The organism is Halopseudomonas pelagia (assembly GCF_009497895.1).
In the GTDB taxonomy this organism is placed as follows: Bacteria; Pseudomonadota; Gammaproteobacteria; order Pseudomonadales; family Pseudomonadaceae; genus Halopseudomonas; species Halopseudomonas pelagia_A.
This window is the reverse complement of sequence record NZ_CP033116.1, coordinates 1,660,785-2,122,157: the sequence shown is the minus strand read 5'-3', so window position 1 is coordinate 2,122,157 and position 461,373 is coordinate 1,660,785. Positions and strand designations below refer to the sequence as shown.

At 56.6% G+C, this 461,373-nt stretch carries 422 protein-coding genes, 5 tRNA genes, 1 other RNA gene and 6 pseudogenes (2 of these 434 running past the window's edge); 197 read left to right on the top strand and 237 right to left on the bottom strand.

What is annotated here, in order from left to right:
- Both EAO82_RS10035 and EAO82_RS10030 read right to left on the bottom strand, forming a co-directional pair.
- Window positions 1–775, bottom strand: partial view of an SDR family oxidoreductase gene (locus EAO82_RS10035; RefSeq protein ID WP_096347553.1) — the 5' portion only. Its footprint begins 239 nt before the window's first position; only the first 775 of its 1,014 coding nucleotides appear in the window; the start codon lies at window positions 773–775; its stop codon lies off the left edge, out of view.
- A gap of 196 nt (window positions 776–971) precedes the next feature.
- On the bottom strand, window positions 972–1,169 hold the full coding sequence (locus EAO82_RS10030) for a hypothetical protein (protein ID WP_096347554.1): 198 nt from the start codon (window positions 1,167–1,169) through the stop codon (window positions 972–974).
- Between the two features lie 221 nt (window positions 1,170–1,390).
- Here EAO82_RS10030 and EAO82_RS10025 point away from each other — a divergent pair, with 221 nt between their 5' ends.
- From EAO82_RS10025 to EAO82_RS10015, 3 genes are read left to right on the top strand one after another with little or no spacing between them, the layout of a single operon-like run.
- Window positions 1,391–1,972 (top strand): PAAR domain-containing protein, encoded by a 582-nt coding sequence (locus EAO82_RS10025; protein ID WP_096347555.1) that lies wholly within the window; start codon window positions 1,391–1,393, stop codon window positions 1,970–1,972.
- The gene (locus tag EAO82_RS10020) at window positions 1,973–2,545 is read left to right on the top strand and encodes a T6SS effector amidase Tae4 family protein (RefSeq protein WP_096347556.1); all 573 of its coding nucleotides are present in this window, start codon (window positions 1,973–1,975) and stop codon (window positions 2,543–2,545) included.
- Window positions 2,545–2,955 (top strand): hypothetical protein, encoded by a 411-nt coding sequence (locus tag EAO82_RS10015; protein ID WP_096347557.1) that lies wholly within the window; start codon window positions 2,545–2,547, stop codon window positions 2,953–2,955. Before EAO82_RS10020 ends, EAO82_RS10015 begins: the two co-directional genes overlap by 1 nt.
- 54 nt (window positions 2,956–3,009) lie before the next feature.
- On the opposite strand, the gene tenA is transcribed toward EAO82_RS10015, so the two are convergent.
- On the bottom strand, window positions 3,010–3,678 hold the full coding sequence (gene tenA / locus EAO82_RS10010; RefSeq protein WP_096347558.1) for a thiaminase II: 669 nt from the start codon (window positions 3,676–3,678) through the stop codon (window positions 3,010–3,012).
- A 186-nt stretch (window positions 3,679–3,864) separates the two neighbouring features.
- Between tenA and EAO82_RS10005 the strand changes: the two genes are divergently transcribed.
- From EAO82_RS10005 to EAO82_RS09970, 8 genes are all read left to right on the top strand, one after another.
- On the top strand, window positions 3,865–4,725 hold the full coding sequence (locus EAO82_RS10005) for a carboxylate/amino acid/amine transporter (protein ID WP_096347559.1): 861 nt from the start codon (window positions 3,865–3,867) through the stop codon (window positions 4,723–4,725).
- 153 nt (window positions 4,726–4,878) lie between these two features.
- A complete protein-coding gene (locus EAO82_RS10000; protein ID WP_174958821.1) occupies window positions 4,879–5,775 on the top strand; it encodes a LysR family transcriptional regulator in 897 nt (298 codons plus the stop codon).
- 3 nt (window positions 5,776–5,778) lie between these two features.
- Window positions 5,779–6,681, top strand: a complete 903-nt coding sequence (locus EAO82_RS09995; RefSeq protein WP_096347561.1) for a LysR family transcriptional regulator — start codon at window positions 5,779–5,781, stop codon at window positions 6,679–6,681.
- A gap of 178 nt (window positions 6,682–6,859) precedes the next feature.
- Window positions 6,860–7,492 carry a glutathione S-transferase family protein gene (locus EAO82_RS09990; protein ID WP_096347562.1) on the top strand — a complete coding sequence of 211 codons (633 nt, stop codon included), beginning with the start codon at window positions 6,860–6,862 and terminating at the stop codon, window positions 7,490–7,492.
- 26 nt (window positions 7,493–7,518) lie between these two features.
- Window positions 7,519–9,576 carry a pyridoxamine 5'-phosphate oxidase family protein gene (locus EAO82_RS09985; protein WP_096347563.1) on the top strand — a complete coding sequence of 686 codons (2,058 nt, stop codon included), beginning with the start codon at window positions 7,519–7,521 and terminating at the stop codon, window positions 9,574–9,576.
- 14 nt (window positions 9,577–9,590) lie between these two features.
- On the top strand, window positions 9,591–10,067 hold the full coding sequence (locus tag EAO82_RS09980) for a DUF1348 family protein (protein ID WP_096347564.1): 477 nt from the start codon (window positions 9,591–9,593) through the stop codon (window positions 10,065–10,067).
- 150 nt (window positions 10,068–10,217) lie between these two features.
- Window positions 10,218–11,045: an ammonia-dependent NAD(+) synthetase gene (gene nadE / locus EAO82_RS09975; protein ID WP_096347565.1), complete on the top strand. Its 828-nt coding sequence runs from the start codon at window positions 10,218–10,220 to the stop codon at window positions 11,043–11,045.
- Between the two features lie 43 nt (window positions 11,046–11,088).
- Window positions 11,089–11,934 (top strand): substrate-binding periplasmic protein, encoded by an 846-nt coding sequence (locus tag EAO82_RS09970; protein ID WP_231703321.1) that lies wholly within the window; start codon window positions 11,089–11,091, stop codon window positions 11,932–11,934.
- On the opposite strand, the gene EAO82_RS09965 is transcribed toward EAO82_RS09970, so the two are convergent.
- From EAO82_RS09965 to EAO82_RS09955, 3 genes are all read right to left on the bottom strand, one after another.
- Window positions 11,935–12,240 (bottom strand): ribbon-helix-helix domain-containing protein, encoded by a 306-nt coding sequence (locus EAO82_RS09965; protein ID WP_096347567.1) that lies wholly within the window; start codon window positions 12,238–12,240, stop codon window positions 11,935–11,937.
- A 30-nt stretch (window positions 12,241–12,270) separates the two neighbouring features.
- The gene (locus EAO82_RS09960) at window positions 12,271–12,852 is read right to left on the bottom strand and encodes a DJ-1/PfpI family protein (RefSeq protein WP_096347568.1); all 582 of its coding nucleotides are present in this window, start codon (window positions 12,850–12,852) and stop codon (window positions 12,271–12,273) included.
- 74 nt (window positions 12,853–12,926) lie between these two features.
- Complete coding sequence (locus tag EAO82_RS09955; protein WP_096347569.1) at window positions 12,927–13,805, bottom strand: endo alpha-1,4 polygalactosaminidase; 879 nt, start codon at window positions 13,803–13,805, stop codon at window positions 12,927–12,929.
- 402 nt (window positions 13,806–14,207) lie between these two features.
- Here EAO82_RS09955 and EAO82_RS09950 point away from each other — a divergent pair, with 402 nt between their 5' ends.
- Window positions 14,208–16,544 (top strand): TonB-dependent receptor, encoded by a 2,337-nt coding sequence (locus EAO82_RS09950; RefSeq protein WP_174958818.1) that lies wholly within the window; start codon window positions 14,208–14,210, stop codon window positions 16,542–16,544.
- 9 nt (window positions 16,545–16,553) lie between these two features.
- Window positions 16,554–17,234, top strand: coding sequence for a Fe2+-dependent dioxygenase (locus EAO82_RS09945; protein ID WP_096347570.1), 681 nt, complete (start codon window positions 16,554–16,556; stop codon window positions 17,232–17,234).
- Between the two features lie 15 nt (window positions 17,235–17,249).
- Here the strand turns inward: EAO82_RS09945 and EAO82_RS09940 are convergent, their stop codons facing one another.
- On the bottom strand, window positions 17,250–18,086 hold the full coding sequence (locus tag EAO82_RS09940) for a substrate-binding periplasmic protein (RefSeq protein WP_096347571.1): 837 nt from the start codon (window positions 18,084–18,086) through the stop codon (window positions 17,250–17,252).
- A 256-nt stretch (window positions 18,087–18,342) separates the two neighbouring features.
- On the opposite strand from EAO82_RS09940, the gene EAO82_RS09935 reads away from it, so the two are divergent.
- Complete coding sequence (locus tag EAO82_RS09935; RefSeq protein WP_096347572.1) at window positions 18,343–18,921, top strand: TIGR00730 family Rossman fold protein; 579 nt, start codon at window positions 18,343–18,345, stop codon at window positions 18,919–18,921.
- A 3-nt stretch (window positions 18,922–18,924) separates the two neighbouring features.
- Here the strand turns inward: EAO82_RS09935 and EAO82_RS09930 are convergent, their stop codons facing one another.
- From EAO82_RS09930 to EAO82_RS09910, 5 genes are all read right to left on the bottom strand, one after another.
- Window positions 18,925–21,123: an OsmC domain/YcaO domain-containing protein gene (locus tag EAO82_RS09930; protein WP_096347573.1), complete on the bottom strand. Its 2,199-nt coding sequence runs from the start codon at window positions 21,121–21,123 to the stop codon at window positions 18,925–18,927.
- A gap of 125 nt (window positions 21,124–21,248) precedes the next feature.
- Complete coding sequence (locus EAO82_RS09925) at window positions 21,249–21,680, bottom strand: DNA methylase (RefSeq protein ID WP_096347574.1); 432 nt, start codon at window positions 21,678–21,680, stop codon at window positions 21,249–21,251.
- Window positions 21,681–21,922: 242 nt separating this feature from the next.
- Window positions 21,923–22,216, bottom strand: coding sequence for a hypothetical protein (locus EAO82_RS09920; RefSeq protein ID WP_096347575.1), 294 nt, complete (start codon window positions 22,214–22,216; stop codon window positions 21,923–21,925).
- A 15-nt stretch (window positions 22,217–22,231) separates the two neighbouring features.
- Entirely contained in the window at window positions 22,232–23,332 is a 1,101-nt protein-coding gene (locus tag EAO82_RS09915) for a DMT family transporter (RefSeq protein ID WP_096347576.1), read from the bottom strand.
- Window positions 23,329–24,699: a flavin-containing monooxygenase gene (locus EAO82_RS09910; RefSeq protein WP_096347577.1), complete on the bottom strand. Its 1,371-nt coding sequence runs from the start codon at window positions 24,697–24,699 to the stop codon at window positions 23,329–23,331. The genes EAO82_RS09915 and EAO82_RS09910 overlap by 4 nt, the downstream gene beginning before the upstream one ends.
- Window positions 24,700–25,121: 422 nt before the next feature.
- Between EAO82_RS09910 and EAO82_RS09905 the strand changes: the two genes are divergently transcribed.
- Complete coding sequence (locus EAO82_RS09905; protein ID WP_096347579.1) at window positions 25,122–26,555, top strand: sensor domain-containing diguanylate cyclase; 1,434 nt, start codon at window positions 25,122–25,124, stop codon at window positions 26,553–26,555.
- Here EAO82_RS09905 and EAO82_RS09900 read toward each other — a convergent pair.
- Window positions 26,500–27,405, bottom strand: coding sequence for a LysR substrate-binding domain-containing protein (locus EAO82_RS09900; RefSeq protein WP_096347580.1), 906 nt, complete (start codon window positions 27,403–27,405; stop codon window positions 26,500–26,502). The genes EAO82_RS09905 and EAO82_RS09900 overlap by 56 nt on opposite strands.
- Before the next feature lie 119 nt (window positions 27,406–27,524).
- On the opposite strand from EAO82_RS09900, the gene EAO82_RS09895 reads away from it, so the two are divergent.
- Complete coding sequence (locus tag EAO82_RS09895) at window positions 27,525–28,226, top strand: FMN-dependent NADH-azoreductase (RefSeq protein ID WP_096347581.1); 702 nt, start codon at window positions 27,525–27,527, stop codon at window positions 28,224–28,226.
- A 94-nt stretch (window positions 28,227–28,320) separates the two neighbouring features.
- On the opposite strand, the gene EAO82_RS09890 is transcribed toward EAO82_RS09895, so the two are convergent.
- The gene (locus tag EAO82_RS09890; protein ID WP_096347582.1) at window positions 28,321–28,551 is read right to left on the bottom strand and encodes a hypothetical protein; all 231 of its coding nucleotides are present in this window, start codon (window positions 28,549–28,551) and stop codon (window positions 28,321–28,323) included.
- Between the two features lie 429 nt (window positions 28,552–28,980).
- On the opposite strand from EAO82_RS09890, the gene EAO82_RS09885 reads away from it, so the two are divergent.
- Window positions 28,981–29,403, top strand: a complete 423-nt coding sequence (locus tag EAO82_RS09885; protein ID WP_096347583.1) for an Sbal_3080 family lipoprotein — start codon at window positions 28,981–28,983, stop codon at window positions 29,401–29,403.
- Window positions 29,404–29,541: 138 nt separating this feature from the next.
- Here the strand turns inward: EAO82_RS09885 and EAO82_RS09880 are convergent, their stop codons facing one another.
- Window positions 29,542–29,928, bottom strand: coding sequence for a hypothetical protein (locus EAO82_RS09880; protein ID WP_153274284.1), 387 nt, complete (start codon window positions 29,926–29,928; stop codon window positions 29,542–29,544).
- Window positions 29,929–29,963: 35 nt separating this feature from the next.
- Window positions 29,964–30,788, bottom strand: coding sequence for an NYN domain-containing protein (locus EAO82_RS09875; RefSeq protein WP_096347585.1), 825 nt, complete (start codon window positions 30,786–30,788; stop codon window positions 29,964–29,966).
- A gap of 187 nt (window positions 30,789–30,975) precedes the next feature.
- Between EAO82_RS09875 and EAO82_RS09870 the strand changes: the two genes are divergently transcribed.
- The 5 genes from EAO82_RS09870 to EAO82_RS09850 all read left to right on the top strand — a co-directional run bounded on the left by EAO82_RS09870 (window position 30,976) and on the right by EAO82_RS09850 (window position 36,042).
- Entirely contained in the window at window positions 30,976–31,722 is a 747-nt protein-coding gene (locus EAO82_RS09870; RefSeq protein WP_143520359.1) for a MauE/DoxX family redox-associated membrane protein, read from the top strand.
- A 106-nt stretch (window positions 31,723–31,828) separates the two neighbouring features.
- On the top strand, window positions 31,829–32,635 hold the full coding sequence (locus tag EAO82_RS09865) for an enoyl-CoA hydratase-related protein (protein WP_096347587.1): 807 nt from the start codon (window positions 31,829–31,831) through the stop codon (window positions 32,633–32,635).
- 129 nt (window positions 32,636–32,764) lie between these two features.
- The gene (locus EAO82_RS09860; RefSeq protein ID WP_096347588.1) at window positions 32,765–33,607 is read left to right on the top strand and encodes an AraC family transcriptional regulator; all 843 of its coding nucleotides are present in this window, start codon (window positions 32,765–32,767) and stop codon (window positions 33,605–33,607) included.
- Window positions 33,608–33,654: 47 nt separating this feature from the next.
- Window positions 33,655–34,242 carry a LysE family translocator gene (locus tag EAO82_RS09855; RefSeq protein ID WP_096347589.1) on the top strand — a complete coding sequence of 196 codons (588 nt, stop codon included), beginning with the start codon at window positions 33,655–33,657 and terminating at the stop codon, window positions 34,240–34,242.
- A 117-nt stretch (window positions 34,243–34,359) separates the two neighbouring features.
- Complete coding sequence (locus EAO82_RS09850; RefSeq protein ID WP_096347590.1) at window positions 34,360–36,042, top strand: methyl-accepting chemotaxis protein; 1,683 nt, start codon at window positions 34,360–34,362, stop codon at window positions 36,040–36,042.
- A gap of 104 nt (window positions 36,043–36,146) precedes the next feature.
- Here EAO82_RS09850 and EAO82_RS09845 read toward each other — a convergent pair whose 3' ends face one another.
- The 4 genes from EAO82_RS09845 to EAO82_RS09830 are packed head-to-tail and all read right to left on the bottom strand — an operon-like array spanning window position 36,147 to window position 40,902.
- The gene (locus EAO82_RS09845) at window positions 36,147–37,169 is read right to left on the bottom strand and encodes a hypothetical protein (protein ID WP_096347591.1); all 1,023 of its coding nucleotides are present in this window, start codon (window positions 37,167–37,169) and stop codon (window positions 36,147–36,149) included.
- Window positions 37,170–37,173: 4 nt separating this feature from the next.
- On the bottom strand, window positions 37,174–37,419 hold the full coding sequence (locus EAO82_RS09840; RefSeq protein WP_096347592.1) for an acyl carrier protein: 246 nt from the start codon (window positions 37,417–37,419) through the stop codon (window positions 37,174–37,176).
- Window positions 37,416–39,341 (bottom strand): HAD-IIIC family phosphatase, encoded by a 1,926-nt coding sequence (locus EAO82_RS09835; protein ID WP_096347593.1) that lies wholly within the window; start codon window positions 39,339–39,341, stop codon window positions 37,416–37,418. The genes EAO82_RS09840 and EAO82_RS09835 overlap by 4 nt, the downstream gene beginning before the upstream one ends.
- Window positions 39,342–39,363: 22 nt before the next feature.
- A complete protein-coding gene (locus EAO82_RS09830) occupies window positions 39,364–40,902 on the bottom strand; it encodes an MBOAT family O-acyltransferase (RefSeq protein ID WP_096347594.1) in 1,539 nt (512 codons plus the stop codon).
- 312 nt (window positions 40,903–41,214) lie between these two features.
- Here EAO82_RS09830 and EAO82_RS09825 point away from each other — a divergent pair, with 312 nt between their 5' ends.
- Window positions 41,215–41,583: a hypothetical protein gene (locus EAO82_RS09825; RefSeq protein ID WP_096347595.1), complete on the top strand. Its 369-nt coding sequence runs from the start codon at window positions 41,215–41,217 to the stop codon at window positions 41,581–41,583.
- A 43-nt stretch (window positions 41,584–41,626) separates the two neighbouring features.
- On the opposite strand, the gene EAO82_RS09820 is transcribed toward EAO82_RS09825, so the two are convergent.
- On the bottom strand, window positions 41,627–41,887 hold the full coding sequence (locus EAO82_RS09820; protein ID WP_096347596.1) for a TIGR03643 family protein: 261 nt from the start codon (window positions 41,885–41,887) through the stop codon (window positions 41,627–41,629).
- Window positions 41,888–42,125: 238 nt separating this feature from the next.
- On the opposite strand from EAO82_RS09820, the gene EAO82_RS09815 reads away from it, so the two are divergent.
- Complete coding sequence (locus EAO82_RS09815) at window positions 42,126–42,869, top strand: siderophore-interacting protein (RefSeq protein ID WP_096347597.1); 744 nt, start codon at window positions 42,126–42,128, stop codon at window positions 42,867–42,869.
- A gap of 55 nt (window positions 42,870–42,924) precedes the next feature.
- Here the strand turns inward: EAO82_RS09815 and EAO82_RS09810 are convergent, their stop codons facing one another.
- Window positions 42,925–45,000, bottom strand: coding sequence for a putative bifunctional diguanylate cyclase/phosphodiesterase (locus EAO82_RS09810; RefSeq protein WP_096347598.1), 2,076 nt, complete (start codon window positions 44,998–45,000; stop codon window positions 42,925–42,927).
- A 498-nt stretch (window positions 45,001–45,498) separates the two neighbouring features.
- On the opposite strand from EAO82_RS09810, the gene EAO82_RS09805 reads away from it, so the two are divergent.
- From EAO82_RS09805 to EAO82_RS09785, 5 genes are all read left to right on the top strand, one after another.
- The gene (locus EAO82_RS09805) at window positions 45,499–47,214 is read left to right on the top strand and encodes a diguanylate cyclase (protein WP_096347599.1); all 1,716 of its coding nucleotides are present in this window, start codon (window positions 45,499–45,501) and stop codon (window positions 47,212–47,214) included.
- Between the two features lie 112 nt (window positions 47,215–47,326).
- Window positions 47,327–49,498 carry a sulfatase-like hydrolase/transferase gene (locus EAO82_RS09800; protein WP_218838655.1) on the top strand — a complete coding sequence of 724 codons (2,172 nt, stop codon included), beginning with the start codon at window positions 47,327–47,329 and terminating at the stop codon, window positions 49,496–49,498.
- A 58-nt stretch (window positions 49,499–49,556) separates the two neighbouring features.
- Window positions 49,557–51,842 (top strand): tetratricopeptide repeat protein, encoded by a 2,286-nt coding sequence (locus tag EAO82_RS09795; protein ID WP_231703320.1) that lies wholly within the window; start codon window positions 49,557–49,559, stop codon window positions 51,840–51,842.
- 121 nt (window positions 51,843–51,963) lie between these two features.
- Window positions 51,964–52,587, top strand: a complete 624-nt coding sequence (locus tag EAO82_RS09790; protein WP_096347600.1) for a pyridoxamine 5'-phosphate oxidase family protein — start codon at window positions 51,964–51,966, stop codon at window positions 52,585–52,587.
- 236 nt (window positions 52,588–52,823) lie between these two features.
- Complete coding sequence (locus EAO82_RS09785; RefSeq protein ID WP_096347645.1) at window positions 52,824–53,282, top strand: hemerythrin domain-containing protein; 459 nt, start codon at window positions 52,824–52,826, stop codon at window positions 53,280–53,282.
- Between the two features lie 127 nt (window positions 53,283–53,409).
- Here the strand turns inward: EAO82_RS09785 and EAO82_RS09780 are convergent, their stop codons facing one another.
- Entirely contained in the window at window positions 53,410–53,850 is a 441-nt protein-coding gene (locus EAO82_RS09780) for a PACE efflux transporter (RefSeq protein WP_096347601.1), read from the bottom strand.
- 110 nt (window positions 53,851–53,960) lie between these two features.
- Here EAO82_RS09780 and EAO82_RS09775 point away from each other — a divergent pair, with 110 nt between their 5' ends.
- Entirely contained in the window at window positions 53,961–54,845 is an 885-nt protein-coding gene (locus tag EAO82_RS09775) for a LysR family transcriptional regulator (protein WP_096347602.1), read from the top strand.
- A gap of 240 nt (window positions 54,846–55,085) precedes the next feature.
- On the opposite strand, the gene EAO82_RS09770 is transcribed toward EAO82_RS09775, so the two are convergent.
- Window positions 55,086–55,391 (bottom strand): hypothetical protein, encoded by a 306-nt coding sequence (locus tag EAO82_RS09770; RefSeq protein ID WP_096347603.1) that lies wholly within the window; start codon window positions 55,389–55,391, stop codon window positions 55,086–55,088.
- Window positions 55,392–55,669: 278 nt separating this feature from the next.
- On the opposite strand from EAO82_RS09770, the gene EAO82_RS09765 reads away from it, so the two are divergent.
- The 4 genes from EAO82_RS09765 (at window position 55,670) to EAO82_RS09750 (ending at window position 60,430) form a co-directional block, all read left to right on the top strand.
- A complete protein-coding gene (locus EAO82_RS09765; RefSeq protein WP_096347646.1) occupies window positions 55,670–56,983 on the top strand; it encodes a methyl-accepting chemotaxis protein in 1,314 nt (437 codons plus the stop codon).
- 162 nt (window positions 56,984–57,145) lie between these two features.
- Window positions 57,146–58,276 carry a sensor histidine kinase gene (locus tag EAO82_RS09760; protein ID WP_096347604.1) on the top strand — a complete coding sequence of 377 codons (1,131 nt, stop codon included), beginning with the start codon at window positions 57,146–57,148 and terminating at the stop codon, window positions 58,274–58,276.
- A 73-nt stretch (window positions 58,277–58,349) separates the two neighbouring features.
- Complete coding sequence (locus tag EAO82_RS09755) at window positions 58,350–59,234, top strand: SdiA-regulated domain-containing protein (protein ID WP_096347605.1); 885 nt, start codon at window positions 58,350–58,352, stop codon at window positions 59,232–59,234.
- Between the two features lie 179 nt (window positions 59,235–59,413).
- A complete protein-coding gene (locus EAO82_RS09750; protein ID WP_096347606.1) occupies window positions 59,414–60,430 on the top strand; it encodes a DUF2235 domain-containing protein in 1,017 nt (338 codons plus the stop codon).
- Between the two features lie 20 nt (window positions 60,431–60,450).
- Here the strand turns inward: EAO82_RS09750 and EAO82_RS09745 are convergent, their stop codons facing one another.
- Window positions 60,451–62,394, bottom strand: coding sequence for a PAS domain-containing sensor histidine kinase (locus tag EAO82_RS09745; RefSeq protein ID WP_096347607.1), 1,944 nt, complete (start codon window positions 62,392–62,394; stop codon window positions 60,451–60,453).
- A gap of 365 nt (window positions 62,395–62,759) precedes the next feature.
- Here EAO82_RS09745 and EAO82_RS09740 point away from each other — a divergent pair, with 365 nt between their 5' ends.
- Window positions 62,760–64,517, top strand: a complete 1,758-nt coding sequence (locus tag EAO82_RS09740; protein WP_096347608.1) for a putative bifunctional diguanylate cyclase/phosphodiesterase — start codon at window positions 62,760–62,762, stop codon at window positions 64,515–64,517.
- Window positions 64,518–64,538: 21 nt separating this feature from the next.
- Here EAO82_RS09740 and EAO82_RS09735 read toward each other — a convergent pair whose 3' ends face one another.
- Both EAO82_RS09735 and EAO82_RS21115 read right to left on the bottom strand, forming a co-directional pair.
- Window positions 64,539–65,648 (bottom strand): 3-deoxy-7-phosphoheptulonate synthase, encoded by a 1,110-nt coding sequence (locus tag EAO82_RS09735; protein ID WP_096347609.1) that lies wholly within the window; start codon window positions 65,646–65,648, stop codon window positions 64,539–64,541.
- A 264-nt stretch (window positions 65,649–65,912) separates the two neighbouring features.
- Entirely contained in the window at window positions 65,913–66,041 is a 129-nt protein-coding gene (locus tag EAO82_RS21115) for a hypothetical protein (protein WP_321540968.1), read from the bottom strand.
- 139 nt (window positions 66,042–66,180) lie between these two features.
- On the opposite strand from EAO82_RS21115, the gene EAO82_RS09730 reads away from it, so the two are divergent.
- The 3 genes from EAO82_RS09730 (at window position 66,181) to EAO82_RS09720 (ending at window position 70,937) form a co-directional block, all read left to right on the top strand.
- Window positions 66,181–66,573, top strand: coding sequence for a hypothetical protein (locus EAO82_RS09730; RefSeq protein WP_096347610.1), 393 nt, complete (start codon window positions 66,181–66,183; stop codon window positions 66,571–66,573).
- 58 nt (window positions 66,574–66,631) lie between these two features.
- On the top strand, window positions 66,632–69,154 hold the full coding sequence (gene secD, locus EAO82_RS09725) for a protein translocase subunit SecD (RefSeq protein WP_096347611.1): 2,523 nt from the start codon (window positions 66,632–66,634) through the stop codon (window positions 69,152–69,154).
- Between the two features lie 61 nt (window positions 69,155–69,215).
- Entirely contained in the window at window positions 69,216–70,937 is a 1,722-nt protein-coding gene (locus tag EAO82_RS09720) for a potassium/proton antiporter (protein WP_096347612.1), read from the top strand.
- Between the two features lie 14 nt (window positions 70,938–70,951).
- On the opposite strand, the gene EAO82_RS09715 is transcribed toward EAO82_RS09720, so the two are convergent.
- From EAO82_RS09715 to EAO82_RS09695, 5 genes are all read right to left on the bottom strand, one after another.
- Entirely contained in the window at window positions 70,952–72,826 is a 1,875-nt protein-coding gene (locus EAO82_RS09715) for a putative bifunctional diguanylate cyclase/phosphodiesterase (RefSeq protein ID WP_096347613.1), read from the bottom strand.
- A 307-nt stretch (window positions 72,827–73,133) separates the two neighbouring features.
- Window positions 73,134–73,526 (bottom strand): DUF2892 domain-containing protein, encoded by a 393-nt coding sequence (locus tag EAO82_RS09710; RefSeq protein WP_096347614.1) that lies wholly within the window; start codon window positions 73,524–73,526, stop codon window positions 73,134–73,136.
- 104 nt (window positions 73,527–73,630) lie between these two features.
- Window positions 73,631–76,468, bottom strand: coding sequence for a PAS domain-containing protein (locus EAO82_RS09705; protein WP_218838656.1), 2,838 nt, complete (start codon window positions 76,466–76,468; stop codon window positions 73,631–73,633).
- A gap of 160 nt (window positions 76,469–76,628) precedes the next feature.
- Window positions 76,629–77,999 carry a nucleotide 5'-monophosphate nucleosidase PpnN gene (ppnN, locus tag EAO82_RS09700; RefSeq protein WP_153274283.1) on the bottom strand — a complete coding sequence of 457 codons (1,371 nt, stop codon included), beginning with the start codon at window positions 77,997–77,999 and terminating at the stop codon, window positions 76,629–76,631.
- A gap of 59 nt (window positions 78,000–78,058) precedes the next feature.
- Window positions 78,059–78,676, bottom strand: coding sequence for a TIGR04211 family SH3 domain-containing protein (locus EAO82_RS09695; protein WP_096347615.1), 618 nt, complete (start codon window positions 78,674–78,676; stop codon window positions 78,059–78,061).
- Between the two features lie 470 nt (window positions 78,677–79,146).
- On the opposite strand from EAO82_RS09695, the gene EAO82_RS09690 reads away from it, so the two are divergent.
- Window positions 79,147–79,434: a hypothetical protein gene (locus EAO82_RS09690; RefSeq protein WP_096347616.1), complete on the top strand. Its 288-nt coding sequence runs from the start codon at window positions 79,147–79,149 to the stop codon at window positions 79,432–79,434.
- 82 nt (window positions 79,435–79,516) lie between these two features.
- Here the strand turns inward: EAO82_RS09690 and EAO82_RS09685 are convergent, their stop codons facing one another.
- From EAO82_RS09685 to EAO82_RS09655, 7 genes are all read right to left on the bottom strand, one after another.
- Window positions 79,517–80,053, bottom strand: coding sequence for a type 1 glutamine amidotransferase domain-containing protein (locus EAO82_RS09685; RefSeq protein WP_096347617.1), 537 nt, complete (start codon window positions 80,051–80,053; stop codon window positions 79,517–79,519).
- Between the two features lie 111 nt (window positions 80,054–80,164).
- On the bottom strand, window positions 80,165–80,863 hold the full coding sequence (locus EAO82_RS09680; RefSeq protein WP_096347618.1) for a glycosyltransferase: 699 nt from the start codon (window positions 80,861–80,863) through the stop codon (window positions 80,165–80,167).
- Window positions 80,860–81,459 carry a methyltransferase domain-containing protein gene (locus EAO82_RS09675; RefSeq protein ID WP_096347619.1) on the bottom strand — a complete coding sequence of 200 codons (600 nt, stop codon included), beginning with the start codon at window positions 81,457–81,459 and terminating at the stop codon, window positions 80,860–80,862. The genes EAO82_RS09680 and EAO82_RS09675 overlap by 4 nt, the downstream gene beginning before the upstream one ends.
- Window positions 81,460–81,469: 10 nt before the next feature.
- Window positions 81,470–82,294 (bottom strand): PIG-L deacetylase family protein, encoded by an 825-nt coding sequence (locus EAO82_RS09670; RefSeq protein ID WP_096347620.1) that lies wholly within the window; start codon window positions 82,292–82,294, stop codon window positions 81,470–81,472.
- 6 nt (window positions 82,295–82,300) lie between these two features.
- The gene (locus tag EAO82_RS09665) at window positions 82,301–83,332 is read right to left on the bottom strand and encodes an acyl-CoA dehydrogenase (protein ID WP_096347621.1); all 1,032 of its coding nucleotides are present in this window, start codon (window positions 83,330–83,332) and stop codon (window positions 82,301–82,303) included.
- Window positions 83,333–83,404: 72 nt separating this feature from the next.
- Entirely contained in the window at window positions 83,405–84,169 is a 765-nt protein-coding gene (locus tag EAO82_RS09660; protein WP_096347622.1) for a WecB/TagA/CpsF family glycosyltransferase, read from the bottom strand.
- 124 nt (window positions 84,170–84,293) lie between these two features.
- Window positions 84,294–84,614: a hypothetical protein gene (locus EAO82_RS09655; RefSeq protein WP_096347623.1), complete on the bottom strand. Its 321-nt coding sequence runs from the start codon at window positions 84,612–84,614 to the stop codon at window positions 84,294–84,296.
- Window positions 84,615–84,711: 97 nt separating this feature from the next.
- Between EAO82_RS09655 and EAO82_RS09650 the strand changes: the two genes are divergently transcribed.
- The gene (locus EAO82_RS09650) at window positions 84,712–85,326 is read left to right on the top strand and encodes a flavin reductase family protein (RefSeq protein WP_096347624.1); all 615 of its coding nucleotides are present in this window, start codon (window positions 84,712–84,714) and stop codon (window positions 85,324–85,326) included.
- A 32-nt stretch (window positions 85,327–85,358) separates the two neighbouring features.
- Here EAO82_RS09650 and EAO82_RS09645 read toward each other — a convergent pair whose 3' ends face one another.
- Window positions 85,359–86,096, bottom strand: coding sequence for a molecular chaperone DnaJ (locus EAO82_RS09645; protein ID WP_096347625.1), 738 nt, complete (start codon window positions 86,094–86,096; stop codon window positions 85,359–85,361).
- Between the two features lie 55 nt (window positions 86,097–86,151).
- Entirely contained in the window at window positions 86,152–86,904 is a 753-nt protein-coding gene (locus EAO82_RS09640; RefSeq protein ID WP_218838657.1) for a hypothetical protein, read from the bottom strand.
- Window positions 86,905–87,117: 213 nt separating this feature from the next.
- Here EAO82_RS09640 and EAO82_RS09635 point away from each other — a divergent pair, with 213 nt between their 5' ends.
- A complete protein-coding gene (locus EAO82_RS09635; protein WP_096347627.1) occupies window positions 87,118–87,399 on the top strand; it encodes a peptidylprolyl isomerase in 282 nt (93 codons plus the stop codon).
- Window positions 87,400–87,464: 65 nt separating this feature from the next.
- On the opposite strand, the gene EAO82_RS09630 is transcribed toward EAO82_RS09635, so the two are convergent.
- The 3 genes from EAO82_RS09630 to EAO82_RS09620 all read right to left on the bottom strand — a co-directional run bounded on the left by EAO82_RS09630 (window position 87,465) and on the right by EAO82_RS09620 (window position 89,590).
- Complete coding sequence (locus EAO82_RS09630; RefSeq protein ID WP_096347628.1) at window positions 87,465–88,355, bottom strand: EamA family transporter; 891 nt, start codon at window positions 88,353–88,355, stop codon at window positions 87,465–87,467.
- A gap of 189 nt (window positions 88,356–88,544) precedes the next feature.
- Window positions 88,545–88,736 carry a CsbD family protein gene (locus EAO82_RS09625; RefSeq protein WP_096347629.1) on the bottom strand — a complete coding sequence of 64 codons (192 nt, stop codon included), beginning with the start codon at window positions 88,734–88,736 and terminating at the stop codon, window positions 88,545–88,547.
- An 86-nt stretch (window positions 88,737–88,822) separates the two neighbouring features.
- Complete coding sequence (locus tag EAO82_RS09620; protein ID WP_231703319.1) at window positions 88,823–89,590, bottom strand: CAP domain-containing protein; 768 nt, start codon at window positions 89,588–89,590, stop codon at window positions 88,823–88,825.
- A gap of 312 nt (window positions 89,591–89,902) precedes the next feature.
- On the opposite strand from EAO82_RS09620, the gene EAO82_RS09615 reads away from it, so the two are divergent.
- From EAO82_RS09615 to EAO82_RS09605, 3 genes are all read left to right on the top strand, one after another.
- On the top strand, window positions 89,903–90,133 hold the full coding sequence (locus EAO82_RS09615) for a hypothetical protein (RefSeq protein WP_096347631.1): 231 nt from the start codon (window positions 89,903–89,905) through the stop codon (window positions 90,131–90,133).
- 107 nt (window positions 90,134–90,240) lie between these two features.
- Window positions 90,241–90,576 carry a GNAT family N-acetyltransferase gene (locus tag EAO82_RS09610; protein WP_096347632.1) on the top strand — a complete coding sequence of 112 codons (336 nt, stop codon included), beginning with the start codon at window positions 90,241–90,243 and terminating at the stop codon, window positions 90,574–90,576.
- 235 nt (window positions 90,577–90,811) lie between these two features.
- A complete protein-coding gene (locus EAO82_RS09605; RefSeq protein ID WP_174958811.1) occupies window positions 90,812–91,516 on the top strand; it encodes a TorF family putative porin in 705 nt (234 codons plus the stop codon).
- Window positions 91,517–91,649: 133 nt separating this feature from the next.
- On the opposite strand, the gene dcd is transcribed toward EAO82_RS09605, so the two are convergent.
- Both dcd and apbC read right to left on the bottom strand, forming a co-directional pair.
- On the bottom strand, window positions 91,650–92,216 hold the full coding sequence (dcd, locus tag EAO82_RS09600; RefSeq protein WP_022963707.1) for a dCTP deaminase: 567 nt from the start codon (window positions 92,214–92,216) through the stop codon (window positions 91,650–91,652).
- Window positions 92,217–92,298: 82 nt separating this feature from the next.
- On the bottom strand, window positions 92,299–93,393 hold the full coding sequence (gene apbC / locus EAO82_RS09595) for an iron-sulfur cluster carrier protein ApbC (protein WP_096347634.1): 1,095 nt from the start codon (window positions 93,391–93,393) through the stop codon (window positions 92,299–92,301).
- 176 nt (window positions 93,394–93,569) lie between these two features.
- Here apbC and EAO82_RS09590 point away from each other — a divergent pair.
- A tRNA-Sec gene (locus EAO82_RS09590) sits at window positions 93,570–93,664 on the top strand.
- Between the two features lie 48 nt (window positions 93,665–93,712).
- Here EAO82_RS09590 and dctP read toward each other — a convergent pair.
- A complete protein-coding gene (gene dctP, locus EAO82_RS09585) occupies window positions 93,713–94,867 on the bottom strand; it encodes a TRAP transporter substrate-binding protein DctP (protein ID WP_096347635.1) in 1,155 nt (384 codons plus the stop codon).
- A gap of 158 nt (window positions 94,868–95,025) precedes the next feature.
- Between dctP and EAO82_RS09580 the strand changes: the two genes are divergently transcribed.
- The 5 genes from EAO82_RS09580 to EAO82_RS09560 all read left to right on the top strand — a co-directional run bounded on the left by EAO82_RS09580 (window position 95,026) and on the right by EAO82_RS09560 (window position 100,032).
- Window positions 95,026–95,619 carry a TRAP transporter small permease gene (locus tag EAO82_RS09580; RefSeq protein ID WP_096347636.1) on the top strand — a complete coding sequence of 198 codons (594 nt, stop codon included), beginning with the start codon at window positions 95,026–95,028 and terminating at the stop codon, window positions 95,617–95,619.
- Window positions 95,620–95,637: 18 nt separating this feature from the next.
- Window positions 95,638–96,921 (top strand): TRAP transporter large permease, encoded by a 1,284-nt coding sequence (locus EAO82_RS09575; protein WP_096347637.1) that lies wholly within the window; start codon window positions 95,638–95,640, stop codon window positions 96,919–96,921.
- Window positions 96,922–97,058: 137 nt separating this feature from the next.
- A complete protein-coding gene (locus EAO82_RS09570; RefSeq protein WP_096347638.1) occupies window positions 97,059–98,651 on the top strand; it encodes a methyl-accepting chemotaxis protein in 1,593 nt (530 codons plus the stop codon).
- Window positions 98,652–98,699: 48 nt separating this feature from the next.
- Window positions 98,700–99,850 (top strand): IS3 family transposase gene (locus EAO82_RS09565; protein WP_153274282.1). Its coding sequence is split into 2 segments (ribosomal slippage): window positions 98,700–98,937 and window positions 98,937–99,850, totalling 1,152 coding nucleotides; the frame shifts between segments, so codons are not numbered across the junction.
- Window positions 99,851–99,867: 17 nt separating this feature from the next.
- Window positions 99,868–100,032: a hypothetical protein gene (locus EAO82_RS09560; RefSeq protein ID WP_153274281.1), complete on the top strand. Its 165-nt coding sequence runs from the start codon at window positions 99,868–99,870 to the stop codon at window positions 100,030–100,032.
- 12 nt (window positions 100,033–100,044) lie between these two features.
- Here EAO82_RS09560 and EAO82_RS09555 read toward each other — a convergent pair whose 3' ends face one another.
- The gene (locus EAO82_RS09555) at window positions 100,045–100,689 is read right to left on the bottom strand and encodes an alpha/beta fold hydrolase (protein WP_096348531.1); all 645 of its coding nucleotides are present in this window, start codon (window positions 100,687–100,689) and stop codon (window positions 100,045–100,047) included.
- Between the two features lie 395 nt (window positions 100,690–101,084).
- Here EAO82_RS09555 and ccoN point away from each other — a divergent pair, with 395 nt between their 5' ends.
- From ccoN to EAO82_RS09485, 14 genes are all read left to right on the top strand, one after another.
- Window positions 101,085–102,527: a cytochrome-c oxidase, cbb3-type subunit I gene (gene ccoN / locus EAO82_RS09550; RefSeq protein ID WP_096348530.1), complete on the top strand. Its 1,443-nt coding sequence runs from the start codon at window positions 101,085–101,087 to the stop codon at window positions 102,525–102,527.
- Window positions 102,527–103,138 carry a cytochrome-c oxidase, cbb3-type subunit II gene (ccoO, locus tag EAO82_RS09545; RefSeq protein WP_096348529.1) on the top strand — a complete coding sequence of 204 codons (612 nt, stop codon included), beginning with the start codon at window positions 102,527–102,529 and terminating at the stop codon, window positions 103,136–103,138. The genes ccoN and ccoO overlap by 1 nt, the downstream gene beginning before the upstream one ends.
- A gap of 6 nt (window positions 103,139–103,144) precedes the next feature.
- Window positions 103,145–103,336: a cbb3-type cytochrome oxidase subunit 3 gene (locus tag EAO82_RS09540; protein WP_096348528.1), complete on the top strand. Its 192-nt coding sequence runs from the start codon at window positions 103,145–103,147 to the stop codon at window positions 103,334–103,336.
- Window positions 103,333–104,235, top strand: coding sequence for a cytochrome-c oxidase, cbb3-type subunit III (gene ccoP, locus EAO82_RS09535; RefSeq protein ID WP_096348527.1), 903 nt, complete (start codon window positions 103,333–103,335; stop codon window positions 104,233–104,235). The genes EAO82_RS09540 and ccoP overlap by 4 nt, the downstream gene beginning before the upstream one ends.
- Before the next feature lie 137 nt (window positions 104,236–104,372).
- On the top strand, window positions 104,373–105,788 hold the full coding sequence (gene ccoG, locus EAO82_RS09530; RefSeq protein ID WP_096348526.1) for a cytochrome c oxidase accessory protein CcoG: 1,416 nt from the start codon (window positions 104,373–104,375) through the stop codon (window positions 105,786–105,788).
- Between the two features lie 4 nt (window positions 105,789–105,792).
- On the top strand, window positions 105,793–106,308 hold the full coding sequence (locus EAO82_RS09525) for a FixH family protein (protein WP_096348525.1): 516 nt from the start codon (window positions 105,793–105,795) through the stop codon (window positions 106,306–106,308).
- Between the two features lie 2 nt (window positions 106,309–106,310).
- Window positions 106,311–108,791: a heavy metal translocating P-type ATPase gene (locus EAO82_RS09520; RefSeq protein WP_096348524.1), complete on the top strand. Its 2,481-nt coding sequence runs from the start codon at window positions 106,311–106,313 to the stop codon at window positions 108,789–108,791.
- The gene (ccoS, locus tag EAO82_RS09515) at window positions 108,788–109,036 is read left to right on the top strand and encodes a cbb3-type cytochrome oxidase assembly protein CcoS (protein WP_096348523.1); all 249 of its coding nucleotides are present in this window, start codon (window positions 108,788–108,790) and stop codon (window positions 109,034–109,036) included. The genes EAO82_RS09520 and ccoS overlap by 4 nt, the downstream gene beginning before the upstream one ends.
- Window positions 109,033–109,782, top strand: a complete 750-nt coding sequence (locus EAO82_RS09510) for a sulfite exporter TauE/SafE family protein (RefSeq protein WP_096348522.1) — start codon at window positions 109,033–109,035, stop codon at window positions 109,780–109,782. Before ccoS ends, EAO82_RS09510 begins: the two co-directional genes overlap by 4 nt.
- A gap of 91 nt (window positions 109,783–109,873) precedes the next feature.
- Window positions 109,874–110,608, top strand: a complete 735-nt coding sequence (fnr, locus tag EAO82_RS09505; protein WP_096348521.1) for a fumarate/nitrate reduction transcriptional regulator Fnr — start codon at window positions 109,874–109,876, stop codon at window positions 110,606–110,608.
- 23 nt (window positions 110,609–110,631) lie between these two features.
- Window positions 110,632–111,177 (top strand): adenine phosphoribosyltransferase, encoded by a 546-nt coding sequence (locus EAO82_RS09500; protein WP_096348520.1) that lies wholly within the window; start codon window positions 110,632–110,634, stop codon window positions 111,175–111,177.
- 63 nt (window positions 111,178–111,240) lie between these two features.
- Window positions 111,241–112,116 (top strand): ion transporter, encoded by an 876-nt coding sequence (locus tag EAO82_RS09495; RefSeq protein ID WP_096348519.1) that lies wholly within the window; start codon window positions 111,241–111,243, stop codon window positions 112,114–112,116.
- Window positions 112,106–113,299: an MFS transporter gene (locus EAO82_RS09490; RefSeq protein ID WP_174958808.1), complete on the top strand. Its 1,194-nt coding sequence runs from the start codon at window positions 112,106–112,108 to the stop codon at window positions 113,297–113,299. Before EAO82_RS09495 ends, EAO82_RS09490 begins: the two co-directional genes overlap by 11 nt.
- Window positions 113,300–113,434: 135 nt before the next feature.
- Window positions 113,435–114,076, top strand: coding sequence for a response regulator (locus tag EAO82_RS09485; RefSeq protein ID WP_096348517.1), 642 nt, complete (start codon window positions 113,435–113,437; stop codon window positions 114,074–114,076).
- Here the strand turns inward: EAO82_RS09485 and EAO82_RS09480 are convergent.
- Window positions 114,073–115,851: an ATP-binding protein gene (locus EAO82_RS09480; RefSeq protein ID WP_174958805.1), complete on the bottom strand. Its 1,779-nt coding sequence runs from the start codon at window positions 115,849–115,851 to the stop codon at window positions 114,073–114,075. The two genes, EAO82_RS09485 and EAO82_RS09480, sit on opposite strands and share 4 nt — an antisense overlap.
- A gap of 167 nt (window positions 115,852–116,018) precedes the next feature.
- Here EAO82_RS09480 and EAO82_RS09475 point away from each other — a divergent pair, with 167 nt between their 5' ends.
- From EAO82_RS09475 to glpK, 4 genes are all read left to right on the top strand, one after another.
- Window positions 116,019–116,603, top strand: coding sequence for a hypothetical protein (locus EAO82_RS09475; RefSeq protein WP_231703318.1), 585 nt, complete (start codon window positions 116,019–116,021; stop codon window positions 116,601–116,603).
- 143 nt (window positions 116,604–116,746) lie between these two features.
- The gene (locus EAO82_RS09470) at window positions 116,747–117,784 is read left to right on the top strand and encodes an NADP-dependent oxidoreductase (RefSeq protein WP_096348515.1); all 1,038 of its coding nucleotides are present in this window, start codon (window positions 116,747–116,749) and stop codon (window positions 117,782–117,784) included.
- Window positions 117,785–117,846: 62 nt separating this feature from the next.
- Window positions 117,847–118,332, top strand: coding sequence for a Cys-tRNA(Pro) deacylase (gene ybaK, locus EAO82_RS09465; protein ID WP_096348514.1), 486 nt, complete (start codon window positions 117,847–117,849; stop codon window positions 118,330–118,332).
- Between the two features lie 35 nt (window positions 118,333–118,367).
- Window positions 118,368–119,858, top strand: coding sequence for a glycerol kinase GlpK (gene glpK, locus EAO82_RS09460; RefSeq protein ID WP_096348513.1), 1,491 nt, complete (start codon window positions 118,368–118,370; stop codon window positions 119,856–119,858).
- 50 nt (window positions 119,859–119,908) lie between these two features.
- Here glpK and EAO82_RS09455 read toward each other — a convergent pair whose 3' ends face one another.
- Together EAO82_RS09455 and EAO82_RS09450 are read right to left on the bottom strand one after the other, a co-directional pair.
- Window positions 119,909–121,057, bottom strand: coding sequence for an AI-2E family transporter (locus EAO82_RS09455; RefSeq protein ID WP_096348512.1), 1,149 nt, complete (start codon window positions 121,055–121,057; stop codon window positions 119,909–119,911).
- 225 nt (window positions 121,058–121,282) lie between these two features.
- Entirely contained in the window at window positions 121,283–121,915 is a 633-nt protein-coding gene (locus EAO82_RS09450; protein WP_096348511.1) for a response regulator transcription factor, read from the bottom strand.
- Between the two features lie 203 nt (window positions 121,916–122,118).
- Between EAO82_RS09450 and EAO82_RS09445 the strand changes: the two genes are divergently transcribed.
- The gene (locus EAO82_RS09445; RefSeq protein ID WP_410402963.1) at window positions 122,119–123,060 is read left to right on the top strand and encodes an endonuclease; all 942 of its coding nucleotides are present in this window, start codon (window positions 122,119–122,121) and stop codon (window positions 123,058–123,060) included.
- A 75-nt stretch (window positions 123,061–123,135) separates the two neighbouring features.
- On the opposite strand, the gene EAO82_RS09440 is transcribed toward EAO82_RS09445, so the two are convergent.
- A complete protein-coding gene (locus tag EAO82_RS09440) occupies window positions 123,136–123,327 on the bottom strand; it encodes a CsbD family protein (protein ID WP_149331191.1) in 192 nt (63 codons plus the stop codon).
- 601 nt (window positions 123,328–123,928) lie between these two features.
- On the opposite strand from EAO82_RS09440, the gene tssI reads away from it, so the two are divergent.
- The 3 genes from tssI to EAO82_RS09425 all read left to right on the top strand — a co-directional run bounded on the left by tssI (window position 123,929) and on the right by EAO82_RS09425 (window position 129,434).
- Complete coding sequence (gene tssI, locus EAO82_RS09435; protein WP_096347367.1) at window positions 123,929–126,022, top strand: type VI secretion system tip protein TssI/VgrG; 2,094 nt, start codon at window positions 123,929–123,931, stop codon at window positions 126,020–126,022.
- Window positions 126,023–126,027: 5 nt separating this feature from the next.
- The gene (locus EAO82_RS09430; protein WP_231703316.1) at window positions 126,028–126,870 is read left to right on the top strand and encodes a DUF4123 domain-containing protein; all 843 of its coding nucleotides are present in this window, start codon (window positions 126,028–126,030) and stop codon (window positions 126,868–126,870) included.
- 665 nt (window positions 126,871–127,535) lie between these two features.
- Window positions 127,536–129,434, top strand: a complete 1,899-nt coding sequence (locus EAO82_RS09425) for a LysM domain-containing protein (protein ID WP_231703349.1) — start codon at window positions 127,536–127,538, stop codon at window positions 129,432–129,434.
- A gap of 30 nt (window positions 129,435–129,464) precedes the next feature.
- Here the strand turns inward: EAO82_RS09425 and EAO82_RS09420 are convergent, their stop codons facing one another.
- From EAO82_RS09420 to EAO82_RS09325, 20 genes are all read right to left on the bottom strand, one after another.
- Entirely contained in the window at window positions 129,465–130,457 is a 993-nt protein-coding gene (locus tag EAO82_RS09420) for a formylglycine-generating enzyme family protein (protein WP_096347364.1), read from the bottom strand.
- Window positions 130,458–130,698: 241 nt separating this feature from the next.
- Window positions 130,699–131,535 (bottom strand): PhzF family phenazine biosynthesis protein, encoded by an 837-nt coding sequence (locus EAO82_RS09415; RefSeq protein ID WP_096347363.1) that lies wholly within the window; start codon window positions 131,533–131,535, stop codon window positions 130,699–130,701.
- Between the two features lie 154 nt (window positions 131,536–131,689).
- Entirely contained in the window at window positions 131,690–133,696 is a 2,007-nt protein-coding gene (locus EAO82_RS09410; RefSeq protein WP_096347362.1) for a methyl-accepting chemotaxis protein, read from the bottom strand.
- 211 nt (window positions 133,697–133,907) lie between these two features.
- Window positions 133,908–134,948, bottom strand: coding sequence for a serine hydrolase domain-containing protein (locus tag EAO82_RS09405; RefSeq protein ID WP_231703315.1), 1,041 nt, complete (start codon window positions 134,946–134,948; stop codon window positions 133,908–133,910).
- A 196-nt stretch (window positions 134,949–135,144) separates the two neighbouring features.
- Entirely contained in the window at window positions 135,145–135,849 is a 705-nt protein-coding gene (locus EAO82_RS09400) for a hypothetical protein (RefSeq protein WP_153274279.1), read from the bottom strand.
- 14 nt (window positions 135,850–135,863) lie between these two features.
- Window positions 135,864–136,055 carry a 2-hydroxymuconate tautomerase gene (locus EAO82_RS09395; RefSeq protein WP_096347360.1) on the bottom strand — a complete coding sequence of 64 codons (192 nt, stop codon included), beginning with the start codon at window positions 136,053–136,055 and terminating at the stop codon, window positions 135,864–135,866.
- A 10-nt stretch (window positions 136,056–136,065) separates the two neighbouring features.
- A complete protein-coding gene (gene dmpH / locus EAO82_RS09390; RefSeq protein WP_096347359.1) occupies window positions 136,066–136,869 on the bottom strand; it encodes a 2-oxo-3-hexenedioate decarboxylase in 804 nt (267 codons plus the stop codon).
- The gene (gene dmpG, locus EAO82_RS09385) at window positions 136,866–137,903 is read right to left on the bottom strand and encodes a 4-hydroxy-2-oxovalerate aldolase (protein ID WP_096347358.1); all 1,038 of its coding nucleotides are present in this window, start codon (window positions 137,901–137,903) and stop codon (window positions 136,866–136,868) included. Before dmpG ends, dmpH begins: the two co-directional genes overlap by 4 nt.
- A 13-nt stretch (window positions 137,904–137,916) precedes the next feature.
- Window positions 137,917–138,855: an acetaldehyde dehydrogenase (acetylating) gene (locus EAO82_RS09380; RefSeq protein WP_096344651.1), complete on the bottom strand. Its 939-nt coding sequence runs from the start codon at window positions 138,853–138,855 to the stop codon at window positions 137,917–137,919.
- 54 nt (window positions 138,856–138,909) lie between these two features.
- Entirely contained in the window at window positions 138,910–139,695 is a 786-nt protein-coding gene (gene dmpE, locus EAO82_RS09375; protein WP_149331181.1) for a 2-oxopent-4-enoate hydratase, read from the bottom strand.
- 2 nt (window positions 139,696–139,697) lie between these two features.
- Window positions 139,698–140,564 (bottom strand): alpha/beta fold hydrolase, encoded by an 867-nt coding sequence (locus EAO82_RS09370; protein ID WP_096346405.1) that lies wholly within the window; start codon window positions 140,562–140,564, stop codon window positions 139,698–139,700.
- A 7-nt stretch (window positions 140,565–140,571) separates the two neighbouring features.
- Window positions 140,572–142,032 carry a 2-hydroxymuconic semialdehyde dehydrogenase gene (locus EAO82_RS09365; protein WP_096346406.1) on the bottom strand — a complete coding sequence of 487 codons (1,461 nt, stop codon included), beginning with the start codon at window positions 142,030–142,032 and terminating at the stop codon, window positions 140,572–140,574.
- 31 nt (window positions 142,033–142,063) lie between these two features.
- Window positions 142,064–142,984 (bottom strand): catechol 2,3-dioxygenase, encoded by a 921-nt coding sequence (locus EAO82_RS09360; RefSeq protein WP_096346407.1) that lies wholly within the window; start codon window positions 142,982–142,984, stop codon window positions 142,064–142,066.
- Window positions 142,985–142,994: 10 nt separating this feature from the next.
- Complete coding sequence (locus EAO82_RS09355) at window positions 142,995–143,315, bottom strand: 2Fe-2S iron-sulfur cluster-binding protein (protein ID WP_096346408.1); 321 nt, start codon at window positions 143,313–143,315, stop codon at window positions 142,995–142,997.
- Window positions 143,316–143,431: 116 nt separating this feature from the next.
- On the bottom strand, window positions 143,432–144,493 hold the full coding sequence (locus EAO82_RS09350; protein WP_096346409.1) for an NADH:ubiquinone reductase (Na(+)-transporting) subunit F: 1,062 nt from the start codon (window positions 144,491–144,493) through the stop codon (window positions 143,432–143,434).
- 10 nt (window positions 144,494–144,503) lie between these two features.
- The gene (locus EAO82_RS09345; RefSeq protein ID WP_096346410.1) at window positions 144,504–144,863 is read right to left on the bottom strand and encodes a phenol hydroxylase subunit P4; all 360 of its coding nucleotides are present in this window, start codon (window positions 144,861–144,863) and stop codon (window positions 144,504–144,506) included.
- A 75-nt stretch (window positions 144,864–144,938) separates the two neighbouring features.
- On the bottom strand, window positions 144,939–146,486 hold the full coding sequence (locus tag EAO82_RS09340) for an aromatic/alkene/methane monooxygenase hydroxylase/oxygenase subunit alpha (RefSeq protein WP_096346411.1): 1,548 nt from the start codon (window positions 146,484–146,486) through the stop codon (window positions 144,939–144,941).
- An 11-nt stretch (window positions 146,487–146,497) separates the two neighbouring features.
- Window positions 146,498–146,770 carry an MmoB/DmpM family protein gene (locus EAO82_RS09335; protein ID WP_096346412.1) on the bottom strand — a complete coding sequence of 91 codons (273 nt, stop codon included), beginning with the start codon at window positions 146,768–146,770 and terminating at the stop codon, window positions 146,498–146,500.
- Complete coding sequence (locus EAO82_RS09330) at window positions 146,767–147,768, bottom strand: aromatic/alkene monooxygenase hydroxylase subunit beta (protein ID WP_096346413.1); 1,002 nt, start codon at window positions 147,766–147,768, stop codon at window positions 146,767–146,769. Before EAO82_RS09330 ends, EAO82_RS09335 begins: the two co-directional genes overlap by 4 nt.
- A 47-nt stretch (window positions 147,769–147,815) precedes the next feature.
- Window positions 147,816–148,067, bottom strand: coding sequence for a phenol hydroxylase subunit (locus EAO82_RS09325; protein ID WP_096346414.1), 252 nt, complete (start codon window positions 148,065–148,067; stop codon window positions 147,816–147,818).
- A 368-nt stretch (window positions 148,068–148,435) separates the two neighbouring features.
- Here EAO82_RS09325 and EAO82_RS09320 point away from each other — a divergent pair, with 368 nt between their 5' ends.
- From EAO82_RS09320 to EAO82_RS09290, 7 genes are all read left to right on the top strand, one after another.
- On the top strand, window positions 148,436–150,145 hold the full coding sequence (locus tag EAO82_RS09320; RefSeq protein WP_096346415.1) for a sigma-54-dependent Fis family transcriptional regulator: 1,710 nt from the start codon (window positions 148,436–148,438) through the stop codon (window positions 150,143–150,145).
- A gap of 287 nt (window positions 150,146–150,432) precedes the next feature.
- Window positions 150,433–151,434: a sialidase family protein gene (locus tag EAO82_RS09315; RefSeq protein WP_096346416.1), complete on the top strand. Its 1,002-nt coding sequence runs from the start codon at window positions 150,433–150,435 to the stop codon at window positions 151,432–151,434.
- A gap of 10 nt (window positions 151,435–151,444) precedes the next feature.
- Entirely contained in the window at window positions 151,445–153,898 is a 2,454-nt protein-coding gene (locus tag EAO82_RS09310) for an efflux RND transporter permease subunit (RefSeq protein WP_096346417.1), read from the top strand.
- Window positions 153,899–153,945: 47 nt separating this feature from the next.
- The gene (locus tag EAO82_RS09305) at window positions 153,946–155,826 is read left to right on the top strand and encodes a DUF1302 family protein (protein ID WP_096346418.1); all 1,881 of its coding nucleotides are present in this window, start codon (window positions 153,946–153,948) and stop codon (window positions 155,824–155,826) included.
- Window positions 155,827–155,841: 15 nt separating this feature from the next.
- Entirely contained in the window at window positions 155,842–157,170 is a 1,329-nt protein-coding gene (locus EAO82_RS09300; RefSeq protein WP_096346419.1) for a DUF1329 domain-containing protein, read from the top strand.
- Window positions 157,171–157,845: 675 nt separating this feature from the next.
- Window positions 157,846–158,031: a helix-turn-helix transcriptional regulator gene (locus EAO82_RS09295; protein WP_096346420.1), complete on the top strand. Its 186-nt coding sequence runs from the start codon at window positions 157,846–157,848 to the stop codon at window positions 158,029–158,031.
- 820 nt (window positions 158,032–158,851) lie between these two features.
- On the top strand, window positions 158,852–159,682 hold the full coding sequence (locus EAO82_RS09290) for an oxidoreductase (protein ID WP_096346421.1): 831 nt from the start codon (window positions 158,852–158,854) through the stop codon (window positions 159,680–159,682).
- Between the two features lie 22 nt (window positions 159,683–159,704).
- Here EAO82_RS09290 and folE read toward each other — a convergent pair whose 3' ends face one another.
- From folE to EAO82_RS09210, 16 genes are all read right to left on the bottom strand, one after another.
- Window positions 159,705–160,259, bottom strand: coding sequence for a GTP cyclohydrolase I FolE (folE, locus tag EAO82_RS09285; protein WP_410402930.1), 555 nt, complete (start codon window positions 160,257–160,259; stop codon window positions 159,705–159,707).
- An 18-nt stretch (window positions 160,260–160,277) separates the two neighbouring features.
- Window positions 160,278–160,985 carry a dihydromonapterin reductase gene (gene folM, locus EAO82_RS09280; RefSeq protein ID WP_096346423.1) on the bottom strand — a complete coding sequence of 236 codons (708 nt, stop codon included), beginning with the start codon at window positions 160,983–160,985 and terminating at the stop codon, window positions 160,278–160,280.
- A gap of 20 nt (window positions 160,986–161,005) precedes the next feature.
- Window positions 161,006–161,875, bottom strand: a complete 870-nt coding sequence (locus tag EAO82_RS09275; protein ID WP_231703314.1) for a cache domain-containing protein — start codon at window positions 161,873–161,875, stop codon at window positions 161,006–161,008.
- Window positions 161,876–161,929: 54 nt separating this feature from the next.
- Window positions 161,930–163,054, bottom strand: a complete 1,125-nt coding sequence (locus EAO82_RS09270) for an acyl-CoA dehydrogenase family protein (protein ID WP_096346425.1) — start codon at window positions 163,052–163,054, stop codon at window positions 161,930–161,932.
- A 25-nt stretch (window positions 163,055–163,079) separates the two neighbouring features.
- A complete protein-coding gene (locus EAO82_RS09265; RefSeq protein WP_096346426.1) occupies window positions 163,080–163,880 on the bottom strand; it encodes a crotonase/enoyl-CoA hydratase family protein in 801 nt (266 codons plus the stop codon).
- A complete protein-coding gene (locus EAO82_RS09260) occupies window positions 163,880–164,938 on the bottom strand; it encodes an acyl-CoA dehydrogenase family protein (protein ID WP_096346427.1) in 1,059 nt (352 codons plus the stop codon). The genes EAO82_RS09265 and EAO82_RS09260 overlap by 1 nt, the downstream gene beginning before the upstream one ends.
- The gene (locus EAO82_RS09255) at window positions 164,938–166,089 is read right to left on the bottom strand and encodes an acyl-CoA dehydrogenase family protein (RefSeq protein ID WP_096346428.1); all 1,152 of its coding nucleotides are present in this window, start codon (window positions 166,087–166,089) and stop codon (window positions 164,938–164,940) included. The genes EAO82_RS09260 and EAO82_RS09255 overlap by 1 nt, the downstream gene beginning before the upstream one ends.
- A gap of 108 nt (window positions 166,090–166,197) precedes the next feature.
- Complete coding sequence (locus EAO82_RS09250) at window positions 166,198–167,505, bottom strand: amidohydrolase family protein (RefSeq protein WP_096346429.1); 1,308 nt, start codon at window positions 167,503–167,505, stop codon at window positions 166,198–166,200.
- A 228-nt stretch (window positions 167,506–167,733) separates the two neighbouring features.
- The gene (locus EAO82_RS09245) at window positions 167,734–169,008 is read right to left on the bottom strand and encodes a cytochrome P450 (RefSeq protein ID WP_096346430.1); all 1,275 of its coding nucleotides are present in this window, start codon (window positions 169,006–169,008) and stop codon (window positions 167,734–167,736) included.
- A 120-nt stretch (window positions 169,009–169,128) separates the two neighbouring features.
- Window positions 169,129–169,680 carry a glutathione peroxidase gene (locus EAO82_RS09240; protein ID WP_096346431.1) on the bottom strand — a complete coding sequence of 184 codons (552 nt, stop codon included), beginning with the start codon at window positions 169,678–169,680 and terminating at the stop codon, window positions 169,129–169,131.
- Window position 169,681: 1 nt separating this feature from the next.
- A complete protein-coding gene (locus tag EAO82_RS09235) occupies window positions 169,682–170,191 on the bottom strand; it encodes a carboxymuconolactone decarboxylase family protein (RefSeq protein ID WP_096346432.1) in 510 nt (169 codons plus the stop codon).
- A gap of 5 nt (window positions 170,192–170,196) precedes the next feature.
- Window positions 170,197–171,372, bottom strand: coding sequence for a thiolase family protein (locus tag EAO82_RS09230; protein WP_096346433.1), 1,176 nt, complete (start codon window positions 171,370–171,372; stop codon window positions 170,197–170,199).
- Window positions 171,369–172,274, bottom strand: a complete 906-nt coding sequence (locus EAO82_RS09225) for a 3-hydroxyacyl-CoA dehydrogenase (RefSeq protein ID WP_096346434.1) — start codon at window positions 172,272–172,274, stop codon at window positions 171,369–171,371. The genes EAO82_RS09230 and EAO82_RS09225 overlap by 4 nt, the downstream gene beginning before the upstream one ends.
- Window positions 172,275–172,287: 13 nt before the next feature.
- Complete coding sequence (locus tag EAO82_RS09220; protein ID WP_096346435.1) at window positions 172,288–173,139, bottom strand: fumarylacetoacetate hydrolase family protein; 852 nt, start codon at window positions 173,137–173,139, stop codon at window positions 172,288–172,290.
- Window positions 173,139–174,215 carry an amidohydrolase family protein gene (locus EAO82_RS09215; RefSeq protein WP_096346436.1) on the bottom strand — a complete coding sequence of 359 codons (1,077 nt, stop codon included), beginning with the start codon at window positions 174,213–174,215 and terminating at the stop codon, window positions 173,139–173,141. The genes EAO82_RS09220 and EAO82_RS09215 overlap by 1 nt, the downstream gene beginning before the upstream one ends.
- A gap of 384 nt (window positions 174,216–174,599) precedes the next feature.
- On the bottom strand, window positions 174,600–175,325 hold the full coding sequence (locus EAO82_RS09210) for a TetR/AcrR family transcriptional regulator (RefSeq protein ID WP_096346437.1): 726 nt from the start codon (window positions 175,323–175,325) through the stop codon (window positions 174,600–174,602).
- A 180-nt stretch (window positions 175,326–175,505) separates the two neighbouring features.
- Here EAO82_RS09210 and EAO82_RS09205 point away from each other — a divergent pair, with 180 nt between their 5' ends.
- Window positions 175,506–177,137: an ATP-dependent acyl-CoA ligase gene (locus tag EAO82_RS09205; protein ID WP_096346438.1), complete on the top strand. Its 1,632-nt coding sequence runs from the start codon at window positions 175,506–175,508 to the stop codon at window positions 177,135–177,137.
- Between the two features lie 71 nt (window positions 177,138–177,208).
- Here EAO82_RS09205 and EAO82_RS09200 read toward each other — a convergent pair whose 3' ends face one another.
- Entirely contained in the window at window positions 177,209–178,009 is an 801-nt protein-coding gene (locus tag EAO82_RS09200; RefSeq protein WP_096346439.1) for an SDR family NAD(P)-dependent oxidoreductase, read from the bottom strand.
- Between the two features lie 105 nt (window positions 178,010–178,114).
- Here EAO82_RS09200 and EAO82_RS09195 point away from each other — a divergent pair, with 105 nt between their 5' ends.
- Entirely contained in the window at window positions 178,115–178,867 is a 753-nt protein-coding gene (locus EAO82_RS09195; RefSeq protein ID WP_096346440.1) for a DUF2889 domain-containing protein, read from the top strand.
- A gap of 98 nt (window positions 178,868–178,965) precedes the next feature.
- On the opposite strand, the gene EAO82_RS09190 is transcribed toward EAO82_RS09195, so the two are convergent.
- From EAO82_RS09190 to EAO82_RS09175, 4 genes are all read right to left on the bottom strand, one after another.
- A complete protein-coding gene (locus EAO82_RS09190; RefSeq protein ID WP_096346441.1) occupies window positions 178,966–179,526 on the bottom strand; it encodes an aromatic-ring-hydroxylating dioxygenase subunit beta in 561 nt (186 codons plus the stop codon).
- 34 nt (window positions 179,527–179,560) lie between these two features.
- Window positions 179,561–180,964: an aromatic ring-hydroxylating dioxygenase subunit alpha gene (locus EAO82_RS09185; RefSeq protein WP_096346442.1), complete on the bottom strand. Its 1,404-nt coding sequence runs from the start codon at window positions 180,962–180,964 to the stop codon at window positions 179,561–179,563.
- A gap of 165 nt (window positions 180,965–181,129) precedes the next feature.
- On the bottom strand, window positions 181,130–182,128 hold the full coding sequence (locus EAO82_RS09180; protein WP_096346443.1) for a fumarylacetoacetate hydrolase family protein: 999 nt from the start codon (window positions 182,126–182,128) through the stop codon (window positions 181,130–181,132).
- A gap of 28 nt (window positions 182,129–182,156) precedes the next feature.
- The gene (locus EAO82_RS09175; protein WP_096346444.1) at window positions 182,157–182,858 is read right to left on the bottom strand and encodes an SDR family NAD(P)-dependent oxidoreductase; all 702 of its coding nucleotides are present in this window, start codon (window positions 182,856–182,858) and stop codon (window positions 182,157–182,159) included.
- Window positions 182,859–182,991: 133 nt separating this feature from the next.
- Between EAO82_RS09175 and EAO82_RS09170 the strand changes: the two genes are divergently transcribed.
- Entirely contained in the window at window positions 182,992–183,387 is a 396-nt protein-coding gene (locus EAO82_RS09170) for a Zn-ribbon domain-containing OB-fold protein (protein WP_096346445.1), read from the top strand.
- A gap of 2 nt (window positions 183,388–183,389) precedes the next feature.
- Window positions 183,390–184,580, top strand: coding sequence for a thiolase family protein (locus EAO82_RS09165; RefSeq protein WP_096346446.1), 1,191 nt, complete (start codon window positions 183,390–183,392; stop codon window positions 184,578–184,580).
- 3 nt (window positions 184,581–184,583) lie between these two features.
- Here EAO82_RS09165 and EAO82_RS09160 read toward each other — a convergent pair whose 3' ends face one another.
- The 10 genes from EAO82_RS09160 to EAO82_RS09115 form a co-directional block, all read right to left on the bottom strand.
- A complete protein-coding gene (locus tag EAO82_RS09160; RefSeq protein WP_096346447.1) occupies window positions 184,584–185,378 on the bottom strand; it encodes an IclR family transcriptional regulator in 795 nt (264 codons plus the stop codon).
- Between the two features lie 110 nt (window positions 185,379–185,488).
- Entirely contained in the window at window positions 185,489–187,078 is a 1,590-nt protein-coding gene (locus EAO82_RS09155) for an MFS transporter (RefSeq protein WP_096346448.1), read from the bottom strand.
- A gap of 33 nt (window positions 187,079–187,111) precedes the next feature.
- Window positions 187,112–187,996, bottom strand: coding sequence for a fumarylacetoacetate hydrolase family protein (locus EAO82_RS09150; protein WP_096346449.1), 885 nt, complete (start codon window positions 187,994–187,996; stop codon window positions 187,112–187,114).
- Between the two features lie 2 nt (window positions 187,997–187,998).
- The gene (locus EAO82_RS09145; RefSeq protein WP_096346450.1) at window positions 187,999–188,940 is read right to left on the bottom strand and encodes a VOC family protein; all 942 of its coding nucleotides are present in this window, start codon (window positions 188,938–188,940) and stop codon (window positions 187,999–188,001) included.
- Between the two features lie 37 nt (window positions 188,941–188,977).
- Window positions 188,978–189,736 (bottom strand): SDR family NAD(P)-dependent oxidoreductase, encoded by a 759-nt coding sequence (locus tag EAO82_RS09140; protein ID WP_096346451.1) that lies wholly within the window; start codon window positions 189,734–189,736, stop codon window positions 188,978–188,980.
- 50 nt (window positions 189,737–189,786) lie between these two features.
- Window positions 189,787–190,008 (bottom strand): ferredoxin, encoded by a 222-nt coding sequence (locus EAO82_RS09135; RefSeq protein WP_096346452.1) that lies wholly within the window; start codon window positions 190,006–190,008, stop codon window positions 189,787–189,789.
- A gap of 236 nt (window positions 190,009–190,244) precedes the next feature.
- Entirely contained in the window at window positions 190,245–191,222 is a 978-nt protein-coding gene (locus tag EAO82_RS09130; RefSeq protein ID WP_143520305.1) for an alpha/beta hydrolase domain-containing protein, read from the bottom strand.
- The gene (locus tag EAO82_RS21110) at window positions 191,161–191,706 is read right to left on the bottom strand and encodes an alpha/beta hydrolase domain-containing protein (RefSeq protein ID WP_096346454.1); all 546 of its coding nucleotides are present in this window, start codon (window positions 191,704–191,706) and stop codon (window positions 191,161–191,163) included. Before EAO82_RS21110 ends, EAO82_RS09130 begins: the two co-directional genes overlap by 62 nt.
- A 99-nt stretch (window positions 191,707–191,805) precedes the next feature.
- The gene (locus tag EAO82_RS09120) at window positions 191,806–193,296 is read right to left on the bottom strand and encodes an aldehyde dehydrogenase family protein (protein ID WP_096346455.1); all 1,491 of its coding nucleotides are present in this window, start codon (window positions 193,294–193,296) and stop codon (window positions 191,806–191,808) included.
- The gene (locus EAO82_RS09115; RefSeq protein ID WP_174958803.1) at window positions 193,293–194,915 is read right to left on the bottom strand and encodes a GMC family oxidoreductase; all 1,623 of its coding nucleotides are present in this window, start codon (window positions 194,913–194,915) and stop codon (window positions 193,293–193,295) included. The genes EAO82_RS09120 and EAO82_RS09115 overlap by 4 nt, the downstream gene beginning before the upstream one ends.
- Before the next feature lie 308 nt (window positions 194,916–195,223).
- On the opposite strand from EAO82_RS09115, the gene EAO82_RS09110 reads away from it, so the two are divergent.
- Window positions 195,224–195,853 (top strand): TetR/AcrR family transcriptional regulator, encoded by a 630-nt coding sequence (locus tag EAO82_RS09110; protein ID WP_096346456.1) that lies wholly within the window; start codon window positions 195,224–195,226, stop codon window positions 195,851–195,853.
- Window positions 195,854–195,862: 9 nt separating this feature from the next.
- Here the strand turns inward: EAO82_RS09110 and EAO82_RS09105 are convergent, their stop codons facing one another.
- Window positions 195,863–196,627: a hypothetical protein gene (locus tag EAO82_RS09105; RefSeq protein ID WP_096346457.1), complete on the bottom strand. Its 765-nt coding sequence runs from the start codon at window positions 196,625–196,627 to the stop codon at window positions 195,863–195,865.
- Window positions 196,628–196,657: 30 nt separating this feature from the next.
- On the bottom strand, window positions 196,658–198,307 hold the full coding sequence (locus EAO82_RS09100) for a methyl-accepting chemotaxis protein (protein ID WP_096346458.1): 1,650 nt from the start codon (window positions 198,305–198,307) through the stop codon (window positions 196,658–196,660).
- A 197-nt stretch (window positions 198,308–198,504) separates the two neighbouring features.
- Between EAO82_RS09100 and EAO82_RS09095 the strand changes: the two genes are divergently transcribed.
- From EAO82_RS09095 to EAO82_RS09060, 8 genes are all read left to right on the top strand, one after another.
- Window positions 198,505–199,782, top strand: a complete 1,278-nt coding sequence (locus tag EAO82_RS09095) for an MFS transporter (RefSeq protein WP_096346459.1) — start codon at window positions 198,505–198,507, stop codon at window positions 199,780–199,782.
- 23 nt (window positions 199,783–199,805) lie between these two features.
- Entirely contained in the window at window positions 199,806–200,126 is a 321-nt protein-coding gene (locus EAO82_RS09090) for a 2Fe-2S iron-sulfur cluster-binding protein (protein WP_096346460.1), read from the top strand.
- Between the two features lie 16 nt (window positions 200,127–200,142).
- Window positions 200,143–201,378 (top strand): NAD(P)/FAD-dependent oxidoreductase, encoded by a 1,236-nt coding sequence (locus EAO82_RS09085; protein WP_096346461.1) that lies wholly within the window; start codon window positions 200,143–200,145, stop codon window positions 201,376–201,378.
- 122 nt (window positions 201,379–201,500) lie between these two features.
- A complete protein-coding gene (locus tag EAO82_RS09080; RefSeq protein ID WP_096346462.1) occupies window positions 201,501–202,721 on the top strand; it encodes a multidrug effflux MFS transporter in 1,221 nt (406 codons plus the stop codon).
- A gap of 390 nt (window positions 202,722–203,111) precedes the next feature.
- On the top strand, window positions 203,112–204,476 hold the full coding sequence (locus EAO82_RS09075) for a DUF1329 domain-containing protein (protein ID WP_096346463.1): 1,365 nt from the start codon (window positions 203,112–203,114) through the stop codon (window positions 204,474–204,476).
- A 39-nt stretch (window positions 204,477–204,515) separates the two neighbouring features.
- Window positions 204,516–205,547 carry a hypothetical protein gene (locus EAO82_RS09070; RefSeq protein WP_096346464.1) on the top strand — a complete coding sequence of 344 codons (1,032 nt, stop codon included), beginning with the start codon at window positions 204,516–204,518 and terminating at the stop codon, window positions 205,545–205,547.
- 67 nt (window positions 205,548–205,614) lie between these two features.
- Window positions 205,615–206,403, top strand: coding sequence for an SDR family NAD(P)-dependent oxidoreductase (locus EAO82_RS09065; RefSeq protein ID WP_096346465.1), 789 nt, complete (start codon window positions 205,615–205,617; stop codon window positions 206,401–206,403).
- Window positions 206,404–206,473: 70 nt separating this feature from the next.
- Window positions 206,474–207,757 (top strand): MFS transporter, encoded by a 1,284-nt coding sequence (locus EAO82_RS09060; protein ID WP_096346466.1) that lies wholly within the window; start codon window positions 206,474–206,476, stop codon window positions 207,755–207,757.
- Here the strand turns inward: EAO82_RS09060 and EAO82_RS09055 are convergent.
- From EAO82_RS09055 to EAO82_RS09040, 4 genes are all read right to left on the bottom strand, one after another.
- Window positions 207,739–208,557 carry an FkbM family methyltransferase gene (locus tag EAO82_RS09055; RefSeq protein ID WP_096346467.1) on the bottom strand — a complete coding sequence of 273 codons (819 nt, stop codon included), beginning with the start codon at window positions 208,555–208,557 and terminating at the stop codon, window positions 207,739–207,741. The two genes, EAO82_RS09060 and EAO82_RS09055, sit on opposite strands and share 19 nt — an antisense overlap.
- 181 nt (window positions 208,558–208,738) lie before the next feature.
- On the bottom strand, window positions 208,739–209,092 hold the full coding sequence (locus EAO82_RS09050) for a hypothetical protein (protein ID WP_096346468.1): 354 nt from the start codon (window positions 209,090–209,092) through the stop codon (window positions 208,739–208,741).
- Between the two features lie 36 nt (window positions 209,093–209,128).
- Complete coding sequence (locus EAO82_RS09045; RefSeq protein WP_096346469.1) at window positions 209,129–210,406, bottom strand: cytochrome P450; 1,278 nt, start codon at window positions 210,404–210,406, stop codon at window positions 209,129–209,131.
- A 43-nt stretch (window positions 210,407–210,449) separates the two neighbouring features.
- Window positions 210,450–212,039, bottom strand: coding sequence for a phytoene desaturase family protein (locus tag EAO82_RS09040; protein ID WP_096346470.1), 1,590 nt, complete (start codon window positions 212,037–212,039; stop codon window positions 210,450–210,452).
- A 526-nt stretch (window positions 212,040–212,565) separates the two neighbouring features.
- Here EAO82_RS09040 and EAO82_RS09035 point away from each other — a divergent pair.
- From EAO82_RS09035 to EAO82_RS08995, 9 genes are all read left to right on the top strand, one after another.
- Window positions 212,566–213,924 carry a DUF1329 domain-containing protein gene (locus tag EAO82_RS09035; RefSeq protein ID WP_096346471.1) on the top strand — a complete coding sequence of 453 codons (1,359 nt, stop codon included), beginning with the start codon at window positions 212,566–212,568 and terminating at the stop codon, window positions 213,922–213,924.
- A gap of 75 nt (window positions 213,925–213,999) precedes the next feature.
- Window positions 214,000–214,908, top strand: coding sequence for an alpha/beta hydrolase (locus tag EAO82_RS09030; RefSeq protein ID WP_096346472.1), 909 nt, complete (start codon window positions 214,000–214,002; stop codon window positions 214,906–214,908).
- A gap of 199 nt (window positions 214,909–215,107) precedes the next feature.
- On the top strand, window positions 215,108–216,769 hold the full coding sequence (locus EAO82_RS09025; protein WP_096346473.1) for a DUF1302 domain-containing protein: 1,662 nt from the start codon (window positions 215,108–215,110) through the stop codon (window positions 216,767–216,769).
- Between the two features lie 42 nt (window positions 216,770–216,811).
- The gene (locus tag EAO82_RS09020) at window positions 216,812–218,161 is read left to right on the top strand and encodes a DUF1329 domain-containing protein (protein ID WP_096346474.1); all 1,350 of its coding nucleotides are present in this window, start codon (window positions 216,812–216,814) and stop codon (window positions 218,159–218,161) included.
- Between the two features lie 30 nt (window positions 218,162–218,191).
- Entirely contained in the window at window positions 218,192–218,989 is a 798-nt protein-coding gene (locus EAO82_RS09015) for an SDR family NAD(P)-dependent oxidoreductase (protein WP_096346475.1), read from the top strand.
- Window positions 218,990–219,026: 37 nt separating this feature from the next.
- Window positions 219,027–219,473 (top strand): nuclear transport factor 2 family protein, encoded by a 447-nt coding sequence (locus tag EAO82_RS09010; RefSeq protein ID WP_096346476.1) that lies wholly within the window; start codon window positions 219,027–219,029, stop codon window positions 219,471–219,473.
- 61 nt (window positions 219,474–219,534) lie between these two features.
- On the top strand, window positions 219,535–220,905 hold the full coding sequence (locus EAO82_RS09005) for a phosphotransferase family protein (protein WP_096346477.1): 1,371 nt from the start codon (window positions 219,535–219,537) through the stop codon (window positions 220,903–220,905).
- Window positions 220,902–221,780, top strand: a complete 879-nt coding sequence (locus EAO82_RS09000; RefSeq protein ID WP_096346478.1) for an SDR family NAD(P)-dependent oxidoreductase — start codon at window positions 220,902–220,904, stop codon at window positions 221,778–221,780. The genes EAO82_RS09005 and EAO82_RS09000 overlap by 4 nt, the downstream gene beginning before the upstream one ends.
- Before the next feature lie 44 nt (window positions 221,781–221,824).
- The gene (locus tag EAO82_RS08995; protein WP_096346479.1) at window positions 221,825–223,081 is read left to right on the top strand and encodes an MFS transporter; all 1,257 of its coding nucleotides are present in this window, start codon (window positions 221,825–221,827) and stop codon (window positions 223,079–223,081) included.
- An 8-nt stretch (window positions 223,082–223,089) separates the two neighbouring features.
- Here EAO82_RS08995 and EAO82_RS08990 read toward each other — a convergent pair whose 3' ends face one another.
- A complete protein-coding gene (locus tag EAO82_RS08990; protein WP_096346480.1) occupies window positions 223,090–223,986 on the bottom strand; it encodes a helix-turn-helix transcriptional regulator in 897 nt (298 codons plus the stop codon).
- A 309-nt stretch (window positions 223,987–224,295) separates the two neighbouring features.
- Here EAO82_RS08990 and EAO82_RS08985 point away from each other — a divergent pair, with 309 nt between their 5' ends.
- Complete coding sequence (locus EAO82_RS08985) at window positions 224,296–224,703, top strand: VOC family protein (RefSeq protein WP_096346481.1); 408 nt, start codon at window positions 224,296–224,298, stop codon at window positions 224,701–224,703.
- Between the two features lie 2 nt (window positions 224,704–224,705).
- Here EAO82_RS08985 and EAO82_RS08980 read toward each other — a convergent pair whose 3' ends face one another.
- On the bottom strand, window positions 224,706–225,485 hold the full coding sequence (locus tag EAO82_RS08980) for an SDR family oxidoreductase (RefSeq protein WP_096346482.1): 780 nt from the start codon (window positions 225,483–225,485) through the stop codon (window positions 224,706–224,708).
- Window positions 225,486–225,639: 154 nt separating this feature from the next.
- Between EAO82_RS08980 and EAO82_RS08975 the strand changes: the two genes are divergently transcribed.
- Entirely contained in the window at window positions 225,640–226,275 is a 636-nt protein-coding gene (locus tag EAO82_RS08975) for a TetR/AcrR family transcriptional regulator (RefSeq protein WP_096346483.1), read from the top strand.
- Window positions 226,276–226,328: 53 nt separating this feature from the next.
- Here EAO82_RS08975 and EAO82_RS08970 read toward each other — a convergent pair whose 3' ends face one another.
- The 7 genes from EAO82_RS08970 to EAO82_RS08940 form a co-directional block, all read right to left on the bottom strand.
- The gene (locus EAO82_RS08970) at window positions 226,329–227,159 is read right to left on the bottom strand and encodes an SDR family NAD(P)-dependent oxidoreductase (protein WP_096346484.1); all 831 of its coding nucleotides are present in this window, start codon (window positions 227,157–227,159) and stop codon (window positions 226,329–226,331) included.
- Window positions 227,160–227,196: 37 nt separating this feature from the next.
- Complete coding sequence (locus tag EAO82_RS08965; protein WP_096346485.1) at window positions 227,197–228,009, bottom strand: enoyl-CoA hydratase/isomerase family protein; 813 nt, start codon at window positions 228,007–228,009, stop codon at window positions 227,197–227,199.
- A gap of 1 nt (window position 228,010) precedes the next feature.
- Window positions 228,011–228,976, bottom strand: coding sequence for a lactoylglutathione lyase (locus EAO82_RS08960; RefSeq protein ID WP_096346486.1), 966 nt, complete (start codon window positions 228,974–228,976; stop codon window positions 228,011–228,013).
- Between the two features lie 70 nt (window positions 228,977–229,046).
- Window positions 229,047–231,557: an efflux RND transporter permease subunit gene (locus EAO82_RS08955; protein WP_096346487.1), complete on the bottom strand. Its 2,511-nt coding sequence runs from the start codon at window positions 231,555–231,557 to the stop codon at window positions 229,047–229,049.
- Between the two features lie 320 nt (window positions 231,558–231,877).
- Window positions 231,878–233,038, bottom strand: coding sequence for a WD40/YVTN/BNR-like repeat-containing protein (locus tag EAO82_RS08950; RefSeq protein WP_231703313.1), 1,161 nt, complete (start codon window positions 233,036–233,038; stop codon window positions 231,878–231,880).
- Window positions 233,039–233,158: 120 nt separating this feature from the next.
- The gene (locus EAO82_RS08945) at window positions 233,159–234,526 is read right to left on the bottom strand and encodes a DUF1329 domain-containing protein (RefSeq protein WP_153274278.1); all 1,368 of its coding nucleotides are present in this window, start codon (window positions 234,524–234,526) and stop codon (window positions 233,159–233,161) included.
- A 23-nt stretch (window positions 234,527–234,549) separates the two neighbouring features.
- Entirely contained in the window at window positions 234,550–236,220 is a 1,671-nt protein-coding gene (locus tag EAO82_RS08940; RefSeq protein ID WP_096346490.1) for a DUF1302 domain-containing protein, read from the bottom strand.
- Between the two features lie 444 nt (window positions 236,221–236,664).
- On the opposite strand from EAO82_RS08940, the gene EAO82_RS08935 reads away from it, so the two are divergent.
- Window positions 236,665–237,516: an SDR family oxidoreductase gene (locus tag EAO82_RS08935; RefSeq protein ID WP_096346491.1), complete on the top strand. Its 852-nt coding sequence runs from the start codon at window positions 236,665–236,667 to the stop codon at window positions 237,514–237,516.
- Between the two features lie 49 nt (window positions 237,517–237,565).
- Here EAO82_RS08935 and EAO82_RS08930 read toward each other — a convergent pair whose 3' ends face one another.
- Entirely contained in the window at window positions 237,566–238,474 is a 909-nt protein-coding gene (locus EAO82_RS08930; RefSeq protein WP_096346492.1) for a LysR family transcriptional regulator, read from the bottom strand.
- 131 nt (window positions 238,475–238,605) lie between these two features.
- On the opposite strand from EAO82_RS08930, the gene EAO82_RS08925 reads away from it, so the two are divergent.
- From EAO82_RS08925 to EAO82_RS08880, 10 genes are all read left to right on the top strand, one after another.
- Window positions 238,606–242,169, top strand: coding sequence for an indolepyruvate ferredoxin oxidoreductase family protein (locus tag EAO82_RS08925; RefSeq protein WP_096346493.1), 3,564 nt, complete (start codon window positions 238,606–238,608; stop codon window positions 242,167–242,169).
- 25 nt (window positions 242,170–242,194) lie between these two features.
- Window positions 242,195–243,376 carry an isovaleryl-CoA dehydrogenase gene (locus tag EAO82_RS08920; protein WP_096346494.1) on the top strand — a complete coding sequence of 394 codons (1,182 nt, stop codon included), beginning with the start codon at window positions 242,195–242,197 and terminating at the stop codon, window positions 243,374–243,376.
- A 61-nt stretch (window positions 243,377–243,437) separates the two neighbouring features.
- The gene (locus EAO82_RS08915; RefSeq protein ID WP_096346495.1) at window positions 243,438–245,045 is read left to right on the top strand and encodes a carboxyl transferase domain-containing protein; all 1,608 of its coding nucleotides are present in this window, start codon (window positions 243,438–243,440) and stop codon (window positions 245,043–245,045) included.
- A 59-nt stretch (window positions 245,046–245,104) separates the two neighbouring features.
- Window positions 245,105–245,899, top strand: coding sequence for a gamma-carboxygeranoyl-CoA hydratase (locus EAO82_RS08910; protein ID WP_096346496.1), 795 nt, complete (start codon window positions 245,105–245,107; stop codon window positions 245,897–245,899).
- A gap of 54 nt (window positions 245,900–245,953) precedes the next feature.
- On the top strand, window positions 245,954–247,909 hold the full coding sequence (locus EAO82_RS08905; RefSeq protein WP_096346497.1) for an acetyl/propionyl/methylcrotonyl-CoA carboxylase subunit alpha: 1,956 nt from the start codon (window positions 245,954–245,956) through the stop codon (window positions 247,907–247,909).
- The gene (locus EAO82_RS08900; RefSeq protein ID WP_096346498.1) at window positions 247,906–248,811 is read left to right on the top strand and encodes a hydroxymethylglutaryl-CoA lyase; all 906 of its coding nucleotides are present in this window, start codon (window positions 247,906–247,908) and stop codon (window positions 248,809–248,811) included. Before EAO82_RS08905 ends, EAO82_RS08900 begins: the two co-directional genes overlap by 4 nt.
- Window positions 248,812–248,850: 39 nt before the next feature.
- On the top strand, window positions 248,851–249,549 hold the full coding sequence (locus EAO82_RS08895; protein ID WP_096346499.1) for a CoA transferase subunit A: 699 nt from the start codon (window positions 248,851–248,853) through the stop codon (window positions 249,547–249,549).
- A 2-nt stretch (window positions 249,550–249,551) separates the two neighbouring features.
- Window positions 249,552–250,202, top strand: coding sequence for a CoA transferase subunit B (locus EAO82_RS08890; protein WP_096346500.1), 651 nt, complete (start codon window positions 249,552–249,554; stop codon window positions 250,200–250,202).
- Between the two features lie 126 nt (window positions 250,203–250,328).
- Window positions 250,329–251,510, top strand: coding sequence for an acetyl-CoA C-acetyltransferase (locus EAO82_RS08885; protein WP_096346501.1), 1,182 nt, complete (start codon window positions 250,329–250,331; stop codon window positions 251,508–251,510).
- A gap of 292 nt (window positions 251,511–251,802) precedes the next feature.
- A complete protein-coding gene (locus EAO82_RS08880; RefSeq protein WP_074779724.1) occupies window positions 251,803–252,729 on the top strand; it encodes a zinc-binding alcohol dehydrogenase family protein in 927 nt (308 codons plus the stop codon).
- A 100-nt stretch (window positions 252,730–252,829) separates the two neighbouring features.
- Here the strand turns inward: EAO82_RS08880 and EAO82_RS08875 are convergent, their stop codons facing one another.
- Entirely contained in the window at window positions 252,830–253,153 is a 324-nt protein-coding gene (locus EAO82_RS08875) for a 2Fe-2S iron-sulfur cluster-binding protein (RefSeq protein WP_090274929.1), read from the bottom strand.
- 199 nt (window positions 253,154–253,352) lie between these two features.
- On the opposite strand from EAO82_RS08875, the gene EAO82_RS08870 reads away from it, so the two are divergent.
- The 3 genes from EAO82_RS08870 to EAO82_RS08860 all read left to right on the top strand — a co-directional run bounded on the left by EAO82_RS08870 (window position 253,353) and on the right by EAO82_RS08860 (window position 255,801).
- Complete coding sequence (locus EAO82_RS08870) at window positions 253,353–254,294, top strand: Rieske 2Fe-2S domain-containing protein (RefSeq protein WP_096346502.1); 942 nt, start codon at window positions 253,353–253,355, stop codon at window positions 254,292–254,294.
- A gap of 21 nt (window positions 254,295–254,315) precedes the next feature.
- Window positions 254,316–255,353 carry an aromatic ring-hydroxylating dioxygenase subunit alpha gene (locus EAO82_RS08865; protein WP_074779731.1) on the top strand — a complete coding sequence of 346 codons (1,038 nt, stop codon included), beginning with the start codon at window positions 254,316–254,318 and terminating at the stop codon, window positions 255,351–255,353.
- A gap of 73 nt (window positions 255,354–255,426) precedes the next feature.
- A complete protein-coding gene (locus tag EAO82_RS08860) occupies window positions 255,427–255,801 on the top strand; it encodes a VOC family protein (RefSeq protein ID WP_096346503.1) in 375 nt (124 codons plus the stop codon).
- A gap of 152 nt (window positions 255,802–255,953) precedes the next feature.
- Here EAO82_RS08860 and EAO82_RS08855 read toward each other — a convergent pair whose 3' ends face one another.
- Window positions 255,954–258,290, bottom strand: coding sequence for an FdhF/YdeP family oxidoreductase (locus EAO82_RS08855; RefSeq protein ID WP_096346508.1), 2,337 nt, complete (start codon window positions 258,288–258,290; stop codon window positions 255,954–255,956).
- 192 nt (window positions 258,291–258,482) lie between these two features.
- On the opposite strand from EAO82_RS08855, the gene EAO82_RS08850 reads away from it, so the two are divergent.
- The 4 genes from EAO82_RS08850 to EAO82_RS08835 all read left to right on the top strand — a co-directional run bounded on the left by EAO82_RS08850 (window position 258,483) and on the right by EAO82_RS08835 (window position 262,685).
- Window positions 258,483–259,409 carry a zinc-binding alcohol dehydrogenase family protein gene (locus tag EAO82_RS08850; RefSeq protein WP_096346504.1) on the top strand — a complete coding sequence of 309 codons (927 nt, stop codon included), beginning with the start codon at window positions 258,483–258,485 and terminating at the stop codon, window positions 259,407–259,409.
- A gap of 201 nt (window positions 259,410–259,610) precedes the next feature.
- Window positions 259,611–260,255 (top strand): TetR/AcrR family transcriptional regulator, encoded by a 645-nt coding sequence (locus EAO82_RS08845; protein WP_096346505.1) that lies wholly within the window; start codon window positions 259,611–259,613, stop codon window positions 260,253–260,255.
- An 84-nt stretch (window positions 260,256–260,339) separates the two neighbouring features.
- A protein-coding gene (locus EAO82_RS08840) for an IS3 family transposase (protein WP_096348146.1) occupies window positions 260,340–261,427 on the top strand; the annotation gives its coding sequence in 2 pieces (ribosomal slippage) (window positions 260,340–260,595 and window positions 260,595–261,427; 1,089 coding nt in all).
- A 95-nt stretch (window positions 261,428–261,522) separates the two neighbouring features.
- Window positions 261,523–262,685 (top strand): IS3 family transposase gene (locus EAO82_RS08835; RefSeq protein WP_153274277.1). Its coding sequence is split into 2 segments (ribosomal slippage): window positions 261,523–261,778 and window positions 261,778–262,685, totalling 1,164 coding nucleotides; the frame shifts between segments, so codons are not numbered across the junction.
- Between the two features lie 508 nt (window positions 262,686–263,193).
- Here the strand turns inward: EAO82_RS08835 and EAO82_RS08830 are convergent.
- Window positions 263,194–264,729, bottom strand: a complete 1,536-nt coding sequence (locus EAO82_RS08830; RefSeq protein WP_096346542.1) for a phospholipase D family protein — start codon at window positions 264,727–264,729, stop codon at window positions 263,194–263,196.
- A gap of 548 nt (window positions 264,730–265,277) precedes the next feature.
- Between EAO82_RS08830 and EAO82_RS08825 the strand changes: the two genes are divergently transcribed.
- The 8 genes and pseudogenes from EAO82_RS08825 to EAO82_RS08790 all read left to right on the top strand — a co-directional run.
- Window positions 265,278–266,249, top strand: coding sequence for a lipid A deacylase LpxR family protein (locus tag EAO82_RS08825; protein WP_096346541.1), 972 nt, complete (start codon window positions 265,278–265,280; stop codon window positions 266,247–266,249).
- 129 nt (window positions 266,250–266,378) lie between these two features.
- Window positions 266,379–267,077 carry a MipA/OmpV family protein gene (locus tag EAO82_RS08820; protein WP_218838600.1) on the top strand — a complete coding sequence of 233 codons (699 nt, stop codon included), beginning with the start codon at window positions 266,379–266,381 and terminating at the stop codon, window positions 267,075–267,077.
- A 46-nt stretch (window positions 267,078–267,123) separates the two neighbouring features.
- Window positions 267,124–267,591, top strand: a complete 468-nt coding sequence (locus tag EAO82_RS08815; protein ID WP_096346539.1) for a GbsR/MarR family transcriptional regulator — start codon at window positions 267,124–267,126, stop codon at window positions 267,589–267,591.
- 239 nt (window positions 267,592–267,830) lie between these two features.
- Window positions 267,831–269,060 (top strand): efflux RND transporter periplasmic adaptor subunit, encoded by a 1,230-nt coding sequence (locus EAO82_RS08810; protein ID WP_096346538.1) that lies wholly within the window; start codon window positions 267,831–267,833, stop codon window positions 269,058–269,060.
- A complete protein-coding gene (locus EAO82_RS08805; RefSeq protein ID WP_096346537.1) occupies window positions 269,057–272,230 on the top strand; it encodes a multidrug efflux RND transporter permease subunit in 3,174 nt (1,057 codons plus the stop codon). Before EAO82_RS08810 ends, EAO82_RS08805 begins: the two co-directional genes overlap by 4 nt.
- Window positions 272,223–273,632 carry an efflux transporter outer membrane subunit gene (locus EAO82_RS08800; protein WP_096346536.1) on the top strand — a complete coding sequence of 470 codons (1,410 nt, stop codon included), beginning with the start codon at window positions 272,223–272,225 and terminating at the stop codon, window positions 273,630–273,632. Before EAO82_RS08805 ends, EAO82_RS08800 begins: the two co-directional genes overlap by 8 nt.
- Before the next feature lie 171 nt (window positions 273,633–273,803).
- Window positions 273,804–274,433, top strand: coding sequence for a paraquat-inducible protein A (locus EAO82_RS08795; RefSeq protein ID WP_096346535.1), 630 nt, complete (start codon window positions 273,804–273,806; stop codon window positions 274,431–274,433).
- Window positions 274,430–274,972, top strand: a pseudogene (locus EAO82_RS08790) (paraquat-inducible protein A); the annotation flags it as partial. The gene EAO82_RS08795 and the pseudogene EAO82_RS08790, both read left to right, overlap by 4 nt.
- Window positions 274,973–275,011: 39 nt before the next feature.
- Here the strand turns inward: EAO82_RS08790 and EAO82_RS08785 are convergent.
- A protein-coding gene (locus tag EAO82_RS08785) for an IS3 family transposase (protein WP_096346509.1) occupies window positions 275,012–276,099 on the bottom strand; the annotation gives its coding sequence in 2 pieces (ribosomal slippage) (window positions 275,012–275,844 and window positions 275,844–276,099; 1,089 coding nt in all).
- 63 nt (window positions 276,100–276,162) lie between these two features.
- Here EAO82_RS08785 and EAO82_RS08780 point away from each other — a divergent pair.
- From EAO82_RS08780 to EAO82_RS08770, 3 genes and pseudogenes are all read left to right on the top strand, one after another.
- Window positions 276,163–276,249, top strand: a pseudogene (locus tag EAO82_RS08780) (paraquat-inducible membrane protein A); the annotation flags it as partial.
- Window positions 276,239–277,918, top strand: coding sequence for an intermembrane transport protein PqiB (locus EAO82_RS08775; RefSeq protein ID WP_096346756.1), 1,680 nt, complete (start codon window positions 276,239–276,241; stop codon window positions 277,916–277,918). The pseudogene EAO82_RS08780 and the gene EAO82_RS08775, both read left to right, overlap by 11 nt.
- Window positions 277,919–277,920: 2 nt before the next feature.
- Window positions 277,921–278,541: a membrane integrity-associated transporter subunit PqiC gene (locus EAO82_RS08770; protein ID WP_096346757.1), complete on the top strand. Its 621-nt coding sequence runs from the start codon at window positions 277,921–277,923 to the stop codon at window positions 278,539–278,541.
- Window positions 278,542–278,866: 325 nt separating this feature from the next.
- Here the strand turns inward: EAO82_RS08770 and EAO82_RS08765 are convergent.
- A protein-coding gene (locus tag EAO82_RS08765; RefSeq protein WP_096348146.1) for an IS3 family transposase occupies window positions 278,867–279,954 on the bottom strand; the annotation gives its coding sequence in 2 pieces (ribosomal slippage) (window positions 278,867–279,699 and window positions 279,699–279,954; 1,089 coding nt in all).
- A 662-nt stretch (window positions 279,955–280,616) separates the two neighbouring features.
- On the opposite strand from EAO82_RS08765, the gene EAO82_RS08760 reads away from it, so the two are divergent.
- Window positions 280,617–281,429 (top strand): AraC family transcriptional regulator, encoded by an 813-nt coding sequence (locus EAO82_RS08760; protein ID WP_096344941.1) that lies wholly within the window; start codon window positions 280,617–280,619, stop codon window positions 281,427–281,429.
- Here the strand turns inward: EAO82_RS08760 and EAO82_RS08755 are convergent.
- Both EAO82_RS08755 and EAO82_RS08750 read right to left on the bottom strand, forming a co-directional pair.
- Window positions 281,408–282,040 carry a LysE family translocator gene (locus EAO82_RS08755; protein WP_096344942.1) on the bottom strand — a complete coding sequence of 211 codons (633 nt, stop codon included), beginning with the start codon at window positions 282,038–282,040 and terminating at the stop codon, window positions 281,408–281,410. The two genes, EAO82_RS08760 and EAO82_RS08755, sit on opposite strands and share 22 nt — an antisense overlap.
- On the bottom strand, window positions 282,041–283,339 hold the full coding sequence (locus EAO82_RS08750; RefSeq protein WP_143520260.1) for a hypothetical protein: 1,299 nt from the start codon (window positions 283,337–283,339) through the stop codon (window positions 282,041–282,043). It lies immediately after the preceding gene.
- 243 nt (window positions 283,340–283,582) lie between these two features.
- On the opposite strand from EAO82_RS08750, the gene EAO82_RS21165 reads away from it, so the two are divergent.
- The 3 genes and pseudogenes from EAO82_RS21165 to EAO82_RS08740 all read left to right on the top strand — a co-directional run bounded on the left by EAO82_RS21165 (window position 283,583) and on the right by EAO82_RS08740 (window position 285,209).
- Entirely contained in the window at window positions 283,583–283,672 is a 90-nt protein-coding gene (locus EAO82_RS21165; RefSeq protein ID WP_410402915.1) for a transposase, read from the top strand.
- 9 nt (window positions 283,673–283,681) lie between these two features.
- Window positions 283,682–284,029: pseudogene (locus EAO82_RS08745) on the top strand (IS3 family transposase); the annotation flags it as partial.
- A gap of 141 nt (window positions 284,030–284,170) precedes the next feature.
- A pseudogene (locus EAO82_RS08740) lies at window positions 284,171–285,209 on the top strand (IS256 family transposase).
- Between the two features lie 252 nt (window positions 285,210–285,461).
- Here the strand turns inward: EAO82_RS08740 and EAO82_RS08735 are convergent.
- From EAO82_RS08735 to EAO82_RS08715, 5 genes are all read right to left on the bottom strand, one after another.
- On the bottom strand, window positions 285,462–285,785 hold the full coding sequence (locus EAO82_RS08735) for a hypothetical protein (RefSeq protein ID WP_096344945.1): 324 nt from the start codon (window positions 285,783–285,785) through the stop codon (window positions 285,462–285,464).
- Window positions 285,786–285,850: 65 nt separating this feature from the next.
- Complete coding sequence (locus EAO82_RS08730; RefSeq protein ID WP_096344946.1) at window positions 285,851–287,170, bottom strand: hypothetical protein; 1,320 nt, start codon at window positions 287,168–287,170, stop codon at window positions 285,851–285,853.
- 34 nt (window positions 287,171–287,204) lie between these two features.
- Window positions 287,205–287,939, bottom strand: a complete 735-nt coding sequence (locus EAO82_RS08725) for a metallophosphoesterase (RefSeq protein ID WP_096344947.1) — start codon at window positions 287,937–287,939, stop codon at window positions 287,205–287,207.
- A gap of 53 nt (window positions 287,940–287,992) precedes the next feature.
- A complete protein-coding gene (locus EAO82_RS08720) occupies window positions 287,993–288,868 on the bottom strand; it encodes a site-specific integrase (protein WP_096344948.1) in 876 nt (291 codons plus the stop codon).
- A 511-nt stretch (window positions 288,869–289,379) separates the two neighbouring features.
- Complete coding sequence (locus EAO82_RS08715; protein ID WP_096344949.1) at window positions 289,380–289,739, bottom strand: hypothetical protein; 360 nt, start codon at window positions 289,737–289,739, stop codon at window positions 289,380–289,382.
- Between the two features lie 89 nt (window positions 289,740–289,828).
- Here EAO82_RS08715 and EAO82_RS08710 point away from each other — a divergent pair, with 89 nt between their 5' ends.
- Window positions 289,829–290,086: a multiprotein-bridging factor 1 family protein gene (locus EAO82_RS08710; protein ID WP_096344950.1), complete on the top strand. Its 258-nt coding sequence runs from the start codon at window positions 289,829–289,831 to the stop codon at window positions 290,084–290,086.
- A gap of 7 nt (window positions 290,087–290,093) precedes the next feature.
- Here the strand turns inward: EAO82_RS08710 and EAO82_RS08705 are convergent, their stop codons facing one another.
- The gene (locus EAO82_RS08705; protein ID WP_143520261.1) at window positions 290,094–290,549 is read right to left on the bottom strand and encodes a hypothetical protein; all 456 of its coding nucleotides are present in this window, start codon (window positions 290,547–290,549) and stop codon (window positions 290,094–290,096) included.
- Between the two features lie 1,034 nt (window positions 290,550–291,583).
- A complete protein-coding gene (locus EAO82_RS08700; protein WP_231703312.1) occupies window positions 291,584–292,537 on the bottom strand; it encodes a LysR family transcriptional regulator in 954 nt (317 codons plus the stop codon).
- Window positions 292,538–292,642: 105 nt separating this feature from the next.
- On the opposite strand from EAO82_RS08700, the gene EAO82_RS08695 reads away from it, so the two are divergent.
- Genes EAO82_RS08695 through EAO82_RS08685 form a run of 3 tightly spaced genes read left to right on the top strand, consistent with a single transcriptional unit; the run spans window position 292,643 to window position 295,556 of the window.
- Complete coding sequence (locus EAO82_RS08695; protein ID WP_096344953.1) at window positions 292,643–293,866, top strand: argininosuccinate synthase-related protein; 1,224 nt, start codon at window positions 292,643–292,645, stop codon at window positions 293,864–293,866.
- 9 nt (window positions 293,867–293,875) lie between these two features.
- Window positions 293,876–294,637, top strand: coding sequence for a 2OG-Fe dioxygenase family protein (locus tag EAO82_RS08690; RefSeq protein ID WP_096344954.1), 762 nt, complete (start codon window positions 293,876–293,878; stop codon window positions 294,635–294,637).
- Complete coding sequence (locus tag EAO82_RS08685; protein WP_231703311.1) at window positions 294,630–295,556, top strand: DMT family transporter; 927 nt, start codon at window positions 294,630–294,632, stop codon at window positions 295,554–295,556. The genes EAO82_RS08690 and EAO82_RS08685 overlap by 8 nt, the downstream gene beginning before the upstream one ends.
- Window positions 295,557–296,036: 480 nt before the next feature.
- Here EAO82_RS08685 and istB read toward each other — a convergent pair whose 3' ends face one another.
- From istB to EAO82_RS08670, 3 genes and pseudogenes are all read right to left on the bottom strand, one after another.
- Window positions 296,037–296,792, bottom strand: a complete 756-nt coding sequence (istB, locus tag EAO82_RS08680) for an IS21-like element helper ATPase IstB (RefSeq protein WP_123891502.1) — start codon at window positions 296,790–296,792, stop codon at window positions 296,037–296,039.
- 14 nt (window positions 296,793–296,806) lie between these two features.
- A pseudogene (gene istA, locus EAO82_RS08675) lies at window positions 296,807–298,000 on the bottom strand (IS21 family transposase); the annotation flags it as partial.
- A gap of 18 nt (window positions 298,001–298,018) precedes the next feature.
- A protein-coding gene (locus EAO82_RS08670) for an IS3 family transposase (RefSeq protein ID WP_096345893.1) occupies window positions 298,019–299,169 on the bottom strand; the annotation gives its coding sequence in 2 pieces (ribosomal slippage) (window positions 298,019–298,926 and window positions 298,926–299,169; 1,152 coding nt in all).
- Between the two features lie 180 nt (window positions 299,170–299,349).
- On the opposite strand from EAO82_RS08670, the pseudogene EAO82_RS08665 reads away from it, so the two are divergent.
- A pseudogene (locus EAO82_RS08665) lies at window positions 299,350–299,610 on the top strand (integrase); the annotation flags it as partial.
- Window positions 299,611–299,813: 203 nt separating this feature from the next.
- On the opposite strand, the gene EAO82_RS08660 reads toward EAO82_RS08665, so the two are convergent.
- The 5 genes from EAO82_RS08660 to mobA all read right to left on the bottom strand — a co-directional run bounded on the left by EAO82_RS08660 (window position 299,814) and on the right by mobA (window position 304,050).
- Window positions 299,814–301,244: an IS1182 family transposase gene (locus EAO82_RS08660; protein ID WP_096344619.1), complete on the bottom strand. Its 1,431-nt coding sequence runs from the start codon at window positions 301,242–301,244 to the stop codon at window positions 299,814–299,816.
- A gap of 310 nt (window positions 301,245–301,554) precedes the next feature.
- Window positions 301,555–301,713, bottom strand: coding sequence for a hypothetical protein (locus EAO82_RS20800; protein ID WP_174958799.1), 159 nt, complete (start codon window positions 301,711–301,713; stop codon window positions 301,555–301,557).
- Window positions 301,714–301,908: 195 nt separating this feature from the next.
- The gene (locus tag EAO82_RS08655; RefSeq protein WP_096346287.1) at window positions 301,909–303,141 is read right to left on the bottom strand and encodes a tyrosine-type recombinase/integrase; all 1,233 of its coding nucleotides are present in this window, start codon (window positions 303,139–303,141) and stop codon (window positions 301,909–301,911) included.
- 168 nt (window positions 303,142–303,309) lie between these two features.
- Window positions 303,310–303,386: transfer RNA gene (locus EAO82_RS08650), tRNA-Pro, on the bottom strand.
- Window positions 303,387–303,471: 85 nt separating this feature from the next.
- Window positions 303,472–304,050, bottom strand: coding sequence for a molybdenum cofactor guanylyltransferase MobA (mobA, locus tag EAO82_RS08645; RefSeq protein WP_096346035.1), 579 nt, complete (start codon window positions 304,048–304,050; stop codon window positions 303,472–303,474).
- 72 nt (window positions 304,051–304,122) lie between these two features.
- On the opposite strand from mobA, the gene moaB reads away from it, so the two are divergent.
- Both moaB and glp read left to right on the top strand, forming a co-directional pair.
- On the top strand, window positions 304,123–304,671 hold the full coding sequence (gene moaB / locus EAO82_RS08640) for a molybdenum cofactor biosynthesis protein B (protein ID WP_096346036.1): 549 nt from the start codon (window positions 304,123–304,125) through the stop codon (window positions 304,669–304,671).
- A complete protein-coding gene (gene glp / locus EAO82_RS08635; RefSeq protein ID WP_096346037.1) occupies window positions 304,668–305,873 on the top strand; it encodes a gephyrin-like molybdotransferase Glp in 1,206 nt (401 codons plus the stop codon). Before moaB ends, glp begins: the two co-directional genes overlap by 4 nt.
- 52 nt (window positions 305,874–305,925) lie before the next feature.
- On the opposite strand, the gene grxD is transcribed toward glp, so the two are convergent.
- Together grxD and EAO82_RS08625 are read right to left on the bottom strand one after the other, a co-directional pair.
- On the bottom strand, window positions 305,926–306,243 hold the full coding sequence (gene grxD / locus EAO82_RS08630) for a Grx4 family monothiol glutaredoxin (RefSeq protein ID WP_096346038.1): 318 nt from the start codon (window positions 306,241–306,243) through the stop codon (window positions 305,926–305,928).
- A gap of 90 nt (window positions 306,244–306,333) precedes the next feature.
- Window positions 306,334–308,427, bottom strand: a complete 2,094-nt coding sequence (locus EAO82_RS08625; protein ID WP_096346039.1) for a molybdopterin oxidoreductase family protein — start codon at window positions 308,425–308,427, stop codon at window positions 306,334–306,336.
- 293 nt (window positions 308,428–308,720) lie between these two features.
- Between EAO82_RS08625 and argF the strand changes: the two genes are divergently transcribed.
- Both argF and EAO82_RS08615 read left to right on the top strand, forming a co-directional pair.
- Window positions 308,721–309,626, top strand: a complete 906-nt coding sequence (argF, locus tag EAO82_RS08620; RefSeq protein WP_096346041.1) for an ornithine carbamoyltransferase — start codon at window positions 308,721–308,723, stop codon at window positions 309,624–309,626.
- 43 nt (window positions 309,627–309,669) lie between these two features.
- Window positions 309,670–310,794 carry an ABC transporter ATP-binding protein gene (locus EAO82_RS08615; RefSeq protein ID WP_096346042.1) on the top strand — a complete coding sequence of 375 codons (1,125 nt, stop codon included), beginning with the start codon at window positions 309,670–309,672 and terminating at the stop codon, window positions 310,792–310,794.
- Window positions 310,795–310,881: 87 nt separating this feature from the next.
- Here EAO82_RS08615 and EAO82_RS08610 read toward each other — a convergent pair whose 3' ends face one another.
- Window positions 310,882–312,135 (bottom strand): serine hydrolase domain-containing protein, encoded by a 1,254-nt coding sequence (locus tag EAO82_RS08610; protein ID WP_096346043.1) that lies wholly within the window; start codon window positions 312,133–312,135, stop codon window positions 310,882–310,884.
- Window positions 312,136–312,336: 201 nt separating this feature from the next.
- Here EAO82_RS08610 and msrB point away from each other — a divergent pair, with 201 nt between their 5' ends.
- The 4 genes from msrB (at window position 312,337) to EAO82_RS20795 (ending at window position 314,340) form a co-directional block, all read left to right on the top strand.
- Window positions 312,337–312,852: a peptide-methionine (R)-S-oxide reductase MsrB gene (gene msrB / locus EAO82_RS08605; protein ID WP_096346044.1), complete on the top strand. Its 516-nt coding sequence runs from the start codon at window positions 312,337–312,339 to the stop codon at window positions 312,850–312,852.
- A complete protein-coding gene (msrA, locus tag EAO82_RS08600) occupies window positions 312,849–313,457 on the top strand; it encodes a peptide-methionine (S)-S-oxide reductase MsrA (RefSeq protein WP_096346045.1) in 609 nt (202 codons plus the stop codon). The genes msrB and msrA overlap by 4 nt, the downstream gene beginning before the upstream one ends.
- A gap of 101 nt (window positions 313,458–313,558) precedes the next feature.
- The gene (locus EAO82_RS08595; RefSeq protein WP_096346046.1) at window positions 313,559–314,038 is read left to right on the top strand and encodes a peptidylprolyl isomerase; all 480 of its coding nucleotides are present in this window, start codon (window positions 313,559–313,561) and stop codon (window positions 314,036–314,038) included.
- A gap of 125 nt (window positions 314,039–314,163) precedes the next feature.
- Entirely contained in the window at window positions 314,164–314,340 is a 177-nt protein-coding gene (locus tag EAO82_RS20795; RefSeq protein ID WP_096346047.1) for a hypothetical protein, read from the top strand.
- Window positions 314,341–314,408: 68 nt separating this feature from the next.
- Here EAO82_RS20795 and EAO82_RS08590 read toward each other — a convergent pair whose 3' ends face one another.
- From EAO82_RS08590 to EAO82_RS08575, 4 genes are all read right to left on the bottom strand, one after another.
- The gene (locus EAO82_RS08590) at window positions 314,409–314,927 is read right to left on the bottom strand and encodes a GDYXXLXY domain-containing protein (protein WP_096346048.1); all 519 of its coding nucleotides are present in this window, start codon (window positions 314,925–314,927) and stop codon (window positions 314,409–314,411) included.
- A complete protein-coding gene (locus EAO82_RS08585) occupies window positions 314,924–315,985 on the bottom strand; it encodes a DUF4401 domain-containing protein (RefSeq protein ID WP_096346049.1) in 1,062 nt (353 codons plus the stop codon). Before EAO82_RS08585 ends, EAO82_RS08590 begins: the two co-directional genes overlap by 4 nt.
- A complete protein-coding gene (locus EAO82_RS08580; RefSeq protein ID WP_096346050.1) occupies window positions 315,985–316,956 on the bottom strand; it encodes a DUF2157 domain-containing protein in 972 nt (323 codons plus the stop codon). Before EAO82_RS08580 ends, EAO82_RS08585 begins: the two co-directional genes overlap by 1 nt.
- Window positions 316,957–317,076: 120 nt before the next feature.
- A complete protein-coding gene (locus EAO82_RS08575; RefSeq protein ID WP_096346051.1) occupies window positions 317,077–318,513 on the bottom strand; it encodes an MFS transporter in 1,437 nt (478 codons plus the stop codon).
- 341 nt (window positions 318,514–318,854) lie between these two features.
- Here EAO82_RS08575 and EAO82_RS08570 point away from each other — a divergent pair, with 341 nt between their 5' ends.
- The 4 genes from EAO82_RS08570 (at window position 318,855) to EAO82_RS08555 (ending at window position 322,700) form a co-directional block, all read left to right on the top strand.
- A complete protein-coding gene (locus EAO82_RS08570) occupies window positions 318,855–320,054 on the top strand; it encodes a YbfB/YjiJ family MFS transporter (protein WP_174958796.1) in 1,200 nt (399 codons plus the stop codon).
- A gap of 59 nt (window positions 320,055–320,113) precedes the next feature.
- On the top strand, window positions 320,114–320,542 hold the full coding sequence (locus tag EAO82_RS08565; protein ID WP_096346052.1) for an anti-virulence regulator CigR family protein: 429 nt from the start codon (window positions 320,114–320,116) through the stop codon (window positions 320,540–320,542).
- Window positions 320,543–320,790: 248 nt separating this feature from the next.
- On the top strand, window positions 320,791–321,570 hold the full coding sequence (locus EAO82_RS08560) for a DUF6279 family lipoprotein (RefSeq protein ID WP_143520294.1): 780 nt from the start codon (window positions 320,791–320,793) through the stop codon (window positions 321,568–321,570).
- 74 nt (window positions 321,571–321,644) lie between these two features.
- Window positions 321,645–322,700, top strand: a complete 1,056-nt coding sequence (locus tag EAO82_RS08555) for an NAD(P)-dependent alcohol dehydrogenase (protein ID WP_096346054.1) — start codon at window positions 321,645–321,647, stop codon at window positions 322,698–322,700.
- Window positions 322,701–322,704: 4 nt separating this feature from the next.
- Here EAO82_RS08555 and pyrF read toward each other — a convergent pair whose 3' ends face one another.
- From pyrF to mtnA, 12 genes are all read right to left on the bottom strand, one after another.
- On the bottom strand, window positions 322,705–323,412 hold the full coding sequence (pyrF, locus tag EAO82_RS08550; protein WP_096346055.1) for an orotidine-5'-phosphate decarboxylase: 708 nt from the start codon (window positions 323,410–323,412) through the stop codon (window positions 322,705–322,707).
- Between the two features lie 38 nt (window positions 323,413–323,450).
- Window positions 323,451–324,629, bottom strand: coding sequence for a lipopolysaccharide assembly protein LapB (gene lapB / locus EAO82_RS08545; protein WP_096346056.1), 1,179 nt, complete (start codon window positions 324,627–324,629; stop codon window positions 323,451–323,453).
- Between the two features lie 5 nt (window positions 324,630–324,634).
- Entirely contained in the window at window positions 324,635–324,934 is a 300-nt protein-coding gene (locus EAO82_RS08540; RefSeq protein ID WP_174958793.1) for a lipopolysaccharide assembly protein LapA domain-containing protein, read from the bottom strand.
- 68 nt (window positions 324,935–325,002) lie between these two features.
- Entirely contained in the window at window positions 325,003–325,296 is a 294-nt protein-coding gene (gene ihfB, locus EAO82_RS08535; RefSeq protein ID WP_096346058.1) for an integration host factor subunit beta, read from the bottom strand.
- Between the two features lie 149 nt (window positions 325,297–325,445).
- The gene (gene rpsA / locus EAO82_RS08530; protein WP_022961938.1) at window positions 325,446–327,128 is read right to left on the bottom strand and encodes a 30S ribosomal protein S1; all 1,683 of its coding nucleotides are present in this window, start codon (window positions 327,126–327,128) and stop codon (window positions 325,446–325,448) included.
- Window positions 327,129–327,285: 157 nt separating this feature from the next.
- On the bottom strand, window positions 327,286–327,978 hold the full coding sequence (gene cmk, locus EAO82_RS08525) for a (d)CMP kinase (protein ID WP_096346059.1): 693 nt from the start codon (window positions 327,976–327,978) through the stop codon (window positions 327,286–327,288).
- Complete coding sequence (locus EAO82_RS08520; protein ID WP_096346060.1) at window positions 327,975–330,218, bottom strand: bifunctional prephenate dehydrogenase/3-phosphoshikimate 1-carboxyvinyltransferase; 2,244 nt, start codon at window positions 330,216–330,218, stop codon at window positions 327,975–327,977. Before EAO82_RS08520 ends, cmk begins: the two co-directional genes overlap by 4 nt.
- On the bottom strand, window positions 330,215–331,342 hold the full coding sequence (gene hisC / locus EAO82_RS08515; protein WP_096346061.1) for a histidinol-phosphate transaminase: 1,128 nt from the start codon (window positions 331,340–331,342) through the stop codon (window positions 330,215–330,217). Before hisC ends, EAO82_RS08520 begins: the two co-directional genes overlap by 4 nt.
- Before the next feature lie 80 nt (window positions 331,343–331,422).
- Window positions 331,423–332,520, bottom strand: a complete 1,098-nt coding sequence (pheA, locus tag EAO82_RS08510; protein ID WP_096346289.1) for a prephenate dehydratase — start codon at window positions 332,518–332,520, stop codon at window positions 331,423–331,425.
- Window positions 332,521–332,525: 5 nt separating this feature from the next.
- Window positions 332,526–333,611, bottom strand: coding sequence for a 3-phosphoserine/phosphohydroxythreonine transaminase (gene serC / locus EAO82_RS08505; RefSeq protein WP_096346062.1), 1,086 nt, complete (start codon window positions 333,609–333,611; stop codon window positions 332,526–332,528).
- A gap of 9 nt (window positions 333,612–333,620) precedes the next feature.
- Complete coding sequence (gene gyrA / locus EAO82_RS08500; RefSeq protein ID WP_096346063.1) at window positions 333,621–336,266, bottom strand: DNA gyrase subunit A; 2,646 nt, start codon at window positions 336,264–336,266, stop codon at window positions 333,621–333,623.
- 246 nt (window positions 336,267–336,512) lie between these two features.
- Complete coding sequence (gene mtnA / locus EAO82_RS08495; protein ID WP_096346064.1) at window positions 336,513–337,592, bottom strand: S-methyl-5-thioribose-1-phosphate isomerase; 1,080 nt, start codon at window positions 337,590–337,592, stop codon at window positions 336,513–336,515.
- Window positions 337,593–337,719: 127 nt separating this feature from the next.
- Here mtnA and EAO82_RS08490 point away from each other — a divergent pair, with 127 nt between their 5' ends.
- The 5 genes from EAO82_RS08490 to EAO82_RS08470 all read left to right on the top strand — a co-directional run bounded on the left by EAO82_RS08490 (window position 337,720) and on the right by EAO82_RS08470 (window position 342,289).
- A complete protein-coding gene (locus tag EAO82_RS08490; RefSeq protein ID WP_096346065.1) occupies window positions 337,720–339,063 on the top strand; it encodes a TRZ/ATZ family hydrolase in 1,344 nt (447 codons plus the stop codon).
- The gene (gene ubiG, locus EAO82_RS08485; RefSeq protein WP_096346066.1) at window positions 339,053–339,754 is read left to right on the top strand and encodes a bifunctional 2-polyprenyl-6-hydroxyphenol methylase/3-demethylubiquinol 3-O-methyltransferase UbiG; all 702 of its coding nucleotides are present in this window, start codon (window positions 339,053–339,055) and stop codon (window positions 339,752–339,754) included. The genes EAO82_RS08490 and ubiG overlap by 11 nt, the downstream gene beginning before the upstream one ends.
- A 4-nt stretch (window positions 339,755–339,758) precedes the next feature.
- Window positions 339,759–340,439, top strand: coding sequence for an HAD family hydrolase (locus EAO82_RS08480; protein ID WP_096346067.1), 681 nt, complete (start codon window positions 339,759–339,761; stop codon window positions 340,437–340,439).
- Complete coding sequence (locus EAO82_RS08475) at window positions 340,432–341,172, top strand: YciK family oxidoreductase (RefSeq protein ID WP_096346068.1); 741 nt, start codon at window positions 340,432–340,434, stop codon at window positions 341,170–341,172. Before EAO82_RS08480 ends, EAO82_RS08475 begins: the two co-directional genes overlap by 8 nt.
- A gap of 181 nt (window positions 341,173–341,353) precedes the next feature.
- The gene (locus EAO82_RS08470) at window positions 341,354–342,289 is read left to right on the top strand and encodes a GGDEF domain-containing protein (RefSeq protein ID WP_096346069.1); all 936 of its coding nucleotides are present in this window, start codon (window positions 341,354–341,356) and stop codon (window positions 342,287–342,289) included.
- 26 nt (window positions 342,290–342,315) lie between these two features.
- On the opposite strand, the gene rluB is transcribed toward EAO82_RS08470, so the two are convergent.
- The 6 genes from rluB to EAO82_RS08440 all read right to left on the bottom strand — a co-directional run bounded on the left by rluB (window position 342,316) and on the right by EAO82_RS08440 (window position 347,789).
- Complete coding sequence (rluB, locus tag EAO82_RS08465; RefSeq protein ID WP_096346070.1) at window positions 342,316–343,212, bottom strand: 23S rRNA pseudouridine(2605) synthase RluB; 897 nt, start codon at window positions 343,210–343,212, stop codon at window positions 342,316–342,318.
- An 86-nt stretch (window positions 343,213–343,298) separates the two neighbouring features.
- Window positions 343,299–344,084 carry an SMC-Scp complex subunit ScpB gene (scpB, locus tag EAO82_RS08460; protein ID WP_096346071.1) on the bottom strand — a complete coding sequence of 262 codons (786 nt, stop codon included), beginning with the start codon at window positions 344,082–344,084 and terminating at the stop codon, window positions 343,299–343,301.
- Entirely contained in the window at window positions 344,059–344,868 is an 810-nt protein-coding gene (locus EAO82_RS08455) for a segregation and condensation protein A (protein WP_096346290.1), read from the bottom strand. Before EAO82_RS08455 ends, scpB begins: the two co-directional genes overlap by 26 nt.
- Window positions 344,869–344,966: 98 nt before the next feature.
- Window positions 344,967–346,184, bottom strand: a complete 1,218-nt coding sequence (locus EAO82_RS08450) for a tryptophan--tRNA ligase (protein WP_096346072.1) — start codon at window positions 346,182–346,184, stop codon at window positions 344,967–344,969.
- Window positions 346,185–346,265: 81 nt separating this feature from the next.
- Window positions 346,266–346,904 carry an L-threonylcarbamoyladenylate synthase gene (locus tag EAO82_RS08445; protein WP_096346073.1) on the bottom strand — a complete coding sequence of 213 codons (639 nt, stop codon included), beginning with the start codon at window positions 346,902–346,904 and terminating at the stop codon, window positions 346,266–346,268.
- A 30-nt stretch (window positions 346,905–346,934) separates the two neighbouring features.
- On the bottom strand, window positions 346,935–347,789 hold the full coding sequence (locus EAO82_RS08440; RefSeq protein WP_096346074.1) for a PHP domain-containing protein: 855 nt from the start codon (window positions 347,787–347,789) through the stop codon (window positions 346,935–346,937).
- A 150-nt stretch (window positions 347,790–347,939) separates the two neighbouring features.
- Here EAO82_RS08440 and EAO82_RS08435 point away from each other — a divergent pair, with 150 nt between their 5' ends.
- The 5 genes from EAO82_RS08435 to EAO82_RS08415 all read left to right on the top strand — a co-directional run bounded on the left by EAO82_RS08435 (window position 347,940) and on the right by EAO82_RS08415 (window position 351,165).
- Complete coding sequence (locus EAO82_RS08435; RefSeq protein WP_096346075.1) at window positions 347,940–348,242, top strand: YciI family protein; 303 nt, start codon at window positions 347,940–347,942, stop codon at window positions 348,240–348,242.
- Window positions 348,243–348,256: 14 nt separating this feature from the next.
- Window positions 348,257–348,661 carry a hypothetical protein gene (locus EAO82_RS08430; protein ID WP_096346076.1) on the top strand — a complete coding sequence of 135 codons (405 nt, stop codon included), beginning with the start codon at window positions 348,257–348,259 and terminating at the stop codon, window positions 348,659–348,661.
- Window positions 348,658–349,338, top strand: a complete 681-nt coding sequence (locus tag EAO82_RS08425; protein WP_096346077.1) for a response regulator transcription factor — start codon at window positions 348,658–348,660, stop codon at window positions 349,336–349,338. The genes EAO82_RS08430 and EAO82_RS08425 overlap by 4 nt, the downstream gene beginning before the upstream one ends.
- Before the next feature lie 148 nt (window positions 349,339–349,486).
- Complete coding sequence (locus EAO82_RS08420) at window positions 349,487–349,840, top strand: hypothetical protein (RefSeq protein ID WP_096346078.1); 354 nt, start codon at window positions 349,487–349,489, stop codon at window positions 349,838–349,840.
- A 5-nt stretch (window positions 349,841–349,845) separates the two neighbouring features.
- Complete coding sequence (locus EAO82_RS08415; protein WP_096346079.1) at window positions 349,846–351,165, top strand: ATP-binding protein; 1,320 nt, start codon at window positions 349,846–349,848, stop codon at window positions 351,163–351,165.
- Here EAO82_RS08415 and EAO82_RS08410 read toward each other — a convergent pair.
- Both EAO82_RS08410 and EAO82_RS08405 read right to left on the bottom strand, forming a co-directional pair.
- On the bottom strand, window positions 351,144–351,707 hold the full coding sequence (locus tag EAO82_RS08410) for a nitroreductase (RefSeq protein ID WP_096346080.1): 564 nt from the start codon (window positions 351,705–351,707) through the stop codon (window positions 351,144–351,146). The two genes, EAO82_RS08415 and EAO82_RS08410, sit on opposite strands and share 22 nt — an antisense overlap.
- Complete coding sequence (locus EAO82_RS08405) at window positions 351,707–352,744, bottom strand: AraC family transcriptional regulator (protein WP_096346081.1); 1,038 nt, start codon at window positions 352,742–352,744, stop codon at window positions 351,707–351,709. The genes EAO82_RS08410 and EAO82_RS08405 overlap by 1 nt, the downstream gene beginning before the upstream one ends.
- 242 nt (window positions 352,745–352,986) lie before the next feature.
- Here EAO82_RS08405 and EAO82_RS08400 point away from each other — a divergent pair, with 242 nt between their 5' ends.
- The 3 genes from EAO82_RS08400 to EAO82_RS08390 all read left to right on the top strand — a co-directional run bounded on the left by EAO82_RS08400 (window position 352,987) and on the right by EAO82_RS08390 (window position 355,615).
- Window positions 352,987–353,322 carry an Mpo1-like protein gene (locus EAO82_RS08400; protein WP_096346082.1) on the top strand — a complete coding sequence of 112 codons (336 nt, stop codon included), beginning with the start codon at window positions 352,987–352,989 and terminating at the stop codon, window positions 353,320–353,322.
- 106 nt (window positions 353,323–353,428) lie between these two features.
- Window positions 353,429–354,028, top strand: a complete 600-nt coding sequence (locus EAO82_RS08395; RefSeq protein ID WP_096346083.1) for an HD domain-containing protein — start codon at window positions 353,429–353,431, stop codon at window positions 354,026–354,028.
- A gap of 207 nt (window positions 354,029–354,235) precedes the next feature.
- Window positions 354,236–355,615 (top strand): adenylate/guanylate cyclase domain-containing protein, encoded by a 1,380-nt coding sequence (locus EAO82_RS08390; RefSeq protein ID WP_096346084.1) that lies wholly within the window; start codon window positions 354,236–354,238, stop codon window positions 355,613–355,615.
- Here EAO82_RS08390 and EAO82_RS08385 read toward each other — a convergent pair.
- Window positions 355,612–356,424: a UDP-2,3-diacylglucosamine diphosphatase gene (locus tag EAO82_RS08385; protein WP_096346085.1), complete on the bottom strand. Its 813-nt coding sequence runs from the start codon at window positions 356,422–356,424 to the stop codon at window positions 355,612–355,614. The genes EAO82_RS08390 and EAO82_RS08385 overlap by 4 nt on opposite strands.
- 187 nt (window positions 356,425–356,611) lie before the next feature.
- Here EAO82_RS08385 and EAO82_RS08380 point away from each other — a divergent pair, with 187 nt between their 5' ends.
- Window positions 356,612–358,792, top strand: coding sequence for a patatin-like phospholipase family protein (locus EAO82_RS08380; protein WP_096346086.1), 2,181 nt, complete (start codon window positions 356,612–356,614; stop codon window positions 358,790–358,792).
- A gap of 25 nt (window positions 358,793–358,817) precedes the next feature.
- On the opposite strand, the gene recQ is transcribed toward EAO82_RS08380, so the two are convergent.
- On the bottom strand, window positions 358,818–360,947 hold the full coding sequence (gene recQ / locus EAO82_RS08375; RefSeq protein WP_096346087.1) for a DNA helicase RecQ: 2,130 nt from the start codon (window positions 360,945–360,947) through the stop codon (window positions 358,818–358,820).
- A 159-nt stretch (window positions 360,948–361,106) separates the two neighbouring features.
- Between recQ and EAO82_RS08370 the strand changes: the two genes are divergently transcribed.
- On the top strand, window positions 361,107–361,694 hold the full coding sequence (locus EAO82_RS08370) for a YecA family protein (protein WP_096346088.1): 588 nt from the start codon (window positions 361,107–361,109) through the stop codon (window positions 361,692–361,694).
- 84 nt (window positions 361,695–361,778) lie between these two features.
- Here EAO82_RS08370 and EAO82_RS08365 read toward each other — a convergent pair whose 3' ends face one another.
- The 5 genes from EAO82_RS08365 to EAO82_RS08345 all read right to left on the bottom strand — a co-directional run bounded on the left by EAO82_RS08365 (window position 361,779) and on the right by EAO82_RS08345 (window position 364,716).
- Window positions 361,779–362,105, bottom strand: a complete 327-nt coding sequence (locus tag EAO82_RS08365; RefSeq protein WP_096346089.1) for a DUF6122 family protein — start codon at window positions 362,103–362,105, stop codon at window positions 361,779–361,781.
- Window positions 362,099–362,740: a DsbA family protein gene (locus tag EAO82_RS08360; protein WP_096346090.1), complete on the bottom strand. Its 642-nt coding sequence runs from the start codon at window positions 362,738–362,740 to the stop codon at window positions 362,099–362,101. The genes EAO82_RS08365 and EAO82_RS08360 overlap by 7 nt, the downstream gene beginning before the upstream one ends.
- Before the next feature lie 13 nt (window positions 362,741–362,753).
- Window positions 362,754–363,707 carry a rhodanese-related sulfurtransferase gene (locus EAO82_RS08355; RefSeq protein ID WP_096346091.1) on the bottom strand — a complete coding sequence of 318 codons (954 nt, stop codon included), beginning with the start codon at window positions 363,705–363,707 and terminating at the stop codon, window positions 362,754–362,756.
- Window positions 363,708–363,790: 83 nt separating this feature from the next.
- Window positions 363,791–364,117, bottom strand: coding sequence for a BolA family protein (locus EAO82_RS08350; RefSeq protein WP_096346092.1), 327 nt, complete (start codon window positions 364,115–364,117; stop codon window positions 363,791–363,793).
- 62 nt (window positions 364,118–364,179) lie between these two features.
- The gene (locus EAO82_RS08345) at window positions 364,180–364,716 is read right to left on the bottom strand and encodes a DUF2059 domain-containing protein (RefSeq protein ID WP_096346093.1); all 537 of its coding nucleotides are present in this window, start codon (window positions 364,714–364,716) and stop codon (window positions 364,180–364,182) included.
- An 85-nt stretch (window positions 364,717–364,801) separates the two neighbouring features.
- Between EAO82_RS08345 and fumC the strand changes: the two genes are divergently transcribed.
- A complete protein-coding gene (gene fumC, locus EAO82_RS08340; RefSeq protein WP_096346094.1) occupies window positions 364,802–366,193 on the top strand; it encodes a class II fumarate hydratase in 1,392 nt (463 codons plus the stop codon).
- Window positions 366,194–366,287: 94 nt separating this feature from the next.
- Here fumC and EAO82_RS08335 read toward each other — a convergent pair whose 3' ends face one another.
- Window positions 366,288–367,268 carry a DMT family transporter gene (locus tag EAO82_RS08335; RefSeq protein WP_096346095.1) on the bottom strand — a complete coding sequence of 327 codons (981 nt, stop codon included), beginning with the start codon at window positions 367,266–367,268 and terminating at the stop codon, window positions 366,288–366,290.
- Between the two features lie 277 nt (window positions 367,269–367,545).
- Complete coding sequence (locus tag EAO82_RS08330; RefSeq protein ID WP_096346096.1) at window positions 367,546–368,493, bottom strand: HPP family protein; 948 nt, start codon at window positions 368,491–368,493, stop codon at window positions 367,546–367,548.
- Between the two features lie 117 nt (window positions 368,494–368,610).
- Here EAO82_RS08330 and EAO82_RS08325 point away from each other — a divergent pair, with 117 nt between their 5' ends.
- Window positions 368,611–368,946 (top strand): 4a-hydroxytetrahydrobiopterin dehydratase, encoded by a 336-nt coding sequence (locus EAO82_RS08325; protein WP_096346097.1) that lies wholly within the window; start codon window positions 368,611–368,613, stop codon window positions 368,944–368,946.
- 2 nt (window positions 368,947–368,948) lie between these two features.
- Here EAO82_RS08325 and EAO82_RS08320 read toward each other — a convergent pair whose 3' ends face one another.
- Entirely contained in the window at window positions 368,949–371,093 is a 2,145-nt protein-coding gene (locus EAO82_RS08320; RefSeq protein ID WP_096346098.1) for a 3-hydroxyacyl-CoA dehydrogenase NAD-binding domain-containing protein, read from the bottom strand.
- A 22-nt stretch (window positions 371,094–371,115) separates the two neighbouring features.
- The gene (locus EAO82_RS08315; protein WP_096346099.1) at window positions 371,116–372,321 is read right to left on the bottom strand and encodes an acetyl-CoA C-acetyltransferase; all 1,206 of its coding nucleotides are present in this window, start codon (window positions 372,319–372,321) and stop codon (window positions 371,116–371,118) included.
- A gap of 590 nt (window positions 372,322–372,911) precedes the next feature.
- On the opposite strand from EAO82_RS08315, the gene mnmC reads away from it, so the two are divergent.
- A complete protein-coding gene (mnmC, locus tag EAO82_RS08310) occupies window positions 372,912–374,900 on the top strand; it encodes a bifunctional tRNA (5-methylaminomethyl-2-thiouridine)(34)-methyltransferase MnmD/FAD-dependent 5-carboxymethylaminomethyl-2-thiouridine(34) oxidoreductase MnmC (RefSeq protein WP_096346100.1) in 1,989 nt (662 codons plus the stop codon).
- Between the two features lie 114 nt (window positions 374,901–375,014).
- Window positions 375,015–377,783, top strand: a complete 2,769-nt coding sequence (locus EAO82_RS08305) for a hybrid sensor histidine kinase/response regulator (RefSeq protein ID WP_096346101.1) — start codon at window positions 375,015–375,017, stop codon at window positions 377,781–377,783.
- Here EAO82_RS08305 and EAO82_RS08300 read toward each other — a convergent pair.
- Window positions 377,761–378,519 (bottom strand): sulfite exporter TauE/SafE family protein, encoded by a 759-nt coding sequence (locus tag EAO82_RS08300; RefSeq protein WP_096346102.1) that lies wholly within the window; start codon window positions 378,517–378,519, stop codon window positions 377,761–377,763. The genes EAO82_RS08305 and EAO82_RS08300 overlap by 23 nt on opposite strands.
- 71 nt (window positions 378,520–378,590) lie before the next feature.
- Between EAO82_RS08300 and EAO82_RS08295 the strand changes: the two genes are divergently transcribed.
- Window positions 378,591–378,818 carry a YheU family protein gene (locus EAO82_RS08295; RefSeq protein WP_096346103.1) on the top strand — a complete coding sequence of 76 codons (228 nt, stop codon included), beginning with the start codon at window positions 378,591–378,593 and terminating at the stop codon, window positions 378,816–378,818.
- Between the two features lie 44 nt (window positions 378,819–378,862).
- Here EAO82_RS08295 and EAO82_RS08290 read toward each other — a convergent pair whose 3' ends face one another.
- On the bottom strand, window positions 378,863–380,194 hold the full coding sequence (locus EAO82_RS08290; RefSeq protein ID WP_096346104.1) for a serine hydrolase domain-containing protein: 1,332 nt from the start codon (window positions 380,192–380,194) through the stop codon (window positions 378,863–378,865).
- Window positions 380,195–380,308: 114 nt separating this feature from the next.
- Window positions 380,309–381,043 carry a substrate-binding periplasmic protein gene (locus EAO82_RS08285; protein WP_096346105.1) on the bottom strand — a complete coding sequence of 245 codons (735 nt, stop codon included), beginning with the start codon at window positions 381,041–381,043 and terminating at the stop codon, window positions 380,309–380,311.
- Between the two features lie 216 nt (window positions 381,044–381,259).
- Here EAO82_RS08285 and EAO82_RS08280 point away from each other — a divergent pair, with 216 nt between their 5' ends.
- Window positions 381,260–381,529: a hypothetical protein gene (locus tag EAO82_RS08280; protein ID WP_096346106.1), complete on the top strand. Its 270-nt coding sequence runs from the start codon at window positions 381,260–381,262 to the stop codon at window positions 381,527–381,529.
- A gap of 102 nt (window positions 381,530–381,631) precedes the next feature.
- Window positions 381,632–382,501, top strand: coding sequence for a pirin family protein (locus EAO82_RS08275; RefSeq protein ID WP_096346107.1), 870 nt, complete (start codon window positions 381,632–381,634; stop codon window positions 382,499–382,501).
- A 24-nt stretch (window positions 382,502–382,525) separates the two neighbouring features.
- Here EAO82_RS08275 and recR read toward each other — a convergent pair whose 3' ends face one another.
- The 4 genes from recR to ffs all read right to left on the bottom strand — a co-directional run bounded on the left by recR (window position 382,526) and on the right by ffs (window position 385,838).
- Complete coding sequence (gene recR / locus EAO82_RS08270; RefSeq protein ID WP_096346108.1) at window positions 382,526–383,140, bottom strand: recombination mediator RecR; 615 nt, start codon at window positions 383,138–383,140, stop codon at window positions 382,526–382,528.
- A 29-nt stretch (window positions 383,141–383,169) separates the two neighbouring features.
- Window positions 383,170–383,496 carry a YbaB/EbfC family nucleoid-associated protein gene (locus EAO82_RS08265; protein WP_096346109.1) on the bottom strand — a complete coding sequence of 109 codons (327 nt, stop codon included), beginning with the start codon at window positions 383,494–383,496 and terminating at the stop codon, window positions 383,170–383,172.
- Between the two features lie 36 nt (window positions 383,497–383,532).
- The gene (gene dnaX, locus EAO82_RS08260; RefSeq protein ID WP_096346110.1) at window positions 383,533–385,608 is read right to left on the bottom strand and encodes a DNA polymerase III subunit gamma/tau; all 2,076 of its coding nucleotides are present in this window, start codon (window positions 385,606–385,608) and stop codon (window positions 383,533–383,535) included.
- Window positions 385,609–385,741: 133 nt separating this feature from the next.
- Window positions 385,742–385,838, bottom strand: an RNA gene (ffs, locus tag EAO82_RS08255) — signal recognition particle sRNA small type.
- Between the two features lie 212 nt (window positions 385,839–386,050).
- Between ffs and EAO82_RS08250 the strand changes: the two genes are divergently transcribed.
- Window positions 386,051–387,109, top strand: a complete 1,059-nt coding sequence (locus tag EAO82_RS08250; protein WP_096346111.1) for a YbhN family protein — start codon at window positions 386,051–386,053, stop codon at window positions 387,107–387,109.
- Window positions 387,109–389,319, top strand: a complete 2,211-nt coding sequence (locus EAO82_RS08245; protein WP_218838586.1) for a glycosyltransferase — start codon at window positions 387,109–387,111, stop codon at window positions 389,317–389,319. Before EAO82_RS08250 ends, EAO82_RS08245 begins: the two co-directional genes overlap by 1 nt.
- Window positions 389,320–389,424: 105 nt before the next feature.
- Here EAO82_RS08245 and EAO82_RS08240 read toward each other — a convergent pair whose 3' ends face one another.
- The 4 genes from EAO82_RS08240 to EAO82_RS08225 all read right to left on the bottom strand — a co-directional run bounded on the left by EAO82_RS08240 (window position 389,425) and on the right by EAO82_RS08225 (window position 391,855).
- Window positions 389,425–389,637: a DUF1328 domain-containing protein gene (locus EAO82_RS08240; protein ID WP_096346113.1), complete on the bottom strand. Its 213-nt coding sequence runs from the start codon at window positions 389,635–389,637 to the stop codon at window positions 389,425–389,427.
- A gap of 128 nt (window positions 389,638–389,765) precedes the next feature.
- Window positions 389,766–389,996: a hypothetical protein gene (locus EAO82_RS08235; protein ID WP_096346114.1), complete on the bottom strand. Its 231-nt coding sequence runs from the start codon at window positions 389,994–389,996 to the stop codon at window positions 389,766–389,768.
- 273 nt (window positions 389,997–390,269) lie between these two features.
- Window positions 390,270–391,193 carry an AEC family transporter gene (locus EAO82_RS08230; RefSeq protein WP_096346115.1) on the bottom strand — a complete coding sequence of 308 codons (924 nt, stop codon included), beginning with the start codon at window positions 391,191–391,193 and terminating at the stop codon, window positions 390,270–390,272.
- Window positions 391,193–391,855: a thiopurine S-methyltransferase gene (locus tag EAO82_RS08225; protein ID WP_096346116.1), complete on the bottom strand. Its 663-nt coding sequence runs from the start codon at window positions 391,853–391,855 to the stop codon at window positions 391,193–391,195. Before EAO82_RS08225 ends, EAO82_RS08230 begins: the two co-directional genes overlap by 1 nt.
- A gap of 112 nt (window positions 391,856–391,967) precedes the next feature.
- Here EAO82_RS08225 and EAO82_RS08220 point away from each other — a divergent pair, with 112 nt between their 5' ends.
- From EAO82_RS08220 to cueR, 3 genes are all read left to right on the top strand, one after another.
- Window positions 391,968–393,716 carry a potassium/proton antiporter gene (locus EAO82_RS08220; RefSeq protein ID WP_096346117.1) on the top strand — a complete coding sequence of 583 codons (1,749 nt, stop codon included), beginning with the start codon at window positions 391,968–391,970 and terminating at the stop codon, window positions 393,714–393,716.
- A 91-nt stretch (window positions 393,717–393,807) separates the two neighbouring features.
- Window positions 393,808–396,225, top strand: a complete 2,418-nt coding sequence (locus EAO82_RS08215; protein ID WP_096346118.1) for a heavy metal translocating P-type ATPase — start codon at window positions 393,808–393,810, stop codon at window positions 396,223–396,225.
- Complete coding sequence (gene cueR / locus EAO82_RS08210) at window positions 396,222–396,620, top strand: Cu(I)-responsive transcriptional regulator (protein ID WP_096346119.1); 399 nt, start codon at window positions 396,222–396,224, stop codon at window positions 396,618–396,620. The genes EAO82_RS08215 and cueR overlap by 4 nt, the downstream gene beginning before the upstream one ends.
- A gap of 9 nt (window positions 396,621–396,629) precedes the next feature.
- Here the strand turns inward: cueR and flgL are convergent, their stop codons facing one another.
- From flgL to EAO82_RS08145, 13 genes are all read right to left on the bottom strand, one after another.
- Window positions 396,630–397,979: a flagellar hook-associated protein FlgL gene (flgL, locus tag EAO82_RS08205; protein ID WP_096346120.1), complete on the bottom strand. Its 1,350-nt coding sequence runs from the start codon at window positions 397,977–397,979 to the stop codon at window positions 396,630–396,632.
- Window positions 397,980–397,992: 13 nt separating this feature from the next.
- Window positions 397,993–400,053, bottom strand: a complete 2,061-nt coding sequence (gene flgK, locus EAO82_RS08200) for a flagellar hook-associated protein FlgK (RefSeq protein WP_096346121.1) — start codon at window positions 400,051–400,053, stop codon at window positions 397,993–397,995.
- A gap of 2 nt (window positions 400,054–400,055) precedes the next feature.
- The gene (flgJ, locus tag EAO82_RS08195) at window positions 400,056–401,273 is read right to left on the bottom strand and encodes a flagellar assembly peptidoglycan hydrolase FlgJ (protein ID WP_096346122.1); all 1,218 of its coding nucleotides are present in this window, start codon (window positions 401,271–401,273) and stop codon (window positions 400,056–400,058) included.
- A gap of 14 nt (window positions 401,274–401,287) precedes the next feature.
- Window positions 401,288–402,388, bottom strand: a complete 1,101-nt coding sequence (locus tag EAO82_RS08190; protein ID WP_096346123.1) for a flagellar basal body P-ring protein FlgI — start codon at window positions 402,386–402,388, stop codon at window positions 401,288–401,290.
- Between the two features lie 11 nt (window positions 402,389–402,399).
- A complete protein-coding gene (gene flgH, locus EAO82_RS08185; RefSeq protein WP_096346124.1) occupies window positions 402,400–403,077 on the bottom strand; it encodes a flagellar basal body L-ring protein FlgH in 678 nt (225 codons plus the stop codon).
- Between the two features lie 15 nt (window positions 403,078–403,092).
- Window positions 403,093–403,878, bottom strand: a complete 786-nt coding sequence (flgG, locus tag EAO82_RS08180) for a flagellar basal-body rod protein FlgG (RefSeq protein ID WP_096346125.1) — start codon at window positions 403,876–403,878, stop codon at window positions 403,093–403,095.
- 55 nt (window positions 403,879–403,933) lie between these two features.
- Complete coding sequence (gene flgF, locus EAO82_RS08175) at window positions 403,934–404,674, bottom strand: flagellar basal-body rod protein FlgF (RefSeq protein WP_096346126.1); 741 nt, start codon at window positions 404,672–404,674, stop codon at window positions 403,934–403,936.
- A gap of 203 nt (window positions 404,675–404,877) precedes the next feature.
- Window positions 404,878–406,323, bottom strand: a complete 1,446-nt coding sequence (locus EAO82_RS08170) for a flagellar hook protein FlgE (protein WP_096346127.1) — start codon at window positions 406,321–406,323, stop codon at window positions 404,878–404,880.
- 34 nt (window positions 406,324–406,357) lie between these two features.
- Window positions 406,358–407,044, bottom strand: a complete 687-nt coding sequence (gene flgD, locus EAO82_RS08165) for a flagellar hook assembly protein FlgD (protein WP_096346128.1) — start codon at window positions 407,042–407,044, stop codon at window positions 406,358–406,360.
- Between the two features lie 16 nt (window positions 407,045–407,060).
- The gene (gene flgC / locus EAO82_RS08160; protein WP_096346129.1) at window positions 407,061–407,513 is read right to left on the bottom strand and encodes a flagellar basal body rod protein FlgC; all 453 of its coding nucleotides are present in this window, start codon (window positions 407,511–407,513) and stop codon (window positions 407,061–407,063) included.
- Window positions 407,514–407,516: 3 nt separating this feature from the next.
- Window positions 407,517–407,921 carry a flagellar basal body rod protein FlgB gene (flgB, locus tag EAO82_RS08155; RefSeq protein ID WP_096346130.1) on the bottom strand — a complete coding sequence of 135 codons (405 nt, stop codon included), beginning with the start codon at window positions 407,919–407,921 and terminating at the stop codon, window positions 407,517–407,519.
- Between the two features lie 250 nt (window positions 407,922–408,171).
- Window positions 408,172–408,999, bottom strand: a complete 828-nt coding sequence (locus tag EAO82_RS08150; RefSeq protein ID WP_096346131.1) for a CheR family methyltransferase — start codon at window positions 408,997–408,999, stop codon at window positions 408,172–408,174.
- Window positions 409,000–409,059: 60 nt separating this feature from the next.
- Entirely contained in the window at window positions 409,060–409,989 is a 930-nt protein-coding gene (locus EAO82_RS08145; protein WP_096346132.1) for a chemotaxis protein CheV, read from the bottom strand.
- Window positions 409,990–410,106: 117 nt separating this feature from the next.
- Between EAO82_RS08145 and flgA the strand changes: the two genes are divergently transcribed.
- From flgA to EAO82_RS08120, 5 genes are all read left to right on the top strand, one after another.
- Window positions 410,107–410,817: a flagellar basal body P-ring formation chaperone FlgA gene (gene flgA / locus EAO82_RS08140; protein WP_096346133.1), complete on the top strand. Its 711-nt coding sequence runs from the start codon at window positions 410,107–410,109 to the stop codon at window positions 410,815–410,817.
- Between the two features lie 31 nt (window positions 410,818–410,848).
- Window positions 410,849–411,013, top strand: coding sequence for a hypothetical protein (locus EAO82_RS08135; RefSeq protein WP_153274275.1), 165 nt, complete (start codon window positions 410,849–410,851; stop codon window positions 411,011–411,013).
- 10 nt (window positions 411,014–411,023) lie between these two features.
- Complete coding sequence (flgM, locus tag EAO82_RS08130) at window positions 411,024–411,335, top strand: flagellar biosynthesis anti-sigma factor FlgM (protein ID WP_096346134.1); 312 nt, start codon at window positions 411,024–411,026, stop codon at window positions 411,333–411,335.
- Between the two features lie 50 nt (window positions 411,336–411,385).
- On the top strand, window positions 411,386–411,847 hold the full coding sequence (locus tag EAO82_RS08125; RefSeq protein WP_096346135.1) for a flagella synthesis protein FlgN: 462 nt from the start codon (window positions 411,386–411,388) through the stop codon (window positions 411,845–411,847).
- A gap of 83 nt (window positions 411,848–411,930) precedes the next feature.
- A complete protein-coding gene (locus tag EAO82_RS08120) occupies window positions 411,931–412,680 on the top strand; it encodes a flagellar brake protein (protein ID WP_096346136.1) in 750 nt (249 codons plus the stop codon).
- 48 nt (window positions 412,681–412,728) lie between these two features.
- Here the strand turns inward: EAO82_RS08120 and EAO82_RS08115 are convergent, their stop codons facing one another.
- The 3 genes from EAO82_RS08115 to EAO82_RS08105 form a co-directional block, all read right to left on the bottom strand.
- Window positions 412,729–414,045, bottom strand: a complete 1,317-nt coding sequence (locus EAO82_RS08115; RefSeq protein WP_096346137.1) for an MFS transporter — start codon at window positions 414,043–414,045, stop codon at window positions 412,729–412,731.
- Window positions 414,046–414,338: 293 nt separating this feature from the next.
- Complete coding sequence (locus EAO82_RS08110) at window positions 414,339–414,701, bottom strand: DUF2237 family protein (protein ID WP_096346138.1); 363 nt, start codon at window positions 414,699–414,701, stop codon at window positions 414,339–414,341.
- Between the two features lie 323 nt (window positions 414,702–415,024).
- Complete coding sequence (locus EAO82_RS08105; RefSeq protein WP_096346139.1) at window positions 415,025–416,101, bottom strand: GGDEF domain-containing protein; 1,077 nt, start codon at window positions 416,099–416,101, stop codon at window positions 415,025–415,027.
- A gap of 277 nt (window positions 416,102–416,378) precedes the next feature.
- On the opposite strand from EAO82_RS08105, the gene EAO82_RS08100 reads away from it, so the two are divergent.
- A complete protein-coding gene (locus EAO82_RS08100; protein ID WP_096346140.1) occupies window positions 416,379–416,831 on the top strand; it encodes a GNAT family N-acetyltransferase in 453 nt (150 codons plus the stop codon).
- 75 nt (window positions 416,832–416,906) lie between these two features.
- Here the strand turns inward: EAO82_RS08100 and EAO82_RS08095 are convergent, their stop codons facing one another.
- The 7 genes from EAO82_RS08095 to EAO82_RS08065 form a co-directional block, all read right to left on the bottom strand.
- Window positions 416,907–417,683: an amino acid ABC transporter ATP-binding protein gene (locus EAO82_RS08095; protein WP_096346141.1), complete on the bottom strand. Its 777-nt coding sequence runs from the start codon at window positions 417,681–417,683 to the stop codon at window positions 416,907–416,909.
- Between the two features lie 11 nt (window positions 417,684–417,694).
- On the bottom strand, window positions 417,695–418,792 hold the full coding sequence (locus EAO82_RS08090; RefSeq protein ID WP_096346142.1) for an amino acid ABC transporter permease: 1,098 nt from the start codon (window positions 418,790–418,792) through the stop codon (window positions 417,695–417,697).
- An 8-nt stretch (window positions 418,793–418,800) separates the two neighbouring features.
- Entirely contained in the window at window positions 418,801–419,985 is a 1,185-nt protein-coding gene (locus EAO82_RS08085; RefSeq protein ID WP_096346143.1) for an amino acid ABC transporter permease, read from the bottom strand.
- Between the two features lie 101 nt (window positions 419,986–420,086).
- Window positions 420,087–421,115, bottom strand: coding sequence for an amino acid ABC transporter substrate-binding protein (locus EAO82_RS08080; protein ID WP_096346144.1), 1,029 nt, complete (start codon window positions 421,113–421,115; stop codon window positions 420,087–420,089).
- Window positions 421,116–421,500: 385 nt separating this feature from the next.
- Window positions 421,501–423,825 (bottom strand): FdhF/YdeP family oxidoreductase, encoded by a 2,325-nt coding sequence (locus EAO82_RS08075; RefSeq protein ID WP_096346145.1) that lies wholly within the window; start codon window positions 423,823–423,825, stop codon window positions 421,501–421,503.
- Window positions 423,822–424,682 carry a formate dehydrogenase accessory sulfurtransferase FdhD gene (gene fdhD / locus EAO82_RS08070; protein ID WP_096346146.1) on the bottom strand — a complete coding sequence of 287 codons (861 nt, stop codon included), beginning with the start codon at window positions 424,680–424,682 and terminating at the stop codon, window positions 423,822–423,824. The genes EAO82_RS08075 and fdhD overlap by 4 nt, the downstream gene beginning before the upstream one ends.
- A 114-nt stretch (window positions 424,683–424,796) precedes the next feature.
- Window positions 424,797–424,875: transfer RNA gene (locus EAO82_RS08065), tRNA-Arg, on the bottom strand.
- 346 nt (window positions 424,876–425,221) lie between these two features.
- Here EAO82_RS08065 and EAO82_RS08060 point away from each other — a divergent pair.
- Window positions 425,222–425,548 carry an Arc family DNA-binding protein gene (locus tag EAO82_RS08060; protein WP_096346147.1) on the top strand — a complete coding sequence of 109 codons (327 nt, stop codon included), beginning with the start codon at window positions 425,222–425,224 and terminating at the stop codon, window positions 425,546–425,548.
- A gap of 85 nt (window positions 425,549–425,633) precedes the next feature.
- Here EAO82_RS08060 and EAO82_RS08055 read toward each other — a convergent pair whose 3' ends face one another.
- From EAO82_RS08055 to EAO82_RS07970, 19 genes are all read right to left on the bottom strand, one after another.
- Complete coding sequence (locus EAO82_RS08055; protein ID WP_096346148.1) at window positions 425,634–426,770, bottom strand: sodium ion-translocating decarboxylase subunit beta; 1,137 nt, start codon at window positions 426,768–426,770, stop codon at window positions 425,634–425,636.
- A gap of 11 nt (window positions 426,771–426,781) precedes the next feature.
- Window positions 426,782–428,566: a sodium-extruding oxaloacetate decarboxylase subunit alpha gene (gene oadA / locus EAO82_RS08050; RefSeq protein ID WP_096346149.1), complete on the bottom strand. Its 1,785-nt coding sequence runs from the start codon at window positions 428,564–428,566 to the stop codon at window positions 426,782–426,784.
- A gap of 49 nt (window positions 428,567–428,615) precedes the next feature.
- Window positions 428,616–428,864 (bottom strand): OadG family protein, encoded by a 249-nt coding sequence (locus EAO82_RS08045; protein ID WP_096346150.1) that lies wholly within the window; start codon window positions 428,862–428,864, stop codon window positions 428,616–428,618.
- 179 nt (window positions 428,865–429,043) lie between these two features.
- Window positions 429,044–430,468 carry a magnesium transporter gene (mgtE, locus tag EAO82_RS08040; protein WP_096346151.1) on the bottom strand — a complete coding sequence of 475 codons (1,425 nt, stop codon included), beginning with the start codon at window positions 430,466–430,468 and terminating at the stop codon, window positions 429,044–429,046.
- A 189-nt stretch (window positions 430,469–430,657) separates the two neighbouring features.
- Window positions 430,658–430,734, bottom strand: a tRNA-Arg gene (locus EAO82_RS08035).
- A gap of 109 nt (window positions 430,735–430,843) precedes the next feature.
- Window positions 430,844–430,934, bottom strand: a tRNA-Ser gene (locus EAO82_RS08030).
- A 60-nt stretch (window positions 430,935–430,994) separates the two neighbouring features.
- The gene (gene csrA / locus EAO82_RS08025) at window positions 430,995–431,180 is read right to left on the bottom strand and encodes a carbon storage regulator CsrA (protein ID WP_022963267.1); all 186 of its coding nucleotides are present in this window, start codon (window positions 431,178–431,180) and stop codon (window positions 430,995–430,997) included.
- Between the two features lie 225 nt (window positions 431,181–431,405).
- Complete coding sequence (locus EAO82_RS08020) at window positions 431,406–432,647, bottom strand: aspartate kinase (RefSeq protein ID WP_096346152.1); 1,242 nt, start codon at window positions 432,645–432,647, stop codon at window positions 431,406–431,408.
- 77 nt (window positions 432,648–432,724) lie between these two features.
- Window positions 432,725–435,346, bottom strand: coding sequence for an alanine--tRNA ligase (gene alaS / locus EAO82_RS08015; protein ID WP_096346153.1), 2,622 nt, complete (start codon window positions 435,344–435,346; stop codon window positions 432,725–432,727).
- Window positions 435,347–435,472: 126 nt separating this feature from the next.
- Window positions 435,473–435,976, bottom strand: coding sequence for a glutathione peroxidase (locus EAO82_RS08010; RefSeq protein ID WP_231703347.1), 504 nt, complete (start codon window positions 435,974–435,976; stop codon window positions 435,473–435,475).
- Between the two features lie 123 nt (window positions 435,977–436,099).
- Complete coding sequence (gene astA, locus EAO82_RS08005) at window positions 436,100–437,146, bottom strand: arginine N-succinyltransferase (protein ID WP_096346155.1); 1,047 nt, start codon at window positions 437,144–437,146, stop codon at window positions 436,100–436,102.
- Window position 437,147: 1 nt separating this feature from the next.
- Window positions 437,148–438,167, bottom strand: coding sequence for an arginine N-succinyltransferase (locus tag EAO82_RS08000; protein WP_096346156.1), 1,020 nt, complete (start codon window positions 438,165–438,167; stop codon window positions 437,148–437,150).
- A 19-nt stretch (window positions 438,168–438,186) separates the two neighbouring features.
- The gene (locus EAO82_RS07995) at window positions 438,187–439,401 is read right to left on the bottom strand and encodes an aspartate aminotransferase family protein (protein ID WP_096346157.1); all 1,215 of its coding nucleotides are present in this window, start codon (window positions 439,399–439,401) and stop codon (window positions 438,187–438,189) included.
- Between the two features lie 89 nt (window positions 439,402–439,490).
- Window positions 439,491–440,486: a GlxA family transcriptional regulator gene (locus EAO82_RS07990; protein ID WP_096346291.1), complete on the bottom strand. Its 996-nt coding sequence runs from the start codon at window positions 440,484–440,486 to the stop codon at window positions 439,491–439,493.
- A gap of 207 nt (window positions 440,487–440,693) precedes the next feature.
- Window positions 440,694–441,878, bottom strand: a complete 1,185-nt coding sequence (locus EAO82_RS07985) for a thiolase family protein (RefSeq protein ID WP_096346158.1) — start codon at window positions 441,876–441,878, stop codon at window positions 440,694–440,696.
- A gap of 138 nt (window positions 441,879–442,016) precedes the next feature.
- Window positions 442,017–442,847: an SDR family oxidoreductase gene (locus tag EAO82_RS07980; protein ID WP_231703310.1), complete on the bottom strand. Its 831-nt coding sequence runs from the start codon at window positions 442,845–442,847 to the stop codon at window positions 442,017–442,019.
- A gap of 159 nt (window positions 442,848–443,006) precedes the next feature.
- Complete coding sequence (locus EAO82_RS07975; protein ID WP_231703309.1) at window positions 443,007–443,636, bottom strand: tRNA-uridine aminocarboxypropyltransferase; 630 nt, start codon at window positions 443,634–443,636, stop codon at window positions 443,007–443,009.
- Between the two features lie 170 nt (window positions 443,637–443,806).
- A complete protein-coding gene (gene ccoM, locus EAO82_RS21105; protein WP_321540967.1) occupies window positions 443,807–443,938 on the bottom strand; it encodes a cytochrome c oxidase subunit CcoM in 132 nt (43 codons plus the stop codon).
- 105 nt (window positions 443,939–444,043) lie between these two features.
- On the bottom strand, window positions 444,044–444,232 hold the full coding sequence (locus EAO82_RS07970; RefSeq protein ID WP_096346160.1) for a hypothetical protein: 189 nt from the start codon (window positions 444,230–444,232) through the stop codon (window positions 444,044–444,046).
- 584 nt (window positions 444,233–444,816) lie between these two features.
- On the opposite strand from EAO82_RS07970, the gene rapA reads away from it, so the two are divergent.
- Window positions 444,817–447,657 carry an RNA polymerase-associated protein RapA gene (rapA, locus tag EAO82_RS07965; protein WP_096346162.1) on the top strand — a complete coding sequence of 947 codons (2,841 nt, stop codon included), beginning with the start codon at window positions 444,817–444,819 and terminating at the stop codon, window positions 447,655–447,657.
- Here the strand turns inward: rapA and EAO82_RS07960 are convergent.
- Together EAO82_RS07960 and EAO82_RS07955 are read right to left on the bottom strand one after the other, a co-directional pair.
- Window positions 447,654–448,847, bottom strand: coding sequence for a patatin-like phospholipase family protein (locus tag EAO82_RS07960; RefSeq protein ID WP_096346163.1), 1,194 nt, complete (start codon window positions 448,845–448,847; stop codon window positions 447,654–447,656). The genes rapA and EAO82_RS07960 overlap by 4 nt on opposite strands.
- The gene (locus tag EAO82_RS07955; protein WP_096346164.1) at window positions 448,844–449,797 is read right to left on the bottom strand and encodes a lipid A biosynthesis lauroyl acyltransferase; all 954 of its coding nucleotides are present in this window, start codon (window positions 449,795–449,797) and stop codon (window positions 448,844–448,846) included. Before EAO82_RS07955 ends, EAO82_RS07960 begins: the two co-directional genes overlap by 4 nt.
- Before the next feature lie 125 nt (window positions 449,798–449,922).
- On the opposite strand from EAO82_RS07955, the gene minC reads away from it, so the two are divergent.
- The 5 genes from minC to EAO82_RS07930 all read left to right on the top strand — a co-directional run bounded on the left by minC (window position 449,923) and on the right by EAO82_RS07930 (window position 453,924).
- On the top strand, window positions 449,923–450,672 hold the full coding sequence (gene minC, locus EAO82_RS07950; RefSeq protein ID WP_096346165.1) for a septum site-determining protein MinC: 750 nt from the start codon (window positions 449,923–449,925) through the stop codon (window positions 450,670–450,672).
- Window positions 450,673–450,832: 160 nt separating this feature from the next.
- Window positions 450,833–451,642, top strand: a complete 810-nt coding sequence (gene minD / locus EAO82_RS07945; RefSeq protein WP_096346166.1) for a septum site-determining protein MinD — start codon at window positions 450,833–450,835, stop codon at window positions 451,640–451,642.
- Window positions 451,642–451,902 (top strand): cell division topological specificity factor MinE, encoded by a 261-nt coding sequence (gene minE, locus EAO82_RS07940; RefSeq protein ID WP_096346167.1) that lies wholly within the window; start codon window positions 451,642–451,644, stop codon window positions 451,900–451,902. The genes minD and minE overlap by 1 nt, the downstream gene beginning before the upstream one ends.
- Window positions 451,903–451,966: 64 nt before the next feature.
- Entirely contained in the window at window positions 451,967–452,602 is a 636-nt protein-coding gene (locus EAO82_RS07935) for an RluA family pseudouridine synthase (protein WP_096346168.1), read from the top strand.
- Between the two features lie 26 nt (window positions 452,603–452,628).
- Window positions 452,629–453,924: a M18 family aminopeptidase gene (locus EAO82_RS07930; RefSeq protein WP_096346169.1), complete on the top strand. Its 1,296-nt coding sequence runs from the start codon at window positions 452,629–452,631 to the stop codon at window positions 453,922–453,924.
- 60 nt (window positions 453,925–453,984) lie between these two features.
- On the opposite strand, the gene EAO82_RS07925 is transcribed toward EAO82_RS07930, so the two are convergent.
- Window positions 453,985–454,935, bottom strand: a complete 951-nt coding sequence (locus EAO82_RS07925; protein WP_096346170.1) for an NAD(P)H-quinone oxidoreductase — start codon at window positions 454,933–454,935, stop codon at window positions 453,985–453,987.
- Between the two features lie 108 nt (window positions 454,936–455,043).
- Here EAO82_RS07925 and EAO82_RS07920 point away from each other — a divergent pair, with 108 nt between their 5' ends.
- Window positions 455,044–457,140 carry a carboxy terminal-processing peptidase gene (locus tag EAO82_RS07920; RefSeq protein ID WP_096346171.1) on the top strand — a complete coding sequence of 699 codons (2,097 nt, stop codon included), beginning with the start codon at window positions 455,044–455,046 and terminating at the stop codon, window positions 457,138–457,140.
- Between the two features lie 510 nt (window positions 457,141–457,650).
- On the opposite strand, the gene EAO82_RS07915 is transcribed toward EAO82_RS07920, so the two are convergent.
- Window positions 457,651–458,346: an FKBP-type peptidyl-prolyl cis-trans isomerase gene (locus EAO82_RS07915; RefSeq protein ID WP_096346172.1), complete on the bottom strand. Its 696-nt coding sequence runs from the start codon at window positions 458,344–458,346 to the stop codon at window positions 457,651–457,653.
- 246 nt (window positions 458,347–458,592) lie between these two features.
- Here EAO82_RS07915 and EAO82_RS07910 point away from each other — a divergent pair, with 246 nt between their 5' ends.
- Window positions 458,593–459,009, top strand: coding sequence for a hypothetical protein (locus EAO82_RS07910; RefSeq protein WP_096346173.1), 417 nt, complete (start codon window positions 458,593–458,595; stop codon window positions 459,007–459,009).
- Between the two features lie 11 nt (window positions 459,010–459,020).
- Here EAO82_RS07910 and EAO82_RS07905 read toward each other — a convergent pair whose 3' ends face one another.
- The gene (locus tag EAO82_RS07905) at window positions 459,021–459,521 is read right to left on the bottom strand and encodes a CinA family protein (RefSeq protein ID WP_096346174.1); all 501 of its coding nucleotides are present in this window, start codon (window positions 459,519–459,521) and stop codon (window positions 459,021–459,023) included.
- Between the two features lie 255 nt (window positions 459,522–459,776).
- Between EAO82_RS07905 and glgA the strand changes: the two genes are divergently transcribed.
- Together glgA and treZ are read left to right on the top strand one after the other, a co-directional pair.
- Entirely contained in the window at window positions 459,777–461,351 is a 1,575-nt protein-coding gene (gene glgA, locus EAO82_RS07900) for a glycogen synthase GlgA (RefSeq protein ID WP_096346175.1), read from the top strand.
- Window positions 461,348–461,373, top strand: partial view of a malto-oligosyltrehalose trehalohydrolase gene (gene treZ, locus EAO82_RS07895; RefSeq protein WP_231703308.1) — the 5' portion only. The gene runs 1,753 nt beyond the window's last position; 26 of the gene's 1,779 nt are visible here — the first part of the coding sequence; its start codon is at window positions 461,348–461,350; its stop codon lies beyond the right edge, outside the window. Before glgA ends, treZ begins: the two co-directional genes overlap by 4 nt.

The window sequence follows — 461,373 nt, the reverse complement described above, 5'->3', positions numbered from 1 at the left end:
TCACCGAAGGAACCAGATCCCACGCTAACATCGAGATCCGCCCGGTTTCACCGACAGTGATCTGACGCACATACTTTTGCGCAGCGGTGAGTATGGCCTCGGCGACCAGCTCGGGGTCGTAGAGCGGGGGCATTATCTTGCCGCGGTCTTCCATGTAGCTGCGGCCATGGTCAGAAATCGGCGTGGCAATGCCGGAAGGCATGACGACGGTGACCTTCACCGGTGCCTTCTCATGCAACAACTCCATGCGCAACACGTCAGAATAGGCTTTTACCGCAGCTTTACTGGCTGAATAGGCGCCCAGTATCGGGACGGGCATCTCTGCGTTGATGGAGGCGATATTGATGATGGATCCACCGTTATCACGCGTCTTGAAATGCTTCTGGGCAATCCGTGACCCGTAAACCACGCCCCAGTAATTGGTCTGAAATATCTGCTGATGGTCTTCGATTGGTAGATCTTGCAGCTCGGAGAACACCACAACACCTGCATTGTTTACCCAGGTATCGAAGCCACCGAATTCCTCGACAGCCTTGTCGGCGATCTTCTGAACGTCCTGCTCTTCTCCTACGTCGGCCACCACGTATGCGGCCTTGCCGCCAGATTGGCTGATTTCAAAACAGAGATTTTTCAGTTCATCCTCGTTGCGTGCAGCCAGAACCAATCTGGCGCCATAGCGTGCGGCCCGCTGGGCGGTAGCCAGTCCAATACCTGAAGTGGCACCGGTGATGACCATGGTCTGTGCTTGAAGTGGTTTATAACGATGTTTGTTCATAGCTTGTCCTCCTGCTTGTATGCCCCATTTCCAATATCAAATGGATGCCTGGCGTCATGAGGAATATGTAATTGCCACAGGCTCTTAATTTTTGTCAGGACAACTAGGGGGGAGTTCAACCTAAAGCACCGCTTGAATTTGCGTATGAACACATCGAGGAACGGTGGCCGCACGGGGACGAGGCGGAAGAAAAACTTTATCTGCTATTGGCGAAAATGAGCCAGCCGATAATAGCGGCTATGGGCGTGAGGAGTACTACACAGCCCACCACTACAGCACAACCCCAGGCATAACCGCTCTCCCCTTTGAAGCTGCCGCCATTTAGAACACCCAGCACGCAAACGCCGATACGGTGAGCTAATGCGTTTATTAAAAAATCGAAGATGAAGTCCATTTGATCTTCCGGCCTCTCGAATTGACCATTCCAGGACGCATTTTAGCTATGCCATCTTACAAGCTCGGCAACTGGCATACACCCCTGCGCCTTTGGCAATTAGAATCTGTGACCTGCCCAGCAAAGCTACCAGCCTGGAATTGACGTATCCGCATTAGCAATTAAGCTCCTTTGCCACGCGTTATCAGGTCGAGAAATGTAAACAGGGGGAGTCAGACGTCATGCTTGGAATTGGTATAGGGTCAAAGACCTCCACTGGCGGGGAAGTAATCGAAGGTAATGAGGGCGTCGTATTTGACGGCCTGGTCGCCAGTTTAGTGGGTCATAAAGCCACCTGCCCAGCATGCAAGAAAGGCATTGGTGAAATCATCGCAGTCGGCGGTAGAACGGTACAGCTACCCGCAGGACCGGCGGCTCGGACTGGCGACTATGTGGCCTGCGGTTGTCCGCCGGGGTCCAATACGTTACTGGCACAGGGCAGCATTAGCCTCAGTAACATTCACTCAGGCTCCCCTTTTTCTGCTCCCAACCTTGGCGGCGGCGTTAAGCCAGCTGACAAGTCGGTCGATCGTTTGTACTTCTTTTATGGGGAGGGAAAAACTCCGCTTGCTGATAGCTCTCGGTTCTACACTGATTTGAATCTACACGCTGATACCTCCGGCTATTCGCCGGGTGATCTGATAGAGATTACCGTTGCAGGAATTACTGACACATCCGTCAGTGGACGCGTAAGCGAAGACGGCTCGGTATTCATACCGGGGGTCTTTACTTCAAGGTCCGTACCCCTGCAAGGAGACATCTGAATGACAAACACCTTGACTGCCTCCGCCGGCAATACCTCAACCAGCGTCGAGGTCAAAAGACCTCGCTTTGAGGATCTGTGGAATGCCTATGCTGAGGTTGGGAAAATGGACTTCCAGGCGGTCTACGATCTGGTGGGTGATAATGTTGCCGAGCTACGTCGCAGCAACCCGAATGATTACACTAATGCTTGTGCGCTACGTAAGAGTAGGGCTTTCAATTACGGTGGTTATCAGGTGCCCACGGGGACCATTACGCCTCGCACCAACATCTACCGTGTACGTGGCGGCGACGGCTTGCCCTACATATTGCGGGTCACGGGTGTAGTCGATTTTGTCAGGCACAATTGGGGAACGCCGGATAAAACCCTAACCCCCGACCAGTCAGCCACGCTAAACGGGCTCAAGGGACTGATCGTGGTAGAGGTGCAGGGCTGGGGCGATGCTACGGGTCATGTAACGCTCTGGGATGGAAGCTTTACCGGCGACGGCTCCGATTACCAGAACCCTAACGGCAGCGCCTACCGCAACCCCGGCGTTTCACCCGTGCGCATCCTCTATTGGGAACTCAAATAATGAAAGCCTTGCTATTGGCCACACTTCTGATGAGCGGCTGTGCGACCAACTTGGCTGACACCGCTACCGAAGATGCCCGGCAGTCTCTGAAAAACTATGGCCTTACCCGCTGCCTGCTGGAGGCCCTGCCCGAAGAGCAGTCTGTTCTGCGTGAGGATCTGGCCAGCGCCAGCCGCGCCTACCATTTCATGGGAAAAGGCGCGCATCAGATCCTGCAGGATGAAGACACGATGGACATCCTGCACGACCCCTATCTGGATACGCGCAATTTCGTTCTAAATCGCTACGCCGCTGATGGCTCACCTATGAAGTCCGGCAACGGCAACAGCGCCTTTCATGCCTGTTTGGCGATATACAATTCGGCCGAATTTGATCAGTTTGTTCATACTCAGGACGCTTACCTGCCCTGAGCACTTCGTAATCTTCCTCCTCCTTTTCCATGACCCCCTCCATGCAACCTATCGCTACTGGCGAAGCTCCAGCCCCATGGCCCAGAAATCAATTTCCAGCCGGGTGGCGTCGCTGAAGATCCGCGCCAGGCGCTCGAAGCGTCTAGGGGTTACGTCTGCCAGTTCCCGGTTCAGCCAGTCGATCTCGGCATGCATCGCCACCTGAAACTCGGCGCTCTCGTACATCCCAATCCAGGCATCATAGGGATTCTGCTCACCGCGCAGCGTTTGCGCCCGGGTGTTGAGCCAGTTGGCGATTTCACCGTAACCGACCAGGCAGGGTGCCAACGCCACGTGCAGGTCGAGCAGGTCTCCGCGGTTGCCAGTGTCGAGCACATAGCGGGTGTATGCCAGTGTTGCGCGCGCTTCCGGCAAGGCCTGCAATTCCTGCTCACTGATGCCCCACTCCTCGCAGTACTGAATGTGCAGGCCCAGTTCCAGATCGACGATCGCCGAAAGCCCTGCCTTGGCGTGCCGCAGATCGTCCAGCGTGGTGCTCTTGTATGCCGCCAGAGCAAAGGCGCGGGCAAACTGGATTAGAAACAGATAGTCCTGCTTGAGATAGTGACGGAACGACTCCGGCGCCAGCCTGCCCTCGCCCAATTGAATAACAAAATCATGCTGAATATAGGCATCCCATTCATGCTGACAGTGTTGTTTGAGGTGCTCGAAGGTATAGGGCATCTACTTTATCTCGCTGTTTTTGATAGATAATCTGCAACAAAAGGCACCATAGCATAGCCAACGCACACCTGGTTGCGCAGACGCGGCGAACATGAGGCCTGCGCCCATTTTCAAAAAAAGCTACACAACGCGCGTGGCCGATTTGCCGGCGAGCCGTTATGGTTGCGCTCCTGTAATGGAGGCGACATGACCTATCTGCTCTTCGTCACGGTGCTCTGGGCCGTGTCCTTCAATCTGATCGGTGCCCATCTGGCCGGACAGGTGGATCCCTACTTTTCAGTGCTGACCCGCGTTCTGCTGGCCGGCCTGGTGTTTCTGCCGCTGACACGCTGGCGCGGCGTCGATCCCCGATTTATCGGCGGGGTCACGCTGGTGGGGTCGTTGCAATTTGGCGTGACGTACATTTGCCTGTACCTGAGCTTCAATCTGCTGAGCGTGGCGGAAGTGCTGCTGTTCACGGTGCTGACGCCGCTGCACGTGACGCTGATTGACGATGCGCTGCGGCGGCGATTCAATCCCTGGGCACTTGTGGCCGCGGGGGTTGCCGTGCTGGGCGCGGGGGTCATACGATTCGACGGGATTTCTGCTGGTTTTCTTGGCGGCTTTCTATTGATGCAACTGGCCAACTTCACCTTCGCAAGCGGGCAGATCGGTTACAAGCACCTGACCCAGCACTTTCCGTCGGAGATCCCGCTATATCGACGCTTCGGTTACTTCTTCCTCGGCGCGCTGCTGGTGGTGTTGCCTGCGTGGCTGCTGTTCGGCGATCCCGAGCAGTTACCAACCACGTCTACGCAATGGGGCGTGCTGCTATGGATGGGGGTGCTTGCCACGGCGGTCGGACAGTTCTGCTGGAACAAGGGCGCAACCCTGGTATCCGCCGGCACACTCGCGGTGATGAACAATCTGTCCGTACCAGTGGGTTTGCTGCTCAATCTGGTGGTCTGGCGCACTGACACCGCTCTACTGCCGCTTTCGATCGGCGGCAGCCTGATCATTCTAGCGCTGTGGATCAGTAAGCGGGGGGCGCGCACACGTCCCACTTGAGCTCGCCTCAAGTGATCGTCAGCAGCAACCTATATCGCTCGTTAGTTCAGCCAAACCACCGGGACAAGTAGCGCATCCCTATCCAACGCCGCTACGCTGTGTGCTACCAATCAGGTTCCAGGCAAGGCGGTAACTGTGGACAGGTTTCAGGAAATGAAAGTACTGCTGGCCGTGGCGGAGGCGAAAAGCTTTGCCGGGGGTGCCAAGCTGATGGGCATGTCGCCGCCGAGCGTGACGCGCGTGATTGCCGGCCTGGAGAAACGCCTGGGTACGGTGCTGCTCGCACGCAGCACGCGCACCTTGCGCCTGACCGAAGCCGGGCGGCGCTATGTGGAAGACTGCAAGCGCATCCTGCTGGAGTTGGACGAAGCCGAAGAGCTGGCCACCGGCAGCAGCATCCGAGCCCGGGGTAATCTCACGGTGACGGCGCCGGTGATGTTCGGCGAGCTGTATCTGATTCCGCAGATTACCGAGTACCTGGCTGCGCATCCGCAGGTGGCTATCAACGCCCTGCTGGTGGATCGACTGGTAAACATGGTCGACGAGGGCGTGGATGTGGCCATACGCATCGGTCACTTGCCAGACACCGGCCTGCAGGCGATCAAGGTCGGGCATATCCGCCCGGTGATTTGCGCTGCCCCGGCCTTTCTCGAGGAATTTGGTCGGCCGAAAGCACCTAAGGACGTATTGACTGCGCCTATTGTGATGTCCTCTGCCAGCAGCCTTCTCACCGACTGGCAGTTCAACCTGCCAACCGGCACCACTTCCCTGCACCCCAAGCCGCGTTTGTTGGTGAGTTCCAACCGGGCGGCGATCAATGCGGCGCGCTTGGGGTGGGGGCTGACACGGGTTTTGTCTTATCAGGTGGCCGAGCTGGTAGCCAAGGGCGAGCTGGAGATTATTCTCGATACCTATGAAGCAGCGGCGTTGCCGGTGCACATTCTCTATCAGGGTGGCGGGCGGGTTCCGGCTAAAGTACGTACTTTTGTCGACTTTTGTGCCGAACGGTTTTTGCAGGAGCCGGCGCTGCAGAGGGCTGGGAGACTCTAGCGTATGAGCCATTACCGTCAGATGCAGGTGTTCGAAGCCGTGGCGCAAGCCGGGAGCCTTGCCGCGGCAGCGCGCCAGCTAGAGCTCTCGACCGTGACCGTTATGCGCAGCATCGCTGAATTGGAAGCACGCCTGAACAACACCCTGCTGCTGCGCGGCCCGCGCGGCGTCGAACTTAGCCCTGCGGGCGAGCTGTTTGCTGCCAGTTGCGAGCAGATACTAGAGCATACGGCCGCTGCCGAACGCTCCGCCGCCGGCCTGCATGCGCGCCCAGCCGGGCAATTGAACGTGGCACTGCCGATGCTGATGGATCAGCAGATCTTGACGCCCATCGCCCTCGACTATCTTGCAGCGTTTCCCGACGTGTACTTGCACACCCGCGCCAGCGAAGGTCTGCCAAAACTGCTTGAGGACAATATTGATGTTGCGCTGGTGGTGGGCCATTTGCCGGACTCCTCGGAGTTCGCCATGGCGGTGGGGACGGTGCAGCCGATCGTCTGCGGCTCACCCGCTTACCTGGCTAAGTGGGGGCGCCCGCAGACGCTCGAGGACCTTAAAGCCCATCGCAGCGTGCTGACCACCGCCTCTGGCGAGGAAAGTGAGTGGCGCTTTTGTTCAGAGCGCTCCACGCGTGTGGTGAAACCGGCGCCGGTGCTGACCTGCACCACCCAGCGCGCCGCCATTAAAGCCGCAACCCTGGGGCTGGGGCTGATTCGCTGTATGAGTTATGAGGCGCATGATGAGCTGCAGAGCGGTTTGCTGGAGCCGGTACTGGGCAGCTTTGCGATCCAGGGCATACCAGCACAGTTGATCTACCGTGATGGTCGCCGGGCGGCGGCGCGAGTGCGTACTTTTATCGACTTTGCCACGCCCAGGCTGCGCGCGCACCCCGCCTTTCTAAGCTAACGCTACACGGCTGAAACGCCAACACCCTGCCCCACTCTTTCAGAAAACGAAATTATGCATTGCTCTGCATGGTGATTCTGCTCAGCCGCGAGTGGGTGCAGCATGTACTTCCCAGCGCAAGTAGCCCAAGCCGGTTTGATCTGCGCTGACCTCCTTAACCAGATGCGGAGCCACGATCATGTCTCAACCAGCTATCAAACTCTATCGCCACCCCCTGTCCGGCCACGCCCATCGCGTCCAGTTGATGCTTTCATTGCTGAAGCTGCCCATGGAACCGGTGGATCTCGACATGGCCAATGGGGCGCACAAAAAACCTGAATTCCTCGCCATTAACCCTTTTGGGCAAGTGCCGGTTATCGATGACAACGGCACCATTCTCAGCGACTCCAATGCCATTCTGGTGTACCTGGTGAAGAAGTACGACGGCGGCGGCAGTTGGATGTCTGACGAGCCTGTCGCGGCGGCGCGCATCCAGCGCTGGCTCTCGGTGGCGGCCGGCCCGGTTGCCTACGGCCCGGCCTCTGCGCGCCTGGTCACCGTATTCGGCGCTCAATTGAATGCCGCCGAGGCTATCACCCGCTCCCACGTGCTGCTCAAAGTGATGAACAGCGAGTTGGCCAATTCGCCGTTCCTGACAGGCGATACAGCCACCATCGCCGATGTGGCCAACTACGCCTATATCGCCCATGCCCCGGAAGGCAATGTGTCGCTGGAGGACTACCCGAACGTGCGCGCCTGGCTGCAACGGGTTGAAGCACTGCCCGACTTCGTACCCATGGCGCGAACCGCTGTAGGTCTGCAGGCCAACTAAGCCGAGCCACGCGAGGAGGACGCACCATGGATCACCTGCCCAAGCACCGCCGCTCTCCCTGGCATGCCGGGGAAAAAGTACTTCAGGAACTGCACGGCGTGTCCGAGCGGATGGAGGTGCTTGGGCAAAAGGTGATTCGCGACCACATGCCCGACCAGCACCGTGATTTCTACCAGCAGTTACCCTTTATGATCGTCGGTGCGGTGGATGCGCAGCAGCGGCCCTGGGCCACTCTGCTGGAGGGGCCGGAAGGCTTCGTTACCTCGCCCGACCCGCAGCAGTTGCTACTGGGTACGCAGCCAGACAGCCAGGATCCGGCCGCTGCCGGCTTGCAACCCGGCAAGAGTATCGGGCTGCTCGGCATCGAGCTGCATACGCGTCGGCGTAATCGCATCAACGGTGTGATCCAGCAGGTATCTGCGGATGGCATTGCCGTGGCGGTCGAGCACTCTTATGGCAACTGCCCCAAGTACATTCAAACGCGCTCCTATCAACACGTTCAGATGCCAGCCGACCGCCCGCCGCGGCAGGAATTTACTGAGCTGACTGCGCGGGCTGCCGCAATTATCCGCGCCGCGGACACCTTTTTTATCGCCAGCTACTTCGATCACGACCCACACCACCGCTCTGTGGATGTTTCCCACCGGGGTGGCCGCGCGGGCTTTGTCAAAGTCGAGGGCAACCGGCTGACCATTCCCGATTACGCGGGCAATCTGTTCTTCAACACCTTGGGCAATCTGCACGCCAACCCTGTCGCCGGCCTGCTGTTTGTTGATTTCGCCAATGGCGACATCTTGCAGCTTACCGGGCGCACTGAGTTGATTCTGGATGGCCCACTGGTTAACGCGTTTGAAGGCGCCGAGCGGCTCTGGACGCTGGATGTGACTCAGGCGGTGTTGCGACCTGCCGCCGTCGCGCTGCGCTGGGAGTTTCAAGACTACGCACCCACCAGCCTGGCTACAGGTACCTGGGCTAAAGCAGATGAGAAGCTGCTGCAGAAAGAAAAGCGCCAGCAGTGGCAGCAATGGCGGGTGATGCAGGTGCAGCAAGAGAGCAAGGACATCCGCTCGTTTGTTATCCAGCCGCTGGACATTGCGCACGTTGCTTTTACCCCTGGGCAACATGTGCCGGTGCGCCTGCAGCCCAATGCCGATGAGCCCGCGCTGATCAGAACCTACAGCGTTTCCAGCGCCCCTTCTGACGGGCACATCCGTATCAGCGTCAAGGCGCAGGGGCCGGCGTCTTATCACCTGCACAACACTATGCAAGTGGGCGACCTGTTGGAGGTGCGCCCGCCAATGGGCAGCTTCACGTTGAAAGAGGAAACCGAACGGCCGGTGGTATTGATCGCTGCCGGGGTAGGCATCACGCCCCTGCTTTCCATGTTCAGGGAGCTGGCAGCGCAGAATCAACAGCATCAGCGGCAACGCCATGTGCATCTGTTCCAGAGCGCCAGAACGCTGGAGGACCTGCCATTCCAGGCAGAGCTCGGGGATTTGCAGCAGCGCGATCCGCAGCAACTGCATATTCACCGCGCCTTAAGCAATCCAGGCGCTGAAGCTATCGCTGGCCGCGACTTTGATATAACCGGCCGCCTGGACTTCGCTCAAGTAAAGACTCGGCTGCCGCTGGATGATTACGATTATTACCTCTGCGGGCCCGGCGGATTTATTCAGGATATGTACGACGCGCTACGTGCGCTGAACATTGCGGATGAACGCATTCACGCCGAGGCATTCGGGCCTTCGACCTTACGACGCTTGGCGGCTGAAACCTCCGCACCACTGGCCCAACTACCCGCCGCCAGCGCGCCGGTGCCGGTGTATTTCGAGTCATCGGCAAAAGAAGCCCGCTGGACCCCAGACAGCGGTAGCTTGCTAGAGCTGGCAGAAAGCCGCGGCCTGAGCCCCGACTTCAGTTGCCGCGGCGGTTCCTGTGGCACCTGCAAAACACGCATTGTCAGCGGCGACGTTCACTACCCCAATCCGCCAGCGGAAATGCCGGAGGACGGCAGCGTGCTGATCTGCTGCGCGGTACCGGCGGAACATGCGGACGGTATTCAACCCTTGGTTCTTGATCTGTAGAGAGGTGCTGTGCCATGTCTACCCCTGAAATTCGCCAACCTGTTCCGCCTTTTACCCGCGAGTCTGCCCTGTTAAAAGTCCGGTTGGCTGAAGATGGCTGGAACAGCCGGGACGCGGCAAAAGTGGCGCTGGCCTATACACCAGATACCCAATGGCGCAACCGCGCGGAGTTTGCGAAGAACCGCGCCGAAGCGCAGGCTTTTCTCGAGCGTAAGTGGAACAAGGAGCTCGAGTATCGCCTGATCAAGGAGCTATGGGCCTTCACCGATAACCGTATTGCTGTGCGCTATGCCTATGAATGGCACGACGATTCCGGCAACTGGTTCCGCTCCTACGGCAACGAGAACTGGGAGTTTGCCGAGAACGGCTTGATGGCCCATCGCTTCGCCTGCATCAATGATCTACCCATTGAGGAGTCCGAACGCAAATTCCGCTGGCCACTGGGCCGCCGCCCGGATGATCATCCAGAGCTTTCGCAGCTTGGTTTGTGAAGTGAGCATTTGTAGCGACAATGCTAGCCCTGTGTAAGGTTCTGACATGCCAGATAACGAACTGACTCTTGGTGTCGGCACTAACCTCGTTTATGGTGTCGAACTATCAGGTCATTGATTCTTTTCGTGTCGAATACCAAGGAGACAAGCATGAACACTGCGTCAAGCCGTGGCGCTGAAATTCGCAGCGCTTTGCAGGTGAATTCCAAGCTTGAGAACGACGTTGAACTCAAGATGGAGCTTGAGCGACGTATCGATTTCATTAAAGACACCGTACAACGCTCCGGGACTAAAGCGCTGGTGCTCGGGATCAGCGGCGGTGTGGACTCGACTACCTGTGGCAAGCTTTGCCAAATTGCCGTCGAATCGCTTCGCCAGGGCGGCTACAACGCTACCTTCTATGCCATGCGCCTGCCCTATGACGTGCAGCATGATGAGCACGACGCCCAGTCAGCGGTGGATTTCATCAACCCGGATCAGGTGCGCACCGTCGACATTCAAAGTGCGGTCGACGCGTTGATGGAGAACTTTGCTGATGAACAGGCTGACGCGGGCAAGCGTGATTTTGTTAAAGGCAACGTCAAGGCGCGTACCCGTATGGTTACGCAATATGCGTTGGCCAACTTCGTCAATGGCCTGGTGGTGGGTACCGACCATGCCGCCGAAGCGGTGATGGGCTTTTTCACCAAGTTTGGTGACGGCGCCTGTGACCTCGCCCCACTGACCGGGCTGACCAAGAGCCAGGTACGGCGCATTGCTGCGGAGCTGGGTGCGCCTGCGTCACTGGTCGGCAAAGTGCCAACCGCCGACCTTGAAGAATTGAAGCCTGGCAGACCGGATGAAGATGCCTATGGTCTGACCTACGAGCAGATTGATGCTTTCCTGCTGGGTAAGGCGGTGGACGACGATATCGCTCGTCAGATCATCGAGCGCTATGATGCGACCGAGCATAAACGCCAGGTGCCTCTGACACCTTGATCTGCAGGTGCGAGGGCGAGGTGCCGGGGATCGCCGGTCTGCTATGCTCCTTGAAACCAAAACGAGGTCTGCACGGATGACGATCTTGATTGGCGCTGTCGCAGCTCGTCCTGTGTTACCAGGCGGCTGCTTGGCACTCGTTCTTGTTGTGCTGGCTTGCTGGCCCAGTCTGGCGGCAGCCGAATGCGAGAAAAGCGTGCGCTGGGACGATGACCCACCGTTCAGCATGCAAATGCCTAATGGAGATATTGCGGGAATCGATGTCGAGCTCAACCGCGCAGTGCTTGAGCATTTGGACTGCAAGGCCACCCTGCACAAGTTGCCCTGGGCAAGAGCGCTAAGGGAACTGGAGCTGGGCCGGCTGGATATTCTACCCAGCGCCTTTCGGCGACCGGAGCGCGAAAAGTTTGCGCACTTCTCCGGCGCCGTTATCCCTGCCTCGCACAACATTCTGTTTATGCATGAACGGGCGCTTGCAAAATGGCCCGTCTCTCGCCTGATTGATCTGCGAGATACTGAATTCCGACTTGGCGCGCAGATCAGGGTGTATTACGGATCTGACTTTCAGGAAGTCATGAACGACCCCGAATTTGCCGCGAGGGTAACGATCCTGGCCAAACGCGAAAACCTGTGGCGCATGCTGGACAGAGGGCGAATTGACGGCGTCATTGCCAACGAACATACCGGCGCCTATGAGATCCGTCAGCTCGGCCTGGGCAGACAAATCAAAGCGACTAAGGTTGTGGTGTCCCATGAGCCAGCAGAGGTAGCGTTCAGCAAGGAATCAAACGATCCGGACTTTGTTCGGGACTATGCAGAGGCGTTACAACAACTGGTTGCCGATGGCAGCTATAAGCAAATTGTGCGGCGCTACGTACCGGCGCAATAGTCAGCCCGCCGAGGCACGCACCACCGACAAGGGCACCGGACGCGCTTCGCGCTGAGCCAGATAGCGAGTACAGCTCACCCGCAAAAACGAGGCGAAGTTCTCTACTTCGCCGCGTAGTTCCATGATTTCCTCGTACAGCTTGGTAATCAACTGGTTGGTGGTCATGCCATCGACCTCGGCGATTTCCTGGAGTATCTGCCAGAACTGATTTTCCAGCCGCAGCGTGGTGACCACGCCGCGGATGCGCAGGGAGCGGGAACGCGATTCGTACAGAATTGGATCGGCTTTGACGTAGAGCTCACACATGCGGCCACCCCTGATGATTGTTTATCCGAACTAGAGCGTTATCTGGGCGCCCAGCAGTTTTACAAACGCGGCCAGCCAGGCGGGATGCGATGGCCAGGCGGGCGCGGTGACCAGGTTACCTTGAGTGTGGGCCTGATCCACCGGGATATCCATATAAGTACCACCAGCGAGCTTCACATCGGGGCCGCAGGCCGGATAGGCACTGCACTCGCGACCTTTTAACACGCCAGCTGCGGCCAGAATCTGCGCACCATGACATACGGCGGCGATGGGCTTCTGCGCCTTATCGAACTGCTGCACGATTTCGATTACCCGTTCGTTCAAACGCAAATATTCCGGGGCGCGGCCACCAGGAATCACCAGACCAACATAGTCTTCGACTTTGACCTGATCGAAATCGTAGTTCAAAGCAAAGTTATGGCCGGGCTTCTCAGTGTAAGTCTGATCACCTTCAAAGTCGTGAATGGCGGTGCGTACGGTGTCCCCGGCTTTTTTCTCCGGACATACCGTGTCAACTTGATAGCCGAGCATGGTCAGGGCCTGAAACGGCACCATGGTTTCATAGTCTTCGGTGAAGTCACCGGCCAGTAACAGCAATTTCTTAGCGGTCATGTTTCGCCCTCCTCTATTGGTGCGTTCAGCATGCACCTGTATGAAGGCCTGCGGGTAACAGGCGGCTACTACAATCACTGGTTCTGGCAGGTCACCCGAAAGCTATCGTCCAGGGCAACCGGCAAAACCAGGGTACTGAACTGCAGTTTGTTGGCGGCACTGCAAAGCCCCTCTACGGACCTGTCACTCAGGGAAAGGCCGCCATCTTCCTCCGGGTATTCGGCATGCAACACCGGTTTGCCGGCCTGGATAAACGGCAACAACAGGTCGCACTCGTTGTATTGAAAACACTGTTCGTTGATCGAAAAATCATAGTAATCCACCAGCGCCTCCACCTGCTCGAGATCGTTCTTCAAACCCACCCCGAGGCCGCGCTGGCGCGCCTGATTGGCGATAAACCGATTATAGGCGAGCTGGTCTTCGGCGCTCAGGTCAAAGCCTGTGGGCTCAAGATAGCCCTGGACGTTATCCGGTTCGACCGCATCGCAGCCCTTCTCGGCTGCCAGGTCCAACCGCTCGGTCATGATCCTGCGGACGTTGTTCGAGCGGATGTCCAGCCAGCGTTCCTTGGGCCAACCCTCCAGGCCATTACCCAGTTCGCTGCGGTCGAACTGGTGACGATCCGAGCGATAATTTTCGAAGGAGCCGGCCGAGAAGTAACAGATCACCTTGCGATCTTGCGCCTGCAGCGCGCTGATGGTGGCTGCGGGCGTATTGAACAGATCGAGATTGTAGATATCCGCTACATAGTTCGTGTTCAGCGGGTGATTGTCATCTACCAGCAATTGCCATTGCCAGGTCGCCGATACGGGCGGCTTGTACCAACTGCCCTGCGTAACGGGCGCCACCTCAACAGGCGGGGCCTCGTTTCGATCGGTCGGCAAAGCGTTGGCCGCCTGGCCAATGGCGAGGGGCAGTGCGCAAGCGGCCCGAAACCACTTCAGCTTCTGCATTCGCCCTCCTCAGTTTCTGTTTTCGATCATTGCCGTTGCGGGTCAGCTCCGCTCCTCAAGCCCGCCATCACCACAGTATAGGTGGCTCTAGCCTCAGACGTAGCGGGGTAGGAATACTTGAAAGCCCACCCCGTCAGCCCTGCCTTTTATCCTTCAAAATGAGCTACCCGTTGAGGAAACTGGGAAGGCAGGTTGTGTAATACGGAAACATATTGCTAACGAGAAACGTTTGCACTTGGACAATTACCTTTATATCTTCCGCTTTTGACAGCGCAGAGAATGCTGGCCCGGCGGCAATATGGACCAACCCAGCGCGTCAACAAAGTTAAAATCTGCCATTACTCTAAATACGCGCTTGAGCACAGTACTTGGCGTGTAGGGTTATTAAAAAGGACTCAGACAATGCCCGCTTTCAATAAAAAGCCTCTCCCTGAAGCACTGGACGCTCTGACCAGCGCTACAAAAGGATCATCGTTCAGCCGCAGCTCTCTGGCCGCCAGCGTATGTATGCTGACGGCACTCAGCGCTCCCGCTTACGCGCAGACCAGTGAAGCGCCTGCAGCCGAACTCGAGACAGTGACTGTAACCGGTTATCGCGGTACGCAATTGGACGGGGTTAAAACTCCACGCAGTGTTCAGGACACGCCGCGCATCGTGACCGTATTGACCAGTGAATTGCTGGAAGATCAGAACGTTACCGAGCTGCGTAGCGCCCTGCGAAATGTATCTGGCATCAGCCTGCAAGCCGGTGAAGGCAACCCGCCCGGTGGTGACCAATTGAAGATACGCGGCTTCAACGCCCGCGACGACCTGAATGTGAATGGCACGCGCGACCTGGGCAACTATTTCCGCGACCCCTTCTATGTCGACCAGATCGAGGTGATCAAGGGCCCCAACTCGGCGTTTTCTGGCCGCGGCTCTGCCGGCGGCACCATCAACTTTGTGACCAAGAAGCCGCTGCTGGAGGACCGCAACCGGATCGAAACGTCGATAGGCACCGATAGCCTCACGCGCCTGACCGGCGATTTCAATCGCCGTATCGACGAGAACAGCGCCTTCCGCCTGAACGTCATGCATCACGGCCAGGACGGCCACGGCCGCGATGTCGTTGAACAGGATCGTCACGGCCTGTACGGCGCCTATATCTGGGGCTTGCAAGGCGACACTCAGGTTGAAGTGGATTTCCTCCACACCCGCCAGGACAACATCCCGGATCAGGGGATTCCGATTGACCGTGAAGGCTTCAGCGGCGATCCAGGCGAACTCGGCAGCAATGGCCGCACCCCAGGCGGACAGCGCGCCAGCGATGGTTACTACACCGGCGAGGTGCCCCCAGGGCTGGATTACAGCAACTACTATGGCCACAGAGACGATTACCAGAAAATCGACGTGAATCAGCTTGGCCTGGCGGTGACGCACTACCTCAATGAGAATCTGAGTCTACGCAACCAGTTTCGCGTCAGCCAGGTAGAGAATGATTCAATCACCTCGTCGCCACGCATCAAGATTCCAGAGGCAGCCTGGGGCAGCGGAGATTTCTCTCAAGCCGAAGTTCAAGGCGACCTCAAACCACGCGACCAGACCGACAGATCTTTCTTCAACCAGACCGATCTGCTTATCTCCTTTGATACCGGCAACATCAGCCACGATCTAGTGGTGGGTGCTGAACTCGGTTACGTGGATATCGAGAACGACCGCCGCCCTGACCAGAGTGGCCCGCGCACCTCTTTGTACGATCCGGAACGCCGCGTACGACCTGAGGCCTATTACGATGGTAGCAGCCACCGTCTGGAATCCGAGCAGTTAGGTCTTTACGTTCTGAATGTCGCGGCCTTGTCTCCGCAATGGGATCTGCACACCGGCGTGCGCTGGGACCGGGTAGAAATGACCGCGACAGACAAAGGCTACGCCGAACCTCTGGGTCCCATTTCGCGTACCGATTCGGAGTTCAGCGGTAATCTGGGGCTGGTGTTCAAGCCGACCGCCAACGGCACTGTCTACGCCTCGGTAGGCACTGCATTTGATGTTACCGGCACCTTTGACCGCGGCCTGGTACAGCTTGCCGGTGGCGGGGATGCAACCCAGGGCGGCCGTGAAGATATCGTCGACGTGAATGCCTTTGATACCGACCCAGAAAAAACTGTTGCTTACGAGCTAGGCACCAAGTGGACTATCGCCAACAATCTGCTGGTGAGTGCAGCATTGTTCCGTACCGACAAGACCAACGCGCGTACACCGGCACTAGGCGGTGGCGATCTGCTTAACGTGCTGGACGGCGAACAGCGGGTAGAGGGTTATGAAGTCGGCGCCATGGGTAGCCTGGCACCTGGCTGGGACCTTTATACCAGCTACACCTATATGACATCAGAAGTACGCAGCTCCAACAATCCATGGGAAGTGGGTTCAAGCCTCGGTGGTACGCCAAGGCATACCTTCAACCTGTGGTCTGATTATGATCTGACGCCAAGGTGGAGCATCGGTGGCGGCATGGAGTACGTGGATAGCCAGGTCAACAACGTCAACTCCGAGCCAGGTGCGCGTCGGCGCCAGGTTGAGATTGATGGCTACTCGGTATTCCATGCATCTACCTCTTACCGTTTCACCGATCAGTTGCAGGGGCGTTTAAATATGTTCAACCTGGCTGACAAGGAATATATTTCCCAATTGGCCGAGGGTGGCGCACAGGGCATTCCCGGCCCCGGTCGCCATGCTATTGCGACACTTCGCTACGACTTCTAATGTGAAACGATGATTGTCACTTTTGAAAATGTAATCACCCCTGAGGAACTGGCGACCATGCGTCGCCAGTTGCTGGGTGCCGAATGGGCCCGGGGCATCAGCGCCGGCCCACAGGCCCAACAGGTGAAGAAAAATTTGCAGCTCTCCGAGCAATCGGAGGTACTGCACGATTTGCGGATTGTGGTCATGCGTGCGCTGAACCGCACGCCGGACATCATGAGCGCGGTGCTGCCTTTCAAAATCATCCCGCCGAACTTCAATCGTTATACCCCGGAAGACAGCCACTACGGTAAGCACACCGACAGCACCTTGCGGCTGTTACCAGACGGCAGCTATCTGCGTACCGATGTCTCGGCCACGCTGTTTCTCTCCGATCCCGATGAGTATGACGGCGGCGAGCTGAAGATCTCGGATACCTTTGGCGATCAAACCATCAAGCTTCCCGCGGGAAGCCTGGTTACCTACCCTTCCGGCAGCTTGCATGAAGTCTGCCCGGTCACCCGCGGTGAGCGTCTGGGTTGCTACATGTTCATGCAGAGCCTGATTCGTGATACGGAAAAGCGCCGTCTGCTATATGAAATGGACAACTCCCTTCGCCAACTAAGAACAGAGCACGGCGAAGCACAGCCTGAGCTGGTGGCTCTGACAGGCACCTATAACAATCTGGTCAGGATGTGGTCAGAGTGCTAGGCGTCTAGTCACTAACTAATCGCCGGCCAAAACGCCATACTTGGCGGCTATTGTGCGATAAACGCCGTTCAGCTGCAGCGTATTCAAGGCCTGGTTGAAGCGCTCAAGTAACAACTCTGTCTGAGGGTAGTTTCGCGAGGTCATGAGATAGTTGTAGCCAACATCCAGGGTGCTATCGAGGGTACCGAAATAGGCTTGGTCTTCCTCTGAAAAGGTCCTGCGGATGATGTCCCAGCCTACTGTTTCAACGGCAGGAACCAGGTCGACCCGGCCAGCATGTATCTTTCTGAAATTCAGCTCTTCGCTTGAAGCAAGCGCAAGAGGCAGTCCAGCCGCCGAAAATATACTTTCGTAATAGTAGCCACGCACGCCTCCCAGCCTGTATCGGCTGAGCTCGCCAAGATCAGTGAAGTTTTTTGGAATATCAGACTCAACCTTGCTGTAATAAAATAGTACGGTTCGCTTGGCATACAGCGGCTGTGAAAACAGAAATTTTTCCTCGCGCTCCTGCGTTGGCACATAAGGCATCGTCGCCCATGCCTGGAGAGATTCCACAGCAAGCTCGCACCGTGGCCAGGGCATAAAACGCAGCTCGATACTAACGCCCATTTCCTTGGCTATTTCCTGTAGTAATTCAGTCAGAAAACTATTCTGCGGGTCCTTGCTGATGTAGGGCGGGAGTTCGCTGGTGGCGATCGTCAACACCTGCGGAGCAGCATGGCCAATAGCACAGTTCAACCCTGCCAGGCTCAGTGCTCCGTAGAAGCAAAGGAACCTGATACATCTGGCGGTGACTTGCGAGGTAGTTCTTCCTTGTCTGTCCACCTGCGCTCCCAAAGCAGAAGTCTGCATTGTCGCTGCCGTACAAGCTACCCGTGCAGCGGGAGTGATTGTAGCAAATATGCGCTGGCCGCTATCTTCGAGCAGTATAGACAGCCCAAGAATTGGCAACGTCGGCCGACACAAATTCACACAGGACTGCCAATGCTATTGGGGCAGTCTCATTTCTCCGTCATGACAAAAGACGCCGCTTTAGGGTAACGTCACTGGCTTCATCGACAACCCCCCTTTTGGGTATTTCACACCCTTCGATACTTGAGGATCCCCTTTGAGAATTTGCGTCTTCTGTGGCTCCAGCTCGGGCAATCAGTCCCTGTATCTTGACGCCGCTCAGCAGTTGGGCACCACGCTGGCCAAGGCCGGCATCACCCTGGTATATGGCGGGGCGCAGGTTGGTTTGATGGGCGCCGTGGCCGATGCAGCAATAGCTGCGGGTGGCGAGGTGATCGGCGTCATCCCCCGTCATCTGGTCGAGCGGGAACTGGCGCACACAGGGCTGACCGAGCTGCGCGAAGTGGGTTCCATGCATGAGCGCAAGGCGATGATGGCCGATCTGTCCGATGGCTTTATCGCTCTGCCCGGCGGCGTAGGAACCTTTGAGGAGCTGTTTGAGGTCTGGACCTGGGCCCAGCTGGGCCATCACCAGAAGCCCTGTGCGTTGTTCAACGCCGGCGGCTATTACGACAAACTGATCGCCTTCCTTGACCACGCGATGAACGAGGGCTTTATGAAGCAAGCCTACCGGGAGATGCTGATCGTCGCCCCGGACGTTGAGTCGCTGATGGCCAAGGTCGAAGCCTACGAAGCGCCGAAGGTGGCAAAGTGGATGGACAAGGAAGAAAGGTAAGCTTTAGGCCTTCGACGCCCCCGCGGCCCGCGCCATGTGCAGCTTCTTGTAGCTCTCGATCAAACGCTGATGCCTTTCGAGACCGTCCAGCTTCATGCTGGTCGGTGTCAGGCCATGGAAGCGCACACTGCCGTCCATTGAGCCGATAACAGCGTCCATTCGCTCGTCGCCAAACATGCGACGAAAGTTAGGCTCGTAATCGTTCAGATCCAGCTCATCGTCCAGTTCCACTTCCAGCACCACATTCAGCGCCTGATAGAACAGCCCGCGCTCGACGGTGTTGTCATTGAACTGCAGGAAGGCTTCGACCAGTTCCTTGGCTTCTTCAAACTGCTGCAGGGCGAGGTGAACCAGCAGCTTCAGCTCCAGTATCGTCAGTTGGCCCCAGGCGGTGTTGTCGTCAAACTCGATGCCGATCAAGGTCTTGATGTCGGTGTAATCGTCCAGTTCGCTCTCGTCCAGGCGTTCGATCAGCGCTTGCAGGCTTTCGTCGTCGAGGCTGTGCAGGTTGAGGATGTCCGCGCGGAACAGCAGTGCCTTGTTGGTGTTGTCCCAGATCAGGTCGTCGACCGGGTACACCTCTGAGTAGCCTGGTACTAGAATGCGGCAGGCGGTGGCACCCAGGTCGTCGTAGACGGCCATGTAGACTTCCTTGCCCAACTCTTCGAGGATGCCAAACAGGGTGGCGGCCTCCTCGACATTGGCGTGCTCGCCCTCGGCGGAAAAATCCCACTCGACGAATGCGTAATCGGCCTTGGCGCTGAAAAAGCGCCAGGAGACCACGCCGCTGGAGTCGATAAAGTGCTCCACGAAATTGTTCGGCTCGGTAACGGCCTGGCTTTCAAAGGTCGGCTGCGGCAAGTCGTTCAAACCCTCGAAGCTGCGGCCCTGTAACAGTTCCGTCAGGCTGCGTTCCAACGCCACTTCAAAGCTCGGATGCGCACCGAAGGAAGCGAACACGCCACCAGTGCGTGGATTCATCAGGGTCACGCACATCACCGGGAATTCGCCGCCCAGCGAGGCATCCTTGACCAATACCGGGAAGCCCTGATCTTCCAGCCCCTGGATGCCGGCGAGAATGCCAGGGTATTTTGCCAGTACGGCTTGCGGCACGTCCGGCAGGCACAGCTCGCCTTCGAGAATCTCGCGCTTGACCGCACGTTCGAAGATTTCCGACAGGCACTGCACCTGCGCCTCGGCCAGGGTGTTGCCGGCGCTCATGCCGTTGCTAAGGAACAGGTTCTCGATCAGGTTGGAGGGGAAAAACACCTCCTGGCCGTCGGAGTGGCGCACATAGGGCAGCGCGCAGATACCGCGCTCGGTGTTGCCGGAGTTGGTATCGATCAGGTGCGTGCCGCGCAACTCGCCGTCAGGGTTGTAGATCTCCAGACAATAGTCGTCGAGGATCTCTTTCGGCAGAGCACCTCTTCGGCCCGGCTTGAACCAGCGCTCGTTCGGGTAATGCACGAAGGGCGCGTTGCCGATCTCTTCGCCCCAGAACTGGTCGTTATAGAAGAAGTTGCAGTTCAGCCGCTCGATAAACTCGCCCAGCGCCGAGGCCAACGCCGCCTCCTTGGTCGCGCCCTTGCCGTTGGTAAAGCACATCGGAGACTGCGCATCGCGGATATGCAGCGACCAGACGTTGGGCACGATATTGCGCCAGGAAGCTATCTCGATCTTCATGCCCAGGCCGGCAAGAATACCGGACATATTGGCGATGGTTTGCTCCAGCGGCAGGTCCTTGCCCAGAACCCGAGTACCCTCGCCCGCTGCCATTGGCATCAGTAAGGCCTGGGCGTCGGCGTCCAGATTTTCCACCTCTTCGATAATGAAATCGGGACCGGTTTGCACCGCCTTTTTCACCGTGCAGCGGTCAATCGAGCGAAGAATACCCTGACGATCCTTGGCAGAAATATCAGCCGGCAGCTCGACCTGGATCTTGAAAACCTGCTTGTAGCGGTTCTCAGGATCAACGATGTTGTTCTGCGACAGGCGAATGTTGTCAGTGGAGATACCACGCGTGTCGCAGTAGAGCTTTACGAAATAAGCCGCACACAGCGCCGAAGAGGCGAGGAAGTAATCGAACGGCCCCGGCGCCGAGCCATCACCCTCGTAGCGGATGGGTTGATCAGCCACCACCGTGAAGTCATCGAACTTGGCTTCAAGTCGAAGGTTGTCGAGAAAGTTGACCTTGATTTCCATGGGGGGCACCAGAATGAAGAGCGAAACGAATTGGCCGCCATTATCCGGCTTTTGAGCGGGAAGTCATGTGCTGGTAGTCGGCGTAGCTATGTACTGTGCGGCGAGACGACAGTGTTGTTTGGCGCTCAGTACCAAACGGGTCCAGCTTCACGCATAAAGATCTCGACGGTTTTCGGACCGACGCCTTCAAATGCGTTCAGGCGTTTTTCCAGGTCCGCACGGTTGTCGCTGAGCTGGTGAATAACACTCATTTTGCCCTGATACTCGTCATTCAGCTTGACGCAGAGTTTGTGCAGGCGCGTAGCTGTGGATTCGTCATAACGAGCGTAGCCGCCCTCGCCGAGCATCCTGACCAACTCTCGATGGGAGCAATTGCCGAGTTTGCGCGGAGTATCGCGCTGATGTTGTTCGATGATCACGCGGTAGGTTTGTACGGCGATGTTCTGCTGAATGCGCTTGCCGAACAGAAAACTGGCGATAAACCATTTGAATAGTGCTTGGTCGTTACCCTGGCTCAGGTCCAGGCCGATATCCGCGGCGGATACGTGCTTTGCCATGCTTCACCTTGATTAACGTTAATGGCTCAGGTCAGGCTTTGACTGGTAAAAGGCAAACCCTGTTCCTGGCCGTGCCCCTGGCGGGGCGTTTAACGCTTACAGCTTGGTGACGAAGGTGCGGGCCTGGTACAGCGCCAGGCCACTGAGCACGATAATCACGCCGACGGCGAGCATATCAGCCCCCGGAAAACCCCAGAAATCAGACATGGTAGCTCCTTGGTTGTAGTGGGTAACGGTTGCGGTTAGACCAGCGCGGTATCACGCATGCGTTGCCGGCCAAAGTCGTTGAGGCGGAATTTGAACAACACGCGGCCAGCGCCGAAATAGGCCTGATCGTCGAGTTTTTCTTCCACGCTTTCGATAATGCCGCTGGAGAACAAATCCGTCAGGGTGACGCGGGTGTTACCGCGCCAGTAGGGTCCGCTCAGGCTGTATTCAGCCATCACCGCGTCGGTGATTTGCCAGTCCCAGATGCCGGCATCCTGCTCGGCATTGATCAGTTGCAGGATGCGGCCTTTCATATGCAATTTAGTCATGCGGTGCTCCTGTGATCACGAGTTGGCCGCGTGAGCGGTAGTCGTTTTGCTGTCGGTGGAGACGGCGCGTACCACTTCAAGCACTTCGTCATTCTCGGTATACATGACGAAACCGCCGGTCACGAACAGCACCAGGCCAGCCAGGAAGTTCCAGGCGGGCAGATCCAGGGTGAATGCGGCGAGGAAGATCACTGCAAACAAGCCATACAGCGCGGCAATCGCTTGCCCACGCCCTACCCCGATCAACGGGAATGACTTGTACCAGGAGACGTAGCAGAAGGCGAAAGTCACGCCCGCCAGCGTCAGCCAGCCGATAGCTGCCCAGTTGAAGGTCGCGACCACCAGATCCACCACCGGTTGATCAGTGAACAGGTAGATTGCAGGCAGAATCAGGACCACCCAGTAGAGGACTTCCGCAGTAAAGCGCACGGTTATACCCACATCCGGGTCAGCCACATCAAGCCCACGGCCAGCAATGGCACCTTCGATCCCCCAGCCCAGCGCAGCCATGGCACCACCGAGGTAGCCCAGCCAGCCCGCGTCACCAGTACCGGTCAGCTCACCGATAATACCTGGTGCATATACCGTCACGCCGCCAGCCAGAATGATGAAGATACCCAGCGCGGCACGCCGGGTGATCTTCTCCTGATACCAGAGTCTGGCCAGCGTGGCGCCGATGATCGGGTACATCAATGCGGAAATGGCCGCAAAGGCCCCGCCGATATAGCCCATCGCCAGATACGAGCCAAAGATCGCCATCGGCCCACCAAAGATGGCGCCAATGAAGAACCACTTGGAGATGTAACGCATCTGCCGGATGGTGCGCAGATACTCACCCCACTTGCCCAATACCCCGTTCCAGACGAACAGGAAGAACAGCACGGCAATCGCGTTGAACGTGGTCAGCACCGCCGCCGCGAGCAGGAATTCGGCGTTGGTGTCGTAGCTCAGGTCGATATACGGCGCTTCGAACCAGACTGCGGAGCCAGGTACATACCAGGCGCCCCAGAGCACGGCGCACCATAACGCCCACATGAAGCCCCAACGAATGCTGCTGGAGGTGAAGCGCGAGCGCGCCTGGCTCAGGGTTGGCTGGTTAGAGCTGGACAAACTCATGCGCTTTCCTTGGCTGGCTGGGCTTGCTCTTCAGCAAGGAAGGCTTCCAGCGAATCGTCCATCGCATCCATCCAGCGCGTGTGATGCACGGGCGCCAGCGTACCGGTCAGTGTCGAGCGATAGCTCTTGTTGCGGTAACCGAGTATGTCCGCTTCCTTGTGGTGCTCCCACTCCTTGAAGATCTCGGCCACGCCGGTCACGTCAAACGCTGGATAGTCGGTAGGCTCAAGCAGATCGAGGATGTAGGCCGCCTGGAAATCGATCGCCTCGAAGGGATTGGCAACCTGCTCTTCACGGCTAACCCATTCGTTGCAATCGGCTTCCATGGCCGCAGCCGCTGGCAGCTTGATGCGATCAAGTATCAGATCGCGGGCGTACCAGGCCTGCGCGTCGAACATGTTGAAGGTGTAGTACTGATCCTGCATGCCAAGGAACATCAGCTGTGGGCTGGCCAGGGAAACGATGCCTTTGTACAGGCCTTCAGGGTACAGCCGGTTGTGCGTGGTCAGGGTCAGCTCGTTGGGCAGGAACGGGAAATGGTGCTGATACCCGGTGCACAGAATGATCGCGTCGACCTCCTTGCTGGTACCGTCCTTGAAATGGGCGGTCTTGCCGATCACCTCGGTCAGCAGCGGCACTTCGGCGAAGGACTCCGGCCAATCAAAGCCCATGGGCTGTGAGCGATAGCTGAAGGTGACCGATTTGGCCCCGTATTTGTGGCACTGGGTACCGATGTCTTCCGCGGAATAGCTACTACCGATCAGCAGCAGATCCTTGCCTTCGAATTCAACCGCATCGCGGAAATCATGCGCATGCAGTACGCGGCCAGGAAACTGCTCCAACCCTTCAAAGTAAGGCGCGTTAGGCGTGGAGAAGTGCCCGGTGGCGACGATCACATGATCGAACTCTTCGGTACTCAGCTCATCCTGTTTGAGATCGCGCACGGTGACTGCGAACTTGCCTGTCGCTTGATCCTGGTCTACCCAGTGCACGGCGGTATTGAAGCGAATGTACTGGCGTACATTACTCTTGGCCACGCGCCCCATGATGTAGTCGCGCAGCACGGCGCGCGGCGGATAGGACGGGATGGGCCGGCCGAAATGCTCTTCGAAACTGTAATCGGCGAACTCGAGGCATTCCTTCGGGCCGTTGGACCACAAGTAACGGTACATGCTGCCATGGACCGGCTCGCCGTAAGCGTCGAGGCCGGTGCGCCAGGTGTAATTCCACAGGCCGCCCCAGTCGCTTTGCTTTTCATAGCAAACGATTTCAGGAATGTCGGCACCGTCGCGGCGGGCTGCTTCGAAAGCACGTAGTTGGGCCAGGCCGCTTGGGCCGGCGCCGAGAATGGCGATTCTTAAAGTCATAAAGACTCCTGTTTACAGGCGATGCATCGTGCGCCAGGCGAGAGAGGCCCGGGCGCACGATAAAAAACGCAAAAGCGCGCAGCTCAGCCTGTAAAAGGCCGGCCATCAGGCTCCGCAGTAAGACGCACACAATGGGATTTAACCGAAGGTGCTATGTGATGAAGGCAGCATCTGTTTGATGAAACAGACGGCCGGTGGCGGGCAGGCCGCCGAGATGGAACGCGAGATCTCGAGAATACGCCGGAAGAAAGCGCTCGAACTGGTCAAGCAGGAGAAAATACTTGATAACTCATATGCCAGGACGGGCACCTTAACACATTTGGGGTGTCGGCGTTTTGGTTGGTGCGGCATTTGCGCGGTAACGAACAATGAAACATTATCGCGCTAGCGAACTGCGCCAACGTGTCCGTATAGTAATTGGCATGACCACACACCCTTATCTGCCCCACGAAAAACTACTGGATCTGCTCCTGGACGTAGTATGCATTGTGGATGTTGAAGGTCGCTTTCTCTCGGTTAGCGCCGCCAGTGAGCGTGTTTTCGGTTACCGGCCGGATGAAATGATTGGCCGCACCGCCTTCGAATTTATTCATCCGGATGATCGCGATGCCAGCCGGGCGCTGGTTGAGCGGATTAATTCCGGCGAACCCTCCCATGATCACGAAAACCGATACGTTCACAAAGATGGGCACATCGTGCACATCATGTGGTCTGCTCAATGGCTTGAGGCAGAGCAGGTGCGAGTCGGCGTGGCGCGGGATATAACCGCGCGCAAGCGGGCCGAAGCGATGCAGGCTGCGCTGTATACCGTATCCGAAGCGGCGCACACTGCTGGTGATTTGCAGACGCTCTACGCTCAGGTGCATGAAGTTATTGGCCGCCTGTTACCGGCCGAGAATTTCTTCGTGGCTCTATACGACCCGGCCATCGATGAACTGAGTTTCCCGTACTATGTTGACCAGTTCGACCGCCCGCCGCAGCCCCAGCGGCTGGATTCAGGCACGCTTAGTGCTGAGGTCATCCGAACCGGTGAAGCTGTGCTGCTCACACCTGAAACCGCCGAGCAGACCCTGGCGAAAATCGGCAGCGTCGCAGGCAAGCATTCCTTGGACTGGCTGGGAGTACCGCTGGAAGCGGGCACGGAGATCATCGGCGCTCTGGTGCTGCAGAGCTATTCCGGCGCGGTGCGTTACACCGAGCAGAACAAGGAGCTGCTGCAATTCGTCTCAAGCCAGGTAGCCACCGCTATAGAGCGCAAACGCACGCACTCGCGCCTGGAGTTTCTAGCGCGCTACGATCACCTGACCGAGCTGCCCAACCGGGCGCTGTTTCTGGACCGCCTGCAAAACTCGCTGCAAAGAGCCCAACGTGACGACTTACGGCTGGCAGTGCTGTATCTCGACATGGATAACTTCAAACAGATCAACGACACCTTCGGCCACACCACCGGGGATCGGTTGCTGCAGGAAGTTGCCCAGCGCCTCAAGCAGTGTGTGCGGGAGTCCGACACCATTGGCCGGTTGGGCGGCGACGAGTTCGCTGTTTTGCTGGACAACATCGGTAAACGCGAAGACGCCACCCTGGTGGCCGACAAGATTATCGCCACACTGAGCAATCCGTACATCCTGAACGACAAAACGGTCATCAGCTCGCCCAGCCTGGGTATCGCCATATACCCAGAGCACGCCGATGATGAACTGGAGCTGGTTCGACTTGCGGATGAAGCCATGTACGTGGCCAAACGCGATGGCGGCAAGCGCTTCAAGATTGCCGCCATTACGGCCATAGCCAATGACCAGCTTAACCCGACAACGTACACAACCCGCCCGGCACCGACATCACCCAATCGCGAATAGCCAGAATCGTCGGATCGTTCCGGCGGCTTTCCGGGTACACCAGATAGAAGGGTTTACCTTCAAACGCCGGGCCAAAAGGCTGAACCAGACGCCCCTCTCGCAGTTCATCCTCAATCAACGGACGACTCATCAGCGCCACACCCTGGCCGCCAATGGCAGCGGATACGGCATGAGTCTCGTCGGAAAACACCAATCCGGCACTGACGTCCAGCCCAGGCACCTTTGCCAGCTTCTGCCACGCCGCCCAGTCGATGGGCGACGATACTGCACCCTCGTTGCGAAAGTGGATCAACGAATGCGAGGCAAGCTGAGCTACATCGTGCAACCCAAGATGCGGGCTGCAGGTAGGGATAAAGGTGTTATCGAACAGCTTTTCTGCCACCAGACCCGGCCAGCGACCGTCACCATAGCGAATAGCCAGGTCCGCCGTTACTCCGTCCAGGGCGACCGGCTCATGGGACGCATGAATGCGCAAATCGATATCCGGATGTGACTCGCGTAACAAGCAAACCCATGACAACAACCAACGCACCGCAACAGCTGGCGTTGTTGAGAGCGTGACCGCCTGACGACAGGGCACTGCGCTTAGGCGCTCAACTGCAGTACTGATGCTGTCGAACGCAGACTCCAGCACTTCTTGCAGCTCCCGCCCCTGAGCCGTCAATTCCAGCTGTCGGGGCTTGCGCACAAATAGCGAAACGCCTAGCGCCTCTTCGAGCCCGCGGACCTGGTGACTGATAGCGGTAGCTGTGACGGACAGTTCCAACGCCGCCTGCTTGGCGCTCTCATGCCGAGCCGCGGCTTCAAACGCCCGCAACGCAGAAAGGGAAGGTAAACGGCGATGAGTCATGAGTGAATTCCTCTCACCTGTAGCTGAAAGAAAAGATCGTTTGTCGCCCATAGAGGGCCGGCCTAGTCTGAGCTTGCGATTAATTACAGATGAATTCAACTCTAAACAGGAGGCACACCATGCCACATATTCTGCACATAGACGCCAGCGCCCGCCCCGGCTTTGCCGGTAAGGACAATCACGGCTCCCACAGCCGCAATCTCAGCCACCGCTTCGTCAGCCAGTGGCAGTCCCGCCGTGCGCAAGACAGCCTTACCTACCGCGACATTGGTCAAAACCCACCGTCCATAATCGATCATGACTGGATCGCAGCCGCCTTCACGCCAGAGGAAAAACAGGAGCCCTGGATGGCAGATGTGTTGGCCGAAAGTGATGAATTAACCGGTGAGTTGATTGCTGCGGATATTCTGGTGATCGGCACGCCGCTATATAACTTCGGCATGCCCGCCGCGCTCAAGACCTGGATTGATCAAGTCGTACGCATGGGCCGGACGGTGGATGTCGATGAAAGCAATCCACTCGATCCTTATGTCGCCAAGCTCGCGGACCGACCGAGACATGCTGTCATCCTCACCGCCAGAGGCGGCGTGGGCTTCAACCCGGGTGGGGAGATGGCGCACATGAATCACCTGGAACCCAATCTGGCGACCGCCCTGGAGTTTATCGGGATCACCCGCTTTCACTATATCGCTATCGAAGGACAGGAAGTGGGTGGGGAATTGCTGGCTGAATCGGTAGCGGATGCAATGCAGCAGGTCGACACTCTCGTTGACGAGCTGCAGGCAGCTTTTGCAGAGGCCCCGCACCTGGAAACGGTATGAGGACACTGGGTTGGGGCGTCAACTCGCTTAGCCACGCAAGGCTTTGACGTGTTGGCGCTCCCATAGCGTGACTGCCAGCAGCGCCGGCATGCAATCAGGTCCTGGGTTTTGCTAACCCAAATAGTTTGCCTACCTTCGAGTAGCAATACGCGAGTACCGACTCTCTTTCACGCTCGGCCTGCTCGGAATCAACAGGCTCGCGAACAAGCCGCTCAAGCAGCGTTGTGGCTGTCTCGGGGGTCATTCTGTTCAGGTCGGCGAATTCTGCCAGTAGCTTTTTATTTGAGAGAATTATCTCGGCTTTTTGTACTACTTCGGAATCCATAAAACTCCCTGGGTTCGAGTAACAACGTACCAGGTCTCAGTCCACGTCGTGCATCTCAGTGACGTCCGCCAAGCCTATGTGGGTGGCCATATGCCATTTGGATAAGTTAACCGCTTCACCCAATAAAGGCCACTTTTTCCGTTCAGAAAAAAGTCTTTCGACTTAGAACTTCGTAGATTATCTTGGACTTTTCCCAAGGGACTACCTTACCCTTGAAGCCAAGCAAGGGAATGCAGCCAGCCTTCACTCAGACACGGATAGTCTCGGACAGATAGTCTCGGACGGAAAGTCTTGGACGTATAGTCTCGTATCTATTTATCTGTTCTTCCCCGCTTACTTTAATACCGAATCCTGCGCCCCGCTCGCGCAGGACCCGGCCACGTCCTGCCCTCTTTCTGGGCCTCAGTAGTCTCGAACCGGAATATAAAAATGAAAAAAATACTCTCCATTACCGCACTTGCCTTGCTGGGAGCCGGGTGTACCTCTATTCAAGTCCAACCGATAAGCACACAGACAATGCCCGAGCAAATATGCATCGAAGAAAACCCCAAAGTGATTGTTGCCGATTTCCTCAGCGTTGTGAGAAGCCGAATCGAGTATCACGACATTGGTACTCAAGTATTTGAAAACGAGATACCCGCCGGCTGCGAGTACACGATGACCTATACCGCGCTGAAAAATTGGGACGTGACCACATACCTGCATCACGCAGAGCTCCGCTTGGAGCACCACGGAAGAAAAGTCGGCTTCGCGCAGTATCACCTCAAGGGTAAAGGCGGATTGGATCTGACGAAATGGAAAAGTACGAAAGCAAAAATGGATCCTGTCGTGGATGAGTTGCTCGGCAAGTGACGCGCTCGCAGCTCGAACAGCAGCGTTCTCAACGCGCGTTATCTGTATTGACCAACCTTGGCCGTGCGGCAATCACCTAAGAGCACCAATCAAAAAAGCGCTAGAGCGTAAGCGGCTTCTGGCGTGTCATCCGACACTTTAATACGGTACGCGGCGGATGCGCTTTATAGCTCTCCAGCCGCATAGCAAAACCAGGATCACGAGAGTTAGCAAAAAGTGCATTACGTGCAAGAACAGAAAAGCCAGGTCAGAACCTTCGTGATTAAGCTGGCTGGTAGGTTTGATCCCCTCAAAAAGAGCCAAGAAAAAGATCATTGTTAACAATAACAGCATTGCTATCTGGGTTTTTCGCCAAGGTGTGGCTAGAAGTATTGCCAACGCGGGAAGGAAGGCTGCCGAGGAAAAGCCAAGCTCACCAGATGTCGCCGGATAACGAGGATCGCCAATAAAACAGACCACAAATAGCGGGACGCACATTGCGAATGCGGTGATTATCGCAGCAGCAGCTCTTAGGCGTATATCCAACAACTTGCCTCCAGCCTTCATCTAGGGGGACGGGATCATCCGCTCTTCACGTCCGCCAACACTACAAACCATCCCGCTCCCGCTTCCTGTTTCAATTCCAACAAATCATAGGTCTTCACCATGTCCAGCAACCCGGAATGCCCGTAGGTCTTGGGGGAAAAGGCTGGATCAGTGCGCTTAAGGTATTGCCCGAGCGCGCCCAGGCCGACTTTACCCTCGGATGATTCGCTGGCCAGCAGAGTGACTGCCTCCACCACAAAACGGGGTCGTTGCTTGACCGGTGGTTTGTTGGTTTCCTTGGCGAGATCTTTAACCAGCTCTTTGCTCGGCTCTACCTTCGGGGCTTTGGGCTTGGCGGCGGACTCCAGTTTCACCGGGGCTTTTTCTGCCGAATCGCTAGTGCCATCGGGATCTGCATCATCAGCCGACCATTCAAAAAACTGGTCGCTAGCGTTACGAAGTGCCTGCGGCGTTTTCGCTTCGCCGACTATGCACACGCGCGAGCCGCGCTCGCGTAATTTGCGGCACAGGTAGGCGAAGTCGGAGTCACTGGTAACCAAGCAGAAGGTGTCGGCGCGTTGGTCAAACATGGCTTCAAGCGCGTCCAGCGCCAGCGCGATATCAGCGGTGTTCTTGCCCGAAGCGTACTGGTACTGCAGATGCGGCGTGAACGCCTGGCGAACCAAGGCTTCCTGCCAGCGATTTGCCAACGTGGTGTGATTGCCGTAGCCGCGGCGCAACGCCACGCGGCCAAACTGGGCGGCAACGCGCAGTGCGTAAGGAAGGATTTCCGGCGGAACGTTATCGCAGTCCACCAGAATCGCAACTGTAGCCTCGGTTCCGTTAGTTAAGTCCTGCATGGCAGTCGACCTGGAGGTGGTATTCATGGCGTCCTTGTTTTGAATACGGAATTAGTTCTGACGTTAGCCGCAAGTCGCCATGAGGTAAAGCGTTTCAAGCTGCGCTCGCCCCTTGAGGGAAACCAATGGAACCTAAGCCGGATCGCCGTGCCACAAGAAGATGCCCACAACACTAGAGGAGTAGTCTATGACTCAGGCAAAACACGCCACGCTTTACCGCATGGTCATGAAAAAGCACCTCTGCCCATTTGGTCTGAAGTCGCTTGATCTGCTCAGGCGGCAAGGCTACAGCGTGGACGACAACTGGCTGACCAGCCGCGAAGAAACCGACGCATTCAAGGCCAAGCATGATGTTGATACCACCCCGCAAACCTTTATCGGCGAGCAGCGTATCGGCGGTTACGACGATCTGCGCCGGCATTTTGGCAAAGAGGTAAAGTCCGCCGATGATACCAGTTACAGACCGGTCCTGGCGGTATTCGGGGTTGCCGCACTGCTGGCGTTGGCGGTGATCTGGATGGCCGGTGGGGCGCTGCTGAGCCTGCGAACTGTCGAGCTGTTTATCGCTTTCAGCATGTGCATTCTGGCGCTGCTCAAATTGCAGGATATCGAGAGCTTTTCCACCATGTTTCTCAACTACGATCTGCTCGCCCGCCGCAAAGTGCCCTACTCCTATATTTATCCCTACGCCGAATTGTTTGCCGGCGTGTTGATGGTAGCCGGGGCCTTGCTGTGGCTTGCCATTCCGGTAGCTCTGGTTATCGGTACCATCGGGGCGGCGTCAGTATTCAAGGCCGTGTACATCGATAAACGCGAGCTTAAATGCGCCTGCGTTGGCGGCGGCAGCAGTGTGCCGCTGGGTTTTGTATCGCTGACTGAAAATCTGATGATGATGGCTATGGGGTTGTGGATGTTCAGATACTTTGGCGGTTGATTTACCAGCAGCTGGATTGACCACCATTCAACCAGCTTATGCGCCCTGCTGCCGCGACCCAAACAGGTATATTCGTAGCCACTGATTTTTCGACTACGGAGGCACCATGACATTGCCCGCTACCAACGACATCATTCTGGCTGAACGCTGCGGCCCCACACTGGTGTTGACACTGAACCGGCCAGACAAGCGCAACGCGCTTGAAACGACGATGTACATATTGCTGGAAAAGCATATCGACGACGCGCTGGCAGATCCGCAAATCGCCAATCTGGTGCTGCGCGGCGCCGGTGACTTCTTCTGTTCGGGTGGTGATCTACGCTCGCTGGAAACCCGTGCTGCCCTGCCCGTCGAGGAACGTGCGGCGCTGATCCAGCGCCTGCATGATCTGGTGCTGAAATTGAAGTTCTGCCCGAAGCCGGTGATTGCTGCCATTGAGGGTGGCGCCGCTGGGGCCGGAGCATCGCTGGCATTTGCTGCTGACCTGATCGTGGCGGCCAGCGGCAGCTATATATCCATGGCTTACGTCAAAGCCGGGCTGGTGCCAGATGGCGGCGGCTCGGCTTTTCTTGCCCAGTCCTTACCCCATCAGTTAGCCGCAGAGATTGCCTTGTTTGGCGGACGCTTGCCGATAGAACGGTTTCAGCAGGCGGGTGTAGTTAACCGCGTGGTCGAGCCGGGAACGGCTTTGCAGGTCGCGCTGGAGCTAGGCCAGCAATTGGCCGAGGGTGCGCGGGCATCGCAGAGCGCGATCCTGCAATTGCTCGGCCCCGATCAGGACGCATTCAGAAAGCAACTTGACCATGAAAAACAGCTGATGGCGGTCGCTTTGGGTGGTGCAGAGGCAGCAGAAGGTATTGCCGCCTTCAAGGAAAAACGTGCACCACGCTTTCCCCAACCGGGCAGAGGCTGAAACGCAGTTGCTCACCGGTCTGCAGAAATGCGGATGGGGCTGACCCCAACCGCATTTGCACAAATCTTCCAGACACCCCCGCCCCACGCGTTATGATGCGGTAGACCCACTTCTACCGGCTTGATGCCCATGAGCACACGTAACTGGATTGATCTCAAACAGGATGCCGACACCGGCATTGAGACCATTCGTGCGCATTTTGAGGGGCATGCCTACGACCCGCACTGGCACGACAGCTATCTGGTCGGTTTTACCGAGCAAGGAGTACAACGCTTTCATTGCGGGCGACAGCTTTATGACAGCGTGCCGGGCAAGGTCATTTTGCTTGAGCCAGGCGAGATTCACGATGGCGAAGCACCCACTACAGATGGCTTCACCTACTCCATGCTGTATCTGGATCCGCGCTGGCTGGAACAGGAGCTGCGTAGCCTGTTTGGCGATGCGCCTGAAGACTGCGTGCCGGCCATGAGCATGACCGTGGCACAGTCGCCAAAACTGATTTTTGCTATCGCCAGTACTTTTCAGACCCTGCATCAGCAGGAGCTACGCATTGTGCGCCAGACGGCGCTGGACTACCTGCTGACACAGCTGACCAGCCAAATGCACTGGCGTCGACGGACCGAAACCGACCCACGCATGCCGCAGGTGGCCCGGCAGGCACGGGACTACCTGCACTCTCATCTGCAGGACGATGTCAGCCTGACCGATCTGGCCAGCCTCACAGGCGTCGACCGCTTCCGCTTGAATCGTGCCTTCAAGGCTGCCTTCGGCCTGGCGCCACACGCTTACCTGGTGCAACTGCGACTGGCCCAGGCGCGTCGCAAGTTGGCCGCGGGCGAGTCGCCGGCACTGGTCGCCGCAGGCCTGGGGTTCGCCGACCAGAGCCACTTGGGGCGTTGGTTCAAACGCGCTTACGGCTTGACTCCAGCAGCATATCAACAGCGCTGCACGCACCTTCCAGACGGCCGTTGAACAGGCGCGGAGAATAACTCCCGACAACTAATCTCGGGAGATTCATCGTGACTCATCTGCTGCCTTTTCTGCTTTTTGCCTTTGTGGCTTCCATCACGCCTGGCCCGACCAACCTTCTGGCGATGAGCAACAGCGCGCGCTTCGGCCTGCGCGCAACCTTACCCATCATCGCCGGGGGTTGTCTGGCATCGGCCGGGCTGGTCCTGGCGGTGGGTATTGGTCTGGGCCAGACGTTATTGGAAGTGCCGGTAGCGGCCCAGCTACTTGGCTGGGCAGGCGCGCTCTGGCTGACCTATCTGGGTTGGCAAATCGCTCATGCGCCAGCAGAAGTCGAAACTGATACGCATACAGCACAGCCCTTGAGTGGCTGGGTGGCGGCGCTGATGCAACTGATCAATCCCAAGCCCTGGACAGTCGCGCTGGCGGTGGTCAGCGTCTTTATGGCCAGCGCCAACGCGCCCGCCTGGTTGCTGGCGCTGTTGTTTCTGTTGATGGCCATTCCCTGCATGCTGCTCTGGGCCTGGCTGGGCATGCAAGCGCAGGCGCGCCTGAATTCACCCAGCCAATTGCGCCGGTTCAATCAGTTGATGGGGCTGTTGCTCGCCCTGTCAGGCTGGCTTGGTTTGCTGGGGTAGCTGAAAAAACCGTCCGGAAGGAGTTTCTTTCGTGGTTTTCTTCTTCAGTAACCTTCGACGCTGCCGATAGACAAGCAACGGCATGTGTATGACTGCCGACCTCTCGGAGAGAAGCACGTGCGCATGTCCCTTAAATCGAAAGTCGTCCTGCTGGCTCTCGTGCCGGTCATTCTTTTTGCCCTGGTACTGAGCGGCGCCGCCGCGAAGATCCTGAATAATCTGGCCGAGCATGAGCTGGAAACCACCCGCGAGCGGCTGATGGAAGAAAGCCGCACTGAGCTGCGCAACTACATCCAGATCGCCATTGGTTCGGTTCAGACACTTTACGAAAACGCCAGTGACGGCGATATGAGCAGCCGCGCGCAAGCCATTGCCGTGCTATCGAAGATAAAGTTCGGCGAAGACGGCTACTTTTTCGGCCATGATTCCGACGTGGTCAGACTCTTCCGCGGTGACAGTCCGGTAGACGTCGGCAACAGCCTGGTTAACCGCCAGGATTCGAACGGCGTTTATATCAACCGTGAATTGGTTCGCGTAGCAAAAGATAACAGCTACTACGTCAATTACTCCTCGCCGTTACCCGGCAATGAAGCAGTCACGGTGCCGAAGTTGGCTTACAGCTATTACCTGCCCAAATGGGATATGGCTATAGGCACAGCCATCAACCTGGATGGTATAGACGCACAACTCGCCGAAGTGGAAGCAGCCATCAGCGAACGCGTGAACACCATTATTACCAGCATCCTGGTGATCGCGACCGTGCTGTTGATTGTCTTTGGCATCGCAGGGGTCATCCTGGCCAACACCCTGCTGCGCCCACTGCAACAGATCAAGAGCAATCTGGACGACATTGCTGAGGGTGAAGGCGATCTGACCCGCCGGCTACCCGTGACCAGTAATGACGAAATTGGTGAGCTGGCGACCTCGTTCAACCGCTTTGTAGACAAGGTACACGGGCTGGTACGGCAGACAGTGGAGATGACCGGCCAGCTAACGGTGCTGGTTGCAGACGTATCGTCCCAGGCCCAGCGTTCCGACGCTGCCATGGGTAAACAGCGCAGCGAGACCGAGCAGGTCGCCGCGGCCATCAACGAGATGTCCTCTGCGGCGCAGGAAGTGGCCCGAAGCGCCCAGGGCGCAGCAGAAGCGGCGCAACAAACTGATCGAGAAGGCCAGGATGCCAAAGCCATCGTTGATGGCAGTATCGCCAAGATTCATACCCTGGTGCAGGACATCCGCAGCAGCGGCAGCACGCTGGATACTCTGCAAAAGGATGTGCAGTCGATCGTCAGCGTGCTGGGCGTGATTCGCTCGATAGCCGAACAAACCAACCTGCTGGCGCTGAACGCAGCCATCGAAGCCGCCCGTGCCGGTGAAGCAGGCCGAGGTTTTGCGGTAGTGGCTGATGAAGTCCGTGCGTTGGCCAGCCGTACCCAGCAGAGCACCCAGGAGATTCAGGGCATGACCGAGCGCCTGCAACAGGGCACGGAGGCTGCGGTCGTCTCAATGCGCCGCTCCAGCGATGCCGGTGAAGTCACCAGCGAGCACGCCAATAAAGCGGGCATGTCACTGGATGCCATCGCACGACTGATCGGCACCATCAACTCCATGAACGCGCAGATCGCCAGCGCCGCGGAGGAGCAAACGGCCGTAGCGGAAGAGATCAATCGCAGCGTGCATCAGATCGCCACAGCAGTAGAAAGCGTGGCAGATGAAACCGCCAATGGCGCCAAGACCGCTCGCGATCTGTCGTCACTCGGCGATCGTTTGGGCTCATTGGTGGGTCAGTTCCGCATTTGATACCTGCGAGGCTCAGGCAAGGTCGCCTGTACCTCCGCTGACCTAACGCTTGTACTGGGTCGGACAATAACCGCGAATAACCCCAGGATACCGATGGGTGGCGATTAGTGGGCGACGAGTTCTTCGGCCAAAGCTTGGGAAAACCGCTGGGCAGCTGGCCAGCGCATGTGAATGGCGTCGACGAAAGCTTCTTCCCCCGGCCTCCACTCTGCATCGGCGTCCCAATAATGAGTTCCGGTGCTCTGAAGTGATTTGATTATTTCGTGGTTGAAATTAGCCAGAAGCGTTCCACCAGGGTCTATTTGCGCCTTCCATTGCGGATGCAGCGGTGTAGAAACGACCATGAACTTGCGGCCGTCTTCCTTGAGTCGGGTAGCCAGAGAGTTCAATGCCTCGAAGCAGGTTGAGTCAAGCGGGTCTGGCTGACCGTAGAACAAGCCCCTGCTCTGGTCAGTCAGTAAGGGGCCATCCCCGTATTGGGTAAACTTCAACAAGTGCATTCCGTTTTCGTTTGTACGGTGGTCCTGAACCGTACGCGAATTGCGCATAAGCGATACCGGAGCGAAATAGCGCATGTAATAAGGGAAAGCCGGAGCATCTTCATACACGTAGTCGTCGACATCTTTGCGGTCAAAAACCGCATCTTGCACTTTGCTGCAGCGGGCGAAGTCAATCACGTCGACTATCATCACCACTTCCTTGATGGTCGGCTCACGCTCAAGCAGCCAATCCGCCACGTGCTGCGTCTGGTTAGCCTGGAGCCCGCAGAAAGCGCCGTTTAGCGGCCGAGTACCGGGGACATGAGAAACCAGCGTTTCCCCGTCCACATGTCTCCACGCGACCGAAGATCCGACCACCAGCAGGTTAGGGCTTGCATACGGATTGTCGCGCATGAAACTGAGTTTTTCATCCAAACACAGACTGTTGGAAAAGGCCGGCGGCGGCAGATTGTCCGTCACCTGCAGTCCGAAAAGGAACAGGCAGAACGCGATCAGGCATGCAAGGACGCCGCCGAACAACGAGAGCAGATAGCTTGCCGGAAAGCTGCAAGCCTCGGCGGTAGCGCCAGACGACGAATCGCCTGCGCCCTTATCGTTCAATGCTGTGTCTTTGGTGCCATTGGACATAAAGTTACCCGTTAAGCTTTTTGCTGATTAACTGCGCGAAATGACCGACATCGTGCAGCGAATCCAACTCTGCCGTGAGGAACTTGACGCCGAACCGCTGTTCGGCAGCCACAATCAAACTCACATGCGCCAAACTGTCCCAACCGTCTATGTCTTCGGCCGTGGTATCGGCCGTGAGGTCGATGCCATCATCATCGAACATGTCGCGAAAAATGGGTTCTAGAGCGCTAAGCACTTCTTGTTCATTCATGGGTTTTCGACCTTTATAAAGTGTGTGCCATTGGGTGCGGCACCTAGGTTGTAGCGCCAAAACACTGAATTTGATTCCGCCCCCTTTGGGGCCGACCGATTTACAAAGCCGAGCCGAGCATAGTGTTCGGCGACCATGCTGTTGCGTGCTGTTGGCCGATACTCCCCCACCAGTGCCGACCATCCAGCCTCGGCGGCCCGGGCCACCACGACCTCAAGCACGGCTTGTTCCACTTGGCGCCCAAGCACCCGGCAGCTCATCAGCCAGCTATCAATCAGCAATTCATCCGGTTCGACGCTTGCGTCTGGTCGCGCCAGGACCACACTGATCAGTCCGTTATCGCCAAACTTGTCGCGCAGGCGCACAGCCAGCACCAGCGCGCTTGGGTCTTCAGCCAAACGCGCCACTTCGGCTTCGCTATAACGCTTGGTAGTCAGGTTGAACTGATTGGTCTTGTTGATGAGCTGAGTCGTTCGCGGCAGTTCCGCCGGCCCGACCAACGTCGCGGTCAAGGTCATGTCCAGGCCCCGCAGATAGCCTTCAATGTCCGCGGTCTGGCTCAGCGAGGCCTTGCGCTCGGCATTCGAGGCATAGCTGCGACTGCGCGCCGCATCATCGGACGTAAAGGAGATGGTTTCGAAGTACCCGGCAGCAGCCAGACACGCGGGATAATCCGAGACGTCCTCCGGCAGCTCCGGCACCTCTACTTCGGGCAATTCCCGCCGCACAATGTCGCGCTCGGCTGGGTTGTCATCCACAAAAACCAGACTGTCCAAGCCGATATCCAACATCAAGGCGATGCGCCGCAGGTTACTGGCTTTGTCTTCCCAGTTAGCAACGAACGCCGCTATGTCGGCACGCTTGAGCAGCATATCAGGATGCTTGAAGGCGGCATCAGCGACCGCCATGTCGTTCTTGCTGCATACAGCGAGAATAATCCCGCGCTTGGCCAGCAGAGTCACGTACTGCTGGAAGGCCAGAAAAGCCTCGCCAGAGGGCGTGCCCGGGCCCAGATAAATGCCCTCCACTCCATCGTCACCGATCACGCCGCCCCAGAGCGTATTGTCCAGATCCAGTACCAGGCACTTGCGTGACAGCCCAGCGGCGGCCGCAGCAACGCGTGCCAGCTGGTCACCATACAGGGGCGCAAGATGGGGGCTGACCAGCTGCTTGGCCTGGTGCCAGCGCACCGGGTCACCTACGCCTTTGCCGTAGCAGCCCTGTGCGGCCTGCCAGGCCAGGTCGAGCAACAACACGCCATCTTGCCGCGCCGCCTCGCGAATGGCCGTATTCAACCGCTCGATCACTGCATAAGGAGCGGCAGGAACCAAGGCCTCGAAGGATCCAAAAACAGGCGAATCCAGCGGCACCAGAGTTTGCTGAACCACCTGTGCGGCATAGCGCTTTTTTGCTGCGAACCATAACTTACGCAACTCTGCGACCTTGTCCTGAACCGCAGCAGCCACATCTTCCTCCGCGCTTTCCAGCGGCAGTTGCAGTGGCGCATCCCGCGCGTCCAGGGCCAGCACGACCAGTTGCGGCGCAAAGGCAGCCATCTCAGGATCCTCCATCAAGAGCGCCTGACGATACATACCATAGGACGCAACGTGCACCGATATCGCCAGCCGGCGATGCAGACCGGCGACACGCAAGGCGGGCAACAGATGGTCCACGGTATGCGAAGACAGAATCGCCACTCGCAACGGGGTCAGCCCGGCAGTTTTACAAGCATCCTTGGCGACCAGATCGGCAATCAGTTTGCCTGCCGTACGGTCCAGGCGATTGGTCAGGGTAAAATCCCGGCGGTATCCGGCGAGATTCGCCAATGCATTCAAGCATTTCGCCGGGTCAGTTTCTTGCCTTGCTTCGCCGATGGCCTTGCCAAGATCGGCATGTATGGGTAGCCAGAAAAGCTGCTCCATTGGGCTGCTCCTTTTTGACGCTCTAGAACTGGAAATACAGAAATTCAGTCGGCGCAGCGGAAAAAGCCATCGCCAGCGCGAAAAAACCTGCCACACCGACGCCTACGCCCATCACGGGCGTAGGCCGCCAGCTGACGAAGGGGAACCAGCGTTCGAGCCAGCCTTGCTGAGGGTGAAAGTTCAGTGCAGTGCGAAAATGGCTCATCCATTGCTCCACATTCGGCAACGCCCAGACAATAAACAACAGACCGGCAACCAGCAGCATGACGTCGCGATAGAAAGTACTGTCCCAGCCACCCAGTCCAACCATGCCATAGAGAATTGCCATGGCTGCTGGAACGCTTTCGGCGCGGAAGAAAACCAGCGCCACCACGACGCAGCCAAAGGTAGTGAGCACCGCCATTACACGGTAGAGCACATTGTCGCTATCCAGCGACCAGCCGCGACGAACCTTGTAAGCACGCCAGCCGTGGACCACCACCAAATAAAATCCGTGCAGCAGACCGAACACAATGAACTGCAAGCCGGCACCGTGCCAAACGCCCGATATGAACATCGTGAGAATCGTCGGATACGCCACCAACGCAGCAAAAGTTCCGGCCGTCATCTTGCCCCGACGCGGCTGCGGCTTGCCCGCCGCCATTCTGGCCCGGGTCATGCGCATGACAATCGGATTGTAAATATAGGCGGTAAGAAAACGCGTCAGCGTCATATGCCACCGTGACCAGTATTCGATTACATTATGTGCCTTGAACGGACTATTGAAATTGGCCGGCAGGCTGACGCCGAACAGCAACCCCAGGCCGATAGCCATATCGCTGTAGCCTGAGAAATCGAAGTACATCTGGAGTGTATAGGTCAGTGCCGCGGTCCAGGCATCGAACAGCGACGGGATAGTGCCATCGGCCGCCGTGGCAAAGATAGGCGTCGCCATCTGGCCCAAAGGATCGGCAATAATTACCTTCTTGAACAGACCCAGCAAAAAAATAGTGATCCCGATGGAAAAGGTATCGATCTTGATGCTGAAGGTTTCGCGCTGATTGAATTGAGAGAGCATTTCACCGTGATGAGTGATCGGCCCAGCGATAAGTTGTGGAAAAAACGAAATAAACAGGCAATAGTTGAGAAAATCATGCTCCTGCACTTCACCGTCGCGGGCGTCTACCAGATAGGCAATCTGCTGGAAGGTGAAGAATGAAATAGCCAGGGGCAAGATGATATGGCCGATTGACCAATCCGCTCCCACAACGCCCTCCAGCGTGCCAAAAAGAAAGCCGGTGTATTTGTAGTAGCCGAGCAGCAGAACGTTCGCCCCTACCCCCAGCGCCAGAGCAACCCGCGAAGGGTTGCGGAGCAGAAAGCCACCGACCAGATAGTTGAAGACCATGCTGCCCGCCAGCAACGGCAGGTAGCTTGGATTCCACCAACTGTAGAACACCAGTGAGGCCATCGTCAGCCAGATTACTGCCAAGCGCTGAAGACCGCAGCGCGTGAGTGCAAAGAAGCCGAACAGCACCAGCGGTAGAAAACCTGCAATAAATACTGGCGAGTTAAATAGCATCGTTTGCTCCTGCTTTCAGCGACGAGCCCCTCAGGTCCGCGCATAGCCATGAACGGCCTAACTTGAGTGGAAGCGAAGCACTCTTGTTGAAGAATCGGACATCGCCATTTGCAAAACGTTCATGCAACACTGCTGCCGGGTGCCCAACGGCAGAGCTGCGAAGTATTGGACCTGATAGCCTCAGCTGTCGAGGATGCAAAGCGAGCGAGCGCTGAACATGTGCATAACAAGCAGGACGGCCTGCTCTTCTGTAGGAGTAGTAGGCACCAATCGACCCCATTTTGCAGGGATCAAGACTGAACGGGGCTTATAATGTCCAAAGCTGCGGAGAGACGTAACATTGGCACCACGCCAACCACCAACCGCCGGCGGATCAATGACGAAAGGCGTAGAGGCTGGCTGCAGCTTAACGATTTGAGGATTGCACTATTTTTCATGATTCCCGGCTTGGGCGAGACGCTGCGGATCAATGGCGGAGCTGCCATCACCGTCGACCCTGAGCTGATGGATCGGTTTGTGGTAAAGGGCAAGGCGGCGGAAGAGATCAACCGCAGCGTGCATCAGATCGCCACAGCAGTAGAAAGCGTGGCAGAAGAAACCGCCAATGGTGCCAAGACCGCTCGCGATCTGTCGTCACTCGGCGATCGGTTAGGCTCATTGGTGGGTCAGTTCCGCATTTGACACCCGCGAGGCTCAGGCAAGGACGCCTGTATCTTCCGCTGACCTAGCGCTTGTACTGGGTCGGACAATAACCGCGAATAACCCCAGGATCGCGCAGCGCGCCATGCTTGGTCTTGCGCCCGCTTACGCGCGCACGCCACAAGCGGAAGGAGCCGGGTTTGAGTTGCTGGCGCATCAACTGAATCACCTCCGGCTCACTCAACCCGTACACGGCTTCAATCGCTTCAAACGGGGTGCGGTCTTCCCAGGCCATTTCGATGATGCGGGACGCATCTGCACCGCTCCACTCGTTGCTGCCGGACATAGCCCACACCCCTGCTGATCGAAGGCGGCATTATGCTCATGCCAACGTCTGGCGGCACCCGTATCATTGCAACAGCCTGTTGCTGCGAAATCGCCTTGAGTCGCAAATCGGCAATCGATCTACGCTAACCTTTTGCGTTAATATGTCATTCTGACTTGCGCCCAATAGAGGGCAAGCAGCCTTCCGTATCGCCTGGCATATGACCGAAAACGGGACGACACTCGTCCGAGGAACATCCATGGCACGCGCTTTACCCCGTACCCTGCAAGTCATTAGCAAGCAAACCGTGACCCCGAACATGCTGCGCGTCACTCTCGGCGGCGACGCCATGCTGGACTTTCCCGAGGACCAGGCAGGCGGCTACATCAAGCTTATGTTCGACGCGGGTCCAGAAAACAAACCGCTGATGCGCACCTATACGATCCGCGAACAGCGCGCAGGCGAGATGGACGTGGACTTTGTGTTGCACGGCGACGGTGGGCCGGCCTCCCATTGGGCGGCGCATTGTCAGACCGGCGACAGCATCCTGGTTGGCGGCCCTGGCGCGAAAAAACCGCTCGACCACAGTGCGGACTACTTTCTGCTGGCTGGCGACATGACGGCGTTACCCGCCATCAGCGTCAATATCGAAGCTTTACCCGCCGATGCTCGGGGCACCGCCATACTTGAGGTCATCGACCAGGCCGACATTCAACAGCTCAACGTGCCCCACGGAATGGAACTGATCTGGCTCATCAACCCTGAGCCCGGCCACCGCCCAGAGACATTGGCCGACCGTGTGCGCCAACTGTTCTGGCCAGACGGCCGAGTCAATGTGTGGGCGGCTTGCGAGTTCACTGGCATGCGCGCACTACGCCAATATTTTCGCGAGGAGCGTCAGATAGACCGGGCTGACCTGTATATTTCCAGCTACTGGAAGCATGGCAGTAACGAAGACCAGCACAAGCAATTGAAACAGGCCGATGCGGTACAGGCCGGCTGACGTTGAATGTGGCTTTGCTGACAAGCACTCAGACCGCTGCGGCGGTCTGGATGCTTTAGGTGGCAGTGCGCTTATTGGCCAACTTGCCAATAAAATCTTCAGCCGGCAACGGATGCCCCAACAAAAAGCCCTGCAGCACGTCGCATTTCATACTCGAGAGGAATGCCTGCTGTTCTGCCGTCTCCACCCCTTCAGCGACAATGCGTAGCCCCAGCGCCTGGCCCAGATTGACAATTGCAGAAATAATCGCTTCATCCGCGGCGCCGTGTTGTAGCTCATTGACGAAACCGCGGTCGATCTTCAGTTCATTGACCGGCAAATTTTTCAGATACAACAGGCTGGAATGACCGGAACCGAAATCGTCAATCGAAACACCTACGCCAATGCTGCCTAAACGTTCCAACACCTTGATGCTGGCGTCGACGTCATTCATGGCCATGGTTTCGGTGATTTCGATGATCAGGTGTTTGGCAGGCAGGGCGTTTTGCTCAAGGGCTGCTTGAACGCTGTCGACAAAGCGCGGCTGGGATAATTGCAATGCCGAGACGTTCACCGCTACGCACCAATCGAGGTAGCCTTCGGCATACCATTCGCCCATCTGCTTACAAGCTTGTTTAAGCACCCAGCTGTCGATTTCAACAATCAAGCCGGACTTTTCGGCCAGCCCGATAAACGCGCCAGGCGCGAGCAAGCCTCGAGTGGGGTGGCGCCAGCGTATCAGCGCTTCGGCCCCTACGATTTGCCCATCATTAACGGCAAATTTCGGCTGGTAATAAAGTACGAATTCATCTTGCTGAAGGGCGCGGCGCAGATCCTGCAGCAGGTTCAACTGCGCCAGAGCGCCGGCATTCATGGTGGTGTTAAAGAAGCTGAAGTCGTTCTTGCCACTGGCTTTGGCGTGATACATGGCAGCGTCAGCGTTCATCAGCAGCTCTTGCTGATCAGCGCCATCTGCGGGATACATCACGATGCCCAGGCTGGTGGAGACCCGCAGTTCCTGCTCGCCAACCTGAAAAGGCTGATTGACCAGGTCGATGATCTGTCTGGCGATGTTGGATGCATCGGTGGCGTTATCCACTGCTGCCAACAATACAAACTCGTCACCGCCGACCCGCGCCAAGGTATCGGTAGCGCGCAAACGCTGGGTTAGCCGTTGCCCGACCTGCCCCAGGAGCTTGTCCCCCACATGATGGCCAAAGGCGTCGTTGATCGGCTTGAAGCCATCCAGATCGAGAAACATCAGGGTGAACATACCGCCGTTGCGCCTGACCTTCTGCATGCTCTGCTCGATGCGGTCTTCCAGCAACAGGCGATTGGGCAGCTTGGTGAGATTGTCATGCAGGGCCAGGTGCGTGAGTTCCTTGTTGGCTTCAGCCAGGGAGCTACTCAGCGCGTCGGTGCGCAATTCCATTTTTGCGTCCAGCACCGAGGTCAGCAGCGCGATGCCGAGCACCGCGAGCGTGACGACAATGACCAGGCTGGCCAGCCAGTTGTTGTCCAGCCCGTCAACCGCCGCAGCGCAGAAGCTGCCCTCCGGGAAGCCTGCCGCAGCCATGCCGGTATAGTGCATACCGATGATGGCGCCGCCCATGACCAGCGATGCCCCCATGCGCCAGGCCTTTACATAGGCCGTATTTCTGCGCAAGCGGAATGCGATCAGCAACGCGGATGCCGACGCAATGACCGCGATCACCAACGACAAGCCCACCAACAAAGAGTCATAAACAATGCCCGGCTGCATCAGCAGCGCGTACATACCCAGGTAATGCATCGCCGCGATGCCCGCGCCCAGAGCCACGGCACCAATCAGCAGATGTAACCAGGGCATCTCCGGCTGCGCCACCATCCATAGGGCGAAGCCTGACGCGAGGATAGCCAAGGCCAGCGACAGCAAGGTTATGGTCAGGTCGTAACCCATGGGAATCGGCAGGCTGAACGCCAACATACCGACGAAGTGCATAGACCAGATACCAATGCCCATCGCCAGCGCCCCGCCACATATCCAGAAGGGCACAGCATTCTTTTTCGATGTGGCAACGCGGCCGGAAAGATCCAGTGCGGTGTACGAGGCGAGAACCGCCACGCAGAAAGAAATGAAGACCATGAAAAGGTCGTAACTACCCGTCAGCATAAAGTCTCAGGTCGTGGAGGGATTCTGATCAACTGAGGTACTACACGGGCGTGAACAGCCATACATCGCACGGTAGAGCAGTTTCCAAGCGAGAAGTCTACCTCAGGTCACTATTCACGGTATTGCCAATGTCTGACATATTGTAAATATGAATCAACTTTCCGACAGAAGGCCATAGGCCATCATTCGCGTCAGCCATTCGGCTCAACAGGCGCTGAGCCGGCGGCTGCGAATTGATCAGAAGATCAGCATGAAAAAGCCGATTACAACGGCCAGACCGATCAAAAAAATGATACCAATGGTGCTGCCTAGAAATTTCAACATGCGATTACTCCTTTGTTGGCTGTACTTTTAAAGACCTGCCCAGGCAGATATCGTTCCGCTCCATGCTGGGCTTGTACCGCCGATATGGAGTATATTCACTCCAGAACGCAACGGAATGCAGCAGCCTGAAGGGTTGCCTTGCAGTGCACTCACGAGCGAAACAGGCAACCGTAAATGGAATTACTCAAGAAGCTGATATTGCTGTCGCTCCTGATGATCAACGCGAGCGTTGCGGGGGCAGAGCCCAGGGTCGATATCACTGAGGGGCCGGTCTCGCTGACCGATTTCAGCATGGGCTACTTCGTCGATGACTCTCAAGCGCTGACTTACCAAGACATCACCGCCATGCCCTTTACCCCCACCAGCAGTAAAACCACGCTTGGCACCAGTGCCAGAGTGACCTGGTTCAAGGTAATCCTGGACAATGCCACCGGTGAGCAGCAACCGCTGTTCGTGCACCTGCCGCACGCTTACCATGTGCGCTCGGTCGACTTTTATCAGGAACGCAGTGGCCGCCTGGTGGATCAGCAGACGCTCGATATGGAAGAGATCGATGATGATCCTCTGATGTACCGCGGCACCGCCGTGTACCCCCTGACGATACCCGCAGACCAGTCCACTACCTTGTACCTGCGCAGCCATGCCTATTCGCATCAATGGTTCGCCGTTGAGGTAATGGATGAACAAACCTCCCGGCGCGCGCTGATCAGCATCAAAACCGACATCGCTCTGCTGGTGGGCATGATGCTCGCTCTGGTGGTTTATAACGGCCTGCTGTATTTCGCTACCAGCAAGAAAGAGAACATCTTCTACTCGTTCTACCTTATCTCCGGGCTGGTGTGGATTGCGCTGTCCTACGGGTTGATCGCCAGCACCTTCGATGTGTATGGCAGCGAAATATTCAAACTGAATATCTCGCTGATCACCATGCCGATCTTTCTGATGCTGTTCATGATGGCAGTGTTCGAAACCAAACGCTTTTACCCCACCGAACACCGCATTCTGCAGGCGCTACTTGTGGTGCTCAGCGGCACTCTGATCTGGGGCATGTATGATATTTCTGCCGCGCTCAAGCCCGCCAGTAGCTTGGCCGCGCTGATGATGGTGGTGACCTTCTCTGTCAGCATTTCGTTGTACCGCAAGGGTAACCCCTTGGTAGTGTACTTTCTGATCGGCCACAGTTTTTTCGTGCTGTTTAACGGTATCGCGGTGCTGTTTTACAAGGGGATCATTGCGCATTCCTATCTAAGCAGCCATGGGGTGGGGATCGGCATTGTACTTGAGGCACTGACCCTGGCATTTATCATCTCTCACCGGATAAAAATCCTGGAGGATATCCGCGCCTCGCAGGAAGAGCTGAAGAAACAGGCAGCCACCGACCCGCTTACCCGCCTATACAATCGCCGCTATTTCTTTGCCGAAGCTGATTACATGCTGGAATTGGCGAAGAATCGGGGCACGCCGCTGGCGGTATTGGTGATCGACATTGACCACTTCAAGCAGGTGAACGACCAGTATGGCCACAGCTGCGGCGATCAGGTCCTTGTCAGTATTGCGCAAACACTGAAAAAACACAGCCGTACCAAGGATCTACTGGCACGCTTCGGTGGTGAAGAGTTTGTCGTGCTGCTGCCGGAGGCGGATCTGCAAGAGGCCAACCGCTGCGCAGAACGCTTGCGCGCAGCCGTGCAAGCCCTGGAGGTGACAGTCAACGACAATGACGTGGTGCATTCCACTGTGAGCATTGGCATCGCTGAGGTCATGGTAGGCAATGACGGGGTCGAAGCCGCGCTCAACCGCGCTGACAAGGCGCTATACCAGGCCAAGCACAGCGGGCGCAACCGGCTGTGCTTCGAGACGCCCGAGCTAGCCCAGGCAGAATATGGATGACCTGCACTGACCCCGTAGCAGTAGCAAGTCCGCTTAACCATAGGTTGCGCACACTGCTGGATAGCCTGATACTTCAGCCTAATCTAACGCTACATAATAAGAAGGGTTCCCCTTGAAAACTCCGCACGGCGCGAAAGTGTTGCTGGTGATGGCGTTATTTGTTCTTGTTTCCTGCCGATCCGGCTCAAGTAGTGATGACACCCCTCCCGTAAGCGACAATACCAGCCCCAATATTCTGTTCGTGATCATGGATGACGTGGGCATCGATCAGCTCAGCGCTTTTGGCTATGGCGGCGCCGAGGCCCCAAGCATGCCTACTATTGGCACCATTGCCGACGCCGGGGTGCGCTTTCGCAACACCTGGTCCATGCCGGAATGTTCCCCAGGCCGCTCTGTACTCATGACCGGACGCTATCCGCTACGTACCAACATCTATCAGGCTATCGGCCCTAACGATCTGGCCAACTCCCAGACCGACCCGGAACAGATTACCGCAGCCAAATTGCTTGAGCCGGCCGGTTATACGAGCGCGATGTTTGGCAAGTTCCACCTGGCCCAGGCAGAGAACAACGAAGCCGGCAACGGCACACCAGCGCAAATCGGCTGGAACAATTTTTATGGCTGGATCAGTGGCGAGCCGGGCTCTATCGACACCACCGCTGGCGGTGTTGCTGCACCCGGCACCCACAGCTGCGGTTACATCCCGGATGAAACTCAAACCAACGGTGCCTACAGCGGCGCCTGCTATGTGCCCACCTCGACCGGTAGCCAGTGCACAGAGATTGTAGGTGCAAGTGCGCTGGGTGATTCCGCCGGGCTGCAATGTGTGTCTCGGGGTGGGGTGCTGGTGCCCGATGATGTCTGCCAGAGCGAGACGCCGACGCAAGTCAACTTTGACCAGGTGAACGCCCATTACGTATCGCCTCTGGTCGTCAACGGAGGCGGAGAAGTGCTGGAAGCCCCGTTGAGTGACATGCGCGGACGCGGCTGGCGCTCGACCATCGAAGTCGACGCCGCCATCGAATGGATCAACGCGCGCAAGAACGTTTCTGGTCCCTGGATGACAACCCTTAGCTTCAGCTCGGTACACAAGCCGCTACAGCAGCCCCCTGCCGAGCTGCTGCCATCTGGTATCAGTGCAGAACTGAACAGCAACTGCGCCAGCCTGCCAAACCAACGCCGCCTTTCCGATGCAATGATCGAAGCCATGGATACTGAACTGGGCCGCCTGCTGGTGGAAACCGGTATAGCCCAGGCACAATCCGACGGCTCGCTGATCTATGACCCGGCCGCCAGTGACACCATGGTCGTGGTGATTGGCGATAACGGCAGCTTCGGCAATCTGGTCAAGGCACCTTTCGATCTTAACCGTGCCAAGGGCACCGCCTATCAGACCGGGGTCTGGGTGCCGTTAATCGTCGCAGGCCCCATGGTTGAGGCGCCAGGCCGTGCGGTAGAACATATGATCAATGCGGCGGATGTGTTCCAGCTGTTCGGTGAGACCGCTGGCATTGATGTGCCAGCAGCTGTACCACGCGGCGTCGACGCAGTGAGCATGCAGCCCTACCTTACCGACCCCGCCCAGGAAAGCCTGCGCGATTACAACTTTACCCAGGGCGGGCTGAATATCCAGGTGGACGGCGGCCGCAACGGCCCCTGTGTGTTCTTCGGCAGTTCCTGCTCGCACACGCCGGTGAGCAAGAATGTATGTGAAGACAACGCCGGGGTCTGGTGGGGTATTGGAGCGGACGATCCGGCGGTTCTGAGGGGCGATCTGACCCAGTGCTGGGAAGTGAATCAGGCCATCTACGATGACGATCCAGCCAACTACGACTCCAACCGAATCGCCATGAATCCAACCACCACCATTGCGGTGCGAAATGATGATTTCAAACTGGTCCGCAACCAGGCGCTGGACTATGACGTCACTATCGACTCCGGCATCGAGATAGTCTCTGAAGAACTCTATGCCATTGATCAGAACTCGACCTTGCCACAGATAGACAGGGCGGAATTCGAGCTGACCAGCCAGGGTTTGAACTCCGAGCAGCAAGGCAATCTGGACCTGCTGCAGGCAGAGCTTAATAGTGTATTGGCCTCTCAGGTCAGTTGCCCGGGCGACGGTAATGGCGACGGCGTGGTGAATGATCTCGATCTAAGCACCCAGGCCGCAGTGCAGGCGCGCTGGGGTGGATCAAGCACCTATGACTTCAACATCGACGGTCTCACCAATGATTTGGATCGAGACATCATCAATGCCAATCTAGGGCCATGCCCGCAATGACCGCCTGCGCTGTGCAGCCATGTCATCCTGGTGCTAGCCGCAAAGGGTGAAAGCGGCTATGCGCAGGTATTGGATATGGCTGCTGATTCTACTCTTGGGCGGGGCAGCAGCTGCGGCGTGGTGGGTAATGCATGGGCGCAATGCGCCCATAACTGAGCCCGCAGCCGCACAGGCGGTTGCTTCCGCTCCCCCACAATGGGTGGAGGAAAGCCAATGCCAAAGCTGCCACAGCACAGCCTTTGCCGACTGGCAGGGCTCGCATCATCAACTGGCCATGCAACCAGCCAGCGAACAGACCGTGCTCGGCGATTTCAGCGGGCAGCAGATCGCTAGTGATGCCGAGACCAGCGAGTTTCTGCGTGACGATGAATCCTTTGTGATCCGTACGCCGGACGCCAACGGCCAATCAGCCGACTTCAAGGTGGCCTATACATTTGGTCTGGAGCCGTTACAGCAATATCTGCTGGAGATGCCCGGAGGACGTCTGCAGGCCCACGGCATGGCCTGGGATACCCAACAACAGGCGTGGTTTCACCTATACCAGGGCCAGGGCGTGGATCACCATAGCCAACTGCACTGGACCGGAGCGCTGCAGAACGCCAACTTCATGTGCGTCGAATGCCACACCACCGACTTCAAGCGCAACTATGACGCCGGTACAGACAGCTTCGCTAGCCGCTTTCAAGCACTTGGTGTGGGCTGCCAGAGCTGTCACGGCCCCGCGTCTGAGCACCTGACCTGGGCGGAAAACAATGCGACAACCACACCAGAGCAGCAAAGCGAATCAAAGGGCTTCAGCACCAGCCCGAGTATCGCCCCTGCAGCAGAGGTGGAAGTATGCGCCCGCTGCCATAGCCGTCGCTCGCCACTGGATGACGGCTATCAGCATGGCAATGCGCTTATGGACGACTTCCTGCCCAGCATTCTTAGTGCAGATCTCTATGAGGTCGATGGCAAGATCAAGGAAGAAGTATTCGAGTATGGCTCCTTCAAGCAGAGCAAGATGCACGCCGCCGGGGTAGTCTGCTCCGACTGCCACAACCCCCATAGCAACGAGCTGCGCGCAACGGGCAATGGCGTATGCACGCAATGTCACAACACCAATGCCCAGCCCATCCGCGCCGACATTCAGGGCAGCGGCCTGCAGGCAAGAAATTACGACTCGCCAGCCCATCACAATCATCCGAACGGCTCGGCCGGTGCCCAGTGCATCAATTGCCACATGCCGGGCAAGCTGTACATGACCAACGATCTGCGGCATGACCACAGCTTTACTTCACCCAACCCGGCACAAGCATTGGAACTGGGGCATACCGACGCCTGCCTGGGTTGCCATCAACCTGCCGAGCCTGCGGAGCTGGTTGCCCAGTACCTGGCGCAATACCCTGACGCGGAGCCACGCGATGGCGGGTACGCGCAGGATCTGTCAGCGGTACGCGGCGGCAAACCCGGCGCGGCAGCTGCGCTGAACAGACAACTGGCCCGTGAAGATCAACCGGCTATCAGAGTCGCTACTCTGGTCAGCGAACTGCCGCGCTATCCTTCCCTCGCCGCCCTGCAGCAACTGGCCGGGGCGCTGCAGCATGCTGATCCCAGCGTGCGTGTCGCCGCCGTCAACAACTTGCCGGCGCTGGCCACCGAGACGCAGCTCAGAGACCTGCTCGCGCCCCTGGCATCCGACTCTATTCGCGCCGTACGCCTGGCGGTTGCCTGGCAACTGGCGCAACTATCGGCGCAAACCAAATCCGGGCTGACCGCCTGGCCGACGTTGCAGGCTGAATACGAGCAGGTACAAAACAACCTGCTGGAGCGTGCCGAGGCCCACTTCAACCTGGCCATGCTCTACCAACTCAGCGGCCGTGAAGATCAGGTTGAAGCTGCCTTGCGTGAGGCGCTGGAACGCGACGCGGCCTTCTTCCCCGCGGTGATCATGCAGGCCCAGTGGCAGGAGCAATACTTCCGCCTGCCGCAGGTCGGCCTGGCCATCCTGCAAAAGGCGCTCAAAGCTCATCCGCGGGAAGCCAGCCTGCAGCACGCGCTGGGTCTGGCGCTGGTGCGCCAGGGCAAGCTGGCAGACGCCCTGCCCGCCTTCGCTCAAGCCCATGAACGGGCACCCGACAACTCCGACTACGCTTACGTGCTGGCGATCGCCCTGCACGACAGCGGCGAGCCCGAGCAGGCTCGTGAACTGCTCAGACAGCAATTGGCCGCCGATCCTGCCAACCGCCAACTCCGCCTGGCTTTGGTAAGTTATCTAAGTGGCCAGGACTCACAAGAGGCGAGGATGTTGATGGAGCAACTGCGTGAGCAGAACCCCGATGATCCGGCGGTAGCGGGTAGGTAAAGCGCGCCAGGGTAGCAGCCTGGCCGAGCCGCTTCACTGCAGAATAGCCACAGCAGTGTGCAAACATTGACTTCCAGAGATAAGGTTAGGCTTTGCCACCACCTGCCAAGCGGGAGCCGCAATGCTAGATCCCAAGCACGTCATCAACACCGCTGACCAACTTGCTGCTCTCTACGGCGATGTCGCCGTAGTGTCGCAAAAGAAGGAAATCGACTTCATCCACCCCCTGTATCAAGCGCTGATTCAGGCCTCACCCTTTGTCGTGTTGGCCACCAGCGGCGATGGCGGGCTGGACGCATCACCGCGCGGTGACGCACCTGGGTTTGTGCAGGTGCAGGACGAGAAAACCTTGCTGCTGCCTGAGCGCCGGGGCAATAAGCGTGTAGACAGTTTGCGCAATCTGCTTACCGACCCCAGGGTCGCGCTGTTTTTTTTGATACCTGGCGTGGGCGAGACGCTGCGGGTGAGCGGCCGGGCCACCATCACAGTTGAACCTGAATTGATGGAGCGCTTTGCGGTGAAGGGTAAACCGCCGAAATGCGTGCTGGTGATCGAGGTCGAGAAGGTATTCTTCCAATGCGCCAGGGCGATCAAGCGATCCCGGTTATGGGATGAACAGGCGAATCAACCCGCTGCCACCCTGCCCAGCGCCGGAACCATCCTGGCGGCGCTGTCGAGTGGGTCAGTAGACGCCAAGCGATACGATGATGAACTGCCTGACCGCCAGCAAGATACCCTGTATTAGTTCTCTGGCTCATTAAACACTTGAGCACCTCGCTCACTGGCTGAAGAAAGTGCTGCGGCGTTTATTACCTGAACTATTCGTCTGTCGCCCATTCTATCTGTAGCAGACAACATGATTTGAGGGGCGGCGAAAGCCCCGCGCTAATGGCGAGCTCCGCATGTTGCCTGCAAAAGAGAGGCCTCTTGAAAGAAGCCCTGGTTGCAACCGTGATTAAAGCACCTGATGAGGACAACATAATGAATGCGATCGAACTGCTCAAAGACGACCACAAGAAAGTCCTGAAGCTGCTGGAAGAGATTACCGGCACCACCGAACGCGCGGTAAAAACCCGCACCGACCTGCTCGCCCAGATTCAGACGGAGTTGTCTGTGCACACCACGCTGGAGGAAGAGGACTTCTACCCGGCTTACAAAAAGGCTGGAGGCAAGGAACAAGCCAAGATGTATCACGAAGCCGTCGAGGAACACCGCGCCGTAGAGAAATTAGTGCTGCCTGATTTGCTTGCGACGGACCCAGGCTCTCTCCAGTTTTCAGGGCGGATCAAAGTGCTCAAGGAGCTGCTGGAGCACCATATCGAGGAAGAGGAAGAAGAAATGTTCAAGGAAGCGAACAAATTGCTCAGCAAGGATCAGTTGAACGAGCTGGGCGAGCAAATGGCGGCCAAGCAAAAGAAGCTGAAAGCGGCACTGAAGTAAGCTGCCAGTCAGCCGCCCGGAAACGAAGAGACTTGCCAGTGTCTTCACCCGCGAGAGGGGTCAGAACAATCGGTCCTTCTCGCACATCACTTTCAGTGGGCGGCTTCAAGGCCGGGCAGTGGCGGCTTCAAGCTTCGGATTCGACCATGACAGGCTGAGCCGACAAAGGTAATCCGAATATCTTGTCAAAGGCCAGGCTGAACACAAAGGTATAGAATACAAAAAATATAAGCAGCCCCATGTCCAGCACAAAGGCATGCCACAGCGATATTTCCAGCCACCAGGCCATGACTGGTACCAGAATCGCCAGCAGACCGAATTCAAAACCCAGTGCATGCATGATGCGCCTTTTGATACTGCGGCCACGCTCCGGCTGCCGCGTCTCCCAGCTCTCGAACAGGCTATTCCAGACCAGGTTCCAACTCACGGCAATCGCAGAAGTCATGCCCGATGCAACACCGGCATCCAGCACCGCATGCCCCATCATCAGCAGTATCAGCGTAATAACGGCCGTGGCGATTACTTCATATAGCGTCACATACACCAGCTTGCGTTTGATCCCCTGCATGACAACAGCCCCTGCTAATCTATTTCTCAGTTTTATTGAGTAAAGGCCTGGAATATAAGTGCTTACTTCTGATAGAAAAAGAAACCTCCTATCAATAAATCTGACAAGCCATGGCATTCACCAGCGAAACCGTGAAAGTTTTTCTCGAAGTACTGGATTGCGGCTCCTTCTCTGCCGCAGCGCGCAAGCTCAAGCGCGTTCCTTCGGCCATCAGCATGAGCATTTCACAGCTCGAGGCCGAGCTGGATCTACAGCTGTTTGATCGATCAGCACGTGAAGCTCTGCCGACAACCGCAGCGCTCGCCCTTGAGCCCAAGGCCAGGCAGGTACAGCGCCAGTTGCTGGAACTGCAGACGCAAGCACTGCAAATCCATCAGGGGCTGGAAAAGCGGCTGACATTGGCCGTTGCACCCGAATTGCTCTCTGCGGCATGGAACGGTCCCCTGGCGGCGCTGGCCCGTGAATTCCCCACACTGGAACTGGAAATCCGCTCCGAACCACAAGCAGATGCGCTAAGGCTGCTGCACGAAGGCTCGGTACAGATCGCTTTGGTATTTGAACGCCCGGCCATTGACGAGCGCGAGCGCTTCGAGGAGTTCGGCAGCGAGCTGTTGGTCGCCGTGGTGGGCCCCGATTATCCTGCAATGCTCGCAGGCAGTGCACCGATTCGGGAAGAACAACTGATGGACATGCGGCAGATTGTGGTAGCCAGCGGCGACGTGACAGAATCCGATCCGCGCATGGTGCGTTCAAGACAGATCTGGCTAACCGACAGTCATCTGGCCACCCTTAGCCTGGTACAGGCTGGCCTCGGCTGGGCCTGGCTTCCGCGAACTTTGATCCAGCCTTTGTTGGCAGCGGGCAGCCTGCTGGAGATCCGCTTCGAGAACATGACCAACGAGCTGTGGCTATGGGTGGATATGGTCTGGGTCAAGGACCGACCATTGGGTTTGGGCGCGCAGCGCTATATCGAACTGATGCGCGAAACCTTGTGACAATATGGCGCTCTTGTATGCCACTTTTTTCACCCCAGGTTACATAAATATCTCATATGCATATCGCCCGCCACTTGCCATTAGCTCAATAAACAATATTCAAAACAATAAAAAAGGTCTGGGCTATATCAAGATAACGATATAACCACAGACCTTCTTTCTTCCGCTTGCCTGTAATATCAGATAACGATTTTAAGCAAACGCCAATCTACCTACATCGGACAGAATGTCGAGGCAAAATTACTCTACGTCACGATTGGACTCGGGAGCATCTTCCGGATTGGTGCCGCCGGGAACATGGGCAGGTGCATTGGGTGCTTCGGAGCCTGCGCTTGTAGTTCCGGTACCATCGCTACCAGGCGCGCCGGGGTTGCCAGTGGCGTTGTCACCGTGACCGGCCTTGTGATCTTTCTTGTCCATCTCCTGATGAGTGCCATCCGCATCATGCTTGTCATGATCAGCTGCAACAGCCAGGGGCGCAGCAGCTCCGAGCGCCAGAGTAAATGCGGAAGCGAAGAGAACGTTGGATAGTTTGAGATTTTTCATGAGTCACCTTTTATCTTTAAGAAGCGTACTCAATAGAAAGTATGCTAAATAAAAAGTTCACCCTGTTTTAATCAGACCATGCCACGACAAGCTGGCATTTGAAATGCGCAGTTTTACTCGGCTGTAGAGCATGGCGAATACTGATTATCTGTTTTATTAACTTTTTGAAACAACTACACCCCTTTGTGAGCTCGAAATGATTAAAAACTTGCATTTGAGCGGGTAAAGAACGTCTCGGTATGGCCGATAACAGCTCACCCTCCTCTACGGACATCGCCATGTTTAACCACCATTTGAAAGCCAGGCTCAAGGAACAGGATCAGGAGCTGCATGTTTTGCGTCAGTTGGCAGCCATGCTGGCGTCTGATGAGATGTATATCGAGTTGGACAAGGATTTCAAAATAGCGGTGGTTAATCAGAAATTTGCCCAGGCGCTGGACTACACTCCAGCGCAGTTGCAAGGCCGCCCAATGGCGGAGGTAGTGCCAAGTTACGTGAGCAAACTGCCCTGCTTTCATAACTTCAGGGCCGCCGTCGGCAAATTTCAGCCGATTTCAGATGATTACCGGTACTTGCGCAGCAACGGCAGCCTGGTTTGGCTGCGCGTCAACTGGTACCCGTTGAAGGATGACCGGGGCGAGTTACTGAGTATCAAGGGGGTTGCCCGCGACGTGACCCATAGCATCCAGGCTGCGAAGGAAAACCAGGAGTTTATTGATGCACTGATGCGCTCTACCGCCGTGATCCAGTTCAGCCTGGACGGCAAGGTAATCAGCGCCAACAAGCAATTCCTGCAAGCCATGGGCTATTCGAAGGAGCAGATCGTCGGCAAGCACCATAGTCTTTTCTGTACTCCCGAAACGACTGCTTCGCCAGAATACAAAAGCTTCTGGCAAACGCTCAATCGGGGCGAATACGTCAGCAACCGCTTCCAGCGGATCGACAGCATGGGCCGCGATGTCTGGCTGGAGGCCAGCTATAACCCGGTGTATGACACCGAAGGCACGCTGTACAAGGTGGTCAAGTTCGCTAGCGTGGTCAGTGATCAGGTAGAGCGGGAGGCCGAGGTCAGGGAAGCCGCTGGCGTCGCCTACGACATCTCGCTGCAGACGGACGTGAGCGCGGAACGGGGCGCATCCGTGGTCCAGGATACCGTCGAAACCATGGAGCATGTAGCGCGTGAAGTGGAATCTGCCACTCAGGGTATCGAAGCGCTAGGCAAACAATCCCTGTTGATCAGTTCAATCGTTCAGACCATTAGTGGCATTGCAGCCCAGACCAACCTGCTGGCTCTGAACGCGGCCATTGAGGCTGCGCGGGCGGGCGAACAAGGCCGAGGATTCGCGGTGGTGGCGGATGAAGTACGGCAGTTGGCAGGTCGCACCAGCAAGGCTACCGAAGAGATCATCCAGGTGGTGGAGAAGAACCAGTCGCTGGCCGAAGATGCCGTACATGGCATGGCCCGTAGCCGTGAGCAAGCAGCTCAGGGCCTGGCGCTGGCGGGTCAGGCGGGGACGGTGATCGTTGAAATTCAGAAGGGCGCCAAACAGGTGGTCAATGCGGTTGGTCGCTTTGCCAAGGAACTGAAGTAGCTTTCCCGGGGGCGCTGGTGTTGCGGCGCCCCCCTCCGTATAGTCATACATCATCTTTATCTATACAGCATCTGACTAAGCCAACTCCCCGCCGCGGCAAGTCGGGTTTTCACATTGCCGCCCGATTATTCTGAAATCAGGCCCAGCAGAGCAACAAAACCCATGAGATTGCATGAGTTCATCTCCGCAAATATTGAGGCCATTCTCAAGGAATGGCAGGACTTTGCGCGCGCCAATCAGCCGCCCGGCGGAAATATGAATGAAGTTGAGCTCCGCGATCATGCGAAGGAGCTTCTGACCAACATCGTCCGCGATATGACCAGCGCCCAGACTGAACCGGAACGCGAGGCGAAATCGCAAGGAAATGCCCCGACCTCTGGTGCGGACACCCCGGCCGAAGAACATGCGGATGAACGCCTGGGCGCAGGCTTCTCTATCCGCCTTTTGGTTGCAGAATATCGGGCTTTACGCGCCAGTGTTCTGCGCCTGTGGTTTGACGGGGCAGCACCCCCGCATAAGAAAGATGCGGATGAGGTGGAAGACCTGATCCGTTTTAATGAAGCCATAGATAAAGCTCTGGCTGAATCGGTTGCTCGCTACTCCGAAGCGGTGACTGAAAACTCGGATATTTTTATCGGCATGCTCGGCCACGATCTTCGCTCGCCTCTGCAGGTATTGAGCTTTGGTGCGGCAAAACTGAAAAACATGGAGGATGCCGGCAACAGTCTAAACCAGCTGGGTTCAACCATGATTGCCAGCGTGCAGCGGATGAAGGAAATGCTGGATAACCTGATGGATTTCACCGAAACCCGTATTGGTGAAGGCCTTAGCATTCGCCGCAGCCGGACCGACCTGGCCGCGATTATCCATCAGCTGATAGAAGAATTTCGCTCAGCGCATAGTGAAAACACTTTCAAGCAAGTAATAACCGGCGACTGCAGCGGTAACTGGGACGCCATCCGCATCGGGCAGATCTGTCAGAACCTCATCAGTAACGCTTTGCAGCATGGTGCTCCGATGGGCGAGGTCGTTGTCAGTTGTGAAGGCCTTGATGACAAGGTAATCCTGACGGTGAAGAGCGATGGGGAGCCCATACTGGAGTCGCTACAGCAGAACATTTTCCATCTGGCTCACCGCAAACATTATGCAAAAGAAAACCTGAACAAGAACCTGGGTCTGGGACTGTATATTGTCAAAGAACTTGTCACGGCCCATAACGGCAAAGTGAGCGTGGAGTCCACGCAGAGCAAGGGAACGACTTTCAAGGTAGAGCTACCTAAAACTGCGTCATAATCCAACAGACACAAGGCTGCCAATGATCCCCGCCGCTCTTCCCGCCCAGCCCCGGAGATCCAGGCGCCTGCTCATGGCCTGCGCCGCTACGTTACTTGCATTGGTTATCGCTTATCTGGCCACTTCGCCGTGGCTGGACCGCGTCTATTTTTCATACAAGACCGAGGCCAACGCAGAGAGATGGACTTCACAGTCCATTCTTCTGCAGGAGCTGAAAGCCACAGTGCAAGCGCTACCCGTTGCGGGCGTTGAACAAAGCCTTTCGGGGTTGACCTGGGATACGGACCGCGATCATCTCTGGGCAGTCAGCAATCGACCAACCGAACTGATCGCCCTGGATAAGCAAGGCAACACCCTGTTTAAAACAAAACTGGACGGGTTTGCTGACACCGAGGCAGTGGCTTATCTGGGTGACGGCATGCTGGCGATTGCCGAAGAACGTTTGCAAAATATCGTCATTGTTGATGTCCCCCTGCAGACTTCGACGATTTATCGTGAGGGTCTGCCTTTTATCACGCTGAACCTGGCCGACAAAATCGAAAACAAAAACGTCGAGGGCCTGGGTTACGACATCGCTGGCGATCGTTTGTTTGTCACCAAGGAACGTGACCCGATGAGCCTGATCGAGATCGGCGGCTTTCGCAAGACACTTGAGGGCGGCATGGCCCTATCCATCCGCGACCACAAGACGCTAATCAACGACAAGGTATTCACTACCGACCTGGCCTCCGTCACCTTCGCGCCGCAGTACGGCAATATGTTGCTACTAAGCGAGCAGTCAAAAACCATCATCGAGTTTAATGGGCAAAACAAAGTCATTGCCTTCAGCGCGCTGAATTCCGGTTTTGCCGGGCTGGAAGAATCCATTCCGCAACCGGAAGGCATGACCGTGGACGACAAAGGCAACCTGTTCGTGGTCAGTGAACCAAACCTGTTTTACCGCTTTGAGCGGATGTAACCGCAGACCTGCAGCCTGTCGCAGATTGCGCTATACCTTTATCAGGTTGCAGCTGAAGTCAGCAGCCCCAGAAAACCCTCTAGGACCATTATTGCCTTGCATGGCATGCCTTAGGGTTGACTCATGCGAGTGCAGGCAGCCGCCGCAGTTGTGCTCCAGTATTGACCATGGAGTACGCGATGAAACGTATCGTTATTTGCGCCGACGGCACCTGGCAGTCACCGGAAAGCGACAAACCTACTCATGTTCTGCGCATCGCCCAGGCGGTTGCCCCGGCTGACGCGCAGGGCAACCGGCAAGTGGTGTTTTACGACTGGGGTGTAGGTTCCGAGGGCGATCGTCTCACCGGGGGCGTTACTGGCAAGGGCATCGACAAGAACATCATGGATTGCTACCGGTTTATCGTGCACAACTACGATGTCGGTGACCAATTATTCCTGTTCGGTTTCAGCCGCGGCGCCTACACCGTTCGTTCGCTTGGCGGGCTCATTCGCAACTGCGGCATTCTCAAACGTGCGCACGCCGGGCACATCAATGCGGCCTATGAGCTGTATCGCCAGCGCAGTCCAGCCTCTTCCCCGGGTGAAGTCAAAGCACGCCAGTTCAGGAAGGATTACGCCGTGGCCGATATCAGCCAGATAGAATTTATTGGGGTGTTCGATACCGTCGGCGCATTGGGTATACCCGCGCCCTTTCTCGGCACGCTGGGCACAGCGCGCTATTTGTTTCATGACACTGAACCCAGCGGCATCATTTGCCACGCACGGCATGCGGTGGCCATTGATGAGAATCGGGAAGACTTTGAACCAGCACTCTGGACCCTCAAACCGGGCATTGATTTGAAGCAGGTGTGGTTTGCTGGCGTCCATACCGATATCGGCGGCGGCTATCCGGATCATTCCCTGGGAGACTACGCCGGGGTGTGGATCTGCCGTGAAGCGCAGAGCGCCGGCCTGCATCTGGAAGCGCATTTGCAGGCCCAGCTGCAGCCGAATCACCTGGGCAGCAAGCATAACGAGTACAAAGGCTTCTACCGCATCATGCGTCGTTCCAGAGTGCGAGTACCCGAGGCGCAACTGCACCGCAGCGTGCGCAAGCGCTGGGAAGACCCCGCTGCCAAATACAGCAGCCCGGGGTTACGCCAGTTGCTCAAACAGATAAAGGACGACTGGAGCAAGGTCAGCCTGTTCGACTGAGGCTTGCTTCGCCTGACCAGCTAGCCCTGCTCCTTGGATCGGCTGACCGCCCGGGAAATTACCTGAACCAGATCCTGCTCATCGAAGGGTTTGGTCAGCAGAGGTGTGTTATCGGTCTGCTGATAGCCGATTTCCAGATACCCGGTGGCCAGTATCACCGGCAAGCCCGGGTAGCGCTCATGCAGCAGATCAGCCAATTCACTGCCAGTCATAAGCGGCATGGCGTGATCAGTGATCACCAGATCAACCGTCTCCTGCTCCAGCAAAACCAGTGCTTCAGCAGCCGAACCTGCTGAGAAAGGCAGATGGCCTATCTCTTCAAGCAGCGCGCAGGTATTGGTCAGTACCAGAGCGTCATCGTCCACGGCGAGAACTCGCAGCGCGACAGCCGAATCGGCCGTAGGCGCCATCTCGTCGTGATCAACCACTGGTTCCTCACCTTGATAGACAGGCAGCCAAAGCTGCGCGCGCGTACCTAGACCGGGCTCGCTATGCAGTTTCAGCTTGCCACCCAGCTGTTCGATAATACCGTGCACCATGGATAAGCCTAAACCAGTGCCCTTGCCCACACCCTTGGTGGTGAAAAAGGGTTCGGTTGCCCGTGCCAGAGTTTGCGTGTCCATGCCCTCACCGACGTCAGCCACTTCCAAGATCACCCAGTCTTCGTCATCCAGACCGGTCATGGGCAGCTCTTGGCAAAGGGGTCGGCGCGTATTGATGGTGATATCGCCGCCTTCCGGCATCGCATCGCGTGCGTTAAGTACCAGATTCAACAACAGGGTTTCCAGTTGATGCGCGTCAGCTTGTACAGGCGGCAGCGCCCCGGCGGTCTGGGTGCGAATACGTACCTGCGGTCCGATGGAGCGCTGAAGCAGGTCACGCATGCCCTGCACCAGCTCAGCCAGCGAGAGCACTTCCAGCTGCAGCGACTGGCGGCTGGAGAACGCCAGCATGCGCTGGGTCATGGAGGCGCCGCGCTCGGCGCCCTGGATCGCGTTGTCCACAAAACGCAGCACATCGGGAGAATCCATCACCCGCTTGCGCGCCATTTTCAGACTGATAAGGATGATCGTCAGGAAGTTGTTGAAGTCGTGCGCCACGCCGCCGGTAAGGCGGCCGACCGCTTCCATCTTCTGCGCTTGCAGCAGCTCCTCACGCGCATAGTCGAGCGCCTTTTGCGTCTCCATGCGTTCGGTGATATCCCGCGTGACCTTGGCAAAACCGGTCAGAGTGCCGTCCGTTTCGCGAATGGCATCAATGATTACGTGGGCCATGAATCGGGTACCGTCTTTGCGTATCCGCCAGCCCTCCTCCTCCGCTCTACCCGCGCGGGCGGCCAGCGCAAGATTGGTTTCGGGCTTGCCATTGGCCACATCTTCAGGCGTATAGAAACAGGAGAAATGCCGGCCTATGACCTCTTCCGGGCGGTAGCCTTTGATCTTCTGGGCGCCAGCGTTCCAATTGGTAACCAGCCCCTCCGGGCTGATCAGATAAATCGCGTAATCCGTCACGCCCTGCACTAACAGGCGCAACTGCTCCTCACTCTTGCGCAGCGCTTCTTCGGCTAACTTGCGTTCGGTGAGATCGCGGGTGACCTTGGCAAAACCGATAATGTCCCCGGCTCCATCGCGGATGGGGTCCAGCACCACATGCGCCCAGAAGCGTGTGCCATCCTTGCGCACCCGCCAACCCTCGTTGGCAAACCGCCCCTGCTGAACAGCAATCGCCAGGCCGTTATCCGGCAGGCCCGCAGCGCGATCGAGGTCGGAATAGAACATCGAAAAATGCTGACCAATAACCTCTTCCGCAGCATAGCCTTTGAGCCGCTGGGCGCCGGTATTCCAGCTGGCAATAAAGCCCTGCGGGTCAAGCATGTAAATGGCGTAGTCAGTCACCGCATCAACCAAAAGACGGTATTTGTCTTCTGCCGAGAACAGAGGACCCAGATGCGCTTTGCTGTCCATGTGATTCCTGACGATAACTACGAAGAAGGACGGTCGAACTATTCAGGACCGATCATTGGCAATTCAGGTTCAGACTTTATCAAAATGTGTCAGCCAGCCAAACCATCTTCGGAATACATCTTTGCGGCCTGACCGCGCAATCGTTGCTTTAACGAAATTTTACAACTCAAATAACCTGCTATATACCGTCATTCGCAGGCTCTATTTAGGGATTCTTGCAAACATCTGTCGCGACTTTTCGCTATTCACGTCTAGAGCCTGTGCTACATTGATTTCATTACCTAATTACGCAGGACAGGCTAAAGAGGTAAGGCCATTAAGTGGCCAGTACGAAGGGACTCACACAACTTATTCGAGATAGCGCTATGAGCGTGCATGAGCAAGACAGACTTTATGCCCTGAAGAAATTGAATTTGCTCGATACGCTACCCAGCGACAGTTTTGACCGTATCACCCGCATGGCCAGCCAGTTGTTCGATTTGCCTATTGCAGCGATCTCGCTGACCGACGAGAAGCGTCAATGGTTCAAGTCCAGAGTTGGCACCGAGCACTCGGAAATCCCTCGCTCCGATGCCTGCGACAGCGAAGTTACAGAGACTTCCACCGGCTTGACCGTTCCCGATCTACTTGATTCGCCTCGCTATCAAAACAGCGTGCTGGTTCAGTCCGGCATTCGCTTTTATGCAGGTGCGCCTCTGACCACGCGCGAGGGTCATACCCTGGGCGCGATATGCGTCCTCGGCCATGAACCCAGAAACATGAGCGTTCACGAGGTATCAGTGCTGCAGGACCTGGCAGCAATGGTGATGGATCAGATTGAGCTGCAGAGCGCTTATGGTCGGCTCGATCCGCTGACCGATCTGCCCAACCGCAGTCAGTTTGCCGTGGACCTGCGAGACATGAGCCGTACCCCGCCGCCCAAAGCAGTTTATGTGCTTTTCAGTGAAGTGATCGATGTCGCTTCTCTGGGCTCGCTACAGCGGGTCATGGGGCCGGCCTACGTAGAAGAGCTTGCCCGCGCTGCAGGCCGGCTGCTGGGCAGCACGCTACCCGAGGGCGGGCGTGTATATCATCTGGGGCCCTGCCAGTTCGCGCATCTGCTGATCGCCGAAGACGATGATGATGTGGTGAAGGCCGCAATGGGCCTGCGCAAAGCCTTGCGCGGACTCACCACAGGTGAAGCGGCAGCGGTCATGGTCAGGCCGGTTGTAGGTATTGCGCGGCTAAGACTCGAAGATCAGCACTCGATAGATATTTTACGCACCGCACACAGCGCCTGCCTGGATGCCCGCCTGACTGAAAAAGGCGTTGCCCTGTATTCACCGGAGCTGGAGGCAGATCACCAGCGGCGCTTTCAGATGCTGGTCGATTTTCGCAGCGCACTGGAGAGTCCAGACCAACTGCGCCTGGAATACCAGCCGCGCATATCCACGCGTTCAGGTGAAACAGTGGGTGCAGAGGCCCTCCTGCGATGGGCTCATCCCAAATGGGGCAACATTTCACCTGCTGAATTTATTCCCATCATCGAACAAACCCAGTTAGCCAAACAACTGACCGAATGGGTGATGCAGGCTGCCACTGAGCAAGCTTCTCGCTGGCAGGCCAACGGATTGAATTTGTGTATTTCAGTGAACATCTCTGCTTCCAACCTGGAGGAAACCGATTTGGTCGAGCGGCTGCTGGCAGCAATGCGCCGGCACGATCTACCTGTGTCCTCCATAGAAGTTGAACTGACAGAAAGCGCACTGGTGGACTACAGCCCCATCGCGTCGAATCAACTGGACGCGCTGCTGGAAGCCGGCATACGGGTAGCGATCGACGATTTTGGTACCGGCTATAGCAGTCTGGCTTATCTGCAGGAAATACCGGCACAGGTGGTCAAGATTGACCGCACTTTCATTCAGCGCATCGAGCAGGAGAAGCGCAGCCGTACCCTGGTCAAAGCGATGATTTCCATGGCTCATGACCTGGGTTACAGCGTGGTAGCTGAAGGGGTTGAAGATCACCAGACATACGCGTTCCTGGATGGGCTTGGTTGTGACGAAGTGCAAGGCTACTTCGTTTCAAAGCCGCTTCCAGCCAACCAGTTCGAGCAGTGGCTGGAGACCAGTACGCCGCAGTAACTTCCTTGTCACGGCCGGCGATCAATTCCCGGCCAGACGTTCAGCGGCACACAGCAAGGAATGCTGAGTTGCTTCCCAGCCCAAACACGCGTCCGTGATGGATACCCCATACGCCAGTTGCCCGGACAGCGGCTGGCAACCATCGAACAGATGACTTTCGAGCATCACACCGCGCAGGCTGGAGTCACCCGCTAATCGCTGGTCCACTACCGACGCCAGCACCTCAGGCTGCAACAGCGGATTCTTGCCACTATTGGCGTGGTTGCAGTCCACTATCAGCCGGGCTGCAAGCCCTTGACTCTCCAGCATCTGTCGTGCGGCCGCGACAGCTGGCGCGTGATAATTCGCCCCACCATTGCCGCCCCTGAGCACCAGATGCGTGTCGAGATTGCCGCGCGTCTGAACCATTGCCGGACGGCCCTGCTCATCCAGCCCGAAATGTTGGTGGCCATGCGCCGCAGAGCGCATCGCGTCACTGGCAACACTCATGCTGCCGTCCGTGCCATTTTTGAACCCTACCGGCAAATCCAGACCACTGACCATCTCACGGTGCGTTTGCGATTCACTGGTGCGAGCGCCAATGGCAGCCCAGCCGAGCAGATCGTCCAGGTAACCTGCGGCCATCGGTTGCAACAGCTCGGTAGCAACCGGCAGACCCAGTTCGGCAATTGACAGCATCAGGCGCCGTGACAAGGCCAGCCCCTCTGCCATATCGCCACTGCCATCCAGATGCGGATCGTACATAAGGCCCTTCCAGCCGACAGTGGTGCGTGGCTTCTCGACGTAGGTACGCATCACCAGCAATAGCTGATCGCTGACCTGAGGCGCCAGCGCGGCAAGACGCTGTGCGTATTCCATGGCCGAATCGGGGTCGTGCAAGGAACAGGGCCCGACAATGACCAGCAGACGATCATCGTCTCCGTTCAGCACGGCGCGGATAGCGTCGCGCTGCTCGGCGATTTGCCCGTGCAAGGCGGGGCTGCATGGAAGGCGCTGGCGCAACTGCGCGGGACTGGGTAGTGGCAAGGTGTGACGCGGACTGCGTGGCGGGTTCGGGGCGGTGTCACCCAGAGCATTTTCAATCAGTTGTCCGTGCACAGTATTGGTCAGGGCAGAGAGCGTGGCATTCATACGGGGTTCCTCGCGTGGCGCTCATTGCGCCACAGCACTATCGTGTTCTATGTGTCGTTCGATTCAGGGATCGGGAGTCAGCGCACAAGGCGCCGGTAAATCGCCAGTTACGATATGAAGCCATGGTGTAAGTGGGTGCGTACATGAGCAAATCCTCGTTGGCAAAACATTAGATTGTTGAACATAAAAAAACCCCGGGCGGGAAGCCGACCGGGGTTTTGAAACTGCTGGTGGCGACCCTTGAACCGGGCGCCTGCTGGGGTATCAGGCGCGCATGCGGCTAAACCAATACCCAAAATAGAAATACCCGCCAACCATGGCCGTCAGCGCGCGCACCGACCCAGTGCGTGAAGCACTGCGGGTGATGGCGTGGTGGTCTGACATGAGTTGCATGGGCGTCTCCATTGATCTGTCATGACTCTAGCCGATTGACGGCCGGGCATCAAGCCTCCCCGCTAGCTGGGCAGGCAGAAGCGTTGACTAACTGACAAGCCGCCCCCACACTTGCCGCTCAACATTCGGAATGCCCTGCATGTCCAGAGCCCTTACACCAGGTCCCCGCAATCCAGCCCCAGTCTCGGCACTGGCCAGGCTGCCGTTGCTGTGGCTGCTGTTTGTGGGATTGGCCCTGTGCATCAACTCGGCTTCCTTCGGCGCCAAAGCGGTAGTCGGCTCTGGTTATGTCAGCCAGATAGAGCACTTTGTTTTTGCCGGGAACAGCGATCCAGCTCGTATTCTGCCGCGTGCAGCTGACCTGCTCGGTGATGACGGCGATCCGGCCCCCCAATGGCTAGCCATTGCGACGCAGCTTTTTACGTTGCATCCGCCACTACCCCTTCCCGGTTTAACGGCGCCTAGAGCCGTTCTCAGTTCCTACCATGGCAACCTCTTCCAGCAGGCTCCGCGCGCACCACCCTCTGTGTAATCCCAGCTCACCACACCCGTAAGTTCTAAAACTACGACGTTAGTGTCGAGGATTACGCATGAAATCTTTGTCTTCACGGGCCGTGCTTTACGGCCTGATAATGCTGTTCGGGCTGCTATGCGCCCTGCCCAATGTGCTGCCCACTTCAGTGTTACAACAACTACCCAGCTGGTATGCCGATAACAGTCTGGCGCTTGGCCTGGATCTGCGCGGTGGATCGCATCTGCTGCTGGAGGTCGATACCCGCGAGCTGCTGCGCAACGATAACCAGCAGTTGGCCAATGATCTGACCGCCGCCCTGCGCAAGGAGCGCATTGCTTTTACCCAGCCGGCGGCCTCAATCGAATCAGTCCAGATCGCGGTCAGACATACGCGCGACAACCCTGATTTAAAGCGCATTGCCCTGTCACTTAATTCGCAACCCGGAGAGCCCGGCACCCGGTTTACGCTGGAAGAGGCGCAGAACAAGAACCAATGGATATTGCGCATGACTGACGCGCACCGCGAGGCGCTGACCGGTGATGCAGTAGATCGCAGCCTGGAAGTGGTGCGTCGCCGCCTGGATGAAACCGGGCTGGTAGAGCCCAGCATTACCCGCCAGGGCGCCGACGGCATTCTGGTGCAGATGCCCGGTGTGGCGAATCCGCAGGAGATACGTCAGTTACTGGGTACGACTGCAAAAATGACCTTTCACTGGGCGGCAAACGGCAAATCGCGGCAGGTCTTTACCCTTGAAGATCAGGCGCAAGGCACAGCCTATGAGCTGGAGGAGCAGGTAGCCATGGAGGGCAAGCATATTCGCGATGCCCAGTTGGCATTCAATCCCGACTCCGGGCAACCGGTGGTCAATTTCAAGCTGGACCGCGAAGGGACCGATCTGTTCGGAGACATGACCCGTGCCAACATCGGCCGGCCGCTGGCCATAGTGCTGGATCAGAAGGTCATCACCGCACCTGTAATCCGCGGTGTAATCGCTGGCGGCAGTGGTGAAATCAGCGGCGCATTCAGCGCCAGTGAAGCCAGCAATCTGGCTCTGCTGCTGCGCGCCGGCGCCCTTCCCGCTCCGCTGAAAGTCATCGAGGAGCGCACTGTCGGGCCGGACCTGGGGAGCGACGCGATCGCCATGGGCATCAGTACCGGGGTATTCGGCGCGCTGCTGGTTATCTGCTTCATGTTGGCGGTTTACGGCCGCTGGGGTTTTATCGCCTGCGTGGGCCTGAGCATCAACGTCGGCTTGATTTTCGGCATACTTAGCCTGCTGGGGGCCACACTCACTCTGCCCGGCATCGCCGGTATCATTCTGAGTATCGGCATGGCGGTGGATGCCAATATCCTGATCAACGAGCGCATCCGCGAGGAAACCCGTAACGGCAAGTCCGCCTTTGGCGCCATGAGCGAGGGCTTCAGCCGCGCTTACAGCACCATTCTGGACTCCAACGCCACTACGCTGATAGCTGTCAGCTTGCTGTTCCTGTTCGGCAATGGCCCGGTCAAGGGCTTTGCGGTAACCATAGGCATCGGCTTGCTGACGTCAATGTTCACCGCCATTGCAGTAACCCGGCTGCTGATGGAATGGCGCGTGCGGCGTATGGGCCGCCGGCCATTGGTGATATCCGGCATCAGGCGGCTCGACAAACTCACCAGCGGCAGTTTGAATCTGATGCGGGGCCGGGTAATGGGTCTGATGCTGTCCCTGGTACTCTCGGTTGGCTCACTGGCACTGTTTTTTGGCCCGGGGCTGGACTATGGCATCGATTTCACTGGCGGCACTCTGGTGGAAGTGCAGGCACCTGACGCCACGGTAGAGCAGTTGCGCACCAGCCTGCAGGAACATGGTCTAGGCCAGGCTACCATCCAGGAGTCGGGTGACGCAGGCCAGTATCTGGTCCGCCTGCCGATGCAGGGGGCTGAGCAGGTAGCCTCAGGCGCGCCAGTGGAAACACTGAAACAGGCGGTTACCGAACTGGCCGCAGATGCCAGCTTCCCCAGAGTGGAGATGGTTGGCCCCAAGGTCAGCGGCGACTTTGTCCAGGCCAGTATCATGGCAGTGCTGTTGGCCGCAGCCGGCATGCTGGTGTATCTATGGATCCGCTTTGAGTACCACTTCGCCCTGGCCGCAACGCTGACCATTGCACTGGATCTGACCAAGACCATAGGCTTTTTTGTTCTCGCTGGCGTCGAATTCAACCTCACGGCGGTGGCCGCCCTGCTGGCGTTGATCGGTTATTCGATCAATGACAAGGTCGTGGTATTCGACCGGGTACGGGAAAACCTGCGTCTCACGCCCGACAAGCCGCTTTTGCAACTGCTCAACGAGAGCATCACCTCGACGCTGACCCGCACGGTGTTCACCTCACTGACCACCTTTCTCGCGCTGCTGCCCATGGCCATAGCCGGCGGCGCAGCCGTAGCCAGCTTCGCGCTACCCATGCTGTTCGGCATTGTCGTGGGTACCAGCTCGTCAATACTGATTGCCGCCCCCATTCTGTTTTACCTGGGCCAGTGGCGGATGCATAAGGGCGGCGCACAGTTACGCCCCAGTGCAGAACAAATCAGAAAAGAGCTGGACCTGATACCCTAACGCGCACCGCCACCCTCTAGCCCGCTGGGTGGCGGCCGTTTTCAACGAGGTAAGACCACGCATGTTCCTGATTGACCAATTGATTCTTCTGGCTGCGATACTGATTCTGTTTGGCATAGCATCAAGCAAACTCTCGGCGCGCCTGGGGCTGCCAGTGCTGGTGCTGTTCCTGCTGATCGGCATGCTCGCCGGTGACGCGGGCATCGGCGGTGTCAGCTTCAATAGCCCAGGCGCAGCCCATGCACTGGGCACCCTGGCGCTGGCGATTATTCTATTTGACGGTGGGCTGCAAACCCCCACGGCGTCGATCAAGAAAGTCTGGAAGCCGGCATCCCTGCTGGCCACCGTGGGCGTACTGATAACGGCGGCGGTGACCGGCGTGGCGGCCGCCTATGTGCTGGACCTGCCGATCATGGAGGGGTTGCTGCTGGGCGCGATCGTCGGTTCAACCGATGCTGCCGCCGTATTCTCGCTGCTGCGTAATGCTGGCATCCATATTCGCGAACGCTTGAAGGCGACCCTGGAAATAGAAAGCGCCTCGAACGATCCGATGGCCATCTTCCTGACCGTTGGCTTGCTGGAAATACTGGTCAATGACATGCAGCCCGGCGTGGGGCTGCTGCAGATGTTTCTGCTGCAAATGGGAGTGGGCGCTGCGGTGGGTCTGGGCGTGGGCTGGGCATCGGTGCAGATCATCAACCGTATCCACCTTGTTGCTTCCGGCCTCTACCCGGTAATGGTGGCAGCCTGTGGCTTGTTTGCGTTCGGTCTGGCAGCGAACCTGAACGGCAGTGGCTTTCTGGCGATATTCCTTGCCGGGGTAGTGATCGGCAATAGCCGCTTCGTGTTCCAGCGCAGTACCTTTCTGTTTCATGACGGGCTGGCCTGGCTTAGCCAGATCACCATGTTCGTGGTACTCGGCCTGCTGATCAATCCGCCATCACTGTTTGAGGTCTGGCGTGAGGGGCTGGTGATCGCTGCCGTGCTGGTGCTGGTCGCCCGGCCGCTGGCAGTGGTGCCCATACTCGCGCTATTCGGCTTTAAAAAAGCTGAAATGGCCTTGGTATCCTGGGTCGGGCTGCGCGGTTCGGTACCGATTATCCTGGCAATATTTCCGCTGATGTTTGGGCTACCCGGCGCAGAGCTGATCTTCAACGTGGTGTTCTTCGTGGTGTTGATCTCTGCCACGATCCAGGGCTCCACCCTACCCTGGGTGGCACGCAAACTGGGGCTGACGGAAAAGCCGCCGGCCACTCCAGCGGCGACACTGGAAATTACCGCACTTGGCGATGTGGATGCGGATATTGTCGAGTACACACTGGGCGCCAATGGTCGTGCAGTGGGCCGCAGACTGTCGCAGATGGCGTTGCCGGATGGCACCGTGGTAGCGATGATCACCCGCAAGAGTCTGGTCATCCCACCCCGCGGCTCGACTGCGCTGCAGGCTGGCGATCACCTGTTTGTGGTGCTGCGTCCGGAAACCAGGCCCTTTGTCGATTCGGTCTTTTCCCAGGCGTTGGAGGCTTCTCGCAACGAACTACCCGGCAGCGAACTGCGCCTGAAAGGCTCAACCACGGTGGACGACATTCGCTCTTCCTACGGCATCATCCTCGCCGCGGATGACTTGCTGACGCTGGAGGCGTTGGTACGCCAGTCGATGTCCGAAGAGCTGCGAGAAGTGCAAATCGGCACATCGGTTACGCTGGACGGTGTGATCTTGACCGTACGCGACATGATCGACTCCAGAATCGTCACCATTGGCCTGATCCCCGAACCGAATTGATCGGCTCTTCGAGCCTATCGAACCTGGGCCATGAATTTTGACGCCGACACCGGCCTGGAAAACAGGTAGCCCTGGCCGCAATCACAGCCTAGCGCCGCCAGTAGCTGCCGAGTTGCTTCGTCTTCAATACCCTCGGCGGTGGTTTCCAGCTCAAGGCTGTGCGCCATTTGTATGATGGCCGTTACTATCGCTCGATTTTGCTCATTGCTGATGATCGACTGCACGAAAGAACGGTCGATTTTCAAACGATCCACCTGAAAACGCTGCAGGTAAGACAGGTTGGAATAACCGGTACCAAAATCATCAATAGCCAACTTGACGCCCAACTGCTTCAGGCGCTGCAAGAGCAGGATAGACGCCTCGGAGTCATGCAGCAGCATCGATTCGGTCAGCTCCAGCTCCAACAGGGAAGCTTTCAGTCCGGTACGTTGCAGCGCATCGCGCACTGACTGTTCCAGATCGCCGCGATGCATCTGCACCGCGGACAGATTGACCGATATCAACACCTCGGGCAGGCCTTCACCCTGCCAGATGACCATCTGCTGGCACGCTTGCTGTAATACCCAGATACCCATCTCAACGATGAGACCTGACTGCTCGGCCACCTGAATAAAAGCATCCGGCCCGACCATGCCGCGCTCGGGGTGGCGCCAGCGCAGCAATGCCTCCACCGCAACCACACGCCCGTCCCGCATATCCACAATAGGCTGGTAATGCAGTTCGAACTCATTACGCACCAGCGCCTGGCGCAGATCCTGCTCCATTCCCAGCCGCGCATAGGTGTCCGCGCTCATTTCGTCACTGAACAACCGATACGCATTGCGACCGGCAGACTTGGCCTGATACATCGCCGTGTCCGCTTTTTTCAGCAAGGTGCCAAAATCGTCGCCGTCTTGCGGGTAGACCGAAATACCGATCGAAAGGGACACCACCAGTTCCATATCCTGCAGGGTCAGCGGCTGCGCTACCAGCGTCTGAATACGTAGTAACACCGCGGTCATCGCATCGACGCTGTCGACCTCGGCAAGAACGATAAGAAACTCGTCACCACCTTGCCGGCTCACAGAATCGCCCCCCCTGACCACCTTCTTCAGCCGCGAGGCAATTTCACGCAGCAACTGGTCGCCGGCAATATGCCCGAGGGAGTCATTGATTATCTTGAAATGATCCAGATCCAGAAACAGCAACGCGACCATTTTGCCCGACTGTCTGGCGCGGTTGATGGCATTACCAACCCGCTCCTCAATCAGTGAGCGATTGGGGAGATCTGTCAGTGGGTCATGCTGCGCCAGATAATTGAGGCTGGCTTGGGAGTTTTCCAACTGGAAGATTTCATGGTCGAGATTTTCACGGGCATGATGTAAATCGTTGGCCAGTAACCATATGGCGACAGCGCCCAGCACCAGCAACGAGCTGACCACCAGCATACGACCAGGCCCATGGGGCACAGCCACATAGGTGTGCATACCGTTAAGCGATATCCAGGTAATGAGCGCCACCATGCCCAGCATGCTGACCAACAAGCCGAGAAATACCCGACGCGACGCCAGCATGCCCGCCGCGATAAGCAGGCATGGATAGGACAGCAATGCACCGCTAAACAGTCCCTGATTGACCACCATTGATACGCTGACCAGTACCATCATGACGCCCAACAGCAGAGGCACTGCCAGCTCTGTTCGTTCGCGTTGAATCAGATAACGCCCTACCAGTGCAGCTACCACGCCCAACGTTGAAAGCAGTATGTCCAGCTCACCGCCGAGTGCTACCGCGCGGCCCCCAATCACCAGCAAAACAATACATAACAAATCAGCAATGTGCGTCAGCCGCTGAATGCTCGGGCGGTAGGATCCATGCACTTTTTCATCCTTTTTAACGTCTGCATCCATATTCCATTAATTTCCCTGAAGCTAAGACGAACATCACTTATTGGAATAAAAATGAGAACGCTAACTAAAATCGTTAGTTGGAGCAAGCATTCAAAAGTCTGAGGAAAGCTTAGAGCAAAAACGCGAGGTCGGATAATGCAAGGGCCAAAACGGTTCAATTCGAGGATAAACCTAGATGTTATGGGGGTAACAACGGGTGGTAGCGAGCCGTAATCGCTGCTCGCAGGGGGTGAAACGCTATTCAGACTATCAAGGGGAAGTGCAGGTACCAGCATTGCGCTGACGACGTACCTGCAGCCAGAATCTATCAGCTGTTAGCGGAAGGAGTACCGCGCGCGCCAACCTGATTTTCATTCCCCATGGGCGTTGCGTCTGGCAAATCAACCGACTTGCTTTCAAAATCAGGGCTATGCACTTCGGAATCCATCGGCATATGGCTGTAGCGCTGATCAAGAGCAGCCTGGCCTTGCTTTTGACTCCCTTGCTTTTCATTAAGGGTGTCGTTGAATATCCGCTTGGCTTCGCAATGCCCGGTGTAACCACGCGCCAGTGCCATGCCACCCAGAGCGAGTTGTATAATGCCGCTGAAGCCGCCGCGGCGAACGCCTTTGCCGACCAGCATCAGGCCGCTGAATACAGAAACCGCACGCTCGAATTCGCCAACATTCTGAGTCTGATTCTTGTCAAAAGGGTTATTCATTACTCGTCCTCCAGTAGTAGTCATCGTAAGTTAATGACTGTGCCCCAGAGCAACCGTTCCACTTTTGTTTTCGACAGCCGACAGGAGGTCTGCTATCAGCAGCTTTAGAGATCCGACCGTTGCCTGATCATATCGCGCACCTTGCCGCTCAGCGCTGCCATGGGAAATGGCTTGATCAGCACCTGCAAGCTGTCGTTAAGCTGAACCTGGCTCATCGCAGATTTCTCCGCATAGCCGGTCACGAACAACACCTTTAAATCGGGCCGCAGCGCACGCGCCGCATCCGCAACCTGCCGGCCATTCATACCGCGCGGCAAACCAACATCCGTTACCAGCAGATCAATGCGTGCAGCAGAGCGCAATATTTCCAGGCCCGCAGGCCCGTCTTCAGCAGCCAGCGTCTGATAGCCGGCATCTTCCAGCACTTCGACCATCAGCATGCGTACCGCGGCCTCATCATCGATGACCAGCACCGTTTCACCCTGCCCGCTGCCGACACCCGGCAGTGCCGGCTTTGGCTCCGCAGCTAATGCGGTGGCAGTGGAGCGCGGCAGGTGCAGGCACACCGTAGTGCCTTTCTGCGGTTCCGAATGGATCCAGACCTGGCCCCCGGACTGCCTGACAAAGCCATGGATCATCGACAGGCCCAAACCCGTTCCCTGGCCCAAGGGCTTGGTGGTAAAAAACGGATCGAAAGCCTTATCGACGATCTCAGGCGTCATGCCAATGCCGTGGTCGGTCACGCTGAGAAAGACATAAGCCCCACTGGGCAAATCGAAAACGGCTGCGTCGCGCTGATTGAGCCAGCGGTTGGCGGTTTCAATCACCAACGCACCACCTTGCGGCGCCATGGCATCACGGCCATTGATACACAGATTCAGCAGCGCATTCTCCAACTGCGATGCATCCACCAGCGTGGTCCAGAGCTGCGGTTCGCTGACGAATTGCAAGTCAACCTCAGGTCCTACACTACGACGAATAAGCTCCTCCATGCCTTGCACCAACCTGTTGCAATCAGTGGGGCGGGGATCCAGCGTCTGCCTGCGTGAAAAAGCCAAGAGCCGCTGCGTTAATGCGGCCGCGCGACGGGAAGCGCCCTGGGCAGAATTGATATAGCGCTCGGTACCGTCGAATTTGCCCTGGTTAATGCACATCTCCAGCAGCTCGAGACTACCGCTGATAGCCGCCAGCAAATTGTTGAAATCGTGGGCGATACCCCCGGTCAATTGGCCGACCGCTTCCATTTTATGTGCCTGGCGCAACGCGTCCTGAGCGCGTACCAGTTCCTTTTCACGATTTTTATGCTCGGTAAGGTCCCGGCCGATGGCGATGAAATGGGTACCGCCCGGCTCCGGCGATACCGTCCAGTCAATCGGTCGCCATTCACCGTCAGCTGCGAGAATGCTGTTCTCGAAACGCGTTGGCTGCCCGGTCTGCCCCATCAACTCGAGCTGTTCAATAACCATCTGCAGATTATCGGGATGGATAATCTCGGCGTAGCGGTCAGTTAGCAGTTTGGTTTCCGACCAACCCAGCAGCCGGGTCCAGGCCGGGTTAACGGCTGTAAGATTGCCGTCATAATCGGCCCGCGCCAGCAGATCTTCAGACAGCGTCCACAACTGATCGCGCTCAGCCGCTGCCAGCTTTTCCTCAGTAATATCGCGGCCAGTGCAATAAATCATGCCGTCTTCCGGCACCCCGATCCAGGAGATCCAACGATAACCGCCGTGCTTGCAACGATAACGGTTGGGGAAGCGGATTGACGGTGAGCCTTGCAGGTTTCCCTTAAAGGCCTGCATGGTCGCGGCGATGTCGTCCGGATGAATCAGGTCAAACAGGGTGTACTCGGCCAGGTCTTCCTCGGTCCAGCCCAGCATCGTCTGCCAGGCCGGGTTGGAGGTAATGAAGTAGCCATCAGCGTTCAAGGCGCCCATCAGATCAGGGCTGACCCGCCAACTAAGGCTGCGCGCCTGGGTACGCTCACTGACCTTGCGCTCGAGATTGGCATTGAGATCCAGTAACCGTTCTTCGCTGGCTTTCAACGCTTGAGTCGCACGGCAGGCTTCGGTGACCTCGTAACCGCCAATAAACAGTCCAGAGACTGCCCCACTCCCATCGCGGATGGGTTCAAAGACAAAATCGATAAACTGCTCTTCATCGCTGCCACGTAGTCTCAGCGGCATATTGCGGGTGACCACGCCCTTGCCACTGGCGTATACCCGGTCGAGCATTTCATAAAAACCCTGCTCCGCTACGTCCGGGAACACATCCCGAAAGCGCCTGCCAACGAAGTCCGTGCGCTGCGAGATCCTGATATAAGCGTCATTGACATACTCATAAATAAACTCCGGCCCCTGCAACACTGCGACAAATCCGGGCATCTGTTGCAGCATCTGATGCTGCCGTCGCTGGACATTAACCACCTGCCTGGCGGCCAGAATTTTCTCAGTGGTTTCGCGGACAATCGCCATCACGCCCGCAGGATCTCCGCCCGCGCCTACTATCGGTGAGTAGTCCAGGTCCATCCAAACAGGTTCTGGTATGCCTCCACGCTGCAAGGTGAATTCGATATCGCGGTAGGACAGCGTTTCTCCGGCAAGCACGGTACTCACGACATTGGCGTTGAACGCCGCCGCTTCAGGCCAGGCGTCGACGACCTTACGGCCCAATTTGTGACGATAGTGAGCGCCGGAAAATGTCGAGTAGGCATCGTTGAAGATCAAAATGCCGTCCTTACCCCAGAGTATTGCCATAGGCACCGAGGAGCGCAGCATAAGGTCGACGACAGCCTTCAAGCTGAGCGGCCACAGGACAATCGGGCCCAGCCCGGTGGCGTTCCAGTCGAAAGCACGGATCAGTTCCGCCATCTCACCTGGGCAGCGCAGGAACGCCGGGTTGTCGAGAACGGCGGACAACGGACTATCGAGTGAATCCTTGTGCATAAAGCGCTGCTCTGGCTCCTGGCGGTGACCCTGTGCGCAAGCTGAGGGAGGTCATCCGTTTGGTGATGTTGGTTGAGTAGAGAGAGGTAGCAAAAGAAGAACTGCAGGTGCCATATTAATGTGTAAGACACCTGCTGGGCTAGGGGCTAGCGTTAGCTGATCAGCTCACGACGCGGTAACAGGGCACATAGGCCGAACCGCCAGGCAGCTTCATGCGATGCTGAGCCACGAATGCCTGGAGCAGCTCGTCCAGCGGCTGCATGATGTGTGCCTCGCCACGGCTCTCATAGGGCCCGTGTTCTTCAATACGGCGAATGCCATTGTCCTTGACGTTGCCGGCGACAATGCCAGAGAAGGCGCGGCGCAGGTTGGCGGCAAGCTCGTGGGCGGGTACGGCGCGGGTAAGCTGCAGGCTGGCCATATTCTCATGGGTGGGGTCGAACGGGCGCTGAAACCCTTCTTCGATTTTCAGCAACCAGTTGAAGTGGAAAGCGTCGTTACGCTCGCGACGAAACTCTCTGACTTTTCTCAACCCTGCGGCCATCTGCACCGCGACCTGCCCCGGGTCATCAATAATCACCTGATAGCGGCTTTGCGCATCCGCCCCGAGCGTGGCGCCAACAAAGGCATGCAACTGTTGCAGGTAGGCCTCAGCACTTTTCGGCCCGGTGAGTATGACCGGGAACGGCACACCCTGGTTATCCGGGTGCAACAGAATACCCAGCAAATACAGAAACTCTTCGGCAGTACCCACACCGCCGGGAAAAATAATGATCCCGTGCCCAACGCGTACAAAGGCTTCCAGACGCTTTTCGATGTCCGGCAGTATCACCAGCTCGTTAACGATGGGATTCGGCGCCTCGGCAGCGATGATGCCCGGCTCGGTCAGGCCCAGGTAGCGGCCGCCGTGAATGCGCTGTTTGGCATGGGCGATGGTCGCGCCCTTCATCGGCCCCTTCATCACGCCAGGGCCGCAACCGGTACAGATATCCAGGCTGCGCAAACCGAGTTCGTGGCCCACCTTCTTGGAGTATTTGTACTCCTCCGAGTTGATCGAATGACCACCCCAGCACACCACCATTTTTGGCTCCACGCCAGGTAGCAAGGTACGGGCGTTGCGCAGCAACTGGAAAACGTAATCGGTGATACCTGGCGAGCTGCTCAGATCAATGAGGGGGCTGCCCAATTCGCTTTCGGTATAGACGATGTCGCGCAGCGCACTGAACAGCATCTCCCGAGTGCTGGCGATCATTTCACCATCGACAAACGCGTCTGCCGGCGCATTCAACAGTTCCAGTCGAACACCTCGGTCCTGCTGATGAATGCGCACTTCGAAGTCTTCGTAAGCTTCGAGAATGGTTTTGGCATTATCAATCTGCGCGCCGGTATTCAGAATGGCCAACGCACACTGGCGAAAGAGACTGTAGGTACTGCCCGAGCCCGCTTCACTGAGCTGGTGTACTTCGCGCTGGGACAGCGTTTCCAGGCTGCCCCGGGGGTTGACTGAAACGTTGACGACGTGTTTTTGCATTCTGGTGTCCGAGCCGAAAATAGAGGGCTTCATGTTACCAGAATCGTCCAACGCTACCGTCATACCCAGCCATCGTTACGCTTTCGGCTACGGGTCATGGACGGCAGGATCAAGCCAAAGATAATACCCACCCCGGCAATACCGCCGCCATAGAGCATGTAGCGCATCAATACCTGCTTATTTTCATCGCCTAGCTGCGCCTGCACGCTACGTAATTCAGACTGGGTCTCGGTCAATTCGGCGTGCAATGCCTGACGCGTAGCTTCCAGCTCATCAATCAAGGCTTTACGTGAATCGAGTGTTTCCTGCATGCCCTGCACCCGCGTGGTCCAGGTCGCATCAATGCCTTCCAGCTCAGCGCTGAGCTCGGCAACCTGCGCCTCCAGCTGGGGCAGCCGCTCGCCTTGGCCGGGTACCTCCTGCAACTCGCTAGTGGGAATCCACACTGTATCGCCTGAGGCACTGCGTACCCGGCTGTAGTCGCCTTGGGTAGTCAATAGTTCGACCCGTTCACCCGAGGTCAGGGTGCCTACAATCCGGTAGCCATCAGTGGGCCCACTACGAACGTAGGTATTCAGGTTGTCACTCACCCAGCGCTCGTTACTACCCTCTTCCTGGGCATTGGCGGGCATAGCCAGTGCAAACAAAGCGCCGAAACAAACAGCACAGGAGGTCATGCGAGCAACACGAGGGAACGAAACAGCAGAAGCACTTTTGGCTATCAACATAACTTTTTTCACTTGCAGCGGCTCAGACTCATGACCTGAATCGGACGGCCAGGGTCTGATGCATTGAATTCTGTCAGCAATCGAGTGCGACGGCGGTAGCGGATACCCTGTCTTTTAAGCTGAGTCTACGGACTGTAAGGCGTATGGCCAGTACTGCGCAGAGCTTTCTGAGGTTGTGTTCCGCCAGCCGAGTGACCCCGTTATGCAGCACAAGTTCCCGTTATCCGACCAAGCGCTGTGCTTTTTGCCAAGACAGTCGCAAAACGATGCGATGGTGATAGCCAATCATCCCTGTGCTACACCGCAGCAGCGGGATAAATGAACTACTGCGGTCTGCGGACCTCCAAAAAGTAGCGCCCTCTAGTCCTGGGCCCAGCGATCACCCATGATCGATATCAGCAATAAAAAAGGAGTTTCAAATGAAGCGTCATCTCATCGCTTTTCTTACGCCGCTGGCCTTCGCCCTTCCCGCCTTTGCCGACTGGCCTGACAATGCTCGGGAAAACTTCGTCGCCGAATGCGTTGAAACCACGCAACTGGAGCACTCTTCAGTCAAGGCAGAGACTTTTTGTGGTTGTGCCGCGGATGAGGTTGCAAAGGATCTCAGCACTGAAGAACTGGAAGCCATGGGCGGTGACGCCGTTGATCCAGCCATTCAGAAACGGCTGATTGCCGCCGCACAAAGCTGCACCAGCGAGCTGGAATGATCTTAGCCGAATAAAAAAGCCTCATCCGGTTCGCGGATGAGGCTTTTTAGTGGCCGAACCACCAGTGTGCAGCGGTTGCCGCTTAGCTCAGCGCAGCGACCAGCGCCTTGTTAAAGGCAGGCAGGTCATCCGGAGTGCGGCTGCTGATCAACTCGCCGTCTACGACCACTTCCTGATCGACCCAATCGGCGCCAGCATTGGTCAGGTCATCTTTCAGCGATGGAAAGCTGGTGATGGTCTTGCCACGCACCAAATCGGTCGAGGCCAATATCCAGGCACCGTGACAGATAACTGCGATCGGCTTGCCCGACCCAGCGGCTTCGAGCACCAGTGACTGGGCATCAGCATCCATGCGGATGTTATCGCTATTGAACACCCCACCCGGCAGCACGATGGCATCGTAGTCAGCCAAAGACGCATTTTCGAAGGTTTTGTCCACCGTAAAGCTGTCTGCTGGCTTGTCATGATGCCAGCCTTCAACCTTGCCAGATTTATCGGCCAGTATATCCACACTGGCGCCAGCCGCCTTCAGCGCATCTCTGGGGCTGGTCAACTCGACTTGCTCGAATCCATCAGTTACCAGAATGGCTACATGCTTGCCCTGCAATGCATTGCTCATATTCAACTCCAATCACGTTCATGTAGAAGATACGACCAACACACCGCCGAAAGTTCAGACTAATGGAGTTGGATCATGGCACCGCTGCACATTCCGCCACCGGCTTGGCCGCTACCGCAGCGGCCTTGACGTTGCCGCCTGCACACCGGCAGCCACGGTTTCCACAGCCAGCGCCTTGAGGTAGTCACCGAAGCCGCCACGAGCTCGCGCAGTCAGGCGGGCGCTGGTACTCACAGTGTTCAGCGCCGTCCAGGCAATCCGCGCGCCAGCTTGTTCGAGCGCTCTGACCAGCGCCACATCTTCATGCGCTACAAGCGAAAGAAAGCCACCCACGCGTTGATAGGCCTGCGAGCAGACGCCGAGATTGGCTCCGTGAATATGCCGGTGCTCTTCGCGCTGCTGATACTCTTGAGCGTAACGGTGACGAACTGCATCAGGCAGGTCTTCCCAGCAATCAATACGCACAGTGCCGCAGACTGCGTCGGCCTTGAAACTCAGCTGACAACTGATCCAATCCTCCGGCACCAGCGTGTCGGCATCGGTTATAGCCAGCCAGCGCGCGCCCTTGGCCAGCAACCATTCAGCACCGACCCGGCGTGCATGGCCAACGTTGCGCTCCTGCACTTCCAGAATATCGGCGCCAAAGCTCTTGGCTATCGCTGCTGAACGGTCTTCGCAGGTATCCAGCACCACGACTACACAGACTGTCTCTCCGAGCAGATCCGCGTGCCTGCCAGCCGTTTGCACCGAGCGCAGGCAGTCGGCGAGCAGCGCCTCCTCGTTGTGGGCCGGCACGATAACGCCAATCAAGTCACCCGCTCCTGCAGGCGCATCGGAGCCAGATCACTACTCCAGACTTCGAGCAGAAAATCTGCTTCTTCATGACGCACGTTACGATGCAGCTTCAGGTGCTGCGCAAGTAACTGGTGGACGCGTGTGCCGTCCATCGGACAGCCGTCGATGGGATGTAACCAGTGGCACGCCAGCAGCGTGCCGTGCGGCCGCAGGCTCTGCTGCGCGAGTTGAATAACCCGCACCCACTGCTCTTCATCCAGATAGTAGCCCAGCTCGCTGAGCACGATCAGATCGAAACTGCCTGCAGGCCAATCCTCGGGCACTTGGCCAAGATTGATTGTCGCGGCACTTTGCTGCGCCAGACGAGCGCGAGCCAAGGCTACCGCGCGCTCGCATATGTCCAGCCCGAGGAAACCTACACTACGTTCGGCCAATGCCAGACTGAGTTCGCCGTTTGCGCAGCCGGGTTCAAACACCCGCTGATATTGTTGGCGCAACAAGCTGGCCAGCGTCAGATCACGCTTGCGCTTTTCATACCAGCGCTCGCGGAAGGCCCAAGGATCTTCACTGGCTTCGAACATTTTGTCGAAATAAGAGGCGGGCATATTCATGGCACTACCCTCATGTAAAGAACAGTTCATAGGGTTGCAGCAGCCGCGCCAGGGTAGCGTTGTCCAGTACTGGCGCGGCTTGCGTACTGGAGTCGCCTTGCAACTGACTGACGTGAGCCGCCACGGCGAGGCGCTTCCTGGCAAGTTGCTGATCATCCAGCATCCATTTGCGCGCACGCGCCCAGGGTAAACGCGGATCTTCAGGTGTGGCCCAATGCCAGGCCCAGACCGGCGCTTCGATCAGCCGCGCACCGGCACGTCGGGCGCTGGCCGCAGCTACCTCACCTACAGCCTCGTGGTCACAGTGACCATCACCGCGCCAGGTGGTCAGCAGGCAATCGCCTGGGCGCACCAGGGACGCCAGGCATGATTCCAGAACCGCGGCGTGGGCGGCGACGCTGCCATCGGGCAGCCCCAGGTATTGCCAGCCCAGTTGTTCCGGCGCGAAGCCCAGCAACGTCATGGCACTGCGACTTTCCTGCCGCCGTACGCTGCGTAGCCTGTGTGGCGGCCACAACGGGGAATCCGGATGGCTGCCCTCTCCGTCGGTGACCGACACCAGCGTGACGGCTGCACCTCGTTCCGCCAGCGCCGCCAGCAGACCGCCGCAGGCCAGGACTTCATCGTCAGGGTGCGGCGCGATGACAATCAATTGCGCCGAATGCGGGGTCAGTTCTGCCAAGGAAACACAGGGTACTGCGGCTAACGCGCTGCTGCGCTGCCATGCTTCCAGCGGCGTCCCGCACACGCCAAAAGCGCCGGCAGAGGGCGCTCTGACCTCGGTCCCGACGGTGGGCTTTGATTGTGCAATACCGGCAATCTGCTCAGGGGTCATGGCGCGTCACAACTGCCAGGTCAGGTGTTCGGCGTTCGCTACCTGCCGCCCCAGCTCGGCCAGATCCCGTTCCGCATGGCTTTGACGCATGAATACCGGCAAATCCGCCGCCAGACGGGCAAAATGTGGATCGCGACAATAGGGCGTGGCCCCCAACGCGCGGCCTACTCGTTTGAGCACCTCATCCGCAGCCTGCTCTACCTGAGCACGAACGCGACGTACTACCCACTGCGCATCCTGCCGCGGATGCTGATCAATCCACTGGGCGCAGTCGCGCAATGCTCCTGCGGCGCTACTCAGGGTCGCGTCCACCGCCCCTAGATGCGCTTGCGCATGCGGGTCATCGGTTCGCTTGGCGCAATGCGCTTTAAGAGCTTGGCCCAATGCTGCAGCAGCCCCGTACCAACAGGCCGCGATGCCGGCACCGCCTTGCCAGAAGCCAGGTCTTGACAGGTAACTGTCGCACCCGCCGACAAGAGTGGCTTGCGCCTGGTCAAACTGCACTTCCACGCTGGCCGTGGTGGCCATGCCTACTGCTTGCCAGCCCTGATCGCTGATTGTGACCTGGCGCTGATCGAGATTGACCGCCACCAATCGCGGCTGATTCTGTTCATCCCACGCGGTAATCAGCGCGCTATCAATTTGCGCTGCTCCCGAGCACCAGGCTTTTCGCCCATGCAACCGCGCCACGCCTTCAGCGTCATGGCCCACATTCAAGCGCGCGTAAGGCGGATCGGCAGCCCAGACAGCCCACAAACCATCAGTTTGCAGATGCCTGGAATCGAGCTCATGGAGGATGGCGATAGCATCAGTATGACTTTCATAGAGTTTGGCCAGCGCCAGGTCATGGCCTGCTACAGAGGCCAACGCGCGCCAGCGCTGTAAAGTCTGCCCCCCGGCCGGCAGGGGTAAGCGGTCGAGACCTTGCTCGACGCACACCCGCATGGCTACTTGAAGCTCGGCGTCATGACGGAGAGGCTGGGGCCGCTTGGCGATGACATCAAGAATGGCTGCAAGCCGCTGGAGGTCGTCCGTCATGATTTTCTTCCGTCGTTATGTCCATAGTTTTGGGCATAAACCTGGCGAAATCGTTCAATTTGTTTGGCGGGACTAGCGCGCTTGGCGGGAAACCATACCGTTACGGGCGAGATAGTAGAAAAACCGAGGAATACCCAGAATATATCGACTGGCCAGCCGCCTAGGTTCCTTGAGTAGACGATACAGCCACTCCATCCCGGATTTGCGGAAAAGCAGCGGTGCCCGCTTTACGCGATTAGCAGCGAAATCCAGGATCGCGCCGCCGCAAATGATCAAAGCCGGGCCATTAATCGTCGTCTGAATGCGCCGTGCCAGCTCTTCCTGCTTGGGCATGCCCATAGCTAGCAAAATAACGGGGACACGCGTCGGGTCAAGATGCCCGCGAATATAATCCAGGTAGGTTTCCGCCGGCTGGAATCCGTCAACCGCGTGGAACCGGTGATGCTTGAACAGATTCTCGGCGCCCTTTTCCAACCACGGATCGCGCGTACCCATGGCGAAAAACTGGTAATCACAGGGGGTCACTTCGAGCAGATGATTAACCAGGCGGGGGATAAAATCCGAGCCGTTCATATTGGCTTTGGGCTCTCGACCATTGAGCTGGCAGGCCCACTTGATCCCGATGCCATCCCTGAGCAGATAGGTCATCTCGGCGAATCCCTGCTGCAGGCGAGGATCTTCCTGCGCCAGGTTGTACGCATGCTGATTGAGAAAGGCCACCGTAGACGGCGTGGTAACCGAAGCAAGCTTGTGAATCAACGCTTCGGAGTCGGCGTCATCAATGAGGTCCAGTCTATTGATCAAGCGGTCTTGATAACGGAACAATGCTTTGGTCATAGCGTGGCTACTCGGTGGAGACATTTAGCAATATATGCGTCTTTACAACACAAATATAGGTGTAGCCAGGCCCAAATTAGTTCAACCAATACTCATTTCCGTCACCCTCCCCGCTCAGCAATCCCTACTTTTTCTGGGTGGGGACTGATTTCGAGAGCCGCTGGAGATTTTCGTAGCCTGCACGACTCAGCAAGACCAAATGTACGCTGCCAACATAAACCTGTTCTGACTTTTTCAGCTCGGCAAGCAGTTGAGGGTGCGCGTCTCCCGACACGTAAAAGTAATCGCTGTCCTCTTTCAGCGCTGCAAGATGTGTTTTGAACAGTTTGAAGCTCGACCCTTTGCCCAAGCCATTGAGCTCATCGAGTTGACGAAAGCTGAGGGTTTCCACCCCGGCAAAAGCGATGGGCCGAACCCTGCTCATTACAGTTTCCGCTGCGTCCATGTCACATCCTTCTATGATTCGGCGTTGGGCGGGTATTGAGGATAGCGCTGGAACAGGTAAAGATGACGCCAGATAATATCAGACGGGAGTGGGTTGCATGAGCAGGCAGATGTATTACTACGAAACGGCACAGGGCCATGGTTTGCCGCATGATCCCTTCAACGCCATCGTAGGTCCAAGACCCATTGGCTGGATTTCTTCGCAAGATGCCAAGGGCCAACTGAATCTGGCGCCTTACAGCTTTTTCAACGCCTTCAATTACGTACCCCCCATCATCGGCTTCGCCAGCGTTGGCCGCAAGGACAGCCTCAACAACATTGAGCAGACCGGTGAATTCGCCTGGAACCTGGTGACCCGCCCGTTGGTCGAGGCAATGAATGAAAGCTGCGCGGCCGTTGGGCCCGAGGTGGACGAATTCGAACTGGGCCACTTGACCCCGGTCGCCTCTCAGGTGATTGCAGTGCCGCGGGTACTGGAAAGCCCGGTTTCATTTGAATGCAAGGTCACCCAGATCCTCCAGCTGCAAGGGCTGGACAGCGTTCCAGTACCTACCTGGTTGATTCTTGGCGAAGTGGTGGCGGTGCATATCGATCAGGCGCTACTGGTAGATGGCATCTACGACACAGCGGCTGCTCAACCAGTGCTGCGCGGCGGCGGCGCAGCTGACTACTTCGAGCTGGGCAAGCGCTTTCAGCTCTATCGCCCGAAATGAGTTCGCGAAACAGGCTGAGTGCAATCTCAGCGTTAACCTAGCAGCACATCTTTAGCCTGATTGATCAGCGCGGCAAGATAATCGCTACCGCCGCGGTCCGGATGCATCTTCTGCATCATGCGGCGGTGGGCTTCAACAATGTCCTCTCGGCTGGCGCCTGGCTTGAGCCCCAGCACATCCAGCGCTTCCTGTTCGGTCAGCGGACCGCCGCTGTGGGCTTGAGCGCCGTCCTCTCCAGCAGCACCACTCTCGCTGGGTTCGTCATCACGCCAGGAGTCGCCGAAGCGTCGGTCCAGATAGGACTCCAGCAGACGTGCGGAATCTTCGTCAGTCTGCCGGCAATACTGCAACAGCTGGATAAATTCACTTTCTCCAAGCTCAGCCAGCAGCCGACCCGCCAATGGCCCGCTTAGTACCTGGCCGGTCATGTCACCCGAATCATGATCCAGAGTCATTTCCAGCACCTGCGAGGTCACCTTTGACTGATTTCCGGCGCTGGGCTGCGCGCGACCGCCAGGCATTTTCATGCCGCGCAATACCCGGCCCATAATCAGCCCTGGTACCAGGCGCTTGATGAAAGGCAGCAGACCCGCCAGCAAGGCCAATACCAGGTAAAAACGCCCGGACAGGGCCAGCAAGATCACTGCCAGCACAACCCCCAGCAGCAGCAGTTTGACCAGCGCAGGCCGGCGCTGGGCAGCAGGCAGACTGCGGACCCAGAACCAGGCAATAACGCCGATGATGATCAGTACAATTAACAATAAGCCCAAAACGTTCTCCGACGAGTTGCTTTCTCTCTCTGTGCTGGAGCTCCTGGCGCTGTGGCTAGCGAATCTGCCCGGTCAAGCGCTTGACCTCCGGTGAACTTTGACTGGCAAAGTGTTTCAGCGCCTTGACCCCGCCCGAAGCATAGACAGCCACAGCCGATAACAGGTCCTTTAATAGTTGCGGACTGCTGCGATCAAAGGGCGCATAGGCACCGCCTGACAGCTTGCTCACCTGTTCAAATACCGCTTTGGTATGCGCGTCATTACCCTCCTGGAACATGAACACTGGCGTGCGCAACATGCCGAGCTCACCGGCACTGTGGCACAAAGGATCGATCGACTCTTCGCAGCAATCGCCAATGAACACAATGGCCTTGACCGGCTGCGCACGGGTTTCCTTCAATGCATGCTGCAATACCCGGTTGATCTGGGTGATGCCGCCCAGGCAACGCACGCCATTCATCAATTTGAGCAGTTGCTGGGTCTGGGTTACAAATGCGGTAGCCTTGAACTCGCCATAACCGCGGTAATAGCACAGCTGAATAGCCAGCCCACCCAGATCGCGAGTGGCCAGGAACAGCTCGCTCTGCAGATCGCAAGCCTGGTCCCAGGTCGCCTCGCGGCTGGCTGTGGCGTCCAGCGCAAACACCAAGCGGCCTTGCCCTCCGCCACCGGTCGGCAGGCTGCGGACCTGATGAATAAACTGCTCGATAGACTGTTTATCTGACTTTTCGCCAGTACCTACCGGCAAGCCATTTCGGCTTGAGCTTTGTCGTTGCTGGGGAGTACGAGGCTCTGATTTATCTGGCATGGCTTTGGCTGTACGTTAAAAGAGGTATTCATTAGTCACACTAGAGCAAAGCGCTGGCTTTTCACAGACTGGCTTGGTCACCGCAATGATTTCTTACCGAATAGAAGTACGGCGGACGTCAGACTGGCGCTTTCGAGCGGCGACGCTTTGCGCTACCCTCTGCACCTATACCCCTGGTTATATATTCAACTCGCCCTTACTGGAGTAACACCCATGCCTAAAGCCACAGCCCGTCATATCCTGGTACCGACTGAAGAAAAATGTAATGAACTGAAAGCAGCTATTGAAGGCGGCGCCGATTTCGCCAAGGTCGCCAAGGACAATTCCACTTGCCCGTCCGGTCGCGATGGTGGAGACCTTGGTTCATTCGGCCCTGGCCAGATGGTCAAGGAATTCGACACCGTGGTATTCAGCGCGCCAGTGAATGTTGTTCAGGGCCCGGTGAAAACCCAATTCGGTTATCACCTGCTGGAAGTGACCAGCCGCCAGGACTGATCATCTGAACTGGCTGGGTCGACGGGCTACGCCTTGCGGCTCAGGTTTTCGACCCAGTCAGCCTGTTATGCCCGCGCGCTACGCAAGCGCCAGCGACCGAACAACCAACCACCTGACACGTTGATCAGAATCCCGAGCATCACCAACAGCGCGCCAGTCAATTGCATCGGCCCTACCCGCTCCCCCGCTAACAACGCCGCGGACGTTAGCCCAATTACCGGCACCAACAGCGAGAAAGGCGCCACCTGGCTCGCTGGGTAGCGTGATAGCAATCGGCCCCACAAACTGTAGCCCAGCAGGGTCGCGCCAAATGCCAGATAACACAGCACCAGGATGGTATCCAGGCTGATATTCACCAGCGCCTCGCGCATCAGCACCGGGCCCTCCAGCCACCACGACAGGGCCAGAAACGGCAACGGCGGAATCATGCTGCCCCACACCACCAGACCGACCAGATTGACCTTGCCGATCTTGCGCGTAACGATGTTGCCCATCGCCCACATGGACGCTGCGCAGATGGTCAGCAGAAATCCAGCCAGGGTCATCACCTTGTCTACCTGCAGACCAATCAGCGTCAGCCCGCCAGCCGCGACCAGCAAACCGACCAGATTGAATCCACGCAGACGCTCGCCGAGAAAAAGCACGGCGAAAAACAGCGTGAAAAGGGCTTGGGATTGCAGTACTACCGACGCCAGGCCGGCGGGCATCCCCACTGACATCGCGTAAAAAAGAAAGGCAAACTGACCCAGGGATATGGTCAGGCCATAAGCCAACAGCCAGCGCCAGGGCACATCCGGGCGCTTGATGAACAGCACCGCAGGAAACACCACCAACATAAACCGCAGCGCACCCAGCAGCATTGGCGGCATACCCTGCAGTCCGGTCTTGATGACAACAAAATTCATGCCCCAGACGACAATTACCACCAATGCCAACATCAGATCCCGCGGGGCCATAGGAATACTCCTCGTAAAGTATCCATTAGACCGGCAATCAGCGGGACAGGAAACGTACAGTCAGCGTAGCGAAATACGTCACAGTCTGCACCAATGAAAAAAAGGCCGGCACACTTGCGTGTACCGGCCTTGCTTGCAGCAGCGATTGTGGTATTACCAAATCGTTGCCTGCATCATCGCTTCAGGTTGTTAAGCCTTATCGACACCTTTCTTCAAAGTGTCCTTGGCTTCACCTTTGACTTGCTGAGCGCCACCCTTGGTTTCCTGGGCTTTGCCTTCACCTTTCAGGCGATCATTGTTGGTTGCTTCACCAACGCCCTGCTTGCCTTTACCGACTGCTTCGTTGGTTTTGCCTTTGATCTTGTCAGTTGTGCTAGTCATTGCTTTCACCTCAATCAATGTTGCGATATGAAATCTCGCTTACAGTAAGTTGACCGGTCGTAAAGCCGACAAGTTCAGATTATTTGTCACTCTTTAGGCGCAGCGAACACCTGTGTCCAGAAAATGGCACTGTCGCTGGCTGGGTTCACAACGTACGCCGCGCCCATCTCGGTGAACTGCGGATTCATCAGATTCGCGCAGTGCCCAGGGCTCATCAACCACCCGGCAACAGCCTGCTTCGCCGAACCATGACCGGCTGCCAGATTCTCCCCGACCACTTGATACTCGTAGTCCTGACGACCCACCCGCTCGCCCACCTGGCTGTTATCTCGCCCGGTGTGGCTGAAGTAGTTCTGCTTGGCCATATCATGGCTGTGATCCAGTGCGGCACTGGCGAGTTCGTCGTTCCATGCCAGCGGCAATGTGCTGGGGAACGTCTCATCACCGCACGTACGGGACTCGCCACGCACCTCATTGACCAGATCGAGCACTTCCCGGCCCGCCTCCTCCCAATCGCCCATACCACTGGACAACAAAGAGCGAGCCATGACCAGCTGCCATCTTTTCCCCTCACGCGATACGCCGACATCCGCATAGGCCGGGTTCATCAACACCTCGCAATACTGCTGCTGGAGGACAGTCATCATCATGGCGACGTCTTCCGGGCCCGTGACTCTCACCGCCTGTGCCTGCGCGGCTTGATAACCCGCCCGTTGCAGCAGGAAGCCCAGATCCTGACCGGCAATGGTAGGCACTCCAGCCAGCACCTCACTCGTAGCCAATGGACCGGCAGGCGGTTTGAAATCGCCAGCGCAGTCACGCCCGGACTCACGGTACTGATTGATCTGACTCACCACCTCCGCCGCTTCGTTTGCGCTAACAGGGGCGACAACAAATAGTCCGACGCTCAGCAGACTAGCGCAAGTAAACCACCTGAAAACGGCGCGGGGGGATCTAGATAAAGGTGCGGGCAAGGCTGAGAGAGGCAAGACATCTTCCATGTGTGAACCTGTAAACGGAAATCGTGTTCCCATTCTGACAGCCCAATGCGCAGATTGATCCGAAACCTTTGCATCTGGTCCGGAAATAATTGCCGGACCGTGGAACCTTGGCCATAAACGGGTATACTCGCGCGCCACCTAGTCACATCATTCCACGGATTTTCCATGACCAGCACTAACCCAGCGGACCAGCCCGAGAAAGACCCAAGCGCAGAACTGCCCCATGCTGAAACGCAGGGCCAGCCTCCCGCTTTCAAGCTGCCGTTTTCCACCGCAGAGGCGCTGGCTGCCAAGAATGCCAAGCAACCCTGGCACCTGAAGGGCATCAATCCGCGGCATGAGAAAAGAATCGGTATGGCGCCCAAAGGCACCCGCCGGTCCATGGGCAAACGCTAAGCTCTTCCGAAATGTCGCCGCCGCGCTCTGTCACGTCGTCTTGCCTGCTTTTATCACCGGCCATGCATCCATTGGCCAACGCCTTCTATCGCCGGCATGGCAGCCTTATGAAAGCCCGCGATGCCCATCAGGTATGGGCCGTGGGAGCGCCGGACATCCAAGCCTGCGCCTGTATTCAGCCGCTGACTGATGGCAACGGCCATTGGCTGACCAGCCTGTTCGTCGACCCGACCGTGCGCAATCAGGGGCTGGCTGGGCGCCTGCTCAGCCAGATGCGACTGGCAGTAAGCGGCTCTATATGGCTATTTTGCCGACCAGAACTGGCTGATCTCTACCATCATCACGGCTACCAGATCACCGGTAACTTGCCGGAATCCCTCGCCAGCAAGTTGCAGCGCTACCGTCGCGAGAAGGACCTTATCGCCCTGGTTAATCTCGGCTAAATCGCGCCGTCCCCTCAACTAATTTGCCACGCACCACAACCAAGCCCGTCACGTGAACTCCGCACTTCACAGGTGCAATGCTGCCGCCTGGCCAGCATCATCGATAAGGCTCTTTGTCATATTTCGTTCATAACCCCATGAATTTATAAAACTATTTAAAGCTGGCAAGCAATGTGCAAAGTGCCATCTGCCAACACATTTTCTAATTGTGATTTATTTATATGGGGTAATGAGGATGATGAAGAAACTAACCGCCGCCATCGCAGCAGCAACCACTCTGGGTTTTGCCAGCATGACCCACGCAGAAGAATTCGACACCGCCATCGGAACCATCGACGCCAGCATGACCGCCACACTGGCGACCGATTACATCTGGCGTGGTCAATCGCAGACTGATGGCAAAGGCGCCGTTCAGGCCAGCCTGGATTTTGCTCACGAGAGCGGCGTTTACCTGGGCGCCTGGGGCTCCAATGTAGACTCCGACGATTTCGGCGGGGCCAGCATCGAACTGGACTACTACGTGGGTTACGGCGGGGCTATCACTGAAGAAGTTACCTACGATCTTGCCTGGGCTAACTATACCTTCCCCGGCAACAGCTCGATCGATGTCTACGAATGGCTCGCCAGCGTCAGCGCCTATGGTTTCACCGTGGGCCTCAAAGACACCTACAACAATGCCGACAACCATTACTACTACGTGGGCTACGATCTGGCACTGCCCTACGACATCGGTCTTGGCCTGCACTATGCCGACAGCAACGACAAAACTGGTGATGGCTTTGATTACAACGACTGGGCTTTGACCTTGAGCAAGGAAGCCCTGGGCCTTGGCTGGGCGGTGATGTACAGCGACACGGACATCAGCGACGAGGATTGCGCCTACGGCAGCACCGACTCATGCGGCTCCAACGTGACGTTCGCGGTATCCAAGAGCTTCTGATGTAAACACGGCGTCGTTGAGCGCCCTGTTGTGACTCAAGCAATAAAAAACCCGATCAAGGCCAAGGCTTTGATCGGGTTTTTTATGTGCGTAGCTATTAATACCGGGCTGCTATACCGGGCTGACGTCGCCCTTAGGCTCTGGGCAGGGTCACGCCGCGTTGCCCCTGATACTTGCCGCCACGGTCGCGGTAGGACACTTCACAGGGCTCATCGGATTCAAAGAACAGCATTTGCGCAACACCCTCATTGGCATAAATCTTCGCTGGCAGAGTCGTGGTGTTGGAAAATTCCAGTGTAACGTGGCCTTCCCACTCAGGCTCCAGCGGCGTGACGTTGACTATAATGCCGCAGCGGGCGTAGGTGCTTTTGCCCAGGCAGATGGTCAGTACATTACGCGGAATACGGAAATATTCGACCGTACGCGCTAGCGCAAAAGAGTTCGGCGGAATAATGCATACATCGCTGGTGATATCGACAAAGCTTTTCTCATCGAAATGCTTGGGATCAACGGTGGCCGAGTGAATATTGGTAAACACCTTGAATTCATTCGAGCAACGTACGTCATAGCCGTAGCTGGAAACGCCATAGGAGATAACCCGGTCACTCTCTTCGCCGCGTACCTGACGCTCGACAAAGGGCTCGATCATGCCCTGTTCCTGGGACATTTGACGTATCCAACGGTCTGACTTGATGCTCATGATGTGCCCTGCAGTGTGCAAAAAAGAGGTTGCATGTTAACGGGTAATCCACGGTGAAAAAAGGGTGCCGTCCGGCGCCGTCTCAATCGTCACTGATGCTGATGTTGGGCATGCCCTGGGCATCAGTCGCGCGTTCGGCGATTCGAGCGCCCACATGCCGCGCCATATCCTGATAGATCATGCTGATCTGGCATTCCGGTTCGGCGACCACCGTCGGCGTTCCGCCATCAGCCTGCTCGCGAATCATCATCGACAGCGGCATCGAAGCCAGCAGATCAACGCCATACTGCTCAGCCAATCGTTCGCCGCCGCCCTCACCGAACAAATGCTCGGCATGACCGCACTGCGAGCAAATATGGATGGCCATGTTTTCCACTACGCCCAACACCGGAATATTCACCTTGTTGAACATCTCGATGCCCTTGATCGCATCCAGCAGCGCTAGATCCTGCGGTGTGGTGACAATCACTGCGCCGGTGACTGGCACTTTCTGCGCCAGTGTCAATTGGATGTCACCGGTTCCCGGCGGCATATCCACGACCAGGTAGTCCAGGTCATCCCAGGCGGTCTGCGTCAGCAATTGCATCAAGGCTCCTGACACCATTGGCCCGCGCCAGACTACCGGGGTATTCTCGTCAACCAGAAAAGCCATGGACATAACCTGCACCCCGTGGGCGCGTGGCGCGATAAACAGTTTCTGATCCTTGATTTCCGGCCGGGTGTTGGCTGGCAAGCCAAGCATCAAACCCATGCTCGGGCCGTAGATATCCGCATCCAGCACGCCTACCGACGCACCCTCTCGCGCCAACGCCAGGGCCAGATTGACTGCCGTGGTGGATTTGCCAACCCCGCCTTTACCCGAGGCCACCGCGATAATATTTTTCACATTACCCAGCGCTTCGATACTGCCCTGCGCCGGCGCTGCACGCACTACACAGCGCACGTTGATCTTCGCCGCTTCGACATCCTCCACCGCCTCCACGGCCACCTGCAGCATCTGGGCAATGCCAGCGGTCAAGCTGGCAGCGGCGTAACCCAGCTCAATCTCTACCGTGACCCGCGCCTGATCAATCTGGATGTCACGCAGACATCCAGCAGTGATCAGATCCGTTTTCAGATAAGGGTCCTGATATTGGCTCAGGGCGCGCTCGATGCTCATGCGATCAATGTGTGACATGGGGATATCCAGTGGGGGAATACAAGAGCTACATGCTAAAGGCTGGCAGGCCAGTGCGAAAGAACTAATGATCGGCGGGATGTCAGGAGTTGGATACACGCGGTTGTTATCCGCCGTAATCCATGACCTTTATAGATAGCGCGCCGGGCGGCGCGCTATGCTAGTTTGCGACTGATGGAAGGGCATCGTCCCCGGTGGGGCGCTCGGATTTCAAACCCGGTGAGATGCGCCAGGCGCGTCTGGTAGGTTCGACTCCTATTCCCTTCCGCCAATCACCGTTATTGCACAACACCTAATGCGCAATATCGGTTACAGGCAATCAAGCGGCGTCGGCTTCATCCATTGCCGATTCATCGCTTTCCTGCATACCATCTTCCGCGTCAGTCTCTTGAGAAGGTGTCTCATCACCTGACTGAGCGGCTTCAACCTGCTCAATCAAAGCGTTCATCAGACGCTCGCCACGCTCACCGACCATTTCGGCGAAGGTGTCACGTACCGGAATGCTCAGCTCGCGAAACGCATCGCGCTCTTCAGGGGTCAGATAAACCAGCTCGATATCGCTGTTTTCGGTGATGATATCCAAACGCTCGGTATTCAGGCGCGTCTGCACATCATGTACATACGGTACCAACTCGACGACAGTCTCTTCGATCATGTCTTTATGCTCATCAGACAAACCGTCGTACCACTCCTTGTTACCCATAAAGGTAGCGATAAACTGCGCCTGATTGGCAAAAATCAGATAATCCTGAACCTGATAAAAGTCCATTTCCTGATGGGCAAAAACCGGTTGGATGTTACCGTCCAGTTGACCCAGCTGCATGCCGCTGAACAACTCACCGTATTCCATGGTGGTAGGCTCTGCACCATAGGCGCTGTAGGTTTCGCGCAGCAGGCGGTTATCCATTACGCGGATTGCCATACCGTCAAAGTCTTCAGGCGTACGTACAGCCTTGTTGGCACTCCATACCTGCCAGCCCTCGGGCACTATAGCCAGTGGTTGCAAGTTGCGCTCGCCGAACGCAGCAACCAGGTCTTCATGCTTGCGGAACGCCGGATCGTTGAGAATTTCGGTGTTGAGCTTTTCGTCATCGGTCAGTACGAAGTTCAAGCTGAACAGCTGTGACTCGGGAACGGTACCGCCCAAAAAGCCAGAGCCGAAGGCTAACTGAATAGCGCCTTCCTGAACCTGGTCATAAATGTCAGTCAAACCGCCCAACTGGCCGTAAGGATAGAGTTTGACCTCGATCTCGCCATCGGACTTCTCGTTGATCAGTTCGGCAAACTTCTCGCCGTATTCATACTGCACACTGCCTTCGATTTCTTCCAAACCAAAGCCCCATGTGGTGACCTCAACTTCTTCCGTTTCCGGAGTTGCGGTCTCCGGAGCAGTAGCGGCTGTTTCCTGCTCATCTGATCCGCACGCCGCTAACAGTATTACTGCCCCGGCGATCAATCCATTACGCAATATCATGGAACACTCCTTATCAATTGTTCTGGTTAACATTTTTAACCTTAGCACAAGCTACGCTATGCAAAAACAATCGACTTGGGTTATGTTGAATTAAGCAACATTCAAAGCGCTATTTGGCAACAGTGCCGTATTGCAGACTGTATGCAGAGGACAATCTAATGCCCGATTCCGACGGACCCCCGGCCACAGGCGGCTGGAACAAAGGGTTAATTCGCGCTTTAAGTTTGCTGGATCGCGTTACCGAACAGATCGAAAAACTGATCCTAGGCTGCACTGTCCTGTTTATCTCCGGGATGCTGGTAGTGCATGTGCTGGCCCGGCAGTTACTCAGTAGCGGTGTAACCGGCCAGGTAGAACTGACCCAGATGTGCATCGTGATCATGACCTTTGCCGGCCTCGGCTACGGGGTTCGACGTGCGCGGCATATCTGCATGTCAGCGTTTTATGATCAGCTCAAGGGCTGGCCGAGAAAAACGCTCTTGATCACTATCTGCCTGTTGACCGGCGCCTTGATGTTCTATTTCTGCTGGCATGCCTATGAGTATGTCAGTGCCATCCAGAGTCGCGGGCGTAAATCCTCGGCTCTGCAGATTCCGTTATGGATACCTTATCTGATAGTGCCCATTGGCTTTGCTCTGGCCGGCATTCAGTACTGGCTGACCGCATTGCGCAATATGACCTCAGCGGATATTTATCGCTCGTTCAGTGAAAAAGAGCGATATGACGACGTGCCCGACGACCTCACCACCTAAGGAGGGGCGGACCCCATCATGCTGACTATTATTATCATTTCCATGATCGTGCTGTTGCTCCTGGGCTTTCCGATGATGGTGCCTTTGCTGGTCGCCAGCTTGATGTTCATGTTTTTGGTGATCGACATGAACAACGTCGGGCTGCTTATGGGCCAGATGATCAGCGGCGTGCAGAGCTGGGCACTGGCGGCTGTGCCACTGTTTATTTTCGCTGCGGACCTGATGACCCGTGGCCACACCGCCAATCGTCTGCTCGATCTGGTGCAGACCTTTGTCGGGCACTTGCGCGGCGGACTGCCGATCACTACCGCTGCTGGCTGCACTCTGTTCGGCGCGGTTTCCGGTTCTACTCAGGCCACGGTGGTGGCCATGGGTGGTCCGATGCGGCCGAAGTTGCTGGAAAAAGGCTATTCGGACTCCTTCAGCATTGCGCTGATTATCAACTCCAGCGACATTGCCCTGCTGATCCCGCCCAGTATCGGCATGATCATTTACGGCGTAGTCTCGGGCGCGTCAATTGGTGACCTGTTTATCGCCGGCATCCTGCCCGGCTTGCTGATTCTGCTGATGTTCTCGGTGTACTGCTGGTATGCCTCTCTGCGCATGGGCATCGCGCCTGAAGAAAAGGCTACCTGGGTGAGGCGCGGTCAGGCGTTGAAAAAGGCGCTGCTACCCCTGGGCTTTCCATTAGTAGTCGTCGGCGGCATCTACGGCGGCATTTTCAGCCCGACCGAAGCTGCGGCCATTGCAGTACTCTATGCGCTGGTGCTGGAAGTGGTGATCTTGCGGGCGGTCAAGGTGACCGAGCTATGGGACATAGCTCTTTCCACCGGGTTGATTACGGCGGTGGTCTTTATCCTGGTCGCGGCGGGTAACGCCTTTACCTACACCATCTCCTTTGCTGGCATACCGCAGGCTATCCTCGGACCTGTGATCGAGACTATCGGCGACAGTCAGTTGCTGGTGCTGGGGTTGATCGCCGTGTCGTTTTTCGTCGGCTGCATGTTTGTTGACCCCATCGTGGTGATCCTGATTCTGACGCCGCTGTTCAAACCGGCAGTGGCGGCAGCGGGTCTGGATCCGGTCCATGTGGGCGTGATTGTCACCCTCCAGGCAGCTATTGGTTCAGCCACGCCGCCGTTCGGGTGCGACATCTTTACCGCTATGGCGGTGTTCCGCAGGCCCTATTTTGACGTGATCCGCGGCACCCTGCCGTTCATTCTGATATTGCTGCTGGCCACCGCACTGCTGATCATGTTCCCCGCCATCTCGCTATGGCTTCCCTCTCTAGGCGGTGGCTGACGCAGTCGAATCAGGGCGGCGGCCAACCACCCTGACCTGCTGTTTTGCTCGACAAGCTAAAGCAAACTGACAGCGCTGCCGATAATGTTTCTGAACCAGAATAATAAACCTCTTCAGGGGTATAAGGTGCAGACCACATGAGCAGCGAGACCATCGACAATATGCGTAGCATGAAAAGGGCGGAAGGGAATGCAGACGGTTTTCGTCAACCCGCCGCGCAGATCTTTTCCCCTACCGGCCTTTGTCTTTTACTCTTGGCCAGTCAGTTGTTTTTCAGCGCGGCATTACTCTGGCTAAGCAGTGGTCTGCTGTTCGGCGCTAGCCTGTTGCTCACGCCTGTGGCGCTGATGCTGATCAAGGAAGTGCGGTTATTGAACGGCGGCAGTCAGACTGCACAAGCGCAGCTATCCAAAGCCAATGCCGTGCAGATAGATCTGGCCCCGGACGACTCGCCCCAGCGGGCTGCCGACCCGCTAAGTGCACAACTTGCCGAGTTCTCCTCGCGGCTTCGCGACATCATGCTCGACCTGCAGCAACAGAGCCTGCGTATTGCGCTGTCCTCAGCGCAAAACCGTCTACTCGCCGAGCACGCCGGCAATGATGCCCAGCAACAAAAGAACTTGTCAGAATTGATCTTCCAGGCCAGCGAGCAAACCACTCGGGCGCTACAGGACATATCCTCCCGCGCGGGCATCATCACCGAGATGAACGGCCGCAACCTGGAAGTAGCGCGCAGCTCGAAACTGCAGCTCGGCGACGCCCGTGAACAGATGCAACAAATCAGTCAGAGCATGACGGGTTTCAAGACCAATATCGAAGCGCTGGACAGCACCTCCGGCCAGATCCGCAGCATTCTCACCACAGTCCAGGATTTTTCTTCGCAGACCAATATGTTGGCTCTCAATGCTGCGATAGAAGCCGCCCGCGCGGGTGAGCATGGTCGTGGCTTTGCCGTTGTCGCCGACGAAGTGCGCAATCTATCGGTCAAGGTAGGCAGCGCAGCAACCCAGATTGGCCAGCTGATTGAGCAGATGCTCGATGCCATGGCCGGCGCGGATCAGCAGACCCAGACCATGCAGGCTCAGACCAACCAGGCCGGCAGCGCGGTCAGTACCGCCGCTGAGCAGTTTGAACGGATGGTCGAAGATTTCCAGCAGGCCAATGATGATCTATTGATGGTCAGCAGCGCGCTGGAACAACTGACCGTAACGAACACTGAAACCCACCAGCATGGCAGCGCCATACGCGATCTCAGTGTGGGGATCAGCCAGTGCGTCAGCAGTGTTTTTGAGCACGCAGATACCCAGCTGGAAAACACCAATCTGGTCCTGCAGGCGCTGTGCAACTTCCGCCTAGGACAGGGCAACCTGGAAGGCGCAACGGACAAGCTGATGGCGCGTCGGCGCCTGATCGAATCCCGCCTTGAACAACTGCTGGAGCAGGGCATAAACGTATTTGACCGGCAATACCAGCCCATCCCCAATACCCACCCGCCCAAGCACAACGTCAGTTGGGCGGAGCCGTACCAGAAGCTGGTTCAACCATTGCTTGATGAGTGGGACTCACAGGGTAAGGACGGTATCGTGTATATGGTGCCCGTGGACAATCACGGCTATTTGGCTGCCAGCCGCTCGGCTACCTCGCAGCCGCTGACTGGCGATCCCGCGATTGACGCTGCCAAAAGTGTACATATGCGCTTTGTGGCCAAGGGCGTGATGAATCGCCCCTAGTTTCGTAGACACCTCCAGGCCTTATAATCGAGGCACCCAGGAGGTCCAATGAGCAATCCACGCTACACCGAAGAATTCAAAATCGAAGCCGTCAAGCAGGTGGCAGATCGAGGCCATTCCGTTGCCGAGGTCGCCGCTCGATTAGGCGTGTCGGCACACAGCCTGTATCAATGGCTCAAGCGCTACTCCAAGCCCACCGCCCAGCGACAGCAGGATGATGATCTTCAGGCTGAGAACCGTCGATTGAAGGCCGAGCTCAAGCGCGTATCAGAAGAGCGAGATATATTAAAAAAGGCCACCGCGTACTTCGCCAGAGAGTCCGACTGAGGTACGCGTTTATTCAGAGCCAAGTGGACAAATATCCCGTGCGCCGCCTGTGCAAAATGATGACTGTGCACCCCAGCGGTTACTATGCATGGTGTCGCAACAAGCTGTCTGATCGCGCTCGGGAAGATCAGCGTCTGTTGGGCCAGATAAAACACTCTTGGCTGGAAAGCGGCGGCGTGTATGGCTATCGCAAAATTCATCTGGATCTTCGTGAAGCGGGTGAGGCTTGCGGTAAGCACAGGGTAGCCCGCCTCATGCGCTGCGAGGGATTGCGCTCACAGACGGGTTATCGCCGCCGCCCTGGTCATTACGGTGGGAAGCCTGCGGTAGTTTCACCCAATCACTTGGATCGCCAATTCGATGTAGCAGCGCCCAATGTTGCATGGGTGACCGATATAACTTACATCCGCACCTACGAAGGTTGGTTGTATCTGTCCGTGGTTATCGACCTGTTCTCCCGTCAGGTTGTCGGCTGGTCGATGAAGCCGCGCATGACATCTGACTTGGCGCTAGACGCGCTGTTAGCCGCAGTGTGGCGTCGCAAGCCGCAAGGATGTGTGATGGTTCATTCGGACCAAGGCAGTCAGTTTAGTAGCGGGGACTGGCAGAGCTTCCTGAAAGCGAATCACCTGGTGGGCAGCATGAGCCGCCGGGGAAACTGCCATGACAACGCGGTAGCTGAAAGCTTCTTTCAGCTACTCAAACGGGAGCGAATCAAGCGACAAATCTATCCAACACGCGAGGCTGCAAGACAAGACGTGTTCAATTACATTGAGATGTTTTATAACCCAAGGCGCCGGCACGGCACGAGTGGTGACCTGTCACCGGTCGAGTACGAAAAGCGTCATTACCAGAGTCTGGCGAGTGTCTAGAATACTGGGGGCGATTCATGAATCTGGATAACATGAATAAATGCGAGCATGTGGGCATGGGCAGTTTTGTGCTGCCCGGCAGCAGCACTATCGTATTCGTGCTCTTTGTACCGCTGACGGTCAAAGGCAAACACTGGGGCACCCTGAGCACTGGCATTTTGCCAAAGGCGCTGGGAGTCTGACCGGTTAGCCCGTTAACCGGTGCTAACGATTGAACCAGGTAAATGCTGGCGACAGAACTCGCCAGCTAACCGCGCGGCATGGGCAATAACATCCTGCTGGGTCAACCCTGATGCCTTGAGCGGCTTGAAGTCATGGTCCGCGCTGTCCAACCACTTCAGTTCCAAGCGCTCGGATAGCGGGTACTCAGCGACTTCATACGGCTTACCTAACGGATCGCGGGTACCTTGCAGCACTAACAGCGGGCGGCGTAAATTTTGCAAATGAGCGATGCGGGTTTTTTCCGGCTTGCCAGGCGGATGAAAGGGATAACCAAAGCACACAGCGCCGGCTACCGGCAACTCGTCCACCAGCATGCTCGCTACCCTGCCGCCCATGGATTTACCCGCAATAAATAACGGGCCGCGGTGCAGGCCGCATTGCTCGCGGTAGGCGTCAAGCAACCTCGGCATTGGGTCAGGCGGGCGCTTTTTACCTTCCAAGCGACGAGTCTGCATATAGGGAAATTCGAACCGTACGACGTCGAGCCCCTGCTGGCTCAGCAACGTAGCCATCAGCTGCATGAACTCGCTATCCATAGGCGCGCCTGCGCCATGTGCGAACAGCAGGGTCGCATGTGCTGCGCCATTCGCGGGGTGGTCAATCAGCTTTGCAGGCAACGTCGGATCTCCTGTTTATCTGTTCATTCCCCGGCAGCCGCGAGCACAACTGCGACAAGATGCCACGCAATCAACAGGGTTATTGTGCTTCACACATGGCCCCGGGGGTACTAAGCTTACCGTTGCCCGATCCGCGTTCGTCTGATAGCCGTGGAGAAGGAGCCGGCCACACAACTAAAAACCTCGCGCCGGTTATCAATCTTGCGCCGTGCAGGCAGATGTATCGATTGCTGTCACTGCCCACTGCCACTTCGTCGAGTGTACTGTAAAAGGCCATCCAGAGGGCTTTGAAGCGGACCATACCTTGACCTGTGTCATTGCAAACGAGGGCAGCTTTCCTCATACTTGCCGCCGTTTTAGACCCCTTAAACCCATTGCTATCCGTGGAACCTCGCATGAGCACAGCTACCACTTCGACAGCTTATAACTACAAAGTGGTACGTCAGTTCGCCGTCATGACGGTGATCTGGGGTATCGTAGGCATGAGCCTTGGTGTCCTTCTGGCAGCCCAGCTGGTCTGGCCCGCCCTGAACTTTGACCTGCCCTGGACCAGCTTCGGACGCCTGCGCCCGTTGCATACCAATGCGGTCGTCTTTGCCTTTGGCGGTTGCGCGTTGATGGCTACCTCCTTCTACGTGGTGCAGCGCACCTCACAGGCCCGGCTGTTTTCCGACCGCCTGGCGGCCTTTGTGTTCTGGGGCTGGCAGACAGTTATCGTCTTAGCGGTTATTACGCTGCCTCTGGGTCTCACGTCGACCAAAGAGTATGCCGAACTGGAATGGCCGATCGATATTCTTATCGCTCTGGTCTGGATCAGTTACGGCCTGGTGTTCTTCGGAACCATTATGAAGCGCCAGATGAAGCACATCTATGTGGGTAACTGGTTCTTTGGCGCCTTCATCATTACCGTTGCTGTGCTGCACATCGTCAACAGCATGGCTATGCCGATCACGCTGTTCAAATCCTACTCGATGTATTCGGGTGCGACGGATGCAATGGTACAGTGGTGGTACGGGCACAACGCGGTGGGGTTCTTCCTGACTGCTGGCTTCCTGGGCATGATGTATTACTTCGTACCCAAGCAGGCTAACCGCCCGATCTACTCCTACCGTCTGTCGATCGTGCACTTCTGGGCACTGATCGCCATCTACATCTGGGCCGGCCCGCACCACCTGCATTACACAGCGCTGCCTGACTGGGCACAGTCGCTGGGCATGGTGATGTCACTGATTCTGCTCGCGCCAAGCTGGGGCGGCATGATCAACGGCATGATGACGCTGTCGGGTGCCTGGCACAAACTGCGCACCGATCCGATCCTGCGCTTCCTGGTGGTGTCCTTGGCGTTCTACGGCATGTCGACCTTTGAAGGTCCGATGATGGCGATTAAAACCGTCAACGCCCTCTCCCACTACACCGACTGGACCATTGGTCACGTACACGCCGGTGCGCTGGGCTGGGTAGCGATGATCTCCATCGGTTCGCTCTATCACATGATTCCGAAGATCTTCGGTCGTGAGCAGATGCACAGCGTTGGCCTGATCAACGTACACTTCTGGCTGGCTACTGTAGGTACGGTTCTGTATATCGTTTCCATGTGGGTTAACGGCATTACCCAGGGCCTGATGTGGCGCGCAGTCAACGTCGACGGCACCCTGACCTACTCCTTTGTGGAAGCGCTGGAAGCCAGCCACCCGGGCTTTATTGTCCGCATGATCGGCGGTTTGTTCTTCCTCATTGGTATGCTTCTGATGGGTTACAACGTGTGGCGCACCATTCGCGCCTCTCAGCCGGCTGAAGCACAGGCCGCCGCGCAAATGACCCAGGGAGCAGCTCACTAATGAAAAAGCACGAATTGGTAGAAAAAAATCTGGGCCTGCTGGTAGTGCTGATCGTTGTTGCGATCAGCTTCGGCGGCCTGACCCAGATCGTCCCGCTGTTCTTTCAGCAGGAAACCACTCAGCCGATCGAGGGCCTGCGGCCTTACACCGCGCTGGAGCTGGAAGGACGTGACATCTATATCCGCGAAGGTTGCGTTGGTTGCCACTCGCAGATGGTCCGCCCGTTCCGTTCAGAAACCGAGCGTTATGGTCACTACTCGGTAGCCGGTGAAAGCGTCTACGAGCACCCTTTCCTGTGGGGCTCCAAGCGTACCGGTCCGGATCTGGCCCGCGTGGGTCAGCGTTACTCCGACGATTGGCATCGTGCGCACTTGATCAACCCGCGTGACGTGGTGCCTGAATCCAAGATGCCGGCTTACCCTTGGCTTCAGGAAAACATCCTGAGCGGCGACCATACCGCTGCCAAGATGACTGGCCTGCGCCGCCTGGGCGTGCCCTACACCGACGAAGACATTGCCGGTGCTGAAGAGGAAGTCAAAGGGGTCGCTGAAATCGACGCCGTGATCGCCTATCTGCAGCACCTCGGCACTGTTCTTTCAGATCGCCGGTAACCGACCATGGATATCAACACTCTCCGCGGCATTGCCACCATCCTTGCGATGCTGGCATTCATCGGTGTCACCGTATGGGCCTATAGCTCCTACAAGAAAAAAGATTTCGACGAAGCGGCTCAACTGCCCTTCGCCGATGAGTCTGATGATGAAAAAGCGCGCCGTGAGCAGCAAGACGCTAGGAGTAACAAAGAATGAGTAATTTCTGGAGCGGGTACATCATTGTCCTGACCCTGATCACGCTGGGCCTGATCCTCTGGTTGCTCTTCGCTACCCGCAAAGGGCAGCGGCCGGAAGAAACCGACCAAACCGTTGGCCATTCCTTCGATGGTATCGAGGAGTACGACAACCCCCTGCCGCGCTGGTGGTTCGTCCTGTTTCTGGCGACCATCGTGTTCAGCGCCATCTACCTGGTGCTATACCCAGGCATGGGTAAATGGCCTGGCATCCTCGGTTGGACCCAAGTGAGCCAGTACGAGGAAGAGGTAGCGGATGCACGTGAGCAGTTCGCACCGATTTTCGCCAAGTTTGCCGACATGTCAGTGGAAGAAGTTGCCCAGGACGACGCCGCACATCGCATCGGCCAGCGCCTGTTTGCGGTCAACTGTTCGGTCTGCCACGGCTCTGATGGCCGCGGTGCCTACGGCTTCCCGAACCTGACCGACGACGACTGGATCTGGGGCGGTGAGCCGGACCAGATTCGCACCACGCTCAATGGCGGCCGTCAGGCGGCGATGCCGGCCTGGCTGGCAGTCATCGGCGAGTCTGGTGTTCGCAACACGGCCGGTTATGTTCGTAGCCTGTCCGGACTGGAAACTGAAGGCGTGGATATTGCTGCTGGCGAACAGATCTTCAAGACCAACTGCGTGGCATGCCACGGCCCGGACGGCACAGGCAACCCACTATTGGGCGCACCTAACCTGACTGACGATGTCTGGCTCTACGGCGCCAGCATGCTGCAGGTTCAGCAGAGCCTGCGCTATGGTCGTAACGGCAACATGCCATCCCAGGCGCACCTGGGTGAAGACAAGCTGCACGTGCTGACCGCGTACGTTTATAGCCTGTCCAAGCGCAACACCGACGCCGAAGCAGACTGAACCATCCACCCGCCGCGACGCCAGGTCGCATGGCGCTGAACGATCAGCCACCCTATTCTTGAGTGGTATAGCACGACCAGTCCCGGCCGGACCTCCGGCCGGGACACCTCCCTCGCACAACACCACGGCGGATCATCATGAGCGAAAAAATTCCCGTCAAGAATGTTACCCCTCCGGGTCAGGTTCAGAGCTACGATCTGTACGCCAAGCGCGACAAGATCCACACGCGGTCTTACCAGGGTTTTTTTCGCAACGTACGACTGATCGGCGTGGGTTTGCTGTTTCTGCTGTATTTCGGTACCGCCTGGCTGGATTGGGGTGGCCGTCAGGCCGTGCTGTTTGATCTGCCGGCACGCCAGTTCCATATTTTCAGTGCCACTTTCCAGCCGGAAGACTTCTTTTTGCTGTCCTTCCTGCTGATCATCTGCGCCTTTGGCCTGTTTTTCATTACCGTGTTTGCCGGCCGCATCTGGTGCGGTTACACCTGCCCGCAAACCGTATGGACATGGATTTTCATGTGGGCGGAAAAGGTCACCGAGGGCGAGCGCAACGCGCGCATCAAGCTCGACAAACAACCGATGAACGTCAACAAGCTTGCTCGCCGTACTGCCAAACACAGCATCTGGCTGAGCGTGTCGGTAATCACCGCGCTAACCTTCGTCGGCTACTTCACGCCGATTCGCGAACTGGTACCGGATACCTTTACCCTGCAAATCAGTGGCTGGGCGCTGTTCTGGGTGTTCTTCTTTACCGTGGCCACCTACATCAATGCCGGCTGGTTGCGCGAGCAAGTGTGCTTTTACATGTGCCCCTACGGGCGCTTCCAGAGCGTGATGTTCGACAAGGACACGCTGATCGTCGCCTATGACCCGCGCCGCGGTGAGCAGCGCGGGCCACGCAAGAAAGGCGTTGAACCTGCCGCGGTGGGGCTGGGTGACTGCGTCGACTGTCACATGTGCGTTCAGGTATGTCCGACCGGTATCGACATCCGCGACGGCCTGCAATACGAGTGCATTCAATGCGCCGCCTGCGTGGATGCCTGTGACGAAGTCATGGACAAGATGGACTACCCCCGAGGCCTGATCAGCTATACCACCGAACATAACCTCAGCGGCGAGAAGACCCAGGTCATTCGTCCGCGACTGCTCGGCTATGGTGCGGCCCTGGCGATCATGATCGGCTTGTTCATCGTGACTGTTACCAGCCTGTCCGAAGTGTCACTGGACGTGCAGCGTGACCGCAACGTGCTGTTCCGCGAGGCCCGCGGCGGCGATATCGAGAACGTGTATATTGTCAGGATCTTCAACAAGGCCCAGCAGGAGCGCACCTTTGATCTGAGCATCGAAGGGCATCCGGAATTGGAGATGAATCTGCCGGACAACCGCCTGACTGTCGAGGCCAACGGACACTTGCAACTGCCGGTGAACGTGCAGCTGGATCCGGCATTCCTGGAAAGCACCAACATGCCAGTCAACTTCCGCGTCACCGCTGAAGACGACCCCGAAGTGACAACGCTGTCCGAAAGCCGTTTCATGGGCCCTAACCTCAGGTAATTACATGCAGCAAGACGAAATCATTCCACCCTGGTACAAGCAGTTCTGGCCCTGGTTCATCATCGGAATTCTGGTGTTTGCCGTAGTCATCGGGCTGGGTTTGCTGTTTATTTCGCTAGCACACCAGGACAGCATGGTTCGCGACAACTATTACAAGGAAGGTCGCGCGATCAACATGCACCTGGGCCGCGATCAGTTGGCTGATGAGCTGCAGCTGTCCTCCGAGTTCAGCGTGGACGAGGTAACAGGCGAGATCAGTCTGAACCTTGAGGGTCAGTTGGAGCCGCTGCCGGCCGACCTGCAACTGGACTTGATCTCCCCTTCTCACGCGGAACGCGACCGCACCGTGCTGCTCAAGCGCATTGGTGGCAATCAGTACGCCGGGCAGTTGTCTGAATCCATGCAGGGTCGTCACTACGTCGATCTGAGCGACCCGACCAAACCTGGCGAAACAGGCTGGCGTCTGACCGATGAGATCAACCTGGGCAGCGGGCAGACTTACCGTCTCAGCGCCGAGTAAGCATGGCTAATCCTGTCCCCTGCTACCACTGTGGCGAGCCGGTTCCGACCGGCGCTTCCTGGACCTGCGTCATACTCGAGCAGCCCAGAGCCATGTGCTGCCCGGGCTGTCAGGCGGTCGCCGCAGCCATCGTGGCGGGCGGCCTGGAAAGCTATTACCGCCACCGCACCGATAATGCCGTCAATCCCGAAGCCCTCCCCCGGGTACTACAGGACGAACTGGAACTGCTCGACCGCGCCGACGTGCAGCAACGCTATGTGCATAGTGAAGGTGATCAGCAGCAGATCCAGTTATTAATTGAAGGCATCAGCTGCGCAGCCTGCGGCTGGTTGATCGAGAAACGCCTGAGCCAGATGCCTGGCGTCAGTCAGGCCGGTATGAACCTGGGCAATCACCGCCTGACACTGACTTGGAACCCGGAACAGACGCGCCTATCTGCACTGCTGGCAGAGATCAAGCGCATCGGTTATGGCGCGCATCCGTTTGAAGCGGACAAGGCCAGCGAGCAGATTGCCGCCGAGAATCGACGTTATCTGCGTCGCCTGGGCCTGGCGGGGCTGATGTTCATGCAGGTGATGATGGCGACGATGGCCCTGTATGAGGAATTCAATCAGGACCTGACTGCGGATATGGCCATTATCCTGCGCTGGGTCAGCCTGTTAATGACCACGCCCGTGGTGCTCTACAGTTGCGCGCCCTTCTTCCAGGGCGCCTGGCGAGACCTGAGTAATCGCCGATTGAGCATGGATGTATCAGTATCTCTGGCGATCGGCGGCGCCTATCTGGCTGGAGTCTGGGCCACGGTAACCAATACCGGCGAAATCTACTTCGATTCGGTCACCATGTTTGCGTTTTTCCTGCTCGCCGGGCGCTATCTGGAACGCCGGGCGCGGCAGCGCACGGTGGAAAGCAGCGCCAAACTGGTCAACCTGCTGCCGCCCAGCGCCATGCGCGTAGACAGCGAGGGGCATACGCAGCGGGTGATGCTGGACGAAGTGCAGCCCGGCGACTTGCTGGATATCAAGCCAGGCGAGAGCATCCCTGCCGACGGTGAAATCATTGACGGCATCAGCAGCGTGGATGAGTCTGCGCTGTCCGGTGAATACCTGCCGCTGGCCAAACGCGTTGGCGAACAGGTGACCGCCGGCACCCTGAATGTTGAAGGCCCGCTGCGTATTCGGGTCAACGCCATTGGCGAGCAGACGCGCCTGTCCGCCATCGTACGATTACTCGAGCGCGCACAGACCGACAAGCCACGCCTGGCGCAAATTGCCGATCAGGCGGCGCAGTATTTTCTGCTGATCGTCATGAGTGCCGCGGTCGTCGTCGGCGGTCTCTGGTGGTGGCTGGCCAATGGCGAAACAGCGTTCTGGGTCGTACTGGCAATGCTCGTCGCCACCTGCCCTTGCGCGCTGTCGTTGGCCACCCCCACGGCACTGACCACCGCCACCGGCAGTCTGCAGAAACTCGGGCTGTTGATCACCCGCGGTCATGTGCTCGAAGGTTTGACCAAAATAGACACCGTGATTGTCGACAAGACCGGCACGCTGACCGAAGGCCGGATGACATTGGAGCGTGTTGAAGCCTTTGCCGGCCAGGACAGCGATCAGGCTTTGCGTCTGGCGCGGATGCTTGAAGCCCGCTCCGAGCATCCCATCGCCCGTGCCTTTGGCCGCACCTTGGAGCAGGCTGACAGCGTCACCAGCCACCCCGGCCTGGGACTGGAAGGGATTTGCCAGGGCCAGCTACTGCGTATTGGCAAACCCGCTTTTGTCAGTGAGCTCAGTGCCAAGTTCAGTGCCATGCCAAGTAGCCATGAAGCACCCGAACTGCCTGACGAACCCGGTCAGTGGCTGCTACTCGGTGACGAGCAGGGCCCGATTGCCTGGTTCGTACTCAACGACCGCCTGCGCCCCGATGCTGCCGAATTGATCCAAGGACTCAAAGCCCGCGCGCTTCAGGTCATCCTGCTCTCCGGCGACCATGATCAGGTGGTCACCCGCATGGCTGATCAATTGGGCATCGAAAAGGCCATTGGTAATGCCAGCCCTGCGGATAAACTCGCCTATGTGCAGGGACTGCAGAGCCAGGGCCGTCAGGTGCTGATGCTCGGCGACGGGGTCAATGACGTACCGGTGCTGGCCAGCGCGAATATCTCCATTGCCATGGGCGAGGCGTCTGACCTGGCCAAAACCAGCGCCGACGCAGTGCTGCTCAGCAGTCAGTTGACGGTGCTGCTGCAGGCCTTGAGCGGGGCTCGGCGTACCAGACGCATCGTGGTGCAGAACCTGTTCTGGGCCGGCGCCTATAATGCCGGTATCCTGCCATTGGTGGCGCTGGGCCTGGTTACACCCGCCTGGGCTGCCATTGGTATGTCCGCCAGCTCACTGCTGGTAGTGCTGAACGCGTTGCGCCTGGTGCGCATGGACCAGCAGCAGGTCACTCAGCGCGGCGCTCCCGTGCTATTGGAGACGGCGGTATGACATTCTTATATATTTTGGTCCCCATCGCCGTGGTACTGGTCATAATCGCCATCTGGGTGTTCACCTGGGCAGTCGATAGCGGCCAGTACGATGACCTCGACGGCCCTGCACACAGCATCCTGTTCGACGACGAAGACCCGGCGCATCTGGCCGCCCAGCCAGAAGAAAAGCCGACACCGGTTGACCAGCCAAAAGACCTCGAAGCGTCCGCTGCGGAAAACGAAGACCGAGATTACCGATCTTGAACGCCGAGCTTCTGCCGCTGTTTCTCACTGCCCTGGCGCTCGGCTTGCTCGGCGGCGGGCACTGCATCGGCATGTGTGGCGGCCTGATGGGCGCGCTGACCATGGCCATCCCGGCGCAACAGCGCAAAGGTTGGCCGCTGTGGCGCATTTTGCTTGGGTATAACGCCGGGCGAATCGCCAGCTACAGCCTAGCCGGCGCTTTGGTCGGCAGTCTTGGCTGGCTGATCCAGGATCTTGGCCTCGGCATTCTGTTGCGCACCCTTGCCGGATTGCTGATGATCGCCATGGGTTTATATTTGGCTAACTGGTGGTCCGGGTTGACCCGCATAGAACAGTTGGGCCGCGGACTCTGGCGGCATATCGAGCCACGTGCGCGCAAACTGCTGCCGGTCAAATCGCCTAGCCAGGCCATCGCACTAGGCGCGCTATGGGGCTGGCTGCCATGCGGGCTGGTCTACAGCACGCTGATCTGGGCCAGCAGCCAAGGCGATGCGGGGGTGTCTGCCGGGCTGATGCTGACATTTGGTTTGGGCACGCTGCCAACGCTGATGGCCACTGGTCTGGCGGCGCAGACAATGTTGCGCTGGTTGCGCAAGCGCCATGTGCGCATCTCCGCCGCGTTGCTGGTTATCCTCTTTGGCTTGTGGACCATACCGGGACCCCACCAGGCGTGGTTGATGGGGCACGGCAGCCATGAGGCTAATCAAAGCCTGCCCGCAGAAGCTACGGAACATCAGCACCACTGACCCCACTATGGGATAAATGGCAGAATAGCCATGCATGATGTACGCTTTACAGTCATTACTGTACCGCTAGACCTCAGCCAGGAAGCTGCCCATGAGTACTCCCATCACCTTGCGCGCTGCGCTACCCGAAACCCACTGCAAGGACTGCAGCCTCTCAGGCATGTGTTTGCCTTTGGCATTGCATGACGAAGAGCTGGAAGTGCTGGACAACATCGTCAAGCGTGGGCGACCGGTGAAAAAAGGTGAAATGCTGTTTCGTCAGGGCGACCCCTTTGAGTCGATCTATGCCTTGCGTTCCGGCGCGGTAAAGACCTTCAGCCTGTCGGATAACGGTGAAGAGCAAATCACCGGCTTTCATCTGGCCAGTGAACTGATCGGCTTGTCCGGTATGGACAGCGAGCGCTATCCCGTCTCCGCGGTAGCGCTGGAAACCACCTCGGTGTGCGAAATACCATTTGAGCGCCTGGATGACCTGACTGCGACCATGCCGCAACTACGCAAGCAGGTCATGCGCCTGATGAGCCGGGAAATTCGCGATGATCAGCAGATGATGCTGCTGCTCTCGAAGAAAACTGCCGATGAGCGCATTGCCACTTTATTGATCAACCTGTCGACACGCTATCGCGCGCGCGGTTACTCAGCCAAGTGCTTTCGCCTGGCCATGTCGCGCAGCGAAATCGGTAACTATCTGGGTCTGGCAGTCGAAACCGTTTCACGGGTATTTACCCGGTTTCAACAACAAGGTCTGATTGCCGCAGACGGCAAACAGATTGATATACTCGACCACATTGAACTCTGCGCCCTAGCCGGCGGCCAAAGTGACTGAATTAACGCCATTGGACTCCCGTAATGATATTTGACGAGTACAGCATCAAATCCCTGGTCCGCCCGATACCCGATTTCCCCAAGGCCGGGGTGACCTTCCGCGACATCACCCCACTGTACCAGTCACCCCGCGCGATGCGCATGGTCGCTGACAGCCTGATTCAACGCTATGTCGAATCACCCATTACACACATTGCCGCTATCGATGCCCGCGGCTTTTTGCTCGGTTCAGTGCTCGCCTACGAGTTGAATAAACCGCTGATTCTGGTACGCAAGGCCGGCAAGCTGCCTGCCGATGTGATCAGCGAAACCTACAGCAGCGAATACGGTGACTGCGTAGTGGAAATGCACCGCGATGCGCTCAAGGGCGGCGAGCAGGTGTTGTTGCTCGACGACCTGATTGCCACTGGCGGCACCTTTCTGGCTGCAGCCAGACTGATCAAGCAACTCGGCGGCAATGTTTACGAGGCCGCCGCCATTATCGACCTGCCCGACCTCGGCGGCTCCCGCAAGATGCAGGATGCCGATATTCCCACTTATACCCTGTGTGCTTTCGAGCTGGACGAATAAGCCGGTTCTGCATCCAACCAACCCGTTATCCTGAGCGCGCCTGCGCTCAGAGTGTGAGCACACATGAACACCACTACCCTAGATATGTCCCAGCCCTGGCGTCAGCGGCTGGCTGAACGGCTGGAGCAGCCACGCATCCAACTTCTGGTCATGGCGCTGATTCTGATCAACGCGGTGATCCTCGGCCTGGAAACCTCTTCGACCATGATGCGGCACTGGGGCGGTGTGCTGAAACTGCTCGATCAGATCATTCTCGGCATGTTTGTGATCGAGATCGGTCTACGCTTCGTCGCCCATGGCTGGCGCTTGCTGAAGGATCCCTGGGGGTTGTTTGATACCCTGGTAATTGCCATTGCGCTGGTCCCGGCTAGCGGTCCGTTGGCAGTGCTTCGCGCGCTGCGCGTATTGCGGGTCCTGCGACTGGTATCCATAGTGCCAAGCATGAAGATCGTAGTTCAATCGCTGCTGTCGGCCCTGCCAGGCATGGGTAGCATCGTCGCCCTGCTGAGCCTGGTGTTCTATGTGGCCGCGGTGATTGCGACCCAGCTGTTTGGCCAAGCCTTCCCCGACTGGTTCGGCACCCTGGGCGCCAGCCTGTATACGCTGTTCCAGATCATGACGCTGGAGAGCTGGTCGATGGGTATCGTGCGCCCGGTCATGGAGGTTTACCCGTTCGCCTGGCTGTACTTCGTGCCCTTTATCCTGATTGCCACATTCATGATGCTCAACCTGTTTATCGCGGTGATCGTCGACGCCATCCAGAATCAGCGTGAACGCATCGCAGCGGCCAAAGCACTCAAAGAAGGTACCGTTGGCGAGGTGCAGGCAGAACAGCATGCCAGCACCTTGTCCGGAGTGCATCAGGAGCTACTTCTGGAAGAGGTACGGCAGCTACGCGAAGAACTCAGCTCATTGCGTAACGCACTGCGTGAGCGTTGAACCGCTGATTGAAAAAGGCACCCCGGCTTTTCGCCGGGCCTGTCTGGCGTTGATTCTGGCGTCACTGGTGGTGTTTGCCAATCTGTATGCAATACATCCGCTGCTGCCGCTGATTGCCGAGACCTTCCAGATCACCAGCCTGCAGGCCAGCAGTGTATTTACCCTGACCAACCTGACACTGGCCTGTTCGCTGCTGGTGCATGGCCCTCTGTCAGACGCGATTGGCCGCAAGGGCCCGCTGTTGGCAGGTATCACGGCCACCTTAGTGCTCAATCTGGCCATGGCTTATACCACCGACTATTCGCTACTGCTGTGGTTACGCGCAGCCTTGGGTATTTGCCTGGGCGTGCTACCAGCGGTGGCGATCGCCTACTTGGGCGACAGCATGAGCCGCAAGGCAATGGTCGCCGCAGTGGGGCTGTATATCGCGGGCAACACTGTCGGTGGCGCGGGTGGGCGGTTAGCAGGGGGCTTTATTGGTGAGCATCTGGGATTGCAGGCGGTATTTCTCAGCCTCGCGGCCTTCACCTTGCTCGGCCTGATCTGCGTGGCGATTCTGCTGCCCCGCCCTGCCGGTTTTCTCCCGCAGCGGCTGTCACTGGCAGGAAGCTTCCGAAGTTTTATTGATCATCTGTGCAATCGACAATTGCTGCCAGCGTTTCTGCTCGGCGGCTGCAACTTCATGATCTTCATCAACCTGTACACCTATCTGACCTTTCGCCTCAGCGCGGAACCCTGGCAACTCGGTGCCGGTGCACTGGGCCTGCTGTTTCTCACCTATCTGGCCGGCACCTTCTCTGCTGCACTGTCCGGTCGCCTGAGCTACGGAGGCGGGTTGCCGGGGATGGCCATCGGCGTGTTGTTATTGATCGGCGGCTGCCTGATCACTCTCTCGGAGCAATTGTGGCTGATCCTTGCCGGCTTGTTATGTAATGCGTTCGGCTTCTTCCTCACCCATTCGCTGGCCAACGCCTGGATCAATCAGCATGCGACCCACAGCAAGGCCAGCGCGTCCTCACTGTATTCCGTTTTCTACTATCTTGGCTCGGCTCTGGGGGTGTATTACCTGGAGCCCTTCTGGCGCTTGGCCGGTTGGCCGAGCGTTGTGGCTGGCAGTTTGCTGGTCCTGCTGATCAACCTCGGGTTGATTGTTTACTTGCGCCGCAAAAGTTTCCCGGCTTAAAGACGCCACGCGCTCTGCGCGTATTGCCAACCCTGCACCTAGACCTTCAGAGCAAGGTTGCTTATGATCCATCCAATAATAAAAACACCGTGATGCCCGTGCGCTGTACACGGTGGATTACCTAAGGAAGCATCCATGCTGGCCCCAAACCTGCCGCCTGATACGCGTTTGCTGCTGATCGATGATCATCAGATTTACCTCGATGGCTTGAGTTTGACGCTGCAGAATCTCTGCCAGGACGTCAGACTTGACCATGCACACAACGCTAACGAGGCCGAGCAGCACGCCAGCGAACACACCTACGATCTGATTCTGCTCGACCTGCAACTGCCCGACAGTAGCGGTCTGGCATTGCTGCAGAAGTTACGCAAGATCGATGCGCTGGTGCCTATTGCAATACTGACCGCGAGCAACAGCGCCAGCGATCTGGACGCTGCCATGCAGCTCGGCGCGTCGGGCTTTATCAGCAAGACCGCCGACGGCGGCACTCTGCTGGATGCGGTGACGCGCTTGCTGTTCGGCGAACAGGTCGTCATCGGCAATGGCATGCCTACGGATCGCCAAGCATCTGCACGCGAGCTGGGTGTTACCCCCCGGCAGTTGGAGATCCTTGATCTGCTCAGTGAGGGCCTGCCGAACAAGGTAATTTGTCAGCGCCTGAATCTCTCGGAAGATACGGTCAAAACGCATCTCAAGGCCTTGTTCATCACCTTCGACTGCCACAATCGTACCGAGTGCGTGGGTATTGCTCGCAAGCTCGGCTTGGTCAGCCTTTAGTCGGCGAGCAACTGCTGGATCAGTCGCCGCAGGCGAGCGGGTAGTACCGGTTTATAGATCAGCTCGATATCCGTCAAGCGCGCCGCCTCGGCGACTTCTTCGCTGGTATCAGCGGTAATCAACAGCGTGGCGCCAGTATGCAGACCGCGCTCACGCAGCGACCTGACCAGTGAGATGCCATCCATACTACCCTCCAGCCGGTAATCGCTGACCAGCAGATCTACGCTGCCCGGCAGGATGTTTTCCAGCGCTTGCTCGGGCGTCTGATAACAGCGCACCGTACAACCCCATTCCCGCAACAGGGTTTCCATCGCTTCCTGGTTGATCAGGTCGTTCTCGATGACCACCACGTTGCCGAGCAAAGTAGTTTGTTGATGCTCAGGAGCGCTCTTCAGCTCCTCGGTCCAGTCAGCCACCGGCACTTCTATCCAGAACTGCGAACCCTGCCCCGGCGCAGAGATCAGACCAGAGGGGTATTCCAGCAGGTGCATCAATTGTCTGCAGATGGACAGCCCCAACCCTACGCCCTTCTCCAGCGTACGCGCAGGGTTATTCAACTGCGTAAACTCATCGAAGACCTGCTCTTGCTCGACGGTGCTCAAACCGCAACCATTATCGACCACCGACAAGCGCACACGCTGTTCGACCCTTACGACTTCAATACGAACCTCAGTCGCCTGGGCGTGCAGCAATGCGTTGTTGAGAAAGTTGCGAATCAGCCGCTCCAACACCAATGGATCGCTGTAGACGGCAATGTGAGGTGGGCAAACCAGGTGCATTCGTACGCCGCGCTGTTCAGCGCTGGCTTCCAGTCCGGCCAGTAACCGCAACAGCCACGGCCGCAGGTTGAAAGCCCGCAGTTGCGGACGTACCATTCCCACACTCAACCGCGAGATATCCAGCAGCGAATTAAGCATGGCTTGCAGCAACTGAGTTGAGTCCGCCAGGCGTTTGACCGTCAGCCGGAGCGGAGGATCGATCACTCGCTCGTCAAGGTGCTGGATAAACAAGGACATGGCATGCAACGGTTGGCGCAAGTCATGACTGGCAGTAGCCAGAAAGCGCGTCTTACTTTGACTTTCGCGCTCGGCCCGTGCGCGCGCTGCGACCAGTAGGCGCTCATTCAGGTATGCGCCGCGCATCATGTACTCATAGATATACGCGCCGAGGCTGCCGATCAGATTGAAGCACACCAGGAATAACCCGCTGGCGATGATCAAACTGCGCGGGCTGCCAATCATATATTCCGCCCACAGGTATGCCAGCACGATGCCCCAGGACCCGGTCACCGCATAGCGCATCGGTAAGCCAAGCAGAAAGAAACCCGAGAGCAACACCAGATACAGACCGTCGTGGGTGACCTGCACGCCGATGTCCGCAATGCGGCTGACGACAATGATCATGGCCACCATCAGCCCGCTCAACACATAACTGAGCCAGGCTGCAGCGAAGGCCCGTTGCGGGACGATTTTGTTGGGTCGATTGGCATACCAGAGGGTGATGCAGACGATTGTCAGCACCACCAGGCGTACGCTGACAGTATAGCGATTCAAATACGCGGGCAAATAGGTCAGATCAATCCAGACGAACAGCAACATGAAAATGACGCAGGAAAAGGCCACCACCCACACCCGATTGCACATCTTGTCATGCAGATAGCGCTGAAAATCTGGTTCAAAGCCCTGGCTGAAACGCAGGTTGGTAAAACTACGTTGTTGGGCCAGCAACGCTGGTTCGTCAATAGGAATCTGGGAGCTGGCAGGGCCCGGTGACATAGCCGACATCCTGTTCTATTTGTTGTGTAATGGCCTTTTTATACCATCGGGAAATATAGGAACAAAATTAAAAGATTAATCAGTTTAAAAACAATATTTTACTTTGTCTTTTTAGGACTATGCTTCACCTAAGCCCTTTAACGTACTTATGCAGTTAAGGTGATCATGTGACAACGGTTAGCCCGTATTTGATGCAGTCTCCTCAGCTTCACCTGAATCATGATCCCGCAGCTGCGATCGGTCAGGAACCCGCGCTTCCTTTCAATCCGCCGCTGAACATCGCCGTTCTGGTACCGCCGCAGAGCTTGCGTTGTCATGTGATACGCCCGACCTTGACCTATTTGGGCGTCGCCGACACCAGAGCTGAAAATCTGTTATTGGGCACCTTGCTGGCCATGGCCTGGCTGCCGGCGGACAAGCAATCGGGCGACGGCATCGGGCCATACGGCATCAGCGCCAGCGTGCACACCCGGCTGTGGGACGACTACCTGGCTACCCAGCCTGACCTCGCCAGCCTGATTCGCGGACTGGCTAGCCAACGCTGCTTTCTGCAGGATCCGCACGCCGAGCTGGCCTATAACCTGGCTTATGCTACCGCCATCGCATGGATGATTTACCAGCAGCAGGCAGTCTGCCTTGCCGAAGCATCCGATACTCAGGCACTTGCGCATGTTTGGCAACTTACCTACCCCCACCGCGGCGGCCTGGCTCGCGACTTTATCAGCAGTTGGAATATGACCCACGGCGACTAGTAGCCGATCTTCGCCTGATCAATACCCCACCATAAGCCTGTGCCAGCCTGGTTGACCTACCGGTCAACCGCTCGCATTCTGCATGCACAGTTATTGCCAACAACTTATCCCGTACTCGCAACCAAATAACCAGGGAGACACCCATGCCTCAGAACAATCAGGTCAACCGTCAGATACTGCTCGCTTCACGCCCGGTAGGCGCTCCTAAAGCCGAGAACTTCAACCTGGTCGAAAGCCCGATCCCAAAACCCGAACAGGGTCAGATGCTGCTCCGCGCCCTGTGGACGTCCCTGGACCCCTACATGCGCGGGCGGATGAGCGATGCCAAGTCCTATTCAGAGCCGGTACCGGTTGGCGGCGTGATGCCCTGTGGCGCGGTATGTCGGGTGGAGGAGTCGCACCTTGAAGGCTTCGCCAAGGGCGATCTGGTCATGTCCTACACGGCCGGTTGGCAGGATTATTCGGTCAGCAATGGCACCATGGTGTTCAAGCTCGACCCGCAGATGCAGAACCCTTCGCAGGCACTGGGTGTACTCGGCATGCCCGGCTTTACCGGCTATATGGGCCTGCTGGACATCGGCCAGCCCAAGCCGGGTGAAACCGTGGTAGTCGCCGCCGCCACCGGTCCGGTCGGCGCGGTCGTGGGCCAGGTTGCCAAGCTCAAGGGCTGCCGCGTGGTCGGCGTAGCTGGCGGTGCGGAAAAATGCGCTTACGCGGTCAAGGAGCTCGGCTTTGATGCCTGCCTGGATCACAAACAGGATGACCTCGCCGAGCAACTGGCCCAGGCCTGCCCCCAGGGTATCGATGTGTACTTCGAGAACGTCGGTGGCAAGGTGTTCGACGCGGTGATGCCGCTGCTTAATCCGCACTCGCGCATTCCGGTCTGCGGCCTGATCGCCCAGTACAATGCCACCGAGCTGCCGCCTGGCCCGGATCGTTTGCCGCAGTTGATGCGCCTGATGCTCAGCCAGCGTATTCGCATGCAGGCGTTTATCATTTTTGACAACTACGGCCCGCACTACCCCGAGTTTCTCAAGGTCATGACGCCCTGGGTTGCCGAAGGCAAGGTCAAGGTCAAGGAAGATCAGGTCGATGGACTGGAGAATGCACCTGCCGCCTTTATGGGGCTGCTGGAAGGCAGGAACTTCGGCAAGCTGGTAGTGAAGATCGCCGACAGCTGATCAGCACTTGGCGACAGCGCAGGGACGCTTTAATCTTGCAGCGTCCCTGCCAGGAATTCACCATGACGCCAGCTACAAAATTGCTCGACAAAGCCGGCATTGATTACCGGCTGCATCGCTATCAACATGACCCCAAGGCCCAATCTTATGGCGGTGAAGCCGCCGACAAACTCGGACTCGATCCTGCGCGTGTGTTCAAGACGCTGCTAGCCAGCAGCGAAACCGCCGAGCTATTGGTTGCCATTGTACCGGTCAACGGCATGCTTGATCTTAAAGCACTGGCAGCTTCAGCCCACGTCAAAAAAATTGCCATGGCCGACCCCGCCGCTGCACAGCGCAGCACCGGCTATCTGCTGGGCGGCATCAGCCCGTTAGGGCAAAAGAAAGCATTGCGGACCTTTATCGACACCAGCGCCCGGCAATGGCCTACCCTGTATGTCAGCGGCGGCCGACGTGGGTTGGAAATTGAACTGACCGCAGAGGCGCTGGCCAGCCAGACCCGTGGGGAATTCGCGAACATTAGCCGCGCAGACAAACCGCATCACTGACCGTTAAAAGCAATCACAACAAGGACAGCCGCGCCATGGCCCAGCATATTCTCGCCATCGACCAGGGCACTACCAGTAGCCGCGCCATTATTTTTGACGCCCAGGCCAACCCCGTCGCCGTCTCTCAGGCCGAGTTCAAGCAGTACTTTCCACAGGACGGCTGGGTCGAGCACGACGGCGAAGAGATCTGGTCCAGCACCCTGGACGTTTGCCGCGATGTACTGCACAAGGCTCAACTTCAGGCCAGCGATATTAGCGCCATCGGCATTACCAACCAGCGTGAAACCACGCTGCTGTGGGATGCCGAGACCGGCGAACTGCTACATCACGCGATCGTTTGGCAGGATCGGCGCACCGCCGACTACTGCACCGAGCTGAAAGAAGCCGGTCACGAGGCGATGGTCACGGCCAATACCGGGCTGTTGATCGACCCCTACTTTTCCGGCACCAAACTACGCTGGCTACTGGACAACGTTGATAGCGCCCGAGAACGCGCCGACCAGGGCAAACTGCGGTTCGGTACCGTCGACACTTTCCTGCTCTGGCGTCTGACCGGCGGTAAGGTGCACCGTACTGACGCCAGCAACGCCTCGCGCACGCTGATGTTCAATATTCATACCCAGCAGTGGGACGAGCAAATGCTCGAACTGCTAGGCATCCCCTCCAGCTTGCTGCCCGAGGTGATGGACTGTGCTGCCGAATTCGGCACTACTGAAGCCGACGTATTGGGCGCGGCGATTCCCGTAGCCGGCATCGCCGGCGATCAGCAGGCAGCGCTGATTGGCCAGGCCTGCTTCAAAGCCGGCATGGTCAAAAGCACGTATGGCACCGGATGCTTTATGGTGATGAATACCGGTGACAAGCCGATCCGCTCCGAGCACCGGCTGTTAACCACCGTCGGCTATCGGCTCAAAGGCAAGACTACCTATGCTCTGGAGGGCAGCATCTTTGTTGCCGGTGCAGCGATTCAATGGCTGCGAGACGGCCTGAAACTGATTCAGCATGCCGGCGAAACCGAAGCCATGGCCGAAGAGACCGGTGACCAGTGCGGCGTCTACCTGGTACCGGCCTTTACCGGCCTGGGCGCACCCTACTGGGACCCGAAGGCACGGGGCGCGATCTTTGGCCTGACGCGCGACACCGGCATTGCCGAGATCGTCACCGCCGGCCTGCAGTCGGTGTGTTTTCAAACCCGCGACCTGCTGGACGCGATGATCGCCGACGGCGCCAACAGCACCGCCGCACTGCGCGTGGATGGCGGCATGGTAGTCAACAACTGGGTGGTTCAGGCGTTGGCAAATATTCTCGGTGTACCGGTAGACAGGCCGCAGGTGACCGAAACCACAGCGCTGGGCGCCGCTTATCTCGCTGGGTTACAGATTGGTTTGTTCAAGGATCTGGACGACATAGCCCAACGTTGGCAATGCGAGCGCGCATTTAGCCCGGCCATGCCCGAGGCCAAACGCGAGCAGCTCTATTCCGGCTGGCTGGATGCCATTCGCCGTGTCAGAGATGTACCTGTCTAAGGTGTTCTTGTCTGGGCTAAGCCCGCCTGAACAGGCGGGCTGGTTCCGTTCTAACGGCTAGCATCGCCGCCGGAGCTAATCGACAGAGTATCAATTTGTGGCGTGGACGCAGGTGTTGCAGGCGTGTCGGCCAGCGGGATTTCGATTTTCGCCTGCTCCCTCGCATCAGCAAACAAGCTCCAGGCCGCGATAAATAGCGCGGCAATCATTGGTCCGATCACAAAGCCGTTCAGACCAAACAAAGACAGTCCGCCGAGAGTGGAAATCAGTACTACGTAGTCCGGCAGTTTGAGATCCTTGCCGACCAGTTGCGGGCGCAAAATGTTGTCCGCCAGCCCAATCACAATGGCACCGAAGGCGGTCAATACCGCAGCCTGCCAGATCGCCCCAGTGGCCAGAAAGTAAATAGCGACCGGCCCCCAGATCAAGCCTGCACCCACCGCCGGCAACAATGACAGCACCGCCATCAGCACACCCCACAGCAGCGCACCCTGAAGCCCCAGCACCCAGAAAATAAAGCCGCCCAACGCGCCCTGCACCACCGCCACAGCGATGTTACCTTTGACCGTAGCCTTGACCACCATGGTGAACTTGGTCAGTAGGTGCTGCTTGTATGTTTCACCCAGCGGGATGGCTCGCTTGATATGCCGGGAAACCGTGGGCCCGTCGCGCAACAGAAAGAAAAGCAGATAGAGCATGATCGCGAAGCTGACCAGGAAGCGGAAAGTGTCCTGGCCGACACCAAATGCCTTGGTGGCAACGAATTGGCTGGCTTGCTGCGCACCCTCAGAGAGCTGCTGTTGGACGCCGGAAAGATCCGCCAACCCGAATCGCGCCAGCAGATCCTGCACTGGCCCGGGTAGCGCGGTCATGATCTGCTCGAAGTAATCACCAAAATTGATATTGCCGGACTCCATCCGCTCGTACAGAGCCGCGCCTTCCTGCACCAGCGCTCCGGTGAGAAAAATCACCGGCAGGATCACCATCAACAAGATCATCATCAGCGTCACAAATGCCGATAAACCGCGCCGACCATTGAGTTTGGTTTCAATCCAGCGCTGCACCGGCTGGAAGATGATCGCTAAAATGGTGCCCCAGAAAACCGCGCTATAAAACGGCAACAACAGCCAGATAAAGGCCACCGATACGATCACTAATAACAGGATAAAGCTTTTTTCTTCCGCTCGAGCTTTCAGCATGATTCTTCCATAAAGTGGCGCAAACAGGTCGCGATCAATCGGCGATGACGCTGATCAGAACACGAGTTTACTCCGCCGTTCCATTCCCAGCTACGTCTCCCCCTAAACCGCTACGCCTGGCCCAGGCAACTTGATGATTTCAGTGCGCGCCGACTTCTGAACGGGCGCACCGCAAGCAGGCTCGGCACCCATCCCAGGTACCGAGCCTAGCGTTGCTTGTGGTGTTCAATGCTCTACTCCGATAACTCCCCGCTGCAGGGCAATGCTCACGGCCTGCGTCCGATTACGCGCGCCCAGTTTGCGCATTGCGGTGTGCAGATGCCCCTTTGCCGTTCCCTCGCTGATCGTCAGCAGCTGCGCCACTTGCCGATTGGATCGGCCCTGAGCGACCCAGCGCAATACTTGCCTCTCGCGACTCGACAGCGGGCCTGGGCTCACTTGAGCGGTCGAATCAACCTTGATGTCGGCCGGTAGCAAGTGTTGTCCAGCCGCCAGAGCAAGCACGGTGTCGACCAAGTCTGTATGTAAGGCATTTTTCAGCAGATACGCGCAGGCACGCGCGTTAGCCGCTTGCAGCATTTGCAGTTCTTTCGGATGAGAGCTCAATATCGCAATCTTTGCCTGGGGGTGTTCGCTGAGCATGCGGCTGATGGCGTCGATGCTATTCATGATCGGCCTTTGCACCGGCATCAAAATCACGTCCGGCTGCAAATCACGCAACAGCTCCATAGCGTCGCGCTCAGAATCCGTCTCGCCTGCCAACGCAATATCAGCGTTGCTGCTGATGATTGCAGCTACCCCCGCCCTCAGCAGCGGCTGGTCATCGATGATCATCAAGGTGATGGGCTTCCCGGCCATACGATTCCTCCCTTAGGCCGAATTCAAGCACACGTAACCAACCGCGCCCTGGAAAAGAGATAGGTTTCTGTCAAGTTTGTTATGGGGTTAACAATTTGCTTATCGCAGAACCCGTCTGAAACACGTTGTTCGTCACCAGGCGCACAGTTACCATGCCGACCGCAGTAATGGCTCCTTCAGCAATAGGAATAGCAGTGCCATTTATCTACCTTATCGCGAGTGCGCTGGTCGCCCTTGCGTCTTTATCGATTTCAGCCGCTCCACTTACTTTCGATCAAGCCAAGACAGAGCTACGCAGACAGGTCTTTCATGACCAGAATACCGCTGGCGATCTTTATTGCGGGTGTAACTGGCAGTGGCAGGGCCGTTCCGGTGGCCGCATGGATCTGGCGGCCTGCGGCTACAAGATTCGTGCCCAGGAAGTGCGTGCCGAACGCCTGGAATGGGAGCACGTAATGCCGGCCTGGGCCTTTGGGCATCAACGCCAATGCTGGCAACAAGGCGGGCGCAAAAACTGTATTCGTACCGATCCGGTGTTCCGTGCGATGGAAGCCGACATGCACAACCTTTGGCCCACCGTAGGTGAAGTCAATGCTGATCGCAGCAATTACAACTTTGGCCAACTGACCAGCACCCCCTACCGCTACGGCGCCTGTACTTCTCGGGTGGATTTCAAACAGCGGGTTGCCGAGCCCCGAAATGAGGCCAAAGGCACAGTAGCGCGCATTCAGTTCTATATGCACGACCGTTATGGCCTGAACATGTCCAGGCAGCAACAGCAATTGCTGATGGCCTGGTACGGCAAATATCCGGTGACCGAGCCCGAGCGAGTCCGTGACCAGCGGATTGCCCGCGTGATGGGGCACAGCAATCCTTATGTAACCGGCGAGCGTACCTGGAGTATCGGCAAGCGCCCCAGTGGGGAAGGTTTGAAAGAACTGGAGAAACGCACTCAGATTGCCTCGGCGAAGAGTTCACATGCCGCGGTACAAGGTGAAATTATTGGCAATCGCAACAGCAAGGTGTTTCATCTGCCGCAGGGCTGCCCCAGCTACAACCTGGTCGCGGAACGCAACAGGGTTATATTTGAGACTGTGGCCCAGGCGCAAGCCGGGGGCTATCGGAAAGCGGGGAATTGTCGTTAGGGTGGGAGAATACATGTTGCCGCTACGCAGCAGCGTCGACTTTACAGTCGCGCTGCTGCTCTTTATAAACGGGTATCAGGCCTTGTCGATACCGTCTTTGACTGCGTTTTTAACATCACCTTTGAGGTTCTGAGCTTTGCCCTTGACCTCTTGAGCCGCGCCTTCGCCTTGCAGGCGCTCATTACCAACCGTCTTACCTACAGCTTGCTTGCCTTTGCCAGCAACTTCGTTTGCCGTGCCTTTAATTTTGTCTGTAGTGCCGCTCATAATGGTACTCCTGCTAACGGTCGGGATTCGACCGTACATTGCTATGACATTTGGCCGTGATTTCAGTTCATTAGCTACTACGTTCATCTTCCTGAAAAGCGCTAAGCGTAATCCGTGACTCCTGTGGCCGTATTGATTTGTAAACCCTGTACCCGGCACCCTCTCGCAGTTGCCACCCGTCCACTTACCCAGCCGAAAAGCCGAATGGATCCCCGCCTTCGCGAGGATGACGGCTTTGGGGAGACGTGGGTATACGATTTTTCGCCCTAGCCACTGAACTCTCCCAATCCCCCCGTCATTCCCGCGCAGGCGGGAATCCAAGCGGTCTGGACCAGTCACACACCCTCCCCGTCATCTCGTCATTCCCGCAAAAGCGGGAATCCATTTTGACCTTGGTTTTTATTGTCTTTCGGCCCCAGCGGATCACTACCTGCGCAACTTCTTGCGCACATATCCCCTTGATCTGATTGATCTTTCTACCAGCCTAGACCACCCATTTTGCCGACTGGCTCACACAACTCCACACCCCGATCTGCGATAATCTGCGCGCGCCCAGCACGGCCGCTTTCGCTCTTAGCCCTACCAGCACAAGGAACATCGGATGTTCGCCGCCGCCAACCAGGCCCACTTCACCCTCGATATTCCCGGCGTCTCGCACGACTTCAAGGTCCTGTCCTTTGAAGGCGTCGAGCACATCAGCCAGCCCTACCACTTCCAACTGGAGCTGGTCAGCGAACGCCCGGACCTGGATATCGACCGCCTGCTCCAGCAACCGGCCTTCTTCAGCTTTGCAGGGAAGGGCAAAGGCATCCACGGCCTGATCCACCGCGTCGCCCAAGGCGATGCCGGCAAGCGACTGACGCGCTACCATATCGATCTGGTGCCACACCTGTTTTATCTCAGCCACCGCACCAACCAACGCATCTTCCAGCACCTGACCGTACCGCAGATCATCGCCCGAGTATTAAGCGACCACGGCATCCAGGCCGATGCCTACCGCTTTCAATTCAATACGGATTACCCGCAGCGCGACTACTGCACCCAATACGACGAAACCGACCTGCATTTCATCCAACGCCTGTGCGAAGAAGAAGGTATCCACTACCACTTCGAACACAGCAGCAATAACCATCTTTTGGTCTTCGGCGACGACCAGACCGGTTTCCCGAAACTGGATCGCCCCACTGCGTATATTCAGGACAGCGGCCTGGTCGCCGATGAGCCGGTAATCAAGCGCTTCGCCATGCGCGTCGAAACCCGCCCCAGCCGCGTCACCCGTCGTGATTACGACTTTGAAAAGCCGCATCTGCTGATGGAGGCGGCCCACAAGACTGAGCAGCCGGTCGAAGGCGATCAACCGCCAATACCGCTACCGGATCTGGAAGATTACGACTACCCCGGCCTGTTCAGCGAACGCGCCCGCGGCAAGCACCTGGCCAAACGCAGCCTGGAACGCCACCGCAGTGACTACCGCCTGGCTGAAGGCAAGAGTGATGTACCCACGTTGATCAGCGGCCACTTCCTCACCCTCTCCGAACACCCCCGAGCCGACTGGAACGACCTCTGGCTGATCACCGGGATTCAGCACGAAGGCAAGCAGCCCCAGGTGCTGGAAGAGTCGGTTACCAGTGACGTCAAAGCATCAGACGGTTTTACCCAAGGCTACCGCAATCAATTCACCGCCACGCCCTGGGACGTCCCTTTCCGCCCGCAACTGAATCACTCAAAGCCGAAAGTGCTGGGCAGCCAGACCGCCGTCGTCACAGGCCCCGAAAACGAAGAAATCCACTGCGACCAGTACGGCCGTATCAAGGTCCAGTTCCACTGGGATCGCGAGGGCCAGGGCAACGACCAAACCAGCTGCTGGCTGAGAGTCTCCTCCAGTTGGGCCGGCAACCAGTACGGCGGCATCGCCATCCCCAGAATCGGTATGGAAGTCCTCATTACCTTCCTGGAGGGCGACCCCGACCAACCCCTGGTCACCGGCTGCCTGTACCACAAGACCCACCCGGTTCCCTACGACCTACCCGCGCACAAAACCCGCAGCGTCTTCAAAACCCTGAGCACTGCCCCGGGCGGCGGTGGCGACGGGTACAACGAACTGCGCATCGAAGACAAGAAAGGCGAAGAACAGATCTACCTGCACGCCCAGCGTGACTGGGACGAGAACATCGAGAACGACCAGAAGATCCGCGTCGGCAATGAACGCCATGACCGGGTAGAGGCCAACAGCTACAGCGAGTTCATGGCTGAAGAACACCACACCACCCACGGCGAGCGCAAAAGCGAAATCAAGGCCAATGACTATCTGACGGTTGCCGATAGCCAACATATCAAGCTGGGCACCGCCCAACTGACCAAGGCAGGAAGGGAAATTCACCTCAAAGCCGGCCAGAAAATGGTCATTGAGGCCGGCATGGAGATCACCCTGAAAGCAGGTGGTTCCTTTATCAAAATCGATCCTGGCGGCGTGACGCTGGTGGGGCCGAGTGTGAAGATGAACTCCGGTGGTTCGCCGGGCAAGGGTGGTGGTGTGCACGCGGTTCTGCCGGCGCAAGCTCTGGCAGCTGCTACCGCTAAAGCGGGCATGGTTCTAGAGCAATACCGAGCGCAAGCGTTGGCAGGTCATCTGTTGCCAGCCGATGGCTGTATTTTTGATGCCAGTGGCAAATGCATGATTCACCCGCACGGATAGAGCCCATGACTATTGAAATTGTGTCTCCTTTCGAGCAATCACCTGACTCTGAAAAAGGTACGCGCTGCGTTCTAATCGACCCGGTCGCCGATGCTCAACTTAGCCGCTGGATATATGAGCTTGCTCCACAAGGAGCGCCGCAGTGGATGCCGTTGTTTACTGGAACAGAATACGCCTCCCTGACGGACATCAGCCCGGCGTTGGTCTTAAGCGGTGAGCGAGGTGACTGGGCTGGCTACGCCAGCGCTTTGCTGGAGCAAAGTCATGCTGGCTGCGTCCTATATCTGGAAGATCGAAGTCAGTGGACGGATGCAGTCAAGCATTGCCAAAGCCTGCTGACAATTCGCACCAAAGAAAAGTCTGCTCAGCTGATGCGTTTTTTTGAGCCCCGTTGGTTGGAGCCGTTAATCGCATCACTCACGCCAGATGAACTTCAGGCGTTTCTAGGTCCTTTTAGCGGGCTGGCCTGGCGCAACGAGCTGGGCTGGCGTTACCAGTCGCGTCTTCAGCCTTGGGATGGCGTTGTACACAAACCAGGTTGGTTGCACATAGGCAGCGCGAGACAGCAAGCGATGAGACAGAAGCGACTAGAAGTCATCGCAACCGAACTGGCAAAGGATTACAGCGCGGTCTTGAAAATGCCAGCACCACAACACTTCGTTTACGATCAGTTGTGTCTGGCGCAAACCGCAGGAGTAGAACAGAAAGCGCATTTCGAACGTTGGATCAGGTTGGCTCTCCATAGCCAGGATAGGCCCTGGCCGACGGCCGAAGCCAAGCAGGTTTTGGCGCGTGATGATCTGGTGGTTGCAGGCAAATTGGACGCATTGGAACGCCTTTACGGCTAGGGACGCAGGACATGTCGAACGCAAGAGAATACATCGTGCAGCAGGGCGACACCCTTGAGGCCATTGCCCGGCAGCATGGCACCAGCACAGGCGCGTTGCAGCAACGCAATCCAGTTATTCGCAGCCCTGACCATATACAGCCTGGCTGGAAGATCAAAGTGCCAGCTAGCGCACCCGCTGCGAACGATGCCACCGCAGCTGTCGTAACTGCCGGTAGCCTAACGAATGCAGACCCTCTGCCACCACCTCGTCACGCGGATGATTGCAGCACAACCCAGACTCAGGCATCCAGCCCGTGCGCTGCGGAATTGGTGGATGTGGTGCACATTACCGGAGACCCCGACTTCTACGTGCTTACAGAAGAGCAAGCGCAGTCCCTGAAGCGAGAAATTAATAGGGTCCAACAGCTGATGGACGAGCTACAGACGACACTGGCCGATGCGACTCAGCGAGTGGACTGCAGCAAGGAAACAGATACTGAAGCCAGTTGCCCCTGTGCGCGCTGCAAAAAACAAGAGTGGGCACAGAAAGCCCAGGAAGCCGGCCTGCTGAGTGTCGATCCGCCAGCAGCGCAACCGACGCCCGCTTTGACTACCGAAGAGGATATCCAAGGGCAACTGACCAAGTTCCGGCAGGCGCGTGAATGGTATGCCGGCTATAGCCCTGTGCGTGCTTTGGACGTCGGCAACGCAATGGAAAGTAACTGGGAGCCGCTGCGGCAGCACAAGCTTGCAGAGCTGGACGCTGAAATTGTGCGTCTGCGCGGCCTTCTCAGTAGCGAACCGGCTAGCAGCAGCACTCTGGCCAATGGCACCACAGCAGATGCCCGTTACGGGCAAGCAGGAAGTCGTAGCGTAAGCACTCAACGTGGCTCGCAGCGCCGTAGCAGTATCACAGTTGTTGAAGTCAGCCTGTTCAGCCAGCCGGATCGCCGCTACTACATCGCGTCCCGGTTTCACGAACAGGTTAGTTGGAGGGAGAAGGTCAGCACGAGGGTCTTGCAAGGCAGGGCGTTCAACAGGCAATTGGCGAAAGAGCTGCTGGACGATATTCGCAAGGGTGTGAACGATGGCCGCCGGGCCAGCCCGCTGGGCAGTCTGGAGGCCAAGCTGGTCAGTTGGAGCAGCAGTGAAGACAACCTGCTCAATGCCCTTCATAAAGAAACGGCCTGGACCAGTAACAGTGATGATGCGGCGCCCTATGCGGTATCAAGCGAAGCACATGCGCTGCGGTTTGCCGCCAGCGCCAGTGCCGGCGTCAACAGCTGGAACCCGGCAGAGGGAAACATTGAAGTGGGCGCTAAAGGCAGTGCCGCGTTTTCCCTGGGCGAAGGCTCTGTGTCACTCAACAGCTACTTCCCCTCCCAGGGCGGGAAAACCATGCAACTGGCTTACCGCAATGCCAACGGCGATACCGTGGTGCACCCGTTCGGCGTGTTCCGTCTACAGGGCAAACTGGAGATGTCGTGCTTTGTAGGCGCACAGGCTCAGGGAAGTGCTGGAGTAAAAGCTCAGTACCGACCCAGCGACGAAGGGCCAGGTGGCTCAACCGCGCTGCTGGGCTCGCCTCGGATTGAGGCCGGTCGCGGTGGTTATATCGGCATAAAGGGTGACGCCTTTGCTGGCGCGCAGGCAGGCGGAGCAATCAGTGGTGTTATGCAATGGATCGAACCAAGCAGGGTTGGTCGGGGGCCAGTGGTTTCCGGCCAGTCGAATGCAGGCAGCAGTTGGACCAGCTTGGCTGAAGTAAAGGCTGAGGGTAATGCAGCGCTGGGTATTGGTGCAGGGTTTGATTTTGGTCTCAGTATCGAATTAGACCGCCTGGCCTTTAACTGCAGCGGCCGCCTGGTATTTGGTCCTGGTGCGGGTGGCGGTTTGGCGACCGTGGTTGACCTGGAAAATACGTACAAAGTGGTGAAACTTTTCTGTGATGCATTGGCAGAAATTGATTATCACTATTTGCTGAGTGTTAACGAAGAAGCCTTTATGTATATCGCTCAGGGGCTTTATCAAATCGCGACCGCGCCCGGATCCGCTATGGCAACCGCATTCGATATGGGCCAGGTAAGAATGCAACAGTGGTGGCGGTTACGAATGTCATCTAAGGCCGAAGCTGAAAATCTAGCTCAATATTTAAACAGACACAAAGCGGTACTTATCAATGGCCAGAAACTGCCAATAAACAAACTACCCCCTGAGACGCTTGGCCCTATGACCTACATGTTAAGCGAAAGGTTTGTGGAGAGCTGGCACGAGGCTCAGGAGGAAGCATTAGTGCTTTTGCTTTCCAGTGTACGGAGTTGGAGGCAAATGCTCAAACTACTGGAACATTGCTCACCAAATGGCGAAAGAGTTAACGGAATGCAGTCTCTCGACCGCCTCAACCGATTATTGGACGGCCAGGAACAGCATCAATTTAACCGCTACATCAACTCCTTGGCTCTCAGACAAAACGCCAGTTCGCAAAGTATCGGCCTCATGGCATGGACCCCGTCTAACCCCATGAGTAAGCGCGCCGTACTGATTGCGGCCCGCAACAGTGGACTATTCGAAGGTCTTGCGTAACTCTTCCGCTTCACCTCGCAGCAAAGCTGGTTATAGCTGCTGATCAGATTGCAAGGAGCAACGAAAGCTCGTTCCGGGATAATAGCCATCGCTTACTGGATTGTCCGGCCAGCGGCGTACGGTGATGGCACTCATCCAGTTGGTTTCAGCATAGTAGGAGCCCCGGCGCACTTTCTCAGTGCCTGTGTCTGGACCGGTAGGATTTGAGAGGGGAGACTCGGCGTAGTACCCCTCGCCATACCAATCGTTGACCCAGTCGGTAGCATTTCCGGTCATGTCGAAGAGACCAAGCAGATTAGGAGTGAACTGACCTATGGGTACTACGAAGGTTTCCTTGTCATGAAGAATATTCTTCCCATTATGGAGGTTACCATCCTCGGTGGCGTATTGAATGTACTGGCCGCGGTTACGGGCTGCAAACTCCCACTGGGCTTCAGACGGCAAATCTACCGAGTAAGAGCTGAGTTCTCCTAGCCACAAGCAGTAATCCTTTGCCTCTTGCCAGGTTTTGACTGGAGCAGGAATGTCTGCAGCAAAGTAGTCTGCCAGGTCTTCGCGGTCACGGTGCTCCTCATTGAAAAGGGGCAATCCTTGACTTGTGCGAAACAGATCAAAATCATCATGGCGGGTTTGGAAGCGTGACAAGTGATAACTGCTCAGCCGCACCTTATGTAGGTGATCATCGTGGTTAAAACGCGTTATCGGGCATAAGCGTTCCGGATCCTGACCATAAGGCCAAGTCCCCATATTCGAGGGATCGTAATTGCACAAAGTGCCAAAATCACCCATCTCAAACTCACCGCCCTCGATAAAGACCATGTCATCCAACGACCGCACTACGGTCGCGAGTATCTGCTCACGGAGGTTCCGTGAAAGATCCGGATATCGGGCTTCAACGCGTTCGGCGATTGCTTTCACTTTGTCTTCGGTTAGCTGCTCGCTATCGGGCAATGCCAGGGATTGCGCTTCGCAGCCGGACATTAACGTGCAAAGGCAGAGCGAGAGGAGGAAGCGGGATGGCATATATACGTCCTTGTTGTTACAGATCACTAACGTTTGGGCGCATTAATCTACCATTTGGCTACAATAAAAACGTCGCACTCGTTCACAAATAGCTGATTTGGAAAAAGAAACTGCCTACATTGCAGGTCGGCTCAGCAGGCAATAAGGCCGTCTGAACCTCCATATGACTTGCATAAATAAATCGTTCGCAACCATATAAGCACGGCTACACTTGAGACGCTTATGCCATCCATATTTACCTCTAGATCCAAACCTCCCCAGCCACACAACGCTGCACTTCCCCACCTACCCAGACATCATCACCCACTTTCTCGATATGCACCCTGCCCCGCCGCCCAATAACCGTGCCCTGACTGGAAACGTAGCGCTGTGGCAGCTTGCCGGCAGCTATCAACCACTGCGCGAGGCTGGCATTCAGACTGCCGGTGACCGGGTCTTCGGTGTACTCATCTCCTATAAAGGCGCGCACTTCCACATCAGCTTCCGCGCCAGCACCTGTCCAAGGCGCTATCACGCCGACATTCAGGCCTTTGAGCGCGGAATAATCCGCATGGATGGCGAGCGCTTCTTCACGCGATGACAGCAGTACGGCGACCCAACCAGGGCCGTTGTCCACCCAGTTACTGTCCAGCACACTCTCCAGCGAGATACCCAGCCCCTGAGTTACCAGTACAAGTGTTGCGTCGTCCACCTTGCCGCTGCGCACCATAGGCGGCGCGGCGAAAGCCAAGCGGGCGCCGTCGCGACGTATGCGTACCAGGCCCGCGCCACACTCCTGGACGATTTCCTTGGCCTGCGGCACGCCGCCGTTCTCCAGCCATACATGGCAGCTGCCTAGCGTGGGATGTCCCGCAAAGGGCAGCTCTCGCACGGGGGTAAAAATGCGCACACGGTAATCGGCATCGGGCGAGGTTGGGCGCAGCAGAAAAGTAGTTTCGCTGAGGTTGGTCCAGCGCGCGAATGCCGCCATCTGATCTTCAGTCAACGCGTCGGCGTTACTGACTACAGCCAGCGCATTGCCTTGCAGAGGCCTTTCAGCAAATACATCAACCTGTTGAAACGAGAATGAAGAAGGCATGCGCCGCTACTCCGAGGGTGAGTTGTTGTGACTATGCTAGTCAGACTCAGCGGCGACGCACAGATACAGATCAGCGCTAGATATGCGCCACAGAAATAACGGCAAACAGCCCAACGGGAAAAATAATCGCGAAATCAGAATTGCCCACCGTCGATCAGATCCTGAAATGACCGATCATGCCATTCAGCTTTCTGGTCATATCCGCCACTTCGCTGCTGGCACTCAAGGTGCGTCCTGCTTCATCGGCGTTAGCTTCACTCAACGCCTTGATCGCGAGTGTGTTGCGCTCAACGCTTTCTACTACGGCTGCCTGTTGCTCGGCGGCGGAAGCAATCTGTGTGCTGTGGTCTACAATCTCGCCCATGCTGTCCGTAATGGATTCAAAGATATTGGCTGCCAGGCTCACTTCCTTCACGGTCGCTGTCGCGCTGGTATGGCTGGACTGGATGGTTTTGACCGTACTGTCGACCTGTTGCTGCAAACGCGCGATCGTGCCGTAGATTTCATCGGTGAGCGTCTTTGAGCGCTGGGCGAGATTTCTGACTTCATCGGCCACCACCGCAAAACCACGCCCTTGCTCCCCCGCTCTAGCGGCTTCGATAGCCGCATTGAGAGCCAGAAGGTTGGTTTGATCGGCGATGCTCTGGATAACGGACACCGCCTTGTCGATCGACTGGCTCTCGACCTTCACTGCGGCTATACCTTCCAGTGAGTTATCCATTTCCCGATAGAACTGGTTAATCTGTTTTACAGCGCGCCCAATCTGCACGCTGCCTTCCTTGCATTGATCGCCGACACCGGTCGCGCGCTGGGCTGAGGTGTGCGAGCTGCGGCTAACCTCATGCACACTGTTGACCAGCTCACTCATGGAGCTGGCGATCAACTCAAGCTCGGCGGTCTGCTGGCTGATACTGCGCTGGCTCGCGTCGGCACTGGTGGTGACGCTATCCGCACGCTGAGAGGTAGCGCTGGAAACACTGGCCACCTCGCTGATCAACTGGCGCATCTGGTGCTGCATTCGATTGAAATCCAGCGCAAGGTCGCCCAGCTCATCCTTGGCGCTGGTGATCACGTCACCGCGCATATCGCCACCGGCCATCCGCCGGGTAGCGCCCACAATATCGCTAATCGCGCCATGCACAGACAGGTAAAAGCCGGTAAACAGATAAAGGATCACCAGCACCGCCAGCAACAATCCAGCCGACCACAACCAGAGGCTGGTCTGCCTTGCCCGCACACGTTCAGCCAGCCTCTCTTCGAGATGCCGTAGCGTGTCCTGAGTGGCCGACTCAAGCAGTCGCTCGGCGGGCTGATAAGCGTCGATGCTGCTCATCCAGTTAACGGTGGAATCCAGATCTGAAAACCAGGCCTGGGTGTAAATATCCAGTGTCTTGGTCTTGTACAGCTCACCCAGTGCCGCCCCCGCTTCGGCCAGAGTAGCACCAGCGCCGCTCGCCGCCTGCCCGCCCTGAACGGACGCCGCTTCCACTAGCCGTTCAATCTGGCTGGCAAGGTTCAGCACAGAAGGTCTTGAGGAAGACTCCAGAAATCCAAACGCCATCATGTACGCACTGTAGGCCTGAGTCTGGGCGAATGTCTGCTGAAACGGGAGCACGTGATTGATGAGCAGATCGACCTCTCGATAAACCACGGGATCGCTGTCCTGGCTGAGCCGTGATTGGGCGGCGATGGCCTTGATCGCGGCCTGCTGCGCCTCAACAGGCGGCATCTCATTGATAAAAAGTGTGTCCAGCGAAGCCCCTTGCTCAGCTACAGGCTTCGCATTCTGGTCGGCAGGCATCTGAGCCTGCTGATCGCCCAGACCAAGCTCCTCAAGCCGAGCATTCAAGGCGAGCGCCCGCTGCTCATAAGCTTCAACCCGCTCAGACAATTCGCTTTGCAGGTCAGGCTCATCTCGAGCTGCACGTACAACGTTGACGGTCGCAACCTCCAGGGCCAACTGATGAACGCCCAGATAATCTGCAATTATCGCCACACCTTGCAGTTCAGCCTCGGCTTCGTTCAGGTCATCGTTCAAATCGCCAAGCTTACCCGCTGACAACATGCAGAAGGGCACCATGAATACCACAAGAATGATGAGGAATTTCTGGGCATAGCGAGCCCGGGACATGAGTGCCAGTACTGGCTTGAAAACGAACATGATTCTCCTTAAACACTGCAAAGCAGATGCACGCGAAGTGGCAACGACGAGGACAAGAGGGGTAATAAAGCGGTATTGTACACAAAAGCATCGCAATGCCGCAGAAGAAAATCACGTTCGCCAACAAAGGCACCATAATCGAACATTATGCCCACATAATGCCCCACGATGGCGCTCAAAATGGTGGCTACTGACCTAGATGATCTGGCGACTAGGTGCGCTCGGTCAAATTGCCGATGATTTTTGCAAGAAGGCGATGAAGGTCATTTCGATGCCCGCTGCGCGCTGCCGACGCACTTTCATCCGAGGTCATGACCACCGTCAGCCCCAAGTCAGGCACCACATACAGCATCTGCCCTCCATAGCCCCAGCCGTAGCGTACGTCCTGATCGGCGATTCTGGTCAGAAACCAGGCATATCCATGACCATGCCCGGTCCACCACGATTGGGTATGGCGCTGCCATGATGATCGGATCCAAGCTTCAGAGATCAGGCGCTCCCCTTCAGCCGTAACCCCGCCATTGCGATACAACTCGCCAAATGCAAGCAAGGATCGCGGACTCATGGCCATCTGGTTTCCACCCATGTAGATGCCCTGCGGGTCACGCTCCCAGGAGGTAATCGAAAACGCCTCAAGCGGACCGAGCCAGTCACGCGCGAGCTGCAAGGTAGTGCGTTCTGTCTGGCGCGACAGAATCGCGGATAATAAATGAGTTGAGCCAGTGGAATAGATCATCCGGCCGCCTGGTTCGTCCTCAAAAGGCCGAGCCAATGCAGCACGTACCCAGTTGGAACTGGTTACCCAAGCCCCATAGTTTACTCCCGAGGTTGAACCCAGTCCGGCTCGCATCGTTAGCAGGTCGCCAATGGTCACCTTTTGCAAACGAGGGTCCGGCTCTGCCGGCAAATCACGCGCTAGCAAAGAGGCAATTTGCTGATCGGCTCCTTGTAGAACGCCCTTGTCAATCGCAATGCCGACTAGCGCCGACATCACCAGCTTTGAAGCCGACTTGATGTTGGTTGGTTGGGTGGTGGTATGCCCACGATAGCCACGTTCGGCCACGATTGAGCCGTTGTGGGAGATAACTACTGTTTCCAGGGGCTCCAATGTCTGCGCCTGGTCGAGGATCTTACTCAAGGTTTCGTCGTGCAGATTCTCTGACGCGTGAGCGCAGATGCAGAACAGCATTAGCATCAAGCTAGCCAAAATGCCCTGCAAAGGGCGCTTCTGCCTGGGGATAAATGCGAACACTTACTCTCCTCACGGGTAGGTGTATTTGCAAGGCCGATACGACCTTGCAAATAAACCTACCTTATCCTGCATCGTGGGTAGCCGTAAGATTGCTTAGGAAAACAACCGTTACTTTTTGTGCCCCGCAATAAAATGATACGGCTACCGGCCAGCGCCACTGAAGCCTGTGGTCAGCTTCAAACAAAATTGAGGTGCGTCAGTTCATCCAGCCATAACCGGACAGTGTTCGCTGATCATCATCCAGATCGAAGCCGAACAACCGCTCCGGCATTTGCGAACCGCCTAGCCCAAAAGCCGCATGTAACAGACACAGCGTAGCGTCACCCAATGTGCGCTGCTGGGTACCTGGACGGGCTTGCCACGTTGTGTCGGATAGTGCTTCGAACCACTGTTGTTCATCCACCCAGCGGCTCATCAGATTACGCCAATAAGGGTCATGTGGACTGCGGTAGCTACCCGGTTCGGCATCTACCGGGATCTCATCCAGACATATCATCAATACCCTGCGCGCACGCCATGATTGCAGGGCCTGGCCCAGCTCTCGACACTGCCGAACACTCATGTCTGTCCCCAGCCGTATTTCCATGCATTCAACTGGAGAGGAATCAAACAGCATTGACGTTAGGGCCTCAATTTTCTCCGCTCCAGCTTTGGTCGGCAACGAATAGCCCAGTTCAAACAGCAGCGCCGACAGCTGCGTCCCTAGCTCGCCGACGCTGCCACCGCACAGTTGTGGCTGAGCAAGGCCTGCGCATGCGGTAATGAAAACCACCCCTTCTATGTGGCTGTCCGGCTCGATCAGCCGATCAATAAGCAGAAGTCTGCTTGATGTTTCGGTCAGACCGTCGCGGCAGGATAGATACAGAGACGGCAAGCGCGTAGGCGCTGCCCTCTGCTGCACACCCACCCCATCCATCAGCGCTTGACCTTGCTTGCTGGTTCGCCCCCAATTCCAAAATGTGTTCTGGGCATTTCGCTGATGATTACCCGGATGCTGGGCATCGGAGCATCCAGCGCACGAGCGATCGCTTCGCTAACCTCACGGATCAGTCTTTCCTTCTGTTCGTCACTGCGTCCTTCGAGAATATGTAGTTGTGCAATTGGCATGCTGAATTCCTCAGATAAAGCGGGCCGACACGCTGCCCAGTCCTTGATAGCGCACGGTGATATTGTCACCCGCCTGTACCGATATCGCCGCAGTAATGCCGCCGGTCATGATGAATGTGCCGGCCGGGATATGTTCGCCACGTTCGGCCAGCAGATTGGCCAACATGGCCACGCTTGACGCCGGGTGACCGAGTACCGCAGCGCCCGCACCGACATCTACCACTTCACCGTTCTTTTCAACCACAACACCAAAGTTCTTCAGATCAACATCTTCGACGCTGGCCATCTGGCCGCCAGTGATGAATCGCGTCGAAGAGGCGTTGTCGGCCACCACGCTGATAAGATCGAACTTGAAGTTCTCGTAGCGTGAATCGATCACCTCGACGGTCGGCACTACATAATCGGTCGCCGCCAGCACATCGCCGATATGACAACCAGGCCCTTTGAGCGGAGCTTTGGTCACAAAAGAGATCTCGGCTTCGATCTTCGGATGGATCAGCTCTGCGGTATTCACCACCCCGCCGTCCGGTACGCTGAAATAATCGGCCAGAAAACCATAGATCGGTGTTTCAACACCCATCTGAGCCATTTTCGCCCAGGATGTCAGGCCCATTTTCATGCCTACTATGCGGTTGCCTCGAGCCTCCTTGCGGCGGCGAATTTCCCACTGCACGTCGTAGGCATCGGCAAAGGTCATGTTCGGGTAGTCATTGGTGACCTTGGTGATGTCCTGGCGGTTCAGCTCGGCGTTTTCCACATGCTCGGCCAGTGCCAGCACCTGATCACGGGTCAGGGTACGTTGTTGTTCACTCATGCTGTTTGCTCCTTGCGGGCGGCCAGCAGGTCCAGCGCCACGTCGACGATCATGTCCTCCTGGCCACCGACCATGCGGCGCTTGCCCAGCTCGACGAGAATATCCACGGCCTTGAGACCGTACTTTTGTGCGGCTACTTCAGAGTGGCGCAGGAAGCTGGAGTAAACCCCGGCATAACCCAGCGCCAGGGTTTCGCGGTCAACCCGCACCGGCCGGTCCTGCAGGGGGCGAACGATGTCGTCAGCCGCATCCATCAGCGTGTACAGATCGGTGCCATGCTCCCAACCCAGGCGCTCAGCAGCGGCGATGAAAACTTCCAGCGGCGCATTGCCGGCGCCAGCGCCCATGCCGGCGAGGCTGGCGTCGATCCGGTCACAGCCCTCTTCCACCGCGACGATGGAGTTGGCCACACCCAGGCTGAGGTTGTGGTGAGCGTGCATACCGGTGTGGGTTTCCGGCTTGAGCACATCTTTCAAGGCACGAAAGCGATCACGAATATCCTGCATGCTCATTGCCCCACCGGAGTCGACCACGTACAGGCAGGTAGCGCCGTAGTCCTCCATCATCTTCGCCTGTTGCGCGAGACCCTGCGGAGTTTGCATGTGGCTCATCATCAGGAAACCGACGGTGTCCATACCCAGTTTCCGGGCGTGTTCGATATGCTGCTTGGATACGTCAGCCTCTGTACAGTGGGTGGCCACACGCACTATGCGCGCGCCCGCCTGATAGGCGTTATCCAGATCATGGATAGTGCCGATCCCAGGCAGCAGTAGCGTGGCAATCTTGGCATGGCTGATAACTTCAGCGACGGCTTCGATCCACTCCAGATCGGTATGAGCGCCAAAGCCATAGTTGAAACTGGAGCCCTGAAGACCATCACCGTGGGCGACTTCGATGGAGTCGACTTTGGCCTTGTCCAGCGCGCGCGCAATGTCCTGCACATTCTTGATCGAATACTGGTGGCGAATGGCATGGCTGCCGTCACGCAGGGTCACGTCGGAAATATAAAGTTTCTTGCCGGGATTGAATGTCATGGTCTTGTCCTCCTCAGGCCTGATTCATCGACTGCGCCATGCGCTCGGCGGTCGCCAGCGCTGCGGAGGTCATGATGTCGAGGTTACCGGCGTAGGCCGGCAGGTAATGGGCGGCACCTTCGACTTCGAGGAAGATTGAGGTTTTCAATCCACTCAGATGGCCGAGGCCGGGAATGTTCAGCGGCTGATCTTCGGGGATGATGTCGAACTGCACCTTCTGCTTAAGCCGATAGCCCGGCACGTAGCTGTTCACCGCCTGGACCATTTCTTCAACAGAAGCTTCGACTGCGGCCTGATCTGCCAACTCGCTGAGTACATACACGGTGTCGCGCATGATCAGTGGCGGCTCGGCTGGGTTCATGATGATGATCGCCTTGCCACGTGTTGCACCACCAATCACCTCAATCGCCTTGGAAGTGGTTTCGGTGAATTCGTCGATATTGGCGCGGGTGCCAGGTCCCGCAGATTTGCTGCTGATCGAGGCGACGATCTCGCCATAGTGCACCTTGGCTACGCGCGAGACCGCCGCGACCATGGGTATGGTTGCCTGGCCACCGCAGGTGACCATATTGACGTTGGTTTCATGCAGGTTCTGCTCCAGATTAACTACCGGCACACAGTAAGGGCCGATGGCAGCCGGCGTCAGGTCGATGATCCGCAAACCCGGCTTGTGGCCGCGCAGAAGCACCTCATTGTGCTTGTGGGCACCGGCCGAGGTGGCATCAAAAATGAAGTCTATGTCGGCGAATTCCGGCATCTTGACCAGGCCATCCACTCCTTCGTGGGTGGTTGCCACGCCCATGCGCACGGCGCGCGCCAGGCCATCGGACTCCGGGTCGATGCCGACCATGGCGCCCATGGCTATATGCTGGCTGTTACGCAAAATCTTGATCATCAGATCGGTGCCGATATTGCCTGAGCCGATGATCGCGGCTTTCAGTTTCTTGCTCATGATGTATTACCCTCTAGGGGAAATGCTGTCTGTTCCGATGACCTGGAATTCAGGTCAAATGAATCTCACGCTGGCGCTGCCCATGCCGCCGATATCCACGCGCATGAAGTCTCCGGCCTTGACCGGTTCAAGCGGAACCAGCGAACCCGACAGGATGACCTCTCCGGCTTTCAGTGAAATGCCGAATCGGCCAAGGGTGTTCGCCAGCCAAGCCACACAATTGACTGGCGAGCCCAGCGCCGCTGCGCCAGCGCCGGTGCTGATCACCTGGCCGTTCTTCTCGACCACCATGCCGCAGGTGACCAGATCGACCTTGCGCGGGGAAATCGCCTGGTCGCCCAATACAAAAAGGCCGCAAGACGCGTTATCCGCTACGGTGTCTTCAATCGCGATCTTCCAATCCTGGATGCGTGAATCGACAATCTCGAAACAAGGCATCACGCACTCGGTGGCAGCCAGGACGTCAGCATTGGTTACACCCGGACCGGTCAGATCTTTTTTCAGGATGAAAGCGATCTCGCCCTCGGCGCGAGGCTGAATGAGCCGCTCACTGATGGGCACTGCTTCACCACTGTTGTAAACCATGCTATCGGTCAGGTAGCCGAAGTCCGGCTGGTGCACGTTCAGCATGTTCTGCACTGCTTTGCTGGTAACACCGATTTTCTTGCCGATTACCCGCTCACCAGCGTCAAGGCGGCGCTGCAGCATGCGCAAAGAAATGTGGTAGGCGTCATCAAGGCTGATGTCGAAACCACGGCTGGTCAGGGGGCTGACCATCTCGCGCTTGCTCATGGCCTGATACAGCTCATCTCCGAGCTGTTCGATCTGTTGCTGTTCCATTGTCAGTGCGCTCCTGAAGCGCTATCCGCTTCGGTGAGAAAATCGTTAACCAGCCGCGCAAAGCGCCCGGCGTGCTCAATCTGCGTCCAGTGTCCGCACTGGCCAAAGACATGCAGCTGTGCTCGCTCAATCAGGTTGGCCAGATCCAGCGAAGCCTGAAGGGGAATGACTAGGTCTTCACGGCCATGAATCACCAAGGTTTCATGGCGCAAAGCCCGTATTGCCGTAGGGTCACTGGCCAAACCATCTACCCAGCGCTGGCGAGGTGCAGGGAACATTTGCGCAAACGACTCCTGAAAGCCGGGTCGAATACTGGCCTGGTAACGCAATTCGGCCAGCTCGTCAGTCACCAGATTGCGGTCAAAGGCGAACACACTCATCAGTCGGCGCATCAAAGCGAAAGACGGTTCGTAGCCCCACACCTCGTCAAGCCCTTTTGTGATAGGAAAACTGACCCCGACGCTACCCATCAGCACTAACCGTCGTACCCGTTGGGGATACTTGATTGCCAACGCCAGCGCTATACCGCCGCCGAAAGAGTTGCCAACCACATCGGCCTGCTCAATGCCGAGCGCATCAAGCACACCGATGGCATGTTCGACCCAGGTATCGCGACAGTAATTGGGCGATTCCGGGTGTTCGCTGTAACCGAAACCGAGCATGTCAGGTGCTATCACACGGCGCTGTTGCGCTAGCTCCGGCATAATCAGCCGCCAATTAGCCCAGGCCGTGACGCCGGGGCCAGAGCCGTGAATCAGCATCACCGGGAAGCCCTGGCCGTTGTCGTGTACGTTAGTGCGGTACCCGCCAGCGAGAATTTCACGGCCCAATTCGGGGCTGGTTGGGTTGGTATTCAGGGGAGCGTTCATGGCCGCCTCATAGTTTTATGCAGATGTTTTTAAGTTCGGTGTAAAACTCCAGCGAGTGCACACCCCCTTCACGGCCGATGCCGGACTGCTTGCTACCACCAAAGGAGGTGCGCAGATCACGCAGAAACCAGCTGTTGACCCAGACAATGCCTGCTTCGACTTGCGCCGCAACGCGGTGCGCGCGGGTGACGTTCTCGGTCCAGATTGCCGAAGCCAGGCCGTAGGGCAGACTGTTGGCCAGTTGGACTGCTTCGGCCTCGCTGTCAAACGGGCGGATATGGCAGCAGGGGCCAAAAATCTCTTCAGTCACCACCGGCGAATCATCCTTCAGCCCGGTCCAGATGGTCGGCTGTACCCAAGCACCGTGCGCCAGCTCGGCCGGCATGTCGGGAACGCCTCCACCGGTAATCACAGTGGCGCCCTCGTCAATGGCTTTCTGGTAGTAAGACAGGACCTTCTCGCGGTGCTTAAGACTGATGAGCGGACCGAAATTGCTGGTTTCATCATCCGGCGGGCCGATCACCAGACTTTCCGCTCCGGCCTTCAGACGTGCGACGAACTCATCGAAAATAGAGCGTTCGACATACACACGCTCGGTGCCCAGACAGACCTGACCGCAGTTGGCGAACACCGAGCGCAGCGTGCCTTCGATGGCTTTGTCCATATCACAATCGGCAAACACGATGCCGGCGTTCTTGCCGCCCAACTCCAGAGAGACCTGACGCACGCCCTTAGCTGCAGCCCTCATGATGGTTTCGCCAGTGCCGGTTTCACCGGTAAAAGTGAATGCATCCACATCCGGATGTTCGGTGAGGAAAGCGCCAGCGGAATTGCCACCGAAACCATGCACCACGTTATAGACCCCATCAGGAACGCCAGCCGCTTTCATTACTTCACCGAGCAGCGCCGTCGTAGTGGGTGTCTCTTCCGAAGGCTTGACCACCACGGTGTTGCCACAGGCCAATGCGGGACCAACCTTCCATGTCATCAGCAACAGCGGCAAATTCCATGGGCTGATGACGCCAATCACACCTTTGGGTCGACGGATTCCATAATTCAAGGCGCCAGTGCCATCGGGGGTGGGCATCTCGAATGACTCGGCAGGAACATTCTTGATCAGATCGGCGAACACCTTGAAGTTGGCGGCGCCACGGGGAATGTCGATATGGCTGGCCAATGATCTGGGTTTGCCGGTGTCCTGACATTCAGCATCGAGAAACTCTTCAAACCGAGCATTGATGCCGTCTGCCACTTTGTGCAGTATTTCAGTGCGCTGGTCGACGGTCATCCGCCCCCAAGGTCCATTGAAAGCAGCTCGCGCGGCATTCACTGCCGCATTGACTTCCTCGCGCCCTGCTTCATGTACACGGCTCAGCACCCGGCCATTGGCCGGATTGACGTTATCGAAGGTCTTGCCGCTGGCCGACCCGACGTACTCGCCGTTAATAAAATGTTTGATGTCTTTCATAGCTGCGCAATCCTGGTGACAAACGAAATAGTCAGGTCAGTACGGTCAGGAACCGCTCGTTCAGAACCCGGTCGTGATAGAAAATAGCTTTGCCCAATGACTCGGCATCCCAGGTCACAGGCTCGTGATCCGGATAGTGGTAGTCGCCACCGGCAAACACTTCGTTGCGGTTACCCGAAGGATCGAAGAAATAGATGGTCTGCCCATGAGTCAGACCATGCCGAGTCGGGCCTATATCGATCGAGGTATCGGTCATTGAAATCAGGTCAGCCGCGCGGAGCACGTCAGTCCAGTTGTCCAGATAGAAGGACGCATGGTGAAATTTCGGCTCGGGGTGCTCGATAAACGCCACGTCGTGGGCCTTGGTACTCACCGTGAGAAACTGTGCTACCCGCTTCCCCTCTGGTGTCAGTACCTGTTCAGCCAGATCGAACCCCAACACGTCGCGGAACAGCTCGTAAGTCTCCGCCAGATTCGGACCGTACAGCAGGCAGTGGTCGAAGCGGGTGGCTCGCATACCACCCAACTCGCGGGGCCAGGCTTCCGGATTGCGGTTATTGACGCCCCATTTGCCGGTCTGTTTCTTACTCGCAAACAGCTCGAAGTTATGCCCGGTCGGCGCTACGAAACGCACCCTGCGACCACAGTCCTGCAGATCCCCCGCCGGTATGTCCTCCACCTCGCAACCGAAGGCAACGAGGCCGGCGCGCAGGTTATCCAGTACTTCCTCACTAATGCACTTGAATCCCATGAAGTCCATGCCAGGCTCTTCGGCAGCGCGTAACACCAAGGAATATTTATCGACCTCGGTCCAGGCTTTCAGGTACACACGGCCCTGTGGGTCGCGATCCATTTCGATCAGGCCCATCAACTCCGTGTAGTGTTTAACTGCAGCATCGATGTCCAGGACGCGAAGCTGTACGTGACCGGGGCGCATTACACCTTTTCTCATGACTATCACCTCATTGGATTTGTTGTTGTATTTCGGCCGCGGCCTTGGGCGTGCGGCACTCAATCGTCAAGTCGCTCAGCGGGTAAAGACGGCAAGCCAGCGCTTCGCCGCAGGCAAGAGCAGCGTCGGACACATGTTTACGACTCATCGGCCCACAGTGATATTCGCCGCTGATCACCTGAACCTTGCACAAGCCGCAACCACCACCCCGACAACCAACGGGGACGCAGCGTTTGGCCCGCTGCTCCATCGCTTTGAGCACGCTCTGCTCAGGTTCGCAGCTAAAACGGCTGCCGCTGCCTCGCTCGGTAATTTCATAGTTCACAGTCATTTTCTGTTCTCGACTGTTGATGTTTCGCTCTACCTACTCTGACGTTCAGGTCAGGCCGCCGTGTTCACGGCAGCGCAAACAGTTACCTGACGCCGCAGGTATTTCCTCAGGCCTCTTCAGATTTTCTTGAAGAGTGCCGACCTGGTCGTTTCTTCGGCGCCGTCGGCGGCCGTGAAGAAGCGTTCCATGAAAATATCGCGTTCAAATAGTCGGCCTTGCATCAATGCGCTGATGGACGAGTCAATCATCGGCGGCGGCCCGCAGAGGTAGGCCTTGTTGCCAGCAAAGCGACCGCCAAAATGTTCCTTGGCCGCCTCGTGCACGTAACCGCAAAAGCCTGTCCATTGATCATCCTTTTCCGCCTGACTGAGCGCGGGGACATAGGTGAAATTGCTGTGCTTGGCGGCCAACCCCTGAAACAGGTCATGGTTGTAAAGCTCCGCGCGGTTGCGTGCGCCCTGGAACAGGGTCATCTGCCGTGTGTCGCCTTGCTCCAGCAAGTCAAGGATCATCGATTGCGGGCTCGACAAACCCGATCCGCCCGCGATAAAAATCAGATCACCGGGTTGCGAGCGGCGCACGAAATACTGGCCATAAGGGCCGGACAGACTGAGTTGATCTCCGGCTTTGAGTTGCTGATGGACATGTGTCGTCGCAGCACCACCTTCAACCAATCGGATATGCAGTTCGACCTCATCAGCACGACTGGGTGGATTGGCCAGTGAGAACGCGCGGCTACCTTCGATACCAGGCAAGACCAGGTTGATGTACTGGCCGGCCTGGAAAGTCATGGGCCGGTCAAGCTTCAGATGCACACCCTTGATAGTCGGAGACAGCGTGACGATGCGCGTCACAGTGGCTACGTAATCCTCGACCGGGTAACCCTCGAAGTCGTCGTCGACATCAATATCGGCTTCAATGACCGCATCACTCTGTAGCGTCGCGCAGCAAGCCAGTACCTTGCCTTCGTCACGCTCGCCATCCATCAGCGCAAAGGGTGAGGCGTCGCCAATGTCTACATCGCCTTCGACCACCTGAATCTTGCAGGTGGCACAAGTGCCATGCCCGCAGGCAAAGGGCAGCCACACACCCTGGCGCAATGCGGCCTGCAGGATGGTCTGGCCTTCTTCGACGTTAATCTGCTCGCCGATAGGCTCGATTGTCAGTGAGTAGCTCATATGCTCGACCTCAGCTGGCGCAGCCGTTGATGCCGTTCAGGCCGGGGGTGTTCAGCGTGAGCATGCTCTTGTGATCAATGCCCTGAGCCAGCAGCGCCGCCTCTGGAGTCGGGCTAAACCCCTGGCCGTTGAGCAGCCACTGAGCTTCCATGAAATCAACCCGCGTGCTGTCAGGATGGTCCTTGATCGCCGGACGCAGTACCTCGGCAAAAAAGCCGGCCAACGTCATGTCAGGCGAGACCAGAAACGCAAACGGCGAGCAGTACATCAGATGCTTTGCCCAGTGCACGTAAACCACCTGCATGCCGTTGAAATTGGCCACAGTGTCCTTGGGCTGAGTAATGTAGTCGGATATGGCTTTGACGCTCATGACACTTACCTCTTTTCTTGTTCTTGTTCATCGGGCCGGTCAGCTTCCCCGGCCTGATGACACAGTTAGTGGATATCAGGCTGCGTTCTTGGGCTTGGCTGCCTGCGATTCGTCAGGTTTCTGCCCCTTGATCGCCTGCCAGCGCTTGTGATCCGGAGAACCCAGATACTCGAAATTGTCCTGGCCAGCGCCAATGTGGTAGTACTTGGTGACTACGGTCTCCACATCCGCACCTTCACAGTTGCCCTGGTAAATCTGGTGTACCGGCAACCAGGCCTGGATGTATTTTTCAGGCTCATATTTGAAGATGTCGCAGCAGCCATCCGAGCAGAAGTGATAACGCTCACCCTCATGCTCCAGACTGCGATGACTCAGCTTGGTCGGATCATCAGGTTCGGTAAACAGCGCCGGCACCTGGCACACCTGGCACAGTTGCGGCAAAGTGTTGTTGTAGAAACGCTCACCTTTCTCCTGCAGCGCCTGCCAATGCTCGAAGCGCGGACGGTAGTACTGATCGAAGGTGTCCGGGTACTGCTCCGAGAGCCAGTTCATTTCTTCTTCACTGGGAATCCAGGTATGGAAGTTGGTAGCCTGGCTGTACTGGTAGAAGGTCGCCCACAGCTGGTGGCTGATGTGCTCTTTACCCTTGTTTGCCTCGTCCTGATATTTGGGAGGACGAATACCGTAACGCTCAAGGTCCTTGAACAAGGCCCCGCCGTTCTGCTCGTAATACACCTCCCAAGCGTCCTTCCAGGACATCACCTTGTTGGGCAGCATATAGTCCATCATCATGCTGACCAGGCTGAGCAGGCGGTAACCGCGCCAGAACCATTTGTCGATCCAGTGCTGGATAATCGGCACGTTATCTTCATGCTGCTCAAGCATGAACTTGATCACTTCCAGGCCCAGGGTCATATGCCGGGCTTCATCGGACTGAGCTGAGAAGCCGAAAGTGACTGTGGCCATATCGCCGTTGTAAGCAGCGCCGGACATAAAGGGCACGAACAACAGATTGGTCAGGACGTATTCGAAAGAAAACGAGATCGCCGTGAGGAATTCGAACGGACCTGCACTGCGCGCATCATCGAAGAACGATTTGGGCACCGAAAGGAACCAGACGCGATCGTGCATATGGGCAAAGTCATGCAGACCGTTGAAGTGCTTGTTGTAATGGCTCATCGCGTGAATCTGCGTCTGCACGTGGCGCAACTCATCAATCGCTTGCATCTGACAGGCAGTACGCGCGCCAGCGCCGCTGAACTGCCGGCCGACTCGTGAGTAGCCCTGGAAGGCGCCATACTCAAGCGGGGACACGCCGGTCAAAAACAGCTTGAGCGCATTTACATAACGGGCATCGGAGATATTCTGATGACCGTTGTTCTGTGCAAAGGCGTCGAAGATCGCATACAGCTTCTTTTCCTTTTCGGCCTGGTATTTCCAGTAAGCATCCATGGTCAAGCGGAAGGGATCTTCCCACTTGTCCCAGTCGGTAATCTTGATGCCTTCGAAATCTTCCTGCGGGAAGATGTCTTTTTTCGACTGGTAGCTGGGCTCCCAGGCCATGTCGCGGGTCAGGTACTGGTACTTGTCTTTGAGACTGAGTTTCTTCTTATTGGTCGCCATGATTCGATCTCCTAATTTTTCCACTCGAGAATGAAATGATCTTCATCCTCATCCACGTTGCCGCCGATACTGATCACATCCAGGAGCATTTCCTGAACGTCCCATTCCCGACCGATCTTCTCTTCAACCGTTGCTCGGTTGATCACCAGGCGCTTTTCGGCCTGGATTCGGATCAGTGCGGGTTGGTGCTGCACTTCGGCGTGGGGGTTGTCCTGCGCAATGGCTTCCACGATGTAACGAGCGTTGTCGTTGTCCTGGAAGACGATAAAAGCGAGCTGGCTCATGCCTGTACTCCCTGGCTAGTGAGGCCAAGCTTTTTCAAACGAGTGGCAAACTGGGCACGAACCGTATCCAGCGCGTCACGGCCCATGCTTTCGTCGGCCAGGGGTGCCAGCGCCTCATAGGCGCGCGGTTCCCAATGCTCGACCCATGCCTGCAGCTGAACGGCGTTGGCTTCGTTTTCGGCCATCACGGTCTTGACCATCGCATCGACCCAGCGAACGGTCTCCTTGGACCAGTCGCGCATGAACTCAGTGAGCATGGACACATCGGCTGCGCCCTGCTCATCCAGCCACTGATCGAACGCCTCATACATCAGCGGGTACATCAGGCCGTCGATGATCAGGTTCTGCGTCAGGCTTAATTCGAACCAGTCCTTGATCACCAGCGTGTCTTCAACCAGGCGACGCATGGGTTGCCACAGCGCATCATCCATCCAGTAGGTTTTGGAGCGGTCGAGCGCGTCGCCGGTACCGCCATCGATAATCAGCGCGATACGCGAGAGATACTGACCAGCACCCAGACGGTCCATGGCCTGGTAGATATGCATTTGGGTGACGGTGCCAGCGATGCAATCACCGGCGACACCACTGTTATTCATGTTCGCACCCAGCTCCACATGCCGCAGCGGCACGAGAAAGCGCAACAGCGTCTCTTGCAGGTCTTCAGGCAAGCGCGTAATCAATCCACGCTTGTCGCAAAAGCTGTAACTGTGTTCGGTGGCTTCCTGCATCTTGGCGCGGTTCTGCACGTAGGCGCCGTAATAGAATTGCCGGGGATCGGTCACGCTGTGCCAATCAGCCATGCGAATGCAGGTGCGGGTTGGGTCATTGAGCATGTGCTCCGGATCCCACAACGGCTTGTAGTGGAAGTTGGTCACCGCTTCGATATCGAAGCTGGCTTCCTGATACCGGGTCGCCGGTTTATCACCAAAACGCCGTTTGATATTGCTATAGGTGTTTCGAATCGGTTCGACCGATGTAGTCTTGATTTCGATGCTCATATCAACGCTACCGTATTGTTGTTGTAAGGGGGTTCGAATCAGCTGAATCAGCGACTTCCATGTTCACCAAATCGCCACTTGATCATTTCTTCATCCACCGCCCGAGCCATCTCTTCGCTCATATGCTGAACACGGTTGTGCTGACAAAAATGCTCGAAGGCAGCACTGGGAAGAACCAGTTCTACAAACAGATCGGGATGGCCGATGGCGAAGTCGAACTCGACCAGGCGAGCCCCAGGCTCACTGCGCACACGGACATAACGTGGCATCTGATCAAAAGTTTGTGCGGGCTGGCTCATAAGGTCGTGACCTGTGCTTGGTGTTGTGTAAGCAACAGAGCAACGCTTGTGCCAAGAACCAAAAAGCATGCGTAAATTTGATATATCCAATTGATTTATTTACATATTTGCATTTTCACCAAAATACATGAGCCGTCTTGGCTAGAAGTAAAAGCAACAGGGGGTTGGCTTTTTTTGATCATTTGATCAAGTTGCCACCCCTGTTCACTCAAATGCTCAGCCCTGGCTGCAGCGGCCCACTTTTCATCATCTGGTTGATTTTTTGGTGGATACGAGTAGAAGATAAAGAGATAAATCCGCCGGCTCCTGGATCACTATGAGACACGCCCAGCCGGACGCAGCCCGCTAATAAAAAATAGGCAGACGCCATGGCGATCAGCTACAAGCCCCAGGTCCAATACTCGGATTACCTTGATCTGAGCGAACAAATTCGCTTTCAAAGTGCTGAAGGAAAAATCTGGTTTGGCGAACAGCGGATGCTTCTGATGCAGGTATCCTCCATGGCGAATTTCCGCCGCGAGTTGGTCAATAGCCTGGGGATTGAACGGGCCAAGGGCTTCTTCATGCGCATGGGCTACCAGTCCGGTGTAAAGGACGCCGAACTTGCGCGCCATCTGCGACCTCACTCCAGCGAGCTGGACATCTTTCTTGCTGGCCCGCAACTGCATTCACTCAAGGGCATGGTCAAGGTGCGGCCGATTCAGATCGACCTGGATCAGCAGTCTGGCCACTTTTACGGTGAGCTGGAGTGGATCGACTCTTTCGAAGTCGAGATCTGCCAAACTGAACTGGGCATGATGGAAGATCCCGCGTGTTGGGCGCTGCTGGGATATGCATGCGCCTATACCTCTTCTTTTATGGGTCGAGAAATCATCTTCCGTGAGACCAGTTGCCGTGGCTGCGGAGATGAAAAATGCCTGATTACCGGCAAACCTGCAGAAGAGTGGGAGGACGCAGAGGAGTTCAAGCAGTACTTTCGCAGCGACCCGATTATCGAGGAGTTATATGACCTGCAGAGCCAGGTGAGTTCACTGCGTACCAGCCTGGAAAAGCAGCAGGGGCAGTACTATGGTATAGGCCAGTCCCACGCCTACAAGACCGTGTGTCAGATGATCGACAAGGCCGCCAAAGGCAAGGTTTCGGTGCTGTTGCTTGGAGAAACCGGGGTTGGCAAGGAAGTTATCGCACGCAGCGTGCACCTAAGCAGTGAGCGCGCTGAGCAACCCTTCGTAGCAGTGAACTGCGCCGCTATCCCGCCGGACCTGATTGAGGCAGAACTGTTTGGCGTGGAAAAAGGCGCCTACACCGGCGCCAACCAGTCTCGCCAGGGCCGTTTTGAACGAGCGCACGGCGGTACCATTTTCCTCGATGAGGTGGTTGAGCTGTCCCCCCGCGCGCAAGCGACCTTGTTGCGGGTTCTGCAGGAAGGCGAGCTCGAACGGGTCGGCGATAACCGCACCCGCAGCATTGACGTTCGCGTCATTGCCGCCACCAACGAATCACTTGCCGAAGCAGTGCAGAACGGCCGCTTCCGTGCAGACCTGTACTACCGATTGAATGTGTTCCCGGTCAAGATTCCTCCCTTGCGCGAGCGCTTGGAAGACCTCCCGCTATTGGCAGAACACTTTCTGAAAAAATTCCATAACGAATACAACAAACGCACGTTGGGCCTTTCAGACAAAGCACTGGAGCTATGCCTCCGTTATCGTTGGCCGGGCAATATTCGTGAACTCGAGAATGTGATCGAGCGCGGAGTGATCCTGACCGACAGCAACGAAACAATCAGCCAGGACTCGTTATTTGCGGTATTCCCCGACGATCCGGACAGCAAACACGAGGAACGTCTTAACGCCACGGGGCAGCTTGTCGACGTGCAGTCAACGGCGGTGGCGGACGGCGATTGGGCCAGCCGTATCATCGCGGAAGGCATCAGCCTTGAAGTACTAGAGCAGCAACTGATGCTCAAAGCCATGCAGATGGCCGAACAGAACGTATCAAAAGCTGCCCGGCTGCTTGGCCTGAGCCGCCCCGCACTAGCTTACCGACTGAAAAAAAGCGACGTTTCACATACCTTCTGACGCTGCCCGCTCCTCTCCCCCCTAGACCTGCCCTCCGTCTCGACGACCGGTTGCATTTTGCGCTTTTGATCAAAAGAGAAACAGCTTCAGCAGAGTTGATCAATTGATCAAGTTCCTTGGAAGCTTAGGCTCTCCCGAGCCCATTCCTCAGCACGAAACAAACAATAAAACTCATATTTTACAATAACTTGAAATGAGAGATAGGGCGCGCCCAGCATGCTGGCATGGGCGTTGCTACATGCTGCGTAGTCGCTTTACTTATACAAAAACAAACAGTGGTGACGTACATGTTAATTGCCCTACGGCGCTTTGAGCGCCCTCCGTTAATACGTCTTTTCCCTTCTATCGCCCTTGTCAGCCTTGGGATGGTATTGGGCGGTTGCGAAGCCGCTCTTGACCTGGATGCCGTTACCCAACAGGCAAAACAGCCAAATCAGCGTACCGATTTCTATCAGGCAATGGCCAGCAATGCACAGGTCACCCTGTTGGTTGGTAATCAAGGTGTGGCCGTAAGCAGCCTGGATAACGGGCAGCAATGGCAGCGCCAACAGCTACCTACCGATATGAGTCTGATCGATCTGGATGTCTGCCCCGATGGCAGTTTTATTGCCCTGAGCTTCGATAACCAACTCTGGCATGCCGATCCCCAGGCACAGAACTGGACTGCTCACGCACTGCCCAGCAGTGAACAGATGATGGCGGCGACTTGCGCGCCTGATGGCAGCTGGTGGGCGGCAGGCGCATTCAGCACCTTGCAAAGCAGTGCTGATCAAGGTCAGACGTGGGGTGAGATGAGCCTCGACGAGGATGCCATATTTACCACCCTGCAGTTCGTCAATGACGAGCAAGCTATCGTCACCGGGGAGTACGGCTTGCGGTTCGTCACTGTAGACGGTGGCCGCAATTGGGAGCCATCCGGCAGCCTGCCGGATGAGTTCTATCCGCACGCCAGTCACTACACCTCTCTAGAGCAAGGGTGGGTAGGCGGACTGAATGGGTTTATCTGGCACACCAGCGATGCCGGAGTGACCTGGCAACGTCAGCGTACCGGCACCGAAGCACCCATCTTTGGCTTTATTGATGGCCCGCAAGGACTCTACGCGGTAGGTGAAAACGCCACCGTGCTGCAACTGCGCGGCCAACGCTGGACGCCCCTGACTACGCCTGATCAACCCCTCTATCTGCGCGCAGGGCGTTTGCTTCCCAATCAGCACCTTCTGGCGGCTGGTGGCCGAGGGCTCCTGCTGAATATTCCACTCCCAAAGGCCTTAGCGGCCAGTACTAACTGAGGAAACCGACATGCCTGGAATGCATCGATTTACCCATGCCATGCACAGCCTCGAAGTGTGGATATTCAACAACCCACGCAAGGTACTGGCCGCCATCGCACTACTCACCCTGTTGTTCGCTCTGCGCATACCTGGGCTGAAGATATACACCGATTTTGCCGATCTGCTGCCCCAGCAGCATCCCTACATAGAGTTGCATAACAGCATCAAGGACAGCTTCGGCGGCGCCAATGTGCTCGTGGTTGGCGTTGCCTTCGAAGACGGGGACATCTTCAGCAATGAGAATCTGGCGACCATCGACCGTATCACCCACGCGGTCGATAACTTGCCCGGCGTAAACCACAACCTGGTCACCAGCGTAACCCATCGCAACTCTCGCAAAATCTGGCTGACCGAAGTGGGATCGATCAACTCCGAACCCTACTTTGATGCGCAGCAGAACGACTATAGCGAAGAGCAACTGGCCGCCATGCGCGCTGATGTAGCCGCCAATCCCCGGATCTACGGGCCGCTAGTCTCGCCAGATTTCAAGATGGCATTGGTCAAGGCGCAGTTGATCGAGGGCCAGCTGGACTACGAAAACACCTTTGCCCAACTGCAATTGCTGCGCGATAACGAAGCCCGCGACGGGATGACCATCTACGCCACCGGTCAACCGGTGCTGGTCGGCTGGGCCTATACCTATATGGACCAGATCCTGCAGATCTTCATCTTCACCGTGCTGATCATGCTCGCCCTGCTGATCTTCCATTTCCGCAAGGCCTATGGCGTATTGATCCCGCTCGGCGGGGTGATGGTGTCGACCATCTGGGGGCTCGGAATTATCAGTCTGTTGGGATTTAATCTCGACCCGCTGGGCCTGGTTATTCCCTTTCTGATTGCCGCTCGCGCCATGAGTCACGGGGTGCAGTTAGTTGAACGGTATTACGCTGAAGTTCGCGTGTCGGGCAACGGTCAGCAGGCCGCTCGTGCCACCTTTGAAAGTCTGTTCCGGCCGGGCTCGCTGGGCGTGGTATCGGATGCGGTCGGGCTATCGCTTATTGCCATCGGCTCCATCGCGCTGAACACCAAACTGGGAATCTATGCCTCGCTCTGGGCCTCGACTGTGATCCTGACGGTACTGATCGGGGTGCCTTTGCTGCTCTCGATCCTGCCAACACCGAAAAATCCAGAGCTTCGTGAAACCGCTTTACGTTACATCGGCGGCGCCTGTTCGCGCATGGTCGCACGCCCAGGCGCAGCCCCGGTGATGCTCGGTATCGCCGCGCTGGCGATCGTGGCTGGGCTGTTCTCCGCCGCCAACGTGCGCATAGGTGATTCGGAGCCAGGCTCCCCAATCCTCTACCCAGAACATGATTACAATGTCTCCTCGAAGGAAGTGAATGATCGCTTCCCCGGTTCGGAGGAGCTGTACATCATCGCTGAGCACGAGCAGGTCGGCGGCTTGAAGCAGCCAGAGGTTCTGCGTGCGCTAGGTGATTTGCAGGCGCATATGCTTGGCGACCCGAGCGTAGGCGGCAGCAAGGGGTTGCCCGACCTGGTCAAGCAGGTCAACCGGCTGATGCATAACGATGATCCGCGCTGGTTCCAGATCCCACACGATGCGGACTATGTCGGTGGATTGATGTTTACCTACATGGCCTCCAGCCCCATCCCCGGTGCTCTGAACGAGTTCAATGACACCGACGACCGCATCGCCAACCTGGTTTTCTATTACAAGGACCGCCAGGGCGAGACCATCCGCCGAGCAATCCATATGGCCCAACAATGGATTGACGCTAATGAAGGCAAGGTCGAGGGGCTGAGCATTCGCCTGGCTGGTGGCACCATGGGTGTCGCGGCGGCCATGAACGAGTCCGCGTTCGAGACCAACCTGATCGTGCTGCCCTTGGTGTTCCTGCTGATCTTTGGTTTCGTGATGCTGTTCTACACCTCCTGGCACGCCGGCCTGATGATGCTGCTGGCGATGCTTTTCGCCACAGCTCTGACCTACGCCTATATGGGCATCAGCGGACTGGGCATTGATATCAATACGGTGCCGGTGATCGCAGTGGGTATCGGGGTAGGCATCGACTACTCAATCTACATGATGGATCGCATCCGCGAAGAAATGGCCAAAACCGGCGATCTGCGCGATGCGGTGCGGCGCTCCATCGCTACCACGGGTATGGCGATCAGCTTCACCGCGATCACGCTGATGGCCGGAATCATCATGTGGGTCATTCTCTCCGATCTGCGCTTTCAGGCCGATGCCGCGATGCTGCTGTGCGTGATGATCGTCATCAACGGCATTGCCGCCATGCTGCTGGTACCGGCTTGGGTGCTGGTCATGCGTCCGCGCTTCATTACCGATGTTTACGTGGATGACGACGGCGTGCTGCATGCCGATCTTTCATCCGACCAAGCATTCCCGTCATCTACCCAGCATGGGGTGGAAGACGGGCTGATACAGGGTGCCTCCTGACGGCACCGCCGTCAGCTCGCCCCTTCCACCCTGCAAGAGGAACTGCCATGCAAACAACAATAAAAGGCCTGAAGCACTGGAGCCTGACTCTGCTTGGAAGCGCCGGTCTGGCTCTGACTCCCCTCGCCAGCGCGGTTGCTGATGAGGAGATCAGATATTCCGGCTACTACGAAAATGCCACCTTCGTTCGCGATAGCGTGGGGTTGTCCAAATTCCGCAACACCATGCAATTGAATGCGGAGCGCAAAATCGGCGAGTTTGGACTGTTCAGCAACGTCTCCTGGAACGCCGTCCTGCGCGGCTCTTATGACGGCGTATACGACCTGAACAAGAATGAATACGGACGCAATGCCGGCGGGCCGGTAATGATCGAAAATATCGGCGGGGGTAATAGCGTCCCCCATGGCAGCGGCCTGGCCTTGCCCAACTCCTTTGACGAGGCCAACAACCCCAACGAAGGCATGATAGTGCTGGGCGAACAACTGCATGATACCGATGGCGGCGTTGCTTTCGGCGTACCAGTTCGCCCTTGTGACGTGGACAGCCGTGGCTGTATCAACGGTTACCTCGACAAGGACACTAACGATCTGCGCTACGGCGAGTTCAACGACCGGCTGGACTTCATCCGCGAGCTGTACGTGGACTTCGATTACGGGCTGGACAACGGCCATATCCTCAGCACCCGCTTGGGTAAACAGCAAGTGGTCTGGGGCCGCACCGATCTATTCCGCGTGCTTGACGTGATCAACCCGGTAGATTTCTCACGCAACAACATCTATGACGAGCTGCAGGACATTCGCATCCCCATGTGGATTCTGAAGACCGACTATCGGATGGGACCTGGCGAGATTTTCGACGACTTGAACCTGTCCTTCGTCTGGAACTTCGACCGCTTCCGCCCCCATGACATCGGCCAGTGCGGTTCGCCGAACAACATCCTTGATGCAGCTTGCTTCTTCCGCGGCATGAACAACCTGTGGGAGAACGGCGGTACCGTCGCCAACTTCGCAGGCGGAGTGTTCGCGACTGACTTCGGTCCCGGTCAGATCGGCATCCGCAAGGCGCATATGCCGGCCTGGAGTCTGTCCAATGGCCAGTTCGGCCTGAAGCTGGAGGGTGTGTATGGCGATATTGGCTTCTCCCTGAACGCCCTCACCTACCGCTCGCAATTGCCTTCATTGCGTGGTGGCATTCCAGGTCAGAATGGCTTCACTGGTGAAACCGCGGTATGGCCGAGCCTGATCGCTTTCGATATCCACTTTCCTCGAGTCAACCTGATCGGTGGATCACTGGATTACTACGCCCAGGGCATCGACACCGTATTCCGCATGGAAGTGGCCCACACCGACGGGGAAGAGTTCGCCAACACCTTGCAGTCCCGCCTGTATTCGGAGTCGGACGTAACCCGCTTCGTCGTCGGTGCCGACAAGAACATCTTCCTGCCCTTCCTCAACAGCAAACGAGCGTTCCTGTTCTCCGGCCAATTGTTCGGGCAGAAGATCCACGAGCACCAGCTCGAAGATCGTCCGCTGGGCAAGGCCGGCATGCCTGACTGGGAAGAGAACTTCATCGGCACGCTGCTGATCAAGGGCTGGTGGATGAACGATCGTTTGAGCCCACAAATTCTGGCAGCGCACGACTTCAAGGCAGAAGCCAGCGCCATCGCTCCCAGCATTGAATGGTTGGTCAGCGACAACCTGAAAATTGTCGGTGGCGCAAATATCAAAGTTGGCCGTGGCGCCCGCGAGTTCGATGATTGCCGTAGCTGTAACCCTTGGGACCCCTTTACCGCCGGCGCACCTGGCCATGCCGAAGGACAAACTCTTGGACTGGGTGGCTATGAGCCTTTGGGACGTTTCCGCGCAGGCCCTATCGGCATGGCCCAAAAAGAAGACGAACTCCAGTTGACCGTACGTTACAGCTTCTGATTACGAGGAATAACTATGAACATAACACTCAAGCATTTCACCCGTTCCGCCCTCGCTGGCAGCATGCTCGCCAGCCTGTTCAGCACTAGCGTGCTGGCGAACGATGCCCTGATCAATAGTAGCTTTCATCCCTACCAGGACGACGTCCCATCCCATGATGGATTGCAGGCGGGAATGGTCATCAACCAGGACAACCTTGCGCAGTTCAAGGACATCATTGATCCTGCCTTCGCCAATTTTATCGAGCAGGGCTGGTTGGAGGTTACTGTAGGCGAGACCACTTCCTTCGATCTGCACCCAGGCTATATCGAGGCTAGCCGCAATGGTCTCGGACAGGTCTCACTGGGGGATAGCGTCGGTGAAATAAACGGTTGGGTCGCTGGACGGCCATTTCTTGAAGAGCCCGATACTAATGATCCCAGAGCAGGTGAAAAGCTCGCATGGAACTACAAATACGGCTACAACTGGGGAGACAGCGCCGCGATTGCACCATTTTATTGGAAATATCGAGACATGAACTCCGGCAAGCTGGAACGTACTATCAAGTTCAACTTTCATTTCCTGAACTTTACTGGTCGCGTCAACCATGAGCCTGTTCCGACAATAACCCCAAACCCCTCAGAACTGTTTCGTGGTATCTACGTGCAGGTACTCGAGCCATACGACGTGCGCAATACTCAGCTGTTGATTCACCGTGCGCAGGATGACCTCAAGCGAGACAATTCCTGGCTGTATCTGGGATTTCAGCGGCGTGTGCGTCGCCTGGCCACTGGACAGGTCACTGACGCTTTCTTGGGTTCCGACCTGATGATCGAAGATTTTGAGGGATACAATGGCCGTATCTCCGACATGAACTGGAACTATAAGGGAACGCGGCACATGCTGATGCCCTTCTACAACCACAATGACCTAACACTGGACGCAGAAACCCATAGCGACAGCGATGGCTATCAGGTGGTGGCTTTTGGAGGCCAAGGCGGCTGTTTCCCGAACATAACCTGGCAGTTACGCAAGGTCTATGAAGTGGAGGCTTCTCCGGTTGATGACAGCCATCCTCTGTCCAAGCGCGTGCATTTCATCGATGCGCAAACCTTCACCATTCCACGCACCGTCTCTTATGATCGCAGCGGAAAGCTGTGGAAGACCTTTACCATCGGCCAGGCGCATCCGGACCACCACCTGCCTGCCAACAAGGGCACAGGCGTGTCAATTGATGACAGCTTCAGCATGATCGACGTTCAGGCGATGCATTGCACCACCGGTCAGTTCAAGGGTCAGGTTGATCCTAGCCTTAGCACACCGGAAATGTTCAGCGTTCAGCATATGCGTGCTACCGGCAACTGATTTTTTTGTGAAGTAAGCTGCTCCCCTTTAAGCCCGCTTAGCGGGCTTTTTTTTGCCCCAGACAAATCTCTTCAGGCAATGGCGGGCCCTACATTTCCAGTATATAAACTAAGCTTTGATCTTCCCGTTAAGGGATACCAATGCTCTCGGTTTCTCCAATGGATAGCTACAAAGAGGCATAACGAGAAAAGGCTGAGAGCCGCAAGGCTCGCCCCAGCGGGTCCAGGGCGGAATGAGACAGAGTGGGAACACCTGAAAAAGGTTTTGGTCGGGGAGACTGGATTCTATTTACAGGTATTTTTGTATGCATATCAACACATTATGAATTTTATAAAATACAGCATACAAACCAGCATACACATTAACTCTCCTTGGAAAGCACACCTACAACCCAGCGCTCCTAAGAGTTGACAGCACGAAAATAGGTGGCTATACAAATGTCAAGGATTATTTATTGACCGATTAGGCTTATTACAATAGTATTTGCCTATGAGGTCTTGCCAGAACCTCCCGCGTGCTACTGCGATGCCATCTATCCCTTGGGCACGCAGTCGAATTGAACGGGTAGAAATAACGCACGGATGCCCTGGCTAAGGGCAAATAAAATGTTTAACCGAAAAAAAATCAATAATAAAACTGTATTACCTCTTCTCGGAGTTAATGGGGAGGCGCACCATGACTGATCTGGTTCTGCTGAACTTCCACGAGGTGTCAGATAAAGTCAGTCTAAGTAGAAAATCCATCTACGCACGAATTAAGAATGGAGAATTTCCGAGGCAGGTTAAAATCGGTAAAGCCAGTCGTTGGCTGAAGCATGAGGTTGAAGCTTGGATCTTGAATGCGGCGGCTGGTCGTTCATAGCACCGTTACCAGACACGAGTTCCTCGAACTTAGCCAAAGGCGGTTGCTCCGGAACCACCAGAAGATGGGCTTATAAACTATTCTCTGGTTTGCGGACGCCGCCGCCCGTGTCTACAGTCAAACTTCTGGGAGCAGTGTTAGTTACTGGCTTCCCCGCCGCACTTTAACCTCTCCTCCTTGAGTTCGTACGTTACCAATACTGAGTTGGCAAAGGTTTGCTGAGCATGCAGAAGGCTATCCACAACCAACCGTTCGTGGCCTTCGTTGCACAGCAACAACTCATATGTCTGGAAGGAAGCTAACCAAAAATGGGTCAGCTTTTTTCTACGCTACTTCAAACCTCTCACGGTTCAGTGCTACACCCCTGACAGACTGCTAGTTTCTCTTGTGTAGTGACCATCGCACCGGGCGTTCAGCATAGGCCCGCTCATACACTTCGTGTCACTTTGCAAGAACGGTAACATCTAGGCCCTGATGCCGGTCATCGTGGCGTACAAGCACATAAAGTCCCTGACCCTGGCCTCATCCAGACAGGCAAAGCCGTTCTGCTTCCACTGAGCGCAGTACTTCAGTTTCCGGAAAAGAGTTAGTCGGCTTTTGATCTCCTGGCAGAGAAGCTCCTCAAGCCTTGGCTTGTTTGCGACAATTAGATAGCGTCTGCCTAGACATGCCTTCCTGCCGAGTCAGCTGGGCAGCTGGGCAGCTGGGCAGCTGGGCAGCGACAGATTACGCTTAAGCCGGAAAATATTGACACTTTTTAACATTATGTATAGTTTCTTAGCCAAGCTAAAAACACCCTACTAAATTCGAGGATGTGTAAATGCGTACTTGGCTCATCACCGGCGCAAATAGAGGCCTCGGCTGGCATATAGCTCAAGCCGCCATTGCGGCAGGCGATAACGTGGTCGTTACGGGACGGACGCAGGCGATTATCAGCGACGCTTACAGGAGCCACGATACAAGTCGGGTTCTAACCGTCTCTCTCGATGTGACTGCAACAGATCAGATCCAAAAGGCAGTAGACGCGACCATCGCCAAATTCGGGAAAATTGATATTTTGGTCAACAATGCTGGGTATGGTCAGCTAGGCCCATTTGAAGATAACAGCGCAAGCGATATTGAAAGTCAGTTTGCGACTAACGTCTTTGGCTTGTTCGCTATGTGCCGAGCGGTGCTGCCGGTAATGCGCAATCAACGGCAAGGCCACATTTTTAATATCGCATCAATTGCCGGCCTTGCCGGGATGCCCGGTGCCAGTGTGTATTGCGCCTCGAAGTTTGCGGTTGTTGGGTTTTCTGAGTCATTGGCGCAGGAAGTGAAGGGTTTTGGCGTCCAAGTAACTTTGGTTGCACCCGGCGCCTTTCGCACTGATTTTCTGGACGACAGCTCCGCTCGCTTCGGCAGCGCGCCCCTTGCCGAATATAAGGAGTTCTCTAGCAAGGTTCGGTCATCCTCCGCCAACAACAACCACAAGCAGCCTGGCGTACCAGAAAAGCTCGGCCAAGCGCTTGTCGAACTAGCACTGAATCCGGAGGCCCCGCTTCATTTTATCGTGGGCTCCGATGCCATCTCGCTGGCTGAAACCCGGTCAGCCTCAAGAAAAGATGAATTGCAGCGCTGGCGGCATTTAGCGGTCTCAACTGACGCCTGAGTTCCTGGCATAGCCGGGGCAATTAGCCCCGGCTGATCAACTGCAGAAACTCCTGTCGGGTATTCCCTGACTCACGAAAAGCACCCAGCATCACCGAGCTGAACATGGTGGAATTTTGCTTCTCAACGCCGCGCATCATCATGCACATGTGTTTCGCCTCAATCACTACGGCCACACCTCCAGCTTGAGTCACCTGTTGCAATGCCTCTGCAATTTGTCGCGTGAGGTTTTCCTGTATCTGCAAACGTCGGGCAAACATGTCGACAATGCGGGCTACCTTGGACAGACCGATGACTTTGCCAGTGGGAATATAGGCGACATGGGCCTTTCCTATAAACGGCAACATGTGATGCTCACAAAGGGAATACAGCTCAATATCCTTGACGATAACCATCTCGTCATTATCAGAATCGAACAACGCATTATTCACAATTTCGTCCAGCGACTGCCCATAACCTCGACACATAAACTGCATCGCTTTTGCTGCCCGCAAAGGGGTGCCCACCAATCCATCACGGCCAGGCTCTTCGTCCAGCTCTGTTAGAATCCCCCGGTAACAATCGGTCAGTTTTTCCAAGCTCATAGGTACCATCTCTCAAGCATATTTAAGCCTGCCGCCGCCATTTAAGTCGAGACAGGTTCCTGTGATGTACGGGTTTTCAAGCAGGTATCTCAGGGTGCGATAGAATACCTCTGGCCCAGGTTCAAACCCCAACAAAGACTGCTCGAGAATATGTTGTTTATGCTCAGCAGTATCGGAGATGTTAAACATGATCAACGCCGGAGCTATGCTGTTTACTTTGATCGCAGGAGCGAAGCGTCTCGCAAACGAGCGAGTCATACTTTCAAGTCCCGCTTTGGTCGCTAGGTAAGCCACGTAGTCGGGGTCGCTGCTCAAGGCATCATGATCGGTAATATGAACAATGTCTGCTTGCGGCTGGTTTAGCAGACTAGAGCAGGCCTTGTTGATCATATATGGCGCTAGCATGTGAACCGCGTACATGGCCTGAAAATCATCCGCGTTCAGATCAGTATCAGCACACCAGGTTGAGGCGTTATGAACAATCGCCCGCAATGACGAAACCTGGGCTTTCAGCTCCTCGATAAACAACTCAATACCTTCATTGGTTGAAAAGTCGGCCAGGATAACTTCAATACCCGCCGGCCCTTGCTCTGGCCACTCTGCGCGCCAGTGACGGCAAGTAATAATAACTCGGAAGCCGTCACTGGCCAGACGCTGAGCAGAGTGCCAGCCCACCCTCTGGGCGCCACCCGTAATCAAGATGGCAGGTGTTGAGTTCATCTTTTGCATAACCTGGAGGGTTATTCAGCTTTCGAGTAGAAACCGACGGCGACAATGTAGTTACCAACTACCTGGAACAGTGTCGTCTTGGGTTCGTTCTTGTCTGTGACCGGATTGGGCCATAGATAGCCGATACGGCCGCTACCCGCTTTAGCTGCAGCATCTAAGATCTCCTGCCCAATCGGTTGGCGATCCGCCGACTGGACTCGACGAAAATCACTTCCTACCAGCCTCAGATTGTATCCATGGGCGATAAACCTCTGTGATTCACGGTCAACCACAAAGGCGTAAAGATCATCTTTGAGAAACTTGGCATCCAATTCGTTTATGCGTTCAAAGGTCTGCTCGGGCTGTTCAGCAACAGCTTTGATGACGTAGTCCAGAAGTACTTGCGCCTCTGTCTCGCTTGAGCGCTCAATGTAATAACCGACTGAAAAAATCTTGTCGTCCACTCTTTGGTAGAAAACCCTTTTACGTTCTACCCGCCCTATCTGCCAGTTCATCCAGCGATAATCTGCATGATGAATCTGCTCGCTTTCTGGCAATGCCAGCGCTGCCTTGAAACCTTTATTCAAGTCGTCATTCAGCGCGGAGCCAACATCCCGTCCAATTAAATTGGACGACGGGCCACCGCTCGCAAGCATGACGCCGTCAGTCCCAATAACGTAGACGTAAAGTTCTTCGTCGACGAACTCACCCTGCCGACTGAAGGCAGCAAGTGAGCTCTCCCCTTCGGCCCGATAGTGTGCTATCGCTTTGCGCAGCAGGCTTTTTGCCCTATCAGCTTCTTCAGCGTAACGATCCTCAGGTATGCCTTGGCCAAAAACGTTAGCCACCACAAACAGGGTGGCTACAATCAGGATATTTCGACAAATCAGCAACATAGTCATTACTCCCCTATTGTTATTGTTCTGGACGCCAAGGTATCGACGCACCGGGCCGGTTCAAAAGTTGCGGCTGATGATTTCCTTCATGATTTCTGAAGTGCCGCCATAGATCCGTGCAACACGCGCATCCACCCAGGCACGACCGATCTTGTATTCACTCATAAAGCCGTAGCCGCCGTGTAACTGCAACAACTCATCCAGCATTTTACCCTGCAGCTCCGATCCCAACAGCTTGGCCATAGCTGCCACGTCTGCGGGCAGCTCATCACGCATAACGCGCTCCAGGCAGTCATCTACAAAAACGCGCAGCATAGTGGCCTGGGCCTTGACCTCGGCCAGCTTGAATCGCGTGTTCTGAAAATCAAACACGCTATGACCGAATACCTTGCGCTCACGGGTATATTCCAAGGTCTCTTCAAACAGTGTTTCGATCGATTGTGCGGCTCGCAGGCCGATAATCAGACGTTCCCAGGCCAACTGATGAGTGAGGTATTTAAATCCTTTATTCTCCTCTCCCAGCCGATTGCTGACCGGCACCCGCACCTCGTCGAAGAACAGCTCGGCAGTGTCCTGACCTTTGAGGCCGATCTTGTCCAGCAGTTTTCCCTTGGAAAATCCCGGGCGATCCGTTTCGATACAGATGAGCGTTAAATCTTTGCTGGCCGGATCAAGTTTAGTCGCAGTCACCACCAGATCTGCGTTGCCGCCGTTGGTGATAAAGGTTTTCTGCCCACTGACCACATACTCATCGCCCTCGCGGCGGACCTGCGTGCGCATCGAGCGTAAGTCACTGCCTATTCCCGGCTCGCTCATCGCTATCACACCGATCATGTTGCCGCTGACCATCTCAGGTAGCCACTTCAGCTTTTGCTCTTCGGAGCCGTAGGCAATCAGATACGGGGCAACAATTTCAGAGTGGGTAGTGAAGCCAACCGCGGTAGCATTGGCACGCGCCAGTTCTTCAATCATTACCGCCGAATGGCCGTAATCGCCTCCAGCACCACCGTACTCTTCGGGAACGGTTGAACACAGCAAACCCATTTCGCCAGCTTTGCGCCAAACTTCTTTCGGAACGATGCCCTGCTTTTCCCACTCATGCAGGTGCGGTGTTATTTCCCGTTCGACGAAACGCCGGGCCTGCTCCCTGAACATATTGTGATCTTCACGAAAAACCCTACGCATCGTGACCTCTCCTCGAATAATTTTGTTATTGGTCTTTGAAGTTCGGTTTGCGCTTCTCGACAAACGCGTTTACCGCTTCACTATGGTCCTGGGTGTGATGCGCCAGCGATTGATAGGCCGCCGATAGTTCAAGCAGGGAGTCAAGCCGCATATGCTGCCCCTCACGCAGGAGACGCTTACACAGTCTCAAGGCGTGGCCCGGGTTTTGGGCGATACGCTGAGCCAGCTCAAGCGCTTCGGTCTCCAGCTCTTCTGCCGAACACAATTGCTCAACAAGCCCCCATTCGAGGGCTTTATCAGCACCAATGGTGTCGCCAGTGAAGGCCATTAGACTAGCCTTCGGGATGCCAATAATACGCGGCAAAAGCCAAGCACCACCGTCGCCAGGCACAATCCCTAGCTTGACAAAGCTTTCCGCAAACACGGCTTTTTCGCTGGCAATACGGATATCGCACATACACGCCAGATCCAACCCAGCACCGATGGCGGCACCGTTCACTGCGGCAATGATCGGGATGTCCAGCTCGTAAAGCGCCAGGGGAATCTGCTGAATGCCGTTGCGGTAGGTATCGCGCAGCTCATAAGGCGAACCAGCAAAAATACCCTCACGGTTTTGCATGTCCTTGATGTTGCCACCTGCACAGAAGGCTTTGCCGTTGCCTGTCAGCACAACGGCCCTGACACTCTGATCTCGACGCAAGCCAGCACATAGATCGACGAACTCCTGAATTTGTCCCGGCTCTGACAATGCGTTGCGGGTTTCAGGGCTATTCATGCGGACCATTACTACAGCACCGTGCCGTTCAACCTGGAGAAAGGGGTTCATTACACAGATCCTATTTCAGCTACCGGGAGCTGATGTTGTTTTGAATGCGTGATCATTGGCCAGAAAGCCTGTTCACCCGCTGCACAGACATACTTGCCCAACTGCGTACTCCAGAAGGTAGACGAACCGAATTCGCTGCGCCATGCCCAAAGCCTGCGGGTCAACAGGTGTAGAGAATATTCCTGAGTAAAACCGATCGCACCGTGTACCGAATGCCCAATACCCGCGCCTATGCTGGCCGCATCGGCCGTACTGATCTTGGCCACAGCGATACTGAATGACGCAAGCTGGTCACCGGACTCAGAAAAAGCGGTTTCCGCAGCAACATTGGCCGCTGCCGTTTGCTCAGCGAGAACCGCAAGCTGCTGCTGGATGGCCTGAAACGAGGCAATCGGTTTTCCGAATTGCTTGCGCTCTGCCGCATAGCCCGAAGTAAGTTCCAGCAATGCAGTCAGCGCACCAGCCATCTGGGCAGAGCGCAGCATAGCGCCACCAATCTGCAATACAGAGGCCGGCATTGCGCTAGGCAACTTGGCTGACGCGGCGCAGTGGGCGGCCTTGAAAAGCAGATTGTCGCGTGGCTCTCCGGCAATGTTGCTACCGGGAACAACACCGTCAGCGCAAGCCATATCCAACAACACCACCTGATCTCCAACCACCGTTACTACCCATTCGGCGTGCCGTCCCCACGGCACGTGATACAGGTCCCCGGATAGTCGTTCCCCTTCCCAACGCAGGGTACCCTGAGCGGCGATAGTCAATACGCCGCTGCGCGCACCTATCCCGCTTGCTTCAAGAAGCCAGTTACCCAGCAACATTTCCACCAATGGAACTGGAGCGGCGTAGCGCCCTGCCGCACGGACGATTACAAACAGATCTTCCCAGCCTGCCTCTGCACCACCAATCGCTTCAGGTGCGCCGGCCAACTGAAAACCATTTTCTTCCAATGCGCGCCAGAGATCAGCGCTCCACATGCCGCCTTCGGCAGAGCGGATATAGTCCGCAGTCGATATATCGCTCAACAGCCGCTCAATGGTTGACTCAAAAAGTTCTCGCATTATCTCAACCCCAGTCCACGCGCAATAATGCCGCGCAAAATTTCACGAGTACCCCCGCGTAACGAGAATGAAGGCGCCATCTGGGTCAGATAGGCAAGCACCTGCGCATGATCAGAGCCGCCGTTCACCTGTGCCTGCTCTTCCAATAAGAGCTGCAGCGTTTCTGGCAGCTCCTGTTCGAATACATTGCCCAGATCCTTGACACATGAGGCAGCCCAGGCCGGGTTGTTTCCATCAACCAATTGCTGAGTGACCGCCAGCGACATGTTGCGCAAGGTCAACAAGCGGGCGGTGATACGGCCAATATCACGCGCCTGCAACGCATCTGGTCGCGGCCCAATCAATGCCAGTGCCGTATGCATAAGCGCAATACTACTGAGGAAGCGTTCTGGCCCACTGCGCTCGAAGGCCAGCTCTGCCGTGACCTGATCCCACCCCTTACCCTCTTCTCCGATAAGCGCATCGGCATCTAACCGAACGTTATCGAAAAAGACCTCATTGAAGTGCTCGCCGCCGGCGAGATCAGCTATCGGACGCACGGTGATGCCGGGCAGCGTAAGGTCGATGATGAATTGCGACATACCACCATGCCGCCCGCTCTCGGCCTGACTGCCGGTGCGAACCAGCGCAATCATGTAATGCGAATGCTGGGCATTGGTAGTCCAGACCTTCTGTCCATTCAGTAACCAGCCAGCGTCGACACGCTGAGCGTTGGTTTTGATCGACGCCAGATCAGACCCCGAATTGGGTTCCGACATGCCAATGCAGAAGTAACTCTCGCCACGGCAGATAGGCGGCAAGTATTTCTCTTTCTGTGCTGGTGTACCAAAACGAAGTATCAATGGTGCACTCTGACGATCAGCAATCCAGTGCGCCGATACCGGTGCACCCGCTGCCAAGAGTTCCTCGATAATCACGTAACGGGCAAAAGGGCTGGCATCAGCCCCGCCGTACTGTTTCGGCAGCGCCATGCCAAGCCAACCCTTCTGGCCAAGCTGACGGCTGAACTGCGCATCAAAGCCCATCCATGAATGGGCTTTTTTGACAGCCGGGTAATTTTCCAGCGATTCCTTAAGAAAGCAACGTACATCGGCACGCAGAGCTTCGGCTTCTTCGGGAATAACGCTGTATTTAAACTGGGAAATACTCATCAACAAGACACCTTCGGCTGATTGAAACAACCCAGAAAGCAAGTTAAATGACCAACCTGCACACCCACTGCCGGATTACGACAGCAGTGGGTTTAGCGCAGGATCTAATCAGATCGCAGTTTTTGCGTCAGCTTGAGCGAACATCGCGTTGATGTCGCCGGAGGTAACAGGCTTGCCGTCCTTGCGGGTCACCTCGGCACCGCCCAGACCCAATGCTGGCTCGGTAATCACGTGCGTTGCCTGGGCACGTAGCGCGCCCACTGTGCAATTTTCGCGACCGATCAGCGGGAACGGATCATAGGAGAACTCGCGCATCGCATTCAGGTGGGTAACCTTGTTGATCTGCGTATCAGTCAGATTCTTCAAATGCGCCCAGGTGGTTTCTGGTGAATGCGGCCAGGTGCAATCGGAATGTGGGTAATCGCTTTCCCAGGTAACCATGTCTTCGTTCATGAACTTGAGATTTTGCAGACCAAAATTGTCTTCAATAAAGCAAGTAATGAAGTGCTTGAAGAAAATATCGCTCGGCATTTTTCCGCCGAAATCGGCGTTGGTCCATGCATTATGGTGGCGATGAGTGAAGTCGGCGCGCTCCAGCAGATAAGGAACCCAGCCGATACTGCCCTCAGACAAAGCCATGCGTAGCGTAGGAAACTTCTTCCACATCGGCGCCCATATCCAGTCCGCCGCCGCGTTGGCAATCGAGATGGGCATGGTGGTAATCCATGCATCGATCGGTGACAGATCGGACGCGTGCTCGGCTTTACCACCGGAGCCGATGTGACAGCAGACCACTACGTTGTTATCTGCACACGCCTTCCACAAAGGATCCCAATAGTCATCATGAATTGATGGGAAGCCCAGGCGCGCAGGGTTGTCAGAAAACGACAGCGCGTGAACACCCTGGGCCGAAAGACGCTTGACCTCAGCCACGGCGGCCGGCATATCCCAATAGGGTACCAACATCAGCGGGATGAACCGCCCGGGTGCCGCATTACACCAGTCATACAGATGCCAGTCGTTGTAGGCACGGATGGCCGCTAAGGCGATCTCACGATTGCCATGCGCTTGAAAGCGTTGACCGGCGAAGCCGGGAAAGGTCGGAAAGCACAGCGAGCCCAAAACGCCGTTGGCATTCATATCATCAACTCGGTCCTTGACGTTCCAGGTGCCTCGGCGCATCTGATCATAGCCAAGCGGCTCCATACCGTACTCTTCCTTGGGTCGACCGACGACGGAATTAAGACCCATGTACCCCGTAGCCTCGTCTTCAAAAATCCAAACATCGCGGTCACCACGCTTTTCTACGTGCGGCTCACGACCTTTGAATTTTTCAGGCATGTGGTGTTTGAAGGCATCTGGCGGCTCGATAGCGTGATCGTCCACACTGACGAGGATGAGATCTTCAAGATTCATGGTATTCCCCTTCGCTTATAGCGGATTTTGTTTGTAGCTAGATAGTAGTTGAGCCAAGCCCTAATTTAAACACATTTCTTATTTGTGTTTATATCTTTTTGTTACCAGCAAAGAGACCCCTGCTTCCGTTTTGGAGCAAGTCCTAAAAACTGGCTATCAGAGTAGGGAGTCGCAATCTGCCTAAGCCTTGCTCAGGCAGATTGCGAGGACTTCGGGAGAAGACGTTTATCAGTCCCAGATTACATGCAGCTGATGGGGACCGCGAAGCTGTGCACCGGTAATTTGCGGTCCCGGCTTGGAAGGATCGAGACGGATATTGGGCAACATGTCCAACACCGCGTTCAGGGCACAGTTGATCTCGGTTTTGGCAACAAATTGCCCTATGCACATATGCGGGCCAAAGCCAAAACCGAATGAAGGCCGCTGGCGCCGATCAATGTCAAAGGTATTGGCGTTTTCAAAGAACTCTTCGTCTCTGTTGGCCGAGCTGACAATGCATGACACCATCGCGCCTTTGGGAATCGCCACCCCTCGAATCTCGGTTGCCTCTGCCGTTTGGCGCACCTTGAAGGTGGCGACCGGCTCAAAACGGATAGACTCGTCAATAGCCTTGTTGACCAGGCTGCGGTCATTTCGTACCCGCTCCAACAAAGAAGGATTTTCCAGAAGCAGTGTCATCAGCGTACCGAAAGTACGCGTGGTGGTTTCGCCTGCTGCAGGCAACAGAGAACGCACAAAAGTGGTGATCTCATGATCATCCAGCGAGCGCCCCTCGTACTCTGCACGAATCAAGCGGCTGATAAGATCATCCCCTTCGCCGCCTTCTGCGCGGCGCTCTGCCACCACAATCTTGATAGCATCATAAAGCGCCACAACCGCTTCCATGGCGGCTTTCTTGGCCGCTGCTGCTTTGGCCGGATCAACTTGCGGACCGGCAAGAATGGCCAGCGCCCACGCAGCATACTGCTTGATCTTTTCAGGCTGGTCATTCGGAAAACCGATAAGCGAGTAGATCACCCGGATCGGAAAGTACAGAGCAAAGTCCATCAGGTCTGCACTTTTTTGCCCAGCCATCGGCTGAAGAAATTCTTCACGTATAACCTTGTCGATACGTTCTTCCTTCCAGCGGTTAACCGTATCCGGCATAAACACTGGCTGTAGCAGGTTACGCATGTTCTTGTGTTGATCGCCGTCCATCGCCGTCAGGATCAAACCGTCAAAAAAAGCACCCAGGCCTTCAGCAATAAAGCCGCTGGTGAACTGCTTAGCGTCACGCATCACGTGCATAACATCGTCATACTTGAAAAGCGTGAAACAAGGGCGGTCAGGATCTACACCGGCAATGGACGGAACGCCCAAGCGCTCCATGAAGTTACCTTCCATAACCGGCGAGGTCTTGCGCATTTCAGCGTACGTAGCATGCAAATCAATATCGCTGCCCTTGTAGTTACTGGCTACATCGGCAAACACGGTTTCCAGGTTGCTCTTGGAACTGTCAGTCATGACGTTCTCCTTTTGTTGTTTTGACTCTCAGGTGGGCTTCTGCCAAGAAGACCACACGGACAATTCAGACTATTCCTGAAAAGGAAAGAATTGAACTCTTTTTACAAAAATGCCTAATTACTATGTTTCAGTATTCAACAAACCATTCAAAACCGTCAGGAAGCGTGGCTCAGTGACCTCCACATCTGGGGCAAAGCGCGCTACCACTTCGCCCTGACGGTTAAGCAAAAACTTCTCAAAATTCCATACCACCTCAGGTGCAGGGCTGGTTTTAATGCCGAAGCTTTCCAGCTTGGTGCGCATGGGCCCCTCACCCACTGCCGTTGGAGCTGCTGCGGTGAGCGCCGAGTACAGCGGATGGCGATCTGCGCCGGTGACACTGATCTTGGAGAAAAGAGGGAAGCTGACGCTGTATTTGCTTTGGCAGAACGCCGCAATATCTTCGTCGCTGCCAGGCTCCTGTTCGCGAAAATCATTGGCCGGAAAGGCCAGGATTGCGAATCCATTGTTTTGTCGCTCTCTATACAGCTGTTCGAGTGCTTGATACTGCGGCGTCAGGCCGCAGCGCGAAGCCACATTGACTATCAACAACACCTTGCCGGTGTAGGCGATCAGACTAGTGTCAGTACCATCCATTTTTTTTAAAGCGCAGCTATGCAATGGGGTATTCATTTTATTCCTCGTAAGCCTGCTGGACGTAGGTCATTCGCCCGCCAGCAAGCATCAGGGCACAATACATGTTGAGTTCTGTTATCTGCGCTGGGCTGAAAAACCTTGCCAGTGCTTCAAAATGGACATCACCTACCGTCATGTAATCGCCGGCAAACAATTCAGCGAACTGCAAAGCGGCCTGTTCTTGTTGAGTAAAGTGATCACTGTCTGACGCCAGGCAAGCGATATCCAGATCGTTTACATCATCTGATTTTCTGGCTAACTGACAGGCTTTGCAGGTCGTTACGCTGGCGATTTTCAGGCGTACCAACTCACGTAGCCGCTCGCTCAACAGACTCTGACTGTAAAACAGCTCAAGCACGGCTAACCAGGCCTCGGCCAACGCAGGACGATGCGCCCAAACCTGCACAGGCACGCTGGAACTCAGCATGCCGGAGTCCAGGCCACGTTGCAGCGCAATAGCCAGCGACTCTGGAAGCGACGATAGGGGTAATGGCGTAATTCTGGACATGGTAGTCAGGAAAGCCGCTCAATCAAGGTAGCTGTGCCCAGTCCGCCAGCACAACAGATAGCCTGGAGGGCATAGCGTCCCTTGCGGCGCTCAAGCTCGTTCAACATGGAGGTCATGATACGCGCGCCGCTGGCACCTAGCGGGTGACCTAGTGCAATAGCCCCCCCGTTGACGTTCAATCGCTCAGCAGACACACCCATCTCACGCATCCAGGCTATCGGCACTGAAGCAAACGCCTCATTGATCTCGAACAAGTCGATGTCGTCCGTGCGGAGCCCAGCCTTTTGCAGAATTTTTTGCGTAGCTGCAATAGGCCCGGTCAGCATCAACGTAGGATCCGCACCCACCGTGGTAATGGTCTTGATGCGAGCACGAGCCCTCAGACCCAAACGCTTTGCGGTGTCTGCCGACATCACCAGCAACGCCGCCGCACCATCGGATATCTGCGAGGAATTACCTGCGGTAATGCGGCCGTTTTCCGGACGGAAGCTGGTTTTCAAGGTCGCCAACTTTTCCAGCGACGTGTCGCGCCTGATGGTTTCATCTGCGAAAAACAAGCCGGTGAAACCGTCGTGATCTTTCTCGCAGAGGTCGGCAATGGGCAAAGGCGCGATTTCACTGGCGAAATACCCCGCATCTGCAGCCGCCCCGGCTCGCCGGTGGCTTTCCAGCGCATAGGCGTCCAGTTCATCCCGGCTGATCTGCCATTTTTCCGCCATACGCTCAGCGGCCTCGCCTTGCGAGGTCAGCTCGTACCGCTCCATGGCCTGCCAACCGAATGCTTCACCGTGAATATCACGGTTGCTACCCATCGGCACTCTGCTCATCGCCTCAGCGCCGCCAGCGATAACGATATCAGCCGCCCCACAAGCAATAGCTCCGACCGCGGCATGCACCGCAGCCTCACCGGATCCGCATTTCCGATCCAGCGTAAGACCTGGAACAGTCGCTGGCCAGCCCGCACTCAGCAATGCTGTGCGCGCTATGTTGGCCGATTGTTCGCCGATCTGGGTGACACAGCCAAAAATCACATCATCGATTTGTTGCGCCGTTAAGCCCGTGCGCTTCAACAGTTCGTTCAGTATCAAAGCGCCCATGTGGTCTGCTCGAACGCCAGCCAAACTGCCGCGAAAGCGCCCTACCGGAGTGCGTACCGCATCCACAATGACGATATCGTTCATAGGTAACTGCCTTTGAGACCGGAACCTGGGACAGCTTTTCCGTCTTCATAACGATAAACGCCGTGGCTGGTTTTCCGCCCTAGCCGGCCGGCTGCAACCATCTTGATGATCAATGGGCAAGGGCGAAACTTCTCACCCAGAGTACTGTGCAAGTATCGCAGTACGGACAGGCGGGTATCCCACCCCGTCAGATCACCGAGCTCCAGGGGCCCCATCGGATGGTTGAAGCCCATGCGCAATGCTGTATCGATGTCCTCGGCAGTCGCAGTACCTTCCTGCAACATATACATGGCCTCGTTACCCAGCAGAGCAGACATCCGGCTAGTGGTAAGGCCAGGCGACTCGTTGACAACAATGGACGTCTTGCCCAGCGCCTCACAGTAATCGCGGGTAATAGCTACCGTTTCATCATTGGTCGCCAAGCCCAACACGATCTCGACCAGTTTCATCTTGTGCACGGGATTGAAAAAATGCATGCCGATAAAACGCTCAGGCGACGGCACAGAGGCTGCGATTTCGGTCACGCTGAGCGCGGAGGTGTTACTGGCTATGATGCCGTTTTCAGCCATGACAGCAGCCGCTTGAGTGACCACCGCCTTCTTGACAGCAAGCTGCTCTGAAACCGTTTCAAGCACAAGATTGGCGCCGCTGGCAGCCACGCTCAAGTCTTCGCTCACAGTCAAACGCTCCAGGGACGACCGAGCGCTATCTTCAGATACCTTGCCCAGACGTACGCCATCGCCGAGGATTTTTTCGATACTTTTGTAAGCTTGCTTTAGTGACTCAGGATTGGTGTCCACAATCACCGTCGGGAACCCGGAACTGGCGAAGGCATGGGCGATCCCCGTGCCCATCAGACCTGCCCCGACTACCACAACCTTGTTCGTTTTATTCGCAGTCATTGTAAAAACCTCATTAAGCGTTCTTTTCACTCACCACATTGCGCAGAGTACCGATGCCCTCAACCGAGGCCTCCACCACATCACCCGGATTGAGAAAGCGGCCGGTACCCATGCCTACGCCCGCAGGCGATCCGGTAAACAGAATGTCTCCACAACGGAAACTGGAGCGGGCCTGAACGAAGGCAATCAACTCGCCCACGTCCCAGGTCATCTCGGCGGTATTGCCGTCCTGACGCACCTCGCCATTGACTGCCAGGGTCAAGCGCAATTGCGGGGAGCCCTGTGGAAACTCATCTCGGGTCACGATCCACGGTCCCACACCTGTAGTAAGGTCCTGGCTTTTGGCGGCGAAAAGGTCCATCCCAATCCCTTTTGCCCCGCTGCGCTGCAGATCGCGCGAGCTGACGTCGTTGCCCACCGTGTAACCGAGTACCGACGCCAGGGGATCAGCAGGATCGATTTCATCCTTGCCTATGACCGCCACTAGCTCTACTTCGTGATCAAGCTCTTCGGTCAATGGCGGATATCGAATCGGGTCATGAGCGCCTATCAAAGCGCCATATGCCTTTAGGAATGCTACTGGCTGCTTGGGTGCATCAAGACCGAAGTCCTTGATCAGGTGGGCAAGATAGTTGGCCCCGGCGACCACCACCCGGTTGATCGGATCAACCGGAGCCAGCAGTTGAATATCCTGCATCGCAATCGGATCGGCCGAGAAAGACAGCGCACTGATGCCCTGGCCCGCAGTCACCAACGGCGCCCAATCCTTGAAGCTACCGTGAATTGGATTAACCGCCTCATGCTCCAGATCAACCACAGCCCAGAAAGGCGCTCCACTCTTGTAAGAGCATCTCGCCAGGCGCATTACGCACCTACCTTGCCAATCTTGGCTGGATCAAGATGCAACAACTCGCAAGCGTTCTTCCAGCGAATACGATCCATATCTTCAGAAGACAGCTTCAGGTCATCGGTCAGGTCGTGACGTACCGCATCGCTACCGCCGAAGTTAGACCCATAGAGCACACGATCAGCGCCAATGACTTCCACCATCGCCTGGCGCATCGGAACTTCGTGCAGCTCTACGTCAAAGTAGAAGTTGCGCAGGTACTCAAGGAACGGCTTCTTGTTGTATGACACATCCAGATTCGGATTGGTCTGCGCCATGCGCCCTAACTGATAAGGGACAAAGCCACCGCCGTGGGTGATGTATACCTTCAGGTTGGGGAATCGATCAAACACACCACCATTGATCATGTACCAGAAGCACTTTGCTTCATCGTAATTCATACCCACGATGGCAGTCGTTTCATAACGGTCAGTGTTGGCATCTTTGCCCCAAGTCACCGACTGGTTATAACCGTGCACAAACATCGGTAGATCGAGATCGCACAACGCTTCCCATACCGGGTCCATCTCAGGCGAATCAAATTCAAGTCCACCAAAGTTGGAGCCGCCCGCTACCAAACCTTTGGCGCCCAGTTCTGTGCAAGCACGGCGGATCTCTTTTGCCGCCTCAACCGGCACATTCAAGGGTGCGTGAGCCCAGAACATCAGTCTATCTGGCGCGCCTGAACAATATTTGGCGAGGGAATCGTTGACCGTTCTGGCGAAGGGGATACCGAACTCAGCCTCAGCCCAATACATGTAGCAATGGCTTGGTACCGAAAGCACCTGCGCATTCTGTCCTGCTGCATCCATGCTGGCGAGCCGGTGCTTGGGATCGGCCCATTTCGCCATATATTCAGCTACCTGCAGGGTTTCACCGCGGGCATGCGCTTCGCGCAGCGCCACTTTGCGCTCCGGCGCGCCCAGCGAGAGTATCCATTCACCAACCCGCAGTTTGATGTCGCCATCTGGCTGGGATTCAAACGCAGGGCCCCAATGGGGGTGCTGGTCATAGTACTCGGGGTGGGGGGCGTGGGCGTGCAGATCGATTAGCATGATAGTTAGCCTCAGTGTTGTTCTATTGGATGAGAGTCCAGCGGCCGCAGAACAGGCGCGGCTGAGCTCATATGCGCTAGCATTATGTAAATTGATCATAAATGGCAAAACTGTTCAAGTTATTTATGAGGCCAGCACAACAACAACCCAAATTTCAACCCAGGCCAGGGACGCGCAGTGACCACACGAAAGTCATATAGGCATTTGATAAATATACGATTAATAAAATATAACGAGGAGAGAAAAACGCAGAATCCGCTATAGGTGGAAAACGTGGGAAGGAAAAACGGGGAGGTTAAAGCGACATATTGATATCTTATGTCTAAAGCGACTTAGAATAACCAACAGCAAACCGGGGAGGTATTTGCCATACCTCCCATTCAATCAGCGGCGTGTGCGAGAAGTAGAGCCGGTGATGAGCGAAGCCACAAGGCGCTTGACCCGCGCGGGAAGCAGGCGTCTGCCGGTATTTTCTGGAACCAATATCTCGCTCAACACATAACGGATGATCATTTCACAAATCAACTCACGGTCAAGCTTGACCCCCAGCCTGGCGTCCCAGTCATCAAAAACTATATCCAATGTATCCTGGAAACGCAGGATCGAGTCGTGGAAAATGCGCCGGAAAAATCCGAGAGCATATTCTGGGGCCACCATAAGAAGTCGCTGAGCCCGACTTTCCTCAAGGTAGTCATCGATAAAATTGATAAGCGCATTCAACCGCGCTTCCGGATCCTCAACCACACCTATGGTATTGACCATAATCTGGTGAAAATTATCGCGCTTATGCCTGGAAAAGGTATCAAGCAAATCTTCCTGAGATGAAAAATACCGGTAGAAGGTGCCGCGGGAAACACCGGCCAGCTTGCACACGTCCAAGATCGATATCCGATCAGCGCCTGAGCGCAGAACAACTTCCTCAGTGGACTGCAGGATACTGTTAATGGTCTCTTCCGAACGACGATTAGGCTTAACTGCCCGGACTTTACCTCCCGCCGGGGACGTCGATTTGCTGGGAAGTGGAACACCTTTATTACCTTTGCCTGTTGACTCTGCTTTCACGCCCTTTCCAACAGGCGGTATAGCACCTTCGGCCTCATTATCCAGCATATGCACCCCCCTTTTTAAGCCTAGTTTTTGCGATTCTAGCAGATTAACTAGTCACTATAGCCAATTTCTGTTCAACTCTTGATAGAGACATCGCAAAAAATACAATATAGAATGCGATTCTCTATCAGAAATATAAAAGTTAGGCTCCATGCTGCGAGCCGCACCCGGAGGAAATTTATCATGAGCGGTACTGGTAACCCCGACACCTGGTCACTCGGAGAACAGGACACCATCATTGCAGCCCTGGACCGAGCAGTAGCAAGCCATCCAGACCGTGTATTCCTAGACTTCAGTGGAAAACTATACACATATAGTGAAATTGACTCAATTTCAACCATGATGGCTCACTCCCTCTCATCGCTGGGTGTATGTGCAGGCCAGACGGTTGTCACCATGCTGGACAACAATATTGATGCGGTAGTGAGTTGGCTAGCGATCAACAAACTCAGTGCTGTCAGCGTGCCGATTAATACCGCTCTGCGTGGCGAGTTTCTCCGGCATCAAATTGCCGATGCGGATACTCAGCTGGTGATTTGCGAGGCCGCGTACATGGACAGGATTACGGCCGTGTGTGAGCAGCTGCCAGCACTCAAGCGCATCTTGCACCGCGAAGCCCTGCAGGCCTCCGTTGACGGTCCTATTACGGTCGAGCCGTTGGATCAATACCGCGATAACAAAACCACGCCGATACCGAGCAAACCGAAACCCTCTGACCTGTCGTGCCTGATCTACACTTCTGGCACCACTGGACCGTCTAAGGGCTGTATGGTGAGCTATAACTTCATGTGCAACCTGGCACGACTGCAGTTGCGTGCAGGACCAGCTACGGCAAACGACGTAACCATTACGCCCTTGCCGCTATTTCATATGAATGCGCTCTGCGTCACCATCATCGCCAGTGTTCTGGTGGGCGCAAGAGCAGCCATTCTGCCGCGTTTCTCGGTCTCCAATTTCTGGCCAGAGGTTGAGCGAAGCGGCGCCACCATTGCATCCATACTTGGCGGCATGGGCGGACTGCTGGCGCAGGCGCCTGATAATGACGCCATGCGTCGCTGCTTTGGTCAGATCCACACTGCCCGCGGTAACCCCTATACCGAGGAGACCAAATCAATCTGGCGTGAACGCTTTGGTACGCCGCTCGTTGGCGGCAATGGTTACGGCCTAACTGAAGCTTGCGTCATCACTACCTTGGCTGCCGGCGAGTACGCTAAACCCGGCTCATCCGGCAAACGCATTGCTGATTTTGATGTCCGCATTGTCGACGAGAATGACCAGGAGTTGCCGGCAAACACCGCTGGCGAAATAGTCGTTCGGCCCCTACGGCCGGATATCATGTTTCAAGGCTATTGGCGGCGGCCTGAAGAAACCCTCAAGCTCATGAGGAACATGTGGTTCCACACCGGTGACATTGGCAAGTTTGATGAAGACGGATTCTTCTTTTTTGTTGATCGCAAAAAAGACTATCTGCGCCGTCGCGGCGAAAATATTTCCAGTTTTGAGATGGAATCAGCTTTTGCCGTGCACCCGGCCATCTCAGAAGTGGCGGTACACGCGGTGCTCTCGGACAAGGGTGAGGACGACGTCAAGGTCACAGCCATTCTAAATGACGATGCCAAACTTAGTGAGGAAGAGCTGTTTCACTGGGCTACGGACTGCGTGCCTTACTATGCCCTGCCCCGCTACATCGAGTTTCGTAGCTCATTGCCAAAAAATCCTCAGGGGCGAGTACTCAAGTATCTGCTGCGTGATGAGGGAAAAACGCCTACAACCTGGGATTTGGAAGCGACAGATATCAGTGTGAAAAAGCGCTGATAACAACCACAACAATCAAGCCCGCTTCAACGCGGGCTTTGATATGTACAACCTCCTAGACCTAAAGGACCTTAGTACTCCCGCACCGGCACATCTGCAGGGCGCGAATTGTAGCGAGGCAAATGAATACCCCCGTCCACATGCAGGGATTCCCCAGTCATGTAGCGCGACATTTCAGAAGCCAGAAAAGCAACTACTGGCCCGATATCATCCTCTGGATCACCGCTGCGACCCAAAGGTCGCATGGCCGCAGACCGTTCAGCAAATCCGGGATTTTCAGCCGCCAGCTTGTGGAAAGTGGCCCCCATGGCAGTCGGGGCAATGGCGTTCACGCGGACATTAAAGCGACCCCATTCAGCCGCCGCGCTCCGCGTCAGTCCGACGATGGCAGATTTGGCAGTGTTATAGTCCGAGTGCAGCCAAGCGCCAATTTCAGTATCGATCGAGTAGAAGTTGATGATAGATCCACCCCCGCGGGCACGCATGTGGGGTAACGCAGCACGCATCGACCACCATGCAGCCCAGACAGTGGTGTCCAGGGTCTGCTTGAGCATTTCGTCAGTCTTGTCTTCCATCAACACATTGGGTGTTGGCGCAAAGGCATTGTTTACCAAGGTATCAAGCCCACCGAACTCGTCGACAGCGGCCTGAATGGCTGCATTGATGCTGTCTTTGCTTGAGACGTCCGTCTTGAAAAAGAGCGCTTTCCCGCCCAGAGCCCGGAGATCGGCGGTAACTGCGTTACCCAAGCTTTCGTTAAGCTCCGCCACCACAACACTGGCACCTTGTTTGACGAAGTAGCGGGCGACGCCTTCACCTATTCCACCACCAGCGCCGGTGATCAGGGCGACTTTATCTTCAAGTAGTCTCATATCGGCAACCTTTTTAATAAACACTTTTTTTGTTAATGTTCATATTAAATCATATTCAGGATGGACATACAGCACTAATCCATCATTATCATAAAGGTCAACAGCATGATTTTTCGTCGACGTATTGAAATTCACCAGCACCCCGACGGCGAAATGCGAGCCGCTCTGGAGGACGACTTTCATCACTTCCGGGTCAGTATCCGGCATGCTCAGGGCCTGGTCACCGATGTGCGCGGCTACGCTGTACGTTTTCCCTATACAGCCTGTCCAGGCGCCGCAGCGCCTCTTCAGTCGCTGATTGGCATGCCGTTGTCAGAAGTAGCTCACAGCGTGACACGGGCAACCGACGCCAGGCATCAATGCACTCACATGCTCGACCTGGCAGGCCTTGCCATTGCTGCGGCCGCCAACAAGCTGACCCAGCGCGTATATGACATAACCGTTCCTATGCGCGTGGCCGGGGTTACTACCTCCACCCTCCTGCGCGACGGCAATATTTTCTTGCAATGGACAACTACCGGTACGTTTGTTCAGGATCCAGAGCCGTACCGAGGAATCGATTTGAACCACGGCATGGCCGGCTGGGCTATTGCCAACCTGCCTACTGAAGAGGCGGAAGCGGCTTTGATATTACGCCGCTGTACGACCATCTCCCGCGGGCGCGAGTACGATCTGGACGAAATGCCTCACGCCAGGGTGACTGGCCTCTGCTACGCCCAGCAACCCGTTAGAGCACAGCAGGCCATGCGCATGAAAGGCTCTACAGAGGATTTTACCGATCGTGCAAGCCAACTTTGCGCAAGCGATCAGGATTGGTTCGCCGGTAACGAGCCGGAAATCATTCAAACCCAGCGTTGAGGTGATCGTTTCCCTTTTCTGGATAAAACAAAGCCTGTCTTTTGCAAGACAGGCTTTGTCCCCCGCATGGTCGGCTGTGACCACAGCCGACCAAACCCTTAAAGGAAGATGGCCAGATTGGCCGTTCCCAGCACAGATTGATCGAGGAGCGCCTCTCGACGTGCCAGCTTGAAATTGCCGTCCGCCTCACGGCGCAGGATGTCATGGCGTTCACAGCTGATCACATCAACATGATGCTCACTGAAACGGCTACGCGTCAGCAGCAGATAGCTGACTACCGCCAGCTCGTCAGGCTTGTCTGTTTCACGCACCATCACGTTGGTCACCAGGCGGCGAGTCCGCGATGGCGGATCCTCGGCCCAGGCGCTCTTGCCAGACAGTCGCAGGATACGACCCATAACCGAGCGGTAATCATCATGGAAATGCTGAACCGTGCGAATAAAACTTTTGGCATGGTCCGCGCCAAGGCGCGTATGGCGCAATGGCGCCGTATAGATCAGGTCGGTGGCCAGTAGCTGACCCCATTCGCCGAGACGTAGCTGATCCAATAACGCGGCCTCTTCGTACATGAAAGTCAGCACTGCGTTGTATTCAGCCGACCCCACCGCTATTGCTTTTCCCGGAGCGGCTGCCGGGATATTTTCTTGAACTTGCTGCATGAGAAGCTCCTGTTTTTATTTGTCCGGGGTGTGTTTATTCGGCGTTCATCAGCTCGTTCCAGTAGAGCCACCAATGCCATTGGGTGTCGTCCTTGGTAAAGCCCTCGTTGACGATGCCAGGCCCAGGCCAACCTTCTGGTTTGCCCGTCTCGTAAACGGCCTGATACTTCAAGGTCATATGGCGGCCCATTGCCCCCTTCGCCGACAGGGTCATATGTGGCCAGGTGTCGGAATCATCCTGTTCAACCATGCCAGAGGTCCCGAACAGCTGAATGGTCTGTTTGAGCATCTTCTCGCGAAGCTCTTCAGGTGCATCCTTCTCGGCAAAGATCCAGTTGCAGAACTCCAGCTGGTTTGGACCACGGGGGATATAGGTATGCAGTGTCATCGAACCGACGACTGAACCATCAGGCTGCGGAATATAGACGAAGCCGAACAGAATATTAGGGAACATGCCACCTACCTGAGGCGGCATGGACGTCAATACCTTGAGCTGATCCTCGCTCAGATTCCCCGCCAACTGGTCGACCATTTCTTTGGTCATCCCAGCGGGTGGAAGCGCATTCAGCTTCTCCTGTACTGACAGATCGTCTGGCTCAAGACCCGTCAACCGGCGGATTTTGCGCGCCAGGTCGATGCACCGCAGCGCATGGCCATGCGGCGAACTCACCTCAACGCCATACATTTCTGGCGTCAGGTCCGGCTCATCATCATCCGTCTCAGCCCCGCCTTTTTTAGCGTAGTTACCTACCTCACCCAGCCAACGGTGCAGGGTCAGCGTATGGAATCCGTCAGCTGCCGACTGCTCACCAGCGGTTTTCCAGTTGGCGTTGACCATAAATCGCTGGGGTGGCCCAAGAACCTCCATCCCCTTATCGGTACGCTGGAACAGAATGTCGTAATACCACTTTGCGTCGCCCAGGAAGTCGTCGAATGACGGACCTTCAATGTTCCAGGTAGCAAAGATCAATCCGCCATACAGTACTGAACGCGCTTTTTTCAGGCCCAGCTCGGATTCAGGCAGCATTGTGCCGTGCATGCATTCGCGCTTGACCGGGGAGCCGATAAAGTCACCATTCGGTCGGAAAGCCCAACCGTGATAAATACATTTATGAATCTGTGTGTTACCGCAATCGGTCAGCGCCACACGCATGCCACGGTGCGGGCAGACGTTCAAAGTCACGTGGATCTCATTTTGCTTGTCGCGGGTCACAATAACGGAGTCGCCGCCGATGTCGCGGACCATAAAATCATTCGCGTTGGGGATTTCGGACTCATGACCGAGCAGCACCCAGGTCTTGCCGAAGATCTTTTCCATTTCCATCTGATAAATTTCAGGGTCCGAGAGCACGCGCATTTGCACTTCACGCGTCTCTGGGTAGATCAAATCAGAAATCTTGGTGCCATCGGAAAGCACCTGGCTGGTTTTAGTAAGCATGTTCGCCTCCAGTTTTATTAGGGGTCTTATCAGGCCGCGCTAAGCATCTATTGATTAATGCTTGGTAACTCTTAGCTCAGCGCCAAGCAAATCACATTGAAAGACATTTGTGAACAGATTTTGGCGATCTGTATCAATTTGACCGAAATGTTTCATCAGACTTTTTCAAAACGGATTGCCTTTCTCCCCTACTTGAGTACGCAACATGCCGATTCCGTCTACTTCCAGTTCGATCACGTCACCAGGCTTGAGATTACGTAGCTGCTCAAGGCCGCAACCGTTACCTACAGTGCCCGAGCCCAAAAACTCTCCACTGTGCAGGGTCTCGGACTGCGATACATGGGCGATGACATCTTCAAACTGCCAGCGCATATCGCGCGTATTGCCCCGGCCCCACTCCTCGCCATTCACTCGGGCGATCATATTCAGATCATACGGATCTTCGAGTTCATCCGCCGTAACCAGGCAGGGACCCATAATATTGGCGGTATCAAAATCCTTGCCCTTCGCCGGGCCGAGCATGCCGCTCATCTCTTTTGCCTGAGCATCTCGGGCGCTGATGTCATTGAAAATCGTGTAGCCGAAAATGTGCTGCCGAGCGTTTTCACGGGTAATGTCCTTGCCGCGCTTGCCAATGTAGCAGCCAAATTCAAGCTCGAAATCCAGCGCTTTGCTGTAGGCAGGCCACTCGAACTGATCGTCCACCCCTACCACGGCAAACCGATTGCACTTGTAGTAGATCGGCTGGCGGTTGAAGGTATCCATTACACGGTCATCGGCGCTGGTATTCATGGCCTTGAGCGTCGCTTCCGGGTCAGGGGTGCGCATCGCACGAAGACGGCGAGCAGCAGCAAAACTCTGACGCAGGTGCAGCTCAAAACAGGAAAAATCGCGCATCTGCGGTGGTGGTTGGATAGGCGCTCTCAATCGCACGGATGCCCGCGCCTGGACTGCCGCCGAGGGTGCCTTGGCGACAAGATTGCGGGCCAGCTCCATACCTTCATCGCCTGCCTCTGCAAGCGAAAGAACGCTGGACAGCGCTGCAGCTCGCCCTCCGTGCAACTCGGTGTAAGCCTGTTGCAGATCAAGCACTGACTGATCCTGCTCAATCAAGGCACCGGCCAGTTCCAGGCCTTCGCTATTTACAAAAGTGACCAATCTCATGGCAACAATCTCCCATTCACTAAGCTATTCATACTCGGCCACTTACCGGCAGACAGGCCCCAGTGATTACCTGACCCTCGGCCGACAGCAAAAAGGCTATAACGGCAGACAGCGCTTCGGGTGTCACCCAGGCGCTGAAATCCTGATCCGGCATATCAGCCCGGTTGTTGGGTGTATCGATAATACTGGGCATGACCGCATTGACCGTGACGTCGCGGGTTTTCAATTCTTCGGCGAGCGATTCGGTAAAGCGCGCTACGCCGGCCTTGGACGCTGCATAGGCAGCAACGCCCAATCCAGCCTTGTTGGCAGCCAACGCACTGACGTTGATCACGCGACCATTGCCCGCACTCAGAATATGCGGCAACGCCGCCTTGGTGCTGACGATCGCGGTACGCACGTTCATCTGATAGAGGCGGTCCCAGGTGTCCAACGAGCCTGATTCAAACGTTTCCCAGGCGAAGCCACCAGCAACATTGACGACCGCGTTGATACGCCCAAAGGTCTCAATCACTTGGTTCATCGCTTGCTCGGCGGACGCCGTTTCGGTCAGATTGACCATGCCCAGGGGAAGAAAGTCAGCGGAAGCTGTCAACGCGGCAGGCACGTCACTCAGATCCAGGGCCGCTACTCTAGCCCCCCGCTCAAGCAACAATTTGGTCAGCGCGCTACCGAGTACACCAAAGCCGCCTGTGACTATTACTGCGCGGCCTTGCAGAGAAAGGGTCATGAGCGACCTCCACAAGTGAGTCTTATTAGATAGGCCAATGCAAGGCCCAGTAGATTTAGATTAGAACACTTTTTTAATATGTGTACAAATGCTAACCTTGGGTTATCCAAGTTGTTAAGACAGGATTTATCCGATGCCGAGAAAGCTGCCCGCCCTCACCGGTGACAACCGCGCCTTTTGGCAAGGTGGTGAAAACAACGCGCTGCTGATCCACCGCTGCAGCGCCTGTACTCGTTACTTTCACCCGCCCAGTCCTGTTTGCCCCGCGTGCAACAGCTTTGAAGTGGGTCCGCAGGCCGTATCGGGAAAAGGCCAGGTCGCCAGCTTTACCATCAACCACCAGCCCTGGACACCTGAACTGCAGGAGCCCTTCGTGATTGCCATCGTCGAGCTGGTGGAGCAGGCAGGTCTGCGCTTCGTCAGTAATATCGAAGGGATACCGGTGACAGACGTCTTTATCGGGATGCCCGTCAGAGTGCACTTTCAGCAGGAAGACGATGTATGGCTTCCCCTATTTGTTAAGGATTGAGCATGTTTGACCGTCTGTACGAAAAAGATGTCGCTATTACCGGTATTGGTCAATCCGAGGTTGGCCGCCCTTCGCAGTTGTCAGCCATGCGGCTGACCGCAGACGCCTGTCTTGAGGCCATTGCCGATGCGGGACTGACCCGGGACGAGATCGATGGGGTAGCGTGCTGGCCGGGTGACAACAATAACGGTGACAGCTTTTCTCCGGTCGGGCCGAACGCGCTTAAAAATGCACTTGGCTTGAACGTAAACTGGTTTGGCGGCGGCTATGAGGGGCCCGGCCCCCTAGCCGGCATCATCAATGGGGTCATGGCCATTGCCAGCGGCATGTGCCGAAATGTGCTGGTATTTCGCACCATTACCGAGTCCTCTACCCGGCAACACAACAAGCAAGCTTCAGCCCTGACGAATAAAACTCAGGGACGGGATAGCAGTTTTGCCTGGCAGTGGTACACCCCGTTCAATGTGCTCTCGGCGGCAAATCTGATGGCCATGTATGCGCAGCGGCATTTTCATGACTATGGCACCACCTCGGAACAGCTCGCACAAATCGCTCTGACCTGCCGGCGCAACGCCGAGCTCAACCCCAAGGCGGTTTATCGTACACCGATGAGCATGGACGATTACATGCAGTCGAGGATGATATCCACGCCATTGCGTATGTTCGATTGCGATGTGCATTGTGATGCATCGACCGCCATCATCCTGTCGCGCCGTGATGCCGCCAAAGACGGGCGCAACCCGCCGATCCGGATCGAAGCCATGGGTGCAGCGCTTAACCAGCCATGGTCCTGGGATCAGATTTCGCTGACCCAGGGCGCGGCGTTCGATGTCGGGCGCATGATGTGGGCACGTACCGATTTGAAACCCAAAGATGTCGGCTCCGCGCAGCTCTACGATGGCTTCTCAATACTGACCATGATCTGGCTAGAGGCTCTGGGACTGTGTCCGGTAGGGGAGAGCGGGCGTTTTGTTGAGGGCGGGCAGCGTATCGCGCTAGACGGTGAGCTGCCGTTGAATACCAATGGCGGCCAGCTCTCCGGAGGGCGCACCCACGGCCTGGGCTATGTGCACGAAGCCTGTTTGCAACTATGGGGTCGCGCCGACAAGCGCCAGATTGCTGATCACCAGGTAGCGGTCACGGCCGCCGGGGGCGGACCGCTGGGCGGCAGCCTGTTGTTGGTGCGCGACTGATAATCAGAACAGCACGCTTCCCAACTCCTTGCCCAGATTACGCAGTGACTGCCCCAACTCTGCAATTCCGGCTTCATCGCGCTGACCACGAAACATCACGGCCGACACGGTGAAGTCGATGGTCTCGGAGGGAGAATAAACCGGTGCCGCCACTGCCAGGATGCCGATTGAAAAGTGGCCATCGTCGATGGACCAGCCGAGCTTGGCCGCATCCCGTACCTGCTCACAATATTCTTCGTAGGACAGCGCCCCACTCCAGCGAATATTGTCGAAGATAGCCTTGGGCTGCGGCTGGTCCAGATCGAGTTGCGAGGCAAATAAACGCCCACTGGCGCCCATTAGAATTGGCAACCGCTGACCTTCGCTCATGTCGATCCGCACATCGGTAGGACACGCAGCAGAGCTGACGATAACAATCCGGTCGTTACCTATGCGCCGCCACAAGGTGACGGTCACCTTTGAGCGAGCAGCAAATTTCTCCAGCAAGGGCTTGGCCAACTGCACCTTTTGCCCTTGGGTGACGAATTGCTCAACTAAGCGGGCGAGCCCCAAACCGGCGGAATAACGCTTTGACATGGGGCTGAAATCGACCATATCTTCGGCCACCAGCGTTCTAAGAATATTGAAACAAGTGCTAGGGTTTATATCCAGCTTTCTGGCGATATCTACTGAACGCTCTGGCGCTGCAGCCTGACTGAGAAAACGAAGAATACGCACGGCATTCACGACCGGCTTTACTGTGACCAAGGACGATGACTTGGCAGCGCTTCTATCACTGATATTGACTTCAGCATCCATTTTTACATCTCCCCCTTAGACGCAGGGATCAACTGATCCCAAATATGAGGCGCTAATAATGGCCTGCCAATGATTCTATATCAAGAATTGTATTTTTAAATCAATTTTTATCACCATCCGTCCATGGCATTCGGCTGATGGATATAGCGCTTGGTGGCCACATCTGTACTGATGACGTAGCGCTGCAACTGACTTTCCGTATTCTGATCGGCTTGGGTAACTCTGTCTCTTTGCCGCAAATAGCCCAACCATGACTCTACTATAAAGCGCTCTACAAAACGGTTTGGGTCAGCCAGGTCACGATAGAGTCGCCAGTTGCGCGCCCCATTACGACGCCGGGATTGTCCCACCGCATAAGCACATTTTATGAAGTCCTGCTGAAACTCATCAAGTGCCCAATAACTGATCTCGACGGACACTGGACCGTCAGAGTGATTGATCTCGGCAGCTACCACCAGTTCGTCCGTCTGCGATACCGTGCGGTAATCAGCTTCGCTACCAAGCACAAATACTCCATCGCGGGTCAACCAAAGCCCCAGGACTATACTCACCGCAGCCAACAGCAGGCTGTTGGTCGTTCCCAGGTAGTCTGCAATCAGCCCCCACACCGCGCCCCCGACCGCCATCGCGCCCATATACATGAGCAAATATACCGAAGCGACCCGGGCCCTGACCCAGTCCGCCGCGCAGGTCTGCACAATGGTAGCAACCGTGGCATTGACTGCCATCCAGGCAATCCCGGCTATGACCAGAAGCAGCCAGACGACCCAGACCACATCGGTCAGCGAAACCGCCGCGGTAACGATAGCAAAAGCAACTGCCCCTACAACCACCAGCTGGCGCAGCGCGACAAGACGATATAAACGCGTGAGATTGAGCGCCGCAATGACCGCGCCTGCACCCAGCGCGGCCATCAACAGGCCATATCCATCCGCTTCCATCTGCAGCTGATCCTTGGCTATAAGTGGCAATAGCGCCCACAGGGCACTGGCGCAGCTGGTAAAAATAAAAACTTGTTTCAGCGAGCTGACCAAAGATACCGAGTGCCGAATGTAGCGCAAACCACTGCGCATTCCTCCGAGGAAAGTCTCCGGGGGCAGCACATTACTGACTCGGACAGGCCGCCAACCGAACAGAAATAGAATCACCCCCATAAAACAACAGGCGATCAAAAGAAACATCGAAGCCTGGCCCGCCACAGCAATAAGCAGGCCGCCGATGGCGGGACCCAGTGCACGCGCAACATTGGTTGAAATAGCATTGAGTGCCACTGCGGCGGGCACAATTTCTCGCGGGATCAGTGTCAGAGTAACGGCCATCCACGCTGACATACTCAGCGCACTTCCGGTGCCCAATAAAAAAGTCAGCGACAACAGCATCCAGGTGCTCAGGCTCCCGGTAGCGGCCAATACAAAAAGTATACTTGCAGCCGTCAGCATCACCGACTGAGTGAACAGCAGCCAGTATTTGCGATTCACCAAGTCCGCAATTACTCCTCCAGGCAAACCGAATAAAAACACAGGCAGAGTCATGGCGGTTTGCACCAGCGACACCATCCAAGCTGAATCGGTAAGCCCAGCCATGATCCAGGCAGCGCCTACTGTCTGCATCCAGATGGCAATATTGATGACTGCACCCGCGCTCCAAAATAGGCGAAACTGACGGTGCTTCAACGGATACCAGGTGGCCCCTTGATTCATGGTTGCCTCTCGCCGGGGGACTGAGTTGATGAGTCAGACAGTGGGATAACCTAGCCGTCCCGCTTGCCTGACCTGAGCAAGAATGCGCTGCGGACCAACTTCATTGCGCAGCATGCCGATGCCCTCAATATGTGCTTCCAGAATGTCTCCTGACTGGAGAAAACGTCCGTCCTCGAGTCCAACCCCGTGGGTTGATCCGGTAAAAACCAGATCCCCTGGGCGCAACGTGATACGCGCATCCAGATAGTTCAGCAGCTCATCAACTGCGAAAATCATTTCCCGAGTGTTGTCCTGCTGACGAACTTCGCCGTTGATGGTCATGCGCATATCCAACTGCGGTTGTCCGCCACCGCCCAATTGATCCAATGTGGTGATCCACGGACCGACCGGTGTCGTGCAATCCATGCCTTTCTGGGTAAACAGATCTAGCCGCCCCAACGCGCGGCCCGCATCCCGCGCACTGATATCGTTGCCGACGGTGTAACCCATCACGCAGGACGAAGCCGCAACGGCGTCGCCGAGTGGCTTGCCGATCACCGCTACCAGCTCGATTTCATAATCCAGCTCGCCCGTCATCGCAGGGTAAAAAATCAGGCCGTAGGGATCAACGATGGCAGAATCGGGTTTGATATAGGCGAGTGGATGAGGAGGCGCGGTACTGCCCAGGCGAGTCAGGTGCGATAAATAATTGAGCCCGACTCCAAATATACGAGCGCCGGGCTCAACGGGCGCTAAAAGGCGAAACGTATCCGACTCGAGGGTTGTGGTCGAAAGGTCGAGCGCCGACATATTTCCAGTGTTGATCTCGCCGGCCCACTGCGAAAACGGGGCATTGATGCGCTGGCCGCTGCTGGAATCCGGATGCAGAAGAAGCCAGAAACGCGCTCCCGCCGCATCTTCTACTCGTGCCAGACGCATTTCTAGGCTTTCTTGGCGGTAAATTCCGGATCGCCAACCTCTTCCGGGGTTTTGACGCTAGGCCCCAAAATTGGGCCAACCAATTCGTGGCCCCACACGCTCATCTTCTCCGGATTCAGCTCGAACCCATCGTCATGCCATGGTTCACTTTCAGCGATGCACTCAAAGGCGAAGCCTGACGGATTGAAGTGGTAGAACGAAACATGCGGGTCCTGGGAATGCTGCCCCAGTGTCATCATCATCTGCAGTTCGCGCTTCTTGACGATATCGTAGGTCTCGCCCACATCGCGCAGGCTGCCGACGAACATGCCGACGTGTTGAATCCCCATACGGCCCGGAGCGTGTCCGTAGGCAATATCATGACTGGTGGAGGTATTCAGCTTGGAGCGGAAAAAGCCGGTCTTGCCCTTGCCCGCGCCCGAACCGTACCAGTGAAAGCCCATGATATTGATAAGGAAATGCTCCAGTTCCGGCGGAAACTCGGGCGTCATCAGCACGACATGGCCAAGACCTCTTTTGTCAGCCAGGTAGCCGCCATGGCGGCGCCCAGGCACAAAGGAGTCGGGAAGCCATTTTTGCCCATAGAACAGCTCATGCCGAAAACCGACCGGGTCAAAGAAGCGGATCAGTTCCTTGACGCCGCGCTTCTCGCACAGATCTGCGTCTCCAACGGTAAACTCCACGCCAGCATCGGTAAACGTCTGGCAGGCTGCCTTGAATTGCATCCGTCCTTTGGCTTCCCAACCGAGGTAGGCCAGCCGATCAACCTTGCCAGGGTGGAAAGCAAAACGGTGGCGGCGATCATCGATACGGAAGTACAGCGAATCCGGATCGCTTTCCGGATTCTTGCCTATCGCAAAACCCATTACCGACGGGCCATAATCGCGCCAGGCTTCGAGGTCAGTGGCTTCAAAGCCCATGTAACCCAGTCCAATAATATCCATCTGCTTCTCCTCGTTCTATCAGACGCCGGCGGATGGCTTATATAGCCAGCAATCCACCATCAATGACGATATCCGATCCGGTGATGAAGGACGCCTCATCGGATGCCAGGTAAACGGCCAGCGAGACAACCTCTTCGGGCTGTCCGGGCCTGTCCATCAGCACGCCGTCTAGCAGCGCGGCGCGCGCTACCGGGTTTTCCATGAACGCGGCGGTACCCGGCGTGGCGACAAAACCAGGACTGATGCTGATCGCACGAATGCCCGCAGACGCACCTTCGACGGCGAGTTGGCGGGTAAAGGAAACCACGGCCCCCTTGGCAGCCGAATGCGCCGAGATACCGGCTACTTTGGAGCCACCCCAGGCAGCGGTGGACGACACATTCAGAATCACCCCCTTGCGTTCAGCCAGATGATTCCAAGCGTATTTGGTGGTGTAGAAGATCAGGTCCACTTCGTTGCGAATAGTGAAGTGCCAGTCTTCGATGGTCATATCCTGTACCGGCGCAAAGCGTGCGGCAGATGCATTGTTATAAAGAACATCAATCCGACCATGCTCGGCTACGGCAGACTCGACCCAGGCTTTCGCCTGTTCATGGTCACCCAGATCGACCGGGGCATAGCCATGAAGGATATACCCCTCCTGCGCCATCAGATCCGCGGTAATCTTGTTTTCGTCTTCATTGGTATCGCAACCGACTACAGTCGCGCCCTCACGAGCAAAACGCAGCGCTGCAACCCTACCCTGCCCGCCACCGGTACCGGTGATGAGCGCAACTTTGCCTTCCAAACGTCCCATAACAATCTACCTCGACCATCTGTTTGATTATCTGCTGGCAAATACGACGCTCAAGCTTCGATTTTTTCCAGCCAGATGGCCTCGGCAGGGCAAGCTTCAGCCCCTTCGCGCGCGGTCTCTTCCAGCTCTGGAGTTACCTTGTCATCGTCAAAGTAAACCAGGCCTTCAGCGTCGAGCTTGTAAACCTCTGGACAGATTGAAGCGCATAAGCCATAACCACAGCAGCGGCTGCGGTCGGCTACGGCACGATAAATGATGTTATCTGAACTCATACTCTTATCCTCTTTGTCAGGCTCAGCCACAAGACGATAATGAACAATAAATTCATTTTTGTAAATTTTTAGTTGGCTAAACGTCGCAATTTTCCAATTTACGTTGTGATGCCAACGTTTCGCTTGAGCAGAATAACTAAATAATTCGTTTAAAATCAAAAGCTAAATCATGTTTCGTACTGATTTATAAGAGAATTTTTTATAAAAACATAAATGCGATTTATGTTCAATTTAACTCAAGGTAACACCTGCACTCGGCCCGCGGCATCCATAAGCGCTTGCCCATCCACGGGACGAATATAGCCCCTTTCCACCGCCGCCTCGGTAGCCGCCGTCCACGCCGTGACGAAGGCCTGCTGCGTCGGATACAAGGTGTCCAGCTCATCCGCGCTGAGCGGCTCGGTAGTTCCGAATAGCCGGCAAAAGCCCTCGCCGCCGCTGTTGTCTGTGCCGCTCAACATCGCTAGCGGCACATCAACAAAAGGCGTGCGGATGCCACCGAGGGCATTGCCCTGTGCATCGCGCGCATAGCCAGGGCTGTAGGGCGTGAAGTCGATAGTTTGTAAGGTCTCTGCCGAGGCCGGTGGCGTACCGGTTGTGATCCATTCATTGAGTGCATGCACCGCAGCGCTGAGCACGAAACTCATCGGACCGGCATTGATTGGTTTGTCGCAGTTGATGAAGCCGAACACCGTGCTCGGCGGATCCAATAGTGCCTCTAGCGCAAGTAAAGCGCCCTCTCCATCGCCCATGTCGATCAATCCAATGCCGCCACCGTACACGTCAAAGTGCGCCGTTCCGGCGACTTCCCAGAGCCGGTAGGTTGAGGTATCGGCCTGGCGCGTCGCCTCGTTGACATCAGTTTCAGTCTGGAACATCAGGACCGGTACGCCCAGGTCTAAGCGAATTTCCGTCGAACCGGAGACGTCATCGGCTGTGGCCAGCGGCGCGGCATTGGCCAGGCGGCTTTGCAGCAGGTAGCCATCATAGACAGTCACCAACGGGTGGACAGCGTTGGCATAGGAGACCAGCCGGTAGGCTGATTGCGACTCCCCTGCCGCCAGCACCCGCTTGGGTCGCAGCCCATTTAGCAGAACATCAGCGTGATCCCGCACAGCCTGCCCAGCTTGCGAGAAGATGTCGTAGGAATAGTTATCCCCGGGGTGCAGCAGACTGGCATATCGCTCGGAATCCATGGCTTTGGTACTGGCCACCCCCGGCTGCCTGCGCGGACAGGCTGATCAGTGCATAACCTTCGCGAATCAATTCGTTGTGCGTATAGGTCCAGACCGGGCTGGAATCGCTCCCGCTGGTGACGTTCATCCATTCGATGATAACAGTGCCATTGAACGCTTCGGCATCCAGTGGCTGGTAGACAACCGCCCGCGTGACGTAAGCGGCGCTGTCATTCTCTTCGACGTCCCACTGCCCATCCGTACCGAGCGACTGCCCGCCCTTTGGCAGGTAAGAAACAGCAGTCCCAGAAAGGATGAATTCCTTTTCACTGTAGCCGACACTGTCCATCGCAAACTGCAGGTCTGCGGCCAGGGCCGCCTCCCCCGCACCGCCGGCAGCGGCTTCGATACGCGGCACTTCCGCGCGAAGATCGTCCTCCTTGCTGTCACTGTTGTCGTCATTGTTGCAGCCAACCAAAGCCAGGGTGGCAGCGAGCAGACCTGCGCCGAATGCTTTATGCATGGTGTCTCCTACGAACTTTGTTGTATTTATTGTTTGTATGTACACAGCCTGCCCTGACTCAATCGGTCGACTCTCGCCGCGCCAGGGCTCGTCAAGTGTTCAGCGCCCGATGGGATAGATAATGGACTTTTCTTCGGTGAATTCATTGAGCCAATCAGGTCCGAACTCACGACCTATACCCGAGCGCTTGAAGCCGCCAATAGGCGCGTAGGGCATGGTTCCGCCACCCCCGTTGAGGTAAACACTGCCGGCACGGATACGTTTGGCCATCTTGTACGCAACGGCAGCATCGGCGGTCATTACGCCGCCGTTGAGCCCAAAGCGTGAATCATTGGCAATGGCGATAGCCTCTTCGTCGGTGTCGAAACCGATCACAACCCCAACCGGACCAAAGACCTCTTCCTGGGCGATGGTCATGTCATTGGTGACGTCATCAAACAGAGTGATGTCGACAAAAAAACCCTTCTCCTGGCCGGCCGGACGACCGCCACCGCATACCAGCTTGGCGCCTTGCTCAAGTCCGCTGGCGATCAAGCCTTCGACTTTGGCCCGCTGCGATTCGCGAATGAGCGGCCCCATCATCACGCTCGGATCCGACGGATCCCCCACCTTGAATTGACCGGCAGTGGCTTTTGCGTACTGCACAAACTGCTCGCGGACCGAGTTGTGCACTACGAAACGCGTCAGTAGCGCACAACCTTGCCCAGCATTGATCATCAGTCCGGCAACGGCGCCCATGGCGGCCGCCTGAATGTCGGCATCGGCGCGCACGATCAGCGCAGACTTGCCGCCCAGCTCCAGGTGTACCCGCTTCAAGGTGGCAGCTGCCTGGGTCATGATGCTGATGCCGACCGCCTCCGAGCCGGTAAACGAGACCAGGTCCACCCGCGGATCGCTGCTCAGCAGGCTGCCGACCTCGACACCACCGGTGACGATATTCAATACGCCTTTGGGCAAACCGATTTCCTCGGCAATCTCGCCGAACAGCAAGGCCGAGTACGGCGTAAAGGGTGACGGCTTGAGCACCAGGGTGTTGCCTGCCAGCAGCGCCGGAAAGACCTTGGCCAGGTTCAGCAGGAAGGGAAAGTTGTAGCCAGTGATACCCGACACCACGCCCACGGGTTCGCGTTCGATGCTGCCGCTTCCGAGGATCATCGGCCCGCCGGGGTTCATCGGATTGGGTACTGCTTCGACCGGAATCTGCCGTGCTTCGGTCACCAGGGATCGGTCGATGGCCTTCAGAACATGCCCCAGCGGCATATCCACTTGCATGGCCTGAGTGACCATTTGCGAACAGCCGACCTCTGCCACGATAAGCGCAGCAATCTGTTCCCGCCGACTTACCAGTGCAGCGTGCATACGCCGCATATAATCCGCCCGCTCGGCCATGCTCAGCCAGGGCCACGGGCCCTGATCAAACGCCTCGCGGGCGGCAGCAATTGCCGCATCGGCAGCGGCCACGCCACCCACCGGCGCATGGCCAATCACCTCTTCGGTGGCTGGGTTAATGATCGCTTCAGCGCCTTCACTACCCGCTTCCCAGCGGCCGTTTATGTAGAGTTTGTTCAGGTGGGTAAAAGGAATAATCATGCTGCGCTCGCTCCTGGCTGATTCGCACCAGCGATGATTTCTGCCGCGCGCATGGCGATGGCCATGGCCGGCGCGTTGGTGTTGCCTGATACCAGCGTGGGCATGACCGATGTATCAATCACGCGCAAACCTTCAACCCCGCGCACTTTGAGCTCAGGATCCAGCACGGCGTGCTCGTCACTGCCCATGCGGCAGGTTCCGGCTACGTGATAGGCGGTCTGACCAAAGCGGCGAAAGGCAGCAAGCATTTCTTCGTCACTTTGCACCTGCGGGCCGGGAGTCAGTTCTTCAACCAGGAAAGGCTTGAGCGACGGTTGCGCCGCGAGCTTGCGGATCCACTTCAGCAGCGATATTGCCGCCGTCTGGTCCGCTTCGGCACTGAGGTAATTGGCGACGATTCTTGGCGGCACCGCCGGGTCGGCCGACTCAATGCGTAACTCACCCTGGCTTTGCGGGTGCATGAAGTACCCGCCGAGGGTGATCCCCGGCTGTTTATCAATAGCCACGGTCTTGCCGTCGCCATCCATTGAAAACAGGCTTACCCCGATCTGCGCATCGGGGCGCTCCAGCCCAGGCCGGGTTTTTACGAAGCCGCCTGCTTCATGGGCAGCGTGGGTCATGGGGCCTTTCTTGCGCAGAAAATAACTTAGCACCGAGCGAGCCAGCCCCAGTCCGGCGAAGCAATGGTTGAAGCTGCCCCGGGTGACTCGGAACTGCGCGGCGATATAAACATGCTCACGCAGATTACGTCCGACATCCGGCGCATCTTCAATGAGCGGAATGCCCAGAGAATGCAGTAGCTGAGCAGGCCCTATGCCAGATAGCTGCAATAGCTTTGGAGACTCGATAGCGCCAGCGCATAGCAGCACTTCACGCTGGCAGCGGATGCGGCGCTCGCCGTCTTTCTCTTGCACCTGCACCGCGACGGCACGGCGTCCCTCAAAATGTATGCGGTGTACATGGGTGCCCGTCAGCACCGTCAGATTGGGCCTTGCACGCACTGGATCAAGAAACGCCTTCGCCGCGCTGAAGCGTTGCCCCTTCCAGGTAGTTTGCGGCTGATAGCCGAACCCGCCTTGCGTCACCGAGTCCACATGATTGGTATCCGCAACGGTCGCCGTACCGATGTGGGCGGCAGCGTCGATAATCGCATCGCACAACTCATCGCCCGAGGGGTGCACAGTTACCTTCAGTGGTCCGCCCACACCCCGCCACTCGGAGCTGCCAAGCTGGTGATCTTCCATCGCGACAAACTGTCGGCCCATATCCCGCCAACCCCAACCGGCACATCCCTGCGCCTCCCAGGCGTCATAATCGGCAGGTGCGCCACGCACGTAAACCATCCCATTCACCGAGCTGGAACCGCCAATAGCCTTACCCTTGAGCCACAGCTCCGTGGCCATGCCTTCTCCCCGCGACGCCTGATAATCCCAAACGTGCGGGTTGCCCGGCATCAACAACTTGCCTATGCCTCGCGGCATCGCGATTAAAGGGCTGGTGTGCTCCGGACCGCTTTCGATCAGCAGTACCGAAATACTAGGGTTGGCCGAGAGTCGGTTCGCCATCACGCAGCCGGCCGAACCCGCTCCAACAATGATGTAGTCGTAGCTTTCATTCATGATCACTGTTCCCGTGCTTTATCAGTCCAAAAATCGGGCTGTGATATCTGGGCGGCGGGAACAAACGCAGGCACCCTGCAGCCCGTTCCATGGTTAGCGGCAATATGGTCGGTATTCATTGTTTTTATCCGTTGTTCTTTTGCTGAAGCTGGGAGTGTAGGTCTGCACGCAACCGAGCTACAACGGACAGAATTTGATATCCGTTCGGTGTACACCAGAGAATGCCAATCAGGCTTTATCTTGCCCAGGCCAAACCGGCTGTGGCAGTCTCACGGGCATAACAATTCATCGTTCCCGTGGAAAAAGGTATGAGCAAGCGCCATCCAGACCGCCCCAATGGTGACCCGCCGAATGCGCCGGAGGATCGCCACAAACTCAGAATCCAGCACACTCGCGACCGGCTGCTCGGCACTATGTACAAACTCGCACTGGAAAAGGACTTTCGCGATATTACGGTTCAGGAACTGCTGGATACCGCTGGGATAGCTCGGTCCACGTTCTACGCGCACTTTCGTGACAAGGAAGATCTGCTAGTGGCTGGCTACGAAAGCATCGGCCTTCCAACAACTCGCACAGTCATGGTGTCGGGAGCACCCGTTGCTGTCCTGGATGTCGCTAACTGGTTATTTACAGCCACGGAGCAACATGCGTCACTGACTACTGCTTTTTTCAACAGTCCTTCCCAGGCAATCATCCTGGCTCACCTGGAAAATATATTGATTGTTCAGGTGCGCGAACACTATTGCCGCTATCAGATTGGCATTGCAGAAGAGTTAAGCCGCGAAGCCACCGTACGCTGCTTTGTCGGAGCTCTGCTGGGGCTCTGGCTCTGGTGGGTTCGACATGACTACCCGCACAACGCCGCAGAGATGAGCACGGCTTTTGATGCGCTGTTAAACAATGGCGTATGGCCGGCCAATCAACCTGCGCGGCAATAGACTGGCCTCCTACTCGACAGACAAGTGATTCAGCTCACCCAACGCAAGAGCAAGAAAACGCTCCACTGCATTCGGAGCCCAGTTGCCTGTCTGGTTCAATAACAGCGGCCTGGTGAAGGTGTAGTATCTATGGGAGCGTTCAACGGCTGGCGATATATCTGGATGGTCTACGGTGAGACGCTCAAACAACGCCAAAACCTCTTGATCGTGTTCAATCACTGCCTCCTCCGCCATCACCCACTGTTCTGCACCCAGTCGACTGAACGCAGCCACCTGATAGCCGACCATAAGCTCGCTCAGGCGCTGACTGAGGGTATGTAACCCTACGTCAGCTTTTCCGTCCGCATTAGGTTCGGTGGCTTTATATAGCGCATCCAGATCAGACTGCAACTGATAGTGCGATTCGACAACGGGCAACAACCAAAGAGTAAATCCGGGCGCAGTGGCCCTTAACGCTGCCCCCGACTGGGGGAGCTCTGAGGTATCGTCAACGCTGGCAACCAACGTGCGCACATGCTCGGTAATTATCGGACGGTTGAGCTGGGAGGAGAGCCCCTCCAGCTTTACCAGACTCTGCTGATAGCTTTGCCGATTCTGCTCGACAAAGGGACTGCCATTCTGGTTATAAAATACCAGCACGTTGGAACATATCGAGGAAGCCAGTGAGCGCATCTCGTGGATCAGCAACCTATCATTGATGCCCTGATCAGCCTGAACAGGGGAAGTAACTACCAGACAGAAAACTGAAACAAAGAGCAACTGGCGCAGCGACATGAGAATTGTCCTTATGGTTGTGCAGATCATTCAAGTGCGAAAGTGTCCGACGGACAACTCCAGCTCTTCAGCCAGTTCCTTCAAAGAAGCCACCGCGGCGGTAACCTGGTGGGAGATCAGGTCTCCTGCTTCGGCCATTTTTGCAATTCGCTCAATACCGAAACTGATTTCCTTTCCACCCTCATTCTGCACCTGCACCGCTGAGGCGATTTCGCTTACGCCCAGAGTTGAGGCACCCACCAAGCTGGAAGCCTCCAACAGCACGCTCTCCAACGAATCCAAATGAGCCTGACTACTGTCCAGCGCGGCAGCCCCCTCATCCAGTACCCTCTGAACATTGCCTGACTGACTTTCCAACGCGTCAGTCAGTTCATTAATCGCATTGGCTGCCACTGCCGAGCGTTGAGCCAGGTTTCGTACCTCGTCAGCTACAACGCTGAAGCCTCTGCCGCTCTCACCCGCGCGCGCCGCCTCTATCGCTGCGTTCAGTGCCAACAGGTTGGTTTGCGCAGACAGCTCCTTGACCCGATTGATGCTATCGGTGATCGCGGTGGTACTGGAAACAAAATCACCGACTGACAAGGTAATTGCAGCAAAGGCTCGACGCACCCGCTCGATTTCGTCCAGCAAACGGCTCAGGGCTGCACGACCTGCTTCAGCACCACGCAGACTATTCTGTGCCGAGGTATGCAGGCTGGCCGCATGTGATGAAATTGACGCCAGCCCAATGCTCATCTGCTCAACGGTAGATGACGTTTGCGTGGCGGCACTGGCTTGCTCGTTAGCCCCTTGCGCCACCTGATTAGATGTTGCAACCAACTCATCAGCAGACGTACCCACCGAGCCAGCAACACGTGTCACCTGCCGGACGGCGGACTGCAAGCTGTCTATTAGCGCATTGAAAGCAATGGCCGTCTGTGCAATCTCATCCTTGCCTATCACCGCAACACGATGGGTTAAATCACCATCACGCAATTTGACTGCGGCGCGCTCAATGCCGCGAATGGATTTCAGCACTTGATGACGCATTAGCAAACCGACCAACAGCGCTATTGCCATCGCAGTCACTACTGCAATAACCAAAGCTCGTGTCACCGCGTTAGCCGTTTCGTTCGCATCATTGAAGGACAGGCTGGAGAGCGCCTTTTGGTCCTCCATGAAAATATTCAACAAACCCAACATGCGGTTGTAGTCTGCACGCACGTAACCCAGCTGCGAAGGAGCTTGATAGGGGTTTTCCAGGACTGCCTCCGCCAGCTCACCGACGCCTACGGCAAACGCCTCCGACTGTTCGCTGAGGGTGGTGAATGAAGCATGCTCCTCTTCGCTTAACGCTGCCGTACCCTCGAGACCAAGACGAATGCTCGTGCGCATATCAGATACGCTGGCCTGCATATCTTCGACATAGAACTGCATTTCTTCCTGCGAGACGTTGCCCTGTGCCTGAATCAACTGCACCACTGCCGCGTACGAACCGACCATCGCCGCCTGAGACGCCGCAGAAATATCCAGAGCAAGTTGATACTGACTGAAACGCACTTGTTCAATTTGCTGTAAAACTCGTTGTTGACGGTTAAGCCCGTCGTACGCAACCGCAGAAATCGCAACAAGTAGTAACACAATCAGAGCTGGGGCAAGAATCAGTTTTACGCCCATGGACAGGCGGCTGAGCAATAGCATTGAGCATTCCTTATCACTATTTTTGTTGTAGGCATGAAGCGGATAATCGGTATGGACATCATCACGCTCATGCAATATTCTGATGTCAGTATATAGTTCTATATCCAGAAATTGGAAGCTGCGTGATAAACGCTCCTCGCATAGGCGCGGCTACAACACTCCAACTGGAGACATAAAAACAATGAAGGACGGCAAACATGAACACTTCCGGCAACAGCGCTGCCATTGATACAAGTGAATTTCGCACCAGTTGGCGGATATTGATTCTGGCGATGCTTGGCATCGGCATCAGCATCAACTCATCCCTGCTCTATGGTTTTGGGACGCTCGTGGTCCCGCTTGAGGAAACTTTCGGCTGGAGCCGGAGTGCATTGCAGATAGCGATTACCTTCCTGTTCGTCGGCGCCGTAATTGCGTTGCAGGTCGTCGGTTGGCTTAACCTGCGTTATGGCCTGAAGAAGGTCACCAGCGTCTCAATGTCGCTGACGGTGCTGGGCTATCTTGCCGCTACTCAGATTGGTGGGTCTATCTGGACCCTTTATCTGGTGTTTGTGCTTATCCCTATTCTGAGTATCGGCTGCCTAGCAGTTAGTTGGACGCAGTTGCTTAATATGTGGTTTGAAAAAAACCGGGGCTTGGCGCTCGCTATCGGATTATCCGGCACCGGGTTGGCGGCAGCGACGATTCCCCCCCTGCTCTCCTGGGGCATCAGTACCTGGGATTGGCGCGCTGCGTTTATTATTCTCGCTCTGATCAATCTGCTGCTGCTGTTGCCGCTGACACTCTGTTGGTTTTCAGTGCCCCAGCCAAAGGCTCACGAGAGTGAAGCAGACAAGCTGGCGGCTCAACGCAGCATTACCGGCATGACCTTCAAAGAAGGTTTCACCTCGAAAAAGTTCTGGATCTGCAATATCGCGCTGGCACTGGTCATTTCAGTGGTTATCGGCATGGTTACCAACACTGTGCCAATCCTGCGTGACTTGGGCCTCTCCGCTGAGGAAGCTGGCCTTATATTCAGTGGCTTTGGTCTGTCGCTGGTATTCGGCAGAGTATTGGTAGGGTATCTGCTGGACAGGGTCTGGCCCCCAGGCATTTCTGCCTTGAGCCTGGCCATGCCTGCATTCGGCTGCATCATTTTGCTAAGCGGTACCACGGACTTTACTCTGCTATTGCTGGCTGCTATTTCAATTGGCTTTGGGGCCGGTGCTGAACTTGATATCGCCGCCTTTCTTATCGCCAGATATTTTGGACTGAAGGAATATGGCCGTCTGTTTGGCTTTCACATTGGCCTTTTGACCGCCACGTCGGCTGCAGCGCCCTTGCTGTTTGCAGCGTTTCTTAGCCAGACCGGATCTTATAACTTGATGCTCATTTACTGTCTGGCCTGTTCGGTTATAGGGCCTCTGATGCTTTTGACATTAGGCCGGGCACCGCAGTTTGAAAAATCGCACGTAGCCAATCCTGTAGCAGCCTGACACTGATTCACTGGAGAATATCGATGCCAACAATTACGTTCATAGAACACAACGGTACCCCACACGCGGTGACCGCAGAGGTCGGGCAATCCATAATGCAAGCTGCCTTGAACGCTATGGTGCCTGGTATCCAGGCTGATTGCGGCGGCGCCTGCAGTTGCGCCACCTGTCATGCGTTTCTAGAAGATAACTGGATGGGTGCCGTGCCCGCAGCCGAGGGCTCCGAGCTGGATATGCTGGAATTCGCCAACGAACGCAAGGAAAACAGCCGCCTGACTTGCCAACTGACTATTCAGGACAATATGGACGGTATGGTGCTGCGTTTGCCCGAGTCCCAGTACTGATTGCACAGGAGCAGATATGACGCTTACGTCAGTTGTAATAATCGGTGCAGGCCAGGCAGGCTTTCAAGTCGCCGCGTCACTGCGCCAAGGCGGATTCGCCGGAAAAATCTCGTTGGTGGGCGATGAACCTGGGCTGCCGTACCAGCGTCCGCCACTGTCCAAAGCTTATCTGCTGGGGAAAATCAAGGCAGAGAATCTGCTTTTTCGCCCTGCCGCTTTTTTTGATGAACAGCAGATCGACTTGATCCACGATAAAGCAGTATTGATTGATCGGCAGAACCAGCGTGTGGTGCTTGAGAGCGAAAAAGCATTGGAATATGACCACCTGGTACTTGCGACAGGTGCCCACAATCGCGCACTGTCGATTCCAGGCGAACACCTTGAAGGGGTGTTCGGCATCAAAACGCTGGCCGATGCCGATGCGCTGGCACCCAGGGCCAAGGCAGCCAGGAATGTGGTTGTGATTGGCTGCGGTTTTATCGGCCTGGAATTCGCAGCGGTAGCTGCCGCGCAGGAAGCCAGTGTGCAGGTGATTGATCGGGGTGAGCGGCTCATGGCCAGAGCGATCTCGCCGCAGATGTCCGAGCTTTTCCTCAAGGCACACGAGTCCTGGGGCGTTAAATTCCACTTCAGCCAGGCAGTGGATCAGATCATCGGAGAAAACGGCAAGGTAACCGGAGTGGAAAAGGCCGACGGCGAAGTGCTTCCCGCCGATTTGGTCGTTTATGGCATCGGCGTCATTCCGAACATTAATCTGGCGACTGAAGCTGGCCTGGAAATCGAAAATGGCATCAAGGTCGACGCCCACCTTTTAACCAATGATCCGCATATTTCCGCGATTGGTGATGTTGCCTGTTTCCCTTGCATACATAACCAAGGCGAGCATACCCGTATAGAATCTGTTCCCAATGCGATGGACCAAGCAAGATCGGTATCGGCCAGGCTGCTGGGTAAAGCGGCACCGTTTATCTCTACGCCTTGGTTCTGGACCGACCAGGGCAATCTGAAACTGCAGATTGTTGGGCTATCTACCGGTTACGACAGCACGGTGACACTGGGCTCAATGGAGACGGACCAGTTCTCCGTGCTGTGCTTCCGTAGGGATCAACTGGTGGCAGTCGAGTCATGCAACCGCCCGGGGGATCATCTTGCCGGCAAGAAACTCTTGTCTCGTCCGCCAGAACTGACCCCGCGCGAAGCCAGGAAACCTGATTTTGACTTGAAAGCCTGGGAAGTCGCTCACCGCAGTTAATCGCTTGATCTTGGTGACCCTTGATACCTGCAAAGTTGAAGGGGTTTACCGTCGCTATCGTAGTATTTCGAGCCCGCTCGCCCTGCATGCCCCTCTGAATCGCTGCGTTGGAGTCACCATCCATGAGTAAGAGTGAAAAAGCGCCATTCTTCCCAGGCTGGTTGTTTCTGCTTGCGATGTTGACGGCTCTCTCACCGCTGTCGGTTGACTTGTACCTGCCCGCGTTTCCATCAATCGCGCGCAGCCTGGATGTCGAGTCCGCAGAGGTACAGATTACACTGGCGATTTTTCTGCTCGGCATGTCACTGGGGCAACTACTGTACGGCCCCCTGAGCGACCGCTATGGACGCAAGCCGCCGTTGTATTTCGGCCTCGTACTTTATATTGCTGCGTCTATCGGCTGCATGCTGGCAAATGACCTGACCACCCTCACCGCGTCACGCTTTTTTCAGGCGCTCGGCGGCAGCGCTGGGGTAGTTATCTGCCGCGCCGTTATTCGTGACCGTACGACCACAGCACAAGCTGCGTGGGCGTTCTCTATGTTGATGCTGGCACTCGGTCTGGCACCCATTCTGGCTCCCATCATCGGCGGGCTGCTCTTGATGGTAATGGATTGGAGAGGGATCTTTGCGGTACTCGCCGGTGCCGGCCTGATCCTGCTGGTAAGCATGCATTTCAGCATGCGTGAGACACTGTCACGGCACACAGCCGAACGTTTGGGTATTGTCGGCAATTTTCGCCGCTACGCGAACCTGCTGGGTAACGGCCAGTTCATGACCTACGTATTGATAGGCTCCCTACCTTTTGGTGGCATGTTTGCATATGTGGCAGGCTCGCCGTACGTCATCATCGAACTGTATGGCGTACCCGCAGAGCACTTCGGCTGGTTTTTCGGAATCAATGCATTTGGCATGATCGCCGGCTCGCAGTTCAATGCACGGCTGGTCGCCCGCTTCGGCCCCGCGACCATGCTGAAATACGTGATCATAGTCCCTGCCGCAGCATCGCTGGTAGGGCTGGTCGCTACCTTGACGGGCGTCGCCTCCCTGCCCTTGCTTATGGTCTGCTTTTTTATCTACATGACTTCGATGGGGCTGCTCAGCCCCAATGCGGTTGCCCTTGCCATGGCCAACGAAGGCCATCGGGCAGGCTCTGCTTCTGCCATTATGGGATGTATTCAGTTTCTGCTGGGTACCTGTGGAGCGGCGGCGGTGAGTATCTGGAGCATGCCCAGCGCGGTTCCATTGACCGGCGTCATGTTGCTGCTGTCGGGTAGCGGCCTGTTGATTCACATACTGGCAAACCGGCAGAATTTGCTGATTTCGCAGGGCTCGGACATCTAGACGTCCACCCCTTCCCCCCCGAAGGGTCATGATTCTTACTCTGGCAACGCTCTCATCCGCGCGCTGACCAAAGCCTCTCGGTATGGTTTTGTTTTACCCAGGGTAAAACGATTTATAGCCCTCTCTTCAATCGATTCACACACCTTTAGAGAGCGCCGCTGCCCTCTGCGAGCCGCAGCAGCATTGGGCTACAGCAAAACATCAAAGCTCCAGCAAAAACCTCTCAAACCTTCAATTACGCCAATATCGAAATTCTTGCTAAAGAATGAAATTCTGTATTGTGGATAAATCAATATGGCTCTGCTAGGTTGAATTCACCGTACAGACTCACGGAAAGAAATGGCGGCAGAGCACTGAACATGCACAAAAATAAAAAGCTGGAGAGCCGTAATGAAAAACCGACTGATGATGTGTATCGCCCTGAGTGGCATCTCGACATTTTCCCTGGCAGCGGTCAGCCCCGAAGAAGCAGCCAAACTCGGAGACAGCCTGACCCCCTGGGGAGCCATCAAGGAAGGCAATAGTGAAGGCACCATTCCGGCGTATACCGGAGGACTGCGCACAGCGCCTGAAGGCTTTGAGCCTGATTCGGGATTCTGGGTTGATCCCTACAAAGACGAGGAACCGCTGTTTCGTATCGACGCCAGCAATATGGACCAATACGCCGACAATTTAAGCGCCGGACAGAAACATCTGCTGCAAACCAATCCGGACTATTACCTCGATATTTTTCCCAGCCACCGCACTGCTGCTTATCCAGAGAAAGTCGTCGAAGCAACCATTCGCAATGCCACCGAGTGCAATACCAAGAAAGACGGGCTGGCTGTGGATGCCGCGTGCCGTGGCGGCCTGCCCTTTCCCATTCCCCAGTCGGGCAACGAAGTGCTATGGAACCAGCAACTGCGTTACAAGATTGGCTCTGGGTATTCGACTACTGCTTCATCCAACAGCTGGATTATCGATTCCAACGGCAGTGTGACCAAGGCTGCCGAACAGCAAACCTTTGAAGAAATGCCCTACTACCAGGTGGACCAGGACGACCGCAATCCCGAAATGTACGCCAGGGTGTTCTCTCTTAACCGATACCCAGCCCGCCGTGCAGGCGAAGTAACCGTTCTAGCTGACTTTCTCGACCCCATAGATCAGCCCCGCAGGGCCTGGAGTTATTCCCCTGGGCAGCGCCGCATCAAACTGGCACCGGAGTTCGCTTTCGATACGCCGGTCGCCAGTCAGGGCGGCGTCACGCTGTTCGATGAACTACAGATGTTCTCCGGCAGCCAGGAGCGGTTTGACTACAAACTGGTCGGCCGTAAGGAGATGTTCATTCCCTATAACGCCTACGAGTTCTATTTCGATTGTGGTCAGGAGGAACAGATGCTCGATAAGCATGCGAACCCTGAATGTGAGCGCTGGGAACTGCATCGTGTATGGGTAGTAGAAGCGACCCTCAAATCAGACAGCAGGCACGTGTATGCCAAGCGTACCTACTACCTGGACGAAGACACCTTTGGCGTTGGTTTGTATGACGCCTGGGACCAGCAAGGCAGCCTATACCGGTCTATGTTCCTCAGCGGTGTGCAACTCTACGATCTGGACATCCCCTATAACGTTAAAAACGTGATCTATGACTTCAACAAAGGAATGTATGGCGTGATCAACGATGGGTTGAAAGGCGGTTATCAGTTTGATCCCACACCTCTCCCCGAGAGAAATATGGCCCCCGAGTCAATCGTATCGCGTTACAGCCAGCGATAACCTAACCCCCCAAAGTCATCCAAAAACAATGAGAATGCTATGCGAACTTTTACAACGATTCCTGAACGAGGCGATTTTGGTTATCAGCAACTGGTTGGCCCCCACAAGGTAACCGGGCCAGCGATGGCCGGTGAACGAGGGTTCTTCGGCCTGCAGTTAAGCAAGAGCTCTCCCTTTGGCTCGGTGCGCGACGAAGAGGGCAACATCTATTCTTTCGTGCGCTCGCTGCTCGCGCCCAACGGCACGCCCAATCCGACCAAGTTCATCTATCAAACCAACCACATCGATGGTCAGCATTTGCGCATGGATCATGAGCGCATGGCAGCCCAGGCACCCACGCCCATTCCGGTGCAGACGCTGGACGGCGACACTGTCACCTGGACCAACCAGCCTGACGAGCCGGGCAATTCATGGAAGATCACCGCGTCGAGCGAAAAGCTTACCTGGAAGGAGGACGGCCTGTTTGAGCTGGAAGGCAAATTGCTTGGGCCTGGCCTGCAGTGGTACTTGCCTGGCGTTGAATGGGGCACCTTCTACGTCTCCCAGCTCTGGGATATTTCGGGAACCTGTGAAGGCCGTCCAGTGAAGGGCGCGATGGCGCTGGACCAGTTCTACATGGCCGAGGGCGGCGCCATTCACTTCAAGAAGGACCTGGTGGTAAACAACAAGATGCACGTGATCTGGTGGTCATTCGTGACCATCTACAAGGACGGCACCTGGGACTCGGGCTCCTTCATGGTCGGTCATGAACACCTTGGCTACGCCATTTTCATGAATGAAAAAGGCGAAATACGCACCACGACCGATATTGAAGGGTTGGCGATGCACAAGGACGGTAGTTACTTTCTCGACTCGGCGCGCATCATCCTGGACGGTGAGGAAGAATGGGAATTCCTTCCTGCACCTAAAGGCGAAATGATCGATTTCGTTGGCGGCTTTCCGATCACCGCCCAGCAAGAAGGACGCTGGCGTCGAGTGGGCGATGAGCGCGAACCAGACCGCTGGCTGGCCTGGGGCGAGTCCGACCGTCGCAACGGCACAGCCCGTAATGTGCGGGGCGCTGATCTGTAGCGCGGCTTCATGCCTGCCTGCTTTGCAGGCAGGCAGGCAACTCGACTCGACACTGCGGGAGCAACACATGAGATTCCAAGACAAGGTTGTTCTGGTGACAGGCGCCGGGCGCGGCATGGGCAGAGCCATCGCGTTGGCCTACGCTGCGGAAGGCGCCAAGGTTGTGGTCTCAGCAAGAACCCCGAAATACGGGCAAGAGACGGTCGAGCAGATAAAAGTTCTGAACCGTGAAGCGGCCCTGGTCGGCGGCGATATAGCCGACCGGGCAGCGATAAATTCCATGGTAGAAGGTGCCATTGATCACTTCGGCCAGCTGGATATTGTGGTTCACTGCGCAGCGGATACGGCCCACGGGCTGATCACCGAGATGCCGGACGAGACCTTCGATCATCTGGTACGCAGCAATATCCAGTCCCTGTTCTGGCTGGCCAAGGATGCCGCGCCGTACCTCACCAAAGCGGAGAACAAGGGACGCATCATCTTCATTTCCTCTGGCGAGGCCAACCGCAAGTACACCCCAACGCTGATCCCCTACGGCTCAAGCAAAGCCTTCATGAATGCCTTTGCCCGCGGGCTAGCCGTCGAATTCGGTGCACTGAATATTCTGGTCAACGTGGTGGAGCCGGGCCTGATCGGCACGGACCACATGATAAGCACCCTGGGCGAGGAGCTACCCCACCTGCTGGCGGAACATTTTCCGGTTCCCCGATTGGGGCAATCGGCTGATATCGCTTCGGCAGTGTTGTTCCTTACCTCAAACGAGGCAAGTTACATCACCGGCACCTCGCTGCTGGTGGATGGCGGAGCCACCATGGTCGCTTTACCCAAGATCGAAGAATTACTTAAAAAATCATAAAAACAAACATAAAAATAATGCTGATCGCGCGCCGGCTTTATGCAGGCGCAGGTGCCGTAGGAGTTGCAAAATGTCCCACCACAACCTGTCACGTCAACCAATGCTTGATCTCACCGAATTCCGCCTGGGCTGGCGACTTCTGATTCTCGGCGTATTTGGCGTTGTTACTAGTATGAGTGCGGCCCTGCTCTACGGTTTCGGCACTATGGTTATCCCGCTTCAGGAAGCCTTTGGCTGGAGCCGTGGCGAACTTCAGGCTTCTATTACCTTTCTTTTCGCCGGCGTGGCGGTCGCCTCGCAGTTGCTCGGATGGCTGTATGCGCGCTTCGGTTTGCGCCGTGTGGCCATTGTCTCGGTCATTCTGCAGGTTCTGTGTTATGCCGCCCTGACCCAGCTCAATGGCCATATCGCCTGGCTGTATTTCGCGTTTTTCACCATGCCGCTGCTTTGCCTGGGAACTATTGCCATCACCTGGACCCAACTCATAAGCCTGTGGTACGAGCGCAACCGTGGGCTGGCGCTGGCGATCATCCTGAGCGGGACCGGTGTGGCGGCGTTGATCGTTCCGCCCTTGCTGGCCTGGTGCATGGAACGCTGGGGCTGGCAGGCAGGCTTTTTGTTGCTGGCGGTGATGCCCCTGGTGACCACGCTGCCGATGGCGCTGCTGTGGTTGCAACTCCCGGCAGCCGAGCCCCAAAGCGCTCAAGGAAAAGCTCGCACAGCCCCGCTGGCGGCGACCGGATTCACCTTTGTCGAAGCGCGTAAATCCCGGACCTTCTGGATATGCAACCTATCACTCATCCTGTCCGTATCGCTTATCGTTGCCATGGTCACGGTGATGGTGCCTTACCTGCAGGACAAAGGCGTACCTGCACTTTCGGCCAGCCAGATCTTCAGTGCCTTCGGCGCATCAATCATCATCGGGCGGCTGCTGGTTGGCTACCTGCTTGATCACTACTCGCCCATCGCCATTTCCGCCGCTGCGCTGTTTACCCCGGCCATAGGTTGTCTTATCTTGCTGGTGACGGGGCCAGAGTCTACTGCCCTGCTGGTCCTGGCTACTGTCTGCATAGGTTTAAGCGCAGGCGCGGAATTTGATATAGCCGCCTTTCTCATGGCCCGCTATTTCGGCATGAAAGACTACGCGCGCATCTTTGGATTACATCTGGGTCTGGTCACTATCGTGGCGGGCATGTCTCCGGCTTTTTTCGGCTACATCCACACCCAGTACGGAAACTACGACCCGGTCATCATGTATTCGCTGGTCGCGGCAATAGTGGCATCCCTTACCCTGTTGACGCTGCGCTCGGCAAGCGCATTCCAATCCCGGCCCTCTCAACCTGAAATGGTTTGAGATCGCTCGAACACCCAGGTCTGGGACCTGACATGGCAGAGGCAGAAACCCTGACCCATTATTGTGTTGACCACGCTGACGGTGGCCTCATCGCCTATATCCGGTGTATGCAACTCGACCATGATCAAGCGCAGATCATCGGGCAACTTTGCAGGCAACAGTCCAACTTCCGCGCCCTCGATATCCAGCACCAGAACGCTGGGGCAGATGCTTGCCAGTAGATCGGAAATCCTCGCGACCGCAGTCTGCACCGGCGTGCCCGAACCATGATCCAGCACCGAACTCCACCAGTATTCATCCTGCACGCGAAGGGTCAGCGTATCGCCTGCATAGGCGTCGGCCACCACCGCCGCCGTAATCAGTCGGCATTCCTGCCCGTTAAGCTGGACGTTCTGGCGGATGATTTCATGCATGACCTCGTTGGGCTCGACGATGGTGACCGGATTACCCGAACAGCGAGCCGCCAGCGAACCGGTGATGCCCGCACCGCCGCCACACTCCAGCACCCTGTCCCCCGGCCTGATCATCTTCTCGATCAACTCGAGATCCGCTTCCTCGTAATCACCCAGGGCAAAGTAGTAAGCCATGCGCGGGCTGAAACCCCTGGCCACCCGTATTTTCAGGGGGTGCAGCGGGTGCTGCAGCACCACGGGCTCCGGCAGGCTGTCGAGCCATTCACGGATCTGCTGGATTTGCTCCAGATCATCTGGTTCATCGTGCGGCCAGACGTTCAAGCCGCGCTGTGAGACAAGTTGCCGACGCGCTTCAATGCGCCAGCTCTCCAAGAGTTGTTTGTTCATAGGGACTATCCTGGATGGGAATTGCTCGGCCTCGATCGGGATTGGCTCGAATAAAAACGCCCGCGGTGATCATAGCAGGCCTGAGCTGTGCATTTGCGCGCAGGAATCGCGCGCCACATGGCACCAGACACGGAGAAACCGCAGCGTTACTGCGGTTGCTTGGCGGCAAGCTGTCGGCCCGTCACTGCTTGATGAAGTAGCGTACTAGCGTCCTGCCCTCCTCAAACTTGTACAACTCAATGGTTTCGATCACACCGCCACCATCGCGCATCACATTTCTGTGGTGGCAAGCCGCCTCATTGGCGGCAATGATCGACAACGCAACCTCCACGCTGAATTTGCTGTTCTGCTGGTCCCACATGCCTTCCAGCACTGCGAAACCCTCCATCATCGGCCGCCCCAGATACTCGATATCCAGCCCGTTGGGAGATATTTTTCGGTAGTGCTCAAAGAAGCCATCCCGATCACCGGCGTTCCAGCATTTGAGCTGCCCATGCAGGAAGTTTTCGATCTCTACGTTATCAACATTATTCATTGGTCTTCACCTCTCAAGGCGGGGCTGGCGTGAGTTTCAATCCCAGACGGCATGAATGAACTTTGCGCCGCGCAGTTGCGCTCCGGCAATCTTCGGCGCGGGCATGTCTGGATCAAGACGGATATTGGGGAATAGATCGAGAATGCCGTTGATCGCGCTGTTCAACTCTACCTTGGCAACGAACTGGCCAATGCACATGTGCGGGCCAAATCCGAATCCCAGCGACGGTCGCGACTTGCGGTCCAGATCAAAGGCGTCTGGATTCTCGAAGGCGTCCTCATCGCGATTGGCAGAAATCACCATGCACTGAACCATTGCCCCTTTGGGCAACATAACACCACCGATCTCGACATCCTTTGAGGCTTGGCGAATTTTGAAAGTTGCTACCGGTTCATAACGCACGGCTTCATCGATCAGTTTGCCGATCAGACTGCGATCATTGCGCACTCGTTCCAGCAACTCGGGGCGTTCCAGCAGCAGCGTCATCACCGAACTGAAGGTCCGGGTGGTGGTTTCCCCTGCGGCCGGTAACAACGAGCGGACAAAGGTGGTCACCTCATGATCATCCAATGCCCGGCCCTCGTATTCGGCATTGATCAGGCGGCTGATCAGGTCATTCCCTTGAGTGCCCTCGGAGCGCTTGCTGACAACCACCTCCTTGATCGCATCATAAAGGCTCTTTACCGCCTGGCCGGCCAGAGGCCCATAGATCTTGGCCTTTTCCGGATCAATCTGGTTAGCCGCCACCAATGCCAACGCCCAGCTCGCGTACTTTTTGAACTTTTCCGGATCATCGGCAGGAAAACCCATCAGCGCATACATGGCACGAATTGGAAAATAAAGACCAAAGTCCATTAGATTGGCTTTCTTGTCTGCCACCATGGGCAACAGGAATTCTTCCCGGATGACTCGATCGATCTCGGGGCGCCACTCGTTTACGGTTTGCGGCATGAACACCGGCTGCAGCAGCGCACGGGTGCGCCGGTGCTGCTCGCCATCCATCGCCAGTATGATCAGCCCATCAAAAAACGCACCAAGCCCCTCGGCGATGAAACCGCTGGTGAAGGTGTCAGCGTCACGCAGCACCGCCATTATGTCCTTGTACTTAAACAAGGTGACTGCACATTTGGCTGCCTTGGCGCCAGCGTTGGTCGGCACCTTGAGGTAGGTGTCTACGAAGTCGCCCTGCATCACCGGTTCGTTGTGGCGCTTGTCTCGGCATAGGCCATGGATATCTACGTCCGATCCAAGATAGGTATCCGAAACCGCGTGGTAAGCGGCTTCGATATCAAGTTCCTGAGCTGCGAGTGGCATAGCATGTTCTCCTGGTAACAATGTAATTCTTGTTATTTGATCGTTAGGGATTCTTAGCCAGATAACTGGCCACGCGCTTGGCCGCCAGACGGCCAGACATGCCATTCACGCCGCCACCGGGATGAATGCCGGCACTGCCCAGATACAAGCCTGCGACCGGCAGGGTATCGCCGCCCAGCCCGTGAGCCGGGCGCATGGTGCTGGAGCGCATGGAGGTGGTGTCGATATGCACGACACATCCGTTCACCGTGTTCAGACGTGCGGTAAAATCCGGCGCGGCTTCGATCCGCCGACCTATGACATGCCCCTTGATGCCTTCTACATAGGCCGAGAGCTGATCGATGACCTGATCTGCAACAGCTTCCCTGATGTTATCCCAGCCCGCTTTCGGGTTGACCGGCATGACCGGCGGGTAGATGTAGACCACGTCCTGGCCGGCCGGAGCCTGGGAAGGATCCGCAGCGCTTGGAGTGGCCATGGTGATATACGGTAGCGTAGGTACTTCACCCCGGGCGCAGGCGCTAAAGCTTTCCAGCACGGCTTCCTCGGTGCCGATCAGCAGGCAGGTCTTGCGCAGGTCGACGCCGTCGCCCCGGGCTTGTTCGAAGCGCGGCACGGAAATCTGACCGTCCAGCGCCACATCCACCTTGAGCGGCCCTGAGCCCTTGGCGTTGGCTGGCGCCATGGCGATACGGGTGAGCAGGTGCCTGGGCATTTCGCCAGCCGTCACCATTTCCAAAGCCACTTTAGGATGGCAGCCGGCGATGACCGAGCGAGCCGTGAACTCGCGTCCATCGGCCAGCTTGACGCCTTTCACCGTTCCTTGGCTGGAGACGATTTCCGTCACGGTTGCAGAGGTAATGACCTGCCCGCCCAGCTCTTCGAGCCTGGAGCGCATGGCATTGCTCAGTTGCTGCATCCCGCCGAGCACCCGACCAACACCAAAGCGGTGAAGAAAGCCCAGCAAGGCATAGTAGATACCGCCGCCATCAGCGGTGATATCTCCGGCCAATCCAGTCAGGGCGCACATCGCGGAAATGGTGACCGGGTGCTCGAAGCGTTCACGTGCTGCCTGATGCGCGGAGCCGGTCAGCAGACCCATCAATTCAGGCTTGAGCTTACGATTTTTCAGGGCGCTGCCTATCACTTTCAGCTTGGTCCCGAAGTTCAATTTCGCCGGATCAACGCGCATCATTGGGAGAGCAATTTCTAGGAACATGTCGATAACGTTCATGAACTCCAGAAACGCCTCAGCGTCATTCTTGCTGTAGCGCCTGATCTCCGCAGCTGTTTTCAGCCGATCTCGCCAGAACACCAGCGAGCTCCCATCCGGGTGCAGATACACGTACCCTGGCGCCAGCTCGATGGACTTGAATCCGTGGCGCTCAAGGTCCAGTTCCTGGGGAATGTGGGAATGAACACGCATCGACATCATGTCCAGAGCGCAGGGGTGTACCAGATGCTCGGGTGCTTCAGGGATCAGATACCCCGACGATGCCATGCCACCCACTTTGTCGAGCGCCTCCAGCACCAGCGTCCTCTTCCCTTCCAGGCCGAGATAGCAGCCCGCCGACAGGCCGTTGGTGCCGCCACCAACGATAATTACGTCAAAATCAGTCTTGTTGTTATTCATCGTTGCATCCCTTTTTCAAGCTGGTGAGCACCCTATAACAAAGCTCGCCCAGGTGCTGCGCAACCGTTTTACCCTGAGTAAAACGATTGGCACTGCTTACCGATTTCGCCAACAGGTGCGTTTTTACCATAGCACTTACAATTCTTATTGCAGAATATTAATCTGCATATGGAATTAAACAAAGATCTCTGCTACGGTTTACTCAGGCATTGCTGACAGTTCGAATGACTTATCCGACGTCCTTCTACGCTGCGTTAAAAGCATTAGCCGCTGGAAAATAAAAATAAAAGGACAGAAAAATGAGCACAGATCTGGATCATTCCGGACGCTTGTCATGGTCAGCACGTTTAACAGCGTCTTTTCAGCCGCTGCTCAGCCAGTGCAGCCCACGCTTTCCCATCACCACCCCCAATCAATCATGGAACACTTGCGATGGTCGCGGAGCTCTGGGTCAGTCCAGCTCCACCTATGGCCGGCTTTGCTCCAGCAATTCTCGTTCTAACAACATCAATAACGGAGAACGTTCATGAAACTGAATATTGCTATCGGTTTGTTACTGGGCGGACTATCTGCCGCCTCCTTCGCGGCTGTGAGCCCCGAAGAGGCAGAGAAGTTAGGGCAAAGCCTGACGGCGGTGGGAGCCATTCAAGCAGGCAATGCGGACGGTTCGATTCCCCCCTATGAAGGCGGACTGCGCGACGCTCCTGAAGGCTTCCAACCAGACAGCGGCTTCTGGGTTAATCCGTTCAAGGACGAGCAGCCTCTATATCGCATTACTTCAGAGAACATGGCTGAGTACGCCGATCTGCTGAGCGCAGGTCAGAAGGAAGTACTGCAGCGCAATCCCGAATATTATATGGATATCTATCCTTCCCACCGTACAGCGGCCTATCCAAAGGAAGTGGAAGACGCAAGTATCCGGAATGCCACCACCTGTAATACCTACAATGAAGGTTTGGCGCTCGAAGCCGGTTGCCGCGGCGGAATTCCCTTTCCCATGGCGCAGAACGGCAATGAAATGATGTGGAACCTGCTGGTGCGCTACAACGACGGCAAGTTCGGCACCACTACCTCCTCGTCCGACACTTGGGTGGTAGACCGCAACGGCTCCGTTACTCGTACAGCCAACCAGGCAACCTTTGTCGAGCGGCCTTATTATCAGACTGACGTCCCAGGCCGCGATCCGGAATTGTTCTACCGCGTTTATTCCGTGACCAAAGCGCCAGCACGCAAGGCCGGCGAACTGACAGGTTTGATGGACTTCCTCGATCCTACTGCGCAGCCGCGACGCGCATGGAGCTATACGCCTGGTCAACGTCGCGTGAAGCTTGCCCCGGAATTCAACTACGACACGCCAGTTGGCAGTATGGGCGGCCTGGAACTGTTTGATGAACTGTTCATGTTCTCCGGCGTGCAGGACCGGTTTGATTTCAAATTGGTTGGCCGCAAGGAAATGCTGATCCCATACAATCAATACAAGTTCTACTTCAACTGTGATGACCAGTTCCGGACAGCGCACGCCAATCCGGAATGCGAGCGCTGGGAAAAGCACCGCGTCTGGGAAGTGGAGGCAACGCTCAAGCCTGGCATGCGCCACGTATACAGCAAGCGCACCTACTACCTTGATGAAGATACCTTCGGCGCGGGTCTCTACGATGCCTGGGATCAGAACGGCGAGCTGTACCGTTCAATGATGATGGGTGGCGTGCAGTTCTATGATCACGACATTCCCTATATCGTCAAACACACCATATTTGATTTCAACAAAGGCATGTACGGCATTATCAATGACGGCATGACCGGTGGTTATCGCGTGTTGAGCGAAGCCAGAAGCGAGCGCGAGCTCAACCCCGAAGCGATCGTATCGCGTGAATCCCAGCGTTAATTGATCGCCCCTCTGAGCCCTTCAGTTGCCCACGCCGCTGAAGGGCTTTTTTTTGTTTCCTGAAAGGACCTCACCATGCAGAAAATCAAACTGACGTGGAACATCAGCCATCTCACACCCTACTCCACGCCCGTCACCCTGTCTGGCCAACTTTTTGCTGCAGATGATCTGACCGCTAACAACGGCACGGTAGAGCTACTGGTGTGCCTACATGGTGGCAGTTGTTCAAGTGATTATTATCATCCTGATTACCTGGATCCTTCTTACAGCTTTGCCAGATACATGACCGAGCGCGGCTATCTGGTGTTGGCAGTCGACACACTCGGTATGGGCGCCAGCAGTAAGCCACAACCCGAGAACCAATTAACGCTGGAAATGATTGCCGCTGCCAGCGACTTTGCCACACGGCAAACCGCCGCTGGACTGTTGGAAGGCGAATGGCTGCAGCTACCGCCGTATTGCACGTTGCGGCTATCCGGGTTGGGCCATTCCATGGGCGGAATGCTGGCAGTTTACCAACAGGGATGCTTTCACACCTTTGAGCGGCTGATCGTAGCGGGCTGGAGCAACCTGCCTCTGGAGCTGGGCGACACTGACGTAGCCAGCGTGCAAGCAAGTCTTGCTGCGGGCGGTTACATCGCAACTGACCGGCAACCCATGCGCGGCTTGTTTCACCTGCCTGATGTGCCGGAGCAGCTGATCGAACGTGATGATCAGCACGCCGGCCTGACGCCTGTAACTCTCGCATTGGCTGCACTTACCCCTGGTTCCGTGACGCGCGAAGCCGCGGCCATTGGTTGCCCGGTCATGCTGCTGTACGGCGAAGTCGATGTCAGCCCTGACCCGCAGCGCGAAGCAGCATTCTATCCTCTCGCCTCTCACAGCACGGTCACTCTCATCGGCCGCGCCGCCCATATGCACAACATGGCTTCCTCAAGACTGCAGGTCTGGCAAGCTATGGATGCTTGGTTACAGAAGAGCTGAGGCTGGCTATTGAAAAGGCGAGGCCGGGTTGCTCTTACTGACCTCGCTTCGCCCAGCAACTTGGCCGGGTTCAGCGTCGAACGCAGTTCATCGATAGGTACAGACAATTCAGCGATAGCCCTACGCGTTGTCCCCTCCGCCCCCGTGAAGTTTACTGACAACGGTCAGATTATAAAAACAAGATCTACGGAGAAGCTCAATGTTCAAGCCAGAGTTGTCATTACTCAGCAAGGCTGTAGGACTCTCAGTCTCGCTTGCCTGTGTGAGCAGTATTCAGGCAGCAGAATTCGATACCGGCAATCCCGACCTGAGCGGCCGCTGGGACAATACCATTCGCTACAACCTGGGCGTGCGCGCCGAAGGCCGCGACAACGCACTGGGCAACAACGCCACCTATGACGAATCAAACTACAAGTTTGATCGCGGTGACGTGGTAACCAATCGTCTGGATGTGATGAGCGAGCTGGAGCTGGCTTACAAGAGAACCCATGGCCTGCGCATCAGTGGTGCGGCCTGGTACGATCAGGCCTACTCCGATACTGATATCGAGACCAATCCCGGCAACATCTACTATCCAGGTGCGCCTGCCGGACCCAGTACCAGCAGCTATATCGGTGATCGGTACTCATCCCACACCAAGCGCTACCACCAGGGTTTGAACGGTGAGCTGCTCGATGCGTTTTTGTTCACCCGGTTTTATCTGGGCGATGCGCCGATCAGCCTGCGTGCGGGACGTCACACGCTCTATTGGGGCAACGGTCTGCTGATTCCGGGGCATGCCGTTTCCTACTCACAGGCCCCTTTGGATGGCCGCAAGGCTCAGGCAAATCCCGGCACTGAAACCCGCGAGGTATTCCTGCCGCTGGCACAAATCTCAGGCCAGGCCCAGGTCACTGATCGGCTCTCCCTCGCGGCACAGTATTTCCTTGAATGGGATTCAACGCGCGCACCTGAAGGCGGAACCTACCTGGCCTCCGCCGACGTGGCTCTGCAAGGCCCGGACCGCTTGCCCGTTGCCCCCGGCTTCGCCTTTCCCATTGAAGACCCGCTAGAACCCGACAACCGCGGCAACTGGGGCGTCATGGCGCGTTACAGCCTCGATTTCATGCAATCGGATATCAGCGCGTTCTACCGCGAGTTTGATGACTACACCCCCTGGGGCCTGCAAACCGGGCCCAGCTCTGCCCGTTATATTTACGCCGAAGACATCAAGCTCTACGGCTTGAGCTGGTCAGCGGGGCCGGTACTCGGCGGTGCGTCGGTGGGTGTTGACCTGTCTTATCGTGAAAACGCTTCGCTGATATCCAGCCGATTTGATCTGGCAGACAACCAAGGCGCGCGAGGCGACACCTGGCACATGGTCGCCAACGCGCTCTGGCTGCTGCCTTCAACACCGCTTTGGGACACCGGCTCGCTGATTACCGAGGTCGCCTATAGCCATCTGGACAAAGTCACCGAGAATGCCGATCAGTTCCGCGGCGAAGGTTATGGCGGCTGTGTCAACCAGGATAAGGACTGGGGCTGTGCTACCCGCAACTATGCCGGGCTGGCGATCAACTTTACCCCGCAGTGGCTGGGCGCCCTGCCCGGCTGGAATATCTCCGCGCCTATGAGCATCAACTACGGTCTTTCCGGCAATGCTGCCACCGGCGGTGGCAACGAGGGCGATTACAACTTCAAGGTGGGCATCAAAGGCGTGTTAGACGAGCGCTACGACATCAGCCTGTCTTACATCGGCTATGGCTCCGACACCATCAACCGCAATGTGCCAGGCGTTGGAAACACCGTGGTAGGGGGTAACGGCAGCATCGGCCTCTCCGATCGTGACTGGGTATCGTTGACCCTGAGCACTGCGTTCTAGGCCAACGACCATCAGACATAACAATAAAATTGGGAGTACTCCATGAAGATGAATCAGATTGCAATCAGCTTGCTCGCGGTCATAGCTACCTCGGCGCTGGGTAACGAGACATGGACCGCCGATGACCTGGGCCAGGACCTTACCCGCTTTGGTGCGATAGCCGCAGGTAATGAGGCCGGTACCATTCCCGCCTACACCGGCGGCCTGGAGGTGCCCGCCAGTCTGAAGCCAGCCGGCGGATCCTGGCCGAATCCGTTCGCCGACGAAGAGCCGCTGTTTCGCATCAGCGCCGAGAACGCCGACGAATTCGCCGACCAGCTCTCCGCCGGGCAAATGAAGCTGCTCAAGCAGTACCCGGATACTTATTACATGGACATCTACCCGACCCACCGTACGGCAGCGTTCCCCGAGCCCTTTCTAGCGGCAACTGTGAATAACGCGGGCAACCCGGATTGCCAATCGCTGCACGACGGTTTATCCGTCAGTGAAGCCTGCCGTGGCGGGCTGCCCTTCCCGATTCCGCAGAGCGGCGAGCAGGCCATGTGGAATTATCTACTCAACTACCAAGGCATCAACGGTTGGGACTGGAATCATAGCGCCTATGTGGTCAATCAGGGTCGCGTGACCTTGACCAACACCAACCGCTCTACCGGTGAGAAACCATTCTATCAACTGGATGTGGAAGGACGTGACCCGAAAATTGCCAGTCGGATCTGGTCACGCATCGTTGCTCCGGCTCGCACCGCGGGCACCGCCTCCGGTTATTGGGATCACCTTGACCCAGTGGAGAATGATCGCTATGCCTGGAGCTATTCGACTGGGCAGCGACGCATCCGCAAAGCGCCAGAGTTTTCCTACGACACGCCCAATGCCGCGTTCGGCAGTGTGTCCTTCTACGACGAGATCTTTCTGTTCTCCGGCAAAATGGATCGCTTCAGCTGGACGCTGGAAGGCAAGAGGGAAATGTTCCTGCCCTACAGCAACTACGAGTTGAAGTGGGGTTGCGACATGGACACCAAGCTGATGGAAAACCACATCAACCCGGCGTGCGAGCGCTGGGAGCTGCACCGCGCCTGGGTTGTTTCAGCTGAGCGCAAGGAAGGTGTGCGGCACGCGCAGAAATCCCGCCGTTATTACATTGACGAAGATACCTTCGGCGCGGCCTTGTACGACGCCTGGGATGACAGCGGCGAGATGTTCCGCTCGGGCGCCCAATACAACATTCAGGCCTATGGCATACCGAATAATCCGCAGCAGGACTCCTATTCGCTGTATGACTTCACTCGCAGCCAGTACGGCATGTTCGGCAACGGGCCTACACGCTACCGCGAGGCGCCGATCATGGAGCGTGAAGCCAATCCACAAACCATCGCCGCAGGCCAGAGCCGTTAACGTGCTTCTGATTCCAGACTGGAGCTTTCCATGAACAGACTTGCAGGAAAAGTAGCCGTGATCACCGGCGCCGGAAGCGGTATTGGTCGCGCCAGCGCCATCACATTTGCCGCCCAGGGCGCCAAGGTTGTGGTGACTGATTTGTACGCCGACGCCGCGGATCGCGTCGTGCACAGCATCACGGCGGCGGGTAACGAAGCGACGGCGCTCAAGGTCGATGTCGGCCAGGAGGCCGACCTGAAGCAGATGATAGCCACCACCATCGAGACCTACGGCCGCATCGACATCCTCTTCAACAACGCCGTCAACAAGAATCCCGAAACAGCGCGGGATGTGGACTTCATCAACTTCAATGAGGAGCTGTTCTACGCCAACATGCGCGTCAACGTGCTGGGTGGCGTGCTCGCCTGCAAGCACGCCCTGCCTCACATGCTCGAGCAAGCGTGCGGCTCGATCATCTTCACCTCGTCCACCAGTTCGATTGCCGGGGAAGTCGCCCAGTTCAGTTACGGCGCGTCCAAAGCGGCACTCAACTGGTATGTGCAAACCATCGCCGCCACTTTCGGCAAGCAGGGCATTCGCTGCAACGCGATCCTGCCCGGAGTTATCCGTACCGCTGCGCTTGAAGGCTGGGCCAATGAAGAGATGACCCGCGCCTTCCTCGACCTGCAGAACGTGCCACAGCTAGGTGAGCCGGAAGATATCGCCAATATGGCGCTGTTCCTCGCCTCCGACGAGGCGCGCTATGTGAACGGCGCCCTGATGCGTGTCGACGGTGGCATGAGTTGTGGCACGCCCATGGTCCCGGTGATCCGCGCCTACCTCTGAGCGCAGACCCTTAACCTACTCCGAGGAGATTTTTGCAATGGGCTTACGACAAGAACAGATCATCAGGGAATTCTGCGCTGCATGGGGTGACGGGACAGCTACGTCGCGCCCGCAGCTGGATACCATCTTGAACATGATGAGCGAGGACGCAGTCTGGCAGCTCTGGGTGCCCGGCGGGCCGGTGATTCGCGGCCGCGCTGCGTTACGCGACGAGATCCAGCGGCAGATGAGTTACGTCACCCACAACCACTGCGTTATCCGCAACATCCTATCCTCGGACAGCATGGTCATGACCGAACGCGATGACTACGCCATCTCCAGCGGCAAACCGATGCCGCACTCCATGGTCGCGGTTTACGAGCTAAATGCTGAAGGCAAAATCACGGCATGGCGCGAATACCTTGACACCGCTGATCTGGCGAAAAAGAAGGGGGTATCCCTGGATCAGGTTGGCGGACCGGAATTGGCTACCCCAAAGACCTGAACACACTTTATTTACACGGCCTGGCGCTGTCGGGCCGAAGAAGCTTATTCCTGGAGTAACAATGAACATGGCCTTAGACAATGCCGGTAGCGACCAGTTGATGGAGCAGAAAATACGGGATTTCATCGAAACGTTACTCGGCGGCACGGTGACACGCACGGACCGGCTACCGCGCTGGCGCCCTGCCTGGAACATGGAACTGCAGCGGGGCAATGAAATACTCAAATTACACATCCGTGGCGACCGCGGCGGCGATGTCAGCCCGTTTCCGGATGATCTGCGCCGGGAAGCGGATATTCTCACGCTGCTCGGTCAGCAGGGCGTTCCAGTGCCGCATATCTATGGCTTCTGCGAGGACCCGCTAGCCATCGTCATGCAAGCTGTACCCGGCACCCGAGACATTTCCGCCGCCAGCGACGACGCTGAGCGTCTGAGCCTGGCCAAACAATACATAGACGCCATGGTCGCCATGCACCAGCTGCCACTGGACGACTTTGTGGCCAAGGGCATCGCGCAGCCCGAGGGCGCCGAAGCCATTTCGCTGGCAGGGCTTGATGCCTATTACCCGCTTTACGCGCGCAATAAAACCCGACCGCAGCCGCTGCTGGAATTTGCCCTCAACTGGCTGCGCCGCAACGTCCCGCAGCATCGCAGCAAACCGAGCCTGGTGCAGTACGACTCGGGGCAGTATCTGTTCGAGAACGGCAAGCTGACCACCCTCTATGATTTCGAGTTCGCGATGATCGGCGATCCCTTGGCCGATCTGGCATCAGCGCGCATGCGGGACAACTACGAACCGCTCGGAGCGCCTTTCAGGGAACTCTACGAATATTATCAGCAGGTCAGCAGCGAACCGCCCGAACCCGACGTGGTGCGCTTTCATACCACATTGTTCTCCACCGTCAGCACCATGCAGTTCTCCTCGACGGTCGCGACGCCAAAACCGGGAGACCCCCACGATACCTATATTGAATTCGACATTGCCCTGCGCCGCGTAGTGGTCCATGCCCTGGCGGAATCAATGGGCGTGGCAATCGAGACGCCAGCAAGCCCGATCAAACCAACCGGACCCAACGCCGAACTGCTGAGCATGCTCCGCGATGCCGTTGAACAGGTCGAAGTGACTGATCCATTCCAGAGCACCAAGCTGAACGCCGTGCGCAAGATCGTCGAATATCTAGGCAAGGCCGACGCCATGATGCTGGAGCTGCAGGCCCAGGATATGCGTGAAGCCCAAGCACTGCTCGGCCAGAGCTTTGAAGATCATCAGAAAATGGAGGCTGCACTGGAGAGCTTCGTTACCACAGCAGGGGCCGAGCATGACCTACCCCTGTTAACACTTTTTGCTTCGCAGATTGAGCGACGCGTTCAGGTGTTCGGCAGCACGGCTATTGGCGCCTCAGCCAGTCACATTGATCTTCCTCCGCTATGAGCCTGCACAAAGAGCGTACCGGAGCGGATATTCCGGAAAGGCGGATCAACCGACTGGATGATAAGCCCTCATTTCAACTGCGATATGGTAACTGGGCGCTTATCGCGGGGGCATCCCATGGCATCGGTGCAGCCTTCGCGCGCCAGCTCGCAGCGCAGGGTATGAATTGCATTCTGGTTGCCCGAAACGAGACAGCGCTTGAGTCACTGAAAGCCGAGCTTGAAGCACAACACGGCGTTCAGGCGCTATGCGTGAAACAGGACCTGTCGGCAACGGATGCCACCGCGAGGCTGCTGGAAGCCACCGGCAACCGTCAGGTCGGCCTGGTGATATACAACGCCGGCGGTGACCCCTTTATCAGCCAGTTTCTCAACACCGATGCCGGGCAGTGGATGAAGCTGCTCAGGATGAACACGCAGACAGTCATGGACATCAGCCACGCATTTGGCGGCCGGATGATAGAGCGGGGCCGCGGCGGGTTGCTGCTAGTGGGTTCACATGCCGCTCTCGGTGGTGTGCGCAAGCTGGGGATGTATTCCGCAACCAAGGGCTTTTCGCTGAATCTGGGTGAATCGCTGTGGGCTGAGTGGAAGGACCAGGGCGTTGATGTGCTCAATCTACTGATCAGCACCGTGGATACGCCAACGATGCGCGAGACCATGCAGCGATTGAATATTCCCAATGCCATGACCATGCCATTGCCGCAGGCGGACGACATCGCCTGCCTGGCTCTGCAGCAACTGCGGAACGGGCCGACGCTCATTCATCCTGAAGATCTTGCGGTTCCGGCCGGCGAAGGGTCACCCGGCAGCCTGAGACGAGATCACGTGATAACCAAAAGTACCGAGGCTGCTCAGTTTATTGGCAACGACTGACGCAGTACCGCCTCATCTTACATTATCCTGAACGGGCATAGACCATGAAACAGTTCGATAGCAGAGAATTCAAGATCGGCTGGAAGATCCTCATTCTTGCCGTGGTAGGCGTCGCGACCAGCTCCAGCTCGCTGTTGCTGTACAGCTTCAGCTCAATGATGATCCCGCTGGAGCAGGCATTGGGCTGGGGCCGAAGTGAATTGCAGGCCGCCATCACCGCTCTGTCGCTCGGCACCATAGTAGCCGCTCAGTTGGCGGGCTGGCTCAACCTGAAGTTTGGGCTACGTATTGTCACCATCCTTTCATTGGTCGCGCTGTCAATCAGCCTAGTGTTACTCACCCAGGTAAAAACCACGATATGGAGCCTGTATCTGGGGTATTTCCTGGTCCCGCTGGCGGGTTTGGGCACCTTGCAGATTACCTGGTCCCACCTGGTGAATCTCTGGTTCGTGGAAAATCGCGGGCTGGCACTGGCCATCATTCTCAGCGGCTCAGGGCTAGCCGCAGCCGGGTTGCCGCTGCTGATTACCTGGTCGGTTTCAACCTGGAACTGGCAAGCCGGATTCATCGCGCTGTCGTTGCTGCCGGTGCTGGTTGCACTGCCATTGACCTTACTTTGGTTGCTGCCGGTTAGAGCTGAAAGTGGCCCGGTAACCGCTAAGCAGCCCATATCCCAGAACGCCGCAGGCGGCATGTTGTTAGCAGAGGCACTAAGATCCTGGCGTTTTTGGTTGTGCAATCTGTCTATGACCCTAGTAGTGGCCTGCGTAGTCGGACTGGTGACCAATATTATCCCGTTGCTTCAGGACCGTGGTCTTAGCGCCGTCGAGGCCGGGCAGATCTTCAGCGCCTTTGGTATCTCGTTGATCTTCGGACGACTGGTCGTAGGCTACCTGATTGACCGCCTGTGGGCGCCAGGCGTAGCTTCTATAGCGCTACTCATGCCCGCTGTCGCCTGTCTTATTTTCGCGCTAAGCAGCGGCAATACGGCGCTTTATGTTCTGGCAACGATGCTGGTGGGTATTGGCGCCGGAGCGGAGTTTGATATCGCCGCCTTTCTTATCGCCAAGTATTTCGGCATGCGCGATTACGGTCGCCTATTCGGCATCCATCTAGGATTGATAACCGCAGGGGCTGCCGCCGCGCCGCTGCTGTTCGGCGCGCTTTACAGCATGACGGGCGACTATTCAGGCCTGCTCATCTTCAGCACGGTTTGCTTTGTTGTTGGCCCATTGATGCTGCTGTTGCTCGGAAGCTACCCGGTGTTTCGGCAGACAGACGCCGCCGCGCCTGCTTTTTAAGCAGCAGTTTACTGGTGCACCTGGCGGAATGCTTCAGGCGTCATACCGACCTCTTTACGGAAGGCTGCCGTAAAGGAGGCCGGACTGAGGAACCCGGTATGGTAGGAGATTTGTTTGATCAACATGCTGCGATCCAGCAACAGCGACTTTGCCCGGCGGATGCGGGCCTGCGCCACATACTGGCGTAGCGTCAGCCCAGTGGTGCTTTTGAACTGCTCTGACAGGCGCCTGGCGGGCATATCCAGCACATCCGCAAGCTGTTTTAGGGAATTGCTTTGCTCGGGTACCGTCTCGACTAGTTCACGTAAGGTTTTCAACTGTTGCGAGCTCAGCTTTCCTGACTCGGTGCCGATCTGCGAACTCAAAAACTGCCGATGCAAATCAAGTGCGATGCTGGTCAACAGGCACTCGGTATGCAGCTCACTGGCAAAACCAGGGGCGGCAACCTCTTGCGCCAGACGCTGCAGCGACATGTGCAGGAAGGGATTTTCCAGATTCAGCATGCTGTCGCTCAAGCAGTCGTCCCACTGCCATTGGATGCCGGCGAGCGGCCCCATGATACTTGGGTCGAAAAGACAGATCATGGCCTTGTATTCAGACACCCCGTGACGAAACTGAAACTCTGTATCGCGTGGCAAAAACAGCACTTGCCCAAGCGATTGGAAGTCACAATTGAGTGCGGGAAAGCGACCCTTGTTATCCGAGAAAGGCGACCAGCGTCTGGCGGGTGTCGGCAGGACCAAACGCAGCAGGCAACTTTCCTTTGCCTGAATCACCGCGGTGCCAGAGTTCGACCAATGAGCATGCTGGATATGAATGTCAAAACCGGCATCCACCAGTCGAGACTCTGTCAGAAACTCCCCGGCAGCCGCCGGATCGTATTCATCATAATTTATTGAATACATGGATTTACTCTCAGCGATTATTTTTATTGGGAACCGCTTTATTCAACTTTCAGACTAACCAATCAGCCTCATTAAACAACCCATAAATAATGATGTCAGGTATTGGAAAAACCAATATTCAATTTGCCTTATAAGGGCTTCATCGGAGCACTGGAATACTTGCCCTTTACAACGAACGAACCCAAACTTCCCATCACACCTAGCAGCTCGCGAACAAACAATGCGGCCAAGGCCAGCCATGCTTTTTCCGGCGGTTTAACCACCCTCTAGGCGACCGCTAAACCCCTTTCTGATTACGACAGGCACAGTATGATTCTTAGAATGGACCACTTCACTATCGTTACCGACCAGCTCGAGCAGACGCAACACTTCTATGAAAACCTGTTGGGGCTTGAATGCGGACCAAGACCGCCTTTTCCAGTGCCGGGACTGTGGCTTTATGCCGAAGGCCATCCGGTGCTTCACGTGATTGCCGTCGATCATATGCCCAACCCTCGCCGTGGTGTGCTCGACCATATGGCGTTCTTTGCGCAGGGCTTGGAGAAAACACTGGACCAGCTAGATCAGCACGCTATTGCCTATCGGATTATCCGCGCACCGGGTGATGTTCGAACCTGGCAGATTTTCTTCAAAGACCCCAATGAGGTGGATGTTGAACTTGATTTTGCCGCCGAAGAACAAGCTCCGGCCGACTGGAAGACCAGAAGCAAGGCTTGAACTCAAATCAGGCCGCTGTAGGCGCCACCGTCCAGCTGCAGATTCTGCCCGGTGATATATCCCGATTGACTGGAGCAAAGGAAAAGGCAGGCGGCGGCGAATTCCTCGGGAGTGCCGAAACGCCCCGCTGGCACCGGTGCCAACATCTCCGCTCGGGCCTGCTCCAGGCTTATATTCTTGTGCTTGGCCAGTTGGCCTGTCATGTAGGTAAGCCGGTCGGTAGCGATACGCTCGGGTAGAACATTGTTGATGGTGACGTTATCGCGCACCACCTCTAGCGAAAGCGCCTTGGAAAACGCCGTAAGGCCGGCCCTGGCCGCGGTTGAGAGGCCCATCGGCAAGCGCGGCGACTTGACCATTGCCGAGGTGATGTTGACGATCCGGCCAAATTGCCGGGCGCGCATCCCGTCCATCACGGCCTGAATCAGCAGAATGGCGCTGAGCATATTGGCTTCCAGAGCCTGCTGCCAGGTACCAAGATCCCAGTCCTGGTAGCGTCCGGGCGGAGGCCCTCCGTTATTGGTGACCAGAATGTCCGGCGCGGGACAAGCCGCAAGCAGCGCGGCTCGCCCTGCGCCGCTATTGAGATCCGCGACTACTTGCACTACCTCAACGCCGGTGCTGTCACGTATTGCCACGGCCGCCTGGTTTAAGCTGGCAGGGTCACGGCCATTGATAAATACCTCACATCCTTCTGCGGCAAGTGCCATTGCGCAGGCTCTGCCAAGGCCGCGAGAGGAAGCGCAGACAATAGCCTTACGAGCGGTAATATTAAGATCCATATCTACTCCAATTGCCTGCCTGCCCACGCCACAGATTTATTACACCGCTGTCGGAATACTTTATGCTGTGGCTATATGCTGAAGCTATTGAATGCACCGACCGAAGTTACCGACGCCTTGTATATATTTCCACCCAATCCAGAGACGGAATAATATGAATAACCCGTCAAACCGTGCAGAGCCGAACAAGCGCGATACCATGAACCGTCTGCTTGCTGCCGCCAGACAAATCTTTGCCCAGAAAGGTCTGGCCGGCGCACGGGTAGAAGATATTGCACGAGAAGCCGGCGTGACCAAGCAACTGGTTTATCACTACTACGGTTCTAAGGAAGTGCTGTTTTCAACCGTTCTGGATGACGCCTCGCAACAGATAATGCAAGAGCTGATCGCGTTGGAAATAGATCATCTGCCGCCGGAACAAGCATTGCGAACACTGCTCAATTGCTGCTTTGATCAATATATGGAAGATCCGCTACTGGGCGCGCTGGCCCTGGAGGGCCTTCGCTATCACGAGGCAGCAGACACCAGGCCCAACAGCTTCGCCAGTCAATCCCCGGCGTTAGCCATTAAATTCTCGTCAGTGCTCCAACGCGGCATCAAAGCCGGCGTTTTCAAACCGGATATAGAAGCTCGTTTGTTCCTGGCCAGCTCGGCACTGCTAATGTCTGGCGGATTTACCAACCATTACACCATGTCTGTTCTCGTCGGCTTTGACACTACCTCCAAAGAAGGCATGCGCATCTGGCGTGAACATTCGGCCAACTTCATTCTCAACAGCATCAGAAAATAGCCCGGGCCTAAAACTCCCGGGCTGGCGGCACCTCCGACCGCTTCCAACTGCTGTCACATGCTGCCGCGACCTGACTGCTCGAAAAACGCACGCATCGCTACCAGCGATGGCGTGTGACTGCCAAAACCGCCATCCGCCACCAGAGTGGTGCCCGTTACGAAGGATGACTCGTCGCAAGCGAGAAAGGCCACCACGTCAGCAATTTGCCGTGGAGTGCCCAACTCAGGCGTCAGGTGGTTATCACGTAAGATATTCAACAGCTCTGGCGGCATTGAACTGTGAGCATTTTCCGCAGGCGCCAGCCCAATCTGCACCGCATTGCCGCGCACCCCCAGTTTGCCGTATTGCGCGGCTACCAGTTTGGGCAGCATGTTCAGTGCCGCTTTCGTTGTCGCATAGCCGGTCAGGGACAGATCACCCTGGGCACCCAGTCCGGAGGTGGCAAAAATAACAGAGCCCTTGCCCTGTTTCAGCATCACCGGAATGACATGTTTGGAGCACAATACGGCGCCGCGCAGGTTAACCGCGATGGCGCGATCAAAGGCATCCATGTCCAGGTTACAGATATCACGATCTTTTTGGCGCTGATTCACATCCAGCACCGCAGCATTATTATGCAGCACGTCAATACGGCCGAACCGGTTCATCACCTGCTCGACCATCGCCTTGACCTCATCTTCGCTGGATACATCAGTGCGTACCGCCATGGCTTTGCCACCAGCCGATTCAATCTCTGCAGCCACACTGGATGCCGCATCCTGATTGATATCGACGATTGCAATGGCAGCGCCATGCGAAGCCAATACCCGCGCGCACTCGGCACCCAGGCCGCCACCAGCACCAGTGATAATGGCTACACGATCCTTAAGCTTGTCTGTTGTCATTTTATGCTTCTCTTAAATTGATACGAGATGCCCCGCTTCACTCACCGGTGAACTGCGGCGCGCGACGCTCGGCAAAGGCTAGAGCAGCCTCCTTGGCATCCTTGGTGGTGGCCAGCAACGAAAATAGGTCCAGCTCCAGATCCAAGCCCTTTTTCAGGTCGACTTCCGAGGCCGCGCGCGCGGCTCGTTTTGCATATACCGAGGCCATTGGTGATTTACCAGCAATCTGCAACGCCAGCGCTGACACTTCATCCAGCAATGTGTCGGCGCTTTTCGCGACCCGCGATACCAGACCGATCTGCCGCGCTTTTTCGGCATCCAAGCGTTCACCGGTGAGCAGCAGATCGAGTGCATGACCTGGCGCGACCACTCGACACAAGCGCTGCGTACCGCCTCCACCAGGAATCAATCCCAGACCGGTTTCTGGCAATGCTAGCACCGCATTGGGCGAAGCAAAGCGGATATCACAGGCTAGCGCCAGCTCCAGACCACCGCCCATGCAGTAACCGTGAATGGCGACGATGACCGGTTTGCTGACTGCATCGATAGCCTCTATCCAGCGGGCGCCTTCCATCCGTTTGCGCACTTGGATGGAGGTCTCGACTCCGCGCTTTTCCTTGATGTCTGCACCGGCGCAAAACCCGCGTTCGCCCTCACCGCGAATCACTATAACGTGAATTCTATCGTTGCTCTCCAGACGCTTGAGCGCCGCGGGAACGCCGACGCGGATGGCATCGTTGATGGCGTTGATTTGGCCGGGACGGGTGAGCACCACCCATCCCACGGCCCCGTCACAGTGCATATGCACTGCGTCGTTGATTACTTCAGGCAGACTTTGCTCCGTGCTCATGTCAGCACTCCTCAAACTCGAACAACTGGCCTCTAAGCTCAGACGGATCGATCCTGATCAGCGCCTTGCCGCCCACCGCATCGCTGGACTCGATCCAGTGGAAGGCTGTACCCCGCGCCCGCAAATCCTCAGCCTTGGCAGCCAGATCGTTTACCGCAATGCGGATGTAATAAGGGCCAGGACCCCAGCTGTTGAGATACAGACCCGCTTCACTGTTCCAGCGGGTCGCTTCGATAATGTCCAACGTGGCGCTATTGGCCAGGCTAAATCCCATGCGCGCACGGCGATAGCCTTCGCCCTCGATCAGCTCAACCGGGCCTGAAGGTTCCCAGTCAAGATTGGCCGAGCAACGGCGAAGTGTCTCGTTCAGGTCGCGCACCAGATAGCCGCGAGCAGAAACCCGCACCATATCGCCGGGCTTGGAATCGCGCGGCTGTGGCGCAGGTACCGAGAACGTATCGGCCGGCATTTGCAGCGGCTCCATGGGCATGACTTCAATACACAATCCGCCATCCACGATGGGATCATAAACTGGCTTTTCTGGTGACGCACCCAGCCACAGACGGTCGAAAGGCATGTCTGGAGTACGTTGCGCCATCCGGAATGGAAGCCGCCGACGCATCAGTTTTGCGACCAGAGCATCGAACTTGTCCCCATGCAGCGCCAGTACGATGGAATGAGTCAGCATCGGACGGTGGCGGCCTTGATACTCCTTCAAGCTTTCCAGAAAGTCATGAAACATCGGATCGCCCGGGTTGGGGCGATCCAGATGCCACTGCGGCTCGACTCGGGTCGGCGACACCGCCAATGATTTATGTACCCGCAGGAAATGGGCGATATAGGGATGGTCATCAAAAGCCTGGCGCCAGCGCTCGTGCTTGTGGATGCCCAGCTTGTCCACCAGCAATTCGGTCATTCCATCCGGGTCTGGCACCATCATGTCGGCGCTCATCAACAATTCGAACATCTTTATCTCCATTTCTTACAGGGGAGCGAAAAAAACCGGGTGTTTGGCAAGCGTTACCTCAGGCAGCGCTTCAACGGGTGTCGACCATAGCCTGTCTTCTAGTTTGAACAGGCTGTGGTGCGGCAGGTGCCGGAGTCTCAGCGGGCGAAGAGACCGTTCCGCTGTTGTTACCTGCGCCAACGTCTCTAAGCAGAAAATGTGACAGGGCAGGAATCAAGATCAGCGCACCCAACATGTTCCAGAGAAACATGAAGGTCAGCAGAATACCCATGTCTGCCTGAAACTTGATCGGCGACCATGCCCAGGTAATAACGCCTGCCGCCATGGTCAAACCAATCAGTGCCACTACCCGACCAGTGAAATCAAGCGAGCGCCTATAGGCCACTGCCAAGGACTCTCCGCGGGCCTGAACGGCCAATTGCACGCTAAGCAGATAGAGCGCGTAATCAACCCCGACTCCGACACCTACTGCCATGACCGGCAACGTGGCGACCTTTAGACCAATGCCCAGCCAGACCATCAGCGCTTTGGCAATAATGGTGGTCATGATCAACGGGATAAGCGCAACCAGCGTGGCGCGAATACTGCGGAAGGTGATCAGGCACAACAGCGCGGTCGCGCCGTAGACCGCGAAGTACATGATGATGATGCCCTTGCGCACTTCAATATTGGTCGCCGCTTCAATGCCGGCGTTACCTGCGGCCAAAAGGAACTGCACTGGTTTCTCATCATCGGGCCCAGTCCCGTGCTCTTCATTGAAATCCTCCACCACATTCAGTACCCGGGTGAGGGTTTCTGCCTTGTGGTCGGTGAGATAGGCAATCAGCGGCGTAACCGAACAGTTCTGATTGGTAATGCCAGGCGAGGAGATCATCGCGGCGTCAACCGACGCATTGGTAATGGCCTGATCACGGCTGATGGTCAACCACTTGCCGCTCCCTTCAGCCATTCCCGACGTAACAAATCGCACTGAATCTGCCAGAGAGCTGGTGATCTGCACGCCTTCGGTCTGACGCAGACGCCACGCCAGCTTGTCCATGGTTTGCAACGGGCCATAAAAGCGGCAACCATCGACTTCGGTTTTCATAATGACCGCAAACTGATCACTAGAAAGACCGTAGTGGGAAGATATGAATGCGTTATCACGGTTGTATCGCGAATCGGCACGCAACTCGGGCGCGCCAGGATCAAGATCGCCGATTTTGAGATCCATCATTACCACTGCGCTGACGCCGGTGAGCAGAACCGAAACGGCGATGGCAACAGTAGCCCATTTGCGCTGGGTAAACAGATCCAGACCCTGCCATATCTTGCCCTGCCAGCTTTTGTTCTGCTGCTCGGCTGCATCTTTCTCGATTGCCAATCTCGCCGCTTTCTTGCTTACGCCGATATAAGACAGCGCCACAGGAATCAGAATCAACTTGGTAAAGATCAGCACGGTCACGCCGATACTGGTGGTCAACGCGAGGTCACGAATAACGGGTATATCAATGATCGCCAGCACCGCAAAGCCGACCACATTGGTCAACAGCGCCGTCAAGCCGGTCAAGAACAGCCGTCTGAATGTATAGCGCGCGGCTACATATTTATGCGTGCCGCGCCCGATATCCTGCAAAATGCCATTCATCTTCTGCGTGCCGTGAGACAAGCCTATGGCAAAGATCAGAAAAGGCACGAGGATGGAATAGGGGTCCAGGTCATAGCCCAGAATCTGCATCAGACCCAGCAGCCAGACCACGCCGGTAATGGCGATGCCCACCAGCAGCAACGTGCTGCGAATGCAATGCGTGTACAGATACACAAACAGCGCAGCAATCGCCACGGAGATGGCGAAGAACAGCATCACCACCTGCAGCCCGTCGATCAGATCGCCGACCAGCTTGCTGAAACCAACAATATGGATATCGATCTGGTCGCTTTCCAGGGATCTGATCTTTTCTTCAAGCTGGTCGGAAAACTCGCTGTAATCAAGCGGCTCTCCGGTTTGCGGATGGGTCTCCAGCAAGGGCGCAACAATCATGCTCGATGCAGTGTCATTGGCCACCAGGCTGCCTGTCAGGCCAGCGCGAGTAACGTTGCGACGCAACGCTTTGATGCTGGCCTCACTGCCGTCATAGTCGGACGGCATTACTGCCCCACCGCTTATTCCGGCTTCGGTGACTTCACGCCAGCGCACAATAGGCATCCACAACGAACGCATCCAGGATCTGTCTATGCCTGGAATCAGATAGAGCGTGTCATTGACTTCCTGCAACGCTTGTAGGTAGTCAGGATCGTAGATATTGCCCTGTTTATTGGCAACCACGACCCGGATGTTATTGCCGAGCCCAGGCAACTCGCTCTTATTATCTAGATAGTTCTGGATGTAGGGATTGTTGACCGGAATCATCCGCTCAAAACTGGCGTTGACGTCCAGTTTGGTAGCAAAAAATCCGAGTACGACAGTGACCAGAAGACAGCTTATCAGCACCAATATCCGGTGGCTGAATATAATCCGCTCAAACAGTCCACCAGAACGCTTATCGAAATCATTGACGTCACGTACGACTGGCATTCCGGTATTGCTTTTTAGGTCGACCATCACTTTCTCCACATATCAGGCTGCAGGGCGGCGGTATTAGCGCCAGTGCAACCCGGACATAACATCGTTTAGACCAGCGGACATTCCACTATGGCTGACGTCCAGCGCCACAGCACCGTTCTCAAACTGCATCGCAATATTTGCCGGAGCTACCAGCACCGGCACCAATATGCTCAACATCACAAGGTATCGGGAGAGTGCATGCCTAATGGCATGGCCCATGTTGCGCTTGCAGTTCGCTACTTTATCTCTGGTTTTTCTATATTCAGCGACCATTACTCAGACCTCCAACGAGGTGAACAAAAGTGCGATATATAAGGTTATTGGAACTGACTGATATCTATCTTTCTGGGCCCGGAGAACTGCGCCACTATAAGTGCTCCGGGCTTTTCTGGTTTGGCTGACGAATAAACCTGCCCGGAATAGGGCACTGCAATCAGATCGGTTTCCAGTGTCTCGGTGTTGAGCCTAATCAGTTCGCCCCGCTCACTCACCAACAGGATATGCCCAGCACCGTCGCTGACCGCGTCAACCAGTGTGGCTTGCTGCTGCGTGTTCACTTGCTGCCAGTTATCGCCGCTATCGCGGCTGACATAAAGATTGCCTCTCAAGCCATAGGCAATCAACACGCCGTCACTGACACGCACACCAAAAAAAGTGCCGGTATAGGGCGTTTCGATCTGGACGAAACGTTGCGCTTCGCGGTCCAGGCGCATCAGCAAGCCCTGCTCGCCGCTGAGATAAACCTCATCGCCCTGCATATCGATGCTGTACAGGTGCATACGCCGGTCGTTATCGGTATGTTCCGTCCACGGCTCCCAGCTAGCACCGTTGTCCGTGGTGCGCAGCAGCATGCCAAAAGCGCCCAGCACATATCCTTCGCCTCGTTCGTCTACAAATACATCGAGAAAAGGCGTTGCCATAATGTCAGGATCAGAGGACGTGCTGGTGGCTAAATCGACCTCGCGAAGCATGCTTTCCGCCTCAAACTCATCAAGATCAGAAGGGTTCGTATAATGCTCCTTGAGTAGCGTAACGAGACTGCGCCCATCCAGTTGCACTTCCCATGAAAGCCCGCCATCGGTGGTGCTCAGCAGAACGGAATCATGCCCGACGGCCCAGCCATTAAGCTCGTTCTGGAAATACACCTGCACCAGATCGACCGCCACGGGACTCGGGGATTGGGTCCAGGTTTCGCCATCGTCATTTGAAATAATGATCAAACCGCGCAAGCCGACGCTGACAAGACTTTCGCCAGCGCGAGTCACCGCCAACGCTGGCTCAGAGGCGGCTCCGAGCTGAGTCAGCGCCGACTGCTGCAACGGATCATGAAAACTCGAGGACGCCTGCTCCGCTTGTTCGGACGCCAATACAGGGGACACCTGAAGCGCCAATCCGACGCAGCAAGCGCCTGCGAGAAGGGCCAGTACGGTTGAAGAATATTTAGAGCCAGAGCAACTGAACAGGTGGGATGCTTTCATTATTTTTATCCTCAGTAATCCCGGGAGCACCTTGTTTACCAAGGCACACCTAGTCAACCGGTAAGATCGGCAACGCTTTATCCGTCCTGGATAAATAACGCTGCCTTGATCGAATTGCAGTTAGCGAACGCTCTCTCGGCTAACGACCGCTTCAGGGTTCAGCTCGCGTTCCGAGCGTGGCTCCTTGAGGACCTGATAGCCGCCATTGAGCGCGGCATTGATCAAACCATACATGCCCTTGTTGAAGTCATAGATCGAGTGTTTGACGATGTAAGGGATGTCGTGATCATAAAGTTGTACGCCCCCCAACATCATGGAGCGGTATAGCCGACCACCCTGGTCCCAGGCGTCGTATAGCCCTGCACCATAGGTGTCCTCGTCCAAGTAATAAGTCCGCTTGCTGTAGACGTGACGGTTGCCTTCCTTGAGTGTTGCCTCGACTTCCCACACACGGTGTAGCTCCCAACGCTCGCATTCGGGGTTTACGTGGGATTCCATCAGCTGAGTGTCAGCATCGCAGTCAAAGTACAGCTTGTAGTTGTTGTAAGGAATGTACATCTCCTTTCTACCGACCAGGTCGTATTCGAAGCGATCCTGCATACCCGAAAACATGAACAGTTCATCAAATAGCTCCAGCCCACCCATACTCGCAACTGGGGTATCGTAAGCAAACTCAGGCGCAAGTTTGACCCGACGCTGACCTGGGGTGTAACTCCAGGCGCGACGTGGTTGCTGGGTTGGATCAAGAAAGTCCATATAACCGGTCAGCTCACCCGCACGACGCGCTGGTGCTTTGGTGACGGAGTAAACGCGGGTGTACATCTGCGGATCACGACCCTCTACATCTGATTGGTAGTAAGGCCGCTCTACAAAGGTTGACTGTTCGGAGGCTTTTGTCACGGTACCACTGGAGGCCACGATCCAACTGTTGGAGGAGCGTGTGGTAGTGCCATACTTGCCATCGTTGTAACGCGTTTGTTGATTCCAGATCAGCTCATGACCGGTCTGGGGAATCGGGAAAGGTATTCCGCCGCGACATTCCGGCTCAAGCGCAAGCCCGTCTTTCAACGTCTCACAGCTTGTGGCATTGCGCACGGTGGCTTCGAGAATATCCTCCGGATGAGCTGCGGTGCGGTGGGTCGGATAGATGTCCATGTAATAGGTATCTGGATTGCGTTTAAGCAATTCAATTTGCCCTGCACTCAACTGGTCCGCGTACTGCTCAACGTTGCTGGCATCAATGCGGAACAGCGGCTCCTCATCCTTGAAGGGATCAGTCCAGTAACCGTTGCCCGGTTTGAAACCCGGAGGAGCCTCACGAAGCCCCCCTTCAAAAGGGGGGATAGTACCGGCTTCATTGCCTGCTTGAATCGCCCCGATACGCGTAAGAGACTCGCCGAGTTTGGCAGCTTCCTCCGCAGGCACTGCGGCCAATGAATACGCCGAAATCCCTGTCAAGGCGATGCTTAAGGCAAAATGAAGTTTCATAACGTGCTCCGATATTATGTTTATTAAAAGGACGTCTTGTAGGTCAGCGAAACCCAACCACGGTCGGTACCACCTACTGCGCCGTTGCCGTTAACCATCTCGGCGCCATTGGCATTGAGGGTGTTCTTCTCTTGAGCAGCAGTATCCGCGTAGCGCAGGGTAAAGTCGTGACGCTGACGATAAGTCATTAGTGCACCCACAGACCAGGCCAACGCGCCTTCTGAACCACCACCAGCAGTAGCGGCGTTACCATGCAGTCCGTAGTTTACGGTTAACGGAATGGACAGGTCCCATGACGGCAGAATGGCCAGGTATTGCGGCGTATAGTTCACAGCTACAGCTGCGTAATTGCGGGTCGAGCAACCATCTTCTTTGCTGCCGGAGCCGGCAATGCCTGGAGTGCGAAGATCGGTACAGGCTGCGTTTCCTTCTCCTTTGTAAAGCTGATCGTTCTTCGTCACCTTATCCAAATGGCTGAACGCCAGCTCGGCTACCAGCACCGAGTTGTTCGCTAGCCAGTTGCGAGGCACACCATAAACAGCGTTTACCACAGCATGGTAGGTATCACCGCGGGGGCCTTCATTGTTTACCGAACTGATGCCAGTGGCGTTTAAGGCGCCATCCTGGCGATACGACAGTTCCGCGCCGATAGAAGCCGAACCGATGTTGCCCGCGTAGCTAACACCGGTCAGCTTCACGTTACGTGGATACACCAACCGGTATTGGCCGGCAGCCAGATCAATCTGAGGGGACAGCCACGCCTGGTAGTCGTCAAATTGACGATGATAGATACCCACAGTTGCACCAAGGCTTTGAATATCGTAACGCGCCATTACGCCCCAGTTGGCGTCATCACGCCCAAGCTTGGAATCAGCCCTCTGAAGGTTAAATCCTGGGGCTGCAGGCAGACGGTCAGGGCCTTCAAAGAAAGGATCTGCCGCGCCAAAGTAAGTACCACCAAACGGAAAGCGAGTGTGATCCCATTCGTAGAAATACTGACCGGAGATAGACAGGTTATTGGTTACCTGCGCCTTAGCTGAAATCTGACCAATCGGTAAAAATACCTCCTTGGTTTCAATCCCTGGGCTGGTTACAGCTTTAACCGCATCGAGAGGAGCCTGGGAATAAGATATCGCGTGCGCCCCAAACAACAGACCCTCGCCCCAATACTGCGTGTGTTGGCCGACTTTCAGGTTGACGGGGGTGTCACCCAGATCAAAGTTCGCCCAGACAAAGGCGTCTAGAATTTCTCCCGAGGGGCCGTACACGTAACGCTCAACCTCAGAGCTGTAGCGGTCATTGTTATAGCTTGTCGAAAAACCTGGCACATTGCTCTCAACGGAGCGATCACTATAGGCATCGTCGTACCAGCCGGCAGCACTGACTCGGGCGCCGTAATGCCATTTATAGGCCAGATCGATTTCAGTCAGGATGTCTATGCGATTGGTGACGATGTCACCCTTATCAAACTTGCCGTTTGACTCGTCAAAGGCAGGATTATTCATGATTGCGCTGTCCTGGCTGTCCGTACGGATACCCAGGTTGTAGCGAATGGTATTGTCCCAGCGCAGACGTATATCGGGGTTACCGATGTCGATTTGCATGGCTGAAACGCTACCTGTAGCCGCAATAACTGCGAGAGCCAGCGCACTGCGAGCCAAGCCGATATGACCAAATTTGATTTTAGTGTTCATCTGTGTTCCTTGTTTTTATTTTCAGTGGCTAATGAAACATCGCGTATCGCTGCAAGGCCACAAGCGCCTTTCAACCACAGCCCCGGTGGGCTTAGCCTGTCGCGCTCAGTTCAGCGTGTAGCCATCCTAGCCGAACAAATAACATAATTCCATATCAAGATTTACATTCTGCATTCAGATTAACACAACAAACCATAAACCGAGTTTGCGCAACCATTACTGAATCTGCCCAAAAGGGCGAAAAACCGGGCGATCACCCTTTTTAAATCATCACCTCACTCAATAAATTAAACATAATTTTGTCTTTTGTTCAATTTGTGTTTCTATTTTTCTCTAGTGTCCGACGTGTCACGCACCTATTTCTGACCCAAGACGCGCCTATTTAGGCACCTCTGGGCAAAACTGGCGGGCCAAAAGTGCGCCTTTTATCATCACGGAGAATGTATGAATATTGATTTAAAGGGTAAGCGCGTAATCATTACAGGTGCCTCCCGAGGTATTGGCCGGGCAATAGCCAAAGCCTTTGCCGAGGACGGCGCAAAAGTGGCTGTCTGTGCGCGTGATCTCCAGGCAATTTCAGATACCGGCAAGGCGTTAGGAAGCAGTGGGGCAGCAGTCATCGCTCGATCTGTAGATGTGACTGATACTGCGGCAGTACAAGCATTCGTTGCAGAGGTGGCTGAAACCTGGGGCGGTGTGGATGTACTGGTGAATAACGCGGGCCAGGGCAAGGGCGGGAATCTGGACACCCTCACTCCTGAAGACATCCTTGCGCACGCCAACATACTGCAAATGGGTCACTTTCGCTTTGTACAGGCCGTAGTGCCTTTTATGCGAAAGCAGCGCTGGGGCAGGATTATTGAAATCAACGCGCTTGCAGGGGTAGTCCCAACCCCAGAGGGTATCCCGTCCGTGATCAACCGCGCCTCCTGTGTGGCCCTGTCAAAATCGCTCGGCATGTCGCTACCTAAGGACAACATTCTAGTCAACTCGTTGAACATGGGCTGGATCGATACCGGCCAGTGGGATCGGCACTTCAAGGAAATGGGGCCAGGCGTAACCCGCGAAGAATTTGATGAAATGGTCATGAAGGTAGTACCACTTGGGCGCTACGGCCGCCCCGAGGACGTGGCTGGCATGGCACTGTTCCTTGCCAGTGACTACGCGAACTTCATCAGCGGTGCGTCTATCGATATTGCCGGCGGCATGGGCGGACAGATAGCGTATTTCCCCACGTTAAAGCGCGACTTCGCCGAGTCAATCAGGCAGCGCAGAGAAAATGCGGCTAAGGGTTGAGCCGCATTTTCGGAATACGGCCAGCGCCTGACTAGCCATCAACAGCTCCTCAGGAGCCGCAAGCATGAATGAGGAACTGCTGAAAGGCACTGGCAGCCTCGTTCAGGCTGACGCCTTCGCGCCAGATCAAGCCTAGCTCCATCGGCGGCACAGCATCGGTCAGCGGGCGGATTTCAATCCTTTTGCCTTCCAGCGACCAGGCGCGATAGAGCATGTCTGACAAGATTGTCACGCCAAAACCGTGGGCCACCAGCCCGCGTAGCGATTCCATCGAAGAGGTACGAAAAGCCACCTGCGGCTCCAGGTTCTGGCTATGCCAATAGCGCAGCGCCGATGGCTCACCTTCATCCACCGTGGGCATGATGTAAGCGTATCCGGCTATATCCTTCAAGGTGATAGATGCCGACTGCATCAAGGGATGGCTGGACGACAGCCACAGTTGTCTGCGCGACCTGATCAGCACGCTGTGCTCCAAGCCTCCGAGGTCGCTGGCATTGGAGGTCACAATCAAGCCGACGTCCAAATCGCCCGATTTGACTGCCGCTTCAATACTCCCACGGTCCATATCGATCAGATCGATTTCTACATCGGGATAACTGCGTTTGAACCGCGCCAGCAAATTAGGCAGGAAATAGCCCAGCACCGTATACGACGCCCCTACCCTTACCACCCCGTTAATTGCATGGCTGAGAAAGAACGGCTCACTAAGCGCATCCTGCAATGTGTCGAGGATGTGGCTTGCATGCTGGAGAAACTTGTTGCCCTCCGCCGTCAGGCTGACCCCGTAAGGCATCCGCTCGAACAGCTTCACACCTAAGCGCTCTTCTAGCTGCATCACTGCAGTGGTGATTGCGGACTGCGAGACATGCACTTTGCTCGCTGCTTGAGAAAATTGACCGGTCTCCGCAGCGGCAACGAAATAGCGCAGCTGGCGCATGGAGATATCATGATTTGACATTTGTTTTTCAGATACCTGTATCTAGTTTTTATAAATTTACGATACCAGCACCCCTTCATATACTCCAGCAATCTCGCCCTACCGTGAACAGCAGTAGCCATAAAACAGAATAAAACAGGTAATGAGCAGCCATGGGAACGTCCCTCTCGCTTGATGACAAGTATACCCAGATAAGCGGCTATCAACTGATGACCGGCGTTCAGGCACTGGTGCGCCTGCCGATCATGCAGCGCCAGCGCGACCTGGCAGCTGGGCTGAATACCGCAGGATTTATCTCCGGCTATCGGGGCTCGCCCCTCGGCGGCTTTGACCAGCACCTGTGGCGTGCTCGGGATTACCTAAAAGAGAGCCACACCCAGTTCCAGCCAGGCGTCAACGAGGAGCTTGCGGCCACCTCCATCTGGGGGACCCAGCAGGTCAACATCTTTGAAGGCGCAACCTATGACGGTGTGTTCGGTATGTGGTACGGCAAAGGCCCGGGCGTTGACCGCTCCGGAGACGTATTCCGCCATGCCAATGCCGCCGGCACATCGAAATTTGGTGGCGTACTGGCTGTCGCCGGTGACGACCATGGCGCCCGCTCCTCTTCACTGCCTCACCAGACTGAGCATATCTTTAAAGCCGTGATGATGCCGGTTCTGGCGCCTTCTGGTGTGCAGGAATACCTGGATTACGGTATTCATGGCTGGGCGATGTCGCGTTACTCCGGTTGCTGGGTGGCGCTGAAGGCCGTCGCCGATACTGTTGAGAGCGCAGCAATTGTCGATATCGATCCGTTCCGCGTCGAATCGATCATTCCTGACTTCCAGATCCCCGAAGGCGGCCTGAACATCCGCTGGCCCGACCCACCGTTGGCTCAGGAACAACGCCTGCTCGAACATAAGCTTTATGCGGCATTGGCATACGCCCGGGCCAATCGTATCGACCGCGTGGTAATGGACTCGCCTAATGCGCGAATCGGCATCATCACCGCAGGCAAATCCTATCTGGACGTGTGCCAGGCGCTGGAGATGCTCGGCATTGATGCAGAGCAGGTGCAGCAGATGGGCCTGCGGGTTTACAAAGTGGGCATGGTCTGGCCTCTGGAAGCCGAAGGCGTGCGCCATTTTGCTGAGGGTCTGGAAGAAATCATCGTGGTGGAAGAAAAGCGCCACATGATCGAATACCAAATGAAAGAAGAGCTGTACAACTGGCGTGAAGACGTAAGGCCCCGCATCGTTGGTAAGTTCGACGACAAGGGTGAGTGGAGCATGCCCCACACCGATTGGCTGCTTCCGGCCATCAGTGAACTGACTCCGGCACACATCGCCCGCGCTCTGGCCAAGCGAATTCTGCGCTTACACCCCGACGAACGACTGCAACTGCGGTTACAACAGCTCGAGGCACAGCTCACCACCAAAAACGTACTGGGCGCATTGATGGATCGCGTGCCGCATTACTGCTCGGGTTGCCCGCACAATATTTCCACCAAAGTTCCACAAGGCAGCCGCGCGCTAGCGGGCATCGGCTGTCATTACATGGCCGCTTGGATTTATCCGCAGACCCAGACGTTCAGTCAGATGGGTGGCGAAGGCGTGGCCTGGATCGGCCAGGCGCCATTCACCACTACCAAGCACGTATTCGCCAACCTTGGTGACGGTACCTATTTCCATTCCGGCATCCTGGCAATCCGTGCCGCCGTCGCTGCCAAGGTCCAGATGACCTACAAGATCCTGTACAACGATGCTGTTGCCATGACCGGTGGACAGCCGGTGGATGGCATCCTCACGGTGCCACAGATCACTCAGCAACTGGCGGCCGAAGGCGTCAAACGCATTGCGGTTGTCACAGATGAGCCGGAAAAATACGCATCAGTGACGGACTTGGCAGAGGGCGTGCCAGTGCTGCACCGCGATGATATGGAAAAGCTGCAAAAGGAGTTGCGCGAGTTCGAGGGCGTGTCCGCCATCGTCTACGATCAGACCTGCGCTGCGGAAAAACGCCGCCGTCGCAAGCGCGGCAAGTTCCCTGATCCTGCCCGCCGGGTGGTGATCAACCAGGCGGTATGCGAGGGTTGTGGCGATTGCAGTAGCAAATCCAATTGCATGTCAGTGGTGACTGTCGATACCGAATTCGGCCAGAAGCGCAGCATCGATCAGTCATCGTGCAACAAGGATTTCTCCTGCCTGTCGGGCTTTTGCCCGAGCTTCGTGACCGTGGAAGGCGGCGCATTGCGCAAGGCCAAGGCGCTGGGCAACACCGGCGCCGATGAATGGCATCTGCCCACCCCGGCCATGGCCTCACTGGATCAGCCCTACAGCATCCTGGTCACTGGCGTAGGCGGCACCGGCGTGGTGACCATCGGCGCGCTGCTCGGCATGGCTGCCTACATCGAAGGCAAAGGCGTTCTGAATCTGGATATGGCCGGCATGGCGCAGAAAGGCGGCGCCGTGTGGTCGCATATCCGCATTGCTGCCGAGCAATCGCAACTGCATGCGCCCCGTATTGCCGCAGGCGAAACCAGCCTGTTGCTGGGTTGCGACCTGGTGGTCAGCGCCAATAACGAAACTCTGGAAAAGCTGCGTCAAGGAGTAACCCACGCGGTAGTGAACTCCGACGAAAGCATCACCAGCGAGTTCGTGCGCACCTTTGCCATGCAGGCCGAGAGCGGCAACCTCGAAGCGCACCCGGATCCGAAGTTCCGCACCCAGGCCATGTCGGCGCAGATCGCTGATGCTGTTGGCGAGGGTCAATCGACTTTCCTTGATGCCAGCCGCATCGCCACCGCACTGATGGGCGACTCGATCGCTACCAACACCTTTATGCTCGGCTTCGCCTATCAGAAGGGCTGGTTGCCGGTCGCACAAGAATCGCTGGTTCAGGCCATCGAGCTGAATGGAACGGCTATTGAGTTCAACCTTAAGGCATTCGATTGGGGCCGCCGTGCTGCCGTCGACCTGCCACGCCTGCGCAACCTGATCGACAGCAACAGCAGCAAATCCGCCGGGCAGCACCTGTCGCAGAACCTGGATGAGGTCATCCAGCGCCGTATAACGACCCTGACCGAGTATCAGAACGCCAAACTGGGAGAAAAGTACCTGGCTCGCGTGCAGCAGTTCCGTGATGCTGAAACGCGGATTGCTGGCGAGCCCGGCAAGCTGACTGAAACTGTGGCGCGTAATTATTTCAAGGTGCTGGCTACCAAGGATGAATACGAGGTGGCTCGACTGTTCACCAATGGCGACTTCATGAAAAAGATCGAAGCGCAGTTTGAGGGAAACTACAAACTCAACTTCCATCTCGCTCCGCCCATCATGAACAACGCCAAGCCTGGCGAAGAGCCAAAAAAACGCAGCTTCGGCCCTTGGATGATGCGCAGCTTCAAGCTGCTGGCAAGAATGAAATTCCTGCGAAACTCGATCATCGACCCCTTCGGCTACACCGCCGAGCGCAAGGTCGAACGCGAATGGCTGGCAATCTATGAAGGCATTCTTGACGAGGTGCTTGAGAAGCTTAGCGCCGAGAAACTGCCAATCGCTATCGAGCTGACCAACCTGCCTGACATTGTTCGTGGCTATGGCCCGGTTAAGGAACGCTATCTTGATCAAGCCCACGCTCAACATGCTCGCTTGTTATCCGCATGGCGCAATGAGCAAAAGGCTCAATTCCATGATGCGACCACCCAGGATGCGCGCATCCAGGCCACGCAGCTCTAAACCACAAGAACAGGAGTACAAGAAAATGAGCACGATACCCGGACTGGATTTTTTTCTTGGTGAAGACATCGACATGCTGCGTGATTCGGTTGCCGGCTTTGCTGCCAAGGAAATCGCCCCGCGTGCCGCCGAAGCCGACCGTACCGACGAGTTTCCGATGGATCTGTGGCGCAAGTTCGGCGACATGGGCCTGCTTGGCCTTACCGTTGCTGAAGAATACGGTGGCTCAGGTATGGGCTACCTGGCGCACATGATCGCCATGGAGGAAATCTCCCGCGCGGCCGGTGGCATTGGCCTGTCTTACGGTGCCCATTCGAATCTCTGTGTGAACCAGATTCACCGCAACGGCAGCGAAGCGCAGAAACAGAAGTTCCTGCCCAAACTGATCTCCGGCGAGCACATCGGCGCCCTGGCCATGAGCGAGCCGAATGCCGGCTCCGACGTGGTCTCCATGAAACTGCGCGCCGACAAGAAAGGCGACCGCTACGTACTGAACGGTACCAAGATGTGGATCACCAATGGCCCTGATTGCCACGTATTGGTGGTCTACGCCAAGACTGATCTCGCCGCTGGAGCCAAGGGCATGACCGCCTTTATTCTGGATACCGACACCCCCGGCTTCTCCGTCGCGCAAAAGCTCGACAAGCTCGGCATGCGCGGCTCGCACACCGGTGAGCTGGTATTCAACAACGTTGAAGTCCCGGAAGAAAACATTCTCGGCGGCCTGGGTGAAGGCACCAAGGTGCTGATGAGCGGGCTGGATTACGAACGCGCCGTGCTGAGCGGTGGCCCGATGGGGCTGATGCAGGCGTCCATGGATATCGTCACGCCCTATATCCACGACCGCAAACAGTTCGGTCAGAGCATCGGCGAGTTCCAGCTCATTCAGGGCAAGGTCGCTGACATGTACAGCACCCTTCAGGCCTGCCGCGCTTATCTCTACAGCGTGGGCAAATACCTCGACGCGATGGGCAGTGGGCATGTCCGGCAGGTGCGCAAGGACTGTGCGGGCGTAATTCTGTACACCGCCGAGAAAGCCACGTGGATGGCCGGTGAAGCAATCCAGATCCTTGGCGGCAACGGTTACATCAATGATTACCCTACCGGCCGCATCTGGCGCGACGCAAAATTGTATGAGATTGGCGCAGGTACCAGTGAGATACGGCGCATGCTGATCGGGCGCGAACTCTTCAACGAGACCCGGTGAAGCCTCCTCATAACCGGTGAGGCCTCCTCATAAGAAGCGCCCTTATAAAAAGAGATGATCCATGAGTATTCTCAACAGTCAAATCAATCGCAACGCGCCAGATTATGCGGCTAATTGTTCGGCCATGCAGACACTGGTGACTGACCTGCAAGCGTTGCTGGCGCGGGTTGCCGAAGGCGGCGGTGCCAAGGCACAGGAGCGCCACATCTCGCGCGGCAAACTGTTGCCCCGCCAGCGCATCGATGCCCTGCTCGACCCAGGTTCGCCGTTTCTGGAAATCGGCCAACTGACCGCACATGAGGTCTACGGTGAAGACGTTCCCGCCGCCGGCCTGATCGCTGGCATCGGGCGCGTGGAAGGTGTCGAATGCATGATCGTGGCCAACGACGCAACGGTCAAAGGCGGCTCCTATTACCCGCTGACGGTAAAAAAACACCTGCGCGCGCAGACCATCGCCCAGCAGAACCGCCTGCCGTGCATCTATCTGGTGGATTCCGGCGGCGCCAACCTGCCACGCCAGGATGAGGTATTCCCCGACCGCGAACACTTCGGCCGCATCTTCTTCAATCAGGCCAACATGAGCGCCCAGGGCATTCCGCAGATTGCCGTGGTCATGGGCTCCTGTACCGCAGGCGGAGCCTATGTGCCAGCGATGGCAGACGAAGCGATCATGGTACGCAACCAGGCAACCATTTTTCTTGCCGGCCCACCGCTGGTCAAAGCCGCCACCGGTGAGGTGGTCAGCGCCGAGGATCTGGGTGGCGCCGATGTGCACTGCAAGACCTCAGGCGTGGCCGATCACTATGCCGAGAACGACGAACACGCTCTGGCCCTGGCCCGCCGCTGCATCGCTAATCTGAACTGGCGCAAACAGGGTGAGCTGAACTGCCGCGCACCAATCAATCCGCGTTACGCCAGCGACGAGCTGTACGGCATCATCCCGGCCGATGCCAAGCAGCCCTTTGATGTACGCGAAGTGATTGCTCGCCTGGTCGACGACAGCCAGTTCGACGAATTCAAGGCGCTGTATGGCACCACGCTGGTGTGCGGCTTTGCCCACCTACATGGGCATCCGGTCGCGATCCTGGCGAACAATGGCATCCTATTCGCCGAGTCCGCGCAAAAAGGCGCGCACTTTATCGAGCTCGCCTGCCAGCGCGGCATTCCGCTGCTGTTCCTGCAAAACATCACCGGCTTTATGGTCGGGCAGAAATACGAGGCCGGCGGTATCGCCAAGCACGGTGCCAAACTGGTCACGGCCGTGGCCTGCGCCCAGGTACCCAAGTTCACCGTGATCATCGGCGGCAGCTTCGGCGCCGGCAACTACGGCATGTGTGGCCGCGCCTACGATCCGCGCTTCCTGTGGATGTGGCCAAATGCGCGCATTTCGGTGATGGGCGGCGAACAGGCCGCAGGCGTGCTGGTGCAGGTCAAGCATGAGCAGGCTGAGCGCGCCGGCGAGACCTTCAGCGCAGAGCAGGAACAGACGCTGCGCAAACCGATTCTCGAGCAGTACGAGCGGCAGGGTCACCCCTACTACTCCAGCGCGCGGTTGTGGGACGACGGGGTAATTGACCCGGCGCAGACCCGCGACGTGCTCGGGTTGGCGATATCGGCCGCGCTAAACGCGCCTATTGTACCGACCCGCTTTGGGGTGTTCAGGATGTGATTGCTTCAGCCGCCGCTTCACCCAGGCGGCTGATTGCCACAACACGGATTGAGAAAGCCATGACCAGCTTCAAGACAATCGAACTCGAATACAGCGACAACGGCGTAGCGACCCTGTGGCTGAACCGGCCCGAACGCAACAATGCCTTCAATGCCGAGATGATCAGTGAGTTGTTGGCGGCCATGGACGAGGTTCAGGCTACCGAAGGGCTGCGGTTTCTCCTGCTGCGCGGGCGCGGCAAGCATTTCTCTGCCGGAGCCGATCTGGCCTGGATGCAGGAATGCGCCAAGCTCGATTACCAGGCCAACCTGAGTGACGCCAGGGAACTGGGGCAACTAATGGCCAGTCTGGCGCAGCTCAGCCTGCCAACTCTGGCCGTGGTACACGGGGCAGCCTTTGGTGGTGCGCTGGGTTTGATCAGTTGCTGCGATATAGCCATTGGGACCAACGACAGCCTGTATAGCCTGTCCGAGGTGCGTATCGGCTTGCTTCCCGCCGTGATCAGCCCCTACGTGGTGCAGGCTATCGGACAACGGGCGGCGCGCCGCTACGCCCTGACCGCCGAGCGTTTCAGCGGGGAACGCGCACAGGAACTGGGCTTGCTTGCCGAATGTTATCCGGCCGAGAAACTGGACGTAGCGCTACAGGAGTGGGTCGATAACCTGCTGCTGAACAGCCCCCAGGCCATGAGCGCAACCAAGGCACTGATGCAGACCGTTAAGCATGGTGAGCCGAGCGGCGATGTCCGCAGTTATACCGAAGCGGCTATTGCCGGCATCCGGGTCAGCGCTGAGGGCCAGGAAGGACTCAGCGCCTTTCTGGAAAAGCGCAAACCGGCATGGCAACAAGGCTAAAGATAATGAACACAGAACAACACACAACTTCGCCATGATGTGGGACGAACAAAAATGATCAATACCCTGCTTATCGCCAACCGCGGCGAAATTGCCTGCCGTGTCATGCGCACCGCCAGAGAGATGGGCATTACCACTGTCGCCGTACACAGTGACATTGACCGTCAGGCGCAGCATGCCCTACAAGCCGATATAGCCATCAGCCTGGGTGGCGCGAAACCAGCGGACAGTTATCTGCTGGTCGACAAGATTCTCGCTGCCGCCCACGCCAGCGGCGCCCAGGCGATTCATCCCGGCTACGGTTTTCTGTCCGAGAATGCCGGCTTTGCCCGTGCCTGCGAAGAGCAGGGCCTGATCTTCGTCGGGCCACCCGCCTCGGCCATCGATGCCATGGGCAGCAAATCAGCGGCCAAGGCGCTGATGGAGAAGGCCGGCGTGCCGCTGGTGCCTGGCTACCATGGCGACGAGCAGGACCTGCAAACCTTCGTAACGGCCGCTGAGCGCATCGGTTACCCGGTGTTGCTCAAGGCCACCGCCGGCGGTGGCGGCAAAGGCATGAAGGTGGTCGAGCGCGCAGCGGATATGGCTGAAGCACTGGCATCAGCGCAGCGGGAAGCTCAGTCCTCCTTTGGCGATGCGCGCATGCTTGTTGAAAAGTACGTATTGCAACCCCGCCACGTGGAAATTCAGGTATTTGCTGACCAGCACGGCAATGGTGTTTATCTAAACGAACGCGACTGTTCGATCCAGCGCCGTCACCAGAAGGTGGTTGAAGAAGCCCCTGCTCCGGGCCTTTCGCCCGAACTGCGCAAGGCCATGGGCGATGCCGCAGTGAAGGCCGCCCAGGCTATCGGATACGTCGGTGCCGGCACGGTGGAGTTTCTGCTGGACGCGCGCGGGGAATTCTTTTTTATGGAAATGAATACCCGCTTGCAGGTCGAACATCCAGTCACCGAAGCCATCACCGGGCAGGATCTGGTCGCCTGGCAATTGCGGGTGGCCCAAGGCGAAAAGCTCCCGCTGACGCAGGAGCAGGTGCCGCTGATGGGGCACGCCATTGAGGTGCGCCTGTACGCCGAAGATACGGATAACGACTTTCTCCCGGCCAGCGGCACCCTACAGCTTTATCGCGAGCCAACCGCAGGCAAGGGCCGCCGCGTGGACAGCGGCGTTACCGAAGGCGACGTCGTCTCGCCTTTCTACGATCCGATGATCGCAAAACTGATTGCCTGGGGCGAGACGCGGGAAGAAGCGCGCTTGTCCCTGCTGGCCATGCTGCGCGAGACCGTGGTGGCTGGCGTGCAGACCAACCTGAAGTTCCTGACCCGTATTCTGGCTCACCCCGCCTTCGCCAAAGCCGAACTGGATACTGGTTTTATTCCGCGTCATGCAGAGCAATTGTTGCCCGCGCCTGAAGCGCTCGATGAGCAGTTCTGGCGCGTCGCGGCGAAGGCCTGGTTGCTGGCAATGCCTGGCGCCTCGTCAGTGGCCTCCGGCCCTGGCGAATCCAGCCCATGGACTGACCTGACCAGCTGGCGCGCCGGACTGCCCGCGCAGAGCCGCCTGCATTTGCGCTGTGGCGAGCTGGACCAGCCCTTTGCCGCCTTAGACGTAACCGGCTGCTCATATTGCCCGACTACCCAGACGCTGCTGATCACCGAGGCGCAGCTGACCAGCCGCCACCGCCTGCTGATCAGCAACGGCGCGCTGTATCTGCACTGGCACGACAGCTGGCAGCGGATCGATCGATTTGACCCGATTGCCGAAGTCGACCACTCCCACCAGCACGCTGGTGGTTTGCAAGCACCGATGAATGGCAGCGTCGTGCGCGTCATGGTCGAGCCAGGCCAACAGGTCGAGGCTGGCGCCGTGTTGCTGGTGCTCGAAGCGATGAAGATGGAACACAGCATTCGCGCCGCCGAAGCCGGCACGGTGAAGGCAATCTTCTGCGCCGAAGGCGAGCTGATCGCCGAGGGCACCCTGCTGGTGGAAATGGAGGAAGCGCAATGAGTCTGCCCGCCTCGGTCAAACTGGTCGAAGTAGGCGCGCGCGACGGCCTGCAGAACGAGGCTCAGCCAGTCAGCAGCGCCGACAAGATCCGTCTGATCGACGACCTGAGCATCGCCGGGGTGGGCTACGTCGAGGTTGGCAGTTTCGTCTCGCCCAAGTGGGTCCCGCAGATGGCCGGCTCACAGGACGTATTTGCAGGGATTCAGCGCCGCGCCGGCACGACCTACGCGGCGCTCACACCGAACCTGAAAGGTTTTGAGTTGGCTTTGCAAGCCGGTGCTGACGAGGTGGCGGTGTTTGCCGCGGCCTCCGAAGGCTTTTCACAGCGCAATATCAACTGCTCGATCCGCGAAAGCATACAGCGTTTCGAACCCGTCATGAGCGCCGCAGCCGAAGCCGGCGTGCGGGTGCGCGGCTATGTATCCTGCGTGCTGGGTTGCCCCTATGACGGCGAGATCGCCGCCAGCCAGGTGGCCAACGTAGCCCGCGACCTGCACGCCATGGGCTGCTACGAAATCTCTCTGGGCGACACTATTGGCACCGGCACGCCCGGCGCCACGCGCAATCTGTTCGAAACCGTTGCGCAGCACATTCCGCGTGATCAACTGGCCGGCCACTTTCACGACACCTACGGGCAAGCGCTGGCCAATATCTATGCCGGGCTCCTGGAAGGCATCCAGGTATTCGACAGTTCGGTTGCCGGCCTTGGCGGTTGCCCCTACGCCAAGGGCGCCACCGGCAATGTCGCCACCGAAGACGTTCTCTACCTGCTCAACGGCCTGGGCATCCACACTGGAATAGACCTGGACGCGCTGATTCAAGCCGGCAACCGCATCAGCGCGCTGTTGAACCGGCCCTCCGGTTCGCGCGTTGCCCGAGCCAGAAGCAGCCAGCTTGACTAATAACCACACACCTTAACGGGAAGAGGAGCATCTATAACAATGAACAAAATCTATCCTGACGCTCGAGAGGCCCTCGCCGGGCTTGTCGACGACGGCATGACCCTGGCGGTCGGCGGATTCGGGTTGTGCGGTATCCCTGAAGCCTTGATCGAAGCCCTGCGCGATACGCAGAAAAAGGATCTTACGGTTATCAGCAACAACGCTGGCGTTGACGGTTTTGGGCTAGGGCTGCTGCTCGAATCCCGCCAGATCCGCAAGATGGTGTCGTCCTATGTGGGCGAGAACAAGGAGTTCGAGCGCCAGTATCTGTCGGGCGAGTTGGAGCTGGAATTCACGCCCCAGGGCACCCTGGCGGAAAAGCTGCGCGCCGGTGGCGCCGGGATTCCGGCTTTCTATACCCGGACCGGCTACGGCACGCTGATCGCCGAAGGCAAGGAAACCCGCCAGTTCAACGGCGAGTGGTATGTGATGGAGACCGCGCTAACGGCAGATGTGGCGCTGGTCAAGGCCTGGAAGGCCGACAAATCCGGAAATCTGGTGTTCAACAAGACCGCGCGTAACTTCAACCCCCTGGCGGCGACGGCTGGCAAGATCTGCGTTGTCGAGGTTGAGGAAATCGTCGACACCGGCGCGCTCGATCCCGATCAGATTCACCTGCCGGGAATCTATGTGCAGCGGATTGTGCTCAATGCCAATCCGGAAAAACGTATCGAAAAACGTACCACACGGAGCGCTTGATCATGGCCTGGACACGCGAACAAATGGCGCAACGAGCTGCTCAGGAATTGTCTGACGGCTTCTATGTAAACCTTGGCATCGGCCTGCCTACGCTGGTGGCCAACTACATCCCCGAAGGCATGGATGTGTGGTTGCAGAGCGAGAATGGTCTGCTCGGTATCGGCCCCTTCCCCGAGGACGATAAGGTCGATCCAGACCTGATCAACGCTGGTAAGCAGACTGTTACCAGCCTGCCCGGCAGCAGCTTCTTCGACAATGCCGACTCCTTCGCCATGATCCGTGGCGGACATATCAACCTGGCGATCCTGGGTGCGATGCAGGTATCGGAGAAAGGCGATCTGGCCAACTGGATGATCCCCGGCAAGATGGTCAAGGGCATGGGCGGCGCGATGGATCTGGTCGCCGGCGTCAAGCGCGTCGTAGTGCTGATGGAGCACAACGCCAAGGACGGCAGCCCGAAGATTCTCAAGCAGTGCGACCTGCCCCTGACCGGTCTCGGCGTGGTTACCCGGATCATTACCGATCTCGCCGTGCTGGATATTACCGACGCCGGCCTGGAGCTGCTCGAACTGGCGCCCGGCATCACCGTCCAGGCATTGCAGGATGCAACCGGCTGTCCGGTGCTGACCGAGCAATACCACAGCAAATACTAGCCTGCCCTGCGGGGTAGGCTCACTGGTTTCCGGAGTAGCTAACCAAGCTGCTCTGGGAATGCTGCCCGTTGAAGTTTTTACGTGGCTTACCATTATGGTAGCCACGTTTTTTTTGGAGAAAAGATCATGCAAGACGTCGTCATTGTCGCAGCAACGCGTACCGCCATCGGCAGTTTTCAAGGTTCGCTGGCGAATGTGCCAGCGGTTGAACTGGGCGCCACCGTCATCCGTTCATTAATGAGCAGTACTGGTCTGGACGCCAGCCAGGTTGATGAAGTCATCCTTGGCCAAGTGCTGTCTGCTGGCTGTGGTCAGAACCCGGCCCGCCAGTCGGCGATCAATGCCGGTCTGCCGTTCAGCACCCCCGCGCTGACGCTGAACAAACTGTGCGGCTCCGGTCTCAAGGCCGTGCACATGGCCATCCAGGCGATCCGCTGTGGCGACGCCGAGATCATCATTGCCGGCGGCATGGAAAGTATGAGCCTGGCACCCTACATACTGCCTAAAGTGCGCACCGGCCTGCGCATGGGTCATGCCCAGATTGAGGACAGCCTGCTGAAGGATGGCTTGATCGATGCCTTCAACGACTATCACATGGGCATCACCGCTGAAAACCTGGCAAGCCAGTACAAGGTCAGCCGCGAAGATCAGGACGCCTATGCCCTGCTTTCTCAGCAGCGCGCCAATGCGGCGATCAATGCCGGACGCTTTCAGAATGAAATCACCCCAGTGATGATTCCCCAGCGCAAAGGCGATCCCGTTGCCTTCAATACCGACGAGCAACCCCGCGCCGAGACATCTGAAGGCAGCCTGGCAGGCCTGCGTCCGGCGTTCAAAAAGGATGGCAGCGTCACCGCTGGCAACGCCTCGACCTTGAATGACGGCGCAGCGGCCGTAATGCTTATGACGGCGGAAAAGGCCAAGGCGTTGAGTCTTCCGGTACTGGCGCGTATCAAGGGATATGCCAGCGCTGCGGTCGATCCGGCGATCATGGGTATCGGACCGGTGCCAGCCAGCAAGAAATGCCTGAGCAAAGCCGGCTGGTCTATCGCGGAACTGGATCTGATCGAAGCCAACGAGGCCTTCGCTGCCCAGTGTCTGTCGGTCGGCAAGGAACTGGAATGGGACGTGTCAAAGGTCAACGTCAACGGCGGCGCTATCGCCCTGGGTCACCCCATCGGCGCATCCGGCTGCCGTGTGCTGGTTACCTTGATCTATGAAATGGCTCGACGTGATGCCAAGAAAGGCCTGGCGACGCTGTGTATCGGTGGTGGACAAGGTGTCGCGCTGGCAGTCGAGCGCGATTGATCGGAGCGGGCGCTGAGGTTGAGTCGACCAAAGCGCCCATTTCCCCTGTATTGCCGAGCCTGTGACTTGCCTCTTTTAGCGATTCTGACCTTTCTACTCCAGGCTCCGAAATGCCCATGGAGACCAGATCAGAACGCCATAACTCACGCAAGCAACCACACTGGTATTCTTTTGACAGAATGCGAATCTTATTACAGGATACCAATCTACCTCAGCGCAACGATACATCCTCAAACCGGGCCACTAGCCCAGTCGACTCGCGAACACCGCAGCATCGACAAAGGAGACAATAATGAAAGCAGCTGTCATTACTGAACGCGGCGCAACGCCCGTCATGCAGGAATTCAAGAAACCGACTCCCCAGGAAGGCGCCGTACTTATTCATGTCGATACCGCCGGCCTGGGTGGCTGGGACGTACTCGGGGCCTATCGGCTAGGCGTCGAGTATCCCTGCGTGATTCGCGGCGAAGGGGTAGGCCGCACTGATGATGGAAGACGGGTTTATTTCGGCGAACGCTCAGTGCTTCCGTTTGGCGCTTGGGCGGAGCAAACAGTAGTTCCCGCGGAAGAAGTCTGGGATGTTCCGGACCACATCGATGATCGCACGGCTATTACCATGGGGATCGCGGCCACAGGCGCGCTGGTTCCGCTGGAAGCAGCCAGTATCCAGCCAGGTGAAAACGTTCTGATCCTGGGCGGTACCGGCACGCTCGGCCAGATTGCATTGCAGTTGGCACGCTACCTTGGGGCTGGCAGGGTCGTCGCAGCAGGCCGAAGCGAGAAGGCTCTGGCCCGGCTGACGGAACGTGGTATCGCCGATGCAACAGTCTGTCTGAAAGGCGACGACACTGACGTTGCGGCGCTGAAAAAGGAAGCTGGCGACGGTTTCGACGTGGTGCTCGACCTGGTATGCGGACAGCCCATGCTCAATGCATTAAAAGCGTCGCGCTGGGGCGCCAGGATCATGACCATCGGGACCGGAGCCGGTCGTCAGGTCAATCTCGATATCGCCGATCTACTGTTCAAAACGCTTTCCTGCATCGGCACTGGCCAACGCCCCCCTGCAGACCGCCGCCAGATTTGGGAACGCCTTCTCACCATCGCAACCGAGCAGAACATTTCCGTGGATTATTCCGAGTTTGCCTTTGATGACTCGCCCCAAGCCTGGACGTCCCAGGTCGACGGTCCACACGCCAAGATCTACGCCAAAGTCAGATAGCTAGGTGCGTAACTGGGACGCATTCGGTTGATGATTCCCCCTGGGAAGGACGAGCTTTTTAAGCAGATCCTTCCTTTTTTATTTGCGTAATCCCCTGGTCTCAAATCTGGGTTGGAGGAAACGTCACCGCCATCCCCTCATGTTCGGCCTGCAAGGTTACACAGCAGCCCAGCCGGCTCTGGGCAAGCCGGGGAGCCGCGACCCCTTCAAGCATGTCGTCTTCCATGCCATCCATTTCCGGCAACCGATCCAGCCACGACTCGTCAATATAAACGTGGCAGGTGGCGCACTGGCACGCCCCTCCACAATCACCCAGGATCCCTTCCAGACCGTGATTGGCCGCAACCTGCATGAGCGTCTGGCCCGCAGCGGCTTCTACAACCTGTTGACGATCATCTGAAAAATTGAAAATTACAGTTGGCATTGGGGCTCTCCGCGCCTGACGGCTTCCGGTAACTGGGTAATTCATGATGCCTTAAGAAATCGCAGATTTGAACACTTATAAAATATCTGTCTATTTTAATTTGATTAAAATGCCGAGCCAGCCTAAAGTATTTTCAGGCATTTTCCGCAAGGCGAAGGCCACACATAACACCAAAACAACAATAACGAGGTAAACCCTGATGGTTAATGGCGCTTGGTGGGCTTCGGCTTTATCCGAGGCGGTAAACAATGAAAAGCCCCTGGCAGTTGTCTGCAATGGCGAGGAGCTAGCCCTGTTTCGGGATGGGCAAGGTCAGGCGTTTGCATTGGAAGACCGCTGCCCCCATCGCCGCGTGCCCCTATCCCTTGGCTGCGTTATAGAGAGCGGAATCCAGTGTGGCTACCATGGCTGGACATTTGACGGCGCCAGCGGCGCTTGCACGACGATACCCAACCTGCACGCCAATGAACGAGTGCCTGCCCGATATGCGGCGCGACCCTACCCTGTGGCTGAGCGAAACGGATTTGTTCACGTCTGGTTAGGGGAAGGTGAGCCGAATGAGTCGGTGCCTGCGGCAACTTATCAGCCTGAAGGTTGCGAATATACCGGCGCGGGCACCATCAGTATTCTGCACGAGGAATATCTTGCCGCAATGCTCGATGGGCCCCACTGCCTGATCAGTTTTGACGCGGTAAAGATGACTGACTTCTTTTTGGGCGATCCCCGTCTGCAGGATGACCATCTGATTCTTGACCGAGGCGCAGTCTGGTCAACCAGGGTGCTGCCGCCGCAGTTCGTTGTCGACTATCCCCTGATCGTCCGTACGTCTGTTCCTGTGCGCGGAGGCGACATTCGCGTTGACCTTCTCACCGAACAGGAAGCGCCGTTGTGCACCGTTTTCATTGCCTCGGGGGCCAACCGACGCGGTACCACCAGTATCTGTTGGCGAGGTTTCCTGCCCCAGAGTGATGTCAGCCACGTACCGCTGCGCTGGAGGGTGGCACGCAAAATGAAACGCCCGCCCTTCCGAGTGCACACTCAGGTTGACGGCAAGCTCCTAGCCGCTCTGCTGGAAGCACCCTCCCGTGATCTGGCAAGGCTACGTGACTCGTCACTAATCCCCCTACGTGCCGCCGTCTGAATGCTGCCAGGAGAATTCAAAATGCACACTGTATCCACCAGCGACACCGCCGCAGGGCAGCGCACCAAGCGTCCCTCCGACTGGACTCCGGTCAATTATGATCTGCACGATACTTGGTTTCCGGTCTCGCACAGTCGCGACGTGACTTCAAGACCCATCCGCCGGATCATCCACTCCCAGCCTTATTTTCTCTGGCGTGAAAACGGTATACCTCAAGCGGCAGAGTTTCATCCATCACGGCTGGCAGCCCTGCGCCACGCCAGCAGCGCCTTCACCGGCGGTTCCGGCAGCTATCCTGTCATCGAACGCTACGGCTATATCTGGGCGTGGTATGGCGACCCCGACCACGCGGATATCCAACTATTGCCCCATATCCCCTTCCTGCCCCTGGACGGCAATATTCCGGGCTACACGCAGCGGACCGTCCGGTTCGACGCCTCATCGGCGCTCTCGGTGGAAAACCTCATCGACCTGACCCACGCCGATTTTCTGCATGCCAATACTATCGGCGACGGCATCTCCGAATCCGACGTCGTCGAAGTGGAATGGACGTCCGAAACGGTAACCAGAACCCGTATGGTCACGCAGAAGTCAGTCGCGCCAGTCATGCGCTGGGTGGGCGGGATACGCGCCAGGTATCAGGATTTCCGTGCGGTGCTGCATATTCATCTGCGCAGCAATGTCTGCATCTCCTACCCACGGTTCCGGCCAGGCTACGACATTCCCAATCTGCAGCCGTTTCTGCCGGTAGGCAGGCATCGCTCGCGTTGCGACGTGACCTTCAATACTACCGCTGCACCCTCCCCCTTTCGCTATCTGATGCCGCGAATCAATTACATCATCCAGCCCCAGGACAACTCGGTGGTACGTCCGCAGAATGAGCGTTATCTGGACGCATCAGACAGGCGTGACCTGCATTCTCGCTTCGATGCGCCTGGCACCCGATACCGTTACCAGATGGAACAACTGGCCGAGCGCCAGCGCCGAGGGGACTTCTCCTATGGCGCTGATGCCGAACCGGGACGTGACATTACTGCATTGCTAGGCATGGATGGCTAACCGCTACGTGCCTAAGTAACCTCTTAAACCGACTGAGCGCCATGAAAGGCGCGTTAACCAGGAGAATCGTCCTATGTTTTCACACGTCACTTTGGGTACCAACGACCTATCCAGAGCTCGTATCTTCTACGATTCAGTGCTTGGCGCACTGGGTTATGAAAACCTTGGTAATAAGGAAACAGCATCGCTCTGGGGCGGCGCGGGCCCGCGCTTCGTCGTGCTAAAGCCCGCCGACGGTAACATAGCCAGTGTAAGCAATGGCCTGACAGTAGGCTTTGCAGCAGCGAACCGAGCCGCAGTCGATGAGTTCCACCAGCGTGCGCTGCAAGCGGGAGGTACGGATGCTGGCGCACCCGGATTCAGAGATGTGGGGCCGAATGTGTACGCAGCCTATGTGCGCGACCTTGATGGCCACAAGATAGTAGCCAGCTGCATCAGCGAGCACTGACTGGCACAGCACTGGAAGAAAGGCCGCCGGGTAAGCTACTTCAGCGGCCGATCATACTCCATGGAGTCCCTCGGCTCGCCCAGATCCACCAACCTTCGTGAACACTTCCTACCAGGCTCACTGAAATCGAATGGGAATAATGCATGAAGCTTTCAGGCTTCAGTTAATTCGAGCTTCGCTCCCCTCTCTCCAGGCAACAGTTTGATCGGTATAAATTTTGATGCCGGGGTGAAACTGTCCACGCCGAAACTGTCCAGCGGAACCAGCGGATTTATCTCAGGATAGTAAGCCGCCGCCTGCCCTTCAGGAATATCGTAGGGAAGCAGCGTGAACCCTCTGACTTTCCGTTCAACCCTGTCATCCCACAACGAAACCAGATCAACCTTCTCGCCGGCCTCGAAGCCCAGCCGGTCAATGTCCGCCTGGTTGATGAACAATACTTCGCGCTGCCCGGATACGCCCCTATAGCGGTCGTTCAGGCTGTATATCGTGGTGTTGTACTGATCGTGAGAGCGCAAGCTCTGGACAATCAGATCGTGGCGCTGCCCACTGGCCCGCACCTTCTCGTGAACCAGACTATCCGGCAGGAAGGTAGCTGAAAAACGCGCCTTCTCGGTGCTGGTACGCCACACACGCTGGCTGGCCGAGTTGGGCAAGTGAAAGCCTCCAGGCTGTTTCAGACGGTCTTCAAACTGATCGAAACCGGGCACCGTCCGGGCAATCGCGTCCCGGATCAGCCGATAGTCGTCACGCATCGCCTGCCAGCTCACGGGATGATTGCCCAGCGTGGCCTCGGCGATGCCGGCTATGATCCAGGGTTCCGAGCGCATCTGCTTTGATAGAGGCTCTAGTTGCCCAAACGATGCGTGCACCATGCTGAAGGAATCCTCAACGGTGACGCATTGTGCGCCTGCTGCCTGTTGATCGATATCCGTTCTGCCAAGGCACGGCAGAATCAGGGCGTCCCTGCCCACCATCAGATGGCTACGATTGAGCTTGGTGCTGATCTGCACCGTCAGCGCACAGTTCCTCAGCGCCTGATGAGTCAACACGCTGTCGGGCGTGGCTTGCGCAAAGTTACCCCCCAAAGCTACAAACACACGGGCTTCGCCCTTCAGCATGGCGTGGATAGCTTCAACGGTGTTATGGCCATTGCCGCGTGGCGGCTCGAAACTAAAGCTCTCCGCCAACCGGTCGAGGAATTCCTGCGGCGGCCTTTCGTTGATGCCCATGGTGCGGTCACCCTGAACGTTGCTGTGCCCGCGCACAGGGCAGAGGCCAGCGCCCAGGCGACCGACGTTCCCGCGCAATAGCTGCAGGTTTACTATTTCCTGAATAGTCGCCACGCCGTGATGATGTTGGGTGATGCCCATCGCCCAGCAGAAGATGACGTTGGAAGCCTCGCAATAGAGCTTGGCGGCCCTCTCGATCTGACCCAGACTCAGGCCTGATTGCTCAACGATATGCGCCCAATCGGTGGCGTCCAGTACCTCAAGATAGGCGGCAAATCCATCGGTCTGCAGGAGGATGAAGTCATCGTCCAGTACGCCGGAAACCCCGCGGCGTTGCGCATCTCTTTCCCATGCCAAAAGGAATTTTGCCATGCCTCGGAGAATGGCCATATCACCACCCAGCGCCGGTTGAAAGAAATCCGTATGCATCGGTTTCGATCGGTTGGTGAGCATTTCCGACATCTTCTGCGGATGCTGAAATCGCTCCAGCCCGCGCTCCTTCAATGGGTTGAAACACACCACCTTCGCGCCGCGCCTGACGGCATCCCGCAGCGGCTCAAGCATGCGTGGGTGATTAGTGCCAGGATTCTGTCCCAGAACGAATATGGCATCGGCGTGCTCGAAGTCTTCGAAGGTCACCGTGCCCTTGCCCGTTCCCAGACTCCCGTTCAGCGCTACACCGCTCGCCTCATGGCACATGTTCGAGCAATCGGGAAAATTATTGGTACCGTAGGCACGGGCGAACAACTGATAGAGAAAAGCCGCCTCGTTGCTGGCACGACCCGACGTATAAAATTCAGCCTGATCTGGAGATTCGAGGTGATTGAGGTGATCGGCAATCACCGCAAAGGCAGCATCCCAACTGATCGGAAGATACCGATCGGTCGCTGCGTCGTAGCGCACAGGTTCCGTCAAGCGTCCCTGGTATTCAAGCCAGTAGTCACTTTGCTCACGCAACTGGGTGACGCTGTGCCGGGCGAAAAACGTCGCGTCCACCCGCCGGCTGGTCGCTTCCCAATTGACCGCCTTCGCGCCATTTTCACAGAATTTGACCGCACCGGATTCCGGTGAATCACCCCAGGCGCAACCGGGGCAATCAAAGCCTCCCTGTTGATTGGTTCTGAGCAACGCCTTGATGTTCTTGATGGGCTGTTCGCTGTTCAGCCACGCATGGGTAACGCTCAGCAACGCACCCCAGCCAGCTGCAGGACCCTTGTAGATTTTGAACTGCGTTTTGCGGTTATGTAACCAACTCATCCGATTCACCAAGTGCGGGTGCATGGATCAGAGTATCGCGAAGAGACTTTTAGAGTCCTTCATTCGCCACCCTCCGTTCTTTTGACAGAATATAAATCTTACTACAGAATCATATCCCACTACAGCGCACAAACATGCCAAACATAGCCGGAGCTTCTATCTCGCGCATTTGTCGACAAAAGGAGAATAACAATGAAAGCAGCTGTCATTACCGAACGCGGCGCCCTTCCCGTCATGCAGGATTTCAAGGAACCGGAAGCCCAGGACGGCGCGATACTGATTGATGTTGATACTGCTGGCCTCGGCGGCTGGGATGTGCTCGGCGCGTATCGACTGGGCGTAGCCTATCCCTGCATCATCCGGGGCGAGGGCGTCGGCCGCACGGCAGAAGGCAAGCGGGTGTACTTCGGCGAACGTTCTGTACTGCCTTTTGGCGCTTGGGCCGAACGCACATTGGTCCCTGCCGAAGAAGTCTGGGAGGTGCCGGACCATATCGATGACCGTACCGCCATTACCATGGGTATTGCCGCAACCGGCGCGCTGATCCCGCTGGAAACCGCAAAGATTCAGCCCGGTGAGACTGTATTGATCCTCGGCGGCACCGGCACGCTCGGGCAGATCGCCCTGCAGCTTGCCCGTTATCTGGGAGCGGGCAAGGTCGTTGCCGCAGGCAGAAGCGAAGCAGCTCTGGCACGCTTGAAAGAGCGCGGAATTACCGACGCGACGGTATGCCTCAAAGGTGATGAAACTGATGTGGCGGCACTCAAAGCCGAAGCGGGAGAAGGTTACGACGTAGTGCTTGATCTGGTGTGTGGTCAGCCCATGCTAAATGCATTGAAGGCAACGCGGTGGGGGGCACGCATCGTGACCGTCGGCACCGGTGCGGGACGGCAACTCAATCTGGATATCGCCGATCTCCTGTTCAGGACGCTTTCATGCATCGGCACCGGCCAACGTCCTCCAGCAGACAGGCGTAAAATATGGGAACGCTTGCTTGATATTTCTGCAACAGAAAATATCACTGTCGACTATGCCGAATTCGACTTCGCAGATACAACCAAGGCGTGGGAGTCACAGGTGAACGGGCCGCACGCAAAGATCTATGCGAAGATCAGTTAATTTCCAGATTAAAATTGATGCCTTTACTGTAAAGCTAGAAGGGGATGTGCGAAAAAGCACATCCTTCTTTTGGACCTTAAGTAAGTCTCAAACGAAAGTCATGAAGGAACAGAGGACTGCTATTCGATATAGGATACTCAGTAGACCTGAGGGCAGATTTCAAAGCCTGCCCTATAGCGTTTAAATAAAAAACAACTATACATGAATAAGAAAAGCCAGCGCGTCGCGCAACAGTCTCGTGGTCACCTCCGTACTGAACTCATTCTCGATGGCTGCGCTCGGCTCCTGATAAAAGATGGCCCCGCTAATTTGACTACTCACGGCATAGCGTTAGAAGCCGAGACGTCAATAGGATCCCTTTACCATTTTTTCCCAGATAAAACCGCGATATTACAAGCCCTCGCCTCAAGGCACATGCAGTCGCTGGAAACAATAGTCTGTAAAGCACAAGAGGTCCAAGAGTCTCAATGGGTCAGCTTCACGGTAGAAGAGGTCATTGAAATATTAGCAATGCCATTATTAAAGTACATACACGCCCATCCAGACTATCTGTTAATGGCCCACCCTGCATTTGAGAAACTTGAACCATATACAACAGCCATGAATATGGTGATAGAGGATGCGTTTAATCATGTCCTCAAATTAAGATTACCCAAAGCCACTGCATATGATCAGCGACGATACACGCTAACGTTGGTAGGCTTGCCTGTCGGCATACTTCATAAAGCTTATGAAAACCAGAGCTTCGCTCAGGACCTCCTTCTTATCGAAGTACCAAGAGCTCTGGTAGCGTATTTATCAGCTATAGAAAAAGGTCATATAGAGTCCAGCCAAGCTACTCACTAACTCTACAATGCTCGGTAATCCCCCCAAAAAACAGCGGTGATTAGAAGTAGAATTTTCCGTAAGCTATTTGGAGGGAGATTCTGCATGAAGACATCACGTTTTACCGACAGCCAGATCATGGCGATTCTGAAACAAGCCGAGAGCGGCATACCGGTGCCGGAGCTCTGCCGCGAACACGGTATGAGCAGTGCCAGTTTTTACAAGTGGCGAGCGAAATTCGGCGGCATGGATACGTCCATGATCAAGCGCATGAAAGAGCTAGAAGATGAGAACCGGCGGCTGAAAAAAATGTACGCCGAAGAGCGCCTCAAATCCGAGTTACGCAAGGAGGCTCTTGAGGGAAAGTGGTAAAGCCATCTCTTCGCCGCGAGATGGCGCAAAAAACTGTTGCAGCTGGTCGCTGTAGTATTCGCCTGGCCTGTGTAGCCTTCAGTGTCAGTGAGTCCTGCTATCGCTACCAGGCCAGGCTCAACAGTGAGAATTCCGAGATCGCGGACCTTCTGGTTCGGTTGACCCATAACCAGCGCAACTGGGGTTTTGGATTGTGTTTTCTGTATCTGCGCAACGTAAAGGGATACCTCTGGAACCATAAACGTGTTTATCGAATTTATCGGGAACTGGAACTGAACCTGCGCATCAAGCCCCGTAAACGCTTGGTACGCGAGAAACCCGAGCCACTCGCGGTGCCCACGGTAATCAATGCCAGCTGGTCTATGGACTTCATGCACGACCAGTTAGAAGATGGTCGCAGCTACCGGCTGTTCAATGTGATTGACGATTACAACCGGGAAGGTCTTGGCATTGAAGTAGACCTGTCGCTGCCTTCTGAGCGCGTCATACGGGCTCTGGATCAGATCATTGAATGGCGAGGAAAGCCCGTCCAGATCCGCTGTGACAATGGACCGGAATACATCAGTGCTACGCTGGCTGCCTGGGCTGAGAAGCAGGGCATTGCACTGGCCTTTATCCAGCCCGGCAACCCGCAGCAGAATGCGTACATCGAGCGCTACAATCGCACCGTGCGCTACGACTGGCTGGCCCAATACCTGTTCGACTCCATTGAGGAGGTTCAGGAATATGCAACTCGGTGGCTATGGACCTACAATAATGAACGGCCAAACATGGCCTTGGGTGGTATCACGCCCCGACAGAAGTTGGCCATGGTGGCCTGACTCTACTTCTGAGCTCCGCTAATAATGGGGGGATTACCTACTAATTCCGGACACCAACCAAGGTGGTAAAATCGCCACCCTAAGCGAGGTGTCAGATGACCAGGAAACGACGCACATTTTCACCCGAGTTCAAGCAGGAGGCAGCCAGCCTGGTGCTTGATCAAGGATATAGCATTCCCCAGGCTTGTACTTCTCTCGGCGTGGGAGAAAGCGCTCTTCGCCGCTGGGTCGATCAATTGTCTCAGGAGCGTCAGGGTGTCACGCCCAAGGGCAAAGCGCTGACGCCAGAGCAACGCAAGATCCAGGAACTCGAGGCCCGCTGTAAGCGCCTTGAGATGGAGAAAACTATATTAAAAAAGGCTACCGCTCTCTTGATGTCGGACGAAATGAATCGTACGCGCTGATAGACCAGCTGAGTGAGCAAATGCCTGTCGAGATGGTCTGCGCAGCGTTCGATGTTAGTCGTTCAAGCTATTACGATTACCGCCAATGCCGGAGTCGGATAGATGTTGAGCGGCTTGCCTTGAAAGCAAAGGTAAACCGGCTGTTTTCGAAGAGCCGGAGCTCTGCAGGTAGCCGGACCATAGTGGGTCTGCTCAGGGAGGAAGGCATAGCTTCTGGGCGCTTCAAGGTGCGGCGTCTGATGAGCGAGCTGGGACTGATTTGCAAGCAGCCAGGGCCTCATGCCTACAAACAGGCAACGGTTGAGCGGATCGACATTCCGAACCATTTGGCCCGGGAGTTTGTGGTCGATCAACCTGATCAAGTTTGGTGTGGCGACATTACCTATGTATGGACCGGTCAGGCCTGGAGTTACCTTGCTGCAGTGCTGGATCTGTATGCGCGCCGTGTCGTTGGTTGGGCCATGTCAGCCAGACCAGATGCAGACCTTGCTGTAAAAGCGCTGGATTACGCCTGGGAACAGCGTGGCAGGCCGGACAAGGTCATGTTCCACTCGGACCAGGGAAGCCAGTACGCAAGCCGCAAGTTCCGCCAGCGGATCTGGAGATACCGCATGCAGCAGAGCATAAGCCGGCGTGGAAACTGTTGGGATAATGCCCCGATGGAAAGGCTGTTCAGAAGCCTGAAATCAGAGTGGATACCTGCCTTTGGCTATCGAAGTCTGCCAGAGGCGCAAAGGGATGTTGCTGACTACCTGATGGGCTATTACAACGAGCAACGACCGCATACGTTCAACGGTGGTGTATCGCCGGTAGCGGCGGAAGAAAAACTTAAAATACTGTCCGGTATCAGTTGACCACTACACCTGTTCGGTAAGAATAATTTGCAGAATATTGAAATCTCCCTTGAAAACCTGTCCGGTTACCTCCGGAATTATAGGATTGAGCTTGCCCTGGAAGAAATTAGGCGGAGCGACACTGGTTTAATATTTGAGCCTGCGACACTCGCGACAATTCTCTTGGACCGAAATCTTCGCATGGAGCTTGGAAAGTCTTAATTCGCATGTCGAAAGTGCATCGAGACTTATAGGGGAGAGCTTTTCGTACCGGGAAGTCCTTACCAAGGTGGCGGCCCAGACTGAGCATTATCTTGACTGTGAGAACGCCTTACGCCCCTTCCAAAAGTACATCGGACGGCGCTACTGGACTTACCCGATGCGGTAGATGCTCCTGGCCAGGTCTGAGAGATGCCTGCGAATCTCGGCGCATTCCCGAAAGTCGCAATTTGCGACTTTTCTGCGGAGGAACCTTTCAAAAGGCCAATCTCCACTGACCTGAGCCAGTCTTGCGCCTCATGCGCAGTAGTCAGAGTAGCCATTCGATCGGGAGTATTGATAATAGAAACACGCCAATTCGCTTTAGAAAGCTGGTATTCGGCTCCTGATCGTAGCGGACCTCCTTGTCGCCCACGTGCTCAATCCAGTAAAGCTGATCGTTATCATCCAAACGAACAGTATAGGAATTGTCCGGGATGATATTGTCGAAAGCGTGATGGATGCTCTGAGACAGCTTTGGGCTGTCAATGACGAAGCCAAGCTCTGTATTCAGGTTGGCCGAACGGGGGTCGAAATTGAAAGAGCCAACAAACATTCGCTCGCCGTCCACCGCAAAGGTCTTGGCATGCAGACTGGAGCCTGAGCTGCCAAACGGCCCTGCGCTTTCATGCCCCCCGTTGCGTAACGAAAGTCGGCGCATCTCATATAGCTCGATACCCGCTTTAAGAAGAGCCTTACGTCGCTTAGCATAGCCAGCGTGCACTGCGGCCACATCGGTGGCGTCGAGCGAATTGGTCAGAATACGTACTTTGATGCCTCGCTCGACTAAGGCGGTAAAAGCCTCAACGCCGGCAGCTGTGGGCACGAAGTAAGGCGAAACCAGCGCTACTTGCTTTTGGGGCTCACCCAAAATCGAACCTAACTGATGCGTGAGCATGCCCTCTTCTCCGGCCTTCCCCAATCCCTTTGCCGGGTCATCACTGACCATGCTGGTATTGGCCCAATCGAGCTCCAGCGACCCCGCCATCAGTTGACGAATGAAATCTGATCGTGTGACCGCTTCTACATATTTCGCCGCAGCGTCATCTCGCTCAATGAGCGCCGCCGTTCGACTCAGCTCTCCGAGACTTTCTGCGGAAACGGCCGGTACAATCTGTTCGACCGGGTATGAGGAGTGGCTGGCCCAGTAGCGGTCAAAATCCGTCGAAACATCACCTACAACTGTGCCGACCGCCAATACATCTAGGTCGGCAAACAGAATGCCCTCAGTCGCACCAAAATATTCGTCCCCGATATTGCGCCCGCCGATAATGGATGCCTGACTGTCCGCAGTGAAAGACTTGTTATGCATGCGCCTGTTGGCCCGAGAGAAATGGGTAATGTACCCCAACCATTTGGGATCACGGACGCTGAAGGGGTTAAACAGTCGCACTTCAATCAGGGGGTGCAATGCAAGCGCAGCGAGCTCAACGTCCAAGCCTGCGGTGCCGTTATCATCCAGCAGGAGCCTCACCCTTACTCCTCGGTTGGCCGCTGCGTGTAACTCCTCTAGCAATAACGTGCCAGTTATATCCCCATGCCAAATGTAATATTGCACATCCAGTGCCCGCTCTGCGGCTCGGGCCAGTAGCACTCGCGCCGCGAATGCGTCGTGGGGGTCTGCCAGGGATTGGATGCCGCTTTTGCCAGGGTGCGCTGTCACCTGCGGTGCCAGTACCTGGCCTAGCCGGGTGGCTTGACCTTCCTGCGTATTCAGCGAGGTGGACGTAGTCTTGCTGGGCGCTGGCAAAGAACATCCTCCTAACAATACAGCTGGAAAAAAGATGATCGGCAACCATGCGCTCATTTTAAGGAAGTGAAGAGAACCGAATAGGTAAATGGTCAATGGTATCGTCCTGATAATACGCCGTTAACGGCACGTGCTTGGTCCGAATTTTTGGGTGGTAAGCCGCAGAGCAAAACATTTCATGCTGCCGGGCTGGCAGCGGTACGCCGATCAGCGTGCCGTACCTCTGTAGTGGGCAACGTTATCCGCTCGCGTTTTATACAAAGCTCTATGACTGGCAATCAATGGGCCAAATGCTCACTTGGCTTTCCGAGACTAGGCAAACTCCACCGCTGTTACAACGGGATACTCGCAACTACGTCGTAGTTTGTAGTTCGTTTACAGCTTTACAGCTTTACAGTCTACACCATTCAGTTCAAACTGAACAAACTGAACAAACTGAAAGGAACGAATCGCAGGCGGCTAACAAAAAGAGCCCGTTGTCGATGGAAAACTATCCAGATTAGAAGCTCGTTGCATCGAATCCCTGCCAAAGGCGGGAGAATTGCAGGAGCACGTTCAACCTTGCTCGCCTTTGCTGAGCAATATTGTGCCGGAGCGTGTGCATCATGATTCGTTATTGTTGCTGGCTATTGCTGGCCTTTGTCGCCACCTCAACGTCTGCCGACGGCCTGCTTTCTCTCAAGGTAGAGAACGATGCGTTCTCTGCTGGCGGTGATCGTCACTATACCAACGGCATTGAAGGAGTCTGGGCTTTTGAACCCCCTGAGGAACACTGGACGCGAAGCCTTGCTGAAAGGCTTCCTGGTTGGTCGGGCAGTAGTCTGGTGGGCGTGACTTACCGCTTCGGACAACAGATGTATACCCCCAGTGATATCGAGGCTGAAGCGCTCATCAAAGATGATCGCCCCTATGCCGGCTTGGTTTACGGTGGAGTTTCTCTGCTAAACAATATCCAGCATGACGACTGGCGACTCGCAGAAAGCCTCCATCTCGATGTCGGCATTGTAGGACCAGCTTCTGGGGCCGAAGCTCTGCAAAAGGGCGCTCATAGGTGGATTGGTTCAGACGAGCCGAGGGGCTGGGATAATCAGCTTAATAACGAACTGGTCGTCAATCTCGCCTACCAGCGGGCCTGGGTATTTCAGCAGGAGCTTGGCGGGCTGGACGTCGAATACGGGCCGTCTTCCGGTTTTGCTCTGGGCAACCTGTATACCTACGCTTCCAGTGGGCTGGGGCTTCGCTGGGGGGAAGGGCTCGATCACAGCTTCGGCATTCCCGCCGTTGCACCTGGCTATGGTGGGCGATCGTCTTTTAAACGCGACCAGGGCTTTGGCTGGTACGTCTTTACCGCTGTCGAAGGCCGCTATATGGCGCGCAACCTGTTGCTTGATGGCAACACTTTTGAGGACAGCCACTCCGTGGAGCGGCGCGACTGGGTCGGCGATGCGCTAGTGGGTGCTGCATTGACCTGGGACCGCTGGCAGCTTACTTACACGTACCTGTGGCGCACCGATGAGTTTGAGGAACAGGATGGTTTCGATCAGTTTGGATCCATCACCCTCTCGACCTGGTTCTAGATATAAAAACACTAATTCACCCGGCTTTTGGCCCGATAGCTCAATTTAGAGGTTAGTAACATGCAGATAAGACCAGTTTATTCCTGGCCGCTGATTGCCTCACTTCTGTCTGCTATGGCTGGGCCGAGCATGGCTGATGAGGGCTGGGCCGGCACGCTTGGCGCCGGCGCGATTTATGCACCAGATTATCTGGGGAGTAACGACTACGAAACCCGTGTTTGGCCCGCGATTAGCTTGAGCTACGGCGATCGCTTCTATCTTAATTCTCTTGACGGACTGGGCTGGAATGCCTTTCGCCAAGGAAACTGGCTTGTGTCACCCTTTATTGGCTATACCCCAGGCCGTGACAACGACCACGACCTGAGTCACCTTGATAAAGTCGACGGCGGTGCTACTGCTGGCTTGCGCGTGGCTTATACAAACGACTCCTGGACCTATAGTGGCGATGCACAAACACCCTTCACCGGCGACATGGATGGCTACCAACTTTCGCTCAAAGCGCGTTGGCAGGGCCAGCTCAGCAAACACTGGTCCGCTTCCATTGGTCCGAGCCTGAAATACAGCAGCGCAGATTGGACAGAGGACATGTTCGGTGTTTCTTCGCGTGAAAGTGCACGCTCCGGCCTGGCTGCCTACAATCCTGACGATGGCTACTTCAGTATTGCTCTGGGCAGCACCCTGAGCTATCACTTGACGCCCGATTGGTCAGTTACTGCCATGGCTAGCATCGCTCAACTGACAGGGGATGCAAAAGACAGCCCTCTAGTAGATAGTGTTGGCGATAAAAATCAGGCTTATGCAGGGGCCTTTGTCAGTTACCGGTTTTGACCGGCCCTGAATGGGTTCAACGACAACAAATTGGAATTCGTTAACTATGACATCGCTCACTGAACCAGAATCGCGCCTTATTGAGCGCTTAGGTCAGCAGGCCCAATCCGATGGACTTCCGCGCATCGCAGGACAAATTTGGGCTGCACTCATCATATCCGACGGGCAAGTCAGCTCATCAGACTTGATGGAGCTGCTGCATGTCAGCAAGGGCAGCGTCAGTACTAATACTCGCCTCCTCGAAATGCTTGGCATCCTTGAACGTGGGTCGAAACCTGGCGAACGACAGGACTTTTTCTCTATCAGATCCAAACCTTACGCAGCGTTTGTCGAAGAGCAGTTAAAACGCGTTGAAGCCGGAAAGGCAATCGTTGCCGAGGCAAAATCGACGATCACTAAAAGCCATGCCCAAGCTCACCTTAACGAGCTGGAGAATTTTTACACGCTATATAACGATAGCTCCAAAGAACTGCTGAAGCGACTGAAGTCGCAGTCCGCGGAAGATGGGGCCTAGAGGGGGCATTGACACACCGGTGAATCACACCAGGTTTGATGGAGGCCATTTCGTTTAAGTCAGACCGCCACGGCCTAATGACGCGTTAAGTTGATACGCTCCAACTGGAGCTGCTCTCATACCTTCACAGCGCCATAACACAGCATGTTGTAATTCCAGCCCCCTGGACTTCATTCCTCAGGATAGTAGCTAAATGAGTTGTAAAGCTCTGCTCTCCTATAATCAAAAAGGAAGTATCAATGCGTCAGCTAACTGCCTCCAAGGCCCTGCTCCTTCTTTCGGCTTTGTTAATGAGCGCTTGTGATAGCGAAGAGGCTGGTCCCGCAGCGGCTGGCCAGGCGCCGCCAAAACCGGAGGTGGAAGTCCAGGTGATGCGTGCCGAGGCGATAGACAACATCATTGAAGTACCCGGCCGCGTTCAGGCGGTACGCACAGCGGAAATTCGCGCGCGGGTCGATGGCATCATTCAGCGGCGCCTGTACCGCGAAGGCAGTGATGTGGAAGCTGGCGCAGAGCTGTTTGCGGTTGATCCCCGTGAAATGCAGGCCAGCCTGAGTGCGGTCAAGGCGACTCTGGATCGGGCGCAGGCGACCGAGGCCAACGCGGCTCAGGATGTGCAGCGCTACAAGGGGCTGGTTGAGGAGCAGGCTATCAGCCAGCAGGAATACGATACCGCCGTAGCCGGTCTGCGTACCGCGCAGGCAGATGTCTCGCAGGCCAAAGCGCAACTGGATGCCGCGCAGTTGGACCTGGACTACACCACCATCAGCACCCCTATTGCGGGCAGGGCTGGTCGGGCTGAAGTGACCGAGGGCGCTCTGGTCAGCGCGGCTAATGGCACGCTGCTGACCACGGTCGAACAGTTTGATCCGGTCTACGTGAATTTTTCCCAATCCAGTTCCGAACTGCTATCCATTCGCTCACAGCTGGCCTCCGGAGAGTTGACTCATCCAGAGGGCGTCGATGTAGCAGTAACATTGACGCTGGAAAATGGCAGTGAGTTTGATCAGGTCGGCAAGATGAATTTTTACGCAATGACGATTGATCAGGCAACCGGCACCGTTGCCCTGCGTGCTGAATTCCCTAATCCGGATCGTTTATTGTTGCCTGGCCAGTTTGTTCAGGCACGTATTCAGGCGGGCACTCGAGAAGAGCACATGATGTTGCCGCAGCGCGCTGTTCAAATGGCAGAGGAAGGGCCGACTGTGAGCGTGGTTACGGACGAAGATACCGTCGCAGTTCGATCAGTCGAAGTGGGTGAGCAACGTGATGGGAATTGGATCATTACCGACGGGCTGGAGCCGGGTGACAGAGTGATCATTTCCGGTTTGCAAAAAATTCGTCCGGATCAGAAAGTACGTGCAGCGGACAGTGGCGAAGCGAACGCAGATACGCCAGCCAACTCGGCGGAGGCCAGCACGGGTGGCGATGCTGAAAGCACAAATGCCGAGGGGAACAACACGTTATGACCCCGCATTTTTTTATTAAACGCCCGGTTTTTGCCTGGGTCATAGCGCTGATTATTGGTTTGGGTGGCGTGTTGGCGCTGAATGATCTAGCCATTGAGCAGTATCCCAGCATCGCTCCGCCCTCTTTGAGTATCAGCGTCACCTATCCGGGCGCGGACGCTTCAGTGCTCGAAACCAACGTCACCCAAATCATCGAACAGGAACTCAATGGTGTAGAGGGTTTCCTGTATATGCAGGCTACCAGCCGATCTAATGGCAGCGCATCAATTGATCTGACTTTCGAGTCTGGCACCGATATTGACAACGCCCAGATGGAAGTGCAGAACCGGCTGAGCCGTGTAGAGCAGCGCTTGCCGGAAGAGGTAAGGCGGCAGGGCGTGCAAGTCAACCAGGCCTCTTCCAACTTTCTGATGATAGTTGCACTTACCTCAAAGAACGGTGAGACCTCGGCACTGGAGCTGGGTAATTTTGCCTCGGCGCAGGTAGTGGATGAACTCAGACGCGTGCCAGGCGTGGGCGACATAACAGAGTTTTCCACCGAATATGCCATGCGTGTCTGGCTGGATCCGGACAAATTAGCAAACTTCAACCTGTCTCCTGCCGAGGTCCTCGCGGCGGTGCAGGAGCAGAACAGCCAGTCGGCTGGCGGCGCATTGGGCGATCTGCCTAACGCCGAGAACGTCGAGATTACCGCGTCCATTCAGACCCAGGGGCGCATGAGTACGCCAGAGGAGTTCTCACAGATTATCCTGCGGGCTAACTCCGACGGTTCGACGGTGCGTCTGAGCGATGTTGCCCGGGTTGAGTTGGGTGCCGAAAGCTACCTTACCCGAGTGGAAATCAACGAGCAGGAAACGGCGGGCATGGCCGTTCAGCTGACTCCCGGGGCCAACGCGCTGGAAGTCTCGGAGGGCATCAAAAGCCGTATGGTCGAGCTTGAACGTGGTTTTCCCGAGGATATCGGCTGGATCGCCCCCTACGACAGTACGCCTTTTATCAGTGCGTCGATCAAGGAAGTGGTGGTCACTCTGTCAGTGGCGATGGTACTGGTCTTTCTGGTGATGTTCGTGTTTCTGCAAAGCTGGCGCGCCACGGTGATACCGACCATTGTTGTACCAATAGCTCTGGCCGGTGCCTGTCTGGGCCTGTGGTTGTTCGGCTTCTCGATCAACCTGCTCAGCCTCTTTGCCATGATCCTGGCCATTGGTACCTTGGTAGATGACGCCATTGTGGTGGTAGAGAACGTCGAGCGGCTGATGGAAGAAGAGGATCTGAGTCCGTACAGGGCCACCGTGAAGGCCATGGATCAAGTGACGTCCGCGGTGATTGGTACCACTCTGGTATTGATTGCCGTGTTCCTGCCAATGGCATTCTTCCCTGGTTCTACCGGTGGAATCTACCGGCAGTTTTCAGTCACCTTGGCGATCTCCGTCGCGGTATCGACCATTCTTGCACTGTCGCTGACGCCTGCCCTATGTGCAGCGCTGCTGCGTCCGCCAGCCCGTGAAGGCGAGCGTCCGCCGCTGGGCAAGCGCGTATTTGCCCCGTTTAACCGCTTTATCGATCGCACTACTGCACATTACCAGGGCGGTGTCGGCGGCATTCTCGTGAGACCTCTGCGCTTTCTGCTGGTGTTCGTTGCGTTGGTGTTCATTGCCGGATTGCTGTTTCTGCGCTTGCCAGGCAGCTTGATTCCGGCCGAGGATCAGGGTTCCATGCTTACCGCAGTGCAGGGTCCATCCGGTTCCACTGCGGATCGTACCGACGTCGTGGTGGACCAGGTAAAGGCCTATTACGATGAGCTGCCGCAGGTCGAGAATGTAGTGTTCATTCACGGGTTCAGTTTCTTCGGTCAAGGCCAGGCACATGCCATGTCGTTTGTTACGCTGCTGCCGTGGGGTGAGCGCCCAGGCGTAGAAAACAGTGCGCAGACATTAGTGCAGAATGCCATGGGTGCGCTCAGTACCATCCGTGACGCTAGTGTCTTTGTATTGAATCCCCCTTCCATTCCTTCTCTGGGGGTGGCCGGTGGTTTCTCGTTCAAGTTACAGGACCGCTCGGGCGCTGGGCCTGAAGCGCTGATGGCAGCGCGCGACCAGCTTTTAGGAGCGGCAAGTCAAAGCGAACTGCTGACCGGCGTACGGCCGGAAGGCGAAGAAACAGCCCCAAGGTTGCGCGTCGATGTGGACCGAATCAAGGCCCGGGCGCTGGGGCTGTCGATCAGCGACATCGATGCCACGCTGAGCATTACCTTCGGCAGTGCCTACGCTAACGATTTCAGCCGGGAGGGCCGTATCCATCGCGTACTGCTCCAGGCTGACGCGCCCTTCCGCATGACCCCGGAAGATGTTCTCGATCTTACCGTGCGCACCGAAGACGGCGACATAGTACCCTTCGGGGCGTTCACGTCGGTCGCCTGGACTGCCGGACCGCCGCAATTGCAGCGCTATAACGGCTATCCGGCGACGACCATTTCCGGTAACGCTGCACCCGGACGGTCTTCCGGCGAGGCTATGGATGAGATGGAGCGTCTGGCAGCGGAGTTGCCTGAAGGCTTCGGTTTTGAATGGACGGGTCTGTCATACGAAGAGCAGCAGGCTTCCGGCCAGGTGGGCGCGTTGATGGGGCTATCGATCCTCATCGTGCTGTTGGTATTGGCAGCGCTGTATGAGAGCTGGACGATTCCAGTGGCGGTGCTACTGGTCGTGCCGTTGGGAGTATTGGGCGCGGTGCTGTTTTCAATGACGCGCGGCTTGCCGGCGGACGTGTACTTCAACGTCGGGTTAATTACGGTGATTGGCCTATCGGCCAAGAATGCGATCCTGATTGTCGAATTCGCTATCGAGGAGGAAAGCAAGGGCAAGAGTCTGATGGACGCGACCATGGCCGCCGTGAAGCTGCGGTTGCGGCCTATTCTGATGACCTCGCTGACCTTTATTCTCGGTATGTTACCGCTGGTGGTTGCTACCGGCCCAGGTGCTGCCAGCCGCATCGCGGTAGGCACCGGGGTAATGGGCGGCATGCTTATGGCGACGGTGCTGGGTGTGTTCTTTACCCCGTTGTTCTATCTGGCGGTGCGCCGTTGGCTGACCCGCAAGAAGCCTCCGGGCGCAGAGTCCGACGAGGATGAATCAGGCAGCACAGATGTTCAGGAGCCACGGCATGCATAAGTTCATTCCCTGCCTGCTGACTCTCGCCCTGGCCGGCTGCCAGTTGGCCCCGGACTACCAGCGTCCAGAATCTCCGGTGCTGGCGTCCTACCCCGAGGCCGAGTCGCTGACAGATGAGCGTGGTTTCCTTGCGGCCGAGCTGCCCTGGCAGAGCTTCTTTGCTGACCCCCAGCTGCAGGTATTGATCGGTCAGGCGCTGGAAAATAATCGTGATCTGCAGGCCGCCGTTTACCGGATTGAAGAAACGCGCGGGCTCTACCGGGTGCAGAATGCCGAGCGCTTTCCGTCGTTGGGTATTGGCGCTGATGCTACGCGTGGGCGCTTCAATCAGAACGCAGCAGCGGGAGCTGCTGGCGCGTCAGGTTCGGTCAGTGAAACCTATTCCGTGAGTGCCAGCGTTTCGGCCTTCGAGCTGGACTTCTGGAGTCGGGTGGCCAATCTTTCAACCGCCGCACAAGCCGAATATTTTGCCAGCATTGAAGCGCAGCGCGCCTTTCGACTTTCTCTGATCCGCGATGTGGCAACTACCTACCTGGGCCTGCGAGAAGCGGTGGAGCGAATCGCCCTGGCTGAAGCCACGGTGATCAGCCGCCGAGATGGTTTGCGTATCGCCAAGGTGCGCCTCGATGCGGGTATCACCTCAGCGCTTGATTTCAATCAGGCCGAAGCCTTGCTGACCCAGGCAGAAACGCAGCTGGCGAGCATCATGCTGACCCGCGCAGAGAATCAGAATCTGCTCGCGGTATTGACCGGTGGGATCGTGGCGGAGCCGTTGCCGGAACCGCTGTCGCTGGAGGCGCAGTCCAGCCCGCCAGCGCTGGATGCCGGGTTGTCGTCCAGCCTGCTGGTAAACCGTCCGGATATTCTTGCCGCAGAGCAACGTCTGATTGCCGCCAAGGCCAATATCGGTATCGCTCGCGCGGCATTCTTTCCGCAGGTGTCGTTGATCGGGAGCTTCGGTTACGCCTCCAGCGAGTTCAGTAATCTGATCAGCAGCAGCAACGAAACCTGGAGTATCGGGCCAAGCATCACGCTGCCAATTTTCGATTTTGGTCGCAACCGCGGCAATCTGACGGTAGCGCAGGCACGCGACAATATTGCTATCGCTGAGTACGAAAGCACCATTCAGGTCGCCTTCAATGAAGTGGCGGACGCCCTTGCCGGTCGGCGCTATCTTGCCGAGCAGGTTGACGCCCAGCGGCGCAATACCGAGACGCTGCAGCGTGTGGTCAACCTGGCTCGCAAGCGTTATCAGGAAGGTGTGGTCAACTATATCGAGGTGCTGGACGCCGAGCGGAGTCTGTTCGAAGCCGAGCAAGCCTTTATCCAGACCCGGCGAACTGAAGTGCAGAATCTGGTTGATCTGTATGTGGCCCTGGGCGGCGGATCGCTGGAGGAATGATTTTCCACTCCAGGCTCGCGCGTCCAATCTATTTGGACTTTTTGTAAGGACACTTACGTCAGTGGTGCTCTCAAAAACAAGCTTCCTCGTCCGACCTCATCCGTTTGGATCAGCGCAGGTATTGGTAAGGGCGCGTAGCGACCTGTCTGTCTGCAGTAATAAGGGTATGAAATGACTAAGTCGGGGGCTGAAATAGATCCACAGCAATTGATCATTTGCGAGCATTGCGATTCGGTATACCAAAGCCCTACCTTGGCCCACAAGCAAACGGCTCATTGTAGCCGTTGCGGCGCCTTGCTAGATCACGGTAGGCGCCTGAACACCGAGCAACTGCTAGCGTTGACTGTTGCAGCGGCCATTTTGTTTTTATTCGCCAATACCTTTCCCATCATGGGTATTAGCATGCAAGGAATGAGCAACGACGCTACGCTGTGGTCCACCGTCGAAGCCCTGGCCCAGGGCCGCATCACCTTGATCGCTCTAGTCGCTGGTCTCAGCATTATCTTTGCACCCGCCTTGCAGATCATTTTGCTCGCTTGGGTGCTAGTTTATGCACGCAATGGGCTTATGGCTCCGGGGTTTCGCCTGTGCATGCGCACCCTTGAGCACTTGCGACCCTGGAGTATGTTGGAGGTCTGCCTGCTCGGGATTCTGGTAGCCATCATTAAACTAGCCGGCTTGCTTGAGGTGCACCCCGGAATCGGCTTGTGGGCCATGTCCATGCTAACGGTGATGATCATCCTGATCGGCGGTCGTGATGTCCGTGGATTATGGGAAGAACTGGAGGTCATCTCGCGATGAGCCAGCCTCCCTATGCCACAGAACTGGGGCTGCAACTGTGTCATGACTGCGGCAATACCTGCCAGCTCGGTGATACGGACTGCCCTCGCTGCTGGTCCGCGCTACATGCACGCAAACCCAATAGCATCGGTCGCACCTGGGCGCTGTTAGTCGGCGCGCTGATTCTATATCTACCGGCCAACCTGTTGCCCGTGATGTATACAGATATGTTCGGCAATGGCAGTGAGAGCACCATCTTGAGCGGCGTCATCGAGTTCTGGCGAGGCGGTTCCTGGGATATAGCCCTGCTGATATTTATTGCCAGCGTGGTGGTGCCCTGCATCAAGTTCTTCGTGCTCGGGTTACTGCTGATCACCGTGCAGCGCCGCAGCCGCTGGGCCATGCGCGAACGTGCGCGACTTTATCGTTTTATCGAGACCATCGGCTATTGGTCGATGCTTGATGTACTGGTCGTTGCCTTAGTGGCGGCACTGGTGCAGCTCCGTGCACTGAGCACCATCGAGCCACGCATGGGCATTCTGTTCTTCGGCCTGGTCGTTGGGTAATCCCCCCATTTTTAGCGGGGCTCAGAAGTAGAGTTAGGCCGCCATGGCCAACTTCTGTCGCGGTGTAATGCCGCCCAAGGCCATATTTGGCCGCTCGTTATTGTATGTCCATAACCAATGTGTCGCGAAGTCCTGAACCTCCTCAACGGAGTCGAACAGGTATTGGGCCAGCCAGTCATAGCGCACGGTGCGGTTGTAGCGCTCGATGTACGCATTCTGCTGTGGGTTGCCAGGCTGGATAAAAACCAGCTTAACACCCTGCTTCTCGGCCCAGGCTGCCAGCGTGGCACTGATGTATTCCGGACCATTGTCGCAGCGGATCTGGAGAGGCTTTCCCCGCCACTCGATGATCTGATTCAGAGCTCGTATAACGCGTTCTGAGGGCAATGACAGATCTACCTCAATGCCCAGTCCTTCCCGGTTGTAATCATCGATCACATTGAACAGCCGGTAGCTGCGGCCATCCTCTAGCTGGTCGTGCATGAAGTCCATGGACCAACTGGTATTGATGGCCGTGGGCACAGCCAGTGGTTCTGGTTTCGCACGTATTAACCGCTTGCGGGGCTTGATACGCAGGTTCAATTCCAGCTCCCGGTAGATCCGGTAAACGCGTTTATGGTTCCAGGGGTATCCCTTCACGTTGCGCAGATACAGAAAACACAGACCAAAGCCCCAGTTACGCTGGTTATGGGTCAAACGCACCAGCAAATCAGCGATCTCGGCGTTTTCACTGCTGAGCTTGGCCCGGTAGCGATAGCAGGTCTCACTGATACCGAAGATCACACAAGCCTGGCGAATACTACAGCGAGCAGCGGCAACGGCTTTTTGCGCCATCTCACGGCGGAGAGACGGCTTTACCACTTTCCCTCAAGGGCCTCCTGGCGTAGCTCGGCCTTGAGCCGTTCTTCGGCATACATCTTTTTCAGCCGCCGATTCTCGTCCTCAAGTTCTTTCATGCGCTTGATCATGGAGGTATCCATGCCGCCGAACTTGGCGCGCCACTTGTAAAAACTGGCGCTGCTCATGCCGTGCTCACGGCAGAGGTCAGGCACCGCTACACCGTTCTCGGCTTGCTTCAGGATTGCCATGATCTGGCTGTCGGAAAAACGTGATGTTTTCATTGCAGAATCTCCCTGCGCTTAGCTTACGGAAAATTCTACTTCTGATCACCGCTGTTTTTTGGGGGGATTACCGTTGTATTGACGATGATGGCTGCAATGACTTTCGATCCACGATTGATTTGGGATGCAGAGAAAAACGATGTCAGATAACACCTATCACCCCGCCCCCACGCAACCCGCCGCTGGCGACCCGGACATAAGACAGCGACGTGCGCACATTTCACTTATTTGGCTGGTCCCTATCGTTGCGGCACTGGTGGGACTTTCGATGGTGGTCCAGAGTTGGCTATCGGCAGGCCCCCAGATCACCGTAAGCTTTGTAACAGCGGAGGGATTGGAGGCCAACAAAACCCAAGTCAAATACAAGAACGTGGTTATTGGCCGGGTGACGGGTATTACCCTGAGCGAGGATAGAACCCGAGTGATCGCTACCATTGAACTGGACCAGAACACCGAGGCCTTCATCCGTGAAGATGCCCAGTTCTGGGTGGTTCGCCCACGCATCGGTGCCAGCGGCGTATCGGGTGTCGACACCCTGCTGTCCGGCTCATTCATCGGCGCGGACCCAGGCGATGCCACCGAAACCCGCCGAGAGTTCAGCGGCCTCGAAGCCCCGCCACCTGTAACTTTTGGCGTGGAAGGCAAACAATTCACTTTGAACACCGCTGATCTTGGCTCGCTGGGTGTCGGCTCGCCCATTTATTACCGCCGTATTCCAGTCGGCCAAGTGATCTCCTACGCGCTAAATAACGATGGCAAGGGCGTGGCCGTAAAGATATTCGTCAATGCACCCTATGACGCCTTTGTTACAGCGGACACACGTTTCTGGAATGCCAGTGGCGTGGATGTATCCCTTGCCGCCGATGGCTTTAAGGTCAACACCCAATCGCTGTCTTCGGTCCTTGCAGGTGGAATTGCCTTCTGGGCACCTGGTTACAAGAGGAATATCGAGCCTGCCAGCGAGGCAAGCGAATTTAAGCTATTCGACGATATGGACCAGGCGATGGCGCCCGATGACGGGCCAGCACGCTTCGTGCAGATGCGTTTCGACCAGACCCTGCGCGGCCTGAATGTCGATGCGCCAGTGGAGTTTCTTGGCGTACCCATAGGGCGCGTGGTGTCGGTCAACCTTGATTATGATGAGCAGAAGAAGAGCTTTCCGCTGGTGGTAGGGGCGGTCATTTACCCCAACCGCCTGGGGGCTGCGAATGACAAACTGCTGACGCTGATTGACGGTAACGACGAAGAGCGCAACGCGTCTTTGATCCAGGCATTTGTCGAGCAGGGTCTGCGCGCGCAGGCACGAACCGGCAACCTCCTGACTGGCCAGCTTTACATTGCCCTGGATTTTGACCGCCATGCCGCCGATGTGGTGTTCGATCCCCATGCCCGGCCGCTGGTCATTCCCACCATCCCCGGCAGCTTCGACAAGCTGCAGGAACAGTTGCAAGCCTTGGTCGACAAGCTTAGTAAATTACCCATCGAATCGATGGCGAACAATCTTGACGGTAGCCTGAGCGAGCTGCGCAAGAGCCTGGAACAGTTCAACAGCGGCGTGCTGCCGCAACTGCAGAGCACGCTGGAGCGCTCGGAACAGACGTTGCAGTCAGTCAATCAGGCGATGGCCGACGGGTCACCTCAGCGCCAGCAAACAGGCGACGCCTTGGAAGAAGTACAGCGTGCAGTGCGCTCCGCACGGGTGCTGACAGATTACCTGAACCGACATCCCGAATCCCTTATCCGCGGGCGCGGCAACGTCGAATCGCCCGCAACCTTCAAGGGTGGTGCCACCTCCCGCGACCTGAATATGGAGCCCTAATAATGACTCTGCGCCAACTACTACCGAAGTCTCTGCTGCACGTGGGCTGCCTACTGATGCTGAGCGCCTGCAGCTCTACCCCTATGCAATATCACACGCTGATTCCAACTCAGCCGACGACAGTCAGTGCGCAAACACCGGCACACTTCCAGCTCCAGCTAATGCCAGTACGCATACCGGTGCAGATTGACCAGCCCAGCTTGGTCATTCGTGAGAGCGACGGCCAGCTGACCCTTCTTGAAAACGCGCTCTGGGCATCGCCTCCGGCTGATGAGTTCCACGACGCCCTAGCCTTCGAACTGGAAAACCGCCTCGGCGTACGCGACCTTGCTGGCCTGCCGGGTAATCCCGGTGAGCCCGTCCTGAGCGTGCGCACCGATGTCCGACGATTCGATTCACTGCCTGGACGCCATGCGGCATTGGATGTGGTCTGGAATATCGAGCTCAGCAATATACCGAGCCAGCACCGCAGCCTGACTTGTGCCAGCCTGATCATCGAGCCAACCGATCTTGAGCTGAGCAATCTGGTATTAGCGCACCAACTGGCTATCGGCAAACTCGCGGATGATATCTCCGGAACAGCTCGGCGATGGTTCGCCAGCGGCGTTGCGGGGTGCCCGTGATATAACATAATGCCTACGAGGCTGAACGCCGCTAGGCTTCTTAACAGCAACGATCATGAAATCCCGTTATGCCAGCCTGTAACTAGCGTGTTTTTGCTCCGTAAAGTGCACACTGCGGCCTGTGATACTTTGGGCGATCGTGCCCGCGTATACCGTTTTATCGTGACCGATTTGGGTGATTGCCCAGAATAGCCGGTGACGATACCGGAGTCATCGGTCACGAGGGACTGAAATATGCCCTCTCACGAGGAGAAAGAAATGATATCTAATGAAGGGAAAGGTCATCAGGTAATCCCCCCATTATTAGCGGAGCTCAGAAGTAGAGTCAGGCCACCATGGCCAACTTCTGTCGGGGCGTGATACCACCCAAGGCCATGTTTGGCCGTTCATTATTGTAGGTCCATAGCCACCGAGTTGCATATTCCTGAACCTCCTCAATGGAGTCGAACAGGTATTGGGCCAGCCAGTCGTAGCGCACGGTGCGATTGTAGCGCTCGATGTACGCATTCTGCTGCGGGTTGCCGGGCTGGATAAAGGCCAGTGCAATGCCCTGCTTCTCAGCCCAGGCAGCCAGCGTAGCACTGATGTATTCCGGTCCATTGTCACAGCGGATCTGGACGGGCTTTCCTCGCCATTCAATGATCTGATCCAGAGCCCGTATGACGCGCTCAGAAGGCAGCGACAGGTCTACTTCAATGCCAAGACCTTCCCGGTTGTAATCGTCAATCACATTGAACAGCCGGTAGCTGCGACCATCTTCTAACTGGTCGTGCATGAAGTCCATAGACCAGCTGGCATTGATTACCGTGGGCACCGCGAGTGGCTCGGGTTTCTCGCGTACCAAGCGTTTACGGGGCTTGATGCGCAGGTTCAGTTCCAGTTCCCGATAAATTCGATAAACACGTTTATGGTTCCAGAGGTATCCCTTTACGTTGCGCAGATACAGAAAACACAATCCAAAACCCCAGTTGCGCTGGTTATGGGTCAACCGAACCAGAAGGTCCGCGATCTCGGAATTCTCACTGTTGAGCCTGGCCTGGTAGCGATAGCAGGACTCACTGACACTGAAGGCTACACAGGCCAGGCGAATACTACAGCGACCAGCTGCAACAGTTTTTTGCGCCATCTCGCGGCGAAGAGATGGCTTTACCACTTTCCCTCAAGAGCCTCCTTGCGTAACTCGGATTTGAGGCGCTCTTCGGCGTACATTTTTTTCAGCCGCCGGTTCTCATCTTCTAGCTCTTTCATGCGCTTGATCATGGACGTATCCATGCCGCCGAATTTCGCTCGCCACTTGTAAAAACTGGCACTGCTCATACCGTGTTCGCGGCAGAGCTCCGGCACCGGTATGCCGCTCTCGGCTTGTTTCAGAATCGCCATGATCTGGCTGTCGGTAAAACGTGATGTCTTCATGCAGAATCTCCCTCCAAATAGCTTACGGAAAATTCTACTTCTAATCACCGCTGTTTTTTGGGGGGATTACCATCAACTCCGCTCATCAGAGAAAAGCACATTAGAGATAATGTGCTTTTGGAATTTATCTTACACAGGCCTTTTGATGATGAAATATATACTGATTGTCATGGCTATTTTTTCTCCAGCCACTCATATTCTACTGAACCAGAAGAAATCGAAAGATTAAAAGTCAAATGTGAAAGAGAACAATCGTCACATTTTCGCAACCCTCGCACGCCTATATGTGATCGGCTGGAAAAAATCCTACTCTATGAGGAGAAAATGAAAAACGTGCCTAAGCATGATGCCGCATACATGCAGTGGCATGGAGGAATGGAAACATACTGCGTTTATAATGATAGAGGGCAGCAATTGTCTTGCTTTTAAATAACAAATCTCTTTAAATTTGTTTAGCTACGTGATGCGAAAACGTATCTTTTGGGTCAATATGCGCTAACTTGCTAAGCGAGAATGATAAATGCCAATTTGTAATCAGAAAAGTATCGAGGTGAGGCACCTGTGCGGATTGCCTCGCATCTGGCGGCGTGATAAGCTTATGCTAACCTCTAAAGTGGGGCGCGGTATAAATCTCGCAACTTTTGAAGCCAGGTATAATAAAGATGACAATTGGAATGGAAGATTTGTACCCTGGACAGGATGTCGAGTGCTCCAGAGTCTTTGCTGCAAATACATCATACCCTAGGCATACGCATGAAGAATACATCGTTTCTGCCAACTTAAAAGGGACGGAGTATGTTTGGGTGGATAACAAGAAACATGTAGTTTCCGCTGGCCAAGTGACCATTTATAACCCGATGGCCATACAATCGTCAGAGTTCAGTAGTGATGGTGTAGATTTTATCAGCCTACACGTTAATCCTAATTCTTTGATTGACGTTTTTAAAGAAAACAATTTACCTTCTGGATACTTTTACCCTACTTTAAGACAGGGTAGTTTCAATGACGATCAGTTGTATAAAGCAATAATTGATTGTTACATGGCTGCACGCGAAACTGATGACTATAAAGAAGAAGCAATTCTGTGGCTGCTTTCCACCTTATTAGATGTTGACTCGGCCAGTGATACGAACAGGAAAAAATACATAAAAAATGCAATTTCGAGCATGAAAGATTGCCTCGATCACAAGCTCGATCTCTCTTCATTGGCCTCATCAGTTGGGCTGAGCAAATACCATTTCGTTAGAGCATTCAAGCAGGAAATTGGCATAGCTCCTATTCAGTATCATATGCAGCTTAGATTGATAGAGGCTAGAAAGCGGCTAAAATCTGGAGTGAGGCCTATTGATGTAATGGTTGACCTAGGTTTTTATGATCAAAGCCACTTTATCAACACATTTAGAAAGATCATGGCCATCACCCCAAACCAGTATTCAAAAAAAGTCTTTAGTGGTCACTTCAAGAATTCAAAGTAGCCATTCAATATTACGTATCCAGCGAAATATGCGAAAATTGCGGAAGATACGAAGTATGAGTACTTAAGGAGCTTTTCTCCTAAAACCTTTCCCCCGTGGCTTGCTACGTAACAAAGACATCCTGCAAAAAGAACGCCAGCGGCAAAGAAACCACTTAGAAATAATACAGCATTTTCCAGCCCCTTGTCGCCAGAGCTAGAAATAATTGCGCCACCAACAGCCGCAAACCACAAAATTGCAGTGGGCGAGGACATAGCAAGAAATATGCCCTTAGAAAAGTCTTGGAAATAGGAGCTAGCTTGCCCGGTTCCGCTTATTGCCAGAGCATGATTTTCAACCATGGCGCTTCGCAACATCTTGAAGGTAAAGTAAACCAAAACTATTGATCCACCCACCCAAAGAGCCCATCGAACGGATTCGTACTGAAGCAACGCTGCCATTCCTAGTAATGCCATTATGGCGTATATCAGATCTCCGACGCAGGTGCCAACGCCCAGGGAAAACCCCTGAAAATAACCTCTGCGCATGGCTAATGTAATCATGGCGACATTGGCTACCCCTATGTCCAAGCATAGAGACATGCTCAAGAGAAACCCGTTGACAAATTCCACTCACACCTCTCTTATTTTTTGTTCGTATTCTATTGTATCCGCCACGATCCCAATAGTATCAATTAGTTTTGCACAGTCTTGTAGATCATTATTAGGACAGTATTTACTAATAAACAGAGCCGCACTCTCATCATCTCCTTGCAAGATGTTCTCAGTCAGGTGCTTGGCAAGCTTAGTTATCGACGGATAAAACCGTTCGAGGTATACGCTCACATTCCCATTTTCCGTAATTTTTAAGCAGCCGCACTCGACCAAAAATTTAAACTGGACATACGCTGCTCCGGCGTCAGGAAAGTCGCACGGCCCACGGCGCATATAACGCAGCATTTCGAGTAAATATATCCTGGCTAGTTTTGTATTGTCTATATTCAACTCATTCGCTGAGCGCTCATGAGAACATAAGAGAAGCCCAAAGATGTCAGCCAGAGCTTCTTGCATAACCATTGACCCCCATCTGTCAAGCTTGCTCAATTTACTAAAACTTGTTCGATTTGTCATTATTGAGTGCCCAAGATCATGCCCCCGAAACCATGCAATAAGGTATTCTCCCAAGCTTTCTTTATGAGGCAAATCTTCAGCATGCCATCCAAAAATATCCAGTTGTTTGATAGATATGGCATCAAAAAGTGCAGTATAGACATTGCTAAAAACTATTGTTCGTTTGCAATTAGCATGCTTCACACCTTCATCTTCGGGCATAAAATAAGCAAAGTGCTTTGGATAAAGATTGGCCTCGCCAGATATTCCAAAAAGATCAACAATCTTGTAGCGGCAGCTCGACATACTTATCAAATCTTGATGAATGATCGCCTTAAGATGCTCTAGAGTTCTCTGAAAATTTCTATCAATAACATCAGATATATTTTGTAGTCGGCAATTTGGTTTTGCATAAAATGTTGAGTAGTATAGTTCTCTGGATTTTCCAACCCATGTAGACATGGTGCCAGAGTAACAAACTATTTCCCTCTCATTTAGTTCCGAAATTTTCTCGCAATGTTTTCGCTTTACTTCGCCACCTTCCAGTGTTCTTGCGCGCCACTCCAATGCTGTTTTCGTATCTTTGTCTGTAAAGCAGTATGAGAGTGAGCGGAATGCTGCTGCGAGCCTAAGTGTTAGAAGTGCGTCGAGCTGCGTTCTTTGACAATGCTGCGCGTTCTGGTTCATTCTAAGCATGTCAGTTAATACAAGGGTCTCTTGCATTAACAATTTCGCCTGTTCACTCAGTTGGTCCGGGATGTGAAGTGTTAGTAGATGTACATCATACTTTTCTGCTCTCGGCCAAAAGTTGCTAGCGCTCATTCTCCGCCCCTTATGTAGTCGTTAGGGCAATGTTCTAATATTCAGATCCAAATATATTGGAGAAAATTGCTGAAGTTTTTGAGCCACAGCTTTTGGTCTCCTTGCAGTCAGCCGCAGAAGGCATATCGGTACCTCGCTACTAGAAACGCAGTACACATCATTGTGATTAGCATGGCAGAATGAATCGCCCCCTAGTTTCGTAGACACCTCCAGGCCTTATAATCAAGGCACCCAGGAGGTCCCATGAGCAACCCGCGCTACACCGAAGAATTCAAAATTGAAGCCGTCAAACAGGTGGCTGACAGAGGCCACTCTGTTGCAGTGACCGATTGAACCTACAACCGCGTACCTCGCCAGAGAGTCCGACTGAGGTACGCGTTTATTCAGAGCCAAGTGGACCTGTACCCCGCGCGCCGCCTGTGCAAGATGATGGAAGTGCATCCCTGCGGTTACTATGCTTGGTGTCGCAACAAGCTGTCTGATCGGGCTCGTGAAGATCAGCGGTTGTTAGACCAGATTAAACACTCATGGCTGGAAAACGGCGGTGTGTATGGCTATCGTAAAATTCATCTGGATCTTCGTGAAACTGGTGAGGCCTGCGACAAGCACAGGGTAGCCCGTCTCATGCGCTGCGAGGGGTTGCGCTCACAGACTGGTTATCGCCGCCGCCCTGGTCATTACGGTGGCAGGGACTGTCATAAATTTTGTGCTCGGGCTTAACATGCGTTACGAGGAATATGCATGCCGATTAAAAAGACCCCGGCCCCCAAGACCAAAAGAGACCTACCCTCCATCCCTAAGGAGCTGGTCGAATAGCTCGTTAAAGGCCCGATGACGGCCGAGGCGATTCAAGATATCTCGATGGCATTCAAGAAAGCGCTGGTAGAGCGCGCACTGGGTGCAGAGCTTGGCCACCACTTGGGCTACCCGGCGGGCGCGGAGCGTCCAGAGGGCAGCGAGAATCAGCGTAACGGCACCAGTGGCAAGACCGTGCTTACCGATGACGGTCCTTTAAAACTGGATATTCCAAGAGAGCGGGACGGCAGCTTCGCGCCGATACTGATACCAAGCACGAGCGCCGCTTCACAGGCTTTGACGATAAGAATAAGATCATTGCGATGTATCCCCGCGGAATGACGGTGCGGGAGATTCGTGCTTTTCTACTTGAGCAGTACGGCACAGACGTCTCGCACGACTGGCGATCTACCTGGCCTTGGGCGTTTTGCCGGACGGCACCCGCGATATTCTGGGTATCTGGATTGAGAACACCGAAGGCGCCAAATTTTGGCTGAAGGTGTTCAATGATCTGCGCAACCGTGGCGTCGAAGATGTGCTGATCGCGGTCACCGACGGCCTCAAAGGCATGCCCGAAGCCTTGGCTGCGGTGTATCCGGAGACGACGCTGCAGACCTGTATCGTTCACCTGATCCGCCACAGCCTGACCTACGCCTCCTGGGATAAACGCAAACCGCTGGCCAAAGCGCTCAAGCCAATCTATCAAGCATTGAACGCTGAGGCGGCCGATCAGGCCTTGAACGACTTCGAGACCGGCCCTTGGGGACAACTGTACCCGACGGTCGCAGCCGCCTGGCGCCGGGCTTGGGACAGGATGATACCGTTCTTCGTGTTTCCACAGGCGATACGCAATGTGATCTACACCACCAATGCCATCGAAAGCGTCAATGAGCAGTTGCGCAAGATCATCAAGACTCAAGGCCACTTCCCGACCGATGAAGCAGCGACCAAACTGATCTGGCTGGGACTGCGGAATATTACGGCGAACTGGAGCAGGGGCGCTCACGACTGGAAAAATGCAATGAACCAGTTTGCTATCCTGTACGGAGATCGCTTCATCAGGCCAACCTGGTGACTTCATGGTCCGTCAGGTGACGGGCTTAACCGGCCCAAACACAAAAAACTGACAGTCCCAGGCATACCGTTCTCTGGCGAAGACGCAAAGATTGACCGCTCCGCATCCAACGCACCCGACAACCTCACCAGGGCCTACCATTCATGAGTCGATTCGCCGAGCTCGTCGATGCTCATCTCAAATCAAAATCAAACTCGTACTCTACTCGGCCGATCTAAAGGGTTAGCACAACACGTTTTCTACGTAACCACTTCAATGCCATGTCAGCTTCGGCAATACGCAAAGCCCCGCGATCAACTCCTGCCTTTGCTCCTCCAAGGCGACACACACGTATACGCTGTTCAACGTGGTAACCGCTACAAATTCGCCATGCTCAGCAAAGCCGACGACATACGACGTGTGAAACAGGTTTCCATCAACGAAGCGGCCGGTTCGTGGATCTGCTTTGACGTGACGATACACCCTCCCCACGCAAACGGTTCGCACCACAACGGGATCTACCAGGAAGCCTGTCACTGGGAGAGAGAAAAGAGTATCAAACGCCCTCTGCAATAAGACCGACAACGGATCATTCATGCGGCAAGTCCTTTCACGTTGGGTCAATATCACTAAGCGGCTGAAAGCCTTTCTCGGGCCTCCCGTTAGGTGCCAACGACCCCGATGATTTCTTCAAGCGCTGGTTTGGTTTGAACTCCGGAACGCACGAGATCAGCAAACTGACACATCATTTGGACTGCGCCGGGACTACCCTGTGCATGCAGGATAAATGACCTGACCAGGCTCTCCAGATCTTCGTCCGCCTCGGTGCTCGAGTGATGGACCAACTGAGCAAGTCTTTCATGCGCCTGCTGCCCATTGGTGTTCTCATCCAGGCCGAACAGCCTTGAAAAAACCGTCCCCAAAGAACCAGCGAGATGGTGCTCAGGCCGACTCCAGTATCTGCTGATGCCATCTTCCTGCCCTGCCCTCTCAAGCTGCTTTCGTATCTTGTTAGGGATAGTCGCTGATGCCTTGATGCGATTGAAGTACATGTGGCTGGCAAGACTCGACGCATCCTTTACTACCTTCCAGATAAGGGACCACAACTGGGAGGTGCTATAGACACGCAAAGCTTGTCTGATCGTGCCTTTGATTTTCTCGATGTCCTCAGATCCGAGGACGAGATTGTAGATTCGGCACTGGTCTAAAAGGTATCGCACGACGTCGCCGACAGCATAATCCAGCCAAAGATCAAACAACGCTTCTGGGTTATTGAATTCTCGCTCCGCTATCCACCTTATGACGTCCTCTCCCAGCCCCAATCTGCCGTCGCCAACAAGGAAAAATTCTGCCCTGTCCCAGTACACCCGGAGCTGACCATTTTCAAGAAAATAGGCCCCTGGCCTTGCGGCACTCGGCGAATCCAAAATGATCCCCTCCTCACGTAGGCGATTGAAGAAAAAACCGGTGTCATATGGAGTCAGCGCATCGCATTCATTTTTCTTGAATGTACCTTTAGCAAGGCGGGGGCCTATTAAAGCCTCCATGGCCAACAGCAGCACACAAACGTCATCTGCCAATGCATCGTATGAGATAGTCCTGCAAGCCATGTCATGACTGCGCTTCTCCAACACGCGCTGTAGCTCAGCCTCTTCGGCTTGCTTTATCCGCAGCTCATCTTGCTTGATAAGCTCTGCACATGCAGTGCAAGGGCGGGCAGAAACCTGAAACGCTTTTCTAGGCTCGTGGCGCTTGGTAACCAAGATGGGACCACCGCAAAGACGGCACTGCTGATTCTCATCATAAGCACGACAATACTTACGCACATGGCTGCTCATAAAACTTGATTGGGTCAGCTGACGAAAGGGAACCAGACCAGTCACTTTCTCCAAGTACGTACCCGCTTCATCCATTGCCCAGTACCGCTTCGCCAGTTCAATCTCGTCGGCATCCTGGGTTAAAAACTCTAGCCTAACTGCCATTCACAATGCCTTTTTCATTTGGTGCATCTGCCAGTCATATCTCCAGAATCAGAGTCGGGTCAAAGCCCTCGACTTCTCCCAGATAGCCCCGCGGATTGCTCACCACCCGAGTACCGTTGAGAACGTAATCAACAGGAAAATGGGTGTGCCCGTGGAGCCATAAATCTACTGGCGCTCCAATCAGATCATCCCACGCGTTGGCGAAAGCTCCGTCAAGCAGACCGCCTGCATGGGGACTGCCCTCTAGCGATTTCATTGAGGGCGCATGATGCGTGATCACAACAGTCTTGCCGTCAAACGGTGTAGCCAAACATCCTGTGAGCCAGTTTCTACTGGCTCGGGATCGGACTATGAGATCAGCGGGCTCGATAAAACGGGATTTTTCAGCGCGAATGCATTTGAAGTCTGGGATGGCCTTTTGCGCTGTCAAAGAAGCCTTTTCGGTATCTCCGGTGCTGCTAAAGTCTGTCCACATGGTCATCCCGAGAAACCGAACATTACCCATGACGATCTCTTCGCAGTCGAGTATCCAGACGTTATCGCCGGCCGACGCCCTCATTTTTTGAAGCGTATCCGTTAGGTCGCCGCCGTAAAATTCGTGATTCCCGGGTATATAGATAACTGCACAGTTGAAGGCTTCCTCGGCCCAAGTCACACCCCTCTGATGGGGGCAGATATCGCCAGCAAGAACCACCACATCAGCGTCATCCACCTCGGGCACAAAGTCTTCACACTCTAAGTGCAGATCTGACAATAGATGTATTCTCAAGCAAATTTACCTCCCTCTTAACGGCACCAGAGCCGGCGACAATAAAATACATATTACTCGTGTCTGAATATAACACTCTCAAACCATGCCCTTTTCTGTGGCTTGATTTTATCGCGCACAGTACTGAGATCAGCCTCCTTCGCAGGCTCGACATTTATCCCTCTCGCATTACCTTGTCGCTTGTCTCCGTAACGCATAATCGAGTTGGTTGACTGATGACCCATAATATATGCAATTGTTTTCGAATCGAGCGCGGACGCTTTTAAATTCGATCCGACTTGATGCCGCATCGAATACATGCTCGGAACCACCTTGCGTCGCGGCCAAAGCTTTAAACCTTCCGTTCGTATTCGATGCCTTATTGCATCTATAGTAATATCTGGATGAGATCTAAGAATTTCGATGCTGTTGGTAATGATATTTTTCGTTGTCTCGTCAGTTATCGATAACAGACGATCTGCGCCTCTCCCACCACTGGTCTTCTTTGCGCCCCTGATGAAAAGCGTATTTCCATCAAGCCGCATCTGCTTGAGCTCTGCCGGCCTGGCCCCGGTCTGGCTGATAAGGCATACAGCCGCAAACGCTTCTTCGTAGTCAGAATTTCCCAAGTGCTTGGCCAGTACAATCAAGTCATCATTGGAAAACGACTTGGCTCGACGTGGCTTCGGCTTCTTAACTAGAACGCTGCCCTTAACTGTAACGGGATTCACTACCGCCCTGATCTTTTTAGCAGCCTCAGGATGCCCCTTATTTTCAAGGTCAAACGCGATGGCATTTTTCAGCCGCCTGAAATAACCAGGCTGAAAATTCTCTGCGGTTTGAACCAAAGAGTCCCTTATGGCCGAGATACTTAACACCGCGCCATTCATATGATGCAGATAATAATATGCCGCGAGTTTTACATATTGATTTTTAGTTTGATCGTTCATAACGCACCGATTTCTTTTTGTTAGGGCTCTCAGCCGGTTTGTATATGATGAGGGCCTGTTCGGTGCAGAACAAGTTTACAGATTTCCATCCTTGGTTATATATGAATATAAGCCACGCATAGCATGGAAATATAAATTAATAAGCTATTCGATATACTGTCAGACTTACCCGATTTTTGATGTCAAAAACTCAGCCGCTTCGCGAAAAGGCGTTGTCAAAAATTGCTCGTTCCACTCTCAATTTTTAGACATTTCGCCAGAAAACTGAACTCGTCTCACCTGCGTTCGACAAGTTGCTCGTTTTTGGCGAAAGTCTACAACGCCCCCATACTTGATAATCAAGTATGGGTAACAATGACCCGTACTCGATATATCGAGTACGGGTGCGTGTATTTGACATCAAACTCGAGCCGACAAGCGCTGCGCACCCGTCGAATTTGGCGACGCCTAAACCGCGGCTCGCAAACAGCCGCGAATTAGTTCCAGGTCTGGCTTCACGCCTGGAACGATGTCATGCCAAAGCGCGCCTTACTTCTGCGAACTGAAACTCACTCATCGCGATAGCCAAGCTCCTTAAGTGCTTGGTGCTTTCGAGCACCGTTTCGCTTGGCAATAATTGCTCACGCTTCAAGCCCATGCTCTCGAGAAAAGTGACGATCATCACGAACGGTATCCACAGGCTACCGTCGAGCGCCGGATGCTCCGGGTCAAACGGCATCAATTTGAGCACCGCTTCCCAACGATCCAAGACAAACTGGTTAGGTTGAACATCGATCTCATAGAACCGGCAGACATCAAGCGCATCGAAATAGGCAATCCCTTTCGATGAAGAAACCAATCGCGTTAGACCAGTGGTGTATGGAAGTTGCAAATCGAGCGCTCCTATCTGAATATCCCTAAATCGGATATACGCATATTAGTAATACCTTTGCGCCTTGTCAACAGCCTCTGGAGGCGCGCGTGTCGAAATCTCTCTATCGTCGCGAAACGACGATACTCCTCAAGCTCATCAAGGAATGTCGTACCGAGGCAGGCTTAACACAGGCAGATTTTGCTAAGGCATTGGATCGTCCGCAGTCGTTTGTGAGCGACATCGAGCGTGGATCTCGCAGACTTGACCTGATCCAGCTAAGGGATATTTGCGCAGTGCTGGGCTTGGGACTTGTCGGCTTCGTGGAGCGGTTCGAGCAGTTGGTAGCGGAATCGCAACAACAGTGAAGGCTGCCTAGAAACCACGGTTAGGGCCAGCAAATGGGACCTGCACTGTCCGCTTTCTGTATTTGCGATTGGGACACGCCTTGCACAGCACAGCAGCACTTTGCATCACCTTAACGTTCGTATAGCCAGCTTCAAGAAGACCCTGCTGCGTGTGAAGCACACAGCCTGAATCGAAATCTGGCTCATACCAGGCGCCAGTTAGGGATATGGGCGTGTCTAGAGGAACACCAAGCTGTGCGAGATGGTTTACGGCGATCTCTGCGTGCTCCGGGTCATCTGCCTCCAGCCTGTCAGCAAGCATCGGCGATCTTGAAATAGCATCGTCAATGGCTTTTTCGAGTAACGGGTAAAGCCCTAGCTCGTCACTCAACCATCCATCGAGTACCAGTATACTGCCCGACCAGCCGTTTAGTTCGTCTATCACTGCTTCCCTGGCAGCATCAGCTTCGTCGCAAAGATTCATGTCTGCCGAACCGCATAGCGACCCGGGGTGGACCAGGATTAGCAACGGGCTGAATTTATTCCGGTGTGAACTGTTTTCTTGCATAGATACCGCTCGCGAAAGGCTGCTGTATGGTCGTAGAAGCAGACGAGGCTGCTGTATCTACAACTCCCCCTTGATGCTTCGACAACCGGTACGTGCGCAAGAGGAACTTGTGACAGAGCATAGGAACACCCGCCTGAAGGCGGTTTTCTATGCCACCCAGAGTGCGGTGAAGGCGCTTTGCTTACCCGCCTGAGCAACCGCAACAGTTACGATAGTAGATGCTATACGTAGCTGCGTCAAAGTTTATTTATCATTTTTTTCAATGACTTAGCATACTAAGTATATCAAAAGAAATATTTCAAATGCGCAAGATGGTCCTCGTGCCAGAAGTACAGAATTGTCGCCCCCAGCAGTCAAAGACATGCCTCTGATTGGCCGCTGCGACCAAAGGCTTGGATGGAGCTGAACTCACATAGGTCCACGCAATAACGCTGCCCATCGCAGTTGATACACTTGTCCCACAGGGCCCTCAACGACCAGCCCCGGAAAATACCAAATCACGAAAAACCTACTGAACGATTTAGCCAATGTGTTGCATCGACCGATTGAAACCACATTGGATCGCTGCCGATCGCATGCCCTCTAGCGTAAGATATCGATTTCGGCAAAGCAGTGGTTGAGAGTGAGGCAAACTTCCCATGAGTGAATCGGTACGGACGATTGTGAAATGCCAAGATCCCGGCGATGACACCGGCGATGTTATTGTAGAGCTCCCGCCAGACGTCCTTGCAGGGATGGACGTCTGTCTCGGTGATTCACTAAATATCGAATTGATTGACGGCGCGATAGTTCTCAGACCACTCAGGCATGCTGAAACAAAATCCTGAGAGAGCTGTTGACCGCCGGCAGTAGAAGGCGCAATGCAATCATTCGCGATCTCATTTGCTCGCATCAGCTTTCGGCAAACCTACCCGACCGACCACCCACAGTGGTCTTGATCGAAGGTCCATTCAGCTCTGTCGATGCGGAGACGAAGCTGAATCCTTCGGTGAAGCAATCTGAGCTACAAGATAGTCGATTAGTACCCGGCATTTGGGCGATAGGTATTTGTTCGGCTGGTACAGAATCCAGGCCATGCCAAAATATGAGGTCACATAATGCCAATCTGGCAAGACATGGACGATACGACCTTCGTTTAGCGCCTCCTGGGCCATGAAGAGTGGTAAGCAACCGATACCCAAATCCTCAAGAACTCCATCCAGCCGCGCCTCACTATGATTGGTCACAAAGCGCCCGGTCACCGAGACGTTGACGCAATCGCTGGTCACCTTGTGGCGAAGTTGCCACCGGTTATCGCTTGGGATCTCCCCAAGATACAAGCAGCTGTGTCGAGCCAACTCACCAGGATGCTCTGGGACACCATTAGCGGCTAAGTATTTCTCGGTCGCACAGAGTACATGGCTGACGTTTTTCAAAGGTCTTGCTGCCAAGCCAAGTGGTGGCATATCGGTGATCTTGATCATGAGATCCAGATCGTCACTGATCAGGTCCACAGGATTGTCCGTGAGCCTCAGCTGCACGTCGATATCAGGATACAGCCTAAGAAAAGCAGGAATGTGAGGCCCCACCAGCTTTCTTCCAAATGCTTTAGGGACACTCAGCTTTACCAGACCCTGCGGCGTGCTATTGAACCGAGTCGCTACCTCCATCACTGACTGGCAGGACTCAACAAGGTGACAGCACCTCACATAAGCCTCCACACCTGCTTCAGACAATCGAAGCTTTCGTGTTGTGCGCTCGAGCAGCTTGACTGAAAGGGCTGCTTCCAAACTGGCGACCTGTCGGCTAACCGCTGAGGATGTGGTACCCAATCGTTCTGCAGCTGCGGAAAAGCTTCCACACTCGACTACTTTCACGAAAACAGCCATGTAGGGCATCAGACCCATGTATTGATTCGTTCTCATGGCGCAAAACTCTTATGTGGAAAGCCCGATTGTTCCCTCTTCGCTGCATCCTGACAATGCTTTCTCTGCAGCGATTGGCTGCATATACGAGCAGAGGGAAGCAGTATGGAACATTTCAAGGAAGTACGGAGTTTGGAAGATCTGGAATATCTGACGGGACGATGTGAACACGTGCTCACTTTGTTCAGCGGCGGAGTCGATAGCAGCTACCTTCTTTACAAACTGGCGTCATGCGCTTTCAAGGTAACCGCCTTGGCCATCGATCTTGGTGATGGGACCAACCTGGAGGATCTGCAGCAGATAGCCCAACACTTCGGGGCCGATTTGCGCGTTGTGGATGGGCGGCGTGCATTCGTTGACGATGCTGTGCTTCCGGCCATCCAGGCATGCGCGCAATACATGGGCATTTACCCTATCAGCTCGTCGCTGTCTCGACCGATCATTGCGAAGCTCGCCGTCGACATGGCCGAACGGCTTGGTTGCGACGCCATCTTGCACACCGCTAACCAATCGCAGAACAGCCTACGGCGGCTCAATGGCGCCTTAAGACAACTCCGCTTCTCAGGATATACCGGCTCCCCTTATGAGTATTCAGCTTTCAGCCGGGAAGAAAAAATTGCCGCTTTAAGTGCTGCCGGCTTGTGTCGCTTTCAGGCCCGGGGGATTAGCGGGGATGCCAATCTTTGGGTCCGGGAATATGAGTCAGGTTGCCTGGATAATCCCGAGAACTTTGTAGCGCCAGAAAGCATTTATAAATGGACCGCCGCGAATCAGGTCGCTGTTCACCATGAAGTCCAGATCTCGATGCTGCAAGGCCGGCCGGTTGCCTTGAACGGCCTCGCTACGCCTTTGATCGACATGATAGAGCAACTGAACCTGATCGCCGGCAGCTTTGGGATAGGCCGGTATAGCGGTCTTGAGCACCTGCAGGGAGGTGAGAAGGTTCTTGAGGTGCGGGAGGCACCTGCAGCGACAATCCTACTGGCTGCCTACCGGCACCTGGAGACAGCCACGCTGGATGCGGAACTGGTCCGTGAAAAGCTCTCAATCGAACAGCTATGGGTTCGAGAAGCGATCGAGGGCCGATGGTTTGGAAATCTTCGCAGCGCAGCGACCAGCTTCATTAGCGAGACCGCAAAGCATGTGTCCGGAACGGTCAGCTTTCGTCTCCGGGCAGGGGCCGCGGACCTTGCTTCGATCCGTGCAGAGCATCCCCTCTACCTTACCGATAGGGACCAGTGGGAAAAAGATGTGGCTCGCCAACGGGGATCGCGCGGCTTGTTTGATCTTCAAGTACCCGCCCCATCAATTTGCGCCGCGACCGCTTAGGAAAACGCCATGAATACGGTTGAAATTGAGAAGTCGTCTATCAGGCTGGACTCGAAAGTAGCGGAGTCTTGCGCTGCAGCACTCAAGGACAAAGGCTGGGTTTTCGTACCTGGCCAGCAATGGAAGAACAGCTTTTCGCTTAGCCTGGGGCAGTGGTCTGGTTTCGCGGCGTATTGGGACAATCTGATGTTGGATACCCATATGGGAGATAACGGCAGGTACCGATATCGCCGCTATAGTTCATTCCAGGTTACACCTAGTACGGGTCAGATTTTACCGAACCCACACGAGCCGTATATGCAGCCAAAATCGGTTAACCCCCTGAACGGCGATACCAAGCGGTATTATTCGCCTCTTGAGCAGGGGCTTGTCACCCACCCCTTCTTTGAGTCGCTGCTTCTGGGCCTTGGGCAGATCTACGATCAGGCATCGGGCAAAAATGAAGAATGGAACGTTAAGCTACACCCATACAGAATACGTGCAGACCAAAGTTCACCGGGTATGCCGACACCGGAGGGCTTGCACCGCGACGGGGTGGATTTCATTGCAATGATGCTAGTAGACCGGGTGGGGGTTGAGGGCGGCGTCACCACGATAACCGACAACAACCGATCGTTCCTTTTCTCCAAGACAATGACTTCGCCCATGGACATCATTCTCGGGGACGATCACAGGGTCATGCATGAAGTTTCGGCGGTTAACAGTCCTGTCCTGTCCGGCTATCGTGATGCCTTGGTTATCGCTTTTGCGCGAGCCACCCTTCATGAATAATCCGACCCGGCTATCAAAAATGGCGTTCGCTCGACATGCTGAGTTTATGCTGCTGGCAGTAGCCATTGTCTGGGGAACCAGCTACGGCGTAGCGAAGGGAGCTCTGGTCTTTTATCCGGTGCTCGGTTTTCTAGCGGTGAGGTTTCTGCTCACGTTTTTCTTGCTGTTACCCTCGCTCAAGGCCCAGCGGCCCAAGGACCTTTTGCCGGGTATACCGCTGGGCTTGGTACTACTCACGATTTTTTTGTGCGAAACCTTCGGAGTAGCTATCACAACAGCCTCGAATGCTGCCTTCTTGATCAGCCTGTGCGTTGTCTTCACACCGCTGGTCGAGTGGTGGCTGTTCAAAGAACGCCCGCCTAGCAGCTCGCTCATTGCCGCGGGTATATCCTTAGCCGGAGCCTTATTGCTCACACAGGCTGCAGATATCGAAATGAACCTGGGAGACTGTCTCATGATTGCCGCAGCAATATGCCGGGCATTTATGGTGTGCTTAACCAAGAGATTCACTCAGCACAGCGAAGTGTCTGCTTTGGCGCTGACTGCAGTTCAGACCGGCGTAGTGGGGGTGGGGTGTCTAGCCGCCTTCGCATTGTCTCCAGGCCTGATGCCGGAATTGCCAACGGAGCCGTCGTTCTGGTTCGCGACAATCTACCTGGTGCTGTTCGGCACGTTGTTCGCGTTCTTTGCGCAAAACTATGCCGTGAAGCGCACAACACCGACTCGCGCTTCCCTTCTAATGGGGTCAGAGCCGCTTTTTGGAGCCCTCTTTGCAGCGCTCTGGCTGAGCGAGCAATTGAGCGCTACAGCGTGGCTAGGAGGGATTCTGATAGTTGCCGCTTCGCTCTGGGCGAGCTGGCCGCGCAACTCGAAAGAAATTCACTTAGAAGTAAAGCGTAGCAGCTTGGTTGATTCCTAAATCAGCCTTGTTGCGGAGGCATTTTACCCCGGCACATCGGGGTAAATATGCCCGGTACAGACGACGCCAGTGCTTATGTTGGGGTTTGGTATCAGGGATTTCCGAGGAGCACGGAAATCCTGATTGACAGGCCTTTTCACCCGACTGCTATACAGATGTCGCCACCTGCCCTCTTCAAAAGCTCGGCTGGTTTGGAAAGGGATAACTCACCGTTCACGTCGCTCTACACAATCCTATTAACAGCTCGCCCAGAACTCTGTGGCTTGTAATGCTGTTGGTATGGTCCGCGCAGCAGCTTCTCCCACGGATACCAGGTGGTACCTTGGAAAGCTTCTGCGTGCTCAAAAAACCCCGCTCGTGCATCGTCCTTGTAGACACCTTGATAGCTGCGTATTCCGGCGAACGTGACCGGTCATACCGGTGATCGTGACCGATTTGCACACGGCCTTCACGCTGGAACGGGTTTTGTACTCTGAGCGGTCACGATGGGTCAATCGATACCGCGTTTTGAGCGTTAGCCTTTCTCAGTGATTCTCCCTTCAGATTGAGCCGGTGGGCGCCGTGCAGGAGCCGGTCCAGGATGGCGTCGGCGAGCGTGGCGGAGCCGATGTAGTCGTGCCAGTGTTCGGTGGGTAGCTGGCTGGCAATGAGCGTTGAGCCACGTCCATGACGGTCCTCGATCACCTCCATCAGATCCTGTCGTTGCTGGGCATTGACCTTCTGCATGCCCCAGTCATCCAGGATCAGCAGATCGGTTTTCAACAGCTGCGTCATCAGGCGGGCGTAGCTGCCATCGCCGTGGGCGATCCGCACTTGCTCGAACAGCCGTGGCACCCGCAAGTAGCGGACGGATAGCCCTTGGCGGCAGGCCTGGTTGCCCAGGGCGCAAGCCAGCCATGTCTTGCCACAGCCGGTGGGACCGGTGATACACAGATTCAGCGATTGACCGATCCAGTCACAGCTGGCCAGGCCTGCCATACGGGAACGTTCCAGCCCTCGCGGGTGGCGATAGTCGATGTCTTCGATGCAGGCCTGCACGCGCAAGCGAGCAGCCTTCAGTAGCCGGTCCAGCCGACGGTTCTCCCGGTGCAGCACTTCCCGGTCTACCAGCAGGGCCAGGCGCTCCTCGAACGCCAGGTCATGGGTTGCGGGCTGCGCCCGCTGCTGTTCCAAGGCGTCGCACATGCCCGTTAGCTTGAGGTGGCGCAGGGTGTTGAGTGTGTTGTGAGTCAGCATAGGTCTCTCCGGGATCAGTGGTAGTAATGCGGGCCGCGAACGTTGGTGTGCGCCGGCAGGTCGGTCAGGTCACGCTCATCGTCGGCCAGAGGCAGCGGGAACTGGTCCAGCCCCTGTTTCAGGATCGAGGTGATGCTCTGGTAGCTGGCCGAGTTGATCGACAGCGCCCGGGCACAGGCTTGTTCAAGGCGTTCACGGCTGTAGCGCCGACTGAGACTCAGCAATCCCAAACAAGCGCGGTAGCCATGCTCTGGATGAGGGCGGTCCTTGAGCTGGCTCTGCACCACCTCCAGCGTGCCGGGGCCGATGTCCTTGGCCCAGTTGAGGAAGCGCTGCGGCGACCAGTCCTTGTGGGCCTGATGCGCCTTGGGCATGTGTTCGGTCAGGGTTACGAAGCGGCTCTTCCCGTGGCGGGGATGTAATGCCACCCGCTGGCCCTTGTGCATGACCTCCAGGGCGGTATCCGTTAACCGTACGTCCAGAACCAGCCCCACCAAGGCGTGAGGTACGCTGTACAGGCGTTTGTCGACCTCGATGTGGTAGTCGATGCCTGGCCTGGCCTTGCGCCATTCGGCGTAGGTATAGGGCGCTACTGGCAGAGGCCGCAGTGCCGGTCGATCAAGTGCGTCGAACAGGCTCTGACGGCTCTCGGTTCGACCCTGGAACAGGCGCTGGTTCAGGGCTGGTAGCAACGCTGCAATGGCGGCATTGAGTTCGGCCAGGGAGAAGAACATCTGATGCCGTAAACGGGCCAGGATCCAGCGCTCGACCAACAGCACCGACGTCTCGGCCTTCGCCTTATCCTTGGGCTTGTAGGGCCGTGCTGGCAATACCGCCGTCTGGTAATGGCAGGCCAGCTCAGCATAGGTCTCGTTGATCGTCGGACTGTAGCGGTCCGCCTTGGTCACCGCCGCCTTGAGGTTATCCGGAACCAGCAGTTCCGGTACCCCGCCAAAGAACCTGAACATCCTTTGGTGGGAGGCGATCCAGTCTGGAAGGCTCTGGCTCCAGGTAGCCTCGGCGAAGGTGTAACTGGACGCGCCCAGCACTGCCACAAAGACCTGGGCCTTGCGCACCTCACCGGTAGAGCGGTCCACCACCGGCACAGTAGGGCCGCAGTAATCGATAAAGATCTTCTCGCCAGCCCGGTGGACCTGTCGCATGCTGCGGCGCTGCCGGCCACGCCAGAGCCGGTAGTGGTGGCAGTATGAATCGCCCCGGATTTTCTAGACACTCGCCAGACTCTGGTAGTGACGCTTTTCGTACTCGACCGGTGACAAGTCACCACTCGTGCCGTGCCGGCGCCTTGGGTTATAAAACATCTCAATGTAATTGAATACGTCTTGCCTTGCAGCTTCGCGCGTTGGGTAGATCTGCCGCTTGATCCGCTCCCGCTTGAGCAACTGAAAGAAGCTTTCAGCGACGGCGTTGTCATGGCAGTTCCCGCGGCGGCTCATGCTACCCACCAAGTGATTCGCTTTCAGGAAGCTCTGCCAGTCACCACTGCTAAATTGACTGCCCTGATCCGAATGAACCATGACACAGCCTTGTGGTTTACGACGCCAGACCGCTGCTAACAGCGCGTCTAGCGCTAAGTCAGACGTCATGCGCGGCTTCATCGACCAACCGACGACCTGACGAGAGAACAGGTCGATCACCACGGACAAATACAACCAGCCTTCGTAGGTGCGGATGTAAGTTATATCGGTTACCCATGCAACATTGGGCGCCGCCACATCGAATTGGCGATCCAAGTGATTGGGTGAAACCACCGCAGGCTTGCCACTGTAATGACCGCGGCGGCGGCGATAACCCGTTTGTGAGCGCAACCCCTCGCAGCGCATGAGACGGGCTACCCTGTGCTTACCGCAAGCCTCGCCAGCTTCACGAAGATCCAGATGAATTTTGCGATAGCCATACACACCGCCGCTTTCCAGCCATGAGTGTTTAATCTGGCCTAACAACCGCTGATCTTCACGAGCACGATCAGACAGCTTGTTGCGACACCAGGCATAGTAACCACTGGGATGCACTACCATCATCTTGCACAGACGGCGCACGGGGTACAGGTCCACTTGGCTCTGAATAAACGCGTACCTCAATCGGACTCTCTGGCGAAGTACGCGGTGGCCTTTTTTAAAATATCTCGCTCTTCCGATACACGTTTGAGCTCGGCCTTCAATCGCCGATTTTCAGCCTGGAGATCATCATCCTGCTGCCGCTGGGCGGTGGGCTTATCGTAGCGCTTGAGCCATTGATACAGACTGTGTGCCGACACGCCCAATCGAGCGGCGACTTCAGCAACGGAGTGGCCTCGGTCAGCCACCTGTTTAACGGCTTCAATTTTGAATTCTTCGGTGTAGTGTGGGTTGCTCATTGGACCTCCTCGGTGCCTCGATTATAAGGCCTGGAGGTGTCTACGAAACTAGGGGCGATTCAGGCTGAGTATTCTTAATTGCCGCTTTTCTCTTCACGGATGTGATCGACTGCTTCTGGCCGGTTAGCGCTTTTTGCCATTAAGGGTCATGGTTATCCTCCATAACGTGGAGGACAAGCCATGAACACCAGTGTTGCTCGTGAACCCTGGAATAAAGGCAAGCTAGTCGGGCAGAAAGCGCCGCTTCGACTCAGAGATATTTGGTCTATTCGAGTAAGGCTCCAAATTGCTGAGAAAACTCGAGATCTAGCTCTTTTCAATTTGGCAATCGACAGTAAGTTAAGGGCCTGTGATTTGACGAAGCTCCGGGTGCGCGACATCGCCCATGGTGCACAAGTATCGTCTCGGGCAATTGTGATGCAGCAGAAAACTCATCGACCTGAATCGCTACGAACTTCGTAGACACTTTGACCGGCCGCTTGTGGCCCAGAGTGTGTAAAAACACTTTTCGCATGTTGGATGACTAAGCCCAGTGCTCTTGGGCGAGGCGATTTTCCGGACATTTGCCAAGATCAGTGTCGATAGCGCGTCAGAACGTGTATGGAGCTCTTCGGCATCTCCTGGAGCAGTAAAAGCTGAGGCTTTTACGCCGCCATCGCCTTCAGCAAGCCTTCTGTACCGATGATTTTCATAACCCGCTTCATGTTATAGGCGAGCACATTCAAGCTCATCTCCGCACTCACCCCGTTCAGTTTTCGAGTCAGGAAGTGTGTCGCCCCCATCCATTGCTTGAGCGTCCCGAAGGGATGCTCAACAGTCCGCTTTCGAACCTTCATCATCTCTGGTGCTCTGGTCAGCCGTCGCTGCATTTCCTCAAGCACAGCTTCATGCTCCCAACGCTTTACTCGACGATTTGTGCTTGGTGTGCACTGGCTTTTCAGCGTGCAACTCTGACACTTTGAACTCCAGTAGCAATGCATATTCATGCCTTTCTCAACGCTGGAAAATCGCCAGATCAGGGCCTCTCCCGCCGGGCACGTGTATTCGTTTCTGGTCGCGTCATACACGAAGGCATCTTTGTTGAATCGGCCATCAGCTTTGGCGCTTGAAGTCATCGGCTTCGGCACGTAGGCGGTGACGTTTGCGTCGTAACAAGCCAGGATTTCTTCGCCTTTGAAATAGCCTCGGTCGGCAACTACCGACAGCGTTTCTACGCCGATGGCTTCACGAGCCTGCTTCGCCATTGAACTGAGTTGGTCACGGTCAGAACCTCGGTTGGTGACCTCGTGAGCAACGATCAAATGGTGCTGCGTGTCAACAGCCGTCTGTACGTTGTAGCCAACGATCCCGCTGCCGCGCGTCATCATCGAACGGGCATCCGGGTCGGTCAGCGAAACCTGTTTATCTGGCGATTCGTTGAGCTGTGACTCAATCCCCTGAAGCTCTTTCATCTGTGCTTTGAGCTTGGCGATTTTATCTTCCAAGCTCACCGTATCTGGTTTAGAGGCGCTAGGTATCTGGCGATCAGCCGCATCGAGTGAGGCCAAATAACGGCTGATGCTCGCCTCGATTTCTTCCATGCGCCGCTTCAGCTTCGCACTAGTGAAGTTCCGGTCGCGGTTGTTAACCGCCTTGAATTTACTGCCGTCAATGGCAACCAGGTTTTCGCTAAACAGCCCCAACTGCTGGCAGAGCAAAACGAACTGACGGCAGACGCCGCGAATAGCTTTGCTGTTGTCTTTTCGGAAGTTGGCGATGGTCTTGAAGTCGGGCATCAAGCGACCTGTTAACCACATCAGCTCTACGTTGCGCTGGGCTTCACGCTCCAGACGACGGCTGGATTGAATGCGGTTCAGGTAGCCGTAGATATAGATCTTCAGCAGGATCGCAGGGTGATAAGCAGGCCTGCCGGTTTCGGCTGGAATCACACCATCGAAACCCAGTTTGGCTAGGTCGAGTTCATCGACGAAGACATCGACCACGCGCACTGGATTGATATCGCTGACGTAGTCGTCGAGGCTTTCGGGAAGCAAGGTGCTTTGACCTCGGTGTTCACCCTGGATAAACCGTTTCATTGATTTCCCTTACAATGAGATTCTCAGAAATTATAGCAAGGGTCTGAGATAGCGTTTTTACACACTCTGGGCCGGAAGCAGCCCTTGGCCAACGGCTACCTTGCCAGATGGCGACGGCCTAGTTTCAACCGTCGCAATTCCTGTTCAGACCGCTTTCTAGATACCTGAGGGAGCATCTCCCGCGTCGTGTGGCCTTTTAGCGCTGCACGGCCATAACCCCTCGCTCTGTGACATCCTGGCTTACCGCAGCGTGTGAGTGACGTAGGCGGTCGGATCGAGAGAATTAATACATTGCAAAAGAAGCAGACGACTATCCCCCACCCAACGATTGCTCAATCGCTTCAGCCAAATCACGAAGTGCATCGGAAAGCCGGCTATCCTCCCGAGCATCACCGGTAGCAGGCTCGAAGCTCTTCGCGTGACGAAGCAACGCCTCTGCGTCATTTGTATTCAAATCCAGTTGGATCATGGCATCAGCTTCCTCGGATACAAGCAGAGATTTTGAGCGCGCAAGTAGTAAGCAAAATTATTTAACCCTGAAAATCTTACAGTCAAACTCCTACCCCAAACCTACCCCAAACCAATTTTTGAGCAAAAAAAGACCTGCCATACAAGGCAAGCCTTTGATTTTACTGGTGCCGGCACCAAGAGTCGAACTCGGGAACTACTGATTACAAGTCAATCGATAATCGTCAGCTAGCTGATGCAGGTGCTGCGAATACCACTGCATCATCTTTGTACGCTGCTTTATGTATATAGCCTTGTTGTAATCACCAGCCACCCCTTTTTCAAAATGGTTCAGCTGTGCTTCGACATGCTGCTTGTTAAAGTCGTTCTCATTAAGGCATGTAGACATGACATGTCTGAAACCGTGCCCTACCTGACGCCCTTCATATCCAAGCCGTCTTAGGGCCATGTTGAAAGCCATGTTACTCAATGGTTTCGACTGGTCATGCCGACCAGGGAAAAGAAGCTGATAGCCGCCACTGATTTTCCTGAGTTCTAGAAGATCAGCCATCACCTCCTTTGAAAGGGGAACCAGAAGCGCTCTGCCCGACTTGTTGCGTTCTGCAGGAATTTCCCAAAGCGCCTTCTTTAAATCAAATTCCGACCAAGGAGCTTCGCGCAATTCAGTAGGCCGAACAGCTAATTGCATTAAGATCGACAGCCCATATCTGATCTCCGGGCTAAATCTCTCCTCAGACATCTCTTTGATTTTGTATACCAATTCAGGCAGATCGTCTGGCGGCACGTGGGGATAGTTTTTGGATGTGTGCTTGTAAAGCTCTTCTTCAAGTCCGTCGACGGGATTGCTCGTGACCCTTCCGGTCACCTTGGCGAGATTGTAGACCCCTCTACATGACCGCCGCACATTCTCTGTCTGATCCAGGATGCCCTTCTTCTGCATTTTTTGAAAAAAACGGAACCATTCAAGCGGTGTTATTTCCCGGAAATCTCGTTTACCCATTACCGGGAACACATGCAGTTCAAAAGCTCCCATCACTCTTTTTTGGTAGCTTTCTCCCCAGCGATCCTTTCTCCCTTCGAACCAGTCCAGGGCGAGCATCTTAAAACTCGACTCAGCAACGTTCTTAAGATCGGCTTTTAATTGGTTTTTCTTCGCTACAGGATCGTGGCCGTCAGATATCTGTTTTCGATATTTTTCCGCAAGCTCCCGAGCTCGGCTGCCGCTTACGCTGGGATAAATGCCAAGGCCAAGCCAGCTCCATTTACCGTCGGTACGTTTGTAACGCAGCTCCCAGGCTTTTTTGCCATCAGGCTTGACCTTGAAATACAGATTATTGCCGTCCTGCTCGCGATAGAGTTTCGGCTCTGGCTCAAGATTGCTGAGAACCGTGTCAGACAGGGGCCTACGCTTGATATCCTTGCGCCTCATGTATGCTATCTCTTGAAGAATGACTGAGAGTTACAGCATACACGTCAGCATACAAGAGAGATAGCTACTACTGGAAACAAAGGGAAACGCCTGGAAATGCAAAAACCCGCACTAGGCGGGCTTTTTCAGGCTTCTGGATACGTAGGGATACTACCAGAAACAGAGTATTGGTCGGGGAGACTGGAATCGAACCAGCGACCTTCTCGTCCCGAACGAGACGCGCTACCAGGCTGCGCTACACCCCGATCATGTGGTCGCATTTTACCGCGCGATATTATTTTCTCAAGTATCTGGGCGAAAAAATATTCAGTGCCAGCAGAGGCTTAGGAGTTATTGCCAGTCTTCAACACGATTGGCATTGTGCAGCCGCGGGTCATCCGCGGCCAGGGCCAGGATGCCGTGGGCCTGGCCCAGCATCCAGCGCAGAGGGCTGCGTTGGCCCTGCTTCCATGCCAGCTGCAAATCAGGCAGCACATTACGCGGAATCACTGAAACCAGTGGTTGCCAGGTTTCGCTGGTTTTGATCAGATTGGGGATGCACGGCTTACTTGCCGCATGCTCTATCAACTCTATAAGCAGAGCTTGATCCAGATGCGGTAGATCGCAGGGTACAACAAGCAGATGGCTGCCTTTGCATGCGTTCAGCCCACTGAGAATACCCGCCAGCGGGCCAGGATAATCCGGCCCCGGATCGCTCACCAACTGATCGGCCCAACTCTGATAAAGCGCATGATTGCGATTACAGCTGATGATCACCTCACTCACCAGCGGCCTGATCAGTGCTATTAGGTGCGCCGCAATCGGCTGCCCTTGCCATGGCATCAAGCCCTTGTCACGACCGCCCAGACGGCTGCCCTGCCCGCCCGCCAGCAGCAATAAGCTAAGCTGTTTGTTGCTTATCACGCTCATCGGTCGTTCTCCGATTACCTAATGCGCTGTGTTATAACACTGGCCGCATTGTCTGCCAAAGGAACGCCTCACATGACCCATAACGAAGCAACCTTCTCCCCATTGAATATCGCCATCCTGACCGTCAGCGACACCCGCACGCTGGAGACCGATACATCAGGCCAGGTGTTGGTCGACAGCGCTACCGAGGCCGGCCACCACGTCGCTGATCGTCGGCTGCAACCGGACGATATTTACCGCATTCGCGCAGTAGTCTCAGACTGGATCGCACGCCCAGAAGTACAGGTGGTGCTGATCACCGGCGGCACTGGCTTTACCGGGCGCGACAGCACGCCAGAGGCGATCACGCCGCTGTTGGACAAGATGGTCGATGGGTTTGGCGAGCTGTTTCGCCACGTCTCCTGGGAGGAGATTGGCACCTCTACCTTGCAGTCCCGCGCGCTGGCCGGGCTGGCTAACCGTACCCTGGTGGTTTGCATGCCCGGCTCGACCGGGGCCTGCCGAACGGCCTGGGGCCGCATACTCAAAGAGCAGCTCGATAGCCGGACACGTCCGTGCAACTTTGTTCAGCATCTGGCCATTGATCCGAGCATGGACTCGACCTGCGGTAGCCGCTCGTGAGTTTGCTGCCGGTTGCCGACGCCCTGCAGAGATTGCTGCAGGCCGCCTCGGCGGAAGCGCCGCAACCTGCTGAGCGTGTGCCACTCGCCAACGCGTTGAACCGCATTCTTGCTGAGCCCCTACACTGCGCCCATGACGTACCGCCCTGGGATAACAGTGCCATGGACGGCTACGCATTCGCCTCCAGGGATCTGGCTCAGGCGATGAGTGCAGGACTTCGCGTCAGCCAGCGCATTACCGCCGGTATGGCACCTGCACCTCTGGTGCCCGGCACCTGCGCACGGATTTTTACCGGCGCGCCGATTCCGGCCGGCGCTGACTGTGTTGAGATGCAAGAGAACGTTGTATTGGAAGCTGATATGGCGCGGTTCAGCCAGGCAGTCAGCCCTGACCAGAATGTACGGCCTGCCGGCCAGGATATACGCCAGGGGGACGTGATCATGCAGGCCGGCCAGCGGCTTCGCGCGCAGGATCTGGGCGTGATCGCATCAGCAGGTATTGCCGAAGTTCCTGCGCGTAGTGCATTGCGCGTGGCGATTCTGTCAACCGGGGATGAGTTGGTCGAGCCTGGCCAGACGTTAGGGCCGGGGCAGATATTCAACAGTAATCGCTACACCCTGATCGGCTGCCTGCAGCGCATGGGGCAGACGATCATTGATGGCGGCATTTTGCCGGACGACCCGGACCTGACCATCAGCCGATTGCAGGAGCTAGCGGAGCAAGCCGATATAATCATCAGCTCCGGCGGCGTATCCGTTGGCGAAGCCGACTATCTGGGCATGGCGCTCAGGGAGCACGGCCAACTGGATATGTGGAAGCTGGCAATCAAACCGGGCAAACCGTTTACACTGGCGCGTTTTGCCGATGTGCCGGTGCTCGGCCTACCAGGCAACCCCGCCGCAACGCTGGTGACTTTTCTACTGCTGGTCCGCCCCTATCTACTGCGCCGGCTTGGGGTGGAGCACACCGAACCACTGCAATTGCCGGTACCTGCGGGGTTCGAATCGAGCACGACGGGGAATCGCGATGAATACCTGCGTGCGTGCCTGCAGAACGATCAGGTCGTGCCGGCGGGTAATCAGAGTTCGGGGGTATTGAGCAGCGCCAGTGAGGCCACCGGGCTGATATTGATACCGGCCGGTTCCGTGGTAAAGCTCGGCCAGCCGCTGGCGTTCTTTCCTTTTGACGGACTGTTTCAGTAATAAAAAACCCGCACCGGCTTGCGCCGGGCGGGTTGTGGTAACGCTGGAGCTATCAGCCTTTAGCCACGGCCTTGATCATAGTCGCCAGCTCACCTGATTCATGCAGTTCAGCGATGATGTCGCTTCCGCCAACCAGCTCGCCGTCAATCCACAGTTGTGGAAAGGTTGGCCAGTTGGCGTACTTTGGCAGCTCAGTGCGAATATCCGGATTCTGCAGAATATCGACATAAGCGAACTTCTCGCCGCAGGCCATCAATGCCTGCACGGCGCGCGCGGAAAAACCGCACTGGGGCGCGTTAGGCGCTCCCTTCATGTAAATCAGGACCGGGTTATTACCGATCTGTTCTTTGATCGTATCGATGGTATCCATGGTGCTTCCTCTATAACAGGACCGAATGGGCCTAGTGTAACCCATTCAGACCTGCGGCAATACCGGTCGCCCTGGAATGCTTCCCGCGCCTCAGGCTGCAACCACCTCCACGGTGACGCCATTGAGGGCAGCATTACCGGTGACCGGATCAAGGAAGCGCTCATCGGTCAGATCATTAGCACTGACGCCCGCATGGGCGGCGGCTACGTCCTGCTCGATACCCTTACGGTTATGCCCCCAGCCGTGAGGCAGGCTGACCACGCCTGCAAGCATCTCGTCACTGGCGACCACCGCCACGGTCACCTCGCCCACCCGTGAACGCACTACCACCTGCTGCCCATCAGTCAGGCCCCGGCTGGCCAGATCATCCGGGTGCATGAGCAATTGGTCGCGCGCCTTGCCTTTGACCAGACGCTGATAGTTGTGCATCCAGGAGTTGTTGCTGCGCACATGCCGACGGCCGATCAAACGCAGCTCGCCCTGCTTGGGGCGCATCTGATGAATATCATCGGCGAAGCGTTGCAGATCATCGAGAATGACCTGAGGTGCGCACTCAATCTGCTTGCTGGGGGTTTGCAGACGCGGCAACAGATTGGGTTTTAGCGGGCCCAGATCAATACCGTGCGGATGCTCCTTGAGCACTGCCAGGCTCAAGCGGTCTTTATAAGGACCGCTGCGCAACGCGGCATCGACCATCATCTCCGGCGCCATGGTCTGCCTGGGTGTTTGGCCGAGCACCTTGGCAAACGCTTGCCCCAGACCAACGAAAATTTCCCAGTCATGCAGACAGCCCTCTGGCTTGGGCAGAATCGGCAGGTTGATGCGGGTGACATTGCGTACGGCAAAATTATTGAAGGTAATGTCGTAATGATCGTGCTCAAGTGCCGCAGTCGGTGGCAGGATCACATCGGCATGCCGAGTCGTCTCATTGATGTACAGGTCGACGCTGACCATAAACTCCAGCCCTTCCAGCGCACGATCCAATTGCCGGCCATTGGGTGTGGACAGCACCGGATTACCCGCTGAAGTCACCAAGGCGTGAATCTGGCCTTCACCGGGGGTAAGCATCTCTTCTGCCAAGGCTGCCACGGGCAACTCGCCATTGAATTCCGGCAGGTTGGATACCCGACTGCGCCATTTATCAAAATGACCGCCTTTGCCCATACCCACCACATCAAAGGCTGGCTCCGTGCAGAGTGCCCCGCCTGGCTGGTCAAGGTTACCGGTGACCAGATTGATGATCTGAATCAGCCACTGGCAGAGGGTGCCATAGCGCTGCACGGAGACACCCATGCGCCCGTAGCAGACGGCGCTATCGGCCGCAGCAAAATCACGTGCAAGCTGGCGAATTTTCTCGGCTGGAATGGCGCAATGCTCGGCCATGGCCTCGGCACTGAATGGCGCAATGGCGGCTTTAACATCCTCCAGCCCCAAGGTCACCTGCAGGGCTGGGCTATCCTTGATCAGATTTTCATTAAACAAAGTATGCAGCAGGCCCACCAACAGGGAGGCATCAGTACCCGGCTGCACAAATAGATGCTCAGTAGCCTGCTCGGCCGTCTCGCTGCGCCGCGGGTCGACCACCACCAGTTTGCCACCACGGGCCTTCAGCGCTTTGATGCGCTTGCCCACATCCGGCACGGTCATGATGCTGCCGTTGGACGCCATCGGGTTGGCGCCGAGCATCAAGAAAAAATCGGTATGGTCAATATCCGGAATCGGGATTGCCAGCATGTGTCCGTACATCCACAACGACACCAGGTGATGCGGTAACTGATCGACTGAGGTTGCGGAATACCGCTGTTTGGTGTGCAACTGCCCGAGGAAATAGTTGCTGTGGGTCATCGAGCCATAATTGTGCACATTGGGGTTACCCATATACACCGCCACCGCGTTCTGCCCGTGCTCCTGCTGAATAGCTGCCAGGCGACTGGCAACCAACTCGAAAGCCTCTTCCCAGCCAATCTGCTGCCACTGCTCGCCAACCCGCCTGACCGGCATGCGCAGACGTTGCGGATCATTCTGAATATCCTGCAAGGCGATGGCCTTTGGGCAGATATGCCCGCGGCTGAACGGGTCATCATGATCGCCCTTGATCGAGAGGATCTGCTCACCCTCGGTCTCAATGGCCAGACCGCAAATGGCTTCACACAAATGACAGGCACGATAATGGGTTACAGGCATGGCGGGCACTCGGAAGGTTTTTATGGTTAGTAGTTATTATCAACAGATGTATGCTCAATTATCCACTCTAGGCCGCGCCAGCCGGGCTCGCAAGGGGCAAAATACGCTGCCATTCAGTGACTGAATTGATCTCGCCGGCCTTCCGGCTAGGCGAGGCTATTTGCCTTGCGGCGGATTTTACCGATAAGATCAGCCCTTCACTTTTTTCGGGTATGGCTTGTATCGGGCCTTCGGGTCGCGATAGGCCTTTGTGTTTCCGGTCACTGGCCGATCCCATTTTCCAGGTAGTCAACATGACAGTACGGCACTTCCTTTCATTGATGGATTGCACTCAGGCGGAATTGATCAGCCTGATCAAGCGCGGCATCGAGCTCAAGTCACTGCACGCACAGGGTGTGATCTATGAGCCGTTGAAAAACCGCGTGTTAGCAATGATCTTCGAAAAAGCGTCCACCCGTACTCGCGTGTCCTTTGAAGCCGGCATGATCCAGCTCGGTGGCCAGGCCATTTTTCTCTCGCCGCGCGATACCCAACTGGGGCGCGGCGAACCGATCGAAGACAGCGCTCGAGTGCTGTCCAGCATGTGCGACGCAGTAATGATCCGCACCTTCGATCATGCTGACCTGGAAACCTTTGCCCAGTATTCCCGCGTACCTGTTATCAATGGCCTGAGCGATGACCTGCACCCCTGCCAGCTACTGGCGGACATGCAAACCTATCTGGAGCACCGCGGCAGCATTCAGGGCAAGACCGTAGCCTGGGTCGGCGACGGCAATAACATGTGCAACACCTTTATTCAGGCCGCCATGCAGTTTGATTTCCAGCTACGCATTGCCTGCCCCGAAGGCTATGACCCGGATCCGCAATTCCTCGCCCAGGCTGGCGATCGGGTTAGCGTGATGCGCGATCCCAAGGAAGCGGTGCGCGGTGCGCATCTGATCAACACCGATGTGTGGGCGTCCATGGGTCAGGAAGATGAGGCCGAAGCCCGACTGAAGCGCTTTGCGCCTTACCAGGTCACCCCTGCCTTGCTTGACCTGGCTGATGAGCAGGTGCTGTTTATGCACTGTCTGCCAGCCCACCGGGGGGAGGAAGTCAGCAGCGAACTGATGGAGGATCCGCGCAGCGTGGTCTGGGACCAAGCCGAAAACCGTCTGCACGCACAAAAAGCCTTGGTCGAGTTTTTACTGGTCGAGTAATTCCCAACAGCGCTGAACCACCTTGTTGAACCAGGAGTAGCGTATGGCTGACAGCCACGGGATTGTGCTGGAACTGAATCAACTGGCCTGCGGCTACGCCGATCATCCGGTCGTTTCAGATCTGAACATCCACCTGCGCAGCGGCGATATTGGTTGTCTGCTTGGCCCCTCTGGCTGCGGCAAAACGACTACCCTGCGGGCCATTGCTGGCTTTGAACCCATTACCGATGGCGAAATTCGCCTGGATGGTCGCAGCCTGTCGACCCCAACCCGGCGCGTATCGCCTGAAGATCGCCGTATCGGCATGGTGTTCCAGGATTACGCTCTGTTTCCGCACCTTACGGTGCAGGAGAATGTCGCCTTTGGCATCAGCAAGCACCCCGAACGCAAGACCAAGGTCGCCGAGCTTCTGGAGCTGGTCAAACTCGCCCCGCTGAGCAAACGCTACCCGCATGAATTGTCCGGCGGCCAGCAGCAACGGGTGGCCTTGGCCCGCGCGCTGGCGCCCGACCCCAAACTACTGCTGCTGGATGAGCCCTTCTCGAATCTGGACGGGGAATTACGCCGCCGACTCTCGGGTGAGGTACGCGATATTCTCAAACTGCGCGGCACAAGTGCGATGCTGGTCACCCATGACCAGAACGAAGCCTTTGCCGTCAGCGACCATGTCGGCGTGCTCAAGGATGGTCATCTGCAACAGTGGGACACACCCTACAATCTCTACCATGAGCCTGCGACGCCCTTTGTCGCCAGCTTTATTGGTCAGGGCTATTTTATCCGCGGCCAGCTCATATCACCGGATACGGTGCAAACAGAACTGGGCGTGATTCGTGGCAACCGTGCCTATCAATTGCCCGCCGGCAGCGCGGTGGACGTGCTGCTGCGTCCGGATGATATAGTCGGAGAACAGCACAGCAGCCTGCGCGCCACTATTATCGGCAAAACCTTTCTCGGCGCGACCACGCTATACCGCCTGCAGCTGCCCACCGGCAGCATTCTGGAGTCGATTTTCCCCAGCCATGACGATCACGCATTAGGAAAGTCCCTGGGCATACGCATCGCCGCAGACCATTTGGTGGTGTTTGCCGCGCAAGGCAGCGTCAACCTGCATGCGCAACTGCCGTTGGAACAGGTACTGGGCGCCGATCCCAGCAATATTTCCAGCTAGTTCAGCTCCCTACCCTGCCTTGATTCACGTGCATAACCCCGATCGGCTGAAATAGCCGTCCAGGGTTATGTGAGCGCGCTGCAGCGTTCAGGGTGCAGGTCGATAGAGGATATGGCTTGCGGTGCCATGTACTACGCGGGAGTGGCGGTAATCGGTGTTTTGCATCATGCCCAACACAATAATCTGATTGGCCGGATCCACCCACATCCACGGCCCATGAATACCCCACCACCAATAGGTGTTCTCCGGCAGGTACCCGGCCGGCTCTGGCTCAGTGACCACCGCCACGTTCAGCCCGAAAAGGTTACCCGGCGCCCAATCCGGACCTGCTACGCCCTCAGGCAGCTGATTGGTGCGCATCATCTGCACCGTCTCCGGCTTGAGTAGCCGCACCCCGTCGAGCTCCCCCTCATTCAACAGCATCCGAGCAAACCGCAGATAGTCATCCATGGTGGATACCAGCCCGCCACCGCCATTAAGGAACCTAGGCTTGGTCAACCAGGGCTTGTTCGGATAGGGTTGCAGGCCTTTCTCGGGGTCAGGCGTGTAGGACACCGCAAAGCGGTCCTGCTTTTCCTGCGGAACATGGAAGCCGGTATCAACCATTTTCAGCGGAGTAAAAATGCGGGTCTGCAGAAACTCGTCAAAAGCCATGCCTGACATGACCTCTACCAGCCGCGCCTGCACATCCACTGCCACGCTGTAATGCCACTGCGTACCAGGCTGCTGCCGGAGCGGAAGCTTGCCTAGCTTGGCAACCATATCCGCCAGTGTGGTATCGATATTCTGAATGTCTTCGCGCACATAGAGTTCATCCACCTGGGACTGTGAGAAGCGTCCGTAGGTAAACCCGGCAGTGTGGGTCATCAGTTCGCGAATAGTGATCGGGTGATCTGCAGCTTCCGTTTCAGGCTGCCCATCCGCGCCCTCACCCACCGCAACGCGCAGCCCCTTGAGCTCGGGCAAATACTTTTCAACCGGATCATCGAGCTGGAACTTGCCTTCTTCATGCAGCATCAGCAAGGCGGTGCCGGTAATCGGTTTGGTCAGGGAAAAAATCTTGTAAATCGTATCTTCGCTTAGCGGCTGGTTTTCCTCGATATTTTGGTACCCGGTCTGCTGACGATGTACCGTTTTACCATCCTGCCATACCAGCGTCGCTACCCCTGCCAACTTGCCATCGGTAACCTGCTTCTGCATCGCCTGGGTCAGCATCTGCAAACGCGGTTCGGAAATACGATAAGTCTCAGCTTCCTGGGCGGGTGCTGCCAGACTGCTTACCCCCAGCATCAGCGCCATTATCCAGCGCAGACTGGCCATGTGGCCTACTCTGTAGTTCATTGCTTGCTCCCTGATAAATCAGCTTATTGTTATGTTGATGCGGTGGCCCCTTGGCCACACCTTCGCCACTCGATCAAACTCTACAATACATCCCTTCAGCCCAGCTATTTTTATACATCTTATGAAACGATGTGGCCGTGTAATTTTCTGCCATGGGCATAGTCTTATCCTGTGAAAGCAACGACTCCTGAAGGACATGATATGAATCGCAGAACACTGTTGGCAGGCTTTCTCGCCCTACCGGCGCTCCCGGTAATGAGCCGTCTGAGTCTGGCAGATACCCATGAGGTTGGCATGAGCTTCGAACCGTTGGACGTACCGCATAGTTTCTGGAAAGACAAAGTGTCTGCCGAGGCCTTTGATGTGCTGTTTGAAGAGGCAACCGAGCGGCCCGACAGCAGCCCGCTTGATAAGGTTTATGACGCAGGTACCTACATTTGTGCTGCCTGTTACCTGCCTCTGTTCCGAAGCGAGGACAAGTTCGACAGCGGCACCGGCTGGCCCAGCTTCACCCAGCCAATCAAAGGCCACATGGGCACCAAACAGGACTTCAAATTGATCTGGCCGCGCACCGAGTATCACTGCGCCCGCTGCGGTGGTCACCAAGGACATGTATTCAAGGACGGCCCTCCGCCGACCGGCGAGCGTTGGTGCAACAATGGTGTAGCGTTGCGTTTCGTACCTGAAAATGAAACCCTGCCGGAGTTGAGAGCATGAGCAAGTTATTGTCCGCACTGGCATTGGGTTTGCTGAGCCTTCAGGCGCTTGCCAACCAACCTCTTGAACAAGGCCCCGAAGGTTCAGAAATGGCAGTGTTCGCTGGAGGCTGCTTCTGGTGCACTGAGGCGGATTTCGACAAGGTGCCCGGCGTTGTAGATACCATTTCCGGCTATATTGGCGGTGACGCCGATTCAGCCACTTACCCGCAAGTCTCGGCGGGTGGTACCCAGCACATCGAGGCGGTAGCGGTATTCTACGACCCGCGCGAAACCAACTATACAAAGCTGGTGGAAGCTTTCTGGCCAACCATCGACCCGGTCACGGCAAATGCGCAGTTCTGTGATCGCGGCCCGCAGTATCGAAGTGCATTGTTCTATGCCGACGAGCAGCAGCAAGAAATTCTGCAGCAGTCCAAACAGGCGCTGGCGGATTCGGGCAAGCTAGAAAAGCCCATAGTGACCGAAATCCTTCCGCAGACAGCCTTCTATCCCGCCGAGGATTATCATCAGGACTACTACACGAAAAATCCCATTCGCTACAATTTCTATCGGAGCCGTTGCGGGCGGGACGATCGGCTGGAAGATCTATGGGGCGACAACTAAGCATTGCGCTCGAGTTGGAAAATCTCGCTCAGGGCCTGATAATGCCTTCACTTACTAGGCACATATCAGTCACCAGTCAGCCCTGAGCGGAAATCACCACGATGCAGATCAGCAATAACAGCGTAGTTCAGTTCCATTACACCCTGTCCGATGCCACCGGCGAGATCGAAAGCTCCCACAATCACGATCCAGTCCTGTACTTGCATGGCCAGCCCGGTTTGATCGATGGTCTGGTGGAAGCTCTTGAAGGACGTCAAGCTGGGGACAGTTTCAGCGTTACCCTTGCTGCAGATAAGGCCTACGGCCCGCGGCTGGATGATGCGATCCAGAAAGTGCAGGTCAAGCGCCTGCAAGGCGCCAAGAAGTGGAAGCCAGGTATGGTTGCCGTTATTCAAACGGATCAAGGGCCTCGCCAGGTTACCATCGTCAAAGTCGGGCTATCCCAAGCCGAGGTGGACTCCAACCATCCACTGGCTGGCAAGGATCTGACCTTCGCTATCGAAATCTTGGATGTACGCGAGGCTAGCGAAGAAGAACTGGCTCACGGCCATGCCCATGGTGCAGGCGGGCATCACCACTAAACAGTCTCGGCAAGCTTCCTGCAGCGGCCGGCCATCGGCCCGTTGCAGGCGGCCTAATCAATTGTTTAGCAAAATGCAACAAAAAAGTGTAGAATGCTCGCCTACTTTTACTCAGGCAGGTGAACATGTCAGCAAAAACCGCCCCAAGCAAACGCAAGGCCGACGCAGCCGTCGCCACCAGCCAATCCATTGATAATCAGATTGATGCTTTCATCGCCTCTGGCGGTGAAATTCAAAAGATTCCCAATGGCAAGAGTGGTCAGGTCTACGGTGCTCCTCGTCCAGGCCGTCCGGCCAAGTAAGCATTACGCACGGCAAATCTGCGTTACGGTAAGGGCTAGACCGCAATTTATTGAGTCCAGCCCACCGTTCAGCGCCGACTGAAGCCCAACGCATTCAACTTCTCATCATGCAAGCTGACCAATAGCGACGTGCCATCCTCCGCTACGCGAAAGCCACCCCAATCTGCCTGCTCGTAAACCGCCGCAGTTCCCTCTTGAAAGAAAAACGCGTTAGGTCCCAAGCTGAAGCGGCTGCCCTGCTGGCGTACGCGCATACTGACCTGACCCTTGTGGCTATCGGCAGTATCCGCCAGTGCCAAAAATGACGTCCTGCCCGCCTCATCAACAGCCAACCGCGCGTAGGCAGGCTGAGCGCCACTTTGCATTTGTTGCAGTGCCATCTGCGCTTCCAGTTCACGATTCAAGGCAAACTCCAGCGCCATGTAATCGCCCTGCATCAATGAACGGGGATCCACCGGCACCAGCTCCAGATACACCAACTGGCCGTCGCGCAGCGTGCGCTCGTGGCTCACAATCGCGAAGCACGCCGCCGCCATGACCAACAGCCATGCCGCCACCATTGAGGGCCACCAGCGAGTTAACGTCATAGCGGCCTCCACAACAGGCTCTTCAACCCCTGCCTGATCGCCAGCAGCGACAAACCACTAGCGCAGAGCAGCAGCGATTTGTGCAGCAGCGAAATGTGCAGGCTGTAATAGAACTCGGCCAGGTAGAACAAGGCAAAAGCCGGCACCAGCACACTCCAGCTGCGGCTACCGGCATGATAAACCGCCAGCCCGAGCGCGCAACTTATCAACAGACCCGGCGCCTGATAGGTCAGTAGCAGCAAAAGCCCGGCGGCGAGCAAAACGGCAATACGCGTTCTGACCAACTCGCTGCGCAGCAGCCACCCCAGGGTCAATAATAGTAATAAGCCAGGCCCGAGATGAATCAACAGCCATACCCCGGCTGGGGCCGTAATCGCAGACGTATGCTGCGACATGACGTCGAGCAGGCCTTGATGACCATATAGCGCCAGTAATAACGCCATGAGCGTGGCGGCGTCGGTTAGCGCCCGCAGATGCAATGCGTAGCGGGCACTCACCCAGGATGAGCGCAGCAACCAGGAGACGATCGCCATGCAGGCCAGCAATAATCCGTAAAGCGTCAGACCCGGGCCGCTGCCCAGCAGCACCGCAATACTGGCGAAGACCAGCAGAGCACAAAGGCGCCGAAACAGTATCGATCCCGGCGCGAGCAGCAACCCGGCCGACAAAGGCAGGCAGACAATAGCCGCCGTACGCAATTCATCGCTTGCAGCCATGGCATCGGCCAGCACATACACCAACAGTCCTTGACCGCCAAGGGCAAAAGCCAAGCCCATCTGCTCAGGAAACACCCCAGGCCGACCAAACAGCCACAACCCGGCGCACAGCATTAGCATACCGGCCAGCCCCATACCCGCCGGGCCATCCAGCAGCAATACGGAAGGTCCAACCAGCGAGCCGATTAGAAACAAGGAAGAAACCCAGGCGGCCAGTCCCAGCAGGACCGATAGCCACCAAGGTGAATCCACCCCTGCCGACAAGCCCTCGCGTTGTTCCTGGCTTAGCCCGGCAGGCTGCTGGATCTGGTCCAGCAAGCTTTGCACTTCGCCCTTGTTCATCAGCGGGTTCCCCGGTAGATGCGGTGCAGCCAGAGCGAGGCCAAGGCGCTACTCACCACGACAAACAAGCCGATCGCATTGAAGGCAAAGAATCCCTCATGCTCCATTAGTAGCTTGATCAACCCACCGGTGACCAGAGCAATAAGCCCGAACAACAGGAGCGCAAGGATCGGCAAGTCCAGCCGCCACCAGCGGTACAAGGGCACACCCAGCAAGCTAGCAGCAGCGAACCCGATCAACAGCGGTAGGAAAGCCTCCTGCCACCAGCTAATCATCGCGCCGACCAACAACGCGCTGAGCCCCGCCAGCGCGCAAAGACGGTGCAGCGCCCTGCCCCTATGGCCAAGCAGTTTAGCGCCGAAGATCTCGAATAGCGCCAAAACAGCAAGGTTTGCCAGCGCGATAATCAGCAGTGCGTCGTGACCACTGAAGCCTGCGAACAGGCCGAACCACATCGAGGCACTGAAGAAGCGCAGCAGCGCGAGATTTGCCACTGCCCAGCACAGCGCCCAGCAGGCGGTAGAGCGTGACAGCATTACCCAGGGCACCATCAGTAATGCCCATGCGGCAAACAACTGCCAGATATCGGCGCCGGTCTGGTAGGTCTGCCCAATCAATGCCAAGAAGGCGCCCGTGGCAATACAACAACCCAGCAATGCAGCTTGCTGCAGCACAGAGCGGTAATGACTGAACAGCGCGAGGGCGGTAAAGCCGCTAAGCACGCCAGCGGCCACCGAGAATTTGGCAAAGCGCGGAAATGCATCCCAATTCCAGGCGAAGAAAAATACCACGCCGACGCTCACCAACAACACCCCGGCACCTGCCAGTAGCCTATCCAGAAGCCACTGCCATTGACTTGCCTGCGGAACAAGCTGGGCCGGTGTAGCGCAGGCTTGAAGCTGCGGGCCTTTCAGATAACCCCGTTCAGCCCAACTCAGAAGCTGATCGCGTTGTTGCAAGCTCAATGACATGTGCCAGTCATTCCTTTTAAACGGCTATTTAGCTGAGATGACAGCATAGCGGTACAAAGGCACATGGAGATAGCGACGGGTTCTCAATCAGCTGGCCGCCCCTTGCCGGGGCGGCTGCTTTCAAGGCTGCTGAGGCTCAAGCTGCAGCCGCGCGTTACGGCGCACTACCCATTGATGGATGCGCTCCTGACGGTCTGCGGTCAGCGGATATTTCCAGGCCACCGCAAACGCAGCCATATAGAGCATGACCGGGCCGATGATGTAGAGCAGCCGCAATGCCATCAACTGGGTGTCCGAATGCGTGGTCGCGGTAGCGTCAAAGCCGACCAGCGCCAGCAGGCCGAGTGACAGCCCCAGGCCGATCGCCATGGCGAATTTCTGCGCCATACCGGACATAGCGAAGAACAGGCCAGTGCGATGCTCTTTGCTGCGTGCGGTATCCAGATCGACGATATCAGCAAGCATGGACAGCGGCAGGAACTGGAAGGCGGCAAAACAGAAGCCTTTGAGTGCGAACATGATCGCGAACGGCAGCAGTTGACCGGCGCTCAGAAAGAACATCCCCAGAATGCTGGCACTGGAAACACCTACCGCAACGCAGAAGGCTTTGTGCTTGCCAATCCGCTTACCGAGGATCAGCCAGAACGGAATCCCGAGAATGCCCACGCCAAAGTACAACAGGTACATCAGACCGATCTGCGCCTGTATCTGAATAATATGCTGCATAAAGAACACGGAAAGTGCGTTACGGAAGGATTCGCCGGTCACCACGATCAACAGCATCAGCATCATGCGTTTGAACGGGCCATTATTTTTCAGCACCCGCATACCCTTTTTCCAATCGGTACGCTGTACCGATTGCGGAGGGGCTTCCTTGACCTTGGTAACCACCAGCAGAACCGTCAGCGGCAGAAGGATCAGCAGTAGCCACGCCATCCCTGCCAGGATCGGACCGTAACCCGTGCCCAACTGGCCATCGGTGCCAACGGCCCAGACCACCGCATTCATCCAGAAGCCGTCGGTATCTCCAGCCTGGAAGCGCGCGCCCATGGACTGCACAATGGCTGGCGCCAATGCCGCGAGGAACAGACCGATCAATACAAAGCCTTCGCGCGAGGCGGTTACACGGCTGCGTTGGTGGTACAGCGGCGAAAGTTCTGCACCCCAGGCGCCGTAGGGCAAGGTCACCATGGTCCAGCCAAGGTACATAATCACGGTCCAGAGCAACAGATGACCGAGCCCGACACCGTCAGGCGGCATGAAGATCATGATGGTGCCGATTAACATCAAAGGCACACCCATGATCAGCCAGGGCTTACGGCGGCCGATGCGGGTCTGCCAGCGGTCACTCAGCGTGCCGATTAGCGGGTCAGTAATGACATCGGTCATTCGGGCAAATACCAGCACTAGCGCCATCAGCGCCATGTTCAGCCCGACTTCCTGCGCATAGAATGGCGGTAGATAGACCACCAGCGGGTAACCGATGATCGCCAGCGGCATGCCGACCGAGCCGTGAATGAGGATGGTGGAACGTTTGAGAATACCGGACTGGCTCATATTCACCCCTGCAGAGAATCGCCCAGTTCGGAAACCGAATCTGGCGCTTTTATTGTTATCGGCTCGCTCGCAGTGACCGAGCAAACGGCAGTTATGTGGCGTTTGCGCAACACTGGCGGGTTTTGCTCAGCTGATTCTATGCCAGCCTGCAACCATTACAACCATGCACTTAGGGCACCACTGTAACGCCCGGCTTAGATGGATCACCACGCACCGCATCGTTGCTCGCAGAAGCACCAACCACAAGGCTTTCGAACGTTATTTGCAGAAGGGATTAAACTTATTCAGCTCCCTTATGGTGCTTTCAGGAGCAATGGAAGCGCGCCACCAAGCCCGGTAAGATGACGACAACTCAGGAGCAGAATTTGTCATCTCAGCCTCTTAGCATCACCAAAGTCGTTTCGGCAGGCGCCCTTCTGTTACTGGTGGTGCACGGGCTCGGGCGCTTCGTATACACGCCGTTGATGCCGCGGCTAGTCGCCGATGGCCAGCTTCTGCTCAGTCAGGCTGCGGATATCGCCAGCTGGAATTATCTGGGCTATCTGCTCGGCGCCCTACTGGCGATTCGCTGGGCAACCCCGTCCGGTATTCGCCGTGTTACCCCCTGGGCATTGGCGCTGCACTGCCTCACCCTGCTATGCCTGACGCAAACCGAATCTCTGCTCTGGATCAGTACCCTGCGTTTGGGTAACGGTATCAGCAACGGCATCGTTTTCGTATTGGTGCCAGCATTGGTGCTTGAATGGCTCGCTGGCGAAGGACGCATTCGGGCCAGCGGGCTGATTTATCTGGGCGTCGGGTTGGGGCTGCTGCTCTCCAGTGCGCTGGTTAGCCTCAGTGATGAGCTGCTGGCCGGGGCGGCGCGCTGGTGGCCTGCGGCCCTGCTCAGCATCCCATTGGGTTGGTGGAGCTGGCTGACGTTGAGCAGAATTTCGATCTCGCCGTCGCTTACACTGCCTAAAGGCACACCAGCTGGGCGGCAGAGCCTGTTTGATCGGCACAGTCAGCCACTGTTCTATGCCTATGCGGGAGCTGGGTTGGGTTACATCCTGCCGATGACCTTTTTGCCCATGCTCGCGAGCTTGCAGTTAGGCGCCAGTTCGCCGATGGTCAGCCAAAGTTGGCTGATTGTCGCCCTGGCCGCCCTGCCCTCGACCTGGTTATGGAACCGGCTCGGCAGTCAGTTTGGTGATCGCAATGTGCTCATCGTTAACTATGCGCTGCAACTGTTTGGCGTGCTCGCAGCAATACTGCTGCCCGCGCAGTGGGGGATCATGCTTTGCAGTCTGCTGGTTGGGGGCAGCTTTCTCGGTGCAGTGCTGCTGACCCAGCGCCTGGCGCGCAGTCTCCAACCTACACAGGGCCCCAGGCTCTCCGCGGCGCTAATAGCGCTGTACGGTGGGACCCAGTTGATCGGCCCGTGGCTGGTGAGGCTGGGGTTTGACTACGGCATCAGTCTGCAGGCGAGCCTGTGGTTCGGTGCTGCTGCGCTGTTAGCCAGCTTTATCTGCATGCTGAAAGTAGCGGATCTGCGTCATTAATGCGCTCAGTGAACCTCCTTGGCTGGATTGTGCTCTAATTGAGCAAAGGAGAAACAACAATGACACTGTTTACACGCACCTTCATCCCCCTTTCTGCCATCACGTTAGCGCTGACCCTTGCCTCTGCCAGCGCCCTCGCCCAACCTCCCCATGACAAGGGGAAAAAGGATAAAAAGCAGGATCATCATCATTCAAGTCATCAACAGGACAAACACTCGATAACCATCGAAGAAGCCGTCGTACGGAGCATATTCAGGGATCAACGCAGCTATCTGGAACCGGCAAAACCACTACCACCGGGCATACGCAAGAATTTGGCCAGAGGTAAACCCCTGCCCCCCGGCATTGCGAAGCGCTTTGATGGTCGACTGGAATCACGCCTCCCGCATTATCCCGGTTACGACTGGCGCCAGGTCGGTACCGATGCCGTCTTGGTATCAACAGCAACGGGCATTATCGAAAGCATTTTGCTCAATGTGCTGAATTAGACGTATACGGAGCTGCTTTACCAGTTCGCCTGGCAGCTCCGACACCTCATGACATGTTTTTGTCGGCCAACGCGGCGCAAATAGTATTACTCTCCGACAATAGTCATCTCGCACGCGACTGCGCGACTAAAAATACCGGATTGGACGGCATGCCCCTATTACGATCGGTTCGCTTACGCCCCCTTGTTCTGTTCTTGTGCCTTTGCGCGCTGACCTCCTGCAGCTCTACTCGCCTGGCCTATAGCAATTTGAACTGGCTGATAAGTTGGAAGACCGGCGACTACATCCCCTTGACCAGCACGCAAAAAAATTGGCTGTCTACGCGCGTTGATGAGCATCTGGACTGGCATTGCAGTATTGAAATCCCCGACTACAGATCGTTGCTGGCCAACTTGCAAACCACCCTGGCACTTGATGATCTTCAAGCCAGCTCGTTAATCGATCAAATCCCGCAGTTTGAACCGGCTGTGGACCGAGTATTGCTCGAGATAGCCCCGACAATGGCGGAACTGTTCCAGCAACTGGACGACTCGCAGATCGCAGCACTAGAAGCCAACCTGGCTGAGCAGCATCAGGAAATGCACGACAAATTTGTAGCTCCCGACTCGACTACGCAAGCCGAGGAACGCAGCGAGCGCCTTGAAAAGCGCCTGCGACGATGGCTCGGCCGCCTCAATGAGAGCCAACGCCAGCGTATCGAGAGCTGGTCGGTTGAGATGGAAGGCCAGAACCGACTCTGGCTGGACAACCGCCAGCACTGGCAGCAACAACTGCTTGCGACACTTCGGTCGCGTTCGGATCCAGGTTTTACTGCGCAAATCACTGATCTGTTGATCGAGCGCGAGCGCTACTGGACGACAGAGTTCAAGGAGCAGACCGAGATCAATAGCCGCAGAGGTGCAGCCATGCTCGCCGACGTGATTAATCTGGCCAGTGACAAGCAGCTGACGCGAATGCGCGAGCAGTTCGCCACACTGGATCAGGACCTGCAGCAGATGCAGTGCGAGCGGCCATCCACTTCCGCTTGATCCAGATCAATAGCTGCGCCGGGCAAGCCGTTAGAGTAGTGGAGACATAACGTCTACCGCACTCTGGAGGCTCCATGATCACTATGCAGGCAGCCGTCTGGCTGTCCCCTGGCCGGATCGAGATTCAACAGCGCCCGATACCCGAGCCCGGGCCTACAGATGCAGTGCTGCGCGTCACCACTACCACCATTTGTGGTACAGACGTGCATATCCTCAAGGGCGAATATCCGGTCCAACCCGGTTTGATCATCGGCCATGAACCCGTCGGCGTGATCGCAAAACTCGGCAATGCGGTGCAGGGTTATCAGGTCGGTCAGCGGGTAATCGCCGGCGCCATCACTCCCTGCGGCCAATGCCATCCCTGCCTCGACGGCATTACCAGCCAATGCGGTGGCAAGGCGATGGGCGGCTGGCAACTCGGCAACACCATTGACGGTTGCCAGGCCGAGTACGTATTGATACCCAACGCCCAGGCCAATTTGACGCCAGTACCGGACAGTCTCAGTGACGAACAGGTATTGATGTGCCCGGATATCATGAGCACGGGGTTTGGTGGTGCCGAGAGTGGCGGTATTCGGATTGGCGATACCGTAGTGATCTTCGCCCAGGGGCCGATCGGCCTGTGCGCTACCGCTGGGGCGAAGCTGATGGGCGCCACGCGAATCATTGTCGTCGATGGCGTTGCCGAACGGTTGGAGATTGCCAAACGCCTGGGCGCCGACATAACCATCAACTACAAAACCCAGGACCCACTGGAGCAGATCATGGCGATCACTGCAGGCAAGGGAGTGGATGTGGCCATTGAGGCGCTGGGCACTCAGCAGACCTTCGAATCCTGCCTGCGAGCCCTGAAACCTGGCGGTACGCTGTCGAGTCTGGGGGTTTACTCGGGCAAGCTGTCAATGCCGCTGGATGCGATAGCGGCCGGCCTGGGCGATCACAAGATCATCACCACCCTGTGTCCCGGCGGCAAGGAGCGGATGCGCCGGCTGATGGAAGTAGTTGCATCTGGCCGCGTCGATCTGACGGCCATGGTCACGCACAGGTTCAAACTGGCAGACATCGTCGAAGCCTATGATCTGTTCAGTCACCAGCGTGATGGCGTCCTCAAGGTCGCCATCACGCCCTGACTGATCAGACGCTAACTGATAGTTCGGCGACGATGTCGGCCAGCGCTTGTGCCGGATCATGTGCCTTGGTGATGGGGCGCCCGATCACCAGGTAACTGCTGCCATTTTCAATAGCCTGCAGCGGCGTCACTATCCGCCGCTGGTCATCGGCAACGGCGTCAACGGGTCTGATCCCTGGAGTAACCAACAGCAGATCATTACCTAAGGCATTGCGCAGCGCCTTGGCTTCGCGAGCGGAGCAGACCACCCCATCCAACCCACACTCCTGAGTAAGCCGCGCTAGCCGCTGCACCTGTACCATGGGTTCGATGTCCACTCCGACTTCCAGCAGATCCTCCTGCTCAAGACTGGTTAGAACCGTGACTGCGGTCAACAGCGGGCGGTGACCACGACGGCCATCCAGCGCCTCGCGGCAGGCTTCCATCATTCGCCGCCCGCCACCGGCATGCACATTGACCATCCACACGCCCAATTCTGCGGCAGCTAACACCGCGCCAGCAGTCGTATTCGGGATGTCATGGAATTTGAGGTCGAGAAAGACTTCAAAGCCCAACTTGTGCAATTTCTCGATCACCGCAGGGCCGCTGCTGGTGAACAGCTCCTTGCCTACCTTGAGGCGGCACTGTGCAGGGTCAAGCTGCTCAGCCAGGGATACGGCGGCAGACATATCAGGGAAATCCAGAGCAACGATAACGGGGGTATGGCAGGGCATGCATTTAATCCTGTTGAAGAACGTCCATGATGACTGTCTTACGCAGCCTCACGCCCCTTGAGGGGTCTGATGGTTGACCAACCGTGGCAGGTGGGGCATTGCCAGTGCAGCTTCTTGGCCAAAAAACCACAGGAAGCGCAACGGTACGGGAGCTTGTCTACGACCAGCGCCTCGACGATGCCCCGCAGGATCAACAAATTGTCACGGCCTTTGGCCTCAACATGATCCAGGTGCAGGTCAATCAGATAGAGCAATCCCCGAAGGGAAGGTTGTTGTTGAATATGGGCCAGCACGAAATGACTAACTTCATGCAAGCTGGCCTGGGACTTGAGCTGATCGGCTCGGGCCAACACGCTTTGCACCTGCGGTTGCGCGCTACTGGCTATCACCCGATCCAGATACTGCACCATGTCGAGGGCGCCATTATCAGCGCAGCGACGTATCAGCGGCAAGGCTTGGGGCACAAAATCAGCGTCTTTCTCCGCCAGACGGTTCAGCCAGCGTTGTGCCGCTTGCGGCTGCCCTTGATCCAGATCCAGCTCAGCCAGCATCAACATTGCCCTTATGCAACCACTGTCGGTATCGAGCGCCTGGCCAAGATGCTTTCGCGCGGCGGACTGGTTGTTATCCTGAAGCAAAACCAGTGCCCGCTCGCAATGGTAGTGTGCCAGTGTCACGGCAAACGCTGAGCGCTCCTGAACCAGCTTGGTACCCACGACGATGGCATTGTCCCACTCGTGCTCGCGCTCATGCACCTTGACCAGATCCACCAGCGCCTCTGCCCTCAGCGGTGAAGCGGCTTCAACCAGCTCCTCCAGCAGCCGTTCGGCGCGATTGAGCATACCGACGACGAGGTAGTCGCGCGCCAGCTCAAGCTGCACCCGGTCCGCTTGCTCACGGGTCAGGTTAGGCCGTGCCAGGAGATTTTGATGAACCTTTATGGCACGCTCCACATCGCCGCGCTGGCAGAACAGTTTGCCAATGGCAATGTGCGTCTCGACGGTTTCAGGATTGACTTCAAGCGCGCGAATGAAGGTTTCAATGGCCTCATCGGGCTGTTCATTCAGAAGATAGTTCAAGCCAATAAAATACTGTCGATCCAGCGCGCTGCCATGCGGTTCCAACATGAAGCCCACCTTGATGGCCTCGCGCCGCCCAAGAAACCAGCCAATTCCCAAGGCCAACACAAAGAGTCCAAGGAACAGCAATTCCTGCATGGGAATCAGTCCTTGATGGGCTGAGTACGCAGCTTGTCGACTTCCTTGCGGTAACGATTGAGCTCGTTGCTCTGAACCATCAACTTGAGACGTAATCGGGTAGTAATCAACCAGCCAACAAAGACGCCGAGCAGGCTGCCAAGAATAAAGGCGATAACGATATACAGCGAGAGGGGTAATTCGGGGGATTGCAGCTCAAGAAACTGAAGTTGAATGCCTTGCTGGTTTTCCAGCATGAAATCCAGGGTCGCCAGGGCCACAAGCAGAAGAATAACAATCAGTACCGCGCGCTTTAGCCATTGCATACCACTCGACTCCAGTCCATTCATATAGCCCGCAGTATAGCGCAAGGGAAACGCGGCTTGATACCGCTTCAGGCCATTTGCAGCGACTCGTTAACTCTATCGCGCAGCTCCTTGCCAGGCTTGAAGTGCGGCACATATTTGCCTTCCAGTTCCACGGAGTCGCCGGTTTTAGGATTACGGCCGACACGCGGTGCACGGTAATGCAGAGAGAAGCTGCCAAAGCCCCTTATCTCGATGCGCTCACCGGTGGCCAGTGCTTGCGACATATGTTCCAGCATGGTCTTGATCGCCAATTCCACATCCTTGGCTGATAGCTGCCCCTGCTGTTCCACTATGCGCTCGATCAACTCCGACTTGGTCATGGTTTTTCCTTTTTTATCAAGCGGCTAGATCCGTTTCATTCGGTTTTACCATGCCTGGCCATTAGCCGCAAGCTTACGACGTGACGCTGGAATGACGGGCACAAAAAAGGGCGACCGAAGTCGCCCTTTTTCTGGTGGAACCCAAAGGCTTAGTTGCCCTTGTTCTCCATCTGCTGCTTGATCAGATCACCAATGGTGGTCGGACCGGAAGCCTGCATTTCCTGCTTGCGCAGGTCCTGGATGGCTTCTTTCTCGTCTTCAACATCCTTGGCCTTGATCGACAGGCTGATCACGCGGCTCTTGCGATCGATGCTGATGATCTTGGCTTCGATTTCGTCGCCAACATTCAACACGTTACGCGCATCTTCAACACGGTCACGGCTGATTTCGGAGGCCTTCAGCGTGCCTTCGATTTCTTCCGCCAGGGTAATTACTGCACCCTTGGCATCCACTTCCTTGACGATACCGTTGAGGATGGTGCCTTTCTCGTTCAGCGAAGCGAAGTTGGAGAACGGATCGTCTTCCAGCTGCTTGACGCCCAGAGAAATGCGCTCGCGCTCGGGATCAACAGACAGGATGACGGTTTCGATCTCGTCGCCCTTCTTGAAACGACGCACGGCTTCTTCGCCAGCTTCGTTCCAGGAGATGTCGGACAAGTGAACCAGACCGTCGATGCCGCCGTCCAGACCAATGAAGATACCGAAATCGGTGATCGACTTGATGGAACCGGAGATCTTGTCGCCCTTGTTGAACTTGCTGGAGAACTCTTCCCATGGGTTCATCTTGCACTGCTTGATGCCCAGGGAAATACGACGACGGTCTTCGTCGATATCCAGAACCATAACTTCTACATCGTCGCCCACCTGGACAACTTTGGAAGGATGGATGTTCTTGTTGGTCCAATCCATTTCGGATACGTGTACCAGACCTTCAACGCCCTCTTCCAGCTCGGCAAAGCAGCCGTAATCGGTAAGGTTGGTGACCTTGGCGGTAACACGAGTACCTTCAGGGTAACGACCGGTGATGGCGACCCATGGATCTTCACCCAACTGCTTCAGGCCCAGAGAAACGCGGTTGCGCTCACGGTCGAACTTCAGCACCTTGACGTCGATCTCGTCGCCAACATTGACGATTTCGGAAGGATGCTTGATACGCTTCCACGCCATGTCGGTGATGTGCAGCAGGCCGTCTACGCCGCCCAGATCGACGAATGCGCCGTAATCTGTGAGGTTCTTGACGATACCTTTGACCACCTGGCCTTCCTGCAGGGTTTCCAGCAGGGCTTCGCGCTCGGCACTGTTCTCGGCTTCGAGGACGGCACGACGGGAAACGACAACGTTGTTGCGCTTCTGGTCAAGCTTGATGACCTTGAATTCCAGTTCCTTGCCTTCCAGGTGCGTGGTATCGCGCACAGGGCGGACATCGACCAGGGAGCCAGGCAGGAACGCGCGGATAGTGTTGACGTCGACGGTAAAGCCACCTTTGACCTTGCCGTTGATAACACCCTTGACGATTTCTTCTGCGGCGAAAGCTGCTTCGAGGACTTTCCAGGATTCGGCGCGCTTGGCCTTCTCACGGGACAGTTTGGTCTCACCGAAACCGTCTTCAACGGCTTCCAGTGCAACGTGAACCTCATCACCCACCTTGATCGTCAGCTCGCCCTGATCGTTCAGGAACTGCTCACGCGGGATGACACCTTCAGACTTCAAGCCAGCATGAACGGTGACCCAATCGGAGTCGATGTCCACGATGATACCGGTGATGATGGAACCCGGCTGCATGTCGAGGGTAACTAGACTTTCTTCAAAAAGTTCGGCAAAGCTTTCGCTCATTTGGAATCCTGTAAATGGTTATTTAGGCAGTAACCGCCTGGCCGCTTGTTGTCGCGCGCCCTGCAGCCCACATACCCGCCACATCACCAGCTGATGTGGGTTGATTATAAAATGCCCGTTGCCGGCCAGGCTGGTTTCCCGGCAGCGGATGGCCTGATCAGCCCTGCAGGTCGCGGTCGCGCGCTTCCTTCAGCACTGATTCAAGTACTTCTTCAATCGACAAGTGAGTCGAATCAAGCAATATGGCATCGTCTGCGGGACGCAAAGGCGCCACACTGCGATTCATATCACGCTCGTCACGAGCCATAATCTCATCGAGAAGACTCGCCAGATTAGCAGTTTCACCCTTTCCGAGCAACTGCTTGTGGCGTCGTTCAGCTCTTTCATGCGGGCTGGCAGTCAAAAATACCTTTAACTGCGCATCAGGAAACACCACCGTACCCATGTCGCGACCGTCCGCCACCAGACCTGGCGCTTCACGGAAAGCCTGTTGACGGTTGAGCAACGCTTCACGCACCGCCGGAATCGCTGCTACCTGCGAGGCGCCAGTGCCCATGGTCTCGGTACGGATCGCGCGGGTGACATCCTCACCCTCAAGAATAATCCGCTGATCGCGCTGCCCGTCTTCGGCGATGAACTGTACATCCAGATAAGCTGCCAGTGCCTTGAGCCCTTCTTCGTTAGTCAGGTCCACACCATGATTCTGCGCGGCATAGGCCAGCAGCCGGTAAAGAGCTCCCGAATCCAGCAATTTCCAGCCCAGTCGGCTGGCCAACAGACCAGCGATAGTGCCCTTGCCGGACCCGCCGGGTCCGTCGATGGTGATAACCGGAATAACTTGATCTGTCACGCGTTCTCCTCCGACCGAACCTGTATGCCGACCGAACTGGCCAGCGAGACAAAGCCCGGGAATGACGTCGCCACGTTGGCGCAATCAGTGATAAGAATATCTCCTGCAGCACGCAGGGATGCGACACTGAAAGACATGGCAATACGATGGTCGCCGTGACTGTCGACTTGACCACCCTGAATCTGACCACCGTCGATAATAATACCGTCGTGGGTGGGTTCTGCTTTGATCCCCAGCGCCTGCAGACCGTCAGCCATTACCTGGATGCGGTCGGATTCCTTGACCCGCAACTCCTCGGCGCCGCGTAAAACGGTGCGGCCTTCCGCACAGGCGGCAGCCACGAATAGCACCGGAAATTCGTCGATGGCCAACGGCACCTGATCGATCGGGATCTCGATACCTTTGAGCGGGGCGTAGCGCACCCGGATATCCGCCACCGGCTCACCACCGACCTCGCGCTCGTTTTCCAGGCTCAGATCACCACCCATCGCGCGCAATATATTGATCACGCCGATCCGCGTCGGATTGATGCCTACGTGCTCAAGCAGCAAGTCAGAGCCTTCGGCGATGCTCGCCGCAACCATGAAAAACGCCGCCGAGGAAATATCCGCCGGCACATCGATCTTGCATGCGCGGAGCTTGTGGCCCGGCTCAATGGTGACCTTGGCGCCTACGACCTTGACCGGGTACCCGAAACCCTTGAGCATTCTCTCGGTGTGGTCGCGCGTGGGCGCCGGCTCGACCACCGAGGTACTGCCCGCGGCATACAGCCCGGCCAACAAAAGGCAGGATTTCACCTGGGCGCTGGCCATTGGCATAGTGTAGTCCATACCCATCAACCGGCTGTCGCCCATGATACGCAGTGGCGGCCTGCCCTCGTCGGCGGTGTCAATTCGCGCGCCCATTTCCCGCAGGGGTTTCGCTACGCGCCCCATGGGCCGCTTGGTCAGAGACGCATCGCCCATCAACACGCTGTCGAACATCTGCCCGGCGAGCAATCCGGATAGCAGGCGCATGGAGGTGCCCGAATTACCGACATAAAGGGGCCCAGGAGGCGCCTGCAACCCGTGCAGGCCCACGCCATTTATCGTCACCCGCCCCTGATGGGGGCCATCAATCACCACGCCCATGTCACGGAAGGCCTGCAAGGTGGCCAGGCTGTCTTCGCCCTCAAGAAAGCCTTCCACCTCTGTCACTCCTTCCGCCAGCGAACCAAGCATGATTGAGCGGTGCGAAATGGATTTGTCGCCGGGTACGCGGATGCTGCCCTGAACGCGCCCACCAGGGCTGGCAATAAAATTACAGACTTGTGTTTGCATAGGTTCCATATACGCCCTACGGGCCAAAATAGTACTGAAGTGTTCGCGCGCCGCCTTCGCCCGGGTAAATACCCCGAGCAAGGTGTTCGCATCGTCAGACGCTATCGCGTTACGCAACCGATCCAGATCGTGAGTGAAGGCATCCAGGCTCCGAAGAACCGCGTTCTTGTTGGCAAGAAAAATATCCCGCCACATCACCGGATCGCTCGCGGCAATCCGGGTAAAATCCCTGAAGCCACCAGCTGCGTAACGAAAAATATCCTGGTTCTCGCTGCGGCCAGCCAGCGTATCAACCAATGAAAAGGCCAGCAAATGCGGTAGATGACTGGTCGCTGCGAGCACCTCGTCATGATCAGCTAGCGGCATATGTTCAACATCTGCCCCCAGCGTCTGCCACAGGGCGGTAGTCAGCGTCAGCGCTTCGGTGCTGGTTTCATCCAGCGGCGTGAGAATCACCTTGTGACGCTTGAATAGCTCGGAGCTTGCCGCTTCGATCCCGCTTTTTTCCGAACCGGCAATCGGGTGGCCCGGGACGAAGCGCTTCGGCACACTGCCAAATGCCAGCTCAACCGCTTTGACCACCGCACCTTTGGTGCTGCCGACATCAGTCAGAACCGCCTTGCCCAGCTCCAGCGCTGCCAGTTCGGTTAGGACCGCTTCCATCGCCAGCACCGGCACCGCCAACAGAATAACGTCAGCACCCTGCACCGCCTCCGCCAGGCTGTGCGTCACGCGGTCCACCACGCCGAGGGGCAACGCCTGCTCGCGCGTGACTGGATTGGCATCACAACCGACTACCTCGCGGCACACACCCGATTCACGGATGCCTTTGGCAAAGGAGCCACCAATCAAGCCCAGACCGATCACCGCAAGGCGCCCGATTGTGGCGCTAGAAGGTGACAGCGTTTTCACATTGCTCACTCGCCAGCACCTGCTGCATCAGCCATTACCCGGCCCACCACCTCAAGGAACCGCTGGTTTTCTTCCGGCAAGCCGATGGATACGCGCAAATGGTTGGGCATCCCGTAGTTGGCAACTGGTCGCACGATAACGCCCTGACGTAGCAGGCCCTGAAACACCGGTGCAGCTTCACGGCCCAGGTCCACGGCAATAAAGTTGCCACGCGAAAATATCCAGGTCAGCCCCAGCGAGGTAAAACCGGCCTCCAGTTGCGCCATACCCTCGCGGTTGATTCTGCGGCTTTCAGCCAGGTACGCCTCGTCTTGCAGCGTGGCGAGCGCCGCAGCCTGAGCCAGGCTGTTGACGTTAAACGGCTGGCGCACGCGATTCATCGCATCGGCGATTGCCGGCTGACAGATGCCGTAACCAACCCGCAGTGCGGCCAGGCCATACGCCTTGGAGAAGGTCCGAGACACCAGCAGGTTAGGATATTGCGTCAGGTAGTCCAGCCCGTTGGGCACATCGCCGGTTTCCACGTATTCGGTATAAGCCTCATCCAGCACCACGATCACGTTTTCCGGCACCTTGGCGAGAAAACGCTCCAGCGCCGGACGTTCGATCCAGGTGCCGGTCGGGTTGTTCGGATTGGCAATAAACACCAGACGGGTCGCCGGGGTAATCGCTGCAGCCATGGCATCCAGATCATGCCCCCAGTCACGCGCCGGCACGACCACCGGGCGAGCGCCGACGGCCTGGGTCACAATCGGGTAAACCGCAAAGGCATGCTCGCTGAAGACGACTTCATGCTGAGGGCTGACAAAGGCGCGGGTGATCAACTCAAGGATATCGTTCGAACCATTACCCAGGGTAATCATCGACGTGTTCACACCCAGACGCTCGGCCAGTGCCTGCTTGAGCAGAAAGCCGTTGCCATCAGGGTAGCGCGTCAACTCGGCGCAGGCGCCCCGTATAGCGTCGAGTGCCTGAGGGCTGGGGCCCAGCGGATTTTCATTGCTGGCCAGTTTGACAATATCTTCGGCACGCAAGCCAAATTCACGAGCCAGCTCTTCGACCGGCTTACCGGGCACATAGGGAGACAGTTTTTGAACACCCGGCAATGCCAGGCTGAGAAAATCACAGGTCATAACACGAGCCTCAAGCTACAAGCCTCAAGCCGCTCCGACTGCCTTTTGCAGCTTGCGGCCTGCGGCTTGTTGCTAACGAATTAGAGTACCGCTTTCGGATAGGAGCCCAGCACCTTGAGTGCCACCGACTCTTCATTGATCTGCTCCAGCGCGTCCTTGATCAAAGGATCATGCTGGTGACCGAAGAAGTCGATAAAGAATACATAGGTCCATTTACCGCTGCGCGATGGCCGGGTTTCGATGCGCGACAGGTCGATCCCGTTGTTGTGGAACGGCTGCAGCAGATGGTGCAGCGCGCCCGGCTTGTTGCGCATGGAGACGATCACCGAAGTCTTGTCGTCGCCGGTGGGCGGAACCATCTGGCTACCAATAATCAAAAAACGCGTGGAGTTATCCGGGCGATCTTCGATCTTATCGGCAATCCGCGTCAGCCCATACAGCTCGCAGGCCATATCCCCGGCAATCGCCGCCGAATTCCATTCGCCCTTGACCCGCTTGGCCGCCTCGGCATTGCTGGCCACTGCGACCCGCTCGACATTCGGATAATGCGCGTCCAACCATTTGCGGCACTGAGCCAGCGACTGGGCGTGGGAATACACCCGGGAGATCTTGTCGGTCTTGGTGTTTTCCCCGATCAGCAGATGATGGTGAATGCGCAGCTCTACCTCACCGCAGATGACCATGTCGTGCTCAAGAAAGCTGTCCAGTGTGTGATTGATCGCGCCCTCGGTGGAGTTTTCCACCGGCACCACACCAAACTGCACGGCACCCGCCGCCACTTCACGGAAGATCTCATCAATCGCCGCCATCGGCACACTAATCACCGAATGGCCGAAATGCTTGATCGCTGCCGCCTGCGTGAAAGTGCCTTCAGGACCCAGGTAGGCCACTCTCAGTGGCTCTTCCAACGCCAGACAGGCAGACATGATCTCACGGAACAGCCGGGCCATTTCCTCGTTGTCCAGCGGGCCCTTGTTCAGTTCCATGATGTGCTTTAGCACCCAGGCTTCACGTTCAGGCCGATAGAATATCGGCTTGCTGCCTTCGGGCAGGGACTTCTGCTTCACATGCGCAACGGTTTGCGCGCACTGCGCGCGCTCGCTGATCAGTTCGAGAATTTTCTCGTCGAGACTGTCTATGCGTTTACGTAGTGCCTTGAGTTGGTCTTCATCAGACATTGCCATCAACCCCGCTGCCGTTCGAACTCTGCCATATAGGCCACCAGCGCATCCACTGCATCCTGGCCGACGGCGTTATAAATAGACGCGCGCATACCACCCACTGAACGATGGCCCTTGAGGTTCAACAGGCCCCGCTCTTCGGCGCCAGCTAAAAACGGCTTGTCCAGCCGGTCATCTGCCAGGCGGAAGGGGATATTCATCCAGGAACGATCCACCGGATTGATCGGGTTGCTGTACAGCTCACTGCCGTCAATCGCTCGGTACAGCGTACGTTGCTTGAGCTGATTGATCCGCTCCATCGCCTCCAGTCCGCCTTGCTGCTTGACCCATTTGAAGATCAGGCCTGCCAGGTACCAGCCGAAGGTGGGTGGCGTGTTGTACATCGAGCCGTTTTTCGCGGCGACACTGTAATCGAGCATGGTCGGGCAACTGGCGCGCGCCTTGCCGAGCAGGTCTTCACGCACGATCACCACCACCAGACCGCTAGGGCCGATGTTCTTCTGGGCGCCGGCGTAGAGCATGCCGAATTTCGATACCTCCAGCGGGCGAGAAAGAATCGTCGAGGACACATCCGCAATCAGCGGCTTGTCGCCTACCTCGGGAATCCAGCCAAATTCCAACCCGCCAATGGTCTCATTGGGGGTGTAATGCACGTAGGCGGCGTTTTCCGACAACTGCCAGTCATTCTGGCCGGGGATGGCGAAGTAATCGTAGGCCTTGGCGCTGGCGGCCACATTGACGTGACCGAAGCGCTGAGCTTCCTCTATCGCCTTGGCCGACCAGATGCCGGTGTCGATATAGTCCGCACTGCCGTCGTCAGCCATGAAGTTCAGCGGAATCTGCGCGAACTGCTGGCTGGCACCGCCCTGCAGGAACAGCACCTTGTAGTCATCAGGTACGCTGAGCAGATCACGCAGATCCTGCTCGGCGGTTTCAGCCACTTGGGTGAACTCGTCACTGCGGTGACTCATCTCCATTACCGACAGGCCTTTGCCCTGCCAGTCCAGCAGTTCGGCCTGAGCCTGCTGCAGCACCGCCTCAGGCAATGCTGCAGGGCCTGCACAAAAATTGAACAGTCGATTACTCACGGCGGCGTTTTACTCCTGATCCGTATCGGCAGCCGGAGACTCGTCCTGCGCTGCACCCAACTCTGCATTCACATCCACGGCGGTATCGGCATCATCCAGTTCGCCTTCAGCAAGCTCTTCCTCGGACGGCTCCTGAATACGCTCCAGACCCACCAGTTTCTCGTCGCTGGCTACCTTGATCAGCGTAACACCCTGGGTGTTACGCGACAGGCTGGACACCTCGGCGACGCGGGTACGCACCAGGGTGCCCTGGTCGGAGATCAGCATGATTTCCTCACCATCGACCACCTGGACAGCCCCGACCAGCGGACCGTTACGTTCGTTGCTGACCATGGCGATGACGCCCTGGCCACCGCGCTTGTACTGCGGGAACTCTTCCACTGCCGTGCGCTTGCCGTAGCCGCGCGCCGAAGCGGTAAGAATCTGCGTACCCTCTTCGACAATAATCATCGAAATAAGGCGCTGCTTTTCCGCCAGACGCATACCGCGTACACCGCGCGCAGTCCGGCCCATTGCCCGAACGTCAGTTTCCTTGAAGCGCGTCACCTTGCCACCGTCGGAGAACAGCATGACCTCACGCTCACCGTTGGTGATGGCAGCGGAAATCAGCGTATCGCCCTCATCCAGATCCAGCGCGATCAGACCGACCGTACGCTGGCGGCTGAACTGCTCCAGCGGCGTCTTTTTCACGGTGCCGTTGGCGGTAGCCATAAAGATGAACCAGCCTTCGGTATATTCGTCGACGGGCAACATGGCGCTGATGAACTCACCCTGGTCCAGCGGCAACAGGTTGACCAGCGGACGACCCCGCGCAGTGCGCGAAGCCTCTGGAATTTCATAAGTCTTCAACCAGTACACTTTGCCCTTGCTGGAGAACAGCAGCAGCGTGGTGTGGCTGTTGGCAACCAGCAGGTGAGACACATAGTCCTCATCCTTGACGCCCGTCGCCGCCTTGCCTCGACCACCACGGCGCTGCGCCTGGTAATCGGCCAGCGGCTGGCTCTTGGCGTAACCACCATGAGAGATGGTCACGACCCGCTCTTCTTCGGTAATCAGGTCGGCAATGCTCAGATCCAGGCGGGAAGCGAGGATCTCGGTGCGGCGTGCGTCGCCGAAGTTGGTGCGAATCAGCTCCAGCTCCTCGACGATCACTTCCATCAGGCGTTCCTGACTATTGAGGATGCGCAGGAGCTCACCGATCTGAAGCAAAATTTCCTGGTACTCGGCCAGCAGCTTTTCGTGCTCCAGACCGGTCAGACGGTGCAGACGCAGTTCCAGAATCGCCTGAGCCTGTTCCGGGGACAGGTAATACTTGCCATCGCGCAGACCGAATTGCTCATCCAGGCCATCAGGACGGCAGGATTCGGCACCGGCGCGCTCGACCATCTCGACCACCGCGCCCGGCTCCCAGGCGTTGGCGATCAGACGCTCCTTGGCTTCAGCCGGGGTCGGCGAGGCCTTGATCATGGCGATAACCGGGTCGATGTTCGACAGGGCAACGGCCTGACCTTCAAGGATATGCCCGCGCTCACGCGCCTTGCGCAACTCGAATACGGTACGGCGGGTCACCACTTCACGGCGGTGACGAATAAAGGCGTCGAGCAATTCCTTGAGATTCAGAATGCGCGGCTGGCCGTCGAGCAGGCCGACGATGTTAATGCCGAACACGTTCTGCATCTGCGTCTGGGTATAGAGATTATTCAGGATAACCTCGGCGACCTCGCCCCGGCGGATCTCGATAACCACGCGCATGCCGTCCTTGTCGGACTCGTCACGCAGCTCGGTAATGCCTTCGATCTTTTTCTCTTTGACCAGCTCGGCGATCTTCTCGATCAAGCGGGCCTTGTTCAACTGATAGGGCAGCTCGTGAATGATGATCTGCTGCCGACCGCCAACCTTGTCGATATCTTCAATAGTACAACGGGCCCGAACATAGATGCGGCCGCGGCCAGTGTGGTAGGCCTCAACAATACCCGCCCGGCCATTGATGATGCCGGCGGTGGGGAAATCCGGGCCAGGAATATGCTCCATCAGATCATCAATGGTCATATCCGGGTTTTCGATCAGCGCCAGACAAGCGTTGATCACTTCCGTCAGGTTGTGCGGCGGAATATTGGTCGCCATGCCCACGGCAATACCGCTGGATCCGTTGATCAGCAGGTTCGGGACCTTGGTCGGCAATACCGCAGGAATCTGTTCGGTGCCATCGTAGTTGGGCACCCAGTCGACAGTTTCCTTTTCCAGATCAGCCAGCAGCTCATGTGCCAGCTTGGTCATACGGATTTCGGTATAACGCATGGCGGCGGCGTTGTCGCCATCCACCGAACCGAAGTTGCCCTGACCATCAACCAGCAGATAGCGCAGCGAGAACGGCTGCGCCATACGAACGATGGTGTCGTAGACCGCGGAGTCACCGTGTGGGTGATATTTACCGATTACGTCACCGACCACACGGGCGGATTTCTTGTAGGGTTTGTTCCAGTCGTTGTTCAACTCGCTCATCGCGAACAGCACGCGGCGATGCACCGGCTTGAGACCGTCGCGAACATCCGGCAAAGCCCGGCCCACGATCACGCTCATGGCGTAATCCAGGTACGACTGCTTCAGCTCATCTTCGATATTGACTGGAAGGATTTCTTTGGCCAGTTCACCCATGAAACGGCATTCCTTTTATTGTCGGCAACCTGACGATGCCTGTAACAGTTATTCGGCGCACTCAGGGGCTCTGCGGGGCTGCTGTTTCCGTTAGAAAGCGATCAGTCAGCGCGGGGCCGCAGGACACCCGGTTAAAGCCCGACAGGATACCACAGAGCCAGGCTGGGAGGGAGGCGAAACGCAAGTCTGAGCCTGCTATTCCAGCAAGAAGGACGAACGGGGCCATGGAAAGGATCAAGCCACCGCTCAGTGCAGATGCCGGTGACTCATCAGATCGGCCAATTTTCGCGCGTCCGGGCGCTCGATGACGCCTTTTTCGGTCACAATGGCGTCGATCAGATCCGCCGGCGTCACATCGAACACCGGGTTGAATACGGGCACACCAACATCCAGTGATTGGCCACCGAGCTGCAACAGTTCGGCCGCGCCCCGCTCCTCGATAACCACCTCATCGCCATGCTCCAGCGCCATGTCGATGGTCGAGCTTGGCGCAACAACCATAAACCGCAGGCCGTGATGCATGGCCAGAATCGATAGCGAATAGGTCCCGATCTTGTTCACCACATCGCCATTGGCGGCAATTCGATCCGCGCCAACGATGACCCAGGTAATAGTCTGGGTCTTCATCAAATGGCCAGCGGCCGAGTCAACATTGATACTCGCCTCGATACCGTCGCGCTCAAGCTCCCATGCGGTCAGCCGCGAGCCCTGCAGCCAGGGACGGGTTTCGTCAACAAACACCTTGTCGACCAGCCCGGCCGCATGCGCGGCGCGAATCACGCCCAGCGCTGTTCCATAGCCACCAGTGGCCAGAGCGCCCGCGTTGCAGTGGGTAAGCAGGTTCTGCGGGGTTTTCTGATGCTTGCGGATCAGCTCCATGCCCAGCTTGCCCATGGTCAGATTGGCTTCATGATCGCTTTGATGAATCGACTGAGCCGCCTCAAGCAGACGTGCGGGGACATCGGCGTGGGCGGAAAGACGCACCAGCCGGTCGCGCATCAACTTCAATGCCCAACTGAGGTTGACCGCCGTCGGCCGCGCATTTTCCAGCAGCTCAAGATCCGCCTTCAGCGCTTGCGCCCAGTCCTCGCTCTGGCCGACGCGGCGGGCGGCCAGCGCAACACCATAGGCCGCAGCGATACCAATCGCTGGCGCCCCACGCACGACCATGTCGCGGATGGCCGTTGCTACCTGATCCGCATCAGCGCAATCGATATATTCTTCGTGCGCTGGTAACTGGCGCTGATCGAGCAGGCGTAATACGCCGCCGTGCCATTCGAGGGCTTTCACTTTGTCCGCTGTGGCTGATTGTGTCGCAGGCTGCATGATGCCCCTCCTAAACCGCCATTATACTCATGCGCGCGACGGACTGACGAACGCAGAAATGAAATGTCACTCCACCCAATCGAAGCCAGCCGTTATACTGCTGCGCATGATCCAAGATGAACTCCCCATGCTGGCTCTGCCAGACTCCATCGACCTGCTGATCTCGGCGCGCTGGATTGTGCCCGTTGTACCCGCCGGCCAGGTCTTGGAAAACCACACTATTATCGTCCACCAGGGCCGCATTCTCGGCATCGTCAGCCAGCAGCGCGCTGCTAGCCTGCAGGCCCGCGAACGCCGCGAACTGCCTCATCATGTGCTGATCCCAGGGCTGATCAATGCGCATGGCCATGCGGCCATGAGCCTGTTCCGCGGGCTCGCCGATGACCTGCCATTGATGAGCTGGCTGAATGATCACATCTGGCCGGCTGAAGGCCGTTGGGTAAGCGAGGACTTTGTTCGTATCGGCACGCGACTGGCCGTTTCCGAGATGCTCCGCGGGGGCACCACCTGCTTTGCCGACATGTATTTCTATCCCGAGATCGCGGCCCAGGTAGCCATGGACGCCGGAATCCGCGCGCAACTGGCATTTCCGGTCATCGACAATCCGATCCCCGGCGCGCAGAACAGTGCCGAAGCCATCTCCAAGGGCCTGCGCCTGCATGACGACAGCAAACACAATGAGCTGATCAGTGTCGCCTTTGGCCCGCACGCACCCTACACCGTGGGCGACGAGACACTTATCCGCGTACGCACGCTGGCAGATGAACTGGAACTGCCGGTGCATATGCACGTTCACGAAACCGCTTTCGAAGTGGAAGAAGCGATACGCCAGACGGGCATGCGCCCGCTGCAGCGCTTGCGTGAGCTCGGCTTGCTCAGCCCGCGCCTGCAGGCGGTGCATATGACCCAGATCGACGATCAGGATATACAGCTTCTCGGGGACTATGGCGTACAGATCATTCATTGCCCCGAATCCAACATGAAGCTTGCCAGCGGCTTCTGCCCGGTCCAGCGTCTGCTGGACAACAATATTAATGTGGCGCTGGGTACTGATGGCGCTGCCAGCAACAATGATCTGGATATGTTTGCCGAGCTGCGCACTGCCGCACTGCTGGCCAAAGGCGTGTCCGGGCAACCTACCGCGCTGGATGCCCACAGTGCCTTGCGCATGGCCACGCTGGCCGGTGCTCAAGCGCTGGGCATAGCGGAGCAGACCGGATCGCTGGAGCCTGGCAAATTGGCGGACCTGGTCGCGGTAGACCTTTCCGCCCTGCCCTTGCAACCCGTCTATCATCCGGTGTCACAATTACTCTATACCTGCAACGCCTCGCATGTGTCAGATGTGTGGGTGGCTGGCCGGCAAAAAGTCAGATCTGGCCAGCTGCAGTTGGCCGACCAGGATGGCCTGCTCGAAGCGGTGAACGAGTGGGCCCAACAGATTCAGACAGGGGACGAAGAACATGACGCTTAACGTGGACCAGGCAGAAATTGCCAAATTCGAGGCGCTGGCCAGCCGCTGGTGGGACCGCAACAGCGAATTCAAGCCACTGCACCAGATCAACCCGCTGCGCACCAACTGGATTGATGAACGTGTTGGCCTGGCGGGTAAGGAAGTACTGGACGTTGGCTGCGGCGGTGGCATTCTCGCCGAAGCCATGGCACTGCGTGGCGCCAAGGTGATGGGCATTGATATGGGTGAAGCGCCGCTGGCCGTCGCCCGGCTGCATCAGCTCGAATCCGGCGTAGAGGTGGATTATCAGCAGATTACCGCCGAGCAACTCGCGGAGCTGCACCCCGGTCGCTTTGACGTGGTTACCTGCCTGGAAATGCTCGAACACGTGCCCGATCCCGCGTCCGTCATCCGCGCCTGCGCCACCCTGGTCAAGCCCGGCGGCGACATTTTCTTCTCGACCATCAACCGCAATCCGAAGTCCTTTGTGTTTGCCATTGTCGGCGCCGAATACGTATTGCGCTTGCTACCGCGGGGCACCCATGAATTCGCCAAGTTCATCAAACCCGCAGAGCTCGGCCGCTGGTCACGCGAAGCCGGCCTGGACATGCAGGACATCATTGGCCTGACCTACAACCCGCTGACCAAGGTCTATAAACTGGAATCCGATGTGGATGTCAATTACATGATCCACACTCGGCGTAGCGCCTGACGGCATGCTGACCAGCGTACTCTTCGATCTTGACGGCACCTTGCTGGATACCGTCGACGATTTTATGGCGATCATTTTGGCCATGCGCCAGGAACGCGGCTTGCCCCCAGTGGATGCCATACGAATCCGCGACCGGGTATCTGACGGCTCGGTTGGCATGCTCAGCAGCGCCTTCAACATGCAGCCCACCGAAGCGGGCTTCGAGGCACTGCGTGAAGAATTTCTGCAGCGCTACGATCTGGCGTTGGCGGTGCACACTCGCCCTTTCGACGGCATTCCGGAACTGCTCGACTGGCTGGACGATCAAGCTTTGCCCTGGGGCGTGGTGACCAACAAGCTCAGCCGCTTCAGTATTCCGTTGTTGGCGGCCACGGGCCTGGCAGACCGTTGTCATGCGCTGGTCTGCCCCGACCAGGTCAGCCACGGCAAACCCCATCCGGAACCCCTGCTCAAAGCCTGCGTCCAAATGGGTGTAGAGCCGTGCCATTCAGTTTATATCGGCGATCACCTGCGCGACATTCTCGCGGGGAAAGCAGCGGATATGCCGACCATTGCCGCGCTGTATGGCTACATTCCCCCAGGCGAGGACCCGGCTGGATGGCAGGCAACTCACAGCGTACGATCCCCAGCCGAGCTGCGTCCATGGCTGGCGCAAAGGCAACTTCAGGAGGCATCACATGTTTGATTATCAGGCACCCCAGGACCTGCTCAAGGATCGTGTGATATTGATCACCGGTGCTGGCGACGGAATCGGCCGTGCTTGCGCGCTGAGCAGTGCTGCCCATGGGGCAACTGTGGTACTGATCGGCCGCACGCCGTCGAAACTTGAAGCGGTCTACGATGAGATTGAAGCCTCCGGCTTTCCGCAGCCGGCGCTTTGCCCGCTAAACCTGGAAACCGCCCTGGAGAAAGACTACCTGGATCTGGCTGATCAGTTGTTCGACACCTTTGGCAAGCTCGACGGCCTCGTACACAACGCCGCCCTGCTCGGTCCGCGCACCATGCTCGACAACGTCAAGGCTGAAGCCTGGTTGCAACTGATGCAGGTCAACGTCAATGCGCCTTTCCTGCTGAGCAAGTCGATGATGCCGCTATTACGCGCCGCTCCCGATGCATCCGTGGTCTGCGTGTCTTCCAGCGTCGGCCGCAAAGGCAAGGCGTTCTGGGGACCCTATGCGGTGAGCAAGTTTGCCCTGGAAGGCATGATGCAGGTGTTCGCCGAAGAACAGGAAGGCACAAGCGCCATACGTTTCAACAGTCTGAATCCCGGGGCCACCCGGACCAGCATGCGCGCTGCGGCCTACCCAGGAGAGGCACCCGAGACGAACCCAGAGCCTGGGCAAATAATGCCAGCCTTCCTCTATCTGCTGGGGCCCGACAGCAAGACTGTCAACGGCCAGGCCCTCGACGCCCAATAGCCGGTTTTTTGTCACCCCTTTTCGACCAGCGCGCGCGTTTCGGTAAAAGCGGCAACTTTTTGCCGCTTTTTCCTTTTCTTACCGAGCCATCCGACTCAAATCTTTGATTAATAACAATTTAATCTAATAGGCACAAACCCTGCATGGTGTATTGATATCACACTCTTCTGCGGGCGCAGCCATGACGTTATCGACCAGCAACACCATTGACTTCGACTCGGCGCGCCTGAAGCTCATCAGTGAAAAAAAGCTTTCGTCAGATGCTATCCAGCGTGAAAAAACAGTCAAGCACATGACTGTGTTAGGTCTGCAGCAGCGGCTCACGCAGCAACTGCAAACGTCGCTGGAGCTTGAGCGGGTATTGGATCTTTTCTTCACCGCAGTGCAGGAGTTCATGGGGCTCAACAGTCTTGAGTTTCACCACGACGCCCACGCCGTGAAAGTAAGCAAGGGCGTGCCAAGCATGCACCGCTGCAACTACCGCATGACGCATGCCGGTGACTTTCTGGGCGAGATTCAGTTCACTCGTGACAAACGCTTCAGCGAAGTACAGCTACAGAGTCTGGAGACGTTGCTGGGCAACCTGCTGTATCCCTTACGCAACGCGCTGATGTACCGGGCTGCCCTGCACTTTGCGTTGAACGATAGTCTGACGGGCATCGGTAACCGCCTGGGTCTTGATCAGGCACTGACCCGTGAAGTGAAGTTCTCCTCACGCCACCACACACCTCTATCGTTGCTGGTGCTGGATATAGACCATTTCAAGCAGATCAACGACAAGTACGGGCACGCCTACGGTGACGCGGCGCTTAAAGCCGTGGTCAACTGTGCACGCAGTTGCCTGCGCGATGTAGACGAGCTGTTCCGTATGGGTGGTGAAGAGTTTGTCGTGGTACTGAGCAATACCGACAATCATGCCGCGCGCTTCGTCGCTGAACGGATTCGTTGCAGCATTGCGCAGATGCAGTTCGAAATTGATGGCGACTCGATCCCGATGACGGCAAGCCTGGGGGTTGCAACATTGAAAGCGGAAGAGAACAACGAGGGTCTACTGGAGCGTGGTGACAAGCTGATGTATGTCGCCAAACGCGCTGGTCGCAACAGGATTGCCTGCTGACGACCAGCTCTGGAGCTGCAGGCGTTTCAACGCGACTTGTGAGGCACCTTGGTACGCCGAACCGCACGCGGCTGATGCATGGAAGGCTTGCGCGCAAGCCGCTGAGCCTTCTCCCGGTCAGCAGTCTTCATGGCTGGCAATGATATCGGAGTGAGCCCAACCTCCTGACTCAGCGCATCGATTTCGTTCTGCTTCATTTCGCGCCAGCGGCCCACAGGCAACTCCGGCCCAAGGAACACCGGCCCGAAACGTACACGCTTGAGACGGTTGACGCGCATGCCCTGGGATTCCCACAGGCGGCGCACCTCACGGTTGCGGCCTTCCATCAGACACACGTGGTACCAGCGGTTGATACCCTCGCCACCGGCGGTCACGACGTCAGTAAAGCGCGCCGGGCCATCATCAAGCATAACGCCGGTCTTGAGCCGCTCAATCATTTCCTCATCCACTTCACCCATGACCCGCACTGCGTACTCACGGTCCATCTGATAGGACGGATGCATCAAGCGGTTGGCCAGTTCGCCATCGGTGGTGAACAGCAGCAGGCCAGAGGTATTGATATCGAGGCGGCCGATATTGATCCAACGGCCATGCTTGAGCCGCGGCAAACGATCAAAAACGGTAGGCCGACCTTCGGGATCGTCACGGGTACAGACTTCGCCTTCCGGCTTGTTGTAGAGCATGACTCGGCGGGCTTCTTCATTTTCGATATCGCGCTTGACCGGACGACCATCGACCAGAATCTGGTCCAGGCTGTCGACCCGACAACCCAGAGTAGCAAGCTTGCCGTTGACGCTGATGCGCCCGGCTTCGATCCAGGCTTCAACCTCACGGCGCGAGCCCAGCCCGACGCGGGCCAGCACTTTTTGCAGCTTTTCGCCGCTGACTGGGGTTGAATCAGAGTTGATAGGATGATCGGTCATGCGTGGCACCTCCCGGTGTAGTGGATACGATGTAGAAATAATGACCGGGTAGATTACCACCATGCCTTCTGCCCAGCCAGACAAACTCAGCGCGGGTCGGAATCTGCGTCAGCTTCCGGGTCATTATCCTGATCCGACGCTGCCGAGTCCCGCTCAGGCTGGTAGTCGTCAAAATCCGTCTTCAGGTTGGACTCCATCGCCCCCAGCTCATCCAGCAGAGCATGAAATCCGGTTTCCGCGCCCTCGGCCTCCAGCGCCTTCAGTGGCTCTACCGGCATCCACGGAGTATCAGCATCATCTACCGCACCTTCATCCTGCAGCGCCAGTTCCGGCTCCTGATCCAGGTCACGAATCGCCGCCAGCGGCGGTAACTCGCTGAGGCTGCGCAGATTGAAGTGATCAAGGAACTGGCGGGTGGTGGCGTACATGGAAGGCCGACCTGGCACATCGCGATGCCCGACCACCCTTACCCACTCGCGCTCGAGCAGTGTCTTGATGATCTGACTGCTGACTGCCACGCCGCGCACATCTTCGATCTCGCCACGGGTAATCGGCTGGCGGTAGGCGATCAGCGCCAGGGTTTCCAGCATCGCCCTCGAGTAGCGCTGCGGCCGCTCTTCCCACAGCCGGCTGACCCAGGGCGAAAACTCTTCACGTACCTGCAGCCGCCAACCACTGGCAACTTCACGCAACTCGATGGCGCGGCCATTGTAATATTCCGCGAGCCGCCCGAGCGCTTCGCGCAGCGCATCCAGACCCGGCGCCTGGCCCTCATCAAACAGGTCGCGCAAGCGATCCAGTGACAAGGGTTTACCGGCGGCCAGCAACGCAGCCTCAATAATATGCTCAAGTTTCGGCTGGGACATCTTCACCTCGTACTTTGACGTGAATAGGCGCGAAGGCTTCGCTCTGCACCAGATCCACCAACTGTTCCTTGACTAGTTCAAGCACCGCCATAAAGGTGACTACCACCCCCAGCTTACCCTCGCTGACACTGAACAGACTGACAAAAGGCACAAATGGCTGTCCGCGCAAACGCTCCAGCACATCGGCCATACGCTCGCGGGTGGAAAGGATTTCCCGGGTGACCTGATGACTCTCGAACATATCGGCACGCCGCAGCACGTCACTGAGTGCGAGCATCAGCTCCTGCATGTCCACCTCCGGATGCGCCCGTCGACTATGAAACTCGGGAGCCTCCGCGCTGGCCAACGACAGGTCACGCCCGACCCGCGACAGTCCGTCAATTTCCTCTGCGGCCTGCTTGAAACGCTCGTATTCCTGCAAACGCCGAATCAGTTCCGCACGCGGGTCGTGCTCTTCATCCTCGTCTTCCTGATGCCGGGGCAACAACAGGCGGGATTTGATTTCGGCGAGCATGGCCGCCATGACCAGATACTCGGCGGCCAATTCCAGGCGCACTACTGTCATCAACTCGATATAGCCCATGTACTGTTTGGTAATGTCAGCCACGGGTATGTCGAGAATATCGATATTCTGTTTGCGGATCAGATAGAGCAGCAGGTCGAGCGGGCCCTCAAACGCTTCGAGGAAGACCTCAAGCGCCTCCGGCGGGATATACAGGTCCTGGGGAATCTGCGTGACCGCTTTGCCATAGACCATGGCAAAGGGCATTTCCTGCTGGCCTGAGCCCATGGGGGGAGTGACCGCGGCAACAGCAGGAGCAACCGGCTGCTCCGCGCGAGCGGTGTCGGCGGGCGGCTGCTGGTTGCTCATGCGCGGCTGCCCATGAATTACTGGCGGTACTGCAGGCCTATGGCCTGGCGGACTTCGATCAGGGTATCGCGCGCGGCTTCGCGCGCGCGCTCGGTGCCTTCATTCAAGATCAGCCGTACCGCGTCGGGATTACTTTCAAAATCCGCAGCGCGCTCTTGAATCGGCGCCAGCTCGGCGGTAATCGCATCGATAATCGGCTGCTTGCACTCCAGGCAGCCAATGCCTGCACTACGGCAACCCTGCTGTACCCATTCGTGGGTGGCCGGGTCGGTATAGACCTTGTGTAGCTGATAGACTGGGCACTTGGCTGGCTCGCCCGGATCGGTGCGACGTACACGCGCAGGATCGGTGGGCATGCGCCGCACTTTCTCGTCGATCTGCTCGGTGGTATCGCGCAGGGTGATGGTGTTGCCATAGGACTTGGACATCTTCTGCCCATCCAGGCCGGGCATTTTCGAATCTGGCGTGAGCAACGCCTGGGGCTCCGGCAGAATAACCTTGCCACCGCCCTCCAGATAACCGAACAGCCGCTCCTTGTCGCCGAGCGTGATGTTCTGCTGTTCCTTCAACAGCGCACGGGCGGTATCCAGCGCTTCACTGTCGCCCTGTTCCTGATAGGCCTTGCGCAGTTTGCTGTAAAGCTTGGCGGCTTTCTTGCCCATTTTGTGCACGGCGGCTTCGGCGCGCTCCTCGAAGCCCGCCTCCTTGCCGTACAGGTGATTGAAGCGGCGAGCCACTTCGCGGGTAATCTCCACGTGGGCTACCTGGTCGGCACCCACCGGCACCAGCCCGGCGCGATACATCAGGATGTCCGCACTTTGCAGCAACGGATAACCCAGGAAACCGTAAGTCGCCAGGTCCAGATCACGCAGCTTTTCCTGCTGATCCTTGTAGGTCGGCACGCGCTCCAGCCAGCTGACCGGCGTGACCATCGACAGCAGCAGATGCAGCTCGGCATGCTCGGGCACCTGGGACTGGATAAACAGCGTTGAAGAGCCGCTGCTGACGCCGGCGGCGAGCCAGTCGATCAGCATGTCCCAAACGTTCTGCTCGATATTTTCCGGCGTCTCGTAATGGGTCGTTAGTGCATGCCAGTCGGCGGCGAAGAAAAAGCACTCGTATTCGTGCTGCAACTTGACCCAGTTCTTCAGCACCCCGTGGTAATGCCCCAGGTGCAAACGCCCTGTGGGACGCATGCCTGACAATACGCGACGCTGTGAATCGACGGAACTCAAAGGGGACTCCTGAATTTACTAGGTAATAGGAAAATGAATGGGCGCATTATACGCATGCTTTGGGCAAAGACTCCTGCCCGATCAGTCTGCGCTGGGAGCGCCGCCAAAAGGCGCCGGATCACCCAGGCCTACGCGCTGCACTTCAGGCTGCTGTTCAAGCAGACTGACAACGGTAGTCGGCTCGACATTGCAGGCACCGCCATCGATGATCAGATCCAGCTGCTTGCCGATGCGATCACGGATCATCTCCGGATCGGTGAGGGGCAAATTGTCCTCAGGCATCATCAGAGTCACGCTCATCAACGGCTCGCCGAGTGCCTCAAGCAGCGCCAGCGTGATCTGGTGCTGAGGAATGCGGATGCCTATGGTGCGGCGCTTGGGATGCAGCAATCTACGCGGCACTTCACCGGTGGCGTGCAGAATAAAGGTGTAAGGGCCAGGCGTATTGGCTTTGAGCAGGCGGAAGGTCGGGTTGTCGACCTTGGCGTACACGCCCAGCTCCGACAGATCTCGGCAAACCAGGGTAAAGTTGTGCTTGTCGTCCAACTGCCGCAGCCGGCGAATACGCTCCAGCGCGTCCTTGTCGCCCAGGTGACAACCCAGCGCGTAAGCAGAATCCGTCGGATAGGCGATCACCCCACCCTGGCGGATGATCTCGACGGCCTGGCGGATCAGACGCGCCTGAGGGTTTTCCGGGTGGATATGAAAATATTGGCTCACACTGAACTCTCTTGTTTTGGTAACTACATTCTAGCGATTAAACAGCGGGTCATTCCAGACCGGCGCGCAATCGGCGGGTAATGCAGTCATTTTCCCCAGCGCCATCCACGGCGAGTCCGGATGATGGAAATCACTGCCACAACTCGCGAGAAAGCCCATTTCCTGACTGACCTTGCCCAGGTACGCCACCTGCTCTACCGGCTGCTGGCCGTTGACCACTTCCATACCGCGTCCACCGGCCTGGGCAAAATCCTTCAACAGGCGACGCATCCGGGCGCGGGTAAAGCCGTAGTGCCAGGGATGCGCCATCACTGCCATGCCGCCTGCAGAACGTATCTGCTCGACCGCCTCCGGCAGCTCTGGCCAATGCTGCTTGATATCACCGAGCTTGCCCGAGCCAAGCCATTTCCGAAACGCTTCTGCGCGATCGCGCACGTAGCCTTCAGCAACCATCCAGTCGGCAAAGTGCGGGCGCGCTGGCGGACTCTCCGCCGCACTGCCGGCAGCCTTTTGTACCGCCATGGCCCCGGCCAGTGCGCCAGGCATCTTTTTCCCCTCTAGACGCTTGTCGATCTGCTCGGCACGCTGCCAGCGCCCGGCTTTGACCGCCTGCATGGCGCTGACAAATTCCGCCGAAGCTGGATCAAAGCCGTAGCCCAGGACGTGAATTGTGTGACCCTGCCACTGCGCCGACAACTCCACGCCGCTAATCCAGCGCATGCCCAACTGCCGCGCGGTCTGCTCGGCCGAGGCTAATCCGTCCAGGCAATCATGGTCGGTCAGCGCGATCAAATCGACACCGGCAACAGATGCGCGCTGCATCAGCTCCTGCGGATCAAGCGAGCCGTCCGAGGCGGTACTGTGCATGTGCAGATCAGCTATCAAAAGGTCTCCGTGTAACGTTGCAGTGGCATCGGAACAGTGCCCGAGCAAAAAGAATTTTCACTATTATGCCGCCCCGACGCTGACAACACCTAGTGCAATGGCATAACTTACTGTTATTACAAACACTTTGAAACGGATCAAGGACTCAACATGCTATTTGCAATCATGGCCACCGATGCACCCGACTCACTGCAGGCGCGCATCACTGCTCGCCCGGCGCACATTGAACGACTGCAGGCTCTGCAAAACGCAGGCAGACTGATCCTGGCAGGCCCTCACCCCGCCATCGAATCACCTGATCCAGGCGCCGCGGGCTTTACTGGGAGCCTGATCGTGGCCGAATTTGCCTCCCAAGCCGAAGCGCAGGCGTGGGCAGATGCCGACCCTTATGTCGCGGCAGGCGTTTATGCCCAGGTGCTGGTCAAGCCGTTCAAGCGCGTTTTTCCAGCTTAAACAAGGAGCACGGGATGTCCAGACCCATACTAGCTCTATTGCTACTGGGGTGCCTCAGCTCACCCAGCCTGAGCCTGGCGCAAGAGTCTCCGACCACATCAGTGCCAGAGCCCGAGGATGTCAGTACGGATATTGGCACGCTGCAAGCACAGCTGGCGCAGGTGGAGGCAGAACGTCAGCGGTTGGCTGAACAGCTGGAAACAGGCACGGATGCCGAGTTGCTGGAGCGACTGCAAGAGCAGAATCGTGAACTGCTTGATGCGCGCGCACAAACCGACATGCAAGCCGAGGCGCTACTGGAAGCACAGCGCCAGGAGTGGTTCATCATAGGGGGAGCAACCGTGCTGGCGAGTCTGTTCATCGGCTTTCTGCTGGCCAGTATGGGCCGCCGCGGCAAACGCAATGAGTGGCTCAATTGACTGACAATGCGATCCTGATAATTGATGATGACCAGGAACTGTGCGCGTTGCTGGTTGACTGGCTGGCCGCTGAAGGCTTTGCGCTGACCTGCGCCCATGACGGTACCAGCGGGCTGGAGGCGGCTATTGGTGGCCAGTTTCAGGTCATCATTCTGGATGTCATGCTGCCGGGCATGAATGGTCTGGATGTGCTGCGCAATTTGCGCCAGAGCTGCAACACGCCGCTATTGATGCTCAGTGCGCGGGGCGAGCCAATCGACCGCATCCTCGGTCTCGAATTGGGCGCCGACGACTACCTGCCCAAACCCTGCGATCCGCGCGAGCTGGTGGCCCGGCTTCGCGCGCTGCTGCGCCGCAGCCAGGGGCAATCGACTGGCAATAGCCTGCAGGTCGGCGACATCCGTCTGGATATGGATAGCCTGATGGCCTGGCAAGATGAGACGCTGTTGGCGTTGACCCAAAGTGAAGCCTTGATCCTTCGCGCCTTGCTGGAGAAGCCGGGCCAATTGGTAGAGCGCCAAAGCCTCTCCCGCCAGGCACTCGGCAAAGCGCTGGGACCCTATGATCGCAGTCTCGACATGCACTTGAGCAACCTGCGGCGCAAGTTGGGCCCACATCCAGATGGTCGCAGCCGGATTCAGGCGCTGCGGGGCCGGGGCTACCTGTACAGCAGCTGAGCCATCAAACGCGGCTTGGCTGAAACACACGACCCCGCCACCTTTACACAGCCTTTACCCAGTACCAGCCCCAATTTACGTGACAAGCCCTAGACTCTTCATCAACGGCCTGACACTCAGGCCTGCCATGAACCAACAGGAGTTACCCATGAAAAAGACCCTACTCGCTACCGTGATGGTACTTGCCACCGGCTTCTCGGGCGCACTGCTGGCCGACTCGCACGGCAAGAGTGGCGATCGTTATGAGAAACACATGCAGTACATGACCGAGAAACTCGAACTGAGCAGCGAACAGCAAGGTCAGCTGAAAGGCCTGCATGAGAAGCACAGAGAGCAACAGCGCGCCCTGCGTGAAACACACCAAGCTGAGGTGAATGCGATCCTGACCCAGGAGCAACAAGCCAAAATGGCCGAGATGCGTGAAGAAAAGCGTGAAAAGATGAAAAAGCACTGGGAAGAAGGCAAGAAAAAGCACGCCCATGACGATAAAGACAGCAACTGATCGCCATGCGGCTATTCTGGAAAGTCTTTGCCATACTCTGGCTCGCCACGCTGATGGTGGGCGGCTCGGGCTTTCTGGTTAGCCGGGCATTGCAGCAGGACTGGCTCCTGCTGCAATTCCATCCCCAGCTCAAGGATTTCGCCGAAGAGCTGGTTACCCGTTATGAAACCGATGGGCCGTCTGCTGCCCAACGGTGGCTGGATGTTCAGCGCGACGAGTATCGCTTGCGCGCACAACTCTTTGATACCGAAGGCCAGAGCCTGTTGCCCGGCACCCTGCCGCGCAGACCCATTTTTCAGCAAAGCACGCCCCCGAATGTCGAATCCAGAGAAATCTGGCATGGCCGCCTGTTCCAGCTTGACTGGCTGAGCGCACAAGGCGATTACCATCTGAGTCTGTTTGTACCCCGGGATGAACTGTTCAACTGGCGACGCACGCCCGTGGCGTTGATCCTCAACATATTCCTGGCCATGGCCTTGCTGGGCATCATCAGCTTGCTGTTGAGCCGCTACCTGACTGGCCCTTTACGCCAGCTCGGCCTGGCCTCGCAGTCCTTGGCCAAGGGCCGTTTTGAGGCCGAAAAACTTGAGCGCATAGGCCGGCGAAGCGATGAGATTGGAGATCTTTCCCGGCATTTCAGCCATATGGCGCAGCGCGTGCAGGATCTGCTCGATAGCCAACGCCAACTGATGCGCGACATCTCCCACGAACTGCGCTCACCGCTGGCACGCTTGCGCGTGGGCCTGGCACTGGGCAGTAAACAAGGCGCGGCTGCCGAAGACCCGCTTTGGTCCCGCCTGGACCGGGAGTGCACCCGTCTTGATCTGCTTATAGAAGACATTCTGACGCTGAGTCGCCAGGATATTCAGGACCATCCGCCGTGCCAGTTTGCATTGGACACCCTGGTTGCAGAGGTGATCGAGGACAACCAGTTCGTCGCGGATACCCAGGAGTTCGAGTTGGTTGGCAGCACTCTGATAACCCTCGAAGGCTGGCCAGAACAATTGCGTAGCTCCCTGGACAACCTGCTGCGCAACGCCTTGCGCTTTTCCCCAGCCCACGGGGTTATACGGGTCAGCCTGGCCACTAGCCGCGGCCAATGCCAGATCAGCGTCGAGGACCAGGGGCCTGGTGTGGATGACCAGTGGCTGCAGCGTCTTGGCGAGCCGTTCCTGCGCCTGCCGGGGCAGACTGGCGCTAGCGGTCATGGATTGGGATTGGCCATCGCCAGACGCGCGATAGCCATGCATGGCGGCAGCTTGACCTTCAGCCGCAGCGCCATGGGTGGGCTGAAAGCGTTGATTCAGTTACCCGGCCAAACCTGAAAAAAGTCGCCGGACGTCAACTCGGGAACGGCTTTGAGAGCGCCTGCCGGCTGACCCAGATACAGAAACGCAATCAAACGTTCCTGCTCGGTCAAACCCAGCCCTTCGCGCACTGTCTTGTGGTAAGCCAACCAGCCAGTGCGCCACACCGCGCCAATACCCATGGCATGCGCCGCTACCAGCATATTGCTGACCGCCGCTGCACAGGACAGGTCCTGCTCAATGCTGGGGACTTTTTCATGCATCTGGTGACAACTGATTGCGACGATGATCATCGGCGCCCGCAGTGGCAACGCCTGAATCCGTTCCAGCGCCTCCTGGTCAAGATCCGGCGTATCGGCCAGAGCAGCCTGGGTGTAAACCCGACCCAGCGCCTGCAACCCCTCCCCCTCTACCACCAGAAAGCGCCAAGGTCTCAACCAGGCGTGGTCCGGGGCGCGCAATGCTGCGTTGAACAGCGCTTGTTGTTGCTCTTGAGTCGGCGCGGGTGCAACCAGCCGCGGAACGGATACGCGGCTGTGCAACGCTTCCAAAGCATCCATCAGCTGTCCTCCGTCATCGATTGCGATTCCTGCAGTTGCTCGCGGTATTGCCCCGGCGGCATACCGAACCAACGCTTGAACGCCCGGAAGAAGTTACTTGGATCAGCAAATCCCAACAGATAGGCAATTTCCAGCAGCGTCATACGTTTCTGACGCAGGAACTGCATCGCCAGCTCCCGCCGCGTTTCGTCGAGTAATTGCTGGAAGCTGGTATTTTCATCCTGCAAACGTCGTTGCAGCGTTCGCGTGCTCATTCGCAGCGCGCTGGCAACCGCCTGCCGTTTCGGCTCACCCTGAGGCAGCAGCCGGCAAAGCACCTGACGAGCCTGATGGGTGACGCGTGTCTGCTCGAAACGCGCCAGATACTCCCCGGCGAACTGATCATGCAATTGCGCCAACGTCTCGTTGCCGGTCGCCAGCGGAGCTTCCATGACCTGGCGGGAGAATTCAATACTGTAGCGTGGTCGGGAAAATGCCAAAGGACATTCGAACAAGGCCTCATATGCACTCAAGTCCGAGGGTGTCGGGTAGGCAAAACCGACGCGCTGCGGGGTAATCCGGTCTCCGGTCATCCAGCGGAAGAAGGCCAACAAATAAGCCAGGGCGGCATCGTGGCTCTGGGTCGGCGCCGGCAAGCTGTCGCCATGGATTTGCAACTCCAGTACATAGCTGTCCGGCGTTTGCTGCAGCGCCATGTCCGAGGCTTCGCCGATGATCCGCTGGTAACGTACCAGCCGGGCCAGGCTGTCCTTGAGAGTCTTGCTCGACAACAGAGAAAACCCGACCACATTGAAGTGCGCGGGCCTTATGACCTTGCCCATACCCAGACCAATTGCTGGATTGCCCGAAAGGCTCACGGCCCGCTGCCAAAGACGCGTCATCTGATCCTGAGGAATGCGCGCGTCGGGATCGGATAGCAGCGAATAGTCCATCCCCAGATCCGCAAACAGATCCGTACCGCTCAGGCCTTCCAACTCCAACGCCTGGACTATCGCCATAGCCCAGCTGGATGAGGTAGTGCGTTCAGGATAAGACATAAACCTCTCGGGCAGTCAGCGAGTGCTGCTCTCTGTTATTTATAATGTGGGTTATTAATCCACTGGCTTATTAATCACCAATGGATATGAGTCCGTTCGGTAGACGTTGCTCGTCCCGCATCTCCTTTTCCCCATAACACTTTCCCGCAAAAAACTATCGCTTTGGCACACCCGGTCATAGGTGGGTGCACCTTTGCTGGCTACTCTATACTCAGATAATAACCCAGTCACGGGAGAACATCATGACCCAGCAGAATGCCTCTGCTCAGGCACCCATACCCACCTTTCATTCATTTGCCGAGTTCTATCCGTATTATTTGAGCGAGCACGTCAATGATACCAGCCGACGTCTGCATTATATCGGCAGCCTTCTGGTCCTCAGCCTGCTCGCCGTGGTCCTGTTCACCCAGAGCTGGTGGTGGTTGTTAGCACTTCCGGTGGCCGGATATGGCTTTGCCTGGGTCGGTCATTTCTTTTTCGAAAAGAATAAGCCCGCCACGTTCAAGTACCCGCTATATAGCTTCATGGGCGACTGGGTCATGCTCAAGGACGCACTGACCGGCCGCATCCGATTCTAGCTGTAATCGCTCAACGGGGCTGAGGCGATTGTCAGGCATGCGACAGTCACCGCCCTGACAGCCGGTTAAGATTCCTCACACACCTGAACAAGAGGAGAGCCAGCCCATGGGCCAGCCATTACAAGAGGGTCAGCAACAAGCCACATTCCGAGCCATGCAGGAAGGCACCCCTGAAGATTGGGCTGCCATCTCCGGCCATTTCAAGGAATTCTCCCACGGCTTGCCTGACCGGATCCTTACCCATCTCAAGCTGCTCGATGGCGATTACGGCGGATTCCCGATTGACCGCCTGCAGCATTCGCTGCAAACCGCTACACGTGCGCACCGCGACGGCCGGGATGAAGAGTATGTCGTCTGCGCGTTGCTGCATGATATTGGCGATACACTCGGCTCCTTCAACCACCCGGACATTGCTGCAGCTATTCTCAAGCCGTTCGTCTCCCCTGAGAATCTGTGGATGGTAGAGAAGCACGGCGTGTTCCAGGGATATTATTTTTTCCATCACCTGGGTATGGATCGGCACCTGCGCGACCAGTTCAAGGATCATCCCTTGTACCAGCGCACGGCTGAATTCTGTGCGCTCTACGACGCCACTGCCTTCGATGTGGACTACGAAGCAGAGCCGCTGTCGTTCTTCGAGCCGATGCTGCGCCGGGTCTTTGCTCGTCCCAAGCAGTCGATCTACAAGGCCGTCAGCGAAGCCTGAGGCTCTCCCTTATCCCGGCCTCTGCGGCCGGGTAACGCGGCTCGCGGGATAAATCTCCCGCGTTTTCGGTTTCCCTGACTGTTGATGCAGTTTATGATCAGCCGGTAATCGCTCGGCTGATCCACAGCAATGCGACAGGCATTGCCAGCGCCGGTTGTCTCCGGCAGATCAGCTGTAGCCCGCCATCAGGCCAGGGAACGACTGATCATGAAGTTCAACAACCGCGTAAAACCGGTCAAACCACCCTTGGAAGGTTATCATTCCCGGGTTCTAGCCTACCTGTGCGTAGCCATTACCTTTACCGCCCTCGCCGTGGAAAACAGCATCTCCCTGCTGTATTTCGGCGTTATCAGCTACGCGCTGATCTACCCGCATATCGTTCGCATGGCCGTCGCTCGCTTGAACAATCTAAGGCCGCTGCACAGCAGGCTGGCCTTGCTTGCGCTTGACGGCCTGCACACGGGCCTGTTCATTACCCTGTGCCAGTTCAATGCGGTCGCCAGTATTGTCTTTACCCTGTTGATCAGCTTCGCCAGCATCATTATCGGGGGCCCCCTGTTCATGCTGACTGGCTGGCTCCTGGCGCTATTGGGTCTGATGCTCTCTGCCGCGTTGATAACCCCTCAGATCGTTCTTGCCAGCTCTACCCTGGTCGCAGTCAGTGCCCTGCTCAGCGGCGGAACCTTCATGCTGATCATGGCCGCCTTTGTCTACCGCCAGGGCCGCAGCCTGGAACAGGCACAGAAGGTCATCAGCGCCGAACAGGAAAAAACCGCGCGACTGGCTACCAATTTGTCTAAATACCTGTCGCCGCAGGTCTGGGAATCGATTTTTTCCGGTACTCAAAGTGTGCAGCTTGAAACCAAACGCAAGAAGCTCACGGTATTTTTCTCGGATATTCGCGGCTTTACCGAACTGGCCGAGGAGATGGAGGCCGAGGCGCTCACCGATCTGCTGAATAACTATCTGGATGAGATGTCCCGTATCGCGTTGCAGTACGGCGGCACCATCGACAAATTTATCGGCGACTGTGTGATGATTTTCTTCGGTGACCCCGTCAGCCAGGGCGCTAAACAGGATGCTCAGGCTGCCGTGGCAATGGCTGTAGCCATGCGCAAACATATGAAAGTGTTGCGGCAACAGTGGCGTAGCAAAGGCATTACCCGGCCGCTGGAAATCCGCATGGGGCTGAGCACCGGCTACTGTACGGTTGGCAATTTTGGCGCTAATACGCGGATGGACTACACCATCATCGGGCGTGAAGTGAATCTGGCCAGCCGCCTGGAAAGCTTGGCTGATCCGGGTGAGATCCTGATTCCGCACGAGACCTTTTCGCTGGTCAAGGATCTGGTCATGTGCCGGGACAAAGGGCAGGTATCAGTTAAAGGCTTTTCCCGTCCGGTACAGATTTATCAGGTGGCCGGACTCCGCAGCGATCTGGGCGCTGCCCCGACCTTTGTCGAGCATGAGAAGCCGGGATTCTCCATGTATCTGGACACCAACGGCATTCGTAACTACGACAAGGACGAGATCATCAAGTCGCTGGAGCTGGCCGCGCGCAAGCTGCGCGACAAGGTCATCATCTAGGCCGCAGCGGCTGCAACCGACGTGGCCGGCACCACACTGGTGAGGGGATCGACCCAGCTATAGAGTTCGATACGGCCGTCCAGATGCTCGATCAATGCAGTGCAGGACTCCACCCAATCACCACAGTTGTGATAGGTGATGCCATTGACCTGGCGGATTTCGGCGTGATGAATATGCCCACACACAACGCCCTGATAGTCCCGTTTGACACACTCATGGGCCACCGCATCTTCAAAATCACTGATGAAGTTGACCGCCTTTTTGACCTTGTGCTTGAGGTAGGACGACAGTGACCAATAGCCGTAACCATAGCGCGCGCGCCAATGATTGAGCCAGCGGTTGAGCGTCAGACTGAACTCGTAGGCATGGTCACCCAGAAACGCTAACCAGCGATGGCAGCGGGTAATCACATCGAACTGGTCACCGTGAATTACCAGCAGCCGACGGCCGTCGAGCGTCTGGTGCTCGGCTTCGTCCACCAGGTGAATATTGCCCAGTTCAAGGCTGGCGTAACGGCGCAGAAACTCATCGTGATTGCCAGTGACATAGGTCACGCGGGTGCCGCGCTTGCTCATCGTCAGGACCCGACGCACCACGTTGGTATGTGCCTGGGGCCAATACATGCTCTTGCGCAAGCGCCAGCCGTCGATGATATCCCCGACCAGATACAGGTGATCGCACTCATACTCCTTGAGGAAGGCGGTAAGCTTGTCAGCTTGGCAACCGCGTGTGCCCAAGTGAACGTCGGAAATCCACAGTGTACGTACCCGCTGTTTGCTACCCGGTGAATGAGCTTCAGCACTGGTCATGGTCGCATCTCCCTGGAGTATTGATTCCACCTTAGGTCTGCGGCTTGACGGCTAGATGACACTCCCATGACCATCGCGTGACAGCTAAAGCGCGCGCCAAAGTCCACACAGGGCCCATTATTTATGCGCTACGTCGTATACAATATCGGCCTGACTTCCACGACCATCGCGCACCCGAGCCAACACCATGTTCAAACGCCTTCTGCTGTTGCTGCTTGTTAGTCTCATACCCTATGCCAGCGCTGAAGAACTGCGCACCGGCCTGGTGCTGTCCGGCGGTGGCGCCCGGGGCCTGGCCCACATCGGTGTGCTCAAGCAACTGGAAGAAATGAACATCCCCATTCATGCAATTGCCGGTACCAGCATGGGTGCTGTCATCGGCGGCCTGTACGCGGCGGGCTACAACGCTGATGAGATCGAAAAGATTGCACTGGAACTGGATTGGCAGACCATTTTGAGTGATACCCCGCTGCGCGAAGATATTCCCTTCCGCCGCAAGCAGGACGATCGGGACTTTCTGGTTAAACAGCGCCTGAGTTTTGACCGCGGCCGTTTGAATCTGCCGCTTGGCCTGCTACAAGGCCAGAATCTGGGCCTGGCACTGGAAGCGCTGCTGGTGCACACCAACGATATAGACAATTTTGACCATTTGCCGATTCCGTTCCGCGCCGTGGCAACCGATATTGCTACCGGCGAAGCAGTGGTTTTCGACCACGGTCATCTGCCTCTGGCTATCCGGGCCAGCATCGCCCTGCCCGGCTTTTTTGCCCCGGTCAACGTCGACGGCCGCATGCTCGTCGACGGCGTCCTGGTGAAGAACGTGCCGGTGGATATCGCCCGCAGCATGGGCGTGGATCGCGTGATCGTGGTAGACAGCGGCACACCATTGAAGTCGACAGAACAATTGACCTCGATTATCGACATCATGGACCAGACCACCAGCCTGCTGACACGCACCAACACTCAGGAACAGCTCGACACCCTCGGCCCGAATGATCTGCTACTGCAACCGGCACTAGGCGCCATGGGTTTCAGCAGCTTTGACCAGACCGCCATGGCCATCCGCGCTGGTGCCGCCAGCCTCAGCGCTTCGCCACAGGCCAGAACGTTCTCTGAACGATACTTGCGTACTGAACCCGGCGGCAACCTGGCCCGCACTCGCCCGCTGCGTCAGCCCGTGATTGACGCCATAGAGGTGGAGAACAGTGGCAAGGTATCCGACAAGGTAGTGCGCAGCATGCTGCGCCAACCCTTGGGTGAGCCGCTCAACCTGGAGCGCCTGGAAGAGGATATGGGTACTATTTACGGGACCGATTATTTCAGCCGGGTAAGCTACGAGATTGTCCATGGTGACGAATCCAATACCTTGCTGGTACGCACCAGTGGCCGCGAAACCGGTACCGACTATCTGCGCCTGGGTTTGAACCTGGTGGATGATTTCAAGGGCGGCAGTCAGTTCAACATCGGCGCCAGTTTCCGCGTCAATGGCGTCAACCCGCTGGGCGCAGAATGGCTCACGCGGTTGCAGGTGGGTGAGAACCAGGTATTTTACAGCGAGTTCTATCAGCCGCTGGATTTCGGCTCGCGCTACTTTATCGCGCCCTTTATCGATGCCCAATCCAATAACGTGGAGGTCATTGTCGATAACGATCCCATCGTCGACTACCGCCAGACCCGCTATGGCACCGGTTTCAACCTGGGACGACAGATCGCCAATAATGGCGAAGTACGCTTCGGGTTGTCACGCTACAAGGGCGAATCCCGGGTGCGCGTGGGCGACCCCGAGTTGCCGTCGCTCAGCTTCGAAGAAGCCTTCTACACCCTGCAAGTCGATCGCGACACGCTGGATAACGTAAACTTTCCGCGATCCGGGGACGAAGCCCGGGCCGTCTGGCGTCAGTCCGAGCCTGATCTCGGCGCGGATGAGCGCTACGAACAAGTTGAATTGCGCGCGAACAAGGCCTTTTCCAGCGGCGCCAACAGCTTCCAGTTAGGCGCCTTCCTTGGCCGCACCGATGGCGATGTGGGTGTGGCGCAGAGTAGCTTTCTGCTGGGCGGCCCCGGTCAGTTCTCCGGTTTTCGTCAGAACGGACTGGCAGGGCAGAACTACAATCTGGGAAGGGTGGTGTATTACCGCCGGCTGAACCCAGGCAACTATGTGCCGGTTGGCATTCCGGTCTATCTGGGCGCCAGCTTCGAGTACGGGCGGGTCTATAACAAGGAAGAAAGCGGCTTCGACACTGGCTATATTACCGCCGGCAGCCTGTTGCTCGGCCTGGACACCTTCCTCGGCCCGTTGTTCTTCGGCCTGGGCGCCAACGAGGAAGGCGAGCGCGCGCTATATATGAAGCTAGGGCAAACCTTCTAAGGCTTGCCCGGTTTCATCTGTTTAATCAGGCCCCGGAAATCTCGTGGATCAGGGCAGCACGTATGCAATGCAGTACGCCCTCCTCCACCGGCTCATCCAGCTCCTTGGCCAACGTGCGCACCCCTGGCAAATCTTCCTCCGCCAGATTCAGGAAAGCATCCTGAATACGTTCCAGTTGGCCGGGTGGTAAGTCAATCGCCCGATTCAGCGGTAACTTACCCAACCCCACGGCCTGAGCCAGTTGCAGGTAAACCTGCTTGACGGGTATATCCAGCTGCCGGGCAATCTGCTCGGCGCCCATCCCGGCCATCGCCAACGCCTGGGCCTCCTGGGCAATATCCAGTGGCGCGTCCTGAACCGCCCCCGTTTCCCCAAGCATGACCTGCAGAAAATCGGCACCGTAGCGCTCCAGCTTGTGCGCGCCAATACCACTGACCAGACCCATATCCTGCAGGTTGGCCGGACGCTGACGCAGCATGTCGACCAGCGTGGAGTCGGGGAAGATGACATAGGGCGGCACGCCATGCGACTCGGCCAATTGCTTGCGCAACGCCCGCAAGGCTTCCCACAGCGGCTTGTCGGCGTCGGCCACCACGGCCTTTTCCGAGCGCGAGGGTAGCGCCGCCGAGCGGCTGACATCCTTGCGCAGCGCCAGGGTTTCTTCCCCGCGCAATAGCGGCCGGCAGCTGTCCGACAGGCGCAGGCTGCCATAGCCATCCAGATCAATCTCAGCCAGACCACGGGCGATCAACTGGCGAAATACCGAGCGCCACTCCTGTTCTGACAGCTGCTTGCCGATACCATAGGTGGACAGATGCTGGTGGCCAGCACTGCGAATCTTTTCATTATCGCGGCCGAGCAGAATATCGATCAGATGCCCTACGCCATATCGCTGGCCGCTGCGGTAGGCAGAAGATAAAGCCATCTTGGCCGCCTCGCTGCCATCCCAGGTGGCTGCCGGCTCCACGCAGTTGTCACAATGGCCGCACGGCTCGGGCATGGTTTCGCCAAAATAATCGAGCAGCATCTGTCGGCGGCAGGTGGTGATTTCACAGAGCCCGAGCATCGCATCCAGCTTGTGCCGTTCAATGCGCTTGTGTCGTTCGTCGCCCTCGGAGTTGGCCATGATCTGATTCAGCATCAGCACGTCCTGCAGCCCGTAGGCCATCCAGGCATCGGCCGGCAACCCATCGCGCCCGGCTCGGCCGGTTTCCTGATAATAGGCTTCAACGCTCTTGGGCAAATCCATATGCGCGACAAAGCGCACGTTGGACTTATCGATGCCCATGCCGAAGGCAATGGTCGCGACCATGATCAGGCCTTCCTCATTGAGAAAACGCTTCTGATGCGTGGCCCGCAATTCCGACGGCAGCCCGGCGTGATAAGGCAAGGCCGGCCAGCCCTGCGCACTCAGCCAGGCCGCGGTTTCATCGACTTTCTTGCGCGACAGGCAATAGACGATTCCGGCGTTGCCCTTGTGCCGGGCAAGCATGTTCAACAACTGCTGACGCGGTTTGTCCTTGGGCACAATCCGATAAAAGATATTCGGCCGGTCAAAGCCGGAGATGAAGCAGCGCGCGGCTTCCAGTTTCAAGCGCTGGGTGATGTCGCCCTGGGTGCGCTCATCAGCGGTAGCCGTCAGGGCCATGCGCGGCACATCGGGGAACAGCTCCGCGAGCTGGCCTAGCTGAAGATATTCCGGACGGAAATCATGCCCCCACTGGGATACGCAATGAGCCTCGTCAATCGCGAACAAGCTGATTTTCAAACTCTGCAGAAAATGCAGCGTGCGCGGTTTAAGCAAGCGCTCGGGAGCCAGATAGAGAAAATCCAGATCGCCGGCGCGCATCTGCTCGGCGATTTCGCGCTGCGCCTGATCAGTCAAGGTGGAGTTCAGCGCCGCGGCCTTGAGGCCCAGCTCGTTGAGCGTAGCGACTTGATCGTCCATCAGCGCGATAAGCGGCGAGACCACCACCGTCAAGCCATCACGCAGCAACCCAGGGATCTGGTAGCACAATGATTTGCCGCCGCCGGTGGGCATCAGTACCAACGCGTCGCGGCCTTGCGCCACCTCGTCGATAATGTCTGCCTGCTGACCACGGAACTCGGCGTAGCCGAAGATTTCCTTGAGCCGTTCCAGAGCTTGCTCGCGCATGAGTCTCCCTTGATCGAAGTGGACTGGCCTTTTACAGGCGGCAAATTATAACAGCCCTCGGGATTGCATCCGTGTTTCTGCGCACAAATACACCGCGCTTTTGGCAAAAAAACCAGTGCGCGCGTACAATGATTAACAATTCTGATTATGAGGTGTCCCATGTCCTTTGCCGACCAACTCGAGCGCTTGCAGCAGTTTCTCGATGCCGATGACCTGCACGATGAAGCGCTTGATTATCTTGCCGGCCATGGCTATCTCACCGCGCTGTGCATCAGCCCCGTCGAAGTACCCGAAGAGGAATGGATCGCGGAGCTTTTTGCTGAAGAACCCAACTACCAGGACGAAGCGCAGAAAACTGATATCGAAGGCTCGCTGCGCGAACTCAAGGCGGAAATCGCCCGCGACCTGTCCAGTGATGAAGAGCTTGAGCCACCGTGCGATCTGACCCTCGGCGACGAGCCGGACCTGTCGGACCTGCGCAGCTGGTGCGTTGGTTTTCTGGAAGGTGTATTCCTGCGTGAAGAAGACTGGTTCAGCCGGGACGAAGAGACCGTGAGCGAGCTGCTGTTACCGATCATGGTCGGCTCCGGACTGTTCGATGATCAGCCAGAGTTTGCCGAAATCGCTCAGGATGAGGATATGGTCGAGGACATGATGCAGCACATCCCCGAAATCCTCACGCAACTCTTCCTGTTGTTCCACGCCCCTGAAGACAAGCCCAAGCCGGCTCTGCTTTCACGCCACTGAATCGGGTGCCATTGATTCGACTGTCACCGCGCTTGTTCAGCGCAGATAAAAAGGGCCGGGAATTACCCGGCCCTTTTTTATTGCCTACAAAAGTGGAAACCCTGCCATTCGCCAGCAGTCGCTGGCATCCACCAGCATATGGATCAGCAGTCCCAAGCCCACCAATCTAAGCGGCTGCCAGAGCGTCATCAACAGATAAGCGCCGATGGCGGAATAACTGTGCAGAAAATGAAAGCCGATTGAGCAGCGACCCGGGTCGAAAATCGGTTCGGCGACCAGGTGGTCGAGATCGACCAGCATGGTCAGGAGCATGATCAACCAGGCTTTCTTCCATTGGCTCCGGAAAAACAGCAGCGCCACCGCCAATGGAACCAGCGTATGCAACGCCAGGTGCAGCGCAGTGCTCAGCATGCTGGCTGCCGGGCCTCTCCCGCTGCCACCCAGCGATCCAGCAACGGCATTACCTCGTCAGCCGACTGATAGCCGTTGGTGAGCAGCGCCAATTGCCCATCGCGCTGGGCCAACAGGGTGGGAAAACCGGCAATGCCGAGGTCGCGCGTCCAGGAAAAATCAGCCGCAATCGCCGCCCGAGTAATTTCGGCGTCGAAGCTTTCACTGAACGCCCGGCGGTCGTAACCAACCTGTTCGGCAAGATCGACCAATAGCGCCGTCTGCGTCACATCCAGCGCCTGGGCGTAAAATGCGTGTTGGATGGCCTTGACCAGCGTCCATACGTTGCTGGCGTCCAGCTCCCGACCTACCACCAGCGCGCGGCATGGTGGCTCCGTATTATAGACAAAGCCTTCAGGCAGGTCGTCCGGACTCAAAAAGGGCTGACCCGAGGCAATCTCCACCGCTTCCCAGTGCTCGCCCAGCGCCTCGCGACTGGCGGCATCAAGCGGGTCGCGCTGCCCCGGCCGCAATCCGCCGGCGACCATATGAATGGCTAGCTCAGGATATGCAGCCTGAATCGCATCGATCACCGGCGCAAAACCCCAGCACCATGAACACAGGGGATCCATTACATACAACAGGCGCTGGGTCATGGCCGTAACTCCGTCAGGGTTTGTTGGGGGCTCCGCCCGGGGATGCCATGGCCTGTGGCTGGCCAATGGGATGCGGTTGATTGCGCAGCTTGGCCAGGCGCACCTGCTTCTGCCGTTCTTCAGCCCGGCGCCGGGTCTTTTCTGGCAGGCTGGCATAGCAACGCGGGCAGCTCACGCCTTCTTCATACTGCGGAGCGGCTTTTTCTTCAGCCGAAATCGGGTGTCGACAGGCATGGCACTGGTCAAACGACCCGGGTGCCAGGTCATGACGCACCGTCACGCGGTTATCAAAGACGAAACACTCGCCATTCCATTTGCTTTGCTCGGCGGGCACTTCTTCGAAGTACTTCAGGATGCCGCCCTTGAGGTGATACACCTCGTCAAAGCCCTGTTGCAGCATATAGCTGGAGGCTTTTTCACAGCGGATGCCGCCGGTGCAGAACATCGCCACCTTTTTGTGCTTCTCGGGATCGTAATGGGCCTTGATGTACTCGGGAAATTCGCGGAAGCTTTTGGTCTGCGGATCGAGTGCGCCTTCAAAGGTACCGATCGACACCTCGTAGTCATTGCGAGTGTCGATCAGCAGCACCTCTGGATCACTGATCAGCGCATTCCAGTCACCCGGCTCGACATAAGTACCTACCGTCTCGTTGGGACTGACATCCGGCACACCAATGGTGACGATCTCTTTTTTCAGCTTGACCTTGGTCCGGTAGAATGGCATCTCGTCACACAGCGACTCCTTATGATCCAGGTCGCTCAAACGCGGATCCGCGCGCAGCCAATCGAGCACTCGATCCATCCCTTCGCGCGGGCCGGCGATGGTGCCGTTGATCCCCTCACGCGCCAGCAATAACGTGCCTTTGACGCCGTAACGGGTCAGCACATCCAGCAGCGGTTGGCGTTTGGCTTCGAAATCTTCCAGCGTGACGAACTTGTACAGCGCTACAACAACAATCTGCGACATGAATTACCTCGGCAATACAGTTATCGCCCCCGTAAAGGGCGCACCCATTGAGGCGCGAATTCTAGCAGAGCGCAGGATCCAAGTCAGGCGTCCGCTTTGCTGCCGCCCAGGCAATTGGGTGACGCAGGCGCCTGCTGCCGAGCCGCCCATTCTTCAGGGGTGTAGGTATGCAGCGCCAGTGCATGAATGCTTGCCATCAGATCACCCAGCGAACGATAGACCGCCTGATGCCGCTTGACCGCGTTCAGGCCAACAAACTGCTGGCTGACCACCACCGCTTTGAAGTGCGATTCCGATCCCGGCGGTACGCTGTGCATATGACTTTCATTGACCAGCTCCAGATGCTCCGGCGCCAAGTTCTGCATGGCTTGCTGAAGTGCGTTTTGGGTTGGCGTTGTGCTGCTAGTCATCATGTTTCTCCACAATACAGTTACTCAATACTCATGAACCCAGTGTAACCCGGCGCGCTATGTCAGCGCAGATCGGCTTGCTGCTCTTCGATCTCTGCGCCCATCTCTTCGATCAACGCCTGAATCTGCGGCCCGACTTTTTCCTCGACGCGGCCACTGCTGATCGCCATGGATTCTTGGGTCAGCTCTGGCAAATGCGTCATCAACTTGCGTCCAACGTCGGACTGGTAAAACGCTGCCAATTGCTCGAACTCCTGCTCACTGAACAGCGGCAGGTAGAGATCAATCAACTCGTCGCGCATCGCGTCCCATGCCAGGGTTTTATCCAGCTCGGCCCGGGCGCGCTGCTGGTACTTGCGCAGTATCGACTCGTACTGCATCGAGCCACCCATCTGCGAGAACTGCGCGGTAAGCATGCGCGCTACCTGCTGGTACACCGGCGCGGTCATCTCGTCGGCATTGGCCAGTTTCAGAAAACGCTCGGCACTGGCCCGGTGCGAAGCTTCATCCGCTTGCGCCAGTGGTGCGATAAGCAGCAATGAGATAAACAGTGCCGAGAACATTGGCCAACCAGCCGTTGGCAGGATCGAGCTTCGCATGGACTTTTCCCGCTTTCGTAGGTCATAAGGGTCAAGGGCCTATACTGACAGCCCGAGACACCATACACCAACGCGGAGAGTCAGCATGAGCACAAGATCCGAATCCGACAGCATGGGGAATATTGATGTCCCGGCTGATCGCTATTGGGGTGCGCAGACCCAACGTTCACTGCATCATTTTGCCATAGGCGAAGAGCGTATTCCTCTGGCAGTGGTGCACGCCCTGGGGCTGATCAAAAAGGCCGCGGCGCGCACCAACCTCAAGCTCGAAAAATTGGACGCAGACACCGCACAGCTCATCGAGCGTGCCGCCGACGAAGTGATCGATGGCCGGCTGGATGGGCACTTCCCCCTGTCGGTATGGCAAACCGGCAGCGGTACGCAGAGCAATATGAACGCCAACGAGGTGATCGCCGGGCGCGCCAACGAGTTGGCTGGCGGCCCACCGGGCGGCAAGTCGCCAGTGCATCCGAATGACCACGTGAACCGCTCGCAAAGCTCCAATGATACTTTTCCTACTGCGATGCATATTGCCGCTGCGCTGCAGACCCGCAATGCGCTGATCCCGGCGGTTACCGCGCTGCGTGAGCAACTGCAGCGTCAGGCGCAGCAATATGCCGACCTGATAAAGATCGGGCGCACGCACCTGATGGACGCCACCCCAGTGACCTTCGGCCAGGAGCTATCGGCCTTTGTCGCCCAGTTGGATATGGGCCTGCAGGCGTTGGAACAGGCGCTGCCCGGCGTTTACGCGCTAGCTCAGGGCGGCACGGCGGTGGGCACCGGGCTAAATACGCCCGCCGGCTTCGCCGAGGCCTTTGCCAGCGAAATAGCCGAGCTTACCGGCCAGCCGTTTACCAGCGCCGAGAACAAGTTCGCCGCGCTCAGCGGCCACGAACCGCTGGTACAGTTGCATGCTGGCTGCAAGCAGCTGGCGACTACGCTGATGAAGCTGGCCAACGACCTGCGCCTACTTGGCAGTGGCCCGCGCGCCGGCTTTGCCGAAATCAGGCTGCCAGCCAATGAGCCCGGCAGCTCGATCATGCCCGGCAAGGTCAATCCGACCCAATGCGAAGCGCTGTCGATGATTGCCTGCCAGGTGCAGGGCAACGATGTGACTTTGGGCATGGCCGCGAGTAGCGGGCATCTGCAGCTCAATGTGTTCAAGCCGGTGATCATCCATACATTGCTGCAGTCCATTCGCCTGTTGAGCGACGGTTGCAACAGCTTCCGCGAGCACTGCGTTGAGGGCATGGAGCCCGATACCCAGCGCATGCGTGAACATCTGGACAACAGTTTGATGCTGGTGACGGCGCTGAACCCGGTGATCGGTTATGACAAGGCGGCCGACATAGCCAAGAAAGCCTACAAGGAAGGCAGTACGTTGAAACAGGCGGCGCTGGCACTGGGGTATTTGAGCGACAGCGAATTCGATCAGGCTGTCAGGCCCGAAGCCATGCTGGGACAGGGAGACTGAGCCCTTTCGCGGCCGGGCGGCCGCTCCTACAGAGAATAGGCAGTCACTGGTAGGAACGGCCGCCTGGCCGCGAAGTCTGAACCGTTGGCTTACCTCAGGAGCCCGCCGGTGGCGGCGTCACTGCCAGCCGGCGTAGACGGCGATTCTTCAGATTCTGGATCAGGCTCGGCGCCAACGCCACCAGCGCCGACCCCACCACCACCATTAACGCACCAAGATAGGCCAGGCTATTGAGCAGCTCTGGTTGCACCACAGTCGGCCAGAGCATGGAGCCCAGGGCGACCATGCTGAAGGTAAACAGCGGCGTAGTCGCGATGGTCGCACTGACCCGTGACGCCTCCCAGTGCACCAGCGCTTCTGCGAAGGCGCCGTAGGCAATCAGGGTATTCAGGCAGCAGGCAACCAATAGCCAGAATTGCAGCCCGGTCAGATCCAGTACCGATAAGGGATTGGTCAACGGCAATAACAGTACCGAACAGGCCAGGTAAATCACCATCATGACGGTGACCGAAGACCAGATGGTCAGCAGCTGCTTCTGCGCCAGACCATACAGCGCCCAGGTCAATGCCGCAGCCAGGGTAATCAGAATACCCAGGGTATAACTGCTCATCTGCGTGAACAGCTCCACCAGCCTCTGGTTGAAGAACAGTACAAAGCCCGGCAGCAGCACCAATACGCCCAACACCTGGCCCAGGCCAAAACGCTCGCGGAATACCAGCATACTGCCGAACATCAACATGATCGGCGCCGTCTGAATCATCAGCTGCATGGTGCCTGGAGTCAGTCGGCTCAGGCCCATCAGATAAAATACGTAGTTGCAGGCCAACCCGACAATCGCCACTACCAGCAACCAGCGATTATTGCTCGACAACGCACGAATCGACGGCAAGCGCCGCTTCACCGCCAACCAGATGAACAACACCAGCCCGGCGCTGAACAGGCGATACCAGGTCACGGTGTACGGATCCATGCCTTTGAGCACTTCCTTGAGCATGATCGGCAGCACGGCCCATAGCACGGTGGTGATCATCGCCAGAACGAAACCGTATAACCAGCGACCAGAAGAGACGTGCATGGTGGGAACTCTAAGCTTGCGAAGGGACGCGGTATTGTAGGCTCGCGCCAGCCAGCACCATAGCTACAGATGGGCTCAGGTTGCCTCAGCAACTGTTCCGCTCCACCGGGTAATAACCGATCTGGGCGCATCTGTAGCAAAAAAATGGCTGCGCCCTTGCGGGTAGCAGCCTAAGGAGAGCAGCACATCTACATCGGGGTAGATAAGGTCACCAAAACATTGGACCAGTCTCCTTATGAACAACCGGTCAAGCCATTCGACCAACGTCGTAATGAGCTTAGACCTTTGGCTTATCCGCAGAGCGCACCCTGTGCCAACCGGTCTCATCCTGCGCCACCGGGTAGCGCGCCCAGGTGATAAAGGTCGACAGGCGACACATGCCGCCGCTTCCCTCGCCCTGGCCTTTGATGGTTTTATAGCGCACCCGCCCATAGCGCCCCGGCCGCCTGGCCTCGACCTGCAGCACCTCACGCACTGACCAATTGCTGCCCGGCAAACCGTTGCTATAAAAAGCGCCCGCCACCAGGTCATTCTCAGCAACGCCTTCCGTCTTGGCATGTTTATTGGCCAACTCGACCAGCTTGAGCAGATCGTCGAATTCAATATCGACGTAGGAATTCATCTGCCGCAGGGCGTGGTGAAAATCTTCCGGTGCGATGCCCGGCGGGCGCGCCACCTGATGGTGGGATAACGACAACGGATACCGCCGCCATTCAAACAGGTTATTAAACAACAACGCCGCTGCGACGATCACCAGCGCATCCAGCAGAATCGGATAAAGCACAAAATGAAATCCGGCGCTCTCCACCGCAGGCCCGCCGAGGACCACAATCATTGCCGTCGCCCCGCCAGGCGGGTGCAAGCAACGCAAATACATCATCAGGAAAATACTGCCTCCCACCGCCAAGGCCGCCACCCAGGGGCCGGCGGGCAACCATTGCATGCAAGCCACGCCGAAGCTGGCGGAGATGACCTGCCCGCCGACCACTGACCAGGGCTGCGAAAGCGCGCCATGTGGCATGGCAAACACCAGCACCGCGCTGGCGCCCATTGAGCCGGTGACCCAGAGTGCGCCGTCGCCGTCCAGGCCTATGTGCGTGACCCAATACACAACCAGTAGCGACAGGGTCGCTCCCAGCGCGGAGATCAGCTTTTCCTGGTGACTGGTGCTGTCTGGCCTCCAGCCGATAAAACGCAAGCTCTCGCTCAGCCAACGTTGATGCATGCATATTCCTCTGATGTCCTAGCAAGCCGCCCATGATACGCCTTGGCACAAACTCAATCCTAGGACAGCAGCTTGACTGCTATGCTCAAATCACCCACAGGCAATAGGAGAAACAGTATGAGTACGTTGCCACATGAATCCTTGAATACCAGCGATTCAGCCGCCACTGCGATGGATGAAGAGGCTATCGAGGAGTTACTGGACGAATTACAGGAATGGACTTTAAAACAGGTCGATGGAATATCTCGGGTCGAAAAGCGCTACCATTTCAATGACTTTGCCCAGGCCCTGCATTTCACCAACAAGGTCGGCGAATTGGCGGAAAAGGCCGGCCACCACCCTGCCCTGCTAACGGAATGGGGCAAGGTGACAGTCAGTTGGTGGAGCCACTCACTGGGCGGTGTGCACCGCAATGATCTGATCATGGCGGCACGAACCGATCAATTACTCTGAGTTCAAAAAGTCGAGCCGCTGGCAGCCTTCTCCAGTAACAATGCCGGTGGCTCGAACCGCTCGCCATATTGCTCCGCCAGATAGCGCGCCCGCGCGACAAAAGCCTGCAAACCATACTGATTGATGAATTGCAGCGCCCCACCGGACCAGGCTGCAAAGCCGATACCGAAAATCGAGCCGATGTTGGCATCCGCCGTGGACAACAACACTTTCTCCTCGACACAGCGAACTGTTTCAATCGCCTGGATAAACAGCAGCCGGTCGCGAACATCCTGCTGCGGAATCATGGCCTCGGGTTTTTCAAACTGCGCCTTCAGGCCTGACCACAAATGCTTGCGGGCGTCCTTGGGGTACTCATAAAACCCCGCCCCTGCCGCTTTACCCGGGCGCTTGAAGGTCTCAACCATCTGCTGGATAACGTTGAACGCCGGGTGCTCGGGCAGGCTCTTGCCTTCGGCAATCAGGTCTCGTCGGGTCTGCTCGCGGATATGGCTCATCAAACTCATGGACACTTCATCGGATACCGCCAGCGGACCCACCGGCATGCCCGCCTGACGCGCGATATTCTCGATCAATGCGGCTGGCACGCCCTCGCCGAGCATCGCGATACCTTCACTGGTAAAGGTACTGAACACGCGGGAGGTAAAAAACCCGCGGCTGTCATTGACCACTATCGGCGTTTTGTTGATCTGCATGACAAAATCAAAACCACGCGCGAGCGTTTCATCACTGGTGTGCTGACCGCGAATAATCTCCACCAGCGGCATCTTGTCGACCGGGCTGAAGAAATGCAGGCCGATAAATCTGTCCTGCTGTTTGATGGCCGAGGCCAGGCCGGTAATCGGCAGCGTAGAGGTATTGGAGGCAATAACCGCGTCTGCCAGAGCATGCTGCTCAGCCGCCTGGGTGACCTTGGCCTTGAGCTCTCGATCCTCAAATACCGCTTCAATAATCAGGTCGCAACCGGCGAAATCTGCTTCATCAATAGTGGGATGGATCCGTGCGAGTATCGCCTCACGCTTCTGCTCAGTGGTCTGACCGCGGGATAGCTTCTTGTCGAGTAATCCGGCGGAGTAGGCCTTGCCCTTGTCTGCCGCTTCGGTGGAGACATCCTTGAGGACCACCTCAATGCCCGCTGATGCCGCCACATAGGCGATACCAGCGCCCATCATGCCGGCACCCAGCACGCCCAACTTGCGCGTGAACACCTTGTCAAACCCGGCAGGCCGTGACCCCCCGGCCTTGATCTGGTTCAGCTGAAACCAGAAGGTGCCGATCATGTTCTTGGCCACCTGGCCGGTGGCCAACTCGGTAAAGTAGCGGGTCTCGATCAGCTGCGCGGTGTCGAAATCCACCTGAGCACCTTCCACCGCGGCGCACAAAATCTTCTCCGGTGCCGGGAAACAGCCCTGGGTCTTGCTGCGCAGCAGCGCAGGTGCAATCGGCAGCATCTGCGCCAGCGCCGGATGGCTCGGCGTGCCGCCGGGCAACTTGTAGCCTTTGCTATCCCAGGGCTGAACCGCCCCAGGGTTAGCCAGTATCCATGTTCGCGCTTTCGCCAGCATGTCTTCACGGCTGTCTGCCAGCTCATGAATCAGGCCCGCGGCCAGCGCCTGAGCTGGCCGCAACTGCTTGCCTTCGGCAAGATACGGCAGCGCTTTCTCCACGCCAAGCAGGCGCACCATGCGCACAACACCGCCGCCGCCAGGCAACAAGCCCAGAGTCACCTCCGGTAGCCCCAACTGCACATGCGGCTGGTCCAGCGCAATACGGTAGTGGCACGCCAGCGCCAGCTCCCAGCCGCCGCCCAAAGCCGCGCCATTGATCGCCGCGACCACCGGTTTGCCGAGGGTTTCCAGGCGCCGCAACTGTGCCTTCAGACCTAGCACCATGTGATAAAAGCTCTCGGCGTCGGCCGGAGTCACCTTGATCAGCTCGTTAAGATCCCCGCCAGCGAAAAAGGTCTTCTTTGCCGAGGTCACAATCACCCCGGCAATCTGCTCGCGCTCGGCTTCCAGACGCGCAATGGTCGTCGCCATGGCCTCGCGGTAGACCGCGTTCATGGTGTTGGCGCTCTGACCGGGCATATCCAGCGTCAGCGTAACGATGTCATCCGCGCTTTTCCGGTACTCAATAGCATCTGTCATGGTCGATTCCTGTCTGCTCGCATCAAAGTCGCTCGATAATAGTCGCGATACCCATGCCGCCGCCGACACAGAGCGTGGCCAGGCCGTAGCGCAGCTGCCGGGCCTCCAGCTCATCAAGCAACGTTGCCAGAATGATGCAGCCGGTCGCGCCGAGTGGATGGCCCATGGCGATGGAGCCGCCATTGACGTTGACCTTCTCTTCCGGCACCTGCATTTCTTTCATAAAGCGCATGACCACGGAGGCGAACGCTTCGTTGACCTCGAACAGGTCGATGTCATTGATGCTCAACCCGGCGCGAGCCAGGACCTTGCGGGTGGCCGGAGCAGGGCCGGTGAGCATGATGGTGGGATCGGTACTGGTCACGGCGGTCGCTACTACGCGGGCCCGGGGGGTGAGGCCCAACGCGCGCCCTTTGTCCTGGGAGCCAATCAGCATCGCCACGGCGCCATCTACAATCCCCGAGCTGTTGCCGGGGGTGTGTACGTGCTGAATACGCTCCACCTGCGGGTACCGGGACAGCGCTGCGGCATCAAAGCCCATCTGCCCCATCATCTCGAAACTCGGCTTCAACGCACCCAGACCTGCCAGCGTGGTATCCGCGCGAATAAATTCATCGTTATCCAACAGCACGATACCGTTCTGGTCGGTGACCGGTACCAGCGTGCGAGCAAAAGCATTGCGGTTGCGGGCGCTGGCCGCCTTTTGCTGGGAGCGCAGCGCGAAGGCGTCAACATCCTCGCGGCTGAAACCCTCGAGGGTGGCGATCAAGTCAGCACCTATGCCTTGCGGAACAAAATGCGCGCGTAGATTGGTTTCCGGGTCCATCGCCCACGCGCCACCATCGGAACCCATGGGCACCCGTGACATGGATTCGACCCCACCCACGACCACCAGATCCTCGAATCCGGAGCGCACTTTCATCGCACCCAGATTCACCGCCTCCAGACCCGACGCGCAAAAGCGATTGATCTGCACTCCGGCAACCCGATCATCCCATTCGGCCACCAGCGCTGCGGTCTTGGCGATATCTGCGCCCTGATCGCCCACCGGCGTTACGCAGCCGAGCACAATGTCATCCACTTGACTGGTGTCCAGGTTCTGGCGTTGTTGCAGGCTGCGCAACAGGCCTGCTATCAGGTTCACCGGCTTGACGCTATAAAGCGATCCGTCCTTTTTGCCTTTACCGCGCGGGGTGCGTACGGCGTCGAAAATAAATGCTTCGGTCATGGGACTCTCCGTGATGACGTCTGACAGTTACCCTACTCCTGACAGCGAGCGCGACAATGACCAAAACGCTCAATCCCGCTGACAAAAGCGGCGCTCTATCGCCCTCGGCAAAAATGACAGAATTAATGATGACATTGTCATGACAACGTCATTCTAGTTGGCGACAATGTGACTCTTTAAAGTAGCCAATTCATCTAACGCACGAAGATGAAAACATCTACCCTGTAGTTGCAGCACCAAGTGTTGAACGGGTAACCCCCGTTGCAGTCAGACTTTGCATAACGGCCTTATAGGTCAACGTACATTAGCGCACAAGCCACAACCCGGCTGGCGCCGCAGGCCTTACCCAGGCAACTGCCAACAATAATAAAAGGTGGTCATTATGAAACAGCGAATCAAAGGCAGATGTGCTTCCGTTGCCCTGGTGTTTGTTGCTACTTGGGTATTGCTGATATTGCCCAACATCAATTGAGCGCCGAGCTAATCAAGCATCGATTGCACCGGGCGGCTCTTGCTCCAGCTAGACAACAGCGCATTTAATATGCCGCGTTCGCGGTTACAATGCCTGCGGATACACCGCAGGAGCCGTCGTGAACTCGCCATCACCCTTTGCCACCCTCAGTTGGTCAGCCGACGGGCAACCGTTTTCGGAACAGTTTGACGACGTGTATTTCTCCAGTGAATCCGGCCTGGACGAAGCACGGCATGTGTTCCTGCGCCACAACCAATTGGCTCAGCGCTGGGCGGCCTTACCTGAGGGCGGTCATTTCTGCATAGGCGAAACCGGCTTCGGTACCGGCAGAAGCTTCCTTGCCGCCTGGCAGCTATGGGATCAATGCGCGCCAGCATCTGCTTTTCTACATTTCGTCAGCTGCGAAAAATACCCGCTATCTGCCTGTGACCTTAAGCGTGCGCAGCGCCTATGGCCCGAGCTGCAGCCCTGGGCCGAGACTCTTGAAGCTCAATACACGGATCTGGCTCCCGGCTGGCAACAATTTGTTCTGGCCCAAGGGCGGGTGACCCTGACGTTGTTGGTTGGCGATATGCTCGACACCCTGCCGCAGCTCGACGCTCGTGTAGATGCCTGGTTTCTCGATGGCTTTGCCCCGGCGAAAAATCCGGCCATGTGGCAACCCGCGCTGTATCAACAGATGGCGCGACTCTCGCAGCCGGGCACAACAGTCGCCACCTATACCAGCGTCGGCGAGGTACGGCGCGGGCTTATCGCCGCCGGCTTTGACATGCACAAAGTCCCAGGGCACAAACACAAACGCCATATGCTCGCCGGAAGCCTGCAACGCAGCGGCTCATTGCCTTGGGCAGCGCCCTGGTATGCCCGGCCCAAACCATTCCAGGGCAGGCACACTGCAATCATCATCGGTGCCGGGCTGGCTGGCTGCTGCAGCGCCTTCGCCCTGGCCCGTCGCGGCTGGCAGGTAACCATAATCGAGCGCCATCCAGCCGCTGCACAGGAAGCGTCCGGCAACCCGCAGGGCATACTCTATTGCAAACTGTCGCCGCATCAGACACCGCTCTCACGCTTTATCCAGAGTAGTTATGCCTACAGCCTGCGGCTATTGCACGAGGTACTCCCGCGCGATGGAGAGCATTGGGAGCCCTGCGGCGTGCTGCAGCTGGGCGCCACCGGCAAGGAATCTGCACGTCTGCAAAAGTTGGCGGTAGCCGGCTATCCGCAACGCTTTCTGCACGGTGTGGATGCGCAACAGGCAAGCGAAATAGCCGGCGTTGTCATTGATCACCCTGGCCTGTTTTTTCCGGAAGGCGGCTGGGTCAATCCACCGGCCCTGTGCCAGACGCTGTTGCGGCATCCGGCCATAACCTTGAAGACCCACAGCGAAGCGCTGAATCTGGCATATCAAGCAGGCCAATGGCAGGCGCTGGATGCTGAAGGGCACCTGCTTGCCCAGGCGCAGGTGGCGGTTATCTGCAGTGCGGCGGACAGTCAGAAATTTGTCCAGACCACACACCTGCCGCTCAAAGCCATACGCGGTCAGATTACCCATCTCCCCGCTACCGAGCACAGTGCGCGGCTGCGTAGCGTGATCTGCGCCGAAGGTTACATCTCCCCGGCGCGTCAGGGCGAGCATCATCTGGGCGCCAGCTTTCGTTTTGACCGTGATGATACGCAGCCCAGTGCCGAGGAAAACCACAGCAACCTAGCCTTGCTCGATAGTCTGTCACCCTCCCTGGCCCGCGCGCTGCAGCGAGACCAGCTGAACCCGGCTACTCTGAAGGCCCGCGCGGCCATGCGGTGCACCACCCCGGACTATCTGCCTCTGGTTGGGCCGTTAGTCGATGCCGTCAGCTTCCAGCGCGCGTATGCGGTGTTGGGCAAGGACGCATCGAAACAGCCATCCACAAACTCGCCCTGGCTCCCTGGACTGTTTATCAACGCGGCCCACGGCTCGCGTGGACTGATCAGTTGCCCGCTTAGCGGCGAGTTGATTGCTGCGCTGGTCACCGGCGAAGCGCTGCCGCTACCCAGCGATCTCTTCCAGGCCGTGCATCCCAGCCGCTTTCTGCTGCGCCAACTCATTCGGGGTCAACTGACATCCTGAAGCGCGCTTAGCTGTCCGGGCCATGCCCACAGAACCCGCGCCTGTGCTACATTCAAGCAAGCCTTGTCTCAATAACATTCCAATAATCGACAGGCACCTAGAGGTTTGCATCGGATGGCCCTGTCGCTAAGGCTGTTGTTACTTTGCTGCTCCTTTCTGCTGGCATTCCCATCGCATGCGCAGACGGTCGAACCCCTGTTGATAGAGCAGACCGATCTGCGCGTCAATCTATCCTCCCACGTGTTGTTGCTGGAAGACCCAGAGGCAGGGTTCAGTGTCGATCAGATTCATGATAGCTCGGGACGCAGTTGGCAGCCGGTGACGGGGAAATACCCCAACATGGGCAAAACGGGCTCCGCCTGGTGGCTGCGCTTCGCCATCGACAACCCTTCCAGTGCCAGCATCAGCGGCGTAATCGAAATCAATTATCCGATTCTCGACAACCTGCAACTGTTTCAATTCGGCGCGGACAAGCCGATGCGCGAACAACACAGTGGCGATCATCTATTGCTCGGTGAGCGGCCGATGCAGGTGCGCAACCCCTGGATGCCGGTGGAGCTGACGCCCGGGCGTAACGACTTCTACCTGCGGGTGGAAACCAGCAGTACCGTGTTTGTACCCCTGTACTTTTCCACCTGGCCCGCCGCCGCGGCAAATCTGGAAGTCAGCATGCTCGCCAACGGCCTGTTCTACGGCGTATTGCTCGGCCTGTTTGCCTACAACCTGTTCTTGTACATGGCGCTGCGCGAACGCAGCTATCTCTGGTACCTGATTTACAACATGAACATGTTGCTGTTCATGGCGGCGTTCGATGGGCTGCTGTGGAAGTGGCTACCCATGGGCGTCAGTTTCCAGTCGATCTCGATCTACAGCCTGATGTTCCTGCACTGCATCGTTGCCAGCCAATTCAGCCGGCACTTTCTGCATACGCGGGAGCGATTTCCCAGGATCGACTGGCTGCTGCGCTGCGTCATCATCATCGTTGGCCTGACATTGATCAGCCTGCCGCTGATCGGGCTCAATCTCTACAATCTGGCGGCCAGCCTGTACGTTCTGCTCAGTTCGGCGATACTGCTCGCCACCGGCCTTTACGTCTGGCGCAAGGGCTTTCGCTACGGCTCCTACTACACGCTGGCCTGGGGCTTGTTATTGTGTTCATTGATGCTCTCGACAGCCGGCTCGCTGGGCATTGAGTTGGCGATTTCCTATGGCACTGACTGGGTAAAATTGGGGATCTGCGTCGAGCTGTTCATTCTCTCGCTGGGTCTGGCTGACCGAATCAACGCCCTCAAGGAAGCGCGCTACAAAGCGGACGAACAGGCTCAGCAAGCGCGTCTCGAGGCCGCCGCTCAGGGCCGCTTTCTGGCCAAAATGAGCCACGAGATCCGCACCCCGTTGAACGGCGTGCTTGGCATGCTGCAACTGCTGCGCGATACCCGGCTGGACAACAACCAGCGCTTCTACGTGGAAACCATAAACAGTTCCGGCAATGCCTTGATCTCGGTGATCAATGACATCCTGGATTATGCTCGCATCGAGTCCGGCCAGGTTCGTCTGGAGCGTATCGAGTTTGATATAGAGCAACTCCTGTCCGATAGCTGCAGCCTGTTTACCGCCGAAGCCCTGAAAAAGAGCCTGGCGATCTATTGCAGCCTGGACCCGGAAGTCCCCGGCTTACTGATCGGCGACCCTACCCGGCTGAAACAGGTGCTGCTCAATCTGATGAGCAACGCGGTCAAATTTACTGAACAGGGGCATATCGCGGTGCATGTCAGCCGCCTTACCACCGCGCCGGATAATGTTGTGCGGCTGCAGTTTGATATCAGCGATACCGGTATTGGCATCAGCGCGGACGCTCGACATCAACTATTCATGTCTTTCGCTCAGGCCGATAGCAGTACCACCCGACGCTACGGCGGCAGCGGCCTGGGGCTGACCATCAGCCAGGAGCTGGCCAAGCTGATGGGCGGCCAGATCAGAGTAGAGAGTCAGCCAGGGACGGGCTCGTGCTTCAGTTTCACATTGGATTTTGAGCTGGTCTCGGCTACAGCCGACATCGCTGCAGAGGCAAGCCGAGGAAGCACTGCGCTGCGCCCCGCCTGGCTAGTCAGCCAGAACCCAGCAGAGTTTGCCAGTTATCGCGTGCTGCTGATGCGCTTCGGCTACAACCCGCAGCCGCTCTCACTCGATCAACTGAGCAGCAGCCAGCGATCGGGGCTGCTGTTTGCCAGTACCGCCGGGCTGGATCGGACGCAGCTCGCCAGTCTAAACCAGGCTTTGCAGGCGCACCGCGGAGCGGCACTGGTGGTCTGTTCCGTGCATCTGCGGCAGGTGCTATCGGCCTGCGGTACAGGCCATTGCCGGCTATGCAATGCACCCATTACGCCAGTGCAGATGCATAAGGCTTTGGCGGAACTGGATATGGCCAGCGATAGCCACGTCGCAGCGACCGAATATGACCTGGATGTTTTTCCCAATCCGCTCGGACGCTCACTCAGCGTGCTGGTCGCAGAGGACAATCCGGTCAACCAGATGGTGGTGCGCGGCTTGCTGGAGAAACGCGGCTGTATGGTCAAGCTTGTGACCAATGGGGCCGAAGCGTTGGCGGTGTATCGCGCTAACCCGGAGCAATTCCAGCTCATTCTCATGGATGGGGAAATGCCGGTCATGGACGGTTTTGAGGCTACCCGGCAAATACGCGCATTCGAGCGCCAGCATCGACTCCCCGCGGTAACCATAGTCGCTTTGACTGCGCATATTTTCGACAGCCATCGGCAAGCTGGCGTCGAAGCGGGCATGAATGATTATCTGGCCAAGCCGGTCCAGCGTGACGCGCTTTATGCAGTGATCGACGCGCTACTCAACCGGGATAAAGCCCGCTGAATCCGTCATACAAGAGCTTGCACCCGGTAAAAAACAGGAAGACGTAACACAGCTGATATATGAGTTTTTCATTGCTGCGCTGGAGCATCCAGAAACCCAGCCATACCCCTACTGGGGCCAGCGGCAGGAGCGCCAGCGAGGTCAGAAGATTGCTGGTATTGAACTGATCCAGGTAAATATAGGCCGGCAGCTTGGCCAGATTGACCACGGCAAAGAACACGGCAATAGTGCCCATCAGCAGTGTCTTGTCCATTTTCTGCGGTAATAGATAGACATTGATCGGCGGCCCGCCAGCATGGATGCCGAAGCTGGTGAAGCCGGAGATGATGCCCCAGAATCCGCCGCGCACTATTCCCGCCCCGCGCACCGGTGGCTCTTCACGCCGGAGCCAGATGTTCAATACGAAGACCAACGCGATGGCGCCAATCATCAGCTGTATATGTGCATCCTCCAGCAGGCGAAAGGTCAGACCGCCAATCAGCACGCCGATCAGCGCTGCCGGAATGATAATGCGCAGGTTCGGCTTGTCCCAGCGGCCGCGGAAGGTCCTTAGCGCCGTGATATCCATCACGATAAGAATCGGCAGGAGTATTGCTGCCGCTTTCTGCGGCGAGACCACCAGTGCCATTAGCGGCACCGAGAGAATGGCGATATTGCCACCAAAGCCACCTTTGGCTATACCGTAGAAAAGCACCGCAGGAATCGCACAAAGATAGAACAGAGGATCTGTAATCATCGCAAGCCAGACGTTATCGACAAGCCGCGCAGTGTATCATCTGCGCTCATGTCATCGAGGAAGTAGACACTGTGCTGATACCCCACGACCTTCTGGACCCCGCCACCCTTGAGCGCATGCTTGAGGATTTTGTTACCCGTGACGGCACCGACAATGGCTATGATGCCAGCCTGGACCAGCGCGTTGAGCGACTGCGCAAGCAGATCATCAAGGGCGATGTGGTCATCGTCTACCACGCCGACAGCGGTGACACCAGTCTGGCGCACCGCCGCGACGTGCCGGCAGAGATGTTCAACTAAACACCCACGCGGCGATACTTCCTATAGCGAATGAGCCCTGCCTGTCAGCGCAGCAGGTCAGCCAGCGCCTGCATCGCCGGGAGCGTGGTCGGGAACGTAAAGGCTGAGCTGGCTACCGGGTGCGACGACAACCGCACCACCACCAGGCCAACTGTCGGGTTGACGTGGATCATCTGACCATGGACCCCCAACGCCTCGAAAGCCCCATCGGCGTTATGGCTGATCCACCATTGGTTACGGTAGGAATAACCTGGCTGAAAATCCCGACCTGAAGCCTTGAAAGCTTCTCTATCGGCGCCCTCGCGTATCGCTTTGACCGCCTTGGCGCTGACGATCTGCTCGCCGTTATATCGGCCCTCAAGCCGCATCATCTCGCCGAATCGCGCCAGATCGCGCAGGCTGGCATTCATACCGGCGCCGGCCCACTCGGCACCATGGCGGTCCACTAGCAGATAGGCGTCATGCTCGGTACCCAGCTTGGTCCAGATGCGCTCACTGATCAGCTGCGCCAGGTGTTTGCCGGTAGCCTTGCGCAGTACCCAGCCGAGCACTTCGGTATGCACCGTGCGATACATGAATCGCTCGCCGTGCTCACCGTCGGCGCCGATGGTCGGCAGGTAGCTGTACAGCTCGCGCTGTCCGGCAAAGTCGGCAGGGACCGGCAGCATGCCCGCGGCGAAGGCGTACTTGATGACGTCGGAATCCGCATCGGCATAGACTTCGCTGTAGTCGATATCTGCGGTCATATTCAGCAACTGCTGGAGGGTGGCGCCCTCCCAGCCGCTGCCTTGCAATTCCGGCACATATTCAGTGACCAACGTCTGGCCATCAAGGATGCCCTCCTCCATCAGCTGAGTTGCGAGCAAACCAGCGAAAGACTTGGTCATAGACCACATCATGTGCGGATTCTGTTCCGGCATTCCCTCGTGATAGGCCTGATAAATGACTTTGCCATCGAGCATGATCAAGGTCGCGTCCGCGAAAGACGCCGTCAGGTAGTCGGCAAAACTCAGTGTGTTACCGTCCGGGCCGGTAAAGGTCAGCGCATCAATCTCCGCCCGCCGATCATCTCCGGCTGGCAACGGAACAGCCGCGCCGGGGCCCCTGGCGACGTTGCGGGAAGGCAGCAGTTCGCGCATATGGTGAAATGCCCAGCGCAGTTTGGGGTATTCGCTCAAGAAATTAGCGGCCGTCACCTGTTTGTCCGCGGCGGGTGGAAAACCTTGCATCAATTGCAGTTTATCCAGGCGTACGCTATCGGGAGTTGGCAATGCTGGGGCTTTATCCTGCGCCAGTGAAGGAGTGTGAGTAGCCATCAGAGTTACCAGAATCAGCGAGGGGAGATACGCGGTAAGGCGCGGTTGTTGAATAAGCATGATATGTCCGATCTTTTTGTTATTGTCAGCTCAGAGACTAACCAATGCGACGCAACAAATCAGCTCAGTTTCGGGCGCAATCAGCGTTTATTCAGTCAACGAATCAGTCGGCATTCAATACTCTGCATATCGCGCTTCAATACGCTGATACTCACCGCTGTCGATGATCGCCGCAAGCCCCTGGTCGAACAAGTCACGATCCGCATCCCGGACAAAGCCTACCCGGTAGCCGGTGGGAGGAAACAAGTCGTGTTCAACCACCGGCTGATGAATATCCACACGGTCGGCCACCACCGGATCAAAAGCGCGAAAAATTCTCCGATCACCAATCATGACGTCAACTCGGCCGGCATACAGCAGCATGTTGCGGGTCACCTGGCGGGCTTCCTCCCGGTAGCGGCGGTTGTTCAGCGCCATACTGCGAAACTCGTCGCCGAGTAGAAACCGAGCACGCTGGAAGGCGCTGACCGAGTACAGACCAAGATCCTCGATACCCGTAAGCTGCACATTGCGTGCGGCGAGTGACACAGCCACGTTCTGGTATTCGATGTAGATGGCGGAATAGTGCGCGGGTATCCCGCTGGTGGTGTTGGTAGAGGTGATGGCGTCCAGCTCGCCGCGTTCGAGCATACGATGCAGACGCTCCAGCGGCGCGTGATAGGGCTGCACTTCGCGCTGCTGCTGGGCAAATGCGGCAAGCACAATATCGTATTCCAGCCCGCGTGCTTCGCCTTCGAAAATGTACGGCGGTTTGTCCGTACCAAATCCGACCTTGAAGCTCTCGCCCAGCGCTGGCGCGGCTCCGAGACACAACAGCAGGATAGCTAGTCGGGGAACTGAAATCAGCATGCTGACTCTCATTAGTAAGTGCGAAAGAATGTCGCAGGAGCATTAATTGTCGTGCGTAAGCTACTCCTGTCATTCACTATAGCAAGGCATTAGCTGTTTCAATTTTATTCTCCGCAGCGCAGGTACAAGCCAGCGCTTGGTGCGAAGTAGTATTGTCGTTACGATAACGTTTGCGTTTAGCAAGCCGTTAACACGAGCAGTCAACGAGGTTACTTGATGAAAATACTAACGGGTCTGGTAATTACCGCCCTCTTCGGCATGGCCGCTTTGCCAGCCTATGCCTGTACACCCGAAGAAGCCCAAGCCAAGGCTGAGGAAGTGGCTGAAACTATCCATCGGCTCGCCGACGGTGACCAGGCCAAAGCCAACGAGCTGCATAAGCAGTTATTGGGATTGCAATTGCGTGACCCTACACGCAGCGACCACGGCGCCTGCGAAGCCTATGACCGTATTAACAAGGAACTGAAAGCGAAAGCCGGTGAATAACACTTCAGATCAAATAAATCGATTTAAAGCGGGCATTTTTTGCACTATTTAATCGATTAATCCCTCTTTAGACTAATGACATACCTTAATAGGAGATATGTCATGTCTACCTCAGTTAATCGCGATCTGGTTGAAGTGCTGCTGGGCCAAGCCGCGTCAGATGGTGATGGCGTCAAGCTCAAACGCGTGTTCGGTGGCAGTGGTGCCGAACGCTTTGACCCTTTTCTGATGCTCGATGAATTTGGCTCCGATGAAGCAGCCGACTATGTTGGCGGCTTCCCATCGCATCCGCACCGGGGCTTTGAAACCGTCACCTACATGCTTGAAGGTCGCATGTTGCACGAGGACCACCTGGGCAACCGCGGTTTGCTCGAACCGGGCGGAGTGCAGTGGATGACCGCAGGCAAAGGCATTATTCATTCGGAAATGCCGCAGCAGGCCTCTGGTCGGATGCGCGGCTTTCAACTCTGGGTGAATCTGCCTGGCGCGGAAAAAATGCAGCCTGCGTCCTATACCGACTTGCCCTCTTCCAGCGTCGCCGAGCAACGGCTTTCCGGTGGAGGCATGGTCAGAGTCATAGCGGGCGAAATCGACCTGGGCAAGGGCTCCATATCCGGCCCCATCACCGGCAAAAGTACCGAGCCGCTGTATCTGGATCTGCACCTGCTACCGGGCGAGCGCGTTGAGCTGCCGCTGTCCATGCACCTGAATGCCATGCTTTATGTCTATGAGGGGCAGGTCACACACCACGGCCGCGAACAAGATAAGCCATTGGACAAGAGCCGTCTGGGTCGGCTGGGCCCCGGCAATCGGATAGCAATATCGGCTGGAAACGAGGGCGCGAAAGTGCTGGTGATTGCCGGCAAGCCGTTGGGCGAACCCATAGTGCAGTACGGCCCGTTCGTGATGAACAGCAGAGAAGAAATCGAACAGGCGCTGCGCGATTATCGCGACGGACGCCTGGCCAGTTGAGGCAGGCGTCAGACAGGGCCAACGTCAGAGGATTGGCGTTCGCCCTGCCAGCGCATGGGCCAGCGTGCCGCCATCAATATATTCCAACTCGCCTCCCAGCGGCACACCGTGCGCAATGCGCGACACCTTGATACCTCTGGGCTTGAGCAAGTTGGCAATATAATGCGCGGTCGCTTCGCCCTCGACCGTCGGGTTGGTAGCCAGAATCACCTCGGCTACCGCGCTTTCCTCGATCGCTGATCTCTCCACGGCTTCGAGCAGCGCGGGAATACCGATCTCTTCAGGACCCAACCCGTCAATCGGCGACAGTTGACCCTTGAGCACGAAATAGCGCCCGTGGAACCCTCCGGCCTGCTCAACTGCCCAAACGTCCGCAGGGCTCTGCAGAATACACAGCAAGCTGCTGTCACGTCGTGGATCACTGCAGATGGCGCAAACGTCGTGCTCGCTCAGGGTGCGGCAACGGCTGCAATAGCCGACACCATCCATCGCGGCGTGCAAAGCGTCGGCCAGATGCCGAGCCACATCGCGGTCACGTTCCAGCAAATGCAGCGCCATACGCTGGGCGGTCTTTGGACCGACTCCCGGCAAGCCGCGCAGGCCATCAATCAAACGGCGAATCAAAGGGCTGAAACTCATTTAGCAGCCTTGCACAAATAGTGGATAAATCAGAAAGGCATCTTGAAGCCGTCAGGCAGGTTCATACCTTGGGTCAGGCCGGCCATCTTTTCCTTGTTGTTGGTTTCCAGCTTGCGCACTGCATCGTTGAAAGCAGCCGCCACCAGATCCTCAAGGATCTCCTTGTCTTCGCTCATGAGGCTGTCATCCAGACTCACCCGTTTGACGTCATGCCGACCATTCATAATAACCGACACCAGACCAGCACCTGATTGCCCGGTCACTTCGGCATTAGCCAGCTCTTCTTGCATTTTCTGCATCTTTTCCTGCATTTCCTGCGCCTGCTTCATCAGCCCGGCCATGCCGCCTTTCATCATGATGCTGTCCTCGTTTCAAAGGTAAGGTAATTAAATTCAGGGTTTCGCCGCGTCAATCGGACGAATACTCTCAGCGCATATTTCTGCAGAAAACGTCTGCATCAAGCTCATGACCAGCGGATCCTGACGAATGCTCGATTCCGCCTCCTGCTGACGCTTGAACTTGCGCCTGGCAGCCGCGATCGCTGGCGTTTCCTGCTCTGGCGCTGTGGTTTTGACCTCCAGCGTGATGCTCAGGTTCAAATGCTCATTGATTGCCTGCTGCAGCCGCAGCCGATGGTTCTCGTTATACAGCGCGCTGTGTCCGGGATCCAGATGCAACGTCCAGGCATCAGCAGATCGCTCCACCAGCTCGCAATGCGCGGCGATGCTCTGTGTCAGACCACTGAGGCCCAGCCCCAGAAAGATCTCCAACCATTCAGCAGCCAGGCCGCTGGCAGGCGGTAGATCGCTGATAGTGTCCTGCGCCTGGACCACCTCTTCAGCCAGAGTCTCGGCAGCCTCCGCTTCAGCCTGCCAGTCGCCCAGATATTGGCTGATATCCAGCGCTTCATCAGCATCCACATCAATATTATCGTCAGCCGCATCATCGTCCGGGATAGCCTGCAGCCATTCCGCCGGGGGCTCTTCCAGTGGCGGCTTCACTGGCACCCCTGCCTTCAACGGCTGCCCAGAGGGCATGCGCGTACTGGTGTCTGCCGAAGCCGCAGTCAACTGCGGCGCAGCAGAGCCGTCAGCCTGTCCAGCGTCTGTAACCGGTTCTACTGCAGGAGACGAGTTAGCAGCCGCAGTGGCCGCGACGGCAGGGGTTGGCTCACTGGTGTCCGGCGACGCACTTACCTTGGGCTCAGCGCGCTCAGTCGGTTCATGCCGGACTTGGTGATCATCAGCAGCGGCCGTGGGATGGGTCTTGGCAACATCCCTACCGGAGGCCAGTACGGGAAGCGGGGATTCAGCCTTGGCCTGGCTGAGCCCCGAGGACTTTCCCGGCGGCGCCGAAGAGGGCGCGGCCGAGTCCTGTGACAGACTGCCCGGCCGAAACGCCAGCATGCGCAGCAAGGCCATCTCGAAGCCGCCACGCGGGTCGGGCGCAAGCGGCAGATCGCGACGGCCATGCAGCCCGAGTTGATAGAACAACTGCACATCTTCGCCACTCAAGCGACCCGCCAGATCCAGAATGCGCTCCTGGTCACCCAGGCTGTTGTCAGCCGCAGCGGGTAATACCTGGGCGATGGCCACGCGCTGCAAGGTAGAGATCAGTTCTGCCAATACACCAGCAAAGTCCACACCTTGCTCGGCTAGCTGGGCCACGGCAGCCAACACGCCGGGCGCATCATGGCCCGCAAGCGCGTCGAGCAGACCGAATACCTGGCCGTGATCGATAGTACCGAGCATCGAACGCACATCGGCAATCTGCAAAGCACCGTTACCGAAGGCTATGGCCTGATCAGTCAGACTCAAGGCGTCGCGCATGGAACCATCGGCGGCGCGGCCGAGTAGCCATAACGACTCCTCGTCGAAGCGGATCATCTCCTCGCCCAGCACGTGCTTGAGGTGATCGACAATCTTCTCCGGCAGCATGTTCTTCAGCGAGAACTGCAAGCAACGGGACAGTACGGTTACCGGGAGTTTTTGCGGGTCGGTAGTCGCCAATAGAAATTTGACATGTTCCGGAGGCTCTTCCAGCGTCTTCAGCAACGCATTGAAACTGTGGCTGGAGAGCATGTGCACTTCGTCAATCAGGTAGACCTTGTAACGGCCTCTGGACGGCGCATATTGCACGTTGTCGAGCAGTTCACGGGTGTCTTCGACCTTGGTCCGGCTGGCCGCGTCGACTTCAATCAGGTCGACAAAACGGCCCTCGTCAATCTCTTTGCACGCGGAACACACGCCACAAGGTTCGGAGCTGACGCCGGTTTCGCAGTTCAGGCATTTAGCCAGAATACGCGCGATGGTGGTCTTACCCACACCGCGAGTACCGGTGAACAGGTAGGCGTGATGCAGGCGGTCATGATCCAGGGCATTGATCAGGGCCTGCAAAACGTGGGTCTGGCCGACCATTTCACGGAACAGGCGCGGACGCCATTTACGGGCAAGTACCTGATAACTCATTGGATGTCTGTAGTCCGGTCTGATCTGAAGGCAAGCGCTACTGTACCCAAAGCGGGGCGACATTGCGAGATGCACGACGGCGAGAAACAAGAGAGTAAAAGCGAGAAATAAAGCGGGATATATTGGGTGGCAGCCCCGCCAGCCACACCCCGGCACACGATATAACCGCTGTGGCTGCTCCCTTCCGGGCCTGACCAGGTTAACGGCGAATCATTGCGAGGGGACCGACAGGGCCACCATAACAAACCCGTACTGGACGGGCCGCGCTATTGTAACGGCTTGGCGAGAACTTACAAGCCGTTGCTGTCGCCAACAGCATCCAACGCATTGCCCGCATGGTGAAAACGCCTTTCAAACGGGGAGCAAGAAAATGGCCTTTTAGTATTCGGACCCACGAGGATTCACGTTAAACTGCATTTTGCCCTGATAAAGTGAACGACCCATGCCCCGTAGCTCCAAATCCGCACCACTTCAACCTGGTACTTCGGTGGGTCGGCTATTCGCCCTCGCCTGTCTGTTTGTGGGTTTTGCCGCTTTGGGTACCTGGGCTGTCTATGACCAGTTCGCCGGCCAGAGCCTCAGCTTTGATATGCGCCTGCTGCAGTGGTCCACCCTGCTACCCATTGCTGTATTGCTGGCCGTCTACTTCGCCGCAGACGGACTACGGCTACACTTCACCTTGCGCGCTTTAGGCGAGTGCCTGCCGTTAAAGCGCATATTCAGTCTGGTTTTTATCAACATCTTTTTTTCCAATATCACACCTATGGCTACCGGCGGCGGGTTTGCTCAGATGTGGTATCTACAACGCCACGGTGTCAGTCTCGGCGTCGCCGGTGCCGCGACTACCATCCGGACATTACTTGCCGTGATCTTCATTTTCACCCTGACCCCAGTCTTTCTACTGACCTCGGAAGTGCTTCGCGACCAGGCGGTAATTGGCGCCATAGGCGGCTGGCTGGCACTGTTGATTGCGCTGTATCTTGGCTTCTTCGCACTGGTACTGCTGCGCACACGCTGGCTGATCGTCCCGCTGTCCACCCTCTTCAATGCCGCTCGCCAGCTGCATCTGATCGACAGTGCAAGGCATCGACGCTGGCAATTCAAACTGCGGCGCGAGATGCTGCAATTTGCCCGCAGCTTCAAGCACTACATCGGCGGCAATCGCACAGATGTGCTTTTATCGATCGTCTTCACCTGTATTTTCCTGCTCGCGCTGTTCAGTTTTCCAGCGCTGCTGATTGCCAGCCTGGATTACGATGTCGACTACCTGATCAGCGTTGGGTTGCTGGTGGTCACGACCTTCATCATGTATTTCTCGCCTACCCCTGGCGCTTCGGGTATTTCCGAGGGCGTATTTGGTAGTTTCTTCAGCACGCTACTAGGAGTCGAGCATCTGGTGTTGGTCACTATCAGTTGGCGGGCGCTGACTATTTATCTGGGCATGGTGGCTGGGCTGATCATGATGCAGATCGAATTTGGCCGTCAGCGGGACATGCAGTGATGCGAAAGCGTCCCTTCAAGGCGCTGTTCTATCTGAACATCGCATTGGTCATCGTCCTAATCGGCTATAAAGGCTATTTGAACCTGTCAAAACCCGAATTTTCCGCTGTGCATACTCAGCAACTGCTGGAGTTGCATAGCAAACTGGGAGATGCCGAGCAATTCAGTTTCGCCGTGGTCGGCAATATCAATAACTCGGTCGGTGTGTTCGAGCGAACTTTCATTCCGCTACTGAATGAGGGGAACACTGACTTTCTGGTCTCAGCTGGCAACGCCGTAAGTGCCGGCGGTGAAGATAAGTACCGCGCGCTCTACGGTACTTTAAGCCACCTGCAGATTCCCTATCTGCTGACCTTCGGCTCCAATGAATACGCCAATTTCGGCAGCTTTCGCTTTTATGAGCACTTCGGCCCGCATTTCTTCTCGGTAGCGCTCGGAGACAGCCGACTTATTTTTCTCGATGGCACTGGCAAAACCCATTTCCGCTGGCAGCTTGAATGGCTCACCGACCTACTCGGTAGTGACGATGCCGCGCATACCTTCTTGTTTATCGGCTACCCACCCCTGCACGTCGAGGACAACAGCCTGCTGATTGAGGACGACGACTTCCTGGCACCTGCCGAATTTGTCGATCGCCTGATGACGCTGGTTAAGCAACATCAAATCGACCTGGTATTTTCGGCCAACCTACCCATGTATTCAGAGCGGGAGATTGCCGGGACTCGTTTTATCACCACTGGCGGCGCGGGCGGCCTGATACTCAATGATGAGAGCAGCTTCTATCACTATGTGCGCGTGCAGGTCAGCGCTTCAGGCGTCACCACAGAACTGGTGCCAGTAGAGATTGGCCAGCACCCTCTGTTCAAAAAGCTGGAAAGCCTGTGGTTCTTTATCTACTCGTTGTTCTATGTGGGGTTCGTCAATTTCCTGCTGATATTGGGGTTGATGAGCCTGTTGGCAATGCGCCTGTACACTCTGGTCTTTGTTGGCCGCGACTATTATCGCAACTTTGACATCAATCCCGCGCCCTGGATCGAAAAGCCTGTCCGGGTGGCGATGTTCACCAATAACTACCTGCCCTTTATTGGCGGCGTCCCTCTGTCCATCCAGCGCCTGTGCACAGGTCTGCGAGCGCGCAGCAATGAAACCCTGATCGTCGCCCCACGCTACACCAAGCAACGCGACGACGAGCCTGGCGTAATCCGCCTGCCATCACTGTTATCCCTGGGTTCTCGGCAGGAGTTCAGACTTGCCAATATCTTCGCCCCTCGTATTTACCGGCAAATCAAACAATTTCGTCCGGATATTATTCATCTGCATCACCCGATCTGGATTGGATCGCTGGGGTTGTTTATCGGTCGGCGCCTTGGCGTGCCAGTGGTCTACACCTACCACACGCGTCTGGAACATTACGCTCACTTTGTGCCGTTGCCCGGCAATCTGTTCCGCAACCTGATTTCACATTCCCTGATCAAGCGGTTCGCCAATAAATGTGACGGCATTGTGGTCCCCACATACTCCGCCGAAGAATATTTACGCATGATCGGCGTCAAGACGCCGACCTTCGTCCAGCCTACCGGGATAGATTTTCAGCGTTTCCAGGCGGTTGACGAAAGCGAGCTAGCCGCCCTGCGCAAAGAGTTGAGGATCGGGCAGGAGATCGTGCTGATCAGTGTGGCGCGGCTGTCGAACGAGAAAAATATCGATTTCATGATCGATGCCGTGCAGCAGTTGCGCCTGGAGATGGAGCAACCTTTCAGGCTATTGATGATCGGCGATGGGCATCAGCGGCAACGCCTGCAAAAGCGCATCGACGAGTTGCGATTGGGGGCCTGGTTTTCGCTGATAGGCGCGGTCGATCCGGCGCAGATAGCCACTTACTATCGTCTGGGAGACTTGTTTGTATTCGCTTCCAAATCAGAAACTCAAGGCATGGTCATCCTGGAAGCCATGGCCGCCGGTATGCCAGTGGTCGCCATACGCTCAAGTGGTATTGATGATGTGATCGAGCAGGGGGTAAACGGCTTCAAAACGCCGGAGAATCAACGCCTATGGCAGGCGGAAGTGGCAAAGCTGATATGCGACGCTGATCTGCGCCAGCGAATGGGCAGTAACGCTCGGAATTCTGCCAAGGCGCATTCAGTTGATCAATTCGCGATGGAAATCAAAAGCATCTACGCCGAAATACTTGCCCAGCAGCCTGATCGATAGATCTCATAGTTATACTAACTAGTTCGGCTAGATCGTTGGATTAGATAGCTAGACCAGATAGGTGCGGTTGCAGCTATCCAGTCTAAACGTACCTTGTAGCAGCAATTACCAGTTAACCGAGGTAGCACGCGGCAGACTGGTGCGTTGCATGCGAATGCGTCGGCCCATCCCGAGGATGAACGACAGCACGAACATCAACATGAAGACAACGAATAGAAATTTACCGGCCGCCGCTACAACGCCTATAGCCGCCCCGCCAAAACCTACAATCGCTGCAGCAATAGCCACAATCAGAAAAGCAATAGCCCATACAATCATCGTTCTACCCTCCCAACACTCTCAGTTTGATGGACCGCCTCTAAGGCTCTGACGATCACAATGATTTACCGCAAACCTTCTGGATCAAATTTCCCTGATAGAGTTATTTCTCTTAAAACCCAGCTGTCTCAAAACACCCAGCTTGATTTTTCACTGCCAAACGGACGGAGGCTCTGCTCAACGCTCGTTCTTTGCAGCTGATCGCTCGCCTGCTCACGGATTTCGGCTGGCAGGCTGGATTGAACCGGATAGATGCGCTTCTGTTCGGGGCTGTTGCCGCCACTAACCAGCAGCATGACTGTTGCCCCAGTCAATAACATTGTTGCGAAAACGCCTTGCCCGAGATCCTTGTACTTCATCTTGTTCTCCCCTGGTTCTAACCAGCATCGGCTGCTTGTGGCTGCCAATAGTTCTGTTACGTACATAGAGGATTGCACGCTGCGTGCCAGACTTTATTTATTAAATTATTGTTTAAATTCAATATCTTAAAAAACATGCTCACTCATCCGAATAGGCATCATGCACGACGTGCCGATTTGGCGGATTGCATTTTGCACGATATATCGAGAGCTGGAACGAGATGGGATAGTCCGGCAAGAGGCTCGCGCCCGACAAAATGTAGCGAATTTAGTTCAGCTACTCAGAATCCATGAAGCCATAAACGGGATATAGATGAGCGCGACCAATGTACTCAGCAGAGTAGCGCCTGCCACTTGCCGCGGAGAGGTGTTGAGTAAAGTGGCAATAACGACGGTATTAGCCGCGATGGGCGTAATTGAAATCAGAAACACGGCTCTGTAGACCGGCAGTTCATATAGCTGGAAAAAACGGCTATCTACCCACCAGAAGGCCAGGGCAAGCAGCGGCCAGGAGATGAATTTGCCGAAAAATGCCAAGGCCGTGAAGCGCAGGTCGCCGGCCAGACCGCGCATGCTGAGGATACTCATGCCAATGATCATCATACCTAGAATGCTGTAAGCGCCACGCAGGTTGTCAAACAACGGTACCAGCACCTCCGGCATGCCAATCTCTGACAGATTGAGCGCTACTGCCAGGGCGAAAGCATAGATCGCGGGCAGACGGGCGACTTTCAGCAGACAGTCGCGAACACCGAACCGGCCACGTGCTGCGAGATAGAAGCCCACCGAGTTTTCAAACAGCGTGGTGCCGAGCATGCAAACAATATAGATGCTTAACCCCTGCTCACCGAACAGCAGCAACGCCACCGGGATACCGAAGTAGCCGGTATTACCGGTCCCTACAGACAGTGGAATCAGATTGGCGACTGGGTCCTTGAGCCAGCGCCGGGCGACTACCAGATGGACCAGCGCCAGCATCGTGCAAAATGCAAAGACCAGAAACGGCAGCATGATCACACTGAGGGAGAGCGGCGCGGCCATGACCCCGGCAAAGATGACCGACGGCGTGACGATATACAGCATGATGCCCGCGATATGACTACCGCTGGCTTGCAAATAACGTCCTGCCAGCCAACCGAGCCCCACGGTTATATACAGAGGCAAAAGCTTGTAGAGCAGAATCAGCGCGGCGCTCATCAGGCCACGGGTGTCCTGATGATGTGATACACCCGCTCACGTAACTGCGTCATACCTTGTTGGCGGAACAAGGCGTGATCCGCCAAAACGTCCTGATCATCCAGCTGAGTCACGTCGCAACCGGCAAACAGGGCTCGCACCTCAGCGTCAGGGACACTGAAAGGCGGGCCGGGTCGCTCGGCTTGCGGGTAATCCAGGGTCACCAGCAGCATCTGCCAGTTCGCAGGAAGGATTGTGAGCATGTGAGTGACGTAGCGGGCGCGCATGTCTGGCGGGAGCGCGATCAGCGCGGCTCGGTCATAGACTGCGGCGACCCGCTCGATATGCTCTGGCTGCACGGCAAAGAAATCGCCCGCAAACAGCTGCATGCCCTGCCCTTCGGCCACATCAAATGGTTCTTCACGGCGCCAGTGCAAGGCCAACTGATTTTCCTGGACAAAGTCGTCCAGTGCGCTACGCGACAGTTCGATCCCTGTCACCGAGTGACCATGATCACGTAGCCAGAGCAGGTCGAGACTTTTGCCACACAGCGGAACACATACCGCACTCCCTGAGGGCAGCCCCAGCTGCGGCCACCAGCGGACCAACAATGGGTTGGCTCTGGATTTGTGAAAACCAATCTCACCGCGCTGCCAGCGCTCGTGCCAGAAATGGGCGTCCATTTCATTTACCTTCAGGTTGCAATCGATTGACTATACAGCAATTTTTAAACGCATCAGGCTGTTCAGGATATAGTATGAACTGATTCAACATCAGGACGGACCAGCCACCCGTATGGATTATATAAACACCCTATTCTTGATCGGCGCCATGCTGCTGTGTGCCAGCATTCTGGCCAGCTCACTGTCATCCCGGCTGGGCATCCCCTTACTGTTGATATTCCTGATCATCGGCATGCTCGCTGGCGTAGACGGTTTTGGCGGGATTGCCTTCGACAACACCTCCACCGCCTTCATGATCGGCAGCCTAGCGCTGGCCATCATCCTGCTCGATGGTGGTATGCGCACCCGGGTAGAGAATTTCCGCGTCGGGCTGTGGCCCGCCATGTCGCTGGCGAGTATTGGCGTGGTGATAAGCGCCGGATTGACGGGCATGCTGACTGCCTGGCTGCTGAATATCCACTGGCTGCAAGGCTTGCTGCTGGGCGCCATTGTTGGCTCTACCGACGCTGCAGCGGTATTTTCATTGCTGCAGGGCAAGGGGCTGAATCTGAAGCAGCGCGTAGGCGCAACGCTGGAAATTGAATCAGGCTCGAACGATCCGATGGCGATCTTCCTGACCATTACCTTGGTGGAGATGTTGTCCTCGGGACAGGAAAGCTTCAGCTGGAACTTTCTGTTGTTGCTGGTTCAGCAGTTTGGCATAGGCGGTCTCTGCGGATTGGCTGGCGGAATGCTGCTGGCCTGGCTGGTCAATCGTGTGCACCTGGCGACAGGTCTCTACCCCTTGCTCATCACCAGCGGCGCGATTCTGGTATTCGCTTTTGCCAACAGCATCGGCGGCAGCGGTTTTCTGGCCATCTATCTGACGGGACTGGTGCTGGGCAATCGACGCGTACGCAACTTGCAAAACATATTGCATGTGCAGGATGGAATGGCCTGGCTGAGCCAGATCGGCATGTTCCTGATGCTCGGCCTGCTGGTGACCCCCAGTGAAATGATCATCATCGCTGGGCCGGCCGTCGGCATTGCGCTGTTTCTGATTCTGGTGGCGCGCCCGGTGGCGGTACTGATCTGTCTGGCGCCCTTCGTGTTCTCCTGGCGCGAACGCCTGTTTATTGCCTGGGTGGGGCTGCGCGGTGCCGTGCCGATTATCCTGGCGATCTTCCCGCTACTGGCCGGGCTTGAGCAGGCGCAATTGCTGTTCAACGTCGCCTTTGTGGTGGTGCTGGTATCACTGCTGTTGCAAGGCTCCTCGCTGCCACTGGCCGCTCGCCTGTGCAAAGTGGAAATCCCGCCACAGCCAGAGCCGATGCAGCGCACCAGCCTGGATATCGCAGTCGATGGCGATTACGAAGTCATGATCTACCAGTTGGATAACGCCAACTGGTGTGTCGGGGTGCAGTTGAAGCAACTCACCATGCCCGCGGAATCGCGCATAGCCGCAGTGTTTCGCGGCAGCCACCTGCTGCATCCTTCCGGCAGCACACGGCTGGCACTGAACGATGTGTTATGCATTATCGGCAGCCCCAAGGATCTGCCAGCGTTATCCCGACTGTTCAGTAAGGCGCATACACCTAGCTACCTGGAAAACCGCAAATTCTTCGGCGACTTCATCCTCGAAGGCGACGCGCAGCTTAGCGCGGTGGGTAACTTCTATGGCTTCGAGGTGCCGCCTGAATTGGGTGAACTGACCCTGGCGGCATTTTTCAGCAAGCAGTTTGGTGGCCACCCGGTGGTGGGCGACCGGGTGGAATGGGAGGGTCATACCTGGGTCGTTGCTGCGCTGGATAACGACCTGATTCTCAAGGTCGGGTTGAAGCTTGGCAGCGGCTCGGGGAAGCCGCCGATGGGTTTCATCTAGGCCGGCGGTAAATCCCTGTGTACGTTTTTCCTTGACCTTGACATGATGTTAAGGTGCACAGTTCACGCTGGTTCAGCTACGAGTAACCACCATGACTTCTATCACCCTTCCTATCAACGGTATGACTTGTGCTTCCTGCGTGAGCAGGGTCGAGCGCGCCCTCAACGCAGTGCCCGGCGCTTCCATGGTGCAAGTCAATCTTGCTTCCGATACAGCCTACCTGGAGCTTGACGACACCAACCAGCTCAGCGCCGTCAGCACCGCGCTCGACCAGGCCGGTTATCAGTTGGGGACTGAAGCCAAGCAACTGAGCATCGAAGGCATGAGCTGCGCCAGCTGCGTCCGCCGCGTAGAAACGGCGCTGCTGGCAGTACCTGGCGTGCTCGGCGCCGAGGTCAACCTGGCCAGTCAGCAAGCGCGGGTCATGTACCTGGCAGGGATGCCGACCGACGAGCTATTCAGCGCTTTGAAAAAAGCCGGCTACCCTGGGCGCTGGTTCACACCTGCAACGGCTGAAGAGCAAGACGTACAAGCCGTCAAACTGAAACGCGAACGGCGCCACGTCATTTTTGCCGCCTTACTGAGCGCCCCCTTGGCCCTGGGCATGTTCCCCGCCCTGTTCGGCTATCACCAGCTCATGCTGCCGCCGCTACTACAGCTATTGCTAGCGTCAATAGTGCAGTTCTATTTCGGTGCACGCTTTTACCGTGGCGCCTGGCATGCCCTGCGCAACCGAACCGGCAACATGGACCTGCTGGTCGCCCTGGGTACGTCGGCAGGCTGGGCGTTAAGTAGCTGGCATGTCTTTACCAGCCCGGCCGGCGTAATGCCTGAACTGTATTACGAGGCCTCTGCAGTGATCGTCAGCTTCGTACTGCTGGGTAAATACCTTGAAAGTCGCGCCAAGCGCCAAACGCTGGATGCCATCCGCGCCCTTACAGCCCTGCGCCCGGACATGGCTCGGCTGCGCACGGCTGACGGTGAGCAACTGGTGCCGCTCGAGCAGATTGATCTGGGTGATCAAGTCCTGATTCAGCCCGGCGAACGCATTCCTGTCGATGGCATCATTCGCGAGGGCGGCAGCCATGTGGACGAATCCATGCTCACCGGCGAAAGCCTGCCCGTCAGCCGTCAGCCCGGAGACTCCGTCAGCGCCGGAGCGATGAATCAGGATGGCATGCTGGTGGTTGAAACCACCGCCATCGGGCATGACACCATGCTCGCCAGAATTGTTCGCCTGGTGGAAAGCGCCCAGGCCTCCAAAGCGCCGATCCAGCGCCTGGTGGATAGAGTGAGTGCGGTTTTTGTGCCCATTGTATTGCTGATAGCGGCATTGACCTGGGGTGTCGGTAGCCTCTGGTTTGGCGGCGAACAGGCGCTGCTGAACGCGATAGCCGTGCTGGTGATTGCCTGCCCCTGCGCACTGGGCCTGGCAACACCGACAGCCATTATGGTCGGTACTGGCGTTGCTGCACGCCATGGCATTCTGATCCGCGATGCCCAGGCGCTGGAACTGGCCCACAAGGTTGATACCGTGGTATTCGACAAAACCGGCACGCTGACATTAGGCAAACCCAGTCTGGTCGCATTTGCCGCGCTGGGCGCCCTCGCACAAACACCGGAAGAGGAACAAGGCTCGGCATTGATGCTGGCGGTCGCGCTACAACGCAATGCCGAACATCCGCTCGCCCAGGCGTTGTTGGGCTATGCCAATGAGCGCCAGGTGAATGCTCCCGCCGCCACGGACTTTCGTGTTCATTCCGGGTTAGGCGCAAGCGGGCTGATCGAAGGCCAGCGCGTATGGCTGGGAAACCGGCGGCTGATGGCTGATCTGAAAATAAACCTGGGAAGCTCGGCCCGGTTGACTGAACAGCATGAGAGCCAAGGCCATACAGTGTCCTGGCTGGCAGTTGAAGGTGCATCAGAACCGATTGCGCTGATGGCATTTGCTGACACCCTGAAGCCCGAAGCGCTGCGCACCATTGATCAACTGCGCGAACTGAATATCGACAGCTGGTTAATCAGCGGGGATAGCCAGGCCGCCGCCCAGGCTGTAGGCGCGCAATTGGGCATCAGGCATATCGAAGCGCAGGTGCTGCCAGAAGACAAAGCGCGGCATATACAACGCCTGCGCGACCAAGGTCAGGTGGTGGCGATGATCGGCGACGGGATCAATGACGCGCCGGCGCTCAGCGCCGCCGATGTCGGCATGGCCATGTCTACCGGCACCGACGTGGCCATGCACAGCGCCGGCATCACCTTGATGCGCGGCGACCCACAGTTGGTACCAGCGGCGCTGGACATCTCGCGGCATACCTGGCGCAAGATCCGTCAGAACCTGTTTTGGGCCTTTGTTTACAACAGTCTGGGCATACCCTTGGCTGCCATGGGCTTGCTCAGTCCGATGTTGGCAGGCGCGTTAATGGCGCTGAGTAGCGTCAGCGTGGTATCCAACGCATTGTTGCTCAAGCGCTGGAAACCCCAGCACCGAATAGCGGAGAGCGTATGAATATCAGCCAGGCCGCCAAGGTCAGTCAACTGACACCGCGCATGATTCGTCACTACGAGAGCATTGGCTTGCTCGGCGCTGCCGAACGCAGCCCGGCGGGCTATCGACGCTACAGTGAACGGGATCTGCACAGCCTGCGGTTTATCCATCGCGGGCGTAGCCTGGGCTTCAGTATTGAACAGATCAGCCAGCTACTCGCGCTGTGGCAGGACCAGGAGCGCAGCAGCGCCGAGGTCAAGGCGCTGGCGCAGGTGCATTTGCAGGAGTTGGAGGAAAAGATTGCCGGCCTGCAAGCCATGCATAACGCGCTGAGTAACCTGGCGGAATGCTGCCATGGCGATGCGCGGCCAGACTGTCCGATTCTGGATGGGCTGGCCGACAATCCTTTGGGCTGAAAACACGGCTCAAAGGAGGTTAAACAGGCTGAGACCACTGACCTTGACGAAGCTCTGCTGCGCCGCCTGCAGTACCACCGTTTCGAAGCTGAGACGACTCAGCGCCTCGGCATAATCGAGTTCGGCGAGCTCCGCCGTCATCCCTTGGTTAATAAGCTTGACCTCGGAATTTTCATCTTGCGTTGACTCAATCACATTAAGTCGAGCGCCAATGCTGGTCTGCACGCTGAGCACTTGGTTCATGCCGTTATCCAGGTTCTGTACGGCAATAGCCAACTGGTCACGCCGGTCCAGCTTGCCCTCTCTGCTATCGTCTGTAGTTTCCAGGGCATTTCGTAGCTCGGCCACGGTCTGGAGGATGCTGCGTTTTTCTTGGACTAACTCCCCGCCGTCAGCTGCTCCACGGGTGATTTGAAACTGGTCACCTTCAGTCAACTCGCCATCAAGCGTAACCACTACTCCGCCAAAGCGTATTTGATAACTCTGATCATCGTTGGCAACTATGGTCCCACTGGCCAATGGCGTTCGTCCCACAGGTGGATTCTCGGGATCCAGGGGAACAACAGAGGGTCCGTCGAAAATCGTATACTCGCCATCTTCGCCGATCTCTATGGACACGCTATCGGATTGATAAAATATCCCTTCTTTTGACTCGGGGAGATTGGCTGGATCAGGGGGGATGGTGGTAGCTGAGCTGTCGTATTTGGCCTTGTCCTCTACCACACCTAACGAAATACGCACTTTATTGGGATTATTAGGGGCCACGGAATACTCTTGCGTAACCACCCGATTCACATTTAAGACATCTTCGAAAAGTTTTTTCCCGTTATCATTTATTGCAACCTGCTTAGAACCGGCAATATCAATCGAGCGCTGCCCCTCGTCACCTACATAGGTGTAACCGCCGTCCGGTCCTTTTACAAAGGGCTGGGTCTGGCTCTGAAAACCGCCAAACAGATATTCACCACGGGCATTCTGACTATTGAACAACCCCAACAACTCTTCCTCGCGTTCCACAAGCTCCTGCCCCAACGCTTCGCGAGCATCTTGATCAAGCGCGCCATTACCCGCCTGCAGCGCGATCTCTCGCACCCGCTGCAAAACGTTGTTGATCGAGTTGATGGTCGCCTCTTCCTGAGTCAGGCTATTTGTCGCTGCTTTCAGATTGGCATCGTACTGATCCAGCTTATTGGCCTGCTGCCCCAACTGCAGCAGTCGCACACTGGCGACAGGGTCATCCGCAGGCGAAAGTATGCGCTTGCCGGAGCTGACCTGCTCTTGCGTACGGGTAACCTTGGAGTAGTTATCCTGCACGCCCTGAACGCCGATATTGAAAGCCTGAATCGTCGAGATACGCATGGCCGTTTACCTGTCAGCGAATACTGTTTATGAGTGTATCGAATACCGAGCGTGCAATCTGAATTACCTGAGCCGACGCATTGTAATACTGTTCAAACTTGATCAGGTTGGCCGCCTCTTCGTCCAGGTTTACCGCCGAAACCGAATCGCGATTGTTCTGGGTCTGTTTGAGTACCGCGCCGCTGGCTTCACTGTCTGAACGGGCTTGGGCAGTATGGGTAGCGACCTGTTGCACCAGTTCACCATAGCCGTCGGAAAACGAATACCCAACAGCCTCGTCTGCCTTCCCTAATACGGCGTCCGTTTGCAAGTCGGATAGAATCAATGCATTGCGGTTATCAGACTTGCCTTCATTGAAGTCGACTGTAAAGACATCGCCCTCGAGGGGCTTACCTGTCATCTCCATGCTAAAACTGTATGTATAGACGGGATCTCCAGGGTTAACTGTCCGATTGACGCTCCAGCTCAGTTTATTGTTACTTACGACTGGCGCTGGCGAAAACTCGCCACCAGCGCTGGTAAACACTGGCTGTAAGGTATTTGGATTACCGGGGTCTGGAACATACGTTATGGTGATCGGCATAAACGCGGCCATATCCGCAGGCACCAAAGGCTCAGGCCCGGCCGTCAAAACGGGCTGACTAACCTTGGCATTGCCTCGATTATTCAGGCTGGCGTCTGCCACTGCGGGCGCGGCAAAACCCAGTTCCTGTGGCTGATTCATAACCGCCTCCATCGCACCTGCTCCGCTGCGAGTCGGCGTCAGCAGGAATCGGTCACCGTTTCCAGGTTTAATATCAGGGTCACTTAAAACTATGCTAAACCCGTCTACTACTGGTGGCGGTACAGACGGATCCGGCGGGTTTTCAGGTAGCGATAGAGACTCGAAAATTTTATTATCAGATAAGCGACGCACACTAAATTCAGTACCGCTACTAAACACCACTTCGTAATCGGAGGTGGTCAACTGAGACGTGTCGGTAATGTCGATATCGAGTTTTGCTTGAACAAGCTTATCTGGGTCCACGGGATCTAGAACTGAGCTATTGGTGGGCCGCCCTGTACTGCGCGATTCGACCTGTGCATCGCTATTGATATCCTGGAACAGCAGTCCGCCCGCCTTCCCGTTCAGATCAAGACCCTTGGCCAACTGATCATTTACCTCACTGGCAATCGAAAGCGCCAATCGCCCCACCGAATTCATCGCCTGATCCAGCACATCGCGCCGATAGCGCACCAGGCCGCCCAGCTCTCCACCACTGACCAGGCTGGTAATTTCCTGCTTGCTGCCACCACTAACCAGAAACAGTTCAGTGCGTTCAGGATCAGTGCCACCCGCCTCTGCTGTGAGCGAGGAGGCGTCTTTTCCGACAACCAACGGTTGGCCAGAGCCGATAAAGACATTGATGCTGTTGTTATCCTGTTTGACCACCGTAACGCCGATCATCTCGCTGAGTTGGCGAACAGCCTCATCCCGAGCATCAAGCAGATCGTTGGGTTGCGCGCCGTTGGCCGCCGCTTTTTCAATAGCGTCGTTATAGCCCGCAATCGACGTAGACAAGCGGCTCACCTGATTGGCCAGCGTACCCATCTGCTCGCCGATAAACTTGGTCTGGGTAGAAAGCCGCTCGTGCACGGTATTAAAGCGTGACGCCAAGCCCTCGGCTTCCGAGAGGAACAATTGGCGCCCCGCCAGACTGGCGGGGTCTTCGATTGAGGTCTGCAGCGCGTCAAAAAAATTCTGCAGGCCGGGGGTGATCCCAGTCGCAGTACTCGAGAGCAGCGTATTGATCTCTTCCATCTGCGTCTGAAACGCGGTCACTTCGGAATTAATCGACGTACTGGTACGCACCTGACTGGTCAAGAATTCGTTATAGATCCGGTTGACGTCTGTGATATTGGTGCCATTGCCAATATAACCTACACCGCTGAACGACGGCTCGCGGGCAGACTGAACAGCCGTCTGGCGGCTGTAGCCGGGAGTATTGACGTTGGTAATGTTCTGCCCTGTGACCGACAGATTTGTCTGGCTGGCGCGCAGACCACTAAGCCCGATGTTGAACAGATCAGCCATGCTTAGACCCTGCCCTGACTAGTAAGATTATCAGCCAGGTCGGCCACCGGGTTACCTGCCGCCTCATTGCCAAGGAGCGCTAAGTCGCCCGCCGAAGCAGCCGCTGACGAAGTATCTGCCACCTGCTGCTGACTGATCAGCTTGCGGGCGATCTGCGACACTTTATTGGCATATTGCGGGTCTGTGGCATAACCGGCCTGTTGCAACTCGCGGAAGAAGCTGTCCGGGTTCGCTGTGGTGGTCAGTGCCTGCTGGTAACGGCCGTTGTCGTGCAGAAAATCGACATAATCATCGAAGCTCTGCTCGAAGGAGGCGTAACTACGGAAATCAGCGCGCTCCTGAGCCTTCACCCCATTGCGATATTCGTGGGTCACTACATTGGCCGACTCACCCTGCCAGCCCCCGTGGGACTTGATACCAAAAAGGTTGTGGCTGGTACTGCCATCTGCCTGCTTGATGATGGACTTGCCCCAACCGGTTTCCAATGCGGCCTGGGCGACCAGATAATGTGGATCAACACCCAGACGCTCTGCGGCCTTCTCCGCCATTGGCAGCATGGTGCTGACAAATTCCGCCGGGCTGTTGAAGCGCGACGGGCCTACTGACGCAGAATTACTCACGGCAGCATACTGACGCACTTCTGCGGTCGCAGGATGTTGCCGTGCGCTGGACTGCAGGCCGCGAAGTGGTTGCCAGGTATCAGCAACTTCAGATTTGCCACTCGCAGCAGCGCTGGCCACCTGAGCGCTCAGCTGAGCTGCCTGCATGCCACTATGCCCCAATGAAAAGGCCAGGCGCCGGCGCGCCAGCAGCGCTGAATGATCGGCGCCAGCGGAAGCGGGCGCCGCAGCACGTGCGTCCGAAGCGGGAGAGGCCGCCGGCGCCCGGTCCAAGGTGGTCGCAGCTGGTGCAGCGCCAGTCTGTGGGGAGAGCTGACGCATCATCACGTCGGCCAGGCCGACCCCTTGCTTTTCCGCCAGGTGAACCGACATCTGATTGTCATGCATGTCCTGATAGAAGCGGGTCTGCGGCGTGTTCAACGGATTGCCTTCGGCAAATACCGCATTCGCATCACGCATGCTCTTGATCATCATGTTCATGAACAGCGATTCGAACTGCTCGGCAACACGTTTGATGTTGTCCGGGCTGTTGGCTTTTGAGCCGACCTTCATCTCGTTCATCGAGTTGAGGTCGGTATAGCTGACGCTGTTCGGGCTCATGATCGGTTCCTCGCTCAGATCACAACCAGGTCGGCATTCAACGCACCGGCCTGTTTCAATGCTTCAAGAATCGCCATCAGATCGCCGGGCGCAGCACCCACCTGGTTGACCGCACGCACGATCTCATCCAGCGACACACCTGGATTGAAAACGAACATCCGGCTGTCACCTTCTTCAATATTGATCTGTGAGCTGGGCGTAATAGTGGTCACACCGTCGGTAAAGGGTGCGTTGGGCTGATTGACCTGAATATTTTCGGAAATAGTCACCGTCAGGCCGCCGTGGGTTACCGCCGCAGGCTGGACGCGTACATCCTGACCAATCACGATGGTGCCGGTACGCGAGTTGATGATCACCTTAGCGGCAGCGTTGCCCTGCTCGATCTGCAGGTTCTCGACCATCGACATGTAATCAACCCGCTGGTTGGGGTCCAGCGGCGCGCGCACGCTGATCGAACCGCCATCCTGAGCCTGCGCCACATCCGGGCCGAAGGTGTTGTTGATCTGGTCCACTACTCGCTTGGCGGTAGTGAAATCCGGACGGTTCAGGTTGAATACCAGATGGCTGCCGGTAGCAAACGGGCTCTCTACTGCCCGCTCGACCGTAGCGCCACCAGGAATGCGCCCGACACTCGGCACATTGACGGTGATTCGTGAGCCGTCGGCACCTTCAGCACCAAAGCCACCGACTACCAGGTTGCCTTGGGCAATCGCGTAAATTTCACCATCGATACCTTTAAGGGGGGTCATCAACAGACTACCGCCGCGCAGGCTTTTCGAGTTACCAATTGAGGAGACGGTAATGTCGATGTTCTGACCCGGCCGGGCAAAGGGCGGCAGATCAGCATGAATAGCGACCGCTGCCACGTTGCGCATCTGGATACGCGTACCTGGCGGCACGGTGATACCGAACTGGGTCAACATGTTGTTAAAGGTTTGTACGGTAAAAGGCGTCTGGCTGGTCTGGTCACCCGAGCCATCCAGGCCGACGACCAGGCCGTAGCCGATCAATTGGTTGGTCCGCACGCCGGCAATACTGGCGATGTCCTTTAACCGCTCGGCCTGGGCCAGGGGGCTGATGAGCAGAACGCACAGGCATAACAGCAAGCTTCGCATGCTCATAACTCCTAGAAGGGCCAAAGGGGGCTAAGAAAGAACTGACTCAACCAGCCAGGTTGACTGGCGTTGGCGAAGGCGCCAGTACCCGAATAAGCGATGCGTGCATCGGCTACACGGGTTGATGGAACGGTGTTATCGGTAGCCACGTCGTCGCTGCGTACCAGGCCGGAAATACGGATCAGTTCATTACCATTATTCAGCGTAATCCACTTCTCGCCGCGAACGCGCAAGATGCCATTGGGCAATACTTCGGCCACGGTCACAGTGATCGAACCAGTCAGACTATTAGTCTGGTTGGCTTCAGAGTCACCAGCGAAACTGCGCTCTCCACCCATGTCGACGCCCAGACTCAAGCCCTTGGCACCGACGACATTACCGAACAGGGTCGGGTTGGCAATCTGCGTAGAGCTGTTCTTGCTGATCTCATTGTCGGCACTTTTGCTTGCGGCCATGCGCTCCTGCAACGTGATGGTAATGATGTCACCTACCCGGTGAGCCTTGCGGTCATCGAACAGGTTCTGGTTAAAGCCGGCCTGGTAGATAGCACCATTATTCAATGCCTGCGGAATTGGCGTGCGCGGCAACACCGGCGCGTAAGCCGGGTCATCAGGACGCGGGGGCACCTGAACGCACGCGGTCAACAACGCCAGAACGCAAAGCAGCACAGAGCAACGCAGCGTTTTCATTTCACATCACTCCGGTCAGAGGTTCTGACTGATGTATTGCAGCATTTGATCTGCAGTGGAAATAACCTTGGAATTCATCTCGTAGGCGCGCTGGGTGGTGATCATATTGACCAGCTCTTCCACCACGCTGACGTTGGAATTCTCCAGCGTGTTCTGCAGCACCGTACCCAGGCCGTTCTGACCCGGATTGCCGGCCTGCGGCGCGCCGCTGGCGGCGGTTTCCAGGAACAGGTTGTTACCGATCGACTGCAACCCGGCCGGATTTATGAAATCGGCGGTCTGAACGATACCCAACTGCTGCGGTGCAGGATCGCCGAATACCGCGACGCTGACGGTCCCGTCCTCGCCCACGGTGAAGGTCTGGGTGTCTTCCGGCAGCACAATGCCAGGCTCCAACGGGAAGCCGCTGGAGGTCACGATCTGACCATCAGAATCCAGATGAAAGCTACCGTCACGGGTATAGCCGATATTGCCGTCGGGCATCAGAATCTGGAAAAAGCCGCGTCCGTTTACCGCCAGATCCAGTGGCTGTTCGGTCGTTTGCAGCGAACCCTGGGTAAAGATCTTCTGCGTGCCGGCCACGCGCACACCGGTACCTAATTGCAAGCCTGAAGGCAGCTGGGTGTCCTGGGTGCTCTGGGCACCCGGCTGGCGTTTGATCTGATACAACAGATCCTCAAACTCTGGCCGATCGCGCTTGAAACCTGTGGTCGCCACGTTGGCCAGGTTGTTGGAAATGGTCGTGAGCATGGTGTCCTGGGCGGACAACCCGGTCTTGCTGACCCAAAGTGCTGCGTGCATGGTGTATCTCCTTGCGTGTCAGTTCACTGACGCGCCTGATCAGGACTAACTAGCGTTAGCTCATCTGCAAAAGTCGGTTGGTCGTGCTGCTGTTCTCTTCGGCGGTGCGCATCATCTTGATGTGCAGCTCGAATTGCCGGGCCAGTGACAACATCGCGGTCATTTCCTCGACCGCATTGACGTTGCTGCTTTCCAGAAAGCCAGTGGCGACGCGTACCGCGCCGTCGGCGGGTTGTTCAAGAGCGCCTTCGACGCGCATCAGGCCGTCCTCGCCCTTACGCAATGCTGCGGGATCCGGATTGACCAGCTTGATCCGGTCCACATCCGCCAGCACATTCGGCGCTTCGCCCAGGGCGCGGATGGTGATGGTGCCGTCCTGACCAATTTCGACCTTGTCTGCCGGCGGCAAAGCGATGGGGCCGGCGTTGCCGAGCACCGGCAAGCCACTGGAAGTGCGAAGCAAACCGAAGGCGTCAATATTCAGACTACCTGCACGGGTATAAGCCTCAGTGCCGTCCGGCGCCTGAACCGCAATCCAGCCATCCCCTTCAACCGCCAGATCCATATCCCGGCCAGTCTCCTGCAAGGTACCCGAAGACATGTCTGTACCCGGCCGTTCAGTCATGGCGTAGGCGCGGGTGGGCAGGCTTTCACCGTATACCGGCATCGACCGGGCTTGTTCAAAGTCGCGCCGGAAGCCTGTGGTGCTGACGTTGGCCAGATTATTGGCGTGAGCGCGTTGCGCCAGCATGTTCTGGCTGGCTCCGCTCATGGAAATGAATAAGGATTTGTCCACGCTCTACTCCCGTTCTGCCAAGCATTTGCCGCTTTTGGCGTTGTCAAAGGGAATAATGCACACTTCATGCCATGTACGTATGAACAGAATTAAGCGTTCTATATCAACGGGTTGAAATTTTTCCAAGAAAAAAGCGGCAAGACCGGCAAGCTTTCGCCTGCTGTCTTGCCGCCTTTATCTGCTCCGACAGACTTCGGTGACGATTACCGCAGATTGATAATGGTCTGGGTTACCGCATCTTCGGTCTGAATGGTCTTGGCGTTAGCCTGATAGTTACGCTGAGCAATAATCAGGTTAATCAGTTGCTCAGACAGATCCACATTGGACTGCTCCAACGCGCCCGATTGGATGGCGCCCAAAGTACCTGATTGCGGCGCGCCTACAACCGGCTCACCGGAGGCGGAAGATTGCGCCCAAGCCGTGTCACCAAGCGGAGTCAGACCCTGCTGGTTAGCAAAATTGGCGAGTACTACTTGACCCTGAGTCCGAGTCTGGCCATTGGTATAACGCGCAACCAGAAGACCTTCTTCGTCGATAGACAGCCCTGCCAATTCACCTGTGGTAAAGCCGTCCTGCGAGACTGCGGTGACTGCGAAGCTTGATGCAAACTGCGTGGTACCGGTGAGATTGATATCAAACTCGACGCCTGTATCTGCGCCAGTCGGCTGGCCGGTACTATCCACCGGATTCCAACCTTGGATAGCCTTACCAGGCGTACCAAGAGGCTGCGGAGTTTCCAATCGACCATTTTCATCAAAACTCAATTCAACAGGCTGTGGATCAAAAAGGGTTTTGTCAGGGCTTGGCAGGTTGTTAGTCGCCACATCACGACCGTCAATCAGAGTATACATGTCCCAATTATTACCACCGGTCTTTACAAAATATTTGGTCAGCGTATGCGGATTACCCAAGCTATCAAACACATTGACAGACGTGGAGCTGTTGTAGGTTGACGAGTCAGTAGGATCGAAGGTCGCCCGTCCGGCCGCTAGACGACCTGCGGTGTCTGCAATTATAGCGATTTCTGCGTCGGGGAGTGGAACCGGTAACGCCGAATTGGCCAAAATGGTTTCATCATACGCATCTTGGTACACCGGGTCGCCGCTGGAAGCATTATCGTAACTCTGCGCCCACTGAGCTGGACGTACATTGGAAGAGTTCAGATTGATGGTCGAATCAATTTCAGACGTCGCTCGCGGATCAGCCGAGCGAGTATCTACTCGCAAATCGGTCTGCACTCCTTGGTTTATCTGCCCAGAAGCGGCATTCACGCCAAACCCCTGCAACCGAGCTCCGCTGTTATTAGTGAGGAAACCTTCACGATCAGTACCGAAGTATCCAGCTCTGGTATAGCTCAGCGCACCCTCGTCGCTGGTAACAAAGAAGCCATTACCGTTGATAGCCAAATCAAGACTGTTTTCGGTATAGTTGATGTTGCCTTGAGTAAACTGCTGCGCCACATTATTCAGTAGCACACCGCTACCAACGGCATTACGGCCAGTGCCAAGAATCGATGCCGCATACACATCGCCAAACTCGGCCCGCGAACCTTTGAAACCAACCGTGCCTGCGTTGGCAATATTGTTACCAGTGATATTCAGATCGGATGACGCCGCCCGGATACCACTCAAACCTGTATTAAAAGACATGGTAATGCTCCTTGCCGATTCGGTTGGACGGCTGTTACTGACTGATTGAATACACGTCGGATAAATTAATGCTGCCAAGGCCGGCAACGTTCAGGGTCATCTGCCCACCAGCGCCATTGCCAAGAGAAACGCTGTCAACATTGGCCGGCAACAACGTCGCCAGTTGCTTGTTCTCACCATCGATACTGGCCTGAGCTTCAAACTTGTAACGCCCGGGCGGCATGATATTGCCGCTAGCGTCAGTACCGTCCCAGATAAAGTCGTGCATACCCGTATCCTGAGCGCCGAGATTGATGCGCGTCACCAGGCTGCCCTCATCATCGAGTACGTTGACGTAGACATTCGTGCTGGGCTCGGGCAAAGCCAACTGGCCCTTGACGCCCTCGGCGGTATCAACCATTGCCTTGTCGGTGGGCACGATGACCTTGCGCCCTACCAATGAGGAGGCTTGCAGGGCTTGAGACGACTGATAGCCGCTGAGCAGAGATTCCATTGAGGTATTGAGCGTTTCAATACCCTCCACCGTGCTGAATTGCGCCAGTTGGGCAATGAACTCGCCGTTTTCCTGGGGCGCCAGCGGATCCTGGTTATTGAGCTGCGTGACCAGCAGCGTAAGGAACTGGTCCTTGCCCATCTCGTCACCCTGGACCTCACGACTGTCGTCCCGGCCGTACTGATCCAGCACGCTGGCGCCGGTACCGATTGAATTGGCAATACTCATGGTCGGATAGCTCCTGTTACTGACCCAGGGTGAGAACGCGCTGCAACATGGTCTTGGCTGCATTCATGATTTCGACGTTAGTCTGGTAGGCACGTGATGCGGACATCATGTTGGCCATTTCCTCAACTACGTTGACGTTCGGGTAATACACATAACCTTCTTCATTGGCCATCGGGTGATCTGGCTCGTAACGCGCTTGAAGCTCGGCATCGGACTGCACAATGCCGCGCACTTCCACGCCCTGCCCCGCCTGATCATCGCCGGCAAACAGTGACTGACCCATGCCTTGGCTCATGCCCGACTGAGCATTGAACACCGTGGAAAATACCGGCTGCCGCGCGCGGTAGGTTTCACCATCGCTGCTGGACACTGTCTCGGCGTTGGCGATGTTGCTGGCTACCGTATTGAGTCGCACAGACTGGGCGCTCATGCCGGATCCGGCAATATTGAATACGTCACTTAGAGACATGGTTTACTCTCCACGCAGGGCGGTCATCAGCCCTGAAAACTTGCTGTTGAGAAAGGTAAAGCTGGCCTGCAGCCGAATCGCGTTATCCGCATATTGCGCCTGCTCTGCCTGGCTATCGACGGTATTGCCATCGACCGCTGGTTGTAGCGGCGTGCGAAAACGCAAGCCGGCAGCCTGATCGATCAGACTTTCGGCATTCATGTGCTGGGAGTGGGTCTGAGTCGCATTGAAAGAGCGACCCTCGCCGCTCTGCTCAGCCTGTAACACGGCGGCAAAATCCAGATCGCGGGCTTTGAAATTGGGCGTATCGGCGTTGGCAATATTGTTTGCCAGTACCGCTGCTCGCTGGCCGCGAAACAGCAGTGACTGCTCATGTATTCCCAAAGCTTTATCGAAATTGATACTCATACCGGCATTCCTCAGGATGGCAACAAATAGCCACACAGTGTTCTTGCCAATAGACATAGCAAGTGCCGTGCCAATATAAAATCATGTTTAATTTCAGATAGTTGGGAATTTGAGACCGGCAGCGCGGCAAAGAATGACCGCCCAACGGCAAATGCTCGAGGCTAGGCAGAGGAGGCCGTCGCCAACTCCGCCCAGGCAGGTCAAACCTGCCTGGCACGATAAGAGGAAGGGATTAATCTAAACTGGAGACTTATTTGGCTTGGTAAACGATGCCGGGACTACACTGGACCATCTGATAGAGTTCAGGCAGGCCATTGAGCGCCTCGGAGGCGCCAAGCATCAAATAACCACCCGGTTTCAAGGTCGCATGGATACGTTTGAGAATATCTTTCTTCAGGTCAGCGGAAAAATAGATCAACACGTTGCGGCAGAAGACGATATCGAACTTGCCTAGCATCGCGTAGCTATCAAGTAGATTCAACGCTCGGAATTCCACCCGATTGCGGATCGGCTGCTTGACCGTCCAGCGACCCGGGATCCACTGATCGAAATAACGCGCCAGCCGGTCAGCCGATAGACCGCGCGCAACCGACAGGCTGTCATACTCAGCCGACTTGGCAGCGGTAAGAATAGCCCCCGACAGATCGGTAGCCACGATCTGCGCCCCACCGCGTAACTGACCCAGGTTGGCCCGATCAAACTCGTCGATACTCATGCTCAACGAATAAGGCTCCTGCCCCGAGGAGCAGGCTGCCGACCACATACGCAGCCGTTGTCCGGGGTTCTCCTTGATAAACTCTGGAATCAGCCGATTTTTAAGCACATCAAATGGGTAGACATCGCGAAACCACAGCGTTTCATTAGTGGTCATTGCGTCAACCACCGCTTCGCGCAACCCGGCTCTGGGTTGGGTCTGAATACGCGTAACAAGCTCACCCAGGCTTTTTATCTGGTGCTGCTCCAACAACCGATTAAGGCGGCTGGCGACCAGATACTGCTTGTTGTCTCCGAGCACAATGCCACAGGCTTTTTCCAGAAATTCGCGGAAAACCTGGAAATCCTTGTTCGCTGATGTCACACAGCCCGTCCCATTCTCAGTTGAATTACAGCATATTGAATTGCAGCATCAGTCATCAGTTTATCCGCGCAACGCATGCAGTCGATCAATCACCCGCTGGGCCAGTTCATCAGGCTTGAACTTGGCCAGGAAGTCATCAGCGCCGACTTTCTTTACCATCGCCTGGTTGAATACGCCGGACAACGAGGTGTGCAGCAATATGTGCAGACCCACCAGCCGCGGATCATTTCTTACCTCGGCCGTCAGCGTATAGCCATCCATTTCCGGCATCTCGATATCCGACACCATCATCAGCAGCTCGTCCGTCACCTTGTCGCCTTGGTCGGCCATCTCGCGAAGATAATTCAGCGCTTGCTGGCCATCATTCATGGTGATCACCTCAACGCCGACTTCCTGCAGGCAGCGTGCTACCTGCTTGCGTGCGACCGAAGAATCATCAACGATCAACACCCTGCGCGCGGTTGCCTCGGAGTGAGTCTGTTCATCAATCACGCCGGCGGTGATGGTTTCCACCGTAGGCACGACCTCGGCGAGGATTTTCTCCACGTCGATGATCTCGACCATCTGTTCATCAACGCGGGTTACCGCGGTCAGATAATGGTCCCGGCCCGTGCCGCGTGGCGGTGGATGAATATCGGACCAGTTCATATTGACGATCCGCTCCACCGAGCGCACCAGGAAACCCTGCACGCGGTAGTTGTATTCGGTAATAATGACAAACGCCGTGCTCAGATCATCCAGACCCGGGCCGCCGGTCGCCTTGTTCAGATCAATGATCGGCAAGGTGCCGCCACGAATATGGGCAACGCCCCGCACTACCGGGTTAAGCCTTGGCAGCAACGTCAGTTTCGGGCACTGAAGCACTTCTTTCACCTTGAACACATTGATGCCGTAAAGCTGATTTCCGGCAAGCCGGAACAGCAAAAGCTCAAGGCGGTTCTGGCCCACCAGCTGAGTACGCTGGTTGACCGAATCCATCACGCCTGCCATGGGCAACTCCTTATCGATAGCGGGTTATGCGGCACGTATCTTGCTGCATGGTTACCGTAACTCACGTAACGGCGTTTTATTGACATACGCCAACCCTTTGTCATCAAGGTTCATTGTATGCGTTTTCTAACAGGGTGCGCGGCATTGCCGATATTTTTTTGCGCTGGCCTTTCAGCTAATCCGCTGATAGACCAGCTTATCGGCGCGACCACGACTTTTCTTGAGCAGGAAGTTGAAGCCCACTTGGATCGCAGTGCGCGGGAAGCGCGTTATGACGTTCAAGTTAACCGTCTCGACCCGCGCCTGCGCCTGCCGCTGTGCCCAGAGAATGCCCTGTCTGCCAGCCTGGAGAGTCCGGCCGAGCCGGTAGGTCGGGTTACCGTGCGCCTGAGTTGCGAGAGTGAGGTACGTTGGCGGCTATTCGTACCTGCCCAGGTCAGCCTGTTTCAAGACGTTCTCGTAGTCACCCGTCCACTTGGCCGCCACAGCCTGATCAAACCAACGGATCTGGCAATGCTTGAGCGTGATGTCGGCTTGCTCGGCAACGCTTATTTGACCGACCCTCAGCAGGTAGCTGGTATGCGTCTGCGTCGTCAGATAAATGCCGATACGGTTCTATCGCCGCAGATGCTGGAGCAGGATGAAGTCATCAAACGGGGTGACAAGGTGGTTATCAGCGCGGCCAATACCCAGGTTTCTGTACGCATGTCGGGCGAAGCAATGGAAAGCGGTAATACCGGCAGCCAAATCAACGTACGGAACATCCGCTCAGGCCGCGTGGTCCAAGCCAGAGTGATGGGGCCGGGTCAGGTTGAGGTAGCGATGTAATGCGACGAATGACATTTACTACGGATCAGGTATGATCAGCTTCTCCGGTACTTTCAAGCTTCCCGGCAAGCTTTCCGGCCGCACGCAACGCAAGCATTTTCAGCTTTGCAAAAATATGTGCGAATTCAGGTTAAATAATCCTAAAGTTCTGAAGCTGGCCGCCGTTAACGCTACTAGCAAAGCATTCAGATTCTGAGGAAAACAGAATGGTTATCGATTTCAACACCTCCAACAGCGCCAGCCGCAGCGCGCAGTCTACCGCGGCAAACAGCAAGCGCGACGCAGCTGAAGCGTCACGCCCTGCGGAGCAGACCCCTGCCGATCCAGGCGGCAGCGCTGAGAACGGGGTGAAGCTGAGTTCCCAGGCCCAACAGTTGCAAGCCATCGAAGAACGCTTGCGCGATCTGCCTGAAGTAGACAGCGAGCGCGTTGCCCAGATTCGTCAGGCCATCAGTGACGGCTCCTACCAGACCGACAGTGCGCGCATTGCAGACAAGCTTCTGGCTCTCGAGGAATAATCCGGAGTACCATCCAGAAGCTTTGCTGACACTCGAGGCGGAGAACCCGGATGGAACACTTGAATACGCTCTTTTCTACCGCAATAGTTGATGCGGAATCCTTTACTGCGTTGCTCGATCAGGAACACAAAGCCCTCGTCGATCGTGACATGCCTGCCCTAGAGTTATTGTTGGCCGAGAAAGCGCCGCTGGTGACCAGCCTCGCCGAGCACGATCGCGCCATCATCACCTACTGCCAGCAAATGGGCATCCAGCCGGGCGAGAGCCTTGAGCATCATTTAGCTACCACGCAGACAGCGGCACTCTTGAGCACCTACCACGCTTTCAAGGACGCCTTGCAACGCTGTAAAACGGCTAACGAACGTAACGCCCGGTTAATTCGGCACAGTCAACAAGCGACCGGACAGCTACTCGACCTGTTACGCAATCAGGGCGAGTCAAGTCAGAACATTTATGACAGCCAGGGTCTTTCCAGCAGAAGCGGCACACCACGTAACCTGACCAAGGTATAAGTTGGCATTGCACCGAGCTTCGATGCTGCGCGGCTCTCATGCTGTATAGTAAACGCCTGATTTTCTGATACCGAGAGCCGTCAGTGTCCACCTTATTCAACCAAGAAGCTGGTCCACAGCCGCCGCGCGAAGTGCGCTCCGCCATTGAGATCCTGTCGTTACTGAAAAATATTCAGCAGCGCCACGATCCACTTACCATCACCTTCATTGATCGCACCCAACGGTTTCAGAGTTTTATCGTCAAGATCGATACCGACTCCAAGCAGCTATGGCTGGATGAAATGATCCCCCGTGAAGGAGACCGGTATGCGTCCATGGGTGAGTCCTTCCGGTTAGAGACCTGGATTGACGGTGTACACATCCGTTGGCAGTGCCCGGGCGCTCGGACAGTCATGCTTGACGACGCACCCGCCTACCTTGCGGCAGTGCCGCAGGAAATGATCTATCACCAGAAACGCGGAGCCTTTCGCGCCGCGGTACGCCGTAGCCTGGATGTAGGGATCGGCATCGTCCACGCGAAGCGCGCTGTAGTCCTGACCGGTAGCATCATGGATATTTCCGCTACCGGCTGCAAAGCACGGGTGGCGGGCGACTGCAGTCATCAGTTGCCCCCCGGTGACGAGTTCGAGCTCAGTTATCTGCAGTTGCCGGACAACGGCAGGAGCAGCCTGACCCTGGAAGTGCGTCACGCCAACTATGAAAGCGCGATCGACGAAACGCACATTGGTCTGCGCTTCAAACAACCCAGCCCGCTCGTGCAGCGGCAGATCGACCGGTTCGTCAACTTCCTCCAACGCGAAGCCCGACGTTTGGAGAAAGACGATCTATTCTGAGCTGCGCTCGCAACCTAGCGCAGCTCTACCGAGGTAATGCTAGCCGAATCAGCCTGGCCGGTGGTCGTCCTGATCTTCATCGCGCTCGGACGCCTTGACGTGACCATCATCGCGCATCTGCTCTTCCACCATATGTTCATCTACCCGCGGGTCCATTGCCGCAGCCAGCGACGAGCTGACCAGATTACCCGCGGCGGGCATAAAGTGTATCGGCGCGTCTGGCACAAGGTGTTCCCCACTGACCGCCTCTGGCCGCACACGCAGGACCAGAATCAGGGTGCAGCAGGCCATAAACACATACAGCATGTGAGCGCCCATGGCTTTCATCAATACCGAGCCGAGCAGCGGCCCGACACTGGCTCCCAGACCGAAAGTCACCAGCAGCATAGCTGATAACGGCACCCGGTCGTCGGGCTCGACATGGTCGTTTGCCAAAGCCACTGCCAGCGGATACAAGGTAAATGCCAACACGCCAAACAGCGAAGTCAGCGCCATCAAGCCGAGGGGCGACATGTCCGCCAGCGCGATCAGCAACACCACGCCCGTCAACACGATGGCATTGACCTGGATCATCCGACTACGATCCAACCGGTCAGACAACCAACCTACTGGCCACTGGGCGACCAGACCCGCGCCAATGGTCACCGCCATGAAAATACCGATATCCGAGGTCGCCAGCCCGCTCACCGAGGCAAATATGGGCGCCAGACCATAAAACGACCCCAGCAGCAAACCCGACACGCCCACTGTAGTCAGCGCCAACGGGATACGTTCGATAAACAAACGGATTTTCATCGGAGCCGGGTGCAGCGGTGCCGGGTGGATACGGTTGGTTACCGCTACCGGCACCAGGCAGAGAGAAAAACACATGGAGACGATCAGCAGATGGCGGATATCCAGATCCGGCATGGCGGTCAGTACCACTTGCCCCATCGCAAGCCCCAAAAAGGTCACACCCATGTAACTGGCAAAAACCATCCCGCGCTGATGCGATTCGGCCTGTTCGTTGAGCCAACTCTCGAGCACCATGTACTGGCACATCATCGCCATACCCACCAGCAACCGCAGGACCAGCCATACCTCGACGCTTGAGGTCATGGCATGGCCAAGAACGGAAGCGGTGACTACCCCGGCACTGGCCACAAAGGCGCGGATATGACCTACACGGGCTATGAGCCGGTGACCAATGGAAGCGCCCATCACCAGACCAACGTAATAGCCGGTCATTAACAAGCCGATCCATATTTCGCTGGTGCCATCTGCGGAGAGGCGCAGCCCGAGATAGGTGCTGAGCAAGCCACTACCCAGCAGCATTAACAAGGTGGCGAAATACAACGAAGAAAAGGCAGTAAGACTTCTGGGCATTAAAACTCCGGCATCAAATCAAATTACATAAATAAAGGGTGACATTACTGTTGGTCATATTAGAACAACAATAGAAATAGCAGATGACACCGACTGACATAATGGCAGGAGGTTATTCATCATTGGATTATTGGTTTTATCGGGGGGACACAGCAAAAAGCGACGCTGGCTACCTGCGTGAAGACCGCAGAGATAGCAACTCTTTGGACATCTGAACCGGCGCCGATGATACCACCAGCGTCACGGCAAATACACAATGCCAGCCAGCTTCCCCGCCTTCTACCCGGCTGGCTTCACACATGCGCCTTCAATACATCCAGATCAATAATGTCAGTCACCGATTCATGGCAACTTTCCAAAATCACCGGTGGGGCGCACCCCGCCTCAAACGCTTCTTTCCAACGCGTAGCACACAGGCACCACTTGTCTCCCGGCTTTAACCCTGGAAAATCCCAATCTGGTCGCGGGGTGATCAAATCGTTTCCACGGGTCAAGCTGTACACCAGAAATCCCTTGGTCAACACCGCACAAACGACGTGTTTACCGAGGTCCAGATCGCCCGTCCGGCAGTAACCATCACGATAAAAGCCTGATCGAATCTCAAGACCGCATGGCTCAAGCGGCGTACCCAGTACATTCTTGTTAATCACATGCATGCTTAACTCCTGGCTGCCAATAGGTTCAGTTCTTTTCCGTGCAGCAAATGCTGAATTTACCCTGTGCAGTTCATTAAGCAACCACAAGATTGTGAAAACCTATGACATTGCCCATGTGCAAAAGACCTTCCAGACTGACCTGCTTAACTTTTGAAATTGGCAACGCGATGGCTGAGTGGCTCTCCTGATCCTAGCGGCTCGGCACCTGCCTCCTCACAGAGTTCGCTTGCCAACAGTCTCACGGCCTGGGCCAACGCAAGAGCGTTTGAAAGTCCTCATAGTTTAATTTGGGGAGCACCAGCGCACCTCTGCTCACTCCGCGCTCAGAGTTCGGCAAGCTCCAGCTCCACCCGATTGCGCCCACCCTCCTTGCCTTGGTAAAGCGCTCGATCTGCGCGGGCAATGGCCACGCTGAGATCTTCTCCGAGGCGGTATTCGCTAACACCGATGCTGAGCGTGACGGACAGCGCGAACCCTTCGCACTCCCACTGATCCTGCTCCACAGTAGCGCGCATGCGCTCGGCGATCAGCAGTGCCTGCTCACCATCGGTGTCCGGCAGCAACGTCAGAAATTCCTCTCCGCCCCAGCGCCCGAGCGAGTCCTGAGTGCGCAACACGGATGTCAATAAAGCGCTCATCCGTTGCAGCACGCGATCGCCCATGTCATGCCCGTAACGATCATTGAATTGCTTGAAGTGGTCGATATCCAATAATAGGAAGGTTAATTGCAGCGGATGACGCTCACAGCGAGCAATTTCCTTTTCCGCCAACTCGATCATATGCCGACGGTTGAAGAGTCGTGTCAAGGGATCGGTAGTCGCCATGAACTGCAACTTACGCTGGGCGCTGCTGACGGTATTGACGTAGAACAGCGAAAGATAGCTGAACATGCAGAACACAACGGTCAGATTGAACAAAAACACACCCAACAAGGCGTTCGACGAGATCGGCTGCAGCGGCTCTACAAACCACATCATTGCGTACAGCGAAACGTAGAATGCCCATAGACCTGCTACGGCTATCCATGCACGAGTAGTGGTCATCCCGGCAAAAAGCGCGGGGATGAACATCAACAGAAAGTAGTGGAAACCGCTGTCCCAGCCGATAAGCAAGGTGCCCAGGGCCGCGTGTATTATCACTTCAGTCCAGATAAGCGCGATGGCAAGCCCGTTACGTCGGGTACTCAGCAGATGAAATGCCGCAAGGTACAGGCTAACGCTGGCAATGTTGATCCATGCCAAAATGGGCGAGCCAAGCAGATGAAATAAAAAGAAGAATGCTACGTCGACACTGGCAGCCAACTGGCAGCAACGTCTGGCGAGCTGCCAGAACTGCGGCCGCGAATGCTTTCGCCGCCCCACTGGCTCCAACCCGGTCTCAGTTTTTCGTCCCTGTGCCATGCAGCAATTCCATGCTAAGACCGATCTAGCGGCCTGGTGATGTCGCCCAGAGGTTGAGAGACGCGATCAGTGTGAGCCAAGTATAGCCCAAAGCCATCGCAACAGAACCTTCCTTAACGTTGCCCCGTACTCGTTATATAACCCACTCGGATCATGCAGACTCTGTTCATTTTCAGGCTTGCCGAAGCCCATTTGAAACACCTGGATAACTGTACCTGTTACCTCCCCGCTTACCCGCCTAATATCCAGATAGACCTAGCCCACGCACAGGAGACGTATGAACATCAGACCCGCGCAACCCACCGACCTGCCCCAGCTGCTGCAGTTTGAACAAGGCGTAATTGAAGCGGAACGGCCCTATAACGCAGATATTCGCAATCAGGCCCGTTACTACGACCTGAATCAGTTGATAGCCGATGAGCAGTCTTTGTTGCTGGTGGCGGAACAGAACGGCGTACTCGTGGGCAGCGGCTACGCGCAGCTGCGCGGATCCAAGCCGCATCTGCACCATGATTTTCACAGCTATCTTGGATTTATGTACGTGAAACCGGCGTATCGCGGTCAGGGTGTCAATCGGGCGATCATTGCCCGGCTAATGGCCTGGAGTAGAGAAAAGCAGGCCACGCACTGCTATCTGGATGTTTATGCGGGCAACTCTGCGGCTGTTCGCGCATATGAAAAAGCAGGGTTCAGCAGTTCATTGATGGAGATGAAACTGCGCCTTGAGTGATCGCCCTGCGTTAATCTGCAGCGCGACCAACGCAATGCAGCGACCAGCCCTGAGAGCTGATCGCTGCGCCAGGGGTTAATGAATAATCTGACTAAGAAACAACTTGGTGCGCTCGTTCTCAGGATGGTTGAAGAACTTCTCGGGCTCTGCCTCTTCCACGATCTCGCCCTTGTCCATAAAGATCACCCGGTTCGCTACCGTGCGGGCAAAACCCATTTCGTGGGTCACGCACAACATGGTCATGCCATCCTCGGCGAGGCCGATCATGGTATCCAGCACTTCCTTGACCATTTCCGGGTCCAGCGCAGATGTTGGCTCGTCGAACAGCATGATCTTCGGCTGCATGCACAGGGCGCGGGCGATCGCCACGCGCTGTTGCTGGCCGCCGGACAACTGGCCCGGGTACTTCAAGGCCTGCTCGGGAATCCTCACCCGCTCGAGAAAATGCATCGCCAGCTCTTCGGCCTGACGCTTGGGCATCTTGCGTACCCACATCGGCGACAAGGTGCAGTTCTGCAATACCGACAGATGCGGGAACAGGTTGAAGTGCTGGAACACCATGCCGACTTCTCGGCGTACTGCTTCAATATGCTTGAGATCGTGGGTCAACTCGGTGCCATCAACGATAATACGTCCCTGTTGATGCTCTTCCAGCCGGTTGATGCAACGGATGGTGGTCGATTTACCCGAGCCGGACGGACCGCAGAGCACAATGCGCTCACCCTGCTGAACGTCCAGATTGATATCCTTGAGTACATGAAACTGGCCATACCATTTATGCACTGCCTGCATCTGGATCATGCCGGCGCTGTCGGCCGGCTTCACTGTCAAATCATTCGCTGTATCAGTCATTTCTCGTACTCCTAATGCTTGTGGCCGGTGTCCAGCTTGTGCTCCAGATGAATGGAGTAGCGGGACATGCCGAAACAGAAAATCCAGAAAACCAGCGCGGCAAATACATAGCCCTCGGTGGCCATACCCAGCCAGGCGGGATCGGTGGTGGCCTGCTTGATGCTGTTAAGCAAATCGAACAGCCCGATGATGATGACCAGACTGGTATCCTTGAACAGCGAGATGAAGGTATTGACGATACCGGGGATGACCATTTTCAACGCCTGCGGCAGTATCACCAGGCCCATTACCCGCCAATATCCCAAGCCCATTGCCTCGGCCGCTTCATACTGACCTTTGGGGATCGCCTGCAGGCCACCGCGGACCACCTCAGCCACATAGGCTGACTGGAACAGAATCACGCCGATCAAGGCGCGCATCAGCTTGTCGAAGCTCATGCCTTCGGGCAGAAACAACGGCAGCATGACTGACGACATGAACAGCACCGTAATCAACGGCACCCCGCGCCAGAACTCGATAAAGGTCACGCAGATAACGCGTATCGCGGGCATGTCCGAGCGTCGGCCGAGTGCCAGCAAGATGCCCAGTGGCAACGCACCGGCAATGCCCACTGCAGCAATGACCAACGTCAGCATCAAACCGCCCCAGCGGCTGGTACGCACGTGTTCCAGGCCGAAAACACCACCGCTGAGCAGGCAGTAGGCAATAATTGGATAGATCACCAGAAAGGCGATTCCATACAGCCCTTTGCGCGGCATCGCCGATACAAACAGCGGCGCCGCACCGACTATTGCCAAAATCGCGGTGAGATCGACTCGCCAGCGCAGTTCCGTCGGGTAAAACCCATACATGAATTGCCCGAAACGCTGCTGAATAAATACCCAGCAGGCCCCTCCACTGGTGCAATCGGCACGCGTTTCTCCTACCCAGTCGGCCTGGACAAAGGCCCACTGAATGATGGGCGGCACCATCAGCCAGATCAGATAAATTGAAAACAGCGTCAGAAGGCTGTTGAACCAGGATGAGAACAGATTCGCTCGCAACCAGGCGAGAAAGCCAATTGCCTGTCGCGGCGGCGGCATGTCCGGTTTGAAAGTGTGTGTTTGCATGGCTGTTCCTATCGCTCGATCAGCGCAATGCGCTTGTTGTACCAGTTCATCAACATCGAAATGCTGATACTGATGGCCAGATAAACGCTCATGGTGATCGCGATTACCTCAATAGCCTGTCCGGTCTGATTCAGTACCGTGCCGGCAAACAGGGAAACCATCTCGGGGTAACCGATGGCGGCCGCAAGCGAGGAGTTCTTCGCCAGATTCAGATACTGGCTGGTCAGCGGAGGGATGATCACGCGCAGCGCTTGCGGAATGATGACCAGCCGCAAAGTCCGCCCGGCTGGCAGGCCGAGTGAATAGGCCGCCTCGGTTTGGCCGTGACTGACCGACTGAATACCCGAGCGGACGATCTCTGCAATAAATGCGGCGGTGTACATGGTCAGCGCCAACGTCAGCGCAATCAACTCGGGGATCATCACCCAGCCATTGCGAAAGTTGAAGCCGGTCAGCTCTGGCACCGACCACACCACTGGCGACCCGGCGACCATGACTGCCAGTCCCGGGATGACCAGGAGAATACCGACAGCACCAAGAGACACCGGAAATATCTTACCGCTCGCTTCACGCCGAGCTTTCGCCCAGCGGGCCAGAAAGACAATGGCAACCACCGACAGCAACAACGCAGCCATAAACAGTCCGAAGGTGTCGGACAGCATCGGCGAAGGCATATACAGGCCCCGGCTGTTGATAAAGAAAGCATCCAGCACGCTCAAGCTCTGACGTGGCCCAGGCAAGCTGAGCATCACCGCGAAATACCAGAAGAGGATCTGCAGCAGCGGCGGGATATTGCGAAAGATCTCGATATAGACAGTAGCCAGTTGCCGCATCAACCAATTGGGCGAAAGCCGTGCCACGCCAAGCAGGAAGCCCATCAGCGTCGCCATGACGATGCCAATCACCGATACCAGCAGAGTGTTGAGCAAGCCGATCAGAAATACGCGGCCGTAGCTGTCACTCTCGGTGTATTCAATCAGATGCTGAGCAATCCCGAACCCGGCAGTATTATTGAGAAAAGCAAAGCCGGTGGTGATGCCGCGCTTTTCCAGATTGGTCATGGTGTTGTCGTACAGAAACCAGCCCATCGCCACCACCAATACAATGGCCAACAGCTGGAACATCCACGCGCGCGCCTTGGGATCGGTCCAGACCGAACCCTGCGGGCGAGGTACTTTTGTAGCAGTTTGCATAGAAGCCCTCATAGAACACTCACGCCCGCACAGGCGGGCATGAGGTTCACATCATAGGAACACCGACGGCAGTCCCGGGATGGACTGCCGTTCTGATCGGATCAGCGCACCGGCGGTGCGTACTGGACCCCACCTTGGTTCCAAAGGGCGTTAAGACCACGTTCGATTTTCAGTTCGCTGCCAGCGCCAACATTGCGCTCGAAGCTCTCTCCGTAGTTACCGACTTGTTTGATGATCTGGTAAGCCCAGTCCTTAGGCAATTTCAATTCCTTGCCGTACTCACCTTCGCCACCCAGCAGACGGGAAATATCCGGATTTGCTTTGGATTTGGCCATTTCATCAACGTTCTCCGAAGTCACTCCGAGCTCCTCGGCGTTCAGCATGGCGAACAGTGACCACTTGACGATGTTGAACCACTCGTCGTCACCCTGACGCACTACCGGGCCCAGCGGCTCCTTGGAAATCACTTCAGGCAGAACCACGTAATCGTCTGGCGAGCCAAGCTTGATGCGCTGTGCATACAGCTGCGACTGGTCAGAGGTGAGGACGTCGCAGCGGCCTGATTCCAAAGACTTGGCGCTTTCGTCGGACGTGTCATAGGTGATCGGTGTGAAGCTCATGCCGTTAGCACGGAAATAGTCAGCAGCATTCAACTCGGTAGTAGTACCGGCCTGAATACAAACCGTCGCACCGTCCAGTTGCTTGGCACTCTTGACCTCAAGCTTCTTGTTCACCAGAAAGCCCTGACCGTCGTAGTAGTTTACACCGGTGAAGTTCAGGCCCAGGCCCGCATCGCGCGAACTGGTCCAAGTGGTGTTACGTGAGAGCACGTCCACTTCGCCAGACTGCAGCGCGGTGAAACGCTCCTTGGCGGTCAGTGGGCTGTAGCGGACTTTGGTCGCATCGCCAAACAGCGCGGCGGCTACGGCGCGGCACACATCCACATCCAGACCCAGGTAGTTACCTTTTTCGTCGGCATAGGAGAAGCCTGGCAAACCATCACTGATACCGCATTGCACAAAACCTTTCTTCTGAATCTCGTCCAGCGTAGTGCCCGCGTGGGCAATGCTGCTGACGCCTAGCGCGGCAGCTGTTGCGAATACTGCCAGAGTGGTTTTCACCATATTCATGCAAAATCTCCCATTCTTCTATTATTTGTTGAGGAGTCTCTTCTCCGCTACCTGCATCGGAAAACGCAGGCGCTCCACCATGACAGCAATGCTGTGATACTGGAACGGAAATCGCCTTGAAAAAGCCGGCTTGAGACTATTGGCGAGTGCCAATCTCAGTCCCGACAATTACTGCAAGGGCTGTACCAGTACAGTTAAGTTCACAGTAAAGAATCTTTCACGGTCAAAACGTTTAGCATTGCGACATATTCGTTACAGATTTGACGGTCCGGCACAGAAAACTGCGCTATCTCGGCGCAGCAGCTACCCACAACGGGGCGAGAGGGTTCAAAAATGGGGCAGACCCAGCCGCTTTCTGCACGGCTGACTAACTTGAAGATCAGCTTTATTGAAGAGCGACGTTAATCTGGTTAGCCGTGTCCGCTGCACTGGCCTCAAGACGCACGGCGATGAATTTCGATGCGGGAGTAAAGCTGCCCTCGCCATAGCTATCCAACGCGACAAGGGGGTTGGTCTCGGGATAATAGGCCGCGGCCTGGCCTGGCGGCACATCGAACTCCAGCAGCGTAAAGCCCTTGACGCGCCGGTCGACCCCATCCTCCCACAGCGCCACCAAATCGACCTTTTGACCAGGCACAAATCCCAGACGCCGGATATCCAACGCATTGATGAACAGTACTTCGCGCGTGCCCTGTACGCCGCGATAGCGATCATTCAGCCCATAAATCGTGGTGTTGTACTGATCATGAGAGCGCAGTGTCTGCAGGATCAGGTCGGGTGTCTGCCCGGTCGCCAGCACGCGTTCGTGCAGCAAAACCTTTGGCAACGGATTGGTGCTGAAAGTCGCCTTGGCCGCCGGAGTATTCCACGTCATCGAGTTGACCGGGTTGGCCAGATGGAAGCCACCAGGCTGAGCGAGCCGCTGGTTGAAGTTTTCAAAGCCTGGAATAGTCACACTGATCAGCTCGCGGATTCTGGCGTAATCGTCGGCCAGCTCGCTCCACTGCACCGGCCTATTTCCCAGTGTGGCTTGGGCCATACCGGCGATGATGGCGGGCTCGGAACGCATTTGCCGGGATAACGGGGGCAGTTGCCCGTGGGACGCATGGATCATGCTGAACGAGTCCTCTACGCTGACCGCCTGGGGGCCGCTGGCCTGGATATCGATATCCGTGCGTCCCAGGCAGGGCAGAATCAGTGCATCGCGACCGGGCGTCAAATGACTGCGATTGAGCTTGGTGCTGATCTGTACTGTTAGTTCGCAGCGCTGCAGAGCCTGGTGGGTGCGTGGGGTGTCCGGCGTGGCCTGGGCGAAATTGCCACCCAGCGCCACAAAAACCTTGATCTGACCCGCCAGCATCGCATTAATGGCTTCAACCGTGTTGTGTCCCTGCTGGCGCGGGACGGCGATAGCAAACTGACGCTCAATGGCATCCAGCAAGGCGCCATTCGGACGCTCATTGATGCCCATGGTGCGATCACCCTGCACATTGCTGTGACCGCGCACCGGGCAGAGCCCGGCACCCGGTTTGCCTAATTGCCCGCGCAGCATTTGCAGGTGCGCAATTTCCTGGATGGTAGCCACCGCATGGTGATGCTGGGTAATGCCCATGGCCCAGCAGATAATCACTCGCTCGCAGCGCCGATAGCGCTGCGCGGCCTGCTCAATCTCCTCGCGGCTCAAACCCGACTGCTGTGTGATCTGATCCCAGGGGCTGTGATCCAGCAGCGCCAGATAGCTTTCAACTCCATGGCAATGCTCGGCGAGAAAGCCCCGATCAAACACTGCCGGCCCACCCTGCTCCAGTGCCTGCTGCTCCCAGTCCCACAGGCACTTGGCGATGCCCCGCAGCGCTGCCATATCACCGCCCAGCGCCGGGCGGAAAAAGGCGGTATTGAGCGGCGACGAAGTATTGCTGAGCATTTCCAGCGGGTTCTGCGGATGCTGGAAGCGCTCCAGGCCCCGTTCACGCAGCGGATTAAAACACACCACCTGCGCCCCGCGCTTTACCGCTTCCTTGAGCGGCTCCAGCATGCGGGGATGATTAGTGCCAGGGTTCTGGCCAAAAATGAAGATACCGTCAGCCAAGGCAAAATCTGCCAGCGTCACGCTACCCTTGCCGGTGCCGAGACAGGCATCCAGAGCCACACCGCTAGCCTCGTGGCACATGTTCGAACAATCGGGAAAATTGTTGGTGCCCAGCGTCCTGACAAACAATTGGTAGAGAAACGCCGCTTCGTTACTGGCCCTGCCAGAGGTATAAAATTCTGCCTGATGCGGGCTCTCCAGCGCATTGAGGTGACTCGCAATCAGCGCAAAAGCTTGCTCCCAGCTCACCGGCACGTAGTGATCCGATGCGCGGTCATAGCGCATCGGATCGGTCAGACGGCCTTGATATTCCAGCCAATAGTCACTCTGTTCGCGCAACTGACTAACGCTGTGGCGGGCAAAAAAATCCGCCCCTACTGCACGGCCGGTCGCTTCCCAGTTCACTGCCTTGGCGCCGTTCTCGCAAAACTTGATATGCGCTGATTCGGCCGAGTCACCCCACGCGCAGCCGGGGCAATCAAAACCACCATGCTGGTTGGTTTTGAGCATCGCCCGCAGGTTCTTGATTGGCTGCTTGCTGTCCAGCCAGGCCAGACCGACACTGCGCAGCGCGCCCCACCCTGCGGCAGGTCCTGTGTAGGGCTTGTAGCGAGCAGTCATGCGAGGTCCCGTGTCAGCTGAGGGGTATAAAGTCGCGGGGCGCCGCTATGCGGCAGATGGACCAGGTTCAAACCGTGGCGAACGGCCCAATCGACGCTGAGCGCGGTCGGGGCAGACAAACTGACCAACGTCGGTAGTTGCGCGCGAATGGCCTTCTGAATCAACTCCAGGCTGCAACGGCTGGTCACCGCAACAAAGCCTCTTTTGTAGTCGATCTGCTGGCGATACAGCGCACCTATGAGTTTGTCCAGCGCGTTATGCCGGCCGATATCTTCGCGGCACAGTGTTATCGTACCTTGTTCATCGACATACAACGCAGCGTGCATCGCGCCGCTGGCCCGAGCGAGCTGTTGGGCCTGATCGATACGGCCCCGCAGGTCGCCAAGATGTTCCCACGGAGGCAACAAGCTCCTACTGAGCGGTATGAGATTTGGTAGTGCCAGCGCCATCGATTCAACACCACACAGCCCGCAGCCGCTGCTACCGGCCAGATGCCGACGCTGCAGCGTCAACGCATGAAACGCCCGGCTGCTGATTTGCAGCGCGGCCTGCCAATGCCCACCCTCGCCACTCAGCACCAGATCGAAAATCTCATCGACAGAACCGATCAATCCGTTACTCAGGCTGAAACCGAAGGCGAAATCCTCAAGATCATGCGGCGAGACCATCATCACCGCCTGGGCGATGCCGTTATAGCTCAACGCCAGCGCGCATTCCTCCGCCAGCACGGCAGAACCGGCGGAGCCACCAGCATCCAGCTCAACAAATCCCTGGCGGTTGGCCACACCCGCAGTTGCCGCTGCGGCATGCCGCAGTGAGCTAGTATTATCATCAACAGGATTGGAACGGTAAGGCATGTGCTGCCTGCAGAATAGCTATTGGATGGCTCTAGCCTAAGCCCTGGCGCCAGAGACGTCCATCGCCTGCGGCGAAATCCCGCAAGGAGATAAAACTCGATAATCATGCTTCCGTGGTGCGCGAGCCCGGATTCGAACCGGGGACCTACCGCTTAGGAGGCGGTCGCTCTATCCAGCTGAGCTACAAGCGCGCTTCGGAAATAGCCTGACGGATCAACGCCGTATCGACATAGCACCGCAACAGCGCGTGCATATTACCCGATCACGGCCGGGATTGGCCACCAGTGCAGGTCGCGACCGCCCGTAGTTGCACAATGCCACCTGTCGGAAATACGTCACAAATTGGAGGCATTTTTCTGTCGCGCACTGACACGTAGGGATAAAACAGGTATAAAGAGCTGAATTGGATCCTTGTAGGCAAGTCAGCCCTGCGCAGAGGCAAATTCTATGCTTGGAGCTAAACTGACTTAAAAGGCAACTGGCCAGTTTCCAATTGGCCAGTATCGATTTTATTCTCTCAAGCGATTAATGTTGCCCATATGAAAACTGCTACCCAACATTACACCAGTCGTACTGCTGACAAATTCGTCGTTCGCCTGCCTGAGGGTATGCGTGAACATATCGCCGAAGTTGCCCGGCAGCATCACCGCAGCATGAATTCCGAGATCATAGCCCGGCTTGAACACAGCCTGCTGGATCTGCCTACGCTGCCCGAGCAACCCTCTAGACAGCTACTTAACGATAAGCAGCTGGATGGCCTAAGCCACCCCGAGCGCGACCTGCTACTGCGATTCCGTGAAATGAGCCGACGCCAGCAGAATGCTCTGCTCGCGCTACTGCCCGGCGAAGAACAGCAACAGGCCTGATAACCAACCCTGAACAATTGATATTTACCTGACCCACAAAAAAACCGCTCAATGAGCGGTTTTTTTAATTCTGCCAAGCAGGTTTCTAGCCAACGAAGGACAACAGGATACCCGCCGCCACCGCCGAACCAATTACACCTGCCACGTTTGGCCCCATGGCGTGCATCAGCAGGAAGTTCTGCGGATTAGCCTCGAGACCAACCCTGTTCGATACTCGCGCCGCCATCGGCACAGCGGATACGCCGGCAGAGCCGATCAAGGGGTTGATCGCCTGCTTGCTAACCGCGTTCATCAGCTTCGCCATCAACACGCCCGAGGCAGTGCCCACACAAAAGGCAATCATCCCCAGTACCAGAATACCCAGCGTGGTCAGTTGCAGGAATGAATCCGAAGACAGCTTCGAACCCACTGCCAGCCCCAGCCCCATGGTGACGATGTTGATCAGAGCGTTCCGCGAAGTATCCGCCAGACGCTCTACCACACCGCACTCACGCATCAGGTTACCGAAGCACAGCATCCCCACCAACGGCGCAGCAGACGGCAACAGCAACGCCACCAACAGCAGGAGCAGTATCGGGAAAATGATTTTCTCGGTCTTGCTCACGACTCGAAGCTGGGTCATGGTGATGGCCCGCTCTTTTTCAGTGGTCAGCGCACGCATGATCGGCGGTTGAATCATGGGCACCAGCGCCATGTAGGCGTATGCAGCCACAGCGATGGGACCCAACAACTGCGGTGCGAGCTGGGAGGTAACGAAGATAGAGGTGGGACCGTCAGCACCGCCGATAATGGCGATCGAGGCAGCCTCCTTCAACGTAAACTCAAAACCCGGAATACCCCAAGATGTCAGCGCCAATGCGCCCATCAGCGTACCGAAGATACCGAATTGCGCAGCAGCGCCCAACAGCAAGGTTCTAGGGTTGGCCAGCATTGGACCAAAATCGGTCATCGCTCCCACGCCCATAAAGATCAAAAGCGGAAACACGGTCGTGGGCAAACCCACTTGGTAGATCAGATACAACAGGCCGCCCGGATCACCCATCGCCGCTACCGGCAGGTTGACGAGAATGCCGCCAAAGCCAATCGGGATCAGCAGCAACGGCTCAAAACCCTTGCGGATAGCCAAATAGATCATGCCCAGACAGACCAGGATCATGATTACCTGACCCAGTTCCATCTGATAAATCCCTGTCGACTCCCATAATTGGAGAAGGTTATCCATCCAGATTCTCCTTAACCTATGGTCAGCAAGGTGTCGCCGACGCTAACCGCATCGCCCACTTTGACATCGACAGAACCCACGGTGCCGGCCTTGAATGCCTGCACTTCAGTTTCCATTTTCATGGCCTCGAGAATGATCACCACATCACCCTCTTCAACCATGTCGCCTGGTGTGACCAGTACCTTGAAGATATTGCCTGCCAAAGGTGCTTTTTGCGGCTCACCGTCACCAGCAGGCGCAGACGCTGCGGCCGCAGGTGCAGAGGCACTTTCACCCACAGGCTTGATGCCGGTGATATCACCACCATCAGCCACTTGAACAACATATTCCTTGCCACTCACCGTAACGGTGTAGACCTCGGGCTCGCCAGACTTGGCAGCCGCGGCTACTTCCTTGCCGGTAGGCACAGGTTCGAAGGCGTCAGGGTTGCCACGATTTTCCAGAAACTTCAGACCGATCTGCGGGAACAGGGCGTAGGTCAGCACGTCATCGATTTCGTCCGCCGCCAGCTTGATACCCTTTTCCTTGGCCAGACCTTTAAGCTCTGCAGTCAGTCTGTCCATTTCCGGCTCAAGCAGATCGGCAGGGCGGCAAGTAATGGCTTCAGCACCGTCCAGAACTCGCGCTTGCAGCTCCTTGTTGAAAGGTGCAGGCGCTGCGCCGTACTCGCCCTTAAGGATACCGGACGTTTCCTTGGTAATAGACTTGTAACGCTCACCGGTCAGCACGTTGATCACCGCCTGGGTGCCGACAATCTGCGAGGTCGGCGTCACCAGCGGGATAAATCCGAGGTCTTCGCGCACCCGCGGGATCTCTGCCAGCACTTCGTCGAACTTGTCGCCAGCGCCCTGCTCTTTCAACTGGCCTTCCATGTTGGTCAACATGCCGCCGGGGACCTGGGCAACCAGAATGCGCGAATCGACACCCTTGAGATTGCCTTCGAATTTGGCATATTTCTTCCGCACTTCGCGGAAATAGGCCGCTACTTCTTCAAGCAACAGCAAATCCAGACCGGTATCACGCGGGGTGTTCTGGAATATCGCTACAACCGATTCGGTTGGCGAATGGCCGTAGGTCATCGACAGGGAGGAAATCGCGGTATCGACATTGTCGATCCCCGCTTCGGCCGCCTTGAGGATCGCTGCGGTAGACAGTCCCGCTGTCGCATGGCACTGCATGTGTACCGGGATGCTCAAGGTCTCTTTCAAGCGGGTAACGAGATCAAAGGCAACGTAGGGATTGAGGATGCCAGCCATGTCCTTGATCGCGATGGAGTCAGCACCCATGTCTTCGATCTGCTTGGCCAGGTCTACCCACATTTCCAGGGTGTGCACAGGACTGGTGGTGTAGGAGATGGTGCCTTGGGCATGTCTGCCCTGCGCCTTGACTGCCTTAAGCGCAGTTTCCAGGTTGCGCGGATCATTCATCGCATCGAATACGCGGAACACATCCACACCATTGACCGCCGCACGCTCAACGAACTTTTCCACTACATCGTCGGCATAATGACGATAGCCCAGCAGATTCTGACCACGCAGCAACATCTGCTGGCGGGTATTGGGCATGGCTTTCTTCAGTTCGCGGATGCGCTCCCAGGGGTCTTCACCGAGATAGCGGATACAGGAATCAAAAGTCGCGCCACCCCAAGACTCAACTGACCAGAAACCCACTTGATCGAGTTTGCCCGCGATCGGCAACATGTCATCCAGGCGCATGCGCGTCGCCAGAATGGATTGATGAGCGTCGCGCAGAATGACATCGGTAATGCCCAAGGGCTGCTGCTTGGTATCGGTCATAGTGTTATGGCCTTTCTAGTTTTTAAGATAAAACGTGCAATTGGGTGTATCAGGAACGACTGCGGTGCTGCTTGATGGCTGCACCGATAGCCGCTATCAGTTCGGAATCAATCGTCGCGGGGGCCTTCGCACGTCTTGGCGGGGCCTTGGGTACTGGTAACGCTTCCGGAAAGTAGCGGGTCAATACACGGGACATGCCGGTGGTCACCACGACCAGCAGGATAAGGAACACGAAAACCGAGCCCATGCCGAGCACCATCAGTTCCAAACCAGTCATGATCAAATTGGACGAATTCATTGTCTCTCCAGCAATGATACAGCGCATCAATAAATGCGCATCGGCGGAATCAACGGGACTTATTCAGCACAGGAACACATCAAGTTACGTAAATCCTGCACAGAATTCATCCCAAAGGGTCGCAAAACCGGGCTAATGTATCCTGATGTGACATTTTTGGCAAACCAGGCGACATTCTTTTACAACAGAAACAAGGTCGCCAAACCCAGAAAGATAAAGAACCCGCCGCTATCGGTAATGGCGGTTATCAGCACGCTGGAACCCAGCGCAGGATCCCGACCTAGACGCATCCGGACCAACGGAATGACCACACCCATAAACGCCGCAAGGAGCATGTTGAGGACCATTGCAGTCATCAGCACAATGGATAATGGAACATTGGCGTAAAGCAGATAGGCTATTCCGGCCAGCACCACGCCCCAGAAACTGCCATTGATCAATGCCACGCTCGCCTCCTTGCGAATCAAGCGTCGGGCATGCGCCACCTGGACCTGACCGGTAGCGACGCCGCGAACGATCATGGTAATGGTCTGATTGCCCGAGTTGCCACCAATACCCGCCACAATGGGCATCAAGGCGGCAAGCGCTACCAGTTGTTCGATGGAATACTCGAATAATCCGATAACCCGCGAGGCAATGAGTGCCGTACACAAGTTGACAGCCAGCCAGGCCCAACGGTTGCGTACTGATTTCCATACCGAGGCGAAGATATCTTCCTCCTCGCGCAGACCCGCCGCACTGAGCACGTCCGCTTCATTCTCTTCACGAATATAATCAAGCATTTCATCGATGGTAAGGCGACCCTTCAATTGCCCGCGCACATCGACAACTGGCGCCGATACCAGATCGTAGCGCTCAAACGCCTGCACTGCCTCGCCCGCGTCATCTTCCGGAGCAAAAATCACCGGATCTTCCGACATGACATCCGCCACCAATTCATCTGGTGCACTGACCAGCAGCTTCTTCACCGGCAGCACGCCCTTGAGAAAGCCGTCATAGTCCACGACGAACAACTTGTCAGTATGATCAGGCAACATCTCAAAGCGGCGCAGGTAGCGGCTGACGACCTCCAGGGTGACATCATCGCGGATGGTCACCATGTCGAAGTCCATCAGCGCCCCAACCTGATCGTCGTCGTACGACAATGCCGACTTCAAGCGTTCGCGTTGTTGCGCATCGAGGGTATCCATCAACTCGCGCACCACATCGCGCGGCAGATCCGGGGCCAGATCGGCAAGCTCATCCGCATCCAGGCTGTTGGCGGCCGCAATGATTTCCTGACTATCCATGTCTGCAATCAGGGTCTCACGCACTGCGTCAGACACTTCCAGCAGAATCTCGCCGTCCTGAGCGGACTTGACCCGCTGCCAGACCGCCAGACGCTCTTCTAACGGTAGCGACTCCAGGATAAAGGCCACGTCCGCCGGATGCAGCTCCTCCAGCTTGCGCTGCAGCTCTTGATTACGCTGCGCCCTTGTCAGCTCCTCAGCCGGCGAGAGAGCGCCCTCCTCCGCAAGCGACTGACCCGGCATATGCAGCAGATGCATTACCTGATCAAGGCGATCCTGAAGGCTCTCGGGGGATTTTCTATTGGGTGATGACATGCTGACTCTACCTGACAGGGTTGAACCAGGATCAGCAGACCCCAATCCGGAACTACCGGCCCCTGTCGATACACGAAAGGACGGCGCTTTCGACTAAGCCTAGCAGTTTTGCCTGCTAGCATCGCCAGGCGACGCCAACTAAATAGCGGGCAAAAAAAAACCCACTGAATAATCAATGGGTTTCTTAAATGGTGCACTCGGGAGGATTCGAACCTCCGACCGCTCGGTTCGTAGCCGAGTACTCTATCCAGCTGAGCTACGAGTGCATCGTGGGGCGTATTATAGGGATTGAAACTTCACTGTCAAACGCTTTTTTCCTTTTGATTCAGAAACTAACGCTCAACCAAACCTTCAAAAAACCCTATAGCACAAAAGTGGCGGAGAGGGCGGGATTCGAACCCGCGATACCCTTTTGAGATATACTCCCTTAGCAGGGGAGCGCCTTCAGCCACTCGGCCACCTCTCCGTAACACGCGCAGAATATTACCTGCGCTCATTGCTCAATGCAATGAAAAACTTAATGAAATTAACTATTTGGTTCTTCATCCTTTTCTTTCTGGATGCGCTGGTAAATCTCTTCGCGGTGAACAGCCACTTCCTTGGGTGCATTGACCCCAATTCGTACCTGATTCCCCTTCACACCCAGTACCGTCACGGTGACTTCGTCACCTACCATCAAGGTCTCACCGACCCGTCGAGTCAAAATTAGCATTCCATTTCTCCTTGCTCATGATCAGGACACAGCAGTCTGCAAAAAAACCGGCACGTTGTCTGTCAGCACCTCGCTGCGCTATGACATGGACAACAGGAGCCAACAACTCGTTCGCTGCAAACTGTTGCATGCTGTATACATAGCTCAGTAGTTTCCGACAAAAGGGCACGACAGCCAGAAACCGTGCCCTAAAGCTGCGCAAACCCTCTGCCCAGCCCTAAACCCTTACAAGTGATCTTCTGTTGCAGTATCCGCGTCCAGGCCGAACGCTGTATGCAGGCCGCGCACAGCCAGCTCGAGATACTTCTCATCAATCACTACAGAAATCTTGATCTCGGAGGTCGAGATCATCTGAATATTGATGCCATCATTGGACAACGCCTCGAACATCTTGCTCGCCACACCCGCATGCGAGCGCATACCCACGCCAACAATCGAGACCTTGGCTATCTTGCTGTCGCCAGCCACCTCACGCGCGCCGATGCTTTCCGCTACCTGGCGGAGGATCTCCTCGGCCTTGCGGAAGTCATTGCGGTGTACGGTAAAGGTGAAATCGGTGGTGTTATCGCGCGAAACGTTCTGCACAATCATGTCCACTTCAATATTACCGGCGCTGATCGGGCCGAGAATCTTGAAGGCCACGCCGGGGGTGTCCGGCACACCGCGGACGGTCAGTTTGGCTTCATCACGGTTGAAGGCAATGCCGGAGATAACGGGTTGTTCCATTGAAGCACCTTCCTCGAGGGTAATCAGGGTCCCGGGACCCTCCTTGAAACTGTGCAGAACGCGCAGTGGCACATTGTATTTGCCAGCGAATTCAACTGAACGTATCTGCAGTACTTTGCTGCCAAGGCTGGCCATTTCGAGCATTTCCTCGAAAGTAATCTTGTCCAGCCGTCGGGCGCTCTCGACCACGCGCGGGTCGGTAGTATAAACACCGTCTACATCGGTATAGATCTGGCACTCGTCAGCCTTCAGCGCAGCAGCCAGGGCCACCCCGGTGGTATCAGAGCCACCACGGCCCAGGGTAGTGATATTGCCCTGCTCATCCACACCCTGGAAGCCGGCAACAATCACTACCTTGCCGGCTTCCAGCTCGGCACGAATATTGGCGTCATCGATATGCTGAATCCTCGCCTTGTTGTACGCACTATCGGTAACGATCCGCACCTGCGAGCCGGTATAGGACACCGCTGGCACATCAATCGCCTTGAGCGCCATCGCCAACAGGCCAATGGTGACCTGCTCGCCGGTGGACAGGATGACATCCATCTCGCGCGCGTCCGGCTCGCCCTGTACCTGTTTGGCCAGCTCAATCAGGCGATTGGTTTCGCCACTCATCGCCGAGACCACCACTACCAGGTCAGTGCCACGAGCTCGAAAGCCCTTGATCTTTTCCGCGACCTGACAGATACGTTCCACACTGCCAACCGAGGTACCACCAAACTTCTGGACAATAAGTGCCATCTTGTTGCACTAACCCCCATTGAGAAATCGGTTCAACCGACTGTTCCTTCAGTCATCCTTAGGGATGCCTGCCTGTGTTACTGCTGTTGCAACCACCGCACCGCATCGGCCAACGCATCGTCCAGAGCAGCCGGATCAGTACCGCCACCCTGAGCCATATCGGGCCGGCCGCCGCCCTTGCCGCCTACCGCCGCAGCAGTATTACGGATCAGATCACCGGCCTTGACCCGGCTGGTCAAATCCTTGGTCACACCGGCGACCAGCACAACCTTGCCATCCAGCTCACCACCCAACAGCACGACGGCAGAGCCCAGCTTGTTTTTCAACTGATCCATCAGCGCCAGCAGGGTCTTGCCATCCTGACCGTCCAGGCGCTTGATCAGCACCGGCAGATCGCCGACCTGCTGAACTTCCGAGGCCAAGTCAGTGCCAGCAGCGCTGGCGGCCTTGGCCTTGGCCTGCTCCAAATCCTTTTCCAACTGGCGGTTGCGTTCCAGTACCGCCGTCAGTTTATCGAGCAGCGTTTCACGGCTGCCTTTGACCAACTGCGCAGCCTGCCGCAACTGATCTTCCGCGGCCAGCATAAACTCGATCGCCCCCTGCCCGGTCACCGCTTCAATACGACGTACACCGGAGGCAATGCCACCCTCACTGGTAATCTTGAACAAACCGATATCGCCGGTACGGGAGACGTGGGTACCGCCGCACAACTCCACTGAGAAGCCGTCGCCCATGGTCAATACGCGCACTTCATCACCGTATTTCTCGCCAAACAGCGCCATGGCGCCCTTGCGCTTCGCCGTCTCTATATCAGTCACTTCGACGGCTGCAGGGGTGTTCAGACGAATCTGTTGGTTGACCAGCTCCTCCAGCTCACGCAACTGCTCAGGTTTGATCGATTCAAAATGGCTGAAATCGAAGCGCAAACGCTGACTATCTACCAGCGAGCCTTTCTGACTGACGTGCTCGCCAAGTACCTGGCGCAGCGCCGCATGCAACAGATGCGTCGCCGAGTGATTGAGCTTGGTCGCCTGACGCACGTCAGAATCAACCACCGCCTTGATACTGGAGCCTTTGCTCAGGCTGCCCTGGGCTACCACACCGTGATGCAGGTGCGCGGCGCCGGCCTTGGTGGTATCGCGCACATCAAAGCGCACACCAGCGCCTTCGAGATAGCCATTGTCGCCAATCTGCCCACCGGACTCGGCGTAGAACGGGGTCTGGTCCAGCACCACAACGCCAGTCTCGCCATCGTTCAACTGATCAACTTCCTGCCCGTCGCGCAGCAACGCAATGATGGTGCCTGAGCCCGAGGTGCCTTCGTAACCCTGGAAGCGGGTTTTTACATCGAGCTTGAGCAGGCCGTTATAGTCCATACCGAACTGACTGGCCGAGCGCGCACGTTCCCGCTGGGCTTCCATTGCCTTTTCAAACCCGGCCTCATCGATACTCAATTCGCGCTCGCGAGCGATATCCGCCGTCAGATCCATCGGGAAGCCATAGGTGTCATAGAGTTTGAACACCACTTCGCCGGGTATCTCGCTGCCTTTCAGACCGGCCAGGTCCTGTTCCAGAATCTTCAGCCCCTGTTCCAACGTCTTGGCAAATTGCTCTTCTTCACCCTTTAACACACGCTCGATATGCGCCTGCTGGGTTTTAAGTTCAGGGAAAGCCTCACCCATCTCGGCGACCAGCGCGGCGACGATCTTGTGAAAGAACACCCCCTGCGCGCCGAGCTTGTTGCCGTGACGGCAGGCGCGACGGATGATCCGCCGCAGCACGTAGCCCCGACCTTCATTGGACGGCAGCACACCGTCGGCAATCAGAAAGCTGCAGGAACGGATATGATCAGCCACCACTTTCAGTGAAGCGGCATCGTCCTGCTCGCAGCCAATCGCTTTGGCCGAGGCCGACAGCAGGCTCTGAAACAGATCGATTTCATAGTTGGCGTGCACATGCTGCATCACCGCACTGATGCGCTCCAGGCCCATGCCGGTATCCACGCTCGGCGCGGGCAACGGGTGCATGACGCCATCGGCGGTGCGGTTGAACTGCATGAAGACGTTATTCCAGATCTCGATATAACGGTCGCCATCCTCTTCCGGACTGCCCGGCGGGCCACCCCAGATATCGGCGCCATGATCGTAGAAAATCTCGGTGCAAGGCCCGCAGGGACCGGTATCACCCATCGCCCAGAAATTATCCGAGGCGTAAGGTGCACCTTTGTTGTCACCAATGCGCACCATGTGCGCTTCAGACACACCGACGTCCTTGGTCCAGATGTCGTAAGCCTCGTCGTCGGTCGCATAAACCGTTACCCAGAGCTTGTCTTTGGGCAGGTTCAACCACTGCTCCGAGGTCAGAAACTCCCAGGCATACAGAATGGCGTCGCGCTTGAAATAGTCTCCGAAACTGAAGTTGCCCAACATTTCGAAGAAGGTATGGTGCCGCGCGGTATAACCGACGTTCTCCAGATCATTGTGCTTGCCGCCGGCGCGCACGCATTTCTGGCTGCTGGTAGCGCGGGTATAGGCGCGCTTTTCCAGACCCAGAAAGCAGTCCTTGAACTGGTTCATGCCTGCATTGGTGAACAGCAGGGTCGGATCGTTCTCCGGAATCAACGAACTCGAGGCAACACGGGTGTGCCCTTTCTGTTCGAAAAAGTGGAGGAAGGCTTCACGGATCTCTGCGCTTTTCATAGGTCCCTTACCAGAATCGGGTGTGCCTGCGCTAGATAGCGCAGGCGGAATCAGGGACGCATTATATAGGCATCAGCGCCGCACATGCATCATGCGCTAGGCTTAATCTCTCTATTGCCGCCATAGTCAGAGCGCCAACTCGATGGCCTTGATGAACTCGGGGTCTTCCGGCGAGACCTTGCTGGGGAAGCTGCCGATAACCTTGCCGTCACGATCCAGAACATACTTGTGAAAATTCCAGGCGGGCGCCTGCCCTGCCTGCTCGGATAAATCCCGATAGAAGGGATGCGCCGCGCTACCGGTGATCCGCTGCGGTTCGGTCATCGCAAAGGTCACGCCATAATTCACGTAACAGACATCGGCGATAGCGGCCTTGTCCTGCGCTTCCTGACGAAAGTCATTGGACGGTACGCCAATCACCTCAAGCCCCTGCTCGCGATAGCGCTGGAACACCGCCTCCAGCCCTTTGAACTGCGGTGTATAACCACAAAAACTCGCGGTGTTGACGATGACAAGGGGTTTTCCAGCGTACCGCTCACACAGGTTGATGCTGTCTTTGGAGCGCAGCGCCTGCAGCTCGTGGCGGAGAATGTCCGCGCAATCGGCGAACGCCAGCGGGCTGACCAACATGCATAGCGGCAAGGCCCAGCGCAGGGTGACGTGTGACATGCGTAGAGCTCCGTGAGCGCTAATGATCACCCGAGTATAAGGCAATGGCCTGACCCGCCCAGCGTGCGCCTGTAACCCGTTATGTCAGGCGCCGTACGGATCTGACAGGTGTGCAGAGTCACGCCCAATCAGCGATACCGCGCGCACCAGGGTACCGGCACGCAATCGCAGACGCTCTGCGGCGTCGGGTGCGACTACCAGCGTACCGGCCGCGACCCGTGCGGGCGTACTGATGATGCGGCAATCAGGTCGGTTGCGATTGTGCACCAGGTAGGATTCTGCCTCCTCCCCTGGCGTGCCGATCGACAGCAGCAGCAACTGACTCTCGCGTACGGCCCGGATCTGCGCCAGCGGCGCCTCAAGGGTAGCCCCACCATCAAAAATATCGATATAACCCTGATAGGTCATTCCCTCTTCCTTGACCATGGCCAGGCCCGGCTCGGAGTCCGGATGCACCTGACCAATGGCATCGCGTGCCGCCTGACTGAGGAAGCAGGCGTAGAGCGGAAAGCGCGGCATCATCTCGGCGATAAAAGCCTTGTTGCCAATACCCGTCAGATAGTCCGCCTGGGCAAAATCCATCTTGAAGAAATGCTGGCCCAGGCTATCCCAGAATGCCGAGCGGCCGACGGCGTCGGACAGGCCGCGCATTTCTACAATCACCTGCTCGGAAAAATGCGCAGCGTATTCGGCCATAAACAGAAAGCGCGCCTTGGAGATAAGCCTGCCTTTGTCGCTTTGTCGGTGTTCGGCTGGCAAATATAATGAGCACAGCGCGGTCGCTGCGGTCAGATCGTTGACCAGAAACAGGGTCGGATGCTGCTGATAAACGCCCAGTTCACGGCTGGCGGTCACCGTCAGGCCCATGCGATAGCTGTACCAGGGTTCGCGCATGCCCGCCGCGGCGAGCATGCCACTGGTACCGATCACCTGACCATGCTGATCCTCCAGTACAAACAGGTAGTCGGCATCGGCTTGCTCAACCTGGCCGAGGAAGCTGCGCTCTACAATCTGCAAGCGCCGCGCCAGACGCTCTTCGCTGGCAGGCAAGGTGGTCAAACCGGAACCGGCGTTGGCGGCCATCTGCATCAGCACTGCAAGATCGGTCTGTCGTGCGCTGCGAACCAGCATGCTAGGCTCCCCTTACCAATCGCAGGCGGTCGCCAGTGGCGACCTGCAATAAATCCGCATCATGCCGAGATAGCACCAGCGTCTCATTCTGGGTCCAGGCCAGATCCAGGCAGGCCGCGCGAAAATCGCCGATGCGCTGGTTCGCCACCAGCCAGTTGCCAGTCACAGCACCGGGATGACCCACTTCAACTTCCACCAACTGGCTATCGCGCGCACTGTGCAACTCAGCAGTACGGGCATGCACTACCGGCCCGCCGTCAAATATGTCGACATAATTATCCGTTTCGAAACCTTCACGCATCAGCACGTCAAAAATTGCTTGGGCGGATGGGTGCACCTGGCCAATAACTTCCTGCGCGGCATCAGACAGCATCGGCACGTAGATGGGGTAGCCGGGCATCAACTCGGCAAGGAAGCTGCGGCCACGGCTGCTGCCAATCTGCTCCGCCTCGCTGTAACTGACGGCAAAAAAGTGCCGCCCCAGCGCGTCCCAGAACGGCGCATTACCCTGCTCATCACTGACGCCGACAATCTCCACCGAGGTGGATTCGGCAAAGCGCTGCGGGTGATTGGCCATAAACAGCAGCCGACCGCGCGCATTGAGCTCAACCCAGGACGCTTGCTGAAAAGCCGGCTGCATATAAAAGCCGGCCAGCAAGCTGTGCCCGGTCAGGTCATGGCAGAGTGAGAGCACATGGATGCGGTTGTGCAGACCCAGTTCACGCGAGGCATGCACGAACATTTCATTGCGAAAGGTATAGAAGGGCTCGGTAAAGCCGGCGGAAGCGATGATGCTGCTGCAGCCCGCCAGCCGGCCGGTTTGCGTATCTTCCATGACGAAAAAGTAACGTTCTTCCCCGCTGAAGCTGACGTCTTCCGCCATGGAGGCTTCCGATACCTCGATAATATTCGCCAGACGCTCAACATCCGCTGGCAACGCCGTCACGCCGACCGGGCTAGCCGCAGCCAGGCGTTCGATTTCAGGCAGATCCGTCATTCTGCTCAGGCGTTGAACCAGCATCTAGGTGCTCTCCAAAATACTAACCGACCAATCTGGCCAGGGCTTTACTCAGACGCTCAAGAGCCTCCTGAATATCGCCCTCGGGGATGATCAGGCTGGGCGCCAGACGTATCACATCAGGTCCGGCCTGCAATACCAGCAGGCCTTCCTGCTGCGCGGCTTCCTGGATCTGCCGGGCCTGGCCTTTCCAGGCTTCAGAGAGCACCGCCCCGAGCAGCAATCCGCTGCCGCGTACGCGGGAGAATACCGGATAGACTTCGGCAATCGCCAACAGACCCTCGACCAACAACTGATGGCGACGCTCAACACCTTCAAGTACTTCCGGCGTATTAACGATATCCAGTACCCGTTCGGCGACCGCGCACCCCAGCGGGTTACCGCCATAGGTACTGCCATGCGTACCCACGCCAAAGTGGCTGGCGACCTTGTTGGTGGTCAACATCGCCGCAATCGGGAAGCCACCACCCAGGCTCTTGGCGCTGGTCAGGATGTCCGGTTGCACGCCGCTATGCATGTAGGCGTAGAGCTTGCCGGTGCGGCCCATACCGCTCTGCACTTCATCGAAGATCAGCAGCGCATCGTATTTGTCGCACAACTCACGCACGGCCTGCAGATACCCCATCGCCGCCGGAATCACCCCGCCTTCGCCCTGGATCGGCTCAACCACCACGGCACAGGTACGCGCCGACATCTGCGCTTCAAGTGCGGCCAGATCGTTGTATGGCACATGACTGATGCCTTCCAGCGCCGGACCAAACCCCTGGGAATATTTCGGTTGACCACCGACGCTGACGGTAAACAGTGTGCGTCCGTGAAAGCTGTTGGTGCAGGCGATGATCTCGTTCTTGTCCGGCCCAGCGACTTCATGGGCCCAGCGCCGCGCCAGCTTGAAGGCCGCTTCATTGGCTTCAGCGCCCGAGTTGGCAAAGAACACCTTGTTGGCGAAGGTCGCGTCAATCAGCTTGCTGGCCAGGCGCAGTGCCGGCTCATTGGTCATGATATTGGATACGTGCCAAAGCTTGCCGGCCTGCTCGGTCAACGCCTCAATCAAACCAGGGTGGGCATGACCCAGCGCGTTAACAGCGATGCCTCCGGCCAGATCAATATACTCACGGCCTTGTTGATCCCACAGGCGGGAACCCAGACCGCGTACCGGGATCATGTCCACCGGAGCATAATTGGGCACCATGACCCGGTCGAAATCCGCCCGGCCTACCTGCATCGACTCTGACATTACCTGCTCTCCTGTCGCCACCCCGCGAGGCAGCTTGTATTTATTCGGTTACCCGTTCGGTGATTCTGTATTAATACTGCCTGGCTTTTTCAACTTTCAACTTTTGCACTGGTATCCACCGCCTGTTGTGCACGGCGCTGGTTACGATCTTCCCGGGGCGTGATACCGAAGCAATTGCGGTATGCACTGGAAAAGTGTGGTCCCGAGGAAAACCCACACGACAAGCCGATCTGGATAATCGACTTACTGGTCTGCAGCAACATCTGCCGCGCGCGATTCAACCGCAACTCCAGATAGTACTGTGACGGTACGCTATTGAGATACTGCTTGAAAATACGTTCCAACTGTCGGCGCGAGACGCAAACATGGCGCGCGATCTCGTCCGTGGTCAGCGGCTCCTCAATATTCGACTCCATGAGGATCACCGCCTGAGTCAGCTTGGGATGCGTGCTGCCCAGACGATTGCGCAGGGGTACCCGCTGCTTTTCGCTGCCATCGCGCAGCCGCTCGACAATCAGATCCTCGGCGACCAACGCCGCCAGGTCCTGATCCTGTTCTTCGGCCAGAATGCTGAGAAACAGATCCAGCGTCGCCTGCCCGCCACTGCTGGTCAACCTGCCACGATCATTCTCGAACAGCTCGTTGCCGGCGATCACGTTGGGGAAGCGCTCGCGAAACTCATCAATCAGTCGCCAATGCACTGCGCAGCGATGATCGTCCATCAGGCCGGTCATCGCTAACGGAAAAATGCCGCCCTCCAGACCGCCGAGCACCACGCCTTCGCGCGCCAGATTCCGACATTGCTGAGTGAGTCCGGTACTGAGAATGTCCGGCAGGCTGGCCGGATCAGCCACCAACCACAGGCGCGCGTAGCCGCGAAGCTGCTGCGGCAGCACCCTGGCTGGCAGTTGCCAGCCCTCAGGGCTGATCAATGGCTGCTCGTTCAGGGTGAAGCAGTCAGCCAGGTAGAGTTCGGTCTCCGCCATTCGATTGGCTGAGCGCAAAACCGACAGCGCAGGCATGACCGCACCCGGGTGAGTACCCGGCCACAGCAGAAAGGCCACTCGCCGTAGCTCACCCGCCATGCACTGACCCACACTCGCCATGCCAACCGAACATGCTCTGCTTCAGTCCCGATTTTGCAAAAACGCATTGTGCCACAAGCAATGGGGACTGGCATCGATGTCTGCTACAAAAGCATTAGTCCCAGCGCGACCAGATCGCAGGCAAAAAAAACGCACTGCCGAAGCAATGCGTTTTTCCCTAGGCCCACTCAGCAGCGCTGAGACATGTTACCGGTAGGCTTCAAACAGACCAGTTGCGCCCATGCCGCCGCCTACGCACATGGTGACGATGCCGTAGCGCAGGTTGCGACGCTGCAGTTCACGTACCAGATGCCCGACCTGGCGCGAGCCAGTCATGCCAAACGGGTGACCAATGGAGATTGAGCCGCCGTTGACGTTGTACTTGTCATTGTCGATACCCAGATAATCGCGGGCATACAGGCACTGGGAAGCAAAGGCCTCATTCAGTTCCCACAGGTCGATATCCGCCACGCTCAAACCGCGTGCTTCAAGCAGCTTGGGCACCGAGTAAACCGGGCCGATGCCCATCTCGTCAGGCTGACAGCCGGCAACGGTAAAGCCGCGGAAGTACGCCTTTGGCTTCAGACCCAGCTCCAATGCTTTTTCCAGGCTCATGACCAGGGTCATGGAGGCGCCGTCAGACAGCTGCGAGGCATTGCCGGCGGTGACGGAACCGTCGTCAGCGAAAACCGGCTTGAGGCTGGAAAGACCTTCCAGTGTAGTCTCGGGGCGGTTGCACTCGTCCACATCCACAACGCCATCGACCATGCTGATCTCGCCAGTCTGCTTGTCCTGTACCTGATACTTGACCTTCATGGGCACGATTTCATCGCTGAACAGGCCTTCTGCCTGCGCGCGCGCTGTGCGCTGCTGGCTCTGCAGCGAGTAGGCATCCTGCATTTCACGGGTAACGTTGTAACGGCGCGCTACCACTTCGGCGGTTTGACCCATGGGGTAATAAATGCCGGGCAGTTGCTCTTGCAGAATCGGGTTGTAGAGGTTGTCGGTGTTTCTGCTCTTGGCGGTCATGGTGATCGACTCGACGCCGCCAGCGACAATCGCATCAGAACAACCGGAGGCGATCTGGTTGGCAGCGATGGCAATCGACTGCAGGCCGGAGGAGCAAAAGCGATTCAGCGTCATCCCTGCAGCGTGAATACCCAGGCCGGACAATACCGCAACGTTGCGGCCAATATTGTAACCCTGAGCGCCTTCGTTGGAGCCAGCACCCACGATGCAGTCATCCACCAGCATCGGATCGATACCCGTGCGCTCGAGCAGAGCGTTAACGCAATGCGCAGCCATGTCATCAGGACGGGTAGTGTTGAATTTGCCACGGAAGGACTTGGCCAGACCCGTGCGGACGCTGTCTACAATAACTACTTCGCGCATCGTGATACCTCGGAATTGGGTGAAGAATACGGCCCGCTGAGTTAGCAGGCCGTTCAAAGACCGCAGAGCTTAAGACCAGTACGGCCTGCGGTTAAGTATTATTGCCAGGAATGATAATACCCCATACCGGCGTCTATCTCAGATTTTGGCTTGCTCAATGCGTTTGGCAGCCAGCCGCGTCATCTCGTCATAGATAACCTGTGGATCAGCCTGCTTCGCCGCCCAGGCCAGCCGGCCACTCTCATGCGGCAGAATCATGAACTGATCAGCCGCACTTTGCTGGTAAATGATGCCGGCGACGTCTGCCGCACTGATCGGCGAGCTTTCCAGCAACTTGGCTACCTGCTGCTTGGCCGCCTGGTCCGGGCCGCGGAAGGAGTCCAACAAATTGGTCTGGAAAAAGGATGGGCAGACAACATTTACCTTGATACCCAGTGGCTGCAGTTCCGCCAGCAGACTTTCGGACAGGGCCACCACGCCAGCCTTGGCAACGTTGTAATTACTCATGCCAGGCGACTGCATCAGCGCCGCCATCGAGGCGATATTAATGATTCTGCCGTTGCGCTGACGCATGAGAATCGGCATAAAGGCCTTGCAACCCTTGACCACGCCCATCAGGTTGACGCTGATCTGCCACTCCCAATCCTCCAGTGACAAATCCCAGAAGAACCCGCCCGAGGACACGCCGGCGTTGTTGATCAGCACGTCAATGCCATCCATGCGCTCTTCGCACGTCTGCGCCAATGCAGCCAACTGACTGAAATCGCGCACATCACAACGCTGGCAGAAACCATTGCCACCGGCCTGCTCAACCAACGTCAGAGTCTCTTTCAAGCCTTCGGTTTGAAGGTCAGCCAATGCCAGCCGTGCGCCATTTCGCGCATAACACAGGGCCAACTCCCTACCCAAACCGCTGCCGGCGCCAGTAATGACGACACGCTGCCCACCAGAATGCATATTTGTCTGCATGATCACGTCCTCTGCTGATCACAGGCGACCACCTGCGAACCATTTATTATTTTTGTCTCAGAATTGCTGACAGAGTCAGTCTACCCATTAGCCAGCGTGGGGAAGGGAGAAAATGACCATAATAAATCCGGCGAATAGGCCGGCGTTCTTTGCGCTTTGTTATGCCGGCTTCTGACCAAGCCGCAGATAATTTGCCTGGTAACGAGCCTGGCCCATGGCCTGAATCTGACCATCGATCAGTGCCTCAAATGGCCTGAGCAAGGAGGTGAAGTCGGTTTCAGGCTCTATCCGCTGCAGCGCTTCCATTCCGGCCTCCAGCGTTGAGAGCGCCCCCGGCTGCGGTGCTTTGCGCAGGCGATAGCGGCTAGAGAGCCCGTCCGGCAATGCCACCCTGGGCAAACTTTGCAACACCGGGTTCAAGTACAGCAATTTGCGCGCCTTGCGCCAAGTGCCATCAAGCAGGACCAAGCGCCTGGGTCGCCCGCTATCTGCTGAGGCAGTCACCAGGGGGATGCCGGCGCCCGGAAAGAGAAGCTCGGTTTGCCATTGCGGATCTGCCAGCAGGGCATGCCAGGGAGAGTCCGCGGAGATAACTTCGGTTATCAGCAAGTGCGCGTTGACCACCCCCTCTACCAGCAAACGTGCCGTATTCAGCGCGTGACTACGTTCGCTTGGGTGCTGGATGACCAGCAACTGAGTACGCGTTGAGATATGGGGTATCAGCGCGCACAGGCAGCGCGCGGCCGGACGCAGGCAGCGTTCGCAACGGGAGGGGGCGTTGGGGTTCAAAGGTTAGCGTCACGCTAAAAGGCAGATGTAAGCGCTAATGGTAGCGGCATGCGGTGCCACGCACAAAAAAAGCGGACAACATGCAACATGCGTCCGCAAAGGCCTTGCGAGCCATGCACTGCTCTCCACCGCGCGGCAACGTCCGCCACGCAGCGAATCAATCAGGGCTATCAGTCTGGGGTATTGGGGGTTTTGCGCTTTTTGTGACTGTCGCGCCAGATAAACCAGACCACGCCAGCCAGAAACGCGACCATCATCCCGACAGTGACCACACCGGCAATTACCACTTCATCGATAAACATGTTCTCTACTCCTCAGGCATCCATGACTGAAGAATATCCGTGCGTCGAATAGCGGTTATTGATACGGATCAATCTATGCTGCGTTAGTAGATGAGCAGATACCTATCAGGACTTGCGCGGCTTTTTCTTTTTCTTCGCAGCCTTGCTGGTTTTCGCCTGCGGCTTGCCGGGAATCGGGAAGGCTTTCTCGAACGCCGAGCGCATCTCTTCGAGACGCGCGTCGTGCACAACATGCAATCGTTCGCGGCGACGTTGCTGAAAATCGATAATGGGGGTATCGGTATCGTCTGCCATAAAGCGTACCCATTGGCGGTGTCAGGGAGCTGCCAGCTTAGCACCGCCTCAGACTTTTATGTCAACCAGCAAGCCCTTGCTGGGAAGATCTTCAAGATCCGGCCGGCTTGTCTCTTTAGTCACCGCGCGTCGTCGCGCCCGGTTTTGCCGACGCTCGGGATAGTGGCTTTGATTGCGTTGGCGCCGATCACCTACCTCCGCCAAGGCTTCGTGCACCTTTTCACTTTCCGCAGTCGGTTGGACCGTCCGTTTCGGCGTTATAACGTCCTGTTGTGCTCCCACTACTGGAAGCCCGGGAATGAGCATGACCGCCTCGCTTGGCCTGACTCCTGCAGCAGGCCTGTGGTGAAGGTGCGCCATACCGAATAGATCGTTGGTCTGGGCCTCTTGGGCAACCCTTTATGGGTCGGTATCTTATGTATCGACCACAATTGTTCATTCTTTATCCAATTGAATGTGACGAAAGTCATACTTTTCAATCAAGCTGGAACACTAGCTCCGCCAATGCGCTTGTCCGCGGCGGTTTCTGCCCAGAGGTGGATCGGTTAATATAAACGCCTTTTTCGAATGGGCAGGAGAGTGGCATGACGGTTTATACCCCGGGACAACGCTGGGTCAGTGACAGCGAATCGGAACTCGGGCTGGGGACGCTACTGTCACAGGACGACCGCCTGCTGGTGATGCTCTTCCCGGCCAGTGGTGAAACCCGCCACTACGCACTGCGTAATGCGCCACTCACCCGCGTGCGCTTCAGCCCGGGCGACAGCATCAGCCACCATGAAGGCTGGCTGCTGACCGTGTCGGATGTCCGCGAAGAGAACGGCTTGCTGGTCTATAGCGGCCTGCGCGACGATGGCAGCGCTGCGGAATTCCAGGAAACCATGCTGGACAACTTTATTCAGTTCCGTCTGGCCAGCGACCGGCTGTTCGCCAGCCAGATTGATCCCCTGCCCTGGTTCAGCCTGCGCTATGAAAGCCTGCGACATTACTGCCGCATTCAGCAATCACCGCTACTCGGTCTTGCTGGCGTGCGCACCCAACCCATCGAGCACCAGCTGCATATCGCCAAGGACGTCGCCGACCGCATCGCCCCAAGGGTTCTGCTGGCCGATGAAGTGGGCCTGGGCAAGACCATCGAAGCGGGCCTGATTATTCACCGGCAATTGCAAATGGGCCGCGTGCGCCGCGTATTGATTGTGGTGCCGGAGAACCTCCAGCACCAATGGCTGGTCGAGATGCGCCGGCGCTTCAATCTGCGCTTTGCCTTGTTCAATCTTGACCGTTGCCAAGGTGCAGAAGACAACCCGTTTGAAGAAGAGCAACTGGCGCTGGTCTCCCTGGAGTTTCTGCTCGACAACCCCTTTGCCCGCCAATGCCTGGAAGCCAGCGACTGGGACATGCTGGTAGTAGACGAAGCCCATCACCTGGTCTGGCACGATGACAACCCCAGCGCCGAGTACAGCCTGATAGAAGAGCTGGCGCAGCGCATCCCCAGTGTCCTGCTGCTCACGGCTACGCCGGAGCAGCTCGGCCAGGCCAGTCATTTCGCCCGCTTGCGGCTGCTCGACCCCGATCGTTTCCATGACCTTCAGGCCTTCCGTGATGAAACCGCGAGCTACCGCCCGGTCGCTGAGGCCGTGCAGTCGCTGCTTGAGGACGCACCGCTTGAAGCCAGCGAGCGCAAGACCATAAGCCAGTGGCTGGGCGGCAGCGCCGACCATCTGCTCGATCAGCTTGGGCAATCCGGCGATGAAGCAACCGAAGCGCGTGACAGCCTGGTACGCCAGTTGCTGGACCGCCACGGTACCGGCCGGGTGCTGTATCGCAACACTCGCGCGGCGATTGCCGGCTTTCCCGAGCGCGACCTGCATCAACACCCACTGCCCTGCCCCGAGGTCTATCAGGATCTGGAAGGCCGCAGCGCGCTTTATCCCGAGGTAGCCTTTCAGGACCAACTGGAAAGTGCCGAATCCCCCTGGTGGCTGGAAGATCCGCGGGTTGACTGGTTGATCGACACGCTGAAAATGCTCAAGCGCAGCAAGGTGCTGGTAATCTGCGCGCATGCCGAAACGGCAATGGATCTGGAAGGCGCGTTACGGGTTCTCAGTGGCATTCCGGCTACCGTGTTCCATCAGGGCATGAGCATCATTGAACGGGATCGTGCAGCGGCCTTCTTCGCCGAAGAAGAGTTCGGCGCCCAGGTAATGATCTGCTCCGAGATCGGCAGCGAAGGTCGCAACTTCCAGTTTGCCCACCATCTGGTGATGTTCGATCTTCCCACCCATCCGGATCTGCTGGAGCAGCGTATCGGTCGACTGGACCGGATCGGCCAACAGCAGCGGATTCAGATTCATGTGCCCTACATCGAAGATACCGCCCAGCAGTATCTGTTCAACTGGTATCACCAGGCACTGAATGCCTTCGAGGCGACCTGCCCGACCGGCAACGCGATACAACACCAGTACGGCACTGAACTGCTGCAACAGCTGGATCATCCCCAGAGCAGTGAATGGCAGCAATTGCTTGAACAGGCCCAGGCCAGCCGACTGGCACTGGAGAAGGAGATGCACAACGGCCGTGACCGTTTGCTGGAAATCCATTCCCGTGGCCACGGTGACGCGCAGCAGATGATGGCGCGGATCGAGCGTCAGGATAACGACCCGCAGCTGGCTATCTATATGGAGCGGCTGTTCGACGTGTTCGGCGTCGATAGCGAAGACCATTCCGACAATGCATTGGTGCTGCGCCCCGGCGAACGCATGCTCGACGCAGGCTTTCCACTCGGCGACGACGAAGGCGTAACCATCACCTATGATCGCGAGACCGCCCTGTCGCGCGAAGATATGCAGTTCATCACCTGGGAACATCCGATGCTGCAGGGCGGGATGGATCTGGTGTTGTCTGGCAGCATGGGTAACAGCGCAGTGGCTGTACTCAAGAACAAGGGTCTGAAACCCGGCACTCTTTTGCTTGAGTGCCTGTTCGTTAGCGAAGCCATCGCGCCGCGGGCGCTGCAATTGCAACGTTACCTGCCGCCTACGCCAGTACGCTGCCTGCTGGATATCAACGGCAATGATCTGGCGGGCAAGGTCAGTTTCGAGACATTGGACGGCCAGCTGGACAGCGTGCCCAAGCATCTGGCGAGCAAGATCGCCAAAAGCCAACGGGATGTGGTCCAGGGCATGCTCAATCAGGCCGAAGTGGTTGCCGAAGCGCAGCATCGTCAGTTGCTGGAGCAGGCCAGCCGACGCTTTGCCACGGATCTGGATGAGGAAATCGAGCGGCTTAATGCGCTGCGCGCAGTTAACCCGCTGGTGCGAACAGAGGAAATCGATACGCTGGAACGGCACAAGACCGAGGGTCTGGCGCACATTGGCCACGCCAAGGTGCGCCTGGACGCCATTCGCATGCTGGTGGTGGGTTAATCAATCGGACAGAGCAGCCCGAGAAAACGTTGTAACTCTTCGCGCTTGGCCATCGCATCACGGTGGCCCAGCGCGATCAGCTCACGACAATACTCCGCTTCAAACAATAGATAACTGACCACGCTGCCGCCGGATGCGCGCGTCGCGCCGCTGCCACGCAGGAATGCGCGCAAGGGCGCAGGCAGGGCACGCCGGTGACGAGCAGCGATTATATCCAGCGGCTCGCTTGGCGAAATGATCAGCACCTCAACCTGTTGCAGCCCCTTGCCATGCTCCTGCGCGCCGCGCGGCAACAAGCCGGCCAGGCGGTTCAGCCGCTCGAGCAATTCCACATCGGTTTCCAGGTTATCGACGAAGGTGCTGTTGAGCAGATGACCGCCAATCTGTGCCAGCGTCGGAGGCAAAGCGCTGCGCACTCGTGGACCGCGCCGGCCTGCAGCTGGGTCATCGGCCAGGTTGTCGGAAACCCCTACCACTAACACGCGGTTGGCGCCCAGATGCAGCGCGGGGCTGATAGGTGCACGCTGACGCACGGCACCATCACCAAACCACTCGCGATTCAACTGCACTGGTGCAAACAGCAGCGGGATGGCAGCCGAGGCCATCAGGTGATCGAGCTTCAAAGGTGTCTGTACCCCAACCCGACGATGCCGGTTCCACGGCATAATCCGCTCATGACCCTGATAGAAACACACGGATTGCGCTGACTGGTAGCCAAAGGCGCTGACCGATACGGCGCGCAGGTGCCCGCTAAGCAGAGATTCTTCGATTTTGCCAAAGTGCAGACTGTTGGCCAGCAGATGCCGAAGAGGACGATTATCCAACAGCGAGCTGGGATGCTTGCGCCCTACGCCCATCAGGTTGGAGCCGGTCCAGCGCAGCGCCTGGGCCAACACCCCCGGCCAATCAGTGCGATAAACCTGATGACAGCGGAAGTTTGACCATACCTCATGCATACGCTGAACCGCGTAGCTGAAATCAGTGGCGTTAGTCGCCAACGCCAACGCATTGATGGCCCCGGCCGACGTCCCGCAAATGACCGGAAAGGGATTGAATGTGTTGTCTGGCAGCAGCTCGTTGATCGCCTGAAGCACGCCGACCTGGTACGCCGCTCTTGCACCCCCACCAGATAGAATCAGCCCGGTGGTGCCTGGGCCGCAGGGTGTGTGGGCTTGCGGCGAATCATTCATCCGCGAGCCCGACGACGCTTGCGCTTCTTGTCATAGGGTCGCTCTTCTCCCTCGGGTCGAGTCTTGAAACGTCGGTGTACCCACATATATTGTTCTGGCTGAGCCAGAATCGCCTGTTCTACCCACTGATTGATACGCAGCGCATCCGCGACCTCGTCCTGGCTGGGGAAGTTTTCCAGCGGCGGGTGGACTATCAGTTTGTAGCCTTCCCCGCCCGGTAGACGAGTCTGAGTAAAGGGAATCACTTTGGCCTTGCCCAAGCGCGCAAAGGTACTGGTGGCCGTTACTGTGGCGGCCTGCACGCCAAACAAGGGTACGAACACGCTGGCCTTGCGACCGTAATCCTGATCAGGCGCGTACCAGATCGCCCTGCCAGCGCGCAGGGACTTGAACATCGCCCGTACGTCTTCGCGCTCAATGGCTACGGCATCCGCGTTGTGTCTTTCCCGACCATGGCGTTGCACGTAATCAAAGGCTGGATTGCGATGCTCGCGATACATCCCGTCGATTGTCGCCTTTTGCCCGAGTAAGGCCGCACCCAACTCCAGGGTGGTAAAATGCAGCGACATCAATACCGCGCCCTGCCCCGCCGCCCGTGCTTGCTGCAGATGCTCCAACCCCTCGATCTGCGCCAGCCTGGCCAGACGTTCCTTTGGCCACCACCAGGCCATGGCCATTTCAAACAAGGCCATGCCATTAGAGGCGAAGTTGGCCTTGAGCACCTCAGCACGGCGCGCCTCCGTCCAATGCGGGAAGCAGAGTGCCAGGTTGACCTCGGCAATGCGCCTGCGCTCCGGCATTCCCCAGTACATACCCCAGCCGAGCAGCCGCCCCAAGCCGAGCAATACCCGGTAGGGCAACCGCACCAAAAGCCAGAGCAATCCCAAACCTGACCACAACAACCAGTATCTGGGGTGCAAAAGACTACGACTGAACACCGAACTGCTCATAAAGTACCGCTCATAGGAGAACCGTCACTGATCAAAAGGGCATTCTACCCAAGCAGCGCACCGCTTGCGATCAGCGCGGCCAATCTATATAAGTGTGCCCACTAACTGCGCTCTGTGGACCTGACATGACTGTTGATACAAATCTAGACCTGCTCGAACAAGAACCCGTGTTCAATCTCAAAGGCGGCATGCTGACCGTTACCGTGATTGAAGTGGTTCGCCTTGACACCGGGCGCTTCGCCAAACAGTTGGCGGAAAAGAAACAGCAAGCGCCCAATTTTTTTAGCGATACCCCCGTGGTGATCAGCCTGGAAAAGCTTGACGCGCATATGAACCTGAGCACACTGGCAGGGCTGTTGCAGGTGTGCAAGAACCACGGCCTGTTACCCGTAGCATTGCGTGGTTCGGAAAATTTCCGACCGCTGGCACAGCAAAGCGGGCTGGTACTGATGCCGCCGGGGCGTGGCCGCGACAAGCCCGCAGAGGTGGTTGCCGAGACCCAGCCGCAGGCGCCTGAACCGGTGGCAGAAGCATTGCCCAATGGCGGCGTGCCGAACAAGATCATTACCCAGCCGATCCGCTCTGGCCAGCAGGTCTATGCACCGGGCGGCGATCTGGTGGTACTGGCCCCGGTCAGTGCCGGCTCCGAACTCCTGGCTGATGGCAATATCCACGTATATGGGCCGTTGCGCGGCCGCGCGCTGGCCGGGGTGCGCGGAAATACTGAAGCTCGGGTTTTCTGCCAATCCCTGGAAGCCGAACTGGTCTCCATTGCCGGGCATTACAAAGTTGCAGAAGATCTGCGCAAGAGCCTCTGGAAAGAAGCCGTGCATGTCAGCCTGGACGGCGACAGCTTGAAGATAGCCGCCCTATGACAGATACTGTGCAACCATTACGGGGTGCCCGCCAGCCGTAGCCTGAGCCAACTTCCAGGCAATTGCGAAACCTCTTTGCCGCACTGTTGTCATGACTCTTGTCATATGGACAGCAACAGTGCTTCCAACACCCATTCAAATACCGGACAGGAAGGTCATTTTGGCTAAAGTTATTGTCGTCACCTCAGGCAAAGGCGGCGTGGGCAAAACCACTACCAGCGCTGCCATCGGCACCGGACTCGCTCTGCGTGGATTCAAAACCGTCATCGTCGACTTTGATGTCGGCCTGCGTAATCTGGACCTGATCATGGGCTGCGAGCGCCGCGTGGTTTATGATTTCGTCAATCTTATCAACGGTGATTCAAACCTGAATCAGACCCTGATCAAGGACAAGCGCTGCGAGAAGCTGTTTATCCTGCCCGCATCGCAAACCCGCGACAAAGATGCCCTGACCGAAGATGGCGTCGAACGCGTACTCAACGAGCTGAAAGAAACTTTCGACTATATCGTCTGTGATTCGCCGGCCGGTATCGAGAAAGGCGCCCATCTGGCGATGTATTTTGCTGACGAAGCAGTGGTTGTAACCAACCCTGAAGTATCCTCGGTGCGTGACTCCGACCGTATGCTCGGGCTGTTGGCGAGCAAATCTCGGCTGGCCGAGAAAGGCGAGAAGATCAAGGAGCACTTGCTGCTGACGCGTTATAACCCCGAGCGGGTAGAAAACGGCGAAATGCTCTCGGTCAGCGACGTCGAAGATATTCTCTCGATTCCGCTACTCGGTGTTATTCCGGAATCCCAGGCGGTGCTCAAGGCCTCCAACCAGGGCGTACCCGTGATCATGGATGAAGCCAGCGATGCAGGTCAGGCCTACGGCGATGCCGTTGATCGTCTGCTCGGCGAAGAAAAGCCGCACCGCTTCCTTGAGGCACAAAAGAAAGGCCTTCTGCAGCGCCTGTTCGGAGGTCGCTAATGAGTCTTTTCGACTATTTCCGTGATCGCAAGAAAACACCTTCGACGGCCTCCATGGCCAAGGAGCGCCTGCAGATCATTGTTGCGCACGAGCGGGGCCAGCGCTCACAGCCTGATTACCTGCCGCAATTGCAGCAGGAAATCATTGATGTGATCAGCAAGTACGTGAAGATCGACCGCGATCAAGTGCACGTCGCCCTGGAAAACCAGGATGATTGCTCCATTCTGGAACTCAACATCACTTTGCCAGAACGTCCCTGAGCGGACCCTGAGCAACGAATCGGCACCCTCCTGCAGGGTGCCAGTGCAACCCGCTGGTGAGCTCATGCCCCTGACTGACATCCGCATCCTGCATGAGGATCCGGCCTTCATGATCGTCTGTAAGCCGTCCATGCTGTTATCGGTACCTGGACGTGCGGAGGACAACAAGGACTGCCTGATTACTCGCCTGCAGGACAACGGTTACCCCGAAGCTCGAATCGTGCATCGCCTGGACTGGGAAACCTCCGGCCTGCTGGTTCTGGGCAGAAACGCCGATAGCCATCGTGAGTTATCCCGCCAGTTCCATGATCGCGAGACACAAAAAACCTATATTGCGCTGTGCTGGGGGCAACCCGAAGCCGATTCCGGGCATATCGATTTGCCGCTGCGTTATGACCCACCGAACAAACCGCGGCATATAGTCGACCATGAGGCCGGCAAGCACGCGCAGACATTCTGGCGCGTACTTGAGCGACAGACCGACTACTGCCGGGTCGAGCTCACCCCGATAACCGGGCGCTCACATCAACTTCGCGTGCATATGTTATCTATCGGCCATCCGTTGCTTGGCGATCAGCTCTACGCCCACGAGCAGGCACTGGCGGCCTGCCCAAGACTCGCCCTGCACGCCGCGAGCCTGGGTATACGCCACCCGGTGAATGGCAAGCCCATGTTGTTTGAAAGCCCCGCTCCCTTTTGAGCCGTGACGTACACGAGGACCATTTCATGACCCACTCCGCGATCAACCAGTCGTTGGCTGATTTCATCCAGGCATCACCCACGCCTTTTCATGCTACCGAGCAACTGGCGCAGCGGCTGGTAGCTGCCGGTTATGAACATCTGGACGAACGAACGGACTGGGCATTGAAAGAGGGTGGGCGCTACGTGGTCACCCGCAACGGCTCATCACTGATCGCCTTCAGCCTCGGCCGTCCGGAGCAATTGCACACCGGTATACGCCTGGCCGGTGCGCATACCGACAGCCCTTGCCTGAAGGTAAAGCCGCAGCCCGAGCTGGAGCAACAGGGACTCTGGCAGTTGGGCGTCGAAGTGTACGGGGGTGCATTGCTTGCACCCTGGTTTGATCGCGACCTGTCCCTCGCCGGTCGTTTGACCTTTCGTACTGGCGATGGGCACCTGGACAGCCGGTTGATTGACTTCAAACGCCCGATCGCGACCATACCCAGCCTGGCTATTCACCTTAATCGCGGGGCCAATGACGGCGTAGCGATTAATGCGCAGACTGATCTACCGCCACTGCTCGCACATTGCCATGAGCCGAAACGACAACTGCGTGACCTGCTCAAGCAACAGTTGCTGGACGAATACCCCGATTGCCAAGCTGAGCAAGTGCTGGATTACGAGCTGAGTTTCTACGATACCCAAGCTCCCGCGACCCTGGGACTGCAGGGCGACTTTTTCAGCTCTGCACGGCTCGACAACCTGCTCTCGTGCCACGCCGGCCTGACAGCTCTGCTGGAGAGCGACGGCGCCCAACCCTGCGTGCTGGTCTGTACCGATCACGAGGAAATTGGCTCCAGCTCCGCCTGCGGCGCGGATGGCCCCTTCCTGGAAGACGTGTTGACGCGCCTGCTACCCGATAATGCCGAGCGCATTCGCGCATTACAGCATTCCGTGATGGTGTCTGCCGACAACGCCCATGCGGTACACCCGAATTTTGCCGATCGCCACGACGGCAATCATGGGCCCAAGCTGAATGCCGGGCCGGTGATCAAGATCAACAGCAACCAGCGTTACGCCACCAACAGCGAAACGGCCGCCTTCTTCCGCCATCTGTGTGATCAGGCCGAGGTGCCGGTACAAAGTTTTGTAGTACGCAGCGATATGGGCTGTGGCAGCACCATCGGGCCAATAACCGCTAGCCGTCTAGGTGTCAGGACCGTGGATATCGGTGTGCCGACCTTTGCCATGCATTCAATTAGGGAGTTGGCGGGTAGCCAGGATGCGGCTTATTTGATCAAGGTGCTGACGCACTACTTTAATAGCGCCCAACTTATCTGAACGGTGGTACTGGCGGAAACATCCAGCGGCAGGCATACCATCGACTGCCGCTGGTACTAGTCACTCTTTGACCAGAATCACCTTACCGACGATCTTGTCCTCAGCCAGCTCAGCAAAAGCGGCCTCGGCCTGCTCAAAACTGAAAGTTTTGGCTACCATCGGCTTTAGCTCACCCTTGGCAAAGAGCGGCCACAGACGCTCTTCCATCCGCGCCAGCAGGTCCGCCTTGTAGTTGTCGCTGCGGGTGCGCAGGGTCGAGCCAGTCAGTTGAATGCGCTTGACCAGCATCTTGCCCAGATCCAGCTTTGCCTCACGGCCACCCATCAAACCAATAACTACCCAACGACCATCCAGGGCAATCAGGTCTAGATGGTGCTCGGCGTAAGTGCCGCCGACCGGGTCCAGCACCACATTGAACGGACCTTCAGGCTGCAAGGCCATGATGCCGTTCTGGCGCAAAGCCCCGCCGGTAGCGCCCAGGGCGATACAGGCCTGCAGCTTGTCTTCACTGCTCAGCGTCACCCAGCAGGGATTGCCCAGCGCTTTGCATATCTGGATCGCCGCGGTACCTACCCCGCTGGCACCAGCATGAATAAGCACCTTCTCCCCCGGTTGCGCCGCGCCCAGCTCGAACACGTTCAGCCAGGCGGTGGCAAACACCTCCGGCAGAGCAGCGGCTTCGGCCCAGCTCAACTCCGCAGGGACCGGCAACAGATGCCGGCCATCGACGACCACCTCTTCCGCCATGCCGCCCCCGGCCAACAGGCCACAGACCCGGTCGCCCGGGGACCAGCGACTCGCGCCCTTGACCTCCAGAACGGTGCCTGCGCACTCCAATCCCAGTACCGGCGTTACCCCAGCAGGCGGAGGATACATCCCCGCCTTCTGTAACAAATCAGCACGATTCAGTCCGGCAGCCTTAATGGCCACTCGTACCTGCCCATCCTGCAGCTCTACAGCGGGCTGTTCACGCCATTCCAGGGAGCCGCCCTCAGCTTGCAATCCTCTCACGGTGCCTCCATAGTGAAATATGTGTTAATCAAAACGGGAACTCAGCCTCCTTTATTGCGCCTAAACTGGCAAGCACGAATTCCATCTAATTCTGGATACTCTCTCTTGATGAAACGCTTCAACAGCCTGCGTACCACCTGCCTAGTTGCGTTCTTCGCAATCGGCACTCATGCCGTGGCAGAAGAACAGCCGGCCAACCTCGACCTGGACAGCATCCAGCCCACGCGTGATCAGATGGTAGCCAGCCTGAATACGGTTGAGCTTCTACGCCGCCATCACTACAACCGTATTCGCCTGGACGACGCTTTGTCGAGCGACATTTTCGACGGTTATATGCGTCAATTGGATCCCCAGCGCAGCTTGTTTACCGCAGAGGATCTTCAAGCCTTCGAAGAGTACCGTTATCGTCTGGATGATCTCCTGCTCGCCGGCGATCTGACCATTGGTTTTGCAATGCACAAGCGTCAGATAGAGCGTTTGAGCCAGCGTCTGGAGTTTGCCAACAGCCTGCTTGATGAAGACCTGCAAAGCCTGGACTTCAGCTCCGACCAGCAGATTCTGGCCGACCGTGAAAAGGCTGAATGGGTTGCGACCGATATTGATCTGCTGCAGTTATGGCGGCATCAGATCAAGGATGAGGTACTACGGCTGAAATTGGCGGGTCGGGATATGGACGCCATCCAGGAGCTGTTGAGCAAGCGCTACAAGGGCCAGGCCCTGCGCCTGACCCAAACGCGCAGCGAGGATGTATTTCAGAACTACATCAATGCCTTTGCCCAGGTCTATGATCCGCACACTCAGTACATGTCTCCGGAGAATGCGGAGAACTTCGATATCAACATGAGCCTGTCGCTCGAAGGTATTGGCGCCGTGCTCCAGGCCGATGAAGAATTCACCAAGATCGTCCGCCTGGTACCCGCCGGTCCCGCTGCAAAAAGCCAGAAACTGGCGCCTGCTGATCGGATTATTGCCGTTGGCCAGGAAGAGAAGGAGATGGTCGACGTCGTTGGCTGGCGTCTTGACGAAGTCGTCAAGCTGATTCGCGGCCCCAAAGGCTCCAACGTCCGCCTGGAAGTTATTCCGGCTAGTAACCCACCTACCGACTTGAGTAGCCGTGAAGTGGTGCTGGTGCGTGAAGCCGTCAAGCTGGAAGACCAGGCCGCAGCCTCGTCCATCATCAAGTATGGCAGCGGGGAAAACGAACAGCGCATCGGCGTGATCGAAGTCCCCGGTTTTTACATCGATTTCAAAGCCCAGCGCAGGGGTGATCCCGAATACCGCAGCACCACACGGGACGTGCGCCGCCTGCTTGAGGAGATGGAGGCCGAGAACGTTGATGGCCTGGTGTTGGACTTGCGTAACAATGGCGGCGGCTCGCTGCAGGAAGCTACCGAACTGACCGGCCTGTTTATTGATCGCGGCCCTACGGTGCAAGTACGCGACACCGATGGGCAAGTACAGGTGCTGGATGATCCCGACGCGGGCATTTCCTACAAGGGCCCCATGGCTGTGCTGGTCAACCGCCTGTCCGCCTCGGCCTCGGAAATTTTTGCCGGAGCCATGCAGGACTACGGCCGCGCTTTAGTGGTGGGTGAGCCTACTTTTGGCAAAGGCACCGTACAGTCCATTCAACCGCTGAACCATGGCGAGCTGAAACTGACGCTGGCCAAGTTCTACCGTGTATCCGGGCAGAGCACGCAGAATCGCGGTGTAGTGCCAGATATTACCTACCCGTCGCTGCTCGATACCACCGAGATCGGCGAAAGCTACCTGCCCCGCGCGCTTCCCTGGGACACCATTGAGCCGGCTGACTACGCTATTGGCAATCAGGTCAGCCCCTTCGTCAAGCGTCTTAACGAGCGCCACCAACTACGGGCCGCCAACGACCCGGAGTTTACCTACACGCTCGCCAGGGTAGAGCTGGACCGAGGGATCAAGGATCGCGAATACCTGCCGCTCAACGAAGCCGTGCGCCGTGAGCAACAGGAAGCCTTCGACGCGACCCTGCTGAAGCTGGAAAACCAGCGTCGGGTGGCTCAGGGAGAAGAACCGCTCAAGGAACTGGAAGAAACCGATCCATTACTTGAGCTGAACCCGGTTGCTGCGGACGAAGATGACGCCGAAGAGGATCCTTTCCTGGCGGAAACCGGGCAGATTCTGATCGACCTGCTGGAGCTGCAACATCAAGTAGCCGACGCCAGTTAAACCTCTCTCCACCCAAACCCGTGCGGCTGATTTGGCCGGCCGGGTTTGGGACAGCGTTATCCCGCCTATCCGCAGTAGTTCTTCCCCCCGACGCTTTTATCTATTGACTTAGCCAGTCGCCTCCTGGCTGTATGCCGAAGCATCGCTGCAGACTCCGATCACCTCTCCCATAGCGTAATTCCGCCCAAGCAATCGCCTGCGCAAACGTATTTACGGGGCTGCAGGGCAGGTTTATCAGTTACCCACAACATCTGTGGATAAGTCTGTGCACAACGTATGGGGAAAAGGCCAGGAGCCTTGAAGAATGCGGTAGCGGTTAAAATGAATGTTTTTTAACCAACTATAAAAACGTTTAAAATCAACTACTTAATTATGCAGAAGAAAATGCTGATAAAGCGGGAAAAGATTATTGAGTGTTACTTCAGAATGTGCATAACAGTAACACCCTGAGGTTCGAACGCTCTGTTTCGAGCCTCAGGCAGTGTTACTTTCGCGCTACGTCAGCAAGGCTTATTCGTCGCCTTGAATGCCAAGTAGTTCCAGCTCGAACACCAACACCGAGTTCGGCGGAATCACCGGGCTCGGGCTACGCGCGCCATAGGCCAGTTCGCTTGGAATGGTGACCTTCCACTTGTCGCCCACATTCATCAACTGCAAGGTCTCAACCCAGCCAGGAATGACGCCATTAACCGGCAGTTCCACGGGCTCGCCGCGGCTGATGGAGCTATCAAATACAGTTCCGTCGACCAGCTTGCCTTCATAATGCACTGTTACTACATCGCTCTCTGCGGGCTGCTCTTCACCCTCACCTTCGGTGATCACTTCATACTGCAGACCCGAAGCAGTGGTGGTTACGCCTTCGCGCTTGGCATTCTCCGCCAGAAAGTCTTCATTGGCCGACAACGCCTCTTCAGCCAGCTCAGTGCTGCGCTCTTCAGCGCGCGTCTGCAACTCGGTGAATGCCGCGGTCAGTTCTTCTTCGCTCAAACGTGGCTCAGTACCGCCCAATGCATCTTGCATACCCAGCGCCAGCGCATCCGGATCGATATCATCCAGACCATCGTTAAGCAGACTTTCGCCCATGTTCAGACCGATACCGTAGGAGGCCTGCTGGATAGAGCTGGAAAGCTCCGGCTCTTTTTCCCCACAACCTGCCAGGGTGAGAATACTGAGTGCAACGCTGGCTGCCAGTAAATTACGCTTCATGCTTACCTCAATCGATGAGCCCCGAATGGGCGAAATAAAGCCCTGAGCTTATCAGGGGTTTTTGCCACAGGCTACCGGCACCATTGCAAAGACCACGCAAATGAGAATTGCGCCGCACCGGATCGCACGCTCCAGCGAATCAGGTGAGCCCCGGCCTACACATTCATGGCACTTAACGGTGGTCCTGACCCTCTAATCAGCTGAGCATTTCATCATCACCGACGCAGGCTAAGTCAGGAGAAAGCCATGAATGATCATCTGCCCAATGACAGCCATCAGGACGTTCACGAGGGAACCTTGGCGCAACGCCTTGAACGTTGTGGGCTACCCGGGTTCAACCGAGCTTGCGATTACGCCAAAAGCCAGAACCTTGAGGCCAGTGTGCATTTCGAACAGATTGACCCCTCGCTCACCCGGTTAAGCCTGAGCGTGCGGCGGCAGGGCGATGCGAAAGCCTGCACTTATCAGGTGTTGGCTGAGGAGAAAAAGCAGCGAGTAGTACATGAGCAGTATTTTGCGGCTGACCAGTCCACTCGCCATGAGGAAACCCTTCCTGCTGCGATCAACGATATGGTTATGGACAGTCGTCTGGAAGCCTTCTTCAGCAGGGCCTTCAATATGCTGTTGCCTTACCTTAAAGAACGACATCCACCGGGATTCTAATATCGGCCCTCCTACTTGGGGCTCTTGTTCATCAACTGCTGGTAATAAACCGGAAGATGCAAGAGCACGTATTCTGCGGCAGCCATTCGCACCTCATTACGGCTGCCGTCAAAGTGAACCGTTTCATGCACCACATAACGCTTGTTTGCCACTTCCATTGCGCAAGCAAAGCAAACCACGCCGTCAAGCTCGTCATCTGAAGTTGCTTTACCTGTATTGGCCAGTGCAATAGTTGCTCTGGAGTTTGCCAATGCCCCAAGGGCCATCTCACTGGCAACTTCTTCGCTGGTCAGGCCATATCTATCGATGGTCTGCGCCGAAACACCGAGATTATGTTTCTTTGCTTCTGGCGAATAGACCGTAAAGCTGATTTCAAGGATCGCGCCACTTCCCGGCACGTCAGCCACACGAGAGGCTACCAGCCCCGCCGTGCAAGACTCTGCGGTACACAGCAAAAGCTTACGTTGCTTAATGAATTGAATAACGTCTTCTATATTTTGGGCTACTGACATCGTCGCCTGCCTCCGCCTTGTCGATAAAAAAATGAGCTAGCGGCACCAGTAAAAGTTCAAGCTATTTTTTTCTACTCAGCTATCCAAAATAGTCGAAACTTTTGAAAAACCGGCCGGTCATTTTCAATAGAGGGCGTTGTTTCAAACTGTTTCAACTGACACTGCCTCTTGGATACATAAGCATCTTGCAAGCTGCGTCACGGACGCGGCATTGATCAATTTTTTGCAGTTTGATACTGCTCGGAGGATGGCAGCATGGGTAAGGCTCTGACTAAGGAGACAATTGAAGATAATTCCCACAACGCTCCAATCGAGCCTACCCTGATTCAGGAACCAGTTGATATTCTGCCCATTCATCGCAAGAAAATCTTGTTCGTTACGTCTGAGCTGGCAGACCTGGTCAAGGTCGGCGGCTTGGGCGATGTTTCTGCCGCTTTACCCCGCGCCTTGTCGCGGTATCACTGGGTCAGGGTCATGGTCCCTGGCTACCCGCAGGTAATCAATAGCGGCTACCCGATCCAGGTCATCGCCAATTTGCCCGGCTACGCCGCTCTGCCACCTTGCCAGATCGGGCGCATGACACTTGAAGATGGTTTGACCCTGTATGTGGTCATATGCCCGGAGCTTTACGACCGTCCTGGTACTCCGTATGGCGACAACAATGGCCGTGACTGGCCGGATAATCATATACGCTTCGCGCGCTTTGGTCTTGCCGCTGCAGCCCTCGCATCTGGTGAGGTCTGCCCCAGTTGGCAACCGGATCTGGTCCATGCGCATGACTGGCCCGCAGCTCTCACCCCGGCTTACATGACCTGGCGCGGCCAACATACGCCCACGGTGTTTACCGTCCACAACCTGGCTTACCAGGGTCTGTGTGAGATGCACTGTGCGGTGGAGTTGGGCCTGCCCCCTGAGGCGCTGAATCTCGATGGGGTTGAGTTTTACGGAAAGTTGTCGTTTCTCAAGGCCGGCCTTACCTATGCCGATCACATTACAACCGTCAGCAAGACCTACGCTCGGGAAATCACCGCACCCGAGATGGGATGCGGGTTGCATGGTTTGCTCAGCCAGAGGGCCGAAAATCAGCAGCTTAGCGGCTTTGTAAACGGCATCGACAAATGCTGGGATCCGCAAACCGATTGCCATCTGGTGCAGAACTTCAGCGCCGGCGAGTGGGAGGCACGGCGTGCCAATACACGGTATGTCGAGCAACTGTTCGGTTTGCAACCCTCGGAGGGCCCGCTGTTTTCGATTGTTTCCCGCCTGGTGGAGCAAAAAGGATTGAACCTGCTACCCGGCGTTATCGAACAGATCATCGCGGGCGGTGGCCGGCTGGTGGTACTCGGTCAGGGACAGCCGGAACTGGAGCAAATGATCGCCGAGTTGGCACAACGATTCCCGGAGCATGTCGGTTTTCATCGCGGCTTCAATGAACCCGATGCTCGGCGCATTTTCGCTGGCAGTGATTTTCTGCTCATGCCTTCGCGTTATGAGCCCTGTGGTCTGAGTCAGAGCTATGCGCAGTGCTTCGGTTCGCTGCCGATAGCCCATCGTACCGGTGGGCTGGCGGACACCATTGAAGATGACCAAACGGGTTTCCTGTTCGACGAGATGACCGCTGGCAGCTTTGCCTCTGCTATAGAGCGGGCGTTGAATACTTACCTGCTTCCACCGCTGCTTGAGGCCATGCGTTGCAAAGCTATGCAGGCGCCCCAATATTGGCTGCAAGCCGCCAAACCCTACGCTCAGCTGTACCACAGTCTGGCGGAACAATCCTTGTTCGCCAGTCTCGCTCGGCCGGGTCGGGATCAGAGGGCGCAGTCACTGTGACGCAGACTGACACGGTGACCCC

Excerpts from the sequence above, each read along its gene's own strand:
- pyrF (WP_096346055.1), bottom strand. The coding sequence starts at position 323,412 with ATGCCCTGCCATACCCCCGTTATCGTTGCTCTGGATTTCCCTGATATG.
- EAO82_RS08105 (WP_096346139.1), bottom strand. The coding sequence starts at position 416,101 with ATGGCACAGGGACGAAAAACTGAGACCGGGTTGGAGCCAGTGGGGCGG.
- EAO82_RS09765 (WP_096347646.1), top strand. The coding sequence starts at position 55,670 with ATGTTTAACCACCATTTGAAAGCCAGGCTCAAGGAACAGGATCAGGAG.
- EAO82_RS09950 (WP_174958818.1), top strand. The coding sequence starts at position 14,208 with ATGCCCGCTTTCAATAAAAAGCCTCTCCCTGAAGCACTGGACGCTCTG.
- EAO82_RS08125 (WP_096346135.1), top strand. The coding sequence starts at position 411,386 with ATGGAACACTTGAATACGCTCTTTTCTACCGCAATAGTTGATGCGGAA.
- EAO82_RS08940 (WP_096346490.1), bottom strand. The coding sequence starts at position 236,220 with ATGAACACTAAAATCAAATTTGGTCATATCGGCTTGGCTCGCAGTGCG.
- EAO82_RS08795 (WP_096346535.1), top strand. The coding sequence starts at position 273,804 with ATGACTAAGTCGGGGGCTGAAATAGATCCACAGCAATTGATCATTTGC.
- EAO82_RS09820 (WP_096347596.1), bottom strand. The coding sequence starts at position 41,887 with ATGTCCGGCAGCAACGAGTGGAGCGGTGCAGATGCGTCCCGCATCATC.
- EAO82_RS08655 (WP_096346287.1), bottom strand. The coding sequence starts at position 303,141 with ATGAGGCGCAAGGATATCAAGCGTAGGCCCCTGTCTGACACGGTTCTC.
- EAO82_RS09500 (WP_096348520.1), top strand. The coding sequence starts at position 110,632 with ATGATATTTGACGAGTACAGCATCAAATCCCTGGTCCGCCCGATACCC.
- EAO82_RS08060 (WP_096346147.1), top strand. The coding sequence starts at position 425,222 with ATGAAAACTGCTACCCAACATTACACCAGTCGTACTGCTGACAAATTC.
- EAO82_RS08770 (WP_096346757.1), top strand. The coding sequence starts at position 277,921 with ATGACTCTGCGCCAACTACTACCGAAGTCTCTGCTGCACGTGGGCTGC.
- EAO82_RS09610 (WP_096347632.1), top strand. The coding sequence starts at position 90,241 with ATGAAAGCCCGCGATGCCCATCAGGTATGGGCCGTGGGAGCGCCGGAC.
- EAO82_RS09630 (WP_096347628.1), bottom strand. The coding sequence starts at position 88,355 with ATGGCCCCGCGGGATCTGATGTTGGCATTGGTGGTAATTGTCGTCTGG.
- EAO82_RS09455 (WP_096348512.1), bottom strand. The coding sequence starts at position 121,057 with ATGCTGAAAGCTCGAGCGGAAGAAAAAAGCTTTATCCTGTTATTAGTG.
- EAO82_RS09085 (WP_096346461.1), top strand. The coding sequence starts at position 200,143 with ATGACGCTTACGTCAGTTGTAATAATCGGTGCAGGCCAGGCAGGCTTT.
- EAO82_RS09105 (WP_096346457.1), bottom strand. The coding sequence starts at position 196,627 with ATGTCGCTGCGCCAGTTGCTCTTTGTTTCAGTTTTCTGTCTGGTAGTT.
- lapB (WP_096346056.1), bottom strand. The coding sequence starts at position 324,629 with ATGCAGGAATTGCTGTTCCTTGGACTCTTTGTGTTGGCCTTGGGAATT.
- EAO82_RS09910 (WP_096347577.1), bottom strand. The coding sequence starts at position 24,699 with ATGACTTTAAGAATCGCCATTCTCGGCGCCGGCCCAAGCGGCCTGGCC.
- EAO82_RS08975 (WP_096346483.1), top strand. The coding sequence starts at position 225,640 with ATGAATAACCCGTCAAACCGTGCAGAGCCGAACAAGCGCGATACCATG.
- EAO82_RS09210 (WP_096346437.1), bottom strand. The coding sequence starts at position 175,325 with ATGCTGGATAATGAGGCCGAAGGTGCTATACCGCCTGTTGGAAAGGGC.
- EAO82_RS10015 (WP_096347557.1), top strand. The coding sequence starts at position 2,545 with ATGAAAGCCTTGCTATTGGCCACACTTCTGATGAGCGGCTGTGCGACC.
- flgB (WP_096346130.1), bottom strand. The coding sequence starts at position 407,921 with ATGAGTATCAATTTCGATAAAGCTTTGGGAATACATGAGCAGTCACTG.
- EAO82_RS08215 (WP_096346118.1), top strand. The coding sequence starts at position 393,808 with ATGACTTCTATCACCCTTCCTATCAACGGTATGACTTGTGCTTCCTGC.
- EAO82_RS21165 (WP_410402915.1), top strand. The coding sequence starts at position 283,583 with ATGAGCAACCCGCGCTACACCGAAGAATTCAAAATTGAAGCCGTCAAA.
- fdhD (WP_096346146.1), bottom strand. The coding sequence starts at position 424,682 with ATGCCTTACCGTTCCAATCCTGTTGATGATAATACTAGCTCACTGCGG.
- EAO82_RS09205 (WP_096346438.1), top strand. The coding sequence starts at position 175,506 with ATGAGCGGTACTGGTAACCCCGACACCTGGTCACTCGGAGAACAGGAC.
- EAO82_RS09755 (WP_096347605.1), top strand. The coding sequence starts at position 58,350 with ATGGCCTGCGCCGCTACGTTACTTGCATTGGTTATCGCTTATCTGGCC.
- EAO82_RS08815 (WP_096346539.1), top strand. The coding sequence starts at position 267,124 with ATGACATCGCTCACTGAACCAGAATCGCGCCTTATTGAGCGCTTAGGT.
- EAO82_RS09235 (WP_096346432.1), bottom strand. The coding sequence starts at position 170,191 with ATGTCCAGAATTACGCCATTACCCCTATCGTCGCTTCCAGAGTCGCTG.
- fumC (WP_096346094.1), top strand. The coding sequence starts at position 364,802 with ATGAGCACAAGATCCGAATCCGACAGCATGGGGAATATTGATGTCCCG.
- EAO82_RS09230 (WP_096346433.1), bottom strand. The coding sequence starts at position 171,372 with ATGAACGATATCGTCATTGTGGATGCGGTACGCACTCCGGTAGGGCGC.
- argF (WP_096346041.1), top strand. The coding sequence starts at position 308,721 with ATGACAGTACGGCACTTCCTTTCATTGATGGATTGCACTCAGGCGGAA.
- gyrA (WP_096346063.1), bottom strand. The coding sequence starts at position 336,266 with ATGGGTGAACTGGCCAAAGAAATCCTTCCAGTCAATATCGAAGATGAG.
- EAO82_RS09650 (WP_096347624.1), top strand. The coding sequence starts at position 84,712 with ATGAGCAGGCAGATGTATTACTACGAAACGGCACAGGGCCATGGTTTG.
- dmpH (WP_096347359.1), bottom strand. The coding sequence starts at position 136,869 with ATGAGTGAACAACAACGTACCCTGACCCGTGATCAGGTGCTGGCACTG.
- EAO82_RS09350 (WP_096346409.1), bottom strand. The coding sequence starts at position 144,493 with ATGAGCTACTCACTGACAATCGAGCCTATCGGCGAGCAGATTAACGTC.
- EAO82_RS09915 (WP_096347576.1), bottom strand. The coding sequence starts at position 23,332 with ATGAGTTTGTCCAGCTCTAACCAGCCAACCCTGAGCCAGGCGCGCTCG.
- dmpG (WP_096347358.1), bottom strand. The coding sequence starts at position 137,903 with ATGACATTCAATCCCGGCAAGAAACTTTATATTTCCGACGTGACCCTG.
- EAO82_RS09025 (WP_096346473.1), top strand. The coding sequence starts at position 215,108 with ATGTTCAAGCCAGAGTTGTCATTACTCAGCAAGGCTGTAGGACTCTCA.
- EAO82_RS08085 (WP_096346143.1), bottom strand. The coding sequence starts at position 419,985 with ATGCAAACTGCTACAAAAGTACCTCGCCCGCAGGGTTCGGTCTGGACC.
- EAO82_RS09655 (WP_096347623.1), bottom strand. The coding sequence starts at position 84,614 with ATGGACGCAGCGGAAACTGTAATGAGCAGGGTTCGGCCCATCGCTTTT.
- rpsA (WP_022961938.1), bottom strand. The coding sequence starts at position 327,128 with ATGAGCGAAAGCTTTGCCGAACTTTTTGAAGAAAGTCTAGTTACCCTC.
- EAO82_RS08570 (WP_174958796.1), top strand. The coding sequence starts at position 318,855 with ATGACGACAACTCAGGAGCAGAATTTGTCATCTCAGCCTCTTAGCATC.
- EAO82_RS09015 (WP_096346475.1), top strand. The coding sequence starts at position 218,192 with ATGAACAGACTTGCAGGAAAAGTAGCCGTGATCACCGGCGCCGGAAGC.
- istB (WP_123891502.1), bottom strand. The coding sequence starts at position 296,792 with ATGCTGACTCACAACACACTCAACACCCTGCGCCACCTCAAGCTAACG.
- EAO82_RS09925 (WP_096347574.1), bottom strand. The coding sequence starts at position 21,680 with ATGGCAAAGCACGTATCCGCCGCGGATATCGGCCTGGACCTGAGCCAG.
- EAO82_RS09875 (WP_096347585.1), bottom strand. The coding sequence starts at position 30,788 with ATGCAGGACTTAACTAACGGAACCGAGGCTACAGTTGCGATTCTGGTG.
- ihfB (WP_096346058.1), bottom strand. The coding sequence starts at position 325,296 with ATGACCAAGTCGGAGTTGATCGAGCGCATAGTGGAACAGCAGGGGCAG.
- folM (WP_096346423.1), bottom strand. The coding sequence starts at position 160,985 with ATGAACTCAACACCTGCCATCTTGATTACGGGTGGCGCCCAGAGGGTG.
- EAO82_RS08410 (WP_096346080.1), bottom strand. The coding sequence starts at position 351,707 with ATGGATGCTTTGGAAGCGTTGCACAGCCGCGTATCCGTTCCGCGGCTG.
- EAO82_RS09540 (WP_096348528.1), top strand. The coding sequence starts at position 103,145 with ATGGATATCAACACTCTCCGCGGCATTGCCACCATCCTTGCGATGCTG.
- EAO82_RS09795 (WP_231703320.1), top strand. The coding sequence starts at position 49,557 with ATGCGCAGGTATTGGATATGGCTGCTGATTCTACTCTTGGGCGGGGCA.
- EAO82_RS08965 (WP_096346485.1), bottom strand. The coding sequence starts at position 228,009 with ATGAGCACGGAGCAAAGTCTGCCTGAAGTAATCAACGACGCAGTGCAT.
- EAO82_RS09870 (WP_143520359.1), top strand. The coding sequence starts at position 30,976 with ATGACTCAGGCAAAACACGCCACGCTTTACCGCATGGTCATGAAAAAG.
- EAO82_RS08850 (WP_096346504.1), top strand. The coding sequence starts at position 258,483 with ATGAAAGCAGCTGTCATTACCGAACGCGGCGCCCTTCCCGTCATGCAG.
- moaB (WP_096346036.1), top strand. The coding sequence starts at position 304,123 with ATGACCCATAACGAAGCAACCTTCTCCCCATTGAATATCGCCATCCTG.
- EAO82_RS20800 (WP_174958799.1), bottom strand. The coding sequence starts at position 301,713 with ATGATCCAACTGGATTTGAATACAAATGACGCAGAGGCGTTGCTTCGT.
- EAO82_RS09340 (WP_096346411.1), bottom strand. The coding sequence starts at position 146,486 with ATGGCGACCAATAAGAAGAAACTCAGTCTCAAAGACAAGTACCAGTAC.
- EAO82_RS09960 (WP_096347568.1), bottom strand. The coding sequence starts at position 12,852 with ATGACCGCTAAGAAATTGCTGTTACTGGCCGGTGACTTCACCGAAGAC.
- EAO82_RS08625 (WP_096346039.1), bottom strand. The coding sequence starts at position 308,427 with ATGCCTGTAACCCATTATCGTGCCTGTCATTTGTGTGAAGCCATTTGC.
- cueR (WP_096346119.1), top strand. The coding sequence starts at position 396,222 with ATGAATATCAGCCAGGCCGCCAAGGTCAGTCAACTGACACCGCGCATG.
- EAO82_RS08580 (WP_096346050.1), bottom strand. The coding sequence starts at position 316,956 with ATGTCATTGAGCTTGCAACAACGCGATCAGCTTCTGAGTTGGGCTGAA.
- EAO82_RS08300 (WP_096346102.1), bottom strand. The coding sequence starts at position 378,519 with ATGATTACAGATCCTCTGTTCTATCTTTGTGCGATTCCTGCGGTGCTT.
- EAO82_RS09290 (WP_096346421.1), top strand. The coding sequence starts at position 158,852 with ATGCGTACTTGGCTCATCACCGGCGCAAATAGAGGCCTCGGCTGGCAT.
- EAO82_RS09255 (WP_096346428.1), bottom strand. The coding sequence starts at position 166,089 with ATGAGTATTTCCCAGTTTAAATACAGCGTTATTCCCGAAGAAGCCGAA.
- EAO82_RS09705 (WP_218838656.1), bottom strand. The coding sequence starts at position 76,468 with ATGCACAAGGATTCACTCGATAGTCCGTTGTCCGCCGTTCTCGACAAC.
- EAO82_RS07910 (WP_096346173.1), top strand. The coding sequence starts at position 458,593 with ATGAATGATCATCTGCCCAATGACAGCCATCAGGACGTTCACGAGGGA.
- EAO82_RS09790 (WP_096347600.1), top strand. The coding sequence starts at position 51,964 with ATGCTAGATCCCAAGCACGTCATCAACACCGCTGACCAACTTGCTGCT.
- EAO82_RS08405 (WP_096346081.1), bottom strand. The coding sequence starts at position 352,744 with ATGTCTTATCCTGAACGCACTACCTCATCCAGCTGGGCTATGGCGATA.
- EAO82_RS08775 (WP_096346756.1), top strand. The coding sequence starts at position 276,239 with ATGTCAGATAACACCTATCACCCCGCCCCCACGCAACCCGCCGCTGGC.
- EAO82_RS09735 (WP_096347609.1), bottom strand. The coding sequence starts at position 65,648 with ATGAATGCCACGCTCTCTGCCCTGACCAATACTGTGCACGGACAACTG.
- EAO82_RS09070 (WP_096346464.1), top strand. The coding sequence starts at position 204,516 with ATGCGAACTTTTACAACGATTCCTGAACGAGGCGATTTTGGTTATCAG.
- EAO82_RS08695 (WP_096344953.1), top strand. The coding sequence starts at position 292,643 with ATGGAACATTTCAAGGAAGTACGGAGTTTGGAAGATCTGGAATATCTG.
- EAO82_RS07930 (WP_096346169.1), top strand. The coding sequence starts at position 452,629 with ATGACCCACTCCGCGATCAACCAGTCGTTGGCTGATTTCATCCAGGCA.
- EAO82_RS08420 (WP_096346078.1), top strand. The coding sequence starts at position 349,487 with ATGAAAAAGACCCTACTCGCTACCGTGATGGTACTTGCCACCGGCTTC.
- EAO82_RS09240 (WP_096346431.1), bottom strand. The coding sequence starts at position 169,680 with ATGAATACCCCATTGCATAGCTGCGCTTTAAAAAAAATGGATGGTACT.
- EAO82_RS08555 (WP_096346054.1), top strand. The coding sequence starts at position 321,645 with ATGATCACTATGCAGGCAGCCGTCTGGCTGTCCCCTGGCCGGATCGAG.
- EAO82_RS08055 (WP_096346148.1), bottom strand. The coding sequence starts at position 426,770 with ATGGATAACCTTCTCCAATTATGGGAGTCGACAGGGATTTATCAGATG.
- EAO82_RS08365 (WP_096346089.1), bottom strand. The coding sequence starts at position 362,105 with ATGCTGAGCACTGCGCTGCACCTGGCGTTGCATACGCTGGTTCCATTG.
- EAO82_RS08045 (WP_096346150.1), bottom strand. The coding sequence starts at position 428,864 with ATGAATTCGTCCAATTTGATCATGACTGGTTTGGAACTGATGGTGCTC.
- EAO82_RS09760 (WP_096347604.1), top strand. The coding sequence starts at position 57,146 with ATGAGATTGCATGAGTTCATCTCCGCAAATATTGAGGCCATTCTCAAG.
- EAO82_RS09605 (WP_174958811.1), top strand. The coding sequence starts at position 90,812 with ATGATGAAGAAACTAACCGCCGCCATCGCAGCAGCAACCACTCTGGGT.
- EAO82_RS08750 (WP_143520260.1), bottom strand. The coding sequence starts at position 283,339 with ATGAGCGCTAGCAACTTTTGGCCGAGAGCAGAAAAGTATGATGTACAT.
- EAO82_RS09005 (WP_096346477.1), top strand. The coding sequence starts at position 219,535 with ATGAACATGGCCTTAGACAATGCCGGTAGCGACCAGTTGATGGAGCAG.
- EAO82_RS07915 (WP_096346172.1), bottom strand. The coding sequence starts at position 458,346 with ATGAAGCGTAATTTACTGGCAGCCAGCGTTGCACTCAGTATTCTCACC.
- EAO82_RS08855 (WP_096346508.1), bottom strand. The coding sequence starts at position 258,290 with ATGAGTTGGTTACATAACCGCAAAACGCAGTTCAAAATCTACAAGGGT.
- mobA (WP_096346035.1), bottom strand. The coding sequence starts at position 304,050 with ATGAGCGTGATAAGCAACAAACAGCTTAGCTTATTGCTGCTGGCGGGC.
- EAO82_RS09905 (WP_096347579.1), top strand. The coding sequence starts at position 25,122 with ATGACCACACACCCTTATCTGCCCCACGAAAAACTACTGGATCTGCTC.
- EAO82_RS09615 (WP_096347631.1), top strand. The coding sequence starts at position 89,903 with ATGACCAGCACTAACCCAGCGGACCAGCCCGAGAAAGACCCAAGCGCA.
- EAO82_RS09525 (WP_096348525.1), top strand. The coding sequence starts at position 105,793 with ATGCAGCAAGACGAAATCATTCCACCCTGGTACAAGCAGTTCTGGCCC.
- EAO82_RS09560 (WP_153274281.1), top strand. The coding sequence starts at position 99,868 with ATGAATCTGGATAACATGAATAAATGCGAGCATGTGGGCATGGGCAGT.
- glpK (WP_096348513.1), top strand. The coding sequence starts at position 118,368 with ATGGCCCAGCATATTCTCGCCATCGACCAGGGCACTACCAGTAGCCGC.
- flgC (WP_096346129.1), bottom strand. The coding sequence starts at position 407,513 with ATGTCTCTAAGTGACGTATTCAATATTGCCGGATCCGGCATGAGCGCC.
- tenA (WP_096347558.1), bottom strand. The coding sequence starts at position 3,678 with ATGCCCTATACCTTCGAGCACCTCAAACAACACTGTCAGCATGAATGG.
- msrB (WP_096346044.1), top strand. The coding sequence starts at position 312,337 with ATGAATCGCAGAACACTGTTGGCAGGCTTTCTCGCCCTACCGGCGCTC.
- EAO82_RS09120 (WP_096346455.1), bottom strand. The coding sequence starts at position 193,296 with ATGATTATTCCTTTTACCCACCTGAACAAACTCTACATAAACGGCCGC.
- EAO82_RS08690 (WP_096344954.1), top strand. The coding sequence starts at position 293,876 with ATGAATACGGTTGAAATTGAGAAGTCGTCTATCAGGCTGGACTCGAAA.
- EAO82_RS09115 (WP_174958803.1), bottom strand. The coding sequence starts at position 194,915 with ATGAATGAAAGCTACGACTACATCATTGTTGGAGCGGGTTCGGCCGGC.
- EAO82_RS09020 (WP_096346474.1), top strand. The coding sequence starts at position 216,812 with ATGAAGATGAATCAGATTGCAATCAGCTTGCTCGCGGTCATAGCTACC.
- EAO82_RS10020 (WP_096347556.1), top strand. The coding sequence starts at position 1,973 with ATGACAAACACCTTGACTGCCTCCGCCGGCAATACCTCAACCAGCGTC.
- EAO82_RS20795 (WP_096346047.1), top strand. The coding sequence starts at position 314,164 with ATGTCAGCAAAAACCGCCCCAAGCAAACGCAAGGCCGACGCAGCCGTC.
- EAO82_RS09165 (WP_096346446.1), top strand. The coding sequence starts at position 183,390 with ATGTTTGACCGTCTGTACGAAAAAGATGTCGCTATTACCGGTATTGGT.
- EAO82_RS09250 (WP_096346429.1), bottom strand. The coding sequence starts at position 167,505 with ATGAATCTTGAAGATCTCATCCTCGTCAGTGTGGACGATCACGCTATC.
- EAO82_RS08800 (WP_096346536.1), top strand. The coding sequence starts at position 272,223 with ATGCATAAGTTCATTCCCTGCCTGCTGACTCTCGCCCTGGCCGGCTGC.
- EAO82_RS08935 (WP_096346491.1), top strand. The coding sequence starts at position 236,665 with ATGAATATTGATTTAAAGGGTAAGCGCGTAATCATTACAGGTGCCTCC.
- EAO82_RS09245 (WP_096346430.1), bottom strand. The coding sequence starts at position 169,008 with ATGACTGACAGTTCCAAGAGCAACCTGGAAACCGTGTTTGCCGATGTA.
- EAO82_RS08955 (WP_096346487.1), bottom strand. The coding sequence starts at position 231,557 with ATGGTCGACCTAAAAAGCAATACCGGAATGCCAGTCGTACGTGACGTC.
- EAO82_RS08830 (WP_096346542.1), bottom strand. The coding sequence starts at position 264,729 with ATGAGCGCATGGTTGCCGATCATCTTTTTTCCAGCTGTATTGTTAGGA.
- EAO82_RS08240 (WP_096346113.1), bottom strand. The coding sequence starts at position 389,637 with ATGATTGTATGGGCTATTGCTTTTCTGATTGTGGCTATTGCTGCAGCG.
- flgH (WP_096346124.1), bottom strand. The coding sequence starts at position 403,077 with ATGAAAACGCTGCGTTGCTCTGTGCTGCTTTGCGTTCTGGCGTTGTTG.
- EAO82_RS08540 (WP_174958793.1), bottom strand. The coding sequence starts at position 324,934 with ATGCAATGGCTAAAGCGCGCGGTACTGATTGTTATTCTTCTGCTTGTG.
- EAO82_RS08320 (WP_096346098.1), bottom strand. The coding sequence starts at position 371,093 with ATGACAGATGCTATTGAGTACCGGAAAAGCGCGGATGACATCGTTACG.
- EAO82_RS08355 (WP_096346091.1), bottom strand. The coding sequence starts at position 363,707 with ATGTCGCAGATTGTTGTTGTAGCGCTGTACAAGTTCGTCACGCTGGAA.
- EAO82_RS08110 (WP_096346138.1), bottom strand. The coding sequence starts at position 414,701 with ATGCATGTGATTAACAAGAATGTACTGGGTACGCCGCTTGAGCCATGC.
- EAO82_RS09185 (WP_096346442.1), bottom strand. The coding sequence starts at position 180,964 with ATGCTTACTAAAACCAGCCAGGTGCTTTCCGATGGCACCAAGATTTCT.
- pheA (WP_096346289.1), bottom strand. The coding sequence starts at position 332,520 with ATGTCTGATGAAGACCAACTCAAGGCACTACGTAAACGCATAGACAGT.
- EAO82_RS09840 (WP_096347592.1), bottom strand. The coding sequence starts at position 37,419 with ATGAATGAACAAGAAGTGCTTAGCGCTCTAGAACCCATTTTTCGCGAC.
- EAO82_RS08865 (WP_074779731.1), top strand. The coding sequence starts at position 254,316 with ATGCACACTGTATCCACCAGCGACACCGCCGCAGGGCAGCGCACCAAG.
- EAO82_RS08660 (WP_096344619.1), bottom strand. The coding sequence starts at position 301,244 with ATGAAACGGTTTATCCAGGGTGAACACCGAGGTCAAAGCACCTTGCTT.
- ccoN (WP_096348530.1), top strand. The coding sequence starts at position 101,085 with ATGAGCACAGCTACCACTTCGACAGCTTATAACTACAAAGTGGTACGT.
- flgA (WP_096346133.1), top strand. The coding sequence starts at position 410,107 with ATGCGTTTTCTAACAGGGTGCGCGGCATTGCCGATATTTTTTTGCGCT.
- EAO82_RS09145 (WP_096346450.1), bottom strand. The coding sequence starts at position 188,940 with ATGGATATTATTGGACTGGGTTACATGGGCTTTGAAGCCACTGACCTC.
- EAO82_RS09835 (WP_096347593.1), bottom strand. The coding sequence starts at position 39,341 with ATGGAGCAGCTTTTCTGGCTACCCATACATGCCGATCTTGGCAAGGCC.
- EAO82_RS07980 (WP_231703310.1), bottom strand. The coding sequence starts at position 442,847 with ATGCAGACAAATATGCATTCTGGTGGGCAGCGTGTCGTCATTACTGGC.
- EAO82_RS08925 (WP_096346493.1), top strand. The coding sequence starts at position 238,606 with ATGGGAACGTCCCTCTCGCTTGATGACAAGTATACCCAGATAAGCGGC.
- EAO82_RS09570 (WP_096347638.1), top strand. The coding sequence starts at position 97,059 with ATGAGCAGCGAGACCATCGACAATATGCGTAGCATGAAAAGGGCGGAA.
- EAO82_RS09890 (WP_096347582.1), bottom strand. The coding sequence starts at position 28,551 with ATGGATTCCGAAGTAGTACAAAAAGCCGAGATAATTCTCTCAAATAAA.
- EAO82_RS09520 (WP_096348524.1), top strand. The coding sequence starts at position 106,311 with ATGGCTAATCCTGTCCCCTGCTACCACTGTGGCGAGCCGGTTCCGACC.
- EAO82_RS08475 (WP_096346068.1), top strand. The coding sequence starts at position 340,432 with ATGTTTGATTATCAGGCACCCCAGGACCTGCTCAAGGATCGTGTGATA.
- EAO82_RS09995 (WP_096347561.1), top strand. The coding sequence starts at position 5,779 with ATGAGCCATTACCGTCAGATGCAGGTGTTCGAAGCCGTGGCGCAAGCC.
- EAO82_RS08370 (WP_096346088.1), top strand. The coding sequence starts at position 361,107 with ATGTCCTTTGCCGACCAACTCGAGCGCTTGCAGCAGTTTCTCGATGCC.
- EAO82_RS09030 (WP_096346472.1), top strand. The coding sequence starts at position 214,000 with ATGCAGAAAATCAAACTGACGTGGAACATCAGCCATCTCACACCCTAC.
- EAO82_RS08810 (WP_096346538.1), top strand. The coding sequence starts at position 267,831 with ATGCGTCAGCTAACTGCCTCCAAGGCCCTGCTCCTTCTTTCGGCTTTG.
- rapA (WP_096346162.1), top strand. The coding sequence starts at position 444,817 with ATGACGGTTTATACCCCGGGACAACGCTGGGTCAGTGACAGCGAATCG.
- EAO82_RS08345 (WP_096346093.1), bottom strand. The coding sequence starts at position 364,716 with ATGCGAAGCTCGATCCTGCCAACGGCTGGTTGGCCAATGTTCTCGGCA.
- EAO82_RS09640 (WP_218838657.1), bottom strand. The coding sequence starts at position 86,904 with ATGCCAGATAAATCAGAGCCTCGTACTCCCCAGCAACGACAAAGCTCA.
- EAO82_RS08995 (WP_096346479.1), top strand. The coding sequence starts at position 221,825 with ATGAAACAGTTCGATAGCAGAGAATTCAAGATCGGCTGGAAGATCCTC.
- EAO82_RS09090 (WP_096346460.1), top strand. The coding sequence starts at position 199,806 with ATGCCAACAATTACGTTCATAGAACACAACGGTACCCCACACGCGGTG.
- EAO82_RS09940 (WP_096347571.1), bottom strand. The coding sequence starts at position 18,086 with ATGCAGACTTCTGCTTTGGGAGCGCAGGTGGACAGACAAGGAAGAACT.
- EAO82_RS09140 (WP_096346451.1), bottom strand. The coding sequence starts at position 189,736 with ATGGGACGTTTGGAAGGCAAAGTTGCGCTCATCACCGGTACCGGTGGC.
- fnr (WP_096348521.1), top strand. The coding sequence starts at position 109,874 with ATGAGTACTCCCATCACCTTGCGCGCTGCGCTACCCGAAACCCACTGC.
- EAO82_RS09965 (WP_096347567.1), bottom strand. The coding sequence starts at position 12,240 with ATGTGTGAGCTCTACGTCAAAGCCGATCCAATTCTGTACGAATCGCGT.
- nadE (WP_096347565.1), top strand. The coding sequence starts at position 10,218 with ATGAACACTGCGTCAAGCCGTGGCGCTGAAATTCGCAGCGCTTTGCAG.
- EAO82_RS07960 (WP_096346163.1), bottom strand. The coding sequence starts at position 448,847 with ATGAATGATTCGCCGCAAGCCCACACACCCTGCGGCCCAGGCACCACC.
- EAO82_RS09895 (WP_096347581.1), top strand. The coding sequence starts at position 27,525 with ATGCCACATATTCTGCACATAGACGCCAGCGCCCGCCCCGGCTTTGCC.
- EAO82_RS08455 (WP_096346290.1), bottom strand. The coding sequence starts at position 344,868 with ATGGGCTCAGGCCAGCAGGAAATGCCCTTTGCCATGGTCTATGGCAAA.
- EAO82_RS08900 (WP_096346498.1), top strand. The coding sequence starts at position 247,906 with ATGAGTCTGCCCGCCTCGGTCAAACTGGTCGAAGTAGGCGCGCGCGAC.
- EAO82_RS08595 (WP_096346046.1), top strand. The coding sequence starts at position 313,559 with ATGCAGATCAGCAATAACAGCGTAGTTCAGTTCCATTACACCCTGTCC.
- EAO82_RS08880 (WP_074779724.1), top strand. The coding sequence starts at position 251,803 with ATGAAAGCAGCTGTCATTACTGAACGCGGCGCAACGCCCGTCATGCAG.
- EAO82_RS08000 (WP_096346156.1), bottom strand. The coding sequence starts at position 438,167 with ATGCTGGTTCAACGCCTGAGCAGAATGACGGATCTGCCTGAAATCGAA.
- EAO82_RS09770 (WP_096347603.1), bottom strand. The coding sequence starts at position 55,391 with ATGAAAAATCTCAAACTATCCAACGTTCTCTTCGCTTCCGCATTTACT.
- EAO82_RS09970 (WP_231703321.1), top strand. The coding sequence starts at position 11,089 with ATGCTCCTTGAAACCAAAACGAGGTCTGCACGGATGACGATCTTGATT.
- EAO82_RS07935 (WP_096346168.1), top strand. The coding sequence starts at position 451,967 with ATGCCCCTGACTGACATCCGCATCCTGCATGAGGATCCGGCCTTCATG.
- EAO82_RS08265 (WP_096346109.1), bottom strand. The coding sequence starts at position 383,496 with ATGATGAAAGGCGGCATGGCCGGGCTGATGAAGCAGGCGCAGGAAATG.
- EAO82_RS08585 (WP_096346049.1), bottom strand. The coding sequence starts at position 315,985 with ATGAACAAGGGCGAAGTGCAAAGCTTGCTGGACCAGATCCAGCAGCCT.
- EAO82_RS09575 (WP_096347637.1), top strand. The coding sequence starts at position 95,638 with ATGCTGACTATTATTATCATTTCCATGATCGTGCTGTTGCTCCTGGGC.
- EAO82_RS08575 (WP_096346051.1), bottom strand. The coding sequence starts at position 318,513 with ATGAGCCAGTCCGGTATTCTCAAACGTTCCACCATCCTCATTCACGGC.
- EAO82_RS09670 (WP_096347620.1), bottom strand. The coding sequence starts at position 82,294 with ATGACCCCTGAGCAGATTGCCGGTATTGCACAATCAAAGCCCACCGTC.
- flgK (WP_096346121.1), bottom strand. The coding sequence starts at position 400,053 with ATGGCTGATCTGTTCAACATCGGGCTTAGTGGTCTGCGCGCCAGCCAG.
- EAO82_RS08930 (WP_096346492.1), bottom strand. The coding sequence starts at position 238,474 with ATGTCAAATCATGATATCTCCATGCGCCAGCTGCGCTATTTCGTTGCC.
- EAO82_RS09845 (WP_096347591.1), bottom strand. The coding sequence starts at position 37,169 with ATGTCCAATGGCACCAAAGACACAGCATTGAACGATAAGGGCGCAGGC.
- EAO82_RS09900 (WP_096347580.1), bottom strand. The coding sequence starts at position 27,405 with ATGACTCATCGCCGTTTACCTTCCCTTTCTGCGTTGCGGGCGTTTGAA.
- EAO82_RS08760 (WP_096344941.1), top strand. The coding sequence starts at position 280,617 with ATGACAATTGGAATGGAAGATTTGTACCCTGGACAGGATGTCGAGTGC.
- EAO82_RS09080 (WP_096346462.1), top strand. The coding sequence starts at position 201,501 with ATGAGTAAGAGTGAAAAAGCGCCATTCTTCCCAGGCTGGTTGTTTCTG.
- recR (WP_096346108.1), bottom strand. The coding sequence starts at position 383,140 with ATGAGTTTCAGCCCTTTGATTCGCCGTTTGATTGATGGCCTGCGCGGC.
- EAO82_RS09200 (WP_096346439.1), bottom strand. The coding sequence starts at position 178,009 with ATGAGACTACTTGAAGATAAAGTCGCCCTGATCACCGGCGCTGGTGGT.
- EAO82_RS09055 (WP_096346467.1), bottom strand. The coding sequence starts at position 208,557 with ATGAACAAACAACTCTTGGAGAGCTGGCGCATTGAAGCGCGTCGGCAA.
- EAO82_RS09175 (WP_096346444.1), bottom strand. The coding sequence starts at position 182,858 with ATGACCCTTTCTCTGCAAGGCCGCGCAGTAATAGTCACAGGCGGCTTT.
- EAO82_RS09075 (WP_096346463.1), top strand. The coding sequence starts at position 203,112 with ATGAAAAACCGACTGATGATGTGTATCGCCCTGAGTGGCATCTCGACA.
- EAO82_RS08285 (WP_096346105.1), bottom strand. The coding sequence starts at position 381,043 with ATGCTGATTTCAGTTCCCCGACTAGCTATCCTGCTGTTGTGTCTCGGA.
- EAO82_RS09450 (WP_096348511.1), bottom strand. The coding sequence starts at position 121,915 with ATGGCCGGGAAGCCCATCACCTTGATGATCATCGATGACCAGCCGCTG.
- ubiG (WP_096346066.1), top strand. The coding sequence starts at position 339,053 with ATGACGCTTAACGTGGACCAGGCAGAAATTGCCAAATTCGAGGCGCTG.
- EAO82_RS08615 (WP_096346042.1), top strand. The coding sequence starts at position 309,670 with ATGGCTGACAGCCACGGGATTGTGCTGGAACTGAATCAACTGGCCTGC.
- EAO82_RS08250 (WP_096346111.1), top strand. The coding sequence starts at position 386,051 with ATGCCCCGTAGCTCCAAATCCGCACCACTTCAACCTGGTACTTCGGTG.
- EAO82_RS09685 (WP_096347617.1), bottom strand. The coding sequence starts at position 80,053 with ATGAGCAATGCATTGCAGGGCAAGCATGTAGCCATTCTGGTAACTGAT.
- EAO82_RS09750 (WP_096347606.1), top strand. The coding sequence starts at position 59,414 with ATGAAACGTATCGTTATTTGCGCCGACGGCACCTGGCAGTCACCGGAA.
- EAO82_RS09745 (WP_096347607.1), bottom strand. The coding sequence starts at position 62,394 with ATGGACAGCAAAGCGCATCTGGGTCCTCTGTTCTCGGCAGAAGACAAA.
- EAO82_RS09395 (WP_096347360.1), bottom strand. The coding sequence starts at position 136,055 with ATGCCAATTGCACAACTACATATTCTCGAAGGACGCAGTGACGAACAG.
- mtnA (WP_096346064.1), bottom strand. The coding sequence starts at position 337,592 with ATGCAGCCTGCGACACAATCAGCCACAGCGGACAAAGTGAAAGCCCTC.
- EAO82_RS09215 (WP_096346436.1), bottom strand. The coding sequence starts at position 174,215 with ATGCTAATCGATCTGCACGCCCACGCCCCCCACCCCGAGTACTATGAC.
- EAO82_RS08400 (WP_096346082.1), top strand. The coding sequence starts at position 352,987 with ATGACCCAGCAGAATGCCTCTGCTCAGGCACCCATACCCACCTTTCAT.
- EAO82_RS08225 (WP_096346116.1), bottom strand. The coding sequence starts at position 391,855 with ATGGACGCCCATTTCTGGCACGAGCGCTGGCAGCGCGGTGAGATTGGT.
- EAO82_RS08870 (WP_096346502.1), top strand. The coding sequence starts at position 253,353 with ATGGTTAATGGCGCTTGGTGGGCTTCGGCTTTATCCGAGGCGGTAAAC.
- EAO82_RS08135 (WP_153274275.1), top strand. The coding sequence starts at position 410,849 with ATGATCAGCTTCTCCGGTACTTTCAAGCTTCCCGGCAAGCTTTCCGGC.
- msrA (WP_096346045.1), top strand. The coding sequence starts at position 312,849 with ATGAGCAAGTTATTGTCCGCACTGGCATTGGGTTTGCTGAGCCTTCAG.
- oadA (WP_096346149.1), bottom strand. The coding sequence starts at position 428,566 with ATGACCGATACCAAGCAGCAGCCCTTGGGCATTACCGATGTCATTCTG.
- EAO82_RS09470 (WP_096348515.1), top strand. The coding sequence starts at position 116,747 with ATGCCTCAGAACAATCAGGTCAACCGTCAGATACTGCTCGCTTCACGC.
- EAO82_RS08220 (WP_096346117.1), top strand. The coding sequence starts at position 391,968 with ATGGATTATATAAACACCCTATTCTTGATCGGCGCCATGCTGCTGTGT.
- EAO82_RS08280 (WP_096346106.1), top strand. The coding sequence starts at position 381,260 with ATGAAAATACTAACGGGTCTGGTAATTACCGCCCTCTTCGGCATGGCC.
- EAO82_RS09985 (WP_096347563.1), top strand. The coding sequence starts at position 7,519 with ATGGATCACCTGCCCAAGCACCGCCGCTCTCCCTGGCATGCCGGGGAA.
- EAO82_RS08470 (WP_096346069.1), top strand. The coding sequence starts at position 341,354 with ATGACGTTATCGACCAGCAACACCATTGACTTCGACTCGGCGCGCCTG.
- EAO82_RS09355 (WP_096346408.1), bottom strand. The coding sequence starts at position 143,315 with ATGACTGTGAACTATGAAATTACCGAGCGAGGCAGCGGCAGCCGTTTT.
- EAO82_RS09580 (WP_096347636.1), top strand. The coding sequence starts at position 95,026 with ATGCCCGATTCCGACGGACCCCCGGCCACAGGCGGCTGGAACAAAGGG.
- EAO82_RS07995 (WP_096346157.1), bottom strand. The coding sequence starts at position 439,401 with ATGTCAGAGTCGATGCAGGTAGGCCGGGCGGATTTCGACCGGGTCATG.
- EAO82_RS08090 (WP_096346142.1), bottom strand. The coding sequence starts at position 418,792 with ATGCAAACACACACTTTCAAACCGGACATGCCGCCGCCGCGACAGGCA.
- EAO82_RS09335 (WP_096346412.1), bottom strand. The coding sequence starts at position 146,770 with ATGAGCCAGCTCGCTTTTATCGTCTTCCAGGACAACGACAACGCTCGT.
- EAO82_RS09095 (WP_096346459.1), top strand. The coding sequence starts at position 198,505 with ATGAACACTTCCGGCAACAGCGCTGCCATTGATACAAGTGAATTTCGC.
- EAO82_RS08565 (WP_096346052.1), top strand. The coding sequence starts at position 320,114 with ATGACACTGTTTACACGCACCTTCATCCCCCTTTCTGCCATCACGTTA.
- dcd (WP_022963707.1), bottom strand. The coding sequence starts at position 92,216 with ATGAGCATCAAGTCAGACCGTTGGATACGTCAAATGTCCCAGGAACAG.
- minC (WP_096346165.1), top strand. The coding sequence starts at position 449,923 with ATGACTGTTGATACAAATCTAGACCTGCTCGAACAAGAACCCGTGTTC.
- EAO82_RS08245 (WP_218838586.1), top strand. The coding sequence starts at position 387,109 with ATGCGAAAGCGTCCCTTCAAGGCGCTGTTCTATCTGAACATCGCATTG.
- EAO82_RS09155 (WP_096346448.1), bottom strand. The coding sequence starts at position 187,078 with ATGAATCAAGGGGCCACCTGGTATCCGTTGAAGCACCGTCAGTTTCGC.
- flgD (WP_096346128.1), bottom strand. The coding sequence starts at position 407,044 with ATGAGTATTGCCAATTCAATCGGTACCGGCGCCAGCGTGCTGGATCAG.
- ccoO (WP_096348529.1), top strand. The coding sequence starts at position 102,527 with ATGAAAAAGCACGAATTGGTAGAAAAAAATCTGGGCCTGCTGGTAGTG.
- EAO82_RS09710 (WP_096347614.1), bottom strand. The coding sequence starts at position 73,526 with ATGAATAACCCTTTTGACAAGAATCAGACTCAGAATGTTGGCGAATTC.
- EAO82_RS09110 (WP_096346456.1), top strand. The coding sequence starts at position 195,224 with ATGAGCAAGCGCCATCCAGACCGCCCCAATGGTGACCCGCCGAATGCG.
- ccoM (WP_321540967.1), bottom strand. The coding sequence starts at position 443,938 with ATGTTTATCGATGAAGTGGTAATTGCCGGTGTGGTCACTGTCGGGATG.
- ccoP (WP_096348527.1), top strand. The coding sequence starts at position 103,333 with ATGAGTAATTTCTGGAGCGGGTACATCATTGTCCTGACCCTGATCACG.
- glgA (WP_096346175.1), top strand. The coding sequence starts at position 459,777 with ATGGGTAAGGCTCTGACTAAGGAGACAATTGAAGATAATTCCCACAAC.
- EAO82_RS08905 (WP_096346497.1), top strand. The coding sequence starts at position 245,954 with ATGATCAATACCCTGCTTATCGCCAACCGCGGCGAAATTGCCTGCCGT.
- EAO82_RS08235 (WP_096346114.1), bottom strand. The coding sequence starts at position 389,996 with ATGAAGTACAAGGATCTCGGGCAAGGCGTTTTCGCAACAATGTTATTG.
- EAO82_RS08415 (WP_096346079.1), top strand. The coding sequence starts at position 349,846 with ATGCGGCTATTCTGGAAAGTCTTTGCCATACTCTGGCTCGCCACGCTG.
- EAO82_RS09010 (WP_096346476.1), top strand. The coding sequence starts at position 219,027 with ATGGGCTTACGACAAGAACAGATCATCAGGGAATTCTGCGCTGCATGG.
- EAO82_RS09135 (WP_096346452.1), bottom strand. The coding sequence starts at position 190,008 with ATGAGTTCAGATAACATCATTTATCGTGCCGTAGCCGACCGCAGCCGC.
- EAO82_RS09945 (WP_096347570.1), top strand. The coding sequence starts at position 16,554 with ATGATTGTCACTTTTGAAAATGTAATCACCCCTGAGGAACTGGCGACC.
- EAO82_RS09785 (WP_096347645.1), top strand. The coding sequence starts at position 52,824 with ATGAATGCGATCGAACTGCTCAAAGACGACCACAAGAAAGTCCTGAAG.
- EAO82_RS08275 (WP_096346107.1), top strand. The coding sequence starts at position 381,632 with ATGTCTACCTCAGTTAATCGCGATCTGGTTGAAGTGCTGCTGGGCCAA.
- EAO82_RS09040 (WP_096346470.1), bottom strand. The coding sequence starts at position 212,039 with ATGAATAACAACAAGACTGATTTTGACGTAATTATCGTTGGTGGCGGC.
- EAO82_RS21110 (WP_096346454.1), bottom strand. The coding sequence starts at position 191,706 with ATGCATAAAGCATTCGGCGCAGGTCTGCTCGCTGCCACCCTGGCTTTG.
- EAO82_RS09635 (WP_096347627.1), top strand. The coding sequence starts at position 87,118 with ATGCCTAAAGCCACAGCCCGTCATATCCTGGTACCGACTGAAGAAAAA.
- EAO82_RS09485 (WP_096348517.1), top strand. The coding sequence starts at position 113,435 with ATGCTGGCCCCAAACCTGCCGCCTGATACGCGTTTGCTGCTGATCGAT.
- EAO82_RS07985 (WP_096346158.1), bottom strand. The coding sequence starts at position 441,878 with ATGCGCGAAGTAGTTATTGTAGACAGCGTCCGCACGGGTCTGGCCAAG.
- EAO82_RS09825 (WP_096347595.1), top strand. The coding sequence starts at position 41,215 with ATGTCCAAAGCTGCGGAGAGACGTAACATTGGCACCACGCCAACCACC.
- EAO82_RS09625 (WP_096347629.1), bottom strand. The coding sequence starts at position 88,736 with ATGACTAGCACAACTGACAAGATCAAAGGCAAAACCAACGAAGCAGTC.
- EAO82_RS09190 (WP_096346441.1), bottom strand. The coding sequence starts at position 179,526 with ATGCAGCAAGTTCAAGAAAATATCCCGGCAGCCGCTCCGGGAAAAGCA.
- tssI (WP_096347367.1), top strand. The coding sequence starts at position 123,929 with ATGTTCGCCGCCGCCAACCAGGCCCACTTCACCCTCGATATTCCCGGC.
- EAO82_RS09690 (WP_096347616.1), top strand. The coding sequence starts at position 79,147 with ATGAAGCGTCATCTCATCGCTTTTCTTACGCCGCTGGCCTTCGCCCTT.
- EAO82_RS09060 (WP_096346466.1), top strand. The coding sequence starts at position 206,474 with ATGTCCCACCACAACCTGTCACGTCAACCAATGCTTGATCTCACCGAA.
- EAO82_RS09740 (WP_096347608.1), top strand. The coding sequence starts at position 62,760 with ATGAGCGTGCATGAGCAAGACAGACTTTATGCCCTGAAGAAATTGAAT.
- EAO82_RS09265 (WP_096346426.1), bottom strand. The coding sequence starts at position 163,880 with ATGAACCCCTTTCTCCAGGTTGAACGGCACGGTGCTGTAGTAATGGTC.
- EAO82_RS09050 (WP_096346468.1), bottom strand. The coding sequence starts at position 209,092 with ATGAATAATGTTGATAACGTAGAGATCGAAAACTTCCTGCATGGGCAG.
- EAO82_RS08395 (WP_096346083.1), top strand. The coding sequence starts at position 353,429 with ATGGGCCAGCCATTACAAGAGGGTCAGCAACAAGCCACATTCCGAGCC.
- EAO82_RS09365 (WP_096346406.1), bottom strand. The coding sequence starts at position 142,032 with ATGAAAGACATCAAACATTTTATTAACGGCGAGTACGTCGGGTCGGCC.
- EAO82_RS09440 (WP_149331191.1), bottom strand. The coding sequence starts at position 123,327 with ATGAGCGGCACTACAGACAAAATTAAAGGCACGGCAAACGAAGTTGCT.
- EAO82_RS08100 (WP_096346140.1), top strand. The coding sequence starts at position 416,379 with ATGAACATCAGACCCGCGCAACCCACCGACCTGCCCCAGCTGCTGCAG.
- EAO82_RS09310 (WP_096346417.1), top strand. The coding sequence starts at position 151,445 with ATGCCTGGAATGCATCGATTTACCCATGCCATGCACAGCCTCGAAGTG.
- EAO82_RS09225 (WP_096346434.1), bottom strand. The coding sequence starts at position 172,274 with ATGACTGCGAATAAAACGAACAAGGTTGTGGTAGTCGGGGCAGGTCTG.
- EAO82_RS09920 (WP_096347575.1), bottom strand. The coding sequence starts at position 22,216 with ATGACTAAATTGCATATGAAAGGCCGCATCCTGCAACTGATCAATGCC.
- EAO82_RS07955 (WP_096346164.1), bottom strand. The coding sequence starts at position 449,797 with ATGAGCAGTTCGGTGTTCAGTCGTAGTCTTTTGCACCCCAGATACTGG.
- EAO82_RS08845 (WP_096346505.1), top strand. The coding sequence starts at position 259,611 with ATGAATAAGAAAAGCCAGCGCGTCGCGCAACAGTCTCGTGGTCACCTC.
- apbC (WP_096347634.1), bottom strand. The coding sequence starts at position 93,393 with ATGTCACACATTGATCGCATGAGCATCGAGCGCGCCCTGAGCCAATAT.
- EAO82_RS08960 (WP_096346486.1), bottom strand. The coding sequence starts at position 228,976 with ATGTTCGAATTGTTGATGAGCGCCGACATGATGGTGCCAGACCCGGAT.
- EAO82_RS09065 (WP_096346465.1), top strand. The coding sequence starts at position 205,615 with ATGAGATTCCAAGACAAGGTTGTTCTGGTGACAGGCGCCGGGCGCGGC.
- EAO82_RS08435 (WP_096346075.1), top strand. The coding sequence starts at position 347,940 with ATGCTATTTGCAATCATGGCCACCGATGCACCCGACTCACTGCAGGCG.
- EAO82_RS09315 (WP_096346416.1), top strand. The coding sequence starts at position 150,433 with ATGTTAATTGCCCTACGGCGCTTTGAGCGCCCTCCGTTAATACGTCTT.
- EAO82_RS08360 (WP_096346090.1), bottom strand. The coding sequence starts at position 362,740 with ATGACCCAGCGCCTGTTGTATGTAATGGATCCCCTGTGTTCATGGTGC.
- EAO82_RS08720 (WP_096344948.1), bottom strand. The coding sequence starts at position 288,868 with ATGAACGATCAAACTAAAAATCAATATGTAAAACTCGCGGCATATTAT.
- EAO82_RS08990 (WP_096346480.1), bottom strand. The coding sequence starts at position 223,986 with ATGTATTCAATAAATTATGATGAATACGATCCGGCGGCTGCCGGGGAG.
- EAO82_RS08335 (WP_096346095.1), bottom strand. The coding sequence starts at position 367,268 with ATGCACGTCTCTTCTGGTCGCTGGTTATACGGTTTCGTTCTGGCGATG.
- EAO82_RS09380 (WP_096344651.1), bottom strand. The coding sequence starts at position 138,855 with ATGAGCAAGAAACTGAAAGCCGCGATCATCGGCTCAGGCAATATCGGC.
- EAO82_RS09815 (WP_096347597.1), top strand. The coding sequence starts at position 42,126 with ATGGCACGCGCTTTACCCCGTACCCTGCAAGTCATTAGCAAGCAAACC.
- hisC (WP_096346061.1), bottom strand. The coding sequence starts at position 331,342 with ATGACCTGTGATTTTCTCAGCCTGGCATTGCCGGGTGTTCAAAAACTG.
- EAO82_RS09160 (WP_096346447.1), bottom strand. The coding sequence starts at position 185,378 with ATGGATGCTGAAGTCAATATCAGTGATAGAAGCGCTGCCAAGTCATCG.
- dmpE (WP_149331181.1), bottom strand. The coding sequence starts at position 139,695 with ATGGAACAGCAACAGATCGAACAGCTCGGAGATGAGCTGTATCAGGCC.
- EAO82_RS09775 (WP_096347602.1), top strand. The coding sequence starts at position 53,961 with ATGGCATTCACCAGCGAAACCGTGAAAGTTTTTCTCGAAGTACTGGAT.
- EAO82_RS09990 (WP_096347562.1), top strand. The coding sequence starts at position 6,860 with ATGTCTCAACCAGCTATCAAACTCTATCGCCACCCCCTGTCCGGCCAC.
- EAO82_RS09715 (WP_096347613.1), bottom strand. The coding sequence starts at position 72,826 with ATGGATGCAGACGTTAAAAAGGATGAAAAAGTGCATGGATCCTACCGC.
- minE (WP_096346167.1), top strand. The coding sequence starts at position 451,642 with ATGAGTCTTTTCGACTATTTCCGTGATCGCAAGAAAACACCTTCGACG.
- rluB (WP_096346070.1), bottom strand. The coding sequence starts at position 343,212 with ATGACCGATCATCCTATCAACTCTGATTCAACCCCAGTCAGCGGCGAA.
- EAO82_RS08305 (WP_096346101.1), top strand. The coding sequence starts at position 375,015 with ATGGCCCTGTCGCTAAGGCTGTTGTTACTTTGCTGCTCCTTTCTGCTG.
- EAO82_RS08480 (WP_096346067.1), top strand. The coding sequence starts at position 339,759 with ATGCTGACCAGCGTACTCTTCGATCTTGACGGCACCTTGCTGGATACC.
- EAO82_RS10005 (WP_096347559.1), top strand. The coding sequence starts at position 3,865 with ATGACCTATCTGCTCTTCGTCACGGTGCTCTGGGCCGTGTCCTTCAAT.
- EAO82_RS08805 (WP_096346537.1), top strand. The coding sequence starts at position 269,057 with ATGACCCCGCATTTTTTTATTAAACGCCCGGTTTTTGCCTGGGTCATA.
- EAO82_RS08860 (WP_096346503.1), top strand. The coding sequence starts at position 255,427 with ATGTTTTCACACGTCACTTTGGGTACCAACGACCTATCCAGAGCTCGT.
- EAO82_RS09295 (WP_096346420.1), top strand. The coding sequence starts at position 157,846 with ATGACTGATCTGGTTCTGCTGAACTTCCACGAGGTGTCAGATAAAGTC.
- flgL (WP_096346120.1), bottom strand. The coding sequence starts at position 397,979 with ATGCGTATCTCGACGATTCAGGCTTTCAATATCGGCGTTCAGGGCGTG.
- EAO82_RS10000 (WP_174958821.1), top strand. The coding sequence starts at position 4,879 with ATGAAAGTACTGCTGGCCGTGGCGGAGGCGAAAAGCTTTGCCGGGGGT.
- EAO82_RS09730 (WP_096347610.1), top strand. The coding sequence starts at position 66,181 with ATGTCCAGAGCCCTTACACCAGGTCCCCGCAATCCAGCCCCAGTCTCG.
- EAO82_RS09410 (WP_096347362.1), bottom strand. The coding sequence starts at position 133,696 with ATGTTCGTTTTCAAGCCAGTACTGGCACTCATGTCCCGGGCTCGCTAT.
- EAO82_RS09720 (WP_096347612.1), top strand. The coding sequence starts at position 69,216 with ATGTTCCTGATTGACCAATTGATTCTTCTGGCTGCGATACTGATTCTG.
- EAO82_RS08315 (WP_096346099.1), bottom strand. The coding sequence starts at position 372,321 with ATGACCGAAGCATTTATTTTCGACGCCGTACGCACCCCGCGCGGTAAA.
- EAO82_RS09420 (WP_096347364.1), bottom strand. The coding sequence starts at position 130,457 with ATGCCATCCCGCTTCCTCCTCTCGCTCTGCCTTTGCACGTTAATGTCC.
- EAO82_RS09360 (WP_096346407.1), bottom strand. The coding sequence starts at position 142,984 with ATGAGAAAAGGTGTAATGCGCCCCGGTCACGTACAGCTTCGCGTCCTG.
- flgJ (WP_096346122.1), bottom strand. The coding sequence starts at position 401,273 with ATGAGCCCGAACAGCGTCAGCTATACCGACCTCAACTCGATGAACGAG.
- EAO82_RS08735 (WP_096344945.1), bottom strand. The coding sequence starts at position 285,785 with ATGAATGATCCGTTGTCGGTCTTATTGCAGAGGGCGTTTGATACTCTT.
- EAO82_RS08325 (WP_096346097.1), top strand. The coding sequence starts at position 368,611 with ATGAGTACGTTGCCACATGAATCCTTGAATACCAGCGATTCAGCCGCC.
- EAO82_RS09220 (WP_096346435.1), bottom strand. The coding sequence starts at position 173,139 with ATGCGCCTGGCGAGATGCTCTTACAAGAGTGGAGCGCCTTTCTGGGCT.
- EAO82_RS09415 (WP_096347363.1), bottom strand. The coding sequence starts at position 131,535 with ATGCCTTCTTCATTCTCGTTTCAACAGGTTGATGTATTTGCTGAAAGG.
- EAO82_RS09305 (WP_096346418.1), top strand. The coding sequence starts at position 153,946 with ATGCAAACAACAATAAAAGGCCTGAAGCACTGGAGCCTGACTCTGCTT.
- recQ (WP_096346087.1), bottom strand. The coding sequence starts at position 360,947 with ATGCGCGAGCAAGCTCTGGAACGGCTCAAGGAAATCTTCGGCTACGCC.
- EAO82_RS08945 (WP_153274278.1), bottom strand. The coding sequence starts at position 234,526 with ATGAAACTTCATTTTGCCTTAAGCATCGCCTTGACAGGGATTTCGGCG.
- flgM (WP_096346134.1), top strand. The coding sequence starts at position 411,024 with ATGGTTATCGATTTCAACACCTCCAACAGCGCCAGCCGCAGCGCGCAG.
- EAO82_RS08875 (WP_090274929.1), bottom strand. The coding sequence starts at position 253,153 with ATGCCAACTGTAATTTTCAATTTTTCAGATGATCGTCAACAGGTTGTA.
- EAO82_RS08610 (WP_096346043.1), bottom strand. The coding sequence starts at position 312,135 with ATGAACTACAGAGTAGGCCACATGGCCAGTCTGCGCTGGATAATGGCG.
- EAO82_RS09150 (WP_096346449.1), bottom strand. The coding sequence starts at position 187,996 with ATGCGTCTGGCACGAGTAGAAGATGCGGCGGGAGCGCGTTTCTGGCTT.
- EAO82_RS09260 (WP_096346427.1), bottom strand. The coding sequence starts at position 164,938 with ATGCGAGAACTTTTTGAGTCAACCATTGAGCGGCTGTTGAGCGATATA.
- ppnN (WP_153274283.1), bottom strand. The coding sequence starts at position 77,999 with ATGCAAAAACACGTCGTCAACGTTTCAGTCAACCCCCGGGGCAGCCTG.
- dnaX (WP_096346110.1), bottom strand. The coding sequence starts at position 385,608 with ATGAGTTATCAGGTACTTGCCCGTAAATGGCGTCCGCGCCTGTTCCGT.
- ccoG (WP_096348526.1), top strand. The coding sequence starts at position 104,373 with ATGAGCGAAAAAATTCCCGTCAAGAATGTTACCCCTCCGGGTCAGGTT.
- EAO82_RS07905 (WP_096346174.1), bottom strand. The coding sequence starts at position 459,521 with ATGTCAGTAGCCCAAAATATAGAAGACGTTATTCAATTCATTAAGCAA.
- EAO82_RS08330 (WP_096346096.1), bottom strand. The coding sequence starts at position 368,493 with ATGCATCAACGTTGGCTGAGCGAGAGCTTGCGTTTTATCGGCTGGAGG.
- EAO82_RS09930 (WP_096347573.1), bottom strand. The coding sequence starts at position 21,123 with ATGGAAATCAAGGTCAACTTTCTCGACAACCTTCGACTTGAAGCCAAG.
- EAO82_RS08430 (WP_096346076.1), top strand. The coding sequence starts at position 348,257 with ATGTCCAGACCCATACTAGCTCTATTGCTACTGGGGTGCCTCAGCTCA.
- EAO82_RS09035 (WP_096346471.1), top strand. The coding sequence starts at position 212,566 with ATGAAACTGAATATTGCTATCGGTTTGTTACTGGGCGGACTATCTGCC.
- EAO82_RS08980 (WP_096346482.1), bottom strand. The coding sequence starts at position 225,485 with ATGGATCTTAATATTACCGCTCGTAAGGCTATTGTCTGCGCTTCCTCT.
- EAO82_RS08705 (WP_143520261.1), bottom strand. The coding sequence starts at position 290,549 with ATGAATCTTTGCGACGAAGCTGATGCTGCCAGGGAAGCAGTGATAGAC.
- EAO82_RS09695 (WP_096347615.1), bottom strand. The coding sequence starts at position 78,676 with ATGACCTCCTGTGCTGTTTGTTTCGGCGCTTTGTTTGCACTGGCTATG.
- EAO82_RS07920 (WP_096346171.1), top strand. The coding sequence starts at position 455,044 with ATGAAACGCTTCAACAGCCTGCGTACCACCTGCCTAGTTGCGTTCTTC.
- EAO82_RS09330 (WP_096346413.1), bottom strand. The coding sequence starts at position 147,768 with ATGAGCATCGAAATCAAGACTACATCGGTCGAACCGATTCGAAACACC.
- EAO82_RS09045 (WP_096346469.1), bottom strand. The coding sequence starts at position 210,406 with ATGCCACTCGCAGCTCAGGAACTTGATATCGAAGCCGCTTACCACGCG.
- EAO82_RS08380 (WP_096346086.1), top strand. The coding sequence starts at position 356,612 with ATGTTCAAACGCCTTCTGCTGTTGCTGCTTGTTAGTCTCATACCCTAT.
- astA (WP_096346155.1), bottom strand. The coding sequence starts at position 437,146 with ATGCTGGTTCGCAGCGCACGACAGACCGATCTTGCAGTGCTGATGCAG.
- EAO82_RS08910 (WP_096346496.1), top strand. The coding sequence starts at position 245,105 with ATGACCAGCTTCAAGACAATCGAACTCGAATACAGCGACAACGGCGTA.
- EAO82_RS09980 (WP_096347564.1), top strand. The coding sequence starts at position 9,591 with ATGTCTACCCCTGAAATTCGCCAACCTGTTCCGCCTTTTACCCGCGAG.
- EAO82_RS08590 (WP_096346048.1), bottom strand. The coding sequence starts at position 314,927 with ATGACGTTAACTCGCTGGTGGCCCTCAATGGTGGCGGCATGGCTGTTG.
- dctP (WP_096347635.1), bottom strand. The coding sequence starts at position 94,867 with ATGATATTGCGTAATGGATTGATCGCCGGGGCAGTAATACTGTTAGCG.
- EAO82_RS09180 (WP_096346443.1), bottom strand. The coding sequence starts at position 182,128 with ATGAGATTGGTCACTTTTGTAAATAGCGAAGGCCTGGAACTGGCCGGT.
- EAO82_RS09860 (WP_096347588.1), top strand. The coding sequence starts at position 32,765 with ATGAGCACACGTAACTGGATTGATCTCAAACAGGATGCCGACACCGGC.
- EAO82_RS09195 (WP_096346440.1), top strand. The coding sequence starts at position 178,115 with ATGATTTTTCGTCGACGTATTGAAATTCACCAGCACCCCGACGGCGAA.
- EAO82_RS08685 (WP_231703311.1), top strand. The coding sequence starts at position 294,630 with ATGAATAATCCGACCCGGCTATCAAAAATGGCGTTCGCTCGACATGCT.
- EAO82_RS08885 (WP_096346501.1), top strand. The coding sequence starts at position 250,329 with ATGCAAGACGTCGTCATTGTCGCAGCAACGCGTACCGCCATCGGCAGT.
- EAO82_RS09300 (WP_096346419.1), top strand. The coding sequence starts at position 155,842 with ATGAACATAACACTCAAGCATTTCACCCGTTCCGCCCTCGCTGGCAGC.
- EAO82_RS08075 (WP_096346145.1), bottom strand. The coding sequence starts at position 423,825 with ATGACTGCTCGCTACAAGCCCTACACAGGACCTGCCGCAGGGTGGGGC.
- EAO82_RS08730 (WP_096344946.1), bottom strand. The coding sequence starts at position 287,170 with ATGGCAGTTAGGCTAGAGTTTTTAACCCAGGATGCCGACGAGATTGAA.
- EAO82_RS09100 (WP_096346458.1), bottom strand. The coding sequence starts at position 198,307 with ATGCTATTGCTCAGCCGCCTGTCCATGGGCGTAAAACTGATTCTTGCC.
- EAO82_RS08920 (WP_096346494.1), top strand. The coding sequence starts at position 242,195 with ATGAGCACGATACCCGGACTGGATTTTTTTCTTGGTGAAGACATCGAC.
- alaS (WP_096346153.1), bottom strand. The coding sequence starts at position 435,346 with ATGAAAAGCGCAGAGATCCGTGAAGCCTTCCTCCACTTTTTCGAACAG.
- EAO82_RS09665 (WP_096347621.1), bottom strand. The coding sequence starts at position 83,332 with ATGACGGACGACCTCCAGCGGCTTGCAGCCATTCTTGATGTCATCGCC.
- EAO82_RS08950 (WP_231703313.1), bottom strand. The coding sequence starts at position 233,038 with ATGAAAGCATCCCACCTGTTCAGTTGCTCTGGCTCTAAATATTCTTCA.
- flgG (WP_096346125.1), bottom strand. The coding sequence starts at position 403,878 with ATGCACGCAGCACTTTGGGTCAGCAAGACCGGGTTGTCCGCCCAGGAC.
- EAO82_RS07990 (WP_096346291.1), bottom strand. The coding sequence starts at position 440,486 with ATGGCGGGTGAGCTACGGCGAGTGGCCTTTCTGCTGTGGCCGGGTACT.
- EAO82_RS09270 (WP_096346425.1), bottom strand. The coding sequence starts at position 163,054 with ATGCGTAGGGTTTTTCGTGAAGATCACAATATGTTCAGGGAGCAGGCC.
- EAO82_RS08915 (WP_096346495.1), top strand. The coding sequence starts at position 243,438 with ATGAGTATTCTCAACAGTCAAATCAATCGCAACGCGCCAGATTATGCG.
- EAO82_RS09275 (WP_231703314.1), bottom strand. The coding sequence starts at position 161,875 with ATGACTATGTTGCTGATTTGTCGAAATATCCTGATTGTAGCCACCCTG.
- EAO82_RS08970 (WP_096346484.1), bottom strand. The coding sequence starts at position 227,159 with ATGACAACAGACAAGCTTAAGGATCGTGTAGCCATTATCACTGGTGCT.
- EAO82_RS10025 (WP_096347555.1), top strand. The coding sequence starts at position 1,391 with ATGCTTGGAATTGGTATAGGGTCAAAGACCTCCACTGGCGGGGAAGTA.
- EAO82_RS08170 (WP_096346127.1), bottom strand. The coding sequence starts at position 406,323 with ATGTCTTTTAATACAGGTTTGAGTGGTATCCGGGCGGCGTCATCCGAT.
- EAO82_RS08115 (WP_096346137.1), bottom strand. The coding sequence starts at position 414,045 with ATGCCCAGAAGTCTTACTGCCTTTTCTTCGTTGTATTTCGCCACCTTG.
- EAO82_RS08095 (WP_096346141.1), bottom strand. The coding sequence starts at position 417,683 with ATGACTGATACAGCGAATGATTTGACAGTGAAGCCGGCCGACAGCGCC.
- EAO82_RS09675 (WP_096347619.1), bottom strand. The coding sequence starts at position 81,459 with ATGAATATGCCCGCCTCTTATTTCGACAAAATGTTCGAAGCCAGTGAA.
- EAO82_RS08490 (WP_096346065.1), top strand. The coding sequence starts at position 337,720 with ATGCTGGCTCTGCCAGACTCCATCGACCTGCTGATCTCGGCGCGCTGG.
- EAO82_RS09805 (WP_096347599.1), top strand. The coding sequence starts at position 45,499 with ATGGAATTACTCAAGAAGCTGATATTGCTGTCGCTCCTGATGATCAAC.
- EAO82_RS07970 (WP_096346160.1), bottom strand. The coding sequence starts at position 444,232 with ATGGCAGACGATACCGATACCCCCATTATCGATTTTCAGCAACGTCGC.
- EAO82_RS10030 (WP_096347554.1), bottom strand. The coding sequence starts at position 1,169 with ATGGACTTCATCTTCGATTTTTTAATAAACGCATTAGCTCACCGTATC.
- EAO82_RS08820 (WP_218838600.1), top strand. The coding sequence starts at position 266,379 with ATGGCTGATGAGGGCTGGGCCGGCACGCTTGGCGCCGGCGCGATTTAT.
- EAO82_RS09495 (WP_096348519.1), top strand. The coding sequence starts at position 111,241 with ATGAACACCACTACCCTAGATATGTCCCAGCCCTGGCGTCAGCGGCTG.
- EAO82_RS09885 (WP_096347583.1), top strand. The coding sequence starts at position 28,981 with ATGAAAAAAATACTCTCCATTACCGCACTTGCCTTGCTGGGAGCCGGG.
- EAO82_RS08190 (WP_096346123.1), bottom strand. The coding sequence starts at position 402,388 with ATGCGAAGCTTGCTGTTATGCCTGTGCGTTCTGCTCATCAGCCCCCTG.
- EAO82_RS08020 (WP_096346152.1), bottom strand. The coding sequence starts at position 432,647 with ATGGCACTTATTGTCCAGAAGTTTGGTGGTACCTCGGTTGGCAGTGTG.
- EAO82_RS09660 (WP_096347622.1), bottom strand. The coding sequence starts at position 84,169 with ATGACCAAAGCATTGTTCCGTTATCAAGACCGCTTGATCAATAGACTG.
- EAO82_RS08350 (WP_096346092.1), bottom strand. The coding sequence starts at position 364,117 with ATGACTAGCAGCACAACGCCAACCCAAAACGCACTTCAGCAAGCCATG.
- csrA (WP_022963267.1), bottom strand. The coding sequence starts at position 431,180 with ATGCTAATTTTGACTCGACGGGTCGGTGAGACCTTGATGGTAGGTGAC.
- EAO82_RS08230 (WP_096346115.1), bottom strand. The coding sequence starts at position 391,193 with ATGAGCGCCGCGCTGATTCTGCTCTACAAGCTTTTGCCTCTGTATATA.
- EAO82_RS08290 (WP_096346104.1), bottom strand. The coding sequence starts at position 380,194 with ATGCTTATTCAACAACCGCGCCTTACCGCGTATCTCCCCTCGCTGATT.
- EAO82_RS09780 (WP_096347601.1), bottom strand. The coding sequence starts at position 53,850 with ATGCAGGGGATCAAACGCAAGCTGGTGTATGTGACGCTATATGAAGTA.
- EAO82_RS09480 (WP_174958805.1), bottom strand. The coding sequence starts at position 115,851 with ATGTCACCGGGCCCTGCCAGCTCCCAGATTCCTATTGACGAACCAGCG.
- EAO82_RS08890 (WP_096346500.1), top strand. The coding sequence starts at position 249,552 with ATGGCCTGGACACGCGAACAAATGGCGCAACGAGCTGCTCAGGAATTG.
- EAO82_RS09325 (WP_096346414.1), bottom strand. The coding sequence starts at position 148,067 with ATGAGCCAGCCCGCACAAACTTTTGATCAGATGCCACGTTATGTCCGT.
- EAO82_RS09430 (WP_231703316.1), top strand. The coding sequence starts at position 126,028 with ATGACTATTGAAATTGTGTCTCCTTTCGAGCAATCACCTGACTCTGAA.
- EAO82_RS09370 (WP_096346405.1), bottom strand. The coding sequence starts at position 140,564 with ATGAACGCTCCCCTGAATACCAACCCAACCAGCCCCGAATTGGGCCGT.
- EAO82_RS08390 (WP_096346084.1), top strand. The coding sequence starts at position 354,236 with ATGAAGTTCAACAACCGCGTAAAACCGGTCAAACCACCCTTGGAAGGT.
- EAO82_RS08700 (WP_231703312.1), bottom strand. The coding sequence starts at position 292,537 with ATGAGAACGAATCAATACATGGGTCTGATGCCCTACATGGCTGTTTTC.
- EAO82_RS09810 (WP_096347598.1), bottom strand. The coding sequence starts at position 45,000 with ATGCTGACGGGTAGTTACGACCTTTTCATGGTCTTCATTTCTTTCTGC.
- EAO82_RS09320 (WP_096346415.1), top strand. The coding sequence starts at position 148,436 with ATGGCGATCAGCTACAAGCCCCAGGTCCAATACTCGGATTACCTTGAT.
- EAO82_RS09345 (WP_096346410.1), bottom strand. The coding sequence starts at position 144,863 with ATGAGCGTCAAAGCCATATCCGACTACATTACTCAGCCCAAGGACACT.
- EAO82_RS09955 (WP_096347569.1), bottom strand. The coding sequence starts at position 13,805 with ATGCAGAAGCTGAAGTGGTTTCGGGCCGCTTGCGCACTGCCCCTCGCC.
- EAO82_RS08825 (WP_096346541.1), top strand. The coding sequence starts at position 265,278 with ATGATTCGTTATTGTTGCTGGCTATTGCTGGCCTTTGTCGCCACCTCA.
- EAO82_RS09830 (WP_096347594.1), bottom strand. The coding sequence starts at position 40,902 with ATGCTATTTAACTCGCCAGTATTTATTGCAGGTTTTCTACCGCTGGTG.
- ccoS (WP_096348523.1), top strand. The coding sequence starts at position 108,788 with ATGACATTCTTATATATTTTGGTCCCCATCGCCGTGGTACTGGTCATA.
- EAO82_RS08985 (WP_096346481.1), top strand. The coding sequence starts at position 224,296 with ATGATTCTTAGAATGGACCACTTCACTATCGTTACCGACCAGCTCGAG.
- secD (WP_096347611.1), top strand. The coding sequence starts at position 66,632 with ATGAAATCTTTGTCTTCACGGGCCGTGCTTTACGGCCTGATAATGCTG.
- EAO82_RS09170 (WP_096346445.1), top strand. The coding sequence starts at position 182,992 with ATGCCGAGAAAGCTGCCCGCCCTCACCGGTGACAACCGCGCCTTTTGG.
- mgtE (WP_096346151.1), bottom strand. The coding sequence starts at position 430,468 with ATGTCATCACCCAATAGAAAATCCCCCGAGAGCCTTCAGGATCGCCTT.
- EAO82_RS08385 (WP_096346085.1), bottom strand. The coding sequence starts at position 356,424 with ATGACCAGTGCTGAAGCTCATTCACCGGGTAGCAAACAGCGGGTACGT.
- EAO82_RS09000 (WP_096346478.1), top strand. The coding sequence starts at position 220,902 with ATGAGCCTGCACAAAGAGCGTACCGGAGCGGATATTCCGGAAAGGCGG.
- EAO82_RS08010 (WP_231703347.1), bottom strand. The coding sequence starts at position 435,976 with ATGTTGGTCAGCCCGCTGGCGTTCGCCGATTGCGCGGACATTCTCCGC.
- EAO82_RS08895 (WP_096346499.1), top strand. The coding sequence starts at position 248,851 with ATGAACAAAATCTATCCTGACGCTCGAGAGGCCCTCGCCGGGCTTGTC.
- grxD (WP_096346038.1), bottom strand. The coding sequence starts at position 306,243 with ATGGATACCATCGATACGATCAAAGAACAGATCGGTAATAACCCGGTC.
- EAO82_RS09865 (WP_096347587.1), top strand. The coding sequence starts at position 31,829 with ATGACATTGCCCGCTACCAACGACATCATTCTGGCTGAACGCTGCGGC.
- ybaK (WP_096348514.1), top strand. The coding sequence starts at position 117,847 with ATGACGCCAGCTACAAAATTGCTCGACAAAGCCGGCATTGATTACCGG.
- EAO82_RS08145 (WP_096346132.1), bottom strand. The coding sequence starts at position 409,989 with ATGGCAGGCGTGATGGATTCGGTCAACCAGCGTACTCAGCTGGTGGGC.
- EAO82_RS21115 (WP_321540968.1), bottom strand. The coding sequence starts at position 66,041 with ATGCAACTCATGTCAGACCACCACGCCATCACCCGCAGTGCTTCACGC.
- EAO82_RS08080 (WP_096346144.1), bottom strand. The coding sequence starts at position 421,115 with ATGAATATGGTGAAAACCACTCTGGCAGTATTCGCAACAGCTGCCGCG.